Source organism: Moraxella ovis, assembly GCF_900453105.1.
Classification (GTDB): Bacteria; Pseudomonadota; Gammaproteobacteria; order Pseudomonadales; family Moraxellaceae; genus Moraxella; species Moraxella ovis.
Genome location: NZ_UGPW01000001.1, coordinates 173,015 through 634,387 on the forward strand (window position 1 = coordinate 173,015; position 461,373 = coordinate 634,387).

The window sequence follows — 461,373 nt, forward strand, 5'->3', positions numbered from 1 at the left end:
AATCCATTAAAAATACAATCGGTAATAACGCAATCCACATTCCCATCCATTCATCAAAAACAATATGCGGGTCATCGTGAGTATTCATCAAATCTGATGTCTTACCACAAACATAACTGCCAATCAGACAGCCAATAATGGTAATTATCAAAAATCCCCAAAATCCCAATAAAAGCATGGGCAAGGCGATAATAAGCCCGCCCACCGTCCCCCAAGTGCCAGCAGCTTTTTTGGGCAGACCAGAACCTAAGCCAATTCCTAGCCAATATACGCATTTTTCAAAGGGTGTGGCGGTAGGCGGACAAGGCGGACAAGGGTTTGATTTACGGATGTCGGGTTTGTGATTGGTCATAGTTATTTATCTTTTGTTGCAACAATACCAAATGCCATATCTTGTAAAAATATGCCACTTTCACTATTTTTTAATTCATTGGCTAATTGCTCTGCCAAAGTATTGTTATTTAAAGCACTTAAAATTGGCGAATTGTCTTTTAATAAACCAAAACTTTCCATTCTTTTACGCATTACACCAATGAGCCATGCCAAATCTGAAATGGTGTCCGCTGTTTTAATCGTTGCTTCGCAGAAATGCTCTTTGATATCAAAACCTGTTTGTGTCAGCAGTTGATATAATTTTCTGCCAATACGAATATCGCCATTTTCTGCTGATACGGTTTTCCAAGCCAAACCAATCGCTTGTTCATTTAATGGCAAATGTTGTGGCAATTCATCAAAAATTGCATCGGTTTCTTGCAAAGCAATCACGCCACCCGTGTTTAAAATGGCAGATAACTTTTGTAAAGTTTGCATTGGATTTGGCAAATACATCAACACTCTACGAGCCATAATCGCATCAAAAGCTGTGTTTAATGTTACCAGTTCATCAATATCCATACACAAAAATTGTATGTTGGTAATATGATTATCCTGGCAATATTGCGTTGCTGTTCCAATGGCTTTTTTGTTGATATCAATGCCGACAATATTGCATTGGTTGTTTAAGATTGAATTTGCCAAAAAACTCAATTCGCCTGTACCACACCCAATATCCAAAATGGTCATATTGGGTTTTAGAGCAAGACCTAATTAATCTTTGGCTAAATTCATTGCGTCTGGATTGTAAATTTGACATCAAAAATGCTCCCACCCTTTAATCTCAAAATCCAATATTTGAGTTTGATAATAAACTTCTATGCCATGTTTTTCTACAATTTCGCCAATGGGATAAATTAAGTTGGGATAACGCTGATTAAATTTATCAAAGTTATCTTGGGAAATTGTAAAGCATAATTGATAATCATCACCGCCATTTAAAATATGTTGATATTTTTGTTCAAAAGGCAAACAATTTAATTCATTATCACAAGGAATATTTTCTAAATATAATCTTGCCCCAACACCACTTGCATTTAAAATATGCCCCAAATCTTGCCCCAATCCGTCTGAAATATCAATCATGCTATTGGCATAATCCACCAATTTTTGCCCTAAATTCACTTGGGGCATGGGTAAATCTAAGGTATTTTGTAAATCGGTTTTTTGCCCAGTTAAAATATGATTTAATGCCAAACTTGCCGAGCCAATATGACCACTCACACAAATCACATCGCCAGTTTTTGCCCCATCTCGGCAAATGCTTTTGCCTTTTTCGATAAAACCCAACGCCGTGACCGAAATGGTTAAAATCTCTGATTTTGTGGTGTCTCCGCCAATCAATTCCACATTAAATTTTTGGCAAATGTCAGCTATGCCCCGAGCAAATTCTTTCAACCATTCATCATCATGGTTTGGCAAAGACAATCCCAATAAAATCGCATAGGGTGTCGCCCCCATACTGGCAATGTCAGATAAATTGACCGCCACCGACTTAAAACCAACAGCATAAGGGTCTGTCGTGAGCGGAAAATGTCGCCCCGCCACGAGCGTATCCACACAGCTGACAAGCTGGCTATTTGGCGGAATGTGGCTTATCGCACAATCATCGCCAATGCCCAAAACGGTATTGGCATGGCGTGTTGTGGCGTGTTTAAAATGGGTGTAGATTAAGGAAAATTCGGACATGGTTATTTATTTGATGATTTTAAAAAAGGGCAGAATTATCCACCCTTTTAATTACTCACTTTCTTTTTTGGCTTTTTTCTCAGCTTTATTCGCTTGATATTCCAATTCTCGCACGTCTTTGGCATATCTGTCTAGGATGGCATTGATGAATTTATGAGCATCGGTTGCCCCAAAATGGGTGTTTAATTGCATGGCTTCATCCAGCACGACTTTATAAGGAATGTGCAGGTTGTGCTTAAGCTCATAAGCACCAATGAGCAAAATTGCCTTCTCGATGGTGTCTAATTTATCAAAACTGCGTTCAAGATAACGGGCGATGTCCACGATCAGCTCACCTGCCTTCATCGGAATCTCACGCATCAGCTCGTGATAGTAGCCAAGATGTACGGTGTGCATGGCGTTCTCGCTGCGAGTGCGCGCAACGATGGTGTGCGGTTCGTTACCGCCCAAGAGATCTCGCTGCTGAGTGGCGAAGCGATAATCGGTCATCAGCCATTCATAAAGCCCCTGCACGGCAAAACGACGTGCCTTACGAATGGCGGTATAACTGGTCTTATAGCCTGTTTCGTTAATGTCAAAAGATTGGTCAGAAGTCGGAGTATTCATGTTAAAGCCTTGTCATTGGGTAATTTATCATAACAAAAAATCGCGAAGATCTCATCTTTTTATGTTGTTGTGTGATAATGACCGATTATGCTGTTAAATAATAAAAGGGCAAATCGCGTAAATTTGCCCTAGAGTGTGAGGTCAAATTATAGCGCTTTTAGGACGCTTGCCATCTCGATGGCGGTCATGGCAGCTTCGTAGCCTTTATTGCCTGCCTTGGTGCCGGCACGCTCGATGGTCTGCTCGATGTTCTCGGTGGTCAAGATGCCGTTAATCACAGGGATGTCGTGATGTAGCGCCACGTGCGATAAGCCTTTGGCAGACTCGCTTGCCACGATGTCAAAATGCGGTGTCGCACCACGAATGATCGCGCCAAGTACCACGATCGCATCATATTTACCAGAAGTTGCCATGCGCTTGGCGATCAGTGGTAGCTCGAACGCACCTGGCACACGCACAACGGTGATGTTCTCGCCTTGTACGCCGTGACGAAGTAGGGCGTCCAGCGCGCCTTCAACCAAGCTCTCTACCAAAAAACCATTAAAACGACCAACCGCGATACCAATGCGAAGACCTTGGTTCTGGTCAAGTGCGCCATCTAGATGGGTAACGGCTGATTTTTGGTTGGTGTAATTCATTTTCTCGCCTATTTTTATGAGTGAAAATTATCGTTCATTTTAGCATATTTTGCCATGGAGTGGGCGATTTTCATGCCAAATTGATGCGAAAATTACCAAATGAATTCTAATAGAATTACAGTCGTACAGGAATGCCTTGGGCTGCCATGAATTCTTTGGCTTCGCGTATCGTGTGATCACCGAAATGGAAGATGCTCGCGGCAAGCACGGCATCAGCTCCGCCTTGTAATACGCCATCGGCCAGATGTTGTAGGTTGCCAACACCGCCTGATGCGATGACGGGGATGTTAACTAGGTCGCTGATGGTCTTGGTGAGCAGTAGGTCGTAGCCTTGGCGTGTGCCATCGCCATCCATGCTGGTCACTAACAATTCGCCCGCACCGCGTTTGGTCATCTGCACCGCCCAGTCAATGGCATCGATGCCTGTGGCTTTACGCCCGCCATGAGTAAAAATCTCAAAGCCAATGCTGTCATCTGGTCTGGTGACGCGCTTGGCATCGATGGATACCACGATACACTGACTGCCAAAGCGTGAAGCGGCATCATTGACAAGATCGGGGTTGGTGATGGCAGCAGAATTAATACCAACCTTGTCAGCGCCTGCATTAAGCAGATTGCGAATGTCATCGATCTTACGTACGCCACCGCCAACGGTCAGCGGGATAAAGATATTCTTGGCGATCTGCTCTACCATGTGATAGGTCGTATCTCGACCATCAGAGGTGGCAGTGATGTCCAAAAAGGTGATCTCATCGGCGCCTTCGTCATTATAACGAGTGGCGACTTGTACAGGGTCGCCTGCATCTTTGATGTCCACGAAGTTCACGCCTTTGACGACACGACCATTTTCAACATCAAGGCAGGGGATTAGGCGTTTGGCTAGCATGATTTTCTCTTCATTTTTGGCTGATATTATGTTGAGATATTATGACAATAAAGACCGTTTTATACAACCTAAATTCTTTATATTTATGGCGACAATGCTGAATGTAGCGCACCTTACGTGCGTGGATATGAGTAGTCGCGAGTTCTCTGAGCTGATTAGGCAAGGTTTGCCAAATAAATAAAACCCAAAAATTCCAAGAAAGTGTTCGTAAAATCAGTAAAAACCCTTTAAAATATGCACTTTTGATAAAAGCAGGAAAAGTCCATGTCCGTCTATACCCACCTATCTGATGATGAATTTTTTGCGTTTTGTGGTTTGTTTGGCGTAAAATTTAAAAAAGCCATTCCCATCGTGCAAGGGGTCAAAAATTCCAACTGGTTCATTCAGAAGGACAGCGACGTGGGCGATGAGTTTAGCTATGTGTTTACGCTATTTGAAGAGCGTGTGCCTGCCGATATTATCAAAATGGCAACCGTCATGCACGCCCTAAAAGACAAATTGCCAATCGCCCCGCCGCTTGTCAAGCTTACCGCCAAAGGCGATGACATCGGCACCGACTGCGTCATGCGATACGAAAACAAGGCAATCCTAGTCGTGCCAAAGCTCTCAGGATCACACCCTACCGTCACAGACACCGCCATGTGCCACACTATGGGACAAGCGTTGGCGACACTGCACGAGACATTACAAACCCTGCAACCTGCCGAAAACTATGGCGTGCCACTGTACGACTGGGCAAGAGTCAAAAAGCGTGAAACCGCCTATATGCCCACCGATGAAGCTCGCCTGATGAACGACATCTGGACAGCATATGCCAATCTGCCCGATGATTTGCCAAAGGGGCTTTGTCATTTGGATATGTTTGCTGATAATACCTTGTGGGATTTTTCGGGCGATACGGCTACACTTACGGGGCTTTTGGACTTTACCGAAGTATCGGTTGAGCATTATTTGATGGACATTGCCATTACCATTAACGATTTTTGTACGACTTGGGGCAATGCGACAGACGGCGAGAGCGTGAATTTTAACACCGACAAAATGACTGCCTTTATAGACGGCTATGAGAGCGTTCGCCCCTTGACCAACAGCGAAAAGACTGCCCTGCCTGTTATGCTTGCCTACTCTGCCACGATTTTTTGGCTACTGCGCCTAAACGTCATCTACTATAACCGTGAGCAAGGGCGGACGGGCGATGACATCATGGTCAAAAATCCCGATTTGATGAAACGGCTGGCAGGCTATCACTGGAATAAAGTCAAACCCACCAATTAATAAGTGAATTCACAATGTGCCAACTACTTGGAATGAATTGCAATACGCCAACCGACATCGGTTTTAGCTTTGCTGGCTTTCGTCAGCGGGGCGGTGGAACGGATCATCACGAAGATGGCTTTGGGATTGCGTTTTTTGAGCGCAGTGACTCGGGTAGGTTAGGCTTGCGTCAATTTCATGACAACAAGCCAAGCCATCTGTCGCCTGTTGCTGATCTGATCAATCATTATCCTATCAAGGCGATGAACGTGATTGCGCACATTCGTAAGGCAACCACCGGCGAGAAAAACAGCCTTGCTAATACGCATCCCTTCGTCCGTGAGGTATGGGGTGAGCAGTGGGCATTTGCGCATAATGGGCAGATGACAGACAGCTTCATTCGTCGCACCCAAAGGCTGCATGACAATGGCAACGCAGAACATTATTCGCCTGTGGGTACGACTGACAGCGAGTTAGCGTTTTGTTATTTATTAAACCGTTTAAAATCAACCTTTAAATCTCGCCCATCAGACGAAGCGTTATTTGCCTTTTTGACCGCACAATGCCGCTATCTGTCCGCTAATGGGTTGTTTAATTGTCTGATTTCGAACGGTCATTGGCAGTTGGCGTATGCGAGCAGCCTTTTGTTTTATCTGACTCGCAAGGTGCCATTTGGCGAAGCGCATCTGTCTGATGGCGAGATGAGCGTGAATTTTGGGGATGTGACCACTGATAAGGACAAAGTGACCATTCTTGTAACCATCCCTTTAACCAAAAACGAGACGTGGCAACAGATCGCGGTGGATGAGTGTTTGGTGTTCCAAGATGGTGATGTGGTGTTTAGAGACACACCGAGCAAAAAAACCTATCTGTCCATCGAAGATGGCATCGCCTTAGCCCGAAGTGTGGGTGCGAGCGTCTAGCGTTTGACCGCGACCACATAGATGGCATCATAAGTCAAAGGATATCGCCATTTTCCATCGTTGAAAATGGCGAATTTTTTGCGGTAATTTTCATAAAATTGTGCCAATGACGACTTCGTCCATCCTACGCTGCCCACAGATACGCCCGTTTCTTTGATGTGGCGTAGAATCTGCTTTGGCTGATCAAAATATAGCGTGTACGGCGTCTGTTCGGTATGGATGACATCAAACCCAGCCTTAGACAGCATCTGTATGATGTCATCAAGACTGTGATAATCAAGCCCGATGCCTGTCAGCGTCTTCATCTCATGCAGGTTATCCTGTCCGAATGTGGCAAAGGCGAACGTGCTAGCATCTGACAGTGCGTGATGAATGCGATGGCACAGGGTTGGTAGATCCTTCATCCACTGCAGTGCTGAGCTTGATAGCGCCATATCTACCCTAGGTAGATCGATGTGTTCAATATCGCCGATGATCAGCTTAGCGCGGTCAATGGCAGAATGCACATCGTACAGATCATTCAGATAGAGCTCATCTATCTGCCATAGCGGGTGATAAAGTTTGGTCAGATTGCCCACGCCGCAGCCGATCTCTAGGATGGACTTGGGCGATGCATCAGGCAGGCGTGTCTGGATGAGTGTGATAAGATGCTGACACATCTGATGCTGAACCAATGCAGACTGATCGTAAGTGGCATGTGCTTTTTTAAAATTATGCGCGATGAATTCTGTACTGATGTCGGCATTTAACATCATGTCAATTCCTCAAGTGTTCGGCAGAATTCATCAATCTGATCTGTGGTAATGCCTGCGGTCAGACACATGCGAATGCGTGCTGTGTTCACAGGTACGGTGGGTGGGCGGATGGGCAGCACATAAAAGCCTCTGTCTTGAAGTGCTTCTGCCAAATCAATGGCCTTTTGATTGTCGCCGATGATGATGGGGATGATGTGGCTGTCTGAAGGACATTCATAGTCTAGAGATTTGATTTTATTTCTAAAATATCTGGCATTGTCCAGCAGTGCCTTACGTTGAGTTTGCATTGTGATTGACTGATTGAACACAAAAGCAGACCACAGTGCGTTGACGGGCGGTACGTTGGTACTGAAAATCAAAGGGCGCATGCTGTTAATCAGTAGCTGTTTGATGATGTCATCACAGACGATGAAGCCGCCCACGCTTGCCCATGCCTTCCCGAAAGTCCCCACCAAAAAATCAATCTCATCCATCACGCCCAGCGTCTCTGCCACGCCAAGACCACACTCACCGAACACGCCCACGCCGTGCGCCTCATCGACATATAGCGAGACGTTTGGGTATTGTTGTTTTAGGGTGATGAGCGCCTGCAGGTCGGTCACATCACCATCCATGCTAAATACCGACTCAGTCATGATGATGATGTGGCGATAATTGGCGTGGTGCTTCTCAATAAGCTGAGCCAGCTGGGCCAGATTCTGATGCGCATAACGGTAGAATTTCGCCCCGCGCTCTTTGGCCAATAAGATGCCATCAATCATGCTGGCGTGCACCCATTTATCCGCCAAGATCAGCGTCTGATCATCCGCGATGGCAGGCAGGATGCCAATATTCATGTGATAACCACTATTAAAGGTCAGCACCGATCGTCCATAGGCAGCTTGCAGGGCTTGCTCTAGCATTTCGTGAGCATCAAAATTACCCGTCAAAAGACGAGAAGATGAAGCACCAAAACAAAAATCGGCGTGGTGCTGATGGGTTCTGATGAATTCATCTTTTAGGTGCGAGCGCGCTAGCCCAAGATAATCATTGCTGGAGAGGTTTAATAAGTCCGTCTGAGGGCGAAAACTGCGGATGTTACCCGCATTCTGCAAGGCGGACAGTCTTTCGTGATAGGGCGTGAATTTATCCATGAGCTGATGTCTTTGTCCTTATAAAGATAGCTATGTTAGGGGAAGTTTGGCACAAATGCAAGTTAAGGGATAAAAAACCAAAATCTTTATTTTTCAATACATATAAAAATTATTATCATAAAATAACTATTCTTATTTACATAAATAAACTTTGCGTTTACACTAACGAAATTTTCAGAGGTTATGCAATTGTTTCTAGATGTTATTTATATGGGAGTGAGTATGCCTGTTTTTAAACCAAAAAGCCTTACTTTGTGCTTAATTGCCCTCATGAGTGTGCCTGCACTCGCCCAAAGCGATGAAGAGATGCCATCGGTGACATTAGATAAAATCGTCGTCACAGCAGAGACACAAGTCAAACAGTCGCTCGGCGTCTCAAAAATCAATCAAACCGACCTAGAGCGTACGCCTGTCTCAAGCGACATCTCAGAAATCGTGCGCAGGATGCCAGGGGTGAATTTGACGGGTAACTCAGCGACAGGGCAGCGTGGCAATAACCGCCAGATAGACATTCGCGGAATGGGGCCTGAGAACACGCTTATTTTGGTGGATGGCAAGCCGGTTACGTCACGCCATTCGGTGCGTTATGGTTGGCGAGGTGAGCGTGATACGCGCGGCGATTCGCAGTGGGTGCCCGCCGAAGCGATTGAATCGATTGAGGTGCTGCGTGGTCCTGCCGCCGCACGTTATGGTAGTGGTGCGATGGGTGGTGTGGTGAATATCATCACCAAGAAAGTCAGCGACGACTATCGAGGTTCGGTTGAGGTGTATACCAATCAGCCTGAGGATGGTAAAGAAGGCGACTCGAATCGCATCAGCGCCAGCTTAAGCGGACCGATCATTCCAGAGAAGCTGGGTTTTCGTGTGTATGGCAGCTTTAATAAGACTGACATGGATGCGGTAGACATTAACCCGCTTGTTCCTTATACGAATGCTAATGGTTCAAGCTATCTGGCACGCGCAGCAGGGCGTGAAGGTGTTGAGAATAAAGACGCGAGTCTGCGACTGGCCTATCAGATCAACCCTGATCATGCACTGACCTTTGATGCTGCTTATGGTCGCCAAGGCAATGAATATTCTGGCGATACCCAATACTCCAACCGTGACTCTAGCGCGACAACCACAGGCAACCAAGCCCAAAGCAACGCCTTGCTAAACAGCCTGATTGGCACCGAGACGAACATCATGCGCCGAGACAGCTATTCATTGACGCACGACGGGCTGTATGATTGGGGTGATAGCAAATTTACCCTGCAATATGACCAAACCAAAAACACTCGTCTTGACGAAGGCTTAGCAGGCGGTCCTGAAGGGGTGATACGTTCGGTGAATAATGAGGCGCCGACTTTTGAAGATACTGAGCTAAAAACATGGCGCGCCCACGGCGAGTCGAGTATCCCTTTTACCTTTGGCGTACCTCAGAAAATCACCATCGGCGCCGAATATGTCAAAGATGAGCTGACAGACACCGCGAACATGGATGAAGGTACTTCAACTGGTACAGATGCTAATGCGCTGTATGCTGATGCCTTTGTAACGGGCGATCGAAGCAAAAGCACCTCAGAGATTACTTCAGCGTACATTGAGGATAACTTAGAACTGAACGAGAACACGAATCTCGTGCTAGCATTGCGTTATGATCATCACAACAAATCAGGCTCAAACCTAAGCCCTGCCTTAAACTTAACGCATCATTTGAATGACAACTGGACATTAAAGGCAGGCGTGGCGCGCGCCTATAAAGCGCCAAATCTTTATCAAAGTTCAAATGGCTATCTGTTGGGCACGCGTGGACAGGGTTGTCCGATTGATCTTGTGCCAGCAGGTCAGTGGTGTGTGCTTCAAGGTAATGAAAACCTAAAACCCGAAACCTCATTAAACACCGAGCTTGGCATTCGGTATCGTGATGCGGTGACTAACGCCAGCTTGACGTATTTCCACAGTGATTATAAGGATAAGATCGCCGCAGGTAATACGCTGATTGATAGTGTGACATTGCCTTACACGGCTCGCGGAACTACTAGTGACATGACCTATAACCTGCTGCAATGGGAAAACATCCCTGAAGCCAAAATCGAAGGCGTGGAAGGTAGCTTAACGTGGAATTGGGGCGATGCGCGCTGGACGAACAACGTCACCTATATGATGGAGTCCATTGATAAGCGCAGCGGCAACCCATTGTCGATGATTCCAAATTATACATGGAATTCGATTTTTGGTTATGACATTAATGATAATTGGGATGTGAATTTCACCTTTACCCAATACGGTCGCCAAAAGCCGCGCCAATTTGCCGAGAGCAACATCGAAAACTCTGCAAAAGATGGCTTATTGCACAACAAAGAAGTTAAAAGCTATAATATTGTCTCACTCAATACTGGCTACCGCTTCAATGATTATCTAAGTGGGCGCATCGGCGTGAATAACCTATTTGATAAACAAAAGCTGCGTGACAATACGATTAGCCAAACCTATAATGAGCCGGGAAGATCTTACTTCGCCAGTTTAAAATATGAGTTTTAACCATTAAGAGCGGATTTTTTCCGCTCTTTTTATAACATTGGATGCTCAATCATGATAAAAAAGTTAGCAGCTGTCAGTTTGATGGCGTTGATGTTTCAAGGCTGTGCGACTAAGCCTTTGAGTGAGCCAGTGGCAACTTGGCAGCCCGCCACGATGCTAAATAGCCAAGAGACGATCATGCATCCATCTTATGCAGATAAGGAATATTTGATTCAAGTGGCGACCATTGGTGATAGACCTGCCAGCGGCTATCCTGTCATCTATGTGCTTGATGGCAATGCATTCTTTGCGGTAGCATTATCCATCGCGCAGATGATGCATGGCAAGCCAAGTGAAAAAAATCCCAAATCCTTCATGGTGGTTGGGATTGGCTATACTTCAGGCAAGCAGTTTGACATCCCAAAACGCACGCACGACTACACGCCGCCAGCTGAATATTATCCAGAGCCAAAAGGTGAGCAAGTGGCTTTTGGTGGTGCTGATTATTTTCATGCCTTTATGGTGGATGAGCTGGCACCCATGCTTGATAAAAAATTTGGCATCAATCCCAATCATCGCACGCTGATGGGTCATTCGTATGGTGGGCTGTTTGGGTTGTATGTGCTATTTTCTCGCAGTGAGAGCTTTGATCATTATGTGATCGCAAGCCCGTCAATCTGGTGGAATGACAAGAGTATTCTGGCACATCGAAGTGGGCTGATCGATACGCCTAATATCAAAAATATTCTTATCACGCTAGGCGAGCAGGAGCTGACCGCGCGCCATCGAAATCCTAACGCGCCGATCATGGATCTGCCAAATAGCGACGCGTATTTGATGTATGAGTTTTTGCAGCAACAACTGCCCAATGCCAAAGTTAATTTTGAGTTTAATTCAGGTTATTCGCACGGTGAGAATGCTTATCCGTCCATGATACAAGGCGTAACGATGGCGTATCAGGCATGTAAGGCAGATCAGGACTGCTGATGCGTGGCTGACTTTTGGCGATATGGATGGGATTGATAGGTGTTCATTCCCATGCTTTTTGCCAAAAAGACAAACATTATGACTTAATATGCTTGCGCAATCATTATCAAAAGACCAGCAGCCAATGGCATCCACCAACGGTTGATGAGGGTTTGGTATGGTTGGAGCTTGCGCCGATTGTTATTGATGATAAACCGCCTACGCCAATTGCCATTTTGGGTAGGCAGTTATTTTTTTGAAACCGCATTATCATCAGATGGGCGGGTTGCGCATGTCAATTGTCATGATCCGCTTTATGGGTTTTTAGACCCAAGAGCCGTTTCGATTGGCGTGCATGGCAGGCAAGGCAGTCGTAATAGCCAGTCTTTGATACACCTAGGATTAAGTTCTAAGTAGCAAGGATTTTTTTTGGGATGGGAGGGCGCGCAGTCTGTCTGAGCAGGTACTCATGCCCTTGACTGATCCCAACGAAATGGACATAACGTTAGAAAGTGTGCCAATGCGCTTGAATCAAAAAGGCTATCTGCCGAAGTTTAAATTAGTATTTGGTGAGACATTGGCCGCTATTGAGATTGACCAAGTTGCCCAGGCTTTAAATGCATATCTCATTACTCTTACGCCTGTACGTACCCGATTTGATGAATTCTTGCTGGGTGACAGTGCGGCATTATCCGACGGTGAGCTTTTGGGGTTGCATGTATTTCGTACCAAAGGCAGATGTATGAATTGCCATTTTGGGATGGCAATGAGCGATGATAAATTTTATAATCTAAATCAGACTCTGGCAGGGCGGCCGCGTCAAGATTTTGGTAAGTGTGCTGTCACGAGAGATGCTAAGGATTTTGGCAAATTCAAAACACCGTCTTTAAGAAATCTATCCAACTCAAAGCCTTGGTTTCATCATGGACTATTTACAAATTTACGGGGTGTGGTGGCAATCTATAATGCAGGCATGACAATCCCACCCACCAAAAATGCACCTGCCATTGCCCATGATGACCACCTAGATCCACTCATCAAGCCTTTGGCGCTAAACGATAAAGAGATGGACGCTTTGGTGGATTTTTTGATGGCGCTTTGATTGGCGGCAAACCATCACATCAGGCTTATCACCATTTATCAGATAATCAACCACCGCACCATCGATGCAAGCATTGGCGCCTGATAAGCTGATGGTGTGACCGAAATATGGCGTATAAATCAAATAATCACCAAAGCGATTCGCCATGTTCTTGGCGTTCGATAATGGTGTGGCGAAGTCATGCGCCTGCGCCACGAACAGTAGCGTTGGCGTGGCATCGCTGATAAGATTGGCATCTAAGTCATCCGCACCATCAAAAGGCCAATAATAGCACGCATCTAGCAGCTCATCATCGCTGCGCTCAATGTCGTTGTAGGCGGCGATTTTGCCGATGGCTTTTGCCCTGTCTAGGTAGTTGCTGCGATCTTTTGGGGCGGAATCTGCACAGTTAATCCCGACAAAGGCATCTTGGCTAAAATCCTGCTCGCCAAATTCTTGAATGAATAGCAATTCGTTATATTTGCTCGTTTTGCCATGACTTAATTCATCAAGCATGACATACATCTCCGACCAAGCCAGCTCATCACCCAGATTATTTTCAATCATGCCTAGAATCGCTCGCTCATCGATGGGATTGTTGTTCTTATCGGTGAGTTTTTGGGCGGCAAGTTTGGCGATTTTTGTCAAAAATTCACGATTTTGTTCATCAGATTGACCAAAGATACAAGATTCATCTTGATGTCAATTTGACATGAATCGATAAAAAGCAATCTGAGCGCCTGTCTGCTGATTCGCCCAAATCGTAAATAAATCCTCGCTTGTGTCCACCACGCCGTCTAATACGCCTGCTCTTAGGTGCGACGGGTAATATTCGGCGTACTGGGCGACGTTTTTGTGCCGTAGGAGTAGCCAAGCATCGACCAGCTGTCGATATTTAGCTTGGTGCGTATTTTATCTAAGTCGTGTACGGTGTGGATGGTGCTGATGGATTTGATAAAATCCAGTCCTGAATGTGCCACGCACGCATCAACATAGGCTTTTGCGCCATCTTCTTCGAGTGCGCCACCTCAGTCGATCGCAGTGGACGGCTTCACGCCGCGCTGTGCGACGCCTAGGACGTGAAAGCTGTCCTTTAGGGTGCGAGTGTATTCATCCTCAGACAGCCAGTCGATCATGTCAAGGCTGTGACCACCGGGTCCATCGCTTAATAACAGCAAGTCTTTGGCATCGGCATTCGCTGATGGCAGGCGCGTCATTGCGATCGTGATGGTTTTGTCTTGGGTATCGTCTAAGGGCAGCTCAATGGCGGCGCACTGTAGCTGTGCGGGCGGTGGCAGGCTAAACCATGACCAAAATGTCGGGCGATAGCAGGACTGCCATGAGACTTCCCCTTGTGTCTGCTCTTTAGATAATAAATATCCGAAGCCTAACGCTGCCGCCACTAATATGATAATCACAAATGACAGCAGTATTTTAAATATAATCTTAAACGCTTTTTCACGACAATACATTAACCAAAAATTAAGTTATATTGTAGCATGATTTTTGGGCATCTTTTTGGGATTTGCCTTGAAAAGCAAGAAAACGACCCTATTTTTTTGGTAGATTTTTAACATCTTGGAGAGATCATGAGTGACATTAACCAACATCAATTTGAAGCCGAAGTGGCACAGCTTTTGCATTTGGTGACGCATTCTTTGTATTCTAATGCGGATATTTTTGTGCGTGAATTGGTATCGAACGCGTCTGATGCGTGTGATAAATTACGCTTTTTGGCGACATCGGACGACAGCCTGTATGAGAATGATGGCGAGCTTGCCATCAAGATCAACATCGACAAGAACGCCAAGACCATCAGCTTTAGCGATAATGGCATTGGCATGACAGAAGAAGAGGCAATCGCCAACCTAGGCACCATTGCCAAGTCAGGCACCAAGGCATTCTTGGAGCGTCTGTCTGATAATGATAAGAAAGATGGTAATCTCATCGGTCAGTTCGGTGTGGGATTTTATTCAGGATTTATCGTGGCAGATCAGATTGTCGTTGAGAGTCGTAAGGCAGGCGAAGCACATGATGTTGGCGTACGCTGGGTGTCTGACGGCACAGGTCGATTCACCACACAGACCATTACCAAGCCTAACAAAGGCACGACCATCACCTTACACCTAAAAGACGATTACAGTGCAGGCGAGCAGGATTATACCAATGAATACACCATCAAATCACTGGTAAATAAATACTCTGATCATATCAGTCTACCCATTCAGATGCGCAAACAAGTCTGGCAAGATGAGCTGGATGATGCAGGCGAGCCGACGGGTAAGGGCGAATATGTCCTAACTGATGAATACGAGACCATCAACAAAGCCACTGCGCTGTGGACACGCACGCCTAGCGAGGTGAGCGATGAAGAGTATGCGGATTTTTATCAGAATTTGACGCATGATTTTGATGCGCCATTGACGTGGTCGCATAACCGTGTCGAAGGTCGTGTGCAGTACACTCAGCTACTGTATATCCCCAAAAAAGCCCCGATGGATTTGTATGCGCGCGAGCAGCAGCGTGGGTTAAAGCTGTATGTAAAACGCGTCTTCATCATGGATGATGCCGAGCAGCTATTGCCAATGTACCTGCGCTTCGTGAAAGGTGTGATTGATACGGCGGATCTACCGCTGAATGTCAGCCGTGAGATTCTTCAAGAGTCGCGCGACACCAAGTCTATCCGCGAGGGTAATGCGCGCCGCGTGCTTACCATGATTGCAAGCCTTGCCAATTCTGAAGATGCGGATAAACAAGCCAAATTCGCTGATTTTTATCGTGAGTTTGGCGATGTATTAAAAGAAGGTCTGGGCGAGGACATCTCAAACCAAGAGCGCATCGCTAAGCTACTACGCTACGCCACAAGCACAGATGATGCCTTGAATACAGGCTTTGCTGACTATAAAGCACGCATGAAAGAAGGTCAAAAGGCGATCTACTATCTGACCGCTGACAACCTAGCCGCCGCCAAGAATAGTCCGCAGCTGGAGTTATTCAACAAAAAAGGCATCGAAGTTATCTTAATGACGGCGCGCGTGGACGAGTGGGCGATGAACTTCCTGACCGAATTTGACGGCACGCCGCTACAGAACATCGCCAAAGGTGCGGTTGATCTGGGTGATCTGACCGATGAAGCCGAAAAAGAAGAAGCTCGCCAAGCCGAAGAGAGCCTAAAGCCAGTCGTTGAGAAGCTGCAAAGCGCCCTGGCTGATCGTGCCAAAGAAGTACGCGTGTCGAGCCGTCTGGTGGACAGTCCTGCTTGCCTGGTCGTTGGTGATGGCGAGCTGACGCCGCAGATGGCGCAGATGTTAAAAGCAATGGGGCAGCCCGTGCCTGATGTTAAGCCCATCCTTGAGATTAACCCGACGCACCCACTCATCGAGCGTCTAGAGGCATCGAGTGATTTTGATGATCTGGCGCAGGTGGTGTTCGATCAAGCACTCTTGGCAGATGGCGGTCAGCTTGATGATCCAGCAGGCTACCTAAAACGCATCAATAAGCTGCTGCTGAAATAATCAATATCAATAAAAAACGCTCACAAGTTGGGCGTTTTTTATTGATTAAGAGCATGGCGAAATCAGACCGAACGTTGTAAAATAAGCGAATAACGACAACTGACCATTGATTATGAGCGACTTTATTCCTGCCTTTAAGAGCATCGACTTGTCCGCACCTTGGCTTATGCCTTATCTGGGCATGCACCAAGCTTTCAATCAGGATTTGCCAACGGGTGAGCTTGCCGATTGGCTCAATAGCTATTTTAAAAATCATGCCATCAAGCCGACATTACATAACTCGAATAAGCCTCTAACATTCGTCAATCAAGACGATCTGCCACACGGCACAGCGTACGAGGCGCATATCCATGCAACTGCTAATATCCCAACACGCAATAATCTGCATGACTGGTTCGGTGCGTGCGTGTGGTCAGCATTTCCAAAATCAAAGTCGGTATTAAACCACGTTCACATCCGCGAGATGGCAAAGGGCGCTAATGAGCATAATGGGCGCAACCGTGTTCGTGATGCGATTACAGTCTTTGACGAAAATGGCGCGATACTCATGGTAAAAGATCGCGATATTGGCAAGGCACTGCTGAATTTTGATTGGCAAAATGCACTTGTCAAGCCGCGCAATCAATGGCATAACCCAGCTCTACCAAGTGCTGATGATGCTGCGCAGATTTTTATCTTTGGGCATGCTTTGCTTGAGCAGTTGATTTATCCGCGCAAGCCACTTTGTAGCCATACACTTATTTTGAGCGTGGATGATGAGTTTTTTGAGCTTGGTTTGGCGGATAAGTTAGCATATGTGGATGAGGTGCTTGCCATTAGATTGGATCAATGGCTCGTTGATGGGGCGACACCAAGAGACCTCTCGCCATTGCCAATTTTGGGTGTGCCGTATTTTTGGGATAATGAAGATGCGTCATTTTATGATGATGCGAATGTGTTTAGATCGGGGAGAAGGGCATGAGTATGCATCAGATGGCATTGATTTTGCACTTATTGGGCGCAAGCATCTGGGTTGGCGGCCATCTGTATTTATTCATTCGCTTGATGCCTGGGTTTATTCGTCATAATGACGTGGCAGGGTTCTTGAAATTTGAAAAAAGCTATGAACCACTGGGCATGAGTGCGCTGGCTGTGCAGGTGGTGACAGGACTATACATGATGCATGATATCGTGCCTGTTGGCATGTGGGGCGAGCCAATGGGGTTTTTGTCAGCGCTAATTCATGGCAAATTGACATGGCTGGCATTAACGATCATCACCGCATTGCACGCGCGGTTTCGCATCGTCGCTAAGCTTGAGCAGGGTATTTATACGGACAGTACCTTAAAGGTGATGGGTATTCATGTGGCGCTGATCTGCCTGTGGAGCGTGGCGTTTGTGGTGACGGGGGCGATGTTTCGCGGCTAAGCGATGAGCTTTTTTATCACACGCCAAGCGTCTTGATAAGGCGGCGCGGTAAAAAACAGCCCGATCATCACGGTATATAGCGCGGCATAATGCAGTGGTTTTTTGATTTCGAAGAATTTAAATGCCGTGCCGGCGGATTTTTTGAGCTTTAGACCTAAGGCGTTAACACTATAAATCTCATCAAGCGCCAAGTGAATGAGCGCGCCTAAGAACAAGAATATCCCGAACACCCAACTGACAAAAGCCGTCAGCTTAAGCCCGTAGAATGTACCATGCGCCACCAAGAGCCCAAAAATCGCCATATAAGGCACAGAATGCACCACACCGCGATGCACCGTCAAGCGGCTAAATGTCTCAATGATCACAAGGCGAATGATGACAAAGCTTATCGCCCACAGGATTAAAGAGTCTAAAATCAGCTCGTTTTGTCGGTAGGCATTGGCGTAGAGTATCACGATGAGCATGGAGGTGATGAGGCTGCTCAAGAAAAATCCATGTTTGGCGGGAGCAGAGTGATCTAGGTCAATGTCAGGCAGTAGCCCGCCAATCGTGCCAATGATGGCGCACAGCACGCCCGTTGTCAGTCCGAATAATTTGGCATACATACCGCAGGCAGCGAGTGCGCTGCTGGCTACCGCAGCAACGGTGAGATGGGTGCGAAAATTTGCCATGATAGATCTTAGTTATTAAAAATCGCGCTATTTTAGCACACTGATGACTAACTTCAAATTTAAATAATGCCGCCCAGACCTGAGATGGCATCAATGAAAAAACGCCTTGATCTGTCAAGGCGTTTTGTGAGTAGGATATTAATCGATGTCAAAGACCTTGCCACGGTTCATGATGCCATTAGGGTCAAATACCGCCTTGATGGCTTTCATATACTCAATCTCGGCAGGCGAACGGGTATAATCCAAATACGGCTTTTTGGTCATGCCCACGCCATGCTCGGCAGAGATTGAGCCTTTGTATTTTTTGACCGTTTCAAAGACGTATTTATTGACCGTTTGGCATTTTGCAAAAAAGTCGTCTTTGGTGAGATTATCAGGTTTTAGGATATTTAGGTGCAAATTACCATCGCCAATATGCCCAAACCAGCAAATCTCAAAATCAGGGTAATTGTCCTTGACGATCTGTTCAATGTCATGGATAAAATCACCCAAATGCGTAATCAGCACCGACACGTCATTTTTGTAAGGGGTAAATACCGAAATCGTCTCAGAAATGCTCTCACGCAATTTCCAAAGTTCATGCAGTTGCCCCACGCTTTGACTCATCACACCGTCTTCAATAAGACCATCTTCACAACACGTCTCAAACACGCTCATGGCGGTGTCTAGCACGTCATCAGAGACGGCTTCAAATTCTAGCAAAACATAAAAAGGCGTACGGCTATCAAACGGCGCTTTGGCGTGCCCTGCGGTCAATACCTTATCGATTGCCACGCTGTCAAAAAATTCAAACGCGGTTAAATTTAACGCCTTACTAAACTTATCAAGCAACCTCACCACCGACCCAAAATCAGGCACACCCAATACCATCGCGGTCAAATTAACCGGCTGTTTTTCAAGTTTTATCAATGCACGAGTTACAAAGCCAAGCGTGCCTTCTGCTCCGATAAACAAATGACGAAAATCGTAACCTGTGGCATTCTTCAACATGCCGCCGTTTAATTCTAAGATGTCACCTTTACCAGTAACGACAGTTAATCCTAGTATTTGATTTCTTGTCATGCCATAACGAATGACTTTAATGCCACCTGCGTTGGTACTAATATTACCGCCAATCTGACTTGATCCAGATGAAGCAAAGTCTACGGCATAGTGTAAGTTCTTAGATTCAGCAAATTCTTGCAAAGCCTTAGTCACCACACCAGCTTCTACTTCTACCATACGATCAGCTTCATAAAACGTCCCAATGGCGTTCATCTTATCAAAACTTACCACCACTTCACCATTACTGGCAACAGCACCTGCTGATAATCCTGTACGTCCACCACTAGGCACCAAACATACTTGATGCTCATTAGCAAGCCTTACAATCTTAGCCACTTCCTCTGTCGTCTTAGGAAACACCACCGCACTCGGCGCAGGGGCAAAATGCTTCGTCCAGTCTTTGCCCCAGTTGTCTAGGCTGTCGGGGTCGGTTTTGATTTGGGTGTTGTCAAATTGCAAATCGGCTAAAAATTGTGAAAGGCTCATGGTATATCTCTTGTCAAAACTTATATGATATCAAAAAATTGCCTCATTGGGACAAAATTTATGGCACAATCCTTAAAATCTGCCCACCGTGATACAAGGTCAGCCCAAGCTCTGTACCGACTTCACGCAGTTTTTTAAAGGAGATGGTCTGCTCTTTTAGGTCATAAAAGGGCAAGGGTAGTACATCAGGGTCGTCCGTTTTTATAAAATCAGCACACGCCTTGCCCGTCATCGTACCTGTGGTAATGCCCCGTCCATTGTAGGCAGTCCCTGCCAATATGCCATCGGCAGGGCTAAACACTCGCAATACACTGAGATGACTTTTCCATTTAGTTAATTTTAACACTAAATGGATTTTGTGATCTTATCTAGAACAACTCCTGAATATAGCTCCCTAATTGCATATATTATAGGCCATTTGTGTCAAAAATAACTGATAATATAAAATTAGGCTTGAGTTTGATGTTGGTAAACTTTATTTGAGAATGGTTAAAACTAAATTGATATCTACCATTCAATTTAAATTGGATGTAAAAATTAAAAATTCTCTCGCCATTTACTTAGAAATGGTTTCTGGTATAAGTCATGACTGTTTTTCTTGTGTTTATGAAAATATTTCCATATCATTTTTTTATGTTTTTATGGATAATGCTCATAAGTCAAGTCAGATACAGGAGTTTAGAATGCTGAAAAGAACATGGCAGTTGTATACCCAAACTTCTTTTATGATAAAAATGGCATTGGGTTTTTTATTGGGAATTATTGCAGGCATAACATTAGGTGCTGACAGCATTGTATTGAAACCACTAGGCACCCTTTTTTTGAATCTTCTTAAGATGGTGGTTGTGCCTTTGGTTGTAGTTTCGCTGATGTTAGCAGTTAATAATTCTAATCCTAAAGAGCTTGGAAGGATTGGACTTAAAATATTTCCATTTTATCTAATTTCTATGGCAATTGCGGTGGTGGTTGGTATATCTTTGGCTAAGATCACTAAACCTGGTATAGGCCTTAGCATACCTATAGAAAGTGTAGTCAATGCACCAGACAAGCCTGCTTTTGTTGACGTGCTTTTAAATATGGTGCCAACCAACATCATCAATGCTATGTCTACAGGTGATATTTTGGCTGTAGTTTTCGTATCGCTGGTATTTGGTATGGCAATTTTGTTTATGAGATATTCTGATGACGAAAGACAGGCGCAAATGGGAAATCTGCTTTTTGAGATTATTGAGGCGTGCAACGAGGTTGTGGCAAAAGTGCTTAATGGAATTTTGCTATATGCTCCCATTGGTGTATTCGGTATTACTGCCAACACGTTCGGTTCTCAGGGTATTCAAACCGTCATCGCTTTGGGTAAGTTTATTGCAACATCTTATCTTGGTGTAATTGTATTATTGGTATTGGTTTACCCGATTATGCTTAAAATTTTTAGGGTGAGTCCATTTAATTTTTATAAAAATACTAAAGAGGCTATCTTTACTGCCTTTACTACCTCGAGTTCTCTTAGTACCCTGCCTATCACTATTCGTGCTGCTAAAAATGCGGGCATTAGTGAAAAGGTTGCGCATCTCACGTTGCCTGTAGGAGCAACGGTTAATATGAATGGTACGGCTTTGCGTTTTGGTGTGGCAGTTATTTTTGCGGCGGAGATTATGGGTATTACACTCGGGTTAGGTGAGCTAGCTAGTATTGTAATCATTGGTACGATGGCAGCTGTTGGTACGGCAGGAGTGCCTGGAGCTGGATTGATTGGCATGTCAATTGTGTTTGCCCAAGCAGGCCTGCCTATTGAGATAGTAGCTCTTACAGCAGGTATCAATGTATTGGTTGATATGGTCTTTACCTGTGGCAATGTTACGGGTGATTTGGTCGGAGCCAAGATAGTAGATGAGACCGAGAAGACAAACCTTGATGTATAGCGTTTGTGAATTATTTTAACCACTCCCAGCCTTGAAGGAGTGGTTTTATTTTAGGCTGCATAATCTGAATTTGATAATTTTGCAAGTTTTAAAGCTTGGATGATGAGAGCGTAAAATCAATTCTTTAATAAAATAGGCATTGTTAATAGGTGTTGCAAAATACCTACTTTATTAAACTAGCTTGGCTTCAATGTATTGAATTCTAGTTTGTTCGGCTTTATCCTTTAGAAATGGGCCTGTAGTAATTCTGTAGCTAGCAAAACATACCCAGTCAATTTAACTTGGGTACGCTTTTGTTTACTCTACCTTTAATTGCCTTAGGGCATCTTCCAAGGATTTATCCATCATGGCTTGATATAGCGTGCATTCATCAAACACCTTTGCTCCCAGCGCTTCTTCAAAGACCGCTTGGCTGGATAATCCATCGTAGCCTGCTTTGGCATCATCGCCCAAATTGGACTGAAAAATCCCTGCCGCCGACACAGGCAAAAAATCTTCATACACAATCGGCTCTAGTCTTAGCACACCTGCCTTGACAAGCTCTTGTGGGTTGTCTGTTGGTGCTTCTTTATCAATTTTTTGGTCATTAATCTGATAATAAAAATACCCCAACCCCTCTTCATAGATGGTTTTATAATCGTCAGGAAATTCGCCAAAACTGTCCGACAAGGCTTTATAATACGCCTTTGGGTCTTTTTCGGGCGTGGTGTTAAGACTGGCACGGGCCTTGTTCAAAAGCTCATCATACAAAGCACGCCCCTTAGTAGTTAGGGCAATACCACGCTGTTCTATCTCGCCAAAACGGGCGGTGTGATTGCCCTCATCAAGACTGCCATCGGCATTGGTAAATGAGATGGACTCTTTTAGTGCCTTAAAGCTCGTTTGACGTAGCAGGATTGGACAGGTGCGTCTTGGCGGGCCCTCGATGATTTCTTTTGGGGGAATGCCACGCTCGCCCATGCCCACTTGCACTTTATCAATATCCAAGGTGCGTGGGGTCAGATGGTTGATGTGTGGCCCTCTAAATCCAACAATGTCCGCTATCAGACGGTGCTGATTGTGCAATTTGTCATACAAGGCTTTGCTGATGGGTGATGTGTCGTGCCATTTGAAAGTTTTGGTTGCCTCTATCACAAATTCTTCGCTGTCTTTTTCGTCAAGACCACCATCTTGCTCGCTTTTTTGGATAAGCTCAATGACTCTATCGCTAAAAATTTGGCGTTGGTTTAGGGTATGGGTCGCCTCTTGTCTTAGTGCATCATCATCAATCAGCTCAAGGCGTAGCAAGGAGCAAAATACCCGAAACGGGCTTTTTTGTAGGCTTTGGCTGTCGGTTGCCCGAAAAGCGGTGGAATGTACAGGCACCCCTGCAGGGGTCAAATCATAATAGCCCACAGGGCTCATGCCCATCACCGCAAACAACCGACGCATCATGGCAAGTTCACTCGGCAGACCCAAGCGGATCGCTCCGTGGCGTTCTAGGTCAATGCGGTCAAGCTCGCCCGTGTTGATAAGGTGCTGTTTTAGGGCGGGGTCGCTTGCCAGCGTGTCTTTATTAACGTCCGCAACCAAGTCCATTAAGTCCTTATACAAAGGCACTTCGGCTTGGTACATCTTGGACATGGCAAGCGAGAATTTATGACGAATGTCATCTTTTTGAACAAAGCTCATAACAAATTCCTTGTGTTAGTCATTGCCTAGCAAAAAAGCTGGCGGGGTTATTTAATCTCTTGTGGGTTATCAGGCAGACTTGCCAAAACGTCTTGCAAGATTGCTAAGCCATCAGTCAAAGTCTCATTATCAATGGTAATGGGCGGAAGTAGGCGGATAATGTGGCGGTATTTGCCACTTGGCATGAGTAGCAAGCCTTTTTGTCTGGCGGTTTTTAGGACGTACGCCATGACATTGGGGTGCGTGCCATGCTCAGGGTGAGCCAAGACAAGCCCACGCATCGCTCCAACGCCTGTCATGCCAGATAGCCAAGGCGACAGATTGTCCTGTTGCCATCTCTTGACAGTATTGATTAGGGTGTCTTCATAATGTTTAGCAGTCTGCCAAGTGGCATCGTCCGCCATGATGTCAAGCACTGCCATCGCCGCACAGCACGCCACGGGGTTGCCAGAGTATGTTCCACCCAGACTGCCCTTGACAAGCCCATCCGTCAAAGACGATCGACCAACGACCGCTCCCAAAGGCAGACCCCCACCCATGCTCTTGGCAAGTAAAATCAGGTCAGGTTCAACACCTGTCAAAGTCGTGGCAAATGGCACGCCTGTCCGCCCAAAGCCCGATTGTATCTCATCAAAAATCAGTACAATGCCATGCTTGTTGCAAAAATCTCGCAGATACTTGGCAAAGTCTTTGTCCAACGCCAAAAACCCGCCTTCGCCTTGCACAGGCTCCAAAATCACCGCTCCGATACTCTCCACATCAACTTGCACGCTCACAAGTCGCTCTAAGGCTTTGATGCCATCTTCACAGCTGACGCCTGTATCGGCACTTGGATAAGGTAGATGATACACACCGCCCGACAGCACGCCTAGGGCGGACTTATAGGGGGCGACTTTGCCATTTAGATTGACCGCCGCCAAGGTACGCCCATGAAACGCCCCATCAAAGGCAATTACGCCTACTCGCCCTGTCTTTTGGCGGACAATTTTTAGGGCGTTTTCACAGCTTTCTGCCCCTGAATTGGTGAGCATACCTGATAATTTGTCATTGATGGGTATCACGCCACATAGGCGTGGCATATAGGCTTGGTAGGGCTTGTGATAGACGGCATTGTAAGCATAATGCGTCATCTTATCGACTTGGGCGTGAATGGCGGACGTGATGGCAGGGTGGCAATGCCCGAAGTTTAGCACGCCGATACCACCCACAAAATCAATATATTCCCTGCCATCGGTATCCCATACCCTTGGCCCAAGTCCTTTTTCAAGTGCGATGGGGTGAACCACAGTAAATGCGTCTGTAACGTGATGATTGTCTGTCATAATCGCTCCTGCCAATTAACATTGTCTTTTGGATATTTTGGGTCGATTTGACAGACAAGACAAGCGAAAAAATCTAGGGATGTTATGAGTTTTTTTCTTGATTGGCAAGATAGCATGTTATCCAGTTTATCATGGCTTCCACCTTGGGTGTGTGAGCAAGGCGATTTTGATACGCCATATAATAGGCATTTTGGCTTATCATCTCAAAAGGCATGGCTTTGACCAAACTGCCATCCGACAACTCACCAACCACAAACCGCTTTGGCACAAGGGCAATCCCACAGCCTATCATCGCCCCTGTGATGCACGCATAAAAAGTATCAAACCTTGCCCCCATAAGTGCCTGCTCGTTCTGATAGCCTTGATGGGCTAGGTAGTCATGCCATGCGTCTGGGCGGGAGCTGATTTGCAAAAGTGGATAATTAACAAGCTTATGTGCCTGTATGTCATGGGGTAGATAATTGGGGCGACAGACCGCCACAAGACGTTCATCAAAGAGTTTGACGGAATCCATATCAATCCACATGCCGTCACCAAAAGCAAAGGCTATATCAATTTCATTGTTATCTAGAATGGGTTCGGACTGTTCTTTAATACTTAAATGGATATTAGGGTGTTGGATTTCAAAGTTTTTTAGAGCAGGGACAAGCCATTTTGAGCAAAAGGTAGGGTGGCAGGCGATTTTTAGGATTTCACCTTCTTGTTGCTTGACCATCATGTTGATGGTGGCGTTGTGGATTTGTTCTAAGATTTTTAGAGTGTCTTTGTAGTAGCTTTGACCGCTTGGCGAGAGCATGATGCCTTGGTTGGCACGATAAAAAAGCTGAACGCCTAGCAACTCTTCAAGCTGGGCAACTTGTTTGCTTACCGCACTTTGGGTCATGTGCAACTCTTTACCTGCTTTGGTAAAGCTAAGATGACGGGCTGCCGATTCAAAGCATTGTAGGGCGGTGGTCGACGGGTATTTACGAAAAGTGAGTGCGTTCATATTGACAGACTATTTTAAATTTTTCTTATTATAACCCAAAAGAAAAAAGCCAGTCATGGCAGACTGGCTTTTTTATAATATTGGCACTCCATAGGGGATTCGAACCCCTGTTACCGCCGTGAAAGGGCGGTGTCCTAGGCCTCTAGACGAATGGAGCGCAAGTAGAAAGTTTTGCAACTTCGAGAATGTAAGATAAATGCCTAGGTGCTTACATTCAAAACCTTAATCAATTTTTGGTGGAGCTAAGCGGAGTCGAACCGCTGACCCCTTGCATGCCATGCAAGTGCTCTACCAACTGAGCTATAGCCCCTCTGCTAAGGTGGGCGTATTATATAAAAGACCCTACGCCTTGTCAAATAATATTTTCAAAAAATTTCAAAAAAACCGATAAATAATTGAAAATTATCGGTTTTTAATTACATTACTCTTGATTTAAAAAATTCGGCAAAGTTTTATTCACTTCTTCCAATTTTTTGAGTTTTTTCTTGCCAAGACCGCCCAAAACTTCACAGGCATGGCGTAGGCGTGATAAGGTCATGTCCGCCCCGATGACATACATGGAGTTCATGACAGGCGTGCTAGACGTTGAGCCTGCAATCGCCACAAAGAATGGCTGCATAAAGTCTTTAAGCTTAATCTCAAAATGCCCTGCCAAGCTTTTTAGGGTCTGATAAATGTTATTCTCGCTCCACTCGGGCAAGGCTTCTAGTTGCCATGTGGCAAGATAGAGAATTTCAAGTAATTTGTCGTTATCCAGCGTTTTATGGGTAAAATCGTCCGCCGTAACATTTGGCAAGTTTTGAAAATAAAACCCTGCCCAATTTACCGCATCAGACAACACATTAATGCGTGGCTGAATGGCTTTGGCAATGGCGGTCAGCTTATCATCATCGCTTGCCCACGCCAAAATCTTCGCCTTCAACTCGTCCGCACTCATCGCACGCAGGTATTCGCCATTGAGCCAGTAGAGTTTTTCAATGTCAAACACAGGTCCACCCAGAGAGACACGCTTAATATCAAAGCTCGCAATCATCTCATCCAAGCTAAATTTCTCCGCTTCGTTTGGCAAGCTATACCCCATACGCCCCAAATAGTTAATCAAGGCTTCGGGCAACACGCCTGCGTCCTTATAATAGGTGATTGATGTGGGGTTTTTGCGTTTTGAGAGTTTGGATTTGTCGGGGTTACGCAGTAGGGGCATATGGCACAATACAGGCATTTCCCAACCAAAATACTCATACAAAAGTTTGTGCTTGGGGGCGGAGTTAATCCACTCTTCGCCACGAATGACGTGGGAAATTTGCATTAAATGGTCGTCCACGACATTGGCAAGATGATAGGTCGGCAAGCCGTCTGTTTTTAGTAGAACCTGCATATCGACCGTTTCCCAAGGAATGCTAATCTCGCCACGAAGCATGTCATGAATCACGCACTCGCCGTCTGTCGGTACACGCATACGAATGACAAAGGGCTTACCACTCTCGGCAAGTTTATCGCTCTCTTCACGGCTCAGATTGGCATAACGCCCGTCATAACGCATGGGCAAGCCTTGGGCTTCTTGCTCTTTACGCATTTGGTCTAGCTCGTCTGTCGTGCAAAAACAGCGAAAGGCATGACCTTTGTCCAGTAGTTCTTGGGCGTATTTTTTGTAAATCTCGGAACGCTCCGACTGGCGATAGGGGGCGAACTGTCCGCCCACGTCAGGGCCTTCGCTCCATGTCAAACCTGCCCATTTTAGAGCGTTTAAAATCATCTGCTCACTCTGGGCGGTAGAGCGGACTTGGTCGGTGTCTTCAATGCGTAGGATAAACTCGCCCCCTTGCGATTTGGCAAAAACCATATTAAACAAGGCAATATAAGCCGTGCCAACGTGCGGAAAGCCAGTTGGAGACGGGGCGATACGGGTGCGAATGGGTTTGGTGGTTTGAGTGCTCATGAATTGCTCGTTATTGAATATTGTGTCAAATTAAATGCAAAGTGAATAATATAAAAGCATAAATCTGTGGCTATGATACCAAAATGTGCTTGATTTTTGTAGTGGAAAGTGCGCAGGGCTTTAAGATTTTGGCAACAATTACCACACAAAAACGGATTGGATTATCAAAAAATCCTTGATAGAATAATTAGTTAAATATTTTTTTGTGATGTTATTTTGTTTTTCTATTAACTTGTTGTGATTTTTTTACAAAAAATTAGCGCAAATGATTGAAATCACTTGACTATACAGCAGGGATTGAGATAATACACGCTGAAAAAATCTCGCGCAAAATCTAGCTTTTGCCACCTTTTGGAAATCATCATGAGCCAGCCCGACGCACTCCAAGCTTTCACCCACGAAACCGTCCTATTAAAAGAGACGGTGGCGATGCTATTGGGCGTAAAAAACTTAGATGATGCCAAAAAAGGAACATTTGATGGCATCTATGTGGATGCAACCTTTGGACGGGGTGGTCACAGTCGGCTATTATTAGAATATCTAAGTGATGATGCCTGCTTGTTGGTGTTTGATAAGGACGTCGAGGCGATCGCTGTGGCGAACGAACTTGCCAATGCTGATGCTCGCGTGACCGTGATTCATGACAGCTTTGCTAGCTTGAATGAGCAATTAAAGACACTTGGCATTGACCACGTCGATGGCATCATGGCAGACCTTGGCGTGTCTAGCCCACAGCTTGATGACGGTGCGCGCGGATTTAGCTTCATGCGAGATGGTGCGGTTGATATGCGCATGGATACCACGCGTGGCGAACCTGTTAGCGAATGGCTGATGCGAGTGGATGCCGATACTTTGGCAGATGTGCTGTATGAATATGGCGAGGAGCGCCATAGCCGTAAGATTGCACGCGCCATCAAGTCGATGGAAAGTTATGATTCGACGCTGGCATTGGCAGAAGTCATTAAACAGGCTCATCCAGCATGGCAAAAAGGTAAACATCCTGCTACTCAGAGCTTTCAGGCGATGCGTATTTATATTAATAACGAGCTTGGCGACGTGGATGATTTTTTGGTGCAGAGCTTGAGCGCGCTCAAAGCTGGTGGTCGTTTGGCGGTGATCAGCTTTCATTCATTAGAAGACAGACGTATTAAGCAGTTTTTGAATAATCACAGTCGTGGTCGCTGGGAAGGTGATGACAAGCTACTCATGCCGCCTGTGCGTACGAAGTATTTTGGCAAGGCGCTTAGAGTTGCCCCAAGCGATGCAGAAGTTAAGGTCAATCCGCGTGCCCGAAGTGCATGGTTGCGTGGGGCAGAACGCACCGACGCGATGTATGTTTGATTTTAGATTATTTTAGGTTTTTTAAGTTTAGGTTATTGCAATCACATCATGAACGATAAACACGCCCATCTTATCCCGCCAAAAACCCAATCCGACAGCAGTGTGGGCATGATTGGGCTGTGTCGCCTGATTTTGGGGCTGCTTGTCGCTGCCATCATATGGACGGGCGTGAGCATTTCTGTACAGACTCAGGCGCATCATGAAGCTTATCGCAACCTTCAAAAACTCAAAAAAGAACTGACCGCCATGCAAGTAGAAGAGCAGCGCCTACTCATTGAACAGCAGACCTTTAGTGCCACGCCTCAGGTTGCTCGCCGAGCGGTGAGTGAATTGGGCATGTTCTTCCCTGCCGGTGATTCACGCCGAGTTATTGCACCAACCACGGCTGACACCCAATCAAATAAGGCGGCTCAGTGATGAAAAAACCTGATCAAAAACAAGGCGCATCATCTAAAGTCACGCCACCACTGCGTAAAAAAACCACTAAAAATAAAGCCAATCCTGCCCAAAACTACCAAGAAGGCTCATCAAGATTCGGGTCATTGTTCGGTGGATCTGGCAAAAAACGCCGCCAAAAAGCCGCCACCATGTTGGGCGGATTACAAGACGTTGGGCGTTATAAATTCGCTTGGGCTATTGTGGCTGTCTGTTTTGCCATTTTATTTGCTCGGGCGTTTTATTTGCAAGTTACTAACTCATCGTTTTTGATTGAGCAAGGCGAAAAGCTCATCACATCGAAGCGCTCGGTGCCTGTATATCGTGGCATGATTACAGACATGACGGGCGCACCACTGGCGGCGAATGCGCCTCTATCGACTGTGGTATTTAGCCCATATGATTACGCGGTGGAGTACTACAGACTTGATAAAATCATCAAAACCAGCCAAAACGCCAAAACCATCGCTAAGGCCAGCGAAGACCTTAAGCAGATGGATTTGGTGAAATTGGCAGCAACAGCGAATTTCCCACTAGAAAAACTTCAAAATGCCGTCGCAATCAAACACGACCTTGATCTGAGCAATGAAGAGGAGGTAAATGCAGCACTGCCAAAAGGTGCAGGTTCACGCCGTCTGATCATACTACCAAAAGCACCGCCTGAGATTGTTGAGCCGTTGATGGCGCTTGATTTTGTTGGGATTAGTGAAGAGAAGTTCTTCCAAAGATATTATCTACAAGCCGAGCCATATGCGCAGATTCTAGGCTACATGGCGCAATCTAGCGATGAAAAGAATGGCGGTTATGTGGGTCGTGCAGGTATCGAAGCCAAGTATGAAAAACAGCTGGCAGGTGAGCGCGGACAAGTGCTCATCCTAAAGGACGCCCGTCAGTCTGCCATCAAAGAAATCAAAGAAATCAAACCGACCGTTGAAGGTCAAGACATTCATCTGACCATCGATTCGCGCTTGCAGTATGTCCTTTATAAGGAGCTTGAGCAAGTAGGGCGCACTCAGTCGGCACGTTCAAGCTCGGGCATTGTGGTGGATGTCTTGACCGGAGATGTGTTGGCATTGGGTTCTTGGCCATCGTTTAACTCAAATAATCTGTCAGAGCGTACCGGTGCTAATGAGCGTAATCGCCCTGTGCTAGATACCTTTGAGCCGGGTTCTGTGATGAAGCCATTCACGGTGGCGGCAGCATTAGAGTCGGGCAAATATTCTACCAGCTCTCTGATTAATACCTCGCCAGGCAGCCTATATGTGGGCGGATACACCATTCGAGACAGCGGTAATTATGGCGCCATTACGCTTGCCAAGCTGATCCAAAAATCCAGTAACGTCGCTTCTGCCAAGATCGCACTTAGCTTACCTGCCAATGCCATCTCTGACATGCAAAGACGCTTTGGTTTTGGTCAAAAAACAGCCTTAAATTTCCCAGCCGAAGCCTCAGGTGGTGTTAGCGACCCTAGCGAAAAAGAATATTCTCGCCGTGCAACCCTAAGTTATGGCTATGGTCAGACGGTGACACTTGCTCAAGTTGTCCAAGCTTATGCTGCCTTGGCAAATAACGGCATGCTAAGACCGCTGCGCTTGGTAAAAGAAGACGAGCTGCCAGAGCCCACCCAAGTCATTGAGCCTAAGAACGCCCAAGCCATCGTGAAGATGATGGAGCTGGTCACCGAACAGGGCGGTACAGCGCGCGCGGCAGCGATTAATGGCTATCGTGTGGCGGGCAAGACAGGTACGTCACGCCGGACCAACCCGAATGGTGGTTATTATACCGATCAGTATCGTACGACTTTTGCGGGCATTGCACCTGCATCGAATCCACGTTTTGCCATTGCGATATTGGTCGAGGATCCACGTCGTCAATTCTACGCAGGTCAAGTCTCAGCACCAGTATTTCATAATGTCATGAAAGAGGCGCTGCGTCTGTATAATGTACCGTTTGATAAGCCGTTACAGCTAAATTGATTAATTTGATGAATACAAAAGCATCATAAGGAATGAGTCATGAAACCAATTACCTTAGTCCAGCTGTTCGATGATTTGCAGTTGCAGATGCTTGATGAGATCGCTCAGAGTGTCGCGCATGTGCCTTTTCATCGTTTTTGCTTGGATAGTCGCAAGGCGTCTGAGGGTGATGCGTTCGTGCTTTTGTCCAGCTTTAGCCATCAAGATGATGCGCTAGAGCGAGCCAATCAATACCTAACATCTGTAGAGGATAAAGCTGCGTTTGTGTTGTCGCAGATTGACCCTAAGCTGCTTGATGTTAGATTTAGTAAGCCAATCGTCTATCTGCCAACGATTCGACATTATTTGGGGGATTTGATCGCGGCGCGTTTTCAGGTGGATAAGCCCGCCAAGCTGCCGACGGTGGTCGCGGTGACAGGAACCAATGGCAAGACAACAGTCAGCCAGTTGGTCGCGCAGCTGTGCGAGCTGTCAGGCGCGCCTTCTGCCATCATGGGAACAGCAGGCAATGGACGCCTGCACGCACTTGTGCAGTCGGCGAATACGACAGGCGATGTCTTGGCGGTGCATGAATTCTTATATCAAATGGCGCTCGATGGTGTAGAAGTGGTAGCGCTTGAGGCGAGCAGTCATGGCCTGCATCAGCATCGACTACAGGGTGTGCCTGTACAAGTGGCGATCTATACCAACCTGTCGCATGATCATCTGGATTATCATGCCGACATGGAGGAGTACCGCGCTGCCAAGGCAAGACTGTTCGATGAGGGGTATTTTAGTACATTAACCTGTGGCATCATTAATCAAGATGCTAACTATCCTTTATTGACCAAGAATCACACCGCCAATTATCAGCTGCTTACGTACAGTCAGCAGGATGATCGCGCAAATTATTTTGCCAAAGAGATTGCGCCCAGCCTTGATGGTGTAGGTATTGAGCTTGTCGCTCAAGGCGAGCACATCACCCTAAAGAGCCCGCTCTTAGGCTTATTCAATGTCGATAATCTGATGGCGGCAGTTGCGGCATTTTTGGCGTTGTTTCCTGAGAAGCGAGCCGAGCTTCCTGAACTGGCCGCCCAATTGCAAGGCGCGCGCGGTCGCATGCAGCGCATCCCTTCTAAGGCAGGGTCTTTTATTGTGGATTATGCGCACACGCCAGATGCACTGGAGCAGGTGCTAGTCAGTTTGCGTAAGCATTGCACAGGCAAGCTAATCGCGGTGTTCGGATGCGGTGGCGATAGAGACAGAACGAAGCGCCCCATCATGGCAAAAGCAGGCGTCACTCATGCCGATGTGTCGATATTCACCGCGGACAACCCTCGCTCAGAAGACCCTAATGCCATTTTAAAAGACATGCAGATCGATCTTACCTGTGAAGAGCATTATAAGGTCATCATCGAGCCTGATCGCAAGAGCGCCATTCGCCAAGCAGTGCAGATGGCAGGCGAGAATGACATTGTTGTGATACTCGGCAAGGGGCATGAGACCTACCAAGAGATTAACGGTGTTCGTCATGATTTTGATGATGCGGCAGTGCTTGCAGAATTGCTAAATGAGTGATGATTAATTCATTATTACCAGCGTAACAATAGAATATTTAAGAATAACACAAAGAGCATTATGACCTCCTATATTTGGCAAAAAGACAATCTACAAGCCGCCACTCAAGGCGTCTGGCAGGGCGAATTTAGCACCCAAAGCACGCGCATCACAACTGACACGCGTAAGATTGAGCAGGGTGATATTTTCCTTGCCTTCAAAGGCGATAACTTTGACGGTCATGATTATGTTGAGACCGCCAAGGAGTTGGGCGCGGTCGCTGCCATCGTGAACGAGCCTGTGGTAAGTGATCTGCCGCAGCTGATCGTAGGCGACACTAAGAAAGCCTTGGGGCTACTGGGCAAATATCGCCGCGATGTGCATTCTGATTTGACCGTGGTGGCTTTGACAGGTTCGTCTGGCAAGACCACCACCAAAGAGATGATTGGTAGTATTCTGGGTCAGATTGCGCCAACGCTCATCACTCGTGGCAACCTAAATAACGATCTGGGTGTGCCAATGATGCTACTTGAATTGACAGATGAGCATCGATTTGCCGTGATGGAGCTTGGGGCAAATCATGTGGGAGAGATTGCATATACGAGCAATTTGGTGCGTCCTGATGTGGCGTGCGTGTTAAATATCGGTACGGCGCATCTGGGCGAGTTTGGTGGACGTGCCAACATTGCTCGAGCCAAGGCGGAGATTTATTCATCGCTGACGGCTGAGGGTGTGGCAGTTGTTCCGTTTGGCGATGAGTTTTTTGAATTTTTGGGCGAGAGCGCCTGCCAGTTTGCGGATAAGATTTTAAGCTTTGGCGAGCAGAGTGTGCCATTATCACAGGCAGGTCTGTCGGATGAAGATGTGGCAGAGTTATCTGCGCAAGGCGTCACGTCTGTGCTGATGATGGGCGACCTGTTCGCCGATGACATCGAAGCCATGCCAACACATAGCACATTTAGCCTAAATACCAATCTTGAGATTGATGAAATCGAAAGTTTGCCTGTAACACTGCCATTCATCGGTGAGCATAATGTCGCTAACGCATTGGCCGCCGCCGCTTGCGCTTATGCGCTTGGCGTACCGCTTGAGATGATCGTGCAAGGCTTACAGAATGCCGTCGTACCAAAAGGTCGCCTAACTCGCATTGCCTTTGGTGAGCACACCTTGATCGATGATACCTATAATGCCAATCCGACCTCCATGATTGCAGCGGCTAAGGTGCTAGAGCAAGAATCGAATGCCAAGATATTGGTGTTGGGCGATGTTTTTGAATTGGGCAGTGCGGCAGATGACGAGCATTATCAGCTTGGTCAGGGATTGGCGGCTCTTGAGATTGATGTGGTCTTAACAGTAGGCGATCACATGGTGCACACTGCTCGCGCGGTGAATGAGATTCGTGACATCGCAGTTCATTTTGATGACAAACAAGCGCTACTGGCCGCTCTTAGAGCTCATCTTAATAATGGCGTATCGACCGTGCTATTTAAAGGCTCGCGTGGCATGAAGATGGAAAGTCTGATTGGTGACTTGATGAATGCCTAAAATTATCAGATAATTTAAAAAATTAACGGTACGAGAGTGCCACAAGGGTTTTAATAATGCTTTATTGGTTATTTCAACACAGCGACATTGCTATCTCATCGCTGACATTGCGTGCATTATTTGCGGTTATTACGGCGCTGCTTATTGTGATTTTTGCGGGTAAGCCTGTCATTAAGTATCTGCGCACGCTTAAATATGGTCAAGCGGTGCGTGACGATGGTCCAAAGACGCACCTTGTTAAGCAGGGAACGCCTACGATGGGCGGTGTGCTGATTCTGGTTGCGATCGCGATCTCAACATTGGCATGGGCAGACTTGTCCAATCCTTATGTTTGGATCTTGATGGTGGTAATGGTCATCTTTGGCGCGGTTGGCTGGGCTGATGACTGGCTAAAAATCAAGCATAAAAACCCACAAGGCCTGATCGCCCGTAAAAAATACTTCTGGCTGTCAGTAGGTTCGCTGTTCGCAGGCGGCTCATTGTACTACATCGCACTACAACAAGATGCCGCCACAGCTGCCGCCATGCAGGATGTATTGGTACCATTGTTCAAAGACTGGGTCATTCCCCTGTCAGCGATTCCTTTTGGTATTGGCTTTATTATTCTGACTTATTTTACTATCAATGGCTCATCGAACGCGGTGAACTTGACAGACGGCTTGGATGGCTTGGTAATTTTGCCTGTGGTGTTGGTTGCGGCAGGGCTTGGCGTGTTCGCATATATTTCAGGTTCGATGAATTATGCTGCTTACATGCACGTGCCTTATATCGCCTATAATGCTGAGGTCATCATCGTCTGCGCATCGATCATTGGCGCAGGACTTGGCTTCTTATGGTATAACGCGGCGCCTGCCGATGTCTTTATGGGTGACGTGGGTGCGCTAAGCCTTGGTGGTATGCTTGGTACGATGGCGGTCATGACGCGTCAAGAGCTTGCCTTTGTGATCATGGGTGGTGTCTTTGTGGCGGAAGCGGTGTCGGTCATCCTACAGGTTGGCTCTTATAAGCTGCGCAAAAAACGTATCTTCTTGATGGCACCATTACACCATCATTTTGAGGAAATGGGTCTAAAAGAAACCAAGGTAGTCGCGCGTTTTTATATCGTGTGCATCATCTTGGTCGTGCTGGGTCTGATGACCCTAAAGCTTCGCTAATACTTATTCATCATTCATAAAATCAAGGATGATTTATGACCTCACCGATTTTAATCACCAATCAAAACGACATTGTCACCATCACCTTAAATCGCCCTGACAAGAAAAACGCCATGAGCTTTGAGATGATGCGTGCACTCATCGAGATTGCAAAGGACATTCGCAAGGATAAGACGGTGCGCGCGGTGATCATCACGGGTGGTGCGGACTTTTGTAGTGGACTTGATTTGTCGGTATTTGGTGCGCCTAGGCAGATGGCCTGGGCGATGACGCAGCTGATTAAGCCTGCACCTAGTTTATTTCAAGAAGTTTGTCTAATTTGGCAGAGTTTGCCTGTGCCAGTGATTGCGGTCATTGATGGTGTGTGCTTGGGCGCAGGATTGCAGCTTGCTCTGGGAGCGGACATACGCATCAGCACATCGCGCGCTAAGTTTGCCATCCTAGAGGCGAAATGGGGTTTGGTCGCTGACATGGGACTGACCCACACCGCCAAGCTGATGCGCGCAGATCACCTAAAGGAGCTGGCGATGACGGCGCGTGCGATTGGCGCGGCAGAGGCTGGAGGCTATAAGCTTATCACACACATCGATGACGAACCCATGGCAAAAGCCCAATCAATCGCTAAAGAAATCACTACCCGATCACCCGATGCTGTCTATGCCGCCAAAGCGCTTATCAATGGTATGATGCCTAAGTCTCATCGTAAGCTCTATCAAGAAAAACTGTGGCAAATCAAGCTCATCCTAGGTGCTAATCGTAAGCTTGCCATCAAAAAGACCAAAGACGACGGTGTCGAATTCCTAAAGCGACAGTTTAAATAGTCCTTGATATTAAGCCCATCCTAAAACTTTAAAACCCCACTTATTATCAAAAAAACCTAGTATTATCATGGGTTTTGTTGTTTTTGCTGCCAAAAATTCGTCAGAATAAAGTAGGTGCTTTGTGTTAAAATATCCCCCTAAAAACTAATAACAAAATAAATAAACGACGAAATTAGAGAATAGAATGAATCAGAATCAGTCCGCGCACGAAAAACCATTTCCCACCGTTTGGATCTTAATCCTAGGTATGATGATCGCCATCGGCCCTTTGGCGATTGACATGTATCTGCCTGCACTGCCGAGCATGGCGGATGAGTTTGGGGTGAGTACGACGAATGTGGCGCGTTCGGTGCCTGCGTACTTTGTCGGGTTGGTGTTCGGTCAGCTGTTCTATGGGCCTTTTTCTGATCGGGTAGGGCGAGTCAAGCCCATGTATATCGGCATGACGATTTTTGTGATCGCATCAATCATCTGCGCCACCACGAATCACGAATATGTCTTGTTCGCTGCTCGTACCTTACAGGCTCTGGGTGCGTGTGTGACGGCTGTGGTAACGCGTGCTGCGATTCGTGACACATTAAACCCAGTGCAGTCAGCGCGCGCATTTAGCTTGATGGTGCTGGTCATGGGTGTTGCACCAATACTAGCACCGACCTTGGGTGCGGCAATCCTTCAGGTGGCTAATTGGCACATGCTATTTTGGTTCTTGGCAGGCTATGGCGTTCTAAACATAATCTTAACGAAACTGTTCTTAAAAGAAACCCTAGCACCAGAGAATCGCAACACTCGACCGATGAGCGAGACTTTTTTGGGTTATGTTGATCTTATGAAGGATAAGACCTTTACCGTGCCTGCTGTGGCAGCGGGGCTACTACAGGGGTCGTTCTTTATTTATCTGTCCATCTCAAGCGTCTTGTTCATGGAGAATTATGGACTGTCAGAGAAACAATTCGCCATCGCATTCGGGGCGAATGCGTTTGGCTTTATCGCTTTGACACAGGCGAATCAATTCTTAACCAAGCGATTTAGATTGGTGCGGCTACTGCGCTTTGGTGCGCTCATGCAGGTGATATCGGCGCTTTGCTTGCTTGTTTTGGGGGTGGTATTTGGAGGAGAAGCTTATTTTGCGGCGGTATTTTTGGCGATATTTTGCTGCATTGTAGGACTTGGTTTTACTCAGCCGAACGCAACCGCCATTGCGCTCGCCTTTCAAAAGAAACGTGCAGGCATGGCAGCAGCGATGCAAGGCGCACTTCAATTCTCGGTGGGGATATTTGGCGGACTTTTGCTAAGTCTGTTCGATGTCAGTCCTGTACTAAAGCTTGGCATCGCGATGAGTGTGCTGACCGCTATTGGAACGTATTTGGTGTACCGATTAAATCCTAGACTTGATCTATCCAAGATGGATTGATTGATAATCAAAAAAGCAAGTCGTAAAGGCTTGCTTTTTTGTTGTATTAGCCTTAGCTTAGCCGCCACGATGATAGGGATGGTTGTTAATGATGCTCATCGCGCGATAAAGCTGCTCGATTAAAATCACTCGCACCAACGGATGTGGCAAGGTCAAGTCTGACAAAGACCACTTAAAATCTGCCACTGACAGCACTTCTGGCGACAGACCATCCGCGCCACCAATCACCAACGCGACATCCGCGCCATCTTGCATGGCATCGCCAAGCCTATCAGCAAGGCGCTCGGTGGAGAGCATCTTACCTTTGACTTCAAGCACCCACAGGCGTTCTTTTGGATGGCGCGCTGCCAAGATGGCTTGACCTTCTTGGTGTTTGTATTTATCAATCTCAGCAGCAGAAGGGTTCTTGGCGCGCTTAGCGGGGGCGATATCGATGATCTCGGTCGTCATCATGGGCTGAATGCGTTTAAAATATTCATCAACACCCGTCTGTACCCAAGCGGGCATCTTATGCCCAACGCTTAAAATTCTTAATTTCATGTAAATATTCCTTAATATTTTTGTATATTTTAAAGAAAAACAGCAAAAAAATCTCGTTTATTTATCCGAAAAAATAGCGTAAATTCAAAAACTTTGCTATGCTAAGGCAATTTTAATCATCTTGATTATTTGTCAAAATAGTCATAGCTATAAGGTAATTACCATGACACAATCGCTGATACAACACCCTGCACATAACGACACCATTTATGCGTATGCAGGGTTTTGGGTTCGTTTTTTTGCGCAAATTATTGACGGGATTCTGTTTTTGTTGATCACGCTGCCGGTATTGTATTTGATTTATGGTGAGGCTTATTTCACCACTGAACCTGCGACGGGATCGCCATTTTATGGGACGGCAGACGTGCTGATTTCTTTGGTGTTTCCTTTGGTGGCTTGTTTATGGTTCTGGATGCGAAAAGGCGCAACCCCTGGCAAGATGCTGCTAGGCCTTAAGGTGTTAGATGCCAAGACGGGTAATTTACTTACTCTTGGTCAGGCACTGCTGCGTTATGTGGGCTACATCTTATCATCATTGATATTCTGTCTTGGCTACATTTGGGTGGGCTTTGATAAGAAAAAACAAGGCTGGCACGATAAGATGGCCAAGACCGTCGTTGTACGTGAAGCGCGCTAATATCTGTTGTGAATATCAAAGCGACAACCAAATCAATTGGTGATTTTTATGAAAATCGCGCGGTTGATTGGATTGAGTCAGAGCACCTAACTGTCATCGCGCGCAACTACAATGTGCCTAAGGTGGGTGAGATTGACATTGTTGCTGAGTGCATTGATGCTCTGGCGAATGGTAGAATTCGTAAGACTTTGGTGTTTATTGAGGTGCGAGCCCGCAAGCGTGGACGATTTGCAAGCAGTGTAGAGAGTATCACGACCACCAAGCAGCATAAAATCATCCATGCAGCGATGTATTTTTTGCAGGAATTTGATGAATTTAATGAGTATGATTGTCGGTTTGATGTGATTGTATTTGATTATGCGGATGGTGAGGATGCGAGAGGCGAATGGATTAAGGCGGCATTTCTTGCGTGTTAGACACGCGAATGAATTGATGAATCAAAGATGATAAGATGGGACACGACGATTGATCTTATTTTCATATTTTAGGATTTAATAAGGTGGCTTAATATGAAAAAACTATCTTTAGGGGCGCTAATCGCTGCAGCGATGGTGCTTAGTGCATGCAGCACGCTGGGTGCTAGTAATGATGCGAACCATAATTTTGGTGCTTATGAGATGGGGCGCAGCATCCCTGAGCGCATCAGCGATGAGAGTATTGAGCTGACCGCGCGTAAGAATCTGACGCGCATCGATGGGGTGAATGAGAACTCTGTACGTATCGCGATTGACAGCTTTCGCCGCGAGGTGCTCGTGACTGGCGAGGTGCCAAACCAAGCCATCAAAACTAACATCGAATCCATGTTAAAATCCATGAAAGACGTGACAGCGGTCTATAACTATCTGACCGTCGCTGATACGCCAAAGAGCCAAAGTCACACCGTGCATGAAGGCTACCTAAAGTCTAAAATCAACGCACGCCTGATTACCAATAAAGCCATCAAGTCATCGCAGTATAAGATCGTCGTACGTGACCGCACCGCTTATGTACTGGGATATATGACGCCAGAACAGCAAAGCCATGTACTAGATGCGATTCAGAACACCTCTGGCATGGCATCTGCGGTAACCTTGACCACCCTAGTCAATGGCGACAGCAGCATGATCAATACAGCCGACAGCGCAAATGATGCGACGACCGATACCGAGGGTGTGATCTATGGCGGCGTGGTGACAACAGAAGCACCAAACGACCCATACGCATTACAAGAGATCTACACGCCAGACGCCAATGTCAATGCGCCAAACAACACCTCGCCAGTCTATACACCGCGCGGTTCAGGCAGCAGCGGCTATGTACAGCTGTATCAAGGCACCAATAGCCCATAATCTGGCTCATTGACAGTCGCCGCCATCTATATCAGAATGGATTGATGGCGGTATGCTATTTTATATAAAACGCAAAATTTTCACCATAAACAGCCAAGATTTTTGGTATAATGGATTATTTTTTATTGCTATTAAGTTTATTTGGACAAACCCATGAATGCTGATGATTTAATCGAATTATTACGTCCCCATTTCCCTGATGCCGAGATTCAAGCGGCCAACCAAGGCAACAAGTTCGAAGTGTTGATTGTTGATGATGCTTTTGAAGGTAAGCGCTTGGTTGCGCGCCAACAGGCCGTCTATGCCATCGCCAATCCGCATATCCAAAGCGGCGCGATGCACGCATTAACCATACATGCGCTAACGCCTGCAGAATATCAAAGCAAAACACAAGGCTAATCGCGTAAGGACGCACCATGGATAAATTTAAAATCATCGGTAAAAGCCGTATCGCAGGTGAAGTAACCATCTCTGGCTCAAAGAACGCAGCCTTGCCATTATTGGCGGCCATGCTACTGCCAAATGATGAAACCATCCTGCACAATGTACCAACATTAAAGGACACTGAGACGCTTATTAAGCTCATCGCGGGCACTGGCGTTAATATCAAAAAAGAAGGCAATACCGTCATCGCCGATTCTCGTACTGTGACCGATTATTACGCGCCTTATGATTTGGTACGTACCATGCGTGCATCCATCTTGGTGCTAGGTCCATTGCTCGCTCGTTTTGGTGAGGCGGAAGTCTCGCTTCCAGGTGGCTGTGCGATTGGCTCACGTCCTGTGGATCAGCACCTAAAGGCGATGGAAGCACTAGGTGTAATCATCACTGTAGAGAATGGCTATGTCAAGGCGAAAGCGCCTGCTGGCGGCAAGCTGATCGGTTGTGATTTTACGTTTGATATGGTGACCGTAGGCGGTACTGAGAATGTCATTATGGCAGCGTCTCTAGCCAAGGGTGTAACACGCTTGGAGAATTGTGCGTGTGAACCCGAAGTTGTCGATCTGGCGAATATGCTGGTCGCCATGGGTGCCAAGATTGAAGGCATTGGCACGCCAACGATGGTCATCGAAGGTGTGGACAGTCTGCATGGCTGTGAGTATAGCGTGATTGCTGACCGCATTGAGACAGGCTCGTATCTGGCAGGCGCACTCATGAGTAAGGGTGATGTCTTAACCAAGAATACCTCAGCAGAGTTTTTATACCCTGTATTAAAGAAATTCGAAGCGATGGGCGCAACCATCACCACAGGTGATGACTGGATTCGCGCAGTGATGAAGGGCAGACCAAAGGCGGTAGATATCCGCACTCAAGTGCACCCTGGCTTTCCTACCGACATGCAGGCGCAGCTGATGGCCGTCTGCTGTCTGGCTGAGGGCACGAGTACGATCATTGAGAATATCTTTGAGAATCGCTTCATGCATGTGCCAGAGCTGCAGCGTCTGGGTGCGAACATCAAGGTTGATGGGCATACCGCGATTGTGGTTGGTGTGGATACGTTCACACCTGCGCCAGTCATGGCGACAGACCTTCGCGCATCTATGTCATTGGTGATGGCGGCGGCATGCGCTGAGGGTGAGAGCATCATTGATCGCATTTATCACATTGACCGTGGCTATGATGATGTCGAGAATAAACTTAAATCGCTTGGTGTGAACATCGAGCGGATTAAGGGCTAGTTGTAACGCACCGAGTTTGTGGTGCGTTTTTACTTTGTTGGACTTTGTAGTAACGATAATTTCACCGATAAAGAAAATGATGATGACTGATAATTTTAATGGCTTGACGATTGCCTTATCTAAGGGGCGAATTTTGGATGAGACACTACCGCTTTTTGATAAAGCAGGCATCCATCCAACCGATGACATGAACAAATCACGTAAGCTGATTTTCCCAACGACTGACCCTAATGTGCGTTTCTTATTGCTTCGTGCCTCTGACGTGCCGACCTATGTTGAGCATGGTGCGGCGGACATCGGCGTCTCGGGCAAAGATACGCTGCTAGAATATAATGCGCACGTCTATGAGCTCATTGACCTAAACATCGCCAAATGCCGTCTGATGACCGCAGGCGTGAAAGGGGCGAGCCTACCAAATCGTCGTCTGCGCATTGCGACCAAATACGCCAACGTTGCACGCGAATACTTCGCTTCTCGTGGCGAGCAGGTGGACATCATTAAGCTGTATGGCTCTATGGAGCTTGCGCCATTGGTGGGGCTGGGTGATCTGATCGTGGACGTGGTCGATACGGGCAACACTTTGCGCGCTAACGGCTTAGAGCCGATCGATGAAATCTGCAAAGTGTCATCACGACTCATCGCCAATCCAGTCAGTTATAAGCGCAAACTTGAGCAGCTGCAGCCGATTTTGGATATTCTAGAAAAAGCCGTTAAAGACAATCAATAAGACAGGTGAATCATGCCAAATCTAACCGTATTAAATAGCCAAGATGCTGACTTTAAGGATAAATTAGCCCAATTACTTGCCTTTGAAACCGTAACTGATGCCAGTCTTATTCAGACGGTGGACGACATCATCGCCCAAGTGCGAGCAGATGGCGATGCGGCGGTTTTAACTTTAACCCAAAAGTTTGACAAGCATCCAGCGACCACGATTGATGAACTGTTCATCTCATCAGAACAATTAAAATCAGCATTCGATCAACTTAATGATGAAGTTAAAAAAGCGTTGGAGCTGTCCGCCAAACGTATCTTTGATTTTCATCAACATCAAAAAGAAGACGGCTTTCGCTTTGTAGATGGCTTGGGTAACACCTTAGGGCAAAAAGTTACGCCACTTGATCGTGTGGGTATCTATGTGCCAGGTGGTTTGGCGAGTTATCCTTCTAGCGTGCTTATGAACGCCATCCCCGCCAAGGTTGCAGGGGTAGGGCATATCACGATGGTTGTCCCTGCGCCTAATGGCGAGCTAAATCCTTTGGTGCTGGCAGCGGCGCATCTATCAGGCGTGGATAGCGTCATCACCATTGGCGGAGCGCAGGCGGTCGCCGCCTTGGCATACGGCACGGCAAGCATTCAGCCAGTCGATAAAATCACAGGACCGGGTAATAAATATGTCACCGCTGCCAAGCGAGCCGTCTTTGGGAAGGTAGGCATCGACATGATCGCAGGGCCGTCTGAGGTGTTGGTGTATGCCGAAGGTGAGACATGCGACAATGCCGACTGGCTTGCCATGGATTTGCTCTCCCAAGCCGAGCATGACACGGTGGCACAGGCGATTTTTGTGACGACTTGCCCAAGACAGCTTGAAGATGTCAAAAATGCCCTAGACAAAGCCCTTGCCATTTTGCCAAAAGCGGACATCGCAAAACAAGCATTGACAAGCCGTGGGGCGTTGATTTTGGTCAAAGACCGCACCGAAGGCATTGAAGTCATCAACCAAGTCGCCCCCGAGCATTTGGAGCTGTCGCTTGATGACCCCGAATACGTAGAGCAACACGTCCGCCATGCAGGGGCAATATTTTTGGGCAGACACACCCCCGAAGCCATCGGCGACTACTGTGCAGGCTCAAACCACGTTCTACCCACATCAGGCACAGCACGGTTTAGCTCACCTTTGGGAGTGTATGATTTTACCAAAAAAACATCGCTCATCTACTGCACACCAGAAGGCAGTCAGTTACTGGCGAAGACGGCAGATGTTCTGGCGGTGCAGGAGAACCTAGGCGCTCATGCTTTGTCAGCGCGCTATCGTCATGGCGTTGTGAATTTAGATTAACTTAAAGAATAAACCGAGATTATCATGACTGTTGATACACGCTTATGGAGTGATAAAATCCGCAATCTCACCCCTTATGTGGCAGGTGAGCAGCCCAAGGTGGATAATCTGTGCAAGCTAAACACCAACGAGAATCCATTTCCACCAAGCCCCAAGGCGATTGATGCCATGCAGCAAGTTTTGGTGCGTGGGGCGGATCTGCGCCTGTATCCTGATCCTGAATCAGAGGATCTATGCCAGACGTTGGCAGATTATTATAAACTTGACCGCTCTCAGGTATTCGTGGGTAATGGCTCGGATGAAGTGCTGGCGTTTATTTTTGCATGTTTTTTTGTCAAAGATCGCCCGCTATTAACCCCTGACATCAGCTATAGTTTCTACCCTGTCTATGCGCAGACCTTTGATGTGGATACTAAAATCATTTCCTTGAAGGATGACTTTAGTATTGATACATCAGACTATAATAAGTCGTGTGGCGGTATTATCATCCCAAATCCAAATGCGCCAACTGGTGTGCTATTGGCACTTGATGACATCAAAAAACTTGCCAAACAGCATCCGAATGCGGTGATCGTCATTGATGAAGCGTACATCGATTATGCGGATAAATCAGCCTCTGCCATCTCGTTGATTGATGAGTTTGATAATATTCTGGTCGTTCAGACGTTCTCAAAATCGCGCGCTCTGGCGGGCTTGCGCGTCGGCATGGCGTTCGGTCACGCCAATCTTATCAGCGCGCTTAACACTTATAAGAACAGCTTTAACAGCTATCCCATCGATCGCGTGGCACAGGCAGGCGCAGTTGCCAGTATTTTGGATGAAGAGTACTTTGAACAAAAGCGCCAAGCTGTGATAACGCTGCGTGATCGTCTGACGGATGATTTGGCTGATCTTGGTTTTGACGTATTGCCATCGGCGGCGAATTTTGTGTTTGCCAAGCCTAATCACAGCGTGCTCTCCACCCAAGAGATCTTTGAGAAACTAAGATCGCAAGGCGTGATCGTGCGCCACTGGAATAAGCCGCGCATCAGTGATTATTTGCGCATCACGGTTGGCACGGATGAGCAGAACACAAGGCTTATCCAGACCCTAAAAGAGATTTTGGTGTAGATTTAGGTTTTTGCTTAAAGATACCCAAAAATAGTGCTACAATGCACCTACTTGGGCAAATGTAGATTGCCCATTTTATAGCCAGTTATCGCTTCGCGATTTACCAGCCAATAAGGAAAATTTATGACCATCATCAAAAAAGACGACTTTATCCAGTCTATTGCAGACGCATTTCAGTACATCAGTTACTATCACCCAACCGACTACATCCAAGCCCTGACCGAAGCCTTAGAGCGTGAAGAAAACCCTACCGCCAAAGACGCCATGACCCAAATTTTGGTAAACAGCCGTATGTGTGCCGAGGGCAAACGCCCGATTTGCCAAGATACAGGGATTGCAACAGTGTTTCTAAAAGTCGGCATGAACGTAACGTGGGACAGTGACATGAGCGTGGCGGACATGGTCAACGAAGGCGTTCGCCGTGCCTACAATCACCCTGATAATACCTTGCGAGCCAGCGTCCTTGCCGACCCTGCGGGCAAACGAGTGAACACCAAAGACAATACCCCTGCCGTCATTCACATGGAAATCGTGGCAGGCGACAAGGTGGAAGTTACCTGTGCCGCCAAAGGGGGCGGTAGTGAGAACAAATCCAAACTTGCCATGCTAAACCCGTCTGACAGTATCGTGGATTGGGTGTTAAAGAGCATTCCTGAAATGGGTGCAGGCTGGTGCCCCCCGGGTATTTTGGGTATTGGTATTGGTGGCACGCCCGAAAAAGCAACCCTTTTGGCAAAAGAGAGTCTCATGAGCCATATTGATATTCATGAGCTAAAAGCCAAAGCCGAAAGCGGAGCAGAGCTTTCTACCACAGAGAGCCTACGCCTTGAACTCTTTGAAAAGGTAAACGCACTTGGCATTGGGGCGCAGGGCTTGGGCGGATTGACCACCGTGCTTGATGTCAAAATCCTAGACTATCCAACGCACGCCGCCAGTAAGCCTGTGGCGATGATTCCCAACTGTGCTGCCACTCGCCATGTGGAATTTGAGCTTGACGGCACAGGGGCGGTAAACCTAGAACCGCCAAGCATGGACGTGTATCCTGATATTACTTATAGCCCTGACAGCGGTAAGCGTGTCAATGTGGACACCCTAACCAAAGAAGAAGTGGCGACATGGCAAACAGGCGATGTGCTACTATTAAACGGCAAAATCTACACAGGGCGAGATGCTGCTCACAAACGCATGACCGATATGCTAAATAATGGCGAAACCTTGCCAGTAGATTTTACCAATAAACTCATCTACTACGTTGGGCCTGTTGACCCTGTGCGTGATGAAGTGGTAGGGCCAGCAGGACCGACAACCGCCACTCGTATGGATAAATTTACCCGTCAAATGCTAGAACAAACAGGTCTTTTGGGTATGATTGGTAAATCCGAGCGTGGCAAAATCGCCTGTGAAGCCATTGCTGATAACAAAGCAGTCTATCTCATGGCGGTGGGCGGTTCGGCATATTTGGTGTCAAAAGCCATTAAAAATGCCAAAGTGGTCGCCTTCCCTGAGCTTGGCATGGAAGCGATTTATGAATTTGAAGTCAAGGACATGCCTGTAACGGTGGCGGTAGATAGCAATGGCGTATCGGTACACGCCACCGCCCCAAAAATCTGGCAAGCCAAAATCGGTAAAATCCCTGTGGTGGAAGCCTGATATTGATCTCATAAAAACCCAGCCTAGCGCTGGGTTTTGTTGATTGATACAAATGTAAGTGTATCAATCTGACAACTCAAATCAGCGAATTTGGGTTGGACATAAAAAAGAGAGCATCTGCTCTCTTTTTTATGAACCTGACTTACTCAGGTTTTTGGTCGTTATCAGATTTAGTTGCTGCGACCTTTGAGCCTGCTTTACGCACTTCAGATTTTGGTTTGTTATCGCCTTTGGTGGCGGTCTTTCTGATGCGTGTTTTTGCAGGCTTCGGCTGTGCAAGGTTTAGAATGCCTACCTGTGGCAATAGCTGACCTGCGACATTTTCGATCATGTCTTTGTAGCTGTTTGCACTGGTTTTTGACTTCTTGACAGGCTCATTCTTGCTAGGCGCTTCTACTTCATCTTCTGATGATGATTCATCTTCGGTCTCTAGCAGTTCTGCAACCTTATCGCTGATGCTCTGCACGGCAGATTCCACATTTTCCTTGACTTGCTCAAGCAGAGTTTCAGAATCTACCGACTTTGAAGTTTCTGCATCTTCTGCTTGCACTGAGTCATCGACCGGTTCGGATTTGCTAGTCTCAGCAGGATCTGCCTTTGTCGATGCCTTGTCCTGCTCGGCGATCTCATCACTGTTGTCAGCGTTAGTAAGCAGTGTATCGCTTGTTGCGATGTCCTGCGCCTCGACACCAGTATCGGCATCAGTAGATGTATCAATCTCTTGATCGACATCAGCTGGTTGCGTGATTGCTGCTTCTTGCTCTTGAGCGATGGCAATATCAACCAAATCCAAAGCCTCATCCTGAGATGATGCTTGGCCATCGGTTGCAGACGCCTCCTCGTCTGCTTCGTCTTTGAAGTCAGGGTGCTGACCGCGTGGATCGTTGGCTGCGCGACGTGCGATTCGTGGCGCTGGTGCTTCTGATTTGCCTTGTGGTGCGCTGATGCGTGATGCGACGCTGGTCTGCTTATCAAATTCAGCAAGATAAGATTCGTTCAGCGGCGCATAGCCATAATTGGCAAAGCTAAACTCAGCCACAGGCGCGCGATATTTGGCAACGGCTTGGATGAAGTTTTGTACGAAGTTATCACCTTTGCTATCGCCTAGGACATTGGCAATAAAATCACCTGCCGTGCCAAAGATGGCGCTTGGTGCGCTATTGGCAGCGATGACCACGCGTGGATCGTTGACAGCCTTATTCATTTGACGTGCAAGCTCGGTTAGGCGTGTATTGTCAATGCTAGGCGTATCATTGTCCTTAACGTCGGTTTGCTCGGCTGCCACTTGATCTTCAGTGATTTGCTCTTTGGTTTCTTCCGCTACTTTGATGCCATTATCGGCAGCGGCAGGTTCAATAACATTGGCGGCGATATTCGTCTCTACTGATGTGTCAGCTATTGGCGCTTCTTCGATCTTGGCAGATTGGTTCTTCGGCTGCTTAGTCGGAAGAGGTTTACTGCCATCAAGTGACAAATGAATGGTCTCGCTTTGTTTGGTTTCTTTAGCGATCGGTGCGACATTCACCACCACTTCATTTGGATTGCTTGGACGAGTGCGCTCTTTGTCTGCTTTTTTGGCGGGGCGCTCGTCTTTTTTGTCCGCTTTATCGGCGGTGTTGCTTGGGGTTAGTGTCTCACCGCGTACCACTTCACCGCGAGGCTCGCGACGTGAACCGCTTTCACGTTTTGGATAAATAGGTTCTTCCTTTTTAGCCTTTTTATCCGTTTTGTCGTTTTTGATTTCTTCGGTGACGGTTGCGTCTTTTTTAGCAGACTTTTTATTTCTTTGGCGACGTTCTTGAACTTCTTCGCGTGGTTCGCGTTCGCTTCTTTCGCGTGCTGGACGATGCTCTTTATTCACATCTTTTTTGTCTTCGCTGGGGATGACTAGGTTGGCAATGCCGCTCGCGCCAAGGCTAATGCCGCCTGCATTGACGATTGATTCGATGGCAGCGGCAGCGTTATTGTTGTTTAGGTTGCCCGCCAATTGCGCTTGTGGTTTTGGCGCGAACAGGTTGGATAGCCAAGCAGCGACTTGTGGTTCAGGCTTCGCTTTAGGAGTGGCTTGTTTCGCTGCAGGCTTGGCGACAGGTTTGTCATGCTTATCGCTTGAGCTTGCTTTTCGCCAGCGGCTGCTGCTGTCCTGCTCTGCGTGCTCATTTTGGGTTTGCCAGTTGACATCATAGCCGCGATCGCCCATTTCTTCTTCTTCGGCATTTACGATGCGCTCATAGCTCGACGGTGCAAAGCCGTCCGGGTTGAAGTGTAGGCTAAAGTTAGGGCTTTCTAGGTGTGCATGTGGCAAGACAGTGATGCGTGTGCCAGAGTCTTGTTCTAGGTATACCAAGCTTTCGCGCTTTTCGTTCAATAAGAAAGCGGCGATCTCAGTTGGAACTTCTGCTTGGATCTCGCCCATGCGCTCTTTTAGGGCGATCTGTTCGATCTGACGCATGATTGATAATGCCAAAGAGCGCAAATCGCGAATCATGCCATTGCCATGACAGCGTGGGCAAATGTAGCCGGTGGCTTCTTCTAGGCTTGGGCGTAGGCGCTGACGGCTCATCTCCATCAGACCAAATTTACTGATCTCAGCGAACTGTACACGAGCACGGTCGTGGCGCGTGGCTTCGATCAGGCGTTTTTCGACGTCTTTTTGATGACGGGCATCAGCCATGTCGATGAAGTCGATGACAATCAGTCCGCCCATGTCTCTTAGGCGAAGCTGGCGTGCGATTTCGTCCGCTGCTTCTAAGTTAGTGTGATAGGCAGTCTCAGAGACGTCAGAACCTTTGGTGGATTTTGATGAGTTGATGTCGATGGATACCAAGGCTTCGGTCTGATCGATGACAATCGATCCGCCAGATGGCAGGCGAACTTCGCGCTGATAGGCGGTTTCGATTTGGCGTTCGATGCCAAAACGTGCAAACATCGGCTCGTATTCGGTGTATTTGCGCAGCTTGTCAAGTTGGGCTGGCATCACGGCGGCGATGAAGTTAGCAGCCTCATTATAAGCGTTCTCGCTGTCGATCCACACTTCGCTGATGTCATCACGCAAGTAATCACGCACGGCACGAGTGACGACCCCTGCCTCTTGGTGAACCAAACAAGGACTTGGGCGTTTTTTGTTTTGGTCTAGGATGGATGTCCAGATGTCTAATAGGTGATTCAGATCGTTTTGTAGGTCTTCAAAACCCTTGCCAAGTCCTGCAGTGCGCACGATGACGCTCATGCCTTTTGGGATAGACAGGCTTGCGATGATTTGTTTCATCTCTTCGCGGACTTTGCCTGAGATTTGACGGCTGATGCCACCTGCCTTGCTGTTATTTGGCATTAATACCAAATAACGACCAGCCAGCGAGATGTAAGTTGATAGTGCCGCGCCTTTGTTGCCGCGTTCTTCTTTTTCGACTTGGACGATGACCTCATCACCTTCTTTTAGAAGTTGTTTGATGTTGTCTTCGCGTAGATTGCCGTGTAGATATTCAGGTGCGATTTCACGCAGTGGCAAAAAGCCTTGACGCGCTGAGCCATATTCGACAAAAGCTGCTTCTAGTGATGGCTCAACTCGAGTGATGTGACCTTTGTAGATGTTGGCTTTCTTTTGTTCGCGGGTGCGATTTTCTAAGTCAAAATCGTAAAGGTGATTGTCTTTACATAGCGCCACACGAATCTCTTCGTTGTGCGTGGCGTTGATTAGGATGCGTTTCATGATGTTCCTTAAAAAATATGGGATTGCTCCCGATTTAAGCAACATCGTTTGAGTGTGCAGTTTAGATTATGTAAATAGTCTAAACAATGTTAATAAAGATTATTGTGTCATATTTGCTAATAGCTGGCATTTATGAATACCTTGATTATCAAATAACTAGCCAAATTTCAATGCTCAGATATATGAGCACGATATAAAAAATTTTGGGTTAAACAGAGCTTAGCCATAAAAAGCTGTCATGCTTAACGATTCATTGCTTGCACCAATGAATTGTCTTGGATGTGTGTTAGCGATGATTGGGGATTGTCTTGTCAGAGGCAGTGTTTGTCTTGTGCCAACTGAGCCAAAAATTCGCTTAACATCTCAAAACAATTTATAAAAACTTAACAATATAGCCGCATGGAATCCTAGATTCAAATGAACTGCGACTGTAGATAACCTTTTTTTATCTCAAACGGATGTTGCGTGGCATGTGCCAAAAAATGTATTGAGGGGCTGCTAAATATAAACCTAAGTCGGTGTGTCAGACCGTTTTTGCTGCTCTGGCAGTTATAAAATCAGGCATCATTGACCGATATTTTATAAAGGTTTAGGGATTTACAAAGGGCGGTTGTAAGAATTTCGCCTTTTTGTGTGCAACGTGATAAACTATACCAAATATTTATCAATTTTCCTACAAAAAAATTAGTCATTTTTAATAAAATCATGAAAAAAACCCAAAATTTCCCCAAAAAATCTACAAATCCCATCAAAAACCCCGCCCAAAAACCGACAAGCAAAAATACGGACGCCAAGCGCACGCCTAAGCCGCTGAGCGCTGATGATGTCATTGATGATTTTAGTCGTGTCAATTACATCACGGTCACGCCGAACCAAGACGGTCAGCGTATTGACAACTTCTTGTTGGCGCGCCTAAAGGGTCTGCCGCGCTCACATCTATATAAGCTTATCAGAGACGATGAGGTTCGCATCAATAAAAAACGTTGCAAACCGCATGAACGCGTCAATACCGGCAATGTGGTGCGCATTGCTCCCGTGCGCCTGTCGGTGCGTGACGAGCCTGCGGTGTCTGATGATTTTGCCAAAGGATTACTTAGTAGAGTGGTGTTCGAGAATGAAGGGCTGATCGTGCTAAATAAGCCGCATGGACTGGCGGTACATGGCGGCAGCGGCGAGAGCTTTGGGGTGATTGAAGCCATGCGCGTGGCGACGGGCAAAAAATACCTAGAGCTGATTCATCGCATCGATAAAGACACGTCGGGCTTGCTACTCATCGCAAAAAAACGCAGCACCTTAAAGGATTTACAAGAGCAATTTCGAGAAAAAACCATCCAAAAAAGCTATCTGTGCCTAGTGGTGGGTCATGTCAAGTCAGACAAGCAAACCATCAATCAGCCTTTGTTAAAATACACGCTGCCAAGTGGCGAACGCCGTGTCAAAATCGACAAACAAGGCAAGCCAAGCCAGACCAAGATTGAGGTGTTGGCGCGCTTTGAGATTGATGGCAGGGCGGTAAGTTTGGTGCGCGCATCGCCTTTGACAGGGCGCACGCATCAGATTCGTGTGCACATGGCGAGCATTGGGCACACGCTGCTTGGCGATGATAAATACCTAAGACAGCCAGCACCCAGTGTGCCACGCTTATGCCTACATGCATGGCAACTGAATCTGGCGGGTGACAGCGATGCGCCCAAGCAGTTCGTGGCGGATGTGCCGTCCGACATGGCAAATCTATTCCCAAAAGAATGCGAATTTTTAATCACGCATAAAAAATCTTAAGCATTGATTAATTTTTGAGCCGATTTGCAAAAACATCTTGTCAGTTGGTTAAATTTACCGTACATTAAAGTTCTGCTTGCCAATGCCTTTTTATTTGGCAAATTCACACATCTACACGATGATTTTATTGAAAAAAGTTAGGAATCCTTATGAAAACAGTTCAGGTCGATACCACCGCCCGTCATGAACAAATCGCCAAATCCATCCACGAGACAGGATTGTCACGCGATGAGCTGATCGGCTCGATTGACTTGGGTTCGAACAGTTTTCATTTGGCGATCGCACGCTTGGATCATGGCGAAGTGCGAAAAGTCGCTTCGATCTCTGAGAAGGTTCAGCTGGCGGCAGGTTTGGATGAGAATAATGTCCTGTCAGAAGAAGCAATGCAGCGTGGATTGGACTGTCTGCACCGCTTTGCCCAACATTTGACCGAGGTAAATCCTAACCTGCTGCGTGTGGTCGCGACCAATGCGCTGCGTAAGGCGGTCAATGCACAAGAGTTCATTAAGCGCGCCAATCAGCTACTGCCAAAACCCATCGAGATCATCTCGGGGCGTGAAGAGGCGCGTCTGATTTATCTGGGTGTGTCGCATTCGAACGCCAGTACGGACAAGCGATTGGTGATTGACATCGGTGGCGGCTCGACTGAGTTTATCATCGGTCAGGGTTTTGAGCCGCTTGAGATGGAGAGCCTGCAGATGGGCTGTGTGGCATTCACCAAGAAGTTCTTTTTTGATGGTAAGATTGCCGAAGAAGCCTTTGATCAAGCCATGAGAGCCACCAAGACCGAGCTGCTCTCTATCGAAAAACGCTACAAAAAAGTAGGCTGGGATAATGCCATCGCCTCAAGCGGCACCGCCAAAGCAGCATTGCTCGTGCTCCAAGAGCTGGGATTGGCGGATGAGTTCATCACTCTAAAAGGCATGGAGAAGCTAAAACGCCATCTGATTAAGCTTGGCGCTATTGATAAGATTGACTTTGAGGGTGTTAAGGCGCACCGTCAGGCGGTATTCCCTGCAGGCGTTGCCGAGCTGTTTGCGATCATGCAGACCTTTGGGATTGATCAGCTTGGCTATTCAGATGGTGCGCTGCGCGAAGGCGTAATGTATGACATGCTGGGTCGCATCAGCAATGAAGATGTTCGCGACCGCAGTGTGATGGCGATGGCAGAATGCTATTCTGTGGACATCAAACAAGCCGGTCGCGTAACGACCACGTGCGCACGACTCTTCGATGCGGTCAAAGACAGCTTAGGGTTTAGCGACGAAGATCGTGACCTGCTACGCCGCGCGGCGAATCTGCATGAGATTGGTCTTGCGGTTGGGCACAGTCATTACCAAAAACACAGCGCTTATTTGCTTGAGTTCTCGGACATTGCAGGGTTTTCGCAGATTGGCCAAGCGATGATGGCGCAGATCGCTCGTAACCATCGCCGCAAACTAAAATCTGACGCGCTGGATGTTGCAGAGAGTCTGGGCGGGCGAAAGCTGGTTCATCTGTGCTTGATTTTACGTCTGGCTGTACAGGCCAATCAAAGCCGTACCACCAAGGCTGCGCCCATCCATCTGGAGGTGACAGAGGCTGATCGTTGGCAAGTCTCGGTGGGCGATGGTCTACATGATGAGCTGATCCGCTCGCAGCTAAATTCTGATGTGGCTCAGTTTGCCAAGTGGGGTATTCACTTATCTGTGCTGGGCGCTCAAGGTTAAGTGATTGGTTGGATGTCTTGTGTGACATCGCCATAAATATTTTTGGTTAAAAATATTTAGCAAAATCAAAAAATATGTTAAACTAACTAAGTTTACATTTGTTCATTGGGATAATAACATGAGTACAGTTTGGGAAAGCGTTCAGCTTGCTCGTCACGCAAAGCGTCCATTATTTTTGGATTATGTGTCGGCGTTATTCACAGAATTTGATGAATTGCATGGCGATCGTGCCTTTGCGGATGACCGAGCGATCTTGGGTGGCTTGGCGCGTTTTAATGGTGAGCCTGTGCTTGTGGTGGGTCAGCATCGCGGACGTTCAACCAGAGAGCGTATCGCCCATAACTTCGGCATGGCGAACCCAGAAGGTTATCGTAAAATCATCCGTCTGGTGCAGCTTGCTGAACGTTTTGGCTTGCCTGTATTTACCTTTATTGATACTCAAGGCGCCTATCCTGGCGTGGGTGCAGAAGAGCGCGGTCAAGCTGAGGCCATCGCTAAGTCTATCGCTGTATTTAGTAGTTTAAAGACGCCAGTCATCGCCACGGTGATTGGTGAAGGTGGTTCGGGTGGCGCGCTTGCCATTGGTGTGGCTGATAAGGTTAATATGCTTGAAAATAGCATCTACTCTGTCATCTCGCCAGAAGGATGTGCGTCTATCCTCTGGAAGACTGCCGAAAAAGCCCCTGATGCTTCAGAGGCATTAAAATTAAACGCCAATAATCTGCATCAGCTGGGCCTGATCGACGAAGTGATCGAAGAAGGGGCAGGCGCGCATGAGGATTCTGAGTTTGTGATGAAGTCACTCAAGCAGCTGCTAACTCGTCAGCTGGATGAGCTCAATCAGCTGCCTATCGATGAGCTACTAGAGCAGCGTTATCAGCGTCTGATGGCGTTTAATTCGACCGTATCGCTATAAGCAATGCTGTTAAAATCCTGCCAAAAAAGCTAGAATACACATTCTGGCTTTTTTATTTACCTAACAACCATGCTGAACACGCTAACCCAAGCCTTTAACCACCAAGCGCAGAAGCTTGCCAATCGCACGCTGTATCTGGCGTGTAGTGGTGGGCGTGATTCTTTGTCGTTGGCATACGGCTGTTATCTGCTGCATCAGGCGGGCAGGATTGAGCAGCTTCCGATATTGCTGCATGTCCATCACGGTTGGCAAGAGGCTAATGATGATTGGGCGCAAGCTGTGGCGACGTGGGCGGATCAGTTTGGGTTTGATTGTCGGATTCTGCCCATCAAATTACCCAAAAATAGCGAAACCCACGCCAGAGAAGCGCGCTATACTGCCCTGATGTCAGTCATGAACGATGGTGATGTGCTGATGCTTGGACATCATCAGCACGATCAAGCAGAAACCATGCTCATGCGACTGGTGAATGGCTCAGGCGTGTCAGGGCTGGCTGCGATGCGACAATGGCAGCAGATGGGCGATAAGCGCATTCAGCTGTGGCGACCACTGTTGGGCGTGTCGCGTGATGATATCAGTCGCTTTGCTGATGAACATCATCTGCCTTATGTGGATGATCCGACGAATATTGATGATGATCATGCGCGCGGTAAACTTCGCAATCACATCTTACCAAGACTTGGCGAGCTAAACTCAAAAGCTGTACAAAACATCACTCGCACAGCGCTATTATTGGCACAGGCGAGCGACATCATTGATGAGCTGATCGATGAGAAATTGGCGGATGTGACAGACCGTCTAGCACAATCTGCGTATTACCAAGTGTTGGATATTAATCAGCTCTTAGCACTCTCATTAGCCGTGCAGTCAGCGATTACCCATCGATGGCTGGGGTTGTCAGAGCCTATACCGCCGCCCAAGAGGTTGGTGGATGATGTTCTTTATTTGGCGCATCGCACCGATGGCGATCATCAGACGCAGCTTCTGTGGCAGGGCAGGCTAAATTATATCATCTGTCGTTATCAATCTAAGCTGTATCGCCATCAAGAAGATGCATGGGCATGCCTAATGGCGCAGAATTATCCAAATGTGATTTATCATGATGATAAAATTATCCTAAAGAGCCATGAGGGGCTGTCCATCGTTTGGCAGATGTCGCGGCAGTTTGCCAATGTCAGCGCTGAACGCGTGCTTAGACAGACCAAAGTTAATATCAATCACAAGCAGTTGCATGGCAAAAAACTGGCGCAGACGCTTGGCATCCCAACATGGCTTCGCTCAAACCTATGGATCATTAAGTCTGATAATCGACCAGTCCTGCTGATCACAGTGGGGCGGGCTTGGCGGCTTGTTGGTGCTGATACTGACATAGAAAATATCGGCGCATACTTTGCGTGATGTGCGCGCATGGTGTACAATGCGTTTATTTTATGATTGTTGAGATATAAAAAAAGGGGGGTTATGAGCATTTTGTCAGGAAAGACCATCAGCTTTATTGGTGGTGGCAATATGACATCAGCGATTGTTGATGGTCTATTAAAACTAAAAAAAGACATCGGTGTTGATTTTGAGATTTGCGCGTCTGACCGTAACCCACCCAAGTGTGATGCTTTTACCGCCAAAGGCGTAACGGCAGTATCTCCGGAGCAGGCGCATGAGATTATCAGCCGTGCTGACGTGATTGTGCTGTCGGTCAAGCCGCAGGTGATGGCTGAGGTCTGTCAGGATGTGGTGCCGCATTTATCTGATCAATTGGTTCTGTCGGTGGCAGCAGGGCTGTCTGTACGAACGCTTAGCGACATACTTGGTGGCTATCGGCGTATCGTGCGCAGTATGCCAAATCTACCATTGGCGATCGGGCTTGGGGCGACAGGGCTATATGCGGCAGGTGTCAGCGCTGAAGACAGAGAGTTGGCGGATGCCATCATGCGCGCCTCGGGAATCACGACCTGGGTGGACGATGAGGAGCTCATGCATGCAGTGACGGCAGTGGCAGGCTCTGCGCCGGCTTATTTCTTCTACATGCTTGAGCACATGATTGCGCAGGCTTCTAGGATGGGTCTGGATGCGAATGATGCCAAGGCGCTCGCCATTCAGACGATAATCGGCGCAGGCGAGCTTGCCAAGACAGGCGATCCATCCACTCTGCGCGAACAAATCACTTCAAAAGGCGGCACAACCGCTGCCGCATTGGCTGTATTTAATGAGCAGAACATGGGGCAGACCATCCAAGATGGCATGGCAGCGTGCGTTAATCGCAGCCGTGAACTTGGTGAGATGCTAAGTAAATCCAACTGATTGATGATGCTTTATTTTTATGAATAATCCTATTTTTATTATCACCAACATGGTGATTAACTTTGCGCTGATTGTGCTATTTGTGCGTTTTATGATGCAGTTGGCAGAAGTAGATTCAAGCAGTCCTTATATGAAAGCGACTAAGCGGATGACTGGCGTGGTTGATGTATTCTTACACATCTTCCCGAATGTGGGCGCAGGGCGTATCAGTGTGGCAGCCGTCGTGCTTATGCTGCTGTTGTACTGGATCAATACGGCAGCTAATGCCTTTATCTTGCAAGAGTCAATCGATGCATTGACGCTGTTCTTTGCAGGCACTTTAAAGGCGATCATTCAGTTCATGGCGATGCTTCGTTATATCATCCTTGGGTCGGTTGTGGTCAGTTGGGCTATCATGTTGTTCAATGTATCGCATCCTGCTGCCCTATTAGTCGTGCAGCTGTCTGAGCCGATCATTGCGCCATTTCGTCGCATTATGCCAAATCTTGGCATGCTTGATTTATCGCCGATTTTGGCTCTGTTTTCTTTGCTGCTCGCGGAGAAATTTATTGCCATCATCGGTGCGAATATTCTCATGAAATTGTAATTTATAATAAATAAAAAGGGGCTGTCCTAGATAATGACTAAAAACTCCATTTAGGTTAAAATAACCCAGTGAGAAAAAGTCGTCTAAGTCAGTACAAACAAAACAAACTCATTGAGCTGTTTGTTGCAGGTGTTACTGCAAGAACGGCAGCTCAATTAGCTAATGTAAATAAAACAACAGCTGCTTACTATTTTCACCGATTACGCCTACTCATCTATCAACACAGTCAGCACCTAGAAATGCTAGATGGCGAAGTTGAAGCTGATGAGAGCTATTTTGGCGGAACACGCAAAGGTAAGTGTGGTCGTGGTGCAAGCGGTAAGACTGCGGTATTTGGCTTATTAAAGCGAAATGGCAAGGTTTATACCGTTGCCGTACCTAATACAAAGTCAGCCACTTTATTGCCCATTATACGAGAAAAAGTAAAGCCTGACAGCATTGTTTACACAGATTTCTACGAAAGCTATGATGTGCTTGATGTTAGTGAATTTAATCACTTTGGAATCAATCACAGTACGCACTTTGCAGAAAAACAAAATCACATTAACGGAATAGAGAATTTTTTGAATCAGGCAAAACGCCATTTACGCAAATTTAACGGTGTTCCCAAAGAACACTTTGAGCTTTATCTTAAAGAATGCGAATGGCATTTTAATAACAGTGACCTTAAATCTCAAATTTCCATTTTAAAACAATTAGTTAAGGGCAGTTTGGGTTAGTTATCTAGGACAGCCCCAATAAAAAAGCGCATGATTATCGCCATGCGCTTTTTTATTTAACGGCTTAAATGAACCGATTGGGAATGAGCTGAGCCTTTGGGTTGTTCGGGTGTGGAACATCAGCGTGTTGCAGGGTTTTGATGATCCATGCGTCGGCATTGGTAACAGCTTTGATGAGTGTGTCACCCATAGCCAATCGACCTGCGATGTGGCTGGCGAGTGAACAGCCAGAGCCGTGAAATTCACCCTCGAGGCGGGTAATGATGCTGGTGTGAGCGATTGCACCATCGACATATAGGAACTGTTCGATGTCCCCGCTCTCAAAGTCGTGCGATGTCTTGACAAGGACCGCCTTTACGCCTTTATCGTTGAGTTTTTTGGCGCAGTCATGCAGATCATCCAGCCTAGCTAAGGCGCGCAGCTCATGCGTGTTGGGTGTGATGAGCGTGGCATAAGGTAAAAGCTGCTCAAACGCTGCTACCAGAGTCTCTTTATTGCCAAGACTGCCACCAGAGTTGGCAACCAGCACAGGATCGAGCACGAATGGCATGCCAGCTGCGATCTTGCCTGCGGCGAACAGATTGGCGAGCGCCTTGATGTTATCTACTGTGCCTAGCATGCCTGATTTGATGGCGGCAACAGGTAAGTCGTCGAGTACCGCAGATGCCTGCGCGGTTAATAATTCGCTGGATGTTGGCTCAAAGCCAAACACCGCTTGAGAGCTTTGAACGGTGATGGCAGTACATGCCACGGCAGCGTGCGCACCTGCTGCACCGATCGATTCAATGTCGGCTTGCAATCCTGCACCACCAGAAGGATCAAGCCCCGAGAAACAAAGCACCGTCGGACGCATTTGATGTGTCATGTGAGATTCCTTATATGATTAGTATGAGAATATCATAGCAAATTTTAATAAGCCTGTGACAGAATTGTCCCAAAATCTATATCCAAATATTAAAATGTCCGCGTCACGATCGTTTTTTATAAGATTTTTGGAAATTTTAATAAAAACTACTTGCAAAAGCCCAAAACTTTGTTATAATTATCGCCCACAACGTTCGGTGATTTATCACTGATAATTGTAGACGGTGACGTGGGTGAGTGGCTGAAACCACATCCCTGCTAAGGATGCATACGGGAAACTGTATCGAGGGTTCGAATCCCTCCGTCACCGCCATTTATTTTTTAAGCCATTAAAAATTTAAAAAATAAATAAAAAATCGCTTGACATACTAAAATTATCTAGTATAATAGCCGACCATCAAGACAACAGCAAATAATCTTGATAACACATGCACCCGTAGCTCAGTTGGATAGAGCACTTGGCTACGAACTAAGGGGTCGGGAGTTCGAATCTCTCCGGGTGCGCCATATTGAAGAATCATCAAAATCTTAAGGTTTTGATGATTTTTTTTGCCTATTTTTTGCATGATGTTTGGGCGGTTCTCTGGGCGGTTTTGTCACTAGGTAAACCTATCAAATCATGATAAAATAGGCAAAAAATTTTGATGATAACGCCATGACCAAGTCTATGAAGCCCACCAAAGCTCCAAAAATCGCCACACAACGTGATGAGCCTGTTGTCATTGCATCGCCAATGGCGCGATTGATGACCATGCTGTATGATGGGATGCTGATTTTGGCGATGCTTTTTTTGGTTGGGTTGATTTTATCGGTGGTGGGCACGATGATGTTCGTGGATGTCGGCACCACTGCCCAAGATGCCAAAGAGCTGCCCAAATGGTATCAAAATGGTGTGATGACGCCTGCATTTGTGCTGACACTTGTGGGATTTTATGGCATATTTTGGCGGAAATCGGGTCAGACTCTGGGCATGCAGACATGGCGACTAAAAACCGTCAATGCAGATGGGTATCTTATGACTTGGGGTGATAGTTTTAAGCGCATCATTGGCGCGTGCCTGTTGCCGTTGCTTTGTGCTTTGGTTGGTGCACTCATTCATGGTTCGCGCTTGGCGGTATTGTTTAGTGCGCTTGTCGGTTTGTTATTCAATTATGCGTTTTGCTGGTTCAATCGTCGTGGTTTAGCCGCGCACGATATTCTGTCGAATACCATGACCCTAAAAGTGCCAAAATACGAACATGAAGGCATTTTCTCATCACTAAAAAAGAAAACTAAAAATTAATCTAACACATTAAAAAAGGGCGTTTTGCCCTTTTTTATGTTAAGCACTAAATTACCTTCGAGAAGCGGTTGGCGTGTTTTTTGGCAAGGTATTCATCAAATACCATGGCAACGCTACGCCCCAAGATACGACCCTTGGGTAGAATCTGTACGCCTGTGTCGTTGATACTCACCAGTCCGTCTGCTTGCATGTCATCTAGCTGCACCAGCTCATCTTTAAAATAAGCTCTGGTATCGATGTCAAATCTGTCGCTAACGTCCTTGAAGTCCAATCGGTCGTGGCACAACAGATTCATGATGACATAGCGGCGCAGCTCATCCTTAGGATCAGATTCAATGTGCTTAACCGCAGGCAGGGCGCCATCATCAATCATGCGCTTATATTCGTTCAGGTCGGTGTGATTTTGTAAGATGTGGCGGCCAATCTGACTGATGGACGACACCCCAAACCCAAGCAAATCACACTCGCCAAGCGTCGCATAACCCTGAAAATTGCGGTGTAATTTACCGCTGCGCTGAGCGATCGCCATCTCGTCATCAGGACGCGCGAAATGATCGATGCCGATGTATTGATAGCCTGCTTGGGTGAGTGCATTGATGGTGTTGCCGAACATGGTTAGTTTGTCAGCGGGGCTGGGCAGGTCTTCTTCTTTGATGCGACGCTGCGCGGTGAAGCGCTCTGGTAGATGAGCATAATTAAACACTGACAATCTGTCAGGCGCGATGTCGATGATACGCGCCACCGTATCCGTCATGCTCGCCACCGTCTGATGTGGCAGACCATAGATTAAGTCGATATTAATAGATCTAAACCCCAGCTCACGCGCATCTATCATCACCTGTCTGATCATCGCTTCAGGCTGTACGCGGTTTACAGCGATCTGAACTTTCTCTTCTAAATCCTGCACGCCAAAGCTAAGACGATTAAAGCCAAGCTTGCGCAGAACGGCTAAGGTGTTTGGTCTCAGTTCGCGCGGGTCAATTTCTATAGAATAATCACCATCGGCGGCGAATTGGAATTCTGATTGTAAAAAATTCCATAGCTGTGCTAATTCGTCATCGTTAAAAAAAGTTGGCGTGCCACCGCCCAGATGAAGCTGTTTAACGATGGGTGTGCCACGAAGCAGGGATTTTTTGTGTTTAACTTCACGAACGAGGTAATCCAGATAGTCACCAGCATCGCTATTCTTCTTAGTGATGATCTTATTGCAGCCACAGTAGTAGCAAAGGTGACGGCAAAACGGTATGTGAAAATACAGCGAAATGGGGGTGTTTTCGTCTTTGTTTTCTAAGATGGATTGTTCTGTGCCATCGCTGATGGGGGTGAATTCAAGGGCGGTGGGGTAGGATGTGTAGCGTGGACCTTGGCGATTGTATTTTTTGATGAGTGCTTCATCAAAGCGAACATCGCTAAAATGTAGCGGTTCTGGATTGGCATAAGGATTCATAATGCACCTTGGCGATGGCTAACAGGTTTGGGATATTATACCTGTTGTGTGTAAGATTTGCCAATCAGCCACTTGGTGTATCTAGGATGTTTGCTAAATTTATCATGTGATGATGACTTTTGCATGTCATCCCAAAACAAATAAACAGCCCAAATGAGCGGTTTATTTATGGGTCGGTCAGCGGCTTATGCACCTAAGGCGCTCATGGCAAGCCAAGCGCTATAACCGATAAAGCAAGTGATGAAGCCGACACCAACTCCGCGCCCCAGTTTGCCATTGCCTTTTAGGGCGAATGCGCACAGAAGGAACAGTGCAGCGGTAATGGCACACATCACCATGACATCGCGGTTAAGTACTTCGGCTGCGACCACCATGGGTTGAATGGCTGCAGCGATACCTACGACAGCCAACGTGTTAAATAGGTTCGAGCCAAGCACGTTGCCCAAAGCCAGATCAAATTCACCACGATGAGCGGCGATGATGGAAGAGACTAACTCAGGCAGGCTGGTACCGATGGCAACGATGGTAAGCCCAATAATCAAGTCCGACAGACCCCACAGTGTGGCAAGTTCAACTGCACCCCAAACGATCAGACGTGAGCTACCAATCATGACGAACAGCCCAACGATCAATCTAAATAGCGACTTACCGACATGCACTTCATCAGGATCAGGCAGTTCATTATCTTCTTCCGCCTCTTCCTCTGCCTCCTCATAGGCGGCGAGTATCGAGCTTTCTTTGGCGGCTTTGGCGTGCGTCTTGGCGATGTAGATCTGAGTAGCGATATTAACGAACATGACCGCCAATAAGAGAATCGCGTCCAATCTGCTAAACTGCCCGTCCAACATCAGCACGACGCTGAGAATGGTTGCGCCGATTAGCCAAGGGAAGTCAAGTTTTAGAGCGTCTTTTTGAATGGCGATGGGCGCGATGAGTGCTGTCACACCAAGCACAAGCGTGATGTTCGCGATGTTTGAGCCATAAGCATTGCCCAATGCGATGCCAGGGCTGCCTGCCAATGCTGACAGTGCTGAGACAACCATCTCAGGTGCTGACGTGCCCACGCCGATGATGAGCGCACCGATGAGCATTTTAGGCATGTGGTATTTGGTGGCGATGCCAACCGCGCCATCAATGAATGCATCGGCGCTAAAGATAAGCAGTACTAAGCCCAGAGCGACCGCCAATAAAGAAAGTATCATAAAATTCCAAAAATCAATCAAAGTATCAGCTGATACCAAGGTAAGGGTGAATCAGCTAAGTTTAAATCCGTTGATGGCGTTTCTTGCCTTGTCGAAGTCGCCTGCCATGATGAGATTAAGATTATCCAAGGCGCAGTCTAGTGCCTTATCAATGCTGATACCATCATCGTTGCTTGGCTTAGACAGCACCCAGCCGCTGACTTTGCTGGCGTGACCAGGGTGTCCGATGCCGATACGCAGGCGATGAAAATCTGCACCAATGTGGGGCAAGATGTCTCTTAGACCATTATGCCCGCCATGCCCGCCACCTGTCTTTAGGCGAATACTGCCAGGCGCGATATCAAGTTCATCATGCGCGATGAGAATCTCGTTGGGCGTGATGTTATAAAACTTCGCCAAAGGAACAACCGCAAGTCCTGAGCGGTTCATGAACGTATCGGGCTTTAGTAGGCGAACGTCTTGACCAAAGATCGTACCGCGACCCACATCGCCATGGAATTTCTTGTCGTGGCTTAGGCTGATGCCGAATTGTTCGCTGATTTTATCAACAAACCAAAAGCCCGTATTATGGCGCGTGTCTTTATATTCGTTACCGGGATTGCCAAGTCCTACAATGAGTTTGATGGTCATGTTGATTGATACTGGTGAAAATTGATGGTTATTATAGTCAATTTTTATTCAAATAGAAAGAAAAGGACAAAAAAGCCAGTAACGGTTTACTGGCTTTTGAGAGGTGATCATAAAAAACATTATTCTTGATCTTCTGCGTCAGCTTCTTCAGTTGACTCTTCAACTTCTTCAACGGTTGGTGCTTGCATGCTGACAATCACATTTTCCAGTTCGCTGTCGTCTTGCAATACCAAGCTTAGACCTTGAGGTAGTGCCACATCGCCCAAGCGGATGTTATCACCCACTTCCAGTTTGGCAACATCAATCTCGATGAATTCAGGCAAATTGCGTGGTAAGCAAGTCACTTGAATGTCATTGACAAGCTGAGTAAGAACACCGCCAGTTTTCTTGCCAGCTGATTCTTCTTCATTGATGACACGCACAGGCACGCTAACGTTCATTTCTTGACCACGAACGATGCGTTGGAAATCGGCGTGTAGTGGGAAGCCTTTTGATGGGTGGCGTTGTAGTGCTTTGATGATGACTTCTTGTTTTGTGCCATCTAGCTCAATGCCGATGATGCTAGAAAAAAACGCATCTTCTGAAATGGCTTTAACCAACTCGTTGGTCTTGACACAGATGGAAACTGCTTCACCTTCACCGCCATAGATAATGGCAGGTACTAGGTTTTCTTTACGCAGGCGGCGGCTCGCACCTTTGCCCTGCTCTTCTGCAGAACGTGCTACAGCATTTAGAGTATAGCTCATGATGATTCCTTAAAGTGGAAAGTAAAAATAAATTCAGACTTGCGACCAGTCTATCATTTCCTATTGCTTAGCATTAGAAAATTAGCGGATAATTATACTAAAAATTCACCAAAGTAGCAAAGGATTTTGGTGTGTTTAAGTCAATAGGCGCTTAAAAATTGTTCAAATATACAAAATTTTGCATATTTTTAGGCTTATTTTTCATTAATTGAGATAAATTCTCAATTAATACTATAACTCTAGTAGCATTTTGTTATATAATAGACACGTTTGTTACAAAACGTTATGCCATCATTGGATTATTTAATAAATCATTGGAATGATTTGAGATGGCGCTGATAATTTTTTATTTTTTGAAGGAGAGTCCCATGAGTTCTGTGGCGACTGGTGTATGGATTTCTTTGGCGATTTATTTTATGTTGATGATTGCCATCGGGGTGTACGCCTATTTTAAACAACAAAACAACGTCGAGGGCTACATGCTTGGCGGTCGTCAATTAAGCCCTGCGGTAGCAGCATTATCAGCAGGCGCATCTGACATGTCAGGTTGGCTGATCTTGGGTCTGCCTGGTTATATGTATGCTTCGGGCATCGTAAGTTTGTGGATCGCTGGCGGTCTGACACTGGGTGCGTTCGTGAACTATTTATTGGTGGCGCCGCGTCTGCGTGTATTTACTGAGATTGCAGATAATGCATTGACTCTGCCTGACTATTTCTCAAACCGCTTTAATGACACGTCTCATCTGCTGCGCATCATGTCAGCAGTGGTAATCATTGTGTTCTTTACCGTCTATACTGCAGCAAGTCTGGTCGGTGGTGGTAAGTTGTTTGAAAGCTCGCTGGGGGTGTCATACGATCTGGGCATCTGGCTAACAGCAGGTGTGGTTGTGGCTTATACGCTGTTTGGTGGCTTCTTGGCGGTGTCTTTGACCGACTTCGTGCAAGGCGTGATCATGTTGGTTGCGATGCTGCTTGTGCCGATCGTAGCATTTAGTGAGATTGGTGGCTTGTCAGCAGGCATCGAAGTGGCACGTTCTGTGAATCCAGACCTATTTAACATCATGAGTGGCGTGACCGTCATGGGTGCGATTTCGCTGGCGGCATGGGGTCTAGGTTACTTCGGTCAGCCGCACATCATCGTGCGCTTCATGGCGATCCGCTCGGTAAAAGACGTACCAACTGCTCGTAATATCGGCATGAGCTGGATGATAGTCAGCTTGATCGGTGCGCTGATGGTTGGTCTGTCTGGCGTTGCTTATATTCATAATCACAACATGGAGCTGGCTGATCCAGAGACGATTTTCTTGGTGTTCTCACAGCTACTATTCCATCCTTTGATCTCAGGCTTCTTGCTTGCGGCGATTTTGGCGGCGATCATGAGTACCATCTCAAGCCAGCTATTGGTAGCATCAAGTTCATTGACGCGTGACATCTATAAGCTGTTCTTGGATAAAGATGCATCAGAAGCTCGCCAAGTTCTGGTGGGTCGTATCTGTGTTGTGGCGGTTGCGCTACTTGCCATCTTCATCGCAGGCAACAAAGACAGCTCTGTACTAAAACTGGTCTCGCACGCGTGGGCAGGTTTTGGTGCTGCATTTGGTCCGTTGGTACTGCTTAGCCTAATGTGGAAGCGCATGAACCGTAACGGTGCTTTGGCGGGTATGATCGTTGGTGCGTTGACGGTCATCGTATGGGTATATGGTGGCTTTGAGATCAATGGTCAGCCTGCTAATGATGCGATTTACTCGATCATGCCAGGCTTCCTATTAAGTGCGATTACAACTGTCGTGGTGAGTCTGATGACCGCACCACCAAAAGACTTTATTGTAGAGCGCTTTGAAAAGATGGAACAAGGTTTAAAGTAAAACCTGCTGTCGTCAAAAAACACCGTCAATAGGCGGTGTTTTTTTATTGCTGTGCATTACGCGCACATAATAAAGCCCACCATAGGCGGGCTTTAATGATCAAACGTTATCTAATCATACACCGTAGTCGAACAGGGCGCTGATAGATTCTTCGTTATTGATACGACGCAGGCTTTCTGCCAGTAGTGAAGCAATGCTTACTTGGCGAATTTTTGGGCAAGTCTTGGCATTTTCTGACAATGGAATGGTGTCAGTCACCACGATCTCATCTAGGGCAGAATTGCTGATGTTATCGATTGCCTTGCCTGATAGGACAGGGTGGGTGATGTAGCCCACCACGTGACGTGCGCCGTTGTCTTTTAGGGCTTGAGCGGCTTTGCACAGCGTGCCTGCAGTATCAACGATATCATCCACGATGACGCAGTCGCGACCACTTACGTCACCAATGATGTGCATCACTTGAGATTCGTTTGCACGAGCGCGACGCTTGTCGATGATGGCAAGGTCGGCATCGCCAAGTAGCTTTGCCATTGCGCGTGCACGCACCACGCCACCTACGTCAGGTGATACCACCATTAGGTTGTCGTAGTTTTGTTGTTTTAGGTCGCTTAGTAGAACAGGGGTGCCGTATAGGTTATCGACAGGTACGTCGAAGAAGCCTTGGATTTGGTCGGCGTGCAGATCCACGACCATCACACGGTCGATGCCTGAGATTGATAGCATGTCTGCCACGACTTTGGCAGAGATTGGCACACGAGCTGAACGTGGGCGACGGTCTTGGCGAGCATAGCCAAAATATGGAATCACTGCTGTGATACGACCTGCACTAGAGCGACGAAGCGCATCAGCAAGCAGTACCACTTCCATCAAGTTATCATTGGTCGGTACGCAAGTAGGCTGTAGGATGAATACGTCCTTGCCGCGCACATTTTCTTTGATTTCAATGGCGATTTCCCCATCAGAAAAGCGCGTGATGTCGGCTTTGCTTAGTGGGATATGTAGATGGTCGGCGACAGTCTGGGCAAGCTGTGGGTTAGCGCTACCTGAAAAGATGGCCATATATGACATACGTGGTTCCTATAAAAAGGCTAAAAGAATAGAACGCGCATATTTTAGCATTTTTTGCGGAAATTTTGCAGGTTTTTGGCGATTTTTCTTGTAACTGCTTTGGAGGTCCGGATGGAATTAAATAACAAAAAAGCCAATTCCGAAGAACTGGCTTGATTGCTCATGTTAGCAAGCTAACTGAATATGGCAGAGGTAGCTGGACTCGAACCAACGAATGTCAGGATCAAAACCTGATGCCTTACCAACTTGGCGATACCCCTAGAAAGTTTTTAAAAAACTTTAAAAAATGGCAGAGGCGGCTGGACTCGAACCAACGAATGTCAGGATCAAAACCTGATGCCTTACCAACTTGGCGACGCCCCTATATAGGCGGATAATTATACCGAATTTTTTGGAAGATGCAAGCGTTTTTTATAAAAAATTTAAAAATTTTCAATCTTTTAAAAAAACGCCCGCAGTCAGCCCTGCGTGTCATGTAGACTATGGCAAATAATGGCACGACAAGGTGCGCCCTGTTGCCATCTGGTGGCGTGATCCAAATCTTCTGTGCTGAGTGGTAAAAAAACAGCGCTGCCCGTGCCTGTCATGCGCGGCGTTGATTGGCTGGGTAGACTGTGTAGATAATCTAGCGCGTCTTTGACAGATGGGCTATCTTCGGCAGCGATGGCTTCAAAGCAATTATGAAAAGGTGCGATTAATGATCTTTCAAAACCTGCTTGTTTGGACTCAAGCCCATCCATCAAGGGTGAGTCTTTGCTAAGCTTAGCATGCTTAAAAAAATGCGCGGTGGCAAGGTGCGCATCAGGCATGAGCAAAAGATAAGCCCGTGATGGCAGGGTGATGGACGATAATATCTCGCCAATGCCTGTGGCGATGGCATCCGAGCGATGTGCATGCGCAAAAATAAAAAATGGCACGTCTGCGCCCAGGCTGGCACCGACATCAATCAGTTCTTTGGTGGATAGGCCCAGCTGCCAAAGTTCATTTAAAGCGATGAGTGTGGCGGCGCAGTTCGATGAGCCACCGCCAAGACCTGCGCCTGTGGGGATGTGTTTGTCTAGGGTGATTGTTATGGGTGTTGTGCGCTCAGGATGTATCTTGGCGAGAGCATGAGCTGCCTTAACGATGAGGTTGTCATCAAGACTTGAGGTTAGGTAATCAGCGCCTAAGAGCGTAACCAGCTGATCGCCATCTGTGGGTTCAATCTCAAGATAATCGCCAAAATCAAGCGCGCGAAACACACTTTGTAAGTCATGATAACCATCTGTGCGCACGCCTGTGATGTGCAAGAATAGATTGATTTTAGCAGGTGAAAAAATACGCATCATTGCATATGAGCCATCGTCATCACCACGCGATGACCATCGGTGTGAGTGATGCGTAGGCGGTTTGGTATGCTGCCTTTATATTCAAAATTCGCTGTCCAGTCGCCATTGGTCGCGCTAAGCAGACGTCCTGCACCATCGCGGCTGTGATCGCTGTCGCTAGGAGCAGCGCGCCCAACGATCCAATAAGGCAGCTGACTGATCGGCGCTTGCCAACCTGTGGTGCGCAGAAGCAGCTCTTCTGGGGTTGATGCACTGATCTCGCCTGTGCGTTCACTGGTCAGCGTGGCAGTTCTGCCATCAAAACTGATCGATGTAGCACCAATACCAAGCGCGCCTGTCAGGTCGATGGCGAAACGTCCAGCATCCTGCGTCCAAGCATAAAATGCGGTGCCGGATTGATTACCTTCAGCAGATACGCTGGTGATGCCAATCTTGCCACCAATGCTAAATTTAATCGGTGCATTGATGGTCTGAGTCGGTGTAGGTTGTGTCTTTGGCAGTGTTTGACAGCCGGCTAATGCAGCAACTGCAGCGGCGGCAAGAAGAATTTTGGTATTCATGGCAATCCTTGTGGGGTTAATAGCTTTGAGTGTCGGTGCTGGTTGGCGCTTCACTGTCTTGATTCAAATTATACTTGTTCTGAAGCTCTGTGAGTAGTCGCTGTACTGTGTCATCATCACCTAAGCCTTGATAAGCGCGAAGCAGTAAGATGCCCGCATCTAAGTCAAGTGAGACGTCATAGGGTGCCTGTAGTAAGTTGATGATGGTTTTGTAATCACCTTTGACAAGTGCGTTCTCGCTCAGTACGATCAACGCCTCTAGCTGTAGATCCTTATCATACAGTGGGTCATCAGCGCGAATAGTACTGATGCTCTGCGCGGTGGCCAGCGCCTGCTCATCATTAGGGTTCTGTATGAGTGCTAACTTTGCTGAGGCGAGCTGATAATTTGGGTTATGCTTATCTAGGCTTAGCAGATGATTGATGATGAGACGTTTCTCGGTATCATCCAGATCATCTTCTAACAGCCGATAACTGGTAAACAGCAGCCTGTCATTGTCAGGGTATTGACGATTGGCGGTCATAAGTATGTCTCTGGCAGACTGAATATCGCCTTGGCGCAGGTGAATTTCGGCTTGCAGAATATAACTGTCGGCAGCATAGATTTCGTATTCGTCGCGCAGGCGCACTAAGGTGGACATCGCGGCTGAGACATTATTATCAAGCAGGTAGAATCCTACGACCTTGGTGCGTGCGTCCAGCACAAAATCGTCATTTTTTACACGTTCATAATGGTATCTGGCGCGCGCCAAATCGCCCAATCTCTCATTAGCAATACCTAGATAATAATGCGCCTGACTGGCAAAGTCAGTATTTTTGGTGAGCGGGGTTAATAATTCTACCGCCTTTTGATATTCGCCAATATCAATCCCGACCAAGCCTGACAATAGTATCACGTCGGGGTCTTGGGTGTTTTTGTGCGCAGTCAATAGAAGTTGCCATGCGTCTTTTAGGTTGCCCATATTGATGAAATGGCGAATTTCATAGAGATATAAGGAAGTCTCTTTGGGCAGTAGGCGGCGCTTGGCGTGTAAGAATTTCCACAGATCATCCGTGCGATTCGCGGCGCTTAGAATGTCTAGCTTTAGGTTGATGAATGCAAGATTCTTGGGTTCGGCTTTTAGTGCATCGTTGATGTACAGTAGTGATGCATCATATTCATCTAAGCGCATGAGCAGGCCTGCGCGCAGTACCGCAACCGATGCATTGATGCTGTCGATGTTCTGTAGTGCGTAGAATAATTCGCGCTGATCGACAGGGTTGTTCGGGAAAATACTGCCAAAAATCAGTGACAGATCCGCTTTGGAATCATATTCCAATATCATCGCGAGCATCTGCACCGCTTGATTGTAGTCGCGCGCTTTTAATGCCAGATGTGTGACGTAGAACCATGCAGGGGTGTGATCTGGGTTTTTGGCTTGCCATGCGGCAGCAAAAGCAAGTGACTCAGCAGGCGTGTCGTATTCGATAGATAGGCTAAGCGCACGCTCAAAGACAGCCGTCGCATTCTCCTTAAAAGACTCTGCCTTATAGATGGCAAGTGCCGTCTCGACATCACCACGATCAGCTGAGAATTCAGCGGATAACAGCGCATATAAATCAGGCGCGCCAAGCATCAGCTCGCTGTTGTCAGCCAGTAGCGTGTCATCAAATAGAACGCTGGGCAGATCGGCAGCATTTGGCTCGTAATACTCATCATTGCCATCGTCAGCAAGCTGTACTGGCTCGTCATCTTCGGCGATATCAGAGTGAGTGTCTTGGGTGGTTGGGTGTTTATTGTCTTCGTCGCTTTTATAGAAAGGGAGTATTATCTTTAATAATGGGTCAAATACGCCTGCCTGTGCAGAATGCATGTGCGACATCAATAGGGTAAAGCACAGAAATAACGCCAGTCGTTTTTTGTTGGTTTTTTTGATGTGCATGACACCTAAAGAGGACGCAGGGCGACTCTTTTTGATGAGGTGTTTGCAAGTCCAAAATAAAAGGTTCATAAACAGCGTTTTTCACCCGGATGGGCAACAAAAATAATGAATAACTGACTTATTATAAAAGGATTTTTAATAAGTTCAAGCCCTTAGGTGTTATTGCGTTGTTTTTTCGCTAAGTGGATGCTTTTGTTGGTAATCTTGTCACAAATTACCCAAAAGCTGTTATAATAGACAATTTATGATTAATTTTTGATGTTTTAAATCAATAACATTCATCAAAAATCCAGCTTTTTTTAGAGTTGTAATGAAATTAGCCGTCGTCGGAGTCAATCACAAAACCGCGCCCGTCGAGCTTCGTGAGAAGTTATCGTTCGGGCAGGATTTGTCGTGCGCCATTGATGAGTTAAAGGCGATTACGGACGGCTCTGTCATCGTCTCAACCTGTAACCGCAGTGAGATCTATGTCAAGCTGCCAGATGATGCTGTGTATGATGACGAGCTTGAGATTAGTGATGCAGCCCAGAGAGTTCGAGCTTGGCTTGCACAGTTTAAGGGTCTGAATCTTGACGACATTGCACCATTTCTATACATCTATGAAGACAATCGTGCGCTGAATCACTGGTTGCGTGTCGCGGCTGGGCTAGATTCGATGATTCTGGGCGAACCACAGATTCTAGGGCAGATTCGCCAAGCAGCCGCTCAGTCGCGAGAATCTGGCGGCATGGGGCGCGGGTTTGATTGGCTGACTCAGCAGGTATTTGCTGCAGCGCGTGCGGTGCGCCGAGATACCAAAGTGGGTGCGCAGGCGGTGACGCTTGGCTTTGCCACTGCCAAGCTGGTTACGCAGATTTTTGATGAGCCAAGCCGCTTAACCTTTATGTTGGTGGCGGCAGGCGAGATGAATCGATTAGTTGCGCATAATGTCGCTGCGCTTGGCATGGGGCGCATCATCATCGCCAACCGCAGTAAAGAGCGTGCCGAGAACTTAGCAGCAGAGCTGCATGAGATGTCAAAAGCAGCCAATCGCAGTGTGCAGATTGACCTTGTGCCATTGACTGAATTGGGTGCGCACATCGCCGATGCAGACGTGATCAGTAGCTGTAGCGGTAGCATGGATGCGCTCATTACACATGGCATGGTAAAGGCGGCGCTAAAAGCCCGCCGACATCGTCCCATGCTAATGGTTGATTTGGCGGTGCCAAGAGACATTGAGCCGAGTGTAGGCTCGTTTGATGATGTTTATCTATATTCGGTGGACGACCTGCAACACGTCATCGCAGGCAATCTAGAAGAGCGAAAACAAGCCGCCATCGAGGCTGAACTGATGGTCAGTCAGCTGGTGCTGGATATCGAGCATCAGATGCAGGTGCAGACCGCTCGCACTCAGATCACCGCCTATCGACAAACCGCCGAAAACCATAAAGAGCGCTTACTAAATACCGCCTTAGCTCGCCTATCTGATGGCGATGATGCTGCCGAGGTCGTCAAAGAGCTTGCTCGCACGCTGACGCAGACACTGACCCACGCACCCTCTAAGCTAATCCGCCACACTGCCCAAAACAGCGAAGCTGATGTGCTTGAGATGGTGACGCATGCCCTAAATCACGCTTATCGCGACTAGCATTCTTTATTTTCCTCCTCGATTCTGCCAATTATCACGAAACTCAAGCATTTAGTGTGCTTGGCAGTTGATTTTTGCACCCAAGATTGGTACATTGATGCAAAAGTTTGGTGAAACCAAGGAGAAAATGATGCCTGCTTTGAGAGATGATATCGATCCTAATGGACTTTTGGAATATTCAGTGGTCTATACCGACCGCGCACTGAATCACATGTCAAAGGTATTCAAAGAAGTCATGCGTGACTTATCCGTAGAATTAAAATCACTATATAATGCCGATGCAGTCGCCATCGTTCCTGGATCTGGAACGTCTGGCATGGAGTCTGTGGCGCGTGCTTTGGCTAAGGATAAGGACTGCCTGATCATCCGAAATGGTTGGTTTAGCTACCGCTGGACGCAGATTTTGGATGCAACAGGTGTGGCTAAGTCAAGCGAAGTATTCTGTGCAAGCCACACCAATGACGAAAAAGCCGTATTTGCCCCTGCTGATATCGAGGCGGTGACAACAGCGATCCGCAACCAAAAACCTGCCGTGGTGTTTGCTCCGCACGTCGAGACAGCCTCTGGCATGATGCTAAGTGATGAGTATATCCGCGCACTAGGTGAGGCGGTGCACGAGGTGGGCGGACTTTTGGTGATTGACTGCATCGCCTCAGGCTGTATCTGGCTTGACATGAAGGCGGTGGGCATCGATGTGCTGATCAGCGCACCACAAAAGGGTCTATCTAGCACCCCGTGCGCTGGCCTTGTGATGATGTCTGAAGATGCTCGTGAAGCGGTACTAACCAGCACGCCAAGCAGTTTTGCGCTGGATCTAAAAGCATGGCTAAACATCATGACAGCGTACGAAAATGGCGGACATGCCTATTATGCCACCATGCCAACCGATGGACTTAAGCAGCTTAGAGATGCACTGCTTGAGGCGAAAGCTGTTGGCTATGATAAGCTAAAATCTGCACAAGTTGAACTTGGTAAAGGCATCTTGGCGGTTCTAAATGATAAAGGCATCCAAAGCGTCGCCCATCCTGACTACCAAGCACGCGGTGTTGTGGTGTGTCATGCGCCAAACGAGGCGATCCATAAAGGCGCAGCATTTGCAGAGCAAGGGCTACAAATCGCTGCTGGTACGCCGCTACAAGTTGGCGAACCTGAGGGTTATCAGAGCTTTAGAATCGGGCTGTTTGGGCTAGATAAGCTAACCGATGTTGATGGTGCGATTACACGATTTAAGGCAGCTGCTGATAAAGTATTTGGCTAATAAAATAACCCCTTGATGATTCAAGGGGTTATTGATTTGGCGGGAGTTTTTTGCGGGAAAATTGAGTGAGCTGACCTTGAATATATGGCAACTTTTTATTTTGGGTTTTGAAAATTTGACCACCTTCAGAACAGCCGCTCTTTTGATGTTAAGTGAAACCATAAAAATTATGCTATCATTTAAAACATACCAATCTGAAGATTGTAACCCTTCAAATCAATCACCAAGCTTGTGCCAAATACTATGATAAATCTACCTCCCTTGCCATCTTTTGACCCTATTTCCTATAAAGGCTATCTGACTGAATTAAATGCTCAGATTGATCGTCGTATCACAGATTTGGGATTAGGCGCGCTTGATGTGATTGAGGATTATGTTGCACTGAGAACGCAGGCGATGGATCGGGTGCTTGCTCGTATTTTTGATGAGATGTTGTCTGATGAGCTTGGGCTATTTGCCATCGGTGGCTATGGTCGTGGTGAGCTTTTCCTATGCTCTGATGTTGATATTCTGATTCTTGCTGATGACCTTAATTCACACACCAAAGGGATTGAGCAATTCGTGGCAACTCTATGGGACATTGGCATCACTCCCGCCATCAGCGTGCGCGATGTGGCAGATACGGCGATTGCTGTGACCGATCATACGGTTGCGACTGCGCTTTTGGAGGCGCGCCTGATCGCAGGCAACGATGCACTTCGCCATATTCCAACCGAATCGGTAAAAAACGCATGGAGTGCTAAGGCGTTTTTTATCGCCAAAACTGGAGAATCCAAGGCGCGCTACCTTAGCCATAACGCCACCGAATACAACTTAGAGCCAAACATCAAATCCGCCCCAGGAACATTAAGAGACTTGCACATTTTAGTGTGGTTGGCGAAGTTTTATTTTGATGATGTCAAAGAGTTTGGGGATTTATCAGGTGTGGGATTTTTGAGTCAAGACGAGCTTAACGCCCTACAAAGCGCCAAAAAATTCCTATGGTGTATTCGCCATCATCTGCACGCCCTGACAGGCCGCTGCGAGGATAGGCTACTGTTCGACCATCAAAAAAACATCGCCAAACGGCTACATCTAATACAAGATGATGCTGATGCAGGCACGCTCACCGCCGCACTTGAGGCGATGATGCGTACCTATTATCGTCACGCGATACAGGTTGCGGCGTTGTCTGAGATGCTGTGCGCCTACTATAACGAAAGTTATCTTGAGCCTGAATATGAAGCGGTCGAGATCGACGAGGATTTTCTCCAAATCACCCAAAACGAAACCCCCATCGATTCTAGCCTACATGTGGACGGCGTGGCAGAAGAGGTTCAGATTCGAGATGGTAAAATCACTCGCCAAGATACTCAGATCTTCGCCAAAGACGACGATATTTTTATCAAAAAACCTGAAAACTTATTACGCATTTTCTTGATTATGGGTCAGCACGGCATCAAAAAAATTGCCGCCAGCACTCTACGCGCATTATATCTGTCAAGTCATTTGATTGATGATGCTTATCGCGCTAACCCTAAGCATCGCGCGCTATTTTTGGCAAATTTACAAGAAAATAACTACCTATATCAGCGCTTACGCATCATGAAGAGATATGGCGTATTGGGAAATTATCTACCTGCCTTTGGGCAGATCATGGGGCTGATGCAGTACGATCTATTTCATCGTTATACGGTGGATGCGCATACGCTGCTACTGATCCGAATTTTGCACCGATTTGGAGATACGACGAATGCAGAATACAGTCAAAAATTCGATTTGGTCAGTGAAGTCTATCAAAAAATCAACCGCAAAGATTTGCTGGTCGTCGCGGCATTATTCCATGACATCGCCAAAGGGCGAGGTGGAGACCATAGCCAGCTTGGTGCACAAGATGTGTATGAATTTGGGCGTTCGCATGGGTTGGAGGATGAAGATGTCGAGTTCGTGGCGTGGCTTGTGCGCGAACATCTCACCATGTCGCTAACCGCCCAAAAACAAGATATTTTTGACCCTGAAATCATCGCAAGCTTTGCTGAATTTACAGGCACCATCGCACATCTAAATCATCTGTATGTGCTTACTGTCGCTGACATGAACGCCACGAACAGCCAGCTGTGGAATACGTGGCGCGCCAGTCTTTTAAAGCAGCTGTACATCAGCACGCACCGAGTTCTTAGTCTGGGTGCATCTGCTGCCGAAATGAATGCGGTCATCGCCAATCGCAAGGACAAAGCCAAGCAATTACTCACGGCTATCTCTACTGCTGATATCGATGCGTTATGGCAAGATTTTGGTGATGATTTTTTCTTAAAGCAAAAACACCATGACATCGCATGGCAGACCTCTGAGATACTCGCCAATAAGTCCACATTGGCTGATAACAAGCCCGTCATCGCTCTGCGCGCGCATTCCGACCTTGCGCTGAACGCTGTGCAATTATTCATCTGTACCTACGACCAAGACGACCTGTTTGCCGCGACTGTGGGCGTGCTTGATCACATGGGGCTGTCCGTATTGGATGCGACCATCTTGACTGCTGACATCGATGGCAAGGCTGCGGCGCTAGACTCGTATGTCGTCATCGATCGCTACGCCATCCAAGGTGCTGAACGTGATGACATCTTGACCAATGACATCAGGCGGCAGACACTCACCGCCAGGCTCATGCACGCCTTAAAGAGCGGTGAGAGCCAAATCTCTGCACGCAATTTCACCCTAGATGGCCAGCTTAAGCACTTCACTGTGCCCACGCAGGTGCAGTTTAGCGAGGCGACTTCGGTGGTGCGCACAGGTCATCACATGATGTCCTTGATCACCAAGGATAGACCGGCGTTATTGGCGCGCCTTGGGTTGATATTTAGCCGTCTGGGCATCGAGGTGCATGGCGCGCGCATCACCACCTTAGGAGAGCGTGCCGAAGACGTGTTTTATTTGAGTGATAAAGACGGTCAAACGCTAAGCGCTGACAAATTAAATACATTAAAAATTGCTGTGATCGAAGCTTTGGCATGATACAATAGTTAGATTTTTGGTTATTTTGTTCAATTTATCATGAAGTTAGCATACATTCCTTGTCTCATCGCGCTGTGCTGTAAGGCTGCGATCGCCCAAGACGCGAAAACCTTCGACCTAACAGAAGAGTTTGTTTCTTGTGAAAGCAGAATCAGCTTGCCAGAAGGTTATCATTTCGCCAAAGAGAGCGAAGACTGCCAATACAACGAAAACCTAACCGTCGTCACCAAAGATGGCAAATATGGCTATGCCAACACCCACGGCAAAATCATCATCGAGCCAATGTTCGATATGGCGGAGAATTTCGATGATGGCATGGCACTCATCAAGCAAGGCAAGCGATACGGCTACATCAATCCCAAGGGTAGAATCGTCATTAAGCCGCAGTTCACTGGCGCTTGGGGGTTTTGGGAAGGTCGAGCCAAGATTGAAAGCAATGGCAAATACGGCTTCATCGACAAAAAAGGTAAAGTTGTCATCAAGCCCATCTATACCGATACAGGCGACTGGTTCGAGGGTGGTCTGGTGCGCATAAAAGTAGATGACAAATGGGGCTTTATCGATAAGAATGGTCAGCAGGTCATCGGACCAATTTATGATATCGCTGAAGACTTCTCTGAGGGGTTGGCATCCGTTGGCATCAAAGGCGACGACGGCTATAAATATGGCTACATCAACCCCAGAGGTGATCTGGTCATCCAAGCCATCTACGACACACCTGCCAACTTTATTGAGGGAATCGCCTACGTCATCCATGATGACCACGCGCATTACATCGACAAAAATGGCAAAGAAGTAGCCTTTCGCCACTGATGAACAAGCAAAACATGGATACAAAATATAACATTGCATGCATTGCGGTTGATGGTGTTATTTGTTACAATGTTGTCATCTAGGGGATGTTCTGGCTTCGACGCTGGTGATGAAACCTAATGATGCACGTCAAGAGCGTATGCCTCTTGTAAATCAACATACATTTAAAATAGTCGCAAACGACGAAACTTACGCACTAGCAGCCTAAGGGCTACTTGGGTCGGCACAGATTGCCTTTGGTCTGGTTGCTCACCCCGATGCGAACGCACAAAGGATAGCATCTGTTAGCGTTGCGATGACAGGTGCGAAACTCTTAGCAAATCGTCCAATCCACCCTGACTGTCGGGTCGGTGCGGATTAAAGCCAAAGACAGACTCTAAGCGTGTAGAGTCATGGGCGTAGTGCTGGCGGACGCGGGTTCAACTCCCGCCATCTCCACCATCTATTAAAATCACTAAAAATCATCAAGTATTTTTAAGTGTCATAAACCATCAAAAAAGCCTTGTAAATCAAGGCTTTTTTATTGTCTTGTTGTATCTCATAAAGTCATCGTGTATCATAGTAAATCAACGAACATCAAACGATTTTACACACACGGCGACACACAGCCACACACGAGATACACACACCAATGCTCACCGATAACAAAATCAAAGGGCTAAAACCCACCGAAAAACGCTACTCGCTATCAGCAGGCGAAGGCTTATCCATTGATGTCATGCCAACAGGTCGTAAGTCTTGGGTGCTAGAATACACCGCCCTTGGCAAACGAAAACGCAAAAAACTTGGTGAATACCCAGCCGTCAGTCTAAAACAAGCCCGAGAGCTTGCCAATAAAATCAAAAACAACGCAGGATTAACACCCATCACGGTCAGCGAACTCATTCATGAATGGATAGAGCTGCACAGCAAGCAATGGACAAGTGAGAAGTACAAATACACCGTCATCTACCGCCTAACCTACATCACCAACGATTTTAAGGACATGGCGGTGGCAGATGTCAGCCGTGCAATGGTCTCAAAAGCCGTCAGTAACATGGTCGCACAAGGCACATACGAGACCGCCAAACGCTCATTACGCCTACTGTCTCAAGTATTCAACTACGCCATCGCCCACGAATACGCCCAGAACAACCCCTGCACGCTGGTTGATAACATCATACCTACCCACACCGTGCAAAATATGGCAACATTATCCGCCGATGAGATGGCAGGTTTTTGGCACACCATCAGAAAAACACCCACCATCGGACTTGCCCCTGTCGCTCTATCGCTGGCAAATTATTTGGCGGTGCGACCCAGCGAGCTGTGCAAGGCGACATGGGACGAATTTGACCTAGATAAAGGCGTGTGGATTATCCCTGCCTATCGCATGAAAACACGGCTTGAACACGCCGTCCCGCTTGCCAGTCAGCCGTTAAAGATTTTAAAGGATTTGCACGCTTCACGCCTTGATGATGGCTTTGTGTTTAAACATCACAGCAACCCCACCAAGCCCATGCCGATTGAAAGTGTGTTGGCGGTCATCAAGCGAGCAGGATTTGGCGGTCGTATGACCACGCACGGCTTTCGTTCGCTATTTTCTACGGTAGCAAATGACAGCGGGCTATGGCGTGCTGATGCGATTGAAAGACAGCTTGCCCACACCAAAAAAGATGTCCGCCATGTCTATAACCGTGCTGAATACTGGGACGAGCGTGTGGCACTCATGAGCTGGTGGGCGGATATTGTGGCAGACTGGCAGGCATAAAAAAGGGGCGTTACGCCCCTTGTATTAGATTTTTTTATGATACGGTCGTGCCATTAATTTCTTGTTCAATGCGAATGGCATTTTCCAGCGTCCAATATACCTTATTGCCACGCTGGGCGTTGGGTGGGTATTTCGGACGATAGTAAGCCTTAAAGGTATTGACGCACACGCCCAGTCGTTTCGCCATGTCTTTTTGGGTGAGCCATGTGATTGAGTTCATCATCATTTATACTCCATTATCTCACATCCACATCTGGCACAATCACAGATGGCTTAAAAGTTACACGATAAAAATGACTGCTTGCTTTGTTCGGCTCAATTTGTTCAACAAACGCAGTAACATTGTCAGATAAAACAAGCGTGTGGCGCTTAAATTCCTGTTCGCCAGTTTTACAAATCACATTAAAAGCTGTTTGCGTGTCATTCAAATTAAAAGAACACCGACCCTCGATTTCTAGGATGTAGTTATCAGTAATGCCATTGTAAAATACGATTCGCCTGTTAATCTCAAAATTATCAGCAGCTTTCTTGGCATTGTGTGTTGCGACCTGAGCATCGTCAATGCAGCCAGTCGCTAATACTGCAGCCAAACCTAATGCTACAAATTTAAACAATTTCATAATTTCCCTCCTGATAATTCAATCAATGCTTTGGCGTGAGCGACGGCATTTTCTTTACTTTTGTGTAAAATCCCTCTACTTAAAGCCAACTTATCCAATTTATCGCCCACCCACTGACTTGCTAATGCGTAGTGGATGACTGTTAGGTCAGCCACCCAATACTTATCGCCATCTTTCAATGGCTCACTCTCAGGCTTAGGAAAACTCACATCACCAGCGGTAATCATTTCTTGAGCTGGGCGAAAAATAAAGCGCCTCACAAGTACATCTCCAATAGTTACTCCGTTATCTGGTGGGCTGAAAATACGCCAATCTTTCTCCTTATTGAATTTGTACTCTAATTTCTCGCCGTCAGCGATGGCTTGTAGCGCTTCTTGTGTTGTTAATGCTTTCATAATTCTCTCCTAAATTGCTAATGCTAACTGTGCTTTGTAAAGCTCATCGACACGACGCGGATAACGTTTAAAATTAATCATGTTTTCACCCTCACAAAACTTCTCCAGCCGTCAATCTGGATATGCGGATTTTCCGCTTGGACTTCTTTTACGTGCTGACTAATAGCAGCTGAAAGGTCCATAAACTCGCATGTCATCTCAAGATCGGTTAGGTCTAGCTGACGATCTTTGGCTTTATCTGCCGCGCTATACAGAAACATACTAACGATAAATTTACGCTCACCTTCTGGCGGATTACGTACATCCCAGTCACCGTACCAGCTACTACGTTGGTACATCTGGGCGGCAGTGTGGCCGTCAAGCGGAGACTGCCAATAGCCATACAGCTCCGTGCCAAGCTCTTGTTGGATTTTCAGCTCGTGCAATCTCTTTCGCTCGATGGCCTGCAATTCATTGTTGCGCTTGACAATCTTGCGCTTCTTGCGTTTTGCGTTAATGTATGTCATTTAAAGCTCCAAATTATTCAAAAAGGGAGGTCGTTATCGGTTATCACCGGTGGCGTAACTGCTTGCACTTGTTGTATCAGCATGCCTGGCACACTGTCGAAAAACTTGGCTTTGTCTTTAATTTGCCAATATCTGCCGCCAGACTCTTTTGCGCATAAAATCTTGCGCGGCATCTTGTGTGATGTTTGGTTAAGCGCGACAATCACATCATCAACGCTAAAGGGCACGCTACCGCCAATCGTGCTATCCCACCACTCACATGCTTTCTGCAGGGCGAACCCTGAGTGCTCAAAGCATTTCCATTCGCTCACTGGGTAGAGCTCGCCAATGTCATAATCAATTCGCAATGTTGGTGGTTTATCGCCTTTTTGATGCTTGTGATAGCTTACATCTAGCACGTCCATCCATTGCTCAACTGGTGGCTCATATCCTGCCAGTGGGGCATTATCGCCAGCAACAGTGCCATGAGTGCGCGGTGCGCGAGCAGGGAATATCCAGCCACATTCTGCACATTCGGTGGCGTGCACCTTGTTGGCATTACCACATTCGTCACAGTACTTCACCGGTGCGCTGGTGCTACTGCTTGAGCGTGATTTATTGCGACCCTTAATGCGATTGACTGCGCCCAATACTTCGGTAGTGTCAGTGTAGTCCAACCATAGACAATCCTTTTTACCGTCTGCGATGCGCATGCCACGTCCTGCAATTTGAACATACAGCACGGGCGAGCGAGTGGGACGAAGCAGCACAATACAGTCAGTCTCAGGAGCGTCAAACCCCGTGGTCAGTGTGCCAATGGACACCAAAGCATTGATGGCATCAGGATCACCCTTGGGTAGCTTGTAACAGCTTAGAGTCTTATCACGTTCACCCTTTGGTGTATCAGCAGTAATGATGGCGGGATTTAGACCCATAAAGCTTTGTAATGCTTCTAAGACTTTGTAGGCGTGCTCTTTATTCACACAATAAAATAAAAACTTATTGCGCGTGGTAAATCCACTGATATAAAAATCGTCCATCACAGCCTTAATCAGGTCGTCATTGATGGCAACATGGGCTAGGTCTTTGACAACAAAGTCGCCGCCGGACATCTTGACGTTCGATACATCCATCTTTGGCTTATCGCCCTTATCCACGACAAGCGGGGCAAGATAGCCTTGCTCTAACAGCTCATCCATCGTGATACGACAAGCCGTCCCTGCAAATAAAGGGTCTTCGCCTTGCCATAGCCAAATGCCATCGCCCCGATAAGGCGTGCCTGTAAAGCCAATCACGCATAATGACGGATTGCCAAAGCGTTTGATGTCATTAATCAGCGTGCGGTACATACCTGTATCTTTGCTATTGACATTGTGGCATTCGTCAATGAGCATGATGTCCACTTTGCCAAGTTTATCGGCGTGATTGGCGATAGAGCCGATGGTGGCAAAGATGATTTGGCTCTCCAAATCCTTCGCCCCCAAAGACGCACTGCATACGCCAGCAGGGGCGTCCGCCCATACCGCCAAAAGTTTATCCAAATTTTGGCGACACAATTCACGGCTTGCCACACACATGACAATGCGGGCGGTGGGTTGCATGGCAATCACACGTCGGCACAGCTCGGCGATGATGACCGACTTGCCAGCCCCCACCGTTGCTTCTACGATGGGGTTGCCTGTGGGGTGTCGCCCCAGCCAATCAAATAGGTCGTTAATACACTTTTCTTGATAGGGTCGAAGTTTCATAGCTTATCCGATTCTGATGTGTTTGCCTTTTTCTACACGCACGCCATCGATGATTTCGCCTGCTTTGATGGCTTGTTCTAGGGCGGTTTTGTTGGCTTCTACTTTGATGTTTTGAAATTGGCTGGGTAATGACGCCACATCATCAACCAGCACGCTTGCCTTGCCGTTCGTTTGCACACGAATGGGCATGATGGGGTCGGCAATTTTATCTATATTGTGATTGAGCATGGCGCTAAGCATGTTTGCTTTGATGAGGTCGGTGCGTTTTTGCAGAGATTGTTTTTTGGCGGTTAGGCGTTTGATTTCGCCATCCAGCCCATCAATGTCCACTTGGGCATTTTTGATGAATTTACCGCAGTTGATGAGCTTGTTTTCCAAATCATCTTGCAAGTCTAGGCATTCATCGATGAATTCTTGGCTTGGCGTTTCGCCGTTATCGAGCATCTCGCCCAGCTCAATCATACGCACGGCAAGTGTGGTGTCTATTTCATACAAATTCATCATATGCTCCTTATTCGTATTTGGCGATTTGTTTGAGTTTGGCATTTTCTACCTGCAAGGCAGCGATGGTGGAAAACAGCTCTTCGACTTGTGATTCTAAGGCTCGCTTTTCGTCTCGGAGCGTCTGCATCATGCGGTCAAAGGCAGCACGATCGCCCAGAGCTTCTGACAGCTGGTGGGCAAGTTTGGCGTATTGTTCGGTGGTGTACATTAAGGTTCTCCTTGGGTGTGTTGGTGTGCCCAGTCGGGCGATTGGTAGCCTGTGCCGTCTTCGGCACAGCCTTTGACGGCAAAAAAGATAAAAACAAAGGTCAAAATCCAGACCATCACGGCAATCATGGCGGTGCATAAGGAAGTGTCATTGTTCATCGTTTATCCTTAAAATGGCAAATATATATACAAAGTAAGTACAAATAGGATGCAAAAAAGCCCCTATCCGTGCCATAGGGCAAGGATAAATCGGATAGGGGAGTTTAGATTAGGTTAAATCAGCCAGACTGTCGGCAAAGAACGCAGGCAGCGTCTTTTGTTTTTGGCTGTGGTGGTATTCGCAGGACTGTGCGATGTCGGCTAACAGCTTGGCTGTGATGTCCTTGTCATCGCATTTTAGGACTTGGCGAATGAATGTCTGTTCGGCAAGATGTACCGCCGCTGTGTACTGCTCGCAGGCGGTAAATATCTCGCTAAGCTCACGCCCCAAGATGGGCAGATGCTCGGTAGTAAATGGCTGTCCTGATGGCACGCCTGACACACGACGCAGACGATGCCATATGGCATGAGAAGCCGACTCGGATTTAAAAAACTTCATCTTGCACAGATGTACCAAATGAGCCAAGGCGACTTGCTGTTTGTTCGTCAGGGCGTTGGTGGGCTTTTGGCGATATGAGCCTGTTTTGCGGATTGTGGGCAGGACTTCATCAAAGACCCAGTTTTGGAATTTGACCGCTTCGGCTTTGTTAGAACGGAAAATCACACGGTATAGGTTGGGTTCGGAGATGAAAGTGATTTGTTGAACTCCGCCTTTGGTAGGGGTGGAAAGTTTTGCTACCCCTTTTGGGTCAAGATTGAAAGTGCTTACGGGGCGATTTTGCAAAGCCAAAATAGCTGACACATCAGCAAGGCAAAAATAGGGCTCATCACCTTTTAGAGCGGTGCGGACTTGATAAGATTTGTCAAAATTGAAAATTTGAATGTTTGACATAGTCATTTTCCTAACGATAAGAGTTTAAAAATCCTACCACAGAAAAACGCCAAGTTTAGGGTGGTAGGGGTTACAGGATTGGCGTACTGTTCGTTAGGTAACAGCGTATCTTGCGATACTCCCATAACCCCTACCATAATGGGGGTGTACATTTTGCGTACACCCTTTTAGGAAAGGGTTATAATTTTATTATACCCCTTTATTTGGGGTAATTAGTGCAATAAAAAAACCGCCTTTGGGGCGGCTGCATTGCAACCTAACGAAATTCAGAACGCCAATTCTGACATCGGATTTTGCCGATGTGGGTATATCATACCCCACTAATTGCCCCTTGTCAATCCCCCAATAAAAAATCCACGCGGTGAAGTGGCGTGGACTTTTTTTTGATTTTTTTTACGGATTGGGTGGGGGATTTTTAGGCTGTTGTCTTAGCACATAGACAATTAAAATACCAATAATCGCTGTAATAGCAACACCAGCAACCCAACCATTATCATAATACAATGCCAATCCTGCAATCGCAAGCAGACCCATACCAAGTGCCAAACCAAACCACTGTCCACGCCCCATCAAAGACAGGTTCGTTTTATCCATTTCTATCAAGGCGGTATTGACACGCTGTGCTTCGGCTATTTGGCTGTCTTGTATCTTATGGCGTTGCTCTTGTTCGGCTTTTGCCATTTGCATAACTTGCTCAACATATTTTGGGTCAATTTTGTTGAGTTCGTGTAAAAATTCCGCAGGCGGATAAGGCGAATACTCCTCCACCTGCTCAAACTGTGCTTGTAGTCCACGCTCATCTTGGGTGGCACTTACTCGTGTGCCTTTACGCTGTTTTTGGTTCATAGCGTACCATTCCAAGTGAACTGCCAACCTTTTTGCTGGCATTAGACATATCCACACCGACTGCTTGCCAATCTTGTGCAATACCGCTTGGCTGCACTTCTACATTGGTTGGGCGAATGTAGCGTGGTTCTGCTGATACTGTACTTGGTAATAACATCATTGCTGACATCACGCCCTCCAAAAATGGAGACAGTTTATTCATAATTACGCCTTTAATTAACTTCATAAGTTGTTTACTTAAGTAAACCTTTTGTTTATTATAACCGCAACTATGAGCAAATACAACCTTTGGTGTTATTTTGCTTGCTTGGGTGAAGTATCAAGTTCATTGGACTAGGGCATAAACCCCAATCCACTAACCCTTTTTAAGTTTTTAAAGAGTTGCCCTGTAGGTCGTCCCTATGGGGCTTTTTGGTGTTTAGCCCTGTCTTGCCCACGGATTGCCCTGTGCTTGTGGCTGTGGGGCAGGTTGTGGGGCTTGGGGTTGTGCATAGCCTTGTGGAGCTACTTGGGCAGGCGTGCCAAATTGTGGGGCGGACTGCAAGGGGCTGTTTAAGGGGAAAAACTTCTTAACCGAGTTGCGTGGCTCATATTGTCCGCTTTTGTCGGTTTCAATGGCGACACGAATGCCGATAGGCTTGCCGTGCAACTGCTCGCTGTCTTGTAGGCTTAAAATCCCACACGCCCCAGCCAGCTGTGCCATCTGCTCTCGTCCGATGGTTTGGGCGGTGGCATTGGCATTGGTCAGTGTGATGTTTTGGAAAATTAAGCGACCAGCGAAATCGCCTTCAAGCACTTTGAGTGATAGGCTAAGGTAAGAGCCACGACCGTCTTTGGTTTGTTTAATTTCTGAGCGGTTTACTTCAGCAGTGTAGTTGCCTGCTGGAATTGGTGCGAAGTTGTCGCTCTGTGCTTCTTTTACTTCGTCTTGGGTGAAGCTTAGGTTTAATAGTGCCATGGGTTTCTCCTGTTTGGCGGTTGTGTTGTGTTCGTTGTGTTCGTCAGCCTAGAATCTTTTGCTGAATGTGGGCAAGGTTGGCCACTTCTCGCTCAGCTAATCGCCCTGAGCGGTCTTTGGCGTGGTACTTGATGTCTGGTACCGTCTGCAAGTAGCGAATGCTGTTACCTTCGGTGTCCTTTTCTACACGCAAAAAGAACACTTCATCAAAGAAGTAGGGAAGGGCTTGACCGAGCTTCTTGCCAGGTAGGGCAGGTTGATAACGTACCACGCCAGTATCATCTTGATAGGATTCAAGCTTGGCGGTAAAGTACACGTTGCGAGGCAGGTCGCGAAATGCCCGAATCATGTCCTCAACCTTTTCTTGCATCTCACCATAGGCTTGGCGTGGGTCTTTGACTGCTTTCTTGGCGGCAGATAGGATAACTTCGCCCATCTCACTCACGCTATCCAAGCAAATCCATTCGTATGACTGTCCCTGTTCAGTGGTAGTGAGCCATTGATAGGCTCTCATTAGGTCGTCAATTGACTTGATTTCAATCACGGCAATATCGGCGCCTGCAATAGATAAAAGCCCCGCCTCTGCTGATAGGATGATGGTGCGAGTATGATCGGGCGTGGTGGCGCATAGGCACGTCTTACCAGCGCCTGCCTGTCCATATACCAGCACCTTGATCCCTCTTGCGTTGGCTAGGGCTGACACGGTGGTGAGATTGATACTATTAATTGGTGCGCTCATTAATAATCCTCTTGTTGGTTGGCTTTTAGCCATTCTTTGTGCGCGTTGATGAATTCTTGATAGCCTTGCTCTTGTCTGTCATAGGCTTGAATGGTTAGGGTTGTACAGCCCTTGAGCAAGGCGAACCCAAACACAACAATGACTGCTGCCAGTAGTGCTTGTTTCATGGTTAGTCTCCTAAAGTTAATCCGTGATTGGCAACTTGTAAGTATGACTTACCAGTTGCCAATAGCCGATCAACTGTTTCCAAAATGGAACAGGTTCACCCCGTTATCTGCCACGGTGGTGTGGGCTTTGTTTAGCTGATTTTAGTTTTTGACAATCTAATTAGTTTTTGAAAATCTAATCCAATCTAAACTCTACATTGTTCCCTTGTAGTAGGGCTTCCTGATTTTTAGATAGTGTTCAAGGCATCGTCTACGTTGATGATGTTATTAAACCATAGGTTTCATAAAATGTAAACCATTAATTTAAACTTTAGGTTTAAAAAGTTTACAAACCAATGATTTTTCACAAAATTTGGGCGAAAAAAAACCACCCCAAAGGGTGGTCTAGATTAAAATTCTAGTTTAACAAGCCATTTCTAAGGTTGTAGTTAGGCACTTATCAAGTGTTGGTTCCACATGAATATGAATATCATAGTCCTGCTTGCGCAGCACTTCAAGTCTGTGTAGACATTTATCCAGTCTTTCGTCCCTTTGGGCTTGTTCAGCTTGACTTTCCAAAGGTGGATGATAAATGCTAATGCCTGCTTTTATGGTTCTGCCCAAGATCTCGCAGCAGTTTGCAAGGTTGGTAACGCCAACATGCTCAACATTATGGGTGAAATATACATCATCTAAATAGTCGGCCGATACAACCGTGCCATAAAAAGACTTTTCAAAATATTTATGCACCAAAGGCAGATCCAGGCTCATCTGATTGGCTCCTTGCCCAACCAGAATAGGAGTGTCTCTCAAATAGTTATCATAGACATCTGGTAGTTGACCTTTGATGTAACTAGTTACTCTCTTTCTTAAATCTTTGGTATTGATGTTTTGCCGTTTTTTGTCTACTGTTTCAGCAGGTGACTCTAGCAAAGAAATCATGGAGCGGTATAGGTCTGACAGTATCTCATCAATGCTATCACCCTGTGCTGTTTGGCGTGGACCATAACTAATGTGAGATGATGGGCTGACATTATAATGATTTTCGGCCAAGGTCTCTGCAACAACCGTAAGTAAGAACTTAATGTTTGCCACACCAAGGGTGCCAAAAAGACGCTCAAAAACAGAGGTGCTTTCAAGTAATTTGGCGTGACATTTTTTATCTTTGTCAATAAATACGACGCCTACATTGAACAACTCGCCTGTGGTTTTATCAGGACTAAAACGCACACAAAACCACTCACCTGTTACGGTGGCGGTTTGCTCTTGGGTTAGTAGGTGTTGCCAGTTATTCATGTTAATAGATGTAGTCTTTGAGCGTGGTAATGTTCGCTATCACCTGTTCTTTTGCAAAGAAAATCGGTAAAATTATTATAGTCCATTTCCTGCCCTTGATAAAGAGACTTTATCCAAAAATTTATCTCTTCTAGGCATGAATTGACCGCATTGGCATGGTTGGCACAGACGTGTAAGATGTTACTAGAAATGGTTTTCCAAGACTTTTGCATAGATGATTCGCTAAATGTCCAAAGTTTGTTGGAATAAACTTTACTAGAATCTAGGTTGGTTGGCTGCCAAGGAGTGCCGTCTTCGGTCGCCAATCTGCCATTATCAATAACGTGATAAGTTTGTCTGCCTGTTCTTAGTATATTGTTTAGGTGGCGGTCGGTATGAGCTATCGTATTATCCATTGCCAAAGTGTCGGGCAGATACTTCCATTTTGACATCTCATTGATCAAAGAAGGTGTCCAGCCATGAAAATCAAAGGCGGTTTGACTCTTATCAATCTTGGCAGTGCAAAAAACAGGATAGTATTGCTCTTTTTTTAACAGTAAAACCAACTCATTAGGCAACTGGTTGTCAACATTATTGTTGAGAATATGATTGATGTCCATTAGGGTAATATAGGCATGGGTTGGCTGTGGTACGCCCAAAGCATTGGCGACAAGGTAGCCAACAATCTCATTAAATAAGGAGCGGTCATCGGTGGTAAATGGGTATATTTTGCAATAAACATCTTGCAAAACTTGCTTTTTGCCATTGTTAATTTGCATGCTAGCAACAAAAACAGGGTTTATGTTGCCATGAGATACCCATCCTTTAAAAGTGCGAAAAGAGTTGGGTTGCAACAGTTTTATGACTTTATTCATTTGGCGACTCCACCAAATGAGCTACGCTCAATTTTTTCCCCGATGCACTTTTTACGGTGTCTAAGGTGGCATTCAATAACCCAACTAATTGAGGTGTTAATTCTCCATTTCTTTCCATTTCTTTTAAAGTCTCTACTAATTCTACTGTACTAGTACTTGGCTCATAGTCTGCAAGAGCCCCCTTATAGGCGACCTGAGTGCCAATCATCTCTCCCTCACCAGTGGCGAGCCAGCCATAATTGACGCCTAGGAACCTTGCTAAATCTTGCAAAGTCTCTTTACCGATTTGACCCTTCTTCCATTTCGTGGCCGCTTGAGCTGACAAGTTGATGCTTGTCGCAGCTTTCGACCAAGAAACACCTTTATGATCAAGGGCGGCTTGTATTCTTTCTGGAATGGTGGTCATGGTATCACCTATGTATCTTTCTTTTAACCTATGGTTACATGATACGCCTTTTCGGTATAAAAATAAAGCAACCAAAAGTTTAAAATTTTATTGCTTATTTTAGCAACTTATGGTTTAATAAGGTTTATTTTTTTGGCAAATAGGTTTAAAATATGACACATGAAAGAACACCAGTTGATAAGGTCGTTGAGTTTTTTGGCAGAGCCAAAGTTGCTGAGATTACAGGTGTTAGTCGTGTAGCAGTCGGCAAATGGGAGCGCAATGGGCATTTCCCTCATACCGACTACTCAGGAAAGACCAATCACGCTCACAAGCTAGCACAAGCTAGCAACGGACATTTCAGCATTGATGACTTATTGCCGCAGGTATCACAATGACCCTGCTAACCCACCTTGGCGACTCATTCACGTTTCAGACGTTCGATGACAACGCCGACCGTAAAGACTCCAAGCTTGCCCATGTCTATCATGGCACGCTAGATATGCACGCCAATACTTTACACGCTCTAAATGCGCAAGGCGCAGGCGTGTATGTAACGGTCAATGCCACAGATGGCAAAGGTCGCACAGCAAAAAACATCACCGCCGTGCGTGCCTTGTTTGTCGATTTTGACAGCGTGGACGAGAGCCGTCCTGCACGCTTGCAAAATCTACCTGTACCACCCACCGTGATTGTAGAGAGTAGTCAAGGAAAACATCACGCCTATTGGGTTGTTGATGGAGTAGCACTTGACGAGTTCAGAACCTACCAAAAACGATTGATCAGCTACTTTGACAATTTGGGCGAATCGCCAGATAAAGCGGTGCATGACTTACCTCGTGTCATGCGACTAGACGGCTTCATCCATGCCAAGGTTAAAGATGGCGTGGCAAGCGCACCATTTAAGAGCCGTGTAATTTTTGAGGGGACAAAAGTTGCCTTGGTGAATATGATGACATGGCTTGACAGTATGGGGGACGCAGAACAAGCCCCGCTATTGACTGCCCCAGCGGTATCAAAAAGCTCAACAGCTCACGCGATTGATAATAGCGCCTCTGCCTACGTTCGACAAAAGGCGCAAGGCGCATGGCAATACGTGTTATCACGCTTGGGCTATCACGTTTCGGGCAATCACGAGCCTTGCCCACACTGTGGCGGTAAAGACCGTTTCCGTTTTGACAATCACAACCTGGTCGCAGGCGATGGTGGTTGGGTATGCAGTCAAGGCAATGGCGCAACGGTGGGCGGTGATGGCTTATCATTCCTGATCGACCATGTGGGCATGAGCGCATCAGAAGCAGTGCAAAAAGTGGCGGACGTGCTTAATATCGACCTACCTAACAATGAACTGGTGGCGAGTGGCGACATTAGCGGATTTATCCAGAAGATAGAAAAACAAAACGCCCCGATGGCGGTCGGAGCGTTTGAGCGTTCAAATGACATTAAACTTGCTAAACTTGCCAAACATAATAACACAACAGACGTACCAGCGCAACTGCTATCGTTTCCTGTGCCTGTGCTCAATGATATTTTAACTTGGTTCGAGGGCTTTAGCCGTCAGCCACAGCGTCAAATCAGCGTGCAGGGCGTGATAGCCTTGGCAAGCGTACTGTGCGGTCGCATTTATCAATCCACCGAGTCAAACACATCAAGCCTATATCTTATGGTGCTTGGTGAGACTGGTGTCGGCAAAAACTACGTCAAAACCGCCATTCAAGCATTCTTAACCCAAAGCGACCTTTTGCCCCTACTGTCTGGTAGCGGTAACACGTCAAGCGGTGCGGTGTATTCAGCACTCATGGAATCGCCTTGTCACATCCAAATCATGGACGAAATTGGCAAACAGTTACAGACTGCCAGAAAACAGCAAAACGGACAAATGGCGGAGAGCTTCACCACCTTGGTTGAGGCATACTCTGCGACTACGTCCCTTATGCTACCCAAAAACTACTCAAACATGGGCAGACGTAAGCACGACCAGATTAGCAAACAAGAACAGATGGTGCATTGTCCTGCCATTACCTTGCTTGGTCTTGCCACGCCTGCACAGATGTACGACAACCTATCCACGGTGGATGTAGAGGATGGTTTTCTGAATCGTCTGATCTGCGTAGATATCAGCCTGCCTGTTGGCGAGAAAGTGCGCCGTCAAAGCGTGCCATTGTCGAGCCACTTGGTGGAGTGGGCGCGAGATGTGCGCAATCCTGTTGGTGAGTCTCGCACTGATTTGACGGGTAAAGACACTGCACACAATATCGCACCATCTGCTCGCATGGTTGAGTTTGATGACGAGGCGCTTGACCTGTTTGATGATACGGCTGATCTACTTGCCCAAAAAGAACAAGATGGCGAATTTAAACTGCCAGACATGACCCGCCGATGGGTGGAGAACAGTATGAAGCTTGCCACCATGCTAGCCATCTGTGCGGACAATAATAAGCCTGTGATTACCGCCGATCTGGCAGGGTGGGCGTTATCCTACGTCCTGCATTATGGGCAGGACTTTATGGATAAAGTGGCAACCAAGGTCGCTGACAGTGATTTCCATCGCCTGTACCTTAAGATTCTTGAGTTGGTGGAACGCTCTGGTAAGGATGGCATGACTGAGCGCGACTTGGCAACATTTAGCCGTCTATTTGCAGCGAGCACGCCTGTCCAACGTGAGATGGCGCTAAAAGCACTACTTGCTGAAGAGCGTATTGTTGCGGTGGCAATCGACACCCTAAGCGGACGCGGTCGCAAGCGTGCATGTTTTATTTTACCAAAGTACTTCAACGAAAAAACGATGGAGATGATTTAAAATGCGCATTGTTGCAGACAGCGTGTCTGCACTTATAACCCTTATGGGTAAAGGCTTTAAGCCATTGTTGCAGACAAAAGACAGGGGGTATACACACCCCCGAATTGGGGTGGTGGGGGTGGGTATGTCTGCAACAATAGTATAACCCTTTATTTATAAGGCTTATAAGTGCAGACAGGAGTGTCGCATTTAACTGCAACAATACATCATAAAAATTTTTATGATTAGTTTTTTAAAAGGTAAAAAATGAGCAAGTTTAATAACAAGAAAGTGTTTTTTGATGGCATGACTTTTGACAGCAAAAAAGAATGTGAGCGATATAAGACATTGAAGTCATGGCAAGAACAAGGGCTTATCAATGGCCTAACGTGTCAAGAGAGCTTTGTTTTGGTTGATGGAGTTAAGATAGCAGGCGAGAGTCGTAAGCGTCCTAGCGTGCGTTATATCGCTGATTTCGTCTATCTGGACAAGCGCACTGGCGAGCAGGTGGTTGAAGACGTCAAAAGTGTAATCACACGTAAAGATAAAGTGTATCGAATCAAAAAACATCTAATGAAAATCATCCATGATATTGATGTGGTGGAAGTATGAGATTTGAGATACCTGCAATCAAATGGTCAGCACAAAATGAGACATGCTTTGACGGCCATGCCAGAGAGACTCACATCAGCAAGAATACTTTTTGTGAATATGCCATACAGGTCGAAAAGCATTTGTTCTATTGCTACTACGGCAATGGTCGATTCAAACAATTTAGCAGTCTGAGCGATGCAAAAGAATGGGTTGAGACAGTGCATTATCCAAGTCAGGTTCAAAAGTATTTCAAGATAATTGATAGGGCTGGTGATTGAATAATGAGCAACGGACAAAAACACGACCAAGCCAAGCCACGATTTAGCCTTGTCCCACATCAAGCACTTTGGCAAGTGGTGGCGGTCTTAGAATTTGGGGCGAACAAATATGGTGCGGATAATTGGCGTAATGTGCCAAATGCCCGTGAGCGTTATTTTAATGCGTGCCATCGCCATTTGCATGCGTGGTGGGCAGGCGAGCGGGTAGATGGCGAGAGTGGATTGCCACACCTTGCCCACGCTGTTTGTTGTTTGTTGTTTATGATGAGCTTGGGGGATAAATGAAAAACCTTGTCAAAGAATGGGGCATATGGTCAAGGCATAACGGCTATGATAAGCACAACACGCCCCTGCTTGCCTTTATGCGTGCCAATGGTGCAGTAAGCTATGGCAGCTACAATGAGCCGAACATCACAGACGAAGAAGCCTTGGCGGTGGATAGAGCGGTCGGTAAGCTTAGGGCGGAGTATGGCGTGCTGTATTTTGTCCTAGTTTCGCATTATGTTTGGGGCTGGTCATACCGCCAGATATCAAGGCGGTATCTGACCCCGCTTGAATACCCACATCAGGTGAATATGGATGATGCAGACAGCAGAAAGCGGTTTGTACACCCACAAATTGTTAAAAGAATGCTTGAGCAGGCGGAGCGCATAGTTTATAAAAAAATGCAAAAAAACCCTTGATTTTTGTGACAGCAGGGGTTAGAATTATGGCATACTTGAAAAAGCTACAACCTAAACGGTTGTGGCTTTTTTGTTTATCCAGCCCTTGCATATCGCAGGGGCTTTTTAGTGGACATAAAACATGCCAAAGACACCTTGCCGAGCAAGCGGATGTAAGAACCTTGTCAATCGTCAAGATAAGGGCTACTGTGAGACACACGCACGCATGCGCTATGGTTGGGCTAAGACGCAGGCGGTCAAGGGCAATACGACACAGCGTGGTTATGGTAGCGCATGGCGCAAGCTGCGCAGTGCAATCATGGAGCGCGATGGTTATTTGTGCCAAGTCTGTCTACAAGCTGGTAGATTAACGCCAGCGCATGCAGTCGATCACATTATCAACAAGGCAAGCGGTGGCACAGATGACCCAAGCAACCTACAAGCAATCTGTCACGCCTGCCATGCAACAAAAACACAAAATGAGAGCCGAAGGGGTGGGGTGGGTAAAAAGTTTTGAGCCTTTTGTGGAATGACCGCCCCCTGAGTCTTTTTTTTACGACCGCGAAATTAAAAGTTTAGGCAAGGGGGACAAAATGGGCGGAATTGCGACAGTCGCAGGACGTGGGCGAAAACCGAAACCAACCAAATTAAAAGAGCTAAACGGCAACGCTGGCAAGCGCGGATTAAACAAGAACGAGCCGAAATTTAAGCAAGTCACGAATATCGAACCGCCCGAATGGCTAGAACCTTTGGCGGTGGAAATGTGGCAAAGGGTCGTCCCCGAATTGCTTGCCAACGATTTATTAACTTTGGGCGACATGCATAACGTTGAAGCGTTTTGTATGGCTTATGCGATGTGGCGTGAAGCACAAGAGCACATCAAACTACATGGCGTGGTGCTAACCAACCCAGAGAGCGGAGCGGTATTAAAGAACCCTGCTGTTACGGTGGTCAATGAGACAGCGCGCCAGCTTGTACAGTTCGGCTCACTATTGGGGCTTGACCCAAGCAGTCGATCAAGGCTGACGGGTTCAGCTCAAAAAGAAACCATCGCCAACCCATTTGCTGACCTATGAGTTATCCGAACGTAAAACGCGCTGAACAGTATGCCAAAGACGTGATCAGCGGCAAGATTATCGCCAATAAGTGGATAAAATTGGCTTGCGAGCGCCATTTTGCTGATAAAAAGGCGAGTAAAAACAAGGATTATCCATACAAATTCGACCCTGCCAAAGCTGAAAAAGTGGCTAAATTCATCCAGCTTTTGCCGCACACAAAGGGTAAATGGGCGGCAAAAAGTGAGAAAATCACGCTTGAACCGTGGCAGTTGTTCGCCTGTTGCATCCCTTTTGGCTGGATCAAGAAAAAGACAGGTTTTAGGCGATTTACCAAGATTTTAATTTTTGTTTGTCGTAAAAATGGCAAATCAGCCATCGCGGCAGGCATGGCGAATTATATGTTCTGCGCTGATGGCGAGTTTGGTGCCGAAGTGTACAGCGGTGCGACCAGTGAGAAGCAGGCGTGGGAAGTGTTTCGACCCGCTAAAATCATGGTTGAGCGCACGCCACAGCTAAAAGATTACTTTGGTATTGAAGTTAACGCATCAAACATGAACCGCATCGCAGACGGTTCGCGCTTTGAGCCTGTCATCGGTAAGCCTGGCGACGGTTCAAGCCCATCATGCGCCATTGTCGATGAGTATCACGAACACAAAGATGATACGCTATACGACACCATGGAAACAGGTATGGGTGCGCGAGAACAGCCGATCATGCTTGTCATCACTACCGCAGGCAGTAACATCGGTGGTCCGTGCTATCTGATGGTGCGCGACGCTGAGAAGATGCTCGATGGTGTGATGGATATTCCCGACCTTTGGGCAATCCTTTACGGCAAAGATAAAGATGATGACTGGACAAGTGACATCGCCCTTGCCAAGGCGAACCCAAATTATGATATTTCAGTATCTGGTGAGTTCTTGAAGGCGCGCCAACGTGATGCCATGGCATCATCAGCCAAGCAGACGATATTTCGCACCAAGCATCTTAATGAGTGGGTGGGTGCGAAGAATGCTTGGATGAACATGGCGAAATGGGCAGATGCACCACCAAGAAAGTCGCTATCAGAGCTTGAGAATAGAGCGTGTTACATTGGTCTTGACCTTGCCACCAAAATTGACATGGTGGCGCTGGTGCTGCTATTCCCACCACACGGCGATGATGTGCATTATCACGTGCATGGGCGCTATTATCTGCCTGATGTGCGCGTGCTTGAAGATCTGGATGTCAATAGCGAGCGTTACCGCGCTTGGGATAATGATGGCTTAATCACGCTCACGATGGGCGAAGTGATTGATTTTGAAGTCATCAAAGACGATCTTAGGGAGTTTATGGGTCGCTTTGATGTTCAGCAGGTCGCCTATGACCCATGGCAAGCGACACAACTGGCCCAAGAGCTTGAGAAAGAAGGCGTAACCATGGTTGAGCTGCGCCACACGGTGCAGAACATGAGCGAGCCAATGAAAGAGCTTGAAGCCATCGTGCTGCAAAAACGACTTGCCCATGGTGACGACCCTGTCATGACGTGGATGATGAGTAACGTCGTCGCGCAGCTGGACAAGAAAGATAACATCTATCCGAACAAGGAGCGCGCCGAGAATAAGATTGACGGCGTGGTCGCTCTGATCATGGCGATGAGTCGCGCCATATACCACGACCAAGGCGGCAACATTGATGATTATCTGGACAACATGGTGATTGCCTAATTTTACTTTAACCGTCCGAAAGGGCGGTTTTTTTATGGAGTTTTTATGAACTTTTTCGGTTGGCTTGGCTTAATGTTTGGGCGTTCGCGCCTAGAGAAGGGTCAAACGTCCGACCCTTTTATTGGCACAAGTACCGCCAGCGGTAACGCCATCAATGCTGACACCGCCCTGAAACTGTCAGCGGTGTGGGCGTGCGTACGTCTGCGCAGTCAAGTAATTGGTTCGTTGCCCTTGCACTTATACGGCAGCGACAAAAAGACGGCAAACAATCATCCCATCTATCGACTGCTACATGACAGCCCTAATGCTGACATGACAGCGTGCGAGTTCTGGGAAGCGATGGTGGCGAGCCTTGACTTGTGGGGCAATGCTTACGCGCTGATTGTGCGCCACAAGAGCACGCACCACGTCATCGCCTTAGATGTTTTGAACCCTGAGCGCATGAAAGTGGACAGGGGCAAAGATGGGCTAATTACCTATATCCACCAAGAGAATAACAGATACACGCGCTACACCGCTGATGAGATTCTGCATGTCAAGGGCTTTAGCCTTGATGGCTTGGTAGGGCTATCGCCCATCAGTTACCAGTCGTCAGTCATGGGCTTTCAGATCGATGCGAACAATGCCGCCAATCAAGAGTTTAAAAACTCACTCAAGGCCGGCGGATTCCTGAAAGCTGGCGAAAAGACACTAACCGACCAACAGCGTGAGGGTCTAAGACGTAATTTGGCAGAGTTTGGCAAGCCTGAAAACGCTGGCAAGTATATGGTGTTAGAAGCTGGCATGGACGTGGCAGGCGCAGGCGTGCGCATCAATCCACAAGACGCACAGCTGTTAGAGTCGCGATACTTTGGCATTGAAGAGATTTGTCGTGCGTTTGGTGTGCCGCCACAGCTGATCTATCACACTGATAAGGCAAGTTCTTGGGCGAGCAGTCTTGAAAACATGAACCTTGGGTTCTTGATGTATTCACTTCGCCCTGTGCTTGTCAAGATCGAACAAGCTGTCGTTAAAAAGCTACTCATGCCCACAGAGCGACAACAGTACAAGCCACGCTGGAGTGTAGAAGGGCTTTTACGGGCGGACAGCCAAGGGCGATCGCAGTTTTACACATCTGCCTTACAGAATGGCTGGATGACACGTAATGAAGTGCGCGAGCTGGAAGATATGCCGCCGCTTGATGGTGGTGATACGCTGACAGTGCAGACCAATTTAACCCACTTACAAGACTTGGGGAAAACATGAACTTAGAAACTAAATCCATGGCGTTCAAGGCTGACAATCTTGCCGAAGATGGCACGTTCAGTGGTTATTGCAATGTCTTTGATGTCAAAGACAGCTATGACGAGATTGTCAAAAAGGGCGCTTTTATCAACTCATTGAACGAATGGCAAGCCAAGGGCAAGATGCCACCCGTATTGTGGCAACACAGCCGTTCGGATGTCATCGGTGTATGGACCAAGCTTTACGAGGATGAGCACGGTCTATATGGCGAAGGCAGATTACTGATTGATGACGTGGCGAAAGCTCGCGAAGCTTACGCTCTCGTCAAAAATGGTGCGATTGATGGCTTGTCTATCGGCTATCGCACGAACAAGTGGGCGTGGAACGAAGATGAGAGCGCGCTGGAATTGTTGGAATTGGACCTAAAGGAAGTCTCAATCGTGACTTTCCCGGCCAACACCGACAGCACGGTCTCGAACATGAAAGCCGAAGCCATGAAACAAAAAGACGTAAAAAGTGCGTTGAATATCCTTAATAACCTTAAACTGTAAAGGAGCCATTATGAGCAATCCAAATGAATTAACCGAATTGGCGATCAAGTTCGCCGCCGCGACCGACCAAGTCAAAGAAGTTGCAGAAGAAATGAAAGGCAAGATGGCAAAAGGCGAACAGCTAAGCCAAGCCGCCATCGACAAGGCGGATGAAGCCCTTGTTGTGATGAATGAAATGAAGCTGCGCATTGACGAGCTGGAGCAAAAAGACGCTCGCCGTCCATCGGGTGATGAAGGTCATCGCACCCTTGGTGAGAAGTTCGTACACTCTGATGAGTACAAAAGCCTAGTTTCCGACCAAGGCAACGGCAAAAAAGCCAAAATTGAAATCAAAGCCAATATCACGTCAGCCACCACAGACGCTGACGGCTCAGCAGGCGTGCTAATCCCACAACATCGCCTAGGCGGTATCATTGCCCCACCTAACCGCCGTCTGACGGTGCGCGATCTACTGATGGCAGGTGCAACCGACAGTAATACCATCGTCTATATGCGCGAGACTGGATTCACCAACTCTGCCGCCCCACAAAATGGCGAAGGTGAGAAACTGGCTCAATCGTCAATCAAATTCGATGAGCAAAGCGTGGGTGTAAAAACACTTGGGCACTTTGTCAAGCTTTCTAGCCAAGTGCTGGAAGATGCAAGCCAGTTGTCAAGCCACATCAATGGACGACTTGTCTATGGCTTGGCATTGGTGGAAGAGCAGCAAATCCTCAATGGTGACGGTGCGACCAACAACCTAAAAGGCATTATCCCCCAAGCTAGTTCCTTTGACGACAAGGCGACGATGGCGAAGTACACCATCATCGATCAGCTACGTCTTGCCATGTTGCAAGCGGTATTGGCTGAATACCCTGCAAGCGCTCACGTGCTTAACCCGATTGACTGGGCGAAAATTGAACTTGCCAAAGATGACAGCGCACGCTACATCATCGGTAATCCGCAAGGCACGCTAAGTCCGACATTATGGGGTATTCCTGTGGTGGCAACTCAGTCAATGGAAGCGGGCAAGTTTTTGACGGGTGCGTTTGACATTGGTGCTCAACTGTTTGACCGCCGCCAAGGGTCGGTAGAGGTTGGCTTTGAGAACGACGACTTCACCCGTATGCTACTGACAATCCGAGCGACCGAACGCTTGGCGTTGGCGGTGTACCGTCCTGAAGCCTTTATCTATGGTACGCTCGCCGATAAAGTGTAACCAATCAATAAGCAACAACAAAACCCCAAAAGACGGCAATCTTTTGGGGTTTTCAATAGCACAAGAGAAATGACGATGAAGTATAACGTTTTAGTGCAGCATTTTGGCGACCGTCAATATTACTCAGGCGAGAGCCGTGAAGTGACCAATGAGCATGATGCCAAGATTCTGATTGATATGGGCTTGATCGAACCAATCGACGGCGAAAAAGCCAAAGACGCACCAAAGAATAAGGCTAAGCCAAAGCCGCAAAATAAAGCTGAAGGCGACTTGGACAACAAAGATGGATAAAATCACCCTTGAACAAGTTAAACATCAATGTCGCATCGACCAGGATGATTACCTCGATCACGAGCTGTTAGAGGGCTACATCGATGCGGCATATAACTATGCGCAGAACTTCACAGGTCGAATGCTATTTGAGTTTGTCGTGCCTGATGATGTTGAGAACGGCATGATCATCACGCCAAGCGTTAATCATGCGTGCCTGATGCTCGTTTCTTACTGGTATAGCAGCCGTGAGGCGGTGTCAGACGTGAAGACAGCTGAGCTGCCATTGGGCGTGCATCATCTGCTGCAGCCTTATCGAATTATGGGGGTGTAAGATGCTACAAGCAGGGCGGTTAAGACATCGCGTCAAGCTACACCGCAAGACATCGAGTCGATCACCCACAGGCGCGGTCAAAGTCGCCCAATGGGAACATGTGCTGACGCTATGGGCTGAATTCACACCCCTATCGGTCAAGGACATTATCGCAGGACAAGCCCAAAACAGCCAAATCACCGCAAGAGCCACCATTCGCCATCGCACCGACATTAACGGCACAATGCGAGTGCAATACGCAGGGCGAATGTATGAAATCGTGGGCGAACCTTTGGCGGATAATAATACAGGGCGTGAGTATCTGACGCTTATGTTGAGAGGTGTGACATGAAAGCCACAGTAAAAGTTGAAGGATTAAAAGAGCTGGATCAAGCCTTAGGTGAGTTGGATCGTGATTTGCGTGGGCGTGCGATGTATCAAGCACTCAATTTCGCCACCAATCCCATTGTCAAAGAAGCCAAAGCTCGTGCTCCTGCCACCGAAGCTGCTTATCGCCGCTATATGTCATCAGGGCAAGGTGAGAAAACCACCGTTTTTACCAAAAACGGTAAAGCTAGAAAGGGCAAATCTAAGCGTGCCAAACGAGGCGAGGGTCGCTATGTCATGCAGCAAGCTGGGCTATTGCGTAAATCCATCCGTCGGCAACGCCTGACCAAAAACAGCCGTGAGCGTCATCGTGCCGCCGTGGGTATCGGTATCCATCTAAAAGGCAAGACGGGCGAAACCGCCTTTTATTGGCACATGGTGGAGCGTGGCACGGTGAATATGCCAGCTGTGCCATTTTTGCGACCTGCTTTTGACCACAACAAAGACGAAGCGGTGGCGCGATTTAAAAAGAAATTGGGAGAGCGGATTGATAAATTCAAGTAAGTTTTTTTTAAAAGGTTGAGCCAATGAACGCAAGCACCCTGATCTACACCGCCTTATCACCGCTGGTCGCTGGGCGAGTCTATCCGCATCTGATCCCAGAGGCGGCAGACGACACACCGCCTTATATCATCTACCAAATCATCTCCACGCTGCCCATCACCACGCTGGACGGCATCACGCATCATGAGCGGGTGCGTGTGCAGATAGACGCTTATCATGACGATTATGATGAGCTGCTTGCCTTGTATGGCGAGATTTTAGATAGATTTGATGAGCTGCCCATGAGTGAACATGACGGCACTCATTTTAGTCATGATGATGGTCTGTATCGTGCCAGCATCGATGTCTTTTTTAACCACCAAACCAAACCCAATCAGCCAAACGAGGAGTAATATATGGCTAAAAATGTTGCCAATCTGCTTGACAGTTTTTACACGCTGTCTGTATCAAACACTGAAGATGATTTCAAAAAAGTCGAGCATCTACAAAAATGCGGTGTCCCCACCGAAGAAAAGGTGATGGATGAAGTGACCGCTACCGACGACAAACGCACCGTCAAGGCGGTGGTGGATTTTAAAGAAGAGTCGGAGATTGAGTTTGAGTTTGTCCACGAACCCAACGACGAAGGACAAAAAATCATCAACGCCGCTTTCGAGTCAGGGGCGGAGCTGACCTTTAAGCTTGAATTTACCAAAGCCACCAGCGAGGGACGCAAGTTTAAAGGCATCATCTCTAAGCTATCTATTGATAATGAAGACACCAAGAAAAAACTTCGTAAAACAGGCACCATCTCCATCACAGGCGATGTCGGCAAAATCGGCTAACTCAAACAGTTCATTCAGACAAAAAGGAAAACCCAATGAAAAAATCTACTTTACTTAATAAAATCAAATCTCTAAGCAAACCAACGCAGGTAAGCATTGATGGCATTGATGAACCGTTGTTTATCCGCCGAATTTCTGTGGCAGAGCAAAGCAAACTTGCCAAATTAGCAGACGACCAAACAGCGGCTGCTGTGGCATTGGTGCTGTATGGCGTGTGCGATGAAAAAGGTGAGCGTCTGTTTGAGGATGACGATGCCAAAGACATTGAAGATTTGGACTCAAAAACTGTCGGACACATCGTTGAAGCCGTCAGTCGAGTCAACTTTGGCACGGTGGAGATGGCAGAAAAAAACTCATAACCGACCATGAGCGTCGGTTTTTGTTTAAACTTGCCTTAGCACTGGGGCGGACGGTGGGCGAGCTAGAACACAGCTTATCTTATGAAGAGCTTATCTGCTGGCAAGCCTACGACCGCCTAGACCCCTTCGGCGGCTTTCGGCAAGACATTCAGACCGCCCATCTTTTGTATGCCAAAGCTGGCAGCTCTGATTGCACCGTTGCTGACTTTTTGCCCATTGACCCAAATCCCATGACTGATGAGATGCGTGAAGAGTACGAGCAGTTCAAAAAAGAGCAGGAGCTACAAAGGCACAGCGAAGCCTTAATGCGTATGTTTGATCGGCTTGAAAAGGCGTAAGGATTAGGGTATGATGAGATGAGCGTTTGTGATGTGGAGTTCCCATGCGGTTACAATTCGTTACCTCTGATGATTTTGATAAAAAAAGCCCTTTATATTATATGCTGGGTGGTTTTTCCTTAAAGTGTATTCACACTGGCAAAAATATCGTACTGCGTCAAGAAAACCTTGCTCATGTCAATGAAATCATCACTCAAGATGGCGATTATCAACCATCAATGATAGATGGTGCGTTACTTGGTGGTGCACTGGCAATCGCTACCGAGAGTATGTTTGCTGGTATGGCAGGTGCTGTGGTTGGCTCATTATTGGGTGTCAACAAAATGCACTTATTGCAGCTTATTTTTGATGATGGACGCAGTTTAATTGTTAAAGCCAGCAGTAAAGATACCCAAAAAATCAAGCATCACGCCAAAAGCACAGACTACCTAACTTTGGGTGGATAATGCCGATAAAATCAACGCAAAGCACTCGTCATGAGTGCTTTTTTATTGGAGAAATTCATGTCATTGGGCATCGAGATTCATGTGGCGGCAAACACCGCTCAATTTACCAGAAATATCAGCAAAGTCGGCAAGCAATCAAGGCAAGCCGCCCAGCAGATGCAATCTTCCATCACTCATGCCACAAGCCAGGCATCTAAAGGCATGAATAACTTAACACAGCACACCCAAAAAGCCACTTTGGGACTTGATAGGCTGTCTAAGATGGGTGGTATTATTGCCAAAGGAATTGCAGCTGCTACAGGTGTATTTGCTTCTGTTAGTAGCATGGTGTCTGTACGCCGTGAGTTTGATGTTTTAAATGCAAGCCTGATCACCGCCACAGGTTCGGCACAATCAGCGTCCGAGCAAATGGACAAGCTTAAAGACTTTGCCCAGACCACACCATATGACTTGGCACAAGCGGTCGATGGGTTTGCCAAGCTTAAAAACTTAGGTCTTGACCCATCGATTGACAGCCTAAACAGCTTTGGCAATACAGCGTCTGCAATGGGCAAAGACTTAAGCCAAATGATTGAGGCGGTCGCTGATGCCACAACTTTTGAATTTGAACGCCTAAAAGAGTTTGGCATCAAGGCAAGCCAGCAAAAAGACAAGGTTGCTTTTACCTTTCAAGGCATCACCACAACCGTGGGTAAAAACGCCAAAGACATTCAAAAATACCTGCTTGACATCGGCAATGTCAACTTTGCTGGGGCGATGGCAGAGCGAATGAATACCCTAGATGGGGCGATTGCCAATCTTGAAGGCAGCTACAAAAACCTGCTGCTTGCCATCGGCGATGCCAAAATCATCGGTGACACCAGTTTTATGGATTTACTCAAACAGGCTGCGTTTGGCTTATCCACTGCCTTAGACTGGGTCAGCAAACATATCCAAGTGGTCATGGCATCAGCACTTGTGGCGGTGCTGGCGTTTTCTCGTGGAGCGATTGCCAGCGTTGTGCGTCTTGGCGTCTCATGGGCATCAAACAACGCTGGCATCATCGCAAGCAATGTGGCTGCCTCCACCAGCACCCAGCGACTTGGTGATGCTTTAATGTCTGTATTATCAGGCACAACATCCACACAAATTCGCATACATCATCTGACCGTCGCCATCAAAGCAAAAACAGCGGCAAGTTTAGAATTTATTCGCCAAACACCCGCACACATTGCCGCGCTAAAAGCATCAGGCACACAAGCACTTGCCACCGCTCGCAATTTTAGCGTGATGACTGCCACCAAAAAAGCAGGCATTGCATCAGTAACCCTGCTGGGTCGAGGTGTAATGGGTGTTGGCACCGCCTTAACCTCACTAGGTCGCATCCTCCTAAGACATCCTTTGATGGTGATTGCTGGCGTCATCACTGCCATCATCGTGCGTACGATGGGACTACAAAAGGCGATGGATAGCCTGTCTGAGGCGACGGCGGTACTGGGCGAATTGCTTGGGCAAATGGTGGATGCTGGCATTCGCGGCTTTAAATGGCTTGGCGATGTTACGCTGGATTTTTTTAGCCGTTTTAGATCAGATGGCAAACAGTCCACCAATCAGGTCTTGGGCTTTTTTGGTGGGCTGTTTAAAGGCACTCGTGGTGGCTTTGTGGGGGTCTTGCAAGTCATCGCTCGGGTGTTTGATTTGGCATCAGCGACCATCAAGACTTTTTGTCAATATGCCTTTAAAAACATCAAATCACTAGGCACGGCCATCAGTAATGTCTTCAAAGGCATTGGCAACTTTGCCACCTCGGTCTTTGAAGGCTTAGTCAACCACATCAGCAAAAAAATCAACTTTCTCATCGATGGCATGAATGCGGTGTCTGATTTTTTTGGTGGTGGGCAAATCAAGCGATTAGATTCGGTGTCCTTTGGGCGATTGAGCTATGGCAGCATAGACTTTGGCGTGGCTGGATTTTTTGATGCAGTCAAATCAAACAATAACCAGTATCTTGAAGGCAAATTACTTGCCGCCCACGACAAAATAACAGATGCCGCCAACCAATCCAAAGACGCTCACGATGATTTGGCTGGTTCACTGGATGCCACCAGCAAGGCGAGCGAAAACGCTGCCGATAAAGCCAAGAAAAACGAAAACGCCCAAAAGTCTTTGACCGATGCCATCAAAGAACAACACCTATCATGGCAAAAGCTACGCCATGAGATGGCACACCCCTTAAACCTTGAAATCGACAAGGTGAACTGGGAGATTGACCATGGCAAGTTTAAGGGCATTGATAAGGCACTAAAAAAACAGCTGCAAGATGCCGCACGAGCGATGGACATTGACATCATTCATGATGAACTGGACAAGCTGGTACAGCAGACCGCCATAGAAGGCATGAATCTTGGGCGTGAAGGCAAGACCGCTGAACTGTTAGGACACCTTGACAATTCACGCCATAAGTTCTCCTTACTCAAAGATGAGGTGATCGAGTTTAACGAACAAGGCGAACGCATCATCAAGACCACAGGCAAGCTGGGCTTTGCCATATCGCAGATGGCGTTGGCAGATTGGATGGCGTATGCTTATGCGTCCAATCAGAGCATCGGTGAGCTTGACAAGCAAATCGAGCTGGTCAAGGCTAAGGGGGATTTTAGTAAAGAGCTGCTTGCGTTTGAGCATGAATACCAAGCCACCTTGGATAAATATGCCCACTTAGCAGAGCTTGATGATACCGAAGCATACACACTCATCAAAAATCAAGCCGAACAGCTCAAGCTACGCCAAACGATGCTTGCCACACAGACCGCTTATCAAGACATACTTGATGGCTTGCAAGATGAAGAGAGCAAAAAACTTGAAACCTTGCAAAACCAGCTTGATGTCATCGCCAAGCAGCACAAGCTCATGCAAGACATGCCACAGATAAGTAGTGCCATCGACCCGCTCGATGCCAGCTTTGGCGTACTCAAACAAGCCCTTGATTTGCCAAGCGTACCGATGAATGCTATGGAGCAACTAGAATCAGAGCATCAAAGCAGGCTTGATATGATTAAGGGTTTTTTGGATCAGCAAAAACAGCTGTACAAAGACAACGAAGAAGCCTTGACACGCATCACCGAGCAAGGCGAACAGGCACGAGCGGCGGCAAAACAGCACTACGAGGAGGCCAAAAACAAGCTCATACTGACAGAGTCTGAAAGTCTGTTTGGCTCACTTACCAGCATCGCCAAAGACGGACTGGGCAAGCAGTCGAAAGTCTACCGTGCGATGTTCGCCATGCAGCAGGGCTTTGCCATTGCCCAAGCAGGCATTGCCATGCAACAAGCCATCTCACAAGGCTTAGCCAAGGGCTTCCCTGCAGGCTTACCTGACATGGCAATGGCGGTGTCGCATGGGGCGAAAATCATCAGTGCCATCAAGTCGGTGGTCATGCCAGTCGGTCAAGCCCACGACGGCATCATGTCCGTCCCCAAAAGCGGCACTTGGAACTTAGAAAAAGGCGAGCGAGTACTGCCACGGCACACCGCCAAAGCCTTAGATGACAAATTAAACAGCATGGGCAATGGTGGTCAAGTGGTCAATATCTCTGTAACGGTCAATAGCGATGGTGGCGATGTGCAAAGCTCGCACGAGATGGGCAAAAGTCTGGGCAATGCGATTAAATTAGCCGTCCAGTCCGAACTACAAAAAGAACGCCGTCAAGGGGGACTACTCTATGGCAGATAATTTGAAAACCTTCACTTGGAAAATGAACATGGGAGCGTCTGCCAACACTCGCCATGCGGTCAGTAAGACGCAGTTTGGCGATGGCTATGCCCAGCGTGTGAGTTTTGGTATTAATAACAAACGCACCGATTGGAGTGGTGGCAAAACTGGCGACTGGGCGACCGTCATCAAGCCCATTATCGCATTTCTTGATGATCATAAGGGCGTAGTGCCGTTTTTGTGGACAGACCCACATGGGCAAACCAACAAGTATGTCTGCCAAGACTATGAAGTCAGCCAACGCAAAGGCAACTTTTGGCAGATATCTTTGAAATTTGAACAAGTCTTTTAACCACACGCCCCACAAAGGGGCTTTATTTTTAGGAGCAATCATGAAAACCTTAACCCATCTTGAACTTGACCTATTGAGTCAATTTGTCCATCAAAGACACTATATGTCACATGACCATGCGGATGCTATCCAATCAATCAGTCTAGACTATTCAGCCGAAGACGGTTATGAGATTAAAACAAATAAATCCAAAGGCAAAAGAACCAGTTTGGTCGAGGCGAACCTTTTGAGTTGGCTTAGCTCTACCATCAGCTACGCCCAGTCTACGCACAAGATGACCATTGATAAGCTTGTCATTGCTTATGAAGACGAGACTTACAAAATTGAGCTTGCCACATCGCCACGAACTGATGAGATAGAAGATGACCTTGGCGATGAAGATACAGATGATGGCGAGCCAACCGACGAACTGGCAGGCGAAGAAGCATAACACAAGCAAAGACGGAAAAATTTACTTTTCCGTTTTTTATTTGGAGGGCTTATGCCATTAAACAGCGACTTTCAAAAATTATCCGTCGATGGCGTGGTAACGCTCTTTGAGCTGGATGCAAGCCGTCTTGGAGCGGGTATTTTACGCTTTCACGGACACAATCACGACAAAAACGATGGTGTAATTACCTTCCGTGGCAAAGAGTACAACCCCCAAGCCCTAAATGTCACAGGGCTTGAAATGCGGTCAGACGGCAGGGCAAGCACCCCCACGCTGACCCTCGCCAATAACATCGCAGGGGTACAAGGTGCGGTGTCGGCGTATTGCTTGCAGTTTAGCGACTTTGCCACCGCCCAGCTTAGGGTTATTACCACCCTTGCCAAATACCTAGATGCGGTTAATTTTGACGGTGGCAACCCTACCGCTTCCGATGAATGCAAAGAGCAGATTTGGTTTGTGGAGCAAAAAACATCAGAAAACGCAAAGCAAGTTACCTTTGAATTATCCAACCCCATTGACCTTGAGGGCTTAAAAATCCCCGTCAGAGAGATTACCAATTATTGCCACTGGGCGGTCGTGGGTAAGTATCGTGGCGAAGAATGCGGTTATACAGGTGTGGCCATGTTTGATGAACACGACAACCCTACTGACAACCCCATCATGGATAAATGCGGCGGGCGTATGAAATCGTGCGTGTGCCGATTTGGAAAAAATAAGCCCTTGCCCTTTGGTGGCTGTCCTGCCAGTAGTTTGGTGGGGTGAAAAAACCGCTAATCAAGCGGTTTTTTTAATGATTGGATTTCTTTCATAATGTCCGTTAATGCGTCTGTAATATCTATGTATTGGGTTGGGGGTTTTTGCTGGCGGTTTTCTAAGCCAACTTGCAACAAATGAACCGCCTGTGCATTAACAGAGCGTCCGTCATCTTTGGCGGACTTTTCTATTTGGTCTTTTAAATCTTGGGGAATGCGTAAGTTAAACTGGGGGTCTGAACGAGCCATGCAAGCACCTTTTGAAAAAATTTACAAATATTTTAACAAAAATACTTGACTTAATCAATAGTACAGTGCTATCATTAGCACCGTACTAATACGGTACTCAATAAAAAGCCCCTTGCAGACCGTCAAATCAAACAAGGGGCTAGAATACTAACCACTGATAAGGAAAATATCCTATGAGTAATTTACCACAAAAACCCCTTGAAAATCAAGGGCAATTTGTCGCTGTGTTTCACGGTCAAATCAACCAAAATACAGAAATGCTGTGCAATGCCCGTGAATTGCATAAATTTTTGGGTGTAAAGTTTAACGCTCGCCAAAATTGGCGAGCGTTAAATTTAGAAAAAATTCTTGACAATAATTTTTGTTTATTGCATAATAATCGCAAAGGTGCTTCAAAACACCCAATAACTAACAGCGTCATCGCTACGCCTAGCGATTTTTTGTTGCCTATGCTTTCTGTTATGGGCAAGATGAACCTATCCGTGAGGACGGTTGCACGACTGTTAGCGTGTTTTGAACATCTTGTCCACCCTACTTCAAATAGGGTTAAATCTCAACTAACAGGAGTATTAGCCAATGTCTAATCAACTTCCCCTTACTCAATCCCAAAAGATTGATAATTCCTTTGTTAATGTGTTTCACGCACAGATTGATGAAACTTCCCAATTAGCAGTAAATGCCCGTGATTTGCACAATTTTCTACAAGTTGGGCGTGATTTCAACAACTGGGTTAAAGACCGCATTAAACAATATCAATTTGTTGAAGGTCAGGATTTTCTTATCATTGTTTCCAAAACTGGGAAGCGTAAAAATGTAATCAAAAAAGATTATCATTTAACCCTAGATATGGCAAAAGAATTGGCAATGATTGAAAATAACGAACAGGGTCGCAAAGTCCGCCGTTATTTTATTGACTGTGAGAAAAAAGCCAATTCCTTAACTGCACAAATTACCGAAACCACCATTTTGCTTAAAAGTATTGACGGTAATTTGTCAGAGGCAGGGCGGTATTTGGCAATTCACGGCAAACAAACTAAGCCCACCTTAAAAGGCAGATTGTCTGAACTTCTACAAAAAGCACAACCATACCTACCCTTTGTTGAGTTTGGAGGTGTAAAATGAGACAAGTTGACAAGATGGATTTATACGATGCCTACACGCTAGCTTCTGGCTACTTGGATTGGATTGCCACTTTGATTAGTCAAGCCAAATCTAGCGGTAATGATACTTTGCTTGATATTGCCCATTATTTGGCAGACAGTCAGTCGGTAGAATTCGCCGAAAATGCCAAGCAATTTGAATAACATTTAATTTACTAAGCACAAAAACCGTCTATTTGTTTAGGCGGTTTTTTTGGATAAATTATGCGACTCACCAAACCCCTTAAAAGCCAAATCACCACCCACGCCCTTGACTGCTATCCTGCTGAGTGCTGTGGCGTGATTGTGAATAACAAATACATTGCCTGCACCAACACCGCCCATGACAATGAGCAATTTACTCTTTGCCCCAAAGATTTTGCCCGTGCTGAAAGTTTGGGCGAGATACAGGCGATTGTGCATAGCCATCCTGACAGCGGTGTGTTGCCGTCTGATTTAGATAAATTACAGATTGAGCTGCATGGCGTGCCGTGGGTCATTGTCGCGGTGTCCAAGCAAGAATACGGCGATGAGCCGTCATTTGGCGTATATGAGCCATGTGGGTATAGACCGCCCTTATTAGGGCGTGCTTATATCCACGGGATGCAGGACTGTTATGCCATTGTGCGTGATTTTTATCGCCGTGAGTTTGGCATTGATTTACCAGACTTTGAGCGTGCGGACGCTTGGTGGGAAGATCCCAATCACACCCCACTGTATGAGCAGAACTTTGAAAAAGCAGGCTTTGTAGAAGTAGACAAAGACAACTTGCAATACGGCGATGTCCTGCTTTGCCGTGTCGGACGCACGCACCATGTTAATCATGCGGTGATTTGGCTCGGCAACAATGACGCACTCAAAAGCGAAGTCACACCGCCTTGTGTGGGCAACACTCTAATCCTGCACCACCCCTACGGACGGCAGTCGGTGCGTGAGATTTATGGCAAGGGGTGGGCGGATAGAATGGTGCTGGTGGTACGTCATCATTCGCTCATAAAGTCTGCCCCCACGATTTGACAGCTTGCATGATAATGGCAGAGCGTGAAAGTCCTGTTTTTTCAGATAAAGCGGTCAGCTCGTCAATAAATTCGGTGGGAAACTTATAGCTTGCCACCTTTACGCCACGTTTGGCATCAGAGTCAGCTTGAATTTGAGCTTTGGTTTTTGGAGTTTTGACAGTTTTAGGCATGATGCTTGACCTTTGTTTTAAATTATCTTATGATAATAGGTAAGGAGTGGCTAGGCGTTTCCACCTAACCTGCCTTGGCGACTGGTACTCGCTTTAGGCTTTTACTGTTAGTAAACTGGATAGCTTAGCAACAGCAGAGCGATGATTACGAGGATTTCAAGGGTCGTTTTCATCGTTTTACTCCTTGTTATGATGGTAACGATGGCTACCATCTTACCAATCAAGCAACCCTTGCTTGATGTGTTATATTATAGTAAATACTACATTAAAAGTCAAGTAATTTATACACTTTTTTTGCAAAAATGTTAAAAAATGTATGGGTTATTTGGCTTTTTTGTTGTGCAAAATAACAGATTTTTTAACCGCTCATGATTCATCGTGGGCGGTTTTTTATTGGGAAAAATCAGCCATGAAAACCATCTACTTACACGGCATTTTAGCCAAAAAATTCGGCAAATCTTTTAACTTAGCAGTGGACAGTACAAAAGAAGCCATGCGTGCTTTGTGCGTGCAGTTGGCTGGCTTTGAAGCATTTATGATGAACGCTCATAGGCAGAGGCTACGCTTTGCCGTGTTTCATGATAGGCACAATGTGGGCGAGAGCGAGCTTGAGATGACCCACACCGCCAAGATTATCCGTGTTGTGCCAGTGGTAGAAGGCTCAAAAAAAGCAGGTTTGCTTGAAACCGTCCTTGGAGCGGTCATGGTCGTGGCAGGTGTCGTGGTTACTGGCATGACCTTTGGGGGTGCTGGTGCGGTCGGTGCAGGATTGATTGGAGCGGGTATTGGCTTAATGGCAGGCGGTATTTCTCAGATGCTCATGCCAAAGGTAGATACGCAGGACAATAACCAAGACGGTAATAAAGCCAACAAAGGCTTTGGCAGTGCGGTTACGACGGTCGCACAAGGCAATCCCATTCCGATTTTGTATGGCGAGCGAGAAATCGGCGGATTCATCCTGTCGGCAAGCCAGCTACCAGAAGATATGTTGTGATTGTATTTTTAAATTTATAGGATAAAACAATGCAAATCTACGGCTCTAAAAAAGGTCAAGGCAAACAAAGACAGCCTGTTATTGCCCCCGACTCTGCTCAGTCCAAAGCTTTTGTCAGTATCATGTATGGCTTGGGCGAAGGCGAGATTGCAGGTTTGGCCAATGGCTATAAATCCGTCTATTTGGAAGACACGCCCCTGCAAAATGACAACGGCGAGTTTAACTTTCCCAATGTCAAAGTGGATTTTCGCACAGGCACGAACGACCAAGAGTACATTGATGGCTTTCCTGATGTCGCCAGTGAAACGGCGGTTAATGTCGAGCTAAAACACGGCACGCCTTACATCAAAGCCTTTAATAATCTTGATCTGGATGCTCTGCGGGTGCGTCTAAAATGGGGGGCTTTGCGTCAGCAAAACCGTGAAAATGGCGATGTGTCAGGCGTAAAGATTGATTATGCCATCGATGTCAAAACCGACAACGGTGGCTGGGTCGAAGCCCTAAATACATCCATCAATGCCAAAACATCGAACGCTTACGAGCGTAGCCACCGTATTGATTTGCCAAAAGCTGGGGCAGGCTGGCAGCTGCGTGTTCGCCGTATCACACCGAACAGCACCAGTGATTTTGTCTCTGATAAGATGTATGTGTCAGCCATCACAGAAGTCATTGATTTAAAACTTCGTTATCCTAACACCGCTCTTTTAGGGCTGCGTTATGATGCGTCAAGCTTTGGTAGCATCGCCAAGATGTCGGCTCGTTGTCGTGGTCTCATCATCAAAGTACCAACGAACTACGACCCCATTTCACGCACTTATGATGGCTTATGGAATGGCGAATTTAAGCTTGCCTACTGTAATAACCCTGCGTGGGTCTATTACGACCTATGCACCGCCGAACGCTACGGACTGGGTGGTCGCCTAACAGGCAGCATGATTGATAAATGGTCACTGTATCGTCTCGCCCAATACTGTGATGAAATGGTGGACGATGGCATGGGCGGACAAGAGCCACGCTTTACGGTCAATGTCTATATTCAGTCAGCGGACGGCGCGTTTGAGCTGCTATCTAGACTTGCAGGCGTATTTCGGGCAATTTCCTACTGGGACGGCAGCAGCATTGTACTAGATGCAGACATTCCCCAAGACAGCATTTATTCATTCAGTCGTGCCAATGTCATTGATGGCATGTTTGAATACACAGGCACACGCTCTCGTGACCGCCGCACCGTGGCAAAGGTAGCGTGGGATAATCCCGCCAATCATTTTAAGACCGAATATGAATATGTCAGAGATGAAGCAGCGATTGCCAAGTTTGGCGTGCGTGTGGCGGACATTTCTGCGTGGGGCTGTACTTCTCGTGGGCAAGCCCAGCGTGCAGGACTTTGGGCATTAAAATCCGAACAGCTCGAAACTCGCATGGTAACTTTCAAAGTTGGGCTTGATGGGCTTATCCCTGCCCCTGCCAAAGTGATTGAAATTAGTGATGAGCTGTTTGCAGGGCGTGCCACGGGCGGTCGTGTGCTTGCAATTAACAAAACCAAAACTGTGATTACCCTAGACCGCGCCATTACTGCCAAAGCTGGCGATACCCTTGTCATCAATGGCGATGATGGGGTCAGCCAAAGACGGCAAATCCGCTCGGTCAGTGGCGACAAAATCACGGTAACAAAAGCCTTTGGCAACATCAGTGTGGAAAATGTCTGGGTGCTGGATAGTCAAGACCTTGCCACGATGAAATTTCGTGTGCTGTCGGTAACGGCTGACGATAACCACACTTTTACCATCACTGCCGTGCAGTATAACGGAGCCAAATACGATGCCATCGACCACGGTGCGTACACCCCCGAGCGTCCGATTAGCGTTGTGAGTCCGACCGTGCAAGCCCCCACCAAATCGGTCAATCTGTCAAGCTATCACACGGTCAATCAAGGCGTGAGCATGACCACCCTTGTCATCGGCTGGGAGCAAGTAGCAGGTGCAGTCAAATATCAAGTGGAATGGCGAAAAGACAACGGCAACTGGCAAGCTCTACCACCGACAGGCACAAACTCCATTGAAATCTCTGGTGTCTATGCAGGGCAATACGAAGCACGAGTAACGGCTATTTCTGCCTTTGGACAGGCAAGCCTTGCCACTCATTCTAATTTGACACAGATACAGGGCAAAGTTGGCAAACCGCCACGATTGGCACGCCTAACCGCCACAGGTAAGCTATTTGGTATGGATCTGGCTTGGAATTTTAATGCAGGTTCGGCAGATACCAACTACACAGAAATACAGGTCAGCCCTGACGGCCGCACAAACATCACAACCCTTGGCACGTTTGCTTATCCCACCAACAAGCATGAAATCACAGGGCTACAAGGCAATCTGACCCAGTATTATCGTGCGCGCATTGTGGATAAGTTGGGCAATGCGAGCGACTGGACAGACTGGATGGGCGGCACGACAAGTGCGGACGCCGCCAAAGTGCTGGACTTAATCAGCGGGCATATCACAGAGTCGCACTTAGACCGTGCGCTTCGAGAGCCAATCGCTAAGATTGCAGACTTTGATGATAAGTTTGCAGGATTTGACGGACGAATCAACCAATTCGCATCAAGATTTAACAGTAAAATACCAACGATTGAACAAGCGGTGCAACAAGTCAACGCACGATTACCCCAGCTTAATCGCAGTATTGATGACTTGATGAGCGACAAGAATGCCAAAAGTCAAGAGATTGTCAACATCAAGCAGACATTGGGTAATACCACTACCCAAGTCAGAGATGTTGCCACCAGCACAAGCAACCTAACAAGACGATTTGGCGAAATGGCGGTCAGTCAGCAACGCAATCAAGATGCCTTGAGCGCAAGAATGCAGACTGTGCAAGACAGCATTGTCAGCAATGAGCAAGCGTTATCAAGACGCATTAACCAGTTAGATGCAGAATACAAATCCGCAGACAGACAGACTAGTGCTAAGATTGGACGAGTTGAGCAATCGTTGTCTGATAAAGAGCAAGCGTTATCAGAACGAATTGGTCGGTTGGATAGTGCTTACAAACAAGCTGGTAGAACAGCAGCGGCAAATCTTAGCACACTTGAACGCACACTCACAAAAGCTGACAGTGCCTTGTCAGAGCGTATCTCTCAGATTGACACAGCGTACAAGTCTGCTGATAGGCAGACTAGTGCTAAGATTGGACGGTTGGAGCAGTCCATCAGCAACAAAGATCAAGCCATCAATCAGATGCGTGAGACGATCGACGCCAAGTTCGCCAGTCTAAGCGACAACCTGCTTGTTGGTGGCGATCAGACGAAAGTATCAACCGATTGGGGTATCAGCTACCCCATCAAAGAGCAATTGTCCGCAGGGCAAAAGGTAAAAATCACCTTAAAAAATGCCCAAAACCTCACATCTGTTGCTGTCTATAACTCAGGCGCATCAGGCTCAGCAAAAATCGGAGACTTACGCAAGGTGGGCGATGAATGGGTGGGTGAATTCGCTTGGAGGATTTACGGCTCTAACAATGAGCTGATACTCTACCGCCAGCCACGACGCTCAAGGCAATCTGTCCAAGCCGTACTCGCCAAGCATACCGACACCACGGCATTGATTGATGAGGTAAAACAATCCATCGCAACCAAAGAGCAAGCCTTGTCTGAGCGTATCAGTCAGCTATCTGCTCGGATGAATCAGCCAAACGGCAAGTACGCTACTGCTCATGCACTCGATGAGGTCAAAAGCAATGTCGAGAGCATGAATGGCAGGCTGACCAGTGAGGCAAGCCGCACCTCCACCTTGCAGACCACCCTAAACGGTCAGACCGCAAGCATCCGAAATGTGGAGCGGTCAGTCAATGGCGTGCGTGCGATTAAGGCGGTAACGGTAGACAATAACGGCGTCATCAGCGGTTATGGTCTCATGAGTGAGCTGGCAAACGGTCGTGTGAATAGCCAGTTCGGCATTAACGCTGATAGTTTTTATATCGGAAGCCCAAGAGATAACAAAAAGCCGTTCGCCACCTACACCCGACCTACGGTAGTCAATGGCGTGCGTATTCCTGCTGGTACTTACATCAACAGTGCTTTTATCGCCAACGCCAGCATCACAATGGCGAAGATTAGCGATAGCATACAGTCTGATAACTATGTGGCAGGGCGGAGCGGTTGGCGACTTTTCAAAGATGGTAGATTTGAATTGAACAGTACCTTTGGTGACGGTTCAAGTCTTGAGCTTAACTCAAAAGGCTTGATTGTTTGGTATAACAAAGCACAAGGCAAAAAAGCGGTAGAGTTGGGGATATTTACATGATAGCAGGTCTTAGAGTATGGGACAGACAGGGGCGTGAGATTAGCAACATCACAGGTCGTTACCCTAAGTTCATTGGCAGTGGCATCATCACCACCGCTGAAAAAGCGAGCATCAATTACACCATCCCACAAGGCACGACACGCATTGCCGTGCCTGTGTATTTATCTCGTAATGATACTTTATTAGTTCCACCTGATGCTAAGGATGTTGATGAAAACTATCGTTACACCAACAATTACAATCTTTGGAGTGTAGACATCAAACACACAAATACAGGATTTGAGTATGATACAACACATACAGATAATGCCAATAAACAAAAACCACCTATTAAAATCTACTGGGGGTATGTATGAGTTTTAGAACTTATAACAATCAAGGACATAAGCTATTAGACAGTAATGAGGCGGTATTTAGCTTTGTTAAATCTGGCAGATTAACCAGATTACTTGACACGCCTTTTGAAAAAAATAAGAGAAAATACTGGTATAGAGCCAAGCGACTAATCATTAACTCTAGATTACGTGAAGGGAAGGCTAACATTTACACACCTGAATACTGTATGTACTATATTGACCTGCCCAATGCCATTAGTCCCATTGCAGGGGTGTATTATGATGGGCTTGCCAAAGATTGTAATCCTGTTGTTTATCTCAATACAGGCTATTTTGATGGCATAGCACGGCTGATGTTTTATTCAAATGGCAGGTTATCAGATGCTGAGCTTGCCAAATTTCACATTTACATTTTTGATGTTAATGTGATTAAAGAAACAGCTGTAGGCATGAATCTGTATGATAGACAAGGCAATGTGACTTTTAGTAGTCGGAGTATGCCAATGTCTCTACAGAGTAAAACCACACGACAAAGTATCCCCAATAATATTAAATTACTATCGAGTGATGAAGCTAAACTGTTGAATCGCCATATTGAGCATTATTACGACCTTGGCGTGGATTATTATAACAATCAGACGGGCAGCGACCAAGCAATGATTGACAAAAGAAAGAATTATGGTGTACCGTTGTCTGGGTTGTTGCCAGCACGTATTACCAAACGCTGTGCTGGTATATTAAGCCCAAAGCTATCAGTCGGGTACTATCCTTATGATACCACCGAGCTGACAAGTGCGATTGGTGACCATGACGGGCACTATTCATTGAAATTTTCGGCAGGTGAGACCTACCCCCATTTCACAGAATCTGTTGTTCTTGCGTGTGTAGGCTGTATTGATGGCAATCATATTAAGACTGTACCACCATTTGATAGGATTAATCAAAACGGTACTGTGAAAGCCATGAAACAGGAGTTGACAACAAGAAATCTGATATTTAACCACGATGTGGTGAGTATTTATTTTTCTGATATTGACAATCTACCCCTCCCCTATAACTGATAACTGATTCACACCGCCAATCAAGGCGGTTTTTTATTTGGAGGCAATAATGCCTGAAAATCTATCCAACTTGCCGCTGGTCGTAAAAATCATCGGCGTAATCATCGGCGCAGTCTTTGCGCTCACATTGACGGGTGACATCGACACTGACGGCAAGCTTAAGCTAAGCTTGGGCGTGCTTATCAAAATCGCGTTTAGTGCGTATTTTGGCTTCTTGGCAGGCGCATGGCTCATTGAGTATATGGGCTGGGGTCATTGGTCGCACGCAAGCCACGGCTTTATTATGATGCTGTGTAGTGTGTTCGGCATGACATTAGTCGGCGCAATCTATCAAGCGATTAAACTGTCAACGACCAATAAGACGCCAAGCGAGATTGTCACTGAGATCAAAGACACATTTAAAGCGATTTTCAAATAACCAAACGCACCGCCTGACAGCTCTAAGCAGTGGCGGTGGATTGATAACACTTGGACACAGGAGACCATCATGACATAACACACCCCATAACCACCACCGCCCCATCTCAACCATGGGGCTTTTTTATTATCAGGAGAAAAAATGAAACAAAATATCAAACTTATTCGTGGCGATGGCACCTGCTTTGAGGTGGTGGCTGTCATGGGCGAGCAAGCGTACGATTTATCAGTGATTGATCGAGCTGACTTACATGTCAAGCACAAGCACAAGACGGTCATCCGCCTATCCACGACAGACGGCAGCATCGTCGTCGACGAAGGCAAAATGTATCTTAATTTCGCCTCTGATGCCACACAGGGGCTGAACTTTAAGCTTGCCGATTATGACCTGCAGATCATTAAAGACGGCAAAATCAAAACCATCATGTACGGCATGGTGGAGCTACAACACGACATCACCATCATTTAAGGAGTTAATGTGAAAACACAACCTACCGACACCATCACCGTCAATATCCAAGAGGTCAACATCGTCAAAGTTGGCAAAGCCAAACACGACGAGCTAACCCAAAAGGTTGAGAACAAAGCCGACCGAGCCGAACTTGTGGCTGTGCAAAAGACACTCGCCGCACATCAAAACACGCTCACCGACCACGCCGAACGCCTTGACACCAAGCTTGATGAAACGCAGGTCAAGGCGCTTATCGCAGAAGCTGAGCTGGATGACTTGACCTTGGAGCAAGTACAACAAGAAGTCATCAGACAGGTCGCGGACAAGGCAAGTACGCAAGCGGTAACCGAGGTCAGCCAAGCCCAAGACGCCAAGATAGACACCCTCACCAAGCAGCTTGAACAAAAGCAAGCTGAAGTGGTAGAGCTTGATTGGGATGAGGAGGCATTGTTGGTAGATCAGACCAATGTAGCCGCCTGGCAGAACCAGTCAAAGCGATACTTAAAGATTGGCGATTATTATGTGCCTTTTTTTGCCAAAGAACCTTTTAGAGTCAAAAAAGAGGTCTTCGATGTCATCGTAACACAGGGCGAGCCCAAGACGCTTGCAGTTGATGAGTTGATCGATTTTGGGGGTCGATATCCGCCTTATGTCGAATTCATCTCCAGCGATGATCGAGTAACAGCAGACCTCAGCAGTGTAACCATCACCACTGATGAGGCGTTAGTCGCCACCATTACCAGTCGTCATCTGGATAAGCCCATCACGCTCAACATCACAGTGGGCGAAACGGAGGAATAGTGATGCCCGAGAAAGACCCAACCACCTACACCGCCATCACCTACCTATGGGTGGGACTGCTGGCGATGGCAGGTGGCTTGGTGGCGTTCATTCGCAGGCTCAACCGCCAAAGAAAGCCTGAGCGGCTGTCCGTGGTATTCATCAAGCTCATCGGAGAGATGGCGGTGTCAGCATTCGCTGGCGTCGTCACATTCTACCTATGCGAATACCTAGAGACCGAGCCGCTATTGACAGCGGTGGCGGTCGCCATCAGCGGTCACTTGGGCGGTAACGCCATCGATGCCATCGGCAAAAAAATCAATCATCTATTTAGCCCCTGATGGGGCTTTTTTATTGGAGTACCAAAAATGGAAAATGAATTAAAATGGGTGCAAATCGCCCGCCAGTACATCGGACAACAAGAAATCAAGGGGGTCAAGCACAACCCCATTGTCTTAGACTTGTGGAAAACCGCATTCGACGCGAAGAATCTACCGACACCATCCGTGTTCAAGAACGACGAAACCCCTTGGTGCGGTGGCTTTGTCGCTGGTGTACTTGCTAAGTCAGACCTTGCCAAGCACATTCCTAATGGCTTTGCCATGGCCAGAAACTGGCTAAAAGTAGGCACCAAGCTTAACAATCCTGCTTATGGCTGTATTGTTGTTTTCTGGCGTGGCAATCCAAAATCGGCAAGTGGTCATGTGGGCTTTGTCGTGGGTCGTGATAAGGCAGGTAATTTGATGGTACTGGGTGGCAATCAAGCGGATGCTGTCAATATCAAGCCATTTGCCCCAAGCCGTGTGCTGGGTTATCGTTGGTGTGGTACACAGTCTATGCCTGCGACGCACCGATTTGCGTTGCCTGTTTTTGCGAGTAACGGTAAAGTCAGCACGAACGAAGCTTGAAATATTTGTCAATCCCTGTTTTACTTGCTATAATAGCAGTCATATAGTTTAGTGATTGATGGCAACCACACAAAGTCCACACAAAAACAGATGATTTTTAAAAATATCTATAAAAATCAATGATTTGTGTAAAATAATCGGTGGTCGCCATCTCCACCAATTTTATTATAAAAATTTCAAGAAAGCCAATCACTTAGGTGATTGGTTTTTTTTATTCATGGGGTGTATTATGGACACGATCAGTCAGTGGGTGCTCGTCATGATGGACAAGCTGGGTCTGTTTGGTGTGACGTTAATGATGTTCTTGGAGAATGTATTTCCACCCATTCCCAGCGAGCTCATCATGCCTGCTGCCGGTTTTGCTGCTGCCATGGAACAAATGCATCTCATCGCTGTCATCATCGCAGGCACGTTGGGGTCGGTGCTGGGTGCGCTGCCTTTGTATTATCTGGGCACGATCTTGGATGAGAGACGTCTATATCACTTTGCTGAGAAATACGGCAAATATTTTTTGATAAAGCCTGAAGACGTTACCAGCGCACAGCGATGGTTTGATAAATATGGCAAATCTGTGATTTTCTTTGGGCGTATGATCCCCGCCATTCGCTCACTCATCTCCATCCCTGCTGGCATGGCACGCATGCCAATATTGCCATTTTTGACGCTTACTGCCTTAGGTTCTGCAATCTGGACGACGCTACTGGCGTATGCTGGCTATGCGCTGGGCGCCAATTATGAAGCAGTGGCTACATTCATCGAGCCTATCAGTAAAATTGTGGTCATCGTTGTGCTAGTGATTGCGGTAATCGTGATAGCTATGCGTGTCAAAAAGGTATTTTTTGCGAAATAATTTTGAATAAAATTTAGGACAAAATCCGAAAGTTTTGTTATAATAGAAAAATTGGAGACGTGGCTGAGTGGTCGAAAGCGCACGCCTGGAAAGTGTGTATACGTTAATAGCGTATCGAGGGTTCGAATCCCTCCGTCTCCGCCAGCTTAATAACCCTTTGAATCATCAAGGGGTTATTTTATTGGTCAAATGTTTTATTAAGAACGACCGATATTTTTTAATCGAAAATCATTAAAATCCCTCCAGGTCTCAGAGTCTCATGGCTCTTAATCTCCATCAAATCCGACAATCATGTGTGATTTTGCCATAAATACGCCCGTAATGTGGCGATTCCCATCTGTATCTAATAACTTGCTTGCTGTTCATGGCACTTTAACTATATACCAATAGAATGGTAGATTCATTAACACCCATTTGAAGTTCAATAAGCCTACCTGCACAGAAGCTGAAAAATCAGCAATAAGCATCCACGTCCAAGGACATACCGCAGATCCTGCACATAGAATCATCGGTCTTAACGCACCAACAGGCGGTGCAACCAAGCCAGATAAAGCCCTAGGCGGTATCAAGGAAGCTGTCAATTCTGTGCTTGGTAAAGAAACCAGTGCTCATAATTGTTATGGGGTGGGAACCGATCAGTGTGCTAAAGCAGACTTACTTGAAAGCAAGTAGCCAATGAAATGGACACCTGTCTACAAACTAGAAAAAATAAGCAACCCTGACACAAAAAACGCTCACAGGAGTAAACCGTGAAAAAGTTGATAATACTAGCAAATGTTTTATTAATGACGGGATGTTTACATGCACCGCCCGAAGCTTATGAAGTTTACCACAGGCATCACACCAATGATGAGCAAACTAAAGAGGATATGAAAGCGTGTGGCTTTCCTGATGTTCGTAACACTGACCATTACTTCGTTCACTATGAAAATGACTATGTAATATCCTCTCTTTGCATGGAACAAAAGGGATGTAGGGATAAAGCCATACGAGGTAGAGGTGGGATTTGTAGTGCCAATCTTCTCAAAAACACCGAAGCCTACCGAACACCTTAGCCAAAAGCAAATCAGTAAAAATCAAAGATAAGTTCTTGCATTATATGCAGAACCATTTAAAAACAATAATTTAATAAATTTAATAAAAAAAGGACAGTCATTATCTGTCCTTTTGTGTATCGTGGTTAGTTGTTTAAAAAACTTAAATCTTCACCTTCTCGCTGAGTGGTGACGATGCAGCCATCATCAGTAACGATGAGCGTGTGCTCCCATTGGGCGGAGAGCTTACGATCCTTGGTGATGGCAGTCCAGCCGTCTTTCATGATTTTGGTTTGCCAGACGCCTTGATTGATCATGGGTTCGATGGTGATTGCCATGCCTGTTTTTAGTTGAACGCCGGTGCCTTTTTTGCCGTAGTGTAGTACCTGTGGTTCGCAGTGGAATTCTTTGCCCAGTCCGTGCCCACAGAATTCGCGCACGATGCTAAAGCGCTCAGGCTCGACCACTTCTTGGATGGCGGCACCGATGTCACCAAGATAAGCACCGCCTTTGACGACTTTCATGCCAGCGTATAGGGCTTTTTGGGCGACGTCACAGATGCGATTTGCCATTACAGAACCTTCACCAACGACCCACATGCGAGAGGTGTCGCCATAATAGCCGTCTTTGATGACGGTTACGTCAATGTTGATGATGTCTCCGTCTTTTAGTAGGCGTTCATGGTCGGGAATGCCGTGGCACACGACATGGTTAATCGAGGTGCAGATGGATTTTGGAAAGCCGTGATAGTTTAGGCTGGCGGGCGTGGCATCTTGGACTTCGGTGATGTATTTATGCGCCAGATCGTCCAATTCGCCCGTGCTAACCCCAACCTTAACATGCTCATCGAGCATCTCTAGAACTTCAGCCGCCAGGCGACCTGCGATTTTCATTTTTTCGATGTCTTCAGCGTTTAGGATGGGAATATTCTTGCTCATGGTATGCCTTCATTGTGATTATATAAAAAAATAGGTGCTTAATTAATGACACCTATTTTACTAAAAATCAATCAAATTCGCACGGTTTTTATTCTTCATCAAGCAGATCTTGTTCGCGTGCAGCTTGTAAAATCACGCTCGAGCGGTTGCCAGTGCGGCAAAAAATGTGCAATGGGCGCTCTGTTTGATTATAAAAATCAGCGAATTCTTGAACGTGATTCATGTCAAGCATGCCCGATGAGAAGGCGATTTGCTTATAGATGATGCTGTGTTCAGTGCAGGCAGTTTTGATCTCATCTGAGGTTGGTTGCCCTGGCTCTTCGCCATCTGGGCGATTATTAACGATGGTTTTTACGCCTTGTTTGGCAAGTTCTGCCACATCAGCAGGGGTGATTTGACCTGATAGTGTGATGCGAAATTCAGGAGCGACGTCGTGCATGAGTGAATCCTTAAAATATTATTGAATAATGGTGTGACTAGCTTACTCGGTTTTTGTAGTTTTGGCAAATTTAATTGGTCAAATATAAGGTTTTGGCGCATCAATGACCATGCAGTCAAGATGTCAAAAATGTTAAATCCTATATCAAGGCTTATGATAAAATTAAAAAACAGCAAGCCATCGCAAGCTTATAAGGAATTAGGATGAAGACGTTTTTTAAAGAGCGCTTGACGAAGACCTCCAAAACCGTCAGTGATAAATTCAAAAAAACACCGCAGACACCAGAGTATGACACGCCTTATCCGCATCTTTTTAAACCGCTGGATCTTGGATTTACACGCTTAAAGAACCGCGTGGTCATGGGGTCAATGCATACCGGCCTTGAGGACAGATTTTATCATTACGGTAAACTGGCGGCGTACTTTGAGGCGCGCGCTCGGGGTGGGGTGGGACTCATGGTCACAGGTGGTATCTCGCCCAACCGCGAAGGCTGGCTAACACCTCTGGGCGGTACACTAAACCGCAGCGCTGATATTGTCAATCATGCTCGGGTTACGCGCGCAGCACATAAGCATGGCGCGAAGATTCTGCTACAGATTCTGCATTCGGGGCGTTATGGTTATCATCCTTTTGTGGTGGCGCCCAGCGCGATCAAATCACCCATCTCACCATTCAAGCCGCGACAGATGAGCCTTAAGAACATTCAGGCGACGATAGAAGACTTCGCTCATACGGCAGCACTGGCAAAAAAAGCCGGCTACGATGGCGTAGAGGTGATGGGCTCAGAAGGGTATCTGATCAATCAATTCTTATCAAGTCGAACGAACCACCGAACTGACGAATATGGCGGCAGCCTAGAGAATCGCGCGAGATTCGCCATCGATATCGTCAAGGCGATACGTCAGGCGGTGGGCGATGATTTCATCATCAGCTTTCGGCTGTCGATGGCGGAATTCGTCGAAGATGGCGCGGTGATGGATGAGGTGGTCGCTGTCGCCAGATGGCTTGAGCAGGCAGGCGTGACCTTGATTAATACAGGCATCGGCTGGCATGAGGCGCGCGTGCCGACCATAATTACCTCTGTGCCACGTGCAAGCTTTGTCAGATTCACCAAGATGATTAAGGATGCAGTGAATATCCCTGTCATCGCTGCCAATCGAATTAACATGCCTGAGACCGCCGAAGAGATTTTGGCGACTGGACAAGCGGACATGGTGCAGATGGCGCGACCATTCTTGGCGGACAGTGATTGGGTGGAGAAAGCTAAGCAGGGCAAGGCGCATCTGATTAATACTTGCATCGGCTGTAATCAAGCCTGTCTTGATCACACCTTTGAGAATAAGCGAGCAAGCTGCCTGGTGAATCCTTTAGCATGCCATGAGACCGAATACGACATCAAACCCGCCAAAAAACCCAAGCGTGTCGCGGTCGTCGGTGGTGGGGTGGCAGGCATGACCGCAGCGCTTACGGCAGCACGTCGTGGGCATCATGTCGTGCTGTTCGAGGCAAAGGAAGTGCTGGGCGGCCAGTTTAATTATGCTAAGGTAATCCCAGGCAAAGAAGAGTTCTTTGAGGCGATTCGTTATTTTCATGAGCAGCTGGCATTACATCGGGTGGACGTGCGCCTAAATATATTCGTAACGCGCCAGATGCTCGATGAGATAGCGTTCGATGACGTCATCGTGGCGACAGGCGTGGTGCCGCGAGCGCTGAACATTGATGGGGTGACACTGCCGCAAGTCATCAGCTATGGCGAGCTGTTATCAGGGGCTAAGCAGGCAGGCGAGCGCGTCGCGGTGCTGGGTGCGGGTGGTATTGGCTTTGATGTGGCGGAATTCTTAGTGCATGGCTCTGATGTATCGAGCGAGGTCAATTCGCGGGATTATCGCCCTGATGCGCAGTCGGCTGATGCATTCTTTCGGCATTGGGGTGTGGATGGTGATGCCAATTACACCACGAAGGGCGCGTTGGTTACGCCAATCCACGCCAAGCCGCATCGCCAAGTATATCTGTTACAGCGTAGAGAAGGCAAGCTTGGCAATAGCCTGAATAAGACAACAGGCTGGGTGCATAAGGCTGCCATCAGACAGGCTGGCGTGAGGCAGATTAGCGGCGCATCTTATGAGAGTATTAGCGATGAAGGGCTATGGATCACGGTGGGTGGCCAGTCGCAGCTGCTACGTGTGGATACGGTCGTGGTCTGCATCGGACAAGAATCCGTCAATGAGCTCATGCCGAACGTTGGCGAAGCGCCACGCGCCCAGTATCACGCCATTGGCGGTGCCAAAAAATCTGAACGCCTAGATGCTAAGCGCGCCATCAAAGAAGGCTTTGAGATTGGCCTTTTGGTGTGATGGATGTATTGATACGATAACCACAAAATAAGCCCGATAAAGGGCTTATTTTTATCAGTGAATGGACCGTTATTGTGTGGTTTTGGTGAAATTGGTTAGGTCGTAGCCGTTTTGTTTGGCGATACCAAGATAGCGATCATAGGTAGTGGAATCCAAGGTCTTGTCTCGTGATAGGATCCATAGATATTTATTATTTGGTGTGCCGACGAGTGCTGATTGGTATTTGCCATTTTGCTTTTCGCCCAATGCCAGCACCCAGTAGTCAGCCTGTCCAAAGGGGAGTTTTTTTAGGATAGAAGGCAGAAATGATACCTTTAATTTGCTGTTGGTCTGATCGATGGCATAAGCCTCGCCGGTTGCATCCATCATTTTGCCTGACTGAGTTTTGCATTCGTTTTTGATGGTGATTTTACCATTTGATTTTAGGGTATAGGTGGCTTTGACGTCAGAGGCGCATTTATTTTGAAATGACATCGGTAGTCGCCCAATCTCGTACCATGTGCCAAGATAGCTGTTCAAATCTACCTGCGGCACGGTAGTGGGTGCAGCGTGAACGATACTGCCGAATGCTAGGGTGGTGGCGAGAAGATATTTTTTCATGGTATGTCCTTGTGTGGTGTTAGGTGGAATGATTGGCAATGAAGCTTGTTTATTTTATCTAAAATCTACATCTGAGCAATTCATCAAAGATCGCTCGCTTCTAATGTATCGCATTATCGCCCAAAAAGATGTGCAGATTTTGTATCTGAATATGCCCAATCTTTCGGATTGTTAGTTTGACCCAATAAAAAAGCCACACTGAATTCGGCGTGGCTTTTTTATTGGATTGAGTTTAGTGATTAAGCCTTGTTGATTTTTTGCATGGCTTTTTCGCATAGGTCGCCGAGTTTTTCTTTGGCGGTGTGTACGAATTCATGATCGGCTTGCTCGTCGATCATTGAGCCGATTTTGGTGAACAGCTCTTTGGTTTTTGATTTTTGGTACACAGGTAGGCGTTTGCATACTTCTACGACTTTCTCGCGAACTTCTGCCAATACTTTCTCGTCACCTTTGGCATCTAGGATGTCGCAGATCCAACCTGCCAGCTCAACGCACTCAGCTTCTTTGAAGCCGCGCGAAGTAACAGCAGGCGTGCCTAGACGGATGCCTGAGGTCACGAATGGTGATTTAGGGTCGTTTGGCACAGAGTTTTTGTTCACGGTGATGTGAGCATCGCCAAGCCATTTGTCCGCTTCTTTGCCTGTGATGCCTTGCTTGATTAGGCTGATCAGCATTAGGTGGTTTTGGGTGCCGCCTGATACCACGTCATAGCCACGATCGATGATGGTCTGCGCCATGGCTTGTGCGTTTTTGACGACTTGCTGTTGGTATTCTTTGAACTCTGGTGACATCGCTTCTTTGAAGCAGACAGCTTTTGCGGCGATGGCGTGCATGAGTGGACCGCCTTGCGAGCCAGGGAATACCGCTGAGTTTAGTTTCTTTTCGATCTCTTCGTTGGCTTTGGCCAGGATTAGACCTGAACGCGGACCGCGTAGGGTCTTATGGGTTGTGGTAGTGACGACGTCAGCGATTTGAACGGGGCTTGGATATACACCAGCGGCTACCAGGCCTGCCACGTGTGCCATGTCAACGAATAGGTATGCACCTACTTCGTCTGCGATGTCGCGGAATTTTTGCCAATCCATGACTTGTGAATAAGCTGAGAAGCCTGCGATGATCATCTTTGGCTTATGCTCACGAGCCAGACGCGCCACTTCATCATAATCGATCAAGCCATTATCATCGATGCCATAATGCACCGCGTTATAGGTCTTGCCTGAGAATGATACGCTGGCACCGTGAGTTAGGTGACCACCGTGAGCCAGGCTCATGCCAAGAACGGTATCGCCTGCTTGTAGTAGTGCAAGATATACCGCAGCGTTCGCGCTAGAGCCCGCGTGAGGCTGTACATTTGCGTAGTCTGCACCGAACAGCTCTTTGGCGCGGTCGATGGCGATCTGCTCAATCACGTCCACGTGTTCACATCCGCCGTAGTAGCGCTTACCTGGGTAGCCTTCGGCGTATTTGTTGGTCAGTGATGAACCTTGAGCCTCCATGACAGCAGGAGAGCAGTAGTTTTCTGATGCGATCAGCTCAATGTGATCTTCTTGGCGCTGACTTTCAGCATCGATGGCAGCGGCAAGTTCTGGGTCGTAAGCGTGTAGCGAGATGTCTTTAAACATGGATATACCTTTTAAAGTGTGGGGGATAAAGAATCCCCATTAGTGTATCATAATTTGCCAAAAATAACACAGCCGTTTATCGCTTTTGAGCATCAATCTAGCGATAAAATTTATACCATATTGGCGATATCGGTATCATAAATTTGCATATCAATCAGCAGCAAATAGACTTTGTGTTTTTATTGATGAAATGCATCCAAAAAACGCTCTTCGATTAATAGCTTTCGACCGTGCCAGTCATAGACGGTTGCCCGACCATACTGCCCATCATGACAAAAAATATGCCGATCATAGGGTAGTTTGCGGTTCTTTTTGAACATCACATAGCCGATGGGGGTGCGTTTTAGGTGGCGTAAGCGCTTGGCATCACCAACCAGGCTATCCATAGGAAAGACGCTCTTGGCGCGTACCCATGCAGATTCGCTGCTGCCGAATAACAGCACTTCACGCACCCAAGCCAAGGCAGGGCGATGAGAAGGTAAGTTTAGTAATTTTTTATGATATAAATCAATGGCTTGATAGCCTTCTTTGATGACTTGCACACGCAAATGCTGCCCTGACTTTGCTTCTAGCAGGGCGGTCAATGAACCTTCGGCGGTCAAATAGGGTATCAAATAATCTGGCGGATTCATTTATAAAACAGATCAAAAACATGCAAAAATTTTAGCATAAAAGTGGATTTTTTGGCAGAAATGGCGATTTTTTAAGATAAATTGTTACAAATTTAGGTTAATTTGGGGTTAATTTCTTAAAAATTTTAGGGAATATTTTGATGGTTTTTGTGGATTTTCACATAACTGACACATGAGAAATTTTGATAAATATTTTGAATTTTCATGAAGTTACACAAAAGTACGATTGAATAATCATCATTTGATGTAATGAAAATTGGTCCATCATTTATTTTTAAAATACCGAACATTATGGTCGCCTATTGGATAAACGCAAAACTTTTGGGTATTCTGTATCTCAAGAATCGCAGGCAACTAATTACCCATCGGTATAGGCAGTGATTTGGTTAGTGCAGCGGGCGCTGTACTGATGACAATCCACCATGGAATCTAGGAGACTATCATGACTTATCAATCAGCTTTAGAACACGTTCGCAGTGTTAAAGAAAAATTGGGTGGCACTTGGGATGCTATCCGTCCAGAAGACGCTGCTCGTATGATTGTTCAAAACCGCTTCAAAACAGGTCTTGACATTGCTAAATACACTGCTGCCATCATGCGTCGTGACATGGCAGAGTACGATGCTGACAACACCAAATACACTCAATCACTAGGCTGCTGGCACGGTTTCATCGCTCAGCAAAAAATGATTGCTAACAAAAAATACTTCGGCACTACCAACAAGCGTTACATCTACCTATCAGGCTGGATGGTTGCTGCACTTCGTTCAGAATTCGGTCCACTACCTGACCAATCTATGCACGAAAAAACCGCTGTGCCTAAGCTAATCGAAGAGATCTACACTTTCCTACGTCAAGCTGACGCAAAAGAGCTAAACGATCTATTCCGCGCTCTTCAAAAAGCTGAAGAAGCTGGCGACAGCGCAAAAGTTAAAGAAATCGAAAGCCAAATCGACAACTTCGAAACTCACGTTGTGCCAATCATCGCTGACATCGACGCAGGTTTTGGTAACGAAGAAGCGACTTACCTACTAACCAAGCAAATGATCGAAGCGGGTGCATGTGCAATCCAAATCGAAAACCAAGTATCTGACGCTAAGCAGTGTGGTCACCAAGCTGGTAAAGTAACTGTGCCACACGAAGACTTCCTAGCTAAGATCAACGCAGTACGTTACGCGTTCCTAGAACTAGGCGTTGACGAAGGTGTTATCGTAGCACGTACTGACTCAGAAGGTGCTGACCTAACTCAAAAAATCCCAGTATCTCGTGAGCCAGGCGACCTAGCTTCTAAGTACATCAGCTACCTAGAAACTACTGAAATCGACATCGCTGACGCGAAAGAAGACGAAATCCTAATCAAGCGTGACGGCAAGCTACACCGCCCAACTCGCCTAGCCTCTGGTCTATATCAGTTCCGCGAAGGCACTCAGCACGACCGCGTTGTACTTGACTGCGTAACTTCGCTACAAAACGGCGCTGACATGATCTGGATCGAAACTCCAACGCCAGACGTAGCAGGTATCGCAAGCTTTGTAAACGACATCAAAAAACAAGTTCCAGATGCAAAATTGGTGTACAACAACTCACCATCATTCAACTGGACCATCAACTTCCGTCAACAAGCGTACGATCGCTGGGTTGCTGAAGGTAAAGATGTATCAGGCTACGACCGTGCTAAGCTAATGGACGCACAGTACGACGATTCAGAGTTGGCTCGTGACGCTGACGAAAAAATCCGTACTTTCCAAGCAGACGCAGCTCGTGAAGCAGGTGTATTCCACCACTTAATCACACTACCAACTTACCACACTGCAGCTCTATCTACTCACGAGCTAGCACAAGGTTACTTCGGTGATGAAGGCATGTTGGCATACGTAGCCGGCGTACAACGTAAAGAAATCCGCGGCGGTATCGCTTGCGTGAAACACCAAGCAATGGCTGGTTCTGACATCGGCGACGACCACAAAGAGATCTTCTCTGGTGAGAATGCTCTTAAAGCTGGCGATGCGAGCAAGAACACCATGAACCAATTTGGCGGCTAATCATTCGCTGTCTAAATGACTAATCCAAACGGTGTTCTGCTGTCAAGGTAGAATACCGTTTTTGTTTAAATTTTGATTTTAAGGATAAAATTATGGCTACTACTCGTATTACCAAAGGCGCTCTTGCCATCGATAAGATTCTATTTGATTTTATTGAGAATGAGGCTTTGCCAGCTGCTAAGCTTGACAGCGACACTTATTGGAAAAACTTTGAACAAGTTGTTCTTGACCTAACCCCAAAAAACAAAGCACTACTTGCTCGCCGTGAAGAGCTACAAGCCAAGGTCGATGACTGGCACAAGAACAATGCCTATGAGCTTGGTGCCTATAAGAATTTCTTGACTGAGATTGGTTATCTTGAGCCTGAAGTTGCTGACTTTGAGATCACCACGCAGAATGTGGATGATGAGATTGCGACCATCGCAGGCGCTCAGCTTGTTGTGCCTGTGCGTAACGCACGTTATGCATTGAACGCTGCTAACGCTCGTTGGGGTAGCTTGTATGATGCTCTGTATGGCTTTGACGTGATTTCAGAAGAGAATGGCGCAGAAAAAGGCAAAGGCTACAACCCTGTGCGCGGCGCCAAAGTCGTTGAATTCGCTAAGAATTTCCTAGATGAGACATTCCCGCTACAAAGTGGCTCACACGCAGATGCGACCGCTTACACCATCAAAGATGGTCAGCTATCAGTATCATTAGGCGATACCGAGACCACATTAAAAGACAATAAACTTGCTGGTTTTAATGGTGCGACTGACAAGCCAACCGAAATTATCCTAAAAAATAACGGCCTACACGTCATCATCCAAATCGATCCAAATAGCCCGATCGGTAAAGACGACAAAGCAGGTGTTAAGGATGTCGTTCTAGAATCAGCCGTTACCACGATTCAGGACTTAGAAGACTCAGTTGCCGCTGTCGATGCTGAAGAGAAAGTGGAAGGCTATCGCAACTGGCTAGGTCTAATGAAGGGTGATCTATCTGAAACTCTAGAAAAAAATGGCAAAACCATCACTCGTACACTAAACGCTGATCGTACTTATACCGATTTGTCAGGCAACACTCAGACGCTACACGGTCGTTCGGTCATGTTGCTTCGTAACGTGGGTCACCTGATGACGAACCCTGCGATTTTGGTGAATGGCGAAGAGATTTTTGAGGGTATCATGGATGCGCTTGTCACGCCAATGCTGACTGCCGTGGACATCCGTGGTGAGAACACGCTGCGCAACTCTCGCACAGGTTCGATGTATATCGTGAAGCCAAAAATGCATGGCTCTGATGAAGTGGCATTTGCAGTAGAGCTGTTCGAGCGTGCCGAGCAAGCAATCGGCCTGCCTAAGAACAGTCTAAAAATGGGCATCATGGACGAAGAGCGTAGAACGTCTGCTAACCTTAAAAACTGTATCGAAAAAGCCAAAGAACGCACCATCTTTATTAACACAGGCTTCATGGATAGAACGGGCGATGAGATTCACACCGCCATGCATGCAGGCGCATTCGTGCGTAAGGGCGACGTAAAAGGTCAAACTTGGTTCGGTGCCTACGAAGAGCGCAACGTGTCTATCGGTCTAAAAGCAGGGCTTCGCGGCAAAGCGCAAATCGGTAAAGGCATGTGGCCAAAACCTGACGAGTTGGCTGACATGTACCGCGCTAAGATCGAACACCCACAAGCTGGCGCGAACTGTGCTTGGGTACCATCACCTAGCGGTGCGGTAATCCATGCTATCCATTACCATCGGTGTAATGTTATGAATCGTCAAGAAGAGCTTGCCAAACTTGCCACGCCAAGCCTTGATGATCTTCTGACCATTCCACTTGCCACCGATACGAACTGGACAGCAGACGAGAAGCGTCGTGAGCTTGAGAATAACTGTCAAGGCATCTTGGGCTATGTTGTGCGCTGGGTTGATTTGGGTGTGGGCTGCTCAAAAGTGCCTGACATCAATAACGTCGGCCTGATGGAAGACCGTGCGACCTTGCGTATCTCGTCGCAGCACGTTGCCAACTGGTTGGCTCACGGCGTCGTAACGTCTGATGAGGTGATGGAAGTGTTAAAACGCATGGCGAAAGTTGTGGATGAGCAAAACGCAAGCGATCCTGCGTACCATCCGATGGCGGATGACTTTGATAATAACATCGCCTTTAATGCTGCTGCTGACCTAATCTTCAAAGGCGCGACACAGCCGTCTGGCTACACTGAGCCATTGCTGCATCAAGCAAGATTGAAACTTAAAGGCTATCAAGGCGACTGATATAAGTTACCTAAATAGCTAACAAAAACCCCAAACTTAGGTTTGGGGTTTTTGTTTTAAATGTAGGTTATTTCTCGTTAAGTAGTAAGCTTACTCACAACCTTGCCAACCACAAATTCATCCCAAAACCAATAAATAAACACCCCACGCCAAACATGGCGAGCGTCATAATGAACGGACGAGATCCGAATATGTCCGCCAGCTTTTTGCCGCTAAATACCAAAAGTAGCAAATACAAAAAGCTGACAAGTTGCAAAATCACTGCTAATACAAAAAACGTCAAAAACGGCTTATCGTAAGTCGGACTAACAAACTGTACAAAAAACGACAAGAAAAACAAAATCGCCTTAGGGTTGGTCAGGCTGAGCGACAACGAGCGGTAGAAGTGGTTTTGATTTGCTACTTTTGGTGGGTTAAAGCTTTGATTGGCGATGAGATGCCTGTTCTTAAATGTGTGATAAGCCCCGATGATTAGGCGTATCCCAAGGTATGCCAAATAACAGCCGCCAATAAGCTTGATGACATCAAACACGCGGGGGTAGAGCTTTAGTAGTGTTCCCGCTCCGAACACGGTCGCAAGTATCAGTATTGTATCACCCACCAAGATTCCTGCCATGGCCTGTCCGCCTGATCTTTTGCCACGAGATGCTGCCACCGATAGGCAGTACAGGCTGTTGGGGCCAGGCAAGGTAATGATGATAATCACGCCGATGAGATAGGCGGTCAGGTCTGTGATGCCGAACATGGGTTTTCCGTTTGGTTGTGATATACCTCAAGAGCGGGGACGATTTGTTTTTTGCGGCTAACGATGCCTGTTAGGCTAAATAGACCGTCTTGGGCGGCGGTGTTAAATGCCTTGGATAAGATGGTATTTTGAGTATCATCGTAAGCGATGGCATAGCCTGTTCGCTGTGCGATGTCCACGATGGCAATCATCAGATGGTCAAGTTGTTTTTCTTGTTTTAGAGTTTGGGCGGTCGTGATGAGATCGTCCATTCGTCTGGTGATTTGAGGCAGATTCATGGTCTCTATCCCGGCGATGCCCCATTTGCTCGTGCCGAATTGATATTCTTTGTAATCCATCAGCAGGATGTCGCGGGCAGATAGATGGCTGACGTCACTTTTTGCTAAGAACATGGCTTGGGCGAAATCATCCTTTTGCGATTCGCTCATGTTGGCGATAGCAAGTAGCTCTGCCACCACCATGCGATCATCATCGGTGGTGGTGGGGCTTTTTAAGTTTAGGGTGTCTGATAGAATCGCAGACAGCATGAACGTCGCCAGCAAGGGTGTGATAGTGATGGACTTTTGGATGAACATCTCATACAGGATCGTGCAGGTGCAGCCCACAGGGTAGATGCGAACGTAGGTGGGTGTAGGCGTTGATATGCCTAGCTTATGATGATCAATGATGTATCTGATATCAAAGTCTGCCAAATTCGCAATTGATTGAGCAGGTTCATTATGATCGGTCAAGCCAATCAAGTCGCCCGGGCTTAATGTGCTTAAGGGCTGATTGGGATCTAAGTAAGGCAAAATCTCAGGTGTTAAACCAACTAATTCATCAGAATAATGCTGCCAAAGATAATCCAGCACGAACTTCGTCTCAAGGTTTGGCACGCCAAGTCGATAGGGTGTGGCGGCGATGTCTTGAGCATTTAACCAATGAGCGAACGCGAACGCAGAGGCGAACGCATCAGTATCAGGAGAAGTGTGACCAAAAATATGATGCATGATAAGCCTTTATGGATTCGTGCTGTAGTTGGTAGGGTCTTTACCATCTTTGGCGGTGATCGTCTCACTAAAGAACGTCTTCATGACGTTGTCTTTGGCGGTGTTGTAATGCGCGAAGGCTTGGCAGGTGCTGATGAGATCGCCTTGCCATGTTGGGATGATGCTTTTCATTTTGCTGAATCGGTTTACCACCTCAGGCATGGTCTTGGCAAATTCTACCGCGCGCATGGCATCATCACGGTTATTGCAGACCAGCACCATGTCGCAGCCCGCTTCGATGGCGGACTTGACGCGAGCGGTGACATCGCCTGCGACATGAGCAGCTTTCATTGATAGGTCGTCTGAGAATAGCACGCCATCATAGCCTAATTGCTGTCTTAGGATGTCTTGTAGCCAGACTTTTGAGAAGCCAGCTGGCTTGTCATCGATTTGGCTAAATATCACATGCGCAGGCATGAGTGCATCGAGTTTTGATAAGTTATTTTTGAAGGTAATGAGGTCGCAGGCCCATATTTCATCGAGGGTGCGCTCATCCACCGCGTCCGAGACGTGTGAGTCAGGGGCGATGGAGCCGTGACCCGGGAAGTGCTTGCCGGTGGCTTTCATGCCTGCATCATTCATGCCATCGATAAAGCACGCTGATAGGGCGGTGACAACCTCTGGGTCGGCATGAAAGGCGCGATCACCAATAACCAGACTGCAACCATCAATGTCCATTACAGGCGCAAAGCTGATATCCACGCCCACCGCGAGTACCTCGCACGCCATTAGATAGCCTGTATTATAGGCGAGCGATAAGGCAAGCTCTTGATTGTCATCATAAATCTCTCCGAGTCGTCCCATCGCAGGCAGGGGTGTAAAACCATCGCGAAAGCGCGCCACTCGGCCGCCTTCTTGGTCGGCGCTGATGATAAGATTGGGATTGATGGCTCTCATGCTGTCAGTTAAGGCGCGCACCTGGGTAGGGTCTGCCACGTTACGCTTAAATAAAATCACGCCGCCCAATGCGTCATTTGCTAAGAAGTCCTTATCGTCGTCGGTTAGGGTCAGACCATCCACGTCCGCCATGATGATGCCAGCTGCCATAACTTACCTTAATGTAGTGAAATAAATTTGCTTATTATACGATGAATTTGGGCAAATGTATCAATCGGTAGAAATTTACTCACAAAAACCATCACACAAGCAAGGTTGAGTATGGTAAGATAATGCGAATTTTTCTTAATTTCACCGATTGATAATAACATTGGAATATATTATGAAACAGCAATTTTTATTGTCGGGTGTGGCGACCGCTGTGGTGGGTGTGCTGCTTGCTCAGAGCGTCAGCACTGTGGCGACAGCTTCGGACAAACAAGGCTTTGAGCCGAGTGTCGAACAAAAAGTCACCGCCCGTCAGGTGTCGTTGTTGCTTGATCGTGCGCACTATCTAGATCAGTCGCTAGACCGCGAAATGGGCAAAAAAATCCTTGAAACTTACTTTGATAATTTAGATGCATCACGCACTCTACTGCTACAGTCGGACGTGGATGAATTCATGGCAAAATACGGCGACACCTATGCTGAGCGCCTAAAACGTGGCGATCTGACAGCAGGTATTGAGATTTTTGAGCGTTATCGCACGCGCGCCAATGAATACTATGATACCGCCAAAGAGATGCTGGCAAAAGATGTTGACCTTCGCACGAATGAGTCCATCATTCTAGATCGCGAAGAAGCGCCACGTTTCGCCAGCAAAGAAGAGCAGCTACGCTATTGGCAAAATCAAACCACTTACGCACTGATTAACATCACCCTAAACCAAGAAGATGATAAAGCCAAGGATAAGGCATTTATTGATAATCCTGAACTGTCTCGTGGTCAGGATTTGGTTAAAGGTGAGAAGCGTACGCCGAACGAGATTTTATTAAATCGTATCAATCGTCAGCAGCAGCAGTTGGCGCGCCTAAAAGATGATGAAATCATGGAAGGTGTGCTAAATGCGGCGATGATGGCATACGATCCGCACAGCAACTACTACGCGCCAGTGCAGGCGAACGAGATGCAGATTCAGTCGAATCTACAGTTAGAGGGCATTGGTGTATCCATTCGCCCCGATCGTAAGAATCCTGATTACACGCGCATCATCAGCTTGGTCGATGGTGGCCCTGCCCAAAAAACAGGTCAGATCCGTGCCAATGATCTCATCCTAGGCGTGGCTCAAGATGGTGAAGAGATGGTGGATACCATTGGCTTTAGCACGCGTGAGATAGTGGCGCTCATCCGCGGCGCAAAAGGCACAACCGTCACCATTAAGGTCAAGCAGCCGAATACGCCTGACAGCTCAGCGCGTAACGTCACCATCGTGCGTGATGTCGTCAAGCAAGATGAATCAGGGGTGCATCATCGTATCGTTGAGATGCCGTATGAGGGCGGCATTAAGCGCGTTGGCGTGTTAGAGATTCCAAGTTTTTATCTTAATTTTCAGGCGCGACGCAGTGGCCTAAGTGCTGATAATTATCGTTCGGTCAGCATCGATACCGAAAAAGCCCTAAAAGCCTTAAATCAAGAGAACATCGATGGGCTCGTGGTTGATCTGCGCAACAACCCTGGCGGTTCACTGGATGAAGTTGCCAAGATGGTGGGCTTATTCATCAAAGAAGGCCCACTGGTGCAGATTCGAGATAACCGCGGTAACGTCCAGATCTACGCCGATAAAGACGGCGGTCGTCAGCTATATGCAGGCGATATGTCTGTGCTGATTAACCTAGGTTCAGCATCAGCGTCAGAGATTTTCTCCGCGGCGATCCAAGACTATGGACGCGGTCTGGTGGTGGGTAGCACCACCACAGGTAAGGGCTCAGCTCAGGCGCAGCGCGACGATCTGGCGCTTGGTACAGCAGTGATTACCCAGCGGAAATTCTACCGCATCAATGGCGGCAGTACTCAGAATAAAGGCGTCGTGCCAGACATTCCACTGGTGAATATCTATGAGGGCATTGAATTTGGCGAACGCGAATACAAGAACCCACTTGAGTGGGATACCATTGCAACTACTCAATATACTCCTGAGGGTAAATACAGCCAAGCGTTAATTGAGCGCCTAACCAAAGAATCCAAGGTGCGCCAAGACCAAGACGTGCAGTTTAGATACCTAAGCGAGCTCAATGCCATCCGTGCACTTGATGATGACAAAAAATCTGTCGCTGTGAACATCGATAAGCGCCGAGCCAAAGCCAAAGAAATTGAAGCTTTGACATTAAGAGCTGAGAATGCGCGTCGTCAGGCAACGGGTGAGACGCCTTATACTGATTGGGCAACCTATCAAGCAAGCGTCGATGCCTTGGCTGAAGAGCGCGGCGCAATGAAAGAGCATGAGCGCCCAAAATTGCCTGAAGAAGAAGCTTATATCTTTGAGGCGGCGCGCTTAATGTTCGATGCCAAGAAATAACACAAAGCAAAGAAATAAAAAGCCATCATCGTGATGGCTTTTTATTTGGGCTTGCAAATGATTTATGACCTGGTTGTGTTCTGAGCGTCTTTTGTGGCATCTTTGCCTTTGATGGGCAGCACAACTAAGAATCGAGTCTTGCCTTGCCATGTGTCTGTGCTAATGTGTCCGCCATGAGCTTCTACAATTTGGGACACTAGGGATAGACCAAGACCTGAACCTTTTTTCTCCTGCTTTAGGCGCACAAAGGGGCTAAAGATGTCTTTGCGCTTATCTTCTGGAATGCCACCACCCTGATCGATAAAGGCAAGCACCGCAAAGTCTGCTTCTTTTGCTGGCGCGTCTTTTTGGCGAGAGAAACGCAGCAAAGGTTTCTTGGCTGGCTTGGTTGTTTCGCTATTAATCTCAGGAGTAATCTGGGTAAGATTATCCGGAATGTTCTGCGCGCTTGATAAATCTGCCGCTTCGTACAGATAGACTTCAATGGGCGGCACACCATGAATCATGGCGTTATTTAGAAGATTTCTTACCAGATGGGTGAGTAGCTTGGGCTGCGCTATGATGATCATGGCTTCGGCGGTCAGAGTCACCTCGGGGTAATACTGACACTCTGTGCGCACCAGATCATACAGATCAACCTGTTCGGCAGCTTGCAGGGCGTGACCCGCATCAAGGCGCGACACCAACAGAATGCTCTCGACCAGATCATTAAGCCCTGTCAGATCTCGATTGATGGCTGCGGCGCGTTTGTCAAACTTTGCCTTATCATTATCATTTAGCTTATGGGCGAGCATGTCCATCATCTCAATCTGCAATCGAATGCGCGTGATGGGCGTGCGAAATTCGTGCGATGCATGAGCAAGCAGAAGGTTATTGGCGTTGATGAGCTGTTCGATTTTTTTGGCGGATTGATTGAAACCGCGTGCCAATGCTGCAATCTCATCATTGCCGTCTTCATTCACGCGCACACTAAAATCGCCATTACCGAGCTTGTCCATCTCTTGGCTCATCTGATTGATTCGCTTTGTGATATTGCGTGCAATCCACCACAGCACCGCCGCCATCATGATGATCAATAGGAGTGTGCCTGTAAATAGGTTTAGCAGACGAGAGAATGGACGTTCTTTTGGTGGGATGCGGCTTTCATACCACACCTGATAGCCTGCGCTGTTCTTGATGGTGATGTGGTGGTGCGCAGGAGAGAATATCCCAGGGGCGACATTGTCAATCCATGTGCGTTCTCCGATAAGCTTTGGGGGTAGATCGCTGTTCTCGGTCTGCAGGATGAGCTCTCCCGTGGGGCTGTATAGACCGATTTTGGCATTTAGGCTTTCATCAAAGATGTCAAAGCTTTTTTTGACCACGGCTAAGATGAACCGTGCTTTTAGCAGTTCGTTTTCTTTGGTTAGGGCTTCAGCTTGGGTTACCAAAGGGTCAATCTGTGTGACGATCTGCTCGGCAATGGCGCGCGATCGTACGCTGTCGGAGTTGTTATGCACAAGCTGAGACAGGACAATCATGGCAATGGCAAAAGCCACAATCGCCAAAAAAACGCTAATAAATAAGCGAGCGAAAACAGAGTTTGGGGCGAATTGAAATTGCTTCATAAACTTTAAAAATCACATAAAAAAGACCATCATGGCGATGGTCTTTTATCAGACAGACCTATACTTGGTCGGTCGCGAACTGGTAACCCACACCGCGCACGGTGATGATGCGTTTAGGCTGACGCGGGTTGTCTTCGATGAGTGCGCGCAGGCGTGAGATGTGCACGTCGATGGCACGATCTATGTTCTCTGAGCTGTCATCGTTTGGCATGGCTTGCCAAAGTTGTTCGCGATTTAGCACTTTGCCAGCATGGGTTGCAAAGTAATGCAGTAGCTGGAATTGGTGCGTGGTCAGGCGTACGATCTTATCATCGATGGTTACTTCGTGGCTGTCAGGAAATACGGTTAGGCGACCAAATGTTAGACTGCCAGAGTGTAGGTCGGCTTGGTTTGGCGTCTCGTGACGGCGAAGTACCGCACGAATACGCGCAAGCAATTCACGCGGCTCAAATGGCTTAGAGATATAATCATCAGCACCCATCTCAAGGCCTAACACGCGGTCAGTGGTATCACCTTTGGCGGTGAGCATGACGATTGGAACTTTATTGATGTGTAGGTTCTTAGAGCCACGAACTTTTTGGCAGACTTGCATGCCATCCATGTCAGGCAGCATCAAGTCTAGCACGATTAAGCTGATGTCGCGCTCTTTAGCATCTAGTAGGTCAAGTCCGCCTTGACCTGTGGCGGCGTGATGCACCTCATAGTAGTTCATCGACAGGTAGTCGCTGATTAATTCTGCCAAATCTGGATCGTCTTCGATAAGTAAAATTTGTTTATTCATGGATTATCCTAGTTGAGTAAGCTATTTCAAAAATGAAATTAAAATCTAATGTGTATATCTTGCCAATGTTTGCTTGGCTTGACAAGTGTTAATTTGTAGCAAATAACACCTTTTTATGAAAATTTGCGTAAATCTTCCAAGAATCGCGTAAAACTAAGTGGCTTTTGAAAATTGTCAGTAACAATTCGCATTATCGTGTATTAATCGACGACCACGCGCTTGCCATCGGCTTGCATCGGCAGTTCGACCAAGACAATTAAGCTGTCTTCGGTGATGCCTGATGCCAAGAATCTGCGCGATTCTGGCAGGTATTCGATGATGTGCACGCGCGACAGCGTAAGGCTGGCATCTTGCTTGATCACCCAGATATTCGCGGCGATGGGCGCTTGTGGCTTGTAGGGTGGGGCGTGGAGCTTAGTTAGATCAAGCGGTGATAAGTTGTTATCAACGATGGCGAACTCAGGCACGAGTGCGCCAACGCTAATCTGACCGTATTCCACGATGCCTTTGGCGAATTGTCCCGAGGTGAGTCTGTTGGCGCTGTCTTTTTTTGGTGAGATTTCAACGCTGACATCAATCGTGCTGAATGATTCTGGGCTTTCGGTCACGTGAGCGATTTGTCCGCTAAATAGCGCATCATCAACGCTGATGTCGACGGTTTTTCCGATTTTTAGATGTGGTTTTAGGTAGGCGGGCAGACGGCTGATGAACTGATATTTTGATTCATCAACGAGGGTTAGTAGAGGTGTGTTGGCTTTGATGGTCATGCCAGTATTTAGGCGTAAATTATCCACCACCCCGCTAAAAGGCGCGGTCAGTGTGATGATTTGCTCATCTTTTGATGCGCTACTGTCTTGCTCTTGTTCCGCCTCTTCATTGATCGTATGTATTGGCGCTGGTTGAAGATGAGCGAGTATGTCGCCTTTTTTGATAGCGTCACCTGATTTGACAAGAACATCAACCACCGTGATGTCGATCGGCTGAACGAGATTGGTTCTTTGGATGGGTGCGATGATGCCTTGTAAACCAAAACTGGGCTGATAGCGCGACATCTTGACCGAGGATAGATGTACGCCATTGAGAATAACCTCTTCACCGTCGAAGCGTACGGGGTGGGCGGTGATGTCATCTTGTAGGAGTTGGTCGCGCTTCTTGGCGGCGGATTCATCACGGTTGTCGATTTTATTGTCCAGATGTTCTGCCAAATCCGCGCCGCCCATGTCTTGGCAGCCGATGAGTAATGCAAAGAAATAAGGTAAACAATAAATAGCACGCATGATGATTGGTAAGACATGGAATTTTGGATTATCTTAGCATGTTTTTTATAAAAAATGAGATTTTTTGAAAATGAGAGATGACTGGCGAAATAATAAACAAAAAACTTATGGATTTTTTTGAATAATCCGTTAGGCTATAAGGGTTTAATTTAACGTGGGAGATTTTATGAGTTCTGCACATCACAAGCTTAACACCAGTTCTGTGGAACCTGTCCAAAAATATGCACTTGCCGTGCGTATCTTTCATTGGGTGGGGGCGTTGCTGATCTTGGCGGCATTCATCACCATTAACCAAGGCGATGATTTTATTGGCGTGCATAAATCCATCGGAGCTAGCTTCTTGATTTGGACGATTCTTCGCATCATTACTCGCTTTGTCACCAAAGCGCCAGCGCCCGTACCAACGCCTGCATTTCAGACGTTGGTTGCGCATTTGGTGCATCTGGCATTATATGTGGTGATGCTTGCCATGCCAATCACAGGCGCACTGATGTCAATGTATGGCGGTCGCGGCGTGAGTGTATTTGGGCTATTTGAGCTGCCGATGATCGTTGGCGTGGATCGTGATATGTCAAAACTCATGAACCTTTGGCATACTGAATTTATCTGGACGGCGATGTGGCTGCTAATCGTGGCGCATATCGGTGCGGCGTTGTATCATCAATTTCTCGTTAAGGATAATCTCATCGCCAGAATGCGCTGATGTACCTTTAGGCAACAAAAAACACCCAAATCAAATTTGGGTGTTTTTTGTTGTGAGATATTATTTGCGATCAGGTAGGCTAATGCTCATCTCAAGCATGTCAATATCATCTTCGTGGTGATGGTTGATGTTAACATTGTCTAGTTGTACACCGTTGACGTATTTATTGACCACTTCTAAGATCTCGCGCTTCATCTGCTCGATGCGATCAGTTGTTAGGCGAGTGTTTAGCCGATCAGAGCTTGCCACGATGACCTTTAGGCGGTCTTTGGCGATGTCTGCGCTGCTAGGTGTGTCATTACCCCCAAATAGGGATGCCCAGAATCCTTTTTTCATATTAGCCTCCGAACAGTTTTGCAAAGAAGCCTTTTTTCTTCACGTCTAGGTGGCGCAGTGGGCGCTCTTCACCCAAGAAACGTGCAATGATGTCATCATAGCACTGACCTGCCGCTGATTCAGGGTAGTGAATCACAGGCTGACCGTGGTTAGATGCTTCTAGCACAGCGTTACTCTCTGGGATTACACCAATCAAAGGCACGCGTAGAATCTCGTTCGCGATGGTATCGATGTCCATCATCTCGCCTTGAGCGGCGCGCTCTGGGTTGTAGCGAGTGATCACCAAGTGTTCACGTACGCTACCACCTTCCTCGACTCTCTTGGTGCGAGACTGTAGGATGCCGATGATGCGGTCAGAGTCACGTACGCTAGATACTTCTGGATTGGTGACGATTAGGGCTTCGTCCGCATGATACATGGCAAGCTGTGCGCCACGCTCAATACCTGCTGGACTGTCACAGATGATGAAGTCAAATGCTAAGTCTTCTGACAGCTCTTTCATAACAGCAGCAACGCCTTCGTCAGTCAGTGCGTCTTTGTCACGAGTCTGTGAAGCAGGTAGAATGTACAGATTCTCTAATTGCTTGTCTTTAACCAATGCTTGGGTCAGTTTGGCATTGCCACTAATAACGTCAACAAAGTCATATACGATGCGGTTCTCACAGCCCATGATAAGGTCAAGATTACGCAAGCCCACATCAAAGTCGATGATGACAGTCTTATAGCCACGCTTGGCCAGGCCTGCACCAAAAGATGCGCTCGTGGTGGTCTTGCCAACACCGCCTTTACCTGAAGTTACTACGATGATTTTTGCCACAATGGCACTCCTTAGTTAAATATAATCATTTTATCTATTAAGTTATGCTAATAAATAAAACAAATGCAAAGTTATCAAAAAATTATCTAATAAGCATAACATATTTTACCAATTTATGAATAATTTTGCGAAAAATTATAAGTAATTTCATCAGTAAATTGATAAAAAATAAACAGGTTTTTATCTTTTTAAATAAAAATGACAATTAGGTATCAATTTTGGTAAATACCAAGCCTTCTTTTTCGTCATAACTGACTTGTACCGCCTCATTGATCATCTCGTCTGGGATGTCTTCTGAGAGGCAGTAGGTGCCTGCGACAGACACCAATGTTGGGTTGAATTTCTGGCAGAAGATGCGAGCGTCTTTATCGCCTGTCGCACCCGCCACCAATCGACCCAACCCGCGACCATAGATGTGCAGGTTGCTGTCAGTGATGGCTTCAGCGCCTTGATTCACCCCGCCGATGATGGTGAGGTCGCCACCGAAGTGATGAATACTCTGACCTGAGCGCACCATCTGTGCATAGGTGCTGCTTGGCTGAGGCTGGTAGGCAGGTGCTTGTACTGGTGTGCTGACGACTGTGTTAGTATTGTTGTTAGAGTTGTTGTCAGGCTTATTAATCACCGCAGGCTTGACAGGGCGATCTTCTTTGGCTTGGATGCGTTCGAGTCGCTTGCCATCAGGAGGCAGGATGGCAAGGCGAAGTTGTTTGGCTTGGGTGTTGAGTGCGCCATCGACCACGCCAATCGGCTGCACGCCAAGCTGCCACAAGGTGTCCAGCAGTGCTTCTAGGTCTAGATTGACATCGCTGTCGATCACGATGGGGATGTTCGCGGTTGCTGAATTACCTGACAATGCATCGGTCAATTCAGCCTGAATGTCGCCTAGATTATCTGTGGTGATTTTGATTCGGCTGAAGGTCAGCATCTTGCCGAATAACTGAATGGCTTTACTCATGATAATAAACCGTCTCAATGAAATAAAATAAAACGCTAAGATTGTAGCATTTTTTTGGCGTCGAAAGAATACCGCTTTTCTTTAATTGCTTGAATCTCCAACAATATCTATCGCAGTTAGCCTTAGGCTATTGATGTTCTGATACCGCTGCTTTGATTTGTGCGCTGTGTTTCCATTGCTGAGCTTTAACTTGTTGCTCAAACGCACTCAGCGCATCTTCGACCACATTAGCAACGAGTTTTTGGAGTGCTGGGCGATTGGTGTCGATGCTTGCCACGCCTTTGGCGATCTGTACCATGAGCGTATCTAACGTCTTATCATCGAACAGGTGCGAATTCACCGAAGTGGTGACATTCTCCCCGATGTTCTTGCCGATGGTGGTGATCTGATTCTCGATGAGATTGCCCGCGATCGGGATGAGTTTTAGGTATTTTTTGAGCTCTGGGGTGTCAATGAGTGCGCGCTCAACCGCAGACCCGATGTCAGATGAAAGCTGTTCGCCAACTTGATTGTTAAAAGCTAAGCTTAGCTTTGGGCTAAGTTCTGCGCGTAGAAGCTCGAGTGTGGCATTTTCAAAGGCGTCACGGTTTTTGTCGATGGTGTCTTGGATGAGCTTGTCGTGAGTCTTGGAGCGTTTGATTTGTTCGCGGATGTTGTCGGTGGCGGTTAGAATCACTCGATCTGACAGTTCTTCTAGAATTACGCCATAGTAGAATCTGGCTGAATTGATCCAACGCTGTGGAATGACCTTGATGCCCACTTCGTGCAGGCGCTTAATGATGATGCCAGCGCGGAGCAGTCTGAGCGCACGCAAGGCAGGGAAACACGCCAACACTTCATACCAATGCACAAAAGGAAAGAAAAACCATCGATGATAAGTGTGGTTCACAATGGCAAGCACCCAGCGCACCGTAAGCTCTACCACCCACAGTAGCGTGAACATACCTCCAACTGCCGCAAGCGACTCATGATACTGGTCTTGGTACACCTGCAAAGGTGCGCCAAAGTTCATCCATTCTGCGAGCTTCTCGACGAGCGCACTCATCAGAATTTTATCTATAAAGATTAGTGTCAAGTCTACCACGAGCAGACCGAGCATCAGGATGTCGTAGCCGATTTTAAGTTTGCTTAGCTGATGATCGTCTGAATCACTGCCAAATAAAGGCACGACGTCATTAGGTACTTCGTGAGATTGTGGGATGCTTAGGTCGTCTAGGTCGGGTGTTTGTCGCATAGAATTATTACAAATTAAAAGTATTGGGCTGTTATTATGGTGCTGAGTCAAATTCAGCCAGCATCTCATCGATGCGAGCATCTTTGGCTTGCCAAATCTCATCCAGCCATGAGAACAGTTTGGCTTTTACGTCATCATTGCTGTCGTATTCGCCATTTTTTAGGGCGTTAAATAGGTCGTCTTCCATCTTGATGGGGCGAATGTCGACACCCAGACGGGTAAGTTTGCCCTGCCAAAGATCGCTGTATTCAGGCGCGCCATCAGGATAGACGAGCGTCATGTCTAAGATGCCATCTATCTGCTCACCAAGGCTGCTAATGGCAAGTGCAAAACCACCTGCTTTTGGTTTTAGTAGGTGCTTATAAGGTGATTTTTGGGCGGCGTGTTTGGCTTTGGTGAAGCGCGTGCCTTCTAGATAGTTGAGCAATACAAAAGGCTTGTCAGCGAGCAGTCCGCACGCGCGTCGTGCTTCGTCTAAGTCGCGTCTGGCAAGCTCTGGGTTTTTGGCGATTTGCTCTTTTGAATGGCGTTTCATCATCGGAAAGTCCAAAAAATAAAACGTCTGACCCACCACAGGGATGTATATCAGCTCATGCTTGGCAAAAAAACGCGTGATCGGCAGGCGACCTTCGCTGGCGTACTGAATGACGCTCGTGTCCACCCATGATTGATGGTTGCAGATGAGCAGATATTTGCCATTTGGGTTTAGGTTTTCAGGCAGGCTGATGCGCCAGTCTTTGGCAGGCAATACCTTATCAATCATGAAATTATTCGAGCGAATCCAATAATCTGCTATGCCGATGACCGCCTTGTCGGCGCGCTTTGATTTGCCGAACATCTTAGCAAGTCCGGCCGTGTAAAGTGGCGCTGACAATGCTAAGCTATTGGCTGCGATGCTGCCTGTGCCGATTGCAAAGGAGAGTTTTTGGGCAAGTTTCGGCTTGGTTTCGTGTAATTTTTGAAAAAAAGGCAGGGTCTTACGAGAATTTGCGCTCATGACTGATCCTAAAAATCTTATTTTTAATCAATAAAAGAGGCTCTAAATTGCGCAGGTGTTACAAATTGTGTAACAAAATATGAAAAATTCTGCGAAATTCAAAAATTTAAACGCATTTTATCAAATTTTGATAAAAAAACGGTAAATTTGTCCGAAAAAATCCATTGAAATCTAATTTTTGAAAAATTTTGACACAATATTACTCAGCATTTGTTTCCAAACGAACAAAATTTGAAAGGTAGATTATTAATTCTGGTGAAAAATATTACGATTTTGGCTACTTGTTGGGTAGTTTTTAGGGAATTTCGGTAAAAATCTCCTAAAATTATGGTGAATTTTTCAAGACAGATAATCAAAAGTACACTGATGAGATACACACTTACAACAGACAAGCAAGTTTTTTCATTCATAATGCAATCAAAGCAAGCGAATTAGGCATCTAATCTGCTTGAGATAACTTCAAAGATTTTAAATTTTATAAAAAGACTTAAGGAGTTTAACATGAAAATGAAACTACTTGCTGTAACAGCATTGGCATCTAGCATGGTTATCACAGGCTGTGCGACTACTGGCGGTCCAGTTGTTAACGATCAAACCAAAAAAGCCGGTATCGGCGCATTGGCAGGCGCACTAGGTGGTGTTGCCATCTCTAAAGCGACTGGCGGTGAGAAGACTGGTCGTGACGCAGCGATCGGCGCAATATTGGGCGCAGGCGTTGGTGCGTACATGGGTCGCCAAGCTAAGCAAATCGAACAACAAATGGCAGGTACTGGCGTTGAAGTACGTCAAGACTCACAAGGTAACATCAACTTAGTAATGCCAGGCAACATCACGTTCGCTCATGATGATGCAACCATCAACTCATCATTCTACAACAGCCTAAACCAATTGGCACAAACAATGATCCAGTATGATCAAACCACCATCGTCGTGGCAGGTCACACTGACAGCACAGGTACTGCATCTTATAACCAAGCACTTTCACAACGTCGTGCGGCAGCAGTATCTAACTACCTCGTATCTCGTGGTGTACCAGCACACCGCATCAGAACAGTAGGCTATGGTCAAACTCAGCCTATCGCGAGCAACGCGAACGAGTCAGGTCGTTCTCAAAACCGCCGCGTAGAGCTAACCATCAACGCACCACAAGAACTTCGTTAATTCTTGGCGTTGATCATTCAAAAACAGGTTGGATTATCCAGCCTGTTTTTTTGTGTTGATTTAATTTTTATGCGGATGATGAGACTGCTATAATGACTTATTTATCCCAAAGAGTAAATACGCTCATGCGATCAGAGCAGTTATTAAGACTACACCAAGACTTTGCTGAGCAAGGAATCGTTCTAAGCATCACCAAAAAATCAGTAAAAAACATTAACTTTCGCATGAAAGCGGGCGAATGTCATGTCAGCGCGCCAAGATGGGCATCTGAGCGTGCTGTCATAGAGGCGGTTCGAGCGCGGTTGTCTTGGGCGTTTCAGACGCATCATAAACTACAACAAAAAGCGCATTTTCACCATGCTTATGAGCGAAGATTATGGGGTGAGAGTGTGGATTTGCCCGCTGATGAAAGTCAGATTTTACGAATTTATCGGCAGGCGTTATCTTCTCGGTTGCCTGATTTGATTACCAAATGGCAACCCATCGTTGGTAGGGTCGCCAGTGAAGTGCGCTTAAAGAAAATGAAAACTCGCTGGGGTACATGTAATACTTGTGAAGGTAGAGTGTGGCTGTCGGTATATTTGGCGGCATATCCCTATGAATGCACCGAATATGTGTTCGTGCATGAGCTTTGCCATCTCATTCATGCCAATCACAGCCCATTATTTTGGGCAGAAGTCAAAAAAGCCATGCCAGATTATAAAAAATGGCATGACCTTCTAAAAGCGCGTGATGAAAGCTTGTAAGGGCGGTTATCCGTGCTTTTTGGCGTCTTCTGTCATGGATTGATGGAAGATCTCGCTTAGAATGCGCACATCATCAACGCGTGCGTAGTTAAGGCGTGTGATGAATGCCAGTCGACGATGTGGACCGGGTTCTGACAGTGGTACAGAAGTTAGGTCGTGGATGGTCGATAGCTGATCAAGTGCCATCTTAGGCACGAGCGTCGTCCCCATGCCAGACAGCGCCATCTGAATGATGGTGTTGAGGCTGGCGTCAGAGAATCCTGACTTGATCTCGCTTTTGTTCATTTGGCATACAGACAGTACTTGATCGGTCAAGCAGTGACCTTCACCCAGTAATAGTAAGTTAGTCTTAGATAGCTCGCCACTGGTGATGTGCTTGGAGCTGGAGTGTTCGCCCCCTTTTGGGAAAATCGCAAAAAAATCTTCCGCCCAAAATTCAAAGGTATGCAGACCTTCTACAGGGTATGGCAGGGCGATGATGGCGGTATCAATGTGTCCGTAGCGTACCTGATCGATGAGGCGCTCGGTTTGTTTTTCGGTGATGGACAGCTCAAAGTTGGGATAGCTTTTCTTTAGGGTAGGTAGCACCTTAGGCAGTAGGTAGGGCGCGACAGTTGGGATGATGCCGATCGTCATCGGGTAGGCAAGTGGCGTCTGATGATTGTGCGCGCGTGTGACCAAATCGCTGATCTCGCTAAAAACGCGCTGCGCTCTGTCTAGAATCTCTTCGCCGATTGGGGTGATGAGTACTTGTTTGTTATTACGCTCAAAGATCTGTGTGTCAAGCTGTTTCTCAAGCTCTGCGATGCCAAGGCTTAATGCAGACTGTGAGATATTGCATTCTTCGGCGGCACGCTTAAAGTGCTTGTGTTTGGCGACCGCCAGAGCGAATTCCAACTGACGTAAAGTAATCATAAAAGTTACCCCAATTCAAACATAAAATTATGACCCCTATTTTACACCTAAGTTTTATAAAACAAAACAGGATAATTAAAAGTTTTAAATGTATAAAGGCGGTATTTTTGTTATGATAGACGGGTATGGCAGTTTTGGGCAAGGGTTTATCGTCCAGCTGTACAATTTTCATCCATTAACATATAGGTGTAATTATGACCGCAATCATCAACCAGCAGATTCCTGAATTTACCACCGAAGCATTTGTAAACGGTGAGTTCAAAACCATCTCTTCAGAAGACACCAAAGGCAAATGGTCTATCTTCATGTTCTACCCACACGACTTCACTTTCGTGTGCCCAACTGAACTTGAAGACATGGCTGACCACTACGAAGAGCTAAAAGGTCTTGGCGTAGAAGTATATGCAGTATCTACTGACAGTCACTTCGTACACAAAGCATGGCACGATTCATCTCCTGCAATCGGTAAAGTAAAATACCCAATGCTAGGTGATGGTACTGGTAAAATCACTCGTGGCTTTAACATCATGATTGAAGACGAGCACGCGGCACTACGTGGTACTTTCCTAGTAGATCCAGACGGCTTCATTAAAGTAGCTGAGATCCACGACCTAGGCATCGGCCGTTCTGCTAAAGACATGATCCGTAAAGTAAAAGCAGCTCAATACGTTCGTGAAAACGACGGTGAAGTTTGCCCAGCAGCATGGGAAGCAGGTCAAGAGACCTTGAAGCCAAGCCTAGACCTAGTTGGTAAAATCTAAACTCTAAGCTAATCTTAAAAAACCATCCAATCTTGGGTGGTTTTTTGTTTGCTAATATATAAAAAACACAAGCCCAAAAGACTTGTGTTTTTAAAGCGAATAATCTTACAATTATGCTTTGGTCAGTAGATACTGATATAGTTCGTCTTTTAGGGCAAGTTTTTTGCGTTTTAGACCTTCGATTTCTTCAGCGCGGCTGGCTGCAGCAACTGGGTCGTTCTCTAGGTTGGTGATTTCTTCGTCAAGTTCATTGTGCTCGTTGAATAGTTTAACGAAATGTAGGTCGTTATCAGTTTTTAGTTTGGTGATTAGTTCGCGGTATTCTGGAAACATAGAATTCTCCTTTGAGTTTGGTGTCATAATGACGAAATTCACCACATAAGAATTATTCTGTGGTTAAGGTTATCTTACCAAGAATGATGAGTCTTAGCAAGCAATAAAAATAAGCGTCATTCACACAATTGCAATATAATAACAAGGCAGTGATATTGTCTGATTTAAGTTGTTGAGCTTTAGCAATATGAATGTTTAAAATTCTCAAATTTGCATTATCCTGCCATCGGCTTATAATGACATCATACATTCCGATTTATTTATTTTATTTAGTCTTAAGGTGATTATTTTTTATTTAGGTTTAAGGTGATTATTATGTTAGACCAATCATTATTAGATGCTGTTAAAACGTACAGCGCCAACATGACTTGTCCGATTCAGATGATTCTGGGTCAAGGTGAGCACGCCAAACGTGCTGAGCTGATTGATTTTCTTGAAAAAATCGCCAGCACCTCTGATAAGATCGGCTTTGATAAGAGTGTTGTGGATACCGACCTATCTGCGATGAGCTTTAAAATTGCCACCGATAATCGCGATACCGGTATTGTGTTTAGCGGTATCCCTGGTGGTCATGAATTCACGTCACTACTGCTTGCGATTTTGCATGCTGGTGGTCACACCATGAAGCTAGACGAAGGCATTCAAGACCTTGTTAAGCGAATCCAAAAACCATTAAAATTCCAAACTTTCGTGTCGCTGTCTTGCCATAACTGCCCAGATGTCGTACAGGCATTGAATCAGTTTGCCGTACTGAACGATGGCATCGAAAACGAGATGATTGACGGTGGTGTGTTCCCAGAGCTTGTAGAAGCTAACAACATTCAAGGCGTGCCTGCGGTATTCCTAAATGGCAAACCATTCCTAAACGGTAAAGTGGACACCGCGCGTATCATCGATAAGCTACAAGCTGAATACCCTGATCTGCTGTCTGAGGGCGTGGCCGAAGAATTAGAAACCCAAGACGTGACCGTCATCGGTGGCGGTCCTGCAGGTTCGGCAGCTGCCATCTATACCGCTCGTAAGGGTCTGCGCGTGGCTCTAGTGGCTGATCGTATTGGCGGTCAGGTTAAAGACACTCAAGACATTGAGAATCTAATCTCAATCCCATTAACCAATGGTAATACGCTAGCTAGCAACCTATCCACGCACATCAAAGAATACAACATCACCGTCAAAGAGCACGTGAGCGTATCAAGTATTGAAGAAGTGAAGGGTGGCTATCAAGTTACCCTAAACACGGGTGCAAGCTGGACGTCACGCACACTAATCATCGCAACAGGCGCCAAATGGCGTAAGCTTGGTGTTAAAGGCGAAGATGAGAACATCGGCAATGGCGTGGCGTACTGCCCACACTGTGATGGCCCATTCTTCAAGGGTAAGCCTGTGGCGGTTATCGGCGGCGGCAACTCTGGTGTTGAAGCAGCGCTTGATTTGGCGGGTATCGTTGAGCATGTGACCGTACTAGAGTTTGGTGATAAGCTTCGTGCTGACCAAGTACTGATCGATAAAGCTGAAGCGCGTGATAATATCACTATCATCAAAAATGCCGCCACTCAAGAAATCACCGCTAATAGTGGTAAAGTGGATAGCCTAATCTATCAAGACCGAGCGAGTGGCGAGAACGTGACGTTGCCATTGTCAGCGGTGTTTGTGCAGATTGGTCTGGTGCCAAACTCTGATGTGGTTAAGGACTTGGTGGATGTGACAGCTCATGGCGAGATTGAGATTGATGCCAAATGTCGCACCAATAAGCCAGGCATGTTCGCATGTGGTGACGTGACAACCGTACCATTTAAGCAAATCAACATCGCCATGGGCGAAGGTTCAAAAGCAGGCTTGGCAGCGTTTGAATATCTGATGATGAATTCTTAATTTATTGTGATGTTCAATATCCAAAAAACACACTTTATGATAAAGTGTGTTTTTTATTGCGTATGTTGTGGGGACGGTTATGTGGTATTTTTTGATGGCGTTTGGGATTGGCATAGGCATCGCTGTGCAGGCAGCGATTAATTCACGCCTTGCCATTGGTCTGGGCAGTCAGCCATTAGCGGCGGCATTTTTCTCTTTTGCTATTGGTACGCTGTGCTTGGGATTGGTTATGCTGTGGCAGGGCGACTGGCAAAGTGTCTCAGACAACATCACCGATCAGCCTTGGTGGCGCTGGGTTGGTGGGGCGATCGGTGCGGTATTTGTGTTTATTACGGCATTTTTGGCGCCGAAGATTGGGCTTGTAAACATGGCCTTTCTAATCATCTTAGGGCAGCTGATTGCAGGCATGGTGATTGATTACTTTGGGCTGATTGAGATGCCTGTTCGTTCGTTAGGCTTGCATAAATACATTGGTCTTGGCGTGATGCTGATTGGACTGACCTTTTTTATGTTTGGCGACAAAGTTTTTAAATAAAAAAACACGGCGCATTGCCGTGTTTTGTTTTATGTTTAGATGGACTGCACATATTCGTCAAGCAGCTCGAACAGTCGATGAATCTCATCTGCTGTCGAGTAGTGCAAAAATCCTACACGTAAGAATCCCGTCTCAACCAAATCTAAATGACGCGCCACATCCAGCGCATAAAAATTACCCGATGGTAAGGCAACGTTGCGTTCGCCAAACCACTTAGCGATGTTGGCAGGATCTAGGACTTTGCCATCTTTGACAAGGTTAAAGGCGAACGTAGGTGTGCGCCCCTCGGTGGTGTTTTTGCCGTATAGGATAAAATAAGGTCGCTGGTTGGCGTATTCTAAGAATAACTTGGATAACCCTTGCTCGTATTCTTGTACGATGGTGTATGCTTGCTGTAGTCGTTCATCTAGCGTGCCATCTATACCGCCTAGATTCGCCCAATACTCAATCAATGCAATCATGCCTGCCTTTGCCTCGAATGACTGTGTGCCTTGTTCAAAGGCAAAAGGGCGAATCTCAGTGGCAGGCTCCACTTTATAAGCGGGTAAATCCAGCGCGCGATTAGAGGCGTAAGCCATGCCAAGGTGAGCACCGCCAAGTTTATAGCTGGAGGCGAAGAGTAGATCGCAGCCCATCTGAGTGGCATTGACTTTCTCGTGTACGATAGCGTGCACCGCATCAACAACCATGAATGCGCCGACAGCCTTGGTGCGCTCGATGATCGGGCTGATGTGAGTTCTTGTTCCTAGCACATTCGACGCCAATGACACCGCCACCAGACGGGTGTTCTCATCGATGAGCATCTCTAATGACTGTAAGTCAAGCGTGCTACCATCGGCAGTTAAGGGGATGCGGCGGATCTCTACGCCTTTATCGATGCCGGCGGTTTGCCATGATGAGACGTTTGAGAAATGGTCAATCGAGCTTAGAACGATGTTGTCACCTGCTTGCCAATCGCGTGATAGAACTCGCGAGAACTGAAACATCAAGCTGGTGGAGTTTAACCCAAAAACCACCTGTTCGGCAGGACAGCCAAGCCAAGCGCCTGCCATCTTACGTGCAGTGGCATTAATGGCACTGGTACGTCTGCCGGCATCTGCATGGCCGCCCATGTTGCTGTTGTAGCAGCCTAGATAATCACCCATCGCTTGGATGACTGCCTTGGGCACCTGACTGCCGCCAGGACCATCAAAGAAAATCGGGGTCTGTCCCTGCTCATCCTTGCAAGAAAATGCCAAAAACTGCTCACGAATCTTGGTAACGTTGTACATTATTTTTCCTAAATCTAATAACGGAAAATAACGCCAATCGATGAATTGGCGTTAAAAATATGCTTAAAATAGCTTACTGTAGATTGGCTGTCAATACGAACAGATCCCAAAAACCCGATTCGCCTGTGGTGCTAAGCTCGCTGGCATAGTGCCAAAGCTCGCTGTCATCCATCACGCAGTATACACCCGTCTCGCTCGGCAGTCTGACCAGCATGCTGTCCGGATTATTCGTCTGATAAGCGCACAGATCGCCGCCTGCTACATCTTGACGGCTGACGGTGAACATGCCAATGCGATCAAAGCCATCTTGGTGCAGACCTTCTGGCGTGGTGATGGTGGGCTTGGCAGGGTCTTTGGAGACGATGCGCATCTGATGGATTTCAATGGTGGCATCGTTAGGCAGTCCGCCTTGGTTGGCGAAGGTATCTACGATGGTTAAGAAACCCTCGGTCTGTAGTAGCTCATCACTCACGTCGTCATATTGGCGAACCACGTCACCTTGGAATTTATTTAATTCGCTACTTTGGACGAATTGGCTGCCACGAATCAGCTCGATGTCCTGGCTGTCTTGGTTGTAGGTGAATTTGGAATAGCGGCGCAGGCGATAACTGCCGTCCTTATATAGGCTGGGCGTTAAGCTGTCAAAATCACTACGAAGTGAGGCGATGATGTCGGTAGGCAGATTGCCTGTGTGAAGAAGTGCGCTCATGATATGTCCTTATATTGGCGTTAGGAGTCTGCATAATATAACAAAAAGTTATTTTGGTGACAAATAAATTTTATTTATAAAAACCTAATGATAAAAAAACATATTATTATGATGGCTTAATCGGACAATAAAAAAGCCAAACGCTTGATCGTTTGGCTTTTTGGGCTTGATAATATTACATGTTTGGGTAGTTAGGACCGCCACCACCTTCTGGCGTTACCCAAGTAATGTTCTGCGATGGATCTTTGATGTCGCAGGTCTTGCAATGGACGCAGTTTTGGCTATTAATGACAAAGCGTGCGCCATGTGGTGCGTTATCATCTGCCACCACTTCGTACACGCCAGCAGGGCAGTATAGGCGCGCAGGCTCGGCATACAGTGGTAGGTTCTTGGTGATTGGCACGGTTGGATCGGTCAGCTTCAGATGGCATGGCTGATCTTCGGCGTGGTTGGTGTTTGAGATGAACACGCTTGATAGCTTATCAAAGGTCAGCTTGTCATCCGGTCTTGGGTAGTCAGGCTTGTAGGCGTGATCTGCCTTATCAAGCTGCGCATAATCATAAGCATTGTCATGTACGGTAAATGGAATCTTACCGCCCAGCAGATTCTGCTCAACAAAGATAAACGCACCACCCATCCATTGACCCATGCGGTGCATGGCAGGCGAGAAGTTGCGTGCGCTGTGCGCGTCTTCAAATAGCCATGAATTCTCAAAGGCGGTCTGATATTCGGTCACTTCATCATGCTGACGACCTGCCTGTAGCGCCTTAAAGATACTCTCGGCGGCCAGCATGCCTGACTTCATCGCAGTGTGCGAGCCTTTGATTTTGGCAGGGTTTAGGAAGCCTGCATCATCACCCACCAATACGCCACCAGCAAAGCTAAGCTTAGGCAGGCTGTTTAGACCGCCTTTGGTTAGGGCGCGTGCGCCATAAGATAGGCGTTTACCGCCTTCTAGGATTGGGCGAATCAGCGGGTGAAGTTTTAGACGTTGTAATTCGTCAAATGGCGAAACGTATGGGTTGTGATAAGACAGATCCACCACCAGACCGAAGCTTACTTGATTGTCTTCAGCGAAGTATAAGAACCAGCCGCCTGTCGTGCCAGTTTCGTTCAATGGCCAACCAGAGCCGTGTAGAATCACGCCTTCTTCGTGCTTGTCTGCATCGATTTCCCAAAGTTCCTTTAGGCCGATGCCGTAGTGCTGTGGATCTTTGTCTTTATCAAGGTGGAAGCGGCTGATCAGGCGTTTGCCTAGATGTCCACGGCAGCCTTCGGCAAAGACGGTGTATTTGGCAAGCAGTTCATAGCCTGCCTCAAAAGATGGCTTGGCCTCGCCGCGCGCATTAACACCCATGTCACCTGTTAAGATGCCGCGTACTGAGCCGTCCTCGTTATATAGAATTTCGCTTGCGGTAAAGCTTGGGAATAGCATGATTTCCATCGCTTCGGCCTGCTGCGCTAGCCAGCGTACGACGTTGCCTAGTGAGACGATATAATTGCCTTCGTTGTGCATGCTGCTAGGGACGATACCATTTGGTAGGCGTTTTGTGCTGTTCTTACCAAGCATGTACACGCGGTCTTCTTTGGCTTTAACGGTGATGGGTGCGCCCATCTCTTGCCAGTTGGGGAATAATTCATCAAGCGCGCGCGTCTCAAGAATCGCGCCTGAAAGCGTGTGTGCGCCAAATTCCGAACCCTTCTCGATGACGCACACCATGAACTCATCCAAACCTTGCTCATTGGCGAGCTGTTTTAGACGGATGGCAGTGGCAAGTCCTGCAGGACCGCCACCTACGACGACGACATCAAATTCCATGGATTCGCGCTGAATTTCATTGTGCATATACATTCCTTAAATCGCTTGTGGGCAGGGGCTGCCAACTGGCTTTTATTGATTAAAAATAACAAAATACGGGAAATTTCATTATTTTACCAACATCAGATTTTTAAGCAAGTCAATTTATCCAATTAATCAGAGATTTGCGCGCATGCGATGATAATTTGTAAAAAATTGTGGCGAATGATTGTTGGGATGATTGATTTTTTGGGGTTAATTCAGATACAATTAATCCAAATCTAGCCTAATGATTCAGGTGATATAATGACAGATAATAATACACAAATTAATAATAAAAACAATGTCTTGCAGGACATTCTTAGTCATTCATCACCCCAAAATAACCGCAAAATTCCCCCGCTTGAGAAATGGTCACCCACGCGCATTCACGACTTTGATATTTTTATCGCGGATAATGCAGAATGGTATCATGAAGGCGATAAGATGACTCGTCAGTCATTGGTTGATTTATTTGCCAGCGTACTGTGGGGTCAGGTGGGTGATGATGGTGTGAAGTGTTATTTTTTGAAGACGTCCAGTGACATGTATCAGATTAAGGTGTTCGACGCGCCGCTACTGATCAACACCGTAGATCAAATCGAGCAAGATGGCGTGACGTGGATTGAATTTGGCACGACCAACGGCGATAAGATTATTCTTAATGATAGTCCATTGTATTTTAAAGAATTTATCAAAGATGGCAAAGCAGAAGATCGTTTGTACATTGACACACGCCATCAGTTGACGGCACGCGTGGGCGCTAATGTGCTCTATCACCTCATACAGATGGGCGAGCTGTCCGAAGAGGGTGGTCGGACGATGCTTACGCTCACAAGCGGTGGACGCACACACCGTGTGGTAACTGAGGTGAGCCATGATTAATCAGCATCCTGATTATGTTAATGATCCAGAGAATGCGCCGATTGGCATGTTTGATTCAGGGGTTGGCGGGCTGTCGGTCTATCGACATCTAAAGGCGCTACTGCCTAATGAGAGGTTCATCTATTATGCTGATACAGCAAATGTCCCGTATGGCAATAAGTCTGCCGATGAGATTCTATTGCTAACCTTGCAAGCAGTGGCAAGACTATGTAAACGCGGCTGTAAGCTCATCGTCATCGCGTGCAACAGCGCATCAGCGAACGCACTGCCCACCATCAGAAAGCGATGCAGTGTGCCCATCGTAGGTCTGGTGCCTGCTGTGAAGCCTGCATGCGCCAAGACCCAAACAAACAAAATCGCTGTACTGGCGACGCGCGCCACATTGTCGGGGCATCTGCTTAATGACGTTATCGATGAAGTGGCGACCCCCAATGGCATCACGGTACAAAAACACTTCGAACCGATGCTCGTGCCATGGGTGGAAGGCGGCATGCCCATCGACAGCCATGTGGCAGACCTACTCATCGAGCAGATGCGCCTGTGGTCAGCTAATGGTGTGGATGTGGTGGTGCTAGGATGTACGCACTATCCATTTTTTCGAGAGTTTTTACAAGCCTATATCGACAAAAATAACCTTAGCATGCATCTGATTGATTCGGGCGCTGCCATCGCCCAGCGTGTCAAATCGCTGCTGAGTGCTTATCAGATTAGTGCCAGTTCACCCAAGAATCTACCGCTGACTTTGTACGCCAGTCATTTCGATGAGCAGCTGGCCAGAACCGTGGGTGGTCTGATTGATGATCAGGTGAAATTCGTAGGTTATGATTTTTTGCCGTTGGCTGATGATGTGCTGTAAGCCAAATGTAGAAAAATGTAAATATGCATGGATTGGCATTGTCAAAGCGTTCAAAATTTGGTCTAATGGTATCAGACCAAAACAACCAAAAAGGAGATGACCATGTCAGAATCAAAGCTAAATGAACAAATCAAGAAATTCGATGAGCTGCAAGACAGCATGCACGAAGCTGAAAAAAACCGCACGCTAGAAGAGCAAGTGGCCTACCTAAAATCACAAGGCATTGACCCATCGAAATCCTATGCTAAATGGGACGACGACCAAGAAGAGGAGTGATGGCTTACCGTCTGATGCAATGAGTGCATAATTCTAAATTCGATATAAAAAGCCCAATCGTAGTGATTGGGCTTTTGTCTGTTTTTTAGATTAGTTTGGTACTAATGAAATGGTGCCATCAGCATTCAACACACGGCGATACGTCTTAGGTGCAACCGTCTGAGCTGGTACTTGAATGGTGCGTACCGGCGCATAAGTCGGCTGAGCTGGACGCGGCTGAGCTTGTGCAGGCGCGACCGATGGTGCTTGTTGTACGACAGGGCGTACTACTTGAGCAGGCTGGGCGACTGGATTGACTTGAGCTGAGTTAGGGTTAGTGCTGACGCGGCTTGTGATTAAGCGATGGAATTTTTGACCTGCGCGACCATCTGGACTAACACCCGCTTGTCTTTGATAATCCATGATGGCGCGGCGTGTATTATCGCCAATGATGCCATCGACTTTACCGATGTCGTAGCCTGCATTTAGCAGTGCTTGCTGAATTTCTTTGGCTTCACGGCGGCTGATGCCAGGATCGTCAGTTGGCCAAGGGGTGACAAAATTGGTATTCGTATCAGAATTCTCAATCAACGTCGATAGATGAGCGATGGCAAGTGCATAGCTCTCTGATGCGTTATAAGAATAGAAGGTATCGAAGTTCTTACCAACCAAGAACGCAGGACCTTGGCGACCTGCAGGCAGTAGCAGTCCTGCCGATGCCATGTTATTCGGTAATGGGCGACCATCTGGTAGGGTGATGCCTTGATTCTGCCAGTGGCTGATGGATTTTTTGGCAGTGCGTCCGCTTGAACCTGTGTAGCCGTTTAGGCGGACTTCATAGCCCCATGGCTCGCCTGTACGGTAGCCACGTTTGGTTAGGAAATTGGCGGTACTGGCAAGCGCGTCTGCCTTAGAATTCACCAAGTCCTTACGTCCATCGCCGTCAAAATCCACCGCCAATTCCAAAAAGGTGCTCGGCATGAACTGCGTCTGTCCGAATGCACCTGCCCATGAACCTGTCATGTCAGATGGGCGGATGTCGCCGTTTTGGACGATTTTGAGTGCGCTGGCAAATTCACCGCGAAAATAGCTCTGACGACGATCAAAGCAAGACAACGTCGCTAGGCTGGTAAATAGGTTCTTGCCACCTAAGGTCTGACCAAAATTACTCTCAACGCCCCACACGCCAAGCACGTGTTCAGGCTTCACACCATAGCGCGACTCGATGCGTCGCAGCACGTCGGCCTGCTCAGCACGAGCTGCCAGACCATCTGCCACACGCTCACTGTCAACAAGTGATGCGTGATAATCCCACGGGTCTTTTTTAAATTCGGGTTGATAGTTTAGTGAGCGGATAACGCTTGGGTCAGGTTCGCTAGGTCGATACATCTCAAAGGTGCTGCTAGAGATGCTGCGAAAGGCAGATGAATGCTTTAGATTATCTAGGCACTGCTGGAACTGTGCATTTGACAGATAAGGCAGATCATTGGCCTGCACGCTCGAGAATGCGCCGATGCTTGCTAAGGTAAGGCTGATTTTGGTTAAGGTTTTCATAATTGTCCTAAAAATGGCAAAAGTAGCTATAAAGTACAAAATTTTTGCCCATTAAAAAAGTAAAATTGATAAAATCAACCGATGGGCAAGATTTGAGTAAGGTATCGGCTGATTTTTGAGCTTGTTTAGAGATTTTGTGCGATTTTTTGGCTGTGGCGTTCAAGATACCACAACAAGAAAACCGCCGCCACCGCCAGAGAAATCACAAGCGCCATCCAGAATCCATAGATGCCCATGTCATAATGAAATGCCAAAAAATACCCTGGAATCAGGCCACAGCCCCAGAATGCGATGAGATGAATCACCATCGGAACGTTTGTGACCTTGTAGCCGCGCAGGGCATAGCTTGCCACGCATTGAATGGCATCGACCAGCTGGAATGCCGCAGCGAATAAAATCACGGTCGCAGCGATACCAATCACCGTCAGATCGTCGGTATACATGTCCGCCAATGGATAACGCAGAACAATCAAAAACGCCGCCGTGACGAATGAGACAACGATGGCAGATGAGATGGCGACACCTGAGACGTAGCGTGCGCGTTTTGGTTTTTGTTGCCCTAGATAGTAGCCGGTGCGTACGGTCGAGGCGATGCCCATGCTCTGAGGCAGCATAAAGATAAGACTGGTCAGGCTAATCACGATCTGCTGGGCAGCGACATAGTTCTCCGTATCGCCACTAAGACGCGCCACCAAGAACATGATGCAGGTAAATAAGCTAACTTCAATAAAAAAAGACAAACCAATTGGTGCGCCTAGGCGGGTAATCTCGATGAAGGTTTTTAGGTTGGGCGCGGTGATTTTATCTGTTAGACCAAACGGCTTAAAATACACGTCTTTGGCGATATAAATAGCCAAAACGATGGCATTCACCCAAAATACGACCGCAGTCGCCAAGCCGCAGCCAGCACCGCCAAGCGCAGGCATGCCAAATTTACCATACACAAAAATCCAATTCAAAGGAATGTTAAGCGCAAAGCAAATCCAGCTGACGATCATGATTGCACGAGGGCGATTAAGACTAGATGCATAAGCATGTAGCGCACGATGCACCATGGCGGCAGGCATGGCAAGCCCAATAAACCAAATATAGCTCTCGGTAATGGCAAGCGTCTCTTGGCTTAAATCAAAAAACGCCTTAAATGGCGCGATCGCTACCCACATCGCCAGCATCCCAATGATGCCCATCAGTAGCCCATACCACAGACCTTGACGTCCCATCTCACCAATCTCATGAGTGGCTTTGGCGCCGTGCTGCTGAGCGATCATGGGGTTAAGCGCGCTCATCACGCCCATCAAGGTCACATAGACAGTAATGAACAGGCTGCTGCCCAGCGCTACCGCTGCTAAGTCTCCCTTGCCTGCACCACCTGCCATGACGGTATCGACGAAACTCGTGCCGACTTGGGCAACCTGAGCCAGCAGCATGGGCAGGGCGAGCGCGATGAGGGTTTTTAGTTCTTTTTTGTAGGTGTTGATAGAATAGGCAGTGACGTCTAGCATGATGAGCCGAATGTGATGAATGGGGTGAATTTCGCCAATGCAGATCAAAAAACAGATGAAATTCGTTGGTGTGTAGTATAAAGAAAATCGCTCAAAAAGTCCACGTAAAGCCCAATCGAATCTATGATAAATAAATACAAAAACAGGACAGTATATCCACCTTAAATGTGAGCACTAACACAACGGACGCGAATAAAGAAAAAATTCGGATTGATTATTGTCAATTTATACTTCTAAAGTAGTATGCCGCGCCCTATTAGATGGATGACGATTGCTGTTTGTTTTGTTAGACTTAGATTACACCCATAGCCGAGGCAACGCCCAGCCGATTAACATGAAAACGTCCGTCCCCACCTTCCACGCCAAAGCCCTCTTCGCTGACATGGGCGGGCAAGGCTCACACACCCAACTTACCCCCACCCCACTTGTGGACGGATTTAACAGACAGCTGACCTACCTACGCCTATCGGTTACCGACTTTTGTAACTTTCGCTGTGATTACTGCTTGCCGAACGGCTATCAAGGCAAACGAGTTGATGACGAGCTGACACTTGCCGAGATTGACACGCTTTTTAACGGCTTTGTCAGTCTTGGTACAAAAAAAGTACGTCTGACAGGCGGAGAGCCATCCGTTCGCCGTGATTTGGCGGACATCATCGCCCTTGCCAAACAGCATGGCATTGCCAAAATCGCCATCTCATCAAACGGCTACAAACTTGCCAAACACCTATCATCTTGGCAAAACGCTGGGCTTAATCAATTAAATCTTAGCATTGACAGTTTTGATAAAGACGTATTCAAAAAAATCACAGGCTTTGATATATTGCCTACGCTCTTAAATGACGTGGATAAATTATTACAAACGACCGACATTAAATTGAAAATGAACGGTATTTTAATGCACGATACCGCTTATGATAATTTATTATCCGCCCTTGATTTTGTCAAAGAGCGTCCTGTTACTTATCGCTTTATTGAATTTATGCAAACCAGTGATAATGCCGATTTGTTTTTTGCTCAAAATCAAACCGCCCAGTTTATCAAAGACTACCTTGTTACACATGGCTGGCAACCCAAAACTAAAGCCCAAGACGATGGACCTGCCATTGAATACATCCACCCTGATTATATAGGCAGTATTGGCATTATTGAGCCGTATGCCAAAAACTTTTGTGATAGTTGCAATCGCTTAAGAGTCAGCAGTCTTGGCAAAGTGCATTTGTGCTTATTTGATTCTCAAAATTATGACATTCGCCCTTATCTTGCCACACAAGATAAAAAAGGGCTAATGACAGCACTAAAAGGCTTAATGCCAATCAAGCCTGAACACCATTATTTAGATAGTCATAGCGGTATGATGAATAATTTATCGCTGGTGGGTGGTTAGTTATATCTTATGATATGATATGGCTTTTAATGTAAAGGTGTTCAATCATGACCGCAGAGACAATCACACAAGCAGATGATTTGCCTAGACTTGTTGGCACATTAACCGATGTACGAGCAGGCAAGGTAGAGCCGTTCGTGCGTGGCGTGAGTGCCATTAACAAAATAGCGATTGACGGTAGCATGACGGTAAATCTGCTGGGTCTGTCCGAGGATGAGCAGGCAGAACATAAATTTCATGGCGGACATCTAAAAGCCCTGCATCAAATGCCCATCACGACCTATGACGCCATCAATCAAGAATTTAATTTAAACGCACCCATCGGCTCATTGGGCGAGAACCTAACCGTGATGACATCAGGCGAACCGATGTGCGAGGATAATGTCTGCATTGGCGACATTTATCAGTTTGGCGAGGGCGATGATAGCGTACAGGTGCGTCTGATACAGCCACGTCGCCCCTGCTATAAGATTAATGACAAGCTTGGCAACGCAGGCGTGTCCTATTTCGTGGCACGAGAGGGCATTGCAGGGTGGTATTATCAGGTGGTGCGAACAGGGGTGCTTCATGCGGGCATGCCTGTTTATCTTATTGACCGCCCTTATCCGTTTGCTAATTTGACGGCGCTGTGGTCATTGATTAACCAAAAATCTGGCATTGAGGCACAGATGGCGGATAAATGGCTTGGTATTGACTGTCTAGAAATCAGCTGGAAAAAGAAAATCCACAACAAACGTAAAGCTCATTGATATTTTATTTATTTTAATTTAAAAGGGTAATCCTATGTGCAAGCTTTGCAATAACCCCAATCACATCGCTCCACCAAAAGCGGACAAGCCATTTATCCCGCTAAACATCGCCGTGCTGACCGTCTCGGACACTCGCACGCTGGACGAAGACACATCAGGGCAGTATCTGGCAGACAGTATCGTCAAAGCAGGGCATACGCTCATTGACCGCAAGCTCACTACAGATGACATCTATCAAATCCGTGCCGTGATGAGTGCGTGGATTGCTGACCCCAATGTTCATGCCGTCATCAGCACGGGCGGTACGGGCTTTTATCATCGGGACAATATGCCAGAGGCGGTGTCGGTGCTGTTTGACAAAGAAGTGGCAGGCTTTGGCGAGATGTTTCGCCTACTCTCCAAAGATGACATCGGTATGTCCACCTTGCAATCTCGGGCGGTGGCAGGTATGGCGAACAGCACGGCGATTTTTTGCTTGCCGGGTTCGACAGGGGCGTGCCGTACGGGCTGGGAAGGCATTTTGTTAGAACAGCTTGATAACCGCACACGCCCATGCAACTTTGTGCCACATCTTATGCGTCAAAATCCCACGCACGGCTAAGCGATGGGCAAAGACATGAGCGTGATTGGTCTATTGATTTTGGCAGGGGGCAATTCTCGCCGTATGGGTTCGCCCAAGGCATTATTACCTTTGCCAAATCATCAGACATTGCTTAATTTTCACATCAATAATGCCAATATGTTAAATCTGCCGATATTGCTTGGCGATAATGATAAAGGGTTTTTGGATAAGTGTTTTTCAAACAATACCAATTCAATCAATTCATCTGTTGTTATCATTGATGACTATATCAAAAATGCAGGGGCGTTATCGTGTCTTTTATCGGCTTTTCATTATTGTCAAACTCATTTTGTTAATCAAGATAAAACAACGGACAATCATTTATCCGATAAATTTTTGATGGTGATTAGCTGTGATAATTTGATTGATGTTGGTGAGATTTTTAATTTATTAAAAAAGGCTAATTTAAAAAATCATCATGGAGCATGTTTAAAAGACGTATCGGGCGATAAAGATTATCCGTTATTAGGCCGTTATTCGTTGTCTTTATATGATGAATTAAAAATATATTTGGATAAGGGCGAGCGGTCTGTGATGAAATTTTTAAAGGATAAAGATATTTGCCAAATATCCATGCCAACAGATTGGCGAAATCTTGCCAATTTTAATACGCCCGATGAATTTAAATTGGCATTGTCGTATTTTCAAAACAACCCACAAAAAGAGCAATCATGAATCTTACCCATTTAGACAAAGACGGCAACATCACCATGGTAGACGTGGGCGACAAAATCGCCACCGCACGCACCGCGAGTGCACAGGGCAAGGTGGTGTTCGCCCCTGACGTGTACCGCCACATCAAAGACACAGACGGCATGACCAAAAAGGGCAGTATCATTCAAACCGCCCACATCGCAGGGATTATGGCAGGCAAAAAAACGCATGAGCTGATACCCTTATGCCACGCCTTGCCCCTTGACACCATCAAGATGAGCTTTCGTTATGCCGATGATGAGTGTGCCATCGTGGTGGGGGCGACCGCCAAAGTTACCCATAAGACAGGCGTTGAAATGGAAGCCCTGACCGCCGTGTCGGTGGCGTGCCTTACCATCTATGACATGACCAAGGCAATCAGCCACGACATCACGATAACTGATATTCATCTTATCCAAAAAACAGGGGGAAAATCCGATTATGACAAATAACAATCAACCATTTGATACGATAAGCCTTACCGTGCTGTACTTTGCCAGCCTTGCCGAGCAGGCAGGTAAGGATAGCGAGACTGTGCAGACTGATAGTGATGACTTGACGGTAATTTATGCCAAATTGTCCACCAAATACGGCTTTGATTTGCCCCAAGACAAGGTAGCAGTTGCCATCAATCACGAGTTTGGCAGTTGGGGCGATGGCGTGTCATCGGGCGATACAATTGCCTTCATTCCGCCTGTGGCAGGGGGCTGATATGAAAACGGTTCATGATAATGCGTTAATCACAAGCCTGCCCAAGGATGAAGCCTATGAGCTTGCCCGAGTGGACGGTTTTGCTTTGTCGGATTGCCCCATTGATGATAGATTGTTAAAATCGTATCTACTAAACGACACGGCAGGGGCGCTCGTCACGTTTGAAGGGTGGGTGCGTAACCATAATAATAATCGAGCGGTGAGCCGTCTGACTTATTATGGCTATGAACAGCTTGCCATCAACCACGGAGCGAAGCTCATCCGTGAAGCCAAAGCCAAATTTGACATCACACACGCAGTCGCCATTCATCGCATTGGCGAGCTTGGCATTGGCGATATGGCGGTGTGGATTGGGGTGTGTGCGTCTCATCGCACGCCTGCTTTTCACGCTTGTGAATGGTTACTGAACGCCATCAAAGCCGACATTCCTGTGTGGAAGCAGGAATTTTATGATGACGACAGCAGTTTGTGGTTGTCTAATAATGGTTAGGGGTAGTTGGGGTGAATATGACAAAATTTAGCCTAATGGCGTGTGGTGTGCTATTTTTGACAGCTTGCCATGACGACAAACATGCCACGCCTGCCCCGACCAATACCATCACACTCTACGCCGCCGCTAGCGTGAGCGATGTGATGAATGAGCTTATCAAAGACTATGAAGCCACCCATCACGTCAAAGTCAACGTCTCTTATGCAGGGTCATCAACCTTAGCCAAGCAGATTGAGCAGGGGGCAAGGGCAGATGTCTTTGTATCAGCAGACATGGACTGGGCGGAATATCTTGTTAAAGCCGACAAAGCACAAGCAAGCACACCACTCCTAAACAACCGCCTTGTGCTTATCTATCCCAAAAATACGCCCATCACAATTGACATGACTGCACAGACATTGGGTGGGCAGTTTGATGGCAAGCTCTGCACAGGGCAGACCGACAGCGTGCCTGTGGGCAAATACGCCAAGCAAGCCCTAATCGCCAAAAACTGGTGGCAAGGCATACAAGGCAGATTGGTGGAGACATCGGATGTACGCACCGCCCTAAACTTTGTCGCTCGGGGCGAATGCATGCTTGGGATTGTCTATGCCACCGATGCCAAGATGAGCGATGATGTGGACATTGCTGGCGAATTTGCCACGACCGACCACGCCCCCATCGTCTATCCTGTGGTACAACTCTCCCAAAGTGCTAACGCTTATGCTTTTTATGATTACCTACAAAGCCCCACCGCCAAAACGGTGTATCAAAAATACGGCTTTGGTGTGGTAGAATAGAGCCTTTGATTAACCGCCATTATCCATGCTAACCCCTGATGAAATCGCCATTTTAACCTTATCATTCAAGGTTGCTTTTTGTTGTTTGCTTATCAACATCGTGCCTGCCGTATTGGTGGGCTATTGGCTTGCTCGTAAGGAATTTTGGGGCAAGTCGCTTGTTGAGACGGTAATTTTTTTGCCCCTTGTGTTGCCCCCTGTCGTGCCAGGGTATCTTTTGCTTGCTGTATTTGGTAATCAAGGGCTGATTGGTAAGCACCTATCAGCTTTGGGGCTAGAATTTGCTTTTAATTGGAAAGGGGCGGTGCTGGCAAGTGCGGTGATGGGCTTTCCGCTTATGGTGCAGTCGGTACGCCTTGCCATGCAGATGGTGGATGAGCGACTTGAAATGACCGCTCGCACGCTTGGGGCGTCTGATATGGCGGTATTTTTTGGGATAACGTTGCCCCTTGCGTGGGGTGGGATTTTGGTGGGGGCAATACTGTCATTTTGTCGCAGTCTTGGCGAATTTGGGGCGACCATCACCTTTGTGGGCAATGTGGCAGGCGAGACTCGCACGTTGCCCCTTGCCATTTATAGCCTACTCCAACAAGCCGATAGCGACCATGCCATCATGCGACTTTTGATTATGTCGGTGGCGGTGGCGTTTTGTGCGTTGTGGTTTTCGCAGTGGTATACCCGCCATCAGTCCGCCAAATTACAAGGATAAGCCATGTTTCATTGTCAATTTCGCCTAAGTCTTGGCAAAAAAACGCTTGATGCCCACCTTGTCAAATCCTCCCCTGTGGTGGGCATTTTTGGACGGTCGGGAGCGGGCAAAAGTAGCATTTTGCACGCTTTGGCAGGGATTATCACGCCCACAGAGGGATATATTATCATTGATGGGCAGGTGTGGTTTAATGATAAGACCAATCTGTCACCCCAAAGTCGGCGTGTGGGGCTTGTCTTTCAAGACGCCCAGCTGTTTCCGCATAAATCGGTCATGGATAATCTGCTGTTTGGCTACAACAACATCACGCCAAGTGATAGGCGATTTAGCCCTGATGAGATTATTGAATTACTAAAACTTGATACCCTAACCCACCGCCACCCAAAAAACCTATCAGGGGGTGAAAAACAACGTGTCGCCTTGGGGCGTGCATTGCTATACTCGCCAAAGCTCCTGTTACTCGATGAGCCATTATCCGCCTTAGACCGTGAGCATAAGGATGAGATTTTGCCGTTTTTTGAACATATTCGTGATACGCTGGCAATCCCTATGCTGTACGTTAGCCACGACAAAAGCGAGATTGAGCGATTGACAGATGAGTTGCTTTATTTATAAAATTTTTGGTCAATTACATCTCATACACAAACGCATCTGCCAGTTTATCAAAGCCATTGACGCTGACCTTTAGGTCGTGAATCAGCCCATCTTCAAGCCCATAAATCCAGCCGTGAATGGACAATTTTTGTCCCCTGTGCCATGCGTTTTGGACGATGGTGGTGTGGCAGACGTTGGTAACTTGGCGTTTGACATTGAGCTCACAGAGCAGGTCAGTCTGCTCATCAAGGGTGAGATTGGTAAATTTATCCAAATACTGATAATGAATGCCTTTGAGTGAGCGTAGCCAATTGTCAATCAGCCCAAACTCTTGGTGCGACAGTGCCGACCGCACCCCACCGCAGCCATAATGCCCACAGACGATGATGTGTTCAACCTTTAGCATATCCACCGCATATTGTAGGGCGGATAGTAGATTCATGTCGGTGGCGACGACCATGTTCGCCACGTTGCGATGGACAAACAGCTCCCCTGGCATCAGTCCCACCACTTCATTGGCAGGCACACGACTGTCAGAACAGCCAATCCAAAAATACTTGGGCGACTGCTGGCGGGCAAGGCGTGGAAAATAATCAGGGTCTCGGGCAGACAGACTCTCTGCCCAGAAACGGTTGGATTCTAATAGGTCGGATAACATGATGAATGCCAAATAAAGTCAAATTATGACTTTAAAATAGCACACCCGCCCAAATCTACCATACCAAATACAGGCAGGATGGCTTAGCCAAAGGGGGTAGTTTCGGTGTGGGGATCAGCACTTTTGGGGAATGTGGTTTTTGGGATGATTTGGCTAAGATGGCACAAAATAGCCATACCAATAACAGCATGAAATTAAACGACATATCTCATCAGGCGCATCTATTGGCGCTAGAAAGCCATCCCATCTTTGCGCTGCTGCCAAATACCCAGCAGGGCATCGATATCAAAAAATCCCTATTGTCGATGGTGTCTATCCACGAATACACCAAAGGTGAGATCGTGTTCTTGCAGCATAGCCCTGTGGTGAATTTATATTTTTTATTGGATGGGCGAGTGGATTGTCATCGGCAGCTGCCCAGCGGCCAAGAATCGCTCATCGCGCAGTATGACAGCATCGGACTTATTAACGAAAGCGTGCTTTGGGATTGGCAAAAGACCGATCGTGAAGACTTATCTGCACTTCAAAACAAAGAAACCATCGCTGCTAAGCATTCGGCGCTGCTTAGCACCAAAGGCGGTATCCATCAGCTCACTGCCACCAGTCGCGGTACGTCACTCGTGGCAAGCCTGTGTGTGGAGAGTTATTTTAAGACGCTTGATGAGTTTGAGCTTGGCGGGCTGTTAAAATGGTTCTGCGAATGCATCAGCAAGCGACTGCATCGTCACATTGTCAGCAGTGATTTGCTGGCTTTCGTGCAGGCAAAATCTAAGCTGAGCTATTATTTTATCACGCATTATCCGATTGATAAGCCTTTTAAGATGCTATGCACCCAAAAGCAATTGGCGGGACAAATTGGTCTGCGCCCAGAGACTTTATCGCGCACCTTAAAAGAAATGATGGCAGCAAACCTCATCAAAAAAGAAGGCGCTACCTATCAAATCATCGACATCGAAGGGCTGCTGGCTCTTGTTAGCGAATAAGCTAGCTTGGTAAATGATTAACCGCCCACACGGCAGCTTCCACGCGCGTGCGAAGTCCGATTTTTGCCAATATGTGCTTAACGTGTACTTTGACGGTGGATTCGGCAATGCCTAGCTTATTACCGATCATCTTATTGCTCATGCCGTCTTTGATCATGTGAAGCACTTGTAATTCTCTGTCGGTAAGGTCTAGCGTGGCTTCTGATTGATTGGGCTTTCGCATGGCAGCCGCTAGAATGGGCGCAAGTGCAGGGCTGATCACCAGCTCACCGCGCAGGATTCGGCGAATATTGCCGATGATTTCCTCTGGCTCCATGTCCTTTAATAGATAGCCATCAGCACCCAGCTCTAGCGCGTCTTGCACATCTTTTAGATTGTCTGACACTGTGAATAATAGCACCTTTACGTCAATCTCGCGTTCGCGCACGGCTTTTAGTGTCTCAATGCCATTCATGATGGGCATGTTGTGATCTAATACGATAAGATTGACATCGTGCTGGGCTAAGAAGTCAAGCGCTTCACCACCATGATTGGCTTGTCCTATGACACTAACGTCAATCTCTAGATTTAGTAAATCAGACAGTCCGCGTCTTAGCATCGGATGATCATCGACGAGCAGTAGTTTGGCGGGATTTTCGGCGGTGTATATCTTTTGACTCATGAGTTACCTTTTGGCTGATATTGCAATATTGGCTTTATTAATTTAATTGGTCACTTGATGATTTAATTCGTCATCGAGTGCCTGAGTTAGGGTGTTGATTTCGTCATCGCTCCAGCTGTTTAGTTTGGGTTCTTGGCGTGGTGATTTGGATTGTTTTAAGAAAAACTGCGGCATGAATCGTACCGAGACTTGTGTGCCGTGCGGTACGGCGTTAGAGATATTAATCATGCCGCCAAGGTTTACGGCGCGCTCACCCATGGTACTAAGCCCGTAATGCCCTTGTTTTTGTTTGTCGCTTTGTTCGATGCCGATGCCATCGTCTTTGATTATCATGACGACATCTTGGCTGGCGCTGTCTTGGTATAGTGCTAGGCTTACGTGACTGGCCTTGGCGTGTTTTAGGATGTTGGAGAGTGCCTCGCGCATGATCTGTAGTAGGTCAATCTGCTCTGAAGCGGACAGATGCACGGTCAGAATCCGATTGTCAAACGCGGTGCTGAATCCGCCTTTTTGGGCAAATTCATCCATCGTCGCAGACAGGATCTCATTAAAATCCCCGCCATCGATGCGCAGGCGGAATGTGGTCAATAGATCGCGCAGCTGTCCATAGGCGGCATTTAGCCCTTCGGTCATCTGAGTGAGTAGCTGAGCCTGTTTGGCATGTGATTCTGATAGAAGGGCACGAGTCTCATCATCGAGCGAGTTTTGGCTTTGCTGCATGAGTGTTTTTAGCATGCTTAGCTGTATCTTTAGATATGATAATGATTGAGCGATGGAGTCGTGCAGTTCACGCGCTAGGGTGTTGCGTTCTTCTGACAGTATCAGCTCTTGTTCTTGTTTCTTCTTTTCTTTTGAGACGAGTGCCAGCGCAACCAAGTTGGCCAGTGCAATCAATAAATCTTCTTGAGGTAAGAATTGATTGTCGTCCAGATTCACCACATCGATTTTTAGTTGGCTTTCTTTGGCGTTATTGACGAGCAGCTCACCCCAGCGTCTGCCCGATGCTTCGATAGGGATGATGCGTGTGTTGTTGTTCGCTTTTAATTGGCATTCATCGCAATCCTCAGGAGTACAAAACTCAGGAATCTCTTTATCCGACAGCGATAGGATGATGTTGTTCTGATTGTCTTCTTCGTGTAGGCATAATGACATCTCGCTGTTGGGGAGCAGAGTGGAGAATTCTTTAACTAGAGATTGAAGTTGTAGGCTAGATAGGTTGCCTGTGACGATTTTTTGAGCGAAGTTATACAGCGCATAGATCGCCTGATTGGCCTGCGTAAGATGTGCGGTAGTGCGGCGAACCTCGCTTTTTAATTGGCTTTGATGCGTGTTAATAGTGCCAAGCATCGCACTCATCGCATCGGAGAGCTGATTGATTTCTCGGTAGCCCTTGACTGACAGATTGCTACTGGCAAGCTTTAGACTGCCTTGCTTGTAGGAGTTGGTGGCCTCGGTGAGTCGTTTTAGGGGGATTAGGGCGTTTTTATTTAGCTCGTGCATGCCGATGATCATGGCGGTCAAGATCAGCAGTAGCGTACCGATGTGCAGGTATTGCTGCTGCTGGCTACGCACTTCGCTGCGTTTTTGAATGTCTAGCACGAAGTTATTAACTTCGGTCAGATAAGCCAGCGACGATTCATAAAAGCCGATATTATCTTCTGATAGCAGGCGTGGTTGTAGATTGTCATGCCATAGATTTTCTATTTTTATTAAGGATTGATCGATGTTGTCGTGTTGGTTGCCGGCTAGGGATTGGTAATTGCGCAGCTGTGACAGGCGCATCAGCATGTCTTCGTTCAATGCCTGAATGTCAATGGGTGTGCCTTTGGCATCGATGCTTAGGGCGTGACTGATGCGGTAGGTTGCCATGCGAATGGCACCGGCTTGGTTGATGGCTTGGGCGTCCATCTTGGCGACTTTAGATAAAGAAAAACTCATCGCGCCTAAGATTGCGATGATCAGCGTAATAAACATCACCATCGTCCACGCACGCTTGACAAAGGAATGATGAACATCAAATCGCTTCAAGATACCGCTCATCGTGTCATTATTCGCCATGATACCCCTAAAGAATTGCCATGATGAATTGGTGTTGATTTTTAGCAATTATTCCAAAAATCCTGCCAGAATTCATCTTTTAAATCCATGAAAAATATGGTGTTTTTATAATATAATTCCGTATTTTTTTCCATACCACTAAAGTATTAAGCATGCATCATAACAAAAAATAACCAAAGGAAAAATTGATTAGAATCAATTTTTTTAGAATAAATATTTTTTATCATAAGACTAATAAATGTGCAAAGTTTGTAAGGCTTTGGCAATAATTTTCTTAATCTTAATAACGCCAACCTTCTGATAAGGAGAAGATGATGGCAACAGAAGCAACCAAACAAAATCTCGTGCTGGCGTCGTCCACGATCGCATTTACTGTATGCTTTATGATTTGGATGATGTTTGCGGTCCTGGGGATTCCCATCCAAGAAGCGCTTGGATTAAATGAAACTGAATTCGGTCTGCTGGCGGCGACACCAGTATTGACAGGCTCTCTCATTCGTCTGCCGCTGGGCATGATGACGGATAAATACGGCGGACGCATTGTGTTTTTTGTGCTGATGATGGCGACCGTTGTGCCGATTTTCTTGATGAGTTACGCCACGCAGTATTGGCAGTTTTTGATCTTGGGTCTGTTTGCAGGTCTGGCAGGCGGTTCGTTCTCGGTGGGTATCGCTTATGTCGCCAAATGGTTCAAGCAGGAGCGTCAAGGCTTTGCCATGGGTGTGTTTGGTGCGGGTAATGCAGGTTCAGCACTGACTAAGATGGTAGGCCCTGCGATCATCGCGTATGGTGGCTGGCAGTTCTTACCAAAAGTCTATGCAGGCATCATGCTGGTCACTGCCATTGGTTTTTGGTTCTTATCATTTGACAAAAAAGAACACCACACCGCAAGCAATGTCAGCGTAGCTAGCCAATTGGCGGTGCTAAAAGACCCGAACGTATGGCGTTATAGTCAGTACTATTCTATCGTGTTCGGTGGTTATGTCGCCCTTGCTCTGTGGATGACCAAATACTATGTCAATGAGTATGGATTTACACTTCAAACAGCGGCATTCCTAGCAGCGTGCTTTAGTTTGCCTGGTGGCGTACTGCGGGCGCTGGGTGGCTGGCTGTCGGACAAATACTCAGCCCATACTGTAACATGGTGGGTACTGTGGGCGTCATTCTTGTTCTTGTTCATTCTGTCTTATCCGCAAACAAGCCTTATCGTACAAACCGTTGATGGTGAGCGCGCCTTTAACATCGGCCTAAATTCTACTGTCTTTACTGTCTTGATTTTCCTGTTAGGCATTGCCTTTGCTGTCGGTAAAGCGTCCGTGTTCAAATACCTATCGGACGAATATAAAGACAACATGGGTGCGGTCTCTGGCGTGGTCGGTCTGGCAGGGGGCTTGGGCGGATTCATCTTGCCCATCATGTTCGGCGCGGCGGTGGACATTACAGGCGTGCGTTCATCAGCGTTTATGATCATGTTTGGCGTGGTGTGGGTGAGCTTGATCTGGATCTACATCTCGGAAGTTAAGCCTAAGATGGAAGAAGGTCATCAAGCTATTCTAAAAATGAAAAACCAAAAATAAGCATGACTGATATAGGCAGACAATCTTTATGGGTTGTCTGTTTTTTTATTGTCTAAATAAATTCATCTACCCCCAAAGTATCATAGTTGGCTGGGTTTGTCAGTCATTAGGATAAGCGAAATTTTGCGCAAATCTGTCTACAATGTCAATCATCAAAAATCCTTAACTTTAATCAATCCAAGTGAGTGATCTGCAGATCGCATCATTCCCAAAAGGGGGAAATATGACAAATAAAGAACTAAAAGGCGGGGGCGTGATTCACGACTGGCGACCCGAAGATGAACAGTTTTGGGAAAATGGCGGTAAGCAGACCGCCAGTCGCAACCTATGGATTTCTATTCCTGCTCTACTGCTAGGCTTTGCGGTGTGGGTGATTTGGTCGGTGGTGGTCGTGCGTATGCCTGACGCTGGCTTTAATTTTACCAAAGATCAACTGTTTTGGCTTACCGCCTTGCCTGCCTTATCAGGGGCGACTTTGCGGATTTTTTATTCGTTTATGGTGCCTGTGTTTGGTGGACGGCGGTGGACGGCTCTGTCCACGGCAAGCCTGCTTGTTCCCATGCTGTGGATGGGCTTTGCTCTACAAAACCCCAATACGCCATTTAGTGTCTTTGTCATCATCGCCCTGCTTTGCGGATTGGGTGGTGGTAACTTCTCGTCTAGTATGTCCAACATCTCGTTTTTTTATCCCAAATCCAAGCAAGGCACGGCTTTGGGGCTAAATGCAGGGCTTGGCAACTTAGGCGTCTCTACCGTGCAGTTTGTCGTGCCTGCGGTCATCGGCTTGTCAATCATTGGCACGGGTGTTACGCTTGATAACGGCAAGACCCTGTATCTGCACAACGCTGCCTTTGTATGGGTGCCGTTTATCGCTTTGATGGCGATACTTGCGTGGTTTTTTATGAATGACTTATCGTCCGCCAAAGCGTCTTTTAAAGACCAGTCTGTCATTTTCAAACGCTATCACAACTGGGTTATGTGCATCCTATATCTTGGCACGTTTGGCTCGTTCATCGGCTTTTCGGCGGCGTTTCCCATGCTTATCAAGCAGTCTTTTGCCGATGTTGACCCGCTAAAAGTCGCTTTTTTGGGACCGTTAGTGGGGGCGATGTTCCGTCCTGTTGGGGGTTGGCTCGCTGACAAGATGGGCGGGGCTAGGGTGACGTTTCTTAACTTCATTGTCATGGCGGCAGCGACCGTTGGCGTGATTGTCTTTTTGCCAAAAGATGGCACAGGCGGTAGTTTTGCAGGGTATTTTGCGTGCTTTATGGTGCTATTTATTACCACGGGTATCGGCAACGGCTCGACGTTTCGCATGATTCCTGTCATCTTTCGCACCCTGCACGAACGCAAAAACTCGCCCGACCTTATCAATGTCGCCAGAAAAGAATCGGCGGCGGTGGTCGGCTTTACAGGGGCGTTCGCTGCTTATGGTGGGTTCTTCATCCCTAAGATGTTCGGCTGGTTCGGGGCGAACAGCACGCTTATCATGCTTATTGTCTTTTATGTGATTTGCCTTGTGGTTACATGGTGGTATTATAGCCGTAAAGGGGCCCAATATCCGTGCTAATCGCACCATAAAGACGTCAAAAACAGCTCTCCATGGGCTGTTTTTTGTTGCATTAAAGATACAAAACAAATCTTAAAAAGATTTATAATATCGTCATTCAATCTATAAGGTATCTGGTATGACCGAGATTATTTTGGGCATTTGTTTGGGTATTGGGCTTGCGGCAAGTACGGGCTTTCGTGTGTTTGTGCCGTTATTTGCCATGTCTTTGGCGGCGTATTTTGGGATTTTGCCGTTAGGGGAGAATTGGCTGTGGCTTGGTAGCATGACCGCGCTGATTATTCTAGGCGTGGCGAGCGTCGTGGAGTCGCTAAGCTACCTTGTGCCTGTCGTGGATAACCTGCTAGATACCATCGCTGTGCCACTGGCAGGCGTGGCTGGCACCATCGTCATGGCGTCTAGCTTGACCGACCTAAGTCCTGCGGTGACGTGGGCGCTTGCCATCGTGGCAGGTGGTGGTGCAGCGACAGCCGTTAAAACCACATCAGCTGCGACTCGTGCTGTATCGACCGCCACGACCGCAGGCACTGCCAATCCTGTCATCGGACTGGCTGAGACGGGTACGGCGATTGGACTGTCAGCATTGTCCATCTTTGAGCCTGTGGTAGCAGCGGCTGTAGCGGTGATTGGGTTGATCGTATTCATCTGGGTGATGATGAAGCTAAAAAACCGCCTATCGGATGACACCAAATAATAATCACAAAACTAAAAAAGCGCTCACTTCCGAGCACTTTTTTATTATTTAAAATACCGATCATCTAAACACATGTGGCACGAACAGGCTCGTGTCCTTGGTGATGGCGGTATAATCTTCGCGCACGCCGATGCCTGCGGCACTATGTCCGACGATCCAGCTGCCGATGAGCGTATGCATGGTCTGACCTCTGGCGTTGACGAAAGTCGGTAGAGTATGCGCCTGCTGATAGACGTGACCTTCTTTGCCGTAGATGCCATCGGTGGTCTCGATGCCTGCTGAGGTGTGCAGGCTGACGTTTGCGCCTTCACGAGAGAAGAAAGGTTTTTTGACAAAATCCCCGGATAAGCGACTCTCATCCAGATAGGCAGGCAGTAGATTTGGGTGGTTTGGGAACAGCTCCCACAGCACCGCAAGCAAGGCTTTATTGCTAAATAACAGCTTGTAAGCAGGCTCGATAAACTGTGTGCCACTGTCTAGAATGTGCTTGCCAAAGTCTTCTTCAACCAGCCATTCCCACGGGTACAGCTTGAACAGCTGACGAATTGGCGCATCATGCAAATCGACGAATTTACCATCTGATGTGCGATGACCGATGTCATGAATGTCAATAAAACGCGTATCAAGACCAGCTTGTACCGCCACGTCCTGTAGGTAGCGCGTGGTGATGTAGTCCTCTTCGTTGCTTGCGACAGCGGTGAAGTATAGAGGGCTGTCGCCTTTTAGCGCCTTGAATTCGACCATTAGCCTTTCGTGGATGCTGTTAAACTGATCAGCATCGGCAAGCTCGCCACTTCTGGCTTGTAGCCAGTACCACTGCGCGACACTGCCCTCAAAGAGAGAAGTTGGCGTATCGGCATTATACTCGTACATCTTGGGCGTGTTCGTGCCATCATAGCACAAGTCAAAACGCCCGTATAAATTCGGCTCTTGTGCCTTAAAACTCGACTCAATCAATGCGGCCGCGACATCATTTACGCCGAGACGAGCATAATCGCCTGTCTGCACGACGTGTCTGGTCGCGGCAAAATACATCTGATGCAGCTCTTCGGTAACGCGCTCAATCTCATCAATCTGCGCTTCGCTAAAGACATAACAGGCATCTTCTTGCCAGTAGTTGCCATCGACACTGTGATAATCAAAGCCGATGCGAAGCATCTCATCTTGCCAATTCGGACGTGGGGCGATATTAATTCGCTTCACGAAGTCGCTCCCACGCTTGATGATTTGGCTGTGCTGCCAAAACCACTGCGGTTGGTGGTTTGGTTTTGATTTTGTGCTTGATTGCTTTGATAGTTTTGGGTGCTTTGGGCGGCACTTTGACGCGCGCCAGCTGCTTGACCACTCTGAGCAGATTGCGCTTGGTTGGTGGCGGCTGGCTGCTGTGTCATGGTGGGGGTTTGCGCGTTTTGTGATGCATTTGCCACGCGGTTATTGGCAGCCTTGGTGGCAAGATAACCCGCCGCTGCACCTGCTGCTGCACCCGCTAAGAGTGCGCCACCTGCGCCCATACCACCCTCAGCGCTCGCTTCACCTTCGGCGGCTGCTTGCTCATCTAGTACGGCAGTCGCATCGCCTTCAAGCTGTGCAGCGGCGTTGTTGAGCTGTTCTGCTTCTGCTTTGGCTTGTGCGGCGGCCAGACGTTCTTGGGCAGCGATAAGTTCACGCTCAGCATCTGCCAAGGACTGCTCGCTGGTCTTAGGTGCTTCACTTGGTGCAGGCGCACAGGCGGACAGACCTAGCGCGCCAACACCTAGAAGCACCAGTGAGATATTTTTGGATGATTTACGAGTTTTGTGGTTCATTGAAATAGACTGCCTTAGTTACCAGAATTTAAAAAGGGTGATCAAATCGCACCGATAATGATTATTATGCGGATAAATGAGTGATTTTACAAGGAATTTTTGGCATAAATGCTGTCTGTTGATTGCCAATATATTCCCCAAAACGCCAAGTCATGCTATAATCTGGCTGATTTATGTTTTTAATTTAACCCCTTGATGCGGTAATATCTCATGCCTGATACTCATTCCAAAAATGTCGCCAAAGTAGGTTTTTTTGGTCGTCTATGGCAAGGTTTTTTGACGACGGTCGGCACAGAGCGTTTTTTTAATATTTTCTCCCCATGGGTGAAATGGCTTGCGCTTATCGCTGCGGTACTGCTTGGCATCGGTACGGTATGGGGTTTGGGATTTGCACCACCTGATTATCTGCAGGGCAACAGCTATCGTATTATTTTTATTCATGTGCCGGCAGCCAGCCTTGCCATGAGTATTTATTTTGCGCTCGCGGTGCTTGGGGTGATTTTTTTGGTGTGGAAAATTAAGACTGCCAACATCGTCGCTCAGGCGATCGCCCCGATCGGCTTTGTGTTTTGTATACTTAGTCTTTTGACAGGTTCGATTTGGGCGAAGCCAACTTGGGGAACGTACTGGGTGTGGGATGCGCGACTGACCTCCATGCTGATTTTGGCGTTTTTGTATGTTGGGGTGATGGCGCTGTTTTCTGCCTTTGAGCACAGTCAGAATCGCGGCAAGGCAGCAGCGATTCTATCGATCGTGGGTGCGGTGAATCTGCCCATCATCAAGCACTCGGTGGAATGGTGGAATACGCTACATCAAGGCGCGACTTTCACCGTGACGAATGCGCCAAAGATGTCAGCGAGTATGTGGGTGCCATTGCTTATCATGCTGCTTGGCATGTACTTCTTGGTGGCGGCACTTGCCATCTATCGTACCAATTCACTGATCTTGGCTCGTGATTATAATAAATCATGGGTGCAAAAACTCATTAACAAGCCAGCCAACCCAAACTAAACAACAGGGGAGCAAGCGATGAAACCATATTTTTCTAATGTCAGCGACTTTGTGCAGATGGGTGGTCATGGCGCGTTCGTATGGGCGTGCTACAGCATTACCTTTGTGGTGATTGCTGTGTTGATTTGGCATGCGATCTCTGAACGTACGTCAACCATCGTTCGACTGCAGCGCCAAGCCAATACCACCAAAAAAACCGATCGCCTAACCAATAAACAGCGCAAAGAATTAGGCACTGGTGCACCACGCTAACCACCTTTTAAATACACTTATAAAGACAAAGAATCATGAATAAAGTTCGACAAAAAAAGCTCATGTGGGTCATCTCCATGCTCGTTGGCGCGGTGATTGCCGTTGGTTTGATTCTATACGCCATTCGCCAGCAGACGGATTATTATTTTGACCCGACAGCCATCGCAGCAGGTAAAGCCCCTGAAGAAAAGCGCATCCGCGCCGGCGGTATGGTCGTTGCAGGCAGCGTTAAGCGCGATCCTAGCGACCAGCTTAACGTTCAATTTGAGATCACGGACTACAAAGAAGTCGTGCCTGTGACTTATCGCGGCGTATTGCCTGATTTATTCGCTGAGAATTCAGGCATTGTGGCGACTGGCGAGCTAAAAGATGGCGTGTTCGTTGCATCTGAAGTACTTGCTAAGCATGATGAGAATTACATGCCGCCAGAAGTCGCCAAATCGCTCAAACAAGAACACGCCGAACGTGGTGCAGATGTGAGCGGTGAACAGTTCACGCCTGCTGTGCCGATGTCGGAGATTGATGAGCGTAACGCTCAAAAATAATGCACTTAAAAATCGTAATGATATTAGTTGTGAAGATTTAACCATACCAACAAAAAACCCTTTGATGACCAAAGGGTTTTTTGTTGTGATTAAAGCTTGGAGAATTACCAGCCTTTAACCACACCGTCTTTAAATTGTTTCTTAGCTTCGGCTTCTACTTCGTCAGTTTGGTATGCTTTGACGAAGTTTTGGACGGCTTCTGAGTCCTTGTTGTCGCTGCGTGCTACGATGATGTTCACATACGGCGAGTCTTTAGCTTCAACGAATACGCCATCTTCAGCGGTCAGACCTACTTGACCTGCGTAGTTGTTATTCACAACCGCCAGATCCACATCGTCCAGTGCACGCGCGGCCACAGAGGTATCAACTTCTTTGATAACAAGGTTTTTTGGGTTTTCAACGATGTCAAGCGAGGTTGAGAATAGATTGTTGATGTCTTTTAGCTTAATTAGACCTTGTTTTTCAAGCAAAATCAACGCACGAGCTAGGTTTGATGGGTCATTTGGCACAGCGATGGTAGCGCCATCTTTTAGCTCATCTAGAGATTTGATTTTCTTGGAGTAGCCTGCCAATGGGTACACGAAAGTATTACCCACGATGACCAGATTGTCCAGCTTCTTCTCAGAGCTGTCTTTGTCAAGATAAGGCTTGTGCTGCATGGCGTTCGCGTCTAGATCTCCATTTGATACCGCGGTGTTCGGTAGGGCGTAGTCGTTGAATTCTACATATTCAACGGTCAGACCGTATTTTTCTTTGGCGACTTTGGCGGCAACTTCTGCCACTGCGTGCTCAGGGCCGCTCATGACGCCTACTTTGATGGTTTGTGCGACTTGGTCAGTGTCAGCAGGCGCTGTTGTTTGCTCTGCTTTTTTGTCGCCGCCACAGCCTGCAATTGCGATGCTAGAGGCTAGAACGCATAGACCGAAAAATTTATTTAATTTCATGATGATGCTCTTTAATTCACGATGGATCGGTTAAACTGAGGTTGAATGAAATAAGGTTGCATATACAACTGTGTGCATATTAAACCATAAATTCGCTTAATAATTCAATATGCACCGATAGCTTAATTTAGAAATTTATTATTCAATTTTGGAAAATAGTCAGCATTTATCGATGATCGACTTTCTCAGCCAATACATCGCCAGCTTTTTGGCAAATCATCACAATCGCTACGATGATGATGGTAGCGATCCATTTAACATAAATCATGCCACGATGTTCGCCGTAGCTGATGGCGAGATTACCAAGACCACCGCCGCCGACCACGCCTGCCATCGCCGAATAACCGATGAGCGAGACGAGCGTGAGCGTGATGGCATTGATGATCATCGGCAGGCTCTCTGGCAAGTAGTATTTGCTGACGACTTGCCAATGCGTCGCTCCCATGGATTTGGCAGCTTCAGTAAGCCCTGTAGGGATCTCAGTAAGCGCATTGGCGGTAAGCCGCGCAAAGAATGGTATCGCCGCCACGCTCAATGGAACGATCGCTGCAGTCGTGCCAAGGGTCGTACCCACGAGTAGGCGCGTCACAGGTAGTAGGATGATCAGCAGAATGATAAATGGCACAGAGCGACCGATGTTAATGATGACATCTAGAATGCGAAATAAAGTCGTGTTCTGTAGAATGCGACCTTTGCCTGTCAAAAACGCCAAAAATCCCAACGGTAAGCCCACAACCACAGCAATCAACGTCGCGGCTAGCCCCATATAGATGGTCTCATAGGTCGATTTGGCGACCATCTCCCACATCTTAGGATGTAGTTCGGTCATAAAATCCGTATAAATCTTATCCCACATAACCCAATACCTCCAGATTCACGCCGTGCGCCGCTAAAAATTCATTCGCCTGCATGATGGCGGTGGGACTGCCCATCACCTCGCAGATGGTAAAGCCAAACTTGACACCGCCCACATAATCCATCTGCGACGTAAGAATGCTAAATTCCACGCCATAAGATTTGCTGGCTTGTGAGAATAGTGGTAAATCGACCGAGTTGCCGCTGAACTCATACTTGACCACAGGGTAAGATTCTTCGTGGGTAGGTGTATCGGTGAGCGTTGCCATGAATTCATCTGGCAGGCCGATATGAAAAGTAGAATTGATGAATGCTTTAGCAAGCTCAGTCTTGGGATTGGCAAAAATTTCACTCACTTGACCTTGCTCGACCAACACACCGCCATCAATGACAGCCACCCTATCACAGATGCGTTTAACCACGTCCATCTCATGTGTAATCAGTAAGATGGTGATGCCAAGCGTTCTGTTGATCTGTTTTAGCAGTGCTAAGATGGCCTGTGTGGTGGCGGGATCCAGCGCGCTCGTCGCTTCATCGCACAGCAGAACCTTAGGGTCTGATGCTAGTGCGCGTGCGATCGCAACGCGCTGTTTTTGACCGCCTGATAGATTGGCAGGATAGACATCGTGCTTATCCGACAGCCCCACAAGTGCGGTCAATTCATTTACCTTCTTATGTATGTCGGCCTTGGGTGCGCCTGATAGCTCAAGCGGTAGAGCGATGTTATCGAACACCGTGCGCGAGTGCAGCAGATTAAAATGCTGAAAAATCATGCCGATATTACGACGCGCTTTGATGAGTTCGTGCTCGGATAATGCCGTCAAATCCTGTCCGTCTAGTAGAACTGTACCTGTGGTGGGGCGCTCTAGTAGGTTTACACAGCGGATCAGCGTGCTCTTGCCTGCGCCAGATGAACCAATAATCCCAAAAATCTCCCCTTGGTTGATGGTGAGATCTGTGGGTTGCACGGCGGTGAATTCGATGTTCTTGCCGTCTTTTTGGGTGTGAAATACTTTACTGACTTGGGTCAGATGTATCATGGGTGTTGTCATGTGAATGCGATGGTTAAAATAATATAAAATGTGTTAAACATTGTATTTTAACACATTTTATAAAGGGAATTTATGAAATCATCAATCTAAGCTAGTTGGTGTAATTTTGGATAAAATCATCTATCTGATCGCTTAGAATTTGCCAAAGTTTGCTTTGCGCGTACAAACTGCCCCAAGCGTTGTGCGGTGTAAAAAACACCCGCGGATGGTCTTTTAGGGTTAATAAAGGATCGTCAGCGGAGAATGGTTCGGCCTCGAAGACATCTGAGCCATAGCCTGACAGACTGCCATTGGCGATGGCATGGGCGATGGCATGACTGTCCACCACCGCACCGCGAGCGACGTTAACGATGATGGGGTTTTTTGTCATTTTGGCGATGGTATCTGCATTAATGAGGTGGGCGGTCTCCTCGGTTAGTGGACAATGCAGGCTGATCACATCGGAGGTGGCTAGAACTTCATCAAAATCAGTATAACTGTCATCTCGCGGTGCTCTGCCTTGACGTTCAGCGAGCAGTACCTTCATGCCAAACGCACGCGCGATGTGAGCGACGCTTTGCCCGATGTTGCCTGCACCAATGATGCCCAAGGTCTTACCATGTAAATCAAAAATCGGCTCACTCAACAGACAAAACCGCCCATCTGCCTGCCACGTGCCGTCAGTCGCCTGTGTGTGATAAAAAGCAGCGGCGCGCATGACATTAAGCATGAGCATAAAAGTATGCTCTGGCACGCTTACGGTTGAGTAGCCTGCCACATTCATGAGTGTGACGCCGCGCTCCTTGCACGCGTCGGCATCGATGTTGTTGATGCCTGTGGCGGTGACGTGGATGAGCTTGAGATTCGGTAGGTGTTCGATGACATCACGGCTGATGATGACTTTATTGGTGATGATGATATCAGCATCACGGCAGCGTGCGACGATGACATCGGCGCCATTGGGCGTGCTGTCATGGCGTTCATAATGGCTGACACTGTCAGGTAGGGAAAGGTCGGTTTGACTTGAAAAGGTGTTGGCGTCTAAGAATACGGCTTTCATTGTGTTGTCATGCTGATAAATATTTGCCTTAATATAGCACAATTACCACACCCATGAAGTGCAAATCCTTATCTGAACACAAAATTATCTTATCAATATTGGTTGATGTCGCCCAAATAATGCTTGGCAAAATTGACCACCTTGAAAAGTGCCAACATAGCCATCATCAAAAAGAAGGTGCGAAAATTAAGTTTTTTTAGTAGAATAATAGGTTTTTATTAAAAGTATTAAATCCATCTTTGGATAAATTAAGAGTGTTTTATGAGTCAATTTGCCATTGGTCAGCGTTATTTGTCCGATTCTGAAAGTAATCTTGGGCTTGGGGTTGTCATTGGTATGGATGATCGCTGTGTCTCGGTGTTGTTCCCGCAGTTCGAGGAGACGCGAGTGTATGCCAAAGCATCTGCCACGCTATCTCGTGTGGTGTTCTGCGTCGGGGATACGGTAAGTGACCAAGATGGCAATCAGTATATCGTGGCGCGCTGCGAAGAGGTGTCGGGCGTGATGCGCTATCATCTGACGTGTGGCAAGTCACTTATGGAGACGCGTCTGGCGGCGAATATCACACTTGCCAAGCCATTAGAGCGTCTATTGGCGGGGCGCATCGAGAATAATGAACGCTATGATCTGCGCCAAGACGCTCTAAAGCTACAAGCCATGCTGTCTCACCATCCCTTGCGCGGTCTGATCGGACCGAGGGTGGACATTATTCGCCATCAGTTGTATATCGCTCATGAAGTAGGCAAACGCCTTGCGCCACGTGTTCTGTTGGCGGATGAAGTGGGGCTTGGTAAGACCATTGAGGCGGGGCTGATTATTCACCAGCAGATCATCACTGGTAAGGCGAATCGCGTGCTGATCTTGGTGCCGGACAGCCTGCAGTATCAGTGGATGATCGAATTGAGACGTCGATTTAATTTGGATTTTGCGATTTTTGATTTGGTGCGTACGGCATCCATCAAAGAGCACAACCCTGACCAAGATGTCTTTGCAACCGAGCAATACATCATCGCGGGCATTGACTTGCTGCTTGACCATCATGACCTATATGAGCAGGCATTCGCGGCGGGCTTTGACCTGCTCGTGGTGGATGAGGCGCATCATCTACAATGGGATGAAGAACAAGGCGGCAATGATAAATACGAATTGGTGGCAGATTTTGCAGCGCACACCCAAGGTGTGTTATTACTGACTGCAACGCCAGAACAGCTTGGCGTGGAGAGTCATTTTGCACGTCTAAGACTGCTTGATCCACATCGTTTTGATGATTTGGATGATTTTATTGTAGCTCAAGAGGCCTTTGGGGATGTGGCGATGGTAGCGACTTTGCTTATCGAGGGCAAGGCATTATCTGATAAGCAAATCAATGCCGTGGCAGGATTGCTTGGCTTTGGCGTGGATCAGATCGTAGATATTAATGATAATGACAAACTTCGCACCCACGTCATTAATGAGCTGCTAGATCGACATGGTACGGGTCGTGTGCTGTTTCGTAATACGCGTGACAGCGTGGATGGATTCTATGGGCGTACCAGCATCCCTTATCCGCTGCCGCTGCCGAGCGCATGGCAAGGCACGCATTATATGCATGGTAAGCTACGCGAACAGCTGTGGGGTGAGGAGAATTATCCCGATGGTTCTTGGCTTGAGACCGATCCTAGGGTTAATTGGCTCATCAACCTATTAAAAGAACCCTTAAAGCACAAAAAAGTACTGCTCATCGCCAGAAGTGGCGCGACTATTGAGAGTCTTGAGGCGGTATTAAGATTGCATGCTGGGATTCGCACGGCTATCTTTACCGAGCAAATGAGTCTGCTTGAGCGAGATCAGGCGGCGGCGTACTTTGCTGATATTAATGGCGCGCAGATTCTGCTGTGTTCTGAGATTGGCTCGGAGGGGCGTAATTTCCAGTTCGCTCAGGATTTGGTGCTATTCGATCTGCCTGCCAACCCCGATACGTTGGAGCAGCGCATCGGTCGCCTTGATCGCATTGGGCAGATTGCCAAGATTCAGTTGCACGTGCCATTCGTGGTGGGGACTGCCCAAGAGCGTCTTTATAATTGGTATGATGGTGCGCTGAATATCTTTAATCAAATCAGCCCAACCGCGCAGAATGTCCAAGAGCATTTCATCGCTGACCTAAAACCACTACTAGAAGGTGAGAACAGCGAAGAGAATCGTGAGGCTTTGGTGAATCTTATCGCCCAAGGGTCGCTGCTGCGCGCCGAACTAGAAGAAGAGCTGCAGGCGGGACGAGATAGGCTGCTTGAATATAATTCCTGCCGTCCGAATGTCGCCAGTCGTATCGCTCAAGCCATGAGAGAGCTTGATGATGGTAAGATTCTGCCGATGTTCCTTGATCGCTACTTTGAGGCGGTGAGCATTGATTATGATGTTCAGCGTGATTATTCTTGGGTGGTGCACCCTATCGATGTGCAAGAGGTGGACATCGAGGGCATTGAATCTTTGCCTTTTGATGAAGATGGCATGACATTAACCTTCGATCGCGCTCAGGCGTTGGCTCGTGAAGACATGGATTACATGACTTATGAGCATCCGCTCATCACCAGCATTCTTGAGATGGTGACGTCTGGCACTTTTGGCAATACGCAAGTTGCCATGTTAAAGTCATCCGCCATGCCTCAGGGTATGATTTTGGTAGAGAGTCATTTTCGCGTGGAGGCGATTGCACCCAAGCATTTGAATTTGGCTGCTTATCTGCCGCAGCAGGTATTAAGAGTGCTCCTAACCGAGCGTGGCGATGATCTGACTAAGGTCGCCACCAGTGATAAGATCATGCCGCTCATTGAGCGACTTGATAAAGCTCGAGCCAGACAGGTGGTTAAGGCGCGTGCAGCACTTATTGAGGCGCAGGCTCATAAGGCCAAAGACATCGCACAGGCTCAGCTGTCTGACATAAGTGCTCAGGCGATGACACAGTTTGGTGATTATCTTAATAAAGAAATCAGTCGTCTAAAACGCCTACAGACCATCAATCCGAACGTAAGAGACGATGAGATCTTAGCGCTACAGAAGATGCTTGACCAAGGTATTTTGGCATTGGGCAACTTATCGCTCGTCCCTGACAGCATTCGCGTGCTGGTCTGCGTCAAGCCAAATTAACTTAAGCATTTTGAATATTTATAAGGAAAAATCATGCCGCACATCACCGTAGAGCTTAGTCAAGGTGTTAATATTGATGAGACTGAGCTTCTGTCTAAGCTGAATCATGCCTTATTCGCCACAGGCCAATTCAAAGAAAGTCGAGACATCAAGGGGCGCGTTCATCGCAGTGATGCCAGCTTGATTGGACTTGGTGCAGAAGATGGTGAGCATTTCGTGATTGCGCATCTTGCCATCATGCAAGGGCGCACCGATGAGATTAAGTCGGATTTGGTCTCGGTGGTGATGAACGTGCTACAGCAAGTGGTTAGCCCTAAGCTAACGGGCGTTCAATATGCCGTGAACCTGACTGAGCTGTCTTACGCCTATCAAAAGGCGCTGGTCTGATCGATGTTCAAGAACCGATATTTGTCGGTTCTTGTTTTTATTACGATGTCAAAGATAAGTGCGGTTAAATTTAAAATGGCGCATCACTTTTAATCTGTGTTATAAAGACATCACGCACTCTATGTCATTATCCAAAATGATTAAAAACCAAAAAGGATTTCCATGTCATTTGCCAAGATTTTTACTCGCTCTGTGGTTGGCTTGCACGCGCCATCGGTGTTGGTGGAGGTGCATTTATCACAAGGCATGCCGTCTTTGACCATCGTTGGCTTGCCCGAGGCGGCAGTTCGAGAGAGTAAAGATCGCGTCCGCTCAGCGCTCATTAACAGTGATTATGACTTTCCCAGTCGCCGTCTGACCATTAACCTTGCGCCTGCCGATCTGCCAAAAGACGGTTCGCGGTTGGATTTGCCGATAGCGATGGGTATCTTGGCAGCGAGCGGTCAAGTAGACGAAAGTGCGCTTGATGGGTTTGAATTCGTCGGCGAACTGGCGTTAAATGGCGATCTGCGTCCCGTCTCAGGCGCGTTGTCAGTTGCTCGCGCTGTCAAGGCAACAGGGCGAACGCTTATCTTACCCAAAGAGAATGCAGCAGAAGCGGCGCGTGTGGCAGGGGTGAAAGTCATCGGTGCGGACAGCTTGACTGCGGTATGTCGCCATTTAGATGTGGTAAGCGGTGTTAGCAATAATCAAGCGGATTTAATTGCGCTTAGCGAATCAGTATCCACGACAGCACAGACAAGCTATAAGCTTGATTTGTCCGATGTGAAAGGACAGTATCACGCAAGACGCGCGCTTGAGATCGCTGCGGCGGGCGGGCATTCGATGTTATTCAAGGGATCTCCGGGTTCAGGCAAGACGTTGATGGCAAGCCGTCTGCCGAGCATCTTGCCGCCATTGACCGACGATGAGGCCTTAGAGGTGGCAAGTATCTATTCGGTGGCGGGTATAGCTTATGAATTTGGTGTGCGTCCATATAGACAATGTCATCACACCATGAGTGCGATAGCCTTGTCTGGAGGGGGTTCACGCCCAAAACCTGGTGAGATTAGCCTTGCCCATAAAGGCGTTCTCTTCTTAGATGAATTACCCGAGTTCGACCGTAAGACATTGGAGGTTATGCGTCAGCCGATCGAGTCAAACGAAATAGTCATCAGCCGTGCTAATGCACAAGTGACCTATCCAGCAGAGTTCCAATTGATTGCTGCGATGAACCCCTGTCCATGTGGATATCATGGCGACCCATCCAATCGTTGCCGCTGTAAGCCTGACCAAGTACGCCGTTATCAAGATAAGATATCAGGACCATTGCTTGATCGCATTGACTTACATATCCATGTCCCTGCCATGCCACTAGAAGACTTGCAGAACGCACCACAAGGCGAATCATCGGATGTTGTGCGTGAGCGTGTGATCGGGGCGCGTAATTTTGCGCTAAGGCGTCAAGGCAAGGCCAATAACGAGCTAAGCCCTAGCGAGATTGATACACATATCCCGCTAGGTGCGACAGAGAAGCAACTGTTTACCACTGCTCAGTCGCGCCTTAACCTATCGGCACGTAGCTATCACCGAGTGTTAAGAGTGGCACGCACCATCGCTGATCTGTCAGGTGCAGAGCGGGTAGGAACATCGCACCTAGCAGAAGCGCTAAGCTATCGCTAATAGCAAGTCCATCAACGATAGGATCCAGAGCTCAATCTTTGATAATAAACGCGACCAAATCTCTAAACTCATCAAACACCGCATCAGGATTGTGATTGGTGATCGGTTCGCCATAATTATAACCATAGCTTAGGGCAAGGGTGGTCATGCCTGCATTCTTGCCTGCTAGGATGTCGTTCTTTGAGTCGCCAACCATGATTGCCTGTGATGGATGAACGCCTAATTTCTCGCAGATGTGCAGTAGTGGCGCAGGGTCTGGTTTTTTGACAGGTAGGCTGTCGCCACCAATGACGCAGATGAATTTATCTGCCCACCCCATCTTTTGTAGTATCTCAGGTAGGAATTGACTTGGCTTATTCGTACAGATGGCAATCTCAAACCCGCGGCTAATTAATCGCTCCAGTCCTTCACTCACGCCATTATAGGCGACCGTACCATCGTGACAATCGGCATACTCTCTTAAAAATACTTCATGCGTTTCATTTAACTTATCATTATCTAGTCCCGCCCACTCGATCGCACGCGCCACGAGCTTCAAAGAGCCATTGCCAATCCAAGTACGTACATGATCAACTCCTGCAGGCGGCTTGCTAAAGTGCGCCAAAGTCTTATCAATCGCGGCTGCCAAGTCTGGCACGCTATCGATGAGTGTACCGTCTAAATCAAAAATAATCAGTGATTTGGCCAATGCGTCTGAATTTTGCATGAATTTTCCTTATTTTCATTTAAATTGAGCAAAAATTTTCTAAAAAAGATTGTAACACAGCCCCAAGATTTTAGGATAATTTCTAGAAACTGTAACAAATTATGAATTTATGCCAAAATATTGCCTTAAATCGCTGTTAGGATAAAATATTTTTGGCTGTTTTTATTGCTAATTTAAAAAATTATCGAAAAAATCAGCACTTTTTAAGATTTTCAAAGAATCTTTAAAAGATCTCTCTGATTTGATGGTGCAAAATTTTGCCAGATTTGACTTTTTAGATAAAAAATAGCGCAGTTTTTGAAAATACCAACAAAAAATTGCAAAAATGAGACGAATGTTTCTAGAGGCGGACAGATTTTTGCAAAACTTTACATTTCACTCTACAAACACGTACAGTCATTAAGAAATATTTTGTTACTATAACTTCAACGTAAAGAGCAAAGCAAACAAAAACTCTTTGGGTCATTAAACAAACAACAAAGCAAGCGGTGCTTAACCGCATTTTAGGAGAAGTATATGAAAACTCTAAACAAAGCAATCCTAGCTCTAGGCGCATCATCAGTACTAGCAATGAGCGCAAACGCTGCCATCACTTATGGTTCAGCAGCAGCTGGTCAGCCATACGTAGGTGTTAAAGTTGGTCAAATCGACGCCGACAAAGCAAAAAATGCAACTGCCTATGGCGTGTACGCGGGTTATAACTTTGACCAAAACTTCGGTGCTGAAGTAGAGTACGTGGGTTCTAAAGATAAGAGCTACACAACTAACGGCGTAAACCGTGAGTTTGATGCCAAGACTTATGGCGCATACGGTACTTATCGTTATAACTTCAACAACACCCCAGTTTATGTAAAAGGTAAACTAGGTATTGCAAAAACTAAAGTAGAAGATCGCCGCGTTAACGGTAACTCTATCATCAAATCAGACAAAACCAGTCTAGCGGCCGGTGCAGCTGTTGGCTTCAATGCAACACCAAACGTAGGTTTTGAAGCTGGTTATAACTACCTAAACAGCGACGCTACCATGTGGGGCGTGGGTGCACACCTAAAATTCTAATCTAGCTTAAAGTTGGTAGAACAACACATAGAACAACCGTCCATTTGGGCGGTTGTTTTTTTGTTTAAAATACATCTCAGCAAATAAAAAACACCCAACCGAAGTTGAGTGTTCTTAAATATGGTGGCGTGGGGCAGGATCGAACTGCCGACACACGGATTTTCAATCCGTTGCTCTACCGACTGAGCTACCGCGCCAAAGTTTTGATTAGCTTTATTGGCTAAGTGGTGCGTATTATATATGATTTTAAAAACTTTGCAAGCACTTTTTGCACAAATTTCCAAAATTTTAAAAATTTTTCTATTTTGGGGCAAAAGTACTGATTTTACGATTTTTTTTGGGTATGATAGAGTGTTTTGAATGGCATGAGACATAAGATGAATCAGTTGAGCGTGAATTTTAATAAATTAGATGCAAATAGTTTGGCGAGTGCGCGTGATTTTGTTTCGGATTGCTTAGCGGCAGATTTTGAGCTGGTCTTTGAACAGGTACGACTGCCAAATCCGTTGGGAGGGGCGTCTGTTTATGCCTTATCAAACGGTGGCAAGCGAGTGCGTCCGCTGCTTGTATTGGCGACTTTTTTGACAGTATGCGACGAAGGGTTGGATTTGGCAGGTGGAGCGGATTTTAATATGGTGCGCCGTGCCATGCTTGCCATTGAGATGATTCACAGCTATTCTCTGGTTCATGATGACCTGCCGTGCATGGATGATGATGACCTACGCCGTGGCAAACCAACCTGCCATGTGGTCTATGGTGAGGCTACCGCGATGCTGGTAGGGGATGTGCTACAGTCGCTTGCCTTTGATGTGCTGGGCGGCGATTATTGGGGTGATACGGATGATGTCAAATTCGCCAAACTCACCAAAATTCTAGCAGCCAATGCCAGACGAATGGTGGCAGGGCAGCAGGCGGATTTGAATGGTGAACAAAAACAGCTAAGCCAAAACGAGCTAAAAGCCATCCATAAGGACAAAACAGGGGCGTTAATCGTGGCAAGCGTCCTAATGGGGGCGGTGTGTGGCGGTGCGTCTGATGAACGCATGGCAAGTCTTGGCGAGTATGCACGGCTTATCGGGCTTGCCTATCAAGTGCAGGACGATGTGCTTGATGTCGTGGCGGACACCCAAACGCTGGGCAAAATGGCAGGCAGTGATGAAAAACTGGACAAATCCACCTACGTCAAACTGCTTGGCGTGGACAATGCTCGTGCCTATGCTGATGAGCTCTTTGATAAGGCAAGAGAGCAAGTGGCAGATTTGGGCGATGGCAATCTACTTTTGCAAATGGTGGATTGGCTACAAAAAAGAGATTATTAAAAACAGGATTTTGATGTTTGGAAAATGTCAAATTTTTAGTTTTGCGATTTAAATTAATAACTTTTTCAGGCCTACCCCACCAATTTCCCCATCGCCTTTGGCACGCCCAGCCCATCACACCCTTTTTGCCAAACAAAATCGGCATGCACGGCGGTTAGGGCGTGGTTGATTTTATCATAAAGCGTTTTATCAATATTTATATCAACCAATGACAAATGCCAATGAAAATGCGTGAGCGTGTGTTTGATGGTTTTGGCGTTATTGATAGGGATGTTTGGCAGATTATCCAAAATTTGACGCTCGGCAAGGCTTGGGCGTTGGGCGTGGGTGTATTTATCGTGCATGGTTTTGGCGTGATGTAAATCATGGAGTACATTGCCTTGTTTGTCATTTATCATCAGCATGGGCAAGGCATACAGTCCGTCCCAAATGCCTGTCCCTGTGTCGCTTTGGCGTTTTATCCATAACAGTTTATCATCATATATCAGAGCAAACACGAGCGAATGGCGGTGGGGTTTGTCCGCCTTTTTGGTTTTGACAGGATAGGCGGTGGGATTGCCATCCTTATGGGCGGTGCAGTCGTCCGATAGTGGGCAAGAGATGCAAGCAGGGCGAGTGCGAGTACAGACAGTCGCCCCCAAATCCATCATCGCTTGGGCAAACTTACCGCTATCGTGGGTGGGCGTGAGCGTGTCGGCAAGCTCCCACAGTGCCTTGTCGGTGGCGGATTTGGTGATGTCGCCATCTATGCCTGCCCAGCGTGTCAGCACCCGTTTGACGTTGCCATCACATATCACGCCACGCCCACGCACGCCCATCGCCACAATCGCCCCTGCGGTGGAGCGTCCCACGCCACGCACGTTTTGCCATTCGTCCACCGTCTTTGGAAAATGCCCATGCGTGGCGATATAATCCGCCACTTGCTTTGCCCCTTGATGTAGATTTCTTGCCCGAGCATAGTAGCCAAGCCCTGCCCATAGGTTTGCCACATCGTCCCAGTCGGCAGCTGCCAAATCTTGTACAGTGGGGAATGTATCCATAAACCGCCCAAAATAACCCAAAACAGTGGCGACTTGGGTTTGTTGAAGCATGATTTCAGACAGCCAAACGGCATAAATGTCAGACGTGTCGGCATGATGATATTGCCAAGGCAAGTCATGGCGACCGTGCGTGGCAAACCAAGTAAGCAGGCGTGGGGCAAAAGTAGTGTGGTTCATGAGATGATCTTTTTATCAAAAAAAACCTTCATGGGGATGGTGCGCCAATTTTCATCAGGTAAATGAAAAATTTTTGAAATTTCAATCAGATAAGTTCCATGTTTAGGTGTGAACTTTGGTATAATATCAGGCATGAGACATGTATTTTTTGTGATTGTATTTTTGTTGTTGTCAAGTCATGCGCTGGCGAATGTGGCAAGTGTGCAGGCGAGTGGGTTTGTGCAGGGCTTTAATGATGTTTTTGGCGAGTGTCGTGGGCATTTTTATGATGGTCAGGCACCCATGCTGACCGGCACACGTGGTCAGAACTTGAATAGGGAGTTGGATGCGCTGTGCTTTGAAGGTTTTGCGGTGCTGCATTCTGGCGTGTCGCGTACGCCGCTTTGGTCGGCAGAACGCTTGACTAGAGAGCGTATTCAGAATGCCAGAACCTTGGCGCGGACGGACAGTTTTCGCAGTGAGAGCCGTTTGCCGCATGGTAGACGTGCCGAACTTTCTGATTATAATCGCTCTGGGTTCGATCGCGGGCATCTGTCACCTAATGGTGATATGGCAAATGCTAATACACAGTACGAGAGTTTTAGCTTGGCTAACATCGCGCCGCAAAATGGCACGCACAACCGCAATGTGTGGCGGCACATCGAGACCACCACGCGCAACCTAACCACCAAATATGGCGACGTGTATGTGGTGACGGGCGTGGTTTTTGCCACCAATAAAGTTGAGCGTATCGGCGGACGCGTGCTGGTGCCGAGTCATTTTTTTAAGGCGGTGTATTTGCCAAGTCTGAATCAGGCTGCGGTGTATTATTCTCCCAATGCCGAAAGCTCAAGCTATGAAGTCATCAGTCTAAGTGAGCTGACACGGCGCACTGGCATGAATGTATTCCCTGCTTTGCCGGTCCCTGTGCAGGATTATGCTTACGATCTGCCACGCCCGAACGAAAAAGGCGAGATCGCACCAACTGGCATTGATATGGATAAGATTGATCTGACGACTGGCAGTGGCTGGCTGTTGCTTGGGCTTGAGATTTTTAAATATTTTATTAGTAGCATCAACCAAGCTTAGGAGGATTGATGGATATTTTTAATAATGATCATGAGGTGCTAAGCGTGGGCGGTCTGACCATCGAGAACCACGTTGGACAAATCACCATTTATGGCGATCTAAACATCGCTCCCAATGAGACAGGACGCAAGCAGGCTAAGTTGCTTGCGGATTTTTTTGGTAAGCTTGCTCAGGCGACCAAAGATTTTGATCGTGACGACAGCTCAAATTCTAATCTGACCGCTCAATCCACCGAGAAAGTCGATAATCCTTTCATGAGCTGATGGCATAACAGTTATAAAAAACCAACAAAAAACGCCAATTGCCTACAGACTTAGTGTTTGCTTTTGATTTTTGGCTTGGTTATAATGGATTTACACTTGTACTTTACTGTGTTTTAAAGGAGAATTCTTATGAGACTAATAACTAAATTCATCGCAGCGACCGCAGGTCTGACCCTAGCGAGCATGGCTTTTGCCGCTGATCCTATCGTTGGTAATTGGCAAATGAGTGAGAACGGTCAGCCAAAAGCCGTCGTAAAAATCACCGAATCGGGCGGTAAGTTCTCAGGCGTGGTCATCTCAGGTCAAACTGAAAAAGCCAAACAATATGTTGGCAAAACTGTCATCCTAAATGCCGAAAACCTTGGCGGTGGCAAATACAAAGGCAAAGCCAAAGACCCACGTTGGGGCATAATTCCTGCTGTTAACGCGGACATCACTCTAAATGGCAACAAGCTAACTCTAAAAACACTAAAAGGCTCTCAAGTCCTAACGCGCAAATAATAGCTTTCGCCCATAAAAAACGCACTTAACTCAAGTGCGTTTTTTGTTTATAGTGCATTCTCGTCAAGTTCGCCGGTGCGGATGCGTACGACATTCTCAAGCGGTGTTACGAAGATTTTGCCATCGCCAATTTTACCGGTATTGGCAGCCTTAATGATGGCTTCAATGATCGAATCGACCATATCATTAGTGCAGGCGATTTCAATTTTAATCTTTGGCAAAAAATCAACCACATATTCTGCACCACGATACATTTCCGTATGGCCTTTTTGGCGACCAAAGCCTTTAACTTCAGTGATGGTGATGCCATTAACACCAATCTCAGAGAGAGTTTCGCGGACGTCGTCTAACTTAAAGGGCTTGATGATTGCCGAAATTAATTTCATGATAAATCCTTGGCGGTCAATGCTGTGTTAGTAAATGATGGGTGAATTATAACGCCAAATTTCATAAAAATCCAATGTTCATCGCGCCAATTTCTGCTACAATAAGGGATAATTTGGACTATCAAATAGAGATGTTGTGATGCAACAAGCGAATTCTTTAGATGTGATTATCGGGCTTGGCGGTTCGGGTTTGTCCGCGGTGAATTTTTTGTGTGCCGAGGGGCGACGTGTGGCGGTGATGGATGAGCAGCCCGCCCCAAGCCTCGCTCCAAAGTTGCCCGAAGACGTCCAGACAGCATTCGGTGGCATCGATGAGGCGTTGTTGTTATCTGCAAATCGCATCATCATTAGCCCAGGGGTCGATCCTCGCCATCCTGCCATCCAATCGGCAAAATCTGCAGACATTCCTGTGCTAAGCGACATTCAACTGTTCTGTGATGCATTACATGCGCGTGATGAACGTACGGGCAAGCGTACGCCAATCGTCGCCATCACAGGCTCGAACGCCAAATCAACAGTAACCACCCTAGTCGGCGAGATGGCCAAACAGGTCGGTAAAGTCGTTGGCGTAGGCGGCAATATCGGCACACCGGCACTTGACTTGCTTGCCATTGACGGCATGGATCTGGTGGTGCTTGAGCTGTCTAGTTTCCAGCTAGAGCACGTCAGCCATCTGGGTGCATCTGTGGCAACCATCTTAAACATCTCTCCAGATCACTTAGATCGTCACGGCGACATGACGGGTTATTTGGCTCAGAAATTGCGAATTTTTGACGATGCTCGTGCGGCGGTCATCTGCCTAGACGATACAGAATTACAGGCGTCTTGCCAGCAAGTATTGAGCGATCATGGTGTATCTGAGGCAGCTGTGATTACCACGAGCGGCGTTATCGATTGTGACTGTCATGCTGATTTTTGTTTGGTGAAATCAGAGGGGCGGATTTATCTGTGCTGCCGAGGCGAACATTTGCTGTCTGCTGATGAGCTATTCATCAAAGGTAAGCATAACCTGCTAAATGCGCTGTCAGCACTGGCACTAGGTCAAGCGGTAGGTCTTGATATGCCAAGCATGATCGCAGCATTGAAGGCATTCAAAGGACTGCCTCATCGCTGTGAGTATGTCGATGAGGTGGCAGGTCGAGCTTATTTTAATGATTCAAAAGGCACTAACATCGGTTCAACGCTGGCCGCCATTGATGGCTTGGGTGCGGTCTATGGCGAGCGTTCATTAGCGATTATCTTGGGTGGTCTGGGTAAGGGTCAGGACTTTAGTGAGCTTGGCGCAGATATTGATAAATACGCGCATTCGGTCTATCTGATCGGCGCGGATGCAGGCGTGATCGAAAAGGATCTGTCAGCGACGTCAGGCTTATCTAAGCGCATTCAGCAACTTGGTACATTGCAGGCAGCGGTGGATCTAGCAAGCCAAAGCTCGGCCAAGGCAGTGCTGTTATCTCCAGCTTGTGCAAGTTTTGACCAATTCAAAAGCTATGGCGATCGCGGTGATAAGTTCGTCTCGATGGTTAAGGCTTTGGCATAACCAGTATTGTCGGTACAGCCATCCTTCGGGGTGGCTTTTTTATTTTTCATGACTTGCAGCTTGTAATTTTAGAACTTTTGTAACAATTCATAAATTTGATGAAATTTTCTTTGATTCATCAAAAAGTGGTTTATAATAATACGTTTAATTTTTAGATTTAAAATCACAAAGTAGCCGCCATGCCCCAATATGTCCAAAAACTACTGTCACTCAACCTACCATCAGCGCGCACGACGCTACTGGTCAGTCTAGGATTGTTATTAACGCTGTCCTTGTTGATGATTGCTTCAGCTTCCATTCCTTTTGCGCTTGCCAAAGATCTGTATCCGATGCGATTCTTTTGGTCGCAGCTTTTGTATATCGGTCTTGGTGTGGCGGCGGCTTATGTGGTGTATAATCTGCCTTTGCGGATTTATTGTAAGTTTAGCAATGTTTTGGCGCTTTGGCTTGGGGTGGTGGCGCTCCTGATATTGACGGCAATATTTGCGGTGCCGATCAACGGCTCTAAGCGCTGGCTGAACATTGCCGGCTTTAGTCTGCAGTCGGCAGAACTTGCCAAGATGGTGATGGTCATGGTGGCGGCTGAATACGTGGTTCGGCGTTCGGCGGACATGCGAGGCAGCCTATGGGGTGGCTGGCGACTTCTTTTGTGGTATTTACCCATTGTGACTTTATTGGTTCTGCAGCCAGACTTTGGTTCGACAGCGGTGATTGTGGCGACATTATTGGTAATTGCCTTTATTAGTGGTGCTCCATTAAGGGATTATGCGTTTATCACGACAGTTATTGGTGTAACGATGGCTGTTGGAATGGCTTTTGCAGACTATCGACGTGAGCGATTGATGTCTTTTTGGGATCCGTTTGATGACATTCAGGATACTGATTATCAGTTGTCTAGAAGTTTGATTGCCTTTGGTCGAGGTGAATTTAGCGGTGTGGGCTATGGCGACAGTGTTCAGAAGTTATCGCATCTACCCGAGGCGCATACGGACTTTATCTTAGCGATTACCGGTGAGGAATTGGGCTTTATTGGTGTGTCATTCGTACTGTTGCTAGGAGCGCTCATGGTCGCTGCAATCATGCACATCAGTTATGTCACCTTGAAGCGCCGTCAGTTGCGTCTAAGCTATATGGTGTTTGGATTCGCTACAGTAATTTTTGGTCAGATTTTTATTAATGCCGGCATGAACATGGGCATTCTACCAACGAAGGGCTTGACGCTACCGTTTTATAGTTTTGGTGGTTCGGCACTGCTTGTGAACATGATGATGATTGGCTTTATTCTTAAAGTTGATAAAGAGAGCGAAGGCATCGACCGTATGGGGTTAAGCCGTAATTTCTAAGATTTGTGGATTAAAAGTAAAAAGTCAGCCAAAGCGCTGGCTTTTTTATTGGTTGTCTGATGCGATACCAAGGCTGTTTTGGTGCATGAGTGGTGCGTTATTCCAGTGTTTGATGGCAAATGTTAGGATGTCGTCGACGGTGCCGTCCTGCATGTCGTCAGCGATGGGTTGTCTTAATAAACGCAGCGCATGAATAAGTAATTCGCTTGGGTATTCATTTTTGATGGGCTTGGCAAGGTTTTGCTTGGATAGCTTTTGACCGTCATTATTGTGTAGTAGTGGCAGATGATAAAAATAATCGGCATGCGGCAGTTGGCAGGCTTTATTGATGAATAGCTGTGCGGCTGTCATCGGCATGATGTCAAGCCCACGCATGATGTGGCTGATGTTCTGTAGCCCGTCATCAATGGCGCAGGCAAGGATGTAATTAATCATGCCATTTTGGCGTTTGATAACGACATCGCCAAGACTCTTGGCAGGATTATCCCAAATAACCCCTTGGATACCATCATAAAAAGCCGTCGCCACGTCAGGCAGGCATAGGCGAATCTTACTGTCAGGATGCTGGCCGTCATGCGACTGATGCAGGCATAAGCGCGGATAGATGGGAGGAGCATTAAGATCTTGGGTTTGGTTTGGGTTTTGTAGGGTGTGGCTTAGGGTAATGGGCGGTGTTGCCTTATTGGGATGTGTGCGAAAATATTCACTAAGCTGCTTTCTTGAACATTGGCACGCATAGCTGATGGCTGATAGATGGTCGTTGATGAACTCATCATAGATGGGCTGTCTGTGCGACTGATAGATAATCTCGCCATCCCAATGCAAGCCCAGTCGGGTTAGATCGTCCAGTATTGAGTGACTGTATGCTTGTTTACAGCGTTCAAAATCAACATCTTCGATGCGCAATAGCCACTGCCCGCCCAACGCCTTAATATGACAAAAGCTCGCCACAGCAGTCGTGAGCGAGCCTAAGTGTAAGTGTCCCGTCGATGATGGTGCGAACCGTCCGATGATGGGGCGTTTGGAGTCTGACACACCTTATCCTAGGTTTTGCTTTTCTTTCATTTCTGATAAGGTTTTGCAGTCGATGCACTGCGTGGCGGTCGGTCTTGCCTCTAGGCGTTTTAGTCCGATTTCGGTGCCACAGGTCTTGCAGTAACCATAATCGCCCGTGTCGATCTCAGCGATGGATTTGTCGATTTTGCGAGTCAGCTTGCGCTCACGGTCTCGAGTGCGTAGGGCGAGCGCGAACTCTTCTTCTTGAGTGGCGCGGTCGTTGATGTCTGCCATCGCGCTCGTTTCTTCGTTGATGTAATCTTTGGTGCGCTCAGCTTCAGACATTAGTTCGCCTTTCCATGCCAACAAGAGCGAACGAAAGTGCTCAAGCTGCTTGTCTGACATGTATTCTTCGTCTTTGGCAGGCTCATAGGGGGCGAAAGTTTTGTTGTTCATGCGCTGATTTATCCTTCAAAATGCGCCTTAAGCGACTTGGTGAATGGCGATGTGAATAGCGCAAATACACCGCCACAAAAAATGCCATAGCGTTGGAAATCATCCAACCAAAAAGTATCCTCTAAGCAAAACTAAAAAATGACCAATTTAAGCTATTGCAATTCCATAAGACCCCATAGTTTGCCAAAACATTGCAAGAATTACAAGTGTTTCTTGTGGGATTGGTGCGTTATTTATTAATTACGCCTTAAAATTCGCGCCTAATTTTGCACTCTTTTGACTAAAGTTGCTAGTTTTTCTTTGTTATAAATGTGTATCAGGCGCAAACCCTCAGGTACGTCATCTAGCTTAAAGTCACCATAATGCGGTAAAAACTGCCGACTGGTGGCAGGGCAGGTGTATAGTGTGGCAGGGTATGGTGTCGGTATGGGCAGCTCATGAGCTTGATGTACATGACCGCATAAGATTGCTTTTGTATTAGGGTGAGGCGTGAGAGCCTGCCAAAAATCATCATGGTTCTGAAGGATGTGACCATCTATCCAAGCCGAGCCTACAGGCAGTGGATGATGATGCATGGCGATGATGGTGGGCAAATCATTAGCCAGATGTGATCTTAGAAAGTGCAGTTTGTCATCATCTAGATGACCGTAAATTTGACCATTAACCGCAGAATTTACCGATAGGATTTGCCAGCAGGCATCAGACAGTTCAATAACAAGGCGGTGTGTGTCCACTAGCCTAGCATCCGCCTGTATGGGTAGAAATTGGCGTTCGTGAAATGGCAAATCATGCCCAATCTCATGCGTTATGTCATGATTGCCTGCCAAGCAAACAAAAGGAATGTTAATCTTTTGCAGCTCATCAAATAACCAATCGTAAAGATGGGTATCGCCATCATTCACCAAGTCGCCTGTCAGGAGTAATAAATCAGGCTTATGCTCTAAGGCAAGCTTGAGTACCGCCAAAAATTTATCGGTGTAAATAGGTTTGTGCGCAGATAAATGCAAATCGCTGATCTGAGCGATGGTGAAAGTATCTAAGTGATGGCGAATGTGCATGATGGTTAGGCTTGAGCTTTGGTGAGCTTATGAGTGATATAAATGACAAAAAACACCGCTGCCAAGGTCAGCACGATGGCAAGCCCGGTCTGCACATCAAGATAAACACTACCCCAAATCCCTGCCGTCACCCCAAACTGAGCTAGGACAAGCGCGATGATGACCATTTGGCGTGGCGAGGCAGCCAGCAGGCGTGCACTCAGAGCGGGCAAAATCAGCAGTCCGCTAATGAGCAGACTGCCGACCGCTTGCAAGGCAATAGCACAAAAACCTGCCAGTAGCCCCATAAAGAAGACCTGCTGCTGTATTGGGCTGATGCCAGCGATGCGTGCCAAAGGTTCTGACGTGGCAAGCTTCACCTGCTTGCCCCAGATCCACATTAAAAATGCACCGCCCATCGCTACTAATAAAGCTAAGCGCGGTAGGTCTGCCCAGTTCACATCAAGCAGATTGCCGAATAAGAACCCAAGGACGTTCGCCTGCTGCTGTGTCAGTTGGGTTAAGGTTAATAATCCCAAGCACAACAGCATGGCCGCCATGACGGACAACGTGGCGTCATTAGGTAGGCGTTTATCATTCATAAAGACAAGCGCTGCCACGACAAGCATGCTCACCAAGATGATACCAATGTCAGCAGGTAAGCTAAGCCATGCAGCAATCGCCACGCCAAGCAATGCCCCGTGCGCCAGTGTATCGGCAAAAAAAGCCATCCGTCGCCACAGCACTAAACAGCCAAGCGGTGCAGATAATAAAGCCAATAATGCGCCTGCAATCCAAGCAGGTGCGATGATGGGAAGCCAGTCGGTCATGCTCGGTTATCCGTGATGCTCGCAGCTGTCATTGTGATGACAGTGATCATGATGGTGAATGTAGGGTTGGTAATGCCCAAACAGTCTGGTGAATTCAGGTGCGATGGCAATCTGACTGGGTTCACCCTGACAGCAGATGTGTTTATTTAGGCAGATGACACGCCGAGAGCCTTTCATGACCCAGTGCAGATCGTGAGACACCACCAGCATCGTACAAGCTAGAAAATCAGGCAGTTCATCAATAAAGTGATAAAGCCAGCTTTCTGTCTCAGGATCAAGCCCTTGCATCGGCTCATCTAAGATGAGCAGGTCAGGCTTATCCAGTAGTGCGCGCGCCATGAGTACGCGCTGAGTCTCACCGCCTGACAGATGGCTCATTTGTTTATGGATGAGTGGCTTGATAGATAGCTTATCAAGTACGAAGGTCTTTTGATCGCAGGTAAGCCGCTTTGGATTGGCTTGAAACAGCAGGTCTTGTACGCGGAGCGGTAGAATCTCAGGCACGCTAAAGCGCTGAGGTACATAGCTCAGCGCAAGCGCTTGACTGTCTATACTTCCAGAAGTGGGCTTTAACAGACCCAATATCAGCTTGACAAGCGTTGATTTGCCCGCACCATTTGGACCGATGAGGCTGACCATCTCGCCTGGATACAAATCAAGAGAGATGTCGTGTAACAAGGTGGCATCACCAACTTTATAACCGATGTCCGTCAGGCTTAATAAAGGTTCAGCCTTGGCAGTCACGGCAGATGCCTTTTAGTTCGATGACGGTGTTTTCGACGTTGAATCTGGCGTCATTCTGTGCAAAGTCCATGATGTTATCGACTGACAAGTTACTGCACTCTTCAACGCTGTTACAAGATTTACAAATCAAAAAAGCCGCCGCATGCTTAGAGCGCGGATGACAACAGGGCACATAAGCATTCAATGAGCTAAGCTGATGAATGAGCCCTTCGTTCAACAAAAATTCCAAAGAGCGATAAATCGTCGGCGGTGCGATGTTCTTGCTGGCGGCGTCGGTATTTTGGCGGCTAAGCTGTAATGCGCTGATCAGATCATAAGCGCCAAGCGGCTTATCCGATTCTAAAATAAGAGCATAGACTTCTTCGCGCAGTGGTGTAAAGCGAACCCCTTGTGCTTCGCAATGCGCCTTGGCTTCTTTGATGCATTCTTCGATATCGTGATGATGGACATTATGATGATGGTCGCATGAGTAGTGATGGGTGTGTGCAGTAGTCATAATGGGATCTTTTGGCTGTATTGTTCGTGTTATGATCATGGCTATAGGGAAATTGGCGCTGTTTTTGAATGAAAATCACCAATAAAGCATTTATTTTAAAGGTTATTATACCTTATAATGTAACTGCTGCCCATAGACAAAGTTTTTCAATCTGTTGAAAAATTGTCAATAATTTGGCGACAAAATCACCAATTAATGTTATATTATAACTAATTTTAAACTAAGCCAGCCATCGCTAAGCTAAGTTTCTACGACCTATTTTTAAGAATTTAAAGTTATCACAAAAGGGTGTTTCATGTCATTTAAGTCAATCATTAAGAATATTGCAAAAACCACCATTGCCGTGTCTTTATTGGCGGCAGGCACTGCTCATGCAGGTATGGTCAGTGTGAGCAATTACCCATTGGCACTACTTTCTAATGCAGTCACCAAAGACGCTGCACCTGCCAAGGTTCTACTTAATGCTGGTGATGTGGGACATCATGGCGAGCTTAGCCCAAGCGCCAAAAAACTGGTTGTGGATAGCGATTATGTTGTGTGGTTTGGTGGGGCGCTTGAGCAGAATTTGGTAAATACGCTGTCTGATGCGCCGAATGCAATTTCGCTGTTTGATTTTAATGCTTTTGAGCGTCTACCGCTTCGCAATATTGATGGTACTATCCAACCCGACAGTTTCGATGCGCATATCTGGCTGGAGCCCGAGAATGCCAAAGCCATCGTGCGTGCGTTGGCCGTGGTGCATTCGCATGCCAATCCTGAGCATAAAGAAAAATATGCGCAGAATGCTGCGGACTTCCAAGCACGCATGGACGATGCCGTCGCCAAAGTAAATCTAAGCGCCAAGTCATTGCCTTATTGGGCATATCATGACGCTTTTCAGTATCTAGAGCGTAGCGCCAACCTTCAATTTGCTGGTGCACTGACGCCTGATCATCACTTATCACCTAAGGCAAGCCAAATCCGTCTGCTCTCCCAGTCACGCCCACAGGCTGGCATGTGCATCGCTTCGCAAGGCAGGGTATCAGATGGCATTGTCAATAAATTGGGTAATGTGGGAACTGTTGTCCGTCAAGAGGATATGAGCGATGGCACGGATTTTATCGATGCGTGGCAAGAGTTGGCACTGGCCATTCGTGACTGTGCGTCAAGCAATGCCAAACAATAAAAAATTGGATTTAATTTCAGAAAATGGCTAAACGGTTGATTTTACGTTTGTATTTTTATCAAAAATAATAATAATTTTTCGCAAAATTAGCCGTTTACCCCCTTGTTAGTATTCAAAAAAGTTTTTATAATACAGACGTTTACGCACACAATATTTTTAATTTTATTTGGTGTGCGTTTATTTTATTTATTGGGCATTGGTATGCCAAAATAACTCAAAAAAGTTGATTGACATGAGCCGTCCAGCATCACGCACGCAAAAGAAACAAATCTACACCGCGCAAGCTCGCCAAATATGGCCAGTACTCCTTTTGACAGGGCTTGGCGTGATTTATGACATGACTCAGGGTGCAGGCTTCATTGCTACGAAGAGCATTTGTCTTGGTGCATTATTACACTTTTTAGCTCAAAGTGTGTTTACTTTTGTTGCTTATCGTGCCGAGGGTGCAAGAGCAAGACAGCAAATCATGCTGAATATGTACTTGGGTCAGATGCTTAAGTGGCTCATCAGCTTATTGGGATTTGCATTGATTTTTATTTATCAGCAGCCAATAACAGCGGCGTTGGTAATTATTGGTTATTTTATCATGCAGCTTTATCACATTATTAGCATGTGGCGATTGCGCTAACGATTAAAATAAAAGACGATTTCTACCAAATTGATATATACACCAAAATATGTATTTTTTTGAAAAAATTCATTCGGGTGTAAAATTTCGGTAAGAAAAGTCATATTTTCCCTTTACATATAGCCCCGACTGAAGTAAGATACTCAGTTAGCTATGAATGTAAATTTTTGATGCGATTGTTAAGAGTCGTTTATAGGTTTGATTGATTTTTGCTAAGTTTGATTGCAGCAGGGATAAGACCATCAGACCTTGGCTTTATAATGGTGTCATAAATTCATAAGACAAGTGAGGTAAGCTAATTTTAGTTGCCTTTTGATGTTTATCATGGATTTTCAGTTCTGATTAGGTGTTTATCACCAAATCTTTTGTTTGACTTAAGATAAGAAGCTTATTATGGCAGCCGAACAGACATCTTCAGATTATATTGCTCACCACTTAACCAACTGGACGTTCGGACATCATCCAGAGCATGGTTGGAAAGTGGCTCATGATGCCGCTGAAGCCGCAGAAATGGGTTTTAAAGCCATTCACTTGGACTCAATGCTGTGGTCTATCGGATTGGGCATCTTTTTTTGTGCGCTGTTTTGGGTAGTAGCTCGTAAAGTAACTTCTGGTGTACCGACCAAGCTACAAGCCTTCGTTGAGATGATTGTTGACTTCATTGATAACAGCGTTCGCGAATCTTATAAAGGTCCTTCAAAGCTCATCGCGCCATTGTCTTTGACGATTTTCGTCTGGATTTTCTTGATGAACTTGATGGATTTGATTCCAGTAGACTGGATTCCTTACGCCGCCCAAGTTGTTGGTTCTAATGTATTTGGCTTAGATCCACACCATGTTTACTTCAAGATTGTACCTAGTACCGATCCAAACATTACGCTTGGCATGGCATTAGGTGTGTTCTTACTAATCATTGGTTTTGGTCTAAAATACAAAGGCATCGGTGGGTTTATCGCTGAATTTACACTACATCCATTCAGCGCAAAAAATCCAATTTTACAAGCGATCCTTATCCCAATTAACTTGGTACTTGAAATCGTAACTTTGCTTGCAAAACCGATTTCATTGGGTCTGCGTTTATTCGGTAACATGTATGCCGGTGAACTCATCTTTATTCTGATTGCACTTATGTATATGGCAGACAGCTTCTTTATCAAGGGCTTAGCTGTACCATTACACCTAGCGTGGGCAATCTTCCATATTTTGGTTATTACTCTTCAGGCGTTCGTGTTTATGATGTTGACAATTGTTTATCTATCGCTCATCTCACAAACAGCAGAACATTAATTTGAAACCCTTTAAACTTTAACCCTTCATATAGGTCATTAAGGAGACATCATGGATCCAGTTATCGTACAGTACACTCTAATTGCAGTGGCTATTCTAATCGGTCTTGGCGCACTAGCTACCGGTATCGGTTTTGCTCTACTAGGTGGTAAATTCCTAGAAAGTACAGCTCGTCAACCAGAACTAGGCTCACAACTTCAAACTCGTATGTTTATTGTGGCAGGTCTTCTGGATGCTATCCCAATGATTGGTGTTGGTATCGCAATGCTACTATTGTTCGCAAACCCATTCGCATAAGCTGAAACCGTCAGTTTAACGCCCATTTCTAGTCGCGGAGTTGTTCTACGATGACGCGATCTAGAATTGGCTATCACCTGACTTTCACTAACAACGAGGTGATTGGATGAACATTAATGCTACATTACTTGGTCAGTTAGTTGCTTTTGCGATTTTCGTGTGGTTTTGCATGAAATTCGTATGGCCGCCACTGATCGGCGCTATCAATGAGCGTCAACGCAAAATTGAGGAAGGCCTTAGCGCCGCCGAGAAAGCCAAAGAAGATTTGGCTTCTGCTGAACAGCAGGTAGAACAAGAATTTGCCGCCGCAAAAACTGAAGCCGCTTCTATCATTGAACGTGCGAATAAAACCGCTAATCAAATGATTGAAGATGCTAAAGCTCAAGCTCGTGTAGAGGGTGAGCGTATCATTGCCCAAGCTCATGCAACTGTTGAGCAAGAAGCTGCTCAAACTCGTGAACAACTTCGTTCTCAAGTTGCTCAATTGGCAGTTTTAGGCGCAGAAAAGATTTTGCAAAGCAAAGTCAATGAACAAGAACACGCTAACATGCTAGACCAGTTGGCGGCTAAGCTGTAATTAGAGGAAATCATGGCTGAACTATCCACCTTAGCAAGACCCTATGCCAAAGCGGCATTTGACTATGCTAAAGAGCAAAATGTAATCAATAACTGGGAAAATTTCCTATTGATTGCAAGCAGTATTGTGCGTGATGAGTCATTTTCTTCATTACTAAGCAATCCAGCCATTTCTGCAGAGCAAAAGACTGCCGTCTTGATTGATATCTATGGCTCACAAACGGCAGATCAACCTTCTGACGCATTGGTTAATTTTACCAAGCAGCTATCAGAACATGACAGACTGGCTTTATTGCCTGAGATTCATACTCATTACAGCAAACTAAAATCACAAGAGCTAAAACAGGTTGACGCTTACGTTACTTCAGCCTATCCATTAACCGAAGCCCAGCGTGAAACATTGCAAGCGCGTCTTGCAATCTCCACAGGTTCGATCGTCATTCTGCATGAAGCAGTAGATCCAGAGCTTTTGGGTGGCGCAACGATTAAAGTGGGCGATAAGTTTACCGATGGCTCAGTGCGTGGTAAGTTAAAACAATTAAAGACTCAACTGACTGCGTAAGCATGAAGTTGGCATTTTAAAGGAAACAAGGCAATGCAACAATTGAATCCAGCCGAAATCAGCAACCTGATTAAGCAGCGTATTCAAGACCTTGACGTAGGCGCAACTGCAAAAACTGAAGGCGTTATCGTCAGTGTTTCTGATGGTATTGTGCAGATTCACGGTCTAGAAGAGGCTATGTATGGTGAGATGATCGAGTTTGAGGGCAATGTTTATGGCATGGCACTTAACCTTGAGCAAGACTCAGTGGGCGCGGTTGTCCTAGGCGACTACCTAAGCCTACAGGAAGGTCAAAAAGCTTATTGTACAGGTCGTATTTTGGAAGTTCCAGTAGGTCCTGAACTACTAGGTCGTGTCGTTGATGCGCTAGGCAATCCAATTGACGGTAAAGGTCCTATCAACGCCAAATTGACTGACAAAGTCGAAAAAATTGCCCCTGGTGTTATCGCACGTCAATCAGTAGATGAGCCAGTTATGACTGGTTATAAAGCTGTTGATACGATGATTCCTATTGGTCGTGGTCAGCGTGAGCTTATCATCGGTGACCGACAAACAGGTAAAACTGCATTGGCAATCGACGCCATCATCGCTCAAAAAGACTCTGGCATTAAGTGTGTGTACGTAGCAATCGGTCAAAAACGTTCGACCATCGCTAACGTAGTACGTAAGCTAGAAGAAACTGGTGCATTGGCATACACAACTGTTGTTGTTGCTTCAGCATCAGAGCCTGCAGCACTACAATACATCGCGCCTTACTCAGGCTGCACCATGGGTGAATACTTCCGTGACCGTGGTGAAGATGCATTGATCGTGTATGATGATCTGTCTAAGCAAGCAGTTGCTTATCGTCAAATCTCACTACTACTACGTCGTCCACCAGGACGTGAAGCATACCCAGGTGACGTATTCTATCTACATTCACGTCTTCTAGAGCGCGCATCGCGCGTTAACGCTGACTATGTAGAAGCGTTCACTAATGGTGAAGTGAAAGGTAAGACAGGTTCACTAACTGCACTACCAATCATTGAAACACAAGCTGGTGACGTATCAGCATTCGTACCTACCAACGTAATTTCTATTACTGACGGTCAGATTTTCCTTGAGTCTAACCTATTTAACTCAGGTATCCGTCCTGCAGTGAACGCTGGTATCTCAGTATCGCGTGTTGGTGGTGCTGCGCAAACCAAAATCATCAAGAAGCTATCAGGTGGTATCCGTACCGCACTAGCACAGTATCGTGAATTGGCAGCATTTGCTCAGTTTGCATCTGACCTTGATGATGCTACCAAGCAACAGCTTGAGCACGGTGAGCGTGTAACCGAACTAATGAAGCAAAAACAATATGCCCCAATGTCAATCGCTGACCAAGCGGCTGTTATCTACGCTTCTAACGAAGGTTACTTGGCTGATGTACCTGTTGAGAAGATTGGTGCATTTGAAGAAGCACTTCTACGCAACCTACGCGCAGATCACGCTTCATTGATGACTGAAATTGACCAAACTGCTAACTATAATGATGACATTGAAGGTCGTCTAAAAGCAGCTATTGAGTCATTTAAAGCATCAAGTAGCTACTAAGCGACATGAATGGTGTGTCAATCATTGGCACACCAAACCCTATTTAAGATAGTCCAGTATTGGAACAACTATGGCAAGCTTAAAAGAAATACGTGCAAAAGTAACCAGCATTAAAAGCACTCAAAAGATTACGCGTGCAATGCAAATGGTGGCTGCCAGTAAAATGCGCCGAGCTCAAGAGCGCATGGAAATGGGTCGTCCTTATGCCGAAAGTATGTCCCGAGTGATTACGCATTTGGTACAAGCACAATCGGATTATAAGCACCCATACATGGTGAGCCGTCCTGTCAATCGTGTGGGCTTTATTGTTGTTACTTCAGATCGTGGCTTGGCGGGTGGTCTAAACATTAACTTGTTTAAAAATCTACTAAAGTCGGTCAAACAATACCAAGATCAATCTGTTGAGATTGAATTTGCTGTTATCGGTTCTAAGGGCGTAAGCTTCTTTAAGAATTTCGGTGGCAAAGTAAGCTCAGTATTAACAGGCTACGGCGATAGCCCTAGCTATGAACAGCTAAGCACGCCGGTACAAGTGATGCTAGATGATTATAGCGAAGGTCGCTTGGATCGAATCTATTTAGTTTATAACAAATTTATCAACGCCATGACGCAAAAACCTTCTGTGACACAGCTTGTGCCATTACCAGAAGGTACATTTGCTGATGATGAAATGAGTGTGTCGCACAGCTGGGATTATATCTATGAACCAGATACTAAGACCCTCATTGATAGCCTTATGGTGCGTTATATTGAGTCTATCGTTTATCAAGCCGTGCTTGAAAACATTGCCTCAGAGCAATCAGCGCGTATGGTGGCGATGAAAGCTGCGACGGATAACGCTGGCAACTTAATTAAAGATTTACAGTTGGTTTATAACAAGCTGCGTCAAGCGGCGATTACCCGAGAGATTTCGGAAATCGTTGGCGGTGCGGCGGCTGTCTCTTAATATGGAGTTCTTATGAATAATTATATGCGTGTTGTATTGGCATCATTGGTTGCGGCAGCTTTGGTAACAGGTTGTGTATCAACGGGTAACGTAGCAATGAAAGAGCAAAGCCAGCAGAGCATTGAGCAAGCGATTATTAAAGGCAAGACTACTAAACAAGATGTTACCAGTACCTTTGGTTCTGCTGATAATGTTTCATTTACCGACAGCGGTAATGAAATTTGGACATATCGTCATTCAAAATCAAAGCCAATGGCAAGAAATTTTATTCCTTACAATTTTTTCTCGTTAGGTGAGAACATTCAGACTAAAGAGCTTGTTATCCTGTTTGATAGTCGTGGAGTGGTTTCTAATTACACCTTTAGAGAGACTGCTAACCAGTCAAAAATGGGTATTGCAGAATAACTTATATTTAGGAGAACGCAATGAGCGGTCGTATTGTGCAGATTATTGGCGCGGTAATTGACGTTGAGTTTAGCCGTGGTCAAGTGCCTCAAATTTTTGATGCGCTAAGTGTTGATGGCACTGAAACAACTTTAGAAGTACAGCAGCAGTTGGGTGATGGCGTGGTACGTACCATTGCCATGGGTTCAACTGAAGGTTTGAAGCGCGGTCTTAGCGTATCAAACACTGGCGCACCAATCTCTGTGCCAGTAGGTCAAGCGACTTTGGGTCGTATCATGGACGTATTGGGTCGCCCAATCGATGAAGCTGGTCCTGTAAACGCTGTAGAAAAATGGTCTATTCACCGTGAAGCACCAAGCTATGATGAGCAATCTAACTCAACTGAACTACTAGAAACTGGTATTAAAGTTATTGACTTGCTATGTCCATTCGCAAAAGGTGGTAAAGTTGGTCTGTTCGGTGGTGCTGGTGTTGGTAAGACCGTTAACATGATGGAGCTTATTAACAACATCGCATTGAAGCACTCAGGTCTATCAGTATTCGCTGGTGTTGGTGAGCGTACTCGTGAGGGTAACGACTTCTATCACGAGATGCAAGAAGCTGGCGTTGTAAATACCGACGACTTCACTAAGTCTAAAGTTGCGATGGTATACGGTCAGATGAATGAGCCACCAGGAAACCGTTTACGTGTTGCCTTGACTGGTTTGACCATGGCTGAATATTTCCGTGACGAAAAAGACGAAGCTACTGGTAAAGGTCGTGACGTTCTATTGTTCGTTGACAACATCTATCGTTATACACTTGCTGGTACTGAAGTTTCGGCACTACTAGGTCGTATGCCTTCTGCGGTAGGTTATCAGCCTACATTGGCAGAAGAGATGGGTATCCTACAAGAGCGTATTACCTCTACTCAATCAGGTTCGATCACTTCTGTACAAGCTGTATACGTACCTGCGGATGACTTGACTGACCCATCACCAGCTACGACGTTTGCTCACTTGGACGCAACAGTTGTACTTAGCCGTGACATCGCATCTCAAGGTATTTATCCTGCTGTTGACCCACTAGATTCAACATCTCGTCAGCTTGATCCACAAGTTATTGGCGAAGAGCACTACACTGTAGCCCGTGGCGTGCAAGAAGTCCTACAACGTTATAAAGAACTAAAAGACATCATCGCCATCTTGGGTATGGACGAATTGTCTGAAGAAGATAAGATGGTTGTTTACCGTGCACGTAAAATCCAACGTTTCTTGTCTCAACCTTTCCACGTTGCAGAAGTATTTACAGGCGCGCCTGGTAAATATGTGGCGTTACGTGACACCGTCGCAGGCTTTAAGTCGATCATCGAAGGTGAGTACGATCATCTGCCAGAACAAGCATTCTATATGGTTGGTGGCATTGATGAAGCGATTGCTAAAGCTGAGAAGCTACAAGCAGCATAAGTTTAATGATAAGCCAAACCAGACCTTAGGGTTTGGTTTGGTGAGCTAAATTAGTGGCAATTTTTATATATCTTGAAATTGCCATCATTAGACTTAACATTAGGAGAGTATAATGGCAACTTTTAAATGCCGAGTGGTAAGTGCTCGAGAAGAGTTGTATGCTGGCGACATCAGCGTTCTAGTGGCAGCTGGTCACGATGGTGAGATTGGTATTCTTGCGGGTCACACCCCTTTGATTACCCTGCTAAGACCAGGCACTTTGCGCTTAAAAAATGCTGAAGGTGCAGAAGAGATCATCTATGTATCTGGTGGCGTTCTAGAAGTGCAACCAAACATCGTAACTGTTTTGGCAGATTCTGCTGAACGTGCGCAAGACCTAGATGAAGCAAAAATTGCTGAAGCACGCCGCGCAGCTGAACAACTATTGGCAAATCAAAACAACACCGTTCAGACGAATGCTGCACTGGCTGCACTGGCTGAGTCCGTAGCACAGCTACAAACCATCCAAAAATACAAAAACCGCGCTTAATCGGTTGGTATTTTATAAAGCAATCGTATGATTTAGCTTAAGGATAACCATGACAACAAATACACCAACACCTGAAAAAGAAAACATTCCTAGAATCTTGATCGTTGAAGATGATGAAAGATTGGCAATGCTAACCCAAGATTATCTAAGACGTAATGGCTTGGATGTCGCCATTGAGACTGATGGCACGTGTGCGATTCGTCGCATTGTCAGCGAGCAGCCAGATTTGGTGGTGCTAGATGTCATGTTGCCTGGATCTGATGGGTTGACAGTCTGCCGTGAAGTACGACCAAATTACCAAAATCCAATTTTGATGTTAACGGCTCGTACCGAAGACATGGATCAGGTATTAGGCCTTGAGATGGGTGCGGATGACTATGTCGCTAAGCCTGCTCAGCCAAGAGTATTGCTAGCGCGTATTCGTGCATTGCTTCGCCGTTCTGAGACCGCACCTTCTGTAGATTCGCCACAACGTTTAGAGTTTGGTGATCTGGTGATTGATAATGGTGGTCGTTCTGTTACTTTGAATGATGAATTGGTTGACTTTACTAGTGCGGAATATGATTTGCTGTGGCTATTAGCTTCGAATTCAGGTCGAATTTTATCCCGCGAAGACATTTTTGAGCGTCTGCGTGGTATTGAGTACGATGGCCAAGACCGTTCGATCGATGTTCGTATTTCGCGCATCCGTCCAAAGATTGGCGATGACCCAGAGAATCCTAAGCGCATCAAAACCGTTCGTAGCAAGGGTTATTTGTTTGTCAAAGAAGGCAACTAATAATGTATCCAAAAATAAAAGCTGGCTGATGCTGGCTTTTATTTTATTTTTTTGATGATTGTTGATTTTTATGGCGCTAATTTCTTTAACTGAACGCAGTATCTTTTTTCGCATTTATGCAGGGCTTTTATTGGTGTGCCTTGCAGTGGCTTTTTTTGCCTATTTGCTTGTAGATACCATCAACCAAGAGCGTATCCAATCCTATCGCGAGAAAGCCTCTACGGGCGCCTTCTATCTTATCAGTCAAGGCGTGGCGCATCAACAAGAACCAAGTCGTCGTCAGTATTGGCTGTCAGATGCCAGTCGATTGTTTGGTGAGAGTTTCTCAGTTGTTCCAATGAACACGGTTGAATTTAAAGGCCGTGAAATCAGACGTCTCAACGAAGAAAAAACCGTGGTTCGTTATGACTCCGCCACCAAAGAATCAACCATTTATCACCGAATTGCTGGCGAAGATAATCTATTAACGGTTAAGCTATCCCAAGTTGGTGAGCGTCAGGTGCGCGCATTGACGATTTTCTTGTTGGATGATTTGTCTTATTATCCAACTATTGAGGCTAAGACAGGGCGCTTGCAGTTTTTAAGCCAAAAATTTTCTTATCCTATTCAAATTAGACCCATAGATTCGGTGGGTCTTGATTCTAGCCAGATTGCCCGCATTCGTCGTGATGAGCCAGTCATTCTCTATAAAGACGGCGATGGTATTCAAAATTCATTGATCTCATTTGTCGTGGCATCAGAAGTTGATACTTTGGTTATTGTCATTGGTCCTATTGATCTTTTTAATTGGTTTCCGCTGAATCTGATTGCCAGTGTGGTTTTGATTTGTTTATTGCTCATTAGTTTGGGTGTTTATGGTTTGATTTTCCCGCTTGAGCGCAGATTGCAGTTGCTACAGGCGGGTGTAAACCGTGTCATGCAAGGTGATCTAAATACTCGTGTGCAGGTCGTGGGGCATGATGATGTTGCGCGTCTTTCATCTACTTTTAATGCCATGACGCAGCACATCAAGCGTTTGATTGAGGCGCAAAGGGAGCTGACGCGTGCGGTGTCGCATGAGCTTCGTACGCCTGTTGCGCGTATTCGCTTTGCGGTGGATATGCTGGCTGACGAAGATGACTATGAGTCTAGACAATTTCAAAAACAATATATCGATGAAGACATTGAGTCTTTAAATGAGTTGATTGATGAGATCTTGACCTATGCTAAGTTGGAAGAAGGTTCGCCGAAGCTTGAGTGGGAATTGGTCGATTTGGGTGATCTGGTGAGGCAGGTTGAGCGTGAGACGAATGCCCTTGGTAAGGACATTAAGGTTGCGGTGAATATCACTTCGCCTAAGGCGCAGGCGATGGCAGACAGGCGTTATTTGCATCGTGTGGTACAGAACTTGGCAGGTAATGCCATGCGATATGCTGAGAGTAGCATTATCATTAGTACAGGTGTTGTGAAAGGGCGCGCCTTTGTTAGTGTTGAAGATGATGGGCAGGGTATCAAGGAAGAGGATCGTGAAAAAGTCTTTGTGCCATTTGCGCGTCTTGATGACAGTCGTACTCGCGCATCAGGTGGTTACGGTCTTGGGCTGTCCATCGTCTCACGAATTGCCTTTTGGTTCAACGCCAATCTAAAAGTTGATGAAAGCCTTGATCTAAAGGGCGCAAGATTTATCATGGATTGGCCAGCTAAGCAAACGGGCGTGTATATCGTTGCTGATGAACTGACCCAAGCCAAAAGCGATAAAGTGCTGATTGGTGATTAAGTCTTTTATGACTTGATTGAGTTAGTAATAATAAAACCACCTAAGTGATTTTAGGTGGTTTTATGTTATTTTTGGCTATTCTTCGGTATCGTCATTGATAACGACTTGAGTGATGAGTGGGATTTTGATGCAGACATATAGTCCTCCCTCAGGATGATTCATCGCTTCGACCTCGCCTTGGTGTAAGCGTGTGATTCGATTGACGATGGCAAGACCTAACCCGCTGCCTTGAGTGGTGCGTGCTGTCTCTCCGCGCTCAAATGGCTGCATGATGCGCTCTAGCTGATCATCGGCCACACCTTCGCCCTCGTCTTTGACATGAATGATGAGCTTGGGGAATTTGGCATGCGGATCAGTGAGCTCCAGACCAGCATCCTCATCAGTGGCAGGCGGTAGGATCGATGCACCAATATGAATAGGCTCACGACCATAACGAATGGCGTTATTCACCAGATTGATGATGAGGCGCTTGATTGACAGCGGGCGAACAGGCACATCGTGGCTGACATCACTTTCATAGATAAAGCGCGTATCGGTAAACTGCACCATAATTTCCTTAAAAATCGTGTCTAGATTTGTCAAGCGTACAGGTTCGTCTGAGCCATCCTTCATGAATGAAATGAACTGCTCCAAGATGGCATCCATGTCCTCAATATCATAAACTATGCCTTCGCGGAAAAACTCATCGGGCAGCATCTCCGCCGTCAGACGCATTCTGGTCAAGGGCGTGCGCAGGTCATGACTGATGCCTGCTAGCATGATGGTTCGTTCCTTTTGGGCTTGGTTTAGGGTGGTGAATAAGCGGTTAAAAGCGGTATTAACTTGGCGAATCTCTCGCGGACCCTTGTTGGTGGCGAGCGTGGTGGCGTGTCCTTGTTGAATGTAGTCTGTGGCGGCGCGTTCTAGTTTTTTAAGTGGGCGATTTAATCCGCGCACCAGCATCCAGATGGTTAATAAAGTGATGAACGGCAATCCAAAGGCAAAACCTGCCAACACGCCCGTGCTGTACTGAGAATAGTAAGTCACAGGCTCGCGCAGCCATCTGTTGGGGTATTTGCTGTCTTGTACCCATAATTTGGGTTCTGGCTTGAATTTAAAAAACACCTTAACTTCACGCCCAAGCTCACGCCCGATCTCGCTTGCCAATATGTCAGTTAAGTCGCTTACGAAGAATTTATCGGTCACATCAGGAAACCGCTTGGAATCATCGATGATCTCAACATGACTGTTATCAATCAGCCACGCCATCATCTTAGGATCATCTTGCCAAGTGGTGCTGGCACTGTCCATGAGCCTAATTTCACTGGCCAGATAACTTGCGTGGTTCTTTAATTCAGGTAGATACAGACTGCGCCAAAACAGCCATACCGACAGCCAAACACTGGCAAATACGATAAAAATCACCACCAAGATCGTCTGCCAAGTGTTAGAATATAGGCGATGGCGCAAATGGGCAAAAAAATGGCTTAGGCGATGACTCATGGGCTGCTCTGGCATTCATTGAGGTTATGATGTGGAAAATTGTATCACAGCTTCGCGACTTTTCGAAATGTTGATAAAAATTTGCCAAAAATACGATATTTTTTAGATTTTACTTTGAAAGGCGAGCAAATTTTGGTATAATTGAAGTCTTTTTAATGGTTCTGTTTTGTCATCGGCTCATCCTCAACTCGGACGACAGGATTATTAACCTAATTCTTGCAACAAACTTTTTTACTTAATTTTTTAAAGAGAGTTATCATGGTTGTTATTCGTCTAGCCCGTGGCGGCGCAAAAAAACGTCCTTTCTATCAAGTAGTTGTTGCTGACAAGCGTGCTGCACGCGACGGTCGCCACATCGAAAAAATCGGTTTCTTTAACCCACTAGCGCGTGGCCAAGAAGAGACTTTCCGCATTGACCTAGATACTTACAATGCATGGATCGCTAAAGGTGCACAGCCTTCTGATCGTGTAGCTCAGCTAGTAAAAGCTAAGCAAGCTGCTTAATACTTATTGGTGGCTTTGATGCACGCCAAAAGTTAAAACAAAAAATCGGTTTGTGTTGTTCATAGAACTTCTTCGCAAGCCGATTTTTATTTTATCCGTTTTTAGATGATGAAGATATGATCACCACGAAGCCAAATTTACGCCGCGATGTACAAACACCCAATGCTGATGAATTAATCAAAATCGCCACCCTGAAGAAGCCTTATGGCATCAAAGGCTGGCTTTGGGTATTCAGCGAGACGGACAATCGCGCTGATGTTTTTGCCATGAAGCCTTGGTGGATGAAGACAGCGACTGGATTTAAGCCGCTGACGGTGACGAATTGGCGAGAGCAGGGCGCAGGCTTGGTGGCGAGTTTTGCTGAGGTTCTTGACCGCAATGTCGCTGAGACCATGAATGGCACAACGGTTTGGGTGCACCGAGATAATCTTCCTAGTCTTGATGAAGATGAGTATTATTGGTCTGATTTGATCGGTCTTACTGTGATTAACGAAGAAGGCGAGAATCTTGGCATCATTAAAGAGATGTTCGAGACAGGCGCGCACGAGATCATCTCTGTCAAGGCGACTAAAGACAGCATTGATGCTGAGGATCGACTGATTCCATGGCACAAAGAGATTGTGCTTGCTGTGGACCTAGAAAAACAAACCATGCTCGTGGCATGGGGTGCAGACTACTAGCGGATCGGGTTTGGTATGTTTTTTGCGGTTGTTAGTATCATGCCAGAGATGTTCGGCGCGATGCGTGATTTTGGCATCACAGGGCGTGCAGTGATGCGTCAGCAAGCTGTCATTCATGTGATTAATCCGCGGGATTTTACCATGGATAATTATAAGCGCATCGATGAGCGCACCTTTGGCGGTGGACCGGGTATGGTCATGATGGCAGAGCCATTGGAGCGTGCGATTTTACATGCCAAAGAGCAGGCCGAGAACCATTTCAAGGATAAAGGCATCGATGATCCAATTTGTCCTGTTGTCTATATGTCGCCGCAAGGTAAGACTTTGGATGAGCCAAGTGTGGTGGAGTTTGCTAATTATGATGGCATGATTCTACTGTGTGGTCGTTATGAAGGCATTGATGAGCGTCTGCTGGAATGCTATGTCGATGCTGAGGTGTCGATTGGTGATTATGTATTAACAGGCGGGGAGCTGCCTGCGATGGTGCTGATGGATAGCGTCATTCGGCGCATTCCTGCCGTGATGGGTGACGATAAGTCAGCGGTCGAAGACAGCTTTGTGGATGGACTGCTTGACTGTCCGCATTATACCAAGCCGATCGAATTTCAAGGTAAGGCAGTGCCAGATGTGCTACTGTCAGGTCATCATGCCAATATCGCAAAATGGCGATTCATCCAACAAGTAAAACGTACCAAGGCGCGTCGCCCCGATCTGTGGGAGAAATTCACCCCGACCAAAGAACAGGCTAAATGGCTAAAATCATTGGATGATGAGTGATAAAAACTGCTTTAGTTCTTGAATGCGAACAAAATATCTGGTAAAATAGTCAAGTTTTTGCCCATGTGGTTTGGGCTTGCAGTGATTCACTGCTGATCATGTTACGATATGCGACCTCTTAACCACACATACAGGAGGTATCAGCCTATGTCGTTAGATTGGAGATTGCCATGAGCAACAAACATCCTCTAGTTCAACACATCGAAAATTCACAACTTAAAGAGCACCCAGCTTTTGCACCAGGTGACACTGTTGTGGTACAAGTAAAAGTTCGTGAAGGCGACCGTGAGCGTCTACAGGCATTCGAAGGCGTGGTTATCGCTAAGCGTAACCGTGGCTTGAACTCTTCTTTCACCGTGCGTAAAATCTCAAGCGGTATTGGTGTAGAGCGTGCATTCCAACTACACTCACCACTAATCGACAGCATCAGCGTGAAGCGTCGTGGTGACGTACGTCGTGCGAAGCTTTACTACCTACGTGATCGTTTTGGTAAATCTGCACGTATCAAAGAAAAATTGGGTGCAAGAAAAGAAGCTTAATTCTCCTTTTCTCATCTCAAAAAACCCTGTCATTAGACAGGGTTTTTATTTTGTGCGCTTTTGTTGTTCAAAATTATTCAAAGCGTGCGGTTTGCGCATGAGATTTGCTGTGGCTTCGTAGGCGGATGTATAAGGTCTTATCAACTTTGGCGATGATTTTGCCATGCTCGTCGGTGATGTCTACTTGATAGTCGCGGAATACAGGTTCGCCGGACTTGGCAAGGCTGATAATGGTATTAATCTCTTCGGTGTCAATCTTCATGCGTGCGGTGACTTTGCTATCGGCGGCTTTGATGAAGTCGATGGTGGATTTTTTATCCCAGACGACATAGTCTTTACCAAGTCGCGCCATGAGCATCATCATAAAAAACGGATCGGTCATCATGAATAGGCTGCCACCGAACTGTGTGCCGACGATGTTTTGATTGAGCTTGGTCAGTGGCATGCTAACGACGCACAGACTGTTATCAAGGTCCATCACTTCCACGCGAATGCCTGCGCCCACGAGCGGCGCATAGGTGGCAAGCCTTGCCTTTAGTAGGTGTGGCATGAGCTGAGGATAGGCGATTTTGCGACCTTTTTTGATGAGTTTGTCAAGGCGATCTTTGGCGCTTTGAATGGTCATGACGTTCTCTGAACATAAAATGAATATTTTGCCATAGATTTGTCATTTGATAAAGGATAAATGTGGGCGAACATCTTGCAAATGCTAAAATTTGCCTTATTATCAATGCTAAATGACGATAAATTTAACAGACATGAATGATACGCCAAATTCTCCCAATCTTGACCAAGGTCAATCCATTGAAAAAGACAGAAAATCTCACATCGACCACTTATTAAAATCCCTGCCGAACCTACCTGGGGTGTATAAGATGCTTGGTAAGTCAGGCGAGATTTTGTACGTTGGTAAAGCCAAATCCCTAAAAAACCGCGTCACCAGCTACTTCGCTAAGACCGTTGAGCACCCCAAGACGCGAGCGCTCGTGCAGCGCATCTATGACATCGAGATCATCATCGTGCGCGGTGAGACTGAGGCACTGCTGCTTGAGCAAAATCTCATCAAGGTGCACAAACCACCGTATAACATCATTCTGCGTGATGATAAGTCCTATCTGTATGTGTTCATGTCAACTGATCAATTTCCAAGGTTGGGATTCGGACGAGGCAAGGGGAATCACGTCGAAGGAAGGTTCTTTGGGCCGTATCCATCTGCAACAGGCGCAAAAGAAGCATTGCTGCTCATGCAGAAGCTTTTTATGATTAGAAACTGCACCAACAGTTATTTTAATGCGCGAAAACGACCTTGTCTTGAATATCAGATCAAGCGATGTAAGGCGCCTTGTGTGGGTATGGTTAGCCGCGAAGAGTATTTGGATGATGTTAATAGCGCGCTATTGTTCCTAAGTGGGGAGAATGCACAAGTCCAAGAAATGCTGGTCAGCAAAATGGAAAAGGCAGCAGAGGAATTAAACTTCGAGCAGGCGGCATTTTATCGTGATCGAATCACCATGGTCAGTGAGATGCAGGCGCGCCAAGCAGTGTTTCGCCTAGAGGGGGAGGCGGATGTCTTTGCCGTCGATCACAAGGCGGGCGTGACGAGCATCCATGTGCTGACCGTTCGCGGCGGCAAAGTGCTGGGCGGTAAGAATTATTTTCCCGATGAGATTGTGCTTGCTGAGCAGAATAATGCTGAGCGTCTGGCGGAGTTTATTTTGTCTTTTTATTTTCAGGTGAGTGATGATTTGCCCGCTGAGATCATTGTTAGCGAGCATCTGCCTGATGCTGATACCATCGCAGAGCTATTAAGTGAGCAATTTGGCAAAAAAACACAAATCAAACACCGCGTCCAAAAGCATCGCAGTGAATGGCTAAGTCTGGCGGTGTTAAATGCTGACAACGCCCTTAAGGCTAAGATGACAGATTATTATGAACTAAAAGCGCGCTTTAATGCCTTAAAGTTAGTGCTTGAGGCGGTATCGCCACGAGCCATTGATCGCATTGAGTGCTTTGATATCAGCCATACGATGGGCGAGGCGGCGGTGGGATCTTGCGTGGTGTTCGACTCTGGCGGCTCTCGCAAGCGTGATTATCGCCAATATGCCATCCACGACATCACAGGCGGCGATGACTATGCGGCCATGCGCCAGGTGCTCATGCGTCGATATGCCAAGCATGAATTGCCTGATTTATTGTTAATCGATGGCGGTAAAGGACAATTAAACATCGCCAAAGAAGTGCTGAGCGAATTAGGTAAGTTAGATGATACGCTGCTGGTCAGCGTGGCAAAAGGCGAAGGACGTAAGGCGGGGCTTGAGGTGCTGCACTTTATCGATCATAAGCCGATTGATCTACCGATGGATTCTAAGGCGCTGCATCTGATCATGCATATTCGAGATGAGGCGCACCGCTTTGCCATTACCAATCACCGTAAAAAACGCGACAAAGCTCGTGGGTCGTCAGTGCTAGAAGTTATCCCAGGCCTGGGCGAGAAAAGACGGCGTGAACTACTCAATCACTTCGGCGGTATCCAGCAGCTCATCAGTGCATCCGAGCTTGAGATCGCCAGTGTTAAAGGTATTGGTAGGGTCTTGGCGAGTACGATTTATAAGGCGCTGCATGATTGATGGCTATAAGGTTGGATTGGTCTTCACTGTCTTAATGGTTACTATGTTATAATTTTGCTTTTTTAGTCATTGATGTGTCATGTCGATAAAATTACTCCACGCCAAGCCAAAAGGCATTCAGCATACGCCTTTTGAAGATTTTCTTGCGGTGCTGATTGGGACGTTTGTTGTGGGCTTTGGCATCATGCTTCTAAAGCAAAGCGCCATTGCTCTGGGCGGTACGGTTGGTCTATCCATGATGCTGCATCATACGACAGGCGTTGCCTTTGGCGTGTGGTTTTTCGTGGTGAATTTGCCATTTTATTATTTGGGTTATCGCAGATTTGGCGGTAAGATGATCGTACGCACGGCGGTAGCTGTTGCGCTGCTGTCTGTGATAACCGAGATACACCCTTATTTTATAGATGTCGCACAGCCTAGCCCCGCATACGTCGTGATCTTGGCCAATATTCTGATTGGGATTGGGCTTTTGATATTATTTCGCCATCGTACGACGCTTGGTGGCTTTAATTTGCTTGCGCTAGACATCCAAGACCGCCATAACATTCCAGCTGGTAAAGTCTTAATGGTGATGGATGGGGCGGTGTTATTGTTGTCATTATTTTATCTAAATCTGCAGGCCTTCATCTTATCAATCATGGGTATGCTGATTTTAAATGCGATATTGGCGATGAATTTTCGTAAAGACAGATATGTCGGCAGCTAAAAAAACGCACCAATGGGTGCGTTTTTGATTTATTTGCCGGTTAATTGTCCAGCAATCCAGCGCTTAATCGGCGGGAAATTGTTACTGGCGCGAAGGGCGACATCGCGCAGCATGCGCACAGGTCTTGAGTCATTGGTGAACATCGATACCATCGCATTCGTGCCATGATAGAGCGGTCTGGTGTGACGCTGATGGTGTAGATTGTAGGTATGTAGCAGCTTGGCGCTGCCGATGTCGCCATTCTTGCGGTGAGCATTCATAACAAGACTGCCTAGAATATCAACGCTGATCAGACCGAGGTTATAGCCATGTGCAGTGACAGGGTGCATACCAACAGCGGCATCACCAATCAGTGCGGCGCGCTCTGCGATGAACGTCTTGGCATGAACGCCCATGAGCGGGTAGTGGTGAACCGTGCCTGCGATTGTGCATTCACCCAGCTTGTCGCCCATCATGCGCTGTGCTTCTTTGGCAAGTTCGTCAGCAGTCATGGCGAGTAGCTCAGCGACCTGTGTGTTATCCAGTGTGATGACGCAGTTGGTTAGGTTGTCGTGCAGTGGCAACAAGGCAAGGGTGCGCCCATAGAAGAAACATTCTTGGGCGGTGGCGCCATTAGATAGAGGGTGGCTGACTCTAAAGAGAATCACCGTGCGCCCAAAATCGTTCATCTCCGCCCCGATGCCAAGTGTGCGACGTACGAATGACAGGCGACTGTCTGCACCGATGAGTAGGTTAGCGGTTAGGGCTGAGTCGCCATCTAATGTAACGATGGCTTGCTGATGGTTGGTTTCGACGGATGTGATGGTGCTGTCTGTCAATAATGTGACATTGGGTAGATCTTTAACTTCATCGTACAGTGCTTGTCTGATGTTGTGGTTTGAGATGAGATTGCCCAATCTGTCCAATGAGCTGAGTATTTTTAGGTCAGTTGGTACCTTAAAATGCAAAGCATAATTAGAAGTGCCGCTATACACCTTAGCATCTCTTAATGGATAGATGTCATCGGTGCTGAAACGTTGCCATGCGCCTAGGTTTTGTAAGATTTCTTTTGAGCGGTGTGTCAAAGCGATCTCACGCCCATCATAGGCAGGATTTGCGATGCTGTCTAGGCTTGCCTTTTCGACGAGGGTGATGTTTAGGTCAGTGTCTTTAAAATATCTGGCAAACGCAAGCCCTGCCGGACCTGCGCCGATGACGATGATGTCGCTATGACGGCTCATGATGATCTCTTTGTGTTATTGTTTTGGTTTTATTGATTTGATTTATAATCTGCCAGTTCGTTTTTGACCGCAGTGCTTACCCATGCCTTTAGATCATCAGACAGGCGCACCATGTGCTCGCCCAAGAAATCATCTAACTGCGCTGATAATTTTGCACTGATGCGCGCTTCAACATCAGACAATTCTTCTGGGCTAAATTCGCCGCGAGTCTCTTGGATGAGTGGCGTGGTGTCGATGCTATGTACCAATTTAATAGGCTCCTTCGATTCGCCTTGGTGCGTGCTTAGTAGCTCAGATACTGCGCCGCCAAAATCATTATTCGTGAACTGATAATCCTTGGCGGCGATGTCGCTACCGAGCATGTGAATGATGTCGTCTAGTTCTTGATGGAAGGCTTGCTTGACAGCATTTGGGGTGGCAAGCCAGCGTTTAGAGAATTGTAGGGTTGGTGAGAAAGTCGCCATGTGTCATCCTTATTTTTTAAATCTGATTGTTAAAATAACTACTCATAAGCATTGTAAAACAAAACCCACGTCAAATAAAGTACCAAAAAGAAGTAGTGCTGTGCTTCTGGTCTATTTATTTGGCATCAAACTTCGTGAGCGCGTCTGATTTGACCAATTTAAAGCCTTTGCCATCTGTATTCTCGATGATGAATAATGCTTTGATGTGATGGTCGTTTGCCATCCGCAGTGCATTGTCATATGGTACGGCGGTCAGTGCTGTTGCCCAGCCGTCTGCCAGTGCGGTGCTGTCATGCAGAACAGTGACGCTAGGTGCTGAGCCTGCCACAGGTTTTGCGGTGGTTGGGTTGATGGTGTGGCTGTAGCGCACCCCGTTAAATTCCACTGAATTGCGATAGCCGCCAGACGTTGCCATGTGTAGGGTTTGCCCTGATTTTTGGGTGATGGTGGTGATGGTCTCTCGACTGGCAATAGAGCTGTCAATCACGGGTGAATCGATGGCTAGTGTCCATGCACTGCCTTTGGCATTCACGCCTTTGGTGGCGACTTCACCGCCAATTTCTACCATATAATCGGTAATCTGATAATCATCGGTAAGGACACGCGCGATGGTGTCCACGCCATAGCCTTTGGCGATCGCTGAGAAGTCTAGACCTACGCCATCGTGTGTCTTATGGATACTGTCATTGGTTAGAATGACTTTATCCAGACCGATTTTGTCTTTGATGGCGTTTATTTCATTGTCTGTGGGTGGTGATTGCAGTCGCTCGACGCTCATCTTCGAACCAAAGCCCCACAGCTCCACCAAAGGGTAAACCGTCGGATCAAAGCTGCCACCGCTCGCCTGATAAATGGCACGACTGTCGCCAAGCACTTGCAAGAAATCCTTATCCAGTGACATGGGCTGATTGCTCGGCAGTTGATTAAACTTTGAGATTGCGCTGTCTTCGATGTAGGTGGACATGCTTTGGTTCACTTCTTCAAGGCGTGCATCAATGGCGGCTTGAATGTCTGCGCTGTTTTGGTTGTTGTTTTTGAAGGTGATGTGATAAGTTGTCCCCATCGTTTTGCCTTCGATGCTTTGGTAATCGCTCTTTGGCGAACAAGCGGTTAAACAAACGGCAGGTACAGCGAGCAAAAGTAGCAAGTGGCGCATGTCATTCCTAAATGATAAACAAACTGTCGGTTATTTTAGCATTTTTTGATGAATAGATAAAACAAAACCGCCAAAGAGCGGTTCGTTGATAATGAGAACGATGGATTAAGATTGGCGCTGCCAAGTGGTGAATTCAAAAGCAATGCCGCTCTTGTCATCGGTTTGTTGCTCTGAACGCCAGATTTCCTTGAATTCATTGCCGATGGTAGGATAATGCGTGTCACCTTGCACGTCCAGATCGACTTCGGTGATTTCTAAGATATCCGCCATGCTTAGGCTTTGGCGGTAAATCTCGCCTCCGCCAATAACAAAAATTCTATCTTTGCCCAGTCGCGTCGCGTCAGCTTTGGCACTCTTGATAGCGGTTGGCAAATCATGAGCGACTGCCACACCGTCTGCTGTCCATGCCGTATCTCGTGTAATGACGTGATGTGTGCGATTGGGCAAAGGTCGACCGAGCGACTCAAAGGTCTTTCGCCCCATGACAATCACGCCCCCTGTGGTCATCTCTTTAAAATGCTTTAAATCAGCAGGGATATGCCAAGCTAGGTCGTTGGCTTTGCCTATGCAGTTTTGGCGGTCTTTGGCGACCACATGGACGATCTTGATGTTATTCATATCACACCGCCACGTCTGCCTTGATGCGCTCATGCGATTGGTAGTTTTCGATGCTGATATCATCAAAACCAAAGGCAAAAATATCCTTAATTTTAGGATTTAATTTAAGCTGACAAAGTAGCAATGGCTCGCGGGTTAATTGTAATTTGGCCTGTTCAAAATGGTTATGATACAAATGCGTATCGCCGCCCGTCCACACAAATTCGCCCACGTCTAGCCCGCATACTTGAGCGATCATATGGGTAAATAGGGCGTAGCTTGCGATATTAAACGGCACGCCCAGAAACACGTCCGCACTGCGCTGATACAGCTGACAGGATAGCTTGTCATTCACGACATAGAACTGAAACAGCGTATGACAGGGTGGTAGGGCGACTTGGCTGGCTTCATTGGGATTCCAGCCTGAGATGATGAGGCGGCGAGAGTCGGGATTGGTTTTGATTTCGTTGATGAGCCATTTGATCTGATCAAAGCCGTCTGTCTGATACGAGCCGTTAGCGTTTTTGGTCGCCCCAAAGTTACGCCACTGATGACCATAAACAGGGCCCAAATCACCTTCTTGACGACCGAATCTTGCTGTCTGCTCCGCGGTCGCCCACTCGTCCCAAATGGTTACACCATTATCCTGCAAATATTTGACGTGAGTATCGCCTTTGATGAACCATAACAGTTCGTGCGTGATGGATTTCATGTGTACTTTTTTGGTGGTAAGTAGGGGAAATCCATCCGTCAAATCAAATCGCATTTGATAACCAAACACCGAACGAGTGCCTGTACCGGTGCGGTCAGATTTGTCTTGTCCTTTGTCTAGGATGTGTTGTAATAATTCTAGATATTGTTTCATGTCCGTGCCTTAGGCTTTTTGCCAATCGTAGATGTTCTTTTTGTAGGCGAGCACCATCAAAATCAAGCCAGCGATGATCATCGGCGAGCTGTATAGTTGCCCTTTGCTCATCCATCCAAAGATCAGCTCATAGCCAACATCTGGCTGACGGAAAAATTCGGTAATAAAACGGCTGCAACCATAACCCAACAAGAACAGCGCAGATACAGCATAGCGCGGACGTGGCTTGGTGCTAAACCACCACAGCAGTATGAACAGTAATGCGCCTTCGGTCAGTGCTTGATATAACTGGCTTGGGTGGCGTGGCAGTAGGAAATAATCGCCCATCTGCATCGCGATATTGTGCAGGCTTGGGTCGGTGTTGATGAGCTCATGGTCGGCGTGAACTGCTTGGGGAAAATACATCAGATGACCATAATCGCCGTGCGATACGCGCCCCCACAGCTCGCCATTAATGAAGTTGCCCAGTCGCCCAAGCAAAAGCCCCGTTGGCACGGCAGGCGCGATAAAATCCAGCACGGTAAAGGCGTGTTTTTTGTATTTACGTCCAAAAAAATACATAGCAAAAAGCACGCCCACAAAGCCACCATGAAAGCTCATGCCGCCTTCCCACACGCGCAGCAGGTAGGAAGGATTGGATAAAAATTCGCCAAAATTGTACAAAATCACATAGCCGATACGACCGCCCAAAATCACACCCAGCGCCCCATAAAATACCAAATCTGAGACCATCTCTTGGGTGAAGTCGACGCGTTTTTTGGCGCGATAGCTTGCCAAGCCATATGCGAATAAGAATGCAAGCAAGTACATAAGCCCATACCAATGCAGCTCAATAAAGCCTAAATCTAGGGCGACAGGGTTAAATTGGGGGTGGATAATTGCCATGATTGTCCGAATTTTTGAAATGATTAACCGCTCATTATAGCGAAATTTTTGATTTTTATCTAAGTTTTATTAGTTGGTTTTTGTGAATAAAAAAGACCAAGCGACTGCTTGATCTTTTTTCTGGGTACTTTTGTTAGTACTTGGAGGGTGGTAGAATCAGCTCGCTTTTTAGGGGGAGTTGTTCTATCAGCTCTTGCAATGCTTTTTGATAGACGCCGCGCTTAAAAGCGACGACTTGATTTAAAGGATACCAATAGCTGACCCATTGCCACTCATCAAATTCGGGTTTTGAAGTATCAAATCGAATGTGTTGGGCGTTGTTTTCATCCAAGCGGAGCAAAAACCATTTTTGTTTTTGCCCAATACACAAAGGCTCTTGGTTGGTGCGGACATAACGTTTTGGTAAGCGGTAGCGCAACCAATCTTTGGTAACCGCAAGCAATTCCACGTGCTGTGGATAAAGTCCGACTTCTTCATATAGCTCGCGGTACATGGCATCAAGTGGAGTTTCGCCATAATCGATCCCCCCTTGTGGAAATTGCCAGCTGTCGTGTCCGATGCGTTTTGCCCAAAGCACTTGACCTTGTGTATTTGCCAAGATGATACCGACGTTGGCTCGAAAGCCGTCTGAATCAATCATGACTAAACTCATTATTTAAAATTTATAAAAATTCTACCCAAAATAATAGGCAGATAACTTAATGACTATTAAAACAAATTTTCACCAAAAAGTGTAATATTTTTTTGAATAAAAATGTTTCTAGATGGTTTTTGGGTTGATCGCTAACTTTTGGCTTGCTTTATTGTCATAAAAAATGAAACGAACAACTGATTACACCTTGAAAATCCTGCAAAAAACCGCCATAGTGTAGCTGGTTTCATGTATTATATTAATAACCTAATAATCATCTAATAAATTGGAGTGCTGTATGTCTGATATGAATGCCCGTGTGTCATGGCTAAAAAATGACGTGATTAATTTTAGTGCCAAAAGTGGCTCAGGTCATGAGGTGATCATCGATTCTGCTCAGACATTGGGTGCTAAGCCGATGGAACTCATCTTGATGGGTGTGGGCGGCTGTGCCAGTTATGATGTGGTGAGCATTCTACAAAAATCCCGTCAAGCGGTCGCGGACATCCACTGCGAAGTCTCTGCCAAGCGTGCCGATGCAATTCCTGCGGTGTTCACTGACATTCATTTGCACTTTGTGGTGTCAGGCACGAATGTCAAAGAATCACAAGTTGCCAAAGCGATCGAGCTGTCTGCGACCAAATACTGCTCGGCCTCAAAAATGCTGGCTGATGGCGGTGTGAACATCACTCATGATTATGAAATCATCGAAGTTGCGTCATGAATAGCATCATGATGTTCGTCGCCAATTTCTCATCCGACATGGACATTGCCATCAAGGCGATGTTGGTGGCGTGTCTGTTGCCGTTTGTGTTTGCCATGTTTGCCAAGGCGACAGGCGGGTTTAAGATGTCGGATAATGCCAATCCAAGACAGTTTCTTAGCCATGTGACAGGGCTGTCAGCGCGCATGAATGCTGCTCAGCAGAACAGCTTTGAGGGGTTGCCGATTTTCTTGGCGGCTGTGATTGTGGCGATGTATTGTTTTGTGCCACAGAATGTGATCAATGTGCTGGCGTGCCTATATGTACTGCTGAGAATTGGCTACGGTGCGGCGTACGCCTTTAATATGCCGTTGGTGCGCTCGGTGCTGTGGGTGCTTGGCTTATTATGTTGCGTGATGCTCTTTTATTTTGCGATTTTGGTTGTTTAAGTGACCGATAATACGCTGACCGCTAAAGATCATTTAGCGGTTTTTTAGCGATCAAAATACCGTTTTAGACCGATGAGCAGCAGTTCTTTTTCTACCTTTAGGGCATCATCAAATTGCACATTTATCATATCCGCCCCGCCCCCTGTGAGCGTAATCTCAAAATCAGGGTAGTCTGCTTGCAACGCACGCACCGCCCCCACCACGCCAAACAGTACGCCATGATTGACCGCATCAAAGGTCGTCCGCCCAAGCTCGGTGCTGTCAAACCGCCCAGCCTTCACCGCAATCTGCTGAGTGCCTGCATACAGGGCGTGGCGTTGCATATAGACGTTGGGCAGGATATATCCGCCCAAATGTATGCCGTGTTCTATCAAATCAATCGTTAAAGCCGTGCCACAGCCGACCACGCATTGTTTTTTGGTGTTATCCACCACGCCAAGCATTTGTAGCCATCTGTCCACGCCAAGCTGATTGGGGTCATAATGGCTTGTCAAAAGGGAGTGATTGGCATTGACTTTGGCAAATTCAAAGGGTGCGGCAAAGCCTTGCAAGGTCTTGTCAATGGCGGTGTTAATCTTATCGCCAAGCACGCTAGAAATCCCCACAAATTCAGGCTCAAAGCTCGCCAGCGTGCCAAGTAGTCCAAGTAATAATTCATTGGGGGCTTTTAGGTGTTCTTTTGCGTCATGGGCGATAATGGTGTCGTTATCTACAATCCAATATTTTAGGCGGGTATTGCCCAAATCCAGCCAAAGTTTTTTCATGATTTTCCTTAGTTTGTAACGATTTTTGCCATACCTGCAAATATCCGATTAATATTACCATTATCATTTAATAACAATTCGCCTTGATTGCCAATGCCAATACATCTGCCTTTTGCATAAATATCCGTCATATTATTTTGCATAAAAATATGAATAAGTTTATCGGTCAAAAGATGATTGGCGTTAAATTTATCAATAAAATTTTGTAGGTACATGGGTTCTTTACAATAATTGCAAATTTCTACCGCTTGAAATATGGCATTTGCCATTGGGATATATAAATCTTGGGCGGTTGTTTTTATATCAGATGATTCTTTTAAACACGTCGCTTGATAAAGACCGTCTTTTATCACAGGCGAATTATTGACATTTAGCCCCACGCCAATCACCACACCCACAAGTGTATTTTTGTCGTTTAATTTTTTAAAAACAGGTTCAATTAAAATGCCAGAGAGTTTTTTAAAAAATCCTGCCTTATCATCATAAAATCCCACGTCATTTGCCCATTTGACGCCAATGGGAGGTAGGTTATTTTCGGTGCGAATTTGATTAATGGTTTGAATGATTTTTAATTGAGTAAGTTGATAGCCTACCGCCAATGACAATAAGCCCGATAATTGATGTAACTCAAATTGCCCCTGCCCAATCGGAACATATAAAGACAAAAAAACATTGTCCGCACCGCTCACCCACGTCCGCCCATGCTGTCCACGCCCTGCCGTTTGGTGGTTTGCCGTGTATAGGTGGGGGGCGGTGTGGGGGTGCGTGCCGTCTTTGATGGCGTGGATGAGCTGGGTGTTGGTGCTGTCTGTCGTGTCAAAATGGGTGTGGGGCGTGGCGGTCAAAAAATCTGGCATGGGGCGGTTTTTGGTTGTTTCAAATGAATAAAAATAAGCTATAATACCATAAATTTGGTAAATGTGAGAGTATGTAACATGATGTATCTATGGTTTGTGGTGGCAGGGGCATTTGCTGGCGTGTGTGCAGGGCTGTTTGGTGTGGGCGGTGGTCTCATCATCGTGCCTGCACTTGTGTGGATTTTGGGGGCGTATGGCTTTCCGAGCGAGTTTATCCCCCATGTGTCGGTGGGGACGGCTTTGGCGACTATCATCATTACGTCTATCAGCTCTTTGACGGCTCACAACAAAAAAGGCGGGGTACGTTGGGATGTGTTTAAGAATCTAACCTATGGCTTGGTGGTCGGTTCGCTGTTTGGGGCGTGGGTGGCAACGCTTATCAAGGGGGATTATTTGCAAGGTCTGATTGGTGTGTTTGCCATTGTCATGTCCATACAGATGTTTATGAAAAAGGCGGACGAGAAGATCAAGCCTCTGCCAAGCCCTGTGAGCCAGAGTGTCGCTGGTGGCGTGATTGGCATGGCATCGGCGATTTTTGGCATCGGTGGGGGCAGTCTGAATGTGCCGTATCTGACCCACGCAGGTCTGCCGATTAAGCAAGCGGTGGGAACATCGGCAGCGTGCGGTCTGCCGATTGCCATCGCAGGGGCGTTAGGCTTTATGATATTTGGGCGAAGTCATGTGGCTAGTATGAGCGAGCCTGTGGCAGGACTGCTTGGCTTTGTGCATTTGCCTGCCTTCGTCGCCATTAGCGTGGCAAGCTTCATCACTGCCAAACTTGGAGCAAAAATCGCCCATAAACTGCCAGCAGGTACACTCAAAAAAGCCTTTGCCTGTTTGCTCATTGTGGTGGGGTGTCAGTTGTTGTATAGCAGTATGGTTTGATGGTGCAAATTGAATTGCTGGCAATGCGTAACTATAGCAAAAAGGTATGTGTCATATCACACCTTTTTGCTACATGTTTGACTAGATAATCCCTTGTTTTTCTTTAATAGATTGTAGCATTTGCAGTGCTTCTTTGGAAATGCTATTAAGGTAATGGCTATGAGACGGTTGTTTACTGTGACATTCTTTGCATAGAGCTTTTAAATTGCTGTAATGATTATGGTGTTTGACGCCATCAATATGATGAACATCAAGTAGTTGTCGGTGATTGGTTAGATTAACATCGCATTCTTCACAAGTCCAGTCTTTGTGTTGACGGTATTGCTGAGAAATTTGACCCCAGTTATCAGCATAGCCTGGCTGATCTTGACCAATATTTGGCGGTTCTTGACTAAATCCGCCACCAGTTTTGTAGGCTGAGAAAAACTCATTTAAATCAAATGTGCGATAAATTTCTTTTTGCTCTTTTCGAGATACAAGGTTGTATTTTTTATAGTTAAGATGTTTTAGGCAGCTAATGCAGACATGCAGTTGTGTTTCGCCAGATTTTGGTTTTCTATCATACTTGCCAACCCCATGAATTTTAAAAATTCCTTCAGTGCTGTTTGTTGCTTGGTAGCGAGCAAAACGGTTTTCTTGCTTCATATGTTCGATTGTTGAGCAATCGGAGAGATGAAATTTACGACCTTCTTTCTCCCCGCTCATTACATCGTCAAAGTTAAAGCCTTGATCGGGGATGAACAGTAGAACATTTCGACCTTTATAAGTCCAAACCCTTGTTCTTGGATCGATTTTCACCTCGTCCAGACTAACCGAAATGCCCTCGGAGGTACTGATTGGAATATCAATATTAATATCAAGTGGAGCTAGGTCTATCTCAATTTTTCCATCTCGCTTGGGATTGATTTTTAGAGATAGATTTTTCAATGACTCTAACATGTCAGTTAAGTTCATTGCCACTCTCCAGCAATTTGGTTGATTTGTTCGCCTGCATTAGTGATGATTCGGAAAGTTACTCGTTTGGACTGTGATTTGTCCTCGCGACCTTGATCATCCTTGATGGTTTTGGCAGATGATAGTCCTACCGCTGCAAGATTTTCTTTGATCCAAGGGCGATATTGGCTTACTTGTGGAATGGTATATACATAATTTAACACCGCTCGAGTTCTCTCTTGCGACAGTCGCATATTTTCAAAATAAGCCGTATCTGAGCCTGCACCAATTTTCCAATCGCTACTGGTATGTCCCTCGATGCGGATTTCTTCGATATAGTCCTTGTATTGATTTACCACTTTAATATAGCGTGGAAAAAAATCATTCAATGTTTTAGCATAGCTCGGTTTGATATTGGACTGACCTGCTTCAAATAAAATATCGGGTGAGTTAAAAACAAAGGTTAAAGTTTTTTGATCAATATCTGCACCCATATGCTTAAGGTCTTTTTCAAATTCCTGCATGAGTGCTTTATAGATTGCCTGTTGAGTATCTTTGTATTTTTCAGCGGTTTGTCTGACTTGCATGATAAGACTGATGGCGATAAATAGGAATAAAATCATTAAGCCAGACATTAAATCGGAGATGGGTAGCCACTCTGAATCATCATTATTGAGGGTTTGTATATTATTTAGAATTTTATTAATTGGCATTATCTAAAACCTCCATTTTGACGAATAACTCGATTCATCTGTTCGGTAAGACTTGCATAATCATTGGCAAATTGTCGTGTGATATTAACCAGTGAAGTAGCCATGTCTGAGATGGTTTTTTCTTGGGTTGTTGCCATATTTTTTTGGGTTTCTTTCAGGATTTCATTAATATCTTTTTGCATGTCACTATAGGATTTTTGTGCACTTTTTGTCAGATCTCGCATTTGCACTCTGATAAACTCTTTTTGCTCGCTGGTAATATTCATTAAAGAGGTCTGAAGGTCTTGTTGTGCTTTTTGTATTAAATGTTCAAAATTTGACACCCAGTTGGTTAGATTTTGTTGCATCTCACGAGTGGCAATTTGGATGTTTTGACTGCCATTTTGCATATTATCAAGCACAGATTTGATGTGTTCTTGAATTTTTGGTAGGGATTCTACTGCTTGCTGTCTAATATCTGCAAAAGTTTGCAAGTGTTTGGCTAATTCATTTAGTTGATTTTGATTGTCATTAATAATTATACCTAGACCCCTCATGTAATCTGGAATGAATTTTGTGGAATCTTCAATTTTGATAACAGCCTCTTTGGTGTTGTTAATCGCTTGAACACCAAGAGCATATTGCTCTGTCATTGCTTGAATTTGCTGTCGATAGTTTTCTTGCCATGTAACAAGTTCGAAAACAGCACGGTTGAGCTCTTTGAAATTTTCGCCAAATTGTTCGGTTAGATTTTCGTTGAAATCATGAATGACATCTTTAAGGGCTTCAATAATGGTTTCGGTGGCGGATTTAGCAAGTGTTTCGGTTACCTTGTCCATTTCTTGCCATAGCTTGATTTCAAATTCTTTATTGTGTTTTTGATAATCATTGAAGTCGCTACGCATTAGGCGAATTTGACCGATTAGGCTATTATCACCATCTTGACCAATGGCGTTGATTAGTAAGGTCAATTTTTCAACTGATTGAGAGCTGTTTTCAGTTTGTTGTATAAATGATTGAATCAGTTGTTCTCCAGTGGCGTCGCTTTGATTGGCATCGTCTTTCTTAAAGATGATGAGTACTTTTAGGATGATGGAAAGCAGTAAGCCTTCAACACTGGTAATAAATGCGGTTTGCATGCCACTGATAATAATATCGATTTGTTCTTTGATATTGTCCACGCCGTCAAAGCCTAGAAGAGCAATCACAATGCCGAAAAATGTACCAAAGATGCCAAGTGATGTTAACAGAGTGGGAGCTTGTTTAACAAATTTGGTTTGTTTATTTTTCTGGAGCCAGTATACACTTAGGCAAAAGACACTAGTAATAATAATGGTGAAAATCAAGTTTAGACCGCTAAACATACCGATAAATAAAGACATACCGCCTCTTGAGTTGATTATTGAAAAATATGAGAAATATTTTACCCACCCCGCTTATTTTGTCAATTTGCTTTATGGCAAATAAATTAATTCCTTGAGAAGTTATTGCAAAGAACAAAAAATATTGAAAATTTTGATATAATGGATGGCTTTGATTTTTTGAAATTACTACAATGCGTCTAAAATCCCTAAAACTTGCCGGCTTTAAATCCTTTGCCAATCCCACGACATTCACCTTTAAGCACGACATTACTGCCATTGTCGGGCCGAATGGTTGTGGTAAGTCAAACGTGATTGACGCTATTCGCTGGGTGCTGGGTGAGACGTCTGCCAAACAGCTTCGTGGCGGGGCGATGAGTGATGTGATCTTCGCTGGGGTGGAAGGTCGAGCGGGCAAATCTTTGGCAAGCGTGGAGCTGACCTTTGAGCATACCCAAGATGAGGCGAGTGGCATTCGTCATGCCTTAAACTTGTATCAGGAGCTGACCTTACGCCGCCAAGTGACCAAAGATGGCAAGTCTGATTACTTCATCAATGGTCAGCGAGTGCGTCGCCGTGATGTCGTGGATGTGTTCTTGGGTACAGGTCTGGGTGCGCGAAGTTATGCGGTGATCGAGCAGGGGATGATTGGGCGAATCGTGGATTCTAGCCCGATAGAGCTACGTTCGTTCATCGAGGAGGGGGCAGGGGTGTCTCGCTATCAGGCGCGCCGTGACGAAACTCAAAAAAAGCTCGACGAAGCCCGTGATAACCTAGAGCGATTATCCGACCTACAAGGCGAATTAAAAAAACAACAGCGCACGCTCATGCGCCAAGCCGAATCCGCCAAAAGATATCAAGAGCTCTCCGATGAGCTTGCCAAAATTAATAAAGAAGATCTATTAAAGCGCATCTTTGAAGCATGGCAATATCACGAACACAAAAAAACACAGCAAGTCAGCTCATCAGAGAGCTTGAACGCGCTTGAGACTGCGGTGAATAAAGCCAAAGTGGAGCTTGAACGTCTGTCCAATAAGGTCGCCGAAGGACAATGGCTAAAAGACGACGCGCGTGACAAATACCATAATGCGCAGATGGCAGAGCAGACCGCTCAGCATAATTTTTATACCTTAAATCAAGAGCTTAGCCAAGCCGATGATAAAATCCAAAGACTAACACTCATCAAAACCGAAGCGCAAGATGGCATCGCACACGCCACAAAAGAGCTGACCAAGCTAAACGAAGAGCGTGCAAGCATTGAGCCATCATTAAAGGTGTTGGGCGATCAACTTACCCAAAAACAAGCTGAACTTAAACAACTTCAGGGCAATTGGCAAAGCATCCGAGACGATGTGAACACACTTCAAGCTCAAAAAAACACCCTAGAAAATGCCCAAAAACTTGCCGAATCTCAAAAAAGCCGCGTGCTGGCCAATCGCGAAAAATGGATCAAAAAACACAATGAGCTGGTGCTGTCTTTTGAGTCTATTGGCAAGGAGAACAGCGCTGATGCTGATGAATTGACCCGTCTGGCAGGCGAGATTAAGACGTTAAGCCTACGCCGAGAATCTTTGGCGGACGATGATGATAAAGACAAGCTTGACGAGATGACCAAGACGGTTCAATCGCTACAATCATCTCACGCCACCCTTGAGAAGCGCCATACCGCCTTGGCGAGTGAATACGATATTCTACATAAAATGGTGCATGCCAAACCAAAGGCAGAAGAGACATTAGCCAAGGCCGATGATTTTTCGCATCTGACACGCCTAAAGGACGTGGTGCGCCTGAGCCGTCAGGGTGAGAGCTTTGCTGGGGTGCTGGATGGATTCTTGGGGTTTTGGATGGATGCCAAGATCTTTGATGATTTGGCATTAAAGGCAGCTTTGGCAGCGCCGAACACCAAGGATAAACAAGCGAGCCGAGCCATCTTTAAGACAGGCGGCGGCTATGGCGTGAATGATGGCAATCTCATTGCTTTTGGGCAGTTGTTCGACGCGCCAAGATTAAAGCTGTTCGATGCTTGTTATCTGCTGGATGAAGAGCTTGATGAGCAGGCTTTATCTCGGCTAAGCGATCAGATTACAGATGGTCGATTGATCTTGACCAAGACAGGCTGGCTGATTGGCTCGTTCGGTGTGATTCATGGCTCAAGCTTTGGCGCAGAGTCGTCGCTACTTAGCCAAAAAGCTGAACACAGCAAGCGTCTGGGTCAGCTAGAAGATGAGCTGGGCGCATTAGAAGATGAGCTGGAGCAAAGCGAAAAAACACTAAAAACTCACACCGCACAGCTTGAAGCACTCAAAATCGCCCAAGATGAGAAAAGCGCGCAGATGACCGTCGTGCTCTCAAGCCTTCATAAAGTACAGCAGGCACATACGACCTTGCAGGTCAAAATCCAAACCGACGCCATCAAGCGAGAGAATTTCGCTAAGAATAAAGCCGCTCTGGATGAAGAGAAAGAAGAGATCGGAAGCGAGCTTAAAGTATTAGAAAGTCAAATAGCTGATAGCATTCAGCAGTTGAGCGAGCATCTGCCGCGTTTTGAATCGGCACAAAATACGATGACGGCCATGACCAAAAGCATGGATGAATTAAACGCTCAGGTTAAGGCACTGACAGATGAACATCAGGGGCTTCAGCTAAAAAACAGCACGCTCACCCAAGCTCTCACTCACACCCAAAGACTGCTTGAACTTGCCCAAAAGAACCTAAGTCAGGCTGAGACTGACATTCAGGTTGTCAAAGACAACGAAAAAAATCTCACCGCCAAGCTGCCACAGCTTGAGGCAGCATTCAAAGACGCCAAAGCTCAGACCGCAGCGCTTAAGGTTATCAGCGAAGAGCATGAGGCGGCCGCCAAGGCATTGCAGCTCATGCAGGTAAAACTCCAAGAGAACTTGACTGAGGCGCACACGAATTTTGCCAAGGCTCAGACAGAAGCTGCACAAATCACAGCAGATACTGCGGTGGGCGAGAGTCGTTTGATTGACTTGGGTGATGAGATGATGCGCATCGATGAAGGCTTTAATTTGCCTTCGGCGTTGGCAGATTTTCGAGCCAAAACACCAAAATTCAAGGACAATACCGCTCGCATCGATGCCATCAAGGCAGACATCGCCAAGCTGGGCGCGGTGAACCTTGCGGCCGCTCAAGAGCTTGCCGAGCTTGAAGAGCGCGTGTCGCCTATGGATACCCAGATTAATGACATCACAGAGAGTATGGCGAAGCTAAAAGACGCGATCTCTGCCATCGATGAGAAGACCAAGGCGTTATTCCTGTCTACTCTGGATGCGGTGAATGCCGAGCTTAATTCGCTATTTACCAAAGTATTCGGTGGTGGTCAGGCGAGTCTTGCGCTGATTGATGATGAGAATCTGACCAAGGCGGATAAATGGCGAGCGGGATTGGTATTGATGGCACAACCAAAAGGTAAAAAGAACAGCCGTCTGGCGGTGCTCTCTGGCGGTGAGAAAACTTTGACTGCGCTAAGCTTGATTTTTGCGATTTTTAAACAGCATCCTGCGCCGTTCTGTGTGCTTGATGAGGTGGATGCACCGCTTGATGATGCTAACGTGGGACGTTTTACCAGCTTGATTCATGAGCTTGCCGATAGCGTGCAGTTTATTTTTATCAGTCATAATAAGCTTGCCATGCAGATCGCCGATGAATTAAAAGGCATCACCATGCCAACCGCGGGCATCTCAAGTCTCGTAACGGTCAATCTAGAAGAAGCGGAAAAATACATCGAGAGCTAACGGCGCGCCAATAAAAATCCACCAAACGGTGGGTTTGTGCGTTGCTCTCTATGTTATTTTAAATATTCACTAAAGTTGGCGCGCAGTTTGGCAAGCTTTGGCGGAATGGCAAAATTACAATACGACTGAGTCGGGTTCTTGGCGAAGAAATTTTGATGATAGTCTTCTGCCTGATAGAACTCGGGTGCGGGGCGAACTTGGGTCACGACCGCGATGCCATCTGCCTTTAAGGCGCCGATCTTGTCATGAATCATATCAAGCTGAGCGTCATCGGTATAAAAAATCACCGAGGCGTACTGTGTGCCGATGTCATTGCCTTGACGGTTTAGGGTTGTGGGGTCATGCGTGGCAAAAAACACATCCAAAATCACCGAAAGATCAATGACATTCTCATCGAAAGTCACATCGATGACTTCCACGTGACCTGTCCGCCCTGTGCAGACCGCCTCATAGTCTGCGGTCTGAGCCATACCGCCTGCATAGCCTGATACGACAGATTGCACGCCTTTTAATGATAAAAATACGCTCTCTGTGCACCAAAAACAGCCACCGCCCAAGATGATGTGTTGCATAATTTTTCCTTAGTTTGCCAAAAAAATGATAGAATAATACGTTTATATAGACAAATATCACAAAATCAACCATGAACGATGATACTAAGCCTAATACGGGCAATGACACGCTATTCACCACGCCGCTGGACAAGCACGCGCGCTTTAGTTTTGATGAAGAAGTGGTGGCGTGCTTTCCTGACATGATTCGCCGCAGCGTGCCAGGTTACGGGCAGATGCTTGCGATGTTGCCGATATTTGCCAAGCGTCATTTGTCCTTTGGACAGGTTAATGAATTAGGTAAAAAAATCAGCCGCATTTATGATTTGGGCTGCTCTTTGGGTGCGGTAAGTTTTGCCTTAGCGGATAAATTTGATGCTGACGACATTGAGATTCACGCCATTGACATCTCAGTGCCGATGATTGAGCGTGCCAAATCGGTTCTTGGTGAGCATTATCCTGATCATGATATTCGCTTTGTTTTGGCGGATGTGTGCGAGATTGAATTTGAGCCATGTGACATGATTGTGCTGAATTTGACCTTGCAATTTTTACCGCCTGATGTTCGTTTGTCACTACTACATAAATGCCACGCCGCGCTGAATGAAGGTGGTATCTTAATTCTAACTGAGAAGACGCACCTAGTCGATGAGCAGGATGATGCTTGGCAGGTAGAGCGTTATTATGATTTTAAGCGTGCTAATGGCTATAGTGAGCTTGAGATCAGCGGTAAGCGTAACGCTCTGGAGAATGTGCTGATTACTGATACCTTGGATGTGCATCATGAGCGACTGGCTCAAGCTGGCTTTAGTCGTAGCCTGACATGGTTTCGGTTCTTGAACTTTGTATCGATGATTGCTTTTAAACAATAATTGATCATGAATAATACGATTTTTAATGCTGAGCAGGCGCTATATATGCACCTGCTGCAGATGAGTAAATATCACCCAAAAGCAGGCGAGTGGATCGCTGCCATGCCCAGCTGGCTGGCTGCCATCAAGGATAAACGTCGCTATGCACATGCGCCATTTTATGCCTCTGCCATTGAGCGCTTGCCGGTAGTGCCGACCATCAGCACGAATTTGAGCGATAAAGTTGAAGCTGTACTGGATTGGCAAATGGCTGATTTTAAAAAGACGCAAAGTCTGCTCATGAACCTAAAACCGTGGCGAAAGGGCCCGTTTTTCTTGTTATCTGATGACGAGAATAAGAGCATTCACATTGACACAGAATGGCGCTCAGACTTTAAGTGGGAGCGTGTAAGGTCGCATCTGGATCTACAGAATAAACGGATCTTAGATGTGGGTGGCGGCTCGGGTTATCATGGTTTTAGAATGCTTGGTGATGGCGCCAAATCGGTGATTGTCATTGATCCGTCTTGTCTGTTTTATCATCAGTTCATGGCGATGAAGCACTTTATGGGCGTGGATTTGCCTGTGCATTACATTCCTGTGCCGCTTGAGAGTCTGCCTAGCGACAGTGCGTTATTTGATGTGGTGTTTAGTATGGGGGTGTTGTATCATCGCGCATCACCGTTTGAGCATTTTGAGCAATTAAAAGGTCAGCTACAAAAGGGCGGTATGCTTGTGCTTGAGACCTTGGTGGTGGATGGCGATGAGCATACTGTGCTGGTGCCAGATGATCGCTACGCGCAAATGAATAACGTGTACTTCTTGCCAAGCGTGCCTGCTTTGACCAAGTGGCTTACCAAGGCGGGCTTTAGCGATGTTCGCTGTGTGGATGTGGATGTGACTTCAACCGATGAGCAGCGGGCGACAGCGTGGATGGATTATCAGTCTTTGGCGGACTTTTTGGATAAAGACGACCCAACTAAGACAGTAGAGGGATATCCTGCACCAAAACGCGCTGTCATGATCGCAAAAAGATAAAGGTCTTGGTCGGATGGTTAAATGAACCATTCGCCAAGCACCCATTCGATCACGAGTTTTGCCAAAAATCCAAAAAAACCCATACCTAAGGCGACAAAAATCCAAAAGGTGCCTTGTTTGCCTGCTTTCGATTTTTTGGAGATGTCCCACATGATAAAGAACAAAAACGCAATAAAAATCGGCAGTAGGATGTATAGACCTGCGGCGGTGATGGTTTCTTCTGAGACAGCTAGAATCATGGCGGTTCTCTTTTTTATTATTGATTTTGTTCTATTATAGCATAATTTTAGATGAATGAATTGAGCCAAACATGCCAAAATTACTGACTTAAGCGCGTAAAATTTTCCACTTAATTCAAAAAACTTGCTACAATATCGCATTTATGGATTTAATTTCATTAAATTTTAACTAACATGATAAATAAACAAAAACTGTCTGCCGTCTATAAAGAAACCGAAGTCCGAAAAAGCTCAGGGCTTTTGAGTTTGTTTTGGATGCTTTTGGCGATTGCAATTGGTGCGGTGATTGCTGTGCTGATCTATCGTTCACCCATCTTTGATGACAGACGTGCGACTGCGGTGCAGATCCAAGCAGAAGATGACATCTTTCCACAGGCCAATGCTGGCGATGCTTCTGCACCTCTGGGTACTGCGACGACTACCTCTTCTGAGCCGATTAACTATGAGTTTTATGACATTCTGTCCAAGCAGGATTTTCGTAGCGTGCCTGAGGGTGTCAGCGTCCAAGAATCAAATGCCAATAGCGACCGAGTGGTGGGTGTCGATGCTGTCGTTCAAGCCAAAGACGAGCCAGAAGCGAAGATTGAGATCGTAGAAGAGGATGCCACCTATGATGGTGACGATGCAGCGACAGACTCGAAAGAAGATGCCAAGCCAGCAGGGACGACTTATATTCTGCAGATTAGAAGTTATTCTGATGCGGCAGCGGCAGATGAGAAGCGTGCTCAGGTCATGCTGGCAGGCGTGGATGCAGTGATTCTGCGCCGTGTGGACAGCGCAACTCAGGCGACCTTTTATCAGGTGCTATCAGCGCCCATGTCGAGCCGTGCTGAGGTGAGTGCCGCTGCGCAAAAACTAAGCAGCAATGGCATCGATGCAGTCATCGTAGAGCAAAGACGCTAATTCATTAATCATAAAAATAACCCCTGCTAAGCCAGGGGTTATTTTTATGAGCTAAAATCAATGAGCGGTTTTGCCCGTCATTTTTTGAACAGTACATAGAACGCAAGGACGATCAATCCAGCTAATAGACCGACGATACCATTATAGGCAGTTTCGGTTAATCCGCCAAACACACCTGAGAGCGCTGCCAGATCTTCGGCTTGATGATGTAGGATGTCGATGCCGTGTACCAAGATACCACCACCGACCAAGAACATGGCAAGCGTCCCAGCGATGGATAAGAATTTCATGAGTTTCGGGGCAAAAGCTAGCAGACCACGACCAAGTTTTTGACTGCCTGCGCCAGGCTTTTGAGTGAGGCCTAGACCGACGTCGTCAATTTTTACGATCAGTGCAACCAGGCCATAAACACCGGCAGTCATCAAGATGGCGATGGCAGATAAGGCCAGAGCTTTGGTTTGTAATGTGCTGGCAGTCATGACGCCAAGCGAGATAACGACAATCTCAGCAGACAAGATGAAGTCAGTACGAATGGCGCCTTTGATTTTTTCTTTTTCGAGTGCAACCAAGTCCACTGATTCATCAGCGTTCGCTGCCAAGCGTTCGGCATGCGCATCTTCGTCATCTAGGTCATGAGGCAGCAGTTGAGGTGCGAATTTATGAACGATTTTCTCAGCGCCTTCAAAGCATAAAAACAAGCCGCCAATCATCAAAAGCGGCGTAATTAACCAAGCCGCTACCGCACTGATAATGAGTGCAGCAGGTACTAAGATTAGCTTATTGACGAACGAGCCTTTTGCCACCGCCCAGACAACGGCCAGCTCGCGATCTGCACGCACACCGGTTACTTGTTGGGCGTTTAGTGCTAGGTCGTCACCCAATACGCCTGCAGTTTTTTTGGTGGCAAGTTTAGTCATCGTTGCCACGTCATCTAGGATGGTACTGATGTCATCAAGCAACATCAATAAACTACCACCAGCCATAGGAACTCCAAATTGTTAATTTTTTAAGGTTATTTTGGTTAAAATTTGACACATTATACTCATCTTTTGGTAAAGAATTTGTAAAGTTTGGTAGTCGTGCATTGATGTTGATATATTTGAATAAAAATTTTTAATATGTGATTTAATTCTTATGAAAATTGTGGGATTTTGTGGCATAATAAGCGGATAACTGTGATTATCTGGCTGAGATTTTTGGCCTGATCTTGATGTTTTAATATTATTTGGAGATATTATGAAAGTTCAAGTTTTGGTAGCGGCATTGGCTGCAGCGGTACTGGTATCAGCGTGTGGTGACAAGCATGAAAAAGTTCATGCGGTTGATAAAGTGGCAGAGGCAGAAGCGGCCGCCATCGAAAAAGCCCCAAAGGCTGAAGAAGTGAAGTTCGACGACCACGGTCAGCCAACATTTGTTGAAGCATCTGGTGCGACCACTACAACGCCAGCAACTGATTCAGACACTGAAGCTTCTACAGATGCTGCCGTTACCACTGAAAGCAAATAATAAATTGTTCTAATTTATCCAAATTATGCGCAGATTTTGATTGTATTTTGTCTGTGCATCATTTATAATATTGCGCTTGTCTTAGCTTGATTTTGGCTAGACAATCCGCCCAGCGGAAATAACCATCCCGATTTGAGCTGATGCCCACGCCCAAGACCGTGACGCTATATAATATAATACAGCCTGATCGATGCCATCTGTCTTGTTATTAGGAGTGTCCCATGCCTTTAGTTAAGGTTAAAGAGAACGAACCAGTTGATATCGCTATCCGTCGCTTCAAGCGCGCGTGTGAAAAAGCAGGTGTATTGGCTGACGTTCGTAAAAAAGAATTCTTCGAAAAGCCAACGCAAGAACGTAAGCGCAAAAAAGCCGCTGCTGTTAAGCGTTACAAGAAAAAAGTATGGCGCGAGCAAGTTCGCACAGTACGTAAATACTAATCTATATAACAAGATTTGTATTGATAAAACCTCGAATTAGTTCGGGGTTTTTTATTTTGAGTAGATTGAATGCTAAATAAAAAAACCTGCCGCTAGGCAGGTTTTTTGAATGCGATGATTATTCGGCAGATGCTTCAGCAGGCTGTGCAATCTCGTCATGCTTAACAGTAGAGTCAGCAGTTGGACGCTGTGCGCCAGCTTCTTGAGTTTGTTGCATGTCAGCTAATGCTGCTTCATGTTTTGCTTCGTGGTCATATTCTGGACCTTCACCTACTGGATATTCGGTGCTTTCTACTTGAGAGAAATTGCTTTCTTTGTAGAAAATTTTGTCAGAAGCTTTGGTGATTGCGTTACAGCCAGTTAGTACAACTGCAGTACAGATTGCGCTTAGAGCTAGTAGTTTCATGGGTTTGATTCCTAAAAATGGATGGAAGGGGGTTAATTTAAAAGGATTATAGCAAAGTTTAAAATCATAGAAAAGATACAGATACGTTTTTGATACAAAACTTCAATTTCAGAATTGCTTGTATAAAAATCATCCACTAGGCAGTGTGGTAAGATTGCCTAGTTTGGAATTTTTTGTTCGTATTTCGAGAGATGGGCTTATGAGGGGATTTTGCCAAGCATTGCCATGAGTGAGTTTGTGCTGGGGATGGCGGTGGCGTTGGGCGTACTTGCCGTGGTGGCAATTATCATGGCAAAAACGTCCGTCAAATTACCCATTCCGCTATTATTTAAGGTCTTAACGTGGCTCATCTATGCCTTAGGATTTAAGATTTTGGGTGTGAGTATTTCGGCACTGCAACTGACAGGGCATTTGCCCCGAGACGTCGTGGATGTGCCTAGCGTGGCGTTTTTGGGGATTTATCCGAGCGTACAAGGCTTGGTGGTGCAGGCGGTGTATGTGGCAATATGTGTATTGGTGTGGTTCATGTCTGTACGCAAATCAGTTAAATAAAAGCAATCCACCGCAACAATATGAAAATTTAACTGTAAAACCATAGAAAAATTAGGTATATTATCAGCATAAACTTATAACTAATAATTAGCGAGGCAACATGCAACACCCAGCTAAAAAAATCTCTCTTGTAACCGCCTTAATCTTCGCATTAAGCGCCTGCGGTGGTGATAAAGCTCCTGAAAAAGCACCAGAGCCTGCCAAAGTAGAAACCGCACCTGCTGCTACAGCAGAGGTACCTGCGGAAAATAAAGCAGAAGTCACCCAAGAGCCGATCCAAGAACCTGCCACAGAAGCAGAGTTAGCGCAAGCACCAGAGCCTGTAGCTGAGGCGCCTACTGAGACAGCTGCTGCGCCTGTTGAGGCGCTATCTATCGAGGAAGGTAAGAAGCGTTACGAGCAAACCTGTAAGGTTTGCCATGATCAAGGGCTGCTTGATGCGCCGAAGCTTAGCGATAAAGCAGAGTGGGCAAAACGCCTAGAAAAAGGCGTTGATAAGTTGCACGAGCATTCTGCTAAGGGCTTTAATAAGATGCCTGCGCAGGCGGTAGGAGCTGTCACAGAAGCAGAAGTATATGCAGCAGTTGATTATATGCTAGAGCAAGCTAAGTAATCATTTGTATTAATTAATAATAAAAAAAACCACGTCCTAAGACGTGGTTTTGCTTCTTTTAGACTTTATCCAGTGTCTGTTCTAAGTCAGCAATCAAGTCGTCAATGTGCTCGATACCAATCGACAGTCGAACCATGTCTTCACTAACGCCGGCTTTGTCGAGCTCCTCTTCGCTTAGCTGACGGTGCGTGGTGGTGGCAGGCTAAGCTCTTGGCGTCGCCAATATTAACCAGACGCGTGAATAATTGCAGAGCGTCGATAAAGCGAGTACCGCCAACACGACCATCTTGCACACCAAAAGATAGAATGGCCGATGGTTTGCCTTTTAGGTATTTTTTGGCGAGGTTATGTTGTGGGTGCGTGCTTAGACCTGCGTAGTTCACCCAGTTTACCTTTGGGTGGTTTTGTAGATATTCTGCGATTTTTTGGGCGTTTTCGGTGTGGCGCTTCATGCGTAGCGATAGTGTTTCTAAGCCTTGTAGGATTAAGAATACATTCATAGGGCTGATTGTGCCGCCTGTGTTACGCAGTGGTACGACGTGCGCACGCCCAATGAAGGCTGCCGCACCAAGCGCTTCCACATAGTTTACGCCATGATAGCTTGGGTCAGGAGTGTTTAGAGATTTGAAGCGTTCAGCGTTATCGCCCCATGGAAATTTGCCACTATCAACGATGATACCGCCTAGGCTTGTACCATGACCGCCGATGTATTTGGTTAAAGAATGCACAACGATGTCAGCACCATGTTCAAATGGCTTTAGCAGCGCAGGCGTGGCGACAGTATTGTCCACGACGACAGGTACGCCGTATTCGTGAGCGATGGCGCTGATTGCTTCTAGGTCGATGATGTTACCCAGTGGGTTACCAATGCTTTCGATGAACACAAGCTTGGTTTTGTCATCGATTTTATCGCGTAGGCTCTTAGGATTGTCGCCATCAAAAAATCTTACGTCGATGCCTTGCTTGGGTAGGGTATGGGCGAATAGATTGTAGGTGCCGCCATAGAGCGTAGAGACTGATGCGATGTTGTCACCTGCTTCAGCCAATGTCTGAATGGTGTAAGTAATCGCTGTCATGCCTGATGCGACGGCCAGCGCTCCGATGCCGCCTTCTAATGCAGCAAGGCGCGCCTCTAACACGGCCGTTGTTGGGTTCATGATGCGGGTGTAGATGTTATCCTGTACTTTTAGGTCTCGAACAGATCCGCGCCATGCTGGGTGTCGTCAAAGGCGTATGAGGTGGTCTGATAGATGGGTACAGCGACCACCTTAGTGGTGGGGTCTGGGCTAAAGCCTGCGTGAATGGCTAGGGTCTCGTCTCTATGGGTCATGATAATCCTTATGATTAGTGATAAAATTCAAGCAATATCATAACAAAATTATCAAAAAGGACAAGGCGGGATTGTTTATAAAGTAAAAAATCCACTCGCATGGAGTGGATTTTTTGTTGGTCGGGATTAGCCACCGAAGTCATCAAGTAAGATGTTTTCATCTTCTACGCCCAAATCTTTGAGCATCTTGATAACTGCAGCATTCATCACCGGAGGACCACACATATAGAATTCACAGTCTTCTGGTGCTGGGTGGTCTTTTAGATACTCTTCATAAAGCACGTTATGAATGAATCCAGTGTAACCTTCCCAGTTGTCTTCAGGCTGTGGATCAGACAGGGCAACGTGCCATTCGAAGTTGTCGAATTCTGCTGCCAGACCGTCATAATCTTCAACGTAGAACATCTCACGCTTAGAACGCGCACCATACCAGAAGCTGATTTTACGATCTGATTTTAGGCGTTTTAATTGGTCAAAGATGTGTGAACGCATCGGTGCCATACCTGCACCACCACCGATGAATACCATCTCAGCCTTGGTGTCTTTTGCGAAGAATTCACCATAAGGGCCAGATACGGTGATCTTGTCACCTGGTTTTAGGCTAAATACATAAGATGACATCTTGCCTGGTGGGATGCCTTCAGGACCACGCGGCGGAGGACTTGCAATACGAATGTTAAACTTGATGATACCCTTTTCTTCTGGGTAGTTGGCCATCGAATAAGCACGGATCACAGGTTCATCAACCTTAGATGTATAGCGCCATAGGTCAAAGTTATCCCAATCTTCATGATATTCTTTGGCGATGTCAAAGTCTTTATAGTGTACTTCGTGCGGTGGCGCTTCTAACTGCACATAACCGCCTGCACGGAACGGTACAACTTCGCCCTCAGGAATCTTCAAGGTAAGCTCTTTTATGAACGTTGCTACGTTTTCGTTAGAGATAACCTCACATTCCCATTTTTTGACATCGAAGAATTCAGGATCGATCTCGATCTTCATGTCTTGTTTTACCGCAACCTGACACGCCAAACGCATGCCTTCACGGATTTCACCTTGAGTAAAATGACCTTCTTCGGTAGGTAGGATTGAACCACCACCGTCAAGTACTTTACAGCGACACTGACCACAAGTACCACCACCACCACAAGCTGATGATAGGAAGATACCTTCGCCAGCTAGGGTTTGTAGTAATTTACCACCTGCAGCTGTGGTGACGTTGTTGTCAGGATTGTCATTGATATTGATCGTTACCTTGCCTGAGCTGACAAGGCGCGAGCGTGCTATCAAAATCACCACCACCAAGCTCATGATAATGGCGGTAAACATGGCGACACCGCCTAATGCTGTACCAAACATGTTCTCTCCTTATAAACTCATACCGCCAAACGACATGAAGCCAAGCGACATCAGTCCGACAGTAACAAAGGTAATGCCAAGACCACGAAGTGGGGCAGGGACGTCTGAGTATTTAAGTTTCTCGCGAATACCTGCTAATGCAGCAATCGCCAACGCCCAACCCAAGCCAGAACCCACGCCATACACGACAGATTCAGCGAAGTTATAATCACGCTCTACCATGAACAGTACGCCACCCATGATGGCACAGTTTACGGTGATCAACGGAAGAAATACACCCAGAGCGTTATATAGAGCAGGTACAAATTTATCTAAGAACATCTCCAAAATCTGTACTGTGGCTGCAATCAAAGCGATGTAGCTAAGCAGACCCAGGAATGACAGATCGGTATTCGGGAAACCTGCCCACGCAAGCGCGCCATCTTTAAGAAGGAATTGGTAAAGTAGGTTGTTTAGCGGTACACAGATTGCCATTACCACGATAACAGCGATACCTAGACCGATGGCAGTTGAGACCTTCTTGGAGACTGCCAAAAACGTACACATACCCAAGAAGAAGGCAAGTGCCATGTTCTCGATGAATACGGACGTAATGAATAAACTGATGTAATGTCCCATTAGTGTCCTCCCATGCCTTTAGACTGTGGCTTCATCACAAATTCTGCTGGCTCGTGCTGATCTTTTTTCCAAAGGCGAACCAATGCAATAAAGCCTGCAATGACAAAGAATGAAGAAGGCGGTAATAACAAAAGACCGTTAGGGATATACCAGCCGCCCTCAGTCACTTTTTCAAGTAAAGTAATACCAAACCAGCTGCCATTACCGATGATTTCACGGATCGTCGCAACAAAAATCAATACTGCTGAGTAGCCCAAGCCATTACCAATACCATCTAAAAAGCTAGGTACAGGCGGATTACTCATGGCAAATGCTTCAGCTCGACCCATAACGATACAGTTGGTGATGATCAGACCGACGAATACCGATAACGAACGGCTGATTTCATAAGCGAAAGCTTGCAAAATCTGATCAACCACGATGACCAATGAAGCAATAATAACCATCTGTACAATAATACGAATGGATGAGGGAATTTTATTACGGATAATCGAGATAAAAAAGCTTGAAAATGCCGTAACTAAGGTTAGTGCGATACACATAACCAAAGCGTTTGCAACGCTTGTGGTGACCGCAAGTGCCGAGCAAATACCCAAAATCTGTAGTGCAATTGGGTTATTGTCAAAAATCGGCGTTGTTAAAATGCTTTTGGTATCAGCCATGATTACACTCCTTCGCCATTGCCTGCTTGACCAGCTTTTAGATTATCCAAAAATGGCTTATAACCATCTTCACCAATCCAGTACTGTAGTAGATTGTTCACACCGCGGATGGTCAAAGTTGCACCACTGATGCCATCAACTTGACCTTCACGCGCTGTACCTGCTTTGACAACGGCGATTTTTCTAGAACCATCTTCGTTATATAGCTCTTTATCCACCCAAGTCTCTTGCCACTGAGGCTCTTCGATGCGCGAACCTAGACCCGGAGTTTCTTTGTGTTGATAAAAATTCACGCCTTTGACAGTGTTTAAATCTTTATCCAAGGTCAAAAGACCAAAAATCGGACCCCACAAGCCAGCGCCGTGAATGGGCAGAACGATTTGATCGATCTCACCATTGGCGTCTTTTGCCAAATATACTTTCGCAAAGTTAGGCTTACCGCCAATTTTGGCGATGTCATCCACTAATGAGGTGGATAAATAAGGCGTGCGTGCTGCTTTTGACACATCATAGCCATCCACATCATTGATGCCGGCGGCTGAAATTTCTTGATCAGTGGCAAATTTACCAGTTTGCAAGTTCACCAAGCGGACATCAAAGTCGGCAAAACGCTCTGGAATGACACTGGAAGAATCTGTTTCAGGGTCATACATATCTGCTGCCATCAAGATATTTTTGTTCAAATCAAGACGGGCATTTTCTTGTTGCTTTGATTTTAACCCAACAGCAACCGCAGAAACCATCACCGAGCAGACCAAGCACAAAATCAGTGCTGTGACTGCGGTGCTAACATTACTATTTTTGGCTGACATGACGCAATCTCCGTGCTGTTTGACGTTTGATATTGGCTTGTTTGACGAAGTAGTCAAATAGTGGGGCGAACAAGTTGGCGAATAGGATGGCCAGCATGATGCCCTCTGGGAAAGCAGGGTTTACCACACGGATAACCACAGTCATAAAGCCGATCAATAGACCATAGCACCAGCGACCTGTGTTGGTATGTGCTGCTGATACAGGGTCAGTTGCCATGAATACCGCACCGAACATGAAGCCACCAATAACTAGGTGCCAATGTGGCGCAAGGCTCATCATTGGGTTTTCGCCGCCGATTAGGTTGAAGATGAATGCAGTCACCACAAGACCAATCACAGAACCTGCGATCACACGCCATGAAGCGATCTTCGTCCATAGTAGACCTACCGCGCCAATCAAGATGGCAAGGGTTGATACTTCACCGATAGAGCCTTGCATGTTACCCAAGAATGCATCTGTCCAAGTGATCACTTGACCATAGGCGTTCACGAACTGATCAGGGCTTACGCCAGCTGCTGCTAGACCTAATGGTGTCGCGCCACTAAAGCCGTCTACCGCTGTCCAGACCGCATCGCCAGACATATAAGCAGGGTAAGCGAAATATAAGAACGCACGACCAGCAAGGGCAGGGTTAAGGAAGTTCTTACCGGTACCGCCAAATACTTCTTTGGCAACAACCACACCGAAGCTAATACCTAGGGCAACTTGCCATAGTGGTACATCTGGTGGTAGTGATAGGGCAAATAGCACAGAAGTGACGAAGAAGCCTTCGTTCACTTCGTGTCCACGCACGACAGCAAAGATGATTTCCCATAGGATACCTACTGCAAAAGTCACCGCGTAGATGGGTAGGAATTGCATCGCGCCATAGACGAAGCACGCCCAGATGCTATTAGGATCATAGCCTGCCATGCCAGTGATGGCTGTGCGCCAGCCTGTTGGTTCAAGACCAAGTTGACTAATGGCAGTTAGCGCTTGAAAACCGACGTTGTACATACCCCAAAACACCACAGGGAAAGTACATAACCATACGGTAATCATGATGCGCTTTAGGTCGATACCATCACGCACGTGAGAGGCGCTGTACGTCTGAGAGCTTGGTTGACGGAAAAACGTGTCAAACATCTCAAAGACGGCATAATATTTTTCGTACTTACCACCTTTTGTGAAGGATGGCTCCATACGGTCAAAGATATTGTGAATAAATTTCATCGTTTAGCCTTCCTGCTCAATACGGGTCAAGTTATCACGCAAAATATCACCAAATTCGTATTTACCAGGTGACACAAAGGTGCATAACGCCAAATCTTCTTCATCAAGCTCAAGCGCACCAAGCTCTACTGCTTCGATGATGTCGCCTACGATGAGTGAGCGAAGTAGCTGAGTTGGCAGGTAGTCTTGTGGCATGACTTTTTCGAATGAACCGATTGGTACCATCGCACGAGGTGAGCCATTGGTAGATGTGGTAAAGTCGTATTTTTTGCCACCGAAGAACTGCGAGATGTAGATCGGCAGCATGGAGAAGCGATTTGCACCCAGGGTAAAGAAGTGCAAGGCAGGGCGTTCACGACCTTCAGCCAATGCTGATACTTGGTTGTGGAAGCGACCTAGGTAGGCAATGTTGCCAGCAGCAGCACGACCTGATAGCACCGAACCTGAGATGACGCGATTGTCATTGCCTTTAAGCTCGTTGGTGGTTAATTCTGCTAAATCAGCACCGCGAGTGGTGCGGATAAGACGTGGGTTATTAACCGCAGGGCCTGCAAGGCTAATCACGCGGTCGGTGTAGATGCGACCAGTAGTGAATAGCTTACCGATGGCGATTACGTCTTGATAGCCGATTGTCCATACACTTGCGCCGCGTCCTAGTGGGTGCAAAAAGTGAATGTGCGTGCCAGCGTTACCTGCTGGGTGCTTACCTGTAAAGCCTTCATAAACGGTGTCATTAGCGACGTTCGTTGCTTTGGCAGGTGCTGTTTCGCCATGGCAGACGTAAGTCTTTGGCGACAGCGTTGAGATAACTGCCAAGCCATCATTGAATGCATCGATGCTGTCATTAATGATGCGCACAGGATCGATGGCTAGAGGGTTGGTGTCCGTAGCGGTTACAAAGATCGCTGAAGGCACACTGTTGATTTCTGGCGTGCGACTAAAAGGACGAGTGCGGAATGCTGTCCATTCACCTGAAGCCACCAATTGTTCTTTCACTGCTTCACGATCAATAGACGCAAGGTCTGCGGCTGCATAGGCATTAAAGGTAACTTCATCTGCTGCGCTAGGGTTAGCAGCGATGACGATGCTTTCAAACACACGGCGTTCGCCACGATTCACAGAAACGATGCGACCGCTCACAGGGGCAGTATATTTAACACCCGCGCGTTTTTTGTCTTCAAACAACACTTGCCCTTTGGCGACGGTATCGCCTTCCTTTACACTCATGGTTGGACGCATACCGATATAGTCATAACCGATAAGCGCAACGTGAGTTGGCGTGTGTTCGCTAATCTCGTTGGCGGGTTCGCCCGAGATGGGCAAGTCCAAGCCTTTTTTGATGGTAATCATAAGCGGATACTTAAATTAAGACCAAAACACACCAGCGCGGGCAACCCCAAGTTAAAACGTGGCTACCTGAACGGCTGGCTACCAATTTTCCAAGAAACATCCAAAACTTACTGGCGTGGCATCGCCAACTGGTAAGTTGCTTTTGTCCAAAGGAATTTATACAAACGCCGCTTGGCATATCACAACTATATTGCTGTTATTTTGCCAAATCTGCTAAGCGTGCAATAAACCTTTCTATTATACGCTAAATTGACAAAAAATTACAGACTTTTCGGCAAATTCGCTAATAAAAATAAGGTTAAGTGAATGATTTTAATTGTCTTTTTGAATAACTGAGAAATGATTTGATATTTTTTTAAAAATGTTGCCAAATTTTGTGGGAAATTTGTTAAAATCCTTGAGTAACTATTGAAATGATTTATTGTTAATTTATATTAAAAGGTGTGTTATGTCAATGTTGATTATCCCTGCCATTGACCTAAAAGATGGCAAATGTGTACGTCTAAAACAAGGACGCATGGAGGATGATACGGTATTTAGCGATGACCCTGTGGCGATGGCGACTCAGTGGGTGGAGCAGGGTGCTAGACGTCTGCATTTGGTGGATTTGAATGGAGCGTTTGATGGTGTGCCTGTTCATAAAGATGTGGTAACAGCAATCGCCAAAGCTTATCCAGATTTGCCCATTCAGCTGGGTGGTGGGGTGCGCAGTTTATCGACGATCGAGCATTATTTGTCAGCAGGGCTAAACTACATCATCATCGGCACAAAAGCATTAGAAAATCCTGAGTTCGTTGATGAAGCGTGTCGTGAATTCCCCAACTCTATCATCGTGGGCATCGATGCCAAAAATGGCTATGTGGCAACGCACGGCTGGGCGAATGTCACCGATACCAAGGCCACTGACCTTGCTAAGCGATTCGCGGACGCGGGCGTGTCATCGATCGTCTATACCGACATCGCCAAAGATGGCATGATGCAAGGCGTGAACATCGATGAGACGGTTAATCTTGCCAAAGCGTGTGGACTGCCTGTCATTGCTTCAGGCGGCGTTACCAACATAAGTGATGTTGAGCAGCTAAAACCGTATAGCGAATACCTGCTAGGCGCGATTACAGGGCGCGCCATCTATGAAGGGACGCTGGATCTGTCGGCAGCACAGACCTTTTTGGATAAATAAGCACAATAAAAAAGAGCGAGATGATTCGCTCTTTTTTATTGGACGGCATTTAGTTGTTTTGATGGGCATTCAACACCCAAATTGTGCCATTGCTAAGTAGTAGATAAGCAATGCCTTGTGTCAACAATTCTACTCTACTGGTAATAGTTTAATAACTGTATTAAAAGTTAATAGATTAACTTGACTTTGAAATCAGGTGATGAGCAATATAATCATCCCCGCTTATCCTGCAAATGCCAAAATGATGCAATGGCTCGTGTTAATCATAGTATGGCTTTTTCAATTTTGTGATATAAAAGCAATGTATGGCAAAGTGCTATAAGTACAGCTAAATCATCCTTTTGCGAAAATCACTGGGTGACAAACCTGTAAGCTGCTTAAACTGTCTACTAAATGCACTGTGGTCTGTATATCCGCACTGAATGGCAATCTCAATCACCGATTCATTGGGGTTTTGTAGTAATTTGACAGCTTTTTCTAGACGAATTTTTTGCAACATTTGCTGTGGTGATAGGTTTAATACTGAACGAAATAGTCTCTCCAGTCCAGAAATACTAAGTCCTGCTATGGTTGCAAGTTTATTGATGGTAATTTTGTGCTCAGCATTGTCTTGCATATAATTAATGATTACTGCAAGCTTTTCATGGGCTTTTAATTTGTAGCTATTATCCTTGTCAATATCAATGGAAACACCGACCATTGCTATGATTTCATTTGTTTTATTATAAATTGGGATTTTGTGTGTAATGCACCAACCTAGCTTGCCAGATGGATAAGTATGTAGTTCTAACCTGTCTACGATGGGAGAGCCTTCCAAAACTTTTAGGTCTTGTATCATATACTCCCTCCCTTGTTTGTCGCCAAACATCTCAGTAGGAGTTCTGCCAATAATTTGTGCATCATTATTGACATCTAGCCTAGTTTTTAACGTTTGATTCACCGCCATGTATTGTGCTTGAGTGTTTTTTATAAAAAACACTGTTGAGCTTAGCAGATCAAGAAGGGGAATGATGGCTTGGATACTGGTGATGAAGCTATCAAAATCATTAACCAGATATTGGATATCGGCACTATTTTTATTAAACCCTAGTATTTGTAATTGGGGTAAGGCGTATGTGTGCATGCTTTTTGCTCCAAAGTATGGTGCATTGTATCAAATCTGAATGATTGATTGTATGCAAATTGTGCTAAATTCGGCGTTTTTTTAAAGAAATATATCAAGCTTGGTTTTTAAAAAATCACTAACATAAACTCAAGGATTAATTGAGGCATTAAAACAGGAATAAGATTTATGAGTCATCAAAATTTTTCTCTACACCTAATTGACTCGCACACAGGAGGTGAGCCTACACGCATGATTTATAAGGGATTTCCTGAATTGATTGGACGGAGTGTTGCTGAGAAGTTGAAGGATTTTAAACAAAATTATGACCATCTTCGCCGATCTATTATCTTGGAACCTCGTGGTAGCGAAGTGATGGTTGGTGCCTTGCTTGTGCCGCCAAGTGATGATTCTGCTGTGGCAGGTGTTATCTTCTTTAATAATGAAGGATATCTTGGCATGTGTGGACATGGCAGTATTGGCGTGATTACTTCTTTGGCCTATCAAGGGAAAATTGGTGTTGGCGATCATCGATTAGAAACTCCAGTTGGGATTGTTACAGCAACACTGCATGAAGATGGTAGTTGTAGCATTCGTAATGTGCCATCTTATCGTTACCGCAAACAAGTGGTGGTAAATGTACCTGACCTAGGCATTATCCATGGTGATATCGCATGGGGTGGTAATTGGTTCTTCTTAATCAATGATCATGGGCAAGATTTGCAACCTTCAAATATCAAGCAATTAACGCAAGTGAGTCTAAAAATTAAATCAGCGCTTAAAAATCAGGGTATTACAGGTGATGATGGTGGCGAGATTGATCATATTGAACTGTTTGGCAAATCTAATATCGCTGATAGCAAAAGTTTCGTTCTTTGTCCAGGTGGGGCGTACGATCGTTCACCCTGTGGGACAGGCACTAGTGCCAAAGTTGCTTGTTTGGCTGCTGATAATAAACTTAAGCCAACCACCATTTGGCGGCAGGAAAGTATCATTGGTAGCGTATTTTTGGCAAGCTATGAGCTTGGTGATGATGGCTATAATCAATCTGAAAGCGTAACAATTATCCCAACAATCAGAGGAAGTGCGTATATTAGTGCTGAAACCAAACTTGTAATGCAGGCGCATGATCCATTTCGTTGGGGGTTTTAAAATGAGTGAAATTAAGACTGATGCTGATTTTTATATCATTGGTGGCGGTGTGATTGGATTGTGTACGGCAATGCGATTGCAGTCTCAAGGTCAGTCTGTGGTAATTTTGGAGGCTGGTACGGTAGGTGCTGGTGCTTCTTTGGGCAATGCAGGACATATTGCAACGGAGCAGGTTTTTCCCATTGCAGATCCAAGCGTTATTAAGCAACTACCCTCAATGCTCTTTGATCCGCTTGGTCCGTTGAGATTGGATTGGGCTTATTTGCCAAAACTGTTTCCGTGGGCAATCAAGCTGTTGTTATCTATGAGAGATGAGTCATTTCAAAGAACTCATGAGGCGTTAAAGCAGATAAATGGTGTTAGCCTATCTGCTTGGCAGAATTTTGCAGACAAGTGGGGCTTGGATAAGTGGGTTCATACTCACGGCTCTCTGCTGACAGCTGAATCCCAATCTTCTTTATTGCAACTAAAGCAACATGGTGAGAAATTAGCTGCTCTTGGTGTGGCAAATGACTTTGTTTCTCAAGATGAGCTGGCAGAACGAGAGCCTGCATTGGCAAGCAATCAATTAGGTGCGTTATTTTTCCCTAATACCGGTCATATCAGTAATTTAGAGGGGGTATACAAAGTATTGATTGCTCACTTTGTTGGAATGGGTGGTGTCATTTGCGAGAATTGTAAGGTCAATAAAATTGACGCCACAGAACAGACTGTGCGTTTGATAACTACTAAGGGTGAGATTCTTGCTCCGCACATTATAATTAGTGCAGGAGCATTCTCAAAACCCTTGGTAATGCAAGCGACAGGCGTTGAAGTTGCACTGGACACAGAGCGGGGCTATCATTTGATGCTACCCAATGAATCAAGCCGTCTTTGCGTGCCCGTAACAAGCATGGACCGTCGTTTTATTATGACGCCGATGTATGCAGGACTTAGATTGGCGGGTACGGTTGAATTTGCAGGGCTTAAAAAGCTGGCCAATATGCAGCGTGCTTATAACCTGCTTAAGCTTGCCAACCCCATGTTTAAGCAAAATTTAGATGATTCACAATCTGAACCTTGGATGGGATTTAGACCTTCTACAGCAGATTCATTACCTGTTATTGATAAGCTTGGAAGGGTCTATCTGAATTTTGGACATCAGCATTTAGGGCTAACACAAGCAGTGATCAGTGCACAACTAATTAGTGATTTGTACTTTAATCAACCATCAGCTATTGATCGCAATCCGTATAAGCTAGAGCGATTTGGTCGCTCTAATATAGGTGATTTTGATTGACAGTTAATTTAATTAAACATAGCTAAATTAAGGAGAAGCTATATGAATATCCATGGTATTTTGGTGCCAATTGTTACTCCATTTGACAAAAATGGTGCAGTGGATGTGCCAACATTGCAAAAGTTGGTTAATTCTTTTATTGACAAAGGTGTGGCTGGTATCGTTGCTTGCGGTACAACTGGTGAATACTACACCTATCACAAAAAGAGCGTGAAGTGGTAATGACAACCATCGCCAAGCATGCCAAAGGCAAAGTCAGTCTGATTGCTGGGGTGAATAGTTTGTCAACTGACCACACCATTGAGCTTGCTCATCAAGCCAAGGAGATGGGTTATGAGGGGTTAATGCTATCAACAAACCCATATAGTCTGCCGGAACAAGCAGGCATTATTGCTCATTTTGAAAAAGTGGCCGATGCGGTAAAACTGCCAATCATTATGTATAATTTTCCTGCTCGAGTGGGTGTGAATATTGAATTTGAAACTGTTGAGCGTTTATCTAAGCATCCTTACATTGTGGGCATCAAAGAAAGTAGTGGTAATTTTAGCCACGCACTTCGTATGCTACAAGCTAAGTTTGAAAATTTTGAGATTGTTTGTGGCTGTGATGATCAGCCTGTTGACTTCTTCTTTTGGGGGGCAAGAAGTTGGATTGCGGGGGCTGCTAATGTCTTTCCAGAAGAGCAAGTTGCGATTTATCAAGCTGCTTGCAATGGCGATTGGGATGAGGCACGCCGTATTATGACAGAGATTTATCCCGCCATTCATTCAATGGAATCTGGCGATTATAATCAAAAAGCCAAAATTGGTTGCTTGAAAGGTACAATTGATGTTGGTGGCGTACGCTTGCCATTGGTTGATGTTCGTGATGAAGATAAACAAGCGTTTTTATCATTGTTAAATGGTTAAGGTTGTGTATTATGATGGCAAAAAATAAAGAAGCTGTTTTTGAGGCAGCAAAGCAGGGTGTATTGTATGCAGGCAATTTAATTGTTGATGCCAGTCCGTGTCAAGCCACAATGCCAAACACTACTCCAATTGACAACAGTGTCATTGGTAAAATTGACGATGCCACCGAAGAGCATGTCAATCAAGCGGTGGCATCAGCTCGTAATTGCTTTAATAAAGGTACTTGGAGGGATAAGCATCCTGCTGAACGAAAGAAGATTATGCAAGCATGGTCGGATCTACTAAAAGAACATGTCGAAGAATTGGCGGCATTGGACTGTATTGATGCAGGCAAGCCAATTAGTGAGTGCATCAATACCGATATGCCAGCAACGCTAGATACTTTTGATTGGTATGCTGAGGCGATTGATAAGGTTTTTGGCAAAGTTGCACCAACGGATAATGGTGTTGTTTCATGGATTGTTAAAGAGCCGATTGGTGTGGTGGGTGCTGTACTACCATGGAACTTTCCAGCTCAAATGTTTGCATGGAAAGTAGCACCTGCACTCATCATGGGCAACAGCGTTATTGTAAAGCCTGCTGAGCTTACCAGTCTTTCAGCGTACCGCATGATTGAATTGGCTTATGAGGCAGGTGTACCAAAAGATGCCCTGCAGATGATCTGTGGTCGAGGTGAAGTGGTGGGTGCTGCTATTGGCAAGCATATGGATATTGATATGGTATCCTTTACTGGTTCAACCGAAGTTGGGCGTTTATTCTTGCAGTATTCGGCACAAAGTAATCTTAAAGAGATTGTTTTGGAGTGTGGGGGTAAAAGTCCGCAGATTATCTTTGAGGATGCTATCATTGATGAAAATATGATTAACAATGTACTATCTGCAGCATTTTGGAATATGGGTGAAAACTGTAGCTGTGGCTCTAGATTATTGGTGCATAGCAGTAAAAAGCAGCTTCTACTTGAAAAGTTGATTGAAGGCTTGTCTGCTTGGAAAATTGGCGACCCACGCCATGACGATGTTGTCTTAGGACCCATGATTGAACAAGCACACTTGAACAAGGTGGTTCATTACCTAGAAACCGCCAAATCAGAGGGGGCGTCACTGGCAACGGGTGGCAATTTGCTTTCAGACTTGGGTAGTGGATGGTATATCGAGCCGACGATTTTTGATAATGTGACTGCTGACATGACTTTGTTTAAAGAGGAGGTATTTGGTCCTATTTTGGCTGTGACGACATTTGAGAGTAGGGAAGAAGCTATCAATTTGGCGAATGATAGCAGTTACGGTCTAGCTGCATCGTTCTATACCCAAAGTCTTAAGTGTGCATTGACGGTTGCCAGAAAAATACAAGCAGGCACAATATCTATTAATGGATTTTCAGAGGGTGACATCACAACCCCATTTGGTGGCTATAAGCAATCAGGATTTGGTGGTCGAGATAATGGGATTGAGGCGTTGGAGCAATACTGTCAAACCAAGACCATTTGGGCGATTTGCTAAGTAATAAGGACATTCAAGACCCTACCATGCATTAAATGCAAAACCTTTGGGATGTATATTCCATTGGTGGGGTTTATACAACTCAAGGAAATGAATATGGAAGATTTCATCAATACCGTAGTAGGTTGTATTTGGAGTGATGCTCTGGTATATCTGGCTTTGGCTGTAGGCATCTACTTCACCATCGCTACAAAAGGTGTGCAATTTCGCTATCTAAAAGAAATGATTCGTCTATTGTTTGATAAGAATAATTCAGATCAAGGTGTTACTTCATTTCAGGCGTTTTGTATGGCGTTATCTGGTCGTATTGGCGTGGGTAATATTGCTGGCGTAGCTACTGCGATTGCAGCTGGTGGTCCAGGGGCGGTTTTTTGGATGATTGTCATGGGACTGTTGGGCGGTGCCAGTGCTTTTATTGAATCTACTTTAGCACAAGTCTATAAAGAAAGCTCAGATAAGCAGTATCGTGGTGGCTCGCCTTATTATATTGAAAAAGGCTTAAAGATGAAGTCTTTTGCGATATTTGTCGCCGCTGTAGTTTGCCTATCGTACGGTGTACTTGTGCCAGGCGTGCAGGCAAACACCATCAGTGATTCATTCAAAACCGCTTTTGGATTATCGCCCATAGTGACAGGATTGATGGTCATTGTGCCTTTGGCTTTTATCATTTTTGGTGGCATTAAGCGTATTGCTAGATTTGCCGACAAAGTCATTCCTTTTATGGCAATCTTCTACATTCTTATGATGTTGGTGATTTTAACCTTTAATGCCGTTGCCATTCCTAGTATGATTGCTTTGATTGTAAAAAGTGCGTTTGGTATGGATGCTGTGTTTGGTGGCATCGTTGGTATGGCAATTTCTTGGGGTGTTCGCCGTGCAGTCTTCTCTAATGTTGCTGGTGCAGGCGAGGCGACATTCAGTTCTGCTGCTGCAGAAGTTTCACATCCTGCCAAGCAGGGTCTCGTACAGGGATTTTCTGTCTATGTGGACACAGTGCTTGTATGCACCGCTACAGCATTGATGATTTTGTCAACAGGCATGTATAATGTTCAAGGTCCAGATGGCACTATGTTGGTTGAAAATATGCCTGGTGTTGCCGCTGGTACAGCATTTACCCAAGCGGCGGTTTCAACTATTTTTGCTGACTTTGGACCAGCATTTGTTGCATTGGCTATATTCTTGTTTGCCTGGACCTGCTTGCTTGCCTATTATTATATTGCCGAGACAGCCTTGGTATACTTGGATAATCAATTGCGTTATCCTTATTTAAAAACTGTACTTAAGGTCGCATTTTTGATAATCTGTTTCTTTGGTAGCGTGCAATCAGCGGGTATGATGTGGGCATTGGGCGATATTGGTTTTGGTGTTATGTGTTATTTAAATTTCATCGCCATCCTGCTGCTAAGCAGAGTAGCTTTCAAGGTTCTAAAAGACTATGATAATCAGATGAAGCAAGGCTTAGATCCAGTATTTGATCCCAGAAAGGTGGGTATTGAAAATGCAGATTTTTGGGTGGAGTATAGCGATAAACACCGCTGATGAATACCTAAGATATGTATCATTGAATGGGGTGTTATTAAAAACAGCACAATAGATACCTTCTCGCTATAATCCCCACCCTATTCTTTAATGGATATTTTCCTGTTTGCAGAAAAGGGAATATCAAGTGGAGGGTGGGTTGATATAATGCAAGAAACTCCCAATAAACTTCTGTATTTTGTGTTTGATTGGTCTTTGATAATAGTGCAAGGACTGTTTAACATGACTAAACAGTCCTTCTGATACCTTATCAAGTCGTTTTTGCATGGTGGTTCTGACTGATAGGTTGTGCCTCTTAGCAAGCTGTTTATAAGTTTATTTTCCTTGTGTGTATTCTTGCCAAATTTGATCATTGCTGATGTCAGCTCTCTCAACAAAATACCAAAAAACATTCCTACGCCGTCTTTCTTGCTTACCTTGTTTTTGACCATTTCTCTTGGTATTTGTAGAGTCATGGTTATGGCATGTTTTTTAATTTCCATAAAACCTATTTAAAACCATATGGCATCAGACTTTGAGTGGGACAGAGCAGGGATTTTGTCTATTGAGTCTGAGCATTCAACACCCAAATTGTGCCATTGCTAAGTAGTAGATAGGCTTGATTATCATTGGAGAGAATTTTGATGATAGGTGCTGGCAAGTTATCAGATAAAGATACAATATCGCCCTCGGCGGTCAAAATACTGATTTGACGATAGCCTTTATGGGGAGTGAGAGCAAAATTGTTACGACCTGCCACCAAATTGGTATCAAATTTACCAATCGCATGATTAGAGTAACCTTCGCCCAAGACTTCTTCATTCAGTTGATCGCCAGATTGTATGTATTTGACAAACCGTCCGACCAAATGGGGCATTTGTATGGCATAAAGATTATCACCAAACACAAAAGGTGACTGCCAGCGATTGTTTGATAAAGGTGTGCTTTGGGCAATGATTTGTAGTTGGTTATCTACATTGCCAATAACAACCGTGCTTGCTCCATGCCCACCACCTGCAATGGTTGTTACCAAATGATTGCCCTTGCTGTGAGGTAAAATCTCAAAGGTATTTGCCTCAAAAACCAAGCCTCTAACCGTTAAGGGCTTGCTAAGCGGTGTAAGACTATGCCGTTCTAAAAATTGCACCTGCCTTGCCTCAATATCATCGCCTAGTGCGCCATGCCGATAAGTTCTGCTGTCTGGGTGGGATAGGACGGCAATGTGTCCGTTGGTATTATCGCCTGTAAAATTGATTTGTACAGGGCGAGCGTCTGGCATGACAGAACCAAAGCGAGCAACTGCTTGTACACGATTTCCTACCACTTCAAGGCGAACAAGGCTTGCCGTACCGTCATCATGAGCCTCCACAGCAATGGTTGCCAAAGGTAGCATGAGCATGGCGGAGTGGGGCGATAGGCGAATGGATGAGTGGTAACGCTGTCCATTTTGGATTAGGTTAAAGTAACCATCTTTGTCGGCAAAAGCCACTTTATCAAACTTTGCCACAGCGGAGACGCTTGATGATACGCCCTTAGCGAGTTTGATTGGTTTGTCTGGGTGTGGCACTTGCCAAAGCTCGGCTTTGTCATTGATGATGAGTGGACTGGTGTCATCAACAAGGGTGATTTGTTTGGCAACTCCCACTTCAGATAAATCAAGCTCGCTGAACGCATAAAACCGCTCACGCATGGACTGACTGGTTGAGCTTGTGTGTTCGGTGCTGGGTTTGGCACAGGCGGATAAGTTTGCCCCAAGTAGGGTAAGACTTAAGGTTAGGGCGAGTTTGCGAAAATGATTCATTTTACTGCACATCCAAAGTTTTAATGAGTCTTCCTGTATGGTCGTAGCGTTCAGCTTTGGTGATTTTGCCGTATTGATAAAGTATTTGGCTCATTGTTGTGCCTGTTTCATGATGAATACTCCAATGACTTTTACGGTTAGGTTGAGTGGTTTAGGATTTTTTCTTTTTACCTTTACTGGTTTTGGTTTTTTTGGGTGTTTTGTCCGTCTTTTCTACCAACGCAAAATCCACTTGCAATAAATCCATATTCACGCCAGCAACCTTAATCAAAAGCTGTTCGCCAAGTTTAAAGATTGAGCCTTTCTCGCCAATCAAGGCTTGTTCACGCTCGTTGTACTCATAGTACTCGGCAGATAGGTTTGAGATGTGAATCAATCCGTCAATGAACAAGTCATTTAGCGTAACAAACAAACCAAAACTCGTTACGGTGGTAATCGTCCCCACAAACTCATCGCCCAAATGCCTTTGCATATAGTGGCATTTCAGCCAGGCTTCCACATGACGGCTTGCTTCTTCGGCACGGCGTTCGGTGGTGGAGGTCTGCTCGCCTGCCTCGTCTAAGGTTTTATAAATGGCAGGCTTGGGCTTGTTGCCTGTAACTTTATCCTTAATGGCTCGGTGGAGCATGAGGTCGGGATAACGGCGAATAGGACTGGTAAAATGACTATACTCATCATACGCCAAGCCAAAATGCCCGATGTTGTCAGGGCTATAGTTCGCTTGCATCATGGAGCGAAGGAGCATGGAATGAATGCTTTGGGTATCTGCTCGCCCTTCGGTTGCCTTGATGATACGCTGATAATCAGCATGGGTGGGCGACTCAGTCGGAAAAGACAGCCCAAACGATTTGACGTATTCGGACAGTTTGGCGGACTTTTCATCGCTGGGTTTGTCGTGGTTACGATAAAGGGCAGGCAACTCATGCTTTAAGGCAAAATTTGCCCCACAGGTATTGGCAAGGAGCATCATCTCTTCGATGAGTTTATGAGCGTCGCCACGAGTGTGTTTTTTGATGTCTTTGATGTCGCCATCTTCGCCAAAGACGATGTAACTCTCCGCCGTCTCAAATGCCATCGCTCCTCGTTCCTCACGCTTTTTATCAAGAATCTGATAAAGCTGATACAAGGTATCTACCGATTTGCACACGTCAGGATTTTTGACCAAATCATCGGGCAGGGTTTCGTTGGTGGGGTCGTCAAAATAGGCGTTTACTTGATTATACGTCAAGCGAGCCTGTGAGTGCATGACCGCAGGGTAGAACTCATAGCCTGTAACCTTGCCCACACGAGACAGCCTGATGTCGGCAACCATGCAGAGGCGATCCACTTTGGGGTTTAGCGAGCAAAGCCCATTGGACAGCACTTCTGGGAGCATGGGGATGACACGGTGGGGAAAATACACGCTCGTGCCACGCTCATAAGCGTCCATGTCAAGCGGAGATTGGGGTGTTACATAGTGGCTCACGTCCGCAATGGCAACCACGACACGGTAATTACCGCCCGAGCGTTTGCAGGCATAGACCGCATCGTCAAAATCTCGGGCATCTTCGCCGTCTATTGTGATAAGTGGCAAATCTCGCAAATCCACCCGCCCTTTCATGTCCTTATCAGTCGGCTCGGTATAGGCATTGGCTTGCTCTATGGTGGCACCGCTAAACTCATGCGGTATGGCGTGGTTTAGCAGGGTCGTTTCAATGATAAGTTCACGGTCATTAAGATTGGTCAAAAGCTCGCTAATCTTGCCTGTGGCGTACTCTTGATAAGTCGGCATATCAATGATAGCAACTTTCACGCTGTCGCCCAAGCTCGCCCCATGATGAGCCACGTCATCATCGGTCAGCGTAATGGGCTGATGAGTATTCGCTCCTGATAATTGGACAAAATAGCCGTCATCGTCCCTATCAAGCACGCCCACAAACTCGGTACTGGCACGGTGTAGCACGGTTTGGATGCGGGCTTCGGGCTTGCCACGAAACTCGGTGGCAACCGCTTCTACCGTGTCGCCGTCAAAGACCACACGCATCTGCTTTTCATGAATAAATAGGTCGGGCATATCGTCAAGCACGACAAAGCCAAAGCCTTTGGCACTTGCCGACACCTTGCCTGTTACGGTGGTGGGTAGGGGGGCAATGCTAAAATGAATGCCGTCCGTGCGTTCTAGTTGGTTGTCTCTTAGCATGGCTTTTAGGCGGTTGTTTAGGGCAAAAAATTGCTCATCATCGCCTAAAATCTCAAAATGCAGTCCCAAACTCTCCGCTGTAGCAGGTTTGCCGTCATTGTTCATTTGGGCGACAGTTTGTAGGATAAGTAGGCGGGAGGGAATGGGGTTTTGGTATTTATTGGCTTCATCGGTGGCGTTGGGGTCGTTCCACGTTGGTGTTTTTTTCTTCGACATAAGTATTCTCTATATTCTCTTCAAAATTATATAAACTATCATTCAATCTAGGTTATCATATCACATTTGTTGATGATTTTTGGGTGAAATTTTATGAATGTTTCGTTAATAGAAGGTGGCTTGGTTACCAAAGATTATTTGGAGAAACTGGCGCGTCTAGAGTCCGAATTATTCGATGATGCTTGGGATGTGCTGGCGATTTCTTCGGTGTTATCTGGATTTGGTGCTGGAGTGATTGTGGTCGAATCTGATCAAGAGGTTCTAGGCTATTGTATCTATCAGGCGGTATTTGAAGTCGCGGAGATCTTACGCATTGCTGCAGCTAAGCATTGTCAAAAAAACGGCATTGGAAGTTTAGTTTTAAATCATCTTGCCAGTCATTGTATCGAAAAACAAGCAGAGAGAATTTTGCTTGAGGTACGAGCGGATAATCTTGCAGCGATTGCGTTATATAAAAAATTCGATTTTCATCAAATTGACACAAGAGCCAGCTACTATCAGGACAAAAAAACGCACCAAAAAATTGATGCGTTAATTTTCCAGAAATTGCTTTAGGGCTTGATTAACAGCCATCATCAACAATAAGTATGGTGGTTTTGCCAACTTTTTCAAATCGTGCTATGTGGCGTGGATCGCCGCAGATATCTTCTTACACATCTAAACTTAACCTTCTTAACTAGGGAGTTATGCTGAGAGAGGGTCATGGGCGCAAACGTAGCATAAAAGAAGTGCCGTCGCAATCATGGCAGTATAGATCGTAGTTTAGACTTTGTAGAGGATAGCCGTATAGGGTGGCATTCTTTAATGGAACGATGCCTTTTAACATCACATCTTCACTTTCTCTGCCCTTGATAAACTTCGCAGGCATTATGTTTTTTCGATAGGGTTTTGGGATAGAAGTGTAGGTGCCTTGTCTGGCCTCTTTGGTTGGAGGATTGGGTTTGGGAGTGTCTTCAAAGATGCTTTGTCTTATTGTTCATGTTATGTCATTATCATTGTCGTTTTTACCGACCTGCAAATGCTCAAAGACAGGCGTCCAGTCAGCAGCTTGGGATGATGTGGCGGCAGCCAAAGCTACCAATGAAAGATATTTTTTCATGATGATCCTCATTTTTCATCAAATAAAAAAGTAGCTCATACAGATGAGCTACTTTAGATAAATTATTTTTTCTTGGCTGGGCCTAGTAACATGCCCATTTGACGACCTTCGACTTTTGGCGCTTGTTCAACACTGGCGATCTCTTCAGTGTCCTGAATGATGCGCTCAAGCTGTGCTTTACCGATCTCTTGGTGTGCCATCTCACGTCCGCGGAAACGGATAGAAACTTTAACTTTATCCTTGTCTCCCAAGAACTCAACGATTTTGCGAAGTTTAACTTGATAGTCAGCTTCTTCTGTACCAGGACGAAGTTTAATTTCTTTAACTTGCGTCTGTTTTTGGTTCTTCTTGGCTTCTTTTGCTTTTTGTTTTTGGTCGTACAAGTAGCGCTTGTAGTCCATGATTTTACAAACAGGAGGTTTGGCATCAGCAACGATTTCTACCAAATCAAGATTAGCGTCACCGGCAGCTTGTAAGGCATCTGCCAAACTAACTACACCAAGTTGTTCGCCGTCTTCTTTGACCAGACGGACTTCTTTAGCGCGAATCTCTTCATTCACATTTAAGCGGTTGGACGGTTTAATGGGTTATACTCCAAATAAAAGATAATTTTGTATTCTACTTAAAAAGTGTGTGGATTTCAAGGGGTGTGTTAATAAAACCCATTCGGTTTCTTGAATGGTTTTTTAGATTACTCAGCCTTAGCTTCAACTCTGCCTCTCAAGGCAATCGCGCCTTCAAGGTGTTTGATGAAGTCTGTCACGCTCATGCTACCTAGGTTCTCGCCTTCGCGGGTACGCACATTAACCGTGTCAGTTTCAACTTCTTTGTCGCCAAGCACCAGCATGAATGGAATGCGTTCTAGAGTGCGTTCACGAATCTTAAAGCCGATTTTCTCGTTACGAAGGTCGCTTACGGCACGGAATCCTGCCGCTTTAAGCTCATCTACGACGCTTTCACAGGCTTCAGCTTGTTTGTCGGTGATGTTCATCACGACTGCCTGAGTAGGTGCAAGCCATGCTGGGAACCAACCTGCATAATGCTCGATCAAGATACCAATGAAACGCTCGAACGAACCTAGGATGGCGCGGTGCAACATGACAGGGCGTTCACGCTCGCCTTGTTCATTGATGAACTCGGCATCTAGGCGTTCAGGCAAGTTAAAGTCAAGCTGTAGCGTGCCACATTGCCATTCGCGATTTAGGCAGTCTTTTAGGGTGAATTCGATTTTTGGGCCATAGAAAGCGCCTTCGCCTTCTTGTAATTCCCATTCAAGTCCTGCAGCGTCTAACGCATCACCAAGGTCTTTTTCTGCCAGATCCCAAAGCTCGTCAGAACCGACGCGTTTCTCTGGACGAGTGGATAGTTTCATTAGGATATTGTCAAAGCCGAAGTCCTTATAGACGTTCAAAGTCATCTTGATGAAATCAAGAGCTTCGGTGCGAATTTGGGCATTGGTACAGAAGATGTGCGCATCGTCTTGGGTGAAGCCGCGCACACGCATGATGCCATGCAATGCACCAGATGGTTCATTGCGGTGGCATGAGCCAAACTCGGCAAGGCGTAGAGGTAGATCACGATAAGATTTCAAACCTTGATTAAATACCTGTACGTGACATGGGCAATTCATCGGCTTGATGGCGTAATCACGGTTCTCTGATGCAGTGGTGAACATGTTTTCTGCATAGTTTTCCCAGTGGCCAGACTTCTCCCATAGGCTTCTGTCCACGACTTGTGGGGTTTTGATTTCAAGATAGCCGTGGTCTTGCTGAACTTTACGCATGTACTGCTCAAGCACTTGCCAAATGGTCCAGCCGTTCGGGTGCCAAAACACCATGCCGGGTGCCTGTTCTTGTAGATGGAACAGACCCAGCTGCTTACCGATTTTACGGTGATCGCGTTTTTCGGCTTCTTCGATGCGTTCAATATAGGCTTTAAGTTCTTTTTTGTCCGCCCATGCGGTGCCATAGATGCGCTGTAATTGTTCATTCTTGGCATCGCCGCGCCAATACGCGCCACTCATCTTGGTAAGTTTGAATGCTTTTAGGAATCGAGTGTTTGGCACGTGTGGGCCGCGGCACATGTCGATGTATTCTTGATGATAGTACAGACCCATGTGTGTCTCATCGGGCATGTCTTCTACTAGGCGAAGCTTGTAGGTTTCATCGCGTTCAGAGAAGGTTTTGATGACTTCATCTCTTGGGGTTATTTTTTTGATGACATCATAATCTTGGTCGATGAGTGTCTTCATGCGCGCTTCGATGGCTTGCATGTCTTCAGGTGTAAAAGGGCGCTCACTGTAGATGTCATAATAAAAGCCATCTTCAATGACAGGGCCGATGACCATTTTTACTTCAGGATATAACTGCTTAACAGCGTGACCTAGAAGGTGAGCGCATGAGTGGCGAATGATTTCAATCCCTTCAGCATCTTTAGCGGTGATGATTTGTACGGTCGCGTCCGTCGTGATCGGATCGCTTGCGTCCACTAATTTGCCATTAACACGCCCTGCGATGGTGGCTTTGGCAAGCCCTGCACCGATGTTTTGAGCGATTTGCATGACAGTAGTTTCACCGTCAAACTCTCTGACGCTGCCGTCAGGTAGGGTAATTGCAACCATAAAATTTCCTAAATAATAGTCAGGCTAAAATAATAAAAACATTTTATTATATCAAAATTTATGCCCAACACCAAGATAACTGATATCGATTTAAAAAATTGTACTCAATCTTTATGTATTAAATGACCGCCAATCATTTACAATCGGTGTGCTTTTTTGTATGATGCGCAGTATAACAATGATAATTCAATGGGTATGATGTATTGATATAAAGTAACTTGACAGCGTTTATTATAATGAGTATCATTAACATTTGATAGTTGAGTGAGTTTTTCGGTTAATATTTTAAATCTTGTGCTCAGTTGCTATTATTAAACCATTATTGGTTATTGTATTCTTGAATTTATTTTAATTTTAATGGATGTGGTTATGAAACTTTTTAAAACTTTGGCAGCGTGCTTTGGGCTTTGCGCTGCTTTGATGGCGTGTGACAAGCCTTCTGATGAAGTGGTATCTGCGCAAACTTCAGCCGACAAAATGACGGTGGTAACGACCTTTACCATTATTGAAGACATTGCCCAAAATGTCGCAGGGGGCGCAGCAGACGTTCATTCGATTACCAAAGCAGGGGCGGAGATTCATGACTATGAGCCGACCCCAAAGGACATTGCCAAGGTCAAAGAAGCCGATTTGATTTTGTGGAATGGCATGAATTTGGAGCGTTGGTTTGAAAAATTCTATGCCGATGCCAAAGACACTCCTGCGGTGGTGGTAACGGACGGTATCACGCCCATACCTATCAAGGCAGGCTCATATAAGGATTTGCCAAATCCGCACGCTTGGATGTCTACGTCTAACGCCTTGATTTATGTGGAAAATATCAAAAACGCATTCATTGAGCACGACCCAAAAAACAAAGACGTGTATATCAAAAATGCCGAAGAATACGCCCAAAAAATCAAAGCCATGGACGAGCCACTTCGTGCCAAACTTGCTCAAATTCCTGAAAATGAGCGTTGGCTCGTTACTTCAGAAGGGGCATTTAGCTACCTTGCCAAAGATTATGGACTAAAAGAAGCCTATCTGTGGGACATTAACGCCGAGCAACAAGGCACGCCCCAACAGGTCAAGGCTCTGATTGACACGGTCAAAACCAACAAAATCCCTGTGGTATTCAGCGAAAGCACCATTTCGGACAAACCTGCCAAACAAGTCGCCAAAGAAGCAGGAGCGTATTATGGCGGTGTGCTGTATGTGGACAGTTTGAGCGAAAAAGACGGGGCGGTGCCAACGTATCTTGACTTGTTAAATGTAACGGCAAGTACGGTGGTTAAAGGGTTTGAAGACGCAAAAGCTCAAAAATAATTGACAAGGTGATTTGGCAAGATAAAATACGGTATCTTGCCAAATTTTTGATTTAAAAAATATGGGAATTTTAAACATTTCTGATTGTGTTTCAAAAAGTATACTACAAAGAAAACCGTTCGTGGTGAGCTATGCCTGCCCATAACGGTTTTCCTACCCGCAGGCAGGCTCAGGGCGAACAGAAAACCTGGTTCAGCATACTTTTTAGACTACTATCAAATTTCTATCTTTTTTAAATCAGTTTTTAGCAATTATGACACACATTCACGATTTAACCGCCAGCATCAGCGTTCAGGATTTGTCCGTGCGTTACGCCAACGGTCATCACGCTCTTTTTGACATGAATTTTGCCTTAACAGGTGGGACGACTTGTGCCTTGGTTGGGGTAAACGGCTCTGGCAAATCCACGCTGTTTAAGTCTATTATGGGACTGATTAAGCCCCAATCAGGGCAGATTTTGCTCTGTGGTTTGCCCATTAACACCGCTCTAAAACAAAACCTAGTCGCCTACGTTCCCCAAGCCGAAGAAGTGGACTGGCAATTTCCTGTGTCGGTCTATGATGTCGTGATGATGGGGCGGTACGGCTATATGAATTTTTTGCGACTGCCCAAGGCAGTCGACCGCCAAAAGGTAGCCGATGCCATGGCTCGGGTGGATATTTCTCATCTAAAAGACAGGCAAATCAGCGAACTGTCAGGCGGTCAAAAAAAGCGGGTGTTTTTGGCTCGTTCGCTCGCCCAAGAAAGCAAAATTATCCTGCTTGATGAGCCGTTTACAGGCGTTGATGTCAAAACCGAAAAGGCGATTATGGCTCTGCTTGACGATTTACGAAGCGAAGGGCATTTGATTTTAATCTCCACGCACAATCTGGGGACGATTCCAGAATTTTGCGACCAAGTGGTGATGATAAATCGCACCGTGCTGGCGAGTGGTACGACCAAAGAGACCTTTACCCAAGAGAATTTGGAGAAGGTGTTTGGCGGTGTGTTACGGCAAATTCGCTTGGCAGGCAAGGACTTGCACGATGACGATGACAGTCGTGCGGTTACAATTTTGGCGGACGATGAAGTGCCTGCGGTGTTTTATGGGGTGCATGACGGCACGCCCGAGCGTAGCCACTGTGATGAGACCGCACAGGCAAGCCGTGTGGGGCAGGTCAATATGAATCAAAAACGGGCAAAAAATGACGGCGTGCAACTGTACAACCCAAAAACCGACACCACAACGCCCAGTCCAAATAAGGACACGCCATGAGTGAGCTGTTTGCCCTGCTTGCCGAGCCGTTCGCTTATGAATATATGGTAAAAGCAATGGTGCTGTCGTCTGTGGTCGGTGGTGTGTGCGCGTTTTTGTCGGCATATTTGATGTTAAAGGGTTGGTCGCTTATTGGTGATGCCTTGTCCCATGCGGTTGTGCCGGGGGTAGCGATTGCGTATGCACTCGGCTTGCCTTATGCGATTGGGGCGTTTTTTTCGGGGATATTGGCATCTTTGGCGATTTTGTGGGTTAAATCTTTGACAAATCTAAAAGAAGATGCGGTAATCGGCTTTATTTTTACCACGTTTTTTGCGTTAGGGCTGTTTATCATCTCTATCAATCCCACGTCCGTCAATGTTCAAGAGATTATTTTTGGCAATATTTTGGGTATTAGCGATGGCGACATGATACAAGTGGGTGTTGTCATGGCGGTATCGCTTGGTTTTTTGCTGATTTTTTGGAAAGATTTACTGCTTGTCTTTTTTGATGAGATTCACGCCAAATCGGTGGGACTGTCACCAAAAGTGTATCAAGCACTGTTTTTTAGTCTGCTGTCTGCGTGCGTGGTGTCGGCACTACAAACGGTAGGGGCGATTTTGGTGATTGCGATGGTCATCACCCCTGGGGCAACGGCATATCAGCTGACCGATAGATTTCGTCCGCTTATCCTGATTGCAGGATTGTTGGGTGTAACCACAAGTGGGCTTGGCGTGTATTTAAGCTACTACCTAGACGGGGCGACAGGGGGCGTGATTGTGTCCTTGCAGACAGCATTGTTTGTGCTTGCGTTTTTGTTTTCGCCAAAGTTTGGGATAATCACACAAAGATTAAAAAGAAAGCATTTATCCGCCCAATTTGACAACCATAGATTTTAATATGCAACTTCTAAATTTTCTCACCGAACCGTTATCCCACACCTTTATGCAACACGCCCTATTGTCATCGGTCGTGGTTGGGGCGGTGTGTGCGGTGCTGTCGTGTTATGTGGTGTTAAAGGGTTGGTCGCTTATGGGCGATGCGATTAGCCATGCGGTGTTCCCGGGGGTGATTGTGGCGGTGTGGGCAGGGCTTCCGATGTCGCTTGGGGCGTTTGTGGCAGGGCTGTTTTGTGCCGTATCGGTGGGTTTTTTAAAAAATAACACCCGTATCAAGGAAGATACGCTCATGGGCATTGTCTTTGCAGGCATGTTTGCGGTGGGGCTTGTTATGTTTACCAAAATAGACACCGACCAGCATTTAAAGCATATTTTGTTTGGCAATCTGCTCGGTATTAGCCGTGAAATGCTTATCCAGACCATGATAATTTGTGGGGCGATTTTGGGGGCGGTGCTGTTAAAGGGCAAGGATTTATTGTTGTACTGCTTTGACCCAAGTCATGCCCGTGTGGCAGGACTGTCGCCCAAAGTTTTGCATTATGGGTTGCTTATCCTACTCTCTGCCACAATTGTGGTTGCCATGCAAGCCGTTGGCGTGATTTTGGTGGTGGCGATGCTCATCTCCCCTGGCATTACGGCATTTGTCTTGTGCCGGCGATTTCATACCATGCTGGCTGTGGCGGTGGTAAGTTCGTGTTTGACGAGTTTTTTGGGAGTGATTTTAAGTTTTCATTTGGATTCGGCAACGGGGGCGACGATTGTGCTTTTGCAAGCAATCACATTCATGGCAGCAGTTTTATTTGCCAAATTCAAACAGAGGCTTGGCAATACCAAAATGACCGCGACAGCTTAAAGCGATATTCAAAACCCTTTCTCCTTTAATCCATTCCAAGTATAATAATCAAAAAAACCAACCGAGAAAACAAATGCAGACTCCAACAGCTAAAAATTTCGCTTCAGATAACTATTCAGGCGTGCATCCTAAGATTATGGATGCTTTGAACCTGGCAAATGGCGGACATGTTCCTGCTTATGGCTATGATGAATTTACAGAAGAATTGCAGACTATTATCCGTGCGCATTTTGGCGATACAGCTTATGCTTATCCGATGTTTAATGGCACGGGTGCGAATGTGGTTGGGTTGCAGGCACTAAGCACTCGTTGGGGTGCGGTAATTTGTACCGAGTCGGCGCACATTCATCAAGACGAAAGCACTGCGCCGCAGGTTGTGGGTGGGCTTAAACTATTGGCGATGCCCACCGAAGATGGCAAGCTGATTCCCGATATGATCCTCTCTCAGCTTTATAATATCGGAAGCGAACATCGTGCTCAACCATCCGTTGTCTATATCAGTCAGACCACCGAATACGGCACTTGTTATAGCATAGATGAGATTCGCGCGATTTGTGAGACTGCGCATGCGCATAGCATGAAGGTATTTGTCGATGGCGCCAGATTATCCAATGCTGCCGCTTATCTAAATGCCACATTTAAAGAGATGATTCTTGAGACCGGTGTGGATATGGTGTCCTTTGGCGGTACGAAGAACGGCATGATGATGGGCGAGTGCTTGATTGCCTTTGACAAAGAGCTTGCCAGCTCACTGCGTTTTTTGCGTAAAGTGGGACTTCAAACCGCTTCAAAAATGCGCTTTATCTCCGCTCAATTCATAGCGCTATTATCAGATAATCTTTATCTTAATAATGCGCGGCAAGCCAATGCGATGGCAAAGCAGTTGGCGGATGAACTTATCACGCTGGGCATTCAACCGATTTATGACGTTCAGTCTAATGGTGTTTTTGTTAAATTACCTAAGAAAGCAGTTGATGCCGCCCGCCAAAAATACGCCTTTTATGATTGGGATACCGAAGGTACTGTGCGCTTAATGTGTAGCTTTGATACTAATGCTGACGATGTGACGGACTTGGTAGTATTGATTAAGTCCAATCTGAATTAATATAAATAAGACGCTATTATAAAAGGCAATCAATCAACGATTGCCTTTTTAAAATAAATCCCCTGCCAAATCAACCACTTATAAACTTTCTCCACTTTTCCTTAAATTACCCCTTGACTAATCTCATTTCTCCTCATATAATACCCACCACTCAAGCACAGCAAGTCATAAAAAACTTGTTTAAATTCAATAAGTTAAAAAATTTGAGACGAAAATTAACAAATCTCAAAAAAACTTTAAAAATTTTGAAAAAAAAGCTTGACACCAAGTAAAAACAGCGTATAATACGCACTCATTCGCTGGACGACAGACGAATACACTATTTAAAATCCAAACTAAAGAACAACTTGTGTGGATTTTTGTCAATACAAGATAATTCAATAAATAATATATAAATATTCATTTATTAGTTATTAAGACAAAAATACTCAAAGTTAATTCATTTACACGATGAGCTGATACTTTAATTAGTATCAAATTTTGCTAGTAATATAATAAATGAGCCAAGTCCTAACTTATCTTAGTTTACTAAGATACTTAATAGGCATCTTAAAAAGATTAAACTGAAGAGTTTGATCATGGCTCAGATTGAACGCTGGCGGCAGGCTTAACACATGCAAGTCGAACGATGAGTATCCAGCTTGCTGGATATGATTAGTGGCGAACGGGTGAGTAATGCTTAGGAATCTGCCTAGTAGTGGGGGATAACCATCCGAAAGGATGGCTAATACCGCATACGACCTACGGGTGAAAGGGGGCGTAAGCTCTCGCTATTAGATGAGCCTAAGTCGGATTAGCTGGTTGGTGGGGTAAAGGCCTACCAAGGCGACGATCTGTAGCTGGTCTGAGAGGATGATCAGCCACACTGGGACTGAGACACGGCCCAGACTCCTACGGGAGGCAGCAGTGGGGAATATTGGACAATGGGCGAAAGCCTGATCCAGCCATGCCGCGTGTGTGAAGAAGGCCTTTTGGTTGTAAAGCACTTTAAGTGGGGAGGAAAAGCTTGTGGTTAATACCCACAAGCCCTGACGTTACCCACAGAATAAGCACCGGCTAACTCTGTGCCAGCAGCCGCGGTAATACAGAGGGTGCGAGCGTTAATCGGAATTACTGGGCGTAAAGCGCGCGTAGGTGGTTGTTTAAGTCAGATGTGAAATCCCTGGGCTTAACCTAGGAACTGCATCTGATACTGGACAACTAGAGTAGGTGAGAGGGAAGTAGAATTCCAGGTGTAGCGGTGAAATGCGTAGAGATCTGGAGGAATACCGATGGCGAAGGCAGCTTCCTGGCATCATACTGACACTGAGGTGCGAAAGCGTGGGTAGCAAACAGGATTAGATACCCTGGTAGTCCACGCCGTAAACGATGTCTACCAGTCGTTGGGTCTTTTAAAGACTTAGTGACGCAGTTAACGCAATAAGTAGACCGCCTGGGGAGTACGGCCGCAAGGTTAAAACTCAAATGAATTGACGGGGGCCCGCACAAGCGGTGGAGCATGTGGTTTAATTCGATGCAACGCGAAGAACCTTACCTGGTCTTGACATATCTAGAATCCTGCAGAGATGCGGGAGTGCCTTCGGGAATTAGAATACAGGTGCTGCATGGCTGTCGTCAGCTCGTGTCGTGAGATGTTGGGTTAAGTCCCGCAACGAGCGCAACCCTTTTCCTTAGTTACCAGCGACTCGGTCGGGAACTCTAAGGATACTGCCAGTGACAAACTGGAGGAAGGCGGGGACGACGTCAAGTCATCATGGCCCTTACGACCAGGGCTACACACGTGCTACAATGGTTGGTACAAAGGGTTGCTACACAGCGATGTGATGCCAATCTCAAAAAGCCAATCGTAGTCCGGATTAGAGTCTGCAACTCGACTCTATGAAGTCGGAATCGCTAGTAATCGCAGATCAGAATGCTGCGGTGAATACGTTCCCGGGCCTTGTACACACCGCCCGTCACACCATGGGAGTTGATCTCACCAGAAGTGGGTAGCCTAACGCAAGAGGGCGCTCACCACGGTGGGGTCGATGACTGGGGTGAAGTCGTAACAAGGTAGCCGTAGGGGAACCTGCGGCTGGATCACCTCCTTAACGATATTATCTGATTGGCAAGAATTCACAACAAGTTGTTCTTTAGTAAGATGTTTAAAACGGGTCTATAGCTCAGTTGGTTAGAGCACCGTGTTGATAACGCGGGGGTCATAAGTTCAAGTCTTATTAGACCCACCATTAACAAATGGGGTTATAGCTCAGTTGGTAGAGCGCCTGCCTTGCACGCAGGAGGTCAGGAGTTCGACTCTCCTTAACTCCACCATTATTAAACATCAAAAGCATACATAAGCAATTTAAATAAGATTTCTTATTTATGCTTTAACTTTATAAACTGACGAAGTTTATATCACTATTTAACAACGTATATATGAGTCTGGGTTAATTATTTATTTCCAACAAAATAATTAACCAAAGTAAAGAGAACTGAATCAAGCGTAAACATAGGTAAATCGTTACACATTACCCTTATGACACCAAGACTACTTGGGGTTGTATGGTCAAGTAATGAAGTGCACATGGTGGATGCCTTGGCAGTCAGAGGCGATGAAAGACGTGATAGCCTGCGATAAGCGTCGGTGAGGTGGCAATATCCTGTGACCCGGCGATTTCTGAATGGGGAAACCCAGCCAACATAAGTTGGCTATCCTAACCTTTGGTTAGGAGGCAAACCGGGAGAAGTGAAACATCTCAGTACCCCGAGGAAAAGACATCAATAGAGATTCCCCAAGTAGCGGCGAGCGAACGGGGAGTAGCCGATCAAACTTGTAGTAGCAAAATGGCGTGGGAAAGCCAACCATAGTAGGTGATAGTCCTGTATGCGAAACTGCAAATGCGACACATTAAGTAGGGCGAGACACGTGAAATCTTGTCTGAAGATGGGGGGACCATCCTCCAAGGCTAAATACTCCTGACTGACCGATAGTGAACCAGTACCGTGAGGGAAAGGCGAAAAGAACCCCTGTTAGGGGAGTGAAATAGAACCTGAAACCGTGTGCATACAAGCAGTCGGAGCCCACTTGTTGGGTGACGGCGTACCTTTTGTATAATGGGTCAGCGACTTATATTCTGTAGCAAGGTTAACCGTTTAGGGGAGCCGTAGGGAAACCGAGTCTTAATAGGGCGTCTTAGTTGCAGGGTATAGACCCGAAACCGAGTGATCTATCCATGAGCAGGTTGAAAGTGCCGTAACAGGCACCGGAGGACCGAACCCACTGTCGTTGAAAAGCCAGGGGATGACTTGTGGATAGGGGTGAAAGGCTAATCAAACTCGGTGATAGCTGGTTCTCCCCGAAAGCTATTTAGGTAGCGCCTCGGACGAATACCATTGGGGGTAGAGCACTGTTTCGGCTAGGGGGTCATCCCGACTTACCAAACCGATGCAAACTCCGAATACCGATGAGTACTATCCGGGAGACAGACGGCGGGTGCTAACGTCCGTCGTCAAGAGGGAAACAACCCAGACCGCCAGCTAAGGCCCCAAATTCCTAGTTAAGTGGGAAACGATGTGGGAAGGCACAGACAGCTAGGATGTTGGCTTAGAAGCAGCCATCATTTAAAGAAAGCGTAATAGCTCACTAGTCGAGTCGACCTGCGCGGAAGATGTAACGGGGCTCAAACTAGGAGCCGAAGCTGCGGATTTAATTGTTTCAATTAAGTGGTAGGGGAGCGTTGTGTAAGCCTGTGAAGGTGTATCGTAAGGTATGCTGGAGGTATCACAAGAGCGAATGCTGACGTGAGTAACGACAAAACGGGTGAAAAGCCCGTTCGCCGAAAGACCAAGGGTTCCAGTCCAACGTTAATCGGGGCTGGGTGAGTCGACCCCTAAGGCGAGGCCGAAAGGCGTAGTCGATGGGAAATTGGTTAATATTCCAATACTTGTTTATGATGCGATGGAGGGACGGAGAAGGTTATGTCAGCCTGGCGTTGGTTGTCCAGGTGAAAGGATGTAGGTAGGCTTGGTAGGCAAATCCGCCAAGCTATTACTGAGATCTGATAGCAAGCCAGCTTGCTGGCGAAGTGGCAAATACCCTGCTTCCAGGAAAAGCTTCTAAGCGATAGTCATAAACAAATCGTACCCGAAACCGACACAGGTGGTCAGGTAGAGAATACTAAGGCGCTTGAGAGAACTCTGCTGAAGGAACTAGGCAAAATGGTACCGTAACTTCGGGAGAAGGTACGCTGCCGACGGTAATTAAACTTGCTTTATGAGCTGTTGGCAGTCGCAGATACCAGGCTGCTGCAACTGTTTATTAAAAACACAGCACTCTGCAAACACGAAAGTGGACGTATAGGGTGTGATGCCTGCCCGGTGCTGGAAGGTTAATTGATGGGGTTAGCGTATGCGAAGCTCTTGATCGAAGCCCCAGTAAACGGCGGCCGTAACTATAACGGTCCTAAGGTAGCGAAATTCCTTGTCGGGTAAGTTCCGACCTGCACGAATGGCATAATGATGGCAGCGCTGTCTCCAGCAGAGACTCAGTGAAATCGAAATCGCAGTGAAGATGCTGTGTACCCGCGGCTAGACGGAAAGACCCCGTGAACCTTTACTACAGCTTTACATTGAACTTTGACCTAACTTGTGTAGGATAGGTGGGAGGCTTTGAAGTGTGAACGCCAGTTTGCATGGAGCCATCCTTGAAATACCACCCTGGTTATGTTGGGGTTCTAACTTAGATACAACAATATCAAGGACAATGTATGGTGGGTAGTTTGACTGGGGCGGTCTCCTCCTAAAGAGTAACGGAGGAGTACGAAGGTGCGCTCAGAACGGTCGGAAATCGTTCAAAGAGTATAAAGGCAAAAGCGCGCTTAACTGCGAGACCCACAAGTCGAGCAGGTACGAAAGTAGGTCTTAGTGATCCGGTGGTTCTGTATGGAAGGGCCATCGCTCAACGGATAAAAGGTACTCTGGGGATAACAGGCTGATACCGCCCAAGAGTTCATATCGACGGCGGTGTTTGGCACCTCGATGTCGGCTCATCTCATCCTGGGGCTGAAGCAGGTCCCAAGGGTATGGCTGTTCGCCATTTAAAGAGGTACGCGAGCTGGGTTTAGAACGTCGTGAGACAGTTCGGTCCCTATCTACCGTGGGCGTTGGAAATTTGAGAGGATCTGCTCCTAGTACGAGAGGACCAGAGTGGACGAACCTCTGGTGTTCCGGTTGTTTCGCCAGAAGCATTGCCGGGTAGCTATGTTCGGATGGGATAACCGCTGAAAGCATCTAAGCGGGAAGCCCACCTCAAGATAAGATTTCCCCAAAGAGCCGTTGTAGACGACGACGTTGATAGGTTGGGTGTGGAAGCATGGTGACATGTGTAGCTAACCAATACTAATTGCTCGTTTGGCTTGACCATACAACACCCAAGTGGTTTAGTATGAGATAAGTGTAAAGATTTTACCTAACAAGCTTGAATCAATCTTGAATAACTTAACTTAAAAAGTTAAAACTTTAAAAATTAAAATTTAAAGTAAAAAATAAAACAACAGACTCATAAATAGCGTTGTTATCCTTTTACGCTGACGACAATAGCAAGATGGAACCACCTGATCCCTTCCCGAACTCAGAAGTGAAACGTCTTAGCGCCGATGGTAGTGTGGTTCGCCCATGTGAGAGTAGGTCATCGTCAGCATCTTATTTGAGCCCCCTTGCAGGAATGTGAGGGGGTTTTAGGTATTGCGATATTATGATAAAAGCAGAATCTGGATTTACGTTCATTCAATTAATCATTGTCCTATTGATTGTTTCTGTGTTACTATTTTTTGCTTACCCTATGATTCCTGCTCTGTTTGAGCGTCTGGAATCACATACAACAAGAAAACACCTTCATGAAGCAATTCGCTTGGCAAAGATAGAGAGTTATTCAAGAGGTAAGGATGTTATCATTTGTGCTATGAATAGCGAGAATGAATGCAGTAGGAGTGCCCAAGAAAGATTTGTTGTGTTTGTAGATAATGATAGAGACAATAGATTGGGCGCCAAAGATTATATAATTAGCAGCGAATCTTTGTATTTAAAACATGGTATAATTAAAATGAATGCCTCATTATCACGCAATTATATGAAATTTATGGGTGATACGGGTAAGCCACGTGGGAATTATGGTAATATCAAATATTGTACCTTATCCAAGAATAACAACAATAATTTTCAAATTGTCATCAATACACATGGCGTTGTGACTGAGAGACAAGGCCACTTATATCGTATAGAATGTTAGAAAGGGGATGGTATGGCGGTAGATTTTTCTCAGACTTTAATTGTGGCGATTTCGGCGACAGCCTTATTTGATTTGTCCGAAGCGGAAACCAAACTGATTGAATTAACAAAAAAGGACGAAGAGACGGCCGCCAAGAAATTCCGTGAATATATGCATTTGCGCGAGAATGAACCTTTAAATCAAGGAACAGGCTATCCGCTTATTAAGGCGCTTTTGAATTTAAATCGATATCAGGATGATAAGGAATACCATGATGAATCGCCCTTTGTTGAGGTGGTGATCGTTTCTAAATCTACGCCAGACATGGGTATACAGGTGCTTAATGCCATTCGCACACATGAGCTGGGCATCACTCGATCTGCTTTTATCTCTGGCGCTTCGGTGGCGGATTATATTAAGGATTTTGATGTTGACTTATTCTTAACGACCAATCGCGAAGACGCCCAGAAAGTGGCGGATGCGAACATTTGCGCTTGTGCGATTCTTGATGCGACTCCGATCGATACGTCAGAGCTTGATACTGAGCAGCTTCGCATCGCCTTTGATGGGGATGCTGTGTTATTTGATGAGGCGGGTGAGCTGGTGTTTAAGCAGCAAGGATTGCAGGCATTTCACCATCATGAGAATGAGATGGCTGACTTGCCGATGGAGAAAGGCCCTTATGCGGATTTTCTTATTAAGCTCTCTAAGCTACAAAATAAATTGCCCAATGAGACCGAAGATGCGGTGCATAATCCGATCCGTATTGCCTTGGTTACTGCCAGAAATGCACCTGCTGACATGCGAGCGATTAAGACGTTGCGTGAATGGGGTGTGAGTGTTGATGTGGCTTTTTTCTTGGGTGGTCTAAATAAGACGAAGGTACTGCAAACCTTTGCGCCGCATATCTTCTTTGATGACTCAATTAAGCACATTGACGCTGCGCGTAATGTTGTGCCGTCCGCACTGGTGCCATATCATTCGACTTCATTGTTGAATGATGCGCCGCAGCATTTGGATGAGCAGGTATTTAAACCCATTAAAAAACGCAAGAAATCATGAATAAATCAACATTGTTCAAACTGGCTCTCGCTGCAGCTTTATTGATACTGCCGAGACGCAGCAGTCCAAAAAAGCCGCAACATGACGATTAGACTTATTGATACGCACACGCATTTTGACGTGCCTGAGTATGATGAACATCGCATGTTGATGACCGAACGTGCTCATGAACAGGGCATTAGACATCTGGTGTTGATTGGTTTTTTGGCGAAATATTTTCATCAGATGGTCAAAGTCAAATCCCAAATGGTGGATTTTGCCAAGGGCAGCCACCAAGGCATTCAGGCTCATTTGGCGTTCGGACTTCATCCTTTGTACATCATGGAGCAGTCGGATTCTGATCTGATGTTGCTTGATGATTTCATTAGGAAGTACAGCGGTATCGCCATTGCTGAGATTGGTCTAGATACCTATCCAAAAACCTTGGCGCAGTCAGATATTTTTGAAAAGCAAAAGCAGTTTTTTATTGAGCAAATTCATCTTGCCAAACACCATGATTTGCCGATTTTATTGCATATTCGCAAAGCGCACGCTCAAGTCCTACAGATTTTAAAAGATCATAAATACCGCGCCAGCGTTCAGGGTGGTATCGCTCATAGTTTTAGTGGTGGCGAACAAGAGGCTTTGGCTTTTGTGAAGATGGGATTTAAGCTTGGTATCACGGGGCAAATTACCAACCCCAATGCCAAGAAATTACGCAATTCTGTGATGAGTGTGTTTAAGCGATATGGCGCTGAGGCATTCGTGATTGAGACGGACTGCCCCGACATGATGCCGGTGCCTTGCCAGCACTTGGGCACGTTCAATGAACCTGCTAATTTGGTGTATGTGCTTGATGAGTTGGCGACGATGTTTGATATGGATAAAGAGAATTTGGCTAGGCAGCTATGGCAGAACAGCAATGAGGCGCTGCACCAAAATTGGGTATATGAATGATGAATGACATGTTAACCGCTCGACGATTCACTGGTACGCGAACGCTTTATGGCGATGGATTTGAGAAATTTATCAATGCTCACGTTTATGTGATTGGTGTTGGCGGCGTGGGCTCTTGGGCGGCAGAAGGTCTGGCAAGAACAGGGGTGGGGCAGATTACGTTGGTCGATCTGGATGTATTGGTTGAGAGTAACATCAACCGCCAGCTGTCTGCCTTAGATGGTGCGCTTGGAGAGTCGAAGATTGAGGTAATGGCGGCACGACTTAGGCAAATCAATCCTAATCTTGAGCTGAATCTGGTTGATGATTTTTTGACCGTAGATAACGTTCAGCAGATTCTGCCCAATAAAGAAGAGGCGGTAGCCCTGGCTGCTCAAGATAAAAATGTAATCGTGTTAGACTGTGTCGATGACATGAATGCCAAGCTTGCTTTGGCGCTGCATTGCCGATTTAATAAAATTAAGCTCATCGTCTCTGGTGGGGCGGGTGGTAAAATTGACCCAACGCAAATCAAAGTTGCCGATCTCACAGACGTGACCCAAGATCCATTATTGGCAAAATTAAGAAACAAACTCAAAGAAAAAAATATCAGCCAATCAAAAGGCAAATTCGGTATCAAATGCGTCTATTCAACCGAACAATTAAAAATGGCAACAGCATGTGAAAACGGTCTGAATTGTGGTGGTTACGGCTCAGCAGTTGCAGTTACGTCTGTGGTGGGCATGGTGATGGTGTCAGAATGCCTAAGATTGATTGCTAAGCAATAGCACACCTATAAAAAATCCCCAATGAGGTATTGGGGATTTTTTATAGGTGTGCATCACATATTACACGCGTGATAGGTATTCGCCAGTACGAGTATCGACTTTTACGATTTCGTCTTGTTGTACGAATAGTGGTACACGCACCACCGCGCCAGTCTCTAGACGTGCAGGTTTGCCGCCACCACCAGAGGTGTCGCCACGCAGACCTGGATCGGTTTCTACGATTTGTAGCTCAACGAAGTTTGGCGGGGTAACGCTTAGCGGTGCGCCATTGAATAGAGTGATGGTGCAAAGTGCGTTTGAGTTCTCTTTTAGCCATTGTGCTGCATCGCCCATGGCGTTCTTGTCAGCTTGCATTTGCTCGAAAGTCTCAGGGTGCATGAAGTGCCAGAACTCACCATCGTTGTATAGATAGTTCATTTCGGTGTCTAGTACGTCAGCGCCTTCTAGGCTGTCGCCAGATTTGAAGGTTTGTTCTAGAACTTTACCTGTCTTTAGGTTGCGAAGTTTAACACGGTTAAAGGCTTGACCTTTACCAGGTTTAACGTATTCGTTCTCGATGATTGAGCATGGGTTGCCGTCAAGCATGACTTTTAGGCCAGCTTTAAAATCATTGGTAGAATAACTTGCCATGATGATTACCTTTAAAAAAGAAAAATAAATTTTGGCGAAAGTGCGATATAATACCCAGCATTTCGCAAATGTCGCTAAACAGCACATTATATATAGTTTTGTTGAATATTGTCAAAAGATAATGAATGATTTTTCAAAAATATCGACCATTGATGTTGATTCTGCTTACGGTGATTGGCAAAGTGAATTGGCTGACGGTGTTTCGGATGTGGCTGAATTGTGTGATTTGCTTGAAATAGAGTGTCCAGATGCACCTTATCAGCCTAAGGGTTTTGGACTAAGAGTGCCGCGAGCCTTTATTCAAAAGATGACAAAGGGTGATCCAAGTGATCCGCTGCTACTGCAGGTTCTGCCAGACATCAAAGAAACTGTGGCAAGCGCTGGCTATACTGCCGATCCTCTACAAGAGAATGAGCAAAACCCAATCAAGGGTCTGCTGCATAAATACAAAAACCGTGTGCTGATTACCACAACGGGGGCGTGTGCGGTGCATTGTCGTTATTGTTTCCGTCAGCATTTTGACTACCATGCGAACATGCCAAGCATTCAAGAGATCGCTAGTATTGCCGACTATGTGGCAAGCTGCCCGGATGTTGATGAGATGATCTTTAGTGGTGGCGATCCGCTGAATCTGAATCATAGACGTCTAACAGCTTGGTTCGGTGCCATAAACACCATCCCAAACGTCAAGACCATCCGCATTCATACACGTCTGCCTGTGGTGCTACCCAATCGTGTGGATGATGAACTGCTAAGCCTGCTAAAAGCTTCACCAAAAAACATCGTTATGGTGTTGCATATTAATCATGCCAATGAGATTGATGAATTTCTTAAGCAAAAATGCCGCGCACTCAGAGAGTCCGGCGTTGTCTTATTAAATCAGACGGTTCTGCTAAAGGGTGTGAATGATCACGCTCAGACGTTGATTGAGCTTAGTCATGCGTTATTTGATGCGGGGATTTTACCTTATTATTTACACGTGTTGGATAAAGTTCAGGGGGCGGCGCATTTTGATTTGCTGATTGAGCGTGCGATTGAGATTTATTGGCAGATGCTCGAGAGTCTGTCGGGTTATCTGGTGCCCAAACTGGTGCAAGAACTGCCCAATAGGCCGTATAAGACGCCGATTAATATCCATGCTTTGGATTAAACTTAAAAAAATACTTGCAAAATTTCAAAACTTTGTTAAAATAGCAGCACTTTAGGCGTATAGCTCAGTTGGTTAGAGCACCACCTTGACATGGTGGGGGTCGATGGTTCGAGTCCGTTTACGCCTACCACATCCAAACCCCTTGAAACATAAGTGTTTCAAGGGGTTTTTTGTTGTATTGAAATTTTTTATAAAAACATAGCGATGAAATTTTTAAACTTTGAGTAAAAGTATATTTACGACAAAATTACGCCAAATCTACACCAAAATAAAATCTACCAAAAACTGATCAAAGGAGGCGATAGTCGTCGTATCTAAGCTATTTTATATACTATAACTAATAAGAGCGAATGAATTGCCCTTTTTATAAAAATCCAATAGAATGTAGGGTATTCTTTTTTCTAAAATGAGTGATAAATCACTCATTCGAGTGCTGGGGGTAGTATGGTGAGTAACAAAACTTCACAAAACGAAGAAATGATTGGTATAAAGAGACTCTGGGATGATTATGAAAAAGAGAATAAGAACGAAGCGGCAAAAGAACAGATTATAAAGACGCGCAAAGATTGGACATGGTATAAAGAAAAAAATAGAAGAAAATTCACTCACACTAGATGAGTACACAAACCGAAAGGATGGGCAGAATAATAATTCAACTCTGCCTAGCGAGTATCTGTGTAATTTACTTGAGAATGGCAGCTCGGTATTTGGCAGCATATTCGTCGGCAATGCAACGTATTTCTGTGTTAAGCTAAATGATGATGGCAGCTACTTTGTGAAGGGCGGAGTTGATAATTGTGACAAAGTCCTAGCAGAGAAATATTATAAAGACAATATCTTGCCCTTGTTTTGCCATACGGTCACGAATGACCCCCCTCTCTGAGGTCTTATCAGAAGATATGAAAGAAAGGTTTGATAATTATACGCCAAAAGTTACTTTGATGAAGTTGGCTGTATTATCACACCCGACAAAGTTTGTGCATATATTTAAAGGGAGTGCTACAGTCTATCTATCAAAAATACATAGGTAAAGATAGTAAAGAAAAGAATGTCATAGAGATAAACAAAGAAATATTTGAGAAATTCATAGAAGGGTTTGAAATCGATATTTCTTCTAAGGATGAAGATGATAATATATACAAAATTGTACAACTCTCAAAATTTCTTTGGGGTTTGGAGAATCCTGATTTTAAACAATCTGCTGATAAAGCAAGCCCAAACATGGTTTTTTATGGTGCTCCAGGTACCGGGAAAATCTATACTGTAAAAAAGAATATTGAGTACCTATGCGAGGGCAATAGTTCGCGATATGAATATGTTCAGTTTCATCCATCATTCACCTATGAAGACTTTATTGATGGTATTAAGCCAAATGGTATTGACGACAAGGGAGGTGTCAAGCTTGAGTGGGTGAATGGTATTTTTAAGGAATTCTGTATCCGAGCCAAAAAGGATCCTGATAATAACTACTATTTTATCGTTGATGAGATTAACCGTGCTAATTTATCGGCTGTATTCGGCGAGACATTATCCTTGCTTGAGAGTTCATATCGCCACAAGGTTTCTAAGAATTCTGATGATAATGCCGAAGCTATTGGTGAAAATCTAATCAGTACGCAATATTCAGCATTACTAGATTCTCTGCTTGCAAAGGATGAAGAGAAGTACAAGCATTTGGCATACGAAATCAGAGAAGATGATAAAGGGATCAAGCGTTCAAAGTTTGGTGTGCCTGATAATGTATTTTTTATCGGCATGATGAATGATGTGGATAAGAGTATTGATGCTTTTGATTTGGCAATACGCAGACGTTTTAAATGGATTCATAAGGGTTATGATGAGAAGGTATTAATTAATCACTGCAAACACAATGATAAAGATTTTAGTAATATCGAAGAGTATATGCTAAATGTGCCTCGGCGCTAAATAAATACATTGTCGAAGATCTGGGCTTAGGCTTATCTCATGAATTTGGCCATTCTTTCTTTATGAAAATTTCTTCGATTGCAAATGAGCAGGATATAACCGAAAAGAATCTAGGGAGTCTTTTTGAGCTGTATTTGCGTCCAACGCTCAAGGAGTATTTGCGCGCCTTTTATTCTGAGGGTGAAATAGAGGAGAAGTTAAAAGAAGCTTTGGAAGTGTTTAAAAAACCTTTAGTGGATAATCCTTCAAAGGAAGCTGATCAAAGTGAAACTAACAGTTCCGACTAATTATAACTACCATCTGGAAAGACCAATCAAGCATACAGACATTGGCGATGGCGGATGGGTGAACAAGGTTAATGATATACAAGGCATTCATGTAACAACCTAAGACAAGAAATCTAATAAATTTCAGGGTCTGTTTCAGCCAGGTTTTGAAATAACAACTCGACATGAATCCTTGACGTCGCTTAAAATTTTTCGCTTTAAGCCAGTTAAAGATGACTTGGAAAAAGAAGAGCAGTTAATTCTTAAGTTGTTCTGCTGTGAAAACCTAAATGAAGATCGTCAGGATTTCGTGCAAACTGGGCTGTTTGCCGGTGTGGTATATCATAAAGGCTGTGAATTTAATATTACCTGTGCTTACGGTGGGGTTTTTTGAACCGTATGCTTAATTTCTTGAATAATATCTGTATTGATACTGCTCAGACTGCAGCGGAAAAGAAAAATGAAGCCAATACTTTTCAGCATATTTTGTGCTATTTGTTTATCCATGCATTGGAGCGTGCATCAACCCTAGGGCTGCCGAAAGCCTATCAGCAAAAACAGCAGCACGATTATAAAATGCGTAGCGCGCTTGATATGAAGGCACATATCAAGCAGGACATTCCATTCATGGGTAAAATCAGCATTCAATATTGAGAACTGAATGAGATTCAGCCTATTGTTGACATACTATATTTGGCGTGTGAGAAGTTAAAAAAAACATTTGGTGCTGATGCCTTAAAGCTGGTAATGAATATCTATCAGCAGCTAAAGATACAATATTCGGGAAAATACTTCACGCAATTAACTCTTCAGAATGCCAAAAATCATAGAGTGCTAAATAATCCAATGTTTGCCCACTTTCGTCAGACTTTGGAATATGCTGAAATCATCTTAAAAGATTTGGATTTAAAATCACACAAAGAAGCCAAGCGAGAGACTTATGGATATTTGTTCGATATTTCGCAGTTGTTTGATATTTACTTGGAGAAACTGTTAGCACAAGGCTTGAATGATTGGAAAGTGTATGGCCAAGAAAAAATTAAGCTCTATCAAGAACGTTTTTATGGTAGGAATATTTATCCTGATATTGTGTTAAAAAACAACGAAAAAGTAATTGTTTTGGATGCCAAATTTAAAAAAAATGACAATGAAGGGCCAAGATCTGGATCGCAGCGACTTTTATCAGATTCATACCTATATGCAGTATTATGGCGAGAATCTGTTATTCGGTGGATTGATTTATCCATTGTTAGTCTGCCATGAAGGAGTGGGGTATCCCAAGTCTTATAGCAAGTCTTTATTTGATCTAGAAGAAAGAATGGGCCTATCGCGCTTCATTGTTGATGGGATTGAGCTTCGGAGTTCAAATTCGAGTGATAGTGCAGAGAATGAATTGGGAAGGAAGGATGAATTGAAAGATATTGCCGAAGGAGAGAAAGCATTCATTGGCAGAATCAATAAACTAATCCAGGAGTTTAATGAGGATCAGTCCGTTGTGGCTTGATTGTTTTATTTACCCAACTGCAATAAGCTCAATATTAAATGCATTTTGGCGCAGCTCAACGAAGTTGCCTTTAATTTAAACACCTCAAGATATTCATCCAGTTATTTCAAATATGATGTTTAATGCAATTGCATGGGCGATAGATGACAAAATTGCGACTAAGTGGTACACTATTTGCAATATAATTTGTAACATTTGGAATAACTATGGTATATGAGCGCACCCTTGCGAACGAGATAACAGCAACCGGCATCGGACTGCACAGCGGCAAAGAAGTCAGTTTGACGCTTGCGCCTGCTGACGTTGGCACGGGCATCGTCTTTGAGCGTACGGATTTGGGCGGCGCGCGCATTCCCATGAGTGCCAATTTGGTGCAGGATACGATGATGTCATCGAATCTGGTGCAAGGCGATGCACGTGTTGGCACGGTGGAGCATCTGCTATCAGCGGTAGCGGCCTGTGGTCTAGATAATTTAATCATCAAGGTCGATGCGCCTGAGATTCCCATCATGGATGGCTCGGCAGCGCCTTTTTTATATCTCATCCATGAAGCAGGCATCAAAGAGCAAAATAAAGCCAAGCAATTCATCAAAATCCTAAAACCTATACGCGTTGAAGATGGTGACAAATGGGCGCAGTTTACACCTTATGATGATGGGTTTTTGATGGATTTTGAAATTGACTTTAATCACGAAGCGATCAAATCCACCGACCAAAAAACCACACTTGACTTTAATACCGCGAATTTTGCTCGTGAAGTTGGGCAGGCGCGCACCTTTGGATTCCTAAAAGATCTTGAGTATCTGCGTGAGCGTAATTTGGCATTGGGTGGCAGCCTTGATAATGCGGTGGTGCTCGATGACACGTCCGTGATGAACGAAGGCGGTCTAAGATACCCTAATGAATTTGTCCGTCACAAGATGCTTGATGCGGTGGGTGATTTATTTGTGATCGGACATCCGATTTTGGCGCACTTTTCGGCGTATAAATCAGGTCACGCGGTCAATAATATGCTCATTCGTGCGGTATTGGCTGACGAAAGTAGCTATGAAATTGTAAATTTTTGTAACATAAAGGACGTGCCAATTGAGTATTTAGAGCCGATTATTTCTGTTTGATTTAAGCAATAAATAGCTTCTAGTACTTCGCCAAGTAAGGCGCTGGCAAATCTTGAGCAAGGTTTTGCGAAGTCGTCATAAATGAGCCACTAACAATTGTTAAAATCAAAAACTCATCTGATGTTTTGATCAGGTGGGTTTTATTTTGGTGGTCAATCTTTGAGTTTATCAAGCGTTACGCAGGGGTGTTAATTTTTATCAGCCGATAGGGCAGGGCGGAAGACTTGATTTGCAAATAACATTTTTTCTTATTTAACTACAAAAAATCTGCCAAAGGTTTACAAAACTTTACAATGAAATAACTATTGCGGCAATATTTGACCTACATACTACAATAAACGTATGTTTACTCAATTATCTTTGGTTAAGCGTAGCAGGGCTTGCTTTAATTGATCATCATAGATGACAGTTGAGGCGGTTTGGGTTATAATACGCTTCGTGTTTTCGCTTAAGGTTTTTTTTGAACTGGTTTGGCGAGAGTCTGATTGGATGGGTTTTGGTGTGACAATCACCCAAAACTCCTCTAAATAACAAAATTGCTCATCATAGGCGCGTAAAGCCTGAACACAATTTTCAGTAAGATAGCGCAGATGATTAGCAGCCGTAGATGATGACAGAGCCACCGTAAGGCGATGTCGATCAGCGTGAGCAACGGTACAGTCTTGTAGCATTTCTTGAGGCAGCAGTGGTTTTAGCGCTTGCTGTACTAAAGCGGTGCAAGATTGCAAATGCTCTAACTGATTCACAAGATGGGCAGGAAGTTTCATTCCAGCCGCCGCTTGTTTCTCAAGTTGGCTTGCCAGATGGTTAGGTTGGTTGTTCTTTAAGAATAAATCATCTACATGATCGAAATTTGTTAAATCAGACATATCTCACCTTAACAACGAAAAAGCCATGGACATGGTGTTCAGCAGAGCAAGTGTATCATGCCTTATGATCAGATTACCAACCAAATCATACGATTTTTAGGCGATGTGAAAGCTTTTGTTATTGTGTGTATTGTTCGTGTTGTGTGATTTCAAGGTAATTTACTGGCGCACTAGGACGTACGTCGCTGATCACAAGCTTTTAATCAAAACCCATACAGACGCAACCAAGATAAGACAAAGGGACAATGCCAATGTACATCTTGGAAGCGCGAGGAAAGTTTATGAAAAAAGTATTTTGGCTGATGTCGGCTGTTGGGCTGACCTTTGGACAAACAAGTGCCGCTCAATCAAACAGCATTCAAATCGCCCAAGGCAACGTTGTGAATGTTGGTAGCACGCCCAATACGATAACGAATATTGATGATGCAATCAATAAGCTAATCGCATTGAACCACGCTTCTGCACCAGCTCCTGTATCACGCATTCAACAACCTGTAAATACTGTTTCTAATACTGTATCAATCTCAAGCCCGCTTTCTAACGCGACAAATTTTAGCTCATCTCATCAAGCACCTTCAATCACCGACCAGCTTACCAGCAGCGCACCAAGCGTTGCAGCACGAGCTGCCTCACGTGCGGCACATGGTAGAAGTGTCGGCCGCTGCGCTTTATACGTTCGTAAAGCGCTACAATCAGCAGGCTATGAATTCACACCAAAGCCATCCGCGTATCAGTACGCGCACGGCACTCTGGCTGGTGCTGGCTTCACCAAGATTAGCAGTGACAACTACGAGCCACAAGTTGGTGATGTGGTGGTATTTAACCGTACTTCCCGCAATCCTCACGGCCACATTCAGATTTATGATGGCAGCCAATGGGTGTCTGACTACCGCCAAACTAAGTTCAGCCCATACAGCCAGCACAACGGCTACACCGTATGGCGTGATACGCGTTACACTGACGCAAGTGCCAATACTGGTACCATGCTTGCCCTTAACGATCAGTAATTCTGTGATATCAAAAAGCCGACAATCAGTCGGCTTTTATTTTTTGTGCATTATAAATGGCATTGGTAAGGCTAAATATTCTGCCAAAAAGCCTTGTCATGAAAATCAGGCGGATTGGCATGCTGCGCAGCATAAAAAATCGGCGTGCCATCATGATACAAGATGGTGGTAGGATTGATTTTGCCAATCGTCATGTTGGCGATATCGTCTAGTGTAACGTTCATATGATAATATTTGACCATCTCGGTGTCGTCTAAATCTGACTGTGCCACCACAAGCTTGCCATCTGCCCATACGGGCGGTAGGTGACTGGGCGTGCGATAACCGTCAAACTGATAGAGATTATAAAACTCTCCCATTGAATAATTCAGCTCAAAATAGCGTTTATCATTACCTTGTAATTCAAAAAAACACTCCAGACAATGACCCTCCCACAAGAAATCTTTGCGAGTGGGGTTGGCGCATTCGCTATTAGGTGTATTAAACCAATCACAAGAATGCACTCGATAGCTAAGCTGTAGGGCATTGCCTCTTGTGCTTACCGCCACGCAGATATTCGGGGCGTTGGCGGCCGTGGGGATAAGCTCAAACAGATGTATATTAGAAGGATTGGCATTTTCCCAAAATGTTTTTTGGTGATTTAGGATGATCATGAACTATGCTCATAAAAAACAAAAACCGCTCATAAGCGAACGGTTTTGGTGTTAGGATGATTCTAGCATCCAAAACGTGCCAAATTCGACAGCTTGGGATTAGGCTCTGGGTTCCTGCGTAGTAGCAGTACCATGCGTCCAATGTGGTGAATCACCTCGCTCTCAGTGGCCTCAGCCAATGCGTTGGCGCATTCTTTGCGCTCATCGCTTGAACCTGCTGGGATTTTGATTTTGATTAATTCGTGATCATCAAGGGCGCGCGCCACTTCCTCGATGACGGTTAGTGTTAGACCGCTGCCGCCAACGATGACGACAGGATTTAGACGATGACCGATGCCGCGCAGCTCTTTTAGGTCTTGCATCTTGGATTTTTTTGAATTCATAAATATTTCCAAAATAAAAAATTTGCTAAATTAATGACATTATAGCAGAAATTATCCCAAATTATCGCATAAAAATGGTAAACTAGGCTGTTATCCGTTTAACTTTTCAAAATAGACCAGAATTAACATCAGTTATGGCAACTCGCATCACCAACAAAAAGTTCTCCAAATCAAGCCGTACTTGGATGAAAGAGCACATCGATGATTATTATGTGCAAAAAGCCCAAAAAGACGGCTACAGAGCTCGCGCTGCTTATAAGTTATTAGAAATTAACGAAAAAACAGGACTTATCAAAAAAGGCATGACCGTCGTGGACTTAGGTTCAGCGCCGGGCAGTTGGTCTCAGGTGGCAGGTCAGCTTGTCGGTGATGATGGGATTTTAATTGCGTCGGATATTTTGCCGATGGATACACTTGAGAATGTGACTTTCATTCAGGGTGATTTTCGCGAACAAGAGGTTTTTGATCAGATCATGGTGGAAGTGAATGGCCGACGTGTTGATGTGGTGCTGTCCGATATGGCGCCCAATACCTCTGGGATGTCTGCTGTGGACATGCCGCGCATGATGTATCTGTGTGAGCTTGCGGTGGATTTTGCGCTTAAGGTGCTGCCTGAGGGCGGTGCGCTGATCATGAAAGTATTCCAAGGCGAGGGATCAGCTGAACTGCGTGCTGACATGCAAAAAAAATTCAGCAAAATCAAAAGCATCAAGCCTGCGGCAAGTCGTCCACGATCAAAAGAGATGTTCTGGGTGGCGATTAAATAGCTGCTGCTTGGCTTGAATTTAAAGCAAGCATCCACATATAAAACAGGTAAATTAAACAATAAGGCGTTGCCCAATAGGCTTGGCGCTTGAGATAGGAAAAATTAGTGAGCGATATGGTAAAAAGCACCTTATTATGGTTGGTGATTATCGGCGTGGTGGTTGCGATTTTTAGCAATCTTGACCGCACCAATGCCGATGCTGATCAGCTGAATTATTCGTCATTCATCACCGCGGTATCCAAAGGTGAGATCAAGGAAGTGAAGATCGATGGCGAAGAGATCTCGGGTACGAAAGTAAACGGCTCAGAGTTTGAGACTGTGCGTCCTGCCATCAGCGATGATGAGTTGATGCCGTTATTGCGTGAGCATAATGTAGAGGTGCAGGGTACCATGCCTGAACGTCAAGGACTGGGTTCTCAGCTACTCATCGCGGCTTTCCCGATTTTACTTATTATCGGTCTATTCTGGCTACTCATGCGTGGTATGAGTGGTGGTAATTCTGGCGGTGGCATGGGCGGTCGTAACCCGATGAGCTTTGGCAAGTCTAAAGCCAAAATGCTCTCAGAAGACCAGATCAAGGTTACCTTCGAGGATGTGGCAGGCTGTGAAGAATCTAAGCAGGAAGTTGTCGAGATTGTTGATTTTCTAAGAGATCCTGCCAAATTTACCAATCTTGGTGCGACCATCCCGCGTGGCGTATTGATGGTTGGCCCTCCTGGTACTGGTAAGACATTGCTTGCTAAGGCGATTGCAGGCGAGGCGAAGGTGCCATTTTTCTCGATCTCAGGTTCTGACTTCGTTGAGATGTTCGTGGGTGTTGGTGCCAGTCGTGTTCGTGACATGTTCGAACAAGCCAAAAAGAACGCACCTTGCATCATCTTTATTGATGAGATTGATGCGGTCGGTCGTCATCGTGGGTCAGGCATGGGCGGTGGTCACGATGAGCGTGAACAGACATTAAACCAGCTGTTGGTTGAGATGGATGGCTTTGAAGGCAACGACGGTGTCATTGTCATCGCTGCGACGAACCGTGTGGATGTATTGGACAAGGCGCTACTTCGCCCTGGTCGTTTTGACCGTCAGGTGTCGGTAGGACTGCCAGACATCAAAGGTCGTGAACAGATCCTTAATGTACACCTTAAGAAGCTACCACAGACCATCGGCGTTGATGTGAATGCACTGGCTCGCGGTACACCTGGTTTTAGCGGTGCTCAGCTTGCCAACCTAGTGAATGAAGCAGCGCTATTCGCGGCACGTCGCAATAAGTCACATGTGGACATGAATGACTTTGAAGATGCTAAAGACAAGCTGTATATGGGTCCTGAACGCAAATCAATGGTGCTGCGTGAAGAGGAGCGCCGTGCGACTGCTTATCATGAAGCAGGCCATGCGCTCGTGGCTCAGCTGTTGCCGAACACCGACCCTGTGCACAAGGTGACAATCATGCCACGTGGTTGGGCGCTGGGTGTGACATGGCAGCTGCCTGAACAGGATGCGGTAAGCAACTATAAGGATAAGATGCTAAATGAGCTGTCCATCCTATTCGGTGGGCGTATCGCTGAAGAGATCTTTGTGAATCGCCAATCAACCGGAGCATCGAACGACTTTGAGCGGGCAACCAAAATGGCGCGTGCCATGGTCGCGAAATATGGCATGAGCGATAATCTGGGCATCATGGTCTATGAGGCAGAAGAGCATGGCGGCTATATTGGCGGCTCTACTCGCACCATCTCAGAAGCTACCCAACAAAAAGTTGATGATGAGATTCGTCGCATCTTAGAGCAGCAATATGACGTGGCGTATAAGCTGATTGATGAGAATCATGACAAGATGCATGCGATGGTTGATGCATTGATGAAATGGGAAACCATTGACCGTGAGCAGTTCTTACAAATCATGAATGGCGAGGAGCCGCGTGAGCCCAAGGATTATCAGCATGATGTCCCATCCATCGCTGCCGCCGCACCAGTAGCACCACCAGTGGATGAGCTCCCACCACCGTTGCCAACTTCATAATTATGATAAAACATTGCCTAAGGGTGGTGTTTTTTTATTTTTAATAATAATTTGTGAATGTTTGTTTACTAAATACTTGCAATTTGGCTAAAAGTTTTATAGCATGGTCAGTTTTAGCATACCCCAAAAACGGCAGAAGAGATTATGGCAGGTTTTATTAAGACTCAACTAAATCGCGGTAAAAAAATCATCGGCATGGGTGTAACTTTGGCAGGAGGCTATCGTACCGCCAAGCGCATTGGGGCGTTCGATGCGCCGCCTAGAGATATTTTGCCAAAATACATCCAAACCTTTTGCCGTAAGATGGTAAACTCATTCGGCGTTCAGGTCGTTCAGGTTGAGCCTGTGCCACAGACGCATGGTCTGTGGGTATCTAACCATGTGTCATGGCTAGACATTCCTGTCGTAGGCTCGGTCGCGCCGGTGTTCTTCTTGTCTAAGGCTGAGATTGGCGAATGGCTCATCTTTGGTAAGCTTGCCAAGGCGGGTGGGACGTTATTCATCAAGCGCGGCTCAGGCGATGTCGGCGGTGTAAGCGATCAGATTGCTGATTTCTTGCGTGGCGGGTCTTCGGTTGTGTTCTTCCCTGAGGCGACCACCACAGATGGTAAACAAATCAAAAAAATCTACGGCAAGCTGCTACAATCAGCATTAGATACGGGGTTGCCGATCTGCCCTGTTGTGGTTGCTTATGTCGATAAGGATGGTAGCCTGTCAGACGATGCAGCTTATTATGGTAAGCGGGCGATGGCGGACAGTCTACGCCGTGTTGCCGACAGTAAGGGTATCACAGCCTATGTGCTGCCACTTGAACCCATTCATCCAAATGATAAGACGCGCAGTGAGCTGACCTCTGAGCTTCAAAAAGCAATGGAAGATGGCTTGGTAGATCTACACAAACGAGTGCTTAAGGCATAATAAAAATCGGACAGCGCTGCGTTGTCCGATTTTTTTGTATTTATAATCCCCACCTAAACGAACTTTAGTCCGCTCTCACCTTTTGGCGTGACTTTGAAGATTTTTACCTTAAAAAGCACCTCTTGACCTGCCAAGGGGTGATTAAAGTCAACTTTGACCTCATCATCATTCACCTCGTTGATGACACCAACCAGTGAGTTTTTGCCCTTATCGTGAAACTCCATCATCATGCCCACCACAGGATCTGGCTCGGATAAGGAAAACTTGGCACGAGCAAAACTCTGTACATTCTCGCCATTCCATTCGCCAAAAGCCTGATCGGGTGGTAGATGAGCGGTGCGGGTATCACCTGCTTTTAGGTTGATGAGTACCTGCTCGAATCCTGCCAATAAGCTTTCATCGCCAATGGTTAATGTCACAGGCTTATCACGCCCAAAGGTTGAATCGATGACCGTACCATTAGGCAGGCTAACCTCAAAATGCAGGCTGACGGTACTGCCATCTGTGATGCGAATCTCTTCATTGGGTAAAATGTTCATGTAATTTTCCAAATACAAATAAGCGCAAAGTTTACCATAGCTGGCGACTATAGTAAAATGCGTATCTGGTTTTGGTGAAAAATAGCGCTGTCAGACGGATGTATTTAAAAAACCAAACAAGGGCGGGTAAATGCCCTTTGTCATGATGGCAGGCTAAAATTTACGATTGATTGATAAAAAAAGCTGTGTATTTTTTGTGTCGTGGGCAAAGTGATTGCTGTCAATACGCTCAAATCGTAAATGCAGGCTTGGATAATAACCTTTATAAGCCAGTTTTTGATGCCAAATGCGGTGTTCGGTTTGGTAGCGCAAATCATCTCTTTTGATGCCAAAGAAATCTATGTCTTGATAACTGCGTCTACCCACGCTGATTTGATGACCTGTGCCAATATTTCCCCATAGTTTATCCAGACCTGCAAATATCGTGCCTTGTTGATGGCTTTCGCTCATGTCATTGACATCGTCTTTGATGAAATGAATGCCAAGATAATAATAAGGACTGCTGCGGTGATTGAGGCTTAGAGTTGCCATGTGGCTTGTGCCGTCTAAAAATGTCCTTGTTTTGTGTTTTTTATTGGCGATGTCGATTTCAATACCGCCTCGATGGCTAGACCCAATGAGTTTATGGGCGGATAATCTTAGCCCTTGGGTTGTTGAATAAGGGTTGTTACCAAAGTGGCGCACCTGCTGATAAATGCCAAGACCAAATTGTTCGTCAAAACTTTGATAAGATAAGCTTGGTGAAATCTCGGCAATGACATCGTTATATGCTTTATTATCCCAATAATATTTACCATGAACAGATGCGCCCACTTCTAAGGACAGATGGTCTTTTAGGTAATGATTCTTTGAGATATTGGCGCTATAGCCTATGCCGTGGGCGGATTCTGCTTTGGGCAGTTGCCAGTCTTGGTATTGGCTGATACTTGGGGCGTTATTGACATTGTCATCATCCAAATAACGCATGGCAAAACGCGTCTTGGTTTGGTTTAGCTCTTTGAATTGTTGAGTTAAGCTGTTCAGTACATTGCTAGGTAGGTTGTCATCTTGTTTAGCAATGCTAAATTCATCTTGGGCAAGACGAATCTGGTGGTTGGCAAGGTATGCCAAAATAAGCCGTACCCGTATGGGGGTGAGCTCTGGGTTTTGGTGTAGAATTTGTTGATAATGATGAATTGCTTGCCTGATGTCTTGTTGTTCTTGTATGACCGCTTGGGCGTATAGATACAAAATTTCATCTTTGTCGCTCACGGTTGCATAAACAGGCAGCAGAATCTGTAAGCCATTTACATCATTTCTGTCGACGGCTTGGCTAATGACTTCATTAAATAGCGTGATGTCTGCCAAAAGCTCTTTTTCGGTCAGCTGTAGCATGTCAACGGTGGCAGGTTCGTTGGCGCTGGTGCTGTGTATCAATGAGCGATGGGTAAAGGACGGTTCATCTTTTGGTGTATTGGCAAGCACAAAGCTTGGTAATAAACATACTACCAAGCTTGTGATAAATAATGGGCGATTCATGCCTTATTCAGACTTATTTTTTTGCACCGTACGCACCTGCGATGCTGCCATCAGCATTACGATAGGTGCCACCAAGCTCAGCTGCATTCGCACCATAGAATTGACCTTTGGTGCTGATGCCTTTATTTGTGCCCGAGAAGGTGTTACCAGTAATGGCACCAGTTAGGGCGGTATCGCCGACTGTGCCAGTCAGTTTCTTGTTGCCGTAGTCAACATTGAAATTGGCTCTGACATTGTTGGCGTTGCCATTGGCAAAATGAACGCCGTTACCCTTATAGGTGGCGGTGCCTGTGGTTGGCATGTTGGGTTGGTGTGCCTTGTGCAAATAGGAAGGCTTCACCCTTGGTGTTTTCACGGGCATAGCCGTAGCGAGTATAAGCAAGGTTTGAGCTACCGCCAACGCGAGCCATGTTGTTTGCATTTATATTAAGTGTGCCCACCTGAAAGCCTCTTGGGATAAAGTCTACCGCCTGACCGTTAACCACCACCTGATTCACGCTGGGGCTATTGGTAAGAGCGGTGCTGACACCCGCCTTGTTATTGGCGATGTTCATTTTTGTGCCTTGAATGCCTGATGTACTTGGCTGTGTGGGTTTGGTTGGGGTGCTTGGCTGAGTATTTGGGATGTTGCTGGGTGCAGCTGGGGTAGATGAGCCACCATTGCTGCCGCTACAAGCAGTTAAGCCAACGGCAATTAAGCCGATTAGAGGTAATAGAGGGGTACGCATACAATGCTCCTTTTGGGTGGAAATCTCGTTTGATGAGATTGGTTGACTTGCTCGTTGTGGCGAAACATTGTCGTTTTATTGACAATGTTTCGCCATTTTATTGATAATCTTACTAAAGTTGACAGATTTGTTTTGATGCTTAGATGGATTATAGCCAAACGGCAAAGACAAAAGCAAGTAATTTTTAAAGCATTGATTGTGATTATTTAAGGATGTTAATGATTTTTTTGTCGTTTTTTCTCCAAAAACAGCATATCAATAACTACCAATACCATACCGACACAGATGCCGACATCAGCAATGTTAAAGATGGGATAGTGCCACACATTGGCATAATGTACATGAATGAAATCAATGACATAGCCATGCAAGAAACGATCAATCACATTGCCAATCGCACCACCAAGTACCAAAGCCAGGCCCCATGCTAAGAGTGTGGCATTTTTGGGAATTTGGCGCAGATAGCTTATGATGAATATCGACACGGCCAAACCTAGAATGGCAAAGAAATATTTCTGCCAGCCGCCCGCATTTGCCAAGAAGCTAAATGCTGCTCCATAATTATAAGCAAGCGTCCAGTTTAAAAATGGCGGTATGACATCCACCGTCTCGTGTAACTCAAATGTGCTGTTAAAATAATATTTGGTTAGCTGGTCGAGAATGAGCATAGCAAGCGCAATCAAGTAAAACTTCATTGCGCCTTTGCCATTGGCTTGGTTGCTAGGCGTGGTATTAGGCATATTGGCGAGTCTCCCCATTGCCATCAACATTGCTGATACAGCGTCCGCACAGCTCTGGATGGTTGGTGTGAGTGCCCACATCTGTGCGGATGTGCCAGCATCGGGTGCATTTTCGACCATCGGCAGGCGTAATCACAACGCCAAAGCCTTCGCCTTGGGTAATGGTGGCATCACTGGTGATGAATACAAAACGAGCTTCATCGCCTAGCTTGGCAAGGGCGTTATAGGTTGCATCATTTGCAGTGATTGCTGCTTTGGCGGTTAGGTTAGAGCTGATGATTTTGTCGCCGCGAGCTTCTTCGATGGCTTTATTCACCAAATCTTTGGCATCTAAAATCGCCTTCCAGTCATCGGCAGTGATGTCAGTCATGGCAGGTGTTGGTAGTTCATACCATTCATCAGCAAAGACGTATTTGTGCGCATCATCGCTGCGGATAAAGCCCCATGCTTCTTGGGCGGTAAATGGCAGAATCGGAGCGATCCAACGCACCACCGCTTGAGCGATGTGATATAGGGCGGTCTGAGCGGAGCGTCTTGGCTTTCCGTCTGCCTTGGTGGTGTAGGTTCTATCTTTGATGATGTCAAGGTAGAATCCGCCAAGGCTTTGCGAGCAGAACATCGATATCGCTTGGACGACTTGGTGGAAATCCATGTCGTTATAAGACTTAACGATGGTGTCTTGGGTGTCCTTGGCTAGGTGTAAGATAAATTTATCAAGGCTGACCAATTCATCTAATGTAATGCTGTCAGTCGCAGGGTTAAAATCGCTGGTGTTGGCAAGTAAGAAGCGAAGTGTGTTACGAATACGGCGATAATTATCAACCGCGCCTGCGAATACCTTCTGACCTGCGCTCATCTCATAGCGATAGTCGGCAGAAGCGATCCATAGGCGAAGCATGTCCGCACCTGTCTTGTCGATCTCTTTTTGTGGTTCGATGATGTTACCAAGAGATTTACTCATCTTGTGGCCTTTTTCGTCCACGACGAAACCGTGTGTCAGCACCTGCTTAAATGGTGCGCGGCCGTAGATCGCTTCACTGGTCAGTAGCGATGTCTGGAACCAGCCACGATGCTGATCTGAGCCTTCTAGGTACATATCAGCAGGGTTAGTTAGGCTGCCGTCTTGGTCAAGCACTGCAAAATGCGTCGTCCCTGAGTCGAACCAGACATCAAGCGTGTCCGTAACTTTGTTATAATCTTTGGCATCATCGCCCAGAAAGTCGCTGGCATTTGCATCAAACCATGCTTCAATGCCGTCTTGCTCGATGACTTTGGCGACTTTCTCGATTAATTCTGACGTCTGTGGGTGTAGTTCGTCGGTTTCTTTGTGGGTGAAGAATGCAATCGGCACACCCCAAGTTCGTTGACGGCTGATACACCAGTCAGGACGACCTTCAACCATGGCTTCGATGCGGTTTTGACCCCATGATGGTGTCCAAGTGACGTTTTTGATGTCGTCTAGGGCTTTTTGGCGCAGTCCGCCTTTTTCCATGCTGATGAACCATTGCGGGGTCGCACGGAAGATGATTGGCGTTTTGTGTCGCCAGCAATGTGGATAGCTGTGGCGGATTTTGCTGTGCTTGAGCAGATTGCCGGTGCTTTCTAGGGCTTCGATGATTTTTGGCTGAGCTTTATAAATGTGCTCGCCAACGAATACTTTGGCGTTGTCCAGATATACGCCGGTATCGCCGACGGGATTTTCAACTGGTAAGTTGTATTTGCTACCGACGACATAGTCATCCACACCGTGGGCGGGGGCAGTATGCACAAGACCTGTACCGCTGTCGGTGGTGACATGTTCGCCTAGGATGAGCGGCACTTGACGATTGCTGATGAGCGGATGCTGAGCAAGGCTGTGCTCCAGCGCATCGCCTTTAACGGTGGCAATCTCGCCTAGGTTATCAAGCTCAAGCTCTGTTAGTACATTCTCCACAAGTTCACTGGCTAGTAGTAGAACGCCCTTAGCGGTCTTGATGAAGCTATAATTCTCGTGCGGATTGATGGAGATGGCTTGGTTGGCAGGCAGTGTCCAAGGCGTGGTGGTCCAGATAACAGCAAATGCCGGCTCATTAAGGGCAATACCTTTGATGTCGGTCAATTCAAAACCCACAAAAATCGCATCAGACGTCTTGTCTTGATATTCTACCTCGGCTTCAGCCAGTGCAGAACCGCAGTCTAGGCACCAGTTCACAGGCTTCATGCCACGCACAATGTGACCATTATCGTAGATCTTGCCCAGAGCTCGTACGATGTTGGCTTCTTGCTTGAAATTCATGGTGAGATAAGGTTTATCCCAGTCGCCAAGCACGCCCAAGCGTTTAAAATCTGCTTTTTGAAGTTCGATTTGGCTGGTGGCATATTCTCGGCACAGCTTACGAAATTCAGTGGCGTTTACCTTTTGACCGACTTTACCGACTTGTTGTTCTACTTTTTGTTCGATTGGCAGACCGTGGCAATCCCAGCCAGGTACATACACGGCATCATAGCCAGATAGGTTTTTTGATTTGGTGATGATGTCTTTTAGGACCTTATTGACCGCATGCCCTAGGTGAATCTGACCGTTGGCGTATGGAGGGCCATCATGTAGGATGTATTTAGGCAGGCCTTGCTTAGCTTGGCGAACTTGTTTATATAGTGCGTCATTTTCCCATTCGTCCAGCCATTTTGGTTCGCGTTTGGCGAGATCGGCGCGCATGGGAAAAGGGGTGTCAGCAAGGTTTAGGGTGTTTTTGTAGTCTTTTTGGTCGGTCATGGCGGTGGCTCTTGTGTCAATAAATCAAATAACAGGGTATTATAAGACAAAAGGGCATATTTGGCAAAAGTTCACTAAAAAATACTGGTAATTTTAATCGCTGTGGATATAATACACAAAATTACAATTCAGGAAATTTAGAAAAGGTTTAAACATGAGATGGTTTCCAAAATGGCAGCCTTATCAAGGCGATATCAACACACAGCCTGTGGCGACAAATGAGTATTTGCCCACTTTCCAGAGCATCATGCTTGGCATTCAGCATGTGCTGGCGATGTTTGGGGCAACTGTACTTGCCCCCATTTTGATGGGTTTTGATGCCAATCTTGCCATCATGATGAGTGGGGTTTGTACCATTTTATTCTTTGTGATGACAGGTGGGCGAGTGCCAAGCTATTTGGGTTCGTCTTTTGCCTTTATTGGGGTGGTGGCAGCAGCGACTGCTCATGCCACAGGCTCTGGAGCAAATCCTAATCTTGGCGTGGCACTAGGCGGTATCATCGCCTGTGGTGTGCTGTATGCTGTGATCGGGTTCATCGTGATGGGTACGGGTACTAAGTGGATTGAGAAGCTCATGCCCCCTGTGGTGACGGGTGCGGTGGTGATGATCATTGGTCTAAACCTTGCACCTGTGACGGTATCAAATGTCGCAGGCAAGACGTTCGAGCTGTGGATGACCTTGGTGACCGTGCTGTGCATGGGGATGATTGCGGTGTTTAGCCGTGGCTTTATGCAGCGTCTGCTGCTGCTTTTTGGCTTGGCGTTGGCGTATATGATTTATGCAGTGGTGGCAAATGGCTTGGGATTTGGCACACCGATTGATTTTGCTAAGATCAGTGAGGCGGCTTGGTTTGGTATGCCCAGCTTTACCTCGCCTGTGTTTGATGCCAATGCGATGCTCATCATCGCCCCTGTGGCGTTCATCTTGGTCGCCGAAAACTTAGGTCACATCAAGGCGGTCGGTGCGATGACTGGTGAGAATCTAACGCCATATTTGGGTCGTGCGTTCGTCGCTGATGGCGTGGCGACAGCGTTGTCGGCAGGCGTGGGCGGTACTGGCATGACAACCTATGGCGAGAACATCGGGGTGATGGCGGTGACTCGTGTTTACTCTACGATCATCTTTGTGATCGCAGGGGCGTTTGCGATATTTTTGGGATTATCGCCAAAGTTTGGTGCTTTGATTCAGACCATTCCAGACCCTGTGCTGACTGGTGCGTCGATTGTGGTGTTTGGCTTAATTACCATTGCCGGGGCGAAGATTTGGATTGATAACCATGTTAATTTTGCCAACAATAAAAACCTGATGGTAGCGGCAGTGACCATCATCTTGGGCACGGGCGATTTTGGCTTGATGATTGGCAGCTTTAATCTAGGCGGTATCGGTACGGCGACGTTCGCGGCGATCTTGTTGCATTGGTTCTTAAGCTTAAAAGAGCCAAAAGATACGGTCTAACTGTATTGCTGGTATATTAAAAAATTTGCAAGCCAATTACAAAGTGTTTATAATAAGTTCATACCTATTGCTAATAGATCAAGCGATTTGATGGCGACAGGCGACAATCTTTTAGATTTGTCGCCTTTTTGATGGGACTGGCGATACGCAATTAAGCGTTGGAGTTTATGGAGTGGAATTATGTATAACAATCCATTTTCGTGCATGGCGCAGCCAACCTTTGTGGATGGGCTGCATTGTGCGGTAAATGTGTTTAGCGCGCCTTTGTGGGATGTGCTTTTGTGGATGCTCATTGCGGTGGGTTTGTTCTTTACTGTGGTGTCGGGATTTGCGCAGTTTAGATTGTTCGGTAAGAGCGTCAAGACGATGCTGTCGAGCCGTGAAGGTCATGATGAAGGGCAGGGCATCTCGCCATTTCAGGCGTTTGCGACCGGTCTTGCCAGTCGTGTCGGCGTGGGTAACATCGCTGGGGTAGCGATTGCCATCAGCATTGGCGGTGCAGGTGCGGTATTTTGGATGTGGCTGATCGCCTTGATCGGTATGTGCTCGGCATTGGCAGAGTCCAGCTTGGCTCAGTTATTCAAAATTAAAGACGAGACAACAGGGCGTTTCCGTGGCGGTCCTGCTTATTACATCGAGCAGGGGCTTGGTCAAAAATGGCTGGGTTTGGTGTTCGCGTTGGCACTCATCGTATGCTTTGGTCTTGTGTATCAAGCGATTCAATCGAACACCATCACGCTGTCGATTCAGTCAGCAATGGGCTGTGTGGGCGAGACGGATGCTTGCCAATCTGACTGGCTGATTTATAAGCACATCATTGGTGCAGGATTGGTAATTTTGGCAGCCCCCATCATCTTTGGTGGCATTGCCCGTGTCTCCAAGATTGCCGAGGTCATCGTGCCTGCCATGGCGTTCATTTACCTGCTGGTGTCTTTATTCATCATCATCACCAATCTTGGCGAGATTCCTAGCGTGATTGGGCTGATTTTTAATGAGGCTTTCAGCTTTGAGGCGGCTGGCGGTGGTTTTTTTGGCTCGATGGTGTCGGTGGCGATGATGCAAGGCATCAAGCGTGGTCTGTACTCCAATGAGGCAGGTCAAGGTTCAGCACCCAATGCAGCAGCGGCAGCAAGTGTGAAGCACCCAGTAGAGCAAGGGATGATTCAGATGCTTGGGGTGTTTGTGGACACATTGATTGTCTGTTCTTGCACCGCTTTTGTGATTTTGCTGGCTGCCACCCCAGAAAACGCCGCCGACTTGTCTGGTGTACAGCTGACACAGGCGGCACTTGAAGGTCATGTGGGTGCTTGGGGTCAGTATTTCTTGGCATTCATCTTATTCATGTTTGCATTTTCAACCATCATTGGCAACTATGCTTATGCAGAATCGAACATGCAGTTTTTGAAAAACAACCCAATGGTGCTGACGATTTTCCGTATTTTGGTGCTGGGCTTTGTGTATTTTGGAGCGGTAACCAAAGTAGCGGTCGTATGGGACATGGGTGATTTGACGATGGGCATCATGACTTTCATTAACTTAATTGCCATCGTTCTGCTGTCAAAATATGTCTTTATCCTGGTCAAAGATTACACCAAACAAGTTAAGGCGGGTGTCGCTGAGCCTGAGTTTAAGCTTGATGATTATCCAGAATTGAAGGCGAAAATTAAGTCTGATATCTGGTAATGATTAAGAATGATAAGGACTGATTGATAAAACACCCCAAGAGCATTTGGCTTTTGGGGTGTTTTGTTTGGTGTGGTGACGGCTTAGCTTAGCATGACTTCTAAGCGACTAAAACCTGACGCAGGGTAGATGGCATGGTCAAAGTAGTCATCAGACGCAGGGCGAATCTTACTTACCTGCTCTGCCAAGCATTCTACCAACAGTCCCAGTTCAAGCTGTGTCAATGGCTTACCAGGGCAGACATGAATGCCATGTCCATAGACCAGATTGTTAGCCTGGCTTCGGTGTAGCTCAAAACTGTCCGCTTGATGAAAGGCTTCGGGGTCACGGTTGGCAGACTGCCAGTTAATCGTGATTTTGGCATCTTTGGGAATGTCTATGCCATGTAGAGTGACAGGGCAGGTGGTGCGTCGTCTGTTGGTGATGAGCGGGTCGTGTAAACGCAGTATTTCTAGGACGGCATTATCAATGTCTTGGGGGTTGGCTTTTAGATGAGTTAAGACATCAGGATGATGAATGAAAAACTCAAAAATAATCCCGACCGCTGACGACATGGTGGACAGCTCGCCCACTGTCCAGTTACGAATGAGTGAGACAAGCTCTTCATCGCTCATCACTCGCTTGCCTTGTGGTAGCATGACCACGTCGTTCATCAGTTCAAAGGTCACATCATCAGGGCGTTTTGTTCGTTTGTCATCCAAAATCGCCTTGATATGACTGTCAAATTCTAAGGCGACACTGGTAATCTCATCCCGATTTTGGCTCAGTGTGGCTTTGCGGTTTTTCTCAATCCATGCGTTTAATCGTGCTTCGGTCTCATCGCCCCAGCCCATAAAGGCATTTTGTAGTTTGACGGCATAAGTTTTGGCAAACTCTGCCATGATATCAACGGGCTGACCCTTGGGCAGTTGGCTTACTAAGCTGTCAATCAGTTCTTTGGCGATGGGGCGAAATCTCGCCATGCGGTCAGCGGCTGCTGCAACCTATCAGTGTGCGCCCTTCTCTCGTTCCTGGGGAGTATTTCATTGTCGCAGGCGAGCGTCGCTACAGAGCCTTTCAAAGCCTTGGTGAGCAGTTTACTGACTGCATCATCAAAGTGAATGATGCTGAAAACGCAACTCTTGCGCTTACAGAAAATCTAAGTCGTGAAGATTTGATAGATTATGAGGTTGCAAAGGCGATTTTGGTCGTTGAAAGTAAATGGGATAACAAAACCATGCTGGCTGAATATCTTGGTATTTCAAGATCTATCTTATACCGCTACCTTTCATACAGAAAACTACCAAACTCTGTTTTGGAAATGCTTGATGAAGACCCAACCCTGCTTTCAGCTAAAACATCTGAAGAAGTTATTAAGGTGGCTAAAGACCACGGTCTTCAGGATGATGAATTTGCGACATCTTAATACCTTTGCTTCAAAAGGCGCAAGGAGAGCAAATTAAACAATCAGCAATTGCTGATTTATTCAAGGAAAAATTAATTGACCCAAAAAACAACAAAAAAGACCCTTCTAGCAAACCAGAAGTGCTAAAATCTTTAAAGATTGGCAATAAAATTATTGGATCTATCAAGCGCAAAGGTGATAAGGTTGTTGTAGATATACCTCACCGTCTTTGGGTAGATAATTTTGAAAAGTTTCTACTTGAGCGTTTTGATGTACTACAAGAAGAAAACTTAGAGCCCTTAGGGTCTGATAAATAGGGTTAGCCAAAATAGTACTAAAAGCCAATTACCCTATTGCCCATTAGAAATTTTGTGTTAAAATAAAGCAACAAAATAGAAATATTTTGTTGCTTTATTTTTGATCAATATGAGTAATATTATGAATAAAATTTTTATGACGAAGCGTGGTGCGAATGGCAAAACCGTTGTATGCTCTGAAAAAACCCGCTCAAGAGGTAAAATGAAAACTCTTGTACTTTCTGTTTCAGCAGCATTACCCATGATGGCTGTTACCGCAGAAGCGAACACCGTTATTAATGATAAGAACATTTCTATCGTTGGTATTGCAACTGGCGACAAGGCGATTTCTGTTGGCCATGATAGCTGGGCGACTGCAGAAGGTGGTACAGCAAGTGGCCACGGCTCCATCGTAACAGGCGTGGATATTAGCCGTGAAGATTTTGCTGCACTCGCAGACAAATACAAAGAAGCCACTTCTAAATACAATGAGGCGCAAGCAGCAGTTAACAATGCAAACAACGCCATTACCGCCAACGATAAAGCCATTAAAGATTTGAAAGCTCAAATAGCTGATCTAACCAGACGACAAAGAGACGTTGCTGACAAAATTGCTCGAAAAGATCGACTTGTGGCGCAAAAAATTCCTTTGGAAGGTAGATTGAATGCAGCAAACGACAGGCTGGTAACTGCGACTAAAGCTCGCAATGGGATTATTGATGATCAAGGTAGAAACTTATTCCTAAACTTTACTGATATACTAAACTCACTTGATTGGAAACCATTAGCCGACAAAGATTCGACCCCCGAAGCAGCAAGAGACAAAGTAGCTCGGCAACTTCAAGCTAAAGTTGAGGCACATTACGCTGATTTTGCTGACAAATATAGTGCGAAGGACTATCGAAATATTGTAGATGGCTACTTGAACAGACAGGCAAGTTACCAAGGCAGTGCGGAAGGCATTACTGGCAAATACAAAGACTTTAAATACAAAGGCGGTAGAGGACTGACAGAAAACATGTTTTCAGATGTAAGTATATTAAAAGCAACGTATGATGAAACAAACAAAGATCATGAGGGTTATATTATTGAAGAAAGACTAAAAGCATCACCCCCCCCGGAGATCGACTGCTTTTTCTAATTATGTATTTATATCCAGAAGGGGGGTATCAGCTAGTATAAGGTATATAACGCCCGACTACAGAAGGCAACCAGATCTTTCTGTCGCCAAAAGAGCTACTAGGGCATATGGTCAAGCTTTTCTTAATAGAGAAATTCTAAGAAACGAGATAAGACTTGGCAAAAACCCTTATCTATTAGACCAGAGCATGCTTATTGGTTTTGAGGCTAATGATTCAAACATAGATGGACTAACCGAAGTATCTAAAATCTCTCAAATACGGAGTGAAGTGCTATTACGAGACAGTTTTTTTGCTGTAAAAACAAAAAAACAAACGTATGAAGACCCACTTGCGCTAGCGCCATCCATAGGTAGACACTTACATTTCTCACAGATCTCGATATTATCCAAACTGCAAGATTACACTGTTGAATCTCGAAATCTAATCAGCTCTACTGAAATACAAGAATTCAGGAAATTTAAGTCCGCTGTTGATAATAAATACAACAATATAGACTGGGAGGATGCATCCGCTGCCATAGATATGGCTAAATACAAAGATAGCTTTGATAAAGTTATTTCATATTTGGACGAAGTTGATGAAGTTGTAAATACTTACTCTGAAATTATAAAGGAGGCTGCAAAACCTAACGCTGACAGATCTAGGATAAATATATTAACAGAGCATTTAATGGCGTCGAAAAAGCAGGTGTTAGCGAAAGCAGCAGACCCTACCAATTATATTTTCGGTATGACCGTTCAAGACTCTGACAAAGGCGCTGAGTATATTGCTGCTGTTAAGTCAAGCTACGATCATGCTATCGGTCGTATTAACTCTGAACTCAAGCTATATAACGACAAAGACGAACTTATCGTTGAAGCCACCCAGAAAGCTAAAAAAACTCAAGCCGAATACGATGCTGCTCAAAGAGCTGTTGACAATCTGAAAAAGCAAATTGGTGCTATTGATGACAAAATCAAAGACATCAATCTAACTGCTGAAGATGAAGGCATTAACGACACCAAGAATGATAAGCAAAAAGAGCTTGAAGATGCGGAAGCTAAAAAAGCAGAGCTTGAAGATGAATTAGCTACCAAAGAAAAAGAAGCTCAAGATGCAAAAGCTGCGCTTGACAATGCTGATTTAACAGACAAAGGTCAAAGAGGCATTGCGCATGGTCACAACGCATTTGCTTCAGGTGTTGACGCTATTGCGATTGGTACAAACTCAACTGCCACCAGAACCAATGCTATCGCTATCGGTGCTGATGCAAAAGCTTCGGGTGTTGATGCTATCGCTATTGGTGCAGGAACCACTGTGACTGGTCAAGAATCGATCGCCATCGGCAAAGGTCATACTGTGACTGGTAACAACTCAACAGTTATCGGTGATCCTAACACTGTTTCTGGAAACAATGTGTTTGTTGGCGGTAATAACAATACTGTGGAATCTGACAATGTTATGGTTATTGGTAATAACGTAAATGTTGCTGATGGTCTTGATAATGCAGTTGTTCTTGGTAACAACAGCGCGCCTGCTGTTGCCAGCCCAACCGCAAGTATCGAAATTCGTGGAACAACACACAATTTCGCGGGAACCAACCCTACATCAACTGTTTCTGTTGGTTCTGTAGGTAATGAACGCCAAATCACCAATGTTGCAGCAGGTCGTGTAACAGACAGCTCTACTGACGCAATTAATGGTTCACAATTGTATGCTGTAACCGATGCATTAAATAATCTAACAATAAAGACTGGTGATATGAGCTGGATTGTATCAGCTGACGGCAATAGCTACACCAAGACTGTTAAAAATGCAGAAGAGGTTAAGTTTATTGGTCAAAACGGAATCCTAATCACTGGTGGAAACAACGGAATTACCAGAGAAATCACTGTCAAAGGCACTCTATTCGAAACCAAGACCAATAAAGATGGCTCATACACCATTACTATTACCCAACCAAATGGCGACAAAGAAGATCTTATTATCAAAAATGGTGAGCCGGGCCTACAAGGTCTAACTGGTCCACAAGGTCCACAGGGTCTTAAAGGTGATACTGGTCCAAAAGGCAAAGACGGTCGTGACGCTGCCGCAGAGGTCCTTGCGGGCGAAAACACTGTTGTTGAGAAAGTTGTCACAACTCTTGACAATGGAGATATCAATACCACTTATACTATGCATGCCGACAAAACTACAGTAACTCAAGGTGATGGTATTACCATTACCCATACTGCTACCAAGAACGATGCAGGTGTAACAGTAAATGACTATAAGGTGGAGATTGATCAGCCTACCAAGGACAAGATCCAAAAAGGCATTGATGATGCTGAAACCGCTGATGCCAAAGCGGTAAGAGCACAGCAAACTGCTGATGCGAATACTGTGACTATCAACAAAGGTTTTGATGTTAAAACTCAAGATGGTACAAGCACCAATTACCAACTGGGCGACACTGTGACCATTACTGGCGGAAGCAATACTTTAACCAAAACCGACGGTGGTAACGTTGTTGTACACCTAAACGACGATATTGGTGTAAACTCTGTTAAAGCCAACCAAGTAACTGTTGGTCCTGTCAATATCACTAATGAAGGTATAAACGCTGGCAACACTACTATTGCCAATGTTGCACCAGGTAGAATCGCTGCAGACAGCACTGATGCTGTTAACGGTAGCCAATTGTTGGGTGTTTACAACCATGTAGACAGCAGTATCAACAACATGAAGACTTACATCAATAATGTTGAAGATCAGCTTGAAGCAGGTATTGCGGGCAATAACGCAGCTGCATCACTTCCACAGGTAATGATGCCAGGCAAATCAATGGTTGCTGTCGCACTAGGTGGTTATCGTGATAAAAACGCTGTTGCTGTAGGTTACTCACGCCTAAGTGACAACGGTCGCTATACCTTAAAGTCACACCTAAACGCTGATACTGAGAAAAACCTCGGTTATGGCATCGGTATGGGCTTCACCTGGTAATACAAGCACCCAAAAAGAACTGTCGCCACGGCGACAGTTCTTTAAAACAAATACTTAAATAGGAAAAACCATGAAATCATTAAATAAAATCGCACTTGCAGTTGGTTCTTTTGCCCTGCTTACATTAACTGGTTGTGCAACTATCGGCAATCAGTCGCCTGCAACAGAAAAAGAAGTAACATTCCCAGCTATCGAAAAAGCAGTATTCTCGAGCAACAACTACAAAGGCTCATGGCCTAATTGGAGTAACGTGGCTCAAGTAGAACATGGCATGACAAAAGATCAGCTGTACGCACTACTATCATACCCTCATTACCGTGAAGGTCTTTACGGTGCGCGTGAATGGAATTATATTTTCAACTACCGTACCGCGGAAAATGAACACCGTCAATGTCAATATCAAATCCATTTTGATAAAAACATGACAACCCAAGCTATGTACTGGTCTTCGCCAGAATGCGAAAAGCAAGTAAAAAATATTACCAAGCCTACTCAACAAGTCATTAACAACATTATACAGCAAATGCCTGAAGCAAAACCTGTTGAAACCCTTGCGCTATCAGCAGACGCATTGTTCGCTTTTGATAAGTTTAGTTTAAGTGATGTAAATCCGCAAGGTCGCCAAGAATTAGCAAATCTTGTTCAAAGATTGAAGCACTATGAGCAAACTGGTAAGATTTCTGTTTATATTGTTGGTCACACCGATAGATTTGGTGGTGAAGCGTATAACATGAACTTATCTAAAAAACGTGCTGACAGCATCGCTGCTTATCTACTATCTAGTGGCATTAAACCAGCAAACCTACACACTTTAGGTGCAGGTGAGCATATGCCAGTTAAAGAATGCTCAATCAGTGGTACAAAGCAACAGCAAATTGACTGCCTACAACCTAACCGTCGGGTAGAAGTTCAAATCTACGTTGCGCAGTAAGCTTGTCTTGACTAGCGCCATTTATTTCTGAAAAGAAACCCAAAAAAAGCACCCTTTTGAGGTGCTTTTTTGATTATTTTTGCCTAGCTAATTTCTAAGAAATTATTTCTTAGATTTTTTTGCAGATTTTGCAGGTTTGCTATTTACTGCATCTTTCAAGGCTTTACCCGCTTTGAAACTAGCAACTTTAGTAGCTGCAATTTCTATTGACTCACCCGTTTGTGGATTGCGGCCAAAGCGCACTGCACATTCTTTTACAACAAATGTACCAAAACCTACCAAAACCATACCTTCGCCTTTCTGAAGCGTCTCAGTGATGATTTCCATTACGCTATTAATTGCTTGGGTTGATTGAACTTTACTCAGGCCACTTTTATGACTGATCGCTTCATTGACTTCCTCCCCTCGCTAAACCGAGGGGATTCCTACTGCTAGACGGTCAAGCCGACCGCAAGAATGTTCTTACTAGCATTGATATCTCTATCATGCCATGTGCCACACTTCGCACAAGCCCATTCTCTTATTCGCAAACCTGCTCTACCTTTCGGACTGTTGCTGTCGATTTGACCGCAACACGAACAAGTTTGGGTAGTGTATTTTTCAGATACGGTTTCTAAGCGACAACCTGCATTCTTACATTTGTAGGTCAGTTGTCGTTTGAGTTCAAACCAGCTAGCATCGTAAACCGATTTGGCTAGTTTGCCTTTTTTGCTGTTAAATTGGGTGGTTTTAACGTCACCAACCACAATTAGGGCGTTGTCTTTGACTAATTGGGTAGTGAATTTATGAATTAGGTCTTGGCGTGTGTTTTTAATTTTGGCATGGATTGCCTTGACACGCTGTTTGTTTTTGGCACGTTGGGCTGTGGCTAACGCTTTGGCATATTTAAGAGTTTGCTTGATTTGTAGCTTGTCACCGTTTGAGGTAGTGGCACTGTCTTTTAAGCCTAAATCTATGCCAACGCTACCAGTTCCACAAGTGGTTTTAGGGTAATTTTTAACGGTGATACACGCATACCAACGACTGCGGCTGTCTTGCACAATCTCAAGAGTGTTAATTTGGTATAGCGACAGGTTGTAGCTGTCCCATAGGTCAATGATTAGCTTTTGCCCTTTAGCTAAACTAAGCTGTAAGGTTGATTTTAATCCTTTTTTGCCTGTTTGGTGGGTAGCGATGTGTTTAATGGCAGATTGTTTAAAGGGTAGCCAACCGAGCGATTTACGCTTTGATTTTGGATTGTTGGTTCGCCATGATAATTTAGCCTTTTTGAATTGTTTTCGGCTTTTGGCGTGGGTTTCATTAATCGCTTGAATAGTTTGACTATGCAAGCCTAACAGCTCACCGCTACCTTTGGTGTATTCGTTTAGGTCGTAAGCACTAAAGAATTTGCCAGTCTTTTGCAGATGCTTGTAACTCAAGTCATTGACGTAATTCCACACGAAATTAACCGAACCGCTTAGGTGGTTTAGTTGGTCTGTGTGTTTATCTCGTATGCGTAGCTTGAGTGTTTTCATAGGTTTAAGTATAATTGGATTTTTATATTTTACAGTTGGTCTAATTATATGTCAAATGATTTAAGACGTGGTAGGCATGTTGTTTACAATCTTCATGTGCATTTGGTCTTTGTGGCTAAATACCGCAGAAAGGTATTCACTAAAGAGATTTTAGACGATATGCAGGTTATCTTTGAGGAAGTTTGTTCAAAGTTTGAGGCACAATTAGTTGAGTTTGATGGTGAATGCGACCATGTGCATTTATTGGTGGTTTATCCGCCTAAAGTGGCTATTTCTAGTTTGGTAAATAGCTTGAAAGGCGTATCTAGTCGGTTATTGCGTAAAAAAGAATATCCGTCCATCAAAGGGCAGTTATGGGGTGGTGCGTTGTGGTCGCCTAGCTATTTTGCAGGTAGTTGTGGCGGTGCTCCAATTGAGATTATCCGCCAGTACATTGAACAGCAGAATACACCACACTAAACAACTTTCTGTGCGTAAGCATGATTGCGGAGTTGCCTTATATCCACCGCCTGAAGTCGGTGGTTTTACGGCAACGGAGGAAAAAAGACACAGCAAAGCCGTTTATAATGTACTAAGACCACTAGTTCAACAGGGCTTAGTCATCCAAACAAGAATAAGAAAAGGCGAAACACGCTATCAGTGGGCGACAAATACCTTAGAAAGCAGCTAAATCCATTAGACAGACAATAAAATCAAAGAAAAAAGCAGCCAAAGAGCTGCTTTTATTGTGGTTGGTTTTGTGCAGGTGCTACATAATGGCGGAAATAATGACGGTTCAAGTTTGTATTTTTTCTGACTATGACCACGATAAAAAACCGTTTGACCACTTTCATTCTTTTGAAGTTTACTTATCAAGTCTTGAACATTGTCAATATAAGTTTCTTGTTTATCAACAGTTAAAGAACTAACAACAGACGTGTCAAATCCAATAGGTTTTACTTCTATGATATTTTTACTATTACTAGAATTATCATTGTCATTTAAAATAGTGGATAAATTTCCTTTTTTAATTGCCCAATGCTGTCTATATAATTCCCATTCCTGTATAATTTTTCTATTATTATCAAATAAATCATAAGAATTTATATCTTGCTCTTGCATATCCTTAAAAGATAATATTACGTTTCTAGCTTTTACATTAAATTTGTCAATTTTAGCAAGATATACTTTTGAGTCATTGCCTTCATAGGTATATATGCAAGGCGATTTATAATTTCTTTATAGTTGCCATTAAATAACTCTTTGATTTCATCGATAGTATGTTCCAAGAATCTTGATATCCATAATGATATTTCATTATTTTCAATCACAAAATTCTCATCAGAACCTATAACAATAAAATTGAAATACTCATTTTCTTCATTATTCATAAACTTATGTATCTCCGTAAAATCAATACTGGATTATATCATATATTCGTATTTAATAAGATAAAAATCAACGCTCATTCGGCTTTAAAAAATAAAGCGCCACCACCGCAAGAAAAATAAACCCACTTGCCCCCAGATACAAATCATCTTTGCCAATGCCCATATCCAAGAGCTTGCCTGCCAAAATGGGCGAGACGATAGAACCAATCCGTCCCACGCCGATTGCCGTGCCGACCCCTGTACTTCTAAATTCAGGGGCGTACAGCGTGGGGTTAATGGTGTATAGCCCCGTGATACAGCCATTGACAAGGCTACCGACCAAAATGGCAAAAACAAGGGCGAGCGTCAAGGTGAGACTAAACACAAAGCCGATAATGACAAGGGACGACAGCACGAAAAATGCCATGAGTGTGGATTTTGGGGCAAATTTACTCACCAAAAAGCCAAAGATGGGCGAGCCTATCGTACCGCCAATGCTGATTGCCATACCGACCTTTTGGCTTTGTTCTTTGGCAAGCCCTGATGATTCTAGCAGGGCAGGCGTCCACGAGCTGATAAAATAAAAAGACGACATCACGGCAATGAACGCTGCCCAAATGAGTAGAGTGGTCTTTAATTGACCTTTGGCAAAGAGCTGGCTAATAGGGGCTTTGGGTTTGGTAGATTGGGTTTGGGCGGGCAGTTGCCAGTTGCCTTGTTTGCCGATTTTGTGGGCGATGTTGGTGAGTTTGGTAAGGGCGTTGGCAGGTTGTTTTTGGTTTAAGAAATCTACCGATTCGGGCAATAGGGCGATGAGTGCCACGAGTGCCAGCCCCGTCAACACCGCCCCTGTCAAAATACCGAGCGAAAGCCAAACTCATCCTGGAGCATGACCGCCGACAATCCGCCAAGCATTGCACCCACCCCAAAACCACACGCATAAATAGCAATGGCAAGCCCACGCCATTTTTGGCTGGCGTATTCGCTCACGATGACGTTGGTGCATGGCAAAATACCGCCCTGTTATCACACGCCAAAAGCCAATAGTCTCCACACTGTGCGAAAAATACGTCATCAGCACACCCACCGCCGATAGGGCGGTTGCGATGATAAGTAGTGGACATCTGTCAAATTTATCTGCCAAAGGGGCAAGTCCCATAGAGCCAATCGCCATGCCGATAAAGCCGGCACTCATGAGCGTGCCGATTTCCGCACCCGTTAGCCCAAGCTCGGTCTGAATGTTTTTGGCGGTAAAGGCAATCGCCAGCACGTCAAAGCCGTCTAGCATATTTAAGATAACGGCTAAGGCAACGATGAGCCACTGGTAGGCACTCATGGGCGTGTGGTTAATGGCGTGGGCTAGGTTTGAGGTATGCTGAGTGTGCGTCATGATATCTAATAAATCTAACAAGATGGCATATTATGCTCAAAAGTCTTGATGAATAAATATCAATATTCTCATCTTAAGATGATTTATATTCATTATGATGACCCATAAATGCCAACAAAAAAGCCCGCGGAAGCGAGCTTGATTGTGAATACGATCAGAATTAGCGTTCTAGGTATTGAATCTTACCTGGCACACCGTCCCATTTTTCGTGTTCTGGCAATGGGTCTTTTTTCTCGGTAATGTTCGCCCATACTTGAGACAACTCTTCGTTAATGGCGAGGTACTCTTCTTGACCAGCGGGAATCTCATCTTCGGAGAAAATAGCGTTGGCAGGGCATTCTGGCTCACAAAGCGCGCAGTCGATGCACTCATCAGGATTGATGACTAGAAAATTTGGACCTTCGTAGAAGCAGTCAACAGGGCAGACTTCCACGCAGTCTGTGTATTTGCATAGGACGCAGTTATCGGTTACAACAAAAGTCATGGGATTACCTTGGCTAAAAATGGCTGGTAGGTGGGCAAGAATCATGCACTTGCAAATTAGTGGCATATATTTTAGCCTGTTTGGCTGATTTTCTCAAATAAAACATCATATTTTATTATGCCAAAATCGAAAAACTACCATTAAAATCCGCAAAAGACACTTTCGGATGATAAGGGTTATTATTCATTACAATATAACCAAAAATCATTCTAAAAATTATAAGATTTCATGTTGATTTTGGCTTAAAGGAGTTGCACCATGCGCAAAAAGACCGTGCAGATGACGGTCTTTTTTCAGTGTGTTAATTAGACTTGATGACCTTTTAATTGAGCTTCTTTGGCCACTTGGTAGCATTGCTCGATATGATCGAAGGCGATTTTTTTGAAAATCATGTAGCCGATGCTGGCTGCCACCATCTGTCCGCCCAAAGGCACATATTTGGCAACTTGTTTGCCGATGAGGCGACCACCAAAGCCTTGAATTGTTTTGTTGACCACGCCACGAGTCGCCACCAGTCCGCCGATGGCTAGGATGCGATCTTGGATAGTCTGTCTGCGCGCTGCCTCACTGGCGGTACTGTGCGGGTCGGTTGGCTCTTCTAGGCCGAATTTTTTGGTAATCTCTGGTAGTAGCTTTGATAGCATACCCACATCAATCGCCACATCTAAAAACGGCACAGGAATGATGGCCACGCCGGCTGAGATTTTGGCGCGAGATTTGGCAAGTTCTTGGCATTCAGCGCGAACCTTTTCCAGGTTGATTGTTGGGTCGAAGTCTTTGGCGGTAGGCTGACTGATAGGTTTGGCTAGGCTCATAATAGTATCCTTGTTGTTAGGTTTTGCTAGATTTAAAAATGCCTTTTAAATCTAGTATGACTTTAATTATAACAAGTTATCTGCCAAAGTATGTAACGAAGTTGTAAACAATTTAGACATTTTGTACAAAAATCAATCAGTATCTAGCCGTGTTTTAGCTGTCTTGGGCGAAAGCCTGTACCGAGCAGTACCGCGCCATAGGCTGCCGCGCCAAGTGCGCAGATGCCAAGTAATACCAGCACACGTAGCCACTGCGCACCGTCGGCTGGATAGTAGGGCAGGATGAGATATAGAGCGATCGCCATGGCAAGGCTCGATATGCCAAACTGTGCACCCATCTTGCGCCAATGACTGCCAAAGCGCCAGACGCCGTGCTTATGCAAAAAGTAATACAAAAGTCCAGCGTTAACGAAGCTCGCTGCTGTTGTGGCAAGTGCAAGACCGCCATGTAAGGGCAATTTGAACAGATAAAACAGCCCGATGAATATCACGCTAAAGATCATGTTGGCAAAGACAGCTACGATACCGATCTTGACCGGAGTTTTGGTATCTTGACCAGCAAAGAAAGCAGGCGCGAAGATCTTGATTAGCATGAATCCTAAGATACCCCCTGCCATGCTTTTTAGGGCGATGCCGCTCATCAAGGCGTCGTGCTGGCTAAATTCACCGCGTACGAACAGCGCATTCATCAGTACATCAGACAACATGAACATCGCTACGGATGCGGGCAGTCCGACCAGGATGATAAGACGCGCCGCCCAGTCGAGGGTTTTTTTGAAGGTGGCATCATCCGCCTTGGCACGGCTTGATGAGAGACTTGGCAGAATCACGGTTCCAATCGCCACACCGATTAGTCCAAGCGGCAGCTCGCTCAATCGCTCAGCGGCATACAGCCAAGAGACTGAACCGCCAATCATCAGCGAGGCGAACACGGTGTTTAGCAGTAGGTTAATCTGAGTGACGGACACACCAAAGATGGCAGGTAGCATGAGTTTTAAGATGCGTTTTACGCCTTCGTGCTTAAAATCAACTTTGGGCGCAGGCAGTAGTTTTTGGCGATAAAGCTCGGGCAGTTGAATGACAAGCTGCAAGATGCCACTGATGGCAACCGCATAGCCTAATGCCATGATGGGCTTATCGAACATCGGTGCGAATAATAAAGCCCCTATAATCATGCTTACATTCAACAGCACAGGCGCAAAAGCAGGTGCGGCGAATCGTCCGTAGCTTTGTAAGATGCTACCAAAAAACGCCGTCATTGAGATGAACAGCAGATAAGGAAAGGTTAAGCGCAGTAAGTCAGTCGCTGCATCAAACTTGGTGGGATTATTCATAAAACCAGGGGCGAAAATCTGCACCACAAAAGGCGCAAGCGCAATCACCGCTACCGTCAGCACCAATAAGATTAAGCTTAATACGCCAGAGACTCTGCTGATGAGAATCTGTACTTCATTTAGAGTGCGTTTTTCTTTATATTCAGATAAGACGGGAACAAAGGCCTGAGAGAATGCACCTTCGGCGAACAGACGACGTAAGAAATTAGGAATCTTGAACGCCACCAAGAACGCATCCATCAATCCGCCTGCGCCAAACACCCCCATCAATACCATGTCGCGCACCAATCCTAAGATGCGCGACAGCATTGTCATGGAGCTGACGATAAAAGTAGAGCGGAACAGACGAGATTTTGCCATGATGATTCACAGAATAAAAAATGCGTATTATAAAGAATTTGAGTGTGCTTAGTGTGGAAAATTTATGAAGATATTGGCTGTTCATCAATCATCTGTCTAAGCCGTGACCATTCAAAAAAATTACCTGGGTCGGTCTTACGAACGGGTGCAATATCACTGTGTCCCATGATGTGTCTGCAAGTAGCAGGGTAAGCTACATGAATCGCTGCGATGATCTTGGCAAGCACTTCGTATTGAATATCGGTAAAAGGTGAGAAATCATCGCCTTCTAATTCGATGCCGATGGTAAAGTCATTACAGTTGGCTCGTCCAAGGTAGCTTGATTGCCCTGCATGCCATGCCCGATCATTGAAATTCACGAATTGCGTCACCGCACCATCGCGCTCGATGAACAGATGTGCTGAGACTTGTAGAGTGTGAATACTCTTAAAATAGTCGTGATCATCGGGGTTTAGCTGATTTTGAAAAAAAGCTTTGACAAAATGCATGCCATTCTTGTCAGTTTTGCCAAATTCACTGGGTGGTAGGCTGATGTTATGAATGACGATGCCGCTAACTTCGGGCTGGTCGTTCTTAATGGGGCGTGCGTTAAAATTGGGCGAGCTGATAAATTCTGCACCGCTTAATATGCCGTTTTTTATGGTGAAATTATTCATGATGATGATATACTAAAACAAATTGGTTTATTCTAACAAAATTATCATGAATGCAAAACGATTTACTCATCATTTATTAACTATCGCTGTGGCAACGCTTGGCGCGACCGCCGTGCATGCCAAAGCTGATCCTATCGCTGAGACGGTGGAAGTCAATAAACACGCCTTGCCTTATGGATTGAGTGACGAGCAAGTAGTACAGTTGTCAGAGCATGTGCTGTGGCGCAGACTGCTCATGTTCTCCGATGCACCAAAAAACCCAAAAAAAGACAGCAGTCTCATCACGGACGATGAGTTTTTCTTATCCAAGTCAGGCAGATCAAGCCCAAAAGATGAACTTGTCGCGATGCTGTCTGCCATGGCACGCGGTGATGATGAGGCGATGTGCCGCTTCCCTGCACGCACGCGCTGGCTGGGCGATGAGCTTGATGCGCTTGGTGTTAATGTGTCGGTGTCAGATGTTAAATGTGCTGATTTTCACGCGTGGGTGAATGACATTAATGCGATGGCGTTATCGTTAGTGTTCTCCGAAGAGCATGGCAATAACATCGGTTCGGCATTTGCTCATGCTTTCATGCGCATCGATGGTCGCGCTGATGATGAGGCGGGCGTGCACGCCACAGCAATGAACTACACGGTGGCAAGTGACAGTTCAGATGGTGCATTAGCAGCAGCGATCAAGCCAATCATCGGTAAATATCAAGGCGTGATGGAGATCCTTCCGTATCAAGTCAAAGCCCATGATTATCTGGTTAAAGACGAACGCGACCTGTGGGAATACCGCCTGAATCTAAGCGATCTTGAAGTTGATCAAATCATGCGCCACATCTGGGAGGTGAGAGATTTAAAGCGTCCGTATTATCTGACGCATGATAACTGTGCTACCGAGATCGCGCGCCTTGTTGATGTGGTACGCGCTGATGAGACGCTGTTTGGTAAGCTTGGCATGGTGACGACGCCTGCTAAGGTGGCGCAGCTACTCAGCGAGGAGGGTTTGGTTGAGCGTGTGCGTTACCAAGCATCAAATTCCACCAAGCGACAAGCCATCATCAATAATGGCGATGATTTTGATCTGGGCAATATACAGACTAATAACAACAATCCCACCAAGGCAAGCCCAAGTCATCGCATTGGTGCAGCAGTCTCTTATGATGAGTTTCGAGATGATGAAATGGCTTATCACATTAGTTTGCGCACCGCCTACCAAGATGCGCTGGACAATCCGGCTGGCGTGCGTAAATTCCATCAGCTGACATTACCGTCTATCGATGTGAGTTATCAAGACGATAAAATCAAACTGCATGAGCTTACCATCTTTGAGATGACAAGTCTTAATCCTGCCAATACCGCTAAAGCTTATCCCGATGGTAACACCGACAAGAAAGCCCTGGCAAGTCAAATATATCTAGGACTGCGCCGTACGACAGATGCTTCTAGTGCGAATAGCAGCACTCATCTGGTGCTAGATGCGCACACCCAAAAAGGCAAGGCATGGACGATCGGTCACGGGGCAGTTGGCACGGGCGACATGGCGGATACGGTGTGCTATCTTCTGGGCGGTGGTGGCGCGCAGCTTGGTCACATCAATCAAGGCTATCGCGTTGGCGTACGTGCAACAGCAGGTTGTATCCATCACGCGGCGGATAATCTTAGGGTGATGGGCGAGCTGAGTGTGCCATATTGGTATCATAAAGACAGCGCAGCAAGATCGGGATATGTGCAGCCCGAGATTAGCTTAGGCGCGCAATATGACTTTGATCGTCATCATGCATTAAGACTAAAAGCAGCCGCCCAAAAAAATCACAGCCAAACCGATCATTCGGCTCGCCTTGAGTTTTTCCGCTATTTTTAGGATGAAGGCATGGCGAATCAATTCCTAATCATCGGTCAGGGCGCCATTGGGTATGCGCTAGCGAACCAGCTTGCCAGACAGGGTGAGTCAGTCGTCACCATGTCGCGTACTGCCAAGTCTTATCCGTGTGATAGTGTCAGGCATCTACAGATGGATGCGCGTAGGATTGATCGGGTGATTGATGACCTTAATCAGGTGACGCACATTGCCATTATCATCGCACCTGATCGAGAGATATCCGACAGGCTAAAGGCGTATCGTGAGAGTTATCTTCAGATTTGTCAGGCGCTTGCTAATATCGCCGATAGACTGCACAGCATTCAACAGGTGCTATTCGTGTCATCCACGTCTGTCTATGGCGAGAACGCAGGAGAGTGGGTCGATGAGTACTCACCAGCCAAGCCGGCTTCGTCCACCGCGCAGGTGTTATATGATGCTGAGCGAGTAATAAAGAACGCCTATGTTGATAAATCAGTCATCGTACGCCCCAGTGGCATCTATGGCAAATCAAGGCGGCGCATGATTGAGCTTGCCAAAAAGGCTCACGTTAATGGTGCGCCAAGCGAGCATTACACAAATCGAATCATGGATATCGATCTGATGGCGATACTGGCGCGCATCATGACATGTGACGCACCGAAGAGCATGTATCTTGTGACAGACCTTTTGCCTGTGAGTAGCTTGTATGTGATGGTGTTTATTTGCCAAGCGCTTGATATTGCTCCGCCAGCCGTCATCGACGCTCCAACAACGGGCAAACGCATCTTATCCAATGTGCCTAGAGATTGGCTGACGTTTCCTGATTATAAAGCAGGCTATGCGTGGATACTAGAAGATTAATATGTTAAAAACAAAAAGAGATGAAGTGATTCATCTCTTTTTTATTGGGTTAATTCGCGGCAGGTTTTTGGGTTTGGTTGTCATCGGTGATGCTGATGACTTACTGCTCTGATTTGACAACTTTGGAGCGGTCTTCAGCAGATACCCATCTCACAGGTGTGCCACGCAGCTGATGACGGCTAAAATTCACCCAAATCGGCAACGCAGCCACGCCACCGTATTCTTTGGCGCCCAGCGGTGCAGGGTTATCAAAGCCCACCCAAACAATGGTCGCGCTGGTAGGATGCACGCCTGCGAACCAAGCATCTTTGGCTTGGTTGGTCGTACCTGTCTTACCGCCTACATCCGAACGACCAAGTGCCAATGCCTTACGCGCTGTACCGCTTGTGATGACTTCACGTAGCATGCCTGCCATCGCATGAGAGGTCTTTTGGCTGATGACACGCGGTGCCTGTGCGGCGCTGACATAGCTGGCAGGCGCGGCAGGTTTTAGGCGGTCATGCTCTGCGGTCGCATTTAGAGTGCTGTCAGCTGGAGTGTCTTGCTTAGCGTTTGATTTTGATTCATCAGTTTTGGTGTCTGTTTGTTCAGCGTATGATTTGGCAAGATTTTCGTTTAATTTACTCAGATCTTCATTAAAGCAAAGCGCGCACGCCTGTACAGGATTGGCTTGGAAAATCGCCTGATTATTAAAGTCATAAATACGTTCAATAAAATAAGGTTGAACGCGGTAGCCGCCGTTAATCAAGGCAGCAAAGCCTATCGCCATCTGTAGTGGTGTGGCATCAGCAGCGCCCAGAGCGAGTGCAAGTGTTGCAGGTAGGCGTTCTTTCTCTAGTCCAAACATATCTAGAGTTTGGCGCGCATTGTCAATGCCTGTTGAGCGTAGTAGGCGAATTGAAGGTGTGTTACGCGACAGCGCCAGAGCACGGCGGACAGTCATGTCGCCTGTGTATCTGCCGTCAGCGTTCTTCGGCTGCCATCCTCCCACACGAATCGCGGCATCAGAGACGAGACTGTCCGGGGTGTATTTACCCGACTCCAGTGCGGCCGCATAGATGAGTGGCTTGATGATGGAGCCTGGCTGACGATAGCCTTGAGTGGCGCGGTTGAATTTACTGTGGTTAAAGTTAAAACCACCCACAAGCGCGCGAATCGCGCCATTGTCAGGATGAACCGACACCAACGCACCTTGAACAGAGGGTACTTGCACCATGCGCCAAGCGGTTTTTTGTTCGTTGAGTGGTGAGACGCGAACGATGTTGCCAACTTTTACTATCTGATGAGCGTTACTAAACCCGCCACCCACGCGGTTTTCGCTGTAATAGCGACGCGCCCAGCTCATGCCCGACCAAGGAATGGTGATGGTGTCGCCTGATTGTAATTTTGCTTCAAAGCTACTGGTATTAACCTTGGTAACTTCGGCAGGATACATGTTATCGTAGTTCTTGAGCTTGCTTAGGTCGCCAGATTCGGCTTCCACGCCGCGCCAGCCGTGGCGCGCAGTATAGCTTTTTAGGCCTGATATTAGGGCATTCTCAGCAGCGATCTGCTCTCTACTATGGACGGTTAATTGTACGCGCCAACCGCTGTCAATGACTTGCTCGCCGTATTTGTCAACCAAGGTGCTTCGTGCCATCTCTGCCAGATATGGCATGTTCATGTCGAGCTTTTCTTGGTAGATATTAAGCCCGATCGGTGCATTGATCGCTTCGTCATGCTCAGCTTGACTGATGTGACCTTCTTTTAGCAGGCGACCGATGATCCAGTTACGTCGGGTTAGGGCACGCTCAGGATTTACGACAGGGTTGTAGGCAGAAGGGGCTTTTGGTAGACCTGCAATCATCGCCATCTCAGCCACGGTAAGCTTATCTAGCGTCTTACTAAAATAACGACGCGCCGCCGCCGCGATACCATAAGCACCTTCGCCCAGATAAATCTTGTTCACGTATAGTGTTAAGATTTCATCCTTGGTCATTTCTTTTTCGATTTTGCGGGCGATGAACATCTCGGTAAGCTTACGATCAAGTGTGCGCTCAGAGCTCAAAAAGTAGTTCTTGGCAACCTGCATGGTAATGGTTGAGCCACCAGTTTGGATGTCGTCATTGGTTACGATCTCGGTCATGGCGCGACCGATGCCTTTAACGCTGATGCCACTATGCTCAAAAAAACTAGAATCTTCTGCTGATAAGAATGCGCCGATCATTTTTTTGGGAATCTGATCATAAGTTACGGGAATGGCAAAGCGGTTGCCGTACTGACCGATGAGCTGATTGTCTGCGGTATAAATCTGCAGCGGCATCTCAAATTTGTTATTATCGATGTTCTTGACGTCAGGTAGGGTCGGCTCAAGATACATCGCCATACCATAAAATCCAATCGGAAAGGCGAGCACCAAAATCAATAATAAGGCAATAATGGCAACCAAACAGCGCAGGATCACAGATAGTATCGAGGCGCTTACGGTCTTGTTTTGGGTGGTTTCGGTCATAGCATTCTTTATATGGTTTGGGTGCGATAGCTTGTCCTACGATAGCTTGTCCTAACTGGTAGGCACGTTCTTCATGTAATTTACCATTTTACCACGTTATCACAAAAATGCCAGCATTGTGTTCGTATGTTACCAAAATTATACTAAGTAAAATTTAATATAAATAACTGATTTTTATATAATTATTTAAAATATCTTGGGCGAACCATGAATCTAAAATGCCATTAGGAAGGTAAATAAATCAGCTGGCTGTATCGGGATTCTTCATAATAATTAAAATCTTATCTTTAATCAATTTCGCCGTGAGCAGAATCGCAAGAACAATCAGTGGCGTTTGTCTGTGATGAATGCAATAAAAAGGGTTAAACTTTTACAATTGATTTTGATAATAGTTATTATTTGATATATAATCTTAACAAATCGTCACACCCTTGACGCAATCTAGCCATGTATCATGACAGGGCGTCATAAAACCAGCACTCAACAAAAGGACGAATCCATGAAGAACTCTATGAAGTTGGCTGGTTTGGCGACAGCGATGACCGCAGCATTAGTGATGACAGGCTGCAATAATGTAAAAGCAGCAGACATCACAGCCGTCAAGCCTGTTACTGTCGTTCACAGCGGCATTGACAGCACGCATTCAAAGTATGCCAACGAGCGCGAGATGCAGATTGACGATGCCATCTATCCGATCCGCGAGACATCAGCGTGCCTGCTTGTGAATGCGAAGGGTGATGCACCTGAATTGGTGGCGGATATTTTTGATGGTAAGGCAGATAAGGTAGTTGCTGGTTATAAGATTATGGTTATGAATCGCACTACATCCATCGCCGCCGAAGCGCGCACTCTACAAGATGGCAGAATCATCGATAACAACATGGTGCATCGCGGCAGCAAGGCTTTGATTGGCATTCCTGTCGTGAACGGCAAAGCGGCGCTAGATGCTGCTGTATTGTTGGATCTGGACATTATTTATGATGATTTTATGCACCATTGACAGAAGGGACAGTCTTTAAAGATCACGGTCAGAAGCTTACCAAGCCAGACGTGGCAGTTAATGATAAAAAAGTCACCATCCGCTCTCTGACGCTACCAAACTTCGCATCAGGAGAGAATGCTGGTGACGGTATTGACTTTGTGGCGACAGCGACCATCGACGCCAAAAAAGTCACAACAGGTGCGAACAGCGCGTTCCAGATTTTCTACACCGCAACACCTAAAGCGCGCGGATTTTAATTAAGCATAAACAAACCCCTGTATCATGCAGGGGTTTGTTTATGATATGAGAGAGTAGGGCGTTAAAAACTATCCTCAGGCACAAACACTTGCCCCACCATCAGTCGTCTTGCACTGCGACTCATAGACACTTTACGAGCAACCCATTTACCACCCACGCATTCGGATTGTCCACCCACCGTGAGCGTGCCTGACGGGTGTCCAAAACAGACTTCTGTCAATGCCTTGCCACCTGCCACCTCATTAACAATCGTCCCCACAATCGTCCCTGCCGTACCGATTGCCACGCTTGCCGTTCCCATCATAGCGTGATGCAGCTGTCCCATACTCATCGCACGCACCAACAGGTTTATGTCATCGGCTTTAACCGTTTTGCCACTTGATGCGACATAGTCGGTGGGCGGTGCAACCCAAGCGATTTTGGGTGTGTGCTGACGGCTTTGGGCTTGTTCCACATCATCAATCAAGCCCATTTTGACTGCTCCGAGAGCACGGATTTTTTCTAATTTGTCTAGGATTTCGCTGTTTGAATTGATGTCCGCTTGCATTTCTGTGCCTGTAAAGCCCAAATCGCTTGCGTGCAAAAATATCGTGGGAATGCCTGCGTTAATCATCGTAACTTCAAACTCGCCCACATCAGGCACGGACAAAGTGTCCTTTAAATTGCCTGTGGGGAGCATCTCTCCGCCCTCGTCCACAGGGTCTATAAATTCAATTTTAATTTCACTGGCTGGAAAAGTTACCCCATCAAGCTCAAAATCGCCTGTTTCTACTACTTGACCATTCTCAATAGGTACATAGGCGATGATGGTTTTGCCGATATTTTGCTGATAAATCTTGACCGTACAAATGCCGTTATCGGGGATTTTATCTGCCTGCACCAAGCCATTGGTAATGGCAAATGCCCCCACCGCCGCTGTCAGATTGCCACAGTTGCCCGACCAGTCGATCATCGCCTTATCAATCGCCACCTGCCCAAACAGATAATTGACATCGTGCGTGCCGTCCGTTGCTGGCGAGATGATGACGACTTTGGAAGTGCTTGATGAGCCATTGCCCAGTCCGTCAATCTGCTTGCCGTAGGGGTCTGGACTGCCGACCACACGGAGCAAAAAATTGTCTCGTGCTTGCCCTGCCACTTGGCAAGATGCGGGCAAATCGGAGAGTTTAAAAAATGTGCCTTTTGATGTGCCACCACGCATATAAGTGGCTGGGATTGGGGTTTGCATTTTGATTATTCCTTTAATTGCAATAAACTTCCTGAAAAGTGCGTATTTCCAACCAATGAATTTTATTATTAATATAAGCAAATAAATGAGTAGCTAGTTTTGAGTTTAGTCTTTCTTCTTCATTATGAAAAGTATCATTTTGAGAATCAGACATTCTTGCTCTATCTATTTCATCAGAATTGGGTAGATAATAAACAATCAAAAAATGTTTAGAGTAATTTTCATTTGGAATATCACAAATAAATTCACTATACTTCCTAGAATATAATTTCCTTAAAATAAAGTCTGTGTTAACTATTTTATCTGCCATTTCGTCTGATATGAGGGATACACTATCTAATTTTTTAATAATACTCTTTTTCTCAGAGCGAATAATATCTAAACTCTTTATTTTATCAATAGAGTCATCTCTTGTATTTTTCTGGGCTAATAAATCGGAAAATTCCACGCATAAAAATAGAGTTTTTTCATTTGGAATATAGAAATAATCACAAGTTTTAACTTTTTGGTTGCTTTCAGGATTTCGGATGTTGCAATGGGTTCTAATACCGTCAAATTTTCCCTTGCAATCATCAACACGACAAGCACCAACACCCAAAACTATGGAACAATCTTTAATCTCGTGTTCCATAGGTTCTAGAAAGTCATTCCAAGATTTTAATTTACTCATTACGGCAACCTTTGTTTTAATAAATCAACATAAGGTTTACCTAAGTCCGCCTTAGCCTCTCTAATATCTTGCATAATACCTTTTGACTCAAAGGTTGTACCATTTTTTGCCAAGCGGTTTAGGGCAAATAACTTTTCAATAGAATCTTGGTCTTCATAGTTTTCCACAATATTTTGTAGGCGTAAAACCATATCAAGGCTATGGCTTGCCACCATAACATTTACGCCAGCTAAACTCAAATCCACCAAAATTTCAAGCATTAAATGTTGCCATTCAGTATGTAAGTTTAACTCTGGTTCATCAATGAATAAAAAACTGCCTTTTGTTAAAATATTCTTTTTTAATAAAAGTGCAACAATACCCAAATTGGAAATACCTGATGATACTAGGTTAAATGGAATTTCCATATCTGGATACTCAGAATCATAAAATACAATGTTATTCCTGCTATCTATAGATAATTGACCATTAATTCCATTATCTATTTTTTGAATAATACTAATGATTTTATCAGGAATTTTTTCAGTAATGTAATCATTTGAAAGCATTTTGTCTGTATCATAAAAATACTTCGGCACTTGATTTAAAACATTCCTTCTGCTGAATCCTAAATTTTGAAATCTTGACTCTTGTAAGGTATTTCTCAATTTTAAATATATTGGAGATTCCAAATAAACAACATTATGAAATGCTTGTAAATCTGATATTATTGAATGCTCTAATTCCCACATCAAATCATCATTTCTAATAGAAATTACGCTTTCGTCAATAGAAATATTGCTTTCATTGGAAAGAAACTTTAATTTGGATAGAGAATTAACTTGAAAATTACCTAAAAAAGACAGCCTTAGTTCTCTATCCAATTCATCAGCATAAAATCTGTCCCAAGATTCAGTGGATAGATTTAACTGAGAAAGATTATAGTCTAATTCATCAAGGTATTCTTGAACAGACTGGAATTTAGTGCCTTTACCTGTCTGTAAAGAGCTTTTTAATTCATTAACTTTTTGAATTAATTCTTGTATTTGTGGCTGAAAACTGCGTAGAATATCCCTTTCTTGAAAGATGCTTACAGATTCAAATTTTTCTCCTATATATCTCTTTAAGGCAAAAAAATCTTGCTCCAAGTCAACCAATAACTCAGCATCTTTTTGGGTGATTCTTATTAAATTATGACCAATTTTATCAATAGTCTTTATGATAAAATCAATGTTTTGTACAAGAAATTTAGCCATTAAATCTTGATTTAAGGTATAAAAAACGCTGTACAAAGCCCTCGTGATAAAACTTTTACCACTAGAGTTGTGTCCAGTAATCATTGTAAAGGGACGCATACGAATGTGAGCGTCTTTAACTTTACCGAAATTTTGAAAATGGATTTCTTTACTTATCATACGGAACTTGGTCTCTTATGGCATAAAAAGCCTTTATTCACTTCAATGATTTAAAGGCTTTTTAAAGTTATAGATATTTTAGCATTCCATATTATCAAAATATTGTAAAAAATCAAGTTTTTTATGCAAATTTTGATGATTTTATGCTAAAAACTTACTCGCAAACTCCCTAAGCACACCCCCCGCCTTATAAGTTCTCACATCGCTATCACTATCAAGGCGACATAAGACAGGCACTTTTTCAATATCGCCATTTTTGCGTTCAATGATTAAATCTAAAGTACAGCGAGCCGAGATTTCTCCTTGTACCGCATAAATTTCTGTACCATCTAATTTAAGGGTATGGCGATTTTGACCGTTTATAAATTGCAGTGGTAACACGCCCATTCCCACCAAATTGGTGCGGTGAATGCGTTCAAAGCCTTCTGCGACAATCACTTCCACGCCAGCCAAACGCACGCCCTTTGCCGCCCAGTCCCGACTTGACCCTTGTCCATAATCCGCCCCTGCAATGATGATGAGAGGCTGTGAGCGGTTCATATAGGTCTCAATCGCCTCCCACATTCTCATCACCGTGCCATCTGGTTCAACTCGTGCCAGTGAGCCTTGTTTGACCGTGCCGTCAGCGTTTTTGACCATTTCATTAAAGAGTTTTGGATTTGCCAAAGTTGCTCTTTGTGCGGTCAAATGGTCGCCTCGGTGTGTGGCATAAGAGTTAAAATCTTCCTCTGGCACGCCCATTTTGGCAAGGTACTCGCCTGCGGCTGAATTTTTGACAATGGCATTAGAGGGCGATAAATGGTCGGTGGTAATATTATCAGGCAAAATGGCAAGCGGTCGTAAGTTTTTAAGTTCACATTCTTTTGCCAATGCTCCCTCCCAATAGGGTGGACGGCGGATATAGGTGGACTTTTCACGCCAATCATATAAAGGATTGCTTGCCTTGTCAGATTTATCCAAATCAAACATTGGAATGTAGATTTCTTTAAATTGCTCTGGTTTTACGCACTTGGCGACAATCTTGTCAATTTCATCATCTGATGGATAAATGTCTTTTAGGTAAATCGGCTTGTCGTTATAGAAGCCCAAGACATCATTTTCAATGTCAAAGCGAATCGTCCCAGCAATCGCATACGCCACAACCAGTGGCGGACTTGCCAAAAATGCCTGTTTTGCTTGTGGGTGAATGCGTCCATCAAAATTACGATTACCAGACAGCACCGCCGTGGCGTATAGGTCTCGCTCCACGATTTCTTGTTCAATTTCTGGTCGCAAAGCCCCACTCATTCCATTACAAGTCGTGCAAGCATAGGCAACAATGCCAAAGCCTAATTTTTCAAGTTCGGGCAGTAGCCCTGCTTCTTCTAGGTAGAGCTTGGCAACTTTTGAGCCGGGGGCAAAAGACGATTTGACCCACGGCTTACGAGTTAGACCAAGTTCATTGGCTTTTTTTGCCAAAAGTCCTGCTGCAACGGTATTTTTTGGGTTTGAGGTATTGGTACAACTGGTGATGGCAGCAATAATCACTGCACCATCAGGCATTAGTCGGTCTGTGTGATTTTCTACTACCCCTGCAATGCCTCTCTCTTTTAGTTCGCTGGTGGCAACTTTGGCGTGCGGATTGGAAGGTCCTGCGATGGTGCGAGTAACCTGTGATAAATCAAACTCTAACACTCGTGGATACTGGGCGTTTACCATTTTATCCGCCCACAGCCCAACGGTTTTGGCGTAAGTTTCCACCAATTTTACTTGCTCGTTTTCTCGCCCTGTTAGGATCAGATAATCTAAGGTATTTTGGTCAATATAAAACATCGCCGCCGTTGCCCCATATTCAGGGGTCATATTAGAAATGGTGGCGCGGTCGCCCACACTAAGCGAATTTGCCCCTTCGCCAAAAAATTCCAAGAATGCACCAACGACTTTTTGCTCTCGCAAAAACTTGGTCAAAGACAATACAATATCAGTTGCCGTAATCCCCGCCCCGCGTTTACCTGTTAAATGCACACCGATGATGTCAGGGGTACGCATCATTGAGGGTTGTCCTAGCATGACGCATTCGGCTTCAAGTCCGCCTACGCCCACAGAAATCACGCCCAAAGCATCGGTATGTGGCGTATGGCTGTCTGTTCCCACACAAGTATCAGGGAAAGCGACGCTGTCTTTTGCTTGCACCACAGGCGACATTTTTTCAAGGTTGATTTGGTGCATAATGCCGTTGCCCGCAGGGATAACATCGACATTAAGAAAGGCGGTTTTTGTCCAGTTGATAAAGTCAAAACGGTCGTCATTACGGCGGTCTTCAATGGTACGATTCTTGGCAAAGGCGTCAGGGTCATCGCCTCCGTGTTCCACCGCCAAAGAATGGTCCACGATGAGCTGAGTTTGTACCACAGGATTGACCTTTGATGGGTCGCCCCCTGCTTTGGCAATCGCATCACGAAGCCCCGCCAAATCCACAAGGGCGGTCTGTCCCAAAATGTCGTGGCACACCACCCGTGCAGGATACCAAGGAAAATCAAGTTCTTGTTTGTTGTCGGTAAGCTGTGCTAAATACTCGGAGAGTTTTGGGTCATCATTGCAATTTCGCACCAGCTGTTCGGCAAGTACTTTGGCGGTGTAGGGCAAGCGTTCATAAGCATTGGGGCGAATGTCGTTAATTGCCTGTTCTATATCAAAGTAGTCTAATGCAGTATCGGCTAAGGGTTTGCGGTAGTTTTTCATTGCTAAGTTCCCTTTTCTTTGGCTGTGAAAAATTTTGGGGGTTGTGGGTTAAAATGGGGCGTAGGTTGGGTTGAGCCTGCGAAACCCAACAAATTAAATATCGTATTAAAGTTGGGTTACGCTATTGCCAACTCAACCTACAGCTATTTGCCATAATTGCAAACAAAATTAAAGCGTGTATTGATGGCGGGTTCTTTGCCAATGTCTTGCCATACTGCTTTTTTGGTTTGATTTTGGTAAATGACTAAATTATTTTTATCGTAGAAGTTTACTTGCAAAACGGCAATTTTTTTAGTTTTGCAATTTACTTTAATGGTTAAAATTTGAGAATGGTATTGCTGATGTTCATCAAATTGTTGTGGGCTATTGTAATCCCTTTTTAAATTATAAATTACTTGATTTAGATTGCTCTTTTTAATATTGTCTGTATCAATATAAATTGCTTTTTCATCTGGATATTCTGCTGGTAATTGCATCCAATTTTGAGAAAAGGCAAAATTAGGGAATAAGAATAAAATTAAGACAATTTTTTTGTGAAAATTCATAAAAATACCTCATTAAAAAACTTAAAAACAAAGGCACATTTTCCCAATTAAAAATATGCCCCTGTTTTATTTAATTACCGCTCATTCATCGGTACAAACGCCAAATTCTCAGGGCCTGTATAATTGGCACTTGGGCGAATGATTTTACCATCTGCTCGCTGTTCTAAGATATGAGCCGCCCAGCCTGCGGTGCGAGCCAGCACAAACAGTGGGGTAAACATTGCTGTTGGTACGCCCATTTTTTGATAAGACACGGCAGAGAACCAGTCTAGGTTAGGGAACATTTTTTTCTCGTCCCACATTAAGGTTTCAAGACGCTCAGCAATGTCAAACAAACGCATATCGCCCGTCTCTGCCGATAGGTCTTTGGCGACTTGTTTAATCACCACATTACGGGGGTCAGAGATGGTATAGACAGGGTGTCCAAAGCCGATGATAATCTCTTTTTTGGCGATACGCTCACGAATATCCGCTTCGGCATCATCAGCATTGCGATAGCGTTTTTGGATGTCATAAGCTACTTCGTTAGCACCGCCGTGCTTAGGACCTTTTAATGCTCCGATAGAGCCTGTGATGCACGAATAGATGTCCGAGCCCGTACCAGCAATGACACGGCTGGTAAAGGTGGACGCATTAAACTCATGCTCGGCATACAGGATTAGGCTGATGTGCATGGCTTTGACGTGGCTGTCTGATGGACGCTTGCCGTGCAGTAGGTGCAAGAAATGCCCACCGATGGAGTCTTCTTCGCTCTCCACACTGATACGCTTACCGTTATGGCTGTATTGATACCAATATAGGAGCATGGAGCCAAGAGAAGCAATGAGTTTATCGGCGATGTCTTTGGCTTCTGATGCAGGCTGACTTTCACGCTCAGGGTGGACGCAGCCCAACATGGATACGCCTGTACGCATCACATCCATCGGGTGTGTGTGAGCAGGCAAGCTTTCTAAGACTTCAATGACACGAATGGGCAGACCACGAAGCGATTTGAGTTTTTGTTTGTAGGCGATAAGCTCAAATTTGTTGGGCAGATGACCATGAATAAGTAGGTGGGCGACTTCTTCAAATTCGCAATGCTTGGCAAGGTCAAGAATGTTATAGCCCCGATAGCTCAAATCATTGCCCGACCGACCGACCGTACATAGGGCGGTGTTGCCTGCTGGCACGCCTGATAGAGCGACTGATTTTTTGGGTTTAAAGGTGGGGGTTTGAGGTAGGGTATTGTCTGTCATGATAAACTCCTTGTTCGACAGGTTGGCTAGAATTTTTGATAATTTAAAAATTCGGGCGATGAATATTTTGTTAATATCACCTTGGGTTGGCGAATTGATCGCGCGCCTAGGCTGAATTTATATGAAAGCCTGCTCGTACTGCCCTATACTCCAGGGTGCGGGCAGGCTTTCGGTGATGGATTATTTTTGAAATAATGCGTCTAATTTTTGTTCAAAATCATGATACCCCAAGAACTCATAAAGCTCAGCGCGGGTTTGCATGGTATCGACGACATTCGCCTGTGTACCGTCAGCCATGATGGATTGATAGACATTCAACGCAGCTTTACTGGCAGCGCGGAATGATGAGAGTGGGTAGAGTACGAGCGATACGCCATGATCGGCAAGCTCTTCTTGGGTATAAAGTGGCGTTGCGCCAAATTCGGTGATGTTCGCCAGCACAGGCACGCCAACCGCTTGGCTAAATTCCTTATACATGCCCAAGTCCGTAATCGCTTCAGGGAAGATCATGTCCGCGCCAGCTTCCACGCAAGCGACCGCTAGTTCAATGGCGGATTCTAGACCTTCGACAGCCAAGGCATCGGTGCGAGCCATGATGACAAAATTCTCATCAACACGTGCATCGACAGCGGCCTTGATTCTGTCGACCATCTCGTCCTTGCTGACGATGGCTTTATTTGGGCGATGTCCGCAGCGCTTTTGGGCGACCTGATCTTCAATATGCACGGCTGCTACACCAGCGCGTTCAAAGTTACGAATGGTGCGAGCGATGTTAAATGTACCGCCCCAACCAACATCAATATCGACAAGTAGGGGAGTATCAACGTTATCCGTGATGCGTCTTGCGTCTATCAGCACATCTTCCATGGTGGTAATACCAAGATCGGGGATGCCATTAGCGCAGGCAGCAACACCGCCACCAGACAGATAAATTGCCTTAAAACCGCTTGCAGTCGCAAGGCGAGCAAAATAAGCATTAACACAGCCGACAACGGCTAGGGGATTGGATTCTTTGACGGCTTGGCGAAAACGCAAGCCTGCAGATGGGTGACTCATGGCGATTGTCCTTAAAACAGTAAAACAAAAGTAAACTGGCTGTGAGTTAAAAAATTGAATCTGGATTTAGTATAGCGATAATTTTACGCACTGTCTTTACTTATTTTAATTAAATTATCTACATTAATTTATTATAAATATTATCATTATTAAATTATTGCATAATAAAAGCCATTTTTTACATAATAATCGCTTACTTTTATTGAGATTTTGCATGAATTAAGCGCATGATGCACGCGTTTAATGGGATTTTTGACATAATTTGTTACAATTTATCAATACTGTCAGCAGGCGTGTATTCTATTTGTCGATCATGATACACGGCATAAGTCGCTTGCAGAAGGGCTTTTAAGTTCGGGTTAGTGGTGTCGGTTAGGGTATTTAGGTAGATGGGCGAGGTGATATTATCAGGGGATAAGGACAGGTATTGAATCTGTTCGGTGCGCACGGTGGTCAAGCTTTTTGGTACTAAAGTGACGCCTTCGCCAGCTGATACCAAGCCAAGCGCGATTTGAATGTCACGCGCTTTGTTAATGTGTAGCGGGGTTAGATTGCGTTCATAGAACAGATGAAGCAGGGGGTCGCTGTGTTCGCCCGAGCCAAGTATCATCGGCTTACGGTGGTATAAAATTAGTGTCTCATCAATGAGTTCTCTTAAAGAGATGCTACTACTATTGGCAAACCTATGCTGAATGGGTAGGGCGACCGCCCAAGGCTCATGTCGCAGAAATATCTGCTTAACAAAGTCATCTTGCAATAAGAATCGCCCAAAGCCGACATCTATCTCGCCTGATTTTAGGGCGTTAATCTGATCGTTAGAACTGACCTCGATGAGCTTAATATCAAGGCTTGACAGGGTGGATTTTAATTTGCTGATGATCTCTGGCAGCAGCCCGTAGAGTATCGACGCCACAAAGCCGATGGTTAAGGTATTGCTTGATTTACCGAAGTTTTGAGTGAGGGCAATCAGCTCATTTAATTCGCCCACGCTCTTTTGGGCGTGCAGATAGAAGAATTCCCCAGCGGGAGTCAATATCATCGGGCGACGATAGCGGTCGATCAGCACCTGATCAAGCAGCTGCTCTAGTTGTGCGATGTGCCGCGATAGGGTGGGCTGAGATAGCCCTAAATCCTTGGCGGATTGGCTCATGCTGCCCGTATTGGCAACATGAATAAAAGCGTTTAGTTGCGTAAGATTCATGATGAGCATCGGCGATAAAAAGACTGATGCTAGCCTAGCATAATTTGCCCAAAAAAGGAATTTATGCCGATTTTAGGGTTTGGATTGTTAAAATGTTTCATAAAGGTTAAAAATTTTCTGAAATTTATGCCAAAAAATGCTTGAAATGACAAAAAATTGTGCTATTATGCGAAAACACTAGCTAAGTTGAATAGGAATCTGACTCACCGAAGCTTTGGCTGTCAGTGAGTTAGCTATTATTGTGGTCTGCTTTCTTAATGAAATTTAAGTGCGGTACCTTTTTAGGGTTTTGTGTTATTCAGTGGTAATAACCTTAAAAGGATTTTATTAAGGAAGTATTTTAAAATTGCTTATGCAATTTACAAGGAGGTCGCCATGTTACATGGTACAGATAAAGACGTCTCTGGCTACTGGAAAGCCAACGTTCGTATTATTATTGGTTGTTTGATCGTGTGGGCAGTTTGCTCGCTCGGTTTCGCCGTTCTTCTTCGCCCTGCATTAATGGGCATCACTTTCATGGGTACAGACCTTGGACTATTTTTTGGTCAGCAAGGCGCTATTCTTACCTTTGTCGCACTCATTTTCTTCTATGCTTGGCGCATGAATCGCCTTGATAAAGAATACGGTGTAGAGGAGGAGTAAGCCATGAGTCAATTTGCAATTAACCTAATTTTTGTTGGCGCATCGTTCCTGCTGTACTTCGGTATCGCGATTTGGGCGCGTGCAGGCTCGACCAAAGAATTCTACGTTGCAGGCGGCGGTGTTCACCCTGTCGTCAACGGCATGGCTACAGGTGCTGACTGGATGAGCGCGGCGTCATTCATCTCGATGGCGGGTATGATCGCCATGGGTGGCTATGCTGCTTCTGCTTATCTAATGGGCTGGACAGGTGGTTTCGTGCTACTGGCGTTATTGCTAGCCCCTTATCTGCGTAAGTTCGGTAAGTTCACCGTGCCTGACTTCATCGGCGATCGATTCTACTCTAAGAGTGCGCGTCTGATCGCTGTTGTGTGCTTGATTTTGGCATGTACCACTTATGTTATCGGGCAGATGACAGGGGCAGGCGTGGCTTTCTCTCGCTTTTTGGAAGTTGATAAGAATACAGGTCTGATCATCGCAGCAGTCGTGGTACTGTTCTATGCTGTACTTGGCGGCATGAAGGGCATTACCTATACTCAGGTAGCTCAGTATGTGGTATTGATGATTGCGTATATCATTCCTGCAATCTTCATCTCAATGAACATCACTGGCAACCCAATCCCGCAGTTAGGCCTGTTCGGTACTGACCTAGAAAGTGGCGCAACCATGCTATCTAAGCTTGATAGCTTGATTACTGATCTGGGGTTTGCAGCTTATACTGCTGATGTTCCTGATAAGCTAAACATGTTCTTATTAACCTTGTCGCTAATGATTGGTACTGCAGGTCTGCCTCACGTTATCATCCGCTTCTTCACGGTTAATAAGGTATCTGATGCGCGTTCATCAGCAGGTTGGACACTGGTATTCATCGCATTGCTATACACTGCAGCACCTGCAGTAGGTACGATGTCTCGCATGAACCTGGTTGAGACTGTGTATCCAAATGGCACAACTTCTGCACCGATTGATTATGAAGCACGTCCAGAATGGATGAAGAACTGGGAACAAACTGGCCTTCTAAAATTCGAAGACAAAAACGGTGATGGTAAGATCAACTACTACAATGACAAGTCAAAAGACGAAGCGTTCAACGCTGCCGCTGCTCAAAAAGGCCTACAAGGCAACGAACTGGATGTAAACAATGACATCATGGTCTTAGCTAACCCTGAGATTGCCAACCTGCCACCTTGGGTTATTGGTCTGATCGCTGCAGGTGGTATCGCGGCAGCACTATCTACCGCTGCAGGCTTGCTACTGGCCATCTCATCAGCCATCTCGCATGACTTGATCAAGAAAATCTTGAAACCTGAGATCTCTGATAAAGGTGAATTGACAGCGGCTCGTGTTTCGATGATTGTCGCGATCACCATTGCAACTTGGCTTGGCATGAACCCTCCTGGTTTCGCTGCACAGACAGTCGCCCTGGCATTCGGTATCGCAGGTTCGTCTCTGTTCCCTGCCTTGATGATGGGTATCTTCTCAAAACGCATCAACAACAAAGGCGCGGTAGCTGGTATGCTTGCAGGCTTGATCGTAACTTGTGTGTACATCTTCTTGTTCAAAGGCTGGTTCTTCATCCCAGGTACGAACATGCTTGCTGATGACGCATCAGGCTGGATCATGGGTATTAGCCCACTAGGCTTCGGTCCGATCGGTGCTCTGATCAACTTTGTGGTAGCATTTGCAGTATCTTACATGACTGCGCCACCACCACAAGAGATCCAAGATCTGGTTGAAAGCGTACGCTATCCAAAGGGCGCAGGCGCAGCAATCGATCACTAATCGTCAATCTAACAAAAATGCAGACCTAGTGTCTGCATTTTTTATTTTTAAGTAATTGATAATAAAAGAAATTTATATGAATGAAATGCGAAATTTAACTATAAAATGCGATGTCTTTATGATATAGTTAGCCTGATTTTGTTTAATGATTATCACAAAAGGATTGTTGAATGTTTTGGGAATTGATTGCGACCATTTTGGCAGGGTTTATGGCGGCAGGGATTGCGCTGTCTTTTAGGTTGCTATTTAAAAAGCTACCACGTTGGATTGTGCCTGCTGCGGCTGGACTTGGCATGCTTGGTTTTCAGATTTATAGCGAATATACTTGGTTCGATCATACCAGGAGCCGTCTGCCTGATGGTGTGAGTGTGGTGGCAACCCATGCCGATCCTGCATTTTATAAGCCATGGTCATATTTTCGCGCGCCAATCTTACACTTCGTTGCGGTCGAGCCTAGCGAGAACGCCGAAGCTGGCAACATTAAGCGTGCGAACCTGTATTTTTTTGAACGGCGAATGGCGGCACATCATGCACCGATCTTGGTAGATTGCCAAAACAAATTACAATCGGATTTTAGCCAATCACCGAATTGGGGTCAGACGCCGATGACAGAAGACATCGTTCGCGCTGTTTGCCAATAGTTATTTCTTGATAAATAAGCCGCCTTTTGGGTGGTTTTGTTTATTTCGCTGTTATCAAAAATCATCCAGAAAAATGCTATAATAATCAAAATTGTAAAACAAAGAGACTTATGAAAGTATTAGGTTTAGAGACTTCCTGTGATGAGACAGGGCTTGCCATCTATGACAGTCAGATGAATGACGGTCGTGGCGGGGTGCTTGCACAGGCGCTATACAGTCAAATCGAGCTGCACGCCACTTATGGTGGGGTTGTGCCCGAGCTTGCCAGCCGCGATCATATCCGTAAGCTGGTTCCGTTGTTGAATGAGCTGCTTCATGAGGCAGGCATTGAGAAATCTGACATCGATGCGGTGGCTTATACCAAAGGGCCGGGGCTGATCGGTGCGCTGATGACGGGCGCGCTGTTTGGTCGTACTTTGGCTTATGGGCTTGGCGTGCCTGCCATCGGTGTGCATCACATGGAAGGGCATCTGCTTGCGCCTTTATTGGGCGAGGATGTGGCATTTCCTTTCGTGTGTTTGCTTGTGTCGGGCGGGCATACGATGCTGGTGCGTGCCGATGCTGTTGGACAATACGAAATATTAGGCGAGTCCATCGATGATGCGGCGGGTGAGTGCTTTGATAAAGCGGCTAAGATGCTAAATCTGCCTTATCCAGGTGGGCCGAACGTTGCACTTTTGGCTGAGGGTGGCGATAAGAACGCCTATCAACTGCCGCGCCCAATGCTGCACAAAGGGCTTGATTTTTCTTTTAGTGGCATGAAGACAGCCGTGCATAATCTTATCAAAGATACGCCGAATTCTGATTCAGATCCTGTGGTGCGTGCCAATATCGCAGCGAGTTTCCAGCATGCGGTTGTGGATACTTTGGTCAAAAAATGCGTTCGCGCGCTCAAGCAAACAGGCCTAAAGCGACTCGTCATTGCCGGCGGTGTCTCTGCCAATACTGAGCTTAGAGAGAGTTTGGGACGTGAACTTGCCAAGCTAAACGCCAAAGTACACTACGCCCCAAAAGAGCTGTGCACGGATAATGGTGCGATGATAGCCCATGCGGGATTTTGTCGATTGCAGGCGGGTCAGAGCGATGATTTGTCTGTAACGTGTGTACCAAGATGGGACATGCAGACCTTAAACTTCACCAGTGCGTGACGGCTAATATAATTCCATCTATATCATCGTAATCAGCATATTGAGCTTGTGCACCCAATATGCTGATTAAATGCTTTACTTCCCCATCACAGATTTTGTTTGATGAGTGCCGATGTGAATTAAAGGCTGATAAATTTATCTTGCGCGATGGGTGCTATTTTGAGAAAATAACTGTTCACAACATAACAACAAAAAGAGCTCACTTTGCCATTATCATCCCCAAAGATCGAATCCTTGTCCAAATTCTCTGCCAATTTTTTTATTGCAAACATCAAAGCCGCCTTGCAAATGCTGGGCGGTAATGCTCGCGCTTTTACATCCGTTAAGCCGACCTTTGGGCAGTTTGCGGTTTTTTTATTAGCGGCGCTTGGTGCGAATATTTTGTTTGCTTATTTGTCAGCGCAGGGCGGCAGCTATTTTAATGAGTGGGGGCTGATCAGTTATTTGATATGGCCGGTGATTATTTTAGTGGCGGGCATCATCTTGGCGAAGCGTACAATGAATTACTCGCTGCTCTTTGTGCCGGTGATTTTATGGCTTGCTGCTGATACCATGTTGGTGCTTATCCAAAGCGGCATTCAGTATCTGGACATTAAGGGGTGGCTACCGTCGTTTTTGTATGGCATCTTGCCCGGTCTTTTCACGTTTTTATTTGTGTGGCAGACGGCATCTTTGTTGTGGATTTTCGCCAAGAAGCTGCATTGGCCGTGGTGGGAGCGTCTTTTGATGATTGGCGGTGCGGTGTTGCTGCTTGTCGTGTGGCAAAGAAACATCGCTGACCAGCCGATTTTTAAGGTAAATAATGTCGCGCCAACGCTATCTGAGCGTCAGTTTTATGAACAATCAGCGTTACTGGGGCAAAGCTTGGATGGTGTTGCCAAGAGCGTCAAAGGCAAACATGAATGGTATTTTGTCGGTGTGGCAGGCTATGCTGAGCAAAATGTATTCGCCAGTGAAATCGAGCAAGCGGCGCAGCTGTTCGATGCCAGATTCGGTGCAAAAGATCGCTCCGTATCACTCATTAATAACGCACATACTTGGGATGAATATCCGATCGCCAGTCGTACGAGTCTGGCTGAGACGCTAAAGGCGGTTGGCAATCGCATGGATGTGGACGAAGATGTGCTGTTCTTAACGCTCAGCTCTCACGGTGCGGTGGATGAGTCGGGCAGTATCTTGGGCGATCTGGTCATGACCAATCCGCCATTGACGCTCGATCCGGTCGACCCCGTGTGGCTGCGCGGGGCATTGGATGCATCAGGCATTCGTTGGCGAGTCATTGTGGTATCGTCTTGCTATTCAGGCGCATTCATTCAGGCTTTATCAAGTCCGACCACAGCCATCATCACCGCAAGCCGTGCCGATAGAGCGTCTTTTGGCTGTAGTAATGATGCTGACATGACTTATTTTGGGCGTGCGTTCTTTTCTGAGAGCATGCGCGAGCAGACCACACTAACAGGCGCGTTTAATCAAGCGCGTCGCCGTGTTGGTGAGCGTGAGGCATTGATGGGGTTTGAGCCATCAGAGCCGCAGATGGTGGTGGGTGCGATGATGCAAAGCGCTTTACCTGAATTAGAAAAGGCTTTATTCCATCACGCGACCAATCCCGTCATTGATATGCCGACATTTAGCCATGTTGAAAGCGCATCTCTGTGATAGAGTATTTATTGAATATTTATGTAAACACCCCTGACGATCAGGGATGTTTTTTGTGTGAAGGTTGTCATCTGATTGAAATCATAAAAGGATATATTTGTTAAAACTGATTGATAGGGTGTTATATATCATAATTTATAATATATGCATAAAAAATATTGAATAATGTTTGCAATTTTGACCATTTTTTATTATATTGTATTTGCTTATGAATATATCACCTGATATGATTAATTTCATTGATTGATATCATTCTTTTTTAACCCACCTAACCTAAGGAATCTGCCATGACCATCCAGTCTGCCATCGAAAAAGTAGAAAAAAACTACGCTCACCAACCAGAATTCATTCAAGCGGTAAAAGAAGTTGCGCTGACCATTGATAAGGTGTATGCTGACAATCCTAAGTTTGAAGAGTATCGCGTGTTTGAGCGTCTGTGCGAGCCTGACCGCATCATCGGTTTCCGTGTAAACTGGGAAAATGACAAAGGTGAAGTAGAGATTAACCGCGGCTGGCGTGTTCAATTCAGCAACGCCATCGGCCCATACAAAGGCGGTATCCGCTTCCATCCAACTGTCACTGAAGGCACCCTAAAATTCCTAGGCTTCGAACAAATTTTCAAAAACGCACTAACTGGCCTACCTATGGGCGGTGCTAAAGGTGGTTCGGACTTCGATCCTAAAGGCAAATCAGAAGCTGAAATCCGCCGTTTCTGCTACGCATTCATGCGCGAGCTACACAAAAACATCGGCAAAGACATGGATGTACCAGCAGGTGACATCGGTGTTGGCGGTCGTGAAGTGAACTACATGTTCGCCATGTACAAGAACCTAACTCGTGAGTTTGAAGGTGTATTGACTGGTAAAGGCGTTGGTCACGGTGGTTCATTGATCCGTACCGAAGCGACTGGCTATGGCTTGGTTTACTTCCTTGACAACATGCTAAAAGTGAACAACGACAGCCTAGTAGGTAAGACTGTTCTAGTATCAGGTGCAGGTAACGTGGCGCAATACGCTGCCGAAAAAGTACTACACCTAGGCGGTAAAGTAATCACTTTCTCTGACTCTAAAGGTACTTTGGTTGATCACGACGGTTTCACCCAAGAAAAAATCAACTGGGTAAAAGATCACAAAGCCAACGGCAAAGCATTGGCAGATTACGTGAAAGAATTTGGCGGCGAATGGCTTGAAGGTCAAAAACCATGGCAGTTCGATGCAGAAGTAGCTCTACCTTGCGCTACCCAAAACGAAGTTGATGCTGAAAACGCTAAAGCTTTGGTTAAGCATGGCGTAAAATACGTTGCTGAAGGTGCGAACATGCCATTGACTGCTGAAGCGATTGATGTGGTACGCGACAATGGCGTAGCATACGCACCCGGTAAAGCTGCGAATGCTGGTGGTGTTGCGGTGTCTGGCCTAGAAATGAGCCAAAACTCAGTACGTCAATACAAGACTTTTGCAGAGCTTGATGAAAAACTACAAAACATCATGAAAAACATCCACGACAATTCAAAAGCAGCTGCTGAGAAATACGGCACTACCAAAGATGCTGTGGACTACATGACTGGTGCTAACGTCGCAGGCTTTGTTCAAGTAGCGAACGCATTGGTGGCTTACGGTATCCTATAATATCTAGAAACCCTAAAAAATCCGCTCAACGATGAGCGGATTTTTTATTGTTAAATTTAATGATGGTTATTCTTGATGATTGTGATGTTGATGAGTGCCGTGGTCATGGTTGTGATTGCTATGGTCATGCTGCATGTGCGAATGATCATGAGAATTGTCATGATGTATGTGACCATGTGCATGATGACCGTGAGAATCATGAGAGCCATGTCCGTGCATCATGTGCATGACGGTGGGCGATAATGCAACAGCCAGACCAGAGATGAGCATCAGCGCGCCGCTAAACTTACGTAAGTTGAACTTACTAACCGTCTTTTGAAGCCATGCGATCATGGTGTCAGTAGCGATAAGCATGGGCAGCGTACCAAGTCCAAAAAACAGCATGAAGGCAGACCCTGATAGTGGGCTAATCTGTGCTGCTGATACACCAACCGCCATCACTAGTGCACCATAGACTAATCCGCATGGCAGAAGCCCCCATAATAGACCCGCGCCAAGCGCCTTAGGAATGCTATCAATTGGCAGAACCTTTTGGCGGACGGGCGCAAGCTTATTCCAAAGACCCAAGCCCAATTTCTCAAGACGAGTCAGAAATGGCACGCCAAGCATGAGCAGCGCTGCAAAAATCAGCGCTCCACCCAAAAGAATGCGCGGCAAAGCGTTATTGGTCAAAAATGGCGCAATCACCGTGCTGCCAACAATCGTAGCCAGTACGCCAAGAGCCATGTAGCTTAGCAGCCTGCCAAGGTGATAAGTGGCGATGAGCGTTTTTCGTTTGGCAGGCGTGAGATTCTTCATTGAGATGCCAAAGGCAGCAACGATGCCACCACACATTCCCAGGCAGTGCGGCGAGCCGAAAAAACCCATGGCAAGCGCTGCGATTAATAATGAAGCTGTCATAATTACCTCCATACTGGCAAAAGCTGGTATGTTATTTTCGTGAATCTTTTTTTAGGATTTTGCGGCGCTCTTGTCTGTCGTCTAGGATGATCTGCTCTGGCGCATTGTCCAGATCTTCAAATTGATTGGATTTGACGGCGTACCAAATCGCCCAAATCGCCACCACGAACAACATGAGACTCAAAGGAATGAGCAGATAGATGCTAAGCATGTGTATTCCTTGGAATGATTGTCAATCCTGCTTATCTTGGCTGACGTATAAGTCATAAGAAAGATCGATACAGGAAAATCCGCAACGAACCATTATAACATAATGGATGTTAAAGGGTGAATAAAAAGAATGTTCAAGTAATGCGCTCATTATACTATAATTTGGCAGCCAATACCTAAACTACAAAAATGCAACCAAATTACCTGCTTTTTGCATTGTGTTTAATCTCAAAATACGCAATACTAAACTCATAAAAGTGATTGATAATCAAAGTATGAGCCCAGCCGAATGTAAAATTACACGATGCTTTATGCGATTTAAATATAATACCGATTTACTAGCTACTCAGGGATTAAATAAAAGCGCCGTGCTTTTGGTATCTGTGCTATTTTTCGTTGGGTGCAGCGAGCAGCCGCCCAGAGGTAGCGATGAATCTAAAATAAGCAACACGCCCATTTCTGCGTCACCCAGCTCAGCTATTGCCATCGGCAAGACAAGAGCGACCGAGCAATTCATCGCAAAAAAATGGCAGGTCATCAGCATCAATGATCGGCCTGTAACGAGTAAATTGGTTTTGGATTTGCACGATTTTAGTCGCGGTCAGGGCAAATTCTATGATGATTGCGAGCGTATCTTGGTGGATTTAAATACACATGACGTCTCTAATGAGCGCCTATCGATAGATAATTCTACCAGACAGAGCGGTGATTGTAGCAGCGAGCTCATTGATACCATCATGTGGATCTTAAGCGATGTCTATGCCTTTGAACGTAGTGGCGATGAGCTGCTCATCATCGCGGTTCAGGACATCATTCGCCTTGTGCCGTCAGATTAGCACGATATTCCCATCTTCATTCTTTTTATTCTGAGCTACTCTAAGACATACAGCTAACTGGCGTCATGTCACGTCTGTCGGTGGGTGCGATATCCTCGTTCATGGCGATGGATTGTAATTCAAATGGATTTGCCAGCAAGTCAAATAATCTCGATACTTCTATAAAATCATCTTTCAGGGCGCCTTGAATGGCGCGTTCTGCCATGGCGTTACGCAGGATGTAGATTGGATTGGTTCTTGTCATGAGATCGATGGATTGCTGAGCATTCGTTATGGTGGAGATATAGCGTGCTTGCCAATCTTGCCATCTCTCGATTCCGCCTTGTGTGCTGATCTCTTGGGTTAATTGATGAAATAAACCCCGCTCATACCGATGCTCATCATCTGATAGTACGCCAATCAATGCGCGAAAACTGTTGGTATAATCCAGCTCATAAGTCTTTAACAAGCCAACAAATTCATATGCCAAGTCTATCGCGCCAGCATGTGATGAATCCAGACCAATTTTTTGGCAGATGCCTTTATCATAATGCTGATGGAAGGTTGCCTCATAGTCTTCTAGACATGCCAACATCACATCGTGCTGCACGGATAGTAAGCTAAAACAAGACAACCACTTTTGTAGATTCCAATGCCCGATGGTGGGCTGATTCTGATAAGTGTAACGCCCATAATGATCAGAGTGGTTGTTAATCCACGTCGGATTGAATCGCTCCATCATGCCAAATGGCCCAAAGTCCAATGTTGAGCCTGTAATATTTAGATTGTCCGTATTCATGACGCCATGGCTAAATCCAATCAACTGCCAGCTTGCGATGAGTTTTGCGGTGTTTTGACAGACCGTATGCAAGAATTTATTGATGTCATTCCTCACTTCTGGATAATAAATATCCATCATCTGATAAGTGAATTCACCCAAAAGTTCGGGTGCGTACACAGCAATCCATTCAAAATGACCAAGTCGCACATGACAGTCGCTAGTGCGCAGTAGGGCGGCAGCGCGCCCCATTTGATTGCGAGCGATTAGGGTATCTGACACCACAAAACCAAGCGCATTGGAGCTGGCAATGCCTAGGCTGGACAAGGCATGACCGCACAGATATTCGCGAACCGTACTGGCAATCATCGCTCGACCATCTCCGAATCGGGAGAAGGGTGTCTTGCCTGCGCCTTTTAAATGCAAATCGGTTAACTTGCCTTGTTTGTCGATGATCTGTGTGAGTAATAAACCGCGACCATCTCCAAGCTGGCCTGCCCATTGCCCGAACTGATGTCCTGCATAGACCATGGCAAGCGGTTCAAATTCGTCAGGAAATGCATCGTTATCTGCGCCAATGATTCTTTGCCAATCCAACGCATCAAAGGGAAGATCGCTCATGCTCTGGTATAGCGCATGATTGAGATGCGCAAGCTTTGGGTTGTCCAATGGGAGTGCGTTTTGTTTATGATAAAGTCTGGGATTGACGGTAAGATAACTGTGCTGATGATTCATGAGTTTCTTCTTTGGGGTTTGATGAGATTGTAGCATAAAAAAACCCTCCGCAACATGGCGAAGGGTGTGGAGAAAAGTGCTTAACTTATTATAGCTTAGCCTTGGGTTGATTTACCTTTTAGCTGTAGGTAAGCATTTTTGATGCGTTCACCGTGCACTAGAATCTTAGCCTCGACTTGGGCGAATTGTTCTTTTAGCTTCTCATCGGCTTCATGTAGGCGATTGGCGAACTCGGTACGCTTTAATTCGACTGATTTAGCCTTTAGGGTGTGCCATTCTTCTACCGTCTGAGTGAATGCTTCGTATTCTGCGCTGATGCGGTCTTTGAATGCCATGAAACGCTCATCTAAAGTCATCTCTTCGCCTTTGGCAATGCGCTCTTGCGCACGTTTAAACTGCATGGTAACTTCAGCGTGCTTGATGGTAACGTCATCAACGCGTTTTAGTTCTTTGGCAAGACCGACTTTATGTAGTAAGCCGATAAACCATTTGGTTGGGTCATACTGCCACCATTTAACGCCATTGCGATAGTCGTATTGGAAATAGTGATGGTAGTTGTGATAGCCTTCACCCCAAGTAAAGATCGCAAGGATTGGGTTGTCGCGTGCGGTGTTCTCGTCAGTATATGGGCGAGTGCCGAACATGTGGCACAGCGAGTTAATAAAGAACGTGAAATGATGTGTTAGTACCATGCGCAGCAGACCTGCGATTAGGAACGTACCCAGCATATCACCCGTCAAAAGACCCGCTAAACCAACAACCACGACGTTGGTCACAATGACCCAAATGCCATAGTATTTATGCTGTAGTTGTAGCACTTTGTCTTTTTTTAGATCCGGGATGTTCTTGTAGTCGTATTGACCGCTTGGATATTTGTGTAGCATCCAGTCCATGTGACTAAACCAAAAACCACGCTTGGCAGAGTACGGGTCATCATATTCGTCATCGACATGACGGTGATGCGTACGGTGTCCAGAGCACCAATCAAATGCTGAGCTCTGCACGGCCAACGTTGCGCCGAGCAGCAAGAAGTATTTGATGATCGGATGAGCTTCGTAGGACTTATGCGCCCATAAACGGTGATAGCCTGCCGTGATAGATAGGCCTGTCCACGCCATAAAAAACGCAAAGGCAGTCCAGACAGCAGGGTTAACGCCATGCGTCCACAGATACCAAGGTACAAGTACGATGGCAAGTAATGGCGTAGAAAGTAGCACGATGGCGGGCACCCAGTTAATGGGCGCATTTTCAAAGGCTTGAGGGTTTCTTTCGACACTCATGTCGGTTTCCTGTTGGTCAAAAATAAGTCAATGAACTAGATGAATCTAGGCGTTCTTATTTAAATAATAAAGTAGTTAAAGCGTTGATATTCTTATGAAACCTATTGTAGCTTAAAAAAATTCAAAAGTGAACATTTATTCACGCAAATTTATTAAAACTTTGTAACTATTTTTATACCCTGTTTGTCTGTGCAGATTTTGAGTTGATTGCAGTAAATTTTGGGTTTTTTTTCCGACAAATTTTACTAATTTGACAAGAAAAAATGCTGTTTTCGGTGGGGCTGTTTGTTATAATTTTCTTAATTTTTGCATGAAGATTTGCACAGTTTGCCTGAATTTGAGATTTTTGGCAAGTGCTAAAAGCCTCTAAGGATAACTATGTCAAGCCGTAAAGAATTATTTGAAATAAGAGAATCTAAGATTTTACAGACCGCTGAACAGCTGATTTTGGAGTCAGGAGAGGGCGATTTGACGTTAGACAGTCTTGCGCAGCATCTTGATTTGGCGAAAGGGACGCTTTATAAGCACTTCGCCAGTAAGGATGAGCTTTTGCTTAGAATCTTAATTCATCATGAGTATAAATTATTTATGATGAACAAGACCGCCGATGGTGCGGGTGCGGGTGTTGCGCGGATGGTACTTCAGCAATTAAGGCTGCCGCAGCGTGCAATGCTGTTTAATCACATCGAGGAGCGACTTGCCAGCACATCATCCGGGCTGAATAAGATTTTTGCAGAATTGTACCAAATCCGACGCGAGCGAATGAAATGTATGCTTGAGATTGCAGAGACCTATCTGAATGAACAGCAGAGTGCCATGACCGTACGAGATTATATGGCGAGTATTTGGGCGATCGGACAGGGTGGGGCGGGACTGCTTAATTCTAGCTTCTATCAGAGATACCTTGGTAGTCGTGAGACTTTAAAATATGCGTTCGTCAAGCAGCTGCTTGATTTGCCAAAGTTGTACCCGCTAAGTGACGAACTTGATAGAGATGAGGGTGCGGCAGATGGCTATACTAAGGGGGATTTGATACAGGGAAAAGATCAGTCAATCGCCAGTGAAATGCAAGACCAAAGCGCAGTAGGGTTTTAAATTTAGAATAAACAAAAGACGCAATGATTTTGCGTCTTTTGTTTATTTGGGGATTGATGCCAATTAAGATGCTTGATCGGCAGGTTGAGCCGTCTGTTCGGGTACGTCTTTTTGGGTGTTTGCCGTGAGGTTGTAGCGGAAACTCTGTTTTTTCACAGTTTAGAGAGTGAATTTTGTCGTTGATGGTAACAGATAGAACGCCCATGTCGCCTTTTTGGGGCCATTCGTATTTTGAAGTAGGATTGGTTTCGTTCACGAAACGCTTACCTGAACCTGTGGTTGCTGCTATCATCTCAAGACGAGTGTTGTTTAGATTCCAAGAGGGTGTATTAACTTTTAGCAATGCTTTATCTTGTTTAGGCAGCTGATGCACCATAACGGCTGCGTCTGACTCACATTGATAGGCTTGCAAATTACCTTTGCGCTTGCCATCTTTATGCTTGTGGTGCTTGCCACCATGCTTGTGATGGCCTTTCATGCCTTTATGAGCGTCATGCATTTCGCTGTGTGGATGGCCATCGACGGCTTAAGTGTTGTTGGTTGCACAACCTGTCATAACCATGGCAGAGACGATACCGCTTACGATCAGTAGTTGATTCATGATAGTTTCCCCGAATGATAAGAAGTAAAATATATTTTGATTTTAGGCCTAAATACTAATTCTAAATACTAATGAAGTCTTAAGACCTTAATTTATTCTATCCAAAAATTCAGACATGATGTAACGCGTACAGGGAAAATTGTATGAGTGATGTGAAAAATTTTACCCATAAAATTGTAATTAAAGAAAGATATTAGAATTGGGCAAAGTAGGAAATATCTTATAAAAAGTTGAGCGAGGTTCTCAGGTCGTGTCTTTAGTTTATCATGCGCATGATGATATTTGATGGTATAAAAAAGCGAGCCTTTTGGCTCGCTTTTTTAATGGTTGTATTGTTTACTTTGGTTCGCCTGTGCCTAGGTACATGCCGTCATCTTTAACCAGTGTTGGATGATCGGCGTCTTTAATGTTGGCACGCAGGATGAGATAGCCCACAACGCCAGAGATAAGTGATCCTAGGATGATACCCAGACGTGGGTCGTAATCGTCTGGAATGCCACCGAATGCTAGACCTGAGATGAATAACGACATGGTAAAACCAATGCCGCACAGCATAGATACGCCATAGATTTGTTTAATGTTCGTGCCGCTAGGCAGTGCCGCCAGCCCTAGCTTAAGCACAATAAACACAGGAAGCATGACGCCGATTTGTTTACCAATAAATAAGCCCAATGCAATCCCTAGGGGTACGCCGTGCATCAGTTCGCCCATGTTCGTACCAGCTAACGAGATACCAGCGTTGGCAAAGGCGAATAGTGGCAAAATACCAAAAGCAACCGTGTTATGTAAGTCGTGTTCTAGCTCTTCTAACGGTGAATGCTCAGGGTCTTTATTGTTGCGAAGTGGGATAAAGAACGCCAATAACACACCTGCCAATGTGGCATGTACGCCTGATTTTAACATCGCTACCCATAGGATAACGCCGATGAGAATGTAAGGGGTTAAGCGGACGACATTTAGACGGTTTAATAAGAATAAGAATGGCAAACAAACCGCGGCGACCGCTAGAGAGAAGAGTGATAATTCAGAAGTATAAAATAGTGCAATAATGATGATCGCGCCCAAGTCGTCAAAAATCGCAATAGAAACCAAGAATACCTTAAGCGCATTGGGTACTTTATTACCCAATAAGCTAAGCACACCAATGGCAAAGGCGATGTCGGTGGCGGTAGGGATTGCCCAGCCTTTCATGGCTTCTGCATCGCCATGATTAAGCCCAAAATATACCAAGGCAGGCGCCATCATGCCACCCATCGCGCACAAGGCGGGGAGTATGATTTGTTTGATGTCCGACAGCTCGCCGATGAGCGCTTCACGTTTTAACTCAAGACCAACTAAAAAGAAAAATACTGCCATTAAGCCGTCATTAATCCAGTGGTGAGCGTCTTTGGCGATTTCAAAATCACCAATCTGAATGACAACCGGCGCATGAATAAATGCATTATATAGTTCAGATAAAGGTGAGTTGGCGACGATCATCGCAAGTAAAGCAGCAAAGGCAAGCACAATACCGCCCGCAGCTTCCAACTCAAAAAAAGATTTTACTCGACTTATCGGCATGGTTATTGTCTCTTTTTTGGCTGTGAGTTTTGATTGATAAAATTAAAGTAATCCAGGAAATATATCATAAATACTAATAGGGTTAAAGGTTTTTTATTATTTTTGTGTTAAAGCTTTGTAAGGAGTTGAGTGTTGGCTATTTGAATTTTTAATCTATTATCAAGGAGTGTTTTAAAATAATTAATGGATGTGCTGGGCTAATTACTTTATTTAAAGTAATTTTTATAAATTGTATTTTGATTTCCGTGTCTGTATCGGTACAGGCGTGAGTGTACAACCTTATGCCTTTGTTAACCATCAGCAGTACAAAAACGGTGGTAGCTTCAATGACGGTCTTAACATTGTTAACGACATCGAAGCAAAACAAACTCAGGTAGGTGTGGGTGCTGATATGGTGTTCCAAGCAACACCTGCTCTACAGCTTACTGGTGGTGTGCAAGTAGCTCACGCTGTTAGCCGTGACACCAACCTAGACACTCGCTATGTTGGTACAGCGACAGATGTACAGTATGGCACTTGGGATACTGACAAAACCAAATGGTCAGCCAAGGTTGGTGCTAACTATAATGTGACACCAAACAGCCAAGTGGGTCTAAACTACAGCTACACAGGTAGTGGCGATTCAGATGCTTCTCAGGTAGGTCTAAGCTTTACCAGCAAGTTCTAATTCATTAATAAGGCAACAAAAAACAGCACAATTTCGGTTGTGCTGTTTTTTTGATTTTCAAATATCAACAATCAAGAATCCCACACTTCTTTATCCAACGTATTTTCTTGTTTGGCGACAGTTACCACCCCTGCGATATCGCCCCCAACGTTTAGGGCGGTGCGTCCCATATCAAGCAAGGCATCAACGCCCAAAATCATGCCATAGGCAATCGCCACCGCCGAGCCAGCTTCCACAGGCAAGCCAATGGATTCTAGCACCATAAGTAGCATAATTGCCCCTGCCCCTGGCACACCTGCTGTCCCAATCGCCCCAAGCACGGCAGTCATCGTGATGGTCAGCATTTGCGAGCCGTCAAGCGGTACACCCACCGCATTGGCGATAAAAATCGCACACACGCCAAGATAGACAGTCGTGCCGTCCATGTTCATCGTCGAGCCGACAGGTAAGCCAAAACTATAAATGTTCTTAGGCACGCCCATGCTTTGCGATGACTGGATAGATACAGGTAAGGTTGCCCCCGATGAGCGGGTTACAAAGCCTGTGATAAGGGCAGGGCGAGCTTTTTTCAAAAAGACAAGTGGGGAGAGCTTCATCAACGCACAAATCACGCAGTACACCAGTAGGATTTGCATGATAAAGCCGACATAAACAGTTGCCGTAACGCTTGCCAAAGAGCCAAAAGCGGTTGCCCCATTTTTTGAAAAAACAATAAAAATCAACGCAAACACGCCAATCGGAGCGTACTGCATGACCCAGCCGACAATCTTAAACATCGCTTGGCTAACCCCGTCCACAAAATAAAACACGGTATCCGAGCTTTTTTTGATATTCTCATCATCGCTATCACGCCCAAAGGCAAGGGCGATGCCAAATATCAAACAAAAGAAAATCATGGGCAAAACTTGACCGCTACTAATCACACCGATTGGGTTCGTGGGGACGATTTCAAGCAGGATTTGAAGCATGCTTGGGGCTTCGGCGGTTTTGCCTTCGCTTGCGGTGTCGGTGATGAGTTCTAGCCCCAAACCAGGGTTAAAGAGCTTGCCCACGCCAAGCCCGATGATAATGGCAAAAATGGACGTAATGGTATAATAAATGAGCGTTTTTATGCCGATACGCCCAAGCTGGGCAGGCGTGATTGAGCTTGCCCCCACGATGAGCGTGGACGCAATGACAGGAATGACAATCATCTTTAACAGACGAATGAACAGCTCGCCAATGGGCGATAAAATGCTAATGGCGGTTTGGGCGTTTTGAAATATGATGCCGCAGATTGAGCCTAGGATTAAGCCGATTAGGATTCTTAATAATAAGTTTGGCTTAAAATACCATGAAAAAAGTTTTGACATTGAAATGCCCTATGTGAATGATAACTAAAAATAACAAAAATTTGCGTATTTTAACATAAAAAGGATTTTTTGGAATAAATTATGATAAAATAAGTTTTTGTGATAAAACTTAAAATAAAGGCAATTTATGGAGCTCACCACTCAGCTTATTTCCATGCTCTTTTTTGTGGCGTTATTTGCAGGGTTTATTGATGCCATGGCAGGCGGGGGCGGACTTTTGACCATTCCCGCCTTGCTTTTGACAGGCATGAACCCTGTGGCGGTGCTTGCCACCAACAAATTACAAGCCTGTGCAGGGTCATTCTCGGCAAGTGTTACCATGATAAAAAAGGGGCTTATTTATCCTAAGATGATGAAAATTGCCCTGATTATGGCGTTTATTGGCTCAGGCGTAGGGACAATTTTAGTACAGCTCTCGCCACCTGAATTTTTACAAAAGGCATTGCCCTTTGTCATCGGGGCTGTGGGGATTTATACGCTGTTTAGCCCCAATTTAGGTAAGTTAGAGACCATGCCCAAAATGAGTCAAAAGTTATATGAACGTACTATCGCTCCACTCATCGGGCTGTATGACGGCTATTTTGGACCGGGGACGGGGACGTTTTTTAGTCTGTCGCAAGTTGTGCTTCGTGGGCGTGATTTGGTGCAAGCCACCGCTCGAGCCAAGCTGTTAAATTTTGCCACCAACATTGCGTCTTTGATTTTCTTTATTCTAGGTGGTCAAGTGGTGTGGGTTGTGGGGCTTGTCATGATGGCGGGGCAGCTAGTCGGAGCGTATCTGGGCTCGCACATGGTCGTTAAGGGCGGGGCAAAATTTATCCGCCCTGTGATTGTGGTGGTGTGCTTTTGCATGGTGGCAAAATTGGTCTGGGGATGATTATGAGTGCGAATGATATGACCAGATATGCTTTGCTGCTGCGCGGTGTGAATATGATGGGCAAAAATACCCTAGTCATGAGTCGATTCGTTCAGGATCTGACAGGGCTTGGGCTATATAATGTCAGCCATTATATTAATAGTGGTAATGTGTTTTTTGATAGCAATAGGGCTGTGGTTGATTTATATGCTTGTATTCAAGAGTGCTTAGCAGAAAAGCATGGCTGGGTGTGGATTTTGTTTTGGTGTCGTCAGATGTTTTACATGACGAATGGCGTAATTTACCAGCTTTTTGGCATGATGATAATCTAAAAAAAGAAGTGCTATTTTTTATGCCAAACTTCGATGTTGATGGTTTTGTTGCCTCGGTGAGCGATTGGCAGTTAAAGAATGAGTGTTTGTATATTGGCAAAACCGCTATTTTTTGGGCGAGTGCTAAGAATGGTAGTGTTTATCGGCATGAGCTGATCAAACCAAAACTATTGAAAAACCTAAGCATCAGAAATGCTAAAACCTTTAATGCAATTTTTGACTTTTTGTAATGATGGTGTTTAAGTTTTGGCATCGGTTGGGTTTTTTAGTATAATGAACCACTTTATCTTAAAATATGCCAAATCTCATGAATGCTCCCAGCACTCCCAAAATCCTACTTGTCATAACAGGTGGTATCTCCGCCTATAAATCCGCTATCCTTGCTCGCTTACTTATGAAAGCAGGTTGCAGTGTGCGTGTGATGATGACGGATGGGGCGTGCGAGTTTATCACGCCTTTGACCTTGCAAGCTTTGACAGGCAACGAAGTCCATACCAAGCTGCTGGACGATGAAGCCGAACGTGGCATGGGACATATTGAGCTTGCCAAATGGGCGGACATGGTTGTCATCGCCCCTGCCAGTGCCAACACGATTGGCAAGCTCGCCCACGGACTTGCCGACAACCTTGTAACCACTGTCGCCCTTGCCACCACCGCCCCCATTGTCATCGTGCCTGCTATGAATCAGGCGATGTACGCCCACGCCATTGTCCAAGACAATCTTGCCAAACTTACCCGTTTTGGCTACACCGTGCTGAACCCCGATAGCGGTGAGCAGGCGTGTGGTGATGTGGGGGCAGGGCGATTGCCTGAGCCTGATGATTTGTGCGATCGGATTTTGACGCTCCTTGCCAAACGCCAAACGCCCCAAGCCTTACACGGCAAAAAAGTCATCATCACCGCAGGGGCGACCATTGAAGCCATTGACCCCGTGCGATTTTTATCCAACCATTCCACTGGCAAAATGGGCTTTGCCATTGCTCGGGCGTGTGTGAACGCAGGGGCGGACGTTACCCTGGTAGCAGGGCGGGCAGTGCATTTGCCAACCCCTTTTGGGGCAAAACGGCTGACGGTTGGCAATGCCAATGATATGCTCACCGCCTGCCAGTCGGTGATGACGAACGACAGCGACACCATTTTCATCGCCACCGCTGCCGTGGCGGATTATAAGGTCAAGAGCATTGCCACCCAAAAAATCAAAAAAACATCCGACCAAGACGACTTGATCTTAGAGCTTATTAAAAACCCCGACATTTTGGCAACGATGAGCCACACCTTTCCAAGCGCTATCATGGTAGGCTTTGCCGCCGAGACCCAAGACACCGAAAATTACGCTCGCACCAAACTTACCGCCAAAAATTTGGACATGATAGCGGTAAATGACGTATCGGACAAAAGTATCGGCTTTGGTTCGGACAATAACGCCATGACGGTGTTTTTTGCCGAGCGGTATGGCAGGGACAAGCTGGTCTTGGATAAAGACAGTAAAGACAATATCGCAGCACGCATCGTTGATGCCATTGGTGGCGTGTTGGGTCGTTAGACGATGAGAGCGCTAAGCCTTGAGATCTGGATTCTTGCGCTATTTTTGGTGGCGAGCATTCTGCATGGCATTGCAGGCATGGGCTTTCCGCTTATCACGATCGGCGCGCTTAGCTCGCCATTTGGTCTGACCGATGCGATCATTATCGTGTTGGTGCCAACCGCGGTGCTCAATCTCATCGCTTGGCTCAGTGGTCAAGGTAGCGCTTGGTATAACTTCACACATTATCTCAAGAAATACTGGGCGCTCATCGTCGTATCTGTCATCGGCAGTGCGCTTGGAGCTTATCTGCTGTTGGTAATGAATTCGGCATATCTGATGCTGGCATTATCGGTGGTGGTGCTTTGGTATGCCATCACAAGCCTGATGGGCAAGAAGATTGTCCTGCCTGATACTTTAGGCTCGCTCATCACTATTGGCTTTATCGCGGGGGTGATCGGTGGTGCAACGAATGCGATGTCGTCAGTCTTGCTCATGTATCTGCTATCCATCAGTGATGATAAGCACACCATCATCAAGCTTGGGAATTTATGCTATTTTGTCAATAAGCTCGTGCAGTTCGTCGTGCTAAAAGACATTATTTTCACCGTTCCTGCGCAGACGTGGGGTGTGATTGGTGTATTGACGGTGCTGTCTGTGATTGGCATCATCATCGGCGGACGACTGGGTGGGTATCTGCCTAAGGATAAATTCCGTTTGATGATTTTGGTGATTTTGCTATTATTAGGTATTAAAGTTGGCTGGCAGGGTGTTAGCATGCTTATGACGGGCTAATATTAGATGTAAATTGTGATTATTGAGTCATTTATAGATTGAAATGAAAAGAGAGTTGTTATGAATAATAAATTCACCACGCCATCAGATCGTGCTTGGCAGGCAACGTACCGTGAGCATGGGCTAAATATTGATTTGTCATTGCCTGACGGCGTGCAGAGTTTGCCTGATTTTTTTGAGCGTAATTTTAGTCGTCATGCCAAGCAGCCTGTTCTGACCTTCATGGGTAAGACCATCAGCTATCACGACCTGGACATGTATAGCCGTCAGATGGCAGCCTATTTGCAGTCGTTAGGGCTGGAGTGGGGTGATAAAGTTGCTGTCATGATGCCAAACGTACCGCAGTATTTGGTTGCGATGATGGCGATCGTGCGAGCAGGCTTTGTGTTAGTGAATGTCAATCCGCTGTACACCGCGCACGAGCTTGAACATCAGCTAAAAGACGCTGAAGTGAAGGTTTTGTTTATTATTGAGAATTTTGCCAAGACATTTGAGAAAGTAAAAGACAAAGGGCAGATTCGCCATGTTATCACCACAGGTGTGGGCGACATGTTGGGTCTAAAAGGCATCGTAGTCAATGCTGTCGTGCGCCATGTCAAAAAAATGGTACCAAGCTATCATATCGAAGGTGTGGTCAGATTTAACGATGTATTAAATCAAGTCTCATCATCTCGCTATGTTCGACCCAGCTTGTCCCCTGATGATGTGGCTATTTTGCAATACACCGGTGGCACGACAGGCGTGGCAAAGGGCGCGATGCTTACTCATGGTAATGTCATCTCGAACGTCGAGCAGTGCATGACCTATGTGGAGAAAGGATTTGAAAAGCCTTATCAACACGGTGATTATATGGCGGTGGCATTGCCGCTTTATCATATTTTTTCGTTCATGGTGACCTTGCTTGGTATGAATATGGGCATGGCGATGCTGCTGATCCCTAATGCGCGCGATTTGGACGATTTGACTAAGCAATTCGCCAAATACAAGCCCGTATTCTTCCCTGCGGTGAATACGCTGTTTAATGCACTTGCCAACCATAAGGACTTTCAAAAACTTGACCATTCTCGTCTCAAGGTCTCATTGGGTGGTGGCATGTCAGTACTGCCTAGCACAGCTGAGGCGTGGGAGCGCATGACGGGCAATTACATCATTGAAGGTTATGGGCTGTCTGAGACGTCGCCTGTATTGACCTTTAATCCGCTTGGGCAATACACGGGCAAAATCGGCATTCCTTTCCCTGCGACAGACATCATTCTGCTGGACGATGACGGCAATGAAGTGGCGCTTGGCGAGGCGGGTGAGATCTGCGCCAAAGGCCCGCAGGTCATGAAAGGCTACTGGAAGCGCGACGATGAGACCGAAAAAGTCATGACGAAAAATGGTTATTTCCGCACAGGCGACATCGGCGTCATGGATGAACGCGGTTATTTTAAAATCGTCGATCGTAAAAAAGACATGATCTTGGTATCAGGCTTTAACGTCTATCCTAATGAAGTCGAAGAAGCGATCGCTGCCCACCCTAAAGTGCTGGAGTGTGGCGTCATCGGCGTGCCTGATGAACACAGCGGCGAGGTGGTTAAAGTCTTTGTGGTAAAAAAAGACGACACGCTTAGCGAAAAAGACATCAAAGCGTGGGCGAAGCAGCAGCTGACAGGTTATAAACGCCCAAAACAAGTGCAATTCGTCACCGAATTACCAAAATCTAACGTGGGTAAAATCCTACGTAAAGAGCTAAGATTGCTCGATCAATCGTAACAAAAGTAGATTTTGATTTTAAAAGCATGACCGACAGGGTTGTGCTTTTATTTTTTTGAATTGATTTTGTATAAAATATCAAAAAATTGATTGGAAAAATGGTAAAAATGTTGTATGTTATAAAACATCTGTTAACGGATAAATCAGCGCGCTGATGAGTAAATACATAAATAGTTAAAAGGAAATTAATGCCATGACAGCAACGAATTTTAGCATTCCTTCAGATCGTCTTTGGATCCAGACTTATGCAGAAAAAGGGCTTGAGCTGCATTTGGATTTGCCAAGTCACATTCATTCGCTCGTTGATGCGTTTGAGGAGAGCTTTGCCAGGCATGGCAATAAGGTTGCCTATACTTGCATGGGTGCGTCTATCACCTACAAAGAGCTTGATGATTACAGTCGTCAGATGGCGGCATATTTGCAGTCGTTAGGGCTTACCAAGGGTAATAAAGTTGCGGTCATGATGCCAAACATTCTGCAATACCCGATTGCGATGATTGGTATTATCCGAGCAGGTCTGACCCTGGTGAATGTCAATCCGCTGTACACCGCGCATGAGCTTGAGCATCAGCTTAAGGACAGCGAGGCGGATGCATTGGTCATCGTGGAGAATTTTGCGCATACCTTTGAGAAAGTCAGAGATAAAGGCAGAGTTAAGCACGTCATCGTCGCGACGCTTGGCGACATGTTAGGATTTAAAGGCTTTATCGTCAATGCGGTGGTGCGCCACATCAAAAAAATGGTACCCGCTTGGAACATTCCAAACCACACGACCTTCAAAGACGCGTTAAACAGTGTATCGGCCAGCCGTTACGAGCGCCCGACGCTCACGTTAGATGACATTGCGGTATTGCAGTACACGGGCGGTACGACAGGCGTGGCCAAGGGGGCGATGCTAACCCATGCCAATTTGATCGCGAACGTCGAGCAGTGCATGACCTTTGTGAATAAGATTTTCCCTGATTCTGAGGATTTGACCGGCAAATATATCGCTGTTGCCTTACCGCTTTATCATATTTTCTCATTTATGGTGTGTGGCCTTTTGGGTATGAAGATGGGCTTTAGTCAGCTTTTGATCACCAACCCTAGAGATCTTGCGGCTGTCACTAAGGACTTTGCTAAATATAAGCCCGTATTCTTCCCTGCGGTGAATACGCTGTTCAATGCGTTGGCGCATCATGAGGGATTCCGCGCGCTTGACCACACCAACCTACGATTGTCACTTGGTGGCGGTATGTCGGTGCTGCCTAGCACGGCGGCTGAGTGGGAGAAGCTGACAGGGAATTATATCGTCGAGGGCTACGGTCTGTCTGAGACATCGCCTGTGCTAACATTGAATCCACCGGGTGGCTATACGGGCAAAATCGGCATTCCTTTCCCTGCGACAGACATCATTCTGCTGGACGATGACGGCAATGAAGTGGCGCTTGGCGAGGCGGGTGAGATCTGCGCCAAAGGCCCGCAGGTCATGAAAGGCTACTGGAAGCGCGACGATGAGACCGAAAAAGTCATGACGAAAAATGGTTATTTCCGCACAGGCGACATCGGCGTCATGGACGAAAAAGGCTTCATCAAAATCGTCGATCGTAAAAAAGACATGATCTTGGTATCAGGCTTTAACGTCTATCCTAATGAAGTCGAAGAAGCGATCGCTGCCCACCCTAAAGTGCTGGAGTGTGGCGTCATCGGCGTTGAAGATGAGCACAGTGGTGAGGCGGTTAAGGTATTCATCGTCAAAAAAGACGAAACTCTAACCGACAAAGAAGTCAAAGCATGGGCAAGAGAGCACTTAACTGGCTATAAGCGCCCCAAACTCATCGAATTTATTGATGAGCTGCCTAAGTCGAATGTCGGTAAGATTCTGCGTAAAGACTTGCGCGCTCTTGAGAAAAAATAACATCTAACACAGAAACCATCAACAAAAGACTTGCCTAGCAGGTCTTTTTGTTTTGTGTTATTGATGATAACTTGTTAAAATGGCACTAATTTCAATCATTTATCAATCTAGGAATTTATATGCGTAATGATGGCCGTCAATTAAACGAACTTCGTCCAGTGTCGTTCGTCCGTAATTATACCAAGCATGCTGAAGGTTCGGTTTTGGTAAGCTTTGGTGATACCAAGGTGCTGTGTACGGCGAGTGTTGAGGCAGGCGTGCCGCGCTGGCTAAAAGGTCAGGGTCAGGGCTGGCTCACGGCTGAATACGGCATGCTGCCACGCGCCACCGGTACGCGCACGCAGCGTGAAGCCGCTCGTGGCAAGCAGTCGGGAAGAACCCAAGAGATTCAGCGTCTTATCGGGCGTTCTCTGCGCGCGATGCTGGATCTAAAAAAGCTTGGTGAGAACACCATCTACATCGATTGCGATGTGATTCAGGCTGATGGCGGCACGCGCACAGCCAGTATCACGGGCGCAGCAATCGCACTTATCGATGCGCTAGAAAGTTTGCAGCGCAATAAGAAACTAACCCAAGATCCATTGCTTGGGCTTGTGGCGGCAGTATCGGTTGGCATCAAGGATGGCAAGGCTTATCTCGACCTTGATTATTCAGAGGATTCTACCTGTGATACGGATTTGAATGTGGTCATGACACAGGCGGGCGGATTTATTGAAATCCAAGGAACGGCAGAGGATAAGCCGTTCACTCGTGATGAAGCGGATGTGATGTTGGCACTTGCTGATGCAGGCATTCGCTCACTGATCGACGCTCAACAAAAGGCGCTGGGCTGGTGATGCAAGTTCTAGATGACGGTGTATCGATTACATTGACGGGCAAGGACAGCGATCCGTTATTCTTGTGGGCGATTGGTATGCTTGTCTTTGCGCTCATCGTGGCGGTGATTTGTTTTACCACGCCTGTGCCTTATGCCATTGGTTCGGTGGCGATTTGGGCGGTTTTGATGTATTTTTTTAATCAAAAAAAACACACCGCCAAAACCCAAAAGCGATACGCCAGAGGTGTTCTTGTTGCCAAAAATCGCCATCTAACCATCAACGGCATGGGAATGTTGTTAAGCGATGATGTTCGGATTGATATCAATGGCGACAGCCTTGTGGTATCTGACAGGGGAGTGACCCATAGATTCTTGGGGTTTGAAGATGAGCGCGAGATCGCCATCGCTAAGGCGGTGTTAATGGGTCAGAAAGTGGCTAAGCGCAATGCCAACATTACCCTGAATGAAGGTGGCGAATAAATTAAAAAAGAGATGTTATCACCATAGAGTATTGTAAAACCTTTAATCTGATCGCTTGTTTATACCTAAACGCGGTGTTGGTGTTGTTATGAAACGACCCCGACACCGCGTTTAGGTTTGTGCTTTTCTAGGGTAATTCTAGAGTGAGCGCAGGCTTTACTAACTATGATCTTGGATGCCAAGATCTTCGCTGGCGACAAGCGGTCAGTGATAACATGCTTTTTATATTCGCATCTAGAATATTAAAAAGGCTTTACCACCACCAAAATCACCACCGCAATCAGGATAAATACAGGAATCTCGTTAAACCATCGCCAATAGACGTGGGTTTTTAGTTTGGGATTGTCAGCAAGACGAAGACGAAAGCGACCGCACATCAGGTGGTAGATGGTGAGCAGGATGATGAGTGTAATCTTGGTGTGTAGCCAGCCTTGGGTTTTATAGATTTGCCAATTCATGATGACCATAGACAGCCCAAGAATCCATGTTGCCATCATCGCAGGGTTCATGATGCCGCGATATAATTTACGCTCCATGATGGTGAAGCGTTCTTGGCTGATCTTGTCATCGCTCATGGCATGATAGACGAACAGTCTTGGCAGATAAAAAATCCCCGCAAACCAGCAAACCATCGCAATGATGTGAAAGGCTTTTATGTATTCGAACATGGCGCTATCTCACCCAATAAAAAAGTGGCATTATACCACTTTTTTATTTTTATCGTCTGATTGAAAATTAAAACTTCATCTGCATGCCAATCAGACCGCCAACATCCGTATCACCATCAATGTGATCTGCGGCGATGCTTGCGTTTAGATTGGCATTGCCAAACTCATACTTGGCGCCCAGATGAGCGTGAGTGTAGGTATCTTTTTCGCCCTTAATGATGGTGTTAAATCCGCGAGTATATTCTCGAATAGAGGGTAGAGATGCGGTAACGATACGCTCGTCATCGTTAAACTCTCGGCTGACACTCACACCGCCATACAGGTCGGCTTTGTCATTTAGCGAATATTGCAGATTAAGCCCCAGCTCGCCTTGTAGGGATTTTTGGGTTTGTTTGTTAAAGCGCATCGCGGTCGATAGATTTGGGTTGTTCTCGGTGATGTCATCGACACGCACTTTTTGGGCATTCACACCGATATAGGGGTGATAAGTAACCGAATTGCCCAGCTGATAACCAAGTTGCAATCCTGCATGAGTACGTCTGCCGTTCGTCTCGCTCGTATGAGCTCGGGGCGCGCCATCCCAGGCGATATGACGATTGGTATCAATGCTAAGGCGATCAATGCCAACGTTGGCTTTAAGTTGCACATTGCCAAATTTCTGACGATGATACAGCCCTGCGCCGACGGCTTTTGTGGTTGCGCTCATGGTGCTGCCCAGATGGTCATCTTGCTCCTGATGGCTGAGATAAAAGCCTGTATTTCTATGCTGGCCAGCATTGTCGAAGCCGAGCGTTACGATGGGATCAACATCTTGACTACCTGACATATCTGCCCATAGCGAATGTGTATGAGAGTCCAAAGTATCCATACGGCGATTAAGCTGTCGATCCTTGGCGCTGCCTGTACGGATCAGCTGAGCAGGTAGGGAGGTAATCTGTGCCGGCGCATCAATAATGTTCTGATAGTACTGGGCCAAAATGCGATGCGTGCGTCCTGATGGGTGGATGTCATCGGCAAAGGCATAGGTTTCGTTGGCAGTAGGCTCTGTGATTTGCCAATTGCCTTCAAGGCACCCTAATGATGAAATCAAGTTATTTAAATTTTGGCATGCGACGCCGCTCACGTTGGTAAAGCCGAATTTCTCTTTGTTGGTAACCGCTTCTTGTAGAAGGGCAAAGGTGTTGGCAGGGATAACATTAGCTTCTAGGGTATTGAGCTGTGAGAAAAGAGTGCTATTATAAACGGTCGCAGCAAGTGTTGCTGGCTGTGCGATACTGGGATTCCCAACAGCTCGAGGTGTGATGCCGACGTCAGGCAGATTCGGTACTAGAATTTGTGTTGCGCCTGCTTCATGCAAGCGATTAATAGAATTAGCTTGGCTTAAGGATGTGGATTGAATTTTTGCCAATGCTTCCGTGGTAGGTTTTGAGCTTGCTGCCAGTAGGTCATTAGCGCCGATCCAAACCGCATAAAGTGCATTGGGATCAGCCTTTTGATTATTAGCAAAGTAATTATCCATCTGCTGGCGAACCGAAGGAATGGCAATCATATTAAATGCCGTGGTTTCATCCTTGTCAGCTTTAGCTCCACCTACGGCATAATTCGTACCCGTTAGAGTTTTGTTATCATTTGGGTTGGCAGTTAGTCCGTAGGATTTTGCCAAGGTGCCAGCCCAAGTTGTATCGGGATTGGTGGTAAATGAGCTGCCTGGCGTTCCTGTAAAAGGTGAGAGTATAGGATTGGCGTTAATTTGGCTGGCAAGATTTCCCGTATCCGACAAGCTGTCCCCAAAAATAACCAACTGACTGTAGTTGGCGTGCGAGGTTGGTGTGTATAACGAAAATGCTAATGCAGCGGCAATGGCAGAGCGCTTGATTAAAGCATGTTTTGGCATGATTGATTCCTTGTGTTAATCCTTTAAAAATACCTGCAAAGTCTAATTTGATTCATCCAATGCAGGCGCTTTATTAATTATCAACAAATAGAATTATGCTGATAATGGGCAGTCTTGCGGTAGGTCGTCTAATTCACTTTTGCCTGTCATGGCGTCGATGACCTTCAATCGTGGTGCGGCTTTTTCAGGGTGTAGTCCAAGCTCTGCCATCAAGCGATCGTCATTGGCTTGAGATTGGTTGCCTGTAGTGAGTAGCTTATCCCCATAAAAGAACGAGTTAGCGCCCGCCATGAATGCCAATGCTTGCTCGCCATCTGTCAGGCTCTCACGACCTGCTGACAGACGCACATAACTGGTCGGGCAGCAGATGCGTGTCACTGCAATCGTGCGAATCCATTCAATCACGGATAACTTGCCTTCAGCCAGAACCTTGTCACCAAGGGGCGTGCCTTCAATGGGTACCAGTAGGTTAACAGGAATGGACTGTGGTGGGATAGGCATTTGGGTGAGTTCATGCACCCAGTCAATGCGATCTTCACGGCTCTCGCCCATGCCGACGATCGAGCCACTACATACATTGATGCCTGCATTTCTGACGTGGTCTAGCGTCTCTAGCCGATCATCATAAGAGCGCGTGGAGGTGACTTGACTGTAGTAATTACGCGAAGTGTCCAAGTTGTGATTATAATAATCCAGTCCTGCATCTGCCAAGGTCTTGGCTTGATCGGGCTTTAGCATGCCTAGTGTCATGCATGTCTCAAGCCCCAGGTTTTTAACTTCGCCGATTAATTCAACCAGATATGGCATGTCTTTTGCGCTGGGGTGTTTCCATGCTGCACCCATACAGAAACGAGATGAGCCTGATGCTCTGGCACGTTTGGCGGCGTTGATGACTTTTTGGATTTCGAGGCGTTTTTCGGCTTCTAGACCTGTCTTGTCGCGATGATGCCCCGACTGTGAGCAGTAGCCACAGTCTTCAGGGCAGTTGCCGGTCTTGATGGATAATAGGGTGCTGATTTGAACTTCGTTGGCATTGAAATGCTGGCGATGGACGTTTTGTGCCTGCATCAGCAAATCCATCAAAGGCAAATCAAATAAACGGGCGATTTCTTCCTTGCTCTTATAGGTCGGGCTGTGTATAGTCATCATGATGTTCCTATCAAAAAACAGATAAGCAAGCTTATCAGTAAACAAATGTTCCTTATTTTAACAAATTCTACACCAATATCAAGCCTTAGCCATTGCTCCTTATTTGCCCAGCTTGGACTTAATGGCGCTAATGGCTTGCTCAGCATAAGGCTTGACCTGCGCGATGTATGGCTTGGCTTGATCGATATAGCCTTTATACTCTTCAGGGATTTTGACGGCATGCTTGGCAACACCTGCAAACCACAGTACAAGTTTATAATCGCCTGTGATCTTAACTTCGCCATCTTGAATGGCGGTCATAAAGGCGGCGATGTCACCTTTGGTCAGTAGCTTGACACCTGTGGTGGAGTCTTGAAATTCAATGGTTAGATCGGGGTCTTGCGTCTTACCAAGCGTGTGCGCAAAACCGCCTTGACGAAATTCATAATAACGTTCCGCGGTCGGGCTGATGAACTGAATGCACATGTCTTTGTCTTTGACAAGCGCGGTCAGTGCTTCGTTGGTGTTATTCTTAATCAATGACGACAGGCGAAAGCCAAGTGCAGCAAGCAGGGCGTCTAGCGCATCCGCCTTAACGTCTAAAATAGGCAATGTAAACATAAAATCCAATCTATTCTGGCTAAATTTATCTTAGTTTAACAAAAACCCTAAAAAATCAAGTAGGGCTTTTGTATCGGTGTTGATGTATTCTTACTGTGATAGGCAGCGTGAATTATCCGCGTACATCAAATCGATGTCCCAGCGCGTACAGCACGCCTTCAAGCCCTGTGATGTTCACGGCGGCATCAGTCTTGGTGCGGACGATAGGCTTGGCGTGGTAGGCGACGCCCACGTCACTGATCGCCATCATCGGCAGGTCGTTGGCACCATCGCCAACACAGACGACTTGATGCATGCCCAGACCTAGCTTCTCAGCGGTCTTGGCGACGATGGCAGCTTTCTTATCGCCATCGATAATGTTGTCATCGACTTGACCTGTCAGCTGACCATCTAAGATGGACAAGGCATTGGCATGATATTCATCCATGCCAAGCGTCTCGGCAACATATTTGGCGAATGGTACAAATCCGCCTGAGATTAACACCGTGTGATAACCGATGGCTTTTAGGGCGCGGATGGTGGCATGTGCACCCGATGAGAAAGTGATGTGATTGGCGATAATCTCATCGACGACAGAGGCGTTCACACCTTCTAACAGAGCAACGCGGCGCGCAAAGCTGGTCGCAAAGTCAATCTCGCCGCGCATCGCTTGTTCGGTGATGTCTAGAACTTTATCCTCAACGCCGCAATATCTGGCAAGCTCAACGATGACCTCTTGTTCGATCAGTGTTGAATCCATGTCAAAGCATGCCAAGCGGTGCTTATGCAGCATTTGCCCAATTGATAAAATATGAACATCCGCTTCATTACCAAGCTTGCTATGAAAATGCGCACTGATCTGCTCGTCGATGATGTGCGCGGCCGCTTCGCGTTTGGTGTCGCTCATCTCAGTGCGCTTGGTAGGTGCCAGCAGGTATCGATGAATGGATACATCAGCAAGCGGCGCGGCAGCTTCGATGATGTGTGCGTTTTGTTTGGCGATTTCGTCATCATGGACATCGATCGCTTGCCAATTGGCCTGTGTGTCCGTCCATGCTTTCATGAGCTCATCGACATTGTTGTGTGGATTTTTGGCGATGATTACGATGGCAAAGACAGGCAGAGAATCCAATGTGGTGCTATCAATGCTCATGCCTTCTGGCAAGACGTGTGCGACAGAAGATAGGGCGTTTTGCCATGCTTGGCTGCTTTTTGGTAGGGCGTAAGTCATGCTCATGAGAAATCCAAGTGTTTAATAAATGGTTCAAGATAAAATACTACAAAATCACTGCTATCATGCCCAAATCTGTCAAGAAATACAAGCCTAATTGTTAAATTTTATAAAACACACCCAAAAAAGCACCAAAAATCTCGCCAATAGGTTATTTTTTATAGAAAAAACCATGAAAAACAACACAAAAACGCATTAATTTATCAATAACCGTGTTAAAATAATCATTTTAATCAATTTTCTCCTTTTGTTCCAAGTTTTTGGTCTAGGCTTTTGATCTTATGACTTTTTTAGCGCCACGGCAAGGACTATTTGCCGCGATTATTTTGATAAGTTTGTGCTTGCATACGCTGTTTTTTGTGGTGAGTGAAGAGTGCAAGATTAAGGAAGAGCAGCGCGCTGTTGCCGAAAAGTCGGTGGCCTTGCTTGCCCAAGAGCTAAAAGTGCCACTTGCGACGAATGACCGCATCAGCATGAGTGTAGTCGCTGATAAATACGTCAAAGAATCTCAAGTGTCGTTCGTGGGAATCTACGACGCCAAAGATCAGCTGCTCGTACCTGTCGGCTCGGACAATGACAGCCAAGTTATGCTGCGTGAATCTGTGGTCTCTGGCAGTGATGCACTGGGCAGCGTCGTGGTGAAGGCGGCTGATGTCAGTCGCGCTGAGATCATCTCGAAGCATTGGCTGTTCTTGCTTGGCGCTCTAGGATTGCATGCGATGCTGTGGCTGCTTTATGGCTATTTGGCGCGTCCAACCCAAGAGCTAAAAGAAGCCATCGCCAAAAAAGTTCGTATGGATCTATTGGATAAAGGCATCTTATATCAAGCACCACAGCACAATGAAGATAGCGAGCCTGCTTCGAGCCAAAACCCCATCAAGTCATTCCTAGAAAAAGCCAAAACCGAACAAAAACCTGATCAATCCACCCAAGCTGCTACTCAAAGCGCTGAGGCAAGCTTGCACGACCAAGATTACATCGTACAGATGCTGTTTGAGGACCCTAATCAGCTGCTTGCGACCGTAAGCCATGATAATAAGGCAGCGTATTTTGCGCTGTGTGATCAGCTACTTGATAAGGCGATTGTGCATTTATTGGAGTTGCCATTATTGACGGGCGTCGATGCTTCTGTGATTAAGTACTACGATGACAAAGGCGCCAAAGTTGCCCTCCGAGGTGTATCACCTGCTAAGACTGCGACCGCTGCTGTGTTCTTATCTAAGCTTATGCTCATGCTTAACCAAGTGGTGTATGACAAGCACCGTGAGATTAAGCGATTCACTTGGCAGATTCGTACCACGGTCAGTGATGCACACCGCGCTGATTCGGTGGTGGATCTAGCCAAGAAACGCCGTGAAGCGCCGCTGATTCTAATTGACGATAAAGCTCAAGATGAGATCAAAATCTGCGCCGAACTTGTTCGCCTGGAAAACCCAATGTCCATCCAAGAGCGTGAAAGCCGTGCTCTGGCAAGTGTCACAAAAGCGACTGCTGAACGCCTACGCAGCGTGCGTGATAAAGTATTGCTTGAAGATTAGTCGTCTGCATGTCGCTTAACGTGACTAAGGTGCGGGATTTGTTTTAAGATTTATCACATTTTTGTCATAAAAATGTGCAAAAATTCTTGACAATTTTTGAAATAACAGATATAAGGCATTGAGTAGTCGGTAAAGTATTTTAATCCAAGCTTAGCCGATCGCCCGATGAACCAAAAACGCACATAAGGAGTCATGATGAGCGACATTGATGATGATTTTGATGATGACAGCTTTGAAGAAGATGCCGATACGCAGCTGGTGGACGAGACGAAAGCCAAGCCTTTGGAAAAGCGTTTAAAGATTGATGCGCTATTAGAGCAGCAGCGTCTAAAGAAGCTTCAGTTGGCACTTGAACAAGAAGATGACTTTGCTGAATTTGATTTAGATGACGATGATGATTTTGACGATTTGTAATTATCTTGTCAGAATTGATGGTAATAATGGGCTTGTATCGATGTGTAGGTATGAGCCTTATTTATAACAAATTCCCAACCCATAAGAGAGTACTATGAACAAGCAAGAATTGTTTGATTATTTGGCATCAGACGCCAACCAACTTGGTCTTGATCCGATCGCAGCGCATGGATTTTTGACTGCGACGGTGGTGGGTAAGCCGCTACCAAATTGGATCTCGGCATTTTTTGAAGGTGCGGACGCTCAAGTGTCAAGCGAAGTAAAAGACGCACTACAAGCATGGCAACAAGAACTGTACGACACCTTAAAAGCCGAAGAGCCAATCGAGTTGCCATTCGATGCCAGCGAAGAGGCGGAAGACTTTAGCGGAGAGGGTGATCTGGCGGCTTGGGCGATTGGCTTTGTCGATGCTATGTATTCAGATGAGAATGTTGATTGGTTCGATGATGAGAATACCGAAGAAGATGTGGCGATGCTCACTCTGCCGATGGTGTTACTGTCAGGCATCGATCCTGAGATGGATGAGATGCGCGATGAAGAGACGTTGGCGCAGATGGCTAATTCACTAGAAGACAACATCACAGAGCTGTTCTTGTTGTTCCATACAGATGATTGATTTTGATTGTATTTATGGTCATTTATCAGTAAAATGGGTCGCATTGACCCATTTTTTATTTGGGTAAAAATCCATTAAAATCAAGGACAATCATAAGGGTAATTATGCAATTATCAAACCTGGAATATCTGCCAAATCACACCATCACCGAGCGTCTAGACGTCGTGTATGGCAGCACCGTACGCTCAAAGCATATTGGTAAGGATTTCTTATCAGGCCTAAAAAATATCGTCGGCGGTGAGCTGGTTGCCTATACAGAGCTGCTAGAAGAAGCCCGTGAAGAGGCGATCGATCGCATGATTAAAAAAGCAAGTGCACTCGGCGCTGATGCCGTGGTGGGTGTTAGATTCTCCACGTCGAGCATCGCAGCAGGCGCATCCGAACTGTTCGTCTATGGCACCGCGGTTAAGGTCGCCAGAAGCCATGCGCCATTCACGCCAAGTGTAACCGATGATGTGTAGGAACCGTCATGGATAATGACATCATTGCGATATTGATGAATAACTTCGCCATCGTGTTGGCGGTGTTGTTATTCTTTGTGGGTTGGGCTTTTGGCGGGCTAAATGAGCGAAAGCACTTAGCCAGATTGGACAAAGATGAGAAGGCTTATCGCGACATCATCGTCTCTAGCGAGCGGTTTTATCGGGTAAATAGCCAGCAGGGCGGTCAGCTGGTTGTGGGCAATGTTGTGGTTGCTCAAGACCGATTTAAGATGGTGATTGCGCAGTTTTTGAGTATTTTTGGTAAGAACCTAACGACCTATGAGACGCTGTTAGAGCGTGGGCGACGTGAAGCGATCGTACGCATGAAAGCGCGTGCGCACATGGCAGGCTATGATGCGGTGATGGGTGTGCGTTTGGAGATCAGTAATATTGGCGCTAATGACCCATCGGGCGATGCCATCGAGGTGATCGCCTATGGTACGGCGTTTAAGCGATAACCATATAAAATAGATCGTCATTCGTGAAATATCCATCAAAAATTTCCCCAATAAACGCCCGTTTTAGGGTAAAATTAGCGGTTTTAGTTTTTATTATTTTGTAAATTTAAGAGTATTGTATGAGCGAGCATAACCAAAAGACACTGGCGGATTTATCCGCAGCTTATAACCCTGCTGAGATTGAGGGTGGGCGTTATCAGACTTGGGAGGAGGCGGGGTTTTTTAAGCCGACTTTTGATAAGTCAGAATCGTTCTCTATCGCCATTCCGCCGCCCAATGTAACAGGCTCGTTGCACATGGGGCATGGTTTTAATAACACCATCATGGATGCGCTGACCCGTTATCATCGCATGAAAGGCTATAACACACTCTGGCAGCCTGGCACCGACCATGCTGGTATTGCAACTCAAATGGTTGTTGAGCGCAAGCTTGGCTTGGAAGGGGTGACTCGCCACGATCTAGGTCGTGAGAAATTCCTAGAAAAAGTCTGGGAATGGAAAGAAGAATCGGGTGGTAACATCACGCGCCAAATCCGCCGCCTAGGCTCATCAGTGGACTGGTCTCGCGAACGATTCACAATGGATGAAGGGCTGTCTCATGCGGTGCGGGATGTGTTCGTTAAGCTGTACGATGATGGATTGATTTATCGTAAAAAACGCCTTGTCAATTGGGACTGTCAATTAAAAACCGCCATCAGTGATTTGGAAGTAGAAAATCGTGATGAAAAAGGCTTTATGTATCACGTTCGCTATCCTTTTGTCGCTGGGCAAACGGACGCCAATGGAGCAAGCCTTGACGGCAAGTATATGCACATTGCCACCACTCGCCCAGAGACCATTTTGGCAGACGGCTGTTTGGCAGTACACCCTGATGATAGCCGATATACGCACATTTTGGGTAAAATGGTGCATGTGCCTTTAACCGACCGTGTCATTCCTGTGCTGGCTGACCCTTATCCCGACCCTGAATTTGGTACGGGGTGCGTAAAAATTACCCCTGCTCACGATTTTAATGACTATGAGGTGGGCGAACGCCAAAACATTGAGATTATTAACCTGATGAACCTTGACGGCACGATGAATGAAAATTGTCCGCCTGCTTATCAAGGGCTTGACCGCTTTGACGCTCGTAAAAACATCATCGCCGACCTAGAAATGCACGGCTTTTTAGAAAGAGTAGAACCGCACGATTTAAAACGCCCCTACGGCGACCGCTCTGGTACGGTGATTGAACCGCTGTTGACCGACCAATGGTATGTCAAAATTGAGGCGTTAGCCAAACCAGCCATAGATGCGGTGCAAAATGGCGATATTAAATTTGTGCCAGAACAATATACCAATATGTACATGGCTTGGATGCGCGACATTCAAGACTGGTGCATCAGCCGCCAGCTGTGGTGGGGGCATCGCATTCCTGCATGGTATGATGATGCGGGTAACGTCTATGTGGCACATAACGAAGCTGAAGTTCGCGCCAAATATAACCTAGCCCAAGACATTACCTTGCGCCAAGATGAGGATGTGTTGGATACTTGGTTTAGCTCAGGGCTATGGACGTTTAGTACATTGGATTGGGGTAATCCTAATGACGATGGTCGTGTATTATCAACCTTCCACCCAACGAGCGTATTGGTGACAGGCTTTGACATCATCTTCTTCTGGGTGGCGCGCATGATCATGCTGACCATGCATTTTGTCAAGAATGCAGACGGCACACCGCAAATTCCATTTAAGACTGTCTATGTGCATGGGCTTGTGCGTGATGCCCAAGGTCAAAAAATGTCAAAATCTAAAGGTAACGTATTAGATCCGATTGACCTGATTGACGGCATTGACCTAGAAAGTCTGGTCGCCAAACGCACCACGGGGCTGATGAACCCAAAAGATGCCGCCAAAATCGAAAAAGCAACTCGTAAAGAGTTCCCCGAAGGCATCGCGGCACACGGTACGGATGCTCTTCGTTTCACCTTTGCAAGCCTAGCGAGCACAGGCCGCGACATTAACTTTGACCTAAAACGCATTGAAGGTTATCGTAATTTTTGTAATAAAATTTGGAACGCCAGCCGTTTCGTATTGATGAATGTCGAAGGCAAGACCATCGCATCAAATGCTAATCCTGACCTGTGGGAGCTGCCTGAGCAATGGATCGTCAGCCGCCTTCAAAAATGCGAACAAGCAGTTCAGACAGCATTTGAGACGTATCGTCTAGACTTGGCGTCACAAGCGATTTATGACTTCATCTGGAATGAGTACTGTGATTGGTATGTGGAGCTTACTAAGCCTGTGCTGAATGATGAGACTGTATCGGATGAGCGTAAGGCGGAGATTCGCCGTGTGCTACTTGCCATATTAGAGACGGCGCTGCGTCTGGCGCATCCGATCATGCCATTCATCACTGAGGAGATTTGGCAGATCATCGCACCGATGCTAGGACTTGCTAAGGCAGGCGATAGCATCATGCTGGCATCATTCCCTGTGGCGAATACCCAGCGCATCAACGATCAAGCCGAGAGTGACATGGCGTGGCTACAAAGCCTAATCGGCGCGGTGCGAAACATCCGCGGTGAGATGAAACTGGGTAATGCAGTGCGCCTACCGGTGCTACTTCAAGGCGTAACAGATGATCAAAAAGCAAGTCTGCTTCGCATCGAAAGTCAGTTCAAGGCATTGGCAAAAGTTGAGAGCCTAACCATTGTTGGTAGTGATAAAGACGTGCCATTATCATCACAGGCGCTGATCGGATCATTAAAAGTATTGGTGCCGATGAAGGGTTTGATTGATCCAACGGCTGAGCTGAACCGTCTAAATAAAGTGCGTGAAAAACTCCAAGCCCAAGCAGATGGCATCACCAAAAAGCTATCCAACGAAGGCTTTGTCGCCAAAGCGCCTGCCCAAGTGGTAGAAGCGGAGAAAGCTAAGCTTGCTGAGCTAGAAGGGCAGATTGGGGAGATTGAGAAGCAGGTGGGGCAGTTGCAAAGCCTGTAATTCTAATAACAGCAAATAGATTATTTTTATAATCTATTTGCCTAATATACCAATTAATGATGAAAAAAATAAATGAAACCTTTTATAAAATGGGCGGGCGGTAAGAATTCTTTGCTTGATGAAATTCAAAAACGCTTGCCTGATTTTGTCCACTCACAAGATTTTTGTTTGGTAGAGCTTTTTGTTGGTGGTGGGGCGGTGTCCTTATGGGCATTGTCCGATTTGCCACATCTAAAACAGCTTATCATCAATGATTACAATGCCGATTTAATCAATGTTTACCCACATTAGCTCTAATCTTTAAAAGATAAACAAAGTATTGGGTTTATTATTTTTATTTGGCTGTCATTTTAATCTAAGTGGATTGTGATGTTTGTTAAATGACATTCAATTAGATTGGATATGGGTAGATACTATAAAAAGATAAAGAGAGTATAGGGCATATAAAAGACGATGAATTTATATTTTGATAAAAACTTAGCAAATGAATACAGTAGTAAGGCTCAAATTGCAAGAGTTTTAACTGAAAATTGGGTGTTGAATAACTCATATTGTCCCAAATGCGGAAATCTGCCATTATCTGAATTTGAAAACAATCGACCTGTTGCTGATTTTTACTGTCAAAATTGCCTCGAAGAATTTGAGTTAAAAAGTAAAAATGGTCGTTTGCCCAATGTGATAACAGACGGTGCTTATACAACGATGATAGAGCGTATCAACGCTAATAACAGCCCAAACTTTTTCTTCTTAACTTATGATAAACAGTGGCGAGTTAATGATTTTTTGATTATACCAAAACAATTTTTTACTCCAAGTATTATTATCAAAAGAAAGCCTTTGTCGCCCAATGCAAGGCGTGCAGGCTGGGTTGGATGCAATATTGATATATCCAATGTTGTTGATTTTGGTAAAATTTTTTTGGTCAAAAATTCTCAAATAATTAATCAAAATTTGGTGCAAGAACATTTTAATAATACCTTATTTATTCGCACTAAGAATATAGAGTCAAGAGGTTGGATATTGGACATAATGATGTGTATAGATAGTATTTCAAAAGATACTTTTAACCTAAAAGATATTTATGATTTTGAAGAGATATTAAAAATAAAATACCCAAACAACAACTTTATTAAAGATAAAATTAGACAGCAGTTGCAAATTTTAAGAGATAAAGGATTGATTGAATTCGTTGCCCGTGGTCGATATAAAAAGGTAAAATATGCAAACCTATAAAATACAACTTCAAGAGACTTTATCAAAAATTATTGAGGTTCAAGCAAGTAACATTGATGAAGCCATTCGTATCGTACAAGAATCCTATCAAAATGAAGATATTGTACTGGATTGGGGTGATTTTGTTTTGGTGGAATTTGATGATGTTTCTGATTAAAAATTACTTCGTATTTCTCTTGCCGTTATTTTACCTATTCAAGTGAATGGATAATTTGGGCAAGAAAACATTCTAAGATACCACATTATTTTAACCATGATTTGATGAAAAAATTAAATGGCGACAAACAACAAAAAGACATATGGCGATTGCCTGCGGTGGGCAGTTGGGAAAAGACACAGGGTAAACACCCTACTCAAAAACCACTTGGGCTTTTATCTCGTATTATATTATCATCTACCCAAAAAGGCGATTTGATTTTAGATCCATTCTCAGGTTCTGGTACAACAGGTATTGCGTCAATATTGCTTGATAGGAAATATGTCGGCATTGAACAAGAATTGGAATTTTTGGAACTATCAAAAAGGCGTTATCAAGCAATGACACTTGAATCAAAATATGAATTTAAACAAAAAATTCGTGAACAAATCAGTGTGATTTAACCATAGAAGAAAAGCCATAGAAATGGCAATCAAGGAGACTTGTAGTGTACGTTAATACAAGTATTTTTTACGCTATGTATGTCAATAATTTGACGGATTAACCCCCCAACAATCCCCCTCGCCACCCTAAACACCCCACAATGCCCCTCTGCCACCGTATCTACATTGTCCGAATAGCCCCCGCCCATGACGACAGCGACAGGTATGCCGTAGCGGTGGGCGACACTTAGCACCATTTCATCACGCTCATGACAGCCTTGCATGGACAGCGACAGCTTACCGAGCTTATCGGTGGCAAGCACGTCCACACCCGCCTGATAAAAGATGAAATCAGGACAAAACTCATCAATCACTCTGGGTAATGTATCGGCAAGCACGCCCAAATACTCATCATCGCCCGTGCCGTCATCAAGCTCGATGTCTAGGTCGGACGGAGGTTTGATAAAGGGGTAGTTCTTTTTGCCGTGCATACTAAATACAAAAACATCAGGATTGTCCGCCATGATAGACGCATTGCCATTGCCCTGATGTACGTCCAAATCCACGCTCAAAATGCGTTTGGCTTGCCCTCGTGTCAAGAGCAGGTTGCTTGCCACGCACACGTCATTAAACACACAAAAGCCCTCGCCATGCCCTGCAAATCCGTGATGTGTTCCGCCTGATGTGGACAGGGATATGCCGTATTCTTTGGCGTATAAGGCACATTCATAGGTGGCGTGTGTGATGTAGCGTTCTCGTTTGACAAGTTCTCCCGACATGGGCAGACCGATTTTGCGAATTTCTTTTTCGGTTAGCGTACCTGTTTTTAATTTTTGCCAATAGTCGGCGGTGTGGGTCGTTAGGATTTCTTGCTCGGACAAGAGTTGGGGGTGAAATAGGTTATCAGGCGTGATAACGCCTTCTTGGAGCAGTTTTTGGGGAATTAGGTCGTATTTTGCCATAGGAAAGCGGTGGGACGCTGGCACACTATGGCAAAATAGGGGCGAATGGGCGATTTTTAGCATGGCTTATTGCGCGGTGTGGGTGGGCGTAAAAAATCCACTGTCCGACTCTTGGGGTAGGTCGTTATAATCATTGAGGTAGTCGTGAATGATGGGGCTGGGTTCGCTCTCCGCCATCGCGTCATCGAATAGTCGCTGTGCGATCTCGGTCAGCCCTGCCACGCCTTGTAGGTAGCAGCCGAGCGCCTTATCACTAAGGGTGCTAAATTCGGCATCGATTGACATCTTTACGCGCACCTCGCCATCAAAAGGGTCTAATTCAATGCTGCCAAAGGCGATGTTAAGATTGGCGCGGGCGATTTTCATTAATATGGAAGCGTAGTGGCTTGGCGGCACGGTCTCGGTCAGCACGCCAAAGATGGCAACCAGTTGATTATTCTCATTGACGCGGAACACACACGTCCAGTCCGATTGATTGTCCGTGAAACTTAAAATCATGTGGTGCGTGCGCATCTCGGCATCTTCTTCGGGTGTACGATGTTCGTATTTCCAACCTTGCTTATCGAGCCACGCCATGATGCGCGTACTGACTGCGTGACGGTGTGCATCTTCGCTGGGCTCTGGCTTGGCTGGAGTATCGGATTTTTGGAGTAATTGTTTTAATTTGTCTAAGATTTTCATGATGATTTGATGCTTGATTTTATTGTTAAATTGTAGCCCAAAGGGAGAGATTATGCAAAGCAAATCACCAAACTTATTGAAAATTGGGTTTTGCTTGGGACGGATTTTTGGTATCATTAGCCATATTTTTTAACTGATGTGTGCTATGACGGCTTTTGATAAATCGCCCATCTTAACCTTGGATGATGTGGATGTGCAGCGCGGTGAATTTGTGCTGTGCCAAGGGGTGAATCTAACCTTGGAAGCGGGCGATATTTGCCATTTGATTGGTGAAAATGGCTTGGGCAAGACGACGCTGTTATCTCAGATTGCAGGGCTTTTGCCGATGGTGTCGGGCAGGGTTGTTTATCATCGAGGCGACATACATCCTGTGTATGTGTCGCATCAGCTGGGCATTAGTGGCAGTCTGACGGTGGCGCAGAATTTGGCGTTCTTATTGTCGCTGTATGGCGTAGATGCGCATCGCGATGTGATTGATTATGCGCTGGAGCAAGTGGGACTGTATGGGCTGAACGACATCTCTAGTGTGCAGCTATCAGCAGGGCAGATGCGCCGTGTGGGGCTGTCACGACTGTTCGTGCTGTCGCCTGACGAGTCGCCATTTTGGCTGCTTGATGAGCCGCTGACGGCGCTTGATGTGCAGATGGTGGCACAGATTGAGAATCGTATCAGAGATTTTGCGGATCAAGGCGGTGCGGTGCTGATGACTAGCCATCAAGCCATCGGCTTAAAGACAGGCGTGCTGGATCTGGCGGAGTTCGCATTATGATGAAAAATGCCTTTGGCTCAATGCTGCTTCGTGAATGGCGCATCAAGCGTCAAGGCGCGGTTCAGTGGCTGTTCCCTTTGATGATTTTTTTGATTATCATTACGCTGTTTCCGTTGGCGGTGGGCAGTGAGTCTGCGCTGTTATTGCGCCTTGCCACGTCAGCCGTGTGGATCGCCGCGCTGTTATCCTTGGTGATGGGTGTGGATGATTTATTTAAGGCGGACATGGAGAATGGTACATTCGCGCAGATGGTGGTGTCGGGTTCACCTTTGTCGGTATGGGTGTTTGCACGATTATTGGTGCATTGGCTGTTTAGTGCAGGCTTTTTGGCGTTCTTGTCACTTTTGGCCAATCCATTATTTAACATGCCTTTTGATGAGACGCTCATGCTCATGCTGTCGATCATTGTGGGTTCGCCGCTCATGCTCATGCTGTCTGCGATCGCAAGCAGCTTGGTGCTGTCTTTGAAGAATGGCGCGGTGATGGTGCCGCTCATTGCACTGCCCATGCAGCTGCCTGTGCTGATCTTTGCCACAGGGGCGGTGGATCTATACGCAACAGGGCTTAATGGCTTACCGACGTTGGCGCTACTGGGCGCCATGAGCATCATCGCTGTGATCGTTACGCCGTGGGTGGTGGCGCAGATTCTAAAGATAGCTTGGTCGAGCTGATCAATTATGTATATGCCAAACAAAAAAAACCGCTCAGCTTCCGAGCGGTTTTTTTGTTTGTATCTAAGCCAGTCGATGACAGTCAAAAATGGGCATGCTTTGGCGGATTTTGGTTTGCTCGTCTTTATCAAATGTCGCAAAGACAGCCAAATAATCGCCTTGAATGTCACTCATCTGTGTATCAGCGATCACCTTGCCATGTGCGTTGGCTATGAGTGCGTGACCCCAAGTCTGACGAGTGTTACCACCAATGTGATGCGTGCCGCCTTGGGTGCTGCCGATCATCATGCATTGACTGTCTAGGGCGCGCGCTTGTAGCAGAAGCTGCCAATGCGCTTCGCCTGTCTTATGGGTAAAGGCGGCCGGTACGGTGATGATGTCTGCGCCCATCTGTCTTAGACGCTGAGCCATCGCAGGGAAGCGAACATCAAAGCAGATCATCATCCCAAGCTGTATGGTCTGCCCATGAATATACAGTGGTGTCACCACAAGTTGATCACCTGCCTCGAAGGTCTTGCCTTCATCATAGCTGCCTGTGCTGTCATTGACCGTCGCGCGAAATAGATGAATCTTATCATAGCGGGCGATTTGCTCGCCTGATGGGCTGAACACTAGGCTGGTTTGGCGGTATTTACCCTGTGGGACAGTTGTACCATCTGCGCGTGTGGCGCATGGTAGTGTGCCTGCCACGATGTGCACGCCATGTGATTTGGCAAGCTCTGACAGGTGGCGACTGACCTCATCGAATCGCGCTGCCAGTTCGCCTTGTCGCCCCATGACGCACATATTCTCTGGCAGGACAATGATGTCAGCAAGAGAGGCTGTCTCTGCGACCGCACGCGTGATGATGTCAAGATTGGCATTGATGTCGGTTTGGCTGTTTAGCTGGATGGCTGCGATTCTTATGCTCATGGTGGTATTTTTCTTAATCAGGAATTAGCCACCACCGACAGCTTGAACAACTTCAATGTTCATGCCTTGGGTGATGGGTGTGTCGGCGAGGCGTGATTTTGGAACCAGATTGCCATCGATTTCTACGGCGAATCTGCCTTGAGTGAGTTCAAGACTCTCTAGCAGGGCAAGCACATTGCTCTGATCGGTGCTGATGGCGTCGCCATTTAGGGTGATGTTTAACATATAATTAGGTTGTAATATGGATTTTTGATTATTTGATGACTTTTGATTTTGTGGTGGTTTACACCTTTACAAATGTGCCAAAGACCAAAACCAACCAGCCAAAGATCATGAGTGTCCCGCCAATCGGCGTGATCATACCAAGCCATTTGGGTGCGCCAAGAGCCATGGCATATAGCGTACCGCTGAAGATCACAATACCTGCTTGAATAAGATAAGCAGGCAGCGTGATGCGGTATTGACTAACCGCATTAAGCACGCCAATGGCAAGCAATCCAAGCGCATGGATAAATAGATAAAGTGTGGCCGTATCCCAAATTTCAAGCTCATAAGCGCCTGCAAAGCCTTGCAATCCATGCGCACCGAAAGCACCAAGACCGACACCGATGGCGAGATTTAAGGCGGAAATTTTTAACCAAGTCATGAATCATTTGCCCCGGATCAGTCATCAATTGTTCAGCATTGAGCTGTCTAGCGTCATCGCGTCACGAATCTTATCCATGGCGTTCTTTTCGATCTGTCGGACGCGTTCAGCAGAGATATTATAGACTGCAGCCAGATCATGCAGGGTGGATTTTTGATCGGCGAGCCAGCGCTGTGTGATGATGTCGCGTGAACGCTCGTCCAGCTCATCCATTGCTTCTTTTAGCGCGCTGGTGGTGTTCTCTTCCCAGTCCGTCTCTTCAACCACGTCGGCAGGGTCGACGGCGGCATCTTCTAAGAACAGCTGCGGCGCGTAACGACCTTCGTCTTCATCAGAATCCTGCATCTCAAAGGAAGCATCGTAGCTCGTCAAGCGGCTCTCCATTTCTAGCACTTGCTTGACGGTGACATTGAGATCATGTGCGATAGCTCCTGCTTCTTCTAGAGTGAGCTGATTGCTTGATTTTTTAAGGCTTCTTAGGTTGAAGAATAGCTTACGGTGCGCTTTGGTGGTTGCGACTTTGACGATACGCCAGTTTTTGATGACGAATTCGTGAATTTCCGCCTTAATCCAATGCACAGCAAAGCTCACTAAGCGCACGCCTTTGCTTGGGTCGAAGCGCTTAACCGCTTTCATCAGACCTAGGTTGCCTTCTTGGATTAGATCGGCTTGTGACAGTCCATAACCTGAATAACTGCGCGCGATATGGATGACAAATCGTAAGTGGCTCATGACCAGCAGGCGAGCCGCCTCAACATCGCCATCATGATAATAACGTTCGGCGAGTTGTTTTTCTTCTTCAGGAGTTAAGATGGGAATCTGATGCACGGTATTGATATAAGCGCCCAAATTAACCCCAGGGGCTGCCAGATGCGTGGGCATGGCAGGCACGAGGTCACGCGTTGCAACTTCGTATTCTGGTGTTGCTTTATTGTCATCATGATCGATGATGGTGCGTGTAGGTTTGGGCTTAGCGACAGGCTCAAAATCGCCGTCATAATCATCCAATTCCTCAATATCATCCATGTCATCGACTTCATGAAAACCTTCACCGAGCGCCTCTTCGTCCATCTCATAACTATCTTCATAGTCATCGTAGGCGTCGTCTTGGTAATCATCACCAAAGCCGTCATAGTCGTCTTGATAACCGTCGTTGTAGTTCTTTGTCATTGTCGTCTTTTTGGTTTAAATTTTAGTTCTATTGTAAGGTGTAAGACGCCTAAACGCTAGCCTTTTTTGCACCAATTTTTGTGATGATAAAGTGAAAACAGTTTTCTGTATTGTGTGCGTCCCCACTTTGCCAAGTTTGAACATCCATGTGGTTTTTTTGGCAAAACGCAACAAGGTCAGTTTGGGAATTTTTATCGCTAGCGATGAGATAAAGGCTTTCGCCATCTGCCACCGAACGCAGGGCAATTTTTGCTTTTAATAATGGCATGGGGCAGGGCATGCCGCGCGCATTAAAAAACGCGCTAATGGTCGCATCTTCTGCATTTTTAATATTATCATGGATAAATTCTAGCGTCGGGGCGTCTAATTGTTCGATAAGAGTAGGGCAGAGAGTCGGCATGTCAATTCATTCATCTAAACTATAAAACATCTGGTTAATATTTGGGCGGTGTTGTATTTTACAAGCCAAAACGAACGAATGCCCATAAAATTCGGCAAGTATTGAGCAAATAATATCAGCTTGATTGCAACGTGATTTAGTTTTATAGTAGGGGTGTTTATGATGGTTGGATAATAATATGATAAAAAATACAGTAATTGCAGCGGCATTAATATTATCCACGCAGGCGATGGCGGATGATGCTGTGCGCGTCAATGGGTCGGACCAGAGCCTAAGAGCACCGAATCTAAGCGCAGGCGTGGGATTTAATGAGCAGTATCATAACCGCCAAATTGCCCTATGGTCGCTACAGCAGATTAATGCGAACATGCCGCTCATCGATGACCCGTGGTCGGTGCAGGTACTGTATGCGATGACTGCTCAGATGAATGCATTGGTGCGGGCTCAGCCCATCATTGCTGTACCACTCATCAATGATAATAACATCAATGCATTTGCTGTGCCGGGCGGTGTCATTGGCATGAATACGGGCACGGTGCTGGCGGCAGGCGGCCTAGACGAGGTGGCGAGTGTGCTGGCGCATGAAGTGGCGCACCTAAGTCAGCGTCATTATGAACATCGCTCGGATAATGCCAAAAAGCTCATGGCGATACAGTTGGGAGGACTTATTGCGGCATTGGCAGCAAGTGCTGCTGGAGGGGATGCTGCGCTTGCTGTCATGGCGGGATCCCAGACGGCGAGCGCAGAGAATGCCGCCGCGCACAGCCGAGAGCATGAGCGAGAGGCGGACAGGGTGGGGCAGCAGATTCTATCTGAAGCTGGATATGATGCGCGTGCCATGCCAAGATTCTTTAATCAGCTTTATAGACAAGTATCTTTAAATCAATCAAAAAACGCCTTCTCGCCCAGCTTTATGCAGTCGCATCCATTTACGATGGAGCGACTCTCTGAAGCCAGCGCGCGTGCAGCAAATTATCCACGTGTGGCGATGAGCGAGAAGCAGGTTCAAGATAAGCTCTTTGATGAGCTTTATTGGCGCTTAAAATATCTATCCAAACAGGCAACCAGAGCTGACTTAACCGCGAACGCCAACCAGAGCGATGGCGCACGGCTCGCCCTTGTCATGCATCTGACAGATCACAATGAATATCAGGCGGCGCAGAGAGCGTTTGACCAAGGGGGTTTTGGCGAGTATGATGTATTACCGAGTATCGTACAGGCGCATTTGCACACCGCTCAGCATCACTATGATAAGGCAGTATCCGCCTTAAGTCGGATTCATAATATCTATCCTGAGCGGCGAGATCTAAGGCTGTATCTGGCGCATAATCTGATTCATGATGGTCAAATCACTGAAGCGCTTGCGTTGATTCAGAGTCTAACGCATCAGAATGCGTATGATGTACAAGCGTGGCAATTGATTAGACAGGCATATGAACAAAAGGCGCATACAGATGCTGACGCTCGCACTAGGGATATATCCACCATTTATGCGCTACAGGCGCGATCACAGGTAGAACTATGGACCGGCAAATATCAAGGCGCGCTACAGTCGAATGCTCAGGCGATTAAGGTTGCTCAGAACCATCAGGATCTAAGTGCGCTCATCGGTATGCTTGATAAGGACAAAGAGACCATATTAACCGCACGCGATTTTAAACCAAAATAAACTTAATGATAAAAGACCCATGATATTCATGAGTCTTTATTGATTGAGCTTGCAAGGTGTGATTAGGCGGTCAGTGCTTTTTTGACAAGTCCTGAGATGACAGCAGGGTCGGCTTGTCCAGCGGTCTTGTCTTTAACCGCGTTCATCACACGCCCCATGTCCTTCATGCCAGACGCGCCAAGCTCACCGATGGTCTCATTGATGATGGCAAGGATTTTGTCATCAGATAACTGCTCAGGCAGAAATGCAGAAATCACGTCAATCTCAAACTGCTCTTTTTGCGCCAAATCATCACGCCCATTGGCGGTGTAAATGCCTAGAGATTCTTGGCGTTGTTTGATTTGCTTTTGTAAGATTGCCAGTACATCTTTATCATCAAGCTTAGTCTGTCCGTCAATCTCGACTTGCTTGATGACGGCTTGGACGTTGCGCAGCACTTTGACTTGCTCCATGTTTTTGGCTTTCATAGCAGTCTTGATGCTGTCGGTTAAGGTTGCTTTTAAGGTCATGTTTGTCTCCGGTTTTCTTTAGTTTACAGGATTGTTCTAAATCATTTGCTTAATTCAAGCAGTCTATCATACACTGCGCTTTTTTTAATACCCAATACATCCGCCACGATTGCACTTGCTTTTTTTGGTGGTAATTCTTTAGCAATGGCAAGTAGCCATTCATCATAATCCGCTTTTTGTTCTTTTTGGGTATTACCTGCCACAACCAGCACAATCTCGCCACGTTGTTGGTTGGGGTCATTCTTTATAAATTCTAATAAATCAGCCAGCGGTAATTTTTTTATCGTCTCAAAGGCTTTGCTAATCTCACGGCACAACGTGGCTTCTCGCTCACTGCCAAACACGTCCGCCATGTCGGATAGGCAGTCTGTGATGCGGTGCGGTGCTTCATAAAAAATCAGCGTCTCAGTATGAGCTTGATATGCCTTTAAGGCTTCTATCCGCCCATGTTGTTTGGCGGGCAAAAACCCCACAAAACTAAACTTATCAGACGGCAAACCCGACACAGACAACGCCCCGATGACCGCACACGCCCCGACAATCGGCACAACGGTGATGCTCTCATCATGACACGCCTTCACCAGTCGATAACCAGGGTCAGAGATAAGCGGTGTGCCAGCGTCCGAAATCAGAGCAACTGATTGACCGCTTTGCAATCGCTCGACCAGTCGTGCCGTCTGTGTGTCGGCATTATGCTCATGATAGGCGGTGGTGGGCGTGGCTATGTTAAAAAAACTTAATAATTTACCGCTGGTGCGAGTGTCTTCGCAGGCGATTACGTCCACAGATTTTAGGGTGTCAATCGCCCTTGCCGTCATGTCGTTTAGATTGCCAATGGGGGTGGCAACGATATATAAAATGCCTGTCATTTTTGCCTTTGTAATTTAAATAATGAGTGTTAATTTTATTTGGGCGAATGTGATTTCCCCTACAATAATTCACAAATTTTTAATTATCATTGTTTAATTCTGTATTATCCGATTTATCATTTTCTAAATTTATATTTTCTAAATCTACATTATCCAAATTCAAATCCTCGCCCAAATGTAGCCAATTGCCCAATACGTCCGCCAATTCATCAAGCCCTTCTTTATTTAATGCCGAAAACAGCTGAATGGAAAATGGCAAGTCTAAGGCTTGCAGTTGTTTTTTGGTTTGCAAAAGAGCGGTTTTTTGAGCCCCACGTTTTAATTTATCCGCTTTGGTTAATAATACATGAACGGGCAAGTCGCCGTCCTTTGCCCAATGGAGCATTTGCTCATCAAAATACTTCAACGGGTGGCGAATGTCGGTGAGCAAAATTAGCCCCGTCAGACTTTCACGATGAACAAGGTAATTTTCAAGCTCTTTTTGCCATTTGATTTTCATCGCTTCTGGCACTTGGGCGTAACCATAGCCCGGCAAATCCACGATACGACTATGTTCTGAGCCGACATTAAAAAAATTAATCATTTGCGTCCGCCCTGGGGTTTTGGAAGAGCGGGCGAGCTGTTTTTGGTGGGTGATGGTGTTGATGGCGGACGATTTACCTGCGTTTGACCGCCCTGCAAATGCCACTTCAAAGCCTGTATCAGGCGGGCAGAGTTTTAGGGTGGGGGCGGAGAGTGAAAAGGCGGTTTGGCGGATGATTTTTTGGTAGTCGGTGGTGGTCATGATGTCAAATATAACTGCTAAAATGATAAAATAGTGTATCATGAAAGCCATAAAATAGCGATAATAAAAGGCGTGGATGTGTCTTTAAGCCCAATAATTAAAGGCTTGCAAATCATAATCTAGTAAAGTTGTTGCTGGCCTGTTTTGGTGGTAAATGTGGTTTGTGTTATTATCAGGCCCCAAACTTTATGTTCAGGTACATTGACATAAGATGGGTAATTGCCAACGAGCACTCATGAAAACCCAGCCTGATAATAAATCTCAATCCTAATAGTTACCAAATTCGCCTTGAAACTTGGCAAAAAACTCGCATAATATGCCATAGACATTCTAATTGGGAGTGGTTATGTTAAAGTTATTTAAAATTGGTCTGGCAGGTCTAATTCTTGCCACCGCAACCGTAAGCCATGCCGACATTACTGATACTTATAATAAGACTTGTGGCACCTGCCATGACAGTGGTGCGCTAAACGCCCCAAAAAAAGGCGATGTGGCTACTTGGAATAAGCTAAAATCCGAAAAAGGCATGAGTGCACTTGTCAAATCCACCAGACAAGGCATGCCAAGAATGCCTGCGATGGGCTTATGCCAAAAATGCACCAATGACGACTTCGAAAAATTAATCGAGCATATGGTGAAATAGTTAATTCTATTGGCTGGCTAAGATTTTTATCGATGGATTGGTAAAATAAGCCAAACTGCATTGAAATTATAAAATCTATGGATAATTTGGCGGACATTTTTATAAAAAACAAAAAAATGAAAAAAATGTTACCAAAACCACAATTTTTGTAGGAAAATTTAGTGAAGTCTTGCTATAATAGCAGCCATTCTGGAAAAGTATTTTTCTTGAAGCCATATTAGTATTTTATTTTTGAGTTATTTTGAACAAAACCCAAGACTTGGGATGATTCCCAGTAGTTAGTAGGAAATTGTTATGAAACCTGCCAATAAAGCCACTTTCGCCAAACTTGTTCTTGCTGCAGGCTTTGGTATTGCCAGCATGACCGCTAGCGCAGTTACTGTACCAAGCTATGACATCGAAGCAGGCAAAAAAATCGTTGATGCCAACTGTGCTGCTTGTCACGGTGCTAACGGTGTTTCGGTTGCACCAGCTCAGCCAAACCTTGGTGGTCAGAACATCAAATATCTATATAAGCAACTGGTTGATTTTAAGACCAAAGCACGTCGTAACGGTGTCATGGAAGCACAGCTTGTGGGTCTAACTCAGCAAGATTTGGCTGATGTGGCAGGTTATTATGCTGCACAAACACCATGGACACCGGGTTATGGCAATAAGGCAACCTACGCTGCCGCTCAAAAACTATACCTAGGTGGTGATAAGAGCCGTGGCATCATCCCATGTGCAGGCTGTCACGATCCTAAAGGTACTGGTAACGAATGGGCTGCATTCCCACGTCTAGGAGGTCAGCACGCTACTTACCTAGCCACTCAGCTGAAGATGTTCCGTGCCGCAGGCCGTGAAGATGAAGGTGTTATGGCGGAGCAAGTACGTACCAATGACAGCGCCAAAAAAGGCGAAAAAGGTATGATGCAGATGGTTGCAGCCAAACTGTCTGATAAAGACATCAAGATTCTATCTGAATTCTTGTCAGCGGTTCACTAATCATATCGCATAACAAAAAGCCCCTTAGTGGGGTTTTTTGCTGCCTGCTGATTTCTTGTTTATGGTACAATACAGCATTTAAAGATAAATCCATCTTAAGGTAGAACCATGTTTCATAGATATACCGTCTTTTTTGTGGCGTGTGCATTGCCGCTGTTGTTTGCACAGCAATTAGCACCGAATATGGCGCGAGAACTGGATTTTTGGTTGATATGGGTGATTGCCATGACGCTTGTCGGGTTGCCCATCCTATTTGCAGAATTCGCCTTATCAGCGCGCAGCGCAGATGCGCCATGGCTTGGCATGCAGAAACTGACGCGTGAGGCGGATGTGTCTGTGGTTTGGCGTGTGTTTGCAGGTCTGTCTGTGTTGGTGTCTATCTTAATTGCTGCTAACATCACGTCGCGTGTGGCGATGGGCTTTGAAGCGCAGCTGCCAAATATTGCTCAGAATGTTGATGTGCCAAGCATGGGCATGAGTGCTGCCTTGATGGTGGTTGTGCTTATTTTAAACTTACTAAGAGCAAAGCTTCTACCTGTCGGATTACTGCTTATTTTTGCAGGTTCTTTGATCTCTTTATTCGATGGTGGGCTGACCAGTGGCGTGAGTGTGCCTGTATTAACAGAAGTGACCCCAGGAGAGTGGGGGCGTGCCGTGTTGCTTGCGCTGCTGTCTGTGGGTGTGGGCACAGGTCTTTATTGGTTTGGCAGTCAAGGCACGGCCAGCCAAGTCATGCAAGCAAAAAAATCCTTAACAGGACTGATCTTGCCAATATGGTTCACTCAGCTGATTTTTGGCTCGTTGGCACTGCTGGTGGGCAGTTCGATGGTGACGCCACTATCGTTTGTAGTAACTGGCGTAGGCATGCTGTTGATTGCTGCGTTCTTGCTGTCTTATGCAGGGCTTCAGCTGGTGGCGCGTTTTGGTCTGCTATTTGGTAGTTTGATCTTGCTCGTGCTTGCAGTGTTATTTAGTCCTTTGCCGTCTGGCGTGTTGTTGATTGTATTGGCGGTGATTAGTCTGGTGGCGGTGTTCGTTCTTGCTGTGTTTGCAGGATTTGTGATGAAAATTAGCCATTTGCGAAAGACGCTGAACTTTGGCAGCGAGGCGCGCTATAATATCTGGCGTGTGTTGGTGCGCATCCTTGTGCCGATCGTGCTGATCTCTGCGCTTGTTGGTCTGTTGATTGAGTATTTGGCGTGATTGATATTGCCATTGCTTATGTAGCGCTTGATGGTAAGCAGTATTATGAGGAGCTTAGCGTGCTTGATGGCACAACCATTTATCAAGCGATTGAGAGAAGCGGGTGGTTTGAGCTGCCTGAACTGGCTGATTTTAAGGTGTGGTGCGCCAATAACCATACGCAAGACCCCAATCATCGGGCATGGTATGTGGGCATCTACAGCCAAAAACAAAAGCTTGATGCCATCGTGCAACAAGGTGATCGTATTGAGATTTATCGATCATTGTCGCATGACCCAATGTCAAGGCGCAAAAACCGCTCAAAATCACTCATGAAGTCTAAATCACCCAAGATGTAAGGGTAATAAAAAAGCACGCAATGATTGGCGTGCTTTTTTGTGTTTTAGAATTTGCAATTATTTTTTGGCAGGCAAGCTGTCGCGTCCATCGATGCGCACCACGCGACCGTTCTCAAAATAAACGCTCATGTATTGGCTGGCGTTTTTAACGTTTGGTTTGCCTTGGCGCTTACCGTCTGTACCTGCGGTGTAATCATAAACATAATCCCAACGGTTTGGGTTTAGTGTATCGCGCACCGCAGGACTACCTGCCAAATACAGCACCTGATCGGCAGTCATGCCCACTTGCAGTTGTGCAGCTTTTTCTTGGGTGATGGGCGTACCTTGAGGTAGATCAATGGTATAAACGCGAAAAATGCCACAGCCGGACAATGCCAAAACCGATGATAGACTTAGGATTGCTAGAATGTTTTTCATGATGTTGTCTCTATAATGCTGTCTTTTAATGACGCTAAAAGTATAAAATTTTTAACATATTAAACGCAACTCATCAAATATGCAAGTTTTTATTGCTTAAGATAGTCTTTGTTCTGTTGGTCAAGCAATAAGCATACAGGATTAATTTGGTTTAATTAATATGAAAGTTGAGTTATTTTATTGGGAATTTGACATTTTTGGGTGTAATTTTAACAAAAATATGATAAAGTATGCTTAAATATAATTGTAATTGATTATCATATGATAATTGCAAAGTTGTCGACATTTGATAAAATCAATCATTAAAAGGTTTTGATTATGGCATTTACTAACAAAGATCTACGAAAAGCAGGGCTTAAAGTCACACTTCCACGTATTAAGATTCTTGAGTTGCTTGAGACAGCTGAGCATCATCACATGAGTGCTGAAGATGTGTATCGTGCCCTGGCATCTCAAGGCGAGGATGTAGGCTTGGCGACCGTTTATCGCGTATTGACGCAGTTTGAGCAGGCGGGCATTGTTGAACGTCATAACTTTGAGAATAACTTATCGGTCTTTGAAATCGTTCAAGAAGATCACCACGACCATCTGGTATGTGATGTGTGCGGTAAGATTGTCGAGTTTAACAATCAGGTCATCGAAGATGAGCAGTTCCGCGTAGCAGAAGAGCATGGCTTTAAGCTGTCAGCACATTCTTTGGTGTTGCACGGCGTGTGCAGTGACGAAGAATGTCAAAAAACTTTAGAGAATTAAAATACCGCCCTTAGTGCGATTTTGATTCATTCTAAAAGTATTGAAATTTCATAAAAACAGCTTGATGTTATCGAGCTGTTTTTTATTGGCGATTAGCTGAGCTAGATGTCTTTGGCGACTGCTTTGGCGGCGTCGATATTGATCAAGCCGTGCTCGATGAGATGTCTTAGGCTGTGTTCTAAGCTGACCATGCCATCGACTGCACCTGTTTGGATGGCTGAACGCATTTGTGCGGTTTTATTGTCACGTATCAGGTTTCTAATGGCGGGTGTGGCGATCATGATTTCGTGCGCAGCGATGCGTCCGCCATTTACCTTGGGTATCAGCGTCTGGGCGATGATGGCTTGTAAGGATTCAGACAACATGGCGCGAATCATGTTCTTCTCATGTGAATCAAAGACATCAATAATGCGATCGACCGCCTTAGTAGCGCTATTGGTATGCAGGGTGGACAGCACCAAGTGGCCTGTCTCGGCAGCGCGTAGAGCAAGTTGAATACTCTCTAAATCACGCAGTTCTCCGATTAATATCACGTCAGGATCTTCACGCAAGGCAGACTTTAGCGCGCGATCAAAGCTGTGTGTGTCGCGATGTACTTCGCGCTGATTGATGAGCGAGCGCTTGGAATGATGGATGAACTCAATCGGATCTTCGATGGTTAAAATGTGTGCGGCGCGTGTCTCATTGATGTGATCGATCATGGCAGCGAGTGTTGTGGATTTGCCTGACCCTGTTGCGCCTGTGACGAGAATTAGGCCTTGGCGTAGGGCGCATAACTGCTTAAAGGTATCGCCAAGATTCAGCGATGACATGGTTGGTATCTGACTGGGGATGATGCGAAAAACCGCTGCCACACCACGATTTTGGAAAAATATATTCGCACGGAATCTTGATAATTCTTTGATTTCAAAAGAAAAATCAATTTCTTTGTGTTCTGCTAATTGTTCTAACTGATCATCACTCATGTGCATGCCCAGCATGGCGATGATATCGTCATGCGATAAAGGCAGCATGCTCACCGAAGTCATGCTGCCATCAATGCGCAGATAGGGCATCTCGCCTGTGGATAGGTGTAGGTCTGATGCGCCAGATTGTATGGCGTAGGCGAGCAGTGTAGATAAAGTGGGTGGGTTCATGGTGTTTGGATTTTAATAATTGGATTAAATTGATGATTATTTTATGATAAACTTATCAAATAAAAAAGCAAAATCATCGGAATTAATAATGAACGACCTTAAGCATAATTATGAGCAAGTACTGGCACGGCTAAATGCCGCCAACCAATCGGCAAATCGAGATAATGGGGCGGGGCTGCTGGCGGTGTCTAAGACCAAGCCTGCTGCTGACATCCGTACCCTATATGAGGCGGGTCAGCGTGATTTTGGTGAGAATTATCTACAAGAAGCACTCACCAAGCAACAACAGCTGACCGATCTGTCCATTACCTGGCATTATATCGGGAGTATCCAGCGCAACAAGACACGAGATATTGCCGCACATTTTGATTGGGTGCATACCATCGAGCGTGCCATCATCGTTGAGAGACTTAATGATCAGCGCGGCGATCTTGCGCCTTTGAATGTGCTGATTCAGGTGAATATTGATGATGAGGACAGCAAATCTGGCGTGCAACCTGATGAGGTGTTAGCACTTGTGGATGTTATTCATGGTTTGCCAAAGCTGGTCTTGCGTGGATTGATGGTGATACCTGCCAAAGAAAGTAGTGATGCTTTTATTCGTACTCGAGCGCTGTTCGATGAGGTTGGACGTGCTCGCGATCTGCCGAATTGGGATACGCTTAGCATGGGTATGAGTGGCGATATGGCGGACGCTGTTGCGCATGGATCGACCATCGTGCGTGTGGGTACGGCATTATTTGGCCAAAGAGATTATTCCAAGTAATATCAACAAAAACCCGTCAAGAGACGGGTTTTTGTTGGATGGATTAGAATGCACCTGTAATCGACCAGCCGTTCACGAGTGGGTAGCGACGTTCGCGGCCGAACGATTTTTTGCTGATTTTGGTGCCGATGGCGCCTTGGCGACGTTTGTGTTCAGCGTTATCAACCATGTGCAGGATTTTCTCAACCACAGCCGGCTCATAGCCTGCTGCGCAGATTGCCTTGTAGCCTAGATCTTCATCAATGTACATCTTAAGGATGGCGTCTAGCATCTCATAATCCGGTAAGCTGTCTTGGTCGGTCTGATCAGGACGCAGTTCGGCAGATGGTGCGCGCGTGATGACGCGCTCTGGGATGACAGGATTATCTTCTAGGCGGTTGCGGTAATTGGCAAGGCGGTACACGTCAGTTTTGTACACATCTTTTAGCATGTCAAATCCGCCCACCATGTCACCATATAGGGTGGCATAGCCGACCGCATTTTCAGATTTGTTGCCTGTGCTGACCACCATGTGACCAAACTTATTGGACAGCGCCATCAAAATGGTGCCGCGAGCACGAGCCTGTAGATTCTCTTCGGTGGTGTCAGGCGCGCTGTTCGCCAATAATGGCGCCAATGCAGCACGCATGCCTTCGACGGCATCGTGAATTGGGCAGACGGTGTATGAGACATTAAGTCTAGCAGCTTGGGCGGCGGCATCTTCTAAGCTCATGCTGGACGTGTATTCATATGGCATCATGACGGCATAGACTTTGTCTGCACCCAGAGCATCGACTGCCAAACACAGCGTAAGCGCACTATCAATACCGCCTGATAGGCCGATAATCACACCCTTAAAGCCCGAGCGATTCACATAGTCACGAAGACCCACTACTAAGGCTTGGTACATTTCAGATTCTTCAGACAGAACCAATGGCGCCTTGAGCTGCTCATCGAATACTTTCGTATTGGGGTTAAATTGCGCCATGATTAGCTGATTTAAGAATCTAGAGCCTTCATGCGCAACTGTACCATCGGCCTGTACGATGAGTGAGCCACCATCGAACACGATGTCATCTTGTGCGCCGACTGTATTGGCGTAGATGATTGGTAATTCATGGGTCTTAGCTTGACGAGTTAGCAGTTCTTTGCGCTTGATTTGCTTGCCTACTTCAAATGGTGAAGCATTCAGCACCACGACAAGGTCAGCGCCTTCTTTTTTGAGTGTGCGAATTGGGGCATCGTGCCAAATGTCCTCACAGATGAGCAATCCAATTGTCGCGCCCTTGTAATCGAACAGTACTTGATTGCGGCCCTGATTAAAATAACGATGCTCATCAAAGATGCCATAATTTGGCAGGCATTGCTTGTGGTAAAAGCCTTTTTGGCTACCGCCTTGTAGGATGGCGGCTGAGTTGAATGTACCGTGCTGATCGATGTGAGGATACCCTAGGATGATGACAATGCCTTCGATTTTGGAAAGCTCGTCCATGGCGATTTTAACGCGTTCAGCCAGGGTGGGGCGCAGCAGCAGATCTTCTGGTGGGTAACCGATGAGCGCAAGCTCTGGGAAAATCACGATATCTGCACCTTTGCTTTTGGCGTCTAGTGCCAATGCGCTCATTTTTTTGACGTTTCCTGCGATGTCACCCACCCAAAAATTGGTCTGCATGATGGCAAAAGTAATCGTACCTAGTGGTGTATCAGTGCTTTGTAGCGACATTTCGCCATCAGCTGTTTTGATTTTTGACATTTTTTATAATCCTGTAAATGATAAATTCATGATGATTTCATGTAATCGCCATTCTGGCGTGTTCGATACAAACTTCATGTTTGTGTTGTAATTTAATGAATTGCGCCCGCCCAAAAACCATCCAATGTGCATGCTTTTTAAGCAAAAAATACTCGGCACACCTTAGTATAGCACAATAATTGTGTTTTTGGCGTTTTTGGGAGGGTTTTGTGGTATAGTAGCAATTTGTTTTGGTTACTTAGGATTGCTTATGTTTGCTTTTATTTTAAATGTCATCATCATTTTGATTGTGATGAAGATATTTTTTAAATTCATGTACCCAAAGCCGCCTAAGGAATTTTTTGCCAAAGAAGGTGACGACACAACGATGCGCACCTGCGACCATTGCGGGCATGAGCTTGCTACTTATCGCGGGATATTGGAGCGGAATAGATCGGCTGAGAGGTTCTTCTGTAATGACGAACATCGTTTGGCATATCTTGATGGTGTTCAAAATAAGAGCGCGCCATCTGATGATCATGCAAGACCCAACTAAATAATAAATACAACACAGCATGGATGCTTATAATGTCTGATTCTTCCTTTGCTAAGTTATTCAAAAATTGGCGCCTGCCTTGGTGCACCCATCACCCAACAATCGGCATCGAGATTGGTTCATCATCTGTGCAGGCGGTGGTGCTTGAGCGTTTCCGAGATCAATGGCACCTAAAAGCGTGTGGCGTTCAAGATTTCGATGGAGATGCTGAAGATGTGACAGTACAGCAGTTGGCTTTGACTCGTCTTTTGATGAGATTGGGCGTGAGTCAAGGCAGTGTCTCAGTGACAACTCACACACCTGTGATGAGTCGCACCATAGCTTTGCCAAGCGGTCTGTCTGATGATGATATTGATCTACTGATCCGCCTAGATGCTGATAAATACATCCCACATCCTTTAGATGAAGTGAGTTTTGATTTTTGGGTGTTGGGCGATGATGGGCGTGAGATGTCTGTCTTATTGGTGGCGGTGCGTATGTCTATGGTGGATAGATGCGCGGAGATCGTCGCGGCGGCTGGGCTTGATGTGGATGTGGTGGACGTGCATGAGTATGCTTTGGCACGGGGTCTTACGCCTGTGATTGTGGATTTATCAGGTGAAGTGGCAATTATTCATATTGATGATAGCAAAACCTATGTCTATGCAGCGAATATGGATCAGCATCGCATCTTTTCAGGATTTCATTATCGACAAGAATACTTAAATCACGCCTTGGTTTCGGCTGATAACATTCGTGCCGTCAAGGTGGAATTAGATGCTTCTAAGATTACCCCAATCAATGATAATGACTCGGTAGAGGGCATGGATTTTTATGAATTTTTGGCGCAGCATAGGCAGGATGCTACTAAGAGTGCTGATGCGCCTATCAAGCAATTAAGCAAGTCTTTGGATTTCGATCACCCCAGTAATATCCATTCGTATTCATCGGATTATGAAATTCGCTTTGATGGGGTTGTAGATGCTGGTGCTGATTTGACAGAGTCATTGGGTGAAGCGCCTGCCTGTCATGATGTTAGTGAACAAGTCGTTAATCTGCAAAAAATGCTTCTGTCTTATGAATCTTCCGCTCACACCAAGGTGGATGTCGTTGTTCTTTCGGGTTTATCAGATGAGTATTTGGCAGCGCAATTATCACAAGCTGTAGGCGTTCCTGTTTATCTTGCAGATCCATTTCTAGGAATGAGCATTAGTCGTGGTGTAAGCCAAGCTGAATTAGACGGATCGTCTAGACTGGTGGTGGCTTGTGGTCTTGCCATGCGTGGATTCGATGGGGTGTCAGATGAATAATATCCCCAAGATTAATCTCATGCCGTGGCGTGAGATGCGCCGAATTCGTAAGAATGCGCAATTTCGTCGCGCATTAATTCTTGCGACTGTATTGTCTACTGGGTTGGTTGGTGGTGCGTACATTTATGAAAAAGGTAAACTCAATCACCAAAAGGCCATCAATGACGACATCTCAAATCGCATCATTGCGCTTGATGCGGATATTGTGAAGATTGCTGCATTGGAAAACGAGCAAAAAGCGCTGCTGGATAAAGTTACCATCATCAATGATCTGCACGGCAATCGGGCGGCGCTTGTGCGATTCTTTGAGTATCTGGCGCGTACAAGCGCAGGCTTAGTATACTTTGAGCGTGTGACATTATCAGGGGAGATGCTGACACTGACAGGCGTATCTAAAAGCTCAGCCGATGTAAGTCGATTCTCCCAAAACATCAGCGCAGATGCACAGAGCGTCCTTGATGATGTGATGGTGGTTGGACTACAAGATGTGCCAAATGGCGCGGTTAATTTTGTGATTTCCGCCAAGTTGATTTTAGATTCTAAGCAAGTCGCTGATAGCTCACCAAACGACTCATCGGTAGTACTGCAAGGCGTAGCAGATGATCAAGAGGATGCGCCATGAATAGAGAACATAGACCGTCATCATCAGAGCGCATTGCGCAGACTTGGCGAGAGCTTAACAGCTTGACTTTGGATAATCTGGGTGCAGCACCCAGATGGTTAAAGGTGTTATTACTGGCATTGTGTGTTCTATTCATAGGGGTGTTTGGCTGGATGTTATTGATTAAGCCTATTAAGCTTGCGCACAGTGCACTGATGACGCAGGAGCAGACGCTCATCAGTCAATACGCCCAAAAATACGCCAAAGCACAGCAGCTAAGTGCCATAGAAAATCAAACCCAGATTCTCAATCGTGATCTAGCAACCATCATTGAGGTCTTGCCAACAACGCTGAACATGGGCCTAATCGTAGAGCAGCTGCATGCGGCAGCGATGCGCATAGGCGTTAAGATTGTGGATGTTAAGATGCAGTCTGAGGTTGAATCAGAGCTATTTTTTGAAAGGGGGCTGACCATCACAGTAGAAGGCGGTTATCACGAGATGGGTCGGTTGCTTTCTCAGATTTCATCGCTATCGGTGGCACTGACCTTTCATGATTTTGACATCGAAAAATTATCTCAAAACGGCAACCAGGCCAAGCTTCGAATGACGCTACATGCCAAAGCCTATCGCGCTAAAGTCATTGATGTGACTAAGGAGGCGGCGAGTGACTAAGCTCATAAAAGGCGTGTGCTTGGGCCTATTTGCCATGAGTGTGATGGGTTGCCAAAAATCATCTGTCACCGATGAGGTGGATGCTAAGCTTGATAAAATTCATCGAATCGCCATCCCAACGCCTGTTCCGATGAATGAGAATCATACACCATTGATTGAGGATTATCATGCGGCGAATGATCCTTTTGTCGCTCCTGTTGGTTTGATGAGTTTCACAGCATCTGCTGATATGTCTCAAGATAAACCGAAGGTAGTGGGTGTAGACGATAAAAGTCGATCAATTGAGCAACCCGAAGAAAATATCACCAAAACCTCAAAGCCTGCCATTAAATACGGTAAATCTGTCAGCGTAGACCTATCTAGACCCCGTCAAGTGTTGGAAAGTTATGCGCTAAATTCGCTCAGCTATCGTGGTCGCATTGAGCAAAGTGGGCAAGTGAGTGCACTTGTGCTGAGTCCTGATGGTGTTGCGCATCCTGTGCAAGTAGGGCATTATCTGGGTCAAAATCATGGCAGAATCGCTCACATCGACCGCCACGAGATCATCCTAAAAGAAGCGATCATGCAAGAAGATGGTCGTTATTATGAACAAATTAATCGCCTAAGATTTCACCCTTGATATGAGTAATGATATGAAAAAATGGCCTGTACTAATGCTGATGCTAATCACAATGGTTGGCGCTGCTCATGCGACATCTGCACCAGCTCAGCAATATCAAGGTGAGCGCATCTCAGTCGAATTTCAAGACATGCCTGTGCGTGCGGTTATCGATGTCCTGGCGCATGCAGGCGGTGCTAATATCGTGGCAAGCGATGGTGTGACAGGAAATATCACCTTAAGATTAAATAGCATCCCGTGGGATCAGGCACTTGACATCGTCGTCGATACCAAGCACCTCATCAAAACTATGAATAACGGCGTCATTACCATCTCATCGCCAGATGAACTGACGCAAATCTCCCAACGCCGCGCCCAAGCACGAATTCAGTCCCAGCAGCATCTACCACTACAGACCGAATATATCCGCATCAATTATGCCGATGCCAAGGATATTTTATCACTGATCAATCATAAGTCTGAGGCTTCATCAAGTGCTGCCATGCTGTCAGATCGTGGCGTGGCAAACATCGATGCTCGCACAAACACACTTATTATTAAAGACATCCAGCCGAATATCGATGACATATTGGCATTGGTGTCGCACCTTGATGTGCCGGTGCAGCAGGTGATGATTGAGGCGAGGATTGTGAGTGCTAATGATGGCTTTAGTCGTGATCTTGGGGTGAGCTTTGGGGTGTTATCAAACAGCAGTCGCTTACAGATTGGCGGGTCTCATAACGCGCTCTGGCACCTAAGGTCGTCAAATAATGGAGCGACTAACATCACACGCCCTGATCATCTGGCGGTTGATCTGGGTGTGGCGAACCCGGCGGGCCGCATAGCGTTTGGTCTTATCAATATATCAGACGTATTGCTTGATTTGGAATTGTCTGCCATGCAGGCTGATCGTCGCGGTGAAGTCATCTCAACGCCAAAAGTGTTAACCGCTGATAAGCAAACAGCGCGCATCTCATCAGGCATGCAAATCGCCTACCAAGAAGAGACATCAAGTGGCGCAACCAACACAGTATTTAAAGAGGCGGCGCTTGTGTTGGAGGCCACGCCAACCATCACGCCAGATGGTAAAATTACCCTAAAATTAAACGTCAAAAACGGCACGCCTGTCACCAATCTAGGCGAGATTGCCATCCAAGAAGATGCTTTAGAGACCAATGTCATCGTCGATGATGGTCAGACCGTCGTGCTGGGTGGTATTTATCGCCAAACCAATAATAATGGCGTAATTAAAGTACCGTTCTTTGGTGATTTACCCGTGGTCGGAAAATTATTCCGCAAAGAAAGTCGTAGCAACACCAAAGAGGAACTTTTGATTTTTGTTACCCCAAAATTGGCGCAATAATAAAATTAGCCAATCTATCATAAAATACTGGCAAGATTGGCGCAAACCTTGTATTATAGGGTATTTTGATTTTGATGCCAGAGTGCGACATGTACGACGAAGATAATCCGATCATCGAGGATGTGGTGGTCGAAAAAACCAGCGAAGGACTTGCCAAGTTGTTGCCATCGATTTTCTTGGTGGGGCCGATGGGGGCGGGCAAGACAACCATCGGTAAGCTCTTAGCCAAGCACTTGGGACGAGAATTCATCGATTGTGATCATTGCATCGTGGCGCAGACAGGCGCTGACATTCCTTGGATTTTTGCCAAAGAGGGCGAAGAAGGGTTTCGTGATAGAGAGACCCGCGCGCTTGAGGAGCTGACTGCGATGCCGAACATTGTCATGGCGACAGGCGGCGGTGCGGTAGGGCGCGAAGAGAATCGCAAGCTATTACAGCAGGGCTTTGTGATTTATCTTGAGGCGAGCGTTGATACACAGCTTATCCGCACAAAAAAAGACAAAAACCGCCCGCTGCTGCAGAATGGCAATCCACGCGCAACTTTGGAAGCTTTATATCAAAAACGCCATCCATTATATCAAGAAGTCGCAACCATCATCGTGCCAACAGGACGCGCCTATCCCAAGCAGATGGTGGCAGATTTATTAGAAATTTTGGCAAAATACGCCAAAGAGCACGCCTAATTATTCATCAATCAATACCGTAACTATGACCATGCATACTTTAACTGTACACACCCAAAGTCACGATTACCCGATTTTTATTCTCGCTGGCCAAAGAAATCCCGCAGGACAGCTGGACTTGGCATCTCAGATCATGCCTTTTATTAAAGGTAAGCAGGTGTTGATCGTGACGAATGATGTGGTTGCGCCATTTTATCTAGATGCGCTTGAAAATGCATTAAAGGCAGCAAGCTTTGATGTGGCGACTTGCGTACTGCCTGATGGCGAACACCACAAAAACCAAGACAGCATCAATCGCATCTATGATGTGCTGCTTGAGCATCATTTTGCTCGCGATTGCACACTGATTGCCTTAGGCGGCGGCGTGATTGGTGACATGGTGGGTTTTGCTGCAGCAAGCTTTATGCGTGGTGTGAATTTTATCCAAGTGCCAACAACGCTTCTTGCGCAGGTGGATTCTTCAGTCGGTGGTAAGACCGGCATCAATCACCCGCGTGGCAAAAACATGATCGGCGCATTCTGGCAGCCTGTTGCTGTGCTTGCTGATATGACAACCTTTGACACCTTGCCTGCCAGAGAGTTCGCGGCGGGGCTTGCTGAGGTGGTAAAGTACGCGCTGATCTTGGGTGCTGATTTTCTGACCTGGCTTGAGGATAATGTCGAGGCGATCAACGCGCGTGATGGTGCGGTGCTGTCAGAGATGGTCTATCGCTGCTGTCAATTCAAGGCGAATGTCGTCGCTGCAGATGAGCGAGAGTCGGGACTTCGTGCGCTACTGAACTTTGGTCATACCTTCGGGCATGTCATCGAGACACATCAAGGCTATGGCGCGTGGTTGCATGGCGAAGCGGTGTCGGCCGGCATGATGCAAGCGATGGCGATGTCGCATAAGATGGGATTGGTCAGTGCGGAGGATGTGAGCCGTGTGGCAAGGCTGTTGGCGGCATTTAATCTACCAACCAAACCGCCTGTCATCGAGGTAGATGCCGCGCTTGATCTTATGGGGCATGACAAAAAAGTGCAGGCGGGTAAAGTGCGTTTGGTACTATTAAATGGCATCGGCAACGGCTTTGTGACGGCTGATTTTGACATGGCGCAATTAACAAATGTACTACAAGGCATCGATGAGTATTTAGCATAATTTAAAAAATTTTGTTAAAATAGCACGAAATTTCATAAAAAAGGTAAACTAATGGCAATTAGCGCCGAGATGAAAGAAAGATATTTTCGCCGCCAAGCCCTTTATTGGTTTGCTTTGGCGGTGGCAATGTTGGCTGCTTGGTTTATTTTGTGGTTGGCCAGTAGCGCGCCAAAAATCATCAAAGACACCACGGATGAGCAGGCGACAGAAGTGGTTGCTGATTTGCCAACGCGCATAGATGCATTGGGCGAGCTTGATAAAGAAGTGCCACCCATTAACTTCTCGACATTGGTCATGGATTTGCGTACTTATCCTGCTGAATTCAAGGATCGTAACTATTTCAATGGCAAAAAGTATGCCATTGAGCTGATGGATGTCAGCCAAAATGAAATTATTGTCAATTATCTAGACAGTCGTCCCAATGATCGCAATAAGTTTGCGTATTTTCGCTATCTTGATAGCAACAAAAACCCGCGCTATATCTTAACATACGGCAAATTCGACAGCATGGAGGCGGCTCGTGCGGCAAATCAGGCGATGGATTTTGATTTGCCAGGCAGTGTCGTGCCAAATGCAGTATCTATGTCAGGCTATCTAGATATTATCGATGATTATGAGCGCGGTGAAGTGGTGCGAGACCTATCAAGCCGCCAACCAAGACAGGTAAAACTACGCGCCACGCGTAATGAGATCCCTGTGCAGGCAGCCACACGTGCGGACGAGGAGCTTGCCAATAAGAGTCGTGAACAAGTACTAGAGAAGGTACAGCAAATCCAAACATCGATCGATAAGCCTGTGACCATCGTTACAGACGTAAAGCTGCCTAAAGAAAATGCTCAAAGCGAACCAAAAGCGCAGCCGCAGCAACAACCAAAAGCCGGAAAAGAACCTGTTGCTGCTTCGCCACCACCTAAAGCACCAGAGAAAGAAGCGCCAACACCCATGGTTAACACATCTAAAGTGCCAGGCAGTGAATAAAAGGAGTTATCATGACTAATTTAGATGCCAATACCGTCCTTGAGATGTTGCAGGCGGGTAACGAGCGCTATGTGGCGAATCTGGCCAGCACGGAGCCGCTTCGTATCCCGCCGCCAACGCTGGTTGTAGAGCAGAAGCCGAATGCAATCATTCTAGGCTGCTCAGATGCGCGCGTGCCGGTAGAATTAATCTTCGATCAAGGACTTGGTGATTTATTTGTGATTCGTGTCGCAGGTAATGTGGTTGCGCCAAGTCAGATTGGCTCGATTGAATTTGCCGCTGAGAAATTTGGCACACAGCTGGTCGTTGTCTTGGGGCACAGCCATTGCGGTGCTGTGACTGCGTGTGTTGAGGCTTTGGCAAATCCCGATCAATACTATTCACCAAACCTACAGTCCATTGTCGATCGTATCCGCCCAAGCGTCTATAACTTGCATGAAATCGCAACAGCAGGCGATGGCGAGATTGACATGGATGAATTCATTGACCGTGCAGTACGCGCTAATGTGCGCATGTCGGTCAGTCAGCTAAAACACGGCTCACGCATCTTAGAAGACATGGTGAACGCAGGTCGTCTGACCATCATTGGTGCAGAATATGACGTCGCGACAGGCCGTGTGAATTTTTTTAATTAACTTAACACCAAGGGGAAAATGATGAGCATCATTAAACAACCTGCCAATGCGCTCAATGCTAATGGCGTAAAAGACATTCCTGTACAGTCTGAAGGCTTCGTCTATAACCATACCATGCTGCGCATCAAAGATCCTGTGAAATCGCTAGAGTTTTATACAGGCGTGCTGGGCATGACTTTGCTTCGCCACAGCCAATTTCCTGATGCGAAATTTGATTTGTATTTTCTTGCCAAGCTGACCGAAGAAGAGCGTAATAATCTGTCGAATGTGGATAACTTGACGGCTTATGTCTCTCGCCAACGCAGCATCTTAGAGCTTACCCATAACTATGACACTGAGAATGACGCTGAATTTAGCTATCATAATGGCAACAGCGACCCGCGCGGCTTTGGGCACATTTGCTTTAGCGTGCCGAATCTGGCAGATGCGGTAAAATGGTTCGATGAGAATAACGTGGTATTTCAAAAGCGTCCAGAAGATGGCGGTATGAAAGACATCGCCTTCATCAAAGATCCTGACGGTTATTGGATTGAAATCATTGAATTAAAATACTAATCAATAAAATATCCCCAAATTTGGGGATATTTTATTGATTGGCGGATTAGCCTAGGAAGGCATTGTACATCCACACCAGTTTTTCTTGTTCTTGGACGTAGCCTGTCACCAGATCAACGGAACCTTGATCGCTGGCTTCTTCAGCAATCTCAGCCACGTTACGTTGCTCTTCGATCAGAGCTTGCAGGCCTTTTACCACGCCGGTCACACATTCACGACCATCGAAGACGTCTTTATCTTCTTTGATGCTTGATGCTTTGGTAAAGTCGCTGTATGCGTGTAGTGGTGTACCGCTTAGGGTTAAAATACGCTCAGCGATTTCGTCAATTTGAAGTTGTAGCTCGGTGTATAGCTCTTCAAATTTTGGGTGTAGAGTGAAGAAATGCTCACCCTTAACATTCCAGTGGTAACCACGAACGTTGATATAAAAAACGTGATAGCTTGATAGTAGGTTGTTTAACGCCTTGATGACAGGGGTAACTTCTGCCTTCTCAAGGCCGATTTGAGTGGTGGTTTTTTTATTTACTGCTTTTTTAGCCATGATGTTCTACCTTTGTTTAGTTGATGAATGAAGTGATGATGTGTTGTCTCATCGATGGATATATCCTAACAAAACCTTGCGATAATGGGAAATTAATTATCGCAACCATCGACTTTGATTTTATTAAAGTAACTTCTAAAACGACCTGATGAAATTGTATAAATTTTCATCATTTAACATCATCAAATCTATCTTACTCCAAAAAAATAAAACAGCAAAGGCAAAATCGTTGCTGTTTTGTATCTATTTTTGCAGGTGCTAATCGACTATTAGACTGTCTGTGTCAGTGATTCTAGACCTTTAGGTTTTACTTCTGACAGATGTTTGAGGATGGTTTTGATGGGTAGGCCCTTGTCTTCGAGGCGCTTTGGAATGATTTGGCTGCCTTTTTGCCCTCTCATCTCGAACATCATGAATACATACTCATCAGTTTCATCCCAGCTGCTGACGGTGTTCCAAGGGATGACGGCCGATTGCATTGGCGCTGAACGCATTTGCATACCGCGCATTTGGTGGCTGTTTAGCATGCCGGCAGGCGCAGGAACACTCATCACTAGACCATGCGACTGCACGCCCAATTGTACGTTTGCCATCTCTTCAGGCACCTGTGTGCCAGCTACTTGCTTGTCGTATTCGCGGCGCACGTACCATTTTAGTCCCAAGGTGCGCGCCAACAAGTAGATGCCCACAAGCGCTAACATGATCCAAAAAATGATCGTCGAATAGCCACTAACAAATACAAGCCCTGCGATCGCCGCCACCGCCACTACCGCCATGACGATCCATTCTTTGGTGCGAATGGATTTTAGAGTAAAGTTGCTCGCGCCTTTTTCGAACAAGGCAAGCTGTGCGCCACGAAATTCCGCGTCGGTCATGTTGAGTGAGATGGGTTTTAGGGTGTAAGGGTAAAGCGCCTTGCTCACGATCAGCTCCTTTTTGGGATTGCCAAAAATAAAATAGAAATTTGCGCCTATATTACCGATTTTATGCCAAAAAATAAACCAAAAACTTTAAAAATCGCGCAATTTGCTAAAATTTGCCCAAAAATAGGCAAACTTGCTGAAATTTCACGCCTTTTTTGCTATGATAAGGATCATTATTAATTTTAGAACATTCATAGGTAGATCATGTTAGACCCTAAATTACTTCGTGGTGATTTGACCGCTTTAAAAGAAAAACTGGCAACCCGTGGCTATGAGCTTGACGTGGCATTTTGGACTGATGTGGAAATCAAACGCAAAGAGTTACAAGTCCGTACCGAAGAATTGCAAGCCCAAAAAAACGCAGGGGCAAAAAAGATTGGCGAATTAAAACGCAGTGGCGAAAATGCCGATGACCTGCTTGCCCAAATGGAAAAAGTCAGCGACCAGATGAAAACCGCCGAAAACGAGCTAAGAGACTTGCAGACGGTCATCACAAATGCAAGCCTTGCCATACCAAACCTACCCGATGACAGCGTGCCTGTGGGGGCGGACGAGAGCGACAACGTGGAAGTACGCAAATGGGGCGTGCCACGAGCCTTTGATTTTGAGATTAAAGACCATACCGACATTGGTGAGGGCTTGGGGCAGCTTGATTTTGCGTTGGCGAGCAAGCTCACGGGGGCAAGATTTAGCACGTTAAAGGGTGGACTTGCCAGACTGAACCGAGCATTGATTCAGTTTATGCTAGACACGCATATCAGTAAGGGCTACACCGAAATGTATGTGCCTTATATGGTAAATGCCGAGAGCTTAAAGGGGACAGGACAACTGCCAAAATTTGAAGAAGACTTATTTAAGGTATCAGACAGCTATTATATGATACCGACAAGCGAAGTGCCACTCACTAACACCGTGCGTGATACTATACTTGCCCCGAGCGATTTGCCGATGAAACTCACGGCTCATACGCCTTGTTTTAGAAGTGAAGCAGGGTCAGCAGGGCGAGACACTCGTGGGCTTATCCGTCAGCACCAATTTGAAAAAGTAGAAATGGTGCAAATCGTGTGTGCCGATACGTCCATGCAAGCCCTAGAAGAGATGACTGCCCAAGCCGAGAGCATTTTGCAAGCGTTGGAGCTTCCCTATCGTGTCATCACGCTATGCACAGGCGACATGGGCTTTGGGGCGGTCAAGACTTATGACATTGAAGTGTGGCTACCGTCTCAGGATACGTATCGTGAGATTAGCAGTTGTTCAAACTGTGGTGATTTTCAAGCTCGTAGAATGCAGGCTCGCACCAAAGTGGATAAAAAGACTGAGTTTGTGCATACGCTAAATGGCTCAGGACTTGCGGTGGGCAGAACGCTTCTGGCTATCTTAGAAAACCACCAAAACGCAGACGGCACGGTCAATATTCCCAAGGTGTTACAGCCTTATATGGGTGGACTTGAAGTACTTAAATGATGTTTTAAAAAGCCGTTTAGTCGTATGATTAAGCGGTTTTTATTGGTAAAATTCGCTCAATGGGGCGGATTATGCTATAATACCGCAAATTTTTACTTGTCAAACTTGGAAAAATACCATGCCAATCCCCCTAAACCAACGCCACAACGCTAACGCCATTCGCATCCTTGCCATGGACGCTGTCCAAAAAGCCAACTCAGGACACCCTGGGGCTCCCATGGGCATGGCAGACATTGCCGAAGTTGTGTGGTGTGAATTTTTAAATCACAACCCCAAAAACGCCAAATGGGCAAACCGAGACCGCTTTGTATTGTCAAACGGACATGGCTCTATGCTATTGTACGCCCTGCTACATTTGTCGGGCTATGATTTGACCATTGACGACATCAAAAATTTTCGCCAATTACACGCCAAAACCGCAGGACACCCCGAACACGGCTATGCGGACGGCATTGAGACGACCACAGGACCTTTGGGGCAGGGCATTGCCAATGCGGTGGGTTTTGCCTTGGCTGAAAAGACTTTGGCAGGACAATTTAACAAGCCCGACAACGCCATCATCGACCACTATACCTACTGCTTTTTGGGGGACGGCTGTCTTATGGAAGGCGTGTCGCACGAAGCCTGTTCGCTCGCTGGCACGTTAGGACTTGGCAAGCTCATCGCCTATTATGATGACAATGGTATTTCTATCGATGGTGAGGTGGAGGGCTGGTTCTCAGACGACACCGCCAAACGCTTTGAAAGCTACAACTGGCAGGTACTGCGTGTGGACGGACACGACAGTGAGCAAATCCGTGAAGCAACCTTGCAAGCCAAAGCCGAAACCACCAAACCCACGCTTATTATCTGCAAAACCGTCATTGGTCTTGGCAGTCCCAACAAACAAGGTAAAGAAGACAGCCACGGAGCTCCCTTGGGCAACGATGAAATCGCCTTGACTCGTACCGAGCTGGGTTGGGCAAACAATAACCCATTTGAAATTGCCGATGAAATTTATCAAGCGTGGAATGCGTGCGATAAGGGCAATAAGTTGGAAAGCGACTGGAACGCCCAATTTGCCGACTATCAAGCCAAATATCCAAGTGAGGCGGACGAACTAAAACGCAGACTGTCAGGCGAGTTGCCAAGCGATTTTGACGCCAAAGCGGACGAGTTTATCAAAGCCTGCCAAGCCAAAGGTGACACCATCGCCACTCGTAAGGCAAGTCAAAATACCATTGGTGCGTTTGCCCCATTATTGCCCGAGGTTTTGGGCGGTTCGGCAGACTTGGCAGGGTCAAACTTGACCTTGTGGAGCGGTGCCAAGGGCGTGCAAGACCACGCTGACGGCAACTATGTGCATTATGGTGTGCGTGAGTTTGGTATGACCGCCATCGCTAATGGGGTGGCGTTGCATGGTGGATTTATCCCTTATACTGCCACGTTTTTGATGTTTATGGAGTACGCTCGTAATGCCGTGCGTATGTCGGCACTCATGAAGCAGCGTGTCATCAACGTCTATACCCATGACAGCATTGGGCTTGGTGAGGACGGCCCGACCCATCAACCTGTGGAGCAGATTGCAAGCCTACGCCAAACGCCAAACCATTTCACTTGGAGACCGTGCGACACGGTGGAGACGGCGGTGGCGTGGAAAGTTGCCCTGCAAACCGCCAATGCCCCAACGTCCCTTATCCTATCTCGCCAAAACCTTGCTCATCAAGACCGCACGGACGAACAGGTTGCTTTGATTGAAAAAGGGGCGTATGTCCTTGCCAAAGAACAAGGCGACTTACAAGCCATCATCATCGCCACAGGTTCAGAAGTGGACTTGGCAATGCAAGCTCATAAGGCTTTGAGTGAGCAGGGCGTGGGCGTGCGTGTGGTGTCTATGCCATGTGCCGAAATCTTTGTCAAGCAAGACCGTGATTATATTGAAAGCGTATTGCCTAGCGATGTGCGTGCTCGTGTGGCGGTGGAAGCAGGCATTACCGATTATTGGTATAAATTTGTTGGACTTGACGGCAAGGTCATTGGTATGACGACCTTTGGTGAGTCCGCCCCTGCCAAAGATTTGTTTAATCATTTTGGTATTACCACTGATAAAGTCGTGGAAGCAGTAAAGTCATTAATCTAATAACAGCATAAAAAAATACCCCAATTTGGGGTATTTTTTTATTTAATCGATTTTCACTTAATCGATTAGAATAATCCTGTAGGCTTGGTGCTATAAGAGACTAGCATACATTTGGTTTGTTGATAATGATCAAGCATCATTTTGTGGTTCTCGCGTCCGATGCCTGATTGCTTATAACCGCCAAAGGCAGCGTGCGCAGGATAGACGTGGTAGCAGTTCGTCCATACGCGACCTGCTTGGATGCCACGACCGAATCGATATGCCTTATTGACATTACGTGTCCAGATGCCTGCGCCTAAGCCATATAGTGTATCGTTAGCGATGCGCATCGCTTCTTCGTCACTGCTAAACTTAGTAACTGCCAGCACAGGACCGAAGATCTCCTCCTGGAAGATGCGCATGTCATTATCACCTTCAAAGATGGTAGGCTGTACATAGTAACCTTCTTCGTCGCGCTTGTCTTGCTTACCGCCAACCAGTACCTTGGCGCCTTCTTGTTTGCCGATGTCGAGATAAGACAGAATCTTCTTAAGTTGCTCCTCGCTCGCCTGTGCGCCAACCATGGTCTCTGTGTCAAGTGGGCTACCAAGTTTGAATTTCTTGACGCGTTCAACACAGCGTTCCATGAATTTATCATAAATCTTCTCATGCACCAATGCGCGTGATGGGCAAGTACATACTTCGCCTTGGTTAAGTGCGAACATCACCAAGCCTTCTGCTGCTTTATCCAAGAATTCATCGTCCTCATCCAAGATGTCCTCGAAGAAGATGTTGGGCGACTTACCGCCAAGCTCTAGGGTGACAGGAATCAGGTTCTCGCTGGCGTAGCCCATGATCAGGCGACCTGTGTTCGTCTCGCCGGTAAAGGCAATTTTAGCGATGCGCTTATTAGATGCAAGCGGCTTACCTGCCTCAAGACCAAAGCCGTTGACGACGTTTAGCACGCCTTTTGGCAGGATGTCATTGATGCCGATGGTGTCAAGCAGATATAAGAATGAAGCAGGTGTTTGTTCAGCAAGTTTTAGCACGATGCAGTTACCGGCAGCCAATGCAGGGGCGATTTTCCAAATTGCCATCAGAATTGGGAAGTTCCATGGAATGATCTGACCCACCACGCCCAGAGGCTCGTGGAAGTGATAAGCAACCGTCTCGTTATCGATCTGGCTGACCCCGCCTTCTTGGGCGCGAATACAGCCTGCAAAATAACGCAGGTGATCGACAGCCAATGGAATGTCCGCCGCTAAAGTCTCACGAACGGGCTTGCCGTTATCATAAGTCTCAGCGATGGCGATTTTTTCTAAGTTTTCTTCGATTTTATCCGCCATCTTTAATAGGATGTTGGCGCGCTCGGTCGGGCTGGTCTGACCCCATGCGTCCTTGGCAGCGTGTGCTGCATCTAGGGCTTTTTCGATGTCGGTCTCGTCAGAGCGCGCTGCTTGGCAGATAAGCGCACCATCTACAGGACTGGTGTTGCCAAAATATTGTCCTTTGTTTGGGGCGACCCATTCGCCACCGATGAAATTATCGTATTGTTTGCGGAATTGGACAGGGGAGTTGGGGGTGTTGGGGGTATCGTATTTCATAAATTGTCCTTAATTAAAACCAAAATACAGCGCGTTGTTTTGTTGTTGTGTGATTGCCACACGTCTATACAATAGCAAATAGTGAACAATTTTGCACCCAGGTTTTTGTAAAGTTTTGTAATTACTTTGGGTGAAAATTACCGATAAATATCAGGATGAATTTTTTGTAAATTTTGTGCAAATGGATGGTCAATTCGCCCAAAAATCAGCAAAACTGTGCTATCCTAACCTGTTTTAATTTATTAATTTATCGTTGAATTTGATACCCATTTCATGAAACAATCCACCGCATTAGACATTCTAAAAACAGGGCAAAACGTCTTTTTGACAGGTCAAGCAGGGGCGGGCAAGACCTATATTCTTAATCGATACATTGACTATCTGCGCGCGCGTGGCATTCCTGTCGCCATCACGGCAAGTACAGGCATAGCAGCCACGCACATGAATGGCATGACGATTCACGCGTGGTCTGGCATGGGCATTAAGGACAGCTTTGAGGTGGGGGATTTTAAGCGCCTAAAGTCTCGTCAGGTCGTCTATGAACGCATTAAGGATGCCAAGGTGCTCATTGTAGATGAGATCTCCATGCTGCACGCCAAGCAGGTGGATCTACTCAATGACATCCTAAAGTCGCTGCGTGAGGACAATCAGGCTTTTGGTGGTGTCCAGGTGATCTTCTCGGGGGATTTTTTTCAGTTGCCTCCTGTTGGCAAAAAAGGCGAAACCAATAAAGAGAAATTTGCCTTTATGGCTAAAGCTTGGCTCGAGGCGAATTTTCAAGTGTGCTATCTCACCGAACAGCATCGCCAGAACGCTCAAGATGAAGCCGAGCGATTTGGACTGTCATTAAATGACATCCTAAATCAAATCCGCCGTCAAGAAGTCACCGAGACCGCCATCCGTACGCTGCGAGCGAGCGAGCTCAACGACATCGCCATGAGCCGCACGCGTCTATATACGCATAATGCCAATGTTGATGAGATTAATGAATCTGAGATCGCCAAGATAGATGGCGACGCTCAAGAATTTCACGCCATGACGACAGGCGATAAGATCTTGGTGGATTCTCTCAAAAAAAGCGTTCGTGCGCCCGATGTGTTAAGCCTAAAAGTGGGCGCTAAAGTCATGTTCGTGAAGAACAACCCAAACCTTGCCGTCTCGAATGGCACCATGGGTGAGGTGATCGACTTTACGTCATTAATTGATGATGAGAGTCCTTTAGGGTCAAGCGTTGTTGGTACTTATCCTGTGGTGCGCCTAAATAACGGACGTCAGGTCATCGCCGAGCCAGAAGAATGGATGATGGAGAATAATGAAGGCGAGGTGCTAGCAAGCTACACCCAAGTACCGCTATGCTTGGCGTGGGCAATTACGGTACATAAGTCCCAAGGCATGACCTTAGATGCTGCCGAGATTGATCTGTCGCGCACCTTTGAGATGGGTCAAGGCTATGTGGCGCTGTCACGCCTGCGCTCATTGGATGGATTGAAGTTGTTAGGCTTTAACCAAAAAAGCCTACTGCTCGATGAATGGGTGTTCCGAGTGGATAAGCGATTACAAGAAATCGCCACCGAACAAGAGGCGAAATTTGCCAGTCTGGATGATGAGACGCTCATGAAAATTCATGATACTTTTATCGAGATCTGTGATGGCATCACTCGCAAAGACATCATCATGGCCAACGAAAAACGCATCGCCGCCCAAAAATTAGCCATCGCCAGGCGCGAACACATCAAAGAAAATGACATTCCTGCTGCTCACCTGGATAAGCCAAAAAAACAAGCGGGCGAGACACTCCAAAAGACGAGAAAATTACTCGAGGCAGGACTGGATGTGGGTGAGATATCAGCCGAGCGCAGCCTTGCTGTCTCGACCATCATCAACCACATCGCACAGCTACATGAGATGGATGGTGCATTAGACTGCGATCACATACGACCAGATGATGAGAAACTGCAAGCGGTGGCTCGGGCCTATGAGAAGCTAGAAGCACAGGGCGAATTTGTGGACGGGGTGAAGCTGCGCCCTATGGTCGAGATGTTGGGTTATGATTATAATGTCGTGCGTCTTGCGCTGATATTCATCGATAAGCAAGCCCAAGGTAAGGATGATGATGTGAGCGAGAACAAGAATGACTGATTCTAATAAAATTCGCTTAGCGATTAACGGCTTTGGCCGGATTGGGCGCAATGTCCTGCGCGCTTTTTTAAAAGACACTGATAAATTCACCAATATCGACATCATCGCCATCAACGATGTGGCAGACCCAGAAGCGCTGCTTCATTTATTAAAATTTGACAGTGCGCATGGCAGACTGTCATCATTAGGGGTTCAAGCGCGCCTGTCTTACGAAGATGCAGGTGTTTGGCTGGTACTATCTAGAGATAGCGATGAGTGGTGTGTTTTGTTGTTAAACAAAAGCAATCCAAAAGATCTACCTTGGCAGAGCTTATCTGTTGATGTGGTGCTAGAATGCACAGGTAGATTCCGCTCATATCAGGATGCTTCGAGTCATCGTGCAGCGGGTGCAAGTCAGGTGATTGTCGGTGCAGCGCCTTTTGATGAGGTTAATGCCAGTATTGTGCTGGGTGTGAATGATCATCTGCTAAATCGTGATCTACCCATCATCTCGGGCGTCTCTTGCACCACACAGGCGTTGGTGCCGCTCCTGTCAGTGTTGGATGAGCAGTTTGGCATTCAGAGCGTGATGATGACGGAGATTCATGCGGTCACCGCGGACCAGAATGTCCTTGATCAAGCGCACCGTGATCTAAGACGTGCACGAGCATCAGGGCATAACATCATCCCTACCACATCAAGCAGCATCAACGCAACTGAACGCGTGTTACCATTCCTAAAAGACAAAATTAACGGTCATTCCATTCGCGTGCCAACCATCAATGTGGCAGCGATTGATGTCAATTGCACATTTAAAACGCCCATCGATGCTGATACGGTTTCACAATTTCTAAGGTTGGTCAGTACTGGCAAGCTAAAAGGAATCATGGGCTATACCGATGAGCCTTTGGTGTCGAGTGATTTTATTGGCGATGCGCACTCATTGGTGGTCGATGCAACACAAATCATGCAGTCAGGTGAGCAAATTAAGATATTCGCATGGTATGACAACGAATGGGGGTATGCTAATCGCTTGCTTGAGATGTGTATTATCTTGGCGAATGCTTGATTGATAAATTTGACATTGTCGGATTGGGATTAAATAAAAAACAGGCTTAAAATCGAAGCCTGTTTTTTATTATCACTAGTTAGAATTTGGCAAGTAGCTCATCTAAGCTTAGCATGACTTTCTCGCCATTGTCACGCTTGACGTATTCGTATTTGCCTTCAGCAAGATTGCGCTCAGACACTACGATGCGGTGCGGAATGCCAATTAGCTCAAGATCAGCGAATTTCACGCCAGGACGCTCATCGCGATCATCTAGTAGAACGTTCACGCCTTGATTTTTTAGGGTGTTGTACAGTTCGTCGGCTTTGGCTTCAGCTGAGCCGTCTTTTGAGCGCATTGGCACGATGGCAACGCTAAACGGCGCGATGTTGTCATCAGGGTTTGGTGTGTCCGCCCAGATGATGCCATTGTCATCATGGTTCTGCTCAATGGCAGCGGCGATGATACGGCTTACGCCAATACCGTAGCAGCCCATCATCAGCGTGACAGGTTTGCCTTCTTTGCCAAGCACTTTGCAGCCTAAGGCTTCTGAATATTTGTCGCCCAATTGGAAGATGTGGCCAACTTCGATACCGCGCTTGATAGAGATGACGCCTTTACCATCTGGGCTTGGGTCGCCATCAACGACATTACGGATGTCCACGACAGCAGTGATGGCGGCGTCACGCTCCCAGTTCATGCCTGCGGTGTGCTTGTCTACCGCATTGGCGCCAGAGACGAAGTCCGATAACGCAGCGGCGCTTCGATCAACGAATACAGGGATATTGAATTCTGCCAAGTCTGCACTGATGTAGCCCTTGATGAGACCGGCGGCCTTGATCTCTTCTTCGCTTGCCATCTCGAACGGTGTGGCGACTTGGGAGATTTTCTCAGCTTTGATCTCATTAAGTGTATGATCGCCGCGCAGGATGAGTGCCACTAATTTTGGCATGTCTGGCGTATCTTCTGAATATGAACCCTTGACGATTAGCGTCTTAACTGTCTTGGCAAGTGGAATGCCTAGATGTTCTGCGACTTCTTCGCAGGTTGGCATGTTTGGCGTATCGACATCGCGACGCTCTTCGGTGGATGCAGCACGTTCATCTGTGCAGATCGCCTCAGCCAGCTCAACGTTAGCAGCGAAGTCCGATTCACTTGAGAATGCGATGTCATCTTCACCGCTGTCAGCTAGAACATGAAACTCGTGACTGGCAAAGCCGCCAATCGAGCCAGTATCAGCCTGTACCGCACGGAAATTAAGACCAAGGCGGCTAAAGATACGACTGTAAGCGTCGTACATGTCTTGGTAAGTCTCAGCAAGGCTGTCTTTGTCGATGTGGAATGAATAAGCGTCTTTCATGGTAAATTCACGCGCGCGCATCACCCCAAAGCGAGGGCGGATTTCATCGCGGAATTTGGTTTGGATTTGGTAATAGGTCGCAGGCAGCTGCTTGTAGCTTTTTAGTTCGTTGCGCGCGATGTCGGTGATGACTTCTTCGTGCGTTGGCCCTAGAACGAAATCACGACCGTGACGGTCCTTAAAGCGCAGTAGCTCTGCACCATAATCTTCCCAGCGTCCAGACTCTTGCCAAAGCTCGCCAGGCTGTGTTACAGGCATCAATAGCTCTTGAGAATTGATGCGCTCCATCTCTTCGCGGACGATTTTCTCGACGCGTTTAAGGACGCGCAGACCCGCCGGCATCCAGACATACAGGCCTGAGGCAAGTTTACGAATCAGCCCTGCTCGCACCATGAGTTGGCTTGAGATGATGTCAGCATCGCTTGGTGTTTCTTTTAAAGTGGCAAAGGTAAATTGGCTGGCTTTCATGATGACCCTTAACGATACAATTTTGATAAAATAGGTTATCTTACGGCAAATTTAACCCGTTATGCAACTTAAATTTTAAGAATTTTGAAAAAATTACACATAATCCTTATATTTATGGTAAATTTCTCACTAAATTCATTAATTGGATGGTATTATGGCGAACACTTCAAAGTTAACTTTCTTCCATGCGGCGCTTGTGGTGGTTTTGTTGATTGCGACAGTATTATTTGTCAAGGCGTTATATGATCGTAAGAGCGAAGCTGATGTTCATGTCGTGACTCGCGATGGCATCATTACAGACATCCAGAAGCTATCGAGGTTGCAGTCTGTGGCGTTCTCTGTCGATACGGTCATCACCGCCAGTAAAGAGGGTAGTTGGCAGAAGCTGTGGCAAGATGAACAAAAGGGTCTGTTCGTGGCGCATGGGCGTGTATTGGCGGGCGTGGACCTATCTAAAATCTCTAGCGAAATGGTGCAAGTGGCTCAGCGCACCGATTCACAGGGCGATCCTGTGACGCATGTGACGGTCAGTGTGCCACCGTCAGAAGTCTTCGCTGTGTATTTGGATGATATTGAAGTCTATGACTGGCAGACAGGGTTTTTTGGTGTGGTGGATAATGATCCAAAAATTCTCAGCGAAGCCCAGCTATCAGCAAAAAACGAAGTGCTAAAAAAAGCCTGTCAAGGCGACGTCATGACGATGGCGGCGAATAATGCCGCAGAGCAAATCAAAGGTCTGTTTGTGTTGACAGGTGCGACCGTTGATGTGGTGAGCCAAGGTGCAGGCGCGTGTCAAGCACCATCAAAGAGCTAGGGATAACCAAGGATAATAATGAAAGTAAAATTCTGTGGATTTACCAGAAGTGAGGATCTAAAGGTGGCGGTAGCGCTTGGCGTGGATGCGGTGGGCTTGGTGTTCTATCCGCCAAGCCCTAGATATGTGGATATGGTTGCTGCACGCAGTTTGGTGGCAGATTTACCGCCTTTTATGAATGTGGTGGCGCTCGTTGTTAACATGGCAGAAGATGAGTTCGTACAGCTTAGCAATACTGTGCCGTTCGATGTGGTGCAGTTTCATGGCGATGAGACTGCAGCGGATTGCCAAAGACTTGCCAATCTTACCAAAAAACGCTGGTACAAGGCGATTCGCGTCCAAGAATCCGACACAGTTGAGAGCCTACTTACACAAATCCACGAATTAAAAGCGCATGGCGCCAGCGGCGTTCTGTTGGATGCTTATCATCCTGATAAATTTGGCGGTACGGGACAGGTCTTTGACTGGACAAAGATCCCAACCAATTCAACGCTACCCATCATCTTGGCAGGTGGACTAACCCCTGATAATGTCGCAAGCATTACCCAAAATGAGCTTGCTCATCGCCTATATGGACTTGATGTGAGTGGTGGTATTGAAAAGGCAAAGGGGGTAAAATGTGGGGAGAGAATGGGGCGGTTTATGAATTATATAAATAATAGTTATAAATAAGAAAAATATTATAAAATTTATCTTGACGCATAAACCATAATTATGTAGTATCTAGTTCTCATTTTTTAATATGGAGTTTTAAAAATGACGAACAATGAAATTGTTGCACGGTTCTATCATCATGATCACACTAGAGATGACGAATTTGCAAAAAAATTCGTACGCTTCAAGATGTTGGTTATGTGTTGGATGGTTTGGATGTAGATAATGTTTTACCATTGACGCCTGCTACAAGCGGTTTTGTTGATGAGACTGAAATTATTGAAACGGCGCAAAGCTTATTTTCATATTTAAGTGGCATGCAATTGTACCCTGTGGTTTATGAGGGGGAAAATAATGGTAAGTTATTGCGTCATGTCGTACCACGAGAAGGTATGGAAAAACAAATTAGCTCTTATGGTTCTAAGGAAAGTTTTTTGCCTCATGTAGATAATCCAGATTTAGCCATCAGGACTGAAGTTTATAGAAAGGTATCTCCATGTCCAGACACATTATCATTATTGTGTTTAAGGCAACAAGAGGGTGTTGCAACAAGTATTATTAAGCTTGATGATATCATATCAAGTCTTAGCCATAGGGATATAAATTTATTACAAGAAGAATGTTTTTGTGTCTCTAGACCAGCATCATTTGATAAAAAATCAAATCTTAAAAATGTTCCTTTATTGTCGGTTGATAAGGGAAAATATATTTCTAGATTTGATTATCATAATGTTTTTTCCGAAAACCCAATACATCAATCAGCATTAGAAAATTTTAAGAAATCAAGTCTTGATAATTCAAAATGGATTGAATTGTATCTTCAGCCAAAACAGATAATAACATTTGACAACCAAAGAGTATTGCATACTAGAAATGGCTTTGTTTCAGAATTTAATGGTTCTGATAGATGGTTAATAAGAGTATTTGGTTTGTACTATAAGCCAGATGGTTCTTATCTTATTTCTCAAGATTGTCATCATCATTTATCTGCACCATTATTTTTGTAAGGAGTTGTTATGTTTGTAGATGGTAGTATTATTGCACAATATTTTTATATTGGTTTGACTTTATTAATTCTTGCTTCATTTATAGCAGGTTATATTGATGCTGTTGCTGGTGGGGCTGGTTTAATTTTGGTTCCTGCATTTATGTTGGTGGGCTTGCCTCCTCAATTGGCACTTGGTCAAGAGAAATTGGTAAGCACAATTGGAACTGTGGCAGCTATCAAGAATTTTATTAAAGCTAAATCTATTATTTGGAAAATTGTACCTATAGGTATTGTTTCTGCACTGATAGGAGCTTTTATAGGTGCAAAAGCCATATTAATGTTTCCAAGCCATATTATTGAATATATAATTTTCGCCTTTTTGCCAATTGGATTGATAGCCACCTTGTTTAAGGGTAAAATTGTAAAAGACAATCAAGGAGAAATAAAAAAATCTGCTTTAGCAGTTTTTATTACTTGTTTATTGGTTGGTTTTTATGATGGTTTTTTTGGTCCAGGAACTGGTAGTATTTTTATTATTGCTTTATATCTAATCAACTCCTTATCATTATTACAAGCATCAGCTACTTCAAAGATTTTTAATTTTTCATCAAATATTGGGGCGTTTGTCGCATTTGCAATCGCAGGAAAAATGGCTTTTGCAATTGGCATACCTATGATTATTGCTAATTTGTTGGGTAATCATTTTGGTAGTCTGCATGCTATTAAAAGCGATGGAGCAATCATCAAAAAAGTTTTGGTTGTTACGGTTGGTCTTATGATGGTAACTTTGGTTTATAAATTTATTTTTTGATTGACTTTTGGGGTAAAACTTATGAACATTCTAATCACAGGCGTAACATCAGGTTTTGGCAAGCAAATTGCCATTGATTGCATTAAAAATGGCCTTACTGTCATTGGCACAGGCCGCCGTCAAAATAAACTTGATGAGCTAAAAAATGAGCTTGGCGATAATTTTATTCCGCTATGCTTTGATGTTAGTGACATATCCGCGACAAAAGCCGCTTTACAAAGCCTGCCAGCCGAACTACGACAAAACATCGATGTGCTGATTAATAATGCAGGGCTGGCGTTGGGGCTAGATTCTGCTGATAAGGCGAGCATGAGCGATTGGCAGACGATGATTAATACCAATACACTTGGACTGGTTAATATCACGCATGAGATATTACCGAATATGGTAGCAAAGAATGACGGACTGATTATTAACATCTCATCGATTGCCGGTAATTACCCGTATTTTGGCGGTAATGTCTATGGCGCGACGAAGGCCTTTGTGACGCAGTTTAGCCTGAATCTTCGTGCTGATTTGATTGGTAAGAATGTGCGAGTTACCAACATTGAGCCTGGGCTGTGCGGCGATACAGAGTTTAGTAATGTGCGCTTTCACGGTGATGATGAGCGCGCAAGCAAGGTCTATGAGAATGTGGAATTTATCCGCCCACAAGACATCAGTAATATGGTATTATGGCTGATCAATCAGCCCAAACATATCAACATAAACCGCTTGGAAGTCATGCCAACGGCGCAGACTTTCGCAGGTCTTACGGTCCATAAAGGCTAAACAATTCGTTAAAAGAGAAAAAGATGAGCAATACCGATTTTACCCAATACCCCAACGCCTCAGGTCATTTTGGCATTCATGGCGGACGTTTTGTGTCCGAAACCTTGATGAGCGCTTTAGAAGAGCTAGAACGCATTTATTTATCCGTTAAAAATAACCCTGACTTTTGGGCCCAGTTTCATGATGATTTGGTCAATTATGTCGGTCGCCCCACACCGCTTTATTTTGCCAAGCGATTAAGCGAAGAAACTGGCGGTGCCAAAATCTACCTAAAACGAGAAGACCTAAACCACACAGGGGCTCACAAGGTCAATAACACCATCGGTCAAGCCCTACTTGCCAAAATGGTCGGTAAAAAGCGTATCATCGCTGAGACAGGAGCAGGTCAGCATGGCGTGGCAACGGCAACGATTGCGGCACGGCTTGGCTTAGAATGTGTGGTTTATATGGGGGCGGACGATGTAGAACGCCAAAAAATGAATGTCTATCGTATGAGACTTTTGGGGGCGACTGTCGTGCCTGTTACAAGTGGTTCTCGCACATTGAAAGATGCAATGAATGAGGCGATGCGAGACTGGGTAACGAACGTGGACAGTACCTATTATGTCATCGGCACGGTGGCAGGTCCACACCCTTATCCTGTGCTGGTGCGTGATTTTCAGGCGATTATTGGGCGTGAAGCCAAAATGCAACACCTTGAAAAAGAAGGAAAAAATCCTGACGCACTGGTGGCGTGCGTGGGCGGTGGCTCTAATGCCATAGGGCTGTTCTATGAGTTTTTAAATGACGATGACGTGGCGATTTATGGCGTGGAAGCAGGCGGACACGGCATTGACACAGGCGAGCATTCTGCCCCCCTAAATGCAGGGCGTGTGGGCGTGTTGCACGGCAATCGCACCTATCTGATGGCGGACGATGACGGTCAGATTTTGCACACGCACAGCATATCGGCAGGGCTTGACTACCCCGGTGTTGGCCCTGAGCATAGCTTTTTAAAGGACGCTGGGCGTGTCAATTACCCTGTCATCAATGATGATGAAGCTCTAGAAGCCTTTCGTATTTTGACCAAAACCGAAGGCATTATCCCTGCCCTAGAAAGCTCGCACGCGGTGGCTTATGGGCTAAAACTTGCCAAAACAATGGGCAAAGACAAATCTATCATCATCAACTTATCAGGGCGTGGCGATAAAGATTTGCATACGGTGATGAAAGTGGATGGGATTGAAATGGATTGATATTGAGGTAATAAGGGTTTGAAATGAATATCGAAAATCTAAATGAGCTAATCAAGTTTTGTGAAAACAAAACAAATAATAGCTTTTTATTTGCTTATAGATTTAATGAATTAGATGTTAGAGGTATTTTCTTTGCTAATTCAAAATCAATGCTCATTGGTATTGAAAACTATAATTGTGCATGGAATCTTAGTATCAAAACTAATAGAGAGAATTTAAATTACATAAATACATATATACCAAATGATATTTATATAAGAATCTCTAAATCATTAAGAAATGACGAAAATTACACTAATGAGCAATTTTTTTCAGCATTAATTGATAATTTATTGCAAATAGTAACTCAAGAATGCATTGAAGGTGCGGATGATTGTGAGATCTTGGCATTGTTAGCAAATGCCAGGTTCTCAACCGAAAGATATGGTAGGAATGATGTTGAAAGACCTTTTTTTCACTATTGGAGACGCGTTAGACCAAGTGTCCAATCTTTAGATAAAATAGAAGATGTGTTTGGTAATGAAGTTAGGCAAAAATGTTATAGAGAGAATATAACTGCTGTTTGGTCTACTAATCCAACTGAAAATTCTTTAGAATTCCTAACTAGAAATGCAGGTGATGAATTTTCATTTAGAGAATAATAGGAAAAAATTATGACCCGAATTCAAAAAGCCTTTGCTACTCTAAAACAGCAAAATAAAAAAGCCCTAATCCCCTACATCATGGCAGGCGACCCAACCCCAAGCGTTACGGTAGACTTAATGCACGAGCTTGTCGCTCACGGGGCGGACGTGATTGAGATTGGTTTGCCGTTTTCTGACCCTATGGCGGACGGTCAAACCATTGCCCTAGCTGGCGAGCGAGCATTGGCGGGCGGTACAAGTACTCGTGGGGCGATTGACATGGTGGGCGAGTTTCGCAAAACCAACACCACAACGCCTGTGCTACTGATGGGCTACCTAAACCCCATTGAGATTATCGGTTATGGCGAATTTTTAAAGTTATGCCAAGCCAATGGCGTGGACGGTCTACTCATGGTGGATTTACCGCCTAACGAAGTGGCAAACAACGAAACAGGCGATTTTGCCAAAGCTTTAGCCGAGCATGACATTAACCAAATCTTTTTGCTTGCCCCAACGACCGAGCCTGCACGCCGAAAAGCGGTGTTAGAACACGGCTCAGGCTTTATCTATTATGTATCAGTCAAAGGCGTAACAGGCTCAAACGCCCTAGATACGGAAGATGTGGGTAAGCAAGTCGGGGCGATTAAGGCGGATACCGACCTGCCTGTGTGTGTGGGTTTTGGCATACGAGACGGCGAGAGCGCCGAAGCGGTGGCAAAATTTGCAGACGGTGTGATTGTCGGCAGTGAGCTTGTCAAAAATTTTGCTGGTGTGGCGGCAGATGATCAGGCAGCGATTGATCAAGCATGTGCTAATTTGCTTGTTAAGATGGATGAGCTGCGTGCGGCGATTGATGGCATTTGATTATTTGAATGCTTGGGTCGCTTAATAAGTCGTGCTCATAAAATTCATTTGCCAAATAAATAATACAAGTGTAAACTATATCAAATTTTACAGTTACACTAGATAGGATTTTTTATGTCAAATCAAGCCGAAACCATCGCAGAGCCAACCGTGTGGTTGAACCGCTCTGTACCCGGCATCAAGCAGGATCGAGTCATCACACCATCTGCGGTAGATACTGAGCCGTCAACTGAGTGCCCAAATTGCCATTCTTTGACGACCAATACTTCGCTAATTTTTAATCAGTATGTTTGCCCTGATTGTGATCATCACTTAACGATGTCTGCCAGAAAGCGCCTTAACTGGTTTTTTGATAGTGTGGATGCTGAGCTGGGTCAAGAGTTTCAGGCGGGCAACCCATTGAATTTCTTGGATTCTAAGCCTTATCCTAAGCGCATGGAAGAAGCCCAAGCATCGACGGGTGAATCTGAAGCATTAATCGTCATGCAGGGCAAAATCAAAAACCTAGAACTGATCGCTTGCGCTTTTGATTTTAAATTCATGGGCGGATCGATGGGTTCCGTTGTTGGGGATAGATTTGTTTTGGCTGCCGAAAAAGCCTTGGCGGAACGCAAGCCTTTGGTGTGTTTTGCTGCATCTGGTGGTGCCAGAATGCAAGAGGGTTTGCTGTCACTCATGCAAATGGCACGAACTTCGGCAGCGATTGAAAGGATGCGTATTGCTGGCGTGCCTTATGTGGTGGTATTGACCAATCCTGTCTATGGTGGTGTGACAGCAAGCCTTGCCATGTTGGGTGATGTACATATCGCTGAGCCTAAGGCAATGATTGGTTTTGCAGGTAAGCGAGTGATTGAGCAGACGGTACGAGAAGTGCTTGATGAACCATTTCAAAGAGCGGAATTTTTATTGGAAAAAGGTACGGTTGATATGGTGGTGCATCGCCATCAATTGATTGATACGGTGCATCGTCTGCTGACCAAACTATGTAAGTTGCCAAATGCTTAAACGACTGCTTGATGTTGCTCTAAGCTAACAGTCCGCTCGTATCAAAAAGTACGATAAAATCTGTCAAGACGCATGTCAGTGTGTTTTGTTCGTTGCTATGCTATAATCACTGAGTCAAAACGCTTGCAATGCAGGCGTTTTCTTTATGAATCAACCCATATGATAAAGACCATGAGAACAACCAAGCATTTGACAGAAAATGACAACCTAGCAAGCTGGCTAGAATACATTGCCAATATTCATGTATCTGCAATTGACATGGGGCTTGAACGCGTATTGCCAGTTGCTAAGCGTTTGGGGGTATTGAAAAAGGGGATGCTTAATGTCCCTTATGTATTCACGGTTGCTGGCACAAACGGTAAGGGGTCAACAACTGCCACCATCAGTGCCATTTGTCAAGCGGCAGGGCTAAAAACCGCCTTATATCAATCACCGCATTTGGTTAATTTTACCGAACGCATGAGCGTTGATGGTAAGCAGACTGATGAGATATCCTTGGTGCGTGCCTTGGCAAAGGTTGAGCAGGCTCGTCTTGACATGGGTCTAAGCTTGTCTTTTTTTGAGATGACGACACTGGCAGCCTTGTTGATTTTTAAGGAAGCTGACTGCGATGTTTGGGTATTGGAGATTGGTCTGGGTGGACGACTTGATGTGGTCAATATCATCGATCCTGATGTGGCAGTGATTACCAATATTGGTGTTGATCATGTTGACTGGCTGGGGGATGACCTTGAAAAAATTGGCTTTGAAAAAGCAGGCATCATTCGTGATGGCATTCCTGTCATCTTGGGTGCAAGGATTCTGCCTAGCAGTGTGTTGGAGATGGTTCGGATGAGGCACGCCAAATCGTACCAACTGGGCAGGGATTACGAATTTGATGAGTATCAAGAGGTCTGGTATCATTCATCGGCTGGCGCAACCCTCAAATTGCCCAAGCCAAGGCTTTCTTTGATGAATGCAGCAAACGCAGTCAGTGCAGTATTGGCATCATCTTTGGGTATTGGTCAAGCGGCAATTATACAGGGTTTAAGAACTGTGGCTTTGCCGGGACGATTTGATCATCGCAATTTTGGTGGCAGAAAATGGCTATTTGATGTTGCTCATAATGCCCATGGCATGGGTTTTTTATTGGAACAATTCATTCCATATTGGCATGAACATCAACGCATCTGCCCAAATGCCAAGCTTCACGCCGTCTTTTCCATGCTGGGAGATAAAGACATTGCCTCGGTATTAGACTTGGTGCAGGCGAATATTGACGAGGGTGTGTTTAAGATTGCTGCCTGGCATGTCGCTATGATTGATCATGTAAGAGCGATGGCGTTGACTGACATTTTAAATCTCATGAACCGTCATTTATCGTCGGCAAGCATCATCACTTATGACGATCTGAATTTGGCAAGCACTGGGGTGATTGAGATGAGTAACGACCAAGACATGATATTGGTATTTGGTTCATTCCATACCGTTAGCGAGGTTTTGATGTCATTCAAATGAGGTGTTGGTACTGTCATGAACTTGTTTGCTACATGGCGGCACGGGCGATGGATTGACAATATTGCAGAAACATTGTATTTTTAGCCATTTTTAAGCAGATGGATTTTTAGTAAGTTCCTGTGAGAGACGAGTGGGGTGCTTTATGATTGCAAAACAAGTAATTTTAAGTTTGGTATTGTTGTTTGGTGGTGCGGTAACAATTTTTGCGGTGGTGCAAAATGGCAAATCCAGCAAAAGTGATGATGTGCCAGAGCAAGTTGTTACAACAACCCAAGTGCCAGCAAGACCTGTGGCTGTGCCTTTGACGGCAGATGTGGAAACCGAAGAAAAAATTTTGTCTCAAAAGCGAAAGCAAAGAGAGCTTTATAATCAGCAGCTTGCTAAAGAGGCTGATGCATTGCTTAGTGAACAAGAGCATGCTCGCATGTTGGCACTGGATAAAGCCAAGCAAGAGACTAGCCCAACGACCCAATCACAAATCAGTGCAGACAATGCTTCTAAAAGCGAGATGATAGCCATGCCTGTCGTGCAAACTCGTCCAGAAGCGGTAGAGGCAGCAAGAGTGACCGAACAAAAAAGAGTTGCTGAACAAAAAGCTGCCCAAGAGCGACAACTTGCTGAACAAAAATCAAAAGAAGTTGCTAACAAAGAAACCAATCATACCAAACAAGACAAACAGGCAGAAAAAAGCACCATGCAGATTAAGACAAAAAGCAAGCCTGCCACAAGCAATGATACTTCAAATAAGGGTAGGCATACTGTCACCAAAGGCGATACGCTGAGTGGCTTGTCTCGCACATATGGTGTTCCTGTTTCGGTCCTTGCAGCAGCAAATGACATGAATCGTCATGACGCCTTATTATTGGGTCGCATCATTACCATCCCATCATCATCCTCAACCGACAAAATTAAGCAAGATGCTCAGCAGACAAGAAGGAGTGCTCAAAACAACGCTTCAACAGTAAAATCCGAAACCAAGTCCGAACAGAAGGCAGATAACACGGCAGTTGCCTACAATTATAGCGTACAAGTTGCCATCTCGTCTGATAAAGCAAAAGTTGATGAGGTGGTTAAGAAATACCGTGCCGCAGGCTATCAGGTTAGTACCAGCCAGACATCTCGGGGCATCCGTGTTTTGATTGGTTCAGCAGATTCTTATGATGAAGCCAATGCTATTAGGCAAAAACTCGCCAAGGATTCAAGAGTGGATGCCAGTGGGGCGTGGGTTAAGAAGTTGGAAAAATGATTTTCAATGATCGTTTAGATTGATGAGTCATCTTTCGCCAGTCATTACCAGAAACACCCAGCTTTGATTTGTCAGAAGAATGTAACTAAGCAATGGTATGATGGTTAGCGTTGGTATATTAAAGAGCATTCATGCTATCTAAACTCATCGTAATATCACTTGCGTTGTTCTGCTTGGGCTTAACTGGTACAATCCACGCCCATCTACCAATCGCTAACCAGCGAATAGATGTGTCGTTGATTCGGCCTCTGCCACCCCCTAGTGCCAAACCAGATGGCCGTGGGGTTGCTATTGAAAATCTTGTCGGCGTTATGGTGCTGATTATGAGCACGACCCTTACTTAAAAGATGATGTCGTGCTTTTTTGCCGTTGGCAATGGCAAGCATTGTATGATTCTTTACAGAAAAAACTCAAGAGCATCCCGATCATTTAGATACTTATCGCCTACAAGCCGAAGCTTACTTCATCAATAAAGAATATCAGCAGGCATTATCTCAACTAGATCTTGTCCTAACGAGAAACCCATTTGATAAGCATGCTTTGGCGATGACGGTGCTTGCATGTCGTGTGTTAGAGGATAAAAATCAGGAGCAGAGTCGTCTGGCATGGCTTGGAAGTATTGATGCTCATTTGGCTGAAAAACCTACCAACATGTTCGCTTTCGTGGAGGTGTGGCTGGAACAATCATATGATGATGAACCTAAATCGCAAGTAATACCAGACACCATCGCTGTGTTCGGTTCATCACCCAATCTGGATGAAACACCCAGTGCGGGTATGTTGAAGCGTCTGTACTTAACAAAAAAGATGGCCGATCGCTTTTCTGATGCCATCATTTTTGTCAGTGGCGGTCCGGTCAAAACACCTTTTTTTGAATCTCAAGTCATGGCGGATTGGCTTGTGGCACATGGCATCGATGGGAAGCGTATTTTTTGGATGACCAGGCTAGGGATATGCCAGGCAATGCCATTGGCATGATCACTCTGATGCGTCGTTATCAAGGCAAACGAGTGTTGGCGGTAGCGACGCGAGGGCACATACCAAGAGCCAGTGCTGTATTAAAAAGTTATGCCGACCATGTTCATTATCCGATAGTCGTTGATTCTGTTGGTGGTGGCGAGCCATTAAATCCTCAAAAAGCAAAGACCGAAGCACTGTACCCCTATGTGAATGTTGTCAGAGTTTCAGGGCTTTTCACAAAAAGTGATTTTCAATGACAGAATCATCGCTTGGTGAGTGGCGTAGGGTGCGATGTTGCTCTTTTGCTTAGGACTGTGCCGGATTATCCTAAATCCCACACCGTTTTCTTAGGTATTTTAAGTTGATTAGGCGGTGCATCATAGTTAAAATGAATCTTGCATTCTTTGATGAAAAGATGAAAAGTGTTTCTTGTCAATGCTGTTTGTGGTTGTGATTTTATGCAAACTCTTTTGAATGATTTATTCTAAAATATTAAAATCACTCACATCAAGAGCATTGTAGCTTTTGTAGTAGTCTGTATATAAATACCATCAGGTTTAATTTTGCTTGCAATAATCGGCATTAAAGTGTCAGTTTTGATGTCTTTGACAACAACAAAAACGTTACCGTTTCGCTTTAAAAGACCAGACACCACCAAAATAACTTTTATCAAGCCTATCTCTCCATCAAACAAGGTTTGAGCTTCAAGATTGAGATTGTATTCTATCACAAGTCTGATTTTATGGTAGAATAAAGCTGTCAAAAGAGCAGTTACTCCAAGTACAAAAATTCAAGCAATCTTTTTTGTACTTTTTTACTTAATTTAGTATGGGTTATCTTCCCATTTGTAGTATCTTACATTGTGTCATCTGCCACTGCCCCTTTTATTTTTAATGTGTTTATTTGGCAGTGAGTACCGTTTTTATGTTGTCTATATCTATCGTGTTGTTGGTGGTTGTATTTTTTTTCTTGATGCTAGGCATTGTGGTTTGGGTGCATTGTCTAAAACAGCCTAAGTTAAAAACGGTTAGAGGTGATGACATGACCGTCTGGCCGTTTGAGACAATGCCAATCATGACGGACAGTGAAGTGTTGTTTTTTAAAAAATTACAATTGGCATTGCCTGAATTTCTGATTTTTAGTCAAGTGCAACTTTCACGCATCATTAAACCAAGTGATGAAGCAGGGCAAGATCGGCAGTTTTGGTTCAATCGTGTCTGTCGCCAGAGTGTGGATTTTGTATTAATTGATAAAGACTGCCAAACAGTGTTGGTTGCCATTGAGCTGGATGATTGGACTCACGATAGCCAAGCTCGCCAAAGACAAGATGCTAAGAAGGATAAGGCGTTGTCCAGTGCAGGCATTCCCATCATGCGTTTTCATGCGGAGAAAATGCCTGGTATTGACATGTTGCGTGTTGATGTGTTGGAAGTTATTAGGCAATTTGGATAGTCTGGTAGTGAGGCTTACTTGACAAAAAGAATAATAATAAGTATCATTTATTTTCTTATCCCTATCCTAACTGCCCATAGTTGCCATGCGTTTTCCATTTTGCCGATTAGTCCTATCTGTTTTCCTGTTTACTGTTCATGTTGCACATGCTGATACGCAAGATGATCGCCGTCTACAATCAGATATTAAAATACCTGACATAGCACCACCTATCGACTCAGGACTGCCAATATCACCGCAGCCCGCCAACGTCATGCTTTCAGTGGATGAACAGATGCTATTGACCAACCCAACCTTACTGTCTCGAGCAATGCTTTCGGTGCTGGTGGCTAATGATGTGGCTGGAACTCGGTTATTATTGCCCATCTACCAAAAACAGCCGAGTGAAATCATTGAATCTGAAATGGTTGACTGGGGCAGTGCCGTGCTGGCAGGTGCGGAAAGCAGACATGGCCAAGCCAGCAAAATCTACCAATCTTTGCATAACCAATACCCCAATAATGCTCTTTTTGCCGTTAGACTGATTCAGAGTTTGTTTGCCAATCGTCAATATCTAGAAGCCGAACAACTGCTTGCAGAGCAACCAGATTATATTGTCCATGAAATGCGTGCCTACCAAAAAGCCTTAACGAATTTAACCAAGCCATCGGTGTATTTTTCTGGCAATGTAATTGTTGATAAAAACATTAACAATGCACCCAATCAGACCGATTTGGGTGGTGGCTGGACGGCAAACGCTGCTGAGCAAGCACATGGCGTCGCCATCAATGCAGGTATGGAAAAGAAAGTTTTACTCAAAGGTGGCATGACGCTAGAACCTTCTATTACGATGAGTGGCAAGCTCTTTCGTGATGCTAAGCATTATAATGAAACGCAGCTTCGCCTAGGGGTCAACACTGTCAAAAACCATACTGGGGGTAGCTTATCTGTTTCGCCTTTTGTGGAGACTTCTTGGTATGCTGGTGGTAAAAAGGGTGTTAATGAATTAAAGCATTTTTCGGACACGCTGGGTGTGAGTATTGGCAGTCAAAGACAGCTTGGTAAAAAAAGCCAGCTTGCTACTAATGTTGAATTTGCCAAACATCATCATAACATCAGACATCATTTATCAGGTCATAGTGTCAGTGCCAGAGCGACCTTTTCTACGCGTCCTAACTGGCTGGGAGAAAGTGGTTGGGTCGGTGTTGGTGCGGATTATCGACAGGCAAAAACCCGGGATAAAGATGACTCCTATACCCGTGTCGGCATACAAGGTTCAATTACCAAGCGGTGGCATGATTTCGGTGTACGTGGCAGTTTGAATTTTTCCCAAAGACGCTATCATGGACCGATGCCGATTTTTAATCAAATCCAAACAAGTGATGAGTATTTTACCAACATCAGTGTTTGGCATAATAAGCTGAGCTACTTAGGGCTAACGCCGAAATTGACTTGGCAATACCAAAAAAATGACAGCAACATCGCACTGTACAGCTACGATAAAAGTCGTGTGTTCTTAGAGGTGAGTCGCCAATTTTAAAAAAACTTACATCATCTTTAAAATCAGCAAGTCTTGCACGATTGATGTCGTCTTAGTTTGTTGATTTTTTTGTCATCGTCTCAACACGGCTTTCGCCAATTTTGATTCATCGTTCATCATATGATGCCAAAGGTACTAGGTGGCATGTTTGGCGTTAAGTGAATTGTATTTACAGGTTGCTTATCTTTCAAGAACATTGCACAAATTATAAAAAAGGTTTGCATTGTTAATTCTTTAACTATATAATAAGAATTGTTATTGTTATCATTATTTGATCACTAAGATCAAATGATTGTTTTATTGTTTGATGCTGTTTTACTGACTTTTTAAAGTAGGGAGTGGTTATGCCTAAGAGTACCAAATTTAGCCTATTGCCTTTGGCGGTGGCTGTGACTTCATTGATGCTATCAGCCTGTGGTGGTGGCAGTTTTAACAACCCAAGTACCATTGTCATCGGTCAGTCTAGGATGATTGAGAAGTCTGACCAATCAAAGGATGTCTCAACCGATAAGGCTGATGACAATGCCAATGCTGATACTAAGAATAAAGCAGACAGTCGCCTAACCATGCCAGTGTTGGGCAGTGTTTTGGCGATTCCAAAGCGTAATCTGGCTCTTGATAAGAAAAAACGGACTCGTCTAGAAGAGCATGTGCCACTTGATGAAAATAACATCAAGACCGCTCATGCCAACCCTTTGCCAGCTTTAACCAAAGAGTTACAAGAGCGCTATAAGGATGAAAATATACATCAGAGCGATGATAAATATAAGTTTGTAAAAGCTGGTTGGATTTTTGCTGGTTTGCGTCCTTATGAGACGATTATAACTGATGAGGATACAGACCAGCCTAAGCGATATACCAAAGGCGATGGCTATCTGTACTATTATGGTGAAAATCCAACCACAGGGCTTGCCAAAGGTGTGGCAAACTATACGGGGCATTGGGATTTCGTGACTGATGTCAAGCGAATAAGAGAGTCTCCCATCAAAGAGAATACAGGTCGCCAAGCGTTCGGTGGTGGTTTAGCCTATGGGATGGACGGCGGCTTTGGTGATGAAATCGGTGCGACCAGCTTTGCCGAGCAAGTCTTTGGTCAGGTAAGTCCAAGACAGGGCAATCATCGTGCGGTCTTTAAAGCTGATTTTGACGCCAAGGAGCTGACTGGCACACTATCTACCAAGCAAAAAGCGATTGCCAGCAGTCCAGAGACCTATGTAGACCGCTATGATATTGATGCGACCATCAAGGGAAATCGATTTGTGGGTTCTGCCATTGCTAAGAATACCAAAAGTAGCTTTCTAGAACCCAACTTCTTTAATAAAAATGCCGATGACCGCCTAGAAGGTGGGTTTTATGGTGAAAACGCTGAGGAATTGGCAGGTAAGTTTCTAGCCAATGACAATTCTGTCTTTGCGGTATTTGCTGGCAAGCAGGACAACCCTGAGAAAGTTGAGAAGCTTGAGCAGGTATTTGGTGGTGCTTATGTCGAGCTGACCCAAGACAAGGCTGTCAACCCTGCACAAAAGTCACAAGTGTTATCGCTGGTGAACTTTGGTAATGTGGATCAGCTGCAGCTTGGTGATCACACCATCACGCTCTTACCTCAAGAAGCAGGAAAAACAACTCAGCAATCTGTTAAACTGCCAACAGGACAAACAGCTGTCATCACCAGTTTTGGTAGCAGTGATGGCGTTCTAAGATTGGGTTCGGTCAGTAAGACTGCCAAGACCATCGAGACGACGGCAAAAAGCAAACCTGCTGAAAATGTTAAAGTGACGAATAAAGACAAAGTTGGCGAGCCTGCCAAACCAACCGCAGAACAACTTGAAGCTGCTAAAGAAAAACTGACTGAAAAAATGGATGGGCTAAAAGCAGAGCTGACTATTCTGCTTGATTCTTACCAAAAAAATAGTCAAGATAGAGCGACCTTAAGAAAGCAAATTACTGAAAAGGTTTTATTAGGCTATAACGATGAGAGTAGTAAGAAAAATTTAGCAGAAGTCCTGCAGGATATGTTTAATCGCTTGGTGGACTCAGATGAGGAAGAAAGAAAATGGGCTGCTGATGATATTCTAGATTTGCTTGTCACAGGCGATAAATTTAACAGTGATAACTTAGAAAATTTAAAAGAGTTCTTGGTTCAAAACCTAGTGGCACAATCAACACCAAGCCACACTCAAGATCAAATTACTAAGGCAAAAGCTCTCTTAAAAGCAAAGCTTGAAACTGAAAAACAAGAGCTAAAAGATCTCCTAGACAGCTTTGCAATAGAAAACGGCAACTTTGGTGGTGATGAAGAGTCTGGCGAAACTCCACAAAATCTTACAGAAGATGACGATGAGCGTGTGGAGAATGCGACAGATGGTGCAAGTGAAGTGTCGGGTACGGATGTTGATGATTTGGAAGAACTAAAAGCACAAGTCATCGATAAAATTAAAAATGCCTACACAGAAGACAAACGCACTGAGGTTGAAAAGCAGGCTAAATTATTAATTGAACAATTAAAAGCTGAAGATGAAGAAACAACTGCCAAATTGGTAGAATTGCTTGCCAAAGGCGGCAAATTCGATGGCGAAAACATGGCAAATCTCACCGCCTATTTGCCACAAAACAACTCTTCATCTCAAGCTGGGTTTGGCTTGATTGGCATTGAAGAGTCTTTGACAGGTCTATACATACTGGGTCAACGCACCCCGGTCAGTCAGATAGCCAATCAAAGTCAAGCTAATTATCAAGGTACTTGGCATGGCAGAATCGGTCATCACTGGCAGTCGCAAGCAGGTTATGGCGAGTACGACGGTAAGGCAAAATTTGAAGTGGATTTTGGTACTAAACAGTTGACTGGCACACTGACTGAAAAATCAGGCATTGAACCTGCCTTTAATCTAAACGCCACAATTGATGGTAATGGCTTTAGTGGTACAGCCACGACTCGTGCCAATGGCATTTATTTGGATAAAGGTCGTCAGCAAAACCAACAAATCCTAACAGTTGAGAGTAACAATCTGACTGGAGCATTCTATGGCGAGAATGCCAAACATTTGGGCGGTTCGTTCAGTTTTGAACAGACTTTAAATGATGATGAGACGGTTGTTGGCGGTGCGGTATTCTATGGCACAAAAACCACAGAAGATGAAACGAAACAGAAGTAAGGATGAGACGATGAATTTTCGCCCAAAATATCTGCCGCTGGTCATCACAGCGATGCTGTGCAGCAGCTTGCCTGCATTTGCCAATAATAATGGGGATGATCCAAGTGTTGAGCTTGAGACGCTAAGTGTCGTCATCAAAAAACGCTTGCATGCCAAATCCGAAGAAGTTACTGGCCTTGGCAAAACCATTAAAACGATGGATGATTTGAATAAAAATCAAGTACTTTCCGTCAAAGATCTGGTAAAAGATGTTGCTGGTGTGGCTGTTGTTGAGCAAGGTCGTGGGGCCAGCAGTGGCTACACCATTCGTGGTATGGACAAGAACCGAGTGGCGGTCACTGTTGATGGCATCGCTCAAATCCAGTCTTATCTGACCCAAAAACGCCAGTTTGGTGATGGCAGAGAAGGCTCTGGGGCAATCAATGAGATTGAACTTGAAAATGTCAGCGGTGTACAAATCAGTCAAGGAGCGAGTGGTTCTGAGACTGGCAGTGGTGCACTAGGTGGCGCGGTGAGCTTTCGCACCAAAAGCATTGACGATGTGCTAGATGCAGACGATAATTTCTCAGCCTTTTATAAAGGTGCATACGCCAGCAAGAACAAGCAAAAAATGCACTCCGTTGGTGCGGCATTACGCCATAAAAAAGCCGATCTTTTTGTACAGTATACCGACCGTACCAAAGAGACTGTCAAGCCACATAACGACATCTATCAAACCAATTATGAAGTGTGGCGCTGGGGTGGCTCTCAGGTGGACTTTGATAAGCAGGCAATTGCATTCGAAAATGATCCAAGACGCCAATTTATCATCATCGATGAATGCCCTACCTATGTGGACAAAGACCCTAGCAGTATGGCTGGCTGTACTAAGCCAAAGCTGGACATTAAGCCTGTATTAGAGACCATGGATGCTAAAGAATACACTGGCGATAAGCGAGTATTGCCTGACCCTATGCAATATGATTCTAAATCCGTATTGATTAAGGCGGGCTTTAATCCTTCGTCTACGCAACGAGTTGAGCTTTTGACCGAAAAGACCACTCAAAATTATAACAGTCGTGATATGACCAAAACGGCCTACCACTTGGTTCCCAACCAAGGTCGAGGCAACCTGGCACAATCACCACTCGTTTATCGCGGACAAAGCTATCAAGAAGGCTATGTGACCGATGCTAAAATTGGACTTTGGACGCAAGCACAGTTTTTTGACGAAAAGCACGATAAGAGTCGTTACGGCATCAATTATCGCTATCAAAATCCTAAAGATTTCCGCTGGTTTGATGAGTTGAATTTGAGCGTTGATAAGCAAAATGTCACCATCGATCATCTGCAAATCGAGAAATACTGTTCGCCTTATCCTACGGTTGATAGAAACTGCACACCCAGTGCGGATAAACCAAATTCTGCCGAACGCCAAAATCGTAAAGTATACAGTGAGGACCATTTGCTGTGGCGAGCAGATTTCTCCAAAAATCTGTCGGGCGACATCATCAATCATCGTCTAAACTTAGGTTTTGGCTTGGATAAATTCCGTTCCAATCTATGGATTGGCGATATTAAAGAGCGATATCATCGTTTGGACTTTAAGTTTGTAGACGACATCAAAGATTCAAATGGCAACTTTATCGAAGCCTACCGAATTAATCAGTATCAAGAAGGTACAGACATTTGCCAAGAGGCTCAGCAGTATTTGGGCGAAGCCCGCAAATGTGGCGACAGACCAATCACAGGTCATAATGCTTATGCCACCTTTAAAGATACGATTTCCATCGGAGACCTTGCGAACATTACCCTAGGTGTTCGTCATGATACCCATCGTTTTAACAGTGATGATGATTGGACTGGTACAGGCAAATATCGTAATCTATCCTACAATGGCAGTCTTGTGCTAAAACCAACCGATCATGTTGACTTGCTGTATCGCATCTCATCTGGCTATCGTGTACCAAGCTTTAAAGAGCTGTTCGGCTACCGTTTGGATGGTTTGACCAAAGAAGAAAACAGCGATCAGCATTACCGCACTAATGTTAAGCCGGAAAAGGCTCGTAACCAAGAGTTTGGTATCGCTTTCCATGGCAATCTGGGTGAGGTTACGGCCACTTACTTTGATAACCGATACAATGATCTGATTGATTTGACACTCAAGGGTGATCAGTGGGGCTATCGCAACTATCAAGATGTGCATCTGGCTGGTCATAGCATTCAAGCTAAGGCCTATCTTGGTGAGCTTTGGGATAAGTTGCCTGTGGGGCTGACTGCATCTGCCAACTATCTAAAAACCAAAGTTAAAGATAACCACATCAAAGAGGGTTTTGAGTACGGTTCTGGCTACTTCCTAGATACCATCTCACCTACTCGTTATGCTTTATCGCTTGATTACACTGCTGATAGCGATAAGTGGGGCTTGGGTGCGACTTGGATTTTTAGCGATGCTAAAAAAGACAACGAATTGACCACATTGGTCGCATCACCGAGTGGCACCTATGAAAAAGTTGCCACTAAGGTTAATAGTAAGGCTTGGAGAACGCTAGATTTGTCGGCATTTTATCAACCAACTGATAAGTTGACTGTAAGAGCTGGTATCGATAATGTCTTTAATTATCGATATAGCCCATGGGAGTCTTTGCGTCAGACTTCAGTTGTCTCTGGTAATCAGCATACCCAAGGATTGCCCAGCCAATATGCTGCCAGCGGTCGCAACTTTGTATTGTCTTTACAGGCTAAGTTCTAAAAGAGTCAATAAAAAACGCACTTCAACAGTGCGTTTTTTATTGACCAGTCATCTACTTTTATAAGATTTATGACATGAACCACAACTTTCGCTCATTTTACCAAATGCTTTTTCAACATCAGTGAAAGATTGGGCGTTGTCGGCAACACTTGCCAGCTCGTCGACAGCATCATCAAACATCTGTGCTTTTAGCTTAAATCCTGCAGAATCTGTCCAAACGGTATCTTGTGCCTTGCCTTTTTCTGCATCATTATCAAAATGTGCCCAAACATATGTGGTAGACTGAATGGCGTCGGCTTGTTCCTTAAAGGCTTCTGCATCAAAGCGATCTTCAGAAAGCATGCTTTTCATAATATCGCTTGATATGCGCCAATCTTGCATGATGTCTTGGCGAATGCTTACATCGTTTGAGGTTGTGGGTTTTGAGCTACAAGCAGTAACGGTTAATGCAGCGACAATGGCGATAGTAAGACCTTTACTGATTGGCAATATGTTCATGGCTTCCTCGCAAGGTGGCTAAAATAGAAAAATAATACCTGTTTTCACCATCAGCTTTATGATGAATTCAGATGGATTTTTGAATATAACATACAAAACATTGATTTTCAATGAAAGTCATGAATGTTGCCTGCGTCCAAACAAACCAATACGCCGTGTCCAATGACACGACCAATAACTATCAGGTTGGTTGTAATGCCAGCCAATCTCTAGGCTTTAAATAAAAGTCGGTCAGTTCAAATTCAGGCGTGCCTACTTCAGGCTCATAGCGATACAACCAACTGGCTAGCGGCGGCATGGATACCAGAATCGATTCGGTGCGTCCATTTGACTGTAGTCCAAATATTGTCCCACGGTCATAGACGAGATTATATTCCACATAGCGTCCGCGGCGATACAGCTGAAACTCTCGCTTGCTTTGAGTGTAGGCTTCGTGCTTGTTGTTCTCGAAGATTGGTACGATCCCATCAAGATAGCCTTGCCCAACTGCTTGCATAAAAGCAAAACATTGATTAAAATCCCAGCCCATACTGGCAGTATTCAGATCATCATAAAACAGACCACCAACACCACGGCATTCGTTGCGATGTTTTAGATAAAAATATTCATCACACCAAGTTTTGAATCTTTCGTAGATTTGTTCACCAAATGGCTGACATAAATCATGTGCGACTTGATGCCAATGTATGACATCGCCCATGTTGGGATAAAAAGGTGTCAGGTCAAAACCGCCGCCGAACCACCACACAGGCTCGCCCCCATCTTGTGGTTGTGCCACGAACAGTCGCACATTGGCGTGGCTGGTTGGGACGTGTGGGTTCTTGGGGTGGATAACTAGCGATACACCCATTGCTTGAGCCTTTGCGCCGGCAAGCTGTGGGTGCCTCTCGGTGGCAGAAGGGGGGAGCTTGCTGATGTGGATGTGGCTGAACATCACGCCGCCTTTTTCGATGACTTCACCGCCAGACATCACGCACGAGCGACCGCCACCGCCTTCGGGACGCTCCCAAATATCTGGGATGAACTTAGTATTACTACCGCCATCGACGCCGCCTGATTTTTCTTGATTTTCTAAGGCGGTGCAAATTCTCTCTTGTAAGTTTAATAAAAATTCTCGTACTTGCCCAAGCTTGGCATCAAAATCTGCCGCTGTGGTGTTGCTGTTGTTAGTCATGATGTTGCCTACTGTATCTTTATTGGTGATTAATAAAGTGTCCCATTTTTGAGTCTTTGACATTGAGATAATCTTGGTTGTGTGGATTGACACCGACGATGAGCGGAACGCGCTCTACCACGTCAAGCCCTAGTGACTTTAGATCATTGACTTTATTGGGGTTATTGGTCATGAGTGATAATTTGGTGACGCCAACGTGCTCAAGCATTTCTTTGCACATCTCATAGGTGCGAGCATCGGCAGGCAGCCCGAGTAGTAGGTTGGCATCTAAGGTATCATGCCCTTGGTCTTGTAGGGCGTAGGCGCGGATTTTGTTGGTGAGTCCGATACCACGACCCTCTTGGCGTAGGTATAGTATGGCGCCGCAGCCGTGTGCTTGAACGGCTTGCATGGCGGCGTTCAGCTGGGGACCGCAGTCGCATTTGAGCGAGCCGAACGCATCACCTGTCAGGCATTCTGAGTGAATGCGTACCACGGGAATGGTGGTAGGATTGTCACAGGGCAATCCATGGCTTAGAAGAATGTGCTCTTGTCCGATTTCGTTTTCGAATACATGAATGTCAAATTCACCATGAACGGTGGGCAGTTTTGCTTTGGTGATGAATTGATACAAAATAAACCCCAATGGCATGATGCCAATAATGCTAATCTTTATGTGAAATTCTGATGAGAAATGGAATGCTTAATTAAAAATAATGGTGTTTTTATGGCAAAAATAAAGCCTATCTTGTAAAATAGTCGCACGATGTCGCCAAAAATGCTATTATGCCATACTATTTTTATGATTGAAAAGATAATTAAAGATAATTACAGTAAGATGCGCGAAATCGCCCTAAAAATAACCTGCGCGACCCACTTATCAACTCGGAAAAAGCCAGTCATGCCACATTCTATTGACAGCCAAACATTCACATCAAGAGCATTTTCTCAGATTCCCACCACTCGTCCTGTAACACCATTGCTTGATAAAGTCGGTTCGCCCAAAGATTTAAAGGAGCTAAACACCGATGAGCTGTGCCAATTATCGGACGAATTGCGTGAATATTTGCTCTACTCGGTCGGTCAAAGTGGTGGGCATTTTGGAGCAAATTTGGGCGTGGTGGAGCTGACGGTTGCTCTGCACGCCAGTTATGATACACCTTATGATAAGCTCGTGTGGGACGTGGGTCATCAGGCGTACGCCCACAAGGTGCTAACAGGTCGGCGTGATGAGCTACTAAGTATCCGTGCCAAGGGCGGTCTGACGGCATTTCCTGAACGCACTGAGAGCGAGTACGACACTTTTGGCGTGGGGCATAGTTCCACGTCCATATCGGCAGGACTAGGCATGAGCCTAGCCAGTCGTATCAAGGGCGAAAACCGCAAGGTCGTGGCGGTCATCGGAGATGGGGCGATGACGGGGGGCATGGCGTTTGAAGCGATGAATGATGCGGTGCAACAAAATGCCGATTTGACGGTGGTGCTAAACGATAATGATATGTCAATCTCGCAAGCCATTGGTGGGTTTAGTCGCCATTTAGCACGGCTATGGCAACGTGGGCTTGCCTTTGATATTGACAAACACGGCAATATCCTCATGATAAAGCGTGAGATTAGCCCTGATGACAGACGGGTTCGCCACTATCTGCACATGGCAAATGGGGCAAAAGAAACCCTAGAAAAAATCCCTGCCAAACTGGGCGGTAATCTTGTGCAAAATATCGGCGGTCTTTTTGGCAAAAACGCTCTGCCCATGCCCTTGTCGGACAAAATCGCCGAAAAAGTGCATGACCATATTTTCCCTGACAATCTATTTAAGGCGATTGGTTTCACCTACCTTGGACCTTTTGATGGACATGATTTGCCAAAACTTTTGCAAGTGTTCGAACGTGCCAAACAGTTAAAAGGGGCAGTGCTGATTCACGTCCATACGGTCAAAGGCAAGGGCTTTTTGCCTGCCGAGGCTGACCCCATTACTTATCATGCCATTGGCAAAATACCCAAAAATGAGTTGCCAAAAAATGAGTTGCCGACAACAGACAAAACGGACAATGCCCCTAAAGCCAAAAAATATTCAGACGTTTTTGGCGACTGGCTTATGGATAACGGAGCTGACCCCCACATGGTCGCCATTACCCCTGCCATGTGCGAAGGCTCGGGCATGGTGGCATTCGCCAAGGCGTATCCTACCAAGTTTTTTGATGTGGCGATTGCCGAACAGCACGCCGTAACCTTAGCAGGGGGCATGGCAACAGGTGGATTAAAACCTGTGGTGGCGATTTATTCTACCTTTTTACAGCGTGGCTATGACCAGCTGATTCATGATGTCGCCTTACAAAACTTAGACGTAACTTTTGCCATAGACCGAGCGGGGCTTGTGGGTGAAGACGGGGCGACTCATGCAGGCGTGTTTGATTTGGCGTATTTACGCTGTGTGCCAAATGTAGTGATTGCCACGCCAAGCGATGAACATGAATGCTATCATCTACTAAACGCTTGCTATGCTTATCAAGGTACAAGTGCCATTCGCTATCCTAGGGGAGCAGGCGTGGGGCGACAGATTATTAAAGATGATGAAAAATTTGTCATCGGCAAGGCAAAAATCGTATGGCAGACGGATAGTTTTGCTGATAAATCGGACAAAAAAGTGGCGGTGCTTGCCTTTGGTACACGCCTAAACGACAGCCTACTGGCAAGCCAAACATTCGCCCAAACGACAAACACGCCCATGACGGTGGTGGACATGCGGTGGGTTAAACCGCTTGACAGTGAGCTCATAGATGAGCTTATCGGGCAAGGTGTTACGCATTTTATCACGGTAGAAGAACATCAGCGCATGGGCGGAGCGGGTTCTGCGGTGGGCGAGTATCTGGTAAGTGTGGGCTATGGCGGTCGGCTGGTGCAGATTGGTATTGATGATGTGTTTGTCGCTCATGGCAGTCATGATGAACAGTTGGCGGAATGTGGAATGGATAGGGGTGGGATTTTGGTGAGATTAAAAGCTCTAAAATAAGGCGTGAAAATTAGCCAGTTTTAAGCTATAATGATTCTTTTGTATGATGAATGCAAAACCACTATTTAAGACATGTTTATAAGGTGAAGTATGGAACCGATGGTAGTCATCGCGTCACAAGTGGCGCAAAAAGTTGGTCATGAAATTCTACGTGCACATGAGAATCGCCATCGTGTGGATTTGGCGGTAGAGTCTAAGGGTCTTGATGGTCTGGTGACCAAGATTGACCGCTATGCCGAAGAGCTGACGATTTCTTTATTAAAAGAAAGCTATCCAAATCACTCTTTTTTGGGTGAGGAATTTGGTCTGCAAGAAGGCAAGGGTGCGGATGCGGATTGGTGCTGGATCATTGACCCGCTGGACGGCACGCAGAACTTTGTGCATGGGGTGCCGCATTTTTGTGTGTCGATTGCTGTCCAAAAAAATGGCGTAACTGAGCATGGCGTGGTCTATGACCCTGTGCGCGATGAGCTATTTACTGCCAGCCGTGGACGTGGCGCGCGCCTGAATCAGCGTCGACTGATGGTGTCGGATCGTAAGACCATCGCAGGCGGTCTGTTCACAACAGGTCATCCTTATGAACGCATGGTTGGTGAACAGCGTGCAAGCTTTGCTCGTCAGCACTTTGCCAGCTTACAAGCCATCTGCGAGAATGGTGGCCAAGTTCGTCGTCTGGGCTCTGCTGCTCTTGATCTGTGTTATGTAGCTGCTGGTCGTTTTGATGGCTATTTTGAAATGTCATTAAAACCTTGGGATGTTGCCGCAGGCGAGCTGATCGTTACCGAGGCTCACGGGGTGGTTGTAGATCACCATGGTGCCAATAACTCCATGACCACAGGCTCTGTATTTGCATGTAATGTTAAACTGCTTAAACCTTTGATGCAGCTGGTCATTCCTGCATGGGAAAATGCATTATCCCATTAATTGCTGACCCAGAAACCGCCAATCAAGGCGGTTTTTTATTGTCAAAATTTTGTCAAAAAAGAAACATCTGTTTACACTTTATCGGAGATTTTGGCAAGTTTTGATTGAGTACAAATGTAAACTTCAGTTATACTTATGGATATGAAGTGATTGATGCTTGTCAAGCAAATCAATCAAATGCCAGATGAATAAATAGCGAATAAGGAGTGTAGCATGCGCGCCAAAAATCAACAATCAGTCAATGCATCTCTAGAGATGACCGTCCTGTCAAAAGGCAAAAAGAAACACGTAACGTCAGAGATGATCAAAGCCTTACTTGCTAAGTTGGCAGAAGGCAATCGAGCTCCATTGGCATTAAGCGCCTAAATGTGATAAAAAAACCATCCTTAATCGGATGGTTTTTTATTATTCGGCGGTTGTATTTTCATATTCAGCAATGTGTTTTTCAATCAGGTCGGTAAGCCTGTCGATGTTTGGCAGTGCACTGCTGCATGCCGTGATGCCAAAGTCTAGCTTATCTTGGTAGTTGGCAAGGGTGATGTTTAATGCCTGCCCATCGAACAGCACCGAAGCGGGGAAGATGCCTGCCAGTCTTGCGCCATTTAGATATAAAGGCGTATTGTTCCCAGGGACGTTAGAGATGATTAAATTAAAGGCTTGTTTGGCAGGGTAAGCACGCGTCGCCAGATTGATGCCTGCCCATCCATAGGTTAGGGCACTGTAATTGATCACTTGCGCCTGCGTCATGTGAGAGAAGCGTTTTTTACCATCATTGATGCTGCTTTTGATGGTTTTTAGGCGCGCTATGGGACTTGATTCATGTGTGCCAAGATTGGTTAGTAGGAATGACAGCTGATTGCCCAGGCTGCTGTTATCTTGGCGAAGGCTGATTGGTACGAAGGCGATGAGCGGCTTATCAGGCAGAGCGTTTTGGCTTAATAGATACTCTCGAAGTGCGCCGGCACAGACTGCTAGGATGACGTCGTTTGTGGTGACGTCAAATTTTTGTGCGACATTGGCAAATCTTGTCTTGTCAAAGGATTGCATCGCAAGCGTTCGTGCGCTGGAGATGCGCTGATTTAGTAGGGATTTTGGCGCATCAAAAGTGCTGATAAAATTATTGCGGTGGCGATGCTTAAAGCCGCGCAGGATCTCTCGGGCGACTGGTTTTATCGTGCCAAGTTGTTCTTTGATGATTGTCCAAGCGGGCTTATGTCTTGGTAAGGTGGCATCAATCTGACTGCGATATTTAGTGGATAATGACCAAAACGGCAGCATAAATCTGTCATCAGGCAAGGTGGATAATGAGCGCTCAAGCAATCGCATCGCGGCGATGCCATCGACCATAGCGTGATGAATTTTTAGATAAATGGCGAATCGTTTTGGTGCGCCATCTTGAATAGGTGCAATGCCTTCGATGAGGTGAAATTCCCACAGTGGCTTGGTGCGATCCATCATGCGCCCATGCTCACGCGAGATATAAGCCATTAGCTCAGCATCACCGCCGGCGCGCGGTAGGGCGATATGGCGGAAATGATGATTGATGTCAAAGTGATCATCTTTATCCCAAAACCCGACGTTCTTTAATACTTGATTAAAAGGAAAGCTTGGGGTGGTTTTGCCACTTTTGATCTGATCGACCAGCTGCGTAACAAAATCATCGTCGGCAGAAGGCGGCAGCTCAAACATGCAAAGCCCAGCGACGTGCATGGGCTGTTTGCGTGTCTCTAGCAATAAGAATAAATGATCAACCGCAGTTAAGGTGCGCACTCATCACTCCGTCAGGTTACTGGAAAAAGTAGCCAGTCTGGGGTGAGCTTGCAACCGCCATTTTGCGTGCAGGCATGCGTCCTGCCAAGAAGGCTTGGCGACCTGCGTTGATGGCGTTCTTCATGGCGTGTGCCATTAAGACAGGGTTTTGTGCATGAGCGATGGCAGAATTCATTAGTACGCCATCACAACCTAGCTCCATCGCGATGGCAGCATCAGACGCAGTGCCAACGCCAGCATCTACCAAGATAGGCACATTGGCGTTCTCGATGATTAGGCTTAGCGTGTGGCGGTTTAATAGACCTAATCCTGAGCCGATCAAGCTGCCTAATGGCATCACGGCAACACAGCCCATGTTTTCCAATTCTTTGGCGATGATGGGATCATCAGAGGTATATACCATCACTTCAAAGCCGTCATCGATCAGCACTCGAGCCGCTTTTAGGGTCTCGGTGACGTTGGGGTATAGTGTTTTTTCATCGCCCAGAACTTCTAGTTTAACCAGATTATGACCATCTAGCAGTTCGCGTGCCAGCTGGCAGGTGCGAATCGCACTATCGGCATTAAAGCAGCCTGCTGTATTAGGCAAGATGGTGTAGTCTTTTGGTGAGATGACGTTTAGCAAATTGGGTTCGCCTTTATTCTGACCGATGTTCGTGCGACGAATGGCGACGGTTACTATCTCGCTGCCGCTGGCTTTGATGGCATCGCCTGTTTCGGTTAGGTCTTTATACTTGCCTGTGCCGACCAGTAGGCGTGATGAGAAGGTGCGAGAACCAACGGTGAAGATGTCATTAATTAAGGGGCTGTCTGATGCGTTCATGTTGTTGCTCTTTTATTTTAAAGTATGATAAAAACTGGAACTTAGTATAACAAAATTTGTCACAAAATTTTAGTAAAATTTTGACTCTTGGATGTGTGGAAAATATAAATACAAAAAACCCGCTATAAAAGCGGGCTTTAAAATATGGGGTGAGTAATGGGACTTGAACCCACGACAACCGGAATCACAATCCGGGGCTCTACCAACTGAGCTATACCCACCATAACTAAAAATAAAACAGGCAAATGGCGCGCCTGGCAGGATTCGAACCTGCGACCACCTGCTTAGAAGGCAGATGCTCTATCCAACTGAGCTACAGGCGCTCGAGTGGCTTAATGTTAGCAATTTTCCGTAGAAAAATCAAATACTACTAACAAAAAAAGCCGTTAAGGCTTTAAATATGGTCGGAGTGGAGGGATTCGAACCCCCGACCCTCTGGTCCCAAACCAGATGCGCTACCAAGCTGCGCTACACTCCGAATTACTTAGGTTTGACTGATTATTCATCAGTGTTTGCCGTCGTTGTGGTGCGTATAATACAGTCAAGTTGTAAATGTGTCAATAAAAATTTTTAAAAAAATTATAAAAAATTCATAACTATTTGAATTTTAATAACTTTTAAATCATTAAGATTGGCACATTGATTCTATATTAAGATTTGTCTGATTCGCTAATGATTGGCATGCCGAGAGCTTGCGCACCTCGTGTGCCACCGGTGATATGAATGATGTTGCGCGTCGGGTCGATTTCGTTGAGTAGTGTGCAGGCGCGTTCGGCTTTGGTGCCACCACCGCATAGCACATAGACATCACCTGTCGTGCTGTCTAGTAGCGCTTGATCTAAAGTCTCGATCGGTTGGTTCTGGGCGTATTCGATGTGACCTGCCTTATAATTGGCTTCATCGCGCACGTCATAGATGGTCTTGTTTGCAGAGGGTGTGAAGTCTTTGATATCAATTTGGGTAATCATAAATCATCCTAAAATATAACATAAGTTTCTTTATCTTAAGGCTTTATCGCCTATTTTGCAAATAAAGAATGATTGGCAACCTGTGTCGCTCTGGCTTGATTAAGACGATAAATTACATATTTGCAGATTTGGTTATCAAAAGTCTCAGCGTTCATTCATAAAAAATCGTATAATGTGACTTTGTCAGATAAATCAGTATATGAATCCAATAATAAAACGCTGCGCTTGGTGCGGTGATGATCCAATCTATCAGGCTTATCATGATCATGAATGGGGCGTGCCTTGTCATGATGATGACAAGCTGTTCGCCATGCTATGCTTAGAGGGGATGCAAGCAGGACTTAGCTGGATTACGATCTTAAAAAAGTGCGAGGCTTATTATGAAGCTTTTGATGGTTTTGACGCTGCGAAGATTGCCCAATACGACAGCCGAAAAGTTGATGAATTGATGAATAATGAGGGCATCATCCGTCATCGGCTAAAGATCGAAGCGATCATCAGCAATGCCAAAGCTTATCTTAAAATCAAACAAAATCAATCATTTAATGATTATGTCTGGGGCATTGTGGCAAATCATCAACCTCAAACCCCACTGATAAATCACCCTAAAGACATCAATGACATACCAACACAAACGCAGGCAAGTCAAGCACTATCTAAGCAGCTAAAAAAAGATGGCTTTAAATTCGTCGGCCCAACCATTTGTTATGCTTATATGCAGGCATGTGGCATGGTCGATGATCATGTGATAGACTGCACATACAAAAGGAAGCAAAGATGAGAGTTTGGACGATGCTTTGGGCTTTATTGATGGTGGTGATTACAGGGCTGGCGTGCTTGGCGTTTTGGGTTCATTTGCTGTTTTAGGTATGGACATACGCGTTGATTGGGCTTTTGGACTGTTCGGTATTCGCGATCGTCTTAACGAAGTTTACCTTATTATCTGTACCCAGTTGGTTGGCTGCTGTGGTGGTGTGTTCGGTGTTGTCGGTCTTTGTGTGGATTGGGATGATGAAGCCGAGCCATGAGCGGAACTGGAACCCTGAAGTTCAGCACATTGTTGATTATACCCAAGATCCTGCCAAGCCTAATCTCATCACCGTGCATAATGTGCGTAACTTTCATTGGCGAATCGAGACGGATTAAGATGTAGATTGGCAGACTCGAACCTATGATTTAAATCAGCTTGAGACGATGGATTTGGCGCTGTCGATCTGGGGTAATGAGAATATTGTGCACACTTTGGTGACTTTTGGCTTTGCTGATGGGCAGCGGCTTGCATTCTCGGTGTAGATTCTTAAAGAAGTTGGCGAGTCATTTTCTAATATCGGCGGGTTTTTTCGGCAGTTTGAGCTTTCTGTGATTGCCGCCGACGAAAAGACATCATCTTTACCCGATCTAACATGCGCCACGAATCGGTGTATCTGTATCCTTTGACCTATGATAAACAAAAAATGAGAGCGCTGTTCATGACCTATCTGCAAAAAGGCCATGAGCTTAACCAACAGCCTGAATGGCACCAAACCATCACAAGTAACTGCACGACCGTGATTTATCAGTTGGTTCGCATGATCGATGCAGATGCTAAGATGCTGCCTTTTGATTATTGGGTGCTGGTGTCTGGCAGATTGCCAAGTTATCTGATTGAATTGGGTGTAATCAGACCTAAGTACGATCCTGATGAATGGAAAAAAATCACCCACATTAACCCAAAAGTTGCCATGTATGACGATGGTAATGCCATCACAAGCGAGCATTTTCCAAAAAGATACGAGAAAATCTGCCAAGATGATGGTTTTGCATTTCTTCGAAAAGAAAAAAATTCGTTCGCCCCCTATATTTTTTATGTAAATTTTAGTAAAATTCGGTTTTACCAGTAAATGATGAATTATTATGACTAAATTTATCTTTGTAACTGGCGGTGTGGTATCCTCATTGGGTAAAGGTATCACTGCCGCTTCTCTTGCTGCTGTCTTGGAAGCCCGTGGTCTAAAAGTTACCATGACCAAGATGGATCCATATATTAACGTTGACCCAGGCACGATGAGTCCGTTCCAGCACGGTGAGGTTTTTGTGACCGAAGACGGTGCGGAGACAGACCTTGACTTGGGTTATTATGAGCGTTTCTTGCGTCATTCTAAGATGACCAAGGTCAACAACTTCACCTCAGGTCGCATCTATCAGACGGTACTTGCCAAAGAGCGTCGCGGCGACTATCTGGGCGGTACAGTTCAAGTTATCCCTCACATCACCGATGAAATCAAAAGCCGTGTTCGCGCATCGGGCGAGGGCTTTGACATTGCCATCGTTGAGATTGGTGGTACGGTTGGTGATATTGAGAGCTTGCCATTCATGGAGGCGATTCGCCAGCTTCAAGTTGAGCTTGGGCATGACAATTCGATGCTTATGCATTTGACGCTACTGCCATACATCAAATCTGCCAGCGAACTTAAAACCAAGCCGACTCAACACTCTGTCAAAGAACTATTGTCTATCGGTATCCAGCCTGATATTTTGGTTTGTCGTACTGAGCACGATGTCGATGCTGATACTAAGCGTAAGATTGCACTGTTTACCAACGTTCCAGAACGTGCTGTCATCGTATGTAAAGATGCGCGCAGCATCTATGAGATTCCGCGTAACTTCTACGAACAAGATCTTGATGACTTAGTTTGTGAACGCTTTGGCTTTGATGTGCCGGAAGCGGATCTGTCTGATTGGGACAAGGTCATTGAGGGTCTATTCACCGCAGAAGGCGAGATCGTCGTGGCGATGGTCGGTAAATATGTCGAGCTGCCTGATGCCTATAAGTCTGTCAATGAAGCCTTGCTACACGCCGGTATCCATAATAAAACAAAAGTAAAAATTCACTACATCGATGCTGAGAAATTAGAAACTCAAGCTCATCTGATGGACGAGCTAAAATCATGCGACGCAGTGTTAGTTCCTGGTGGATTTGGCGAGCGTGGTACTCTTGGTAAGATGATGGCGATTCAATACGCCCGTGAGAACAAAAAGCCTTACCTGGGCATCTGTCTAGGCATGCAGCTTGCCGTGATTGAATTTGCGCGCAATGTGTTAGGTCTACAAGCGAACTCTACCGAGTTTGACCGTAAGGCTGCCGACCCAATCATTGGACTTATTACAGAGTGGTTCGATGAGAAGGGTGAATTGCAGATTCGTTCTGATGATAGTGACCTTGGTGGCACGATGCGCCTGGGTACACAAGAAGCCCAGCTTGTGGCGGGTACGAAGCTTGCTAAGATCTATGGGGCGACCACCATCACCGAACGCCACCGCCATCGCTATGAGATGAACAACCGCTACATCGAACCGCTAGAGAATGCAGGCATGAAGATCTCTGGCTACTCTGCCAAGCAGCATCTGGTTGAGTCAGTTGAAATCAGTGATCATCCTTGGTTCGTGGCGGTGCAATATCACCCAGAATTTACCAGTTCGCCGCGTGGCGGACATCCGCTGTTTAATAGCTTTATTAAAGCAGCGATTGATGTGAAGGGCTAATTCATAAAGCACATCAAGACGGTTGGTGTGCTTTTTATTCATAAAGTTTGGTTTGGATGGATCATATCCAAAGAGACTCATAAAGGATAATGTTATGACGCAATCATTAACTGCGCCATTGTCGCATATTAATGTGGCGGGTATTGAGATCGGTAATGACAAGCCATTTGTGCTGTTTGGCGGCATGAATGTACTTGAGAGTCGTGAACTTGCTTTTGAGATCGCCGAAAGCTACATCGACATCTGCACGCGCCTGAACATCGGCTATGTGTTTAAGGCCAGCTTTGACAAGGCGAACCGCTCAAGCTTATTTTCATTCCGCGGCCCAAGCCTTGAAACTGGTCTAACTTGGCTTAATGACATCAAAGAAAAATACGGCGTGCCCATCATCACAGACGTGCATGAGCCTTATCAGGCAGCGCCAGTGGCGAAAGTGGCTGACATCATTCAGCTGCCTGCTTTTTTGAGCCGTCAAACCGATCTTGTTAACGCCATGGCAAAAACAGGTGCGGTCATCAATGTCAAAAAAGCACAGTTCTTAGCACCGCACGAGATGCGCCACATCATCAATAAATGCCTAGAAGCTGGTAATGATAAGGTCATCCTGTGTGAGCGCGGCACATCGTTCGGCTATAATAATCTGGTTGTGGACATGCTTGGCTTTGATACGATGAAAGCCATGAACGTGCCTGTGTTCTTCGATGTGACTCATGCCTTGCAAGAGCCGGGTGCACGCGCTGACAGTGCGGGCGGTCGTCGTCATCAGATCACCACGCTTGCCCGAGCGGGTATAGCCACGGGACTTGCCGGTCTGTTCTTAGAATCACATCCAGACCCTGATCACGCCAAATGTGATGGGCCATGCGCGCTAAGACTGTCACAGCTTGAGCCATTCTTGACGCAGTTAAAGCAGATTGATGATCTGGTCAAGGGCTTTGCTGTATTGGACACTCATTAATTTTGTAGATTTATTCACCAAAAAAGGATGCTTTTATGTACGCTGAAACTACTGCCAATGCTGTTGAAATTAAAGACATCATCGCCCGTGAAATTCTAGACTCACGCGGCAACCCAACCATCGAAGCCGATGTGATCTTGGCAAATGGTGTGTGCGGCCGCGCTGCCGCGCCATCTGGCGCTTCAACAGGTTCTCGTGAAGCGTTAGAACTGCGCGATGGCGACAAATCTCGCTACCTAGGCAAAGGTGTTAAAAAAGCGGTTTCAAACGTAAACAGCCAAATTCGCACTGCATTACTAGACAAAGACGTTACCAATCAAAACGAGCTGGATAAAATCCTGATCGATCTAGATGGTACTGAGAACAAAGGTAATCTGGGTGCGAACGCTACTTTGGCGGTGTCTTTGGCTGCAGCGCGTGCCGCAGCAATCGCCAAAAACCTACCACTGCATCAGTACATCGCAAACCTACGTGGTCAGACTTCTCTTACCATGCCTGTGCCGATGATGAACATCCTAAATGGTGGCGCGCACGCAGATAATACGGTTGATATACAAGAATTCATGATCGAGCCTGTTGGTTTTAACAGCTTCTCAGAGAGCTTGCGTGCGGGTACAGAAATTTTCCACAGTCTAAAATCTGTCCTAAAATCACAAGGTCTTAACACTGCTGTTGGCGATGAGGGTGGTTTTGCACCGAACCTACGGTCAAACGAAGAAGCGATCACTGTCATCATGCAAGCCATTGAACAAGCAGGCTATAAGGCAGGTCGGGACATCTATTTAGCGCTTGACTGTGCATCATCAGAATTTTATAAGAATGGACAGTACATCCTAGAGGGTGAGGGCAATAAAGCATTCACCAGCGAAGGTTTTGCTGATTATTTGGCGTCTTTGGTGCGTCAATACCCAATCATCTCAATTGAAGATGGTCTGGATGAGAGCGACTGGGATGGCTGGGCGTATCTGACCAAGCAGTTAGGTGATAAAGTTCAGCTGGTGGGTGATGACCTGTTTGTCACTAATCCAAAAATTCTGCGTGAAGGCATTGATAAGAACATCGCTAATGCCATCTTGATCAAATTCAACCAGATCGGTACACTAACCGAGACACTAGATGCGATCTATCTGGCTAAAGAAAACGGCTATGCGACTGTAATTAGCCATCGCTCAGGTGAAACTGAAGATTCTACCATTGCTGACCTAGCAGTAGGTACGGCGGCTGGTCAGATCAAGACAGGTTCGCTATGCCGTTCTGACCGCGTGGCAAAATACAACCAACTACTACGCATCGAACAACAAGTAACGGCAGCATTCCGCGGTCGTGAAGAGTTCATCGGTCTGCGCGGTTGATCGGGGCGAGCGTGGCAAGTCCTGTAACCAAAAAATCAACACACATCGTCACGCCACCAAAAGGGCTTGGCGTGATGGGTTATGTGTGCTTGATCGCTTTTGCTGCCATCGTACTTGCGCTTTTGCAGCAGCAGTATTGGCATGGTGAGAATGGTCGTGCCAATCTGAATAATCTTAATGCCCAGATCGCCAAGCAGACTGATTTTAACACCGAGCAGGCTTATACTAATAATCTGCTGCGTGCTGATGTTCGTGATCTAAAGACGCAATCATCTGCAATCGAGGAGCACGCGCGACTTGATTTGGGTTTAATTAAGCCGGGCGAGACTTTCTATCAGATGTCAAATGCGCCGATTACTTATAGTCGGCAAATGGCAACGAGCAATGAGGCAGATGCTGTTGAACCTGTCGAAGGGTTGATCAAAGAAAGTGGTGAGCCATCGCGATAACAGACATAAGATTGGTGAAAGCCAATCTTATTTTTTAACTTTTTAATTTCTTGATAATAAGTATCATTAATGTCAAATCATCAATCGCATCACCATCCTAAGATTCACGCCTTGATCGTGGCAGCTGGTAAAGGTTCACGTTTTGGGGCGGCAGTGCCTAAGCAATATCTAAGCTTGGCGGACAGAACTGTCTTAGAAGAAAGCATCGAAAGACTCAATGTAGATGGTATTGATGATCTGACGCTGGTATTGGCAGGCGGTGATGAGTATGCATCGGAGCTGGATTTTAAATTTAGTCACCCAATCCGTCATGCGGTAGGTGGTGCTGAACGTTGGCAGTCGGTGCATTCAGGTGTGCAAGTAATACGAGAGCATGGCGGCCTAGATGATGATTGGATTGTGATTCATGATGCGGCGCGCCCTTGTCTGCCCAAGGTGGATTTGGCACGGTTGTTGGAGACTCTTGAAAGTACATTGCATGATGGTGTAATCTTAGCAACACCTGTGGTGGACACACTAAAGCTAGCTACGAATGAGCAGGGTATTATCAAGACAGTCGATAGATCGGGCCTGTGGCAAGCCCAGACACCTCAAGCTTTCCGCTTAAATAAACTTGAGTGGGTGCTATCACAGATCGCCAAAGACAATCTGATGATCACAGATGAGGCGAGTGGCTTTGAGATGTTGGGTCTTGGAGTGCAAATCGTCCAAGGATCTAGGCTTAACATGAAGCTTACCTATGCTGAGGATTTGCCTTTGATGGAATTGATATTGCAGAATTTCATCAAAAATGAGCGGTAGGATATTGATTAGCCCATGCCAAGTTTAATGAGTGTTATCGTCATAGTGTTGGTGCTTGGCGTGCTGGCTTTGATGCCAAACATTAGGCTTGGTGATACTCTTGAAGCTTGGTTGTCTGCACCATCGTCTTTTGGATGGTTGTCTTTTGATCTGGTGTTCATTGTGCTTATGGCTGTGTGGGTACAGCGATATAGATGCATTTCAAAAGCTTTGATTATCTGTGCATGTGGTCTGGTGATCGGGTTGTTGTTTGTACTGCGCTCGATGATGGCGCATGTGCAGTTCGAGCAGCATACCATCACTCAAAGCCATACCGTCACCGCCATCACAGACGTTAGCGAGATTAGCGACAGTATCTACGATCCCGTATCAGAGTCTGCTTATCGGCAAAAGGTAACCATTACAGACATTAGACCTGCCAACCGCCCACAAGCTACCAATGCGACAATATCCGCCAATCCATTTGGCGAGACATCTGAATCAATCACACCCGATGCCAGTGAATTGCCTAACAGCATGAACGTGCTTCTTAGTGCTTCACCAAGACATCATCAAAATAACCCAACCTTGGCGCAATTAAATAACCTTATTCCAAATACCGCCGCGAAACTTACCTTGCTCATTGAGCCAATAAGTACACAAAAGAGCGCAAGCGGCTTTGACAGCAATGTATGGCTACGAACTCGGGACATTCATGCCACTGCACGCGTGCTGTCTGTGGATCAGATCGAATCGGCTGATGATCATCGCATCAGTATAAGGCTGCAAGGATTAAGGCAGCGATTGCGTGCACATTTTTATGAAGATTGGCATGATTACGACATTTCTAATCAACAAGCAAGGGCGGTAACTTTAAGCCTGCTAACAGGAGACAGATCGCTCATCAGTAGGCAAACCAAGGATCTGTATCAACTGGCGGGCATATCGCATTTATTGGCGATATCGGGCATGCATGTGTTATTTTTGGCGCTGATTTTGGCGGGGCTGACTTCTTGGTTATTAGATAAATTTCCTAAAGTGTATGGCGCTATTTCTCGCAAGCAGATTCGCCTTATTGTCATGGTAGCAGCGAGTTTGATTTATGCCATCTTTACAGGCTTTGATGTGCCTGCAGTGCGAACTGTGTATATGCTTGGGGCGGTGGCTTTGGCTAGGTACTTTGTTCTGCCAGTGTCAAATTTGTCCTTGTTGTTTATTGTTGCGCTGATCATGACGTGGCTTGATCCTTATGTGTTATGGCAGGCGGGATTTTGGCTGTCTTTTGTGGCAGTGTTACTACTCATGAGATATGAAAGTACGCCTATTCAGGAAGCGACCACTGCAACAAGAATTTGGCAAAAAGCTAAGAGTGCCACTGCTTTGCAGTTGTGGCTATTTATCGGAATGCTGCCTGTTTCGATATTGTTTTTTGGCACGGTGTCGCTGTGGAGTGTGTTGGTAAATTTATTTGCCATTGGTCTGTTTGGCTCAATCATCCTGCCGATAAATCTTCTGGCGGGTGTGATTTATGCAATTTCACCAAGCCTTGCGGACGGGTTGTGGTCGCTTAGTTCTTGGATATTATTAAAGCTTCATACCGCGCTTGAATTTGGTTTGGTGGGTGATTCTTGGCTGTATGTGCCATTTGGGACGGTAGGCTTGGTGCTTGCTGCCTTGGCGATATTGCCCATGCTGTCGAAGGCGCTGCCTAAGAGTGCAGCCGTCATACCTTTATCAGTGCTACTAATGCTGTCGATGAACGACCATTTTTATACACCTAAGGATGCCAAGCCCACCGCTAAAGTCATCAAAACTGATAATCAAGCCTTGCAAGTTGTACTCATTCAACACCAATCTCATTCGTGGCTACTGCTGGCGGACTTTGGCATTAAGTCATTGCCTGATGGTCAAATTGATGTACTCATTGATGAATTAAAGCGTCTGGGCGTAAGAAGTCTAACTGGTGTTGTTGCGCAGAATTCTGGCCAGGCACTCACCAAGCTGACCGCTGGGATTCATGCGCGTCTACCAATAGAGCGTTATTGGCGCGCAGGACAGGGCGTTCTAAAGCTTGCCAATGTCATTGATGAGCCATGTCAAGCCGGCCAAATCCATCAGTATGACGGCGTGAGCATTCGCATGCTGACAGGTTGGCAGCAGATTAATGATGTGAATGTTTGGGATTGCTCAATTGAGATCAGTAGTGAGCTTGGATTTGATATCGATCAGCCAATGGAAGCTGAGAGTGATGAGCTGCTGCCTAGCGACATCAAGCAAATTATCGCCAATGCGGCAACCCATGAAGATGCATGGCATCTATGGCGACTTCTATGTGTGGATATGGATATTATGCCAAGGCCTGAGGCTGGTGCGTCTGTATGGCTATCGCATGCGTTTGCCAAGGATGATGCTGATGTGATGGGTGATTTTGAAGCGACGTTATGGCGGGCACGATAGTGGGTTTGACTATCATATTTGGTTTTTTTCGGTTACAATAGGTCTATTTGAAGCAATACATAGGACATCATATGGCGTGGCCACCAAATCCTCATAAAAATCAAACTCCAACTCAACAAGAGCTCATCAATGCATCAAATGCCCCACAGCCAAACTCGCCTGAATGGCGACTCATCGAAAAAACGATGATGGCGAGTATTGATGAGCAGCGTCGCGCACGTCGTTGGAGTATTTTCTTTAAATTGCTAACGTTCGCCTATGTGGTGTTCTTTGTGCTTATGCTGGGTCGAGGCTGTGCACCAACCCAAACCAAAGGTGCCCCACTGGGCATCAGTGAGCCACATTTGGCCGTGGTGGATGTGCGCGGTGCGATTACGGCTGATGGCGAGACGAGCGCACACCACATTAATAGCGCATTGACAGAGGCATTCGAGAACACGCATGCCAAGGCGGTTGCACTTGCCATCAACTCGCCAGGTGGTTCGCCCGTGCAGTCTGATGAGGTGTGGCAGATGGCGATGGATCTAAAACAAGAGTATCCCGATAAAAAACTTTATGCGGTGATTGGTGACACAGGCGCATCAGGTGCGTATTACATCGCATCGGCAGCGGATGAGATTTGGGTGAATCCATCAAGCTTGGTAGGCTCAATTGGTGTCATCATGTCAAGCTACAACATCGAGCAGCTACTTGACAAGATGGGTGTGCAAGACCATACCATGACCGCAGGCGAGTATAAGGACATTCTGTCCATGTCGCGCCCGATGAATGAAGCTGAGCGTGCGCATGTCCAAAAGCTGCTTGACACCACTCATCAAAACTTCATCGATGCAGTCAAGAAAGGTCGCGGCGACAAACTAAAAAATGCCGAGCAAAATCAAATCTTTACAGGGCTGTTCTGGACAGGAAAAGAGTCTGTTGAGCTGGGATTGGCTGATAAGATTGGCGGCATGTCGCAATTGGAAAAAGAACTTAAGCTAGAACAGGTGAATTATAGCTATGTTGATCCTGTGAAGCAGTTCTTTGATCGCTTTGGCGTACAGATGGGTAAAGGTCTGGGGCAGGGCGTTAAGATTGCCATGAGTGACGAGGTGAAACCAAGCCTAAAATAATGTCAAACAAATAAAAAACACACCTAGGTCTTAGGTGTGTTTTTTATTGGGATTAATTATCTAAATCGCAGCTTTTGTTAACATCTGCCAAGGCTTCATCGATGATTTTTTGGCTGACGCCTTTTTTGCGAAGCTTTTCGATGAATAGCACGTCATCAGATAGGTTGTAGTTGCAGTTATCTCGGTCTAGACCTTGACGAATATAAAGGCGAATCAGTCCTTGAATTCTATTAAAGCCATGCGCTCCAGCGGTGTCTTCAAGATGCGAGATAATCTCTTCAGATAAGCGCAGATGGATGGGACGCATGATGACTTCAGGATGATTGGAAAATTTGTTTTTGATTTTTGGGGAAATCATGGTTGCTACCTTGCCAAAATTTAAAGAGTATTGTAACACAGAAGTGGTAGAAAAATAAAACAAAAGTTGTAGAAAAATTAAGTGATTTTTATGATTGTGTTAAGTATATAACTTTGATTTTTATGAATTTTTATAAAAAAATACGCACCGATGTGGTGCGTATTTTGGGTTTTAGTATTAGTGACGGAAGTGGCGCATGCCTGTGAACACCATGGCGATGCCGTGTTCGTTGGCAGCGGCGATGGTCTCGTCGTCACGCATAGAGCCACCAGGTTGGATGATGCATTTGATGCCAGCGGCGGCGGCATTGTCAATGCCATCGCGGAATGGGAAGAAGGCATCTGATGCCATGACAGCACCTTCAACCACCAGACCTGCGTGTTCTGCCTTAATTGCAGCGATACGTGCAGAGTTCACACGGCTCATCTGACCTGCGCCGATGCCGATGGTTTGGCGATTCTTCGCATATACGATGGCGTTAGATTTAACGTATTTGGCAACTTTCCAAGCAAAGATCAGATCGTCAAGCTCAGCTTCGGTCGGTGCGCGCTCAGTCACGACGCGAAGATCGTTCTTAGTGATCATGCCTAGGTCTTGGTCTTGAACCAACAGACCACCATTAACGCGCTTATAGTCTAGCTGCGTGGCGCGCTCTTCTGGGTTAGGTAGATCGCCGCAGACCAGTACGCGAACGTTCTTCTTCGTGCCCGTTACTTCTAGCACACCATCTTCGATGCTTGGTGCGATGATGACTTCAACGAATTGACGCTCAACAATGGCACGTGCTGTCTCAACATCAAGCGGGCGGTTAAAGGCAATGATGCCGCCAAATGCTGATTCTGGGTCGGTGGCATAAGCCAAGTTGTATGCATCCAAGATGCCATCTGGTGAAACTGACACACCGCAAGGGTTGGCGTGTTTAACGATCACACAGGCAGGTTTGGCGAATGATTTTACACATTCTAAAGCAGCATCGGTGTCAGCGATGTTGTTATAAGACAGCTCTTTGCCTTGTAATTGGCGAGCGGTTGCAACCGAGGCTTCTTGTGCGCCATGCTCCACATAGAATGCGGCTTTTTGGTGTGGGTTTTCGCCATAACGCAGGTCTTGTGATTTGGCAAGCTGTACGTTAAAGGTGCGAGCAAAATCAGTCATTCGGGTGGAGTCTTCGCTTGGTGCTGTAGCGGCATCGTTTAGACGTGCGCCAAAGAATGAAGCGATCATGCCGTCATAATGCGCGGTATGTTCAAAGGCCTTTACCGCCAAATCAAAGCGCGTGGCATAGCTGATGTCGCCTGCGGTTTGGATTTCGTTCAGTACGCGTGCATAGTCTGCTGGGTTGGTGATGATGCCAACGTGTGCATGGTTCTTAGCGGCAGAGCGCACCATGGCAGGGCCGCCGATGTCGATGTTCTCGATGGCGTCAGACATTTTTACGTCAGACTTAGCCACGGTGGCTGCGAATGGATATAGGTTCACCGCGACGATGTCAATACGATCGATGCCGTGTTCGCTCATGATGTCATCATCGATGCCGCGACGGCCTAGGATGCCACCGTGGATTTTTGGGTGTAGGGTTTTGACGCGGCCGTCCATCATCTCGCTAAAGCCTGTGTGCGCCGAGACTTCGGTCGCTGCCACGCCAGATTCTGTTAATAGCTTAAATGTACCACCAGTTGATAAAATTCCAAAACCTGAATCTACCAAGCCTTTGGCAAATTCAACAATACCCGCCTTGTCCGAAACTGATAATAAGGCAAAACGCTTAACACTCATAATACCCCCAATGCGCATGACTGCGACTGTATGAACAATAAATAAAATATAAGCCAAATGTACAAAAGAGCGACTCCATGATGACATGAAGCGCTCTTGTCAAAAGCCGTTGCCATGATAGCAGTTTTGGCGTTTTTTATAAAGGGGTGGAGGAGAGTTTTGTGCGGAATTTTACCATTATTGCAGGCGAAATTGTGCAGATTGGCTAATTACAGCAGTCCGTGTGTTTTTAATTTGCTGCGCAGGGTGCCGCGGTTTAGACCAAGTAGCTTGGTGGTTTTTGATTGGTTGCCGCGAGTGTTGAGCGTCGCGATCAATAGCGGACGTTCAAGCTCGGCCAAGAATACTTGATCAAGAATACTTGATAGATGTCATTGACGTCCTTGTCAGCGGTGGCTAGATACTGCTCGACCGCTTGCTCAATGTGCGTCGATAGTGGGATGGGACTAATGTTTCGGTCAATCATGGGAATCTTGAAATATAAAATCAAATCTAAACTGAATAAATGAATTTTTCGACCACAAATCGCAATTAAAAACAAGTCTAAATGTTTAAATGTTGCGCAAATATTAACAAAAACTTGCTGAAATTGGTAACGGTTTTATGTTATGCAGTGTAATAAAAATGTAATTGTATAATGATTAAAAAATATACAACTTAATTTGATGGAATAAATAAATCTTATGAAAGATAATGACTTATCACTGTGTTGGATGAATTTTGAACAAAAGTGAATATTTGCAAAACGATACAAATAATTCATAAAAAATCGGCTTTTAATCAATAAGATCAAAAGCCGATATGTATCAAATGGTCAAAAGGCGATTATTTCTTGATGCCTGACAGGCGATGCCAGTGGTGATCGTCTTTGTTATCATAGTGATAAGCGGCACCTAATTCAAAATAAGGCGCATAGGCATCGATGACGCTTTGGGTTTGGTTCTCAATCAGTCCTGCCAGTACGATCGAGCCACCGTCTTTTAATAGGGTGCTAAATAGCGGCGCAAATTCGATGAGTGGCTTGGCTAGGATGTTCGCTGTGATGGTATCAGCTGTGAGGTCATGCGCGCGTTGATATTCGCTAAACTCTTCGGGCAAGAAGACTTTTAGGCGGTCGGATACGTTGTTTAGAGCGGCGTTTTGGCGTGTCGCGAGAATGGCCTGCGGGTCGATATCCACTGCCAATACTTCTTTTGCGCCCAGTAGTAATGCTGCCACGCCCAGCACGCCTGAACCACAGCCATAGTCAATGACGACTTTGTCTTTTAGATTTTGCGCTGACAGCCAGTCTAGACATAGGCGAGTCGTGGCGTGATAGCCTGTACCAAAGGCAAGACCTGGATCTAGAATCAGATTCGTCGCGGTAGGATCAGGCGCGTCTAGCCACTCAGGGATGATCCATAGATTGCCTTCGCATTTGACGGGCTTATAATGCGCCATCCATTCGCGGGACCAGTCTTTGTCATCAAGGCGCGTCGTCCAAAATCGGCTCGCGCTCACTTGTGCGGCGATGTCATTGGCAAGCGCCTCAAAATCCGTGCCATCGAATCGATCGTCTGAATTGGTGTCGTAGATGGCAGTCAAGATAACCTCGTCCCACAGCGGCTCCTCGCCAGGCAATGGCTCAAATAATGGCTCATCGCCCGCGTCTTCTAGAAGTATGGAAACCGCTTCGCTTTCATAGAATAAAGCCTCAGCGAATTCAACTTTATCTTTTGGGCATTGTAGATGTATGTGCTGCCACGACATAAAATAGCCTTATGTTATCAATTAGAAGAAACGCATTATAACAAATTTTATCGATCACTTAAAAACTTTTGAGTATTGAACAGCTGCATCGTTAGGTGCTATTGATAAAATGGCTCAGGTGTGGGCGATTCTTCGGTTTTAGGCGTGTAGAATTCTTCATCAGAAGGC

The 461,373-nt window shown here is 45.9% G+C and carries 458 protein-coding genes, 14 tRNA genes, 3 rRNA genes, 1 other RNA gene and 10 pseudogenes (2 of these 486 only partly in view); 285 read left to right on the plus strand and 201 right to left on the minus strand.

The window, feature by feature from the left end:
* The 6 genes and pseudogenes from DYD54_RS00835 to hisF form a co-directional block, all read right to left on the minus strand.
* Positions 1-352, minus strand: partial view of a phosphatidylglycerophosphatase A family protein gene (locus DYD54_RS00835; RefSeq protein ID WP_063513356.1) — the 5' portion only. It extends 212 nt beyond the left edge of the window; 352 of the gene's 564 nt are visible here — the first part of the coding sequence; it begins with the start codon at positions 350-352; its stop codon lies off the left edge, out of view.
* 2 nt (positions 353-354) lie between these two features.
* A pseudogene (locus DYD54_RS00840) lies at positions 355-1,068 on the minus strand (class I SAM-dependent methyltransferase); the annotation flags it as partial.
* Between the two features lie 63 nt (positions 1,069-1,131).
* Positions 1,132-2,061: a thiamine-phosphate kinase gene (gene thiL, locus DYD54_RS00845; RefSeq protein WP_063513358.1), complete on the minus strand. Its 930-nt coding sequence runs from the start codon at positions 2,059-2,061 to the stop codon at positions 1,132-1,134.
* Between the two features lie 51 nt (positions 2,062-2,112).
* Complete coding sequence (nusB, locus tag DYD54_RS00850) at positions 2,113-2,667, minus strand: transcription antitermination factor NusB (RefSeq protein ID WP_063513359.1); 555 nt, start codon at positions 2,665-2,667, stop codon at positions 2,113-2,115.
* Between the two features lie 146 nt (positions 2,668-2,813).
* Entirely contained in the window at positions 2,814-3,305 is a 492-nt protein-coding gene (gene ribH, locus DYD54_RS00855; protein WP_063513360.1) for a 6,7-dimethyl-8-ribityllumazine synthase, read from the minus strand.
* A 115-nt stretch (positions 3,306-3,420) separates the two neighbouring features.
* Positions 3,421-4,191, minus strand: a complete 771-nt coding sequence (hisF, locus tag DYD54_RS00860) for an imidazole glycerol phosphate synthase subunit HisF (RefSeq protein ID WP_063513361.1) — start codon at positions 4,189-4,191, stop codon at positions 3,421-3,423.
* A 264-nt stretch (positions 4,192-4,455) separates the two neighbouring features.
* Here hisF and DYD54_RS00870 point away from each other — a divergent pair, with 264 nt between their 5' ends.
* Together DYD54_RS00870 and DYD54_RS00875 are read left to right on the plus strand one after the other, a co-directional pair.
* Positions 4,456-5,466, plus strand: coding sequence for a homoserine kinase (locus tag DYD54_RS00870; protein WP_063513363.1), 1,011 nt, complete (start codon positions 4,456-4,458; stop codon positions 5,464-5,466).
* A gap of 14 nt (positions 5,467-5,480) precedes the next feature.
* Positions 5,481-6,368 carry a class II glutamine amidotransferase gene (locus tag DYD54_RS00875; RefSeq protein WP_063513364.1) on the plus strand — a complete coding sequence of 296 codons (888 nt, stop codon included), beginning with the start codon at positions 5,481-5,483 and terminating at the stop codon, positions 6,366-6,368.
* On the opposite strand, the gene bioC is transcribed toward DYD54_RS00875, so the two are convergent.
* Together bioC and DYD54_RS00885 are read right to left on the minus strand one after the other, a co-directional pair.
* The gene (gene bioC, locus DYD54_RS00880; RefSeq protein ID WP_046695933.1) at positions 6,365-7,123 is read right to left on the minus strand and encodes a malonyl-ACP O-methyltransferase BioC; all 759 of its coding nucleotides are present in this window, start codon (positions 7,121-7,123) and stop codon (positions 6,365-6,367) included. The genes DYD54_RS00875 and bioC overlap by 4 nt on opposite strands.
* Entirely contained in the window at positions 7,120-8,256 is a 1,137-nt protein-coding gene (locus DYD54_RS00885; protein WP_063513365.1) for an aminotransferase class I/II-fold pyridoxal phosphate-dependent enzyme, read from the minus strand. Before DYD54_RS00885 ends, bioC begins: the two co-directional genes overlap by 4 nt.
* Before the next feature lie 216 nt (positions 8,257-8,472).
* Here DYD54_RS00885 and DYD54_RS00890 point away from each other — a divergent pair, with 216 nt between their 5' ends.
* From DYD54_RS00890 to DYD54_RS11885, 4 genes and pseudogenes are all read left to right on the plus strand, one after another.
* Positions 8,473-10,779: a FepA family TonB-dependent siderophore receptor gene (locus DYD54_RS00890; protein WP_370446605.1), complete on the plus strand. Its 2,307-nt coding sequence runs from the start codon at positions 8,473-8,475 to the stop codon at positions 10,777-10,779.
* A gap of 51 nt (positions 10,780-10,830) precedes the next feature.
* The gene (locus tag DYD54_RS00895) at positions 10,831-11,745 is read left to right on the plus strand and encodes an alpha/beta hydrolase (RefSeq protein WP_063513367.1); all 915 of its coding nucleotides are present in this window, start codon (positions 10,831-10,833) and stop codon (positions 11,743-11,745) included.
* 168 nt (positions 11,746-11,913) lie between these two features.
* Entirely contained in the window at positions 11,914-12,141 is a 228-nt protein-coding gene (locus tag DYD54_RS00900) for a cytochrome c peroxidase (protein ID WP_167541380.1), read from the plus strand.
* A gap of 13 nt (positions 12,142-12,154) precedes the next feature.
* Positions 12,155-12,826: pseudogene (locus DYD54_RS11885) on the plus strand (cytochrome-c peroxidase); the annotation flags it as partial.
* Here the strand turns inward: DYD54_RS11885 and DYD54_RS00910 are convergent.
* The 3 genes from DYD54_RS00910 to DYD54_RS00915 form a co-directional block, all read right to left on the minus strand.
* On the minus strand, positions 12,776-13,453 hold the full coding sequence (locus DYD54_RS00910; protein WP_063513370.1) for an alpha/beta hydrolase: 678 nt from the start codon (positions 13,451-13,453) through the stop codon (positions 12,776-12,778). The pseudogene DYD54_RS11885 and the gene DYD54_RS00910 overlap by 51 nt on opposite strands.
* A gap of 164 nt (positions 13,454-13,617) precedes the next feature.
* The gene (locus DYD54_RS11275) at positions 13,618-13,785 is read right to left on the minus strand and encodes an alpha/beta hydrolase (RefSeq protein ID WP_147285057.1); all 168 of its coding nucleotides are present in this window, start codon (positions 13,783-13,785) and stop codon (positions 13,618-13,620) included.
* Positions 13,786-13,833: 48 nt separating this feature from the next.
* Positions 13,834-14,223 (minus strand): hypothetical protein, encoded by a 390-nt coding sequence (locus tag DYD54_RS00915; RefSeq protein WP_147285058.1) that lies wholly within the window; start codon positions 14,221-14,223, stop codon positions 13,834-13,836.
* A gap of 171 nt (positions 14,224-14,394) precedes the next feature.
* On the opposite strand from DYD54_RS00915, the gene htpG reads away from it, so the two are divergent.
* From htpG to DYD54_RS00930, 3 genes are all read left to right on the plus strand, one after another.
* Positions 14,395-16,320: a molecular chaperone HtpG gene (htpG, locus tag DYD54_RS00920; protein ID WP_063513372.1), complete on the plus strand. Its 1,926-nt coding sequence runs from the start codon at positions 14,395-14,397 to the stop codon at positions 16,318-16,320.
* 112 nt (positions 16,321-16,432) lie between these two features.
* Positions 16,433-17,281 carry a DUF3025 domain-containing protein gene (locus tag DYD54_RS00925; protein WP_063513373.1) on the plus strand — a complete coding sequence of 283 codons (849 nt, stop codon included), beginning with the start codon at positions 16,433-16,435 and terminating at the stop codon, positions 17,279-17,281.
* Positions 17,278-17,727: a CopD family protein gene (locus DYD54_RS00930; protein ID WP_147285059.1), complete on the plus strand. Its 450-nt coding sequence runs from the start codon at positions 17,278-17,280 to the stop codon at positions 17,725-17,727. Before DYD54_RS00925 ends, DYD54_RS00930 begins: the two co-directional genes overlap by 4 nt.
* Here the strand turns inward: DYD54_RS00930 and DYD54_RS00935 are convergent.
* The 3 genes from DYD54_RS00935 to DYD54_RS00945 all read right to left on the minus strand — a co-directional run bounded on the left by DYD54_RS00935 (position 17,724) and on the right by DYD54_RS00945 (position 20,229).
* The gene (locus DYD54_RS00935; protein ID WP_063513375.1) at positions 17,724-18,398 is read right to left on the minus strand and encodes a metal-dependent hydrolase; all 675 of its coding nucleotides are present in this window, start codon (positions 18,396-18,398) and stop codon (positions 17,724-17,726) included. The genes DYD54_RS00930 and DYD54_RS00935 overlap by 4 nt on opposite strands.
* A gap of 138 nt (positions 18,399-18,536) precedes the next feature.
* Positions 18,537-19,928 (minus strand): D-2-hydroxyglutarate dehydrogenase, encoded by a 1,392-nt coding sequence (locus tag DYD54_RS00940; protein WP_063513376.1) that lies wholly within the window; start codon positions 19,926-19,928, stop codon positions 18,537-18,539.
* 58 nt (positions 19,929-19,986) lie between these two features.
* Positions 19,987-20,229, minus strand: coding sequence for an FAD-binding oxidoreductase (locus DYD54_RS00945; protein WP_063513377.1), 243 nt, complete (start codon positions 20,227-20,229; stop codon positions 19,987-19,989).
* Between the two features lie 184 nt (positions 20,230-20,413).
* Between DYD54_RS00945 and DYD54_RS00950 the strand changes: the two genes are divergently transcribed.
* Positions 20,414-21,847, plus strand: coding sequence for a dicarboxylate/amino acid:cation symporter (locus DYD54_RS00950; RefSeq protein ID WP_256594051.1), 1,434 nt, complete (start codon positions 20,414-20,416; stop codon positions 21,845-21,847).
* A 297-nt stretch (positions 21,848-22,144) separates the two neighbouring features.
* Here DYD54_RS00950 and hglS read toward each other — a convergent pair whose 3' ends face one another.
* The 6 genes from hglS to gltX all read right to left on the minus strand — a co-directional run bounded on the left by hglS (position 22,145) and on the right by gltX (position 27,764).
* On the minus strand, positions 22,145-23,518 hold the full coding sequence (hglS, locus tag DYD54_RS00955) for a 2-oxoadipate dioxygenase/decarboxylase HglS (protein ID WP_063513378.1): 1,374 nt from the start codon (positions 23,516-23,518) through the stop codon (positions 22,145-22,147).
* A 47-nt stretch (positions 23,519-23,565) separates the two neighbouring features.
* Positions 23,566-24,840, minus strand: a complete 1,275-nt coding sequence (locus DYD54_RS00960; protein ID WP_063513379.1) for a 2-aminoadipate transaminase — start codon at positions 24,838-24,840, stop codon at positions 23,566-23,568.
* A gap of 82 nt (positions 24,841-24,922) precedes the next feature.
* Entirely contained in the window at positions 24,923-25,828 is a 906-nt protein-coding gene (locus tag DYD54_RS00965; protein WP_063513380.1) for a LysR substrate-binding domain-containing protein, read from the minus strand.
* Positions 25,829-25,909: 81 nt separating this feature from the next.
* Positions 25,910-25,985 (minus strand) — tRNA-Glu (locus tag DYD54_RS00970).
* A 77-nt stretch (positions 25,986-26,062) separates the two neighbouring features.
* Positions 26,063-26,138 (minus strand) — tRNA-Ala (locus DYD54_RS00975).
* A gap of 111 nt (positions 26,139-26,249) precedes the next feature.
* Positions 26,250-27,764: a glutamate--tRNA ligase gene (gene gltX, locus DYD54_RS00980; protein ID WP_063513381.1), complete on the minus strand. Its 1,515-nt coding sequence runs from the start codon at positions 27,762-27,764 to the stop codon at positions 26,250-26,252.
* 363 nt (positions 27,765-28,127) lie between these two features.
* On the opposite strand from gltX, the gene rsmH reads away from it, so the two are divergent.
* The 8 genes from rsmH (at position 28,128) to DYD54_RS01020 (ending at position 37,983) form a co-directional block, all read left to right on the plus strand.
* On the plus strand, positions 28,128-29,105 hold the full coding sequence (gene rsmH / locus DYD54_RS00985; protein ID WP_063513382.1) for a 16S rRNA (cytosine(1402)-N(4))-methyltransferase RsmH: 978 nt from the start codon (positions 28,128-28,130) through the stop codon (positions 29,103-29,105).
* A gap of 48 nt (positions 29,106-29,153) precedes the next feature.
* Positions 29,154-29,522: a cell division protein FtsL gene (gene ftsL / locus DYD54_RS00990; protein ID WP_046695947.1), complete on the plus strand. Its 369-nt coding sequence runs from the start codon at positions 29,154-29,156 to the stop codon at positions 29,520-29,522.
* Positions 29,522-31,516, plus strand: coding sequence for a peptidoglycan D,D-transpeptidase FtsI family protein (locus tag DYD54_RS00995; protein WP_063513383.1), 1,995 nt, complete (start codon positions 29,522-29,524; stop codon positions 31,514-31,516). Before ftsL ends, DYD54_RS00995 begins: the two co-directional genes overlap by 1 nt.
* A 39-nt stretch (positions 31,517-31,555) precedes the next feature.
* Positions 31,556-33,073: a UDP-N-acetylmuramoyl-L-alanyl-D-glutamate--2,6-diaminopimelate ligase gene (locus DYD54_RS01000; RefSeq protein WP_063513384.1), complete on the plus strand. Its 1,518-nt coding sequence runs from the start codon at positions 31,556-31,558 to the stop codon at positions 33,071-33,073.
* 60 nt (positions 33,074-33,133) lie between these two features.
* The gene (locus DYD54_RS01005) at positions 33,134-34,597 is read left to right on the plus strand and encodes a UDP-N-acetylmuramoyl-tripeptide--D-alanyl-D-alanine ligase (RefSeq protein WP_063513385.1); all 1,464 of its coding nucleotides are present in this window, start codon (positions 33,134-33,136) and stop codon (positions 34,595-34,597) included.
* Between the two features lie 56 nt (positions 34,598-34,653).
* Entirely contained in the window at positions 34,654-35,751 is a 1,098-nt protein-coding gene (gene mraY, locus DYD54_RS01010; RefSeq protein ID WP_063513386.1) for a phospho-N-acetylmuramoyl-pentapeptide-transferase, read from the plus strand.
* Positions 35,752-35,786: 35 nt separating this feature from the next.
* Entirely contained in the window at positions 35,787-36,572 is a 786-nt protein-coding gene (locus DYD54_RS01015) for a crotonase/enoyl-CoA hydratase family protein (protein ID WP_063513387.1), read from the plus strand.
* 184 nt (positions 36,573-36,756) lie between these two features.
* Positions 36,757-37,983, plus strand: coding sequence for a multidrug effflux MFS transporter (locus DYD54_RS01020; protein WP_063513388.1), 1,227 nt, complete (start codon positions 36,757-36,759; stop codon positions 37,981-37,983).
* Positions 37,984-38,040: 57 nt separating this feature from the next.
* Here DYD54_RS01020 and rlmH read toward each other — a convergent pair whose 3' ends face one another.
* A complete protein-coding gene (rlmH, locus tag DYD54_RS01025; RefSeq protein WP_063513389.1) occupies positions 38,041-38,523 on the minus strand; it encodes a 23S rRNA (pseudouridine(1915)-N(3))-methyltransferase RlmH in 483 nt (160 codons plus the stop codon).
* 163 nt (positions 38,524-38,686) lie between these two features.
* On the opposite strand from rlmH, the gene DYD54_RS01030 reads away from it, so the two are divergent.
* From DYD54_RS01030 to DYD54_RS01070, 9 genes are all read left to right on the plus strand, one after another.
* Positions 38,687-39,160, plus strand: a complete 474-nt coding sequence (locus DYD54_RS01030) for an RDD family protein (RefSeq protein WP_063513390.1) — start codon at positions 38,687-38,689, stop codon at positions 39,158-39,160.
* 8 nt (positions 39,161-39,168) lie between these two features.
* Positions 39,169-39,576 carry a YraN family protein gene (locus DYD54_RS01035; RefSeq protein WP_167541381.1) on the plus strand — a complete coding sequence of 136 codons (408 nt, stop codon included), beginning with the start codon at positions 39,169-39,171 and terminating at the stop codon, positions 39,574-39,576.
* Between the two features lie 93 nt (positions 39,577-39,669).
* On the plus strand, positions 39,670-40,488 hold the full coding sequence (locus DYD54_RS01040; protein ID WP_063513392.1) for a BON domain-containing protein: 819 nt from the start codon (positions 39,670-39,672) through the stop codon (positions 40,486-40,488).
* A gap of 153 nt (positions 40,489-40,641) precedes the next feature.
* Positions 40,642-40,887, plus strand: coding sequence for a BolA family protein (locus tag DYD54_RS01045; RefSeq protein WP_063513393.1), 246 nt, complete (start codon positions 40,642-40,644; stop codon positions 40,885-40,887).
* Between the two features lie 17 nt (positions 40,888-40,904).
* Positions 40,905-42,167, plus strand: coding sequence for a UDP-N-acetylglucosamine 1-carboxyvinyltransferase (gene murA, locus DYD54_RS01050; RefSeq protein ID WP_063513394.1), 1,263 nt, complete (start codon positions 40,905-40,907; stop codon positions 42,165-42,167).
* A 79-nt stretch (positions 42,168-42,246) separates the two neighbouring features.
* Positions 42,247-42,894 carry an ATP phosphoribosyltransferase gene (hisG, locus tag DYD54_RS01055; protein WP_115265716.1) on the plus strand — a complete coding sequence of 216 codons (648 nt, stop codon included), beginning with the start codon at positions 42,247-42,249 and terminating at the stop codon, positions 42,892-42,894.
* A gap of 12 nt (positions 42,895-42,906) precedes the next feature.
* Positions 42,907-44,226 (plus strand): histidinol dehydrogenase, encoded by a 1,320-nt coding sequence (hisD, locus tag DYD54_RS01060; protein WP_063513396.1) that lies wholly within the window; start codon positions 42,907-42,909, stop codon positions 44,224-44,226.
* A 24-nt stretch (positions 44,227-44,250) separates the two neighbouring features.
* Positions 44,251-45,336: a histidinol-phosphate transaminase gene (gene hisC, locus DYD54_RS01065; protein ID WP_063513397.1), complete on the plus strand. Its 1,086-nt coding sequence runs from the start codon at positions 44,251-44,253 to the stop codon at positions 45,334-45,336.
* A gap of 123 nt (positions 45,337-45,459) precedes the next feature.
* Positions 45,460-46,986, plus strand: a complete 1,527-nt coding sequence (locus DYD54_RS01070; protein WP_063513398.1) for a fumarate hydratase — start codon at positions 45,460-45,462, stop codon at positions 46,984-46,986.
* A gap of 142 nt (positions 46,987-47,128) precedes the next feature.
* On the opposite strand, the gene DYD54_RS01075 is transcribed toward DYD54_RS01070, so the two are convergent.
* Positions 47,129-50,695 (minus strand): Rne/Rng family ribonuclease, encoded by a 3,567-nt coding sequence (locus DYD54_RS01075; RefSeq protein ID WP_063513399.1) that lies wholly within the window; start codon positions 50,693-50,695, stop codon positions 47,129-47,131.
* A gap of 705 nt (positions 50,696-51,400) precedes the next feature.
* Between DYD54_RS01075 and DYD54_RS01080 the strand changes: the two genes are divergently transcribed.
* The 7 genes from DYD54_RS01080 to DYD54_RS01110 all read left to right on the plus strand — a co-directional run bounded on the left by DYD54_RS01080 (position 51,401) and on the right by DYD54_RS01110 (position 58,702).
* Entirely contained in the window at positions 51,401-52,474 is a 1,074-nt protein-coding gene (locus DYD54_RS01080) for an RluA family pseudouridine synthase (protein ID WP_084260724.1), read from the plus strand.
* Between the two features lie 149 nt (positions 52,475-52,623).
* Positions 52,624-54,183: an exopolyphosphatase gene (gene ppx, locus DYD54_RS01085; protein ID WP_084260551.1), complete on the plus strand. Its 1,560-nt coding sequence runs from the start codon at positions 52,624-52,626 to the stop codon at positions 54,181-54,183.
* A gap of 118 nt (positions 54,184-54,301) precedes the next feature.
* Complete coding sequence (locus tag DYD54_RS01090) at positions 54,302-55,099, plus strand: acetyl-CoA carboxylase carboxyltransferase subunit alpha (protein WP_063513400.1); 798 nt, start codon at positions 54,302-54,304, stop codon at positions 55,097-55,099.
* Between the two features lie 69 nt (positions 55,100-55,168).
* Positions 55,169-56,497, plus strand: a complete 1,329-nt coding sequence (gene tilS / locus DYD54_RS01095; protein WP_063513401.1) for a tRNA lysidine(34) synthetase TilS — start codon at positions 55,169-55,171, stop codon at positions 56,495-56,497.
* A 63-nt stretch (positions 56,498-56,560) separates the two neighbouring features.
* Positions 56,561-57,397, plus strand: coding sequence for a pyrroline-5-carboxylate reductase (gene proC / locus DYD54_RS01100; RefSeq protein WP_063513402.1), 837 nt, complete (start codon positions 56,561-56,563; stop codon positions 57,395-57,397).
* 19 nt (positions 57,398-57,416) lie between these two features.
* Positions 57,417-57,983, plus strand: a complete 567-nt coding sequence (locus DYD54_RS01105; protein WP_063513403.1) for a YggT family protein — start codon at positions 57,417-57,419, stop codon at positions 57,981-57,983.
* 68 nt (positions 57,984-58,051) lie between these two features.
* Positions 58,052-58,702: an IS1595-like element ISMov1 family transposase gene (locus DYD54_RS01110; protein WP_063513404.1), complete on the plus strand. Its 651-nt coding sequence runs from the start codon at positions 58,052-58,054 to the stop codon at positions 58,700-58,702.
* A 64-nt stretch (positions 58,703-58,766) separates the two neighbouring features.
* Here the strand turns inward: DYD54_RS01110 and DYD54_RS01115 are convergent, their stop codons facing one another.
* Complete coding sequence (locus tag DYD54_RS01115; protein WP_063514909.1) at positions 58,767-59,555, minus strand: hydroxymethylpyrimidine/phosphomethylpyrimidine kinase; 789 nt, start codon at positions 59,553-59,555, stop codon at positions 58,767-58,769.
* A gap of 234 nt (positions 59,556-59,789) precedes the next feature.
* On the opposite strand from DYD54_RS01115, the gene DYD54_RS01120 reads away from it, so the two are divergent.
* The 3 genes from DYD54_RS01120 to DYD54_RS01130 all read left to right on the plus strand — a co-directional run bounded on the left by DYD54_RS01120 (position 59,790) and on the right by DYD54_RS01130 (position 60,848).
* Positions 59,790-59,879, plus strand: a tRNA-Ser gene (locus DYD54_RS01120).
* 117 nt (positions 59,880-59,996) lie between these two features.
* Positions 59,997-60,073, plus strand: a tRNA-Arg gene (locus tag DYD54_RS01125).
* A 226-nt stretch (positions 60,074-60,299) separates the two neighbouring features.
* A complete protein-coding gene (locus tag DYD54_RS01130) occupies positions 60,300-60,848 on the plus strand; it encodes an RDD family protein (protein WP_063514910.1) in 549 nt (182 codons plus the stop codon).
* 46 nt (positions 60,849-60,894) lie between these two features.
* Here the strand turns inward: DYD54_RS01130 and hemN are convergent, their stop codons facing one another.
* The 4 genes from hemN to DYD54_RS01150 all read right to left on the minus strand — a co-directional run bounded on the left by hemN (position 60,895) and on the right by DYD54_RS01150 (position 64,876).
* A complete protein-coding gene (hemN, locus tag DYD54_RS01135) occupies positions 60,895-62,295 on the minus strand; it encodes an oxygen-independent coproporphyrinogen III oxidase (protein WP_063513405.1) in 1,401 nt (466 codons plus the stop codon).
* Between the two features lie 185 nt (positions 62,296-62,480).
* Positions 62,481-63,497, minus strand: coding sequence for a calcium/sodium antiporter (locus DYD54_RS01140; RefSeq protein WP_063513406.1), 1,017 nt, complete (start codon positions 63,495-63,497; stop codon positions 62,481-62,483).
* Between the two features lie 51 nt (positions 63,498-63,548).
* The gene (gene pth / locus DYD54_RS01145; protein WP_063513407.1) at positions 63,549-64,127 is read right to left on the minus strand and encodes an aminoacyl-tRNA hydrolase; all 579 of its coding nucleotides are present in this window, start codon (positions 64,125-64,127) and stop codon (positions 63,549-63,551) included.
* Between the two features lie 119 nt (positions 64,128-64,246).
* Positions 64,247-64,876: a 50S ribosomal protein L25/general stress protein Ctc gene (locus DYD54_RS01150; RefSeq protein WP_115265717.1), complete on the minus strand. Its 630-nt coding sequence runs from the start codon at positions 64,874-64,876 to the stop codon at positions 64,247-64,249.
* A gap of 365 nt (positions 64,877-65,241) precedes the next feature.
* On the opposite strand from DYD54_RS01150, the gene putP reads away from it, so the two are divergent.
* A complete protein-coding gene (gene putP / locus DYD54_RS01155) occupies positions 65,242-66,738 on the plus strand; it encodes a sodium/proline symporter PutP (protein ID WP_063513409.1) in 1,497 nt (498 codons plus the stop codon).
* 114 nt (positions 66,739-66,852) lie between these two features.
* Here the strand turns inward: putP and DYD54_RS01160 are convergent, their stop codons facing one another.
* The 6 genes from DYD54_RS01160 to DYD54_RS01185 all read right to left on the minus strand — a co-directional run bounded on the left by DYD54_RS01160 (position 66,853) and on the right by DYD54_RS01185 (position 71,684).
* On the minus strand, positions 66,853-67,806 hold the full coding sequence (locus tag DYD54_RS01160) for a ribose-phosphate pyrophosphokinase (protein ID WP_063513410.1): 954 nt from the start codon (positions 67,804-67,806) through the stop codon (positions 66,853-66,855).
* Between the two features lie 184 nt (positions 67,807-67,990).
* A tRNA-Gln gene (locus DYD54_RS01165) sits at positions 67,991-68,066 on the minus strand.
* 27 nt (positions 68,067-68,093) lie between these two features.
* Positions 68,094-68,169, minus strand: a tRNA-Gln gene (locus DYD54_RS01170).
* Between the two features lie 95 nt (positions 68,170-68,264).
* Positions 68,265-69,134 (minus strand): 4-(cytidine 5'-diphospho)-2-C-methyl-D-erythritol kinase, encoded by an 870-nt coding sequence (gene ispE, locus DYD54_RS01175; RefSeq protein ID WP_063513411.1) that lies wholly within the window; start codon positions 69,132-69,134, stop codon positions 68,265-68,267.
* Positions 69,131-69,694 (minus strand): outer membrane lipoprotein LolB, encoded by a 564-nt coding sequence (locus tag DYD54_RS01180; RefSeq protein ID WP_063513412.1) that lies wholly within the window; start codon positions 69,692-69,694, stop codon positions 69,131-69,133. Before DYD54_RS01180 ends, ispE begins: the two co-directional genes overlap by 4 nt.
* Positions 69,695-69,710: 16 nt before the next feature.
* The gene (locus DYD54_RS01185) at positions 69,711-71,684 is read right to left on the minus strand and encodes a tetratricopeptide repeat protein (RefSeq protein WP_084260552.1); all 1,974 of its coding nucleotides are present in this window, start codon (positions 71,682-71,684) and stop codon (positions 69,711-69,713) included.
* A 241-nt stretch (positions 71,685-71,925) separates the two neighbouring features.
* Here DYD54_RS01185 and hemA point away from each other — a divergent pair, with 241 nt between their 5' ends.
* The 6 genes from hemA (at position 71,926) to DYD54_RS01215 (ending at position 80,057) form a co-directional block, all read left to right on the plus strand.
* Positions 71,926-73,242, plus strand: a complete 1,317-nt coding sequence (gene hemA, locus DYD54_RS01190; RefSeq protein ID WP_063513414.1) for a glutamyl-tRNA reductase — start codon at positions 71,926-71,928, stop codon at positions 73,240-73,242.
* 130 nt (positions 73,243-73,372) lie between these two features.
* Entirely contained in the window at positions 73,373-74,500 is a 1,128-nt protein-coding gene (locus DYD54_RS01195) for a pyridoxal-phosphate-dependent aminotransferase family protein (protein WP_063514911.1), read from the plus strand.
* A gap of 243 nt (positions 74,501-74,743) precedes the next feature.
* Positions 74,744-77,494 (plus strand): [protein-PII] uridylyltransferase, encoded by a 2,751-nt coding sequence (gene glnD, locus DYD54_RS01200; RefSeq protein WP_063513415.1) that lies wholly within the window; start codon positions 74,744-74,746, stop codon positions 77,492-77,494.
* 39 nt (positions 77,495-77,533) lie between these two features.
* Positions 77,534-78,307, plus strand: coding sequence for a WG repeat-containing protein (locus tag DYD54_RS01205; protein ID WP_063513416.1), 774 nt, complete (start codon positions 77,534-77,536; stop codon positions 78,305-78,307).
* Positions 78,308-78,389: 82 nt separating this feature from the next.
* Positions 78,390-78,748, plus strand: a transfer-messenger RNA (tmRNA) gene (ssrA, locus tag DYD54_RS01210).
* A 190-nt stretch (positions 78,749-78,938) separates the two neighbouring features.
* Positions 78,939-80,057, plus strand: a complete 1,119-nt coding sequence (locus DYD54_RS01215) for a tyrosine-type recombinase/integrase (protein WP_063513417.1) — start codon at positions 78,939-78,941, stop codon at positions 80,055-80,057.
* A gap of 34 nt (positions 80,058-80,091) precedes the next feature.
* On the opposite strand, the gene DYD54_RS01220 is transcribed toward DYD54_RS01215, so the two are convergent.
* From DYD54_RS01220 to DYD54_RS01290, 18 genes are all read right to left on the minus strand, one after another.
* Complete coding sequence (locus DYD54_RS01220) at positions 80,092-80,283, minus strand: hypothetical protein (protein ID WP_063513418.1); 192 nt, start codon at positions 80,281-80,283, stop codon at positions 80,092-80,094.
* Between the two features lie 10 nt (positions 80,284-80,293).
* Positions 80,294-80,677: a beta-sandwich lipoprotein gene (locus DYD54_RS01225; protein WP_063513419.1), complete on the minus strand. Its 384-nt coding sequence runs from the start codon at positions 80,675-80,677 to the stop codon at positions 80,294-80,296.
* The gene (locus DYD54_RS01230; RefSeq protein WP_063513420.1) at positions 80,674-81,072 is read right to left on the minus strand and encodes a hypothetical protein; all 399 of its coding nucleotides are present in this window, start codon (positions 81,070-81,072) and stop codon (positions 80,674-80,676) included. Before DYD54_RS01230 ends, DYD54_RS01225 begins: the two co-directional genes overlap by 4 nt.
* Before the next feature lie 77 nt (positions 81,073-81,149).
* Complete coding sequence (locus tag DYD54_RS01235; RefSeq protein ID WP_063513421.1) at positions 81,150-81,578, minus strand: hypothetical protein; 429 nt, start codon at positions 81,576-81,578, stop codon at positions 81,150-81,152.
* 17 nt (positions 81,579-81,595) lie between these two features.
* Positions 81,596-83,305, minus strand: a complete 1,710-nt coding sequence (locus DYD54_RS01240; protein WP_063513422.1) for a DEAD/DEAH box helicase — start codon at positions 83,303-83,305, stop codon at positions 81,596-81,598.
* A gap of 3 nt (positions 83,306-83,308) precedes the next feature.
* A complete protein-coding gene (locus tag DYD54_RS01245) occupies positions 83,309-83,806 on the minus strand; it encodes a siphovirus Gp157 family protein (protein WP_063513423.1) in 498 nt (165 codons plus the stop codon).
* A 10-nt stretch (positions 83,807-83,816) separates the two neighbouring features.
* Positions 83,817-84,017 (minus strand): hypothetical protein, encoded by a 201-nt coding sequence (locus DYD54_RS01250; protein ID WP_063513424.1) that lies wholly within the window; start codon positions 84,015-84,017, stop codon positions 83,817-83,819.
* Entirely contained in the window at positions 84,017-84,175 is a 159-nt protein-coding gene (locus DYD54_RS11340) for a hypothetical protein (protein ID WP_157079168.1), read from the minus strand. Before DYD54_RS11340 ends, DYD54_RS01250 begins: the two co-directional genes overlap by 1 nt.
* Before the next feature lie 109 nt (positions 84,176-84,284).
* Complete coding sequence (locus DYD54_RS01255) at positions 84,285-85,007, minus strand: BRO-N domain-containing protein (protein ID WP_063513425.1); 723 nt, start codon at positions 85,005-85,007, stop codon at positions 84,285-84,287.
* 2 nt (positions 85,008-85,009) lie between these two features.
* The gene (locus DYD54_RS11345) at positions 85,010-85,159 is read right to left on the minus strand and encodes a hypothetical protein (protein ID WP_157079169.1); all 150 of its coding nucleotides are present in this window, start codon (positions 85,157-85,159) and stop codon (positions 85,010-85,012) included.
* Positions 85,160-85,400: 241 nt separating this feature from the next.
* Entirely contained in the window at positions 85,401-85,853 is a 453-nt protein-coding gene (locus DYD54_RS01260) for a DUF2335 domain-containing protein (protein WP_063513426.1), read from the minus strand.
* Positions 85,834-86,055, minus strand: coding sequence for a hypothetical protein (locus DYD54_RS01265; protein ID WP_063513427.1), 222 nt, complete (start codon positions 86,053-86,055; stop codon positions 85,834-85,836). The genes DYD54_RS01260 and DYD54_RS01265 overlap by 20 nt, the downstream gene beginning before the upstream one ends.
* Positions 86,056-86,271: 216 nt before the next feature.
* Positions 86,272-86,811: a DUF669 domain-containing protein gene (locus DYD54_RS01270; protein ID WP_063513428.1), complete on the minus strand. Its 540-nt coding sequence runs from the start codon at positions 86,809-86,811 to the stop codon at positions 86,272-86,274.
* Between the two features lie 43 nt (positions 86,812-86,854).
* On the minus strand, positions 86,855-87,550 hold the full coding sequence (locus tag DYD54_RS01275; protein ID WP_063513429.1) for an ATP-binding protein: 696 nt from the start codon (positions 87,548-87,550) through the stop codon (positions 86,855-86,857).
* Positions 87,550-87,717: a hypothetical protein gene (locus DYD54_RS11350; RefSeq protein ID WP_157079170.1), complete on the minus strand. Its 168-nt coding sequence runs from the start codon at positions 87,715-87,717 to the stop codon at positions 87,550-87,552. The genes DYD54_RS01275 and DYD54_RS11350 overlap by 1 nt, the downstream gene beginning before the upstream one ends.
* Positions 87,718-88,119: 402 nt before the next feature.
* Positions 88,120-88,992 carry a DUF3037 domain-containing protein gene (locus DYD54_RS01280; RefSeq protein ID WP_063513430.1) on the minus strand — a complete coding sequence of 291 codons (873 nt, stop codon included), beginning with the start codon at positions 88,990-88,992 and terminating at the stop codon, positions 88,120-88,122.
* Positions 88,989-89,750 (minus strand): hypothetical protein, encoded by a 762-nt coding sequence (locus DYD54_RS01285; RefSeq protein ID WP_147285060.1) that lies wholly within the window; start codon positions 89,748-89,750, stop codon positions 88,989-88,991. Before DYD54_RS01285 ends, DYD54_RS01280 begins: the two co-directional genes overlap by 4 nt.
* Before the next feature lie 88 nt (positions 89,751-89,838).
* The gene (locus DYD54_RS01290; protein WP_063513432.1) at positions 89,839-90,252 is read right to left on the minus strand and encodes a helix-turn-helix domain-containing protein; all 414 of its coding nucleotides are present in this window, start codon (positions 90,250-90,252) and stop codon (positions 89,839-89,841) included.
* A gap of 152 nt (positions 90,253-90,404) precedes the next feature.
* On the opposite strand from DYD54_RS01290, the gene DYD54_RS01295 reads away from it, so the two are divergent.
* From DYD54_RS01295 to DYD54_RS01415, 25 genes are all read left to right on the plus strand, one after another.
* Positions 90,405-90,629, plus strand: coding sequence for a helix-turn-helix domain-containing protein (locus tag DYD54_RS01295; protein ID WP_063513433.1), 225 nt, complete (start codon positions 90,405-90,407; stop codon positions 90,627-90,629).
* On the plus strand, positions 90,626-93,031 hold the full coding sequence (locus DYD54_RS01300; protein ID WP_063513434.1) for a DUF3987 domain-containing protein: 2,406 nt from the start codon (positions 90,626-90,628) through the stop codon (positions 93,029-93,031). The genes DYD54_RS01295 and DYD54_RS01300 overlap by 4 nt, the downstream gene beginning before the upstream one ends.
* A 246-nt stretch (positions 93,032-93,277) precedes the next feature.
* Positions 93,278-93,622 carry a DUF1064 domain-containing protein gene (locus tag DYD54_RS01305; RefSeq protein WP_063513435.1) on the plus strand — a complete coding sequence of 115 codons (345 nt, stop codon included), beginning with the start codon at positions 93,278-93,280 and terminating at the stop codon, positions 93,620-93,622.
* Positions 93,619-93,882 carry a hypothetical protein gene (locus DYD54_RS01310; protein WP_063513436.1) on the plus strand — a complete coding sequence of 88 codons (264 nt, stop codon included), beginning with the start codon at positions 93,619-93,621 and terminating at the stop codon, positions 93,880-93,882. The genes DYD54_RS01305 and DYD54_RS01310 overlap by 4 nt, the downstream gene beginning before the upstream one ends.
* Before the next feature lie 3 nt (positions 93,883-93,885).
* Positions 93,886-94,167, plus strand: coding sequence for a dATP/dGTP diphosphohydrolase domain-containing protein (locus DYD54_RS01315; RefSeq protein WP_063513437.1), 282 nt, complete (start codon positions 93,886-93,888; stop codon positions 94,165-94,167).
* Positions 94,164-94,565, plus strand: a complete 402-nt coding sequence (locus DYD54_RS01320; RefSeq protein WP_063513438.1) for an antiterminator Q family protein — start codon at positions 94,164-94,166, stop codon at positions 94,563-94,565. Before DYD54_RS01315 ends, DYD54_RS01320 begins: the two co-directional genes overlap by 4 nt.
* A gap of 121 nt (positions 94,566-94,686) precedes the next feature.
* Positions 94,687-95,061, plus strand: coding sequence for an HNH endonuclease (locus DYD54_RS01325; protein ID WP_063513439.1), 375 nt, complete (start codon positions 94,687-94,689; stop codon positions 95,059-95,061).
* A 76-nt stretch (positions 95,062-95,137) separates the two neighbouring features.
* A complete protein-coding gene (locus tag DYD54_RS01330) occupies positions 95,138-95,620 on the plus strand; it encodes a phage terminase small subunit P27 family (protein ID WP_063513440.1) in 483 nt (160 codons plus the stop codon).
* Positions 95,617-97,308 (plus strand): terminase large subunit, encoded by a 1,692-nt coding sequence (locus tag DYD54_RS01335; RefSeq protein WP_063513441.1) that lies wholly within the window; start codon positions 95,617-95,619, stop codon positions 97,306-97,308. The genes DYD54_RS01330 and DYD54_RS01335 overlap by 4 nt, the downstream gene beginning before the upstream one ends.
* A 45-nt stretch (positions 97,309-97,353) precedes the next feature.
* A complete protein-coding gene (locus DYD54_RS01340) occupies positions 97,354-98,553 on the plus strand; it encodes a phage portal protein (protein WP_063513442.1) in 1,200 nt (399 codons plus the stop codon).
* The gene (locus DYD54_RS01345; protein ID WP_063513443.1) at positions 98,550-99,083 is read left to right on the plus strand and encodes an HK97 family phage prohead protease; all 534 of its coding nucleotides are present in this window, start codon (positions 98,550-98,552) and stop codon (positions 99,081-99,083) included. Before DYD54_RS01340 ends, DYD54_RS01345 begins: the two co-directional genes overlap by 4 nt.
* A 10-nt stretch (positions 99,084-99,093) precedes the next feature.
* A complete protein-coding gene (locus DYD54_RS01350; protein ID WP_063513444.1) occupies positions 99,094-100,281 on the plus strand; it encodes a phage major capsid protein in 1,188 nt (395 codons plus the stop codon).
* Positions 100,282-100,356: 75 nt separating this feature from the next.
* Entirely contained in the window at positions 100,357-100,572 is a 216-nt protein-coding gene (locus tag DYD54_RS01355; RefSeq protein WP_063513445.1) for a hypothetical protein, read from the plus strand.
* A complete protein-coding gene (locus DYD54_RS01360) occupies positions 100,565-100,885 on the plus strand; it encodes a head-tail connector protein (RefSeq protein ID WP_063513446.1) in 321 nt (106 codons plus the stop codon). The genes DYD54_RS01355 and DYD54_RS01360 overlap by 8 nt, the downstream gene beginning before the upstream one ends.
* A gap of 1 nt (position 100,886) precedes the next feature.
* Positions 100,887-101,216 carry a phage head closure protein gene (locus DYD54_RS01365; protein WP_063513447.1) on the plus strand — a complete coding sequence of 110 codons (330 nt, stop codon included), beginning with the start codon at positions 100,887-100,889 and terminating at the stop codon, positions 101,214-101,216.
* The gene (locus tag DYD54_RS01370; RefSeq protein ID WP_063513448.1) at positions 101,213-101,755 is read left to right on the plus strand and encodes an HK97-gp10 family putative phage morphogenesis protein; all 543 of its coding nucleotides are present in this window, start codon (positions 101,213-101,215) and stop codon (positions 101,753-101,755) included. The genes DYD54_RS01365 and DYD54_RS01370 overlap by 4 nt, the downstream gene beginning before the upstream one ends.
* 23 nt (positions 101,756-101,778) lie before the next feature.
* Positions 101,779-102,147 (plus strand): DUF3168 domain-containing protein, encoded by a 369-nt coding sequence (locus DYD54_RS01375; protein ID WP_063513449.1) that lies wholly within the window; start codon positions 101,779-101,781, stop codon positions 102,145-102,147.
* A gap of 3 nt (positions 102,148-102,150) precedes the next feature.
* Positions 102,151-102,579 carry a hypothetical protein gene (locus DYD54_RS01380; protein ID WP_063513450.1) on the plus strand — a complete coding sequence of 143 codons (429 nt, stop codon included), beginning with the start codon at positions 102,151-102,153 and terminating at the stop codon, positions 102,577-102,579.
* Positions 102,580-102,614: 35 nt separating this feature from the next.
* Positions 102,615-102,938, plus strand: a complete 324-nt coding sequence (locus DYD54_RS01385; RefSeq protein WP_063513451.1) for a phage tail assembly chaperone family protein, TAC — start codon at positions 102,615-102,617, stop codon at positions 102,936-102,938.
* A gap of 20 nt (positions 102,939-102,958) precedes the next feature.
* Positions 102,959-103,276 carry a phage tail assembly protein T gene (locus DYD54_RS01390; protein WP_063513452.1) on the plus strand — a complete coding sequence of 106 codons (318 nt, stop codon included), beginning with the start codon at positions 102,959-102,961 and terminating at the stop codon, positions 103,274-103,276.
* A gap of 44 nt (positions 103,277-103,320) precedes the next feature.
* Positions 103,321-103,722, plus strand: a complete 402-nt coding sequence (locus DYD54_RS01395; protein ID WP_063513453.1) for a hypothetical protein — start codon at positions 103,321-103,323, stop codon at positions 103,720-103,722.
* A gap of 30 nt (positions 103,723-103,752) precedes the next feature.
* Positions 103,753-107,430 (plus strand): tape measure protein, encoded by a 3,678-nt coding sequence (locus DYD54_RS01400; protein ID WP_063513454.1) that lies wholly within the window; start codon positions 103,753-103,755, stop codon positions 107,428-107,430.
* On the plus strand, positions 107,420-107,761 hold the full coding sequence (locus tag DYD54_RS01405) for a phage tail protein (RefSeq protein WP_084260554.1): 342 nt from the start codon (positions 107,420-107,422) through the stop codon (positions 107,759-107,761). Before DYD54_RS01400 ends, DYD54_RS01405 begins: the two co-directional genes overlap by 11 nt.
* Positions 107,762-107,801: 40 nt before the next feature.
* Positions 107,802-108,191 (plus strand): hypothetical protein, encoded by a 390-nt coding sequence (locus DYD54_RS01410; RefSeq protein ID WP_063513455.1) that lies wholly within the window; start codon positions 107,802-107,804, stop codon positions 108,189-108,191.
* Between the two features lie 51 nt (positions 108,192-108,242).
* Entirely contained in the window at positions 108,243-108,953 is a 711-nt protein-coding gene (locus tag DYD54_RS01415) for a phage minor tail protein L (RefSeq protein ID WP_063513456.1), read from the plus strand.
* Between the two features lie 8 nt (positions 108,954-108,961).
* On the opposite strand, the gene DYD54_RS01420 is transcribed toward DYD54_RS01415, so the two are convergent.
* Entirely contained in the window at positions 108,962-109,192 is a 231-nt protein-coding gene (locus tag DYD54_RS01420) for a TA system antitoxin ParD family protein (RefSeq protein WP_063513457.1), read from the minus strand.
* A 173-nt stretch (positions 109,193-109,365) separates the two neighbouring features.
* On the opposite strand from DYD54_RS01420, the gene DYD54_RS11505 reads away from it, so the two are divergent.
* The 4 genes from DYD54_RS11505 to DYD54_RS01440 are packed head-to-tail and all read left to right on the plus strand — an operon-like array spanning position 109,366 to position 111,348.
* Positions 109,366-109,776 carry a hypothetical protein gene (locus tag DYD54_RS11505; RefSeq protein ID WP_063513458.1) on the plus strand — a complete coding sequence of 137 codons (411 nt, stop codon included), beginning with the start codon at positions 109,366-109,368 and terminating at the stop codon, positions 109,774-109,776.
* Positions 109,769-110,314, plus strand: a complete 546-nt coding sequence (locus DYD54_RS01430) for an antA/AntB antirepressor family protein (RefSeq protein ID WP_063513459.1) — start codon at positions 109,769-109,771, stop codon at positions 110,312-110,314. The genes DYD54_RS11505 and DYD54_RS01430 overlap by 8 nt, the downstream gene beginning before the upstream one ends.
* Entirely contained in the window at positions 110,311-110,496 is a 186-nt protein-coding gene (locus tag DYD54_RS01435; protein ID WP_063513460.1) for a hypothetical protein, read from the plus strand. Before DYD54_RS01430 ends, DYD54_RS01435 begins: the two co-directional genes overlap by 4 nt.
* 60 nt (positions 110,497-110,556) lie before the next feature.
* Positions 110,557-111,348: a C40 family peptidase gene (locus DYD54_RS01440; RefSeq protein ID WP_063513461.1), complete on the plus strand. Its 792-nt coding sequence runs from the start codon at positions 110,557-110,559 to the stop codon at positions 111,346-111,348.
* Here the strand turns inward: DYD54_RS01440 and DYD54_RS01445 are convergent.
* Positions 111,323-111,520 (minus strand): hypothetical protein, encoded by a 198-nt coding sequence (locus DYD54_RS01445; RefSeq protein ID WP_063513462.1) that lies wholly within the window; start codon positions 111,518-111,520, stop codon positions 111,323-111,325. The two genes, DYD54_RS01440 and DYD54_RS01445, sit on opposite strands and share 26 nt — an antisense overlap.
* A 409-nt stretch (positions 111,521-111,929) precedes the next feature.
* Here DYD54_RS01445 and DYD54_RS01450 point away from each other — a divergent pair, with 409 nt between their 5' ends.
* From DYD54_RS01450 to DYD54_RS01510, 13 genes are all read left to right on the plus strand, one after another.
* A complete protein-coding gene (locus DYD54_RS01450) occupies positions 111,930-112,514 on the plus strand; it encodes a tail assembly protein (RefSeq protein ID WP_063514913.1) in 585 nt (194 codons plus the stop codon).
* A gap of 29 nt (positions 112,515-112,543) precedes the next feature.
* Positions 112,544-116,815 (plus strand): TipJ family phage tail tip protein, encoded by a 4,272-nt coding sequence (gene gpJ, locus DYD54_RS01455; RefSeq protein ID WP_063513463.1) that lies wholly within the window; start codon positions 112,544-112,546, stop codon positions 116,813-116,815.
* Positions 116,812-117,171: a hypothetical protein gene (locus DYD54_RS01460; protein ID WP_063513464.1), complete on the plus strand. Its 360-nt coding sequence runs from the start codon at positions 116,812-116,814 to the stop codon at positions 117,169-117,171. Before gpJ ends, DYD54_RS01460 begins: the two co-directional genes overlap by 4 nt.
* Positions 117,168-118,211 (plus strand): hypothetical protein, encoded by a 1,044-nt coding sequence (locus DYD54_RS01465; protein ID WP_063513465.1) that lies wholly within the window; start codon positions 117,168-117,170, stop codon positions 118,209-118,211. The genes DYD54_RS01460 and DYD54_RS01465 overlap by 4 nt, the downstream gene beginning before the upstream one ends.
* 49 nt (positions 118,212-118,260) lie before the next feature.
* The gene (locus tag DYD54_RS01470) at positions 118,261-118,629 is read left to right on the plus strand and encodes a hypothetical protein (protein WP_063513466.1); all 369 of its coding nucleotides are present in this window, start codon (positions 118,261-118,263) and stop codon (positions 118,627-118,629) included.
* A 141-nt stretch (positions 118,630-118,770) separates the two neighbouring features.
* Positions 118,771-119,097 carry a hypothetical protein gene (locus DYD54_RS01475; RefSeq protein ID WP_063513467.1) on the plus strand — a complete coding sequence of 109 codons (327 nt, stop codon included), beginning with the start codon at positions 118,771-118,773 and terminating at the stop codon, positions 119,095-119,097.
* Positions 119,098-119,106: 9 nt separating this feature from the next.
* The gene (locus DYD54_RS01480; protein ID WP_063513468.1) at positions 119,107-119,880 is read left to right on the plus strand and encodes a type 2 periplasmic-binding domain-containing protein; all 774 of its coding nucleotides are present in this window, start codon (positions 119,107-119,109) and stop codon (positions 119,878-119,880) included.
* Between the two features lie 2 nt (positions 119,881-119,882).
* Positions 119,883-120,200 carry a phage holin family protein gene (locus tag DYD54_RS01485; protein WP_063513469.1) on the plus strand — a complete coding sequence of 106 codons (318 nt, stop codon included), beginning with the start codon at positions 119,883-119,885 and terminating at the stop codon, positions 120,198-120,200.
* Positions 120,201-120,227: 27 nt separating this feature from the next.
* Complete coding sequence (locus DYD54_RS01490; RefSeq protein ID WP_063513470.1) at positions 120,228-120,767, plus strand: TIGR02594 family protein; 540 nt, start codon at positions 120,228-120,230, stop codon at positions 120,765-120,767.
* Between the two features lie 229 nt (positions 120,768-120,996).
* Positions 120,997-121,617, plus strand: coding sequence for a DedA family protein (locus DYD54_RS01495; RefSeq protein ID WP_063513471.1), 621 nt, complete (start codon positions 120,997-120,999; stop codon positions 121,615-121,617).
* Between the two features lie 53 nt (positions 121,618-121,670).
* A tRNA-Ser gene (locus DYD54_RS01500) sits at positions 121,671-121,761 on the plus strand.
* A 270-nt stretch (positions 121,762-122,031) separates the two neighbouring features.
* Positions 122,032-122,289 carry a hypothetical protein gene (locus tag DYD54_RS01505; RefSeq protein ID WP_063513472.1) on the plus strand — a complete coding sequence of 86 codons (258 nt, stop codon included), beginning with the start codon at positions 122,032-122,034 and terminating at the stop codon, positions 122,287-122,289.
* Between the two features lie 77 nt (positions 122,290-122,366).
* On the plus strand, positions 122,367-122,672 hold the full coding sequence (locus DYD54_RS01510; RefSeq protein ID WP_063513473.1) for a hypothetical protein: 306 nt from the start codon (positions 122,367-122,369) through the stop codon (positions 122,670-122,672).
* Between the two features lie 125 nt (positions 122,673-122,797).
* Here the strand turns inward: DYD54_RS01510 and map are convergent, their stop codons facing one another.
* Both map and DYD54_RS01520 read right to left on the minus strand, forming a co-directional pair.
* Positions 122,798-123,589, minus strand: coding sequence for a type I methionyl aminopeptidase (gene map / locus DYD54_RS01515; protein ID WP_063513474.1), 792 nt, complete (start codon positions 123,587-123,589; stop codon positions 122,798-122,800).
* An 88-nt stretch (positions 123,590-123,677) separates the two neighbouring features.
* On the minus strand, positions 123,678-124,028 hold the full coding sequence (locus DYD54_RS01520; protein WP_063513475.1) for a protein tyrosine phosphatase family protein: 351 nt from the start codon (positions 124,026-124,028) through the stop codon (positions 123,678-123,680).
* A 203-nt stretch (positions 124,029-124,231) separates the two neighbouring features.
* On the opposite strand from DYD54_RS01520, the gene DYD54_RS01525 reads away from it, so the two are divergent.
* The gene (locus tag DYD54_RS01525; protein WP_084260555.1) at positions 124,232-126,382 is read left to right on the plus strand and encodes an NADPH-dependent 2,4-dienoyl-CoA reductase; all 2,151 of its coding nucleotides are present in this window, start codon (positions 124,232-124,234) and stop codon (positions 126,380-126,382) included.
* Between the two features lie 69 nt (positions 126,383-126,451).
* Here the strand turns inward: DYD54_RS01525 and DYD54_RS01530 are convergent, their stop codons facing one another.
* From DYD54_RS01530 to DYD54_RS01540, 3 genes are all read right to left on the minus strand, one after another.
* Entirely contained in the window at positions 126,452-126,982 is a 531-nt protein-coding gene (locus DYD54_RS01530) for a lipocalin family protein (protein ID WP_063513476.1), read from the minus strand.
* Positions 126,983-127,221: 239 nt separating this feature from the next.
* Positions 127,222-128,604, minus strand: coding sequence for a serine hydroxymethyltransferase (gene glyA, locus DYD54_RS01535; protein ID WP_063513477.1), 1,383 nt, complete (start codon positions 128,602-128,604; stop codon positions 127,222-127,224).
* Between the two features lie 179 nt (positions 128,605-128,783).
* Positions 128,784-129,236, minus strand: coding sequence for a chorismate--pyruvate lyase family protein (locus DYD54_RS01540; RefSeq protein ID WP_063513478.1), 453 nt, complete (start codon positions 129,234-129,236; stop codon positions 128,784-128,786).
* Positions 129,237-129,675: 439 nt separating this feature from the next.
* Between DYD54_RS01540 and DYD54_RS01545 the strand changes: the two genes are divergently transcribed.
* Together DYD54_RS01545 and DYD54_RS01550 are read left to right on the plus strand one after the other, a co-directional pair.
* Complete coding sequence (locus tag DYD54_RS01545) at positions 129,676-131,277, plus strand: isocitrate lyase (RefSeq protein ID WP_063513479.1); 1,602 nt, start codon at positions 129,676-129,678, stop codon at positions 131,275-131,277.
* 92 nt (positions 131,278-131,369) lie between these two features.
* Positions 131,370-133,532 (plus strand): malate synthase G, encoded by a 2,163-nt coding sequence (locus tag DYD54_RS01550; RefSeq protein ID WP_063513480.1) that lies wholly within the window; start codon positions 131,370-131,372, stop codon positions 133,530-133,532.
* 94 nt (positions 133,533-133,626) lie between these two features.
* On the opposite strand, the gene leuE is transcribed toward DYD54_RS01550, so the two are convergent.
* Genes leuE through nagZ form a run of 3 tightly spaced genes read right to left on the minus strand, consistent with a single transcriptional unit; the run spans position 133,627 to position 136,352 of the window.
* Positions 133,627-134,277, minus strand: coding sequence for a leucine efflux protein LeuE (gene leuE, locus DYD54_RS01555; protein WP_063513481.1), 651 nt, complete (start codon positions 134,275-134,277; stop codon positions 133,627-133,629).
* Positions 134,256-135,266: a manganese-dependent inorganic pyrophosphatase gene (locus DYD54_RS01560; RefSeq protein ID WP_063513482.1), complete on the minus strand. Its 1,011-nt coding sequence runs from the start codon at positions 135,264-135,266 to the stop codon at positions 134,256-134,258. Before DYD54_RS01560 ends, leuE begins: the two co-directional genes overlap by 22 nt.
* Before the next feature lie 9 nt (positions 135,267-135,275).
* On the minus strand, positions 135,276-136,352 hold the full coding sequence (gene nagZ, locus DYD54_RS01565; RefSeq protein ID WP_063513483.1) for a beta-N-acetylhexosaminidase: 1,077 nt from the start codon (positions 136,350-136,352) through the stop codon (positions 135,276-135,278).
* 169 nt (positions 136,353-136,521) lie between these two features.
* Between nagZ and DYD54_RS01570 the strand changes: the two genes are divergently transcribed.
* A complete protein-coding gene (locus DYD54_RS01570) occupies positions 136,522-138,696 on the plus strand; it encodes a carboxy terminal-processing peptidase (RefSeq protein WP_063514915.1) in 2,175 nt (724 codons plus the stop codon).
* A 62-nt stretch (positions 138,697-138,758) separates the two neighbouring features.
* Here the strand turns inward: DYD54_RS01570 and DYD54_RS01575 are convergent, their stop codons facing one another.
* The 3 genes from DYD54_RS01575 to DYD54_RS01585 form a co-directional block, all read right to left on the minus strand.
* Positions 138,759-140,303 carry a sensor histidine kinase gene (locus DYD54_RS01575; protein WP_063513484.1) on the minus strand — a complete coding sequence of 515 codons (1,545 nt, stop codon included), beginning with the start codon at positions 140,301-140,303 and terminating at the stop codon, positions 138,759-138,761.
* Positions 140,304-140,361: 58 nt separating this feature from the next.
* Positions 140,362-141,084, minus strand: a complete 723-nt coding sequence (locus tag DYD54_RS01580) for a response regulator transcription factor (protein WP_036363481.1) — start codon at positions 141,082-141,084, stop codon at positions 140,362-140,364.
* 200 nt (positions 141,085-141,284) lie between these two features.
* Complete coding sequence (locus DYD54_RS01585; RefSeq protein ID WP_063513485.1) at positions 141,285-142,361, minus strand: efflux RND transporter periplasmic adaptor subunit; 1,077 nt, start codon at positions 142,359-142,361, stop codon at positions 141,285-141,287.
* Between the two features lie 166 nt (positions 142,362-142,527).
* On the opposite strand from DYD54_RS01585, the gene DYD54_RS01590 reads away from it, so the two are divergent.
* Positions 142,528-143,064 carry a cytochrome b gene (locus DYD54_RS01590; RefSeq protein ID WP_063513486.1) on the plus strand — a complete coding sequence of 179 codons (537 nt, stop codon included), beginning with the start codon at positions 142,528-142,530 and terminating at the stop codon, positions 143,062-143,064.
* Positions 143,065-143,124: 60 nt separating this feature from the next.
* Here DYD54_RS01590 and minE read toward each other — a convergent pair whose 3' ends face one another.
* From minE to yihG, 5 genes are all read right to left on the minus strand, one after another.
* Complete coding sequence (minE, locus tag DYD54_RS01595) at positions 143,125-143,400, minus strand: cell division topological specificity factor MinE (RefSeq protein WP_046696043.1); 276 nt, start codon at positions 143,398-143,400, stop codon at positions 143,125-143,127.
* A gap of 1 nt (position 143,401) precedes the next feature.
* Positions 143,402-144,217 (minus strand): septum site-determining protein MinD, encoded by an 816-nt coding sequence (gene minD, locus DYD54_RS01600; protein ID WP_063513487.1) that lies wholly within the window; start codon positions 144,215-144,217, stop codon positions 143,402-143,404.
* A gap of 205 nt (positions 144,218-144,422) precedes the next feature.
* Positions 144,423-145,175 carry a septum site-determining protein MinC gene (gene minC, locus DYD54_RS01605; RefSeq protein ID WP_063513488.1) on the minus strand — a complete coding sequence of 251 codons (753 nt, stop codon included), beginning with the start codon at positions 145,173-145,175 and terminating at the stop codon, positions 144,423-144,425.
* Positions 145,176-145,302: 127 nt separating this feature from the next.
* Positions 145,303-146,409: a hypothetical protein gene (locus DYD54_RS01610; RefSeq protein ID WP_115265718.1), complete on the minus strand. Its 1,107-nt coding sequence runs from the start codon at positions 146,407-146,409 to the stop codon at positions 145,303-145,305.
* Positions 146,410-146,443: 34 nt separating this feature from the next.
* Positions 146,444-147,406, minus strand: a complete 963-nt coding sequence (gene yihG / locus DYD54_RS01615) for a 1-acylglycerol-3-phosphate O-acyltransferase, YihG family (RefSeq protein WP_063513489.1) — start codon at positions 147,404-147,406, stop codon at positions 146,444-146,446.
* 501 nt (positions 147,407-147,907) lie between these two features.
* Here yihG and DYD54_RS01620 point away from each other — a divergent pair.
* Complete coding sequence (locus DYD54_RS01620) at positions 147,908-148,567, plus strand: YiaD family glycine zipper/OmpA-like lipoprotein (protein ID WP_084260556.1); 660 nt, start codon at positions 147,908-147,910, stop codon at positions 148,565-148,567.
* A gap of 92 nt (positions 148,568-148,659) precedes the next feature.
* Positions 148,660-149,313 (plus strand): M48 family metallopeptidase, encoded by a 654-nt coding sequence (locus tag DYD54_RS01625; protein ID WP_228703576.1) that lies wholly within the window; start codon positions 148,660-148,662, stop codon positions 149,311-149,313.
* 6 nt (positions 149,314-149,319) lie between these two features.
* Here the strand turns inward: DYD54_RS01625 and DYD54_RS01630 are convergent, their stop codons facing one another.
* Positions 149,320-150,228: a hydrogen peroxide-inducible genes activator gene (locus DYD54_RS01630; RefSeq protein WP_063513491.1), complete on the minus strand. Its 909-nt coding sequence runs from the start codon at positions 150,226-150,228 to the stop codon at positions 149,320-149,322.
* A 194-nt stretch (positions 150,229-150,422) separates the two neighbouring features.
* Between DYD54_RS01630 and ahpC the strand changes: the two genes are divergently transcribed.
* Complete coding sequence (ahpC, locus tag DYD54_RS01635) at positions 150,423-150,989, plus strand: alkyl hydroperoxide reductase subunit C (protein WP_046696051.1); 567 nt, start codon at positions 150,423-150,425, stop codon at positions 150,987-150,989.
* Between the two features lie 111 nt (positions 150,990-151,100).
* Here ahpC and DYD54_RS01640 read toward each other — a convergent pair whose 3' ends face one another.
* Positions 151,101-151,322 carry an HP1242/YdcH family protein gene (locus tag DYD54_RS01640; RefSeq protein WP_063513492.1) on the minus strand — a complete coding sequence of 74 codons (222 nt, stop codon included), beginning with the start codon at positions 151,320-151,322 and terminating at the stop codon, positions 151,101-151,103.
* A gap of 315 nt (positions 151,323-151,637) precedes the next feature.
* Between DYD54_RS01640 and ahpF the strand changes: the two genes are divergently transcribed.
* Both ahpF and DYD54_RS01650 read left to right on the plus strand, forming a co-directional pair.
* A complete protein-coding gene (gene ahpF / locus DYD54_RS01645) occupies positions 151,638-153,194 on the plus strand; it encodes an alkyl hydroperoxide reductase subunit F (protein ID WP_063513493.1) in 1,557 nt (518 codons plus the stop codon).
* Between the two features lie 79 nt (positions 153,195-153,273).
* Complete coding sequence (locus tag DYD54_RS01650) at positions 153,274-153,729, plus strand: DMT family transporter (RefSeq protein ID WP_063513494.1); 456 nt, start codon at positions 153,274-153,276, stop codon at positions 153,727-153,729.
* 35 nt (positions 153,730-153,764) lie between these two features.
* On the opposite strand, the gene DYD54_RS01655 is transcribed toward DYD54_RS01650, so the two are convergent.
* The 3 genes from DYD54_RS01655 to DYD54_RS01665 form a co-directional block, all read right to left on the minus strand.
* Positions 153,765-155,000, minus strand: coding sequence for an aminotransferase class V-fold PLP-dependent enzyme (locus tag DYD54_RS01655; protein WP_084260557.1), 1,236 nt, complete (start codon positions 154,998-155,000; stop codon positions 153,765-153,767).
* Positions 155,001-155,073: 73 nt separating this feature from the next.
* Positions 155,074-155,709: a 2OG-Fe dioxygenase family protein gene (locus DYD54_RS01660; RefSeq protein WP_063513496.1), complete on the minus strand. Its 636-nt coding sequence runs from the start codon at positions 155,707-155,709 to the stop codon at positions 155,074-155,076.
* A 175-nt stretch (positions 155,710-155,884) separates the two neighbouring features.
* Entirely contained in the window at positions 155,885-157,555 is a 1,671-nt protein-coding gene (locus DYD54_RS01665) for an electron transfer flavoprotein-ubiquinone oxidoreductase (RefSeq protein WP_063513497.1), read from the minus strand.
* 258 nt (positions 157,556-157,813) lie between these two features.
* Here DYD54_RS01665 and DYD54_RS01670 point away from each other — a divergent pair, with 258 nt between their 5' ends.
* From DYD54_RS01670 to DYD54_RS01680, 3 genes are all read left to right on the plus strand, one after another.
* Positions 157,814-158,431 (plus strand): DUF1285 domain-containing protein, encoded by a 618-nt coding sequence (locus DYD54_RS01670; RefSeq protein WP_063513498.1) that lies wholly within the window; start codon positions 157,814-157,816, stop codon positions 158,429-158,431.
* Complete coding sequence (murI, locus tag DYD54_RS01675; protein WP_063513499.1) at positions 158,424-159,287, plus strand: glutamate racemase; 864 nt, start codon at positions 158,424-158,426, stop codon at positions 159,285-159,287. The genes DYD54_RS01670 and murI overlap by 8 nt, the downstream gene beginning before the upstream one ends.
* A 102-nt stretch (positions 159,288-159,389) precedes the next feature.
* Complete coding sequence (locus DYD54_RS01680) at positions 159,390-159,563, plus strand: hypothetical protein (RefSeq protein WP_226997789.1); 174 nt, start codon at positions 159,390-159,392, stop codon at positions 159,561-159,563.
* A 90-nt stretch (positions 159,564-159,653) separates the two neighbouring features.
* Here DYD54_RS01680 and DYD54_RS01685 read toward each other — a convergent pair whose 3' ends face one another.
* Together DYD54_RS01685 and DYD54_RS01690 are read right to left on the minus strand one after the other, a co-directional pair.
* On the minus strand, positions 159,654-161,096 hold the full coding sequence (locus DYD54_RS01685) for a lytic murein transglycosylase (RefSeq protein WP_063513500.1): 1,443 nt from the start codon (positions 161,094-161,096) through the stop codon (positions 159,654-159,656).
* A 125-nt stretch (positions 161,097-161,221) separates the two neighbouring features.
* Positions 161,222-162,646, minus strand: a complete 1,425-nt coding sequence (locus DYD54_RS01690) for an MATE family efflux transporter (RefSeq protein ID WP_256594021.1) — start codon at positions 162,644-162,646, stop codon at positions 161,222-161,224.
* 334 nt (positions 162,647-162,980) lie between these two features.
* On the opposite strand from DYD54_RS01690, the gene moaA reads away from it, so the two are divergent.
* From moaA to DYD54_RS01740, 10 genes are read left to right on the plus strand one after another with little or no spacing between them, the layout of a single operon-like run.
* A complete protein-coding gene (gene moaA, locus DYD54_RS01695) occupies positions 162,981-163,985 on the plus strand; it encodes a GTP 3',8-cyclase MoaA (RefSeq protein ID WP_228703606.1) in 1,005 nt (334 codons plus the stop codon).
* 47 nt (positions 163,986-164,032) lie between these two features.
* Complete coding sequence (locus tag DYD54_RS01700; RefSeq protein WP_063513501.1) at positions 164,033-164,734, plus strand: MOSC domain-containing protein; 702 nt, start codon at positions 164,033-164,035, stop codon at positions 164,732-164,734.
* A 34-nt stretch (positions 164,735-164,768) separates the two neighbouring features.
* Positions 164,769-165,335 (plus strand): molybdenum cofactor biosynthesis protein B, encoded by a 567-nt coding sequence (gene moaB / locus DYD54_RS01705; RefSeq protein WP_063513502.1) that lies wholly within the window; start codon positions 164,769-164,771, stop codon positions 165,333-165,335.
* A 15-nt stretch (positions 165,336-165,350) separates the two neighbouring features.
* Entirely contained in the window at positions 165,351-166,031 is a 681-nt protein-coding gene (gene mobA / locus DYD54_RS01710) for a molybdenum cofactor guanylyltransferase (protein ID WP_084260726.1), read from the plus strand.
* Positions 166,028-166,501 carry a cyclic pyranopterin monophosphate synthase MoaC gene (moaC, locus tag DYD54_RS01715; RefSeq protein ID WP_063513503.1) on the plus strand — a complete coding sequence of 158 codons (474 nt, stop codon included), beginning with the start codon at positions 166,028-166,030 and terminating at the stop codon, positions 166,499-166,501. Before mobA ends, moaC begins: the two co-directional genes overlap by 4 nt.
* Complete coding sequence (locus tag DYD54_RS01720) at positions 166,491-166,760, plus strand: MoaD/ThiS family protein (protein ID WP_063513504.1); 270 nt, start codon at positions 166,491-166,493, stop codon at positions 166,758-166,760. The genes moaC and DYD54_RS01720 overlap by 11 nt, the downstream gene beginning before the upstream one ends.
* A 1-nt stretch (position 166,761) precedes the next feature.
* On the plus strand, positions 166,762-167,250 hold the full coding sequence (locus DYD54_RS01725; protein ID WP_063513505.1) for a molybdenum cofactor biosynthesis protein MoaE: 489 nt from the start codon (positions 166,762-166,764) through the stop codon (positions 167,248-167,250).
* 17 nt (positions 167,251-167,267) lie between these two features.
* Positions 167,268-168,029 (plus strand): molybdate ABC transporter substrate-binding protein, encoded by a 762-nt coding sequence (gene modA / locus DYD54_RS01730; protein ID WP_063513506.1) that lies wholly within the window; start codon positions 167,268-167,270, stop codon positions 168,027-168,029.
* 25 nt (positions 168,030-168,054) lie between these two features.
* A complete protein-coding gene (modB, locus tag DYD54_RS01735; protein WP_063513507.1) occupies positions 168,055-168,738 on the plus strand; it encodes a molybdate ABC transporter permease subunit in 684 nt (227 codons plus the stop codon).
* A gap of 3 nt (positions 168,739-168,741) precedes the next feature.
* Positions 168,742-169,353, plus strand: a complete 612-nt coding sequence (locus tag DYD54_RS01740) for an ATP-binding cassette domain-containing protein (protein ID WP_063513508.1) — start codon at positions 168,742-168,744, stop codon at positions 169,351-169,353.
* Positions 169,354-169,366: 13 nt separating this feature from the next.
* Here the strand turns inward: DYD54_RS01740 and can are convergent, their stop codons facing one another.
* Positions 169,367-169,990, minus strand: a complete 624-nt coding sequence (gene can, locus DYD54_RS01745) for a carbonate dehydratase (RefSeq protein ID WP_063513509.1) — start codon at positions 169,988-169,990, stop codon at positions 169,367-169,369.
* Between the two features lie 158 nt (positions 169,991-170,148).
* Between can and DYD54_RS01750 the strand changes: the two genes are divergently transcribed.
* Positions 170,149-170,973: a Crp/Fnr family transcriptional regulator gene (locus DYD54_RS01750; RefSeq protein ID WP_147285061.1), complete on the plus strand. Its 825-nt coding sequence runs from the start codon at positions 170,149-170,151 to the stop codon at positions 170,971-170,973.
* A gap of 1 nt (position 170,974) precedes the next feature.
* On the opposite strand, the gene narL is transcribed toward DYD54_RS01750, so the two are convergent.
* Both narL and DYD54_RS01760 read right to left on the minus strand, forming a co-directional pair.
* The gene (gene narL / locus DYD54_RS01755; RefSeq protein WP_046696065.1) at positions 170,975-171,634 is read right to left on the minus strand and encodes a two-component system response regulator NarL; all 660 of its coding nucleotides are present in this window, start codon (positions 171,632-171,634) and stop codon (positions 170,975-170,977) included.
* A gap of 42 nt (positions 171,635-171,676) precedes the next feature.
* Positions 171,677-173,692, minus strand: coding sequence for a histidine kinase (locus DYD54_RS01760; RefSeq protein ID WP_063513511.1), 2,016 nt, complete (start codon positions 173,690-173,692; stop codon positions 171,677-171,679).
* A gap of 314 nt (positions 173,693-174,006) precedes the next feature.
* Between DYD54_RS01760 and DYD54_RS01765 the strand changes: the two genes are divergently transcribed.
* The 3 genes from DYD54_RS01765 (at position 174,007) to DYD54_RS01775 (ending at position 177,533) form a co-directional block, all read left to right on the plus strand.
* Positions 174,007-175,269 carry an MFS transporter gene (locus DYD54_RS01765; protein ID WP_063513512.1) on the plus strand — a complete coding sequence of 421 codons (1,263 nt, stop codon included), beginning with the start codon at positions 174,007-174,009 and terminating at the stop codon, positions 175,267-175,269.
* Between the two features lie 223 nt (positions 175,270-175,492).
* Positions 175,493-176,839 carry a NarK family nitrate/nitrite MFS transporter gene (locus DYD54_RS01770; RefSeq protein ID WP_063513513.1) on the plus strand — a complete coding sequence of 449 codons (1,347 nt, stop codon included), beginning with the start codon at positions 175,493-175,495 and terminating at the stop codon, positions 176,837-176,839.
* Between the two features lie 118 nt (positions 176,840-176,957).
* Complete coding sequence (locus tag DYD54_RS01775) at positions 176,958-177,533, plus strand: DUF4126 domain-containing protein (RefSeq protein ID WP_063513514.1); 576 nt, start codon at positions 176,958-176,960, stop codon at positions 177,531-177,533.
* A 60-nt stretch (positions 177,534-177,593) separates the two neighbouring features.
* On the opposite strand, the gene DYD54_RS01780 is transcribed toward DYD54_RS01775, so the two are convergent.
* The gene (locus DYD54_RS01780) at positions 177,594-178,736 is read right to left on the minus strand and encodes a glutathionylspermidine synthase family protein (protein ID WP_063513515.1); all 1,143 of its coding nucleotides are present in this window, start codon (positions 178,734-178,736) and stop codon (positions 177,594-177,596) included.
* Positions 178,733-179,338, minus strand: a complete 606-nt coding sequence (locus DYD54_RS01785; RefSeq protein WP_063513516.1) for a hypothetical protein — start codon at positions 179,336-179,338, stop codon at positions 178,733-178,735. The genes DYD54_RS01780 and DYD54_RS01785 overlap by 4 nt, the downstream gene beginning before the upstream one ends.
* A gap of 210 nt (positions 179,339-179,548) precedes the next feature.
* Here DYD54_RS01785 and DYD54_RS01790 point away from each other — a divergent pair, with 210 nt between their 5' ends.
* Genes DYD54_RS01790 through ccmE form a run of 3 tightly spaced genes read left to right on the plus strand, consistent with a single transcriptional unit; the run spans position 179,549 to position 181,146 of the window.
* Positions 179,549-180,349, plus strand: a complete 801-nt coding sequence (locus tag DYD54_RS01790; RefSeq protein WP_063513517.1) for a heme ABC transporter permease — start codon at positions 179,549-179,551, stop codon at positions 180,347-180,349.
* Positions 180,350-180,367: 18 nt separating this feature from the next.
* Positions 180,368-180,601 (plus strand): heme exporter protein CcmD, encoded by a 234-nt coding sequence (gene ccmD / locus DYD54_RS01795; RefSeq protein WP_063513518.1) that lies wholly within the window; start codon positions 180,368-180,370, stop codon positions 180,599-180,601.
* 35 nt (positions 180,602-180,636) lie between these two features.
* Entirely contained in the window at positions 180,637-181,146 is a 510-nt protein-coding gene (ccmE, locus tag DYD54_RS01800) for a cytochrome c maturation protein CcmE (protein ID WP_063513519.1), read from the plus strand.
* Between the two features lie 104 nt (positions 181,147-181,250).
* Here ccmE and DYD54_RS01805 read toward each other — a convergent pair whose 3' ends face one another.
* The 4 genes from DYD54_RS01805 to DYD54_RS01820 all read right to left on the minus strand — a co-directional run bounded on the left by DYD54_RS01805 (position 181,251) and on the right by DYD54_RS01820 (position 185,036).
* Entirely contained in the window at positions 181,251-182,090 is an 840-nt protein-coding gene (locus DYD54_RS01805; RefSeq protein ID WP_063513520.1) for a MetQ/NlpA family lipoprotein, read from the minus strand.
* A 166-nt stretch (positions 182,091-182,256) separates the two neighbouring features.
* Positions 182,257-182,919 (minus strand): methionine ABC transporter permease, encoded by a 663-nt coding sequence (locus DYD54_RS01810; protein ID WP_226997795.1) that lies wholly within the window; start codon positions 182,917-182,919, stop codon positions 182,257-182,259.
* Between the two features lie 16 nt (positions 182,920-182,935).
* Positions 182,936-183,997 carry a methionine ABC transporter ATP-binding protein MetN gene (gene metN / locus DYD54_RS01815; protein ID WP_305887988.1) on the minus strand — a complete coding sequence of 354 codons (1,062 nt, stop codon included), beginning with the start codon at positions 183,995-183,997 and terminating at the stop codon, positions 182,936-182,938.
* Between the two features lie 91 nt (positions 183,998-184,088).
* Positions 184,089-185,036 carry a D-2-hydroxyacid dehydrogenase gene (locus DYD54_RS01820; protein ID WP_063513522.1) on the minus strand — a complete coding sequence of 316 codons (948 nt, stop codon included), beginning with the start codon at positions 185,034-185,036 and terminating at the stop codon, positions 184,089-184,091.
* A gap of 261 nt (positions 185,037-185,297) precedes the next feature.
* Between DYD54_RS01820 and rapA the strand changes: the two genes are divergently transcribed.
* From rapA to DYD54_RS01835, 3 genes are all read left to right on the plus strand, one after another.
* A complete protein-coding gene (rapA, locus tag DYD54_RS01825; protein ID WP_063513523.1) occupies positions 185,298-188,159 on the plus strand; it encodes an RNA polymerase-associated protein RapA in 2,862 nt (953 codons plus the stop codon).
* A 33-nt stretch (positions 188,160-188,192) separates the two neighbouring features.
* Positions 188,193-188,546: a 5-carboxymethyl-2-hydroxymuconate Delta-isomerase gene (locus tag DYD54_RS01830; RefSeq protein ID WP_063513524.1), complete on the plus strand. Its 354-nt coding sequence runs from the start codon at positions 188,193-188,195 to the stop codon at positions 188,544-188,546.
* A 162-nt stretch (positions 188,547-188,708) separates the two neighbouring features.
* Complete coding sequence (locus DYD54_RS01835) at positions 188,709-190,208, plus strand: YifB family Mg chelatase-like AAA ATPase (protein ID WP_063513525.1); 1,500 nt, start codon at positions 188,709-188,711, stop codon at positions 190,206-190,208.
* A 31-nt stretch (positions 190,209-190,239) separates the two neighbouring features.
* Here DYD54_RS01835 and DYD54_RS01840 read toward each other — a convergent pair whose 3' ends face one another.
* Complete coding sequence (locus DYD54_RS01840) at positions 190,240-190,914, minus strand: phosphoglycolate phosphatase (RefSeq protein WP_063513526.1); 675 nt, start codon at positions 190,912-190,914, stop codon at positions 190,240-190,242.
* Positions 190,915-191,430: 516 nt separating this feature from the next.
* Here DYD54_RS01840 and DYD54_RS01845 point away from each other — a divergent pair.
* Complete coding sequence (locus tag DYD54_RS01845) at positions 191,431-191,970, plus strand: porin family protein (RefSeq protein WP_063513527.1); 540 nt, start codon at positions 191,431-191,433, stop codon at positions 191,968-191,970.
* A gap of 121 nt (positions 191,971-192,091) precedes the next feature.
* Here DYD54_RS01845 and DYD54_RS01850 read toward each other — a convergent pair.
* Positions 192,092-192,167 (minus strand) — tRNA-Phe (locus DYD54_RS01850).
* Between the two features lie 180 nt (positions 192,168-192,347).
* Here DYD54_RS01850 and DYD54_RS01855 point away from each other — a divergent pair.
* Positions 192,348-193,289 carry a polyprenyl synthetase family protein gene (locus DYD54_RS01855; RefSeq protein WP_063513528.1) on the plus strand — a complete coding sequence of 314 codons (942 nt, stop codon included), beginning with the start codon at positions 192,348-192,350 and terminating at the stop codon, positions 193,287-193,289.
* 71 nt (positions 193,290-193,360) lie between these two features.
* Here the strand turns inward: DYD54_RS01855 and mutY are convergent, their stop codons facing one another.
* A complete protein-coding gene (gene mutY / locus DYD54_RS01860) occupies positions 193,361-194,506 on the minus strand; it encodes an A/G-specific adenine glycosylase (protein ID WP_063513529.1) in 1,146 nt (381 codons plus the stop codon).
* 132 nt (positions 194,507-194,638) lie between these two features.
* Between mutY and DYD54_RS01865 the strand changes: the two genes are divergently transcribed.
* From DYD54_RS01865 to DYD54_RS01875, 3 genes are all read left to right on the plus strand, one after another.
* Positions 194,639-195,574 carry a DNA/RNA non-specific endonuclease gene (locus DYD54_RS01865; protein WP_063513530.1) on the plus strand — a complete coding sequence of 312 codons (936 nt, stop codon included), beginning with the start codon at positions 194,639-194,641 and terminating at the stop codon, positions 195,572-195,574.
* An 8-nt stretch (positions 195,575-195,582) separates the two neighbouring features.
* Positions 195,583-195,837 (plus strand): histidine phosphatase family protein, encoded by a 255-nt coding sequence (locus DYD54_RS01870; protein WP_063513531.1) that lies wholly within the window; start codon positions 195,583-195,585, stop codon positions 195,835-195,837.
* A gap of 129 nt (positions 195,838-195,966) precedes the next feature.
* Positions 195,967-196,338, plus strand: a complete 372-nt coding sequence (locus DYD54_RS01875; RefSeq protein WP_063513532.1) for a DUF2147 domain-containing protein — start codon at positions 195,967-195,969, stop codon at positions 196,336-196,338.
* A gap of 47 nt (positions 196,339-196,385) precedes the next feature.
* Here DYD54_RS01875 and DYD54_RS01880 read toward each other — a convergent pair whose 3' ends face one another.
* Positions 196,386-196,724, minus strand: a complete 339-nt coding sequence (locus DYD54_RS01880; RefSeq protein ID WP_036365812.1) for a P-II family nitrogen regulator — start codon at positions 196,722-196,724, stop codon at positions 196,386-196,388.
* A gap of 139 nt (positions 196,725-196,863) precedes the next feature.
* Here DYD54_RS01880 and murD point away from each other — a divergent pair, with 139 nt between their 5' ends.
* Positions 196,864-198,264 carry a UDP-N-acetylmuramoyl-L-alanine--D-glutamate ligase gene (murD, locus tag DYD54_RS01885; RefSeq protein ID WP_063513533.1) on the plus strand — a complete coding sequence of 467 codons (1,401 nt, stop codon included), beginning with the start codon at positions 196,864-196,866 and terminating at the stop codon, positions 198,262-198,264.
* 179 nt (positions 198,265-198,443) lie between these two features.
* On the plus strand, positions 198,444-199,607 hold the full coding sequence (locus DYD54_RS01890; RefSeq protein ID WP_063513534.1) for an FtsW/RodA/SpoVE family cell cycle protein: 1,164 nt from the start codon (positions 198,444-198,446) through the stop codon (positions 199,605-199,607).
* A gap of 45 nt (positions 199,608-199,652) precedes the next feature.
* Here DYD54_RS01890 and gluQRS read toward each other — a convergent pair whose 3' ends face one another.
* The 6 genes from gluQRS to DYD54_RS01920 form a co-directional block, all read right to left on the minus strand.
* Entirely contained in the window at positions 199,653-200,642 is a 990-nt protein-coding gene (gluQRS, locus tag DYD54_RS01895) for a tRNA glutamyl-Q(34) synthetase GluQRS (protein WP_063513535.1), read from the minus strand.
* Positions 200,643-200,645: 3 nt separating this feature from the next.
* A complete protein-coding gene (gene dksA / locus DYD54_RS01900; protein ID WP_063513536.1) occupies positions 200,646-201,059 on the minus strand; it encodes an RNA polymerase-binding protein DksA in 414 nt (137 codons plus the stop codon).
* Between the two features lie 260 nt (positions 201,060-201,319).
* Positions 201,320-202,117, minus strand: a complete 798-nt coding sequence (locus DYD54_RS01905) for a metallophosphoesterase (RefSeq protein ID WP_084260559.1) — start codon at positions 202,115-202,117, stop codon at positions 201,320-201,322.
* Positions 202,118-202,122: 5 nt separating this feature from the next.
* Complete coding sequence (locus DYD54_RS01910) at positions 202,123-202,926, minus strand: metal ABC transporter permease (RefSeq protein ID WP_063513538.1); 804 nt, start codon at positions 202,924-202,926, stop codon at positions 202,123-202,125.
* Between the two features lie 6 nt (positions 202,927-202,932).
* Positions 202,933-203,670 carry a metal ABC transporter ATP-binding protein gene (locus DYD54_RS01915; protein ID WP_063513539.1) on the minus strand — a complete coding sequence of 246 codons (738 nt, stop codon included), beginning with the start codon at positions 203,668-203,670 and terminating at the stop codon, positions 202,933-202,935.
* A complete protein-coding gene (locus tag DYD54_RS01920) occupies positions 203,654-204,166 on the minus strand; it encodes a Fur family transcriptional regulator (protein ID WP_063513540.1) in 513 nt (170 codons plus the stop codon). Before DYD54_RS01920 ends, DYD54_RS01915 begins: the two co-directional genes overlap by 17 nt.
* Positions 204,167-204,461: 295 nt before the next feature.
* On the opposite strand from DYD54_RS01920, the gene DYD54_RS01925 reads away from it, so the two are divergent.
* From DYD54_RS01925 to DYD54_RS01985, 13 genes are all read left to right on the plus strand, one after another.
* Complete coding sequence (locus DYD54_RS01925) at positions 204,462-205,331, plus strand: metal ABC transporter substrate-binding protein (RefSeq protein WP_063513541.1); 870 nt, start codon at positions 204,462-204,464, stop codon at positions 205,329-205,331.
* A 232-nt stretch (positions 205,332-205,563) separates the two neighbouring features.
* Positions 205,564-205,959, plus strand: a complete 396-nt coding sequence (locus tag DYD54_RS01930; RefSeq protein WP_063513542.1) for an ATP synthase subunit I — start codon at positions 205,564-205,566, stop codon at positions 205,957-205,959.
* A gap of 393 nt (positions 205,960-206,352) precedes the next feature.
* Positions 206,353-207,246, plus strand: a complete 894-nt coding sequence (gene atpB, locus DYD54_RS01935; protein WP_063513543.1) for a F0F1 ATP synthase subunit A — start codon at positions 206,353-206,355, stop codon at positions 207,244-207,246.
* 51 nt (positions 207,247-207,297) lie between these two features.
* Complete coding sequence (atpE, locus tag DYD54_RS01940; protein WP_036365843.1) at positions 207,298-207,543, plus strand: F0F1 ATP synthase subunit C; 246 nt, start codon at positions 207,298-207,300, stop codon at positions 207,541-207,543.
* Positions 207,544-207,649: 106 nt separating this feature from the next.
* On the plus strand, positions 207,650-208,120 hold the full coding sequence (locus tag DYD54_RS01945; protein ID WP_036365845.1) for a F0F1 ATP synthase subunit B: 471 nt from the start codon (positions 207,650-207,652) through the stop codon (positions 208,118-208,120).
* A 12-nt stretch (positions 208,121-208,132) separates the two neighbouring features.
* A complete protein-coding gene (locus DYD54_RS01950; RefSeq protein WP_046697816.1) occupies positions 208,133-208,681 on the plus strand; it encodes a F0F1 ATP synthase subunit delta in 549 nt (182 codons plus the stop codon).
* Positions 208,682-208,714: 33 nt separating this feature from the next.
* Positions 208,715-210,259 carry a F0F1 ATP synthase subunit alpha gene (gene atpA, locus DYD54_RS01955; protein WP_036365850.1) on the plus strand — a complete coding sequence of 515 codons (1,545 nt, stop codon included), beginning with the start codon at positions 208,715-208,717 and terminating at the stop codon, positions 210,257-210,259.
* Positions 210,260-210,329: 70 nt separating this feature from the next.
* On the plus strand, positions 210,330-211,205 hold the full coding sequence (gene atpG, locus DYD54_RS01960) for a F0F1 ATP synthase subunit gamma (protein ID WP_063513544.1): 876 nt from the start codon (positions 210,330-210,332) through the stop codon (positions 211,203-211,205).
* 12 nt (positions 211,206-211,217) lie between these two features.
* A complete protein-coding gene (locus DYD54_RS01965; protein WP_084260560.1) occupies positions 211,218-211,610 on the plus strand; it encodes an SEN1984 family lipoprotein in 393 nt (130 codons plus the stop codon).
* Positions 211,611-211,630: 20 nt separating this feature from the next.
* Positions 211,631-213,055: a F0F1 ATP synthase subunit beta gene (atpD, locus tag DYD54_RS01970; protein WP_063513545.1), complete on the plus strand. Its 1,425-nt coding sequence runs from the start codon at positions 211,631-211,633 to the stop codon at positions 213,053-213,055.
* 112 nt (positions 213,056-213,167) lie between these two features.
* Positions 213,168-213,584: a F0F1 ATP synthase subunit epsilon gene (locus DYD54_RS01975; protein ID WP_063513546.1), complete on the plus strand. Its 417-nt coding sequence runs from the start codon at positions 213,168-213,170 to the stop codon at positions 213,582-213,584.
* A gap of 49 nt (positions 213,585-213,633) precedes the next feature.
* The gene (locus DYD54_RS01980) at positions 213,634-214,362 is read left to right on the plus strand and encodes a response regulator (protein ID WP_063513547.1); all 729 of its coding nucleotides are present in this window, start codon (positions 213,634-213,636) and stop codon (positions 214,360-214,362) included.
* A gap of 70 nt (positions 214,363-214,432) precedes the next feature.
* Complete coding sequence (locus tag DYD54_RS01985; protein ID WP_063513548.1) at positions 214,433-216,118, plus strand: ATP-binding protein; 1,686 nt, start codon at positions 214,433-214,435, stop codon at positions 216,116-216,118.
* A 75-nt stretch (positions 216,119-216,193) separates the two neighbouring features.
* On the opposite strand, the gene DYD54_RS01990 is transcribed toward DYD54_RS01985, so the two are convergent.
* Positions 216,194-217,600 carry an ATP-binding protein gene (locus DYD54_RS01990; RefSeq protein WP_063514922.1) on the minus strand — a complete coding sequence of 469 codons (1,407 nt, stop codon included), beginning with the start codon at positions 217,598-217,600 and terminating at the stop codon, positions 216,194-216,196.
* Positions 217,601-217,858: 258 nt separating this feature from the next.
* Between DYD54_RS01990 and rpsP the strand changes: the two genes are divergently transcribed.
* The 4 genes from rpsP (at position 217,859) to rplS (ending at position 220,100) form a co-directional block, all read left to right on the plus strand.
* On the plus strand, positions 217,859-218,104 hold the full coding sequence (gene rpsP / locus DYD54_RS01995; protein WP_046696103.1) for a 30S ribosomal protein S16: 246 nt from the start codon (positions 217,859-217,861) through the stop codon (positions 218,102-218,104).
* Between the two features lie 116 nt (positions 218,105-218,220).
* A complete protein-coding gene (rimM, locus tag DYD54_RS02000; protein ID WP_063513549.1) occupies positions 218,221-218,784 on the plus strand; it encodes a ribosome maturation factor RimM in 564 nt (187 codons plus the stop codon).
* Positions 218,785-218,799: 15 nt separating this feature from the next.
* Complete coding sequence (trmD, locus tag DYD54_RS02005) at positions 218,800-219,561, plus strand: tRNA (guanosine(37)-N1)-methyltransferase TrmD (RefSeq protein ID WP_063513550.1); 762 nt, start codon at positions 218,800-218,802, stop codon at positions 219,559-219,561.
* 170 nt (positions 219,562-219,731) lie between these two features.
* Entirely contained in the window at positions 219,732-220,100 is a 369-nt protein-coding gene (gene rplS, locus DYD54_RS02010) for a 50S ribosomal protein L19 (RefSeq protein WP_036365879.1), read from the plus strand.
* Positions 220,101-220,173: 73 nt separating this feature from the next.
* Here the strand turns inward: rplS and DYD54_RS02015 are convergent, their stop codons facing one another.
* Positions 220,174-220,725, minus strand: coding sequence for a DUF4442 domain-containing protein (locus DYD54_RS02015; RefSeq protein ID WP_046696107.1), 552 nt, complete (start codon positions 220,723-220,725; stop codon positions 220,174-220,176).
* Between the two features lie 133 nt (positions 220,726-220,858).
* Between DYD54_RS02015 and uvrC the strand changes: the two genes are divergently transcribed.
* Together uvrC and DYD54_RS02025 are read left to right on the plus strand one after the other, a co-directional pair.
* Positions 220,859-222,727, plus strand: coding sequence for an excinuclease ABC subunit UvrC (uvrC, locus tag DYD54_RS02020; protein ID WP_063513551.1), 1,869 nt, complete (start codon positions 220,859-220,861; stop codon positions 222,725-222,727).
* A 79-nt stretch (positions 222,728-222,806) separates the two neighbouring features.
* Positions 222,807-223,433, plus strand: coding sequence for a DUF6198 family protein (locus DYD54_RS02025; protein WP_063513552.1), 627 nt, complete (start codon positions 222,807-222,809; stop codon positions 223,431-223,433).
* A 29-nt stretch (positions 223,434-223,462) separates the two neighbouring features.
* On the opposite strand, the gene ubiM is transcribed toward DYD54_RS02025, so the two are convergent.
* From ubiM to DYD54_RS02060, 7 genes are all read right to left on the minus strand, one after another.
* Positions 223,463-224,653, minus strand: coding sequence for a 5-demethoxyubiquinol-8 5-hydroxylase UbiM (ubiM, locus tag DYD54_RS02030; RefSeq protein ID WP_063513553.1), 1,191 nt, complete (start codon positions 224,651-224,653; stop codon positions 223,463-223,465).
* 29 nt (positions 224,654-224,682) lie between these two features.
* Positions 224,683-225,117, minus strand: coding sequence for a hypothetical protein (locus DYD54_RS02035; protein ID WP_046696111.1), 435 nt, complete (start codon positions 225,115-225,117; stop codon positions 224,683-224,685).
* A 115-nt stretch (positions 225,118-225,232) separates the two neighbouring features.
* On the minus strand, positions 225,233-226,273 hold the full coding sequence (locus DYD54_RS02040; RefSeq protein WP_063513554.1) for an FAD:protein FMN transferase: 1,041 nt from the start codon (positions 226,271-226,273) through the stop codon (positions 225,233-225,235).
* Positions 226,274-226,378: 105 nt separating this feature from the next.
* Positions 226,379-226,891: a dihydrofolate reductase gene (locus DYD54_RS02045; RefSeq protein WP_063513555.1), complete on the minus strand. Its 513-nt coding sequence runs from the start codon at positions 226,889-226,891 to the stop codon at positions 226,379-226,381.
* Position 226,892: 1 nt separating this feature from the next.
* Entirely contained in the window at positions 226,893-227,735 is an 843-nt protein-coding gene (locus DYD54_RS02050) for a thymidylate synthase (protein WP_036365901.1), read from the minus strand.
* A gap of 9 nt (positions 227,736-227,744) precedes the next feature.
* Positions 227,745-228,620, minus strand: coding sequence for a prolipoprotein diacylglyceryl transferase (gene lgt / locus DYD54_RS02055; RefSeq protein WP_063513556.1), 876 nt, complete (start codon positions 228,618-228,620; stop codon positions 227,745-227,747).
* Between the two features lie 133 nt (positions 228,621-228,753).
* The gene (locus DYD54_RS02060; protein WP_046696116.1) at positions 228,754-229,260 is read right to left on the minus strand and encodes an RNA pyrophosphohydrolase; all 507 of its coding nucleotides are present in this window, start codon (positions 229,258-229,260) and stop codon (positions 228,754-228,756) included.
* A gap of 298 nt (positions 229,261-229,558) precedes the next feature.
* Here DYD54_RS02060 and DYD54_RS02065 point away from each other — a divergent pair, with 298 nt between their 5' ends.
* Together DYD54_RS02065 and DYD54_RS02070 are read left to right on the plus strand one after the other, a co-directional pair.
* A complete protein-coding gene (locus tag DYD54_RS02065; protein ID WP_063514923.1) occupies positions 229,559-229,975 on the plus strand; it encodes an OsmC family protein in 417 nt (138 codons plus the stop codon).
* Positions 229,972-230,403: an MAPEG family protein gene (locus DYD54_RS02070; RefSeq protein WP_084260561.1), complete on the plus strand. Its 432-nt coding sequence runs from the start codon at positions 229,972-229,974 to the stop codon at positions 230,401-230,403. The genes DYD54_RS02065 and DYD54_RS02070 overlap by 4 nt, the downstream gene beginning before the upstream one ends.
* Before the next feature lie 44 nt (positions 230,404-230,447).
* On the opposite strand, the gene DYD54_RS02075 is transcribed toward DYD54_RS02070, so the two are convergent.
* Entirely contained in the window at positions 230,448-231,167 is a 720-nt protein-coding gene (locus DYD54_RS02075; RefSeq protein ID WP_063513557.1) for a type III pantothenate kinase, read from the minus strand.
* Between the two features lie 8 nt (positions 231,168-231,175).
* Positions 231,176-232,024 (minus strand): biotin--[acetyl-CoA-carboxylase] ligase, encoded by an 849-nt coding sequence (locus tag DYD54_RS02080; RefSeq protein WP_063513558.1) that lies wholly within the window; start codon positions 232,022-232,024, stop codon positions 231,176-231,178.
* 78 nt (positions 232,025-232,102) lie between these two features.
* Here DYD54_RS02080 and DYD54_RS02085 point away from each other — a divergent pair, with 78 nt between their 5' ends.
* A complete protein-coding gene (locus DYD54_RS02085; RefSeq protein ID WP_063513559.1) occupies positions 232,103-232,909 on the plus strand; it encodes a sulfite exporter TauE/SafE family protein in 807 nt (268 codons plus the stop codon).
* An 81-nt stretch (positions 232,910-232,990) separates the two neighbouring features.
* On the opposite strand, the gene DYD54_RS02090 is transcribed toward DYD54_RS02085, so the two are convergent.
* From DYD54_RS02090 to DYD54_RS02100, 3 genes are read right to left on the minus strand one after another with little or no spacing between them, the layout of a single operon-like run.
* A complete protein-coding gene (locus tag DYD54_RS02090; RefSeq protein ID WP_063513560.1) occupies positions 232,991-233,863 on the minus strand; it encodes an HNH endonuclease signature motif containing protein in 873 nt (290 codons plus the stop codon).
* Entirely contained in the window at positions 233,860-234,555 is a 696-nt protein-coding gene (locus DYD54_RS02095; protein WP_228703579.1) for an OmpA family protein, read from the minus strand. The genes DYD54_RS02090 and DYD54_RS02095 overlap by 4 nt, the downstream gene beginning before the upstream one ends.
* On the minus strand, positions 234,555-235,916 hold the full coding sequence (locus DYD54_RS02100) for a MotA/TolQ/ExbB proton channel family protein (protein ID WP_063513561.1): 1,362 nt from the start codon (positions 235,914-235,916) through the stop codon (positions 234,555-234,557). The genes DYD54_RS02095 and DYD54_RS02100 overlap by 1 nt, the downstream gene beginning before the upstream one ends.
* A 173-nt stretch (positions 235,917-236,089) precedes the next feature.
* On the opposite strand from DYD54_RS02100, the gene smc reads away from it, so the two are divergent.
* Entirely contained in the window at positions 236,090-239,653 is a 3,564-nt protein-coding gene (gene smc / locus DYD54_RS02105) for a chromosome segregation protein SMC (RefSeq protein WP_063513562.1), read from the plus strand.
* A gap of 53 nt (positions 239,654-239,706) precedes the next feature.
* Here the strand turns inward: smc and msrA are convergent, their stop codons facing one another.
* Positions 239,707-240,225 (minus strand): peptide-methionine (S)-S-oxide reductase MsrA, encoded by a 519-nt coding sequence (gene msrA, locus DYD54_RS02110; RefSeq protein ID WP_063513563.1) that lies wholly within the window; start codon positions 240,223-240,225, stop codon positions 239,707-239,709.
* Positions 240,226-240,296: 71 nt separating this feature from the next.
* Here msrA and cmoA point away from each other — a divergent pair, with 71 nt between their 5' ends.
* Complete coding sequence (gene cmoA, locus DYD54_RS02115; protein ID WP_063513564.1) at positions 240,297-241,076, plus strand: carboxy-S-adenosyl-L-methionine synthase CmoA; 780 nt, start codon at positions 240,297-240,299, stop codon at positions 241,074-241,076.
* A 6-nt stretch (positions 241,077-241,082) separates the two neighbouring features.
* A complete protein-coding gene (gene cmoB / locus DYD54_RS02120; RefSeq protein ID WP_172459587.1) occupies positions 241,083-242,093 on the plus strand; it encodes a tRNA 5-methoxyuridine(34)/uridine 5-oxyacetic acid(34) synthase CmoB in 1,011 nt (336 codons plus the stop codon).
* Between the two features lie 17 nt (positions 242,094-242,110).
* Here the strand turns inward: cmoB and DYD54_RS02125 are convergent, their stop codons facing one another.
* Entirely contained in the window at positions 242,111-242,332 is a 222-nt protein-coding gene (locus DYD54_RS02125; RefSeq protein WP_063513565.1) for a DUF2788 domain-containing protein, read from the minus strand.
* Between the two features lie 174 nt (positions 242,333-242,506).
* Here DYD54_RS02125 and DYD54_RS02130 point away from each other — a divergent pair, with 174 nt between their 5' ends.
* Positions 242,507-243,235, plus strand: a complete 729-nt coding sequence (locus DYD54_RS02130; protein ID WP_063513566.1) for an SPOR domain-containing protein — start codon at positions 242,507-242,509, stop codon at positions 243,233-243,235.
* A gap of 77 nt (positions 243,236-243,312) precedes the next feature.
* Here the strand turns inward: DYD54_RS02130 and DYD54_RS02135 are convergent, their stop codons facing one another.
* Entirely contained in the window at positions 243,313-244,218 is a 906-nt protein-coding gene (locus tag DYD54_RS02135) for a DUF808 domain-containing protein (RefSeq protein WP_063513567.1), read from the minus strand.
* Positions 244,219-244,471: 253 nt separating this feature from the next.
* Between DYD54_RS02135 and DYD54_RS02140 the strand changes: the two genes are divergently transcribed.
* Both DYD54_RS02140 and rpsU read left to right on the plus strand, forming a co-directional pair.
* A complete protein-coding gene (locus DYD54_RS02140) occupies positions 244,472-244,741 on the plus strand; it encodes a hypothetical protein (RefSeq protein WP_063513568.1) in 270 nt (89 codons plus the stop codon).
* Positions 244,742-244,962: 221 nt separating this feature from the next.
* Positions 244,963-245,178, plus strand: coding sequence for a 30S ribosomal protein S21 (gene rpsU, locus DYD54_RS02145; RefSeq protein ID WP_036365938.1), 216 nt, complete (start codon positions 244,963-244,965; stop codon positions 245,176-245,178).
* Positions 245,179-245,296: 118 nt separating this feature from the next.
* Here the strand turns inward: rpsU and DYD54_RS02150 are convergent, their stop codons facing one another.
* Positions 245,297-245,584: a hypothetical protein gene (locus DYD54_RS02150; RefSeq protein ID WP_063513569.1), complete on the minus strand. Its 288-nt coding sequence runs from the start codon at positions 245,582-245,584 to the stop codon at positions 245,297-245,299.
* A 210-nt stretch (positions 245,585-245,794) separates the two neighbouring features.
* On the opposite strand from DYD54_RS02150, the gene DYD54_RS02155 reads away from it, so the two are divergent.
* Complete coding sequence (locus tag DYD54_RS02155) at positions 245,795-246,136, plus strand: FTR1 family protein (RefSeq protein WP_063513570.1); 342 nt, start codon at positions 245,795-245,797, stop codon at positions 246,134-246,136.
* Positions 246,137-246,236: 100 nt separating this feature from the next.
* The gene (locus DYD54_RS02160) at positions 246,237-246,749 is read left to right on the plus strand and encodes a c-type cytochrome (RefSeq protein ID WP_063513571.1); all 513 of its coding nucleotides are present in this window, start codon (positions 246,237-246,239) and stop codon (positions 246,747-246,749) included.
* Positions 246,750-246,807: 58 nt separating this feature from the next.
* Here DYD54_RS02160 and DYD54_RS02165 read toward each other — a convergent pair.
* The 7 genes and pseudogenes from DYD54_RS02165 to DYD54_RS02195 all read right to left on the minus strand — a co-directional run bounded on the left by DYD54_RS02165 (position 246,808) and on the right by DYD54_RS02195 (position 254,093).
* Positions 246,808-248,079, minus strand: a pseudogene (locus DYD54_RS02165) (O-acetylhomoserine aminocarboxypropyltransferase/cysteine synthase family protein).
* Positions 248,080-248,205: 126 nt separating this feature from the next.
* Positions 248,206-249,438, minus strand: a complete 1,233-nt coding sequence (gene nqrF, locus DYD54_RS02170) for an NADH:ubiquinone reductase (Na(+)-transporting) subunit F (RefSeq protein WP_063513572.1) — start codon at positions 249,436-249,438, stop codon at positions 248,206-248,208.
* Between the two features lie 9 nt (positions 249,439-249,447).
* Positions 249,448-250,056, minus strand: a complete 609-nt coding sequence (gene nqrE, locus DYD54_RS02175; RefSeq protein WP_063513573.1) for an NADH:ubiquinone reductase (Na(+)-transporting) subunit E — start codon at positions 250,054-250,056, stop codon at positions 249,448-249,450.
* Positions 250,056-250,718 carry an NADH:ubiquinone reductase (Na(+)-transporting) subunit D gene (locus DYD54_RS02180; RefSeq protein WP_036365960.1) on the minus strand — a complete coding sequence of 221 codons (663 nt, stop codon included), beginning with the start codon at positions 250,716-250,718 and terminating at the stop codon, positions 250,056-250,058. Before DYD54_RS02180 ends, nqrE begins: the two co-directional genes overlap by 1 nt.
* Positions 250,719-250,720: 2 nt before the next feature.
* Positions 250,721-251,530 (minus strand): Na(+)-translocating NADH-quinone reductase subunit C, encoded by an 810-nt coding sequence (locus tag DYD54_RS02185; RefSeq protein ID WP_063513574.1) that lies wholly within the window; start codon positions 251,528-251,530, stop codon positions 250,721-250,723.
* Entirely contained in the window at positions 251,514-252,743 is a 1,230-nt protein-coding gene (locus tag DYD54_RS02190; protein ID WP_063513575.1) for an NADH:ubiquinone reductase (Na(+)-transporting) subunit B, read from the minus strand. The genes DYD54_RS02185 and DYD54_RS02190 overlap by 17 nt, the downstream gene beginning before the upstream one ends.
* Positions 252,744-252,746: 3 nt before the next feature.
* Positions 252,747-254,093: a Na(+)-translocating NADH-quinone reductase subunit A gene (locus DYD54_RS02195; RefSeq protein ID WP_063513576.1), complete on the minus strand. Its 1,347-nt coding sequence runs from the start codon at positions 254,091-254,093 to the stop codon at positions 252,747-252,749.
* Positions 254,094-254,547: 454 nt separating this feature from the next.
* Between DYD54_RS02195 and hisA the strand changes: the two genes are divergently transcribed.
* Complete coding sequence (gene hisA, locus DYD54_RS02200; protein WP_063514927.1) at positions 254,548-255,273, plus strand: 1-(5-phosphoribosyl)-5-[(5-phosphoribosylamino)methylideneamino]imidazole-4-carboxamide isomerase; 726 nt, start codon at positions 254,548-254,550, stop codon at positions 255,271-255,273.
* Positions 255,274-255,601: 328 nt separating this feature from the next.
* On the opposite strand, the gene DYD54_RS02205 is transcribed toward hisA, so the two are convergent.
* Entirely contained in the window at positions 255,602-256,396 is a 795-nt protein-coding gene (locus tag DYD54_RS02205; RefSeq protein WP_084260562.1) for an AraC family transcriptional regulator, read from the minus strand.
* A gap of 168 nt (positions 256,397-256,564) precedes the next feature.
* Here DYD54_RS02205 and DYD54_RS02210 point away from each other — a divergent pair, with 168 nt between their 5' ends.
* The 5 genes and pseudogenes from DYD54_RS02210 to DYD54_RS02230 all read left to right on the plus strand — a co-directional run bounded on the left by DYD54_RS02210 (position 256,565) and on the right by DYD54_RS02230 (position 262,752).
* A complete protein-coding gene (locus DYD54_RS02210) occupies positions 256,565-257,527 on the plus strand; it encodes a proline racemase family protein (RefSeq protein ID WP_046696138.1) in 963 nt (320 codons plus the stop codon).
* Between the two features lies 1 nt (position 257,528).
* On the plus strand, positions 257,529-258,806 hold the full coding sequence (locus DYD54_RS02215; protein ID WP_063513577.1) for an NAD(P)/FAD-dependent oxidoreductase: 1,278 nt from the start codon (positions 257,529-257,531) through the stop codon (positions 258,804-258,806).
* 42 nt (positions 258,807-258,848) lie between these two features.
* Positions 258,849-259,714: pseudogene (gene dapA, locus DYD54_RS02220) on the plus strand (4-hydroxy-tetrahydrodipicolinate synthase).
* Positions 259,715-259,725: 11 nt separating this feature from the next.
* The gene (locus tag DYD54_RS02225) at positions 259,726-261,213 is read left to right on the plus strand and encodes an aldehyde dehydrogenase (RefSeq protein WP_063513578.1); all 1,488 of its coding nucleotides are present in this window, start codon (positions 259,726-259,728) and stop codon (positions 261,211-261,213) included.
* Positions 261,214-261,309: 96 nt separating this feature from the next.
* Positions 261,310-262,752, plus strand: coding sequence for an alanine/glycine:cation symporter family protein (locus DYD54_RS02230; protein ID WP_063513579.1), 1,443 nt, complete (start codon positions 261,310-261,312; stop codon positions 262,750-262,752).
* A gap of 541 nt (positions 262,753-263,293) precedes the next feature.
* Here the strand turns inward: DYD54_RS02230 and DYD54_RS02240 are convergent.
* Together DYD54_RS02240 and rnr are read right to left on the minus strand one after the other, a co-directional pair.
* Positions 263,294-264,532: a hypothetical protein gene (locus tag DYD54_RS02240; protein WP_063513581.1), complete on the minus strand. Its 1,239-nt coding sequence runs from the start codon at positions 264,530-264,532 to the stop codon at positions 263,294-263,296.
* A 151-nt stretch (positions 264,533-264,683) separates the two neighbouring features.
* The gene (gene rnr, locus DYD54_RS02245) at positions 264,684-266,927 is read right to left on the minus strand and encodes a ribonuclease R (RefSeq protein ID WP_063513582.1); all 2,244 of its coding nucleotides are present in this window, start codon (positions 266,925-266,927) and stop codon (positions 264,684-264,686) included.
* 93 nt (positions 266,928-267,020) lie between these two features.
* Between rnr and rimI the strand changes: the two genes are divergently transcribed.
* The gene (rimI, locus tag DYD54_RS02250) at positions 267,021-267,482 is read left to right on the plus strand and encodes a ribosomal protein S18-alanine N-acetyltransferase (RefSeq protein ID WP_063513583.1); all 462 of its coding nucleotides are present in this window, start codon (positions 267,021-267,023) and stop codon (positions 267,480-267,482) included.
* A gap of 145 nt (positions 267,483-267,627) precedes the next feature.
* On the opposite strand, the gene DYD54_RS11355 is transcribed toward rimI, so the two are convergent.
* The 4 genes from DYD54_RS11355 to thrS all read right to left on the minus strand — a co-directional run bounded on the left by DYD54_RS11355 (position 267,628) and on the right by thrS (position 270,646).
* Positions 267,628-267,795, minus strand: coding sequence for a hypothetical protein (locus tag DYD54_RS11355; protein WP_157079172.1), 168 nt, complete (start codon positions 267,793-267,795; stop codon positions 267,628-267,630).
* 108 nt (positions 267,796-267,903) lie between these two features.
* Entirely contained in the window at positions 267,904-268,026 is a 123-nt protein-coding gene (locus DYD54_RS11710) for a hypothetical protein (RefSeq protein WP_256594023.1), read from the minus strand.
* Between the two features lie 62 nt (positions 268,027-268,088).
* Positions 268,089-268,586, minus strand: coding sequence for a translation initiation factor IF-3 (gene infC / locus DYD54_RS02255; RefSeq protein WP_063513584.1), 498 nt, complete (start codon positions 268,584-268,586; stop codon positions 268,089-268,091).
* Between the two features lie 131 nt (positions 268,587-268,717).
* Positions 268,718-270,646, minus strand: coding sequence for a threonine--tRNA ligase (gene thrS, locus DYD54_RS02260; RefSeq protein ID WP_063513585.1), 1,929 nt, complete (start codon positions 270,644-270,646; stop codon positions 268,718-268,720).
* Between the two features lie 369 nt (positions 270,647-271,015).
* Here thrS and DYD54_RS02265 point away from each other — a divergent pair, with 369 nt between their 5' ends.
* From DYD54_RS02265 to DYD54_RS02330, 14 genes are all read left to right on the plus strand, one after another.
* Positions 271,016-271,951: a metal ABC transporter substrate-binding protein gene (locus DYD54_RS02265; protein ID WP_084260563.1), complete on the plus strand. Its 936-nt coding sequence runs from the start codon at positions 271,016-271,018 to the stop codon at positions 271,949-271,951.
* A 253-nt stretch (positions 271,952-272,204) separates the two neighbouring features.
* Complete coding sequence (locus tag DYD54_RS02270) at positions 272,205-273,206, plus strand: metal ABC transporter ATP-binding protein (RefSeq protein WP_084260564.1); 1,002 nt, start codon at positions 272,205-272,207, stop codon at positions 273,204-273,206.
* Positions 273,203-274,084, plus strand: a complete 882-nt coding sequence (locus tag DYD54_RS02275; RefSeq protein ID WP_305887989.1) for a metal ABC transporter permease — start codon at positions 273,203-273,205, stop codon at positions 274,082-274,084. The genes DYD54_RS02270 and DYD54_RS02275 overlap by 4 nt, the downstream gene beginning before the upstream one ends.
* Position 274,085: 1 nt before the next feature.
* Entirely contained in the window at positions 274,086-274,937 is an 852-nt protein-coding gene (locus DYD54_RS02280) for a metal ABC transporter permease (protein WP_228703580.1), read from the plus strand.
* A gap of 73 nt (positions 274,938-275,010) precedes the next feature.
* The gene (locus DYD54_RS02285) at positions 275,011-276,042 is read left to right on the plus strand and encodes a threonine aldolase family protein (protein WP_063513586.1); all 1,032 of its coding nucleotides are present in this window, start codon (positions 275,011-275,013) and stop codon (positions 276,040-276,042) included.
* Positions 276,043-276,602: 560 nt separating this feature from the next.
* Positions 276,603-278,132, plus strand: a 16S ribosomal RNA gene (locus DYD54_RS02290).
* A gap of 61 nt (positions 278,133-278,193) precedes the next feature.
* Positions 278,194-278,270 (plus strand) — tRNA-Ile (locus tag DYD54_RS02295).
* Positions 278,271-278,279: 9 nt separating this feature from the next.
* Positions 278,280-278,355, plus strand: a tRNA-Ala gene (locus tag DYD54_RS02300).
* A 233-nt stretch (positions 278,356-278,588) separates the two neighbouring features.
* Positions 278,589-281,446 (plus strand): 23S ribosomal RNA (locus DYD54_RS02305).
* A gap of 162 nt (positions 281,447-281,608) precedes the next feature.
* Positions 281,609-281,722 (plus strand): 5S ribosomal RNA (gene rrf / locus DYD54_RS02310).
* The 16S, 23S and 5S rRNA genes sit together here with 2 tRNA genes alongside, the layout of an rRNA operon.
* A 54-nt stretch (positions 281,723-281,776) precedes the next feature.
* The gene (locus tag DYD54_RS02315; RefSeq protein WP_063513587.1) at positions 281,777-282,310 is read left to right on the plus strand and encodes a pilus assembly FimT family protein; all 534 of its coding nucleotides are present in this window, start codon (positions 281,777-281,779) and stop codon (positions 282,308-282,310) included.
* A gap of 12 nt (positions 282,311-282,322) precedes the next feature.
* A complete protein-coding gene (locus tag DYD54_RS02320) occupies positions 282,323-283,351 on the plus strand; it encodes a 5'-nucleotidase (protein WP_063513588.1) in 1,029 nt (342 codons plus the stop codon).
* An 81-nt stretch (positions 283,352-283,432) separates the two neighbouring features.
* The gene (locus DYD54_RS02325) at positions 283,433-284,287 is read left to right on the plus strand and encodes a TatD family hydrolase (protein WP_084260565.1); all 855 of its coding nucleotides are present in this window, start codon (positions 283,433-283,435) and stop codon (positions 284,285-284,287) included.
* Complete coding sequence (locus tag DYD54_RS02330; RefSeq protein ID WP_063514933.1) at positions 284,287-285,054, plus strand: tRNA threonylcarbamoyladenosine dehydratase; 768 nt, start codon at positions 284,287-284,289, stop codon at positions 285,052-285,054. Before DYD54_RS02325 ends, DYD54_RS02330 begins: the two co-directional genes overlap by 1 nt.
* Before the next feature lie 60 nt (positions 285,055-285,114).
* On the opposite strand, the gene efp is transcribed toward DYD54_RS02330, so the two are convergent.
* Positions 285,115-285,684, minus strand: a complete 570-nt coding sequence (gene efp, locus DYD54_RS02335) for an elongation factor P (protein ID WP_036365360.1) — start codon at positions 285,682-285,684, stop codon at positions 285,115-285,117.
* Positions 285,685-285,805: 121 nt separating this feature from the next.
* Between efp and epmB the strand changes: the two genes are divergently transcribed.
* The 8 genes from epmB to lpxC all read left to right on the plus strand — a co-directional run bounded on the left by epmB (position 285,806) and on the right by lpxC (position 291,648).
* Positions 285,806-286,834: an EF-P beta-lysylation protein EpmB gene (gene epmB, locus DYD54_RS02340; protein ID WP_063513589.1), complete on the plus strand. Its 1,029-nt coding sequence runs from the start codon at positions 285,806-285,808 to the stop codon at positions 286,832-286,834.
* 53 nt (positions 286,835-286,887) lie between these two features.
* A tRNA-Val gene (locus DYD54_RS02345) sits at positions 286,888-286,964 on the plus strand.
* A gap of 314 nt (positions 286,965-287,278) precedes the next feature.
* Positions 287,279-287,452 carry a hypothetical protein gene (locus DYD54_RS11360; protein WP_157079173.1) on the plus strand — a complete coding sequence of 58 codons (174 nt, stop codon included), beginning with the start codon at positions 287,279-287,281 and terminating at the stop codon, positions 287,450-287,452.
* A 378-nt stretch (positions 287,453-287,830) separates the two neighbouring features.
* Entirely contained in the window at positions 287,831-288,760 is a 930-nt protein-coding gene (locus DYD54_RS02350) for an McrB family protein (protein ID WP_063513590.1), read from the plus strand.
* A 20-nt stretch (positions 288,761-288,780) separates the two neighbouring features.
* Positions 288,781-289,047 (plus strand): hypothetical protein, encoded by a 267-nt coding sequence (locus tag DYD54_RS02355; protein WP_502243678.1) that lies wholly within the window; start codon positions 288,781-288,783, stop codon positions 289,045-289,047.
* A 369-nt stretch (positions 289,048-289,416) separates the two neighbouring features.
* A complete protein-coding gene (locus tag DYD54_RS02365; RefSeq protein WP_147285063.1) occupies positions 289,417-289,680 on the plus strand; it encodes a 5-methylcytosine restriction system specificity protein McrC in 264 nt (87 codons plus the stop codon).
* Between the two features lie 93 nt (positions 289,681-289,773).
* Positions 289,774-290,289 carry a 5-methylcytosine restriction system specificity protein McrC gene (locus DYD54_RS02370; protein ID WP_147285064.1) on the plus strand — a complete coding sequence of 172 codons (516 nt, stop codon included), beginning with the start codon at positions 289,774-289,776 and terminating at the stop codon, positions 290,287-290,289.
* A gap of 447 nt (positions 290,290-290,736) precedes the next feature.
* Positions 290,737-291,648, plus strand: coding sequence for a UDP-3-O-acyl-N-acetylglucosamine deacetylase (gene lpxC / locus DYD54_RS02380; protein ID WP_063513592.1), 912 nt, complete (start codon positions 290,737-290,739; stop codon positions 291,646-291,648).
* A gap of 350 nt (positions 291,649-291,998) precedes the next feature.
* Here the strand turns inward: lpxC and DYD54_RS02385 are convergent, their stop codons facing one another.
* Complete coding sequence (locus DYD54_RS02385) at positions 291,999-292,517, minus strand: DciA family protein (protein WP_063513593.1); 519 nt, start codon at positions 292,515-292,517, stop codon at positions 291,999-292,001.
* 281 nt (positions 292,518-292,798) lie between these two features.
* Between DYD54_RS02385 and DYD54_RS02390 the strand changes: the two genes are divergently transcribed.
* Positions 292,799-293,524, plus strand: coding sequence for a CHAP domain-containing protein (locus tag DYD54_RS02390; protein ID WP_063514934.1), 726 nt, complete (start codon positions 292,799-292,801; stop codon positions 293,522-293,524).
* A gap of 71 nt (positions 293,525-293,595) precedes the next feature.
* On the opposite strand, the gene DYD54_RS02395 is transcribed toward DYD54_RS02390, so the two are convergent.
* On the minus strand, positions 293,596-294,177 hold the full coding sequence (locus DYD54_RS02395) for a DOMON domain-containing protein (RefSeq protein WP_063513594.1): 582 nt from the start codon (positions 294,175-294,177) through the stop codon (positions 293,596-293,598).
* A gap of 62 nt (positions 294,178-294,239) precedes the next feature.
* Positions 294,240-294,560, minus strand: a complete 321-nt coding sequence (locus DYD54_RS02400; protein WP_063513595.1) for a YhbY family RNA-binding protein — start codon at positions 294,558-294,560, stop codon at positions 294,240-294,242.
* A gap of 134 nt (positions 294,561-294,694) precedes the next feature.
* On the opposite strand from DYD54_RS02400, the gene DYD54_RS02405 reads away from it, so the two are divergent.
* The 3 genes from DYD54_RS02405 to DYD54_RS02415 all read left to right on the plus strand — a co-directional run bounded on the left by DYD54_RS02405 (position 294,695) and on the right by DYD54_RS02415 (position 298,260).
* Positions 294,695-295,327 carry an RlmE family RNA methyltransferase gene (locus tag DYD54_RS02405; protein ID WP_046696161.1) on the plus strand — a complete coding sequence of 211 codons (633 nt, stop codon included), beginning with the start codon at positions 294,695-294,697 and terminating at the stop codon, positions 295,325-295,327.
* Positions 295,328-295,440: 113 nt separating this feature from the next.
* Positions 295,441-297,342 carry an ATP-dependent zinc metalloprotease FtsH gene (gene ftsH / locus DYD54_RS02410; protein WP_063514935.1) on the plus strand — a complete coding sequence of 634 codons (1,902 nt, stop codon included), beginning with the start codon at positions 295,441-295,443 and terminating at the stop codon, positions 297,340-297,342.
* Between the two features lie 144 nt (positions 297,343-297,486).
* Positions 297,487-298,260, plus strand: coding sequence for a lysophospholipid acyltransferase family protein (locus DYD54_RS02415; protein WP_063513596.1), 774 nt, complete (start codon positions 297,487-297,489; stop codon positions 298,258-298,260).
* A 53-nt stretch (positions 298,261-298,313) separates the two neighbouring features.
* Here DYD54_RS02415 and DYD54_RS02420 read toward each other — a convergent pair whose 3' ends face one another.
* From DYD54_RS02420 to ileS, 6 genes are all read right to left on the minus strand, one after another.
* Positions 298,314-298,799, minus strand: a complete 486-nt coding sequence (locus DYD54_RS02420; RefSeq protein ID WP_063513597.1) for an FKBP-type peptidyl-prolyl cis-trans isomerase — start codon at positions 298,797-298,799, stop codon at positions 298,314-298,316.
* A 153-nt stretch (positions 298,800-298,952) separates the two neighbouring features.
* Complete coding sequence (locus tag DYD54_RS02425) at positions 298,953-300,317, minus strand: surface lipoprotein assembly modifier (RefSeq protein ID WP_063513598.1); 1,365 nt, start codon at positions 300,315-300,317, stop codon at positions 298,953-298,955.
* A 13-nt stretch (positions 300,318-300,330) separates the two neighbouring features.
* The gene (locus DYD54_RS02430) at positions 300,331-300,618 is read right to left on the minus strand and encodes a transferrin-binding protein-like solute binding protein (protein ID WP_063513599.1); all 288 of its coding nucleotides are present in this window, start codon (positions 300,616-300,618) and stop codon (positions 300,331-300,333) included.
* Positions 300,590-301,045 carry a hypothetical protein gene (locus tag DYD54_RS11365; protein WP_063513600.1) on the minus strand — a complete coding sequence of 152 codons (456 nt, stop codon included), beginning with the start codon at positions 301,043-301,045 and terminating at the stop codon, positions 300,590-300,592. The genes DYD54_RS02430 and DYD54_RS11365 overlap by 29 nt, the downstream gene beginning before the upstream one ends.
* Before the next feature lie 215 nt (positions 301,046-301,260).
* Positions 301,261-301,815, minus strand: a complete 555-nt coding sequence (gene lspA / locus DYD54_RS02435; protein ID WP_370446606.1) for a signal peptidase II — start codon at positions 301,813-301,815, stop codon at positions 301,261-301,263.
* On the minus strand, positions 301,778-304,537 hold the full coding sequence (ileS, locus tag DYD54_RS02440) for an isoleucine--tRNA ligase (RefSeq protein ID WP_063513602.1): 2,760 nt from the start codon (positions 304,535-304,537) through the stop codon (positions 301,778-301,780). Before ileS ends, lspA begins: the two co-directional genes overlap by 38 nt.
* Positions 304,538-304,691: 154 nt before the next feature.
* Here ileS and DYD54_RS02445 point away from each other — a divergent pair, with 154 nt between their 5' ends.
* Both DYD54_RS02445 and DYD54_RS02450 read left to right on the plus strand, forming a co-directional pair.
* Positions 304,692-305,993 carry a solute carrier family 23 protein gene (locus tag DYD54_RS02445; RefSeq protein WP_063513603.1) on the plus strand — a complete coding sequence of 434 codons (1,302 nt, stop codon included), beginning with the start codon at positions 304,692-304,694 and terminating at the stop codon, positions 305,991-305,993.
* A 204-nt stretch (positions 305,994-306,197) separates the two neighbouring features.
* Positions 306,198-307,676, plus strand: coding sequence for an alanine/glycine:cation symporter family protein (locus DYD54_RS02450; RefSeq protein ID WP_228703608.1), 1,479 nt, complete (start codon positions 306,198-306,200; stop codon positions 307,674-307,676).
* Between the two features lie 83 nt (positions 307,677-307,759).
* On the opposite strand, the gene DYD54_RS02455 is transcribed toward DYD54_RS02450, so the two are convergent.
* Positions 307,760-308,638 (minus strand): cytochrome P450, encoded by an 879-nt coding sequence (locus tag DYD54_RS02455; protein WP_063513605.1) that lies wholly within the window; start codon positions 308,636-308,638, stop codon positions 307,760-307,762.
* Positions 308,639-308,652: 14 nt separating this feature from the next.
* Here DYD54_RS02455 and DYD54_RS02460 point away from each other — a divergent pair, with 14 nt between their 5' ends.
* The 5 genes and pseudogenes from DYD54_RS02460 (at position 308,653) to DYD54_RS02480 (ending at position 314,390) form a co-directional block, all read left to right on the plus strand.
* The gene (locus DYD54_RS02460) at positions 308,653-309,081 is read left to right on the plus strand and encodes a ParB/RepB/Spo0J family partition protein (protein WP_228703609.1); all 429 of its coding nucleotides are present in this window, start codon (positions 308,653-308,655) and stop codon (positions 309,079-309,081) included.
* 5 nt (positions 309,082-309,086) lie between these two features.
* The gene (locus DYD54_RS02465; RefSeq protein ID WP_063513607.1) at positions 309,087-309,377 is read left to right on the plus strand and encodes a hypothetical protein; all 291 of its coding nucleotides are present in this window, start codon (positions 309,087-309,089) and stop codon (positions 309,375-309,377) included.
* 121 nt (positions 309,378-309,498) lie between these two features.
* Entirely contained in the window at positions 309,499-310,497 is a 999-nt protein-coding gene (locus DYD54_RS02470) for a hypothetical protein (protein WP_063513608.1), read from the plus strand.
* 187 nt (positions 310,498-310,684) lie between these two features.
* Positions 310,685-313,444: pseudogene (locus DYD54_RS02475) on the plus strand (YadA-like family protein); the annotation flags it as partial.
* Between the two features lie 85 nt (positions 313,445-313,529).
* On the plus strand, positions 313,530-314,390 hold the full coding sequence (locus DYD54_RS02480; protein ID WP_063513610.1) for an OmpA family protein: 861 nt from the start codon (positions 313,530-313,532) through the stop codon (positions 314,388-314,390).
* Between the two features lie 102 nt (positions 314,391-314,492).
* Here DYD54_RS02480 and DYD54_RS02485 read toward each other — a convergent pair whose 3' ends face one another.
* Both DYD54_RS02485 and DYD54_RS02490 read right to left on the minus strand, forming a co-directional pair.
* On the minus strand, positions 314,493-314,774 hold the full coding sequence (locus tag DYD54_RS02485) for an HU family DNA-binding protein (RefSeq protein ID WP_063513611.1): 282 nt from the start codon (positions 314,772-314,774) through the stop codon (positions 314,493-314,495).
* A gap of 24 nt (positions 314,775-314,798) precedes the next feature.
* Positions 314,799-315,904 (minus strand): annotated as a pseudogene (locus DYD54_RS02490) (RNA-guided endonuclease InsQ/TnpB family protein).
* Between the two features lie 48 nt (positions 315,905-315,952).
* Between DYD54_RS02490 and tnpA the strand changes: the two are divergent.
* A complete protein-coding gene (tnpA, locus tag DYD54_RS02495; RefSeq protein ID WP_046701032.1) occupies positions 315,953-316,363 on the plus strand; it encodes an IS200/IS605 family transposase in 411 nt (136 codons plus the stop codon).
* Positions 316,364-316,579: 216 nt separating this feature from the next.
* Here the strand turns inward: tnpA and DYD54_RS02500 are convergent, their stop codons facing one another.
* The 8 genes and pseudogenes from DYD54_RS02500 to ampD all read right to left on the minus strand — a co-directional run bounded on the left by DYD54_RS02500 (position 316,580) and on the right by ampD (position 322,295).
* The gene (locus tag DYD54_RS02500; RefSeq protein ID WP_063513612.1) at positions 316,580-317,005 is read right to left on the minus strand and encodes a hypothetical protein; all 426 of its coding nucleotides are present in this window, start codon (positions 317,003-317,005) and stop codon (positions 316,580-316,582) included.
* A 32-nt stretch (positions 317,006-317,037) separates the two neighbouring features.
* Positions 317,038-317,274, minus strand: a complete 237-nt coding sequence (locus DYD54_RS02505; protein ID WP_063513613.1) for a hypothetical protein — start codon at positions 317,272-317,274, stop codon at positions 317,038-317,040.
* Between the two features lie 67 nt (positions 317,275-317,341).
* Positions 317,342-318,094 (minus strand): MFS transporter, encoded by a 753-nt coding sequence (locus DYD54_RS11540; protein ID WP_218563634.1) that lies wholly within the window; start codon positions 318,092-318,094, stop codon positions 317,342-317,344.
* Positions 318,095-318,105: 11 nt separating this feature from the next.
* Positions 318,106-318,643 (minus strand): annotated as a pseudogene (locus DYD54_RS11545) (MFS transporter).
* Between the two features lie 160 nt (positions 318,644-318,803).
* Complete coding sequence (gene fdxA, locus DYD54_RS02515; RefSeq protein ID WP_046697428.1) at positions 318,804-319,127, minus strand: ferredoxin FdxA; 324 nt, start codon at positions 319,125-319,127, stop codon at positions 318,804-318,806.
* A 305-nt stretch (positions 319,128-319,432) separates the two neighbouring features.
* Entirely contained in the window at positions 319,433-319,942 is a 510-nt protein-coding gene (locus tag DYD54_RS02520; protein WP_063513614.1) for a hypothetical protein, read from the minus strand.
* Positions 319,943-320,085: 143 nt separating this feature from the next.
* Complete coding sequence (gene murJ, locus DYD54_RS02525) at positions 320,086-321,636, minus strand: murein biosynthesis integral membrane protein MurJ (RefSeq protein ID WP_063513615.1); 1,551 nt, start codon at positions 321,634-321,636, stop codon at positions 320,086-320,088.
* Positions 321,637-321,698: 62 nt separating this feature from the next.
* Positions 321,699-322,295: a 1,6-anhydro-N-acetylmuramyl-L-alanine amidase AmpD gene (gene ampD / locus DYD54_RS02530; protein WP_063513616.1), complete on the minus strand. Its 597-nt coding sequence runs from the start codon at positions 322,293-322,295 to the stop codon at positions 321,699-321,701.
* Positions 322,296-322,338: 43 nt separating this feature from the next.
* On the opposite strand from ampD, the gene DYD54_RS02535 reads away from it, so the two are divergent.
* Both DYD54_RS02535 and DYD54_RS02540 read left to right on the plus strand, forming a co-directional pair.
* Positions 322,339-324,144 carry an Lnb N-terminal periplasmic domain-containing protein gene (locus DYD54_RS02535; RefSeq protein WP_063513617.1) on the plus strand — a complete coding sequence of 602 codons (1,806 nt, stop codon included), beginning with the start codon at positions 322,339-322,341 and terminating at the stop codon, positions 324,142-324,144.
* A 9-nt stretch (positions 324,145-324,153) separates the two neighbouring features.
* Positions 324,154-324,984 (plus strand): NAD-dependent epimerase/dehydratase family protein, encoded by an 831-nt coding sequence (locus tag DYD54_RS02540; protein WP_063513618.1) that lies wholly within the window; start codon positions 324,154-324,156, stop codon positions 324,982-324,984.
* 100 nt (positions 324,985-325,084) lie between these two features.
* On the opposite strand, the gene DYD54_RS02545 is transcribed toward DYD54_RS02540, so the two are convergent.
* Complete coding sequence (locus DYD54_RS02545; protein WP_063513619.1) at positions 325,085-327,475, minus strand: penicillin-binding protein 1A; 2,391 nt, start codon at positions 327,473-327,475, stop codon at positions 325,085-325,087.
* Positions 327,476-327,929: 454 nt separating this feature from the next.
* Here DYD54_RS02545 and DYD54_RS02550 point away from each other — a divergent pair, with 454 nt between their 5' ends.
* Both DYD54_RS02550 and DYD54_RS02555 read left to right on the plus strand, forming a co-directional pair.
* On the plus strand, positions 327,930-328,475 hold the full coding sequence (locus tag DYD54_RS02550) for a hypothetical protein (protein WP_084260573.1): 546 nt from the start codon (positions 327,930-327,932) through the stop codon (positions 328,473-328,475).
* Positions 328,472-328,714 carry a hypothetical protein gene (locus tag DYD54_RS02555; protein WP_084260574.1) on the plus strand — a complete coding sequence of 81 codons (243 nt, stop codon included), beginning with the start codon at positions 328,472-328,474 and terminating at the stop codon, positions 328,712-328,714. The genes DYD54_RS02550 and DYD54_RS02555 overlap by 4 nt, the downstream gene beginning before the upstream one ends.
* Before the next feature lie 62 nt (positions 328,715-328,776).
* Here DYD54_RS02555 and prpF read toward each other — a convergent pair whose 3' ends face one another.
* The 8 genes from prpF to DYD54_RS02595 all read right to left on the minus strand — a co-directional run bounded on the left by prpF (position 328,777) and on the right by DYD54_RS02595 (position 338,765).
* Positions 328,777-329,943, minus strand: a complete 1,167-nt coding sequence (gene prpF / locus DYD54_RS02560; protein WP_063513620.1) for a 2-methylaconitate cis-trans isomerase PrpF — start codon at positions 329,941-329,943, stop codon at positions 328,777-328,779.
* A gap of 13 nt (positions 329,944-329,956) precedes the next feature.
* Positions 329,957-330,613, minus strand: a complete 657-nt coding sequence (locus tag DYD54_RS02565; protein WP_063513621.1) for a hypothetical protein — start codon at positions 330,611-330,613, stop codon at positions 329,957-329,959.
* Positions 330,613-332,007, minus strand: a complete 1,395-nt coding sequence (locus tag DYD54_RS02570) for an AAA family ATPase (protein ID WP_063513622.1) — start codon at positions 332,005-332,007, stop codon at positions 330,613-330,615. The genes DYD54_RS02565 and DYD54_RS02570 overlap by 1 nt, the downstream gene beginning before the upstream one ends.
* Positions 332,008-332,148: 141 nt before the next feature.
* The gene (acnD, locus tag DYD54_RS02575) at positions 332,149-334,728 is read right to left on the minus strand and encodes a Fe/S-dependent 2-methylisocitrate dehydratase AcnD (RefSeq protein ID WP_063513623.1); all 2,580 of its coding nucleotides are present in this window, start codon (positions 334,726-334,728) and stop codon (positions 332,149-332,151) included.
* Positions 334,729-334,871: 143 nt separating this feature from the next.
* Positions 334,872-335,273: a surface-adhesin E family protein gene (locus DYD54_RS02580; RefSeq protein ID WP_063513624.1), complete on the minus strand. Its 402-nt coding sequence runs from the start codon at positions 335,271-335,273 to the stop codon at positions 334,872-334,874.
* A 74-nt stretch (positions 335,274-335,347) separates the two neighbouring features.
* Complete coding sequence (gene prpC, locus DYD54_RS02585; protein WP_063513625.1) at positions 335,348-336,508, minus strand: bifunctional 2-methylcitrate synthase/citrate synthase; 1,161 nt, start codon at positions 336,506-336,508, stop codon at positions 335,348-335,350.
* 180 nt (positions 336,509-336,688) lie between these two features.
* Entirely contained in the window at positions 336,689-337,564 is an 876-nt protein-coding gene (gene prpB / locus DYD54_RS02590; protein WP_063513626.1) for a methylisocitrate lyase, read from the minus strand.
* 265 nt (positions 337,565-337,829) lie between these two features.
* A complete protein-coding gene (locus tag DYD54_RS02595; RefSeq protein ID WP_063514936.1) occupies positions 337,830-338,765 on the minus strand; it encodes a LysR family transcriptional regulator in 936 nt (311 codons plus the stop codon).
* A gap of 375 nt (positions 338,766-339,140) precedes the next feature.
* Between DYD54_RS02595 and DYD54_RS02600 the strand changes: the two genes are divergently transcribed.
* The 6 genes from DYD54_RS02600 to gdhA all read left to right on the plus strand — a co-directional run bounded on the left by DYD54_RS02600 (position 339,141) and on the right by gdhA (position 346,259).
* Complete coding sequence (locus DYD54_RS02600) at positions 339,141-339,407, plus strand: DUF4212 domain-containing protein (RefSeq protein ID WP_063513627.1); 267 nt, start codon at positions 339,141-339,143, stop codon at positions 339,405-339,407.
* A 3-nt stretch (positions 339,408-339,410) separates the two neighbouring features.
* Complete coding sequence (locus DYD54_RS02605) at positions 339,411-341,186, plus strand: sodium:solute symporter family protein (protein WP_063513628.1); 1,776 nt, start codon at positions 339,411-339,413, stop codon at positions 341,184-341,186.
* Positions 341,187-341,356: 170 nt separating this feature from the next.
* Positions 341,357-341,827, plus strand: a complete 471-nt coding sequence (locus DYD54_RS02610; RefSeq protein ID WP_063513629.1) for a hypothetical protein — start codon at positions 341,357-341,359, stop codon at positions 341,825-341,827.
* Positions 341,828-341,937: 110 nt separating this feature from the next.
* Complete coding sequence (gene tsaD / locus DYD54_RS02615) at positions 341,938-342,975, plus strand: tRNA (adenosine(37)-N6)-threonylcarbamoyltransferase complex transferase subunit TsaD (RefSeq protein WP_063513630.1); 1,038 nt, start codon at positions 341,938-341,940, stop codon at positions 342,973-342,975.
* Between the two features lie 204 nt (positions 342,976-343,179).
* Positions 343,180-344,631, plus strand: a complete 1,452-nt coding sequence (locus DYD54_RS02620; RefSeq protein WP_228703581.1) for a C13 family peptidase — start codon at positions 343,180-343,182, stop codon at positions 344,629-344,631.
* A 287-nt stretch (positions 344,632-344,918) separates the two neighbouring features.
* Positions 344,919-346,259, plus strand: a complete 1,341-nt coding sequence (gene gdhA / locus DYD54_RS02625; RefSeq protein ID WP_063513631.1) for an NADP-specific glutamate dehydrogenase — start codon at positions 344,919-344,921, stop codon at positions 346,257-346,259.
* 66 nt (positions 346,260-346,325) lie between these two features.
* Here gdhA and DYD54_RS02630 read toward each other — a convergent pair whose 3' ends face one another.
* Complete coding sequence (locus tag DYD54_RS02630; protein ID WP_063513632.1) at positions 346,326-347,159, minus strand: sulfite exporter TauE/SafE family protein; 834 nt, start codon at positions 347,157-347,159, stop codon at positions 346,326-346,328.
* A 31-nt stretch (positions 347,160-347,190) separates the two neighbouring features.
* The gene (gene ccoS, locus DYD54_RS02635; protein WP_046696195.1) at positions 347,191-347,370 is read right to left on the minus strand and encodes a cbb3-type cytochrome oxidase assembly protein CcoS; all 180 of its coding nucleotides are present in this window, start codon (positions 347,368-347,370) and stop codon (positions 347,191-347,193) included.
* Between the two features lie 310 nt (positions 347,371-347,680).
* Between ccoS and DYD54_RS02640 the strand changes: the two genes are divergently transcribed.
* Complete coding sequence (locus tag DYD54_RS02640; protein WP_063513633.1) at positions 347,681-348,205, plus strand: hypothetical protein; 525 nt, start codon at positions 347,681-347,683, stop codon at positions 348,203-348,205.
* 40 nt (positions 348,206-348,245) lie between these two features.
* On the opposite strand, the gene DYD54_RS02645 is transcribed toward DYD54_RS02640, so the two are convergent.
* Both DYD54_RS02645 and DYD54_RS02650 read right to left on the minus strand, forming a co-directional pair.
* Entirely contained in the window at positions 348,246-349,697 is a 1,452-nt protein-coding gene (locus tag DYD54_RS02645) for a protein adenylyltransferase SelO family protein (protein WP_063513634.1), read from the minus strand.
* 95 nt (positions 349,698-349,792) lie between these two features.
* Entirely contained in the window at positions 349,793-350,977 is a 1,185-nt protein-coding gene (locus tag DYD54_RS02650; protein WP_063513635.1) for an acyl-CoA desaturase, read from the minus strand.
* A gap of 378 nt (positions 350,978-351,355) precedes the next feature.
* On the opposite strand from DYD54_RS02650, the gene DYD54_RS02655 reads away from it, so the two are divergent.
* Positions 351,356-352,072 carry a TetR/AcrR family transcriptional regulator gene (locus DYD54_RS02655; protein WP_063513636.1) on the plus strand — a complete coding sequence of 239 codons (717 nt, stop codon included), beginning with the start codon at positions 351,356-351,358 and terminating at the stop codon, positions 352,070-352,072.
* On the opposite strand, the gene DYD54_RS02660 is transcribed toward DYD54_RS02655, so the two are convergent.
* Both DYD54_RS02660 and nhaA read right to left on the minus strand, forming a co-directional pair.
* On the minus strand, positions 351,996-352,571 hold the full coding sequence (locus tag DYD54_RS02660) for an MliC family protein (protein WP_063513637.1): 576 nt from the start codon (positions 352,569-352,571) through the stop codon (positions 351,996-351,998). The genes DYD54_RS02655 and DYD54_RS02660 overlap by 77 nt on opposite strands.
* 438 nt (positions 352,572-353,009) lie before the next feature.
* Positions 353,010-354,233: a Na+/H+ antiporter NhaA gene (nhaA, locus tag DYD54_RS02665; RefSeq protein WP_063513638.1), complete on the minus strand. Its 1,224-nt coding sequence runs from the start codon at positions 354,231-354,233 to the stop codon at positions 353,010-353,012.
* Between the two features lie 229 nt (positions 354,234-354,462).
* On the opposite strand from nhaA, the gene DYD54_RS02670 reads away from it, so the two are divergent.
* Positions 354,463-354,900: an outer membrane beta-barrel protein gene (locus DYD54_RS02670; RefSeq protein WP_063513639.1), complete on the plus strand. Its 438-nt coding sequence runs from the start codon at positions 354,463-354,465 to the stop codon at positions 354,898-354,900.
* A 71-nt stretch (positions 354,901-354,971) separates the two neighbouring features.
* Here DYD54_RS02670 and DYD54_RS02675 read toward each other — a convergent pair whose 3' ends face one another.
* Positions 354,972-356,252: a dicarboxylate/amino acid:cation symporter gene (locus DYD54_RS02675; RefSeq protein WP_115265723.1), complete on the minus strand. Its 1,281-nt coding sequence runs from the start codon at positions 356,250-356,252 to the stop codon at positions 354,972-354,974.
* A 127-nt stretch (positions 356,253-356,379) separates the two neighbouring features.
* Here DYD54_RS02675 and DYD54_RS02680 point away from each other — a divergent pair, with 127 nt between their 5' ends.
* The 9 genes from DYD54_RS02680 (at position 356,380) to DYD54_RS02720 (ending at position 364,706) form a co-directional block, all read left to right on the plus strand.
* On the plus strand, positions 356,380-357,129 hold the full coding sequence (locus tag DYD54_RS02680; RefSeq protein WP_063513641.1) for a TSUP family transporter: 750 nt from the start codon (positions 356,380-356,382) through the stop codon (positions 357,127-357,129).
* Between the two features lie 2 nt (positions 357,130-357,131).
* Positions 357,132-357,440 (plus strand): DUF1697 domain-containing protein, encoded by a 309-nt coding sequence (locus tag DYD54_RS02685; RefSeq protein WP_167541383.1) that lies wholly within the window; start codon positions 357,132-357,134, stop codon positions 357,438-357,440.
* Positions 357,441-357,460: 20 nt separating this feature from the next.
* Positions 357,461-357,670: a hypothetical protein gene (locus tag DYD54_RS02690; protein WP_084260576.1), complete on the plus strand. Its 210-nt coding sequence runs from the start codon at positions 357,461-357,463 to the stop codon at positions 357,668-357,670.
* A gap of 77 nt (positions 357,671-357,747) precedes the next feature.
* On the plus strand, positions 357,748-358,983 hold the full coding sequence (gene coaBC, locus DYD54_RS02695) for a bifunctional phosphopantothenoylcysteine decarboxylase/phosphopantothenate--cysteine ligase CoaBC (protein ID WP_228703582.1): 1,236 nt from the start codon (positions 357,748-357,750) through the stop codon (positions 358,981-358,983).
* A 3-nt stretch (positions 358,984-358,986) separates the two neighbouring features.
* On the plus strand, positions 358,987-359,757 hold the full coding sequence (locus tag DYD54_RS02700) for a sulfite exporter TauE/SafE family protein (RefSeq protein ID WP_063513643.1): 771 nt from the start codon (positions 358,987-358,989) through the stop codon (positions 359,755-359,757).
* A 60-nt stretch (positions 359,758-359,817) separates the two neighbouring features.
* Positions 359,818-361,512 carry an AMP-binding protein gene (locus DYD54_RS02705; protein ID WP_063513644.1) on the plus strand — a complete coding sequence of 565 codons (1,695 nt, stop codon included), beginning with the start codon at positions 359,818-359,820 and terminating at the stop codon, positions 361,510-361,512.
* A gap of 193 nt (positions 361,513-361,705) precedes the next feature.
* On the plus strand, positions 361,706-363,409 hold the full coding sequence (locus tag DYD54_RS02710) for an AMP-binding protein (protein WP_063513645.1): 1,704 nt from the start codon (positions 361,706-361,708) through the stop codon (positions 363,407-363,409).
* Positions 363,410-363,528: 119 nt separating this feature from the next.
* Complete coding sequence (gene rph, locus DYD54_RS02715) at positions 363,529-364,245, plus strand: ribonuclease PH (protein WP_063513646.1); 717 nt, start codon at positions 363,529-363,531, stop codon at positions 364,243-364,245.
* A complete protein-coding gene (locus DYD54_RS02720; protein WP_063513647.1) occupies positions 364,245-364,706 on the plus strand; it encodes a hypothetical protein in 462 nt (153 codons plus the stop codon). The genes rph and DYD54_RS02720 overlap by 1 nt, the downstream gene beginning before the upstream one ends.
* A gap of 242 nt (positions 364,707-364,948) precedes the next feature.
* Here the strand turns inward: DYD54_RS02720 and hemJ are convergent, their stop codons facing one another.
* The 5 genes from hemJ to serB form a co-directional block, all read right to left on the minus strand.
* On the minus strand, positions 364,949-365,374 hold the full coding sequence (gene hemJ / locus DYD54_RS02725; protein WP_063513648.1) for a protoporphyrinogen oxidase HemJ: 426 nt from the start codon (positions 365,372-365,374) through the stop codon (positions 364,949-364,951).
* Positions 365,375-365,441: 67 nt separating this feature from the next.
* Complete coding sequence (locus DYD54_RS02730; protein WP_063513649.1) at positions 365,442-367,268, minus strand: autotransporter domain-containing protein; 1,827 nt, start codon at positions 367,266-367,268, stop codon at positions 365,442-365,444.
* A gap of 93 nt (positions 367,269-367,361) precedes the next feature.
* Positions 367,362-368,417 carry a biotin synthase BioB gene (bioB, locus tag DYD54_RS02735; RefSeq protein ID WP_063513650.1) on the minus strand — a complete coding sequence of 352 codons (1,056 nt, stop codon included), beginning with the start codon at positions 368,415-368,417 and terminating at the stop codon, positions 367,362-367,364.
* 99 nt (positions 368,418-368,516) lie between these two features.
* Positions 368,517-369,017, minus strand: a complete 501-nt coding sequence (locus DYD54_RS02740; RefSeq protein WP_063513651.1) for a hypothetical protein — start codon at positions 369,015-369,017, stop codon at positions 368,517-368,519.
* A gap of 112 nt (positions 369,018-369,129) precedes the next feature.
* Positions 369,130-370,233, minus strand: coding sequence for a phosphoserine phosphatase SerB (gene serB / locus DYD54_RS02745; protein ID WP_063513652.1), 1,104 nt, complete (start codon positions 370,231-370,233; stop codon positions 369,130-369,132).
* Positions 370,234-370,508: 275 nt separating this feature from the next.
* Between serB and DYD54_RS02750 the strand changes: the two genes are divergently transcribed.
* The 10 genes from DYD54_RS02750 to DYD54_RS02795 all read left to right on the plus strand — a co-directional run bounded on the left by DYD54_RS02750 (position 370,509) and on the right by DYD54_RS02795 (position 378,552).
* Entirely contained in the window at positions 370,509-371,765 is a 1,257-nt protein-coding gene (locus tag DYD54_RS02750) for a hypothetical protein (RefSeq protein ID WP_063513653.1), read from the plus strand.
* A 195-nt stretch (positions 371,766-371,960) separates the two neighbouring features.
* Complete coding sequence (locus DYD54_RS02755) at positions 371,961-372,179, plus strand: PA3496 family putative envelope integrity protein (protein WP_063513654.1); 219 nt, start codon at positions 371,961-371,963, stop codon at positions 372,177-372,179.
* Between the two features lie 94 nt (positions 372,180-372,273).
* Entirely contained in the window at positions 372,274-372,795 is a 522-nt protein-coding gene (locus DYD54_RS02760; RefSeq protein WP_063513655.1) for a UPF0149 family protein, read from the plus strand.
* Positions 372,796-372,899: 104 nt separating this feature from the next.
* Positions 372,900-373,256: a YbjQ family protein gene (locus DYD54_RS02765; RefSeq protein ID WP_046696216.1), complete on the plus strand. Its 357-nt coding sequence runs from the start codon at positions 372,900-372,902 to the stop codon at positions 373,254-373,256.
* 8 nt (positions 373,257-373,264) lie between these two features.
* Positions 373,265-373,735, plus strand: a complete 471-nt coding sequence (locus tag DYD54_RS02770) for a YbjQ family protein (protein ID WP_084260577.1) — start codon at positions 373,265-373,267, stop codon at positions 373,733-373,735.
* 119 nt (positions 373,736-373,854) lie between these two features.
* On the plus strand, positions 373,855-376,719 hold the full coding sequence (locus tag DYD54_RS02775; protein WP_063513656.1) for a valine--tRNA ligase: 2,865 nt from the start codon (positions 373,855-373,857) through the stop codon (positions 376,717-376,719).
* Between the two features lie 72 nt (positions 376,720-376,791).
* Complete coding sequence (locus tag DYD54_RS02780; RefSeq protein ID WP_063513657.1) at positions 376,792-377,010, plus strand: DNA adenine methylase; 219 nt, start codon at positions 376,792-376,794, stop codon at positions 377,008-377,010.
* 162 nt (positions 377,011-377,172) lie between these two features.
* Positions 377,173-377,952 (plus strand): DpnI domain-containing protein, encoded by a 780-nt coding sequence (locus tag DYD54_RS02785; RefSeq protein WP_063513658.1) that lies wholly within the window; start codon positions 377,173-377,175, stop codon positions 377,950-377,952.
* Positions 377,939-378,109 carry a DpnD/PcfM family protein gene (locus tag DYD54_RS02790; protein ID WP_084260578.1) on the plus strand — a complete coding sequence of 57 codons (171 nt, stop codon included), beginning with the start codon at positions 377,939-377,941 and terminating at the stop codon, positions 378,107-378,109. The genes DYD54_RS02785 and DYD54_RS02790 overlap by 14 nt, the downstream gene beginning before the upstream one ends.
* 2 nt (positions 378,110-378,111) lie before the next feature.
* Complete coding sequence (locus DYD54_RS02795) at positions 378,112-378,552, plus strand: DNA-methyltransferase (protein ID WP_305887993.1); 441 nt, start codon at positions 378,112-378,114, stop codon at positions 378,550-378,552.
* A gap of 107 nt (positions 378,553-378,659) precedes the next feature.
* Here DYD54_RS02795 and DYD54_RS02800 read toward each other — a convergent pair.
* Together DYD54_RS02800 and DYD54_RS02805 are read right to left on the minus strand one after the other, a co-directional pair.
* Positions 378,660-379,556: pseudogene (locus DYD54_RS02800) on the minus strand (histone deacetylase family protein); the annotation flags it as partial.
* A 3-nt stretch (positions 379,557-379,559) separates the two neighbouring features.
* Positions 379,560-380,174, minus strand: a complete 615-nt coding sequence (locus tag DYD54_RS02805) for a type III secretion system chaperone family protein (RefSeq protein ID WP_167541384.1) — start codon at positions 380,172-380,174, stop codon at positions 379,560-379,562.
* A gap of 145 nt (positions 380,175-380,319) precedes the next feature.
* Between DYD54_RS02805 and ccmA the strand changes: the two genes are divergently transcribed.
* The gene (gene ccmA, locus DYD54_RS02810) at positions 380,320-380,943 is read left to right on the plus strand and encodes a heme ABC exporter ATP-binding protein CcmA (protein WP_063513660.1); all 624 of its coding nucleotides are present in this window, start codon (positions 380,320-380,322) and stop codon (positions 380,941-380,943) included.
* Positions 380,940-381,614 carry a heme exporter protein CcmB gene (locus tag DYD54_RS02815; protein WP_063513661.1) on the plus strand — a complete coding sequence of 225 codons (675 nt, stop codon included), beginning with the start codon at positions 380,940-380,942 and terminating at the stop codon, positions 381,612-381,614. The genes ccmA and DYD54_RS02815 overlap by 4 nt, the downstream gene beginning before the upstream one ends.
* A 63-nt stretch (positions 381,615-381,677) precedes the next feature.
* Here the strand turns inward: DYD54_RS02815 and DYD54_RS02820 are convergent, their stop codons facing one another.
* The 5 genes from DYD54_RS02820 to DYD54_RS02840 form a co-directional block, all read right to left on the minus strand.
* The gene (locus tag DYD54_RS02820; RefSeq protein WP_063513662.1) at positions 381,678-382,526 is read right to left on the minus strand and encodes a carbon-nitrogen hydrolase family protein; all 849 of its coding nucleotides are present in this window, start codon (positions 382,524-382,526) and stop codon (positions 381,678-381,680) included.
* 24 nt (positions 382,527-382,550) lie between these two features.
* Positions 382,551-382,751, minus strand: coding sequence for a sulfur carrier protein ThiS (gene thiS, locus DYD54_RS02825; RefSeq protein WP_046696224.1), 201 nt, complete (start codon positions 382,749-382,751; stop codon positions 382,551-382,553).
* Positions 382,752-382,809: 58 nt separating this feature from the next.
* Positions 382,810-383,172 carry a DUF423 domain-containing protein gene (locus tag DYD54_RS02830; protein WP_046696225.1) on the minus strand — a complete coding sequence of 121 codons (363 nt, stop codon included), beginning with the start codon at positions 383,170-383,172 and terminating at the stop codon, positions 382,810-382,812.
* Between the two features lie 24 nt (positions 383,173-383,196).
* Positions 383,197-384,054, minus strand: a complete 858-nt coding sequence (gene rpoH / locus DYD54_RS02835) for an RNA polymerase sigma factor RpoH (RefSeq protein ID WP_218563669.1) — start codon at positions 384,052-384,054, stop codon at positions 383,197-383,199.
* Positions 384,055-384,391: 337 nt separating this feature from the next.
* The gene (locus DYD54_RS02840; protein ID WP_063513664.1) at positions 384,392-384,742 is read right to left on the minus strand and encodes a sulfurtransferase TusA family protein; all 351 of its coding nucleotides are present in this window, start codon (positions 384,740-384,742) and stop codon (positions 384,392-384,394) included.
* Between the two features lie 178 nt (positions 384,743-384,920).
* On the opposite strand from DYD54_RS02840, the gene DYD54_RS02845 reads away from it, so the two are divergent.
* Positions 384,921-386,411, plus strand: coding sequence for a M48 family metalloprotease (locus DYD54_RS02845; protein WP_063513665.1), 1,491 nt, complete (start codon positions 384,921-384,923; stop codon positions 386,409-386,411).
* Positions 386,412-386,473: 62 nt separating this feature from the next.
* Here the strand turns inward: DYD54_RS02845 and DYD54_RS02850 are convergent, their stop codons facing one another.
* The 3 genes from DYD54_RS02850 to yihA all read right to left on the minus strand — a co-directional run bounded on the left by DYD54_RS02850 (position 386,474) and on the right by yihA (position 388,573).
* Positions 386,474-386,920 (minus strand): GatB/YqeY domain-containing protein, encoded by a 447-nt coding sequence (locus DYD54_RS02850; RefSeq protein ID WP_063513666.1) that lies wholly within the window; start codon positions 386,918-386,920, stop codon positions 386,474-386,476.
* A gap of 41 nt (positions 386,921-386,961) precedes the next feature.
* Positions 386,962-387,789 carry a 16S rRNA (cytidine(1402)-2'-O)-methyltransferase gene (gene rsmI, locus DYD54_RS02855; RefSeq protein WP_063513667.1) on the minus strand — a complete coding sequence of 276 codons (828 nt, stop codon included), beginning with the start codon at positions 387,787-387,789 and terminating at the stop codon, positions 386,962-386,964.
* Between the two features lie 79 nt (positions 387,790-387,868).
* Entirely contained in the window at positions 387,869-388,573 is a 705-nt protein-coding gene (yihA, locus tag DYD54_RS02860) for a ribosome biogenesis GTP-binding protein YihA/YsxC (protein ID WP_084260728.1), read from the minus strand.
* Between the two features lie 346 nt (positions 388,574-388,919).
* Here yihA and DYD54_RS02865 point away from each other — a divergent pair, with 346 nt between their 5' ends.
* The 4 genes from DYD54_RS02865 (at position 388,920) to DYD54_RS02880 (ending at position 391,741) form a co-directional block, all read left to right on the plus strand.
* Complete coding sequence (locus tag DYD54_RS02865) at positions 388,920-389,216, plus strand: c-type cytochrome (protein ID WP_063513668.1); 297 nt, start codon at positions 388,920-388,922, stop codon at positions 389,214-389,216.
* 294 nt (positions 389,217-389,510) lie between these two features.
* Positions 389,511-390,200, plus strand: a complete 690-nt coding sequence (locus DYD54_RS02870; protein WP_063513669.1) for a c-type cytochrome — start codon at positions 389,511-389,513, stop codon at positions 390,198-390,200.
* 108 nt (positions 390,201-390,308) lie between these two features.
* Entirely contained in the window at positions 390,309-391,403 is a 1,095-nt protein-coding gene (locus DYD54_RS02875; RefSeq protein ID WP_063513670.1) for a hypothetical protein, read from the plus strand.
* Positions 391,400-391,741 (plus strand): RnfH family protein, encoded by a 342-nt coding sequence (locus DYD54_RS02880; protein WP_228703583.1) that lies wholly within the window; start codon positions 391,400-391,402, stop codon positions 391,739-391,741. Before DYD54_RS02875 ends, DYD54_RS02880 begins: the two co-directional genes overlap by 4 nt.
* Positions 391,742-391,798: 57 nt before the next feature.
* On the opposite strand, the gene DYD54_RS02885 is transcribed toward DYD54_RS02880, so the two are convergent.
* Positions 391,799-392,158: an outer membrane protein assembly factor BamE gene (locus DYD54_RS02885; RefSeq protein ID WP_063513671.1), complete on the minus strand. Its 360-nt coding sequence runs from the start codon at positions 392,156-392,158 to the stop codon at positions 391,799-391,801.
* A 318-nt stretch (positions 392,159-392,476) separates the two neighbouring features.
* Here DYD54_RS02885 and fur point away from each other — a divergent pair, with 318 nt between their 5' ends.
* Positions 392,477-392,911 (plus strand): ferric iron uptake transcriptional regulator, encoded by a 435-nt coding sequence (fur, locus tag DYD54_RS02890; RefSeq protein ID WP_046696234.1) that lies wholly within the window; start codon positions 392,477-392,479, stop codon positions 392,909-392,911.
* A 101-nt stretch (positions 392,912-393,012) separates the two neighbouring features.
* Here fur and DYD54_RS02895 read toward each other — a convergent pair whose 3' ends face one another.
* Positions 393,013-394,047, minus strand: coding sequence for a type IV pilus twitching motility protein PilT (locus tag DYD54_RS02895; RefSeq protein ID WP_063513672.1), 1,035 nt, complete (start codon positions 394,045-394,047; stop codon positions 393,013-393,015).
* A gap of 88 nt (positions 394,048-394,135) precedes the next feature.
* On the opposite strand from DYD54_RS02895, the gene DYD54_RS02900 reads away from it, so the two are divergent.
* Entirely contained in the window at positions 394,136-394,813 is a 678-nt protein-coding gene (locus tag DYD54_RS02900; protein WP_063513673.1) for a YggS family pyridoxal phosphate-dependent enzyme, read from the plus strand.
* 43 nt (positions 394,814-394,856) lie between these two features.
* Here the strand turns inward: DYD54_RS02900 and DYD54_RS02905 are convergent, their stop codons facing one another.
* Complete coding sequence (locus DYD54_RS02905; protein WP_228703611.1) at positions 394,857-396,515, minus strand: NAD+ synthase; 1,659 nt, start codon at positions 396,513-396,515, stop codon at positions 394,857-394,859.
* A gap of 280 nt (positions 396,516-396,795) precedes the next feature.
* On the opposite strand from DYD54_RS02905, the gene DYD54_RS02910 reads away from it, so the two are divergent.
* From DYD54_RS02910 to gloA, 11 genes are all read left to right on the plus strand, one after another.
* Complete coding sequence (locus DYD54_RS02910; protein ID WP_063513675.1) at positions 396,796-397,080, plus strand: hypothetical protein; 285 nt, start codon at positions 396,796-396,798, stop codon at positions 397,078-397,080.
* Positions 397,081-397,112: 32 nt separating this feature from the next.
* Complete coding sequence (pilM, locus tag DYD54_RS02915) at positions 397,113-398,369, plus strand: type IV pilus biogenesis protein PilM (RefSeq protein WP_063513676.1); 1,257 nt, start codon at positions 397,113-397,115, stop codon at positions 398,367-398,369.
* Positions 398,362-398,991 carry a PilN domain-containing protein gene (locus DYD54_RS02920; RefSeq protein WP_063513677.1) on the plus strand — a complete coding sequence of 210 codons (630 nt, stop codon included), beginning with the start codon at positions 398,362-398,364 and terminating at the stop codon, positions 398,989-398,991. The genes pilM and DYD54_RS02920 overlap by 8 nt, the downstream gene beginning before the upstream one ends.
* Positions 398,988-399,644 (plus strand): type IV pilus inner membrane component PilO, encoded by a 657-nt coding sequence (locus DYD54_RS02925; protein ID WP_063513678.1) that lies wholly within the window; start codon positions 398,988-398,990, stop codon positions 399,642-399,644. Before DYD54_RS02920 ends, DYD54_RS02925 begins: the two co-directional genes overlap by 4 nt.
* Positions 399,637-400,263 carry a pilus assembly protein PilP gene (locus tag DYD54_RS02930; protein ID WP_063513679.1) on the plus strand — a complete coding sequence of 209 codons (627 nt, stop codon included), beginning with the start codon at positions 399,637-399,639 and terminating at the stop codon, positions 400,261-400,263. The genes DYD54_RS02925 and DYD54_RS02930 overlap by 8 nt, the downstream gene beginning before the upstream one ends.
* A gap of 13 nt (positions 400,264-400,276) precedes the next feature.
* Positions 400,277-401,605: a type IV pilus secretin PilQ gene (locus DYD54_RS02935; RefSeq protein WP_063513680.1), complete on the plus strand. Its 1,329-nt coding sequence runs from the start codon at positions 400,277-400,279 to the stop codon at positions 401,603-401,605.
* A gap of 74 nt (positions 401,606-401,679) precedes the next feature.
* Positions 401,680-402,288, plus strand: a complete 609-nt coding sequence (locus DYD54_RS02940; RefSeq protein WP_370446589.1) for a shikimate kinase — start codon at positions 401,680-401,682, stop codon at positions 402,286-402,288.
* 25 nt (positions 402,289-402,313) lie between these two features.
* Positions 402,314-403,429, plus strand: a complete 1,116-nt coding sequence (gene aroB, locus DYD54_RS02945) for a 3-dehydroquinate synthase (RefSeq protein ID WP_063513681.1) — start codon at positions 402,314-402,316, stop codon at positions 403,427-403,429.
* Positions 403,430-403,480: 51 nt separating this feature from the next.
* Positions 403,481-404,407: a hypothetical protein gene (locus tag DYD54_RS02950; RefSeq protein ID WP_063513682.1), complete on the plus strand. Its 927-nt coding sequence runs from the start codon at positions 403,481-403,483 to the stop codon at positions 404,405-404,407.
* Positions 404,408-404,418: 11 nt separating this feature from the next.
* Positions 404,419-405,042: a carbonic anhydrase gene (locus DYD54_RS02955; protein WP_063513683.1), complete on the plus strand. Its 624-nt coding sequence runs from the start codon at positions 404,419-404,421 to the stop codon at positions 405,040-405,042.
* Between the two features lie 21 nt (positions 405,043-405,063).
* Positions 405,064-405,597: a lactoylglutathione lyase gene (gene gloA, locus DYD54_RS02960; RefSeq protein WP_063513684.1), complete on the plus strand. Its 534-nt coding sequence runs from the start codon at positions 405,064-405,066 to the stop codon at positions 405,595-405,597.
* Positions 405,598-405,643: 46 nt separating this feature from the next.
* Here gloA and DYD54_RS02965 read toward each other — a convergent pair whose 3' ends face one another.
* Positions 405,644-406,138 (minus strand): Dps family protein, encoded by a 495-nt coding sequence (locus DYD54_RS02965; RefSeq protein WP_063513685.1) that lies wholly within the window; start codon positions 406,136-406,138, stop codon positions 405,644-405,646.
* A gap of 269 nt (positions 406,139-406,407) precedes the next feature.
* A complete protein-coding gene (locus DYD54_RS02970; RefSeq protein ID WP_063513686.1) occupies positions 406,408-407,061 on the minus strand; it encodes a YcxB family protein in 654 nt (217 codons plus the stop codon).
* 204 nt (positions 407,062-407,265) lie between these two features.
* Here DYD54_RS02970 and serS point away from each other — a divergent pair, with 204 nt between their 5' ends.
* Positions 407,266-408,525 carry a serine--tRNA ligase gene (serS, locus tag DYD54_RS02975; RefSeq protein ID WP_063513687.1) on the plus strand — a complete coding sequence of 420 codons (1,260 nt, stop codon included), beginning with the start codon at positions 407,266-407,268 and terminating at the stop codon, positions 408,523-408,525.
* Positions 408,526-408,643: 118 nt separating this feature from the next.
* The gene (gene tkt / locus DYD54_RS02980; RefSeq protein WP_063513688.1) at positions 408,644-410,644 is read left to right on the plus strand and encodes a transketolase; all 2,001 of its coding nucleotides are present in this window, start codon (positions 408,644-408,646) and stop codon (positions 410,642-410,644) included.
* Between the two features lie 65 nt (positions 410,645-410,709).
* Here the strand turns inward: tkt and exaC are convergent, their stop codons facing one another.
* Positions 410,710-412,227 (minus strand): acetaldehyde dehydrogenase ExaC, encoded by a 1,518-nt coding sequence (gene exaC / locus DYD54_RS02985; protein ID WP_063513689.1) that lies wholly within the window; start codon positions 412,225-412,227, stop codon positions 410,710-410,712.
* Between the two features lie 273 nt (positions 412,228-412,500).
* Here exaC and DYD54_RS02990 point away from each other — a divergent pair, with 273 nt between their 5' ends.
* The gene (locus DYD54_RS02990; protein WP_063513690.1) at positions 412,501-414,366 is read left to right on the plus strand and encodes an AAA family ATPase; all 1,866 of its coding nucleotides are present in this window, start codon (positions 412,501-412,503) and stop codon (positions 414,364-414,366) included.
* Complete coding sequence (locus tag DYD54_RS02995) at positions 414,359-415,414, plus strand: type I glyceraldehyde-3-phosphate dehydrogenase (RefSeq protein WP_063513691.1); 1,056 nt, start codon at positions 414,359-414,361, stop codon at positions 415,412-415,414. Before DYD54_RS02990 ends, DYD54_RS02995 begins: the two co-directional genes overlap by 8 nt.
* Before the next feature lie 79 nt (positions 415,415-415,493).
* On the opposite strand, the gene DYD54_RS03000 is transcribed toward DYD54_RS02995, so the two are convergent.
* On the minus strand, positions 415,494-417,221 hold the full coding sequence (locus DYD54_RS03000; protein WP_063513692.1) for a proline--tRNA ligase: 1,728 nt from the start codon (positions 417,219-417,221) through the stop codon (positions 415,494-415,496).
* A gap of 154 nt (positions 417,222-417,375) precedes the next feature.
* Between DYD54_RS03000 and DYD54_RS03005 the strand changes: the two genes are divergently transcribed.
* The 13 genes from DYD54_RS03005 to DYD54_RS03070 all read left to right on the plus strand — a co-directional run bounded on the left by DYD54_RS03005 (position 417,376) and on the right by DYD54_RS03070 (position 428,946).
* Positions 417,376-418,035, plus strand: coding sequence for a DUF4230 domain-containing protein (locus DYD54_RS03005; RefSeq protein WP_063513693.1), 660 nt, complete (start codon positions 417,376-417,378; stop codon positions 418,033-418,035).
* 18 nt (positions 418,036-418,053) lie between these two features.
* Positions 418,054-418,707, plus strand: coding sequence for a phosphoribosylanthranilate isomerase (locus DYD54_RS03010; RefSeq protein ID WP_323807418.1), 654 nt, complete (start codon positions 418,054-418,056; stop codon positions 418,705-418,707).
* Between the two features lie 185 nt (positions 418,708-418,892).
* On the plus strand, positions 418,893-419,696 hold the full coding sequence (locus DYD54_RS03015) for a Fe(II)-2OG oxygenase family protein (protein WP_218563636.1): 804 nt from the start codon (positions 418,893-418,895) through the stop codon (positions 419,694-419,696).
* 9 nt (positions 419,697-419,705) lie between these two features.
* Positions 419,706-420,488 (plus strand): TSUP family transporter, encoded by a 783-nt coding sequence (locus DYD54_RS03020; protein WP_063513695.1) that lies wholly within the window; start codon positions 419,706-419,708, stop codon positions 420,486-420,488.
* 21 nt (positions 420,489-420,509) lie between these two features.
* Complete coding sequence (locus DYD54_RS03025; protein WP_063513696.1) at positions 420,510-421,259, plus strand: SDR family NAD(P)-dependent oxidoreductase; 750 nt, start codon at positions 420,510-420,512, stop codon at positions 421,257-421,259.
* 23 nt (positions 421,260-421,282) lie between these two features.
* Positions 421,283-422,494: a tryptophan synthase subunit beta gene (gene trpB / locus DYD54_RS03030; RefSeq protein ID WP_063513697.1), complete on the plus strand. Its 1,212-nt coding sequence runs from the start codon at positions 421,283-421,285 to the stop codon at positions 422,492-422,494.
* 23 nt (positions 422,495-422,517) lie between these two features.
* On the plus strand, positions 422,518-423,135 hold the full coding sequence (locus DYD54_RS03035; protein WP_063513698.1) for a DUF6037 family protein: 618 nt from the start codon (positions 422,518-422,520) through the stop codon (positions 423,133-423,135).
* Between the two features lie 12 nt (positions 423,136-423,147).
* Positions 423,148-423,981 carry a tryptophan synthase subunit alpha gene (gene trpA / locus DYD54_RS03040; RefSeq protein ID WP_063513699.1) on the plus strand — a complete coding sequence of 278 codons (834 nt, stop codon included), beginning with the start codon at positions 423,148-423,150 and terminating at the stop codon, positions 423,979-423,981.
* A 114-nt stretch (positions 423,982-424,095) separates the two neighbouring features.
* Positions 424,096-424,986, plus strand: coding sequence for an acetyl-CoA carboxylase, carboxyltransferase subunit beta (accD, locus tag DYD54_RS03045; RefSeq protein ID WP_063513700.1), 891 nt, complete (start codon positions 424,096-424,098; stop codon positions 424,984-424,986).
* A gap of 171 nt (positions 424,987-425,157) precedes the next feature.
* Positions 425,158-426,483, plus strand: coding sequence for a bifunctional tetrahydrofolate synthase/dihydrofolate synthase (gene folC / locus DYD54_RS03050; RefSeq protein WP_228703584.1), 1,326 nt, complete (start codon positions 425,158-425,160; stop codon positions 426,481-426,483).
* Between the two features lie 142 nt (positions 426,484-426,625).
* A complete protein-coding gene (locus DYD54_RS03055) occupies positions 426,626-427,729 on the plus strand; it encodes an SPOR and LysM peptidoglycan-binding domain-containing protein (protein WP_063513702.1) in 1,104 nt (367 codons plus the stop codon).
* A 552-nt stretch (positions 427,730-428,281) separates the two neighbouring features.
* Complete coding sequence (locus tag DYD54_RS03065; RefSeq protein ID WP_167541385.1) at positions 428,282-428,707, plus strand: YdcF family protein; 426 nt, start codon at positions 428,282-428,284, stop codon at positions 428,705-428,707.
* Positions 428,683-428,946: a hypothetical protein gene (locus tag DYD54_RS03070; RefSeq protein ID WP_063513705.1), complete on the plus strand. Its 264-nt coding sequence runs from the start codon at positions 428,683-428,685 to the stop codon at positions 428,944-428,946. The genes DYD54_RS03065 and DYD54_RS03070 overlap by 25 nt, the downstream gene beginning before the upstream one ends.
* A gap of 70 nt (positions 428,947-429,016) precedes the next feature.
* Here DYD54_RS03070 and DYD54_RS03075 read toward each other — a convergent pair.
* Positions 429,017-429,526 (minus strand): annotated as a pseudogene (locus DYD54_RS03075) (transposase).
* A 204-nt stretch (positions 429,527-429,730) separates the two neighbouring features.
* Between DYD54_RS03075 and DYD54_RS03080 the strand changes: the two are divergent.
* From DYD54_RS03080 to DYD54_RS03095, 4 genes are all read left to right on the plus strand, one after another.
* Positions 429,731-430,141 (plus strand): DUF2726 domain-containing protein, encoded by a 411-nt coding sequence (locus DYD54_RS03080; RefSeq protein WP_228703585.1) that lies wholly within the window; start codon positions 429,731-429,733, stop codon positions 430,139-430,141.
* Between the two features lie 85 nt (positions 430,142-430,226).
* The gene (locus DYD54_RS03085; RefSeq protein WP_084260582.1) at positions 430,227-431,660 is read left to right on the plus strand and encodes a porin family protein; all 1,434 of its coding nucleotides are present in this window, start codon (positions 430,227-430,229) and stop codon (positions 431,658-431,660) included.
* A 344-nt stretch (positions 431,661-432,004) separates the two neighbouring features.
* Positions 432,005-434,812, plus strand: coding sequence for a transferrin-binding protein-like solute binding protein (locus tag DYD54_RS03090; RefSeq protein ID WP_063513708.1), 2,808 nt, complete (start codon positions 432,005-432,007; stop codon positions 434,810-434,812).
* Between the two features lie 10 nt (positions 434,813-434,822).
* Positions 434,823-437,543, plus strand: a complete 2,721-nt coding sequence (locus DYD54_RS03095; RefSeq protein ID WP_063513709.1) for a lactoferrin/transferrin family TonB-dependent receptor — start codon at positions 434,823-434,825, stop codon at positions 437,541-437,543.
* Positions 437,544-437,591: 48 nt separating this feature from the next.
* Here DYD54_RS03095 and DYD54_RS03100 read toward each other — a convergent pair whose 3' ends face one another.
* The 3 genes from DYD54_RS03100 to ribA all read right to left on the minus strand — a co-directional run bounded on the left by DYD54_RS03100 (position 437,592) and on the right by ribA (position 439,828).
* Entirely contained in the window at positions 437,592-438,041 is a 450-nt protein-coding gene (locus DYD54_RS03100; protein ID WP_063513710.1) for a c-type cytochrome, read from the minus strand.
* Positions 438,042-438,222: 181 nt separating this feature from the next.
* Positions 438,223-439,215, minus strand: coding sequence for an oxygen-dependent coproporphyrinogen oxidase (gene hemF, locus DYD54_RS03105; RefSeq protein ID WP_063514943.1), 993 nt, complete (start codon positions 439,213-439,215; stop codon positions 438,223-438,225).
* A 19-nt stretch (positions 439,216-439,234) separates the two neighbouring features.
* Positions 439,235-439,828 (minus strand): GTP cyclohydrolase II, encoded by a 594-nt coding sequence (ribA, locus tag DYD54_RS03110; RefSeq protein ID WP_172459601.1) that lies wholly within the window; start codon positions 439,826-439,828, stop codon positions 439,235-439,237.
* A 267-nt stretch (positions 439,829-440,095) separates the two neighbouring features.
* Between ribA and DYD54_RS03115 the strand changes: the two genes are divergently transcribed.
* From DYD54_RS03115 to DYD54_RS11370, 3 genes are all read left to right on the plus strand, one after another.
* Positions 440,096-442,207, plus strand: a complete 2,112-nt coding sequence (locus tag DYD54_RS03115) for a 1-deoxy-D-xylulose-5-phosphate synthase (RefSeq protein ID WP_063514944.1) — start codon at positions 440,096-440,098, stop codon at positions 442,205-442,207.
* A gap of 90 nt (positions 442,208-442,297) precedes the next feature.
* Positions 442,298-443,131: an inositol monophosphatase family protein gene (locus DYD54_RS03120; RefSeq protein ID WP_063513711.1), complete on the plus strand. Its 834-nt coding sequence runs from the start codon at positions 442,298-442,300 to the stop codon at positions 443,129-443,131.
* 213 nt (positions 443,132-443,344) lie between these two features.
* A complete protein-coding gene (locus DYD54_RS11370) occupies positions 443,345-443,497 on the plus strand; it encodes a hypothetical protein (protein WP_157079175.1) in 153 nt (50 codons plus the stop codon).
* Between the two features lie 39 nt (positions 443,498-443,536).
* Here DYD54_RS11370 and DYD54_RS03125 read toward each other — a convergent pair whose 3' ends face one another.
* The 6 genes from DYD54_RS03125 to DYD54_RS03150 form a co-directional block, all read right to left on the minus strand.
* Positions 443,537-444,901, minus strand: coding sequence for a WS/DGAT/MGAT family O-acyltransferase (locus DYD54_RS03125; protein WP_063513712.1), 1,365 nt, complete (start codon positions 444,899-444,901; stop codon positions 443,537-443,539).
* 16 nt (positions 444,902-444,917) lie between these two features.
* Positions 444,918-445,724 (minus strand): thiazole synthase, encoded by an 807-nt coding sequence (locus tag DYD54_RS03130; RefSeq protein WP_063513713.1) that lies wholly within the window; start codon positions 445,722-445,724, stop codon positions 444,918-444,920.
* Between the two features lie 145 nt (positions 445,725-445,869).
* A tRNA-His gene (locus DYD54_RS03135) sits at positions 445,870-445,945 on the minus strand.
* A 25-nt stretch (positions 445,946-445,970) separates the two neighbouring features.
* Positions 445,971-446,047: transfer RNA gene (locus DYD54_RS03140), tRNA-Arg, on the minus strand.
* A 78-nt stretch (positions 446,048-446,125) separates the two neighbouring features.
* Positions 446,126-446,202 (minus strand) — tRNA-Pro (locus DYD54_RS03145).
* Between the two features lie 172 nt (positions 446,203-446,374).
* A complete protein-coding gene (locus DYD54_RS03150) occupies positions 446,375-446,692 on the minus strand; it encodes a rhodanese-like domain-containing protein (protein WP_046700184.1) in 318 nt (105 codons plus the stop codon).
* Positions 446,693-446,891: 199 nt separating this feature from the next.
* On the opposite strand from DYD54_RS03150, the gene DYD54_RS03155 reads away from it, so the two are divergent.
* The 12 genes from DYD54_RS03155 (at position 446,892) to sppA (ending at position 457,322) form a co-directional block, all read left to right on the plus strand.
* Positions 446,892-447,473 carry a DNA-3-methyladenine glycosylase I gene (locus DYD54_RS03155; protein WP_063513714.1) on the plus strand — a complete coding sequence of 194 codons (582 nt, stop codon included), beginning with the start codon at positions 446,892-446,894 and terminating at the stop codon, positions 447,471-447,473.
* A 4-nt stretch (positions 447,474-447,477) separates the two neighbouring features.
* Positions 447,478-447,720, plus strand: coding sequence for a hypothetical protein (locus DYD54_RS03160; protein ID WP_063513715.1), 243 nt, complete (start codon positions 447,478-447,480; stop codon positions 447,718-447,720).
* On the plus strand, positions 447,701-447,838 hold the full coding sequence (locus tag DYD54_RS11375; protein WP_157079176.1) for a hypothetical protein: 138 nt from the start codon (positions 447,701-447,703) through the stop codon (positions 447,836-447,838). The genes DYD54_RS03160 and DYD54_RS11375 overlap by 20 nt, the downstream gene beginning before the upstream one ends.
* Positions 447,839-447,886: 48 nt before the next feature.
* Positions 447,887-447,985 (plus strand): hypothetical protein, encoded by a 99-nt coding sequence (locus DYD54_RS11890; protein ID WP_084260585.1) that lies wholly within the window; start codon positions 447,887-447,889, stop codon positions 447,983-447,985.
* A 110-nt stretch (positions 447,986-448,095) separates the two neighbouring features.
* Positions 448,096-448,572: a lipoprotein N-acyltransferase Lnb domain-containing protein gene (locus DYD54_RS03170; RefSeq protein ID WP_063513716.1), complete on the plus strand. Its 477-nt coding sequence runs from the start codon at positions 448,096-448,098 to the stop codon at positions 448,570-448,572.
* Between the two features lie 13 nt (positions 448,573-448,585).
* Entirely contained in the window at positions 448,586-450,214 is a 1,629-nt protein-coding gene (gene pyrG / locus DYD54_RS03175; protein ID WP_063513717.1) for a CTP synthase, read from the plus strand.
* 94 nt (positions 450,215-450,308) lie between these two features.
* Positions 450,309-451,172, plus strand: coding sequence for a 3-deoxy-8-phosphooctulonate synthase (gene kdsA / locus DYD54_RS03180; protein ID WP_063513718.1), 864 nt, complete (start codon positions 450,309-450,311; stop codon positions 451,170-451,172).
* Positions 451,173-451,207: 35 nt separating this feature from the next.
* Positions 451,208-452,524: a phosphopyruvate hydratase gene (gene eno / locus DYD54_RS03185; protein WP_063513719.1), complete on the plus strand. Its 1,317-nt coding sequence runs from the start codon at positions 451,208-451,210 to the stop codon at positions 452,522-452,524.
* 11 nt (positions 452,525-452,535) lie between these two features.
* Complete coding sequence (locus tag DYD54_RS03190; protein ID WP_228703586.1) at positions 452,536-452,973, plus strand: FtsB family cell division protein; 438 nt, start codon at positions 452,536-452,538, stop codon at positions 452,971-452,973.
* A 69-nt stretch (positions 452,974-453,042) separates the two neighbouring features.
* Positions 453,043-453,774 (plus strand): 2-C-methyl-D-erythritol 4-phosphate cytidylyltransferase, encoded by a 732-nt coding sequence (gene ispD, locus DYD54_RS03195; RefSeq protein WP_063513720.1) that lies wholly within the window; start codon positions 453,043-453,045, stop codon positions 453,772-453,774.
* A 15-nt stretch (positions 453,775-453,789) separates the two neighbouring features.
* Entirely contained in the window at positions 453,790-456,210 is a 2,421-nt protein-coding gene (locus DYD54_RS03200; protein WP_084260586.1) for a ComEC/Rec2 family competence protein, read from the plus strand.
* 71 nt (positions 456,211-456,281) lie between these two features.
* Entirely contained in the window at positions 456,282-457,322 is a 1,041-nt protein-coding gene (gene sppA, locus DYD54_RS03205) for a signal peptide peptidase SppA (RefSeq protein WP_063513722.1), read from the plus strand.
* Between the two features lie 52 nt (positions 457,323-457,374).
* On the opposite strand, the gene DYD54_RS03210 is transcribed toward sppA, so the two are convergent.
* The 5 genes and pseudogenes from DYD54_RS03210 to mrcB all read right to left on the minus strand — a co-directional run.
* Positions 457,375-457,680, minus strand: a complete 306-nt coding sequence (locus DYD54_RS03210; RefSeq protein WP_036366064.1) for a hypothetical protein — start codon at positions 457,678-457,680, stop codon at positions 457,375-457,377.
* 177 nt (positions 457,681-457,857) lie between these two features.
* Positions 457,858-459,456 carry a bifunctional phosphoribosylaminoimidazolecarboxamide formyltransferase/IMP cyclohydrolase gene (purH, locus tag DYD54_RS03215; protein WP_063513723.1) on the minus strand — a complete coding sequence of 533 codons (1,599 nt, stop codon included), beginning with the start codon at positions 459,454-459,456 and terminating at the stop codon, positions 457,858-457,860.
* A gap of 209 nt (positions 459,457-459,665) precedes the next feature.
* Positions 459,666-459,922 (minus strand): annotated as a pseudogene (locus tag DYD54_RS11720) (helix-turn-helix domain-containing protein).
* A gap of 359 nt (positions 459,923-460,281) precedes the next feature.
* Positions 460,282-461,205 carry a 50S ribosomal protein L11 methyltransferase gene (gene prmA, locus DYD54_RS03225; protein ID WP_063513724.1) on the minus strand — a complete coding sequence of 308 codons (924 nt, stop codon included), beginning with the start codon at positions 461,203-461,205 and terminating at the stop codon, positions 460,282-460,284.
* 98 nt (positions 461,206-461,303) lie between these two features.
* Positions 461,304-461,373: the end of a penicillin-binding protein 1B gene (mrcB, locus tag DYD54_RS03230; protein WP_063513725.1), read on the minus strand. The gene runs 2,333 nt beyond the window's last position; the window shows 70 of its 2,403 coding nt (coding positions 2,334-2,403); its start codon lies off the right edge, out of view; its stop codon occupies positions 461,304-461,306.

Excerpts from the sequence above, each read along its gene's own strand:
- DYD54_RS02230 (WP_063513579.1), top strand. The coding sequence starts at position 261,310 with ATGGAAGATTTCATCAATACCGTAGTAGGTTGTATTTGGAGTGATGCT.
- DYD54_RS01395 (WP_063513453.1), top strand. The coding sequence starts at position 103,321 with ATGCGGTTACAATTCGTTACCTCTGATGATTTTGATAAAAAAAGCCCT.
- DYD54_RS01420 (WP_063513457.1), bottom strand. The coding sequence starts at position 109,192 with ATGGCTCGTTCAGACCCCCAGTTTAACTTACGCATTCCCCAAGATTTA.
- DYD54_RS01280 (WP_063513430.1), bottom strand. The coding sequence starts at position 88,992 with ATGAATAACTGGCAACACCTACTAACCCAAGAGCAAACCGCCACCGTA.
- DYD54_RS01000 (WP_063513384.1), top strand. The coding sequence starts at position 31,556 with ATGAAACCAATTACCTTAGTCCAGCTGTTCGATGATTTGCAGTTGCAG.
- serS (WP_063513687.1), top strand. The coding sequence starts at position 407,266 with ATGTTAGACCCTAAATTACTTCGTGGTGATTTGACCGCTTTAAAAGAA.
- murJ (WP_063513615.1), bottom strand. The coding sequence starts at position 321,636 with ATGGCAAAATCTCGTCTGTTCCGCTCTACTTTTATCGTCAGCTCCATG.
- DYD54_RS01625 (WP_228703576.1), top strand. The coding sequence starts at position 148,660 with ATGACTTATTTATCCCAAAGAGTAAATACGCTCATGCGATCAGAGCAG.
- atpD (WP_063513545.1), top strand. The coding sequence starts at position 211,631 with ATGAGCGGTCGTATTGTGCAGATTATTGGCGCGGTAATTGACGTTGAG.
- DYD54_RS03200 (WP_084260586.1), top strand. The coding sequence starts at position 453,790 with ATGCCAAGTTTAATGAGTGTTATCGTCATAGTGTTGGTGCTTGGCGTG.
- DYD54_RS02680 (WP_063513641.1), top strand. The coding sequence starts at position 356,380 with ATGGAGCTCACCACTCAGCTTATTTCCATGCTCTTTTTTGTGGCGTTA.
- DYD54_RS02100 (WP_063513561.1), bottom strand. The coding sequence starts at position 235,916 with ATGTCTTTATTTATCGGTATGTTTAGCGGTCTAAACTTGATTTTCACC.
- DYD54_RS03020 (WP_063513695.1), top strand. The coding sequence starts at position 419,706 with ATGTTTGTAGATGGTAGTATTATTGCACAATATTTTTATATTGGTTTG.
- DYD54_RS01215 (WP_063513417.1), top strand. The coding sequence starts at position 78,939 with ATGCTCACCGATAACAAAATCAAAGGGCTAAAACCCACCGAAAAACGC.
- DYD54_RS02520 (WP_063513614.1), bottom strand. The coding sequence starts at position 319,942 with ATGAGCCTAGCCAAACCTATCAGTCAGCCTACCGCCAAAGACTTCGAC.
- DYD54_RS01585 (WP_063513485.1), bottom strand. The coding sequence starts at position 142,361 with ATGCGTGCTATTTATTGTTTACCTTATTTCTTTGCATTACTCATCGGC.
- DYD54_RS02195 (WP_063513576.1), bottom strand. The coding sequence starts at position 254,093 with ATGATTACCATCAAAAAAGGCTTGGACTTGCCCATCTCGGGCGAACCC.
- bioC (WP_046695933.1), bottom strand. The coding sequence starts at position 7,123 with ATGATGTTAAATGCCGACATCAGTACAGAATTCATCGCGCATAATTTT.
- pilM (WP_063513676.1), top strand. The coding sequence starts at position 397,113 with ATGTCTGATTCTTCCTTTGCTAAGTTATTCAAAAATTGGCGCCTGCCT.
- DYD54_RS01375 (WP_063513449.1), top strand. The coding sequence starts at position 101,779 with ATGAACGCAAGCACCCTGATCTACACCGCCTTATCACCGCTGGTCGCT.
- DYD54_RS01840 (WP_063513526.1), bottom strand. The coding sequence starts at position 190,914 with ATGCAAAATTCAGACGCATTGGCCAAATCACTGATTATTTTTGATTTA.
- DYD54_RS02445 (WP_063513603.1), top strand. The coding sequence starts at position 304,692 with ATGAGATGGTTTCCAAAATGGCAGCCTTATCAAGGCGATATCAACACA.
- hemN (WP_063513405.1), bottom strand. The coding sequence starts at position 62,295 with ATGAATCCTTATGCCAATCCAGAACCGCTACATTTTAGCGATGTTCGC.
- coaBC (WP_228703582.1), top strand. The coding sequence starts at position 357,748 with ATGAATGCTCCCAGCACTCCCAAAATCCTACTTGTCATAACAGGTGGT.
- DYD54_RS01195 (WP_063514911.1), top strand. The coding sequence starts at position 73,373 with ATGCCTGCTTTGAGAGATGATATCGATCCTAATGGACTTTTGGAATAT.
- DYD54_RS02940 (WP_370446589.1), top strand. The coding sequence starts at position 401,680 with ATGCCAGAGTGCGACATGTACGACGAAGATAATCCGATCATCGAGGAT.
- DYD54_RS00995 (WP_063513383.1), top strand. The coding sequence starts at position 29,522 with ATGAAAAAACCTGATCAAAAACAAGGCGCATCATCTAAAGTCACGCCA.
- DYD54_RS01380 (WP_063513450.1), top strand. The coding sequence starts at position 102,151 with ATGGCTAAAAATGTTGCCAATCTGCTTGACAGTTTTTACACGCTGTCT.
- DYD54_RS03120 (WP_063513711.1), top strand. The coding sequence starts at position 442,298 with ATGGAACCGATGGTAGTCATCGCGTCACAAGTGGCGCAAAAAGTTGGT.
- ispD (WP_063513720.1), top strand. The coding sequence starts at position 453,043 with ATGTCAAATCATCAATCGCATCACCATCCTAAGATTCACGCCTTGATC.
- DYD54_RS01495 (WP_063513471.1), top strand. The coding sequence starts at position 120,997 with ATGGACACGATCAGTCAGTGGGTGCTCGTCATGATGGACAAGCTGGGT.
- rimI (WP_063513583.1), top strand. The coding sequence starts at position 267,021 with ATGAATGTTTCGTTAATAGAAGGTGGCTTGGTTACCAAAGATTATTTG.
- DYD54_RS01490 (WP_063513470.1), top strand. The coding sequence starts at position 120,228 with ATGGAAAATGAATTAAAATGGGTGCAAATCGCCCGCCAGTACATCGGA.
- DYD54_RS02060 (WP_046696116.1), bottom strand. The coding sequence starts at position 229,260 with ATGATTGATTCAGACGGCTTTCGAGCCAACGTCGGTATCATCTTGGCA.
- DYD54_RS02455 (WP_063513605.1), bottom strand. The coding sequence starts at position 308,638 with ATGGCGAGATTTCGCCCCATCGCCAAAGAACTGATTGACAGCTTAGTA.
- DYD54_RS01575 (WP_063513484.1), bottom strand. The coding sequence starts at position 140,303 with ATGAAGCAATTTCAATTCGCCCCAAACTCTGTTTTCGCTCGCTTATTT.
- rapA (WP_063513523.1), top strand. The coding sequence starts at position 185,298 with ATGAGTCAATTTGCCATTGGTCAGCGTTATTTGTCCGATTCTGAAAGT.
- hisF (WP_063513361.1), bottom strand. The coding sequence starts at position 4,191 with ATGCTAGCCAAACGCCTAATCCCCTGCCTTGATGTTGAAAATGGTCGT.
- DYD54_RS02905 (WP_228703611.1), bottom strand. The coding sequence starts at position 396,515 with ATGTCGCTACAAAGCACTGATACACCACTAGGTACGATTACTTTTGCC.
- ccoS (WP_046696195.1), bottom strand. The coding sequence starts at position 347,370 with ATGCTTAGCATCTATCTGCTCATTCCTTTGAGTCTCATGTTGTTCGTG.
- DYD54_RS02840 (WP_063513664.1), bottom strand. The coding sequence starts at position 384,742 with ATGCCGACTCTCTGCCCTACTCTTATCGAACAATTAGACGCCCCGACG.
- DYD54_RS01750 (WP_147285061.1), top strand. The coding sequence starts at position 170,149 with ATGGCACAAAATAGCCATACCAATAACAGCATGAAATTAAACGACATA.
- DYD54_RS01415 (WP_063513456.1), top strand. The coding sequence starts at position 108,243 with ATGCCATTAAACAGCGACTTTCAAAAATTATCCGTCGATGGCGTGGTA.
- atpA (WP_036365850.1), top strand. The coding sequence starts at position 208,715 with ATGCAACAATTGAATCCAGCCGAAATCAGCAACCTGATTAAGCAGCGT.
- pth (WP_063513407.1), bottom strand. The coding sequence starts at position 64,127 with ATGACCATCAAACTCATTGTAGGACTTGGCAATCCCGGTAACGAATAT.
- efp (WP_036365360.1), bottom strand. The coding sequence starts at position 285,684 with ATGGCAAGTTATTCTACCAATGATTTTAAAGCTGGCCTAAAAGTCATG.
- DYD54_RS02045 (WP_063513555.1), bottom strand. The coding sequence starts at position 226,891 with ATGAATAACATCAAGATCGTCCATGTGGTCGCCAAAGACCGCCAAAAC.
- DYD54_RS01530 (WP_063513476.1), bottom strand. The coding sequence starts at position 126,982 with ATGAAAAAATATCTTCTCGCCACCACCCTAGCATTCGGCAGTATCGTT.
- DYD54_RS01020 (WP_063513388.1), top strand. The coding sequence starts at position 36,757 with ATGAATCAGAATCAGTCCGCGCACGAAAAACCATTTCCCACCGTTTGG.
- DYD54_RS03025 (WP_063513696.1), top strand. The coding sequence starts at position 420,510 with ATGAACATTCTAATCACAGGCGTAACATCAGGTTTTGGCAAGCAAATT.
- DYD54_RS02630 (WP_063513632.1), bottom strand. The coding sequence starts at position 347,159 with ATGACAGCTTCATTATTAATCGCAGCGCTTGCCATGGGTTTTTTCGGC.
- DYD54_RS01930 (WP_063513542.1), top strand. The coding sequence starts at position 205,564 with ATGAGCCGTCCAGCATCACGCACGCAAAAGAAACAAATCTACACCGCG.
- DYD54_RS02820 (WP_063513662.1), bottom strand. The coding sequence starts at position 382,526 with ATGAGCATAAGAATCGCAGCCATCCAGCTAAACAGCCAAACCGACATC.
- DYD54_RS01700 (WP_063513501.1), top strand. The coding sequence starts at position 164,033 with ATGACCGCAGAGACAATCACACAAGCAGATGATTTGCCTAGACTTGTT.
- aroB (WP_063513681.1), top strand. The coding sequence starts at position 402,314 with ATGACCATGCATACTTTAACTGTACACACCCAAAGTCACGATTACCCG.
- nqrE (WP_063513573.1), bottom strand. The coding sequence starts at position 250,056 with ATGGGACATTACATCAGTTTATTCATTACGTCCGTATTCATCGAGAAC.
- DYD54_RS02065 (WP_063514923.1), top strand. The coding sequence starts at position 229,559 with ATGAATGCCCGTGTGTCATGGCTAAAAAATGACGTGATTAATTTTAGT.
- exaC (WP_063513689.1), bottom strand. The coding sequence starts at position 412,227 with ATGAAATACGATACCCCCAACACCCCCAACTCCCCTGTCCAATTCCGC.
- nhaA (WP_063513638.1), bottom strand. The coding sequence starts at position 354,233 with ATGCCGATAAGTCGAGTAAAATCTTTTTTTGAGTTGGAAGCTGCGGGC.
- DYD54_RS02710 (WP_063513645.1), top strand. The coding sequence starts at position 361,706 with ATGACAGCAACGAATTTTAGCATTCCTTCAGATCGTCTTTGGATCCAG.
- moaB (WP_063513502.1), top strand. The coding sequence starts at position 164,769 with ATGTGCAAGCTTTGCAATAACCCCAATCACATCGCTCCACCAAAAGCG.
- nagZ (WP_063513483.1), bottom strand. The coding sequence starts at position 136,352 with ATGGCAGCTGGCATCATCATGGCGGACGTGGATGGTCTGACCCTAACC.
- DYD54_RS03130 (WP_063513713.1), bottom strand. The coding sequence starts at position 445,724 with ATGAACGCATCAGACAGCCCCTTAATTAATGACATCTTCACCGTTGGT.
- DYD54_RS02760 (WP_063513655.1), top strand. The coding sequence starts at position 372,274 with ATGAACAAGCAAGAATTGTTTGATTATTTGGCATCAGACGCCAACCAA.
- minC (WP_063513488.1), bottom strand. The coding sequence starts at position 145,175 with ATGAGTAAAGCCATTCAGTTATTCGGCAAGATGCTGACCTTCAGCCGA.
- DYD54_RS02705 (WP_063513644.1), top strand. The coding sequence starts at position 359,818 with ATGAATAATAAATTCACCACGCCATCAGATCGTGCTTGGCAGGCAACG.
- DYD54_RS02610 (WP_063513629.1), top strand. The coding sequence starts at position 341,357 with ATGTTTTGGGAATTGATTGCGACCATTTTGGCAGGGTTTATGGCGGCA.
- DYD54_RS01430 (WP_063513459.1), top strand. The coding sequence starts at position 109,769 with ATGTCTAATCAACTTCCCCTTACTCAATCCCAAAAGATTGATAATTCC.
- DYD54_RS02765 (WP_046696216.1), top strand. The coding sequence starts at position 372,900 with ATGCAATTATCAAACCTGGAATATCTGCCAAATCACACCATCACCGAG.
- DYD54_RS01720 (WP_063513504.1), top strand. The coding sequence starts at position 166,491 with ATGACAAATAACAATCAACCATTTGATACGATAAGCCTTACCGTGCTG.
- DYD54_RS01660 (WP_063513496.1), bottom strand. The coding sequence starts at position 155,709 with ATGAGCGCACTTCTTCACACAGGCAATCTGCCTACCGACATCATCGCC.
- DYD54_RS01910 (WP_063513538.1), bottom strand. The coding sequence starts at position 202,926 with ATGACCGACTGGCTTCCCATCATCGCACCTGCTTGGATTGCAGGCGCA.
- DYD54_RS02205 (WP_084260562.1), bottom strand. The coding sequence starts at position 256,396 with ATGCACACATACGCCTTACCCCAATTACAAATACTAGGGTTTAATAAA.
- DYD54_RS02420 (WP_063513597.1), bottom strand. The coding sequence starts at position 298,799 with ATGAACATTTTACCCAATGAAGAGATTCGCATCACAGATGGCAGTACC.
- DYD54_RS00895 (WP_063513367.1), top strand. The coding sequence starts at position 10,831 with ATGATAAAAAAGTTAGCAGCTGTCAGTTTGATGGCGTTGATGTTTCAA.
- DYD54_RS01905 (WP_084260559.1), bottom strand. The coding sequence starts at position 202,117 with ATGCACATTCGCCATCACTTAGATACTTTCACCATCGCTCAGATCAGC.
- ftsL (WP_046695947.1), top strand. The coding sequence starts at position 29,154 with ATGAACGATAAACACGCCCATCTTATCCCGCCAAAAACCCAATCCGAC.
- DYD54_RS01180 (WP_063513412.1), bottom strand. The coding sequence starts at position 69,694 with ATGAATACCAAAATTCTTCTTGCCGCCGCTGCAGTTGCTGCATTAGCC.
- DYD54_RS01405 (WP_084260554.1), top strand. The coding sequence starts at position 107,420 with ATGGCAGATAATTTGAAAACCTTCACTTGGAAAATGAACATGGGAGCG.
- DYD54_RS02685 (WP_167541383.1), top strand. The coding sequence starts at position 357,132 with ATGAGTGCGAATGATATGACCAGATATGCTTTGCTGCTGCGCGGTGTG.
- DYD54_RS03005 (WP_063513693.1), top strand. The coding sequence starts at position 417,376 with ATGGCGAACACTTCAAAGTTAACTTTCTTCCATGCGGCGCTTGTGGTG.
- tkt (WP_063513688.1), top strand. The coding sequence starts at position 408,644 with ATGCCAATCCCCCTAAACCAACGCCACAACGCTAACGCCATTCGCATC.
- DYD54_RS01160 (WP_063513410.1), bottom strand. The coding sequence starts at position 67,806 with ATGTCATATATGGCCATCTTTTCAGGTAGCGCTAACCCACAGCTTGCC.
- DYD54_RS01670 (WP_063513498.1), top strand. The coding sequence starts at position 157,814 with ATGACAGATAATAATACACAAATTAATAATAAAAACAATGTCTTGCAG.
- DYD54_RS02950 (WP_063513682.1), top strand. The coding sequence starts at position 403,481 with ATGGCAATTAGCGCCGAGATGAAAGAAAGATATTTTCGCCGCCAAGCC.
- DYD54_RS11505 (WP_063513458.1), top strand. The coding sequence starts at position 109,366 with ATGAGTAATTTACCACAAAAACCCCTTGAAAATCAAGGGCAATTTGTC.
- DYD54_RS02830 (WP_046696225.1), bottom strand. The coding sequence starts at position 383,172 with ATGACTTGGTTAAAAATTTCCGCCTTAAATCTCGCCATCGGTGTCGGT.
- DYD54_RS02910 (WP_063513675.1), top strand. The coding sequence starts at position 396,796 with ATGTTTGCTTTTATTTTAAATGTCATCATCATTTTGATTGTGATGAAG.
- hemJ (WP_063513648.1), bottom strand. The coding sequence starts at position 365,374 with ATGTTCGAATACATAAAAGCCTTTCACATCATTGCGATGGTTTGCTGG.
- modA (WP_063513506.1), top strand. The coding sequence starts at position 167,268 with ATGACAAAATTTAGCCTAATGGCGTGTGGTGTGCTATTTTTGACAGCT.
- DYD54_RS01115 (WP_063514909.1), bottom strand. The coding sequence starts at position 59,555 with ATGCGTCCGACGGTGCTTTGTTTCTCGGGGCTTGATCCTTCTGGTGGT.
- DYD54_RS02900 (WP_063513673.1), top strand. The coding sequence starts at position 394,136 with ATGAACGACCTTAAGCATAATTATGAGCAAGTACTGGCACGGCTAAAT.
- DYD54_RS00950 (WP_256594051.1), top strand. The coding sequence starts at position 20,414 with ATGGTTAAAACTAAATTGATATCTACCATTCAATTTAAATTGGATGTA.
- DYD54_RS02450 (WP_228703608.1), top strand. The coding sequence starts at position 306,198 with ATGGCGCAGCCAACCTTTGTGGATGGGCTGCATTGTGCGGTAAATGTG.
- DYD54_RS01775 (WP_063513514.1), top strand. The coding sequence starts at position 176,958 with ATGACCGAGATTATTTTGGGCATTTGTTTGGGTATTGGGCTTGCGGCA.
- DYD54_RS02390 (WP_063514934.1), top strand. The coding sequence starts at position 292,799 with ATGAAAAAAGTATTTTGGCTGATGTCGGCTGTTGGGCTGACCTTTGGA.
- DYD54_RS01685 (WP_063513500.1), bottom strand. The coding sequence starts at position 161,096 with ATGAAAACCTTAACCAAAATCAGCCTTACCTTAGCAAGCATCGGCGCA.
- DYD54_RS03210 (WP_036366064.1), bottom strand. The coding sequence starts at position 457,680 with ATGATTTCCCCAAAAATCAAAAACAAATTTTCCAATCATCCTGAAGTC.
- DYD54_RS01470 (WP_063513466.1), top strand. The coding sequence starts at position 118,261 with ATGCCTGAAAATCTATCCAACTTGCCGCTGGTCGTAAAAATCATCGGC.
- DYD54_RS02315 (WP_063513587.1), top strand. The coding sequence starts at position 281,777 with ATGATAAAAGCAGAATCTGGATTTACGTTCATTCAATTAATCATTGTC.
- thrS (WP_063513585.1), bottom strand. The coding sequence starts at position 270,646 with ATGGTTGCAATTACCCTACCTGACGGCAGCGTCAGAGAGTTTGACGGT.
- DYD54_RS01300 (WP_063513434.1), top strand. The coding sequence starts at position 90,626 with ATGACCCTGCTAACCCACCTTGGCGACTCATTCACGTTTCAGACGTTC.
- atpG (WP_063513544.1), top strand. The coding sequence starts at position 210,330 with ATGGCAAGCTTAAAAGAAATACGTGCAAAAGTAACCAGCATTAAAAGC.
- gloA (WP_063513684.1), top strand. The coding sequence starts at position 405,064 with ATGAGCATCATTAAACAACCTGCCAATGCGCTCAATGCTAATGGCGTA.
- DYD54_RS01320 (WP_063513438.1), top strand. The coding sequence starts at position 94,164 with ATGAAAAACCTTGTCAAAGAATGGGGCATATGGTCAAGGCATAACGGC.
- minE (WP_046696043.1), bottom strand. The coding sequence starts at position 143,400 with ATGAAAAAAGGATTCTGGGCATCCCTATTTGGGGGTAATGACACACCT.
- DYD54_RS01105 (WP_063513403.1), top strand. The coding sequence starts at position 57,417 with ATGAATAATCCTATTTTTATTATCACCAACATGGTGATTAACTTTGCG.
- DYD54_RS00925 (WP_063513373.1), top strand. The coding sequence starts at position 16,433 with ATGAGCGACTTTATTCCTGCCTTTAAGAGCATCGACTTGTCCGCACCT.
- DYD54_RS02080 (WP_063513558.1), bottom strand. The coding sequence starts at position 232,024 with ATGCCAGATTTTTTGACCGCCACGCCCCACACCCATTTTGACACGACA.
- rimM (WP_063513549.1), top strand. The coding sequence starts at position 218,221 with ATGATCACCACGAAGCCAAATTTACGCCGCGATGTACAAACACCCAAT.
- trpA (WP_063513699.1), top strand. The coding sequence starts at position 423,148 with ATGACCCGAATTCAAAAAGCCTTTGCTACTCTAAAACAGCAAAATAAA.
- DYD54_RS02415 (WP_063513596.1), top strand. The coding sequence starts at position 297,487 with ATGGCAGGTTTTATTAAGACTCAACTAAATCGCGGTAAAAAAATCATC.
- DYD54_RS01345 (WP_063513443.1), top strand. The coding sequence starts at position 98,550 with ATGAACTTAGAAACTAAATCCATGGCGTTCAAGGCTGACAATCTTGCC.
- DYD54_RS01950 (WP_046697816.1), top strand. The coding sequence starts at position 208,133 with ATGGCTGAACTATCCACCTTAGCAAGACCCTATGCCAAAGCGGCATTT.
- DYD54_RS02385 (WP_063513593.1), bottom strand. The coding sequence starts at position 292,517 with ATGTCTGATTTAACAAATTTCGATCATGTAGATGATTTATTCTTAAAG.
- DYD54_RS01820 (WP_063513522.1), bottom strand. The coding sequence starts at position 185,036 with ATGAAAGCCGTATTCTTAGACGCCAACACCTTTTCAAGTCAAACCGAC.
- rpsU (WP_036365938.1), top strand. The coding sequence starts at position 244,963 with ATGCCTTTAGTTAAGGTTAAAGAGAACGAACCAGTTGATATCGCTATC.
- DYD54_RS01835 (WP_063513525.1), top strand. The coding sequence starts at position 188,709 with ATGTCATTTGCCAAGATTTTTACTCGCTCTGTGGTTGGCTTGCACGCG.
- DYD54_RS01140 (WP_063513406.1), bottom strand. The coding sequence starts at position 63,497 with ATGATACTTTCTTTATTGGCGGTCGCTCTGGGCTTAGTACTGCTTATC.
- DYD54_RS01945 (WP_036365845.1), top strand. The coding sequence starts at position 207,650 with ATGAACATTAATGCTACATTACTTGGTCAGTTAGTTGCTTTTGCGATT.
- DYD54_RS02870 (WP_063513669.1), top strand. The coding sequence starts at position 389,511 with ATGAAACCTGCCAATAAAGCCACTTTCGCCAAACTTGTTCTTGCTGCA.
- DYD54_RS01030 (WP_063513390.1), top strand. The coding sequence starts at position 38,687 with ATGACACAATCGCTGATACAACACCCTGCACATAACGACACCATTTAT.
- moaC (WP_063513503.1), top strand. The coding sequence starts at position 166,028 with ATGAATCTTACCCATTTAGACAAAGACGGCAACATCACCATGGTAGAC.
- DYD54_RS01360 (WP_063513446.1), top strand. The coding sequence starts at position 100,565 with ATGGATAAAATCACCCTTGAACAAGTTAAACATCAATGTCGCATCGAC.
- DYD54_RS01435 (WP_063513460.1), top strand. The coding sequence starts at position 110,311 with ATGAGACAAGTTGACAAGATGGATTTATACGATGCCTACACGCTAGCT.
- DYD54_RS01205 (WP_063513416.1), top strand. The coding sequence starts at position 77,534 with ATGAAGTTAGCATACATTCCTTGTCTCATCGCGCTGTGCTGTAAGGCT.
- DYD54_RS11345 (WP_157079169.1), bottom strand. The coding sequence starts at position 85,159 with ATGTACACCCCCATTATGGTAGGGGTTATGGGAGTATCGCAAGATACG.
- smc (WP_063513562.1), top strand. The coding sequence starts at position 236,090 with ATGCGTCTAAAATCCCTAAAACTTGCCGGCTTTAAATCCTTTGCCAAT.
- DYD54_RS01540 (WP_063513478.1), bottom strand. The coding sequence starts at position 129,236 with ATGAATCCGCCAGATTATTTGATACCCTATTTGACCGCCGAAGGTTCA.
- DYD54_RS02085 (WP_063513559.1), top strand. The coding sequence starts at position 232,103 with ATGATGTATCTATGGTTTGTGGTGGCAGGGGCATTTGCTGGCGTGTGT.
- DYD54_RS01450 (WP_063514913.1), top strand. The coding sequence starts at position 111,930 with ATGAAAACCATCTACTTACACGGCATTTTAGCCAAAAAATTCGGCAAA.
- hisD (WP_063513396.1), top strand. The coding sequence starts at position 42,907 with ATGCCAAATCTAACCGTATTAAATAGCCAAGATGCTGACTTTAAGGAT.
- DYD54_RS02565 (WP_063513621.1), bottom strand. The coding sequence starts at position 330,613 with ATGAGTAAATTAAAATCTTGGAATGACTTTCTAGAACCTATGGAACAC.
- purH (WP_063513723.1), bottom strand. The coding sequence starts at position 459,456 with ATGAGTGTTAAGCGTTTTGCCTTATTATCAGTTTCGGACAAGGCGGGT.
- msrA (WP_063513563.1), bottom strand. The coding sequence starts at position 240,225 with ATGCAACACATCATCTTGGGCGGTGGCTGTTTTTGGTGCACAGAGAGC.
- mobA (WP_084260726.1), top strand. The coding sequence starts at position 165,351 with ATGAGCGTGATTGGTCTATTGATTTTGGCAGGGGGCAATTCTCGCCGT.
- DYD54_RS01230 (WP_063513420.1), bottom strand. The coding sequence starts at position 81,072 with ATGAAAGCATTAACAACACAAGAAGCGCTACAAGCCATCGCTGACGGC.
- DYD54_RS02180 (WP_036365960.1), bottom strand. The coding sequence starts at position 250,718 with ATGGCTGATACCAAAAGCATTTTAACAACGCCGATTTTTGACAATAAC.
- nusB (WP_063513359.1), bottom strand. The coding sequence starts at position 2,667 with ATGAATACTCCGACTTCTGACCAATCTTTTGACATTAACGAAACAGGC.
- DYD54_RS11710 (WP_256594023.1), bottom strand. The coding sequence starts at position 268,026 with ATGAAAAAATATCTTTCATTGGTAGCTTTGGCTGCCGCCACATCATCC.
- DYD54_RS01310 (WP_063513436.1), top strand. The coding sequence starts at position 93,619 with ATGAGATTTGAGATACCTGCAATCAAATGGTCAGCACAAAATGAGACA.
- DYD54_RS01445 (WP_063513462.1), bottom strand. The coding sequence starts at position 111,520 with ATGCCTAAAACTGTCAAAACTCCAAAAACCAAAGCTCAAATTCAAGCT.
- lgt (WP_063513556.1), bottom strand. The coding sequence starts at position 228,620 with ATGGCAATTATCCACCCCCAATTTAACCCTGTCGCCCTAGATTTAGGC.
- DYD54_RS01075 (WP_063513399.1), bottom strand. The coding sequence starts at position 50,695 with ATGAAACGCATCCTAATCAACGCCACGCACAACGAAGAGATTCGTGTG.
- DYD54_RS03115 (WP_063514944.1), top strand. The coding sequence starts at position 440,096 with ATGCCACATTCTATTGACAGCCAAACATTCACATCAAGAGCATTTTCT.
- DYD54_RS02995 (WP_063513691.1), top strand. The coding sequence starts at position 414,359 with ATGACTGATTCTAATAAAATTCGCTTAGCGATTAACGGCTTTGGCCGG.
- DYD54_RS03035 (WP_063513698.1), top strand. The coding sequence starts at position 422,518 with ATGAATATCGAAAATCTAAATGAGCTAATCAAGTTTTGTGAAAACAAA.
- DYD54_RS03070 (WP_063513705.1), top strand. The coding sequence starts at position 428,683 with ATGCCAGGCAATGCCATTGGCATGATCACTCTGATGCGTCGTTATCAA.
- moaA (WP_228703606.1), top strand. The coding sequence starts at position 162,981 with ATGGGCGGGCAAGGCTCACACACCCAACTTACCCCCACCCCACTTGTG.
- DYD54_RS01475 (WP_063513467.1), top strand. The coding sequence starts at position 118,771 with ATGAAACAAAATATCAAACTTATTCGTGGCGATGGCACCTGCTTTGAG.
- tilS (WP_063513401.1), top strand. The coding sequence starts at position 55,169 with ATGCTGAACACGCTAACCCAAGCCTTTAACCACCAAGCGCAGAAGCTT.
- DYD54_RS01235 (WP_063513421.1), bottom strand. The coding sequence starts at position 81,578 with ATGACATACATTAACGCAAAACGCAAGAAGCGCAAGATTGTCAAGCGC.
- glyA (WP_063513477.1), bottom strand. The coding sequence starts at position 128,604 with ATGTTTAAAGACATCTCGCTACACGCTTACGACCCAGAACTTGCCGCT.
- DYD54_RS02400 (WP_063513595.1), bottom strand. The coding sequence starts at position 294,560 with ATGAATTCAAAAAAATCCAAGATGCAAGACCTAAAAGAGCTGCGCGGC.
- rsmH (WP_063513382.1), top strand. The coding sequence starts at position 28,128 with ATGAGCCAGCCCGACGCACTCCAAGCTTTCACCCACGAAACCGTCCTA.
- DYD54_RS02505 (WP_063513613.1), bottom strand. The coding sequence starts at position 317,274 with ATGAATAATGAAGAAAATGAGTATTTCAATTTTATTGTTATAGGTTCT.
- modB (WP_063513507.1), top strand. The coding sequence starts at position 168,055 with ATGCTAACCCCTGATGAAATCGCCATTTTAACCTTATCATTCAAGGTT.
- DYD54_RS02075 (WP_063513557.1), bottom strand. The coding sequence starts at position 231,167 with ATGAAAAAACTTTGGCTGGATTTGGGCAATACCCGCCTAAAATATTGG.
- DYD54_RS01130 (WP_063514910.1), top strand. The coding sequence starts at position 60,300 with ATGGCGCGATTGATGACCATGCTGTATGATGGGATGCTGATTTTGGCG.
- lspA (WP_370446606.1), bottom strand. The coding sequence starts at position 301,815 with ATGTTGATGGCAATGGGGAGACTCGCCAATATGCCTAATACCACGCCT.
- DYD54_RS02405 (WP_046696161.1), top strand. The coding sequence starts at position 294,695 with ATGGCAACTCGCATCACCAACAAAAAGTTCTCCAAATCAAGCCGTACT.
- DYD54_RS11890 (WP_084260585.1), top strand. The coding sequence starts at position 447,887 with ATGGATTTGGCGCTGTCGATCTGGGGTAATGAGAATATTGTGCACACT.
- thiL (WP_063513358.1), bottom strand. The coding sequence starts at position 2,061 with ATGTCCGAATTTTCCTTAATCTACACCCATTTTAAACACGCCACAACA.
- DYD54_RS02185 (WP_063513574.1), bottom strand. The coding sequence starts at position 251,530 with ATGTCAGCCAAAAATAGTAATGTTAGCACCGCAGTCACAGCACTGATT.
- DYD54_RS02770 (WP_084260577.1), top strand. The coding sequence starts at position 373,265 with ATGGATAATGACATCATTGCGATATTGATGAATAACTTCGCCATCGTG.
- DYD54_RS02935 (WP_063513680.1), top strand. The coding sequence starts at position 400,277 with ATGAAAAAATGGCCTGTACTAATGCTGATGCTAATCACAATGGTTGGC.
- DYD54_RS01225 (WP_063513419.1), bottom strand. The coding sequence starts at position 80,677 with ATGAAATTGTTTAAATTTGTAGCATTAGGTTTGGCTGCAGTATTAGCG.
- DYD54_RS01665 (WP_063513497.1), bottom strand. The coding sequence starts at position 157,555 with ATGCACAATGAAATTCAGCGCGAATCCATGGAATTTGATGTCGTCGTC.
- murD (WP_063513533.1), top strand. The coding sequence starts at position 196,864 with ATGCAACAAGCGAATTCTTTAGATGTGATTATCGGGCTTGGCGGTTCG.
- DYD54_RS02500 (WP_063513612.1), bottom strand. The coding sequence starts at position 317,005 with ATGCAAGAGCAAGATATAAATTCTTATGATTTATTTGATAATAATAGA.
- DYD54_RS01265 (WP_063513427.1), bottom strand. The coding sequence starts at position 86,055 with ATGAATAAACTGTCTCCATTTTTGGAGGGCGTGATGTCAGCAATGATG.
- DYD54_RS01305 (WP_063513435.1), top strand. The coding sequence starts at position 93,278 with ATGAGCAAGTTTAATAACAAGAAAGTGTTTTTTGATGGCATGACTTTT.
- acnD (WP_063513623.1), bottom strand. The coding sequence starts at position 334,728 with ATGAAAAACTACCGCAAACCCTTAGCCGATACTGCATTAGACTACTTT.
- DYD54_RS02655 (WP_063513636.1), top strand. The coding sequence starts at position 351,356 with ATGTCAAGCCGTAAAGAATTATTTGAAATAAGAGAATCTAAGATTTTA.
- gltX (WP_063513381.1), bottom strand. The coding sequence starts at position 27,764 with ATGAGCACTCAAACCACCAAACCCATTCGCACCCGTATCGCCCCGTCT.
- DYD54_RS02470 (WP_063513608.1), top strand. The coding sequence starts at position 309,499 with ATGAATAAAATTTTTATGACGAAGCGTGGTGCGAATGGCAAAACCGTT.
- DYD54_RS02965 (WP_063513685.1), bottom strand. The coding sequence starts at position 406,138 with ATGGCTAAAAAAGCAGTAAATAAAAAAACCACCACTCAAATCGGCCTT.
- DYD54_RS01740 (WP_063513508.1), top strand. The coding sequence starts at position 168,742 with ATGTTTCATTGTCAATTTCGCCTAAGTCTTGGCAAAAAAACGCTTGAT.
- DYD54_RS01650 (WP_063513494.1), top strand. The coding sequence starts at position 153,274 with ATGTGGTATTTTTTGATGGCGTTTGGGATTGGCATAGGCATCGCTGTG.
- DYD54_RS01285 (WP_147285060.1), bottom strand. The coding sequence starts at position 89,750 with ATGCAAATTAACAATGGCAAAAAGCAAGTTTTGCAAGATGTTTATTGC.
- DYD54_RS02270 (WP_084260564.1), top strand. The coding sequence starts at position 272,205 with ATGACACACATTCACGATTTAACCGCCAGCATCAGCGTTCAGGATTTG.
- DYD54_RS01890 (WP_063513534.1), top strand. The coding sequence starts at position 198,444 with ATGCCCCAATATGTCCAAAAACTACTGTCACTCAACCTACCATCAGCG.
- cmoA (WP_063513564.1), top strand. The coding sequence starts at position 240,297 with ATGAACGATGATACTAAGCCTAATACGGGCAATGACACGCTATTCACC.
- DYD54_RS01855 (WP_063513528.1), top strand. The coding sequence starts at position 192,348 with ATGAATCAGTTGAGCGTGAATTTTAATAAATTAGATGCAAATAGTTTG.
- DYD54_RS01680 (WP_226997789.1), top strand. The coding sequence starts at position 159,390 with ATGTCAGAATCAAAGCTAAATGAACAAATCAAGAAATTCGATGAGCTG.
- DYD54_RS02885 (WP_063513671.1), bottom strand. The coding sequence starts at position 392,158 with ATGAAAAACATTCTAGCAATCCTAAGTCTATCATCGGTTTTGGCATTG.
- hisC (WP_063513397.1), top strand. The coding sequence starts at position 44,251 with ATGACTGTTGATACACGCTTATGGAGTGATAAAATCCGCAATCTCACC.
- DYD54_RS01185 (WP_084260552.1), bottom strand. The coding sequence starts at position 71,684 with ATGAACCTTTTATTTTGGACTTGCAAACACCTCATCAAAAAGAGTCGC.
- DYD54_RS01290 (WP_063513432.1), bottom strand. The coding sequence starts at position 90,252 with ATGACCACCATTCCAGAAAGAATACAAGCCGCCCTTGATCATAAAGGT.
- atpB (WP_063513543.1), top strand. The coding sequence starts at position 206,353 with ATGGCAGCCGAACAGACATCTTCAGATTATATTGCTCACCACTTAACC.
- DYD54_RS02815 (WP_063513661.1), top strand. The coding sequence starts at position 380,940 with ATGATGAAAAATGCCTTTGGCTCAATGCTGCTTCGTGAATGGCGCATC.
- DYD54_RS02280 (WP_228703580.1), top strand. The coding sequence starts at position 274,086 with ATGCAACTTCTAAATTTTCTCACCGAACCGTTATCCCACACCTTTATG.
- rph (WP_063513646.1), top strand. The coding sequence starts at position 363,529 with ATGCGTAATGATGGCCGTCAATTAAACGAACTTCGTCCAGTGTCGTTC.
- DYD54_RS01580 (WP_036363481.1), bottom strand. The coding sequence starts at position 141,084 with ATGAATAAACAAATTTTACTTATCGAAGACGATCCAGATTTGGCAGAA.
- DYD54_RS01080 (WP_084260724.1), top strand. The coding sequence starts at position 51,401 with ATGAAAAAAACCCAAAATTTCCCCAAAAAATCTACAAATCCCATCAAA.
- putP (WP_063513409.1), top strand. The coding sequence starts at position 65,242 with ATGAGTTCTGTGGCGACTGGTGTATGGATTTCTTTGGCGATTTATTTT.
- DYD54_RS03055 (WP_063513702.1), top strand. The coding sequence starts at position 426,626 with ATGATTGCAAAACAAGTAATTTTAAGTTTGGTATTGTTGTTTGGTGGT.
- DYD54_RS01400 (WP_063513454.1), top strand. The coding sequence starts at position 103,753 with ATGAGTGCTTTTTTATTGGAGAAATTCATGTCATTGGGCATCGAGATT.
- DYD54_RS02875 (WP_063513670.1), top strand. The coding sequence starts at position 390,309 with ATGTTTCATAGATATACCGTCTTTTTTGTGGCGTGTGCATTGCCGCTG.
- ispE (WP_063513411.1), bottom strand. The coding sequence starts at position 69,134 with ATGATGCGTATTTTTTCACCTGCTAAAATCAATCTATTCTTGCACATC.
- DYD54_RS02240 (WP_063513581.1), bottom strand. The coding sequence starts at position 264,532 with ATGAATCATTTTCGCAAACTCGCCCTAACCTTAAGTCTTACCCTACTT.
- DYD54_RS01245 (WP_063513423.1), bottom strand. The coding sequence starts at position 83,806 with ATGAATTTGTATGAAATAGACACCACACTTGCCGTGCGTATGATTGAG.
- DYD54_RS02540 (WP_063513618.1), top strand. The coding sequence starts at position 324,154 with ATGGCGAATCAATTCCTAATCATCGGTCAGGGCGCCATTGGGTATGCG.
- fdxA (WP_046697428.1), bottom strand. The coding sequence starts at position 319,127 with ATGACTTTTGTTGTAACCGATAACTGCGTCCTATGCAAATACACAGAC.
- rpoH (WP_218563669.1), bottom strand. The coding sequence starts at position 384,054 with ATGCCCACGCATCTGGCAGCCCCTGGGGTTAATTTGGGCGCTTATATC.
- DYD54_RS02660 (WP_063513637.1), bottom strand. The coding sequence starts at position 352,571 with ATGCATGACGCTCATAAAGGCATGAAAGGCCATCACAAGCATGGTGGC.
- accD (WP_063513700.1), top strand. The coding sequence starts at position 424,096 with ATGTCAAATCAAGCCGAAACCATCGCAGAGCCAACCGTGTGGTTGAAC.
- DYD54_RS02395 (WP_063513594.1), bottom strand. The coding sequence starts at position 294,177 with ATGATCATCCTAAATCACCAAAAAACATTTTGGGAAAATGCCAATCCT.
- htpG (WP_063513372.1), top strand. The coding sequence starts at position 14,395 with ATGAGTGACATTAACCAACATCAATTTGAAGCCGAAGTGGCACAGCTT.
- DYD54_RS02425 (WP_063513598.1), bottom strand. The coding sequence starts at position 300,317 with ATGAATCGCCCATTATTTATCACAAGCTTGGTAGTATGTTTATTACCA.
- DYD54_RS02090 (WP_063513560.1), bottom strand. The coding sequence starts at position 233,863 with ATGAACTTAACTGACATGTTAGAGTCATTGAAAAATCTATCTCTAAAA.
- DYD54_RS02605 (WP_063513628.1), top strand. The coding sequence starts at position 339,411 with ATGAGTCAATTTGCAATTAACCTAATTTTTGTTGGCGCATCGTTCCTG.
- DYD54_RS11355 (WP_157079172.1), bottom strand. The coding sequence starts at position 267,795 with ATGCCTGCGAAGTTTATCAAGGGCAGAGAAAGTGAAGATGTGATGTTA.
- fur (WP_046696234.1), top strand. The coding sequence starts at position 392,477 with ATGGCATTTACTAACAAAGATCTACGAAAAGCAGGGCTTAAAGTCACA.
- DYD54_RS03090 (WP_063513708.1), top strand. The coding sequence starts at position 432,005 with ATGCCTAAGAGTACCAAATTTAGCCTATTGCCTTTGGCGGTGGCTGTG.
- DYD54_RS01590 (WP_063513486.1), top strand. The coding sequence starts at position 142,528 with ATGAGTTCTGCACATCACAAGCTTAACACCAGTTCTGTGGAACCTGTC.
- ftsH (WP_063514935.1), top strand. The coding sequence starts at position 295,441 with ATGGTAAAAAGCACCTTATTATGGTTGGTGATTATCGGCGTGGTGGTT.
- DYD54_RS01765 (WP_063513512.1), top strand. The coding sequence starts at position 174,007 with ATGGCAACAGAAGCAACCAAACAAAATCTCGTGCTGGCGTCGTCCACG.
- DYD54_RS01830 (WP_063513524.1), top strand. The coding sequence starts at position 188,193 with ATGCCGCACATCACCGTAGAGCTTAGTCAAGGTGTTAATATTGATGAG.
- DYD54_RS02285 (WP_063513586.1), top strand. The coding sequence starts at position 275,011 with ATGCAGACTCCAACAGCTAAAAATTTCGCTTCAGATAACTATTCAGGC.
- DYD54_RS02070 (WP_084260561.1), top strand. The coding sequence starts at position 229,972 with ATGAATAGCATCATGATGTTCGTCGCCAATTTCTCATCCGACATGGAC.
- DYD54_RS03080 (WP_228703585.1), top strand. The coding sequence starts at position 429,731 with ATGACCGTCTGGCCGTTTGAGACAATGCCAATCATGACGGACAGTGAA.
- DYD54_RS01875 (WP_063513532.1), top strand. The coding sequence starts at position 195,967 with ATGAGACTAATAACTAAATTCATCGCAGCGACCGCAGGTCTGACCCTA.
- DYD54_RS01335 (WP_063513441.1), top strand. The coding sequence starts at position 95,617 with ATGAGTTATCCGAACGTAAAACGCGCTGAACAGTATGCCAAAGACGTG.
- DYD54_RS01355 (WP_063513445.1), top strand. The coding sequence starts at position 100,357 with ATGAAGTATAACGTTTTAGTGCAGCATTTTGGCGACCGTCAATATTAC.
- DYD54_RS01090 (WP_063513400.1), top strand. The coding sequence starts at position 54,302 with ATGAGTACAGTTTGGGAAAGCGTTCAGCTTGCTCGTCACGCAAAGCGT.
- DYD54_RS02595 (WP_063514936.1), bottom strand. The coding sequence starts at position 338,765 with ATGAATCTTACGCAACTAAACGCTTTTATTCATGTTGCCAATACGGGC.
- DYD54_RS01760 (WP_063513511.1), bottom strand. The coding sequence starts at position 173,692 with ATGGCGAATAATGACACGATGAGCGGTATCTTGAAGCGATTTGATGTT.
- DYD54_RS02775 (WP_063513656.1), top strand. The coding sequence starts at position 373,855 with ATGAGCGAGCATAACCAAAAGACACTGGCGGATTTATCCGCAGCTTAT.
- nqrF (WP_063513572.1), bottom strand. The coding sequence starts at position 249,438 with ATGTTTGGTACAGCATTAGGCGGTGTCGCCATGTTTACCGCCATTATC.
- DYD54_RS00885 (WP_063513365.1), bottom strand. The coding sequence starts at position 8,256 with ATGGATAAATTCACGCCCTATCACGAAAGACTGTCCGCCTTGCAGAAT.
- rlmH (WP_063513389.1), bottom strand. The coding sequence starts at position 38,523 with ATGAAATTAAGAATTTTAAGCGTTGGGCATAAGATGCCCGCTTGGGTA.
- DYD54_RS01070 (WP_063513398.1), top strand. The coding sequence starts at position 45,460 with ATGACCATCATCAAAAAAGACGACTTTATCCAGTCTATTGCAGACGCA.
- DYD54_RS02190 (WP_063513575.1), bottom strand. The coding sequence starts at position 252,743 with ATGAAATTTATTCACAATATCTTTGACCGTATGGAGCCATCCTTCACA.
- DYD54_RS01845 (WP_063513527.1), top strand. The coding sequence starts at position 191,431 with ATGAAAACTCTAAACAAAGCAATCCTAGCTCTAGGCGCATCATCAGTA.
- DYD54_RS01240 (WP_063513422.1), bottom strand. The coding sequence starts at position 83,305 with ATGAAACTTCGACCCTATCAAGAAAAGTGTATTAACGACCTATTTGAT.
- prmA (WP_063513724.1), bottom strand. The coding sequence starts at position 461,205 with ATGTCGTGGCAGCACATACATCTACAATGCCCAAAAGATAAAGTTGAA.
- DYD54_RS02785 (WP_063513658.1), top strand. The coding sequence starts at position 377,173 with ATGAATTTATATTTTGATAAAAACTTAGCAAATGAATACAGTAGTAAG.
- DYD54_RS02140 (WP_063513568.1), top strand. The coding sequence starts at position 244,472 with ATGAAAGTTCAAGTTTTGGTAGCGGCATTGGCTGCAGCGGTACTGGTA.
- bioB (WP_063513650.1), bottom strand. The coding sequence starts at position 368,417 with ATGATGACTATACACAGCCCGACCTATAAGAGCAAGGAAGAAATCGCC.
- DYD54_RS00870 (WP_063513363.1), top strand. The coding sequence starts at position 4,456 with ATGTCCGTCTATACCCACCTATCTGATGATGAATTTTTTGCGTTTTGT.
- hemF (WP_063514943.1), bottom strand. The coding sequence starts at position 439,215 with ATGACTAACAACAGCAACACCACAGCGGCAGATTTTGATGCCAAGCTT.
- epmB (WP_063513589.1), top strand. The coding sequence starts at position 285,806 with ATGAATGATTTTTCAAAAATATCGACCATTGATGTTGATTCTGCTTAC.
- DYD54_RS01550 (WP_063513480.1), top strand. The coding sequence starts at position 131,370 with ATGGCTACTACTCGTATTACCAAAGGCGCTCTTGCCATCGATAAGATT.
- DYD54_RS01250 (WP_063513424.1), bottom strand. The coding sequence starts at position 84,017 with ATGTACACCACCGAACAATACGCCAAACTTGCCCACCAGCTGTCAGAA.
- map (WP_063513474.1), bottom strand. The coding sequence starts at position 123,589 with ATGAGCAAGAATATTCCCATCCTAAACGCTGAAGACATCGAAAAAATG.
- DYD54_RS01790 (WP_063513517.1), top strand. The coding sequence starts at position 179,549 with ATGCCTGATACTCATTCCAAAAATGTCGCCAAAGTAGGTTTTTTTGGT.
- DYD54_RS11360 (WP_157079173.1), top strand. The coding sequence starts at position 287,279 with ATGGTGAGTAACAAAACTTCACAAAACGAAGAAATGATTGGTATAAAG.
- mutY (WP_063513529.1), bottom strand. The coding sequence starts at position 194,506 with ATGAACCACACTACTTTTGCCCCACGCCTGCTTACTTGGTTTGCCACG.
- DYD54_RS02225 (WP_063513578.1), top strand. The coding sequence starts at position 259,726 with ATGATGGCAAAAAATAAAGAAGCTGTTTTTGAGGCAGCAAAGCAGGGT.
- DYD54_RS01365 (WP_063513447.1), top strand. The coding sequence starts at position 100,887 with ATGCTACAAGCAGGGCGGTTAAGACATCGCGTCAAGCTACACCGCAAG.
- hemA (WP_063513414.1), top strand. The coding sequence starts at position 71,926 with ATGAAATTAGCCGTCGTCGGAGTCAATCACAAAACCGCGCCCGTCGAG.
- DYD54_RS01015 (WP_063513387.1), top strand. The coding sequence starts at position 35,787 with ATGACCTCACCGATTTTAATCACCAATCAAAACGACATTGTCACCATC.
- trmD (WP_063513550.1), top strand. The coding sequence starts at position 218,800 with ATGTTTTTTGCGGTTGTTAGTATCATGCCAGAGATGTTCGGCGCGATG.
- DYD54_RS02550 (WP_084260573.1), top strand. The coding sequence starts at position 327,930 with ATGACAGGGCGTCATAAAACCAGCACTCAACAAAAGGACGAATCCATG.
- DYD54_RS01370 (WP_063513448.1), top strand. The coding sequence starts at position 101,213 with ATGAAAGCCACAGTAAAAGTTGAAGGATTAAAAGAGCTGGATCAAGCC.
- proC (WP_063513402.1), top strand. The coding sequence starts at position 56,561 with ATGAGCATTTTGTCAGGAAAGACCATCAGCTTTATTGGTGGTGGCAAT.
- DYD54_RS02690 (WP_084260576.1), top strand. The coding sequence starts at position 357,461 with ATGCCAAACTTCGATGTTGATGGTTTTGTTGCCTCGGTGAGCGATTGG.
- can (WP_063513509.1), bottom strand. The coding sequence starts at position 169,990 with ATGTTATCCGACCTATTAGAATCCAACCGTTTCTGGGCAGAGAGTCTG.
- DYD54_RS02050 (WP_036365901.1), bottom strand. The coding sequence starts at position 227,735 with ATGAAACAATATCTAGAATTATTACAACACATCCTAGACAAAGGACAA.
- DYD54_RS11340 (WP_157079168.1), bottom strand. The coding sequence starts at position 84,175 with ATGAACAATGACACTTCCTTATGCACCGCCATGATTGCCGTGATGGTC.
- eno (WP_063513719.1), top strand. The coding sequence starts at position 451,208 with ATGTACGCTGAAACTACTGCCAATGCTGTTGAAATTAAAGACATCATC.
- DYD54_RS02920 (WP_063513677.1), top strand. The coding sequence starts at position 398,362 with ATGAATAATATCCCCAAGATTAATCTCATGCCGTGGCGTGAGATGCGC.
- DYD54_RS01865 (WP_063513530.1), top strand. The coding sequence starts at position 194,639 with ATGAGACATGTATTTTTTGTGATTGTATTTTTGTTGTTGTCAAGTCAT.
- DYD54_RS02035 (WP_046696111.1), bottom strand. The coding sequence starts at position 225,117 with ATGGCGACTTTCTCACCAACCCTACAATTCTCTAAACGCTGGCTTGCC.
- DYD54_RS03170 (WP_063513716.1), top strand. The coding sequence starts at position 448,096 with ATGCGCCACGAATCGGTGTATCTGTATCCTTTGACCTATGATAAACAA.
- DYD54_RS01925 (WP_063513541.1), top strand. The coding sequence starts at position 204,462 with ATGTCATTTAAGTCAATCATTAAGAATATTGCAAAAACCACCATTGCC.
- DYD54_RS02580 (WP_063513624.1), bottom strand. The coding sequence starts at position 335,273 with ATGAATTTTCACAAAAAAATTGTCTTAATTTTATTCTTATTCCCTAAT.
- DYD54_RS01410 (WP_063513455.1), top strand. The coding sequence starts at position 107,802 with ATGAAAACCTTAACCCATCTTGAACTTGACCTATTGAGTCAATTTGTC.
- uvrC (WP_063513551.1), top strand. The coding sequence starts at position 220,859 with ATGAATGATACGCCAAATTCTCCCAATCTTGACCAAGGTCAATCCATT.
- lpxC (WP_063513592.1), top strand. The coding sequence starts at position 290,737 with ATGGTATATGAGCGCACCCTTGCGAACGAGATAACAGCAACCGGCATC.
- DYD54_RS02015 (WP_046696107.1), bottom strand. The coding sequence starts at position 220,725 with ATGACCATTCAAAGCGCCAAAGATCGCCTTGACAAACTCATCAAAAAA.
- glnD (WP_063513415.1), top strand. The coding sequence starts at position 74,744 with ATGATAAATCTACCTCCCTTGCCATCTTTTGACCCTATTTCCTATAAA.
- DYD54_RS02600 (WP_063513627.1), top strand. The coding sequence starts at position 339,141 with ATGTTACATGGTACAGATAAAGACGTCTCTGGCTACTGGAAAGCCAAC.
- DYD54_RS02675 (WP_115265723.1), bottom strand. The coding sequence starts at position 356,252 with ATGTCAAAACTTTTTTCATGGTATTTTAAGCCAAACTTATTATTAAGA.
- DYD54_RS02160 (WP_063513571.1), top strand. The coding sequence starts at position 246,237 with ATGCAACACCCAGCTAAAAAAATCTCTCTTGTAACCGCCTTAATCTTC.
- DYD54_RS01560 (WP_063513482.1), bottom strand. The coding sequence starts at position 135,266 with ATGCATCATATTTTTGGTCACACTTCTCCTGATACTGATGCGTTCGCC.
- DYD54_RS01295 (WP_063513433.1), top strand. The coding sequence starts at position 90,405 with ATGACACATGAAAGAACACCAGTTGATAAGGTCGTTGAGTTTTTTGGC.
- ubiM (WP_063513553.1), bottom strand. The coding sequence starts at position 224,653 with ATGAGCCGTCATAGCGACATCATCGTCATCGGCGCAGGTCCGGCAGGG.
- DYD54_RS03085 (WP_084260582.1), top strand. The coding sequence starts at position 430,227 with ATGCGTTTTCCATTTTGCCGATTAGTCCTATCTGTTTTCCTGTTTACT.
- hglS (WP_063513378.1), bottom strand. The coding sequence starts at position 23,518 with ATGAGCTTTGTTCAAAAAGATGACATTCGTCATAAATTCTCGCTTGCC.
- DYD54_RS02805 (WP_167541384.1), bottom strand. The coding sequence starts at position 380,174 with ATGAAAATCTTAGACAAATTAAAACAATTACTCCAAAAATCCGATACT.
- DYD54_RS02125 (WP_063513565.1), bottom strand. The coding sequence starts at position 242,332 with ATGATTCTAGCTGTCTCAGAAGAAACCATCACCGCCGCAGGTCTATAC.
- metN (WP_305887988.1), bottom strand. The coding sequence starts at position 183,997 with ATGACAACACCCATGATACATCTGACCCAAGTCAGTAAAGTATTTCAC.
- cmoB (WP_172459587.1), top strand. The coding sequence starts at position 241,083 with ATGAATAATACGATTTTTAATGCTGAGCAGGCGCTATATATGCACCTG.
- rplS (WP_036365879.1), top strand. The coding sequence starts at position 219,732 with ATGAGCAACAAACATCCTCTAGTTCAACACATCGAAAATTCACAACTT.
- leuE (WP_063513481.1), bottom strand. The coding sequence starts at position 134,277 with ATGTTCGGCATCACAGACCTGACCGCCTATCTCATCGGCGTGATTATC.
- DYD54_RS01655 (WP_084260557.1), bottom strand. The coding sequence starts at position 155,000 with ATGTACAACGTTACCAAGATTCGTGAGCAGTTTTTGGCATTTTCTTGC.
- tnpA (WP_046701032.1), top strand. The coding sequence starts at position 315,953 with ATGTCAAATGATTTAAGACGTGGTAGGCATGTTGTTTACAATCTTCAT.
- DYD54_RS02325 (WP_084260565.1), top strand. The coding sequence starts at position 283,433 with ATGACGATTAGACTTATTGATACGCACACGCATTTTGACGTGCCTGAG.
- DYD54_RS00930 (WP_147285059.1), top strand. The coding sequence starts at position 17,278 with ATGAGTATGCATCAGATGGCATTGATTTTGCACTTATTGGGCGCAAGC.
- DYD54_RS02275 (WP_305887989.1), top strand. The coding sequence starts at position 273,203 with ATGAGTGAGCTGTTTGCCCTGCTTGCCGAGCCGTTCGCTTATGAATAT.
- DYD54_RS02780 (WP_063513657.1), top strand. The coding sequence starts at position 376,792 with ATGAAACCTTTTATAAAATGGGCGGGCGGTAAGAATTCTTTGCTTGAT.
- DYD54_RS03100 (WP_063513710.1), bottom strand. The coding sequence starts at position 438,041 with ATGAACATATTGCCAATCAGTAAAGGTCTTACTATCGCCATTGTCGCT.
- DYD54_RS01805 (WP_063513520.1), bottom strand. The coding sequence starts at position 182,090 with ATGAAATTAAATAAATTTTTCGGTCTATGCGTTCTAGCCTCTAGCATC.
- DYD54_RS01440 (WP_063513461.1), top strand. The coding sequence starts at position 110,557 with ATGCGACTCACCAAACCCCTTAAAAGCCAAATCACCACCCACGCCCTT.
- ahpF (WP_063513493.1), top strand. The coding sequence starts at position 151,638 with ATGTTAGACCAATCATTATTAGATGCTGTTAAAACGTACAGCGCCAAC.
- DYD54_RS01920 (WP_063513540.1), bottom strand. The coding sequence starts at position 204,166 with ATGACTACTGCACACACCCATCACTACTCATGCGACCATCATCATAAT.
- DYD54_RS02895 (WP_063513672.1), bottom strand. The coding sequence starts at position 394,047 with ATGAACCCACCCACTTTATCTACACTGCTCGCCTACGCCATACAATCT.
- DYD54_RS02845 (WP_063513665.1), top strand. The coding sequence starts at position 384,921 with ATGATAAAAAATACAGTAATTGCAGCGGCATTAATATTATCCACGCAG.
- murA (WP_063513394.1), top strand. The coding sequence starts at position 40,905 with ATGGATAAATTTAAAATCATCGGTAAAAGCCGTATCGCAGGTGAAGTA.
- DYD54_RS02215 (WP_063513577.1), top strand. The coding sequence starts at position 257,529 with ATGAGTGAAATTAAGACTGATGCTGATTTTTATATCATTGGTGGCGGT.
- prpF (WP_063513620.1), bottom strand. The coding sequence starts at position 329,943 with ATGCAAACCCCAATCCCAGCCACTTATATGCGTGGTGGCACATCAAAA.
- DYD54_RS01880 (WP_036365812.1), bottom strand. The coding sequence starts at position 196,724 with ATGAAATTAATTTCGGCAATCATCAAGCCCTTTAAGTTAGACGACGTC.
- murI (WP_063513499.1), top strand. The coding sequence starts at position 158,424 with ATGATTAATCAGCATCCTGATTATGTTAATGATCCAGAGAATGCGCCG.
- DYD54_RS01640 (WP_063513492.1), bottom strand. The coding sequence starts at position 151,322 with ATGTTTCCAGAATACCGCGAACTAATCACCAAACTAAAAACTGATAAC.
- DYD54_RS02130 (WP_063513566.1), top strand. The coding sequence starts at position 242,507 with ATGATAAATAAACAAAAACTGTCTGCCGTCTATAAAGAAACCGAAGTC.
- DYD54_RS02150 (WP_063513569.1), bottom strand. The coding sequence starts at position 245,584 with ATGAAACTACTAGCTCTAAGCGCAATCTGTACTGCAGTTGTACTAACT.
- DYD54_RS02640 (WP_063513633.1), top strand. The coding sequence starts at position 347,681 with ATGCGATTTAAATATAATACCGATTTACTAGCTACTCAGGGATTAAAT.
- DYD54_RS00935 (WP_063513375.1), bottom strand. The coding sequence starts at position 18,398 with ATGGCAAATTTTCGCACCCATCTCACCGTTGCTGCGGTAGCCAGCAGC.
- DYD54_RS02720 (WP_063513647.1), top strand. The coding sequence starts at position 364,245 with ATGCAAGTTCTAGATGACGGTGTATCGATTACATTGACGGGCAAGGAC.
- rpsP (WP_046696103.1), top strand. The coding sequence starts at position 217,859 with ATGGTTGTTATTCGTCTAGCCCGTGGCGGCGCAAAAAAACGTCCTTTC.
- yihG (WP_063513489.1), bottom strand. The coding sequence starts at position 147,406 with ATGAGCGCAAATTCTCGTAAGACCCTGCCTTTTTTTCAAAAATTACAC.
- gdhA (WP_063513631.1), top strand. The coding sequence starts at position 344,919 with ATGACCATCCAGTCTGCCATCGAAAAAGTAGAAAAAAACTACGCTCAC.
- kdsA (WP_063513718.1), top strand. The coding sequence starts at position 450,309 with ATGACGCAATCATTAACTGCGCCATTGTCGCATATTAATGTGGCGGGT.
- DYD54_RS02545 (WP_063513619.1), bottom strand. The coding sequence starts at position 327,475 with ATGACCGAAACCACCCAAAACAAGACCGTAAGCGCCTCGATACTATCT.
- gpJ (WP_063513463.1), top strand. The coding sequence starts at position 112,544 with ATGCAAATCTACGGCTCTAAAAAAGGTCAAGGCAAACAAAGACAGCCT.
- DYD54_RS01465 (WP_063513465.1), top strand. The coding sequence starts at position 117,168 with ATGAGTTTTAGAACTTATAACAATCAAGGACATAAGCTATTAGACAGT.
- DYD54_RS01315 (WP_063513437.1), top strand. The coding sequence starts at position 93,886 with ATGAGCAACGGACAAAAACACGACCAAGCCAAGCCACGATTTAGCCTT.
- atpE (WP_036365843.1), top strand. The coding sequence starts at position 207,298 with ATGGATCCAGTTATCGTACAGTACACTCTAATTGCAGTGGCTATTCTA.
- trpB (WP_063513697.1), top strand. The coding sequence starts at position 421,283 with ATGAGCAATACCGATTTTACCCAATACCCCAACGCCTCAGGTCATTTT.
- rsmI (WP_063513667.1), bottom strand. The coding sequence starts at position 387,789 with ATGACAGGCATTTTATATATCGTTGCCACCCCCATTGGCAATCTAAAC.
- yihA (WP_084260728.1), bottom strand. The coding sequence starts at position 388,573 with ATGACCACCACCGACTACCAAAAAATCATCCGCCAAACCGCCTTTTCA.
- prpB (WP_063513626.1), bottom strand. The coding sequence starts at position 337,564 with ATGAGTCACCCATCTGCAGGCTTGCGTTTTCGCCAAGCCGTCAAAGAA.
- DYD54_RS01255 (WP_063513425.1), bottom strand. The coding sequence starts at position 85,007 with ATGTCAAACATTCAAATTTTCAATTTTGACAAATCTTATCAAGTCCGC.
- DYD54_RS01325 (WP_063513439.1), top strand. The coding sequence starts at position 94,687 with ATGCCAAAGACACCTTGCCGAGCAAGCGGATGTAAGAACCTTGTCAAT.
- DYD54_RS02095 (WP_228703579.1), bottom strand. The coding sequence starts at position 234,555 with ATGCCAATTAATAAAATTCTAAATAATATACAAACCCTCAATAATGAT.
- DYD54_RS02700 (WP_063513643.1), top strand. The coding sequence starts at position 358,987 with ATGAGAGCGCTAAGCCTTGAGATCTGGATTCTTGCGCTATTTTTGGTG.
- DYD54_RS01965 (WP_084260560.1), top strand. The coding sequence starts at position 211,218 with ATGAATAATTATATGCGTGTTGTATTGGCATCATTGGTTGCGGCAGCT.
- DYD54_RS01040 (WP_063513392.1), top strand. The coding sequence starts at position 39,670 with ATGAAAAAACTATCTTTAGGGGCGCTAATCGCTGCAGCGATGGTGCTT.
- ccmE (WP_063513519.1), top strand. The coding sequence starts at position 180,637 with ATGAATAAAGTTCGACAAAAAAAGCTCATGTGGGTCATCTCCATGCTC.
- DYD54_RS01975 (WP_063513546.1), top strand. The coding sequence starts at position 213,168 with ATGGCAACTTTTAAATGCCGAGTGGTAAGTGCTCGAGAAGAGTTGTAT.
- ileS (WP_063513602.1), bottom strand. The coding sequence starts at position 304,537 with ATGACCGACCAAAAAGACTACAAAAACACCCTAAACCTTGCTGACACC.
- DYD54_RS02480 (WP_063513610.1), top strand. The coding sequence starts at position 313,530 with ATGAAATCATTAAATAAAATCGCACTTGCAGTTGGTTCTTTTGCCCTG.
- DYD54_RS11350 (WP_157079170.1), bottom strand. The coding sequence starts at position 87,717 with ATGAAACAAGCACTACTGGCAGCAGTCATTGTTGTGTTTGGGTTCGCC.
- tsaD (WP_063513630.1), top strand. The coding sequence starts at position 341,938 with ATGAAAGTATTAGGTTTAGAGACTTCCTGTGATGAGACAGGGCTTGCC.
- DYD54_RS01985 (WP_063513548.1), top strand. The coding sequence starts at position 214,433 with ATGGCGCTAATTTCTTTAACTGAACGCAGTATCTTTTTTCGCATTTAT.
- DYD54_RS02210 (WP_046696138.1), top strand. The coding sequence starts at position 256,565 with ATGAGTCATCAAAATTTTTCTCTACACCTAATTGACTCGCACACAGGA.
- DYD54_RS00875 (WP_063513364.1), top strand. The coding sequence starts at position 5,481 with ATGTGCCAACTACTTGGAATGAATTGCAATACGCCAACCGACATCGGT.
- DYD54_RS01045 (WP_063513393.1), top strand. The coding sequence starts at position 40,642 with ATGAATGCTGATGATTTAATCGAATTATTACGTCCCCATTTCCCTGAT.
- DYD54_RS01620 (WP_084260556.1), top strand. The coding sequence starts at position 147,908 with ATGAAAATGAAACTACTTGCTGTAACAGCATTGGCATCTAGCATGGTT.
- DYD54_RS02755 (WP_063513654.1), top strand. The coding sequence starts at position 371,961 with ATGAGCGACATTGATGATGATTTTGATGATGACAGCTTTGAAGAAGAT.
- DYD54_RS01220 (WP_063513418.1), bottom strand. The coding sequence starts at position 80,283 with ATGATGATGAACTCAATCACATGGCTCACCCAAAAAGACATGGCGAAA.
- DYD54_RS01350 (WP_063513444.1), top strand. The coding sequence starts at position 99,094 with ATGAGCAATCCAAATGAATTAACCGAATTGGCGATCAAGTTCGCCGCC.
- DYD54_RS01725 (WP_063513505.1), top strand. The coding sequence starts at position 166,762 with ATGAAAACGGTTCATGATAATGCGTTAATCACAAGCCTGCCCAAGGAT.
- DYD54_RS01275 (WP_063513429.1), bottom strand. The coding sequence starts at position 87,550 with ATGAGCGCACCAATTAATAGTATCAATCTCACCACCGTGTCAGCCCTA.
- DYD54_RS01990 (WP_063514922.1), bottom strand. The coding sequence starts at position 217,600 with ATGAGTCATCGCCTAAGCCATTTTTTTGCCCATTTGCGCCATCGCCTA.
- DYD54_RS02740 (WP_063513651.1), bottom strand. The coding sequence starts at position 369,017 with ATGTTTACATTGCCTATTTTAGACGTTAAGGCGGATGCGCTAGACGCC.
- DYD54_RS11375 (WP_157079176.1), top strand. The coding sequence starts at position 447,701 with ATGATGAAGCCGAGCCATGAGCGGAACTGGAACCCTGAAGTTCAGCAC.
- DYD54_RS02750 (WP_063513653.1), top strand. The coding sequence starts at position 370,509 with ATGACTTTTTTAGCGCCACGGCAAGGACTATTTGCCGCGATTATTTTG.
- rnr (WP_063513582.1), bottom strand. The coding sequence starts at position 266,927 with ATGTCGAAGAAAAAAACACCAACGTGGAACGACCCCAACGCCACCGAT.
- DYD54_RS03010 (WP_323807418.1), top strand. The coding sequence starts at position 418,054 with ATGAAAGTAAAATTCTGTGGATTTACCAGAAGTGAGGATCTAAAGGTG.
- DYD54_RS02955 (WP_063513683.1), top strand. The coding sequence starts at position 404,419 with ATGACTAATTTAGATGCCAATACCGTCCTTGAGATGTTGCAGGCGGGT.
- DYD54_RS01810 (WP_226997795.1), bottom strand. The coding sequence starts at position 182,919 with ATGACCGAACTACATCCTAAGATGTGGGAGATGGTCGCCAAATCGACC.
- DYD54_RS01870 (WP_063513531.1), top strand. The coding sequence starts at position 195,583 with ATGGATATTTTTAATAATGATCATGAGGTGCTAAGCGTGGGCGGTCTG.
- DYD54_RS02925 (WP_063513678.1), top strand. The coding sequence starts at position 398,988 with ATGAATAGAGAACATAGACCGTCATCATCAGAGCGCATTGCGCAGACT.
- thiS (WP_046696224.1), bottom strand. The coding sequence starts at position 382,751 with ATGTTAAACATCACCCTAAATGGCGACGCCATCAGCACCGATCAGAGC.
- DYD54_RS02265 (WP_084260563.1), top strand. The coding sequence starts at position 271,016 with ATGAAACTTTTTAAAACTTTGGCAGCGTGCTTTGGGCTTTGCGCTGCT.
- sppA (WP_063513722.1), top strand. The coding sequence starts at position 456,282 with ATGGCGTGGCCACCAAATCCTCATAAAAATCAAACTCCAACTCAACAA.
- DYD54_RS01610 (WP_115265718.1), bottom strand. The coding sequence starts at position 146,409 with ATGCGACAAACACCCGACCTAGACGACCTAAGCATCCCACAATCTCAC.
- dksA (WP_063513536.1), bottom strand. The coding sequence starts at position 201,059 with ATGAACAACAAAACTTTCGCCCCCTATGAGCCTGCCAAAGACGAAGAA.
- DYD54_RS02650 (WP_063513635.1), bottom strand. The coding sequence starts at position 350,977 with ATGAGTGTCGAAAGAAACCCTCAAGCCTTTGAAAATGCGCCCATTAAC.
- narL (WP_046696065.1), bottom strand. The coding sequence starts at position 171,634 with ATGAGTCAAAAGATATACACCGCCGAAAATCCCGCCAAACTACTGCTC.
- DYD54_RS02370 (WP_147285064.1), top strand. The coding sequence starts at position 289,774 with ATGAATATCTATCAGCAGCTAAAGATACAATATTCGGGAAAATACTTC.
- DYD54_RS02135 (WP_063513567.1), bottom strand. The coding sequence starts at position 244,218 with ATGGCTGGTGGTAGTTTATTGATGTTGCTTGATGACATCAGTACCATC.
- DYD54_RS02645 (WP_063513634.1), bottom strand. The coding sequence starts at position 349,697 with ATGAATCATCAGCACAGTTATCTTACCGTCAATCCCAGACTTTATCAT.
- DYD54_RS01520 (WP_063513475.1), bottom strand. The coding sequence starts at position 124,028 with ATGCACGACGTCGCTCCTGAATTTCGCATCACACTATCAGGTCAAATC.
- DYD54_RS01340 (WP_063513442.1), top strand. The coding sequence starts at position 97,354 with ATGAACTTTTTCGGTTGGCTTGGCTTAATGTTTGGGCGTTCGCGCCTA.
- hisG (WP_115265716.1), top strand. The coding sequence starts at position 42,247 with ATGATGACTGATAATTTTAATGGCTTGACGATTGCCTTATCTAAGGGG.
- DYD54_RS01785 (WP_063513516.1), bottom strand. The coding sequence starts at position 179,338 with ATGAACCACAAAACTCGTAAATCATCCAAAAATATCTCACTGGTGCTT.
- pyrG (WP_063513717.1), top strand. The coding sequence starts at position 448,586 with ATGACTAAATTTATCTTTGTAACTGGCGGTGTGGTATCCTCATTGGGT.
- DYD54_RS01330 (WP_063513440.1), top strand. The coding sequence starts at position 95,138 with ATGGGCGGAATTGCGACAGTCGCAGGACGTGGGCGAAAACCGAAACCA.
- DYD54_RS00940 (WP_063513376.1), bottom strand. The coding sequence starts at position 19,928 with ATGAGCCTTTCACAATTTTTAGCCGATTTGCAATTTGACAACACCCAA.
- DYD54_RS01260 (WP_063513426.1), bottom strand. The coding sequence starts at position 85,853 with ATGAACCAAAAACAGCGTAAAGGCACACGAGTAAGTGCCACCCAAGAT.
- DYD54_RS01630 (WP_063513491.1), bottom strand. The coding sequence starts at position 150,228 with ATGATTACTTTACGTCAGTTGGAATTCGCTCTGGCGGTCGCCAAACAC.
- DYD54_RS02330 (WP_063514933.1), top strand. The coding sequence starts at position 284,287 with ATGAATGACATGTTAACCGCTCGACGATTCACTGGTACGCGAACGCTT.
- DYD54_RS02570 (WP_063513622.1), bottom strand. The coding sequence starts at position 332,007 with ATGATAAGTAAAGAAATCCATTTTCAAAATTTCGGTAAAGTTAAAGAC.
- DYD54_RS02535 (WP_063513617.1), top strand. The coding sequence starts at position 322,339 with ATGAATGCAAAACGATTTACTCATCATTTATTAACTATCGCTGTGGCA.
- DYD54_RS01525 (WP_084260555.1), top strand. The coding sequence starts at position 124,232 with ATGAAGACGTTTTTTAAAGAGCGCTTGACGAAGACCTCCAAAACCGTC.
- DYD54_RS02040 (WP_063513554.1), bottom strand. The coding sequence starts at position 226,273 with ATGCGCCACTTGCTACTTTTGCTCGCTGTACCTGCCGTTTGTTTAACC.
- ccmD (WP_063513518.1), top strand. The coding sequence starts at position 180,368 with ATGAAACCATATTTTTCTAATGTCAGCGACTTTGTGCAGATGGGTGGT.
- mraY (WP_063513386.1), top strand. The coding sequence starts at position 34,654 with ATGCTTTATTGGTTATTTCAACACAGCGACATTGCTATCTCATCGCTG.
- serB (WP_063513652.1), bottom strand. The coding sequence starts at position 370,233 with ATGAGCATGACTTACGCCCTACCAAAAAGCAGCCAAGCATGGCAAAAC.
- DYD54_RS03095 (WP_063513709.1), top strand. The coding sequence starts at position 434,823 with ATGAATTTTCGCCCAAAATATCTGCCGCTGGTCATCACAGCGATGCTG.
- DYD54_RS11365 (WP_063513600.1), bottom strand. The coding sequence starts at position 301,045 with ATGCGTACCCCTCTATTACCTCTAATCGGCTTAATTGCCGTTGGCTTA.
- DYD54_RS02320 (WP_063513588.1), top strand. The coding sequence starts at position 282,323 with ATGGCGGTAGATTTTTCTCAGACTTTAATTGTGGCGATTTCGGCGACA.
- DYD54_RS02790 (WP_084260578.1), top strand. The coding sequence starts at position 377,939 with ATGCAAACCTATAAAATACAACTTCAAGAGACTTTATCAAAAATTATT.
- DYD54_RS01770 (WP_063513513.1), top strand. The coding sequence starts at position 175,493 with ATGACAAATAAAGAACTAAAAGGCGGGGGCGTGATTCACGACTGGCGA.
- ribH (WP_063513360.1), bottom strand. The coding sequence starts at position 3,305 with ATGAATTACACCAACCAAAAATCAGCCGTTACCCATCTAGATGGCGCA.
- DYD54_RS11370 (WP_157079175.1), top strand. The coding sequence starts at position 443,345 with ATGCGCGCCAAAAATCAACAATCAGTCAATGCATCTCTAGAGATGACC.
- DYD54_RS03150 (WP_046700184.1), bottom strand. The coding sequence starts at position 446,692 with ATGATTACCCAAATTGATATCAAAGACTTCACACCCTCTGCAAACAAG.
- DYD54_RS01005 (WP_063513385.1), top strand. The coding sequence starts at position 33,134 with ATGACCTCCTATATTTGGCAAAAAGACAATCTACAAGCCGCCACTCAA.
- DYD54_RS01460 (WP_063513464.1), top strand. The coding sequence starts at position 116,812 with ATGATAGCAGGTCTTAGAGTATGGGACAGACAGGGGCGTGAGATTAGC.
- DYD54_RS00960 (WP_063513379.1), bottom strand. The coding sequence starts at position 24,840 with ATGACAGACAATCATCACGTTACAGACGCATTTACTGTGGTTCACCCC.
- DYD54_RS02730 (WP_063513649.1), bottom strand. The coding sequence starts at position 367,268 with ATGCCAAAACATGCTTTAATCAAGCGCTCTGCCATTGCCGCTGCATTA.
- DYD54_RS01980 (WP_063513547.1), top strand. The coding sequence starts at position 213,634 with ATGACAACAAATACACCAACACCTGAAAAAGAAAACATTCCTAGAATC.
- DYD54_RS03155 (WP_063513714.1), top strand. The coding sequence starts at position 446,892 with ATGAATCCAATAATAAAACGCTGCGCTTGGTGCGGTGATGATCCAATC.
- DYD54_RS01485 (WP_063513469.1), top strand. The coding sequence starts at position 119,883 with ATGCCCGAGAAAGACCCAACCACCTACACCGCCATCACCTACCTATGG.
- prpC (WP_063513625.1), bottom strand. The coding sequence starts at position 336,508 with ATGACAGACAATACCCTACCTCAAACCCCCACCTTTAAACCCAAAAAA.
- DYD54_RS02990 (WP_063513690.1), top strand. The coding sequence starts at position 412,501 with ATGAAACAATCCACCGCATTAGACATTCTAAAAACAGGGCAAAACGTC.
- ppx (WP_084260551.1), top strand. The coding sequence starts at position 52,624 with ATGAAAACAGTTCAGGTCGATACCACCGCCCGTCATGAACAAATCGCC.
- DYD54_RS02865 (WP_063513668.1), top strand. The coding sequence starts at position 388,920 with ATGTTAAAGTTATTTAAAATTGGTCTGGCAGGTCTAATTCTTGCCACC.
- DYD54_RS01385 (WP_063513451.1), top strand. The coding sequence starts at position 102,615 with ATGAAAAAATCTACTTTACTTAATAAAATCAAATCTCTAAGCAAACCA.
- folC (WP_228703584.1), top strand. The coding sequence starts at position 425,158 with ATGAGAACAACCAAGCATTTGACAGAAAATGACAACCTAGCAAGCTGG.
- ahpC (WP_046696051.1), top strand. The coding sequence starts at position 150,423 with ATGACCGCAATCATCAACCAGCAGATTCCTGAATTTACCACCGAAGCA.
- DYD54_RS02025 (WP_063513552.1), top strand. The coding sequence starts at position 222,807 with ATGTCGATAAAATTACTCCACGCCAAGCCAAAAGGCATTCAGCATACG.
- DYD54_RS02850 (WP_063513666.1), bottom strand. The coding sequence starts at position 386,920 with ATGACCTTAAAAGCAACCTTAACCGACAGCATCAAGACTGCTATGAAA.
- DYD54_RS00965 (WP_063513380.1), bottom strand. The coding sequence starts at position 25,828 with ATGAACGCACTCACTTTTCGTAAATACCCGTCGACCACCGCCCTACAA.
- DYD54_RS02430 (WP_063513599.1), bottom strand. The coding sequence starts at position 300,618 with ATGCCAACCACAGGCACCGCCACCTATAAGGGTAACGGCGTTCATTTT.
- DYD54_RS01270 (WP_063513428.1), bottom strand. The coding sequence starts at position 86,811 with ATGGCACTATTAAACCTAAGCTTCACCCAAGACGAAGTAAAAGAAGCA.
- hisA (WP_063514927.1), top strand. The coding sequence starts at position 254,548 with ATGTTGATTATCCCTGCCATTGACCTAAAAGATGGCAAATGTGTACGT.
- DYD54_RS03000 (WP_063513692.1), bottom strand. The coding sequence starts at position 417,221 with ATGAAAGCCAGCCAATTTACCTTTGCCACTTTAAAAGAAACACCAAGC.
- ccmA (WP_063513660.1), top strand. The coding sequence starts at position 380,320 with ATGACGGCTTTTGATAAATCGCCCATCTTAACCTTGGATGATGTGGAT.